Origin of the sequence: Aeoliella fuhlenseeensis, from assembly GCF_052161615.1 — a bacterium.
Lineage (GTDB): Bacteria > Planctomycetota > Planctomycetia > Pirellulales > Lacipirellulaceae > Aeoliella.
This window is the reverse complement of sequence record NZ_CP197417.1, coordinates 1,326,444-1,787,816: the sequence shown is the minus strand read 5'-3', so window position 1 is coordinate 1,787,816 and position 461,373 is coordinate 1,326,444. Positions and strand designations below refer to the sequence as shown.

Annotated in this window: 324 protein-coding genes and 4 tRNA genes (2 of these 328 running past the window's edge); 155 read left to right on the top strand and 173 right to left on the bottom strand. The window is 59.5% G+C overall.

Annotated features, from left to right (window positions below; translation table 11 throughout):
* The 3 genes from lepB to SH292x_RS06880 all read right to left on the bottom strand — a co-directional run.
* Positions 1 to 403, bottom strand: partial view of a signal peptidase I gene (gene lepB, locus SH292x_RS06890; RefSeq protein WP_442484854.1) — the 5' portion only. 197 nt of this gene lie to the left of the window's left edge; 403 of the gene's 600 nt are visible here — the first part of the coding sequence; it begins with the start codon at positions 401 to 403; its stop codon lies beyond the left edge, outside the window.
* 310 nt (positions 404 to 713) lie between these two features.
* Entirely contained in the window at positions 714 to 1,796 is a 1,083-nt protein-coding gene (locus SH292x_RS06885) for a radical SAM protein (RefSeq protein WP_442484853.1), read from the bottom strand.
* Positions 1,797 to 1,966: 170 nt separating this feature from the next.
* The gene (locus tag SH292x_RS06880; protein WP_442484852.1) at positions 1,967 to 3,475 is read right to left on the bottom strand and encodes a CoA-acylating methylmalonate-semialdehyde dehydrogenase; all 1,509 of its coding nucleotides are present in this window, start codon (positions 3,473 to 3,475) and stop codon (positions 1,967 to 1,969) included.
* Positions 3,476 to 3,597: 122 nt separating this feature from the next.
* On the opposite strand from SH292x_RS06880, the gene SH292x_RS06875 reads away from it, so the two are divergent.
* Positions 3,598 to 4,470 (top strand): nitrilase-related carbon-nitrogen hydrolase, encoded by an 873-nt coding sequence (locus tag SH292x_RS06875; protein ID WP_442484851.1) that lies wholly within the window; start codon positions 3,598 to 3,600, stop codon positions 4,468 to 4,470.
* A 968-nt stretch (positions 4,471 to 5,438) separates the two neighbouring features.
* Here the strand turns inward: SH292x_RS06875 and SH292x_RS06870 are convergent.
* Positions 5,439 to 6,023 (bottom strand): hypothetical protein, encoded by a 585-nt coding sequence (locus SH292x_RS06870; RefSeq protein WP_442484850.1) that lies wholly within the window; start codon positions 6,021 to 6,023, stop codon positions 5,439 to 5,441.
* A gap of 450 nt (positions 6,024 to 6,473) precedes the next feature.
* Here SH292x_RS06870 and SH292x_RS06865 point away from each other — a divergent pair, with 450 nt between their 5' ends.
* Positions 6,474 to 7,115, top strand: a complete 642-nt coding sequence (locus tag SH292x_RS06865) for a DUF1559 family PulG-like putative transporter (RefSeq protein ID WP_442484849.1) — start codon at positions 6,474 to 6,476, stop codon at positions 7,113 to 7,115.
* Between the two features lie 47 nt (positions 7,116 to 7,162).
* Positions 7,163 to 7,717: a hypothetical protein gene (locus tag SH292x_RS06860; RefSeq protein WP_442484848.1), complete on the top strand. Its 555-nt coding sequence runs from the start codon at positions 7,163 to 7,165 to the stop codon at positions 7,715 to 7,717.
* A gap of 6 nt (positions 7,718 to 7,723) precedes the next feature.
* On the opposite strand, the gene SH292x_RS06855 is transcribed toward SH292x_RS06860, so the two are convergent.
* The 3 genes from SH292x_RS06855 to SH292x_RS06845 all read right to left on the bottom strand — a co-directional run bounded on the left by SH292x_RS06855 (position 7,724) and on the right by SH292x_RS06845 (position 11,187).
* Positions 7,724 to 8,941, bottom strand: a complete 1,218-nt coding sequence (locus tag SH292x_RS06855; RefSeq protein WP_442484847.1) for an MFS transporter — start codon at positions 8,939 to 8,941, stop codon at positions 7,724 to 7,726.
* Positions 8,942 to 9,067: 126 nt separating this feature from the next.
* Complete coding sequence (locus tag SH292x_RS06850) at positions 9,068 to 9,898, bottom strand: ABC transporter permease (protein WP_442484846.1); 831 nt, start codon at positions 9,896 to 9,898, stop codon at positions 9,068 to 9,070.
* Positions 9,899 to 10,170: 272 nt separating this feature from the next.
* On the bottom strand, positions 10,171 to 11,187 hold the full coding sequence (locus tag SH292x_RS06845; RefSeq protein WP_442484845.1) for an ABC transporter ATP-binding protein: 1,017 nt from the start codon (positions 11,185 to 11,187) through the stop codon (positions 10,171 to 10,173).
* Positions 11,188 to 11,328: 141 nt separating this feature from the next.
* Between SH292x_RS06845 and SH292x_RS06840 the strand changes: the two genes are divergently transcribed.
* Positions 11,329 to 12,162 (top strand): rhomboid family intramembrane serine protease, encoded by an 834-nt coding sequence (locus SH292x_RS06840; protein ID WP_442484844.1) that lies wholly within the window; start codon positions 11,329 to 11,331, stop codon positions 12,160 to 12,162.
* Between the two features lie 60 nt (positions 12,163 to 12,222).
* Positions 12,223 to 13,458, top strand: coding sequence for a leucine-rich repeat domain-containing protein (locus SH292x_RS06835; RefSeq protein ID WP_442484843.1), 1,236 nt, complete (start codon positions 12,223 to 12,225; stop codon positions 13,456 to 13,458).
* Here SH292x_RS06835 and SH292x_RS06830 read toward each other — a convergent pair.
* The 3 genes from SH292x_RS06830 to secA form a co-directional block, all read right to left on the bottom strand.
* Positions 13,455 to 14,786, bottom strand: a complete 1,332-nt coding sequence (locus tag SH292x_RS06830) for a 3-deoxy-D-manno-octulosonic acid transferase (RefSeq protein WP_442484842.1) — start codon at positions 14,784 to 14,786, stop codon at positions 13,455 to 13,457. The two genes, SH292x_RS06835 and SH292x_RS06830, sit on opposite strands and share 4 nt — an antisense overlap.
* A gap of 39 nt (positions 14,787 to 14,825) precedes the next feature.
* Positions 14,826 to 15,221, bottom strand: coding sequence for a hypothetical protein (locus SH292x_RS06825; protein ID WP_442484841.1), 396 nt, complete (start codon positions 15,219 to 15,221; stop codon positions 14,826 to 14,828).
* An 83-nt stretch (positions 15,222 to 15,304) separates the two neighbouring features.
* Positions 15,305 to 18,994, bottom strand: a complete 3,690-nt coding sequence (gene secA, locus SH292x_RS06820; protein WP_442484840.1) for a preprotein translocase subunit SecA — start codon at positions 18,992 to 18,994, stop codon at positions 15,305 to 15,307.
* Positions 18,995 to 19,260: 266 nt separating this feature from the next.
* Here secA and SH292x_RS06815 point away from each other — a divergent pair, with 266 nt between their 5' ends.
* From SH292x_RS06815 to SH292x_RS06800, 4 genes are all read left to right on the top strand, one after another.
* Positions 19,261 to 20,058 (top strand): MBL fold metallo-hydrolase, encoded by a 798-nt coding sequence (locus SH292x_RS06815; RefSeq protein WP_442484839.1) that lies wholly within the window; start codon positions 19,261 to 19,263, stop codon positions 20,056 to 20,058.
* A gap of 89 nt (positions 20,059 to 20,147) precedes the next feature.
* Positions 20,148 to 21,011, top strand: coding sequence for a DUF6999 family protein (locus SH292x_RS06810; RefSeq protein ID WP_442484838.1), 864 nt, complete (start codon positions 20,148 to 20,150; stop codon positions 21,009 to 21,011).
* Positions 21,012 to 21,016: 5 nt separating this feature from the next.
* A complete protein-coding gene (locus SH292x_RS06805; protein ID WP_442484837.1) occupies positions 21,017 to 22,102 on the top strand; it encodes a hypothetical protein in 1,086 nt (361 codons plus the stop codon).
* Positions 22,099 to 23,697: an FAD/NAD(P)-binding protein gene (locus SH292x_RS06800; RefSeq protein WP_442484836.1), complete on the top strand. Its 1,599-nt coding sequence runs from the start codon at positions 22,099 to 22,101 to the stop codon at positions 23,695 to 23,697. The genes SH292x_RS06805 and SH292x_RS06800 overlap by 4 nt, the downstream gene beginning before the upstream one ends.
* Here the strand turns inward: SH292x_RS06800 and SH292x_RS06795 are convergent.
* Positions 23,670 to 25,055, bottom strand: coding sequence for a cytochrome P450 (locus tag SH292x_RS06795; RefSeq protein ID WP_442484835.1), 1,386 nt, complete (start codon positions 25,053 to 25,055; stop codon positions 23,670 to 23,672). The two genes, SH292x_RS06800 and SH292x_RS06795, sit on opposite strands and share 28 nt — an antisense overlap.
* 50 nt (positions 25,056 to 25,105) lie before the next feature.
* Positions 25,106 to 27,166, bottom strand: a complete 2,061-nt coding sequence (locus SH292x_RS06790) for a carboxy terminal-processing peptidase (protein ID WP_442484834.1) — start codon at positions 27,164 to 27,166, stop codon at positions 25,106 to 25,108.
* Positions 27,167 to 27,706: 540 nt separating this feature from the next.
* Between SH292x_RS06790 and SH292x_RS06785 the strand changes: the two genes are divergently transcribed.
* From SH292x_RS06785 to SH292x_RS06775, 3 genes are all read left to right on the top strand, one after another.
* Positions 27,707 to 28,126, top strand: coding sequence for a hypothetical protein (locus tag SH292x_RS06785; protein ID WP_442484833.1), 420 nt, complete (start codon positions 27,707 to 27,709; stop codon positions 28,124 to 28,126).
* A 206-nt stretch (positions 28,127 to 28,332) separates the two neighbouring features.
* Positions 28,333 to 28,839, top strand: coding sequence for a hypothetical protein (locus tag SH292x_RS06780; RefSeq protein WP_442484832.1), 507 nt, complete (start codon positions 28,333 to 28,335; stop codon positions 28,837 to 28,839).
* A 69-nt stretch (positions 28,840 to 28,908) separates the two neighbouring features.
* Positions 28,909 to 30,423, top strand: coding sequence for a sulfatase family protein (locus SH292x_RS06775; protein WP_442484831.1), 1,515 nt, complete (start codon positions 28,909 to 28,911; stop codon positions 30,421 to 30,423).
* Positions 30,424 to 31,383: 960 nt separating this feature from the next.
* On the opposite strand, the gene SH292x_RS06770 is transcribed toward SH292x_RS06775, so the two are convergent.
* A complete protein-coding gene (locus tag SH292x_RS06770; protein ID WP_442484830.1) occupies positions 31,384 to 32,688 on the bottom strand; it encodes a c-type cytochrome in 1,305 nt (434 codons plus the stop codon).
* Positions 32,685 to 33,470 (bottom strand): hypothetical protein, encoded by a 786-nt coding sequence (locus SH292x_RS06765; protein WP_442484829.1) that lies wholly within the window; start codon positions 33,468 to 33,470, stop codon positions 32,685 to 32,687. Before SH292x_RS06765 ends, SH292x_RS06770 begins: the two co-directional genes overlap by 4 nt.
* 453 nt (positions 33,471 to 33,923) lie before the next feature.
* Here SH292x_RS06765 and purD point away from each other — a divergent pair, with 453 nt between their 5' ends.
* The 3 genes from purD (at position 33,924) to SH292x_RS06750 (ending at position 39,942) form a co-directional block, all read left to right on the top strand.
* Positions 33,924 to 35,198 (top strand): phosphoribosylamine--glycine ligase, encoded by a 1,275-nt coding sequence (gene purD, locus SH292x_RS06760; RefSeq protein WP_442484828.1) that lies wholly within the window; start codon positions 33,924 to 33,926, stop codon positions 35,196 to 35,198.
* A gap of 248 nt (positions 35,199 to 35,446) precedes the next feature.
* Positions 35,447 to 38,800, top strand: a complete 3,354-nt coding sequence (locus SH292x_RS06755) for an FtsX-like permease family protein (protein ID WP_442484827.1) — start codon at positions 35,447 to 35,449, stop codon at positions 38,798 to 38,800.
* Positions 38,801 to 38,943: 143 nt separating this feature from the next.
* Positions 38,944 to 39,942, top strand: a complete 999-nt coding sequence (locus SH292x_RS06750) for a hypothetical protein (protein ID WP_442484826.1) — start codon at positions 38,944 to 38,946, stop codon at positions 39,940 to 39,942.
* 87 nt (positions 39,943 to 40,029) lie between these two features.
* On the opposite strand, the gene SH292x_RS06745 is transcribed toward SH292x_RS06750, so the two are convergent.
* Together SH292x_RS06745 and queC are read right to left on the bottom strand one after the other, a co-directional pair.
* A complete protein-coding gene (locus SH292x_RS06745) occupies positions 40,030 to 40,716 on the bottom strand; it encodes a 7-carboxy-7-deazaguanine synthase QueE (RefSeq protein ID WP_442484825.1) in 687 nt (228 codons plus the stop codon).
* Positions 40,717 to 40,748: 32 nt separating this feature from the next.
* Positions 40,749 to 41,453, bottom strand: a complete 705-nt coding sequence (queC, locus tag SH292x_RS06740) for a 7-cyano-7-deazaguanine synthase QueC (protein ID WP_442484824.1) — start codon at positions 41,451 to 41,453, stop codon at positions 40,749 to 40,751.
* 153 nt (positions 41,454 to 41,606) lie between these two features.
* Between queC and queF the strand changes: the two genes are divergently transcribed.
* The gene (queF, locus tag SH292x_RS06735; protein WP_442484823.1) at positions 41,607 to 41,963 is read left to right on the top strand and encodes a preQ(1) synthase; all 357 of its coding nucleotides are present in this window, start codon (positions 41,607 to 41,609) and stop codon (positions 41,961 to 41,963) included.
* 81 nt (positions 41,964 to 42,044) lie between these two features.
* On the top strand, positions 42,045 to 43,058 hold the full coding sequence (locus SH292x_RS06730; RefSeq protein ID WP_442484822.1) for a sugar phosphate isomerase/epimerase family protein: 1,014 nt from the start codon (positions 42,045 to 42,047) through the stop codon (positions 43,056 to 43,058).
* Here the strand turns inward: SH292x_RS06730 and SH292x_RS06725 are convergent.
* Positions 43,055 to 45,361, bottom strand: coding sequence for an FHA domain-containing protein (locus SH292x_RS06725; RefSeq protein ID WP_442484821.1), 2,307 nt, complete (start codon positions 45,359 to 45,361; stop codon positions 43,055 to 43,057). The genes SH292x_RS06730 and SH292x_RS06725 overlap by 4 nt on opposite strands.
* 596 nt (positions 45,362 to 45,957) lie before the next feature.
* Between SH292x_RS06725 and SH292x_RS06720 the strand changes: the two genes are divergently transcribed.
* Complete coding sequence (locus tag SH292x_RS06720; protein ID WP_442484820.1) at positions 45,958 to 46,401, top strand: TraR/DksA family transcriptional regulator; 444 nt, start codon at positions 45,958 to 45,960, stop codon at positions 46,399 to 46,401.
* A 189-nt stretch (positions 46,402 to 46,590) separates the two neighbouring features.
* Positions 46,591 to 47,736, top strand: coding sequence for a S1C family serine protease (locus tag SH292x_RS06715; protein ID WP_442484819.1), 1,146 nt, complete (start codon positions 46,591 to 46,593; stop codon positions 47,734 to 47,736).
* A 96-nt stretch (positions 47,737 to 47,832) separates the two neighbouring features.
* On the opposite strand, the gene SH292x_RS06710 is transcribed toward SH292x_RS06715, so the two are convergent.
* Complete coding sequence (locus tag SH292x_RS06710; protein ID WP_442484818.1) at positions 47,833 to 48,762, bottom strand: nucleoside hydrolase; 930 nt, start codon at positions 48,760 to 48,762, stop codon at positions 47,833 to 47,835.
* A 153-nt stretch (positions 48,763 to 48,915) separates the two neighbouring features.
* On the opposite strand from SH292x_RS06710, the gene trpD reads away from it, so the two are divergent.
* The gene (trpD, locus tag SH292x_RS06705) at positions 48,916 to 49,941 is read left to right on the top strand and encodes an anthranilate phosphoribosyltransferase (RefSeq protein WP_442484817.1); all 1,026 of its coding nucleotides are present in this window, start codon (positions 48,916 to 48,918) and stop codon (positions 49,939 to 49,941) included.
* On the opposite strand, the gene SH292x_RS06700 is transcribed toward trpD, so the two are convergent.
* The 5 genes from SH292x_RS06700 to SH292x_RS06680 form a co-directional block, all read right to left on the bottom strand.
* On the bottom strand, positions 49,938 to 51,242 hold the full coding sequence (locus SH292x_RS06700; RefSeq protein ID WP_442484816.1) for a DUF5722 domain-containing protein: 1,305 nt from the start codon (positions 51,240 to 51,242) through the stop codon (positions 49,938 to 49,940). The genes trpD and SH292x_RS06700 overlap by 4 nt on opposite strands.
* Before the next feature lie 51 nt (positions 51,243 to 51,293).
* Entirely contained in the window at positions 51,294 to 52,799 is a 1,506-nt protein-coding gene (locus tag SH292x_RS06695) for a DUF1501 domain-containing protein (RefSeq protein WP_442484815.1), read from the bottom strand.
* Positions 52,800 to 52,832: 33 nt separating this feature from the next.
* Positions 52,833 to 55,865 (bottom strand): PSD1 and planctomycete cytochrome C domain-containing protein, encoded by a 3,033-nt coding sequence (locus SH292x_RS06690; protein ID WP_442484814.1) that lies wholly within the window; start codon positions 55,863 to 55,865, stop codon positions 52,833 to 52,835.
* Positions 55,866 to 56,148: 283 nt separating this feature from the next.
* A complete protein-coding gene (locus SH292x_RS06685; protein WP_442484813.1) occupies positions 56,149 to 57,936 on the bottom strand; it encodes an Hsp70 family protein in 1,788 nt (595 codons plus the stop codon).
* Positions 57,937 to 57,952: 16 nt separating this feature from the next.
* Positions 57,953 to 58,495 carry a DUF2760 domain-containing protein gene (locus tag SH292x_RS06680; protein WP_442484812.1) on the bottom strand — a complete coding sequence of 181 codons (543 nt, stop codon included), beginning with the start codon at positions 58,493 to 58,495 and terminating at the stop codon, positions 57,953 to 57,955.
* Between the two features lie 177 nt (positions 58,496 to 58,672).
* Between SH292x_RS06680 and SH292x_RS06675 the strand changes: the two genes are divergently transcribed.
* Together SH292x_RS06675 and SH292x_RS06670 are read left to right on the top strand one after the other, a co-directional pair.
* Entirely contained in the window at positions 58,673 to 58,948 is a 276-nt protein-coding gene (locus tag SH292x_RS06675; RefSeq protein WP_442484811.1) for a hypothetical protein, read from the top strand.
* 59 nt (positions 58,949 to 59,007) lie between these two features.
* A complete protein-coding gene (locus SH292x_RS06670; RefSeq protein ID WP_442484810.1) occupies positions 59,008 to 59,523 on the top strand; it encodes a hypothetical protein in 516 nt (171 codons plus the stop codon).
* 29 nt (positions 59,524 to 59,552) lie between these two features.
* On the opposite strand, the gene SH292x_RS06665 is transcribed toward SH292x_RS06670, so the two are convergent.
* The 7 genes from SH292x_RS06665 to clcA form a co-directional block, all read right to left on the bottom strand.
* Positions 59,553 to 60,731, bottom strand: coding sequence for a hypothetical protein (locus SH292x_RS06665; RefSeq protein WP_442484809.1), 1,179 nt, complete (start codon positions 60,729 to 60,731; stop codon positions 59,553 to 59,555).
* Positions 60,732 to 60,982: 251 nt separating this feature from the next.
* Positions 60,983 to 62,989: a glucosamine-6-phosphate deaminase gene (nagB, locus tag SH292x_RS06660; protein ID WP_442484808.1), complete on the bottom strand. Its 2,007-nt coding sequence runs from the start codon at positions 62,987 to 62,989 to the stop codon at positions 60,983 to 60,985.
* A gap of 4 nt (positions 62,990 to 62,993) precedes the next feature.
* Entirely contained in the window at positions 62,994 to 63,230 is a 237-nt protein-coding gene (locus tag SH292x_RS06655; protein WP_442484807.1) for a hypothetical protein, read from the bottom strand.
* 482 nt (positions 63,231 to 63,712) lie between these two features.
* Complete coding sequence (locus SH292x_RS06650; RefSeq protein ID WP_442484806.1) at positions 63,713 to 65,356, bottom strand: DUF7453 family protein; 1,644 nt, start codon at positions 65,354 to 65,356, stop codon at positions 63,713 to 63,715.
* Positions 65,357 to 65,823: 467 nt separating this feature from the next.
* On the bottom strand, positions 65,824 to 66,885 hold the full coding sequence (locus SH292x_RS06645; protein ID WP_442484805.1) for a hypothetical protein: 1,062 nt from the start codon (positions 66,883 to 66,885) through the stop codon (positions 65,824 to 65,826).
* A 130-nt stretch (positions 66,886 to 67,015) separates the two neighbouring features.
* On the bottom strand, positions 67,016 to 67,423 hold the full coding sequence (locus SH292x_RS06640) for a hypothetical protein (RefSeq protein ID WP_442484804.1): 408 nt from the start codon (positions 67,421 to 67,423) through the stop codon (positions 67,016 to 67,018).
* 198 nt (positions 67,424 to 67,621) lie between these two features.
* Positions 67,622 to 68,935: a H(+)/Cl(-) exchange transporter ClcA gene (gene clcA / locus SH292x_RS06635; protein WP_442484803.1), complete on the bottom strand. Its 1,314-nt coding sequence runs from the start codon at positions 68,933 to 68,935 to the stop codon at positions 67,622 to 67,624.
* A gap of 314 nt (positions 68,936 to 69,249) precedes the next feature.
* On the opposite strand from clcA, the gene SH292x_RS06630 reads away from it, so the two are divergent.
* Positions 69,250 to 69,855, top strand: a complete 606-nt coding sequence (locus SH292x_RS06630; RefSeq protein WP_442484802.1) for a sigma-70 family RNA polymerase sigma factor — start codon at positions 69,250 to 69,252, stop codon at positions 69,853 to 69,855.
* Positions 69,856 to 70,487: 632 nt separating this feature from the next.
* Positions 70,488 to 71,303 carry a spondin domain-containing protein gene (locus SH292x_RS06625; protein WP_442484801.1) on the top strand — a complete coding sequence of 272 codons (816 nt, stop codon included), beginning with the start codon at positions 70,488 to 70,490 and terminating at the stop codon, positions 71,301 to 71,303.
* 86 nt (positions 71,304 to 71,389) lie between these two features.
* Here SH292x_RS06625 and SH292x_RS06620 read toward each other — a convergent pair whose 3' ends face one another.
* Complete coding sequence (locus SH292x_RS06620) at positions 71,390 to 73,879, bottom strand: phosphocholine-specific phospholipase C (RefSeq protein ID WP_442484800.1); 2,490 nt, start codon at positions 73,877 to 73,879, stop codon at positions 71,390 to 71,392.
* A gap of 428 nt (positions 73,880 to 74,307) precedes the next feature.
* On the opposite strand from SH292x_RS06620, the gene nhaD reads away from it, so the two are divergent.
* Positions 74,308 to 75,744 carry a sodium:proton antiporter NhaD gene (nhaD, locus tag SH292x_RS06615; protein WP_442484799.1) on the top strand — a complete coding sequence of 479 codons (1,437 nt, stop codon included), beginning with the start codon at positions 74,308 to 74,310 and terminating at the stop codon, positions 75,742 to 75,744.
* Between the two features lie 551 nt (positions 75,745 to 76,295).
* Here the strand turns inward: nhaD and SH292x_RS06610 are convergent.
* Both SH292x_RS06610 and SH292x_RS06605 read right to left on the bottom strand, forming a co-directional pair.
* Positions 76,296 to 77,444: an SUMF1/EgtB/PvdO family nonheme iron enzyme gene (locus tag SH292x_RS06610; protein WP_442484798.1), complete on the bottom strand. Its 1,149-nt coding sequence runs from the start codon at positions 77,442 to 77,444 to the stop codon at positions 76,296 to 76,298.
* Positions 77,445 to 77,494: 50 nt separating this feature from the next.
* The gene (locus tag SH292x_RS06605; protein ID WP_442484797.1) at positions 77,495 to 78,838 is read right to left on the bottom strand and encodes a Gfo/Idh/MocA family protein; all 1,344 of its coding nucleotides are present in this window, start codon (positions 78,836 to 78,838) and stop codon (positions 77,495 to 77,497) included.
* 310 nt (positions 78,839 to 79,148) lie between these two features.
* Here SH292x_RS06605 and SH292x_RS06600 point away from each other — a divergent pair, with 310 nt between their 5' ends.
* The 23 genes from SH292x_RS06600 (at position 79,149) to SH292x_RS06490 (ending at position 95,241) form a co-directional block, all read left to right on the top strand.
* Entirely contained in the window at positions 79,149 to 80,228 is a 1,080-nt protein-coding gene (locus SH292x_RS06600) for a COX15/CtaA family protein (protein WP_442484796.1), read from the top strand.
* Positions 80,225 to 81,145 (top strand): heme o synthase, encoded by a 921-nt coding sequence (cyoE, locus tag SH292x_RS06595; protein WP_442484795.1) that lies wholly within the window; start codon positions 80,225 to 80,227, stop codon positions 81,143 to 81,145. The genes SH292x_RS06600 and cyoE overlap by 4 nt, the downstream gene beginning before the upstream one ends.
* A gap of 59 nt (positions 81,146 to 81,204) precedes the next feature.
* Complete coding sequence (locus SH292x_RS06590; RefSeq protein WP_442484794.1) at positions 81,205 to 82,143, top strand: ABC transporter ATP-binding protein; 939 nt, start codon at positions 81,205 to 81,207, stop codon at positions 82,141 to 82,143.
* Positions 82,144 to 82,149: 6 nt separating this feature from the next.
* A complete protein-coding gene (locus SH292x_RS06585; RefSeq protein ID WP_442484793.1) occupies positions 82,150 to 82,947 on the top strand; it encodes an ABC transporter permease in 798 nt (265 codons plus the stop codon).
* The gene (locus SH292x_RS06580; protein WP_442484792.1) at positions 82,944 to 83,474 is read left to right on the top strand and encodes a DUF420 domain-containing protein; all 531 of its coding nucleotides are present in this window, start codon (positions 82,944 to 82,946) and stop codon (positions 83,472 to 83,474) included. The genes SH292x_RS06585 and SH292x_RS06580 overlap by 4 nt, the downstream gene beginning before the upstream one ends.
* A 569-nt stretch (positions 83,475 to 84,043) precedes the next feature.
* Entirely contained in the window at positions 84,044 to 84,823 is a 780-nt protein-coding gene (locus SH292x_RS06575) for a hypothetical protein (RefSeq protein WP_442484791.1), read from the top strand.
* 141 nt (positions 84,824 to 84,964) lie between these two features.
* Positions 84,965 to 85,180: a hypothetical protein gene (locus SH292x_RS06570; protein ID WP_442484790.1), complete on the top strand. Its 216-nt coding sequence runs from the start codon at positions 84,965 to 84,967 to the stop codon at positions 85,178 to 85,180.
* Between the two features lie 79 nt (positions 85,181 to 85,259).
* Complete coding sequence (locus SH292x_RS06565) at positions 85,260 to 85,607, top strand: hypothetical protein (RefSeq protein ID WP_442484789.1); 348 nt, start codon at positions 85,260 to 85,262, stop codon at positions 85,605 to 85,607.
* Positions 85,600 to 86,697: an AAA family ATPase gene (locus tag SH292x_RS06560; protein ID WP_442484788.1), complete on the top strand. Its 1,098-nt coding sequence runs from the start codon at positions 85,600 to 85,602 to the stop codon at positions 86,695 to 86,697. The genes SH292x_RS06565 and SH292x_RS06560 overlap by 8 nt, the downstream gene beginning before the upstream one ends.
* Entirely contained in the window at positions 86,666 to 87,004 is a 339-nt protein-coding gene (locus SH292x_RS06555) for a hypothetical protein (RefSeq protein WP_442484787.1), read from the top strand. The genes SH292x_RS06560 and SH292x_RS06555 overlap by 32 nt, the downstream gene beginning before the upstream one ends.
* Positions 87,005 to 87,724: 720 nt before the next feature.
* Positions 87,725 to 87,943 carry a hypothetical protein gene (locus SH292x_RS06550; protein WP_442484786.1) on the top strand — a complete coding sequence of 73 codons (219 nt, stop codon included), beginning with the start codon at positions 87,725 to 87,727 and terminating at the stop codon, positions 87,941 to 87,943.
* A gap of 3 nt (positions 87,944 to 87,946) precedes the next feature.
* A complete protein-coding gene (locus SH292x_RS06545) occupies positions 87,947 to 88,141 on the top strand; it encodes a hypothetical protein (protein ID WP_442484785.1) in 195 nt (64 codons plus the stop codon).
* A gap of 3 nt (positions 88,142 to 88,144) precedes the next feature.
* On the top strand, positions 88,145 to 88,555 hold the full coding sequence (locus SH292x_RS06540) for a hypothetical protein (RefSeq protein ID WP_442484784.1): 411 nt from the start codon (positions 88,145 to 88,147) through the stop codon (positions 88,553 to 88,555).
* 2 nt (positions 88,556 to 88,557) lie between these two features.
* Positions 88,558 to 88,869: a hypothetical protein gene (locus tag SH292x_RS06535; protein ID WP_442484783.1), complete on the top strand. Its 312-nt coding sequence runs from the start codon at positions 88,558 to 88,560 to the stop codon at positions 88,867 to 88,869.
* A complete protein-coding gene (locus SH292x_RS06530) occupies positions 88,866 to 89,912 on the top strand; it encodes a hypothetical protein (RefSeq protein WP_442484782.1) in 1,047 nt (348 codons plus the stop codon). The genes SH292x_RS06535 and SH292x_RS06530 overlap by 4 nt, the downstream gene beginning before the upstream one ends.
* A gap of 8 nt (positions 89,913 to 89,920) precedes the next feature.
* Complete coding sequence (locus tag SH292x_RS06525; RefSeq protein WP_442484781.1) at positions 89,921 to 90,370, top strand: hypothetical protein; 450 nt, start codon at positions 89,921 to 89,923, stop codon at positions 90,368 to 90,370.
* A 156-nt stretch (positions 90,371 to 90,526) separates the two neighbouring features.
* A complete protein-coding gene (locus SH292x_RS06520; protein ID WP_442484780.1) occupies positions 90,527 to 92,095 on the top strand; it encodes a hypothetical protein in 1,569 nt (522 codons plus the stop codon).
* Positions 92,092 to 92,376 (top strand): hypothetical protein, encoded by a 285-nt coding sequence (locus SH292x_RS06515; RefSeq protein ID WP_442484779.1) that lies wholly within the window; start codon positions 92,092 to 92,094, stop codon positions 92,374 to 92,376. The genes SH292x_RS06520 and SH292x_RS06515 overlap by 4 nt, the downstream gene beginning before the upstream one ends.
* Positions 92,346 to 92,531, top strand: a complete 186-nt coding sequence (locus SH292x_RS06510) for a hypothetical protein (protein ID WP_442484778.1) — start codon at positions 92,346 to 92,348, stop codon at positions 92,529 to 92,531. Before SH292x_RS06515 ends, SH292x_RS06510 begins: the two co-directional genes overlap by 31 nt.
* Before the next feature lie 290 nt (positions 92,532 to 92,821).
* Positions 92,822 to 93,184: a hypothetical protein gene (locus SH292x_RS06505; RefSeq protein WP_442484777.1), complete on the top strand. Its 363-nt coding sequence runs from the start codon at positions 92,822 to 92,824 to the stop codon at positions 93,182 to 93,184.
* 24 nt (positions 93,185 to 93,208) lie between these two features.
* Positions 93,209 to 93,547 (top strand): hypothetical protein, encoded by a 339-nt coding sequence (locus tag SH292x_RS06500; RefSeq protein ID WP_442484776.1) that lies wholly within the window; start codon positions 93,209 to 93,211, stop codon positions 93,545 to 93,547.
* A 31-nt stretch (positions 93,548 to 93,578) separates the two neighbouring features.
* Positions 93,579 to 94,073 (top strand): hypothetical protein, encoded by a 495-nt coding sequence (locus SH292x_RS06495; protein ID WP_442484775.1) that lies wholly within the window; start codon positions 93,579 to 93,581, stop codon positions 94,071 to 94,073.
* Positions 94,066 to 95,241 carry a tyrosine-type recombinase/integrase gene (locus tag SH292x_RS06490; RefSeq protein ID WP_442484774.1) on the top strand — a complete coding sequence of 392 codons (1,176 nt, stop codon included), beginning with the start codon at positions 94,066 to 94,068 and terminating at the stop codon, positions 95,239 to 95,241. Before SH292x_RS06495 ends, SH292x_RS06490 begins: the two co-directional genes overlap by 8 nt.
* 1 nt (position 95,242) lies before the next feature.
* Here the strand turns inward: SH292x_RS06490 and SH292x_RS06485 are convergent.
* A tRNA-Gln gene (locus SH292x_RS06485) sits at positions 95,243 to 95,314 on the bottom strand.
* Positions 95,315 to 95,497: 183 nt separating this feature from the next.
* Here SH292x_RS06485 and SH292x_RS06480 point away from each other — a divergent pair.
* Positions 95,498 to 96,508: an alpha/beta hydrolase family protein gene (locus tag SH292x_RS06480; protein WP_442484773.1), complete on the top strand. Its 1,011-nt coding sequence runs from the start codon at positions 95,498 to 95,500 to the stop codon at positions 96,506 to 96,508.
* A gap of 170 nt (positions 96,509 to 96,678) precedes the next feature.
* Positions 96,679 to 98,349: a SpoIIE family protein phosphatase gene (locus SH292x_RS06475; RefSeq protein ID WP_442484772.1), complete on the top strand. Its 1,671-nt coding sequence runs from the start codon at positions 96,679 to 96,681 to the stop codon at positions 98,347 to 98,349.
* 265 nt (positions 98,350 to 98,614) lie between these two features.
* On the opposite strand, the gene SH292x_RS06470 is transcribed toward SH292x_RS06475, so the two are convergent.
* From SH292x_RS06470 to SH292x_RS06460, 3 genes are all read right to left on the bottom strand, one after another.
* Positions 98,615 to 99,520, bottom strand: coding sequence for a sugar phosphate isomerase/epimerase family protein (locus SH292x_RS06470; protein ID WP_442484771.1), 906 nt, complete (start codon positions 99,518 to 99,520; stop codon positions 98,615 to 98,617).
* Positions 99,521 to 99,871: 351 nt separating this feature from the next.
* Positions 99,872 to 101,224, bottom strand: coding sequence for a hypothetical protein (locus SH292x_RS06465; RefSeq protein ID WP_442484770.1), 1,353 nt, complete (start codon positions 101,222 to 101,224; stop codon positions 99,872 to 99,874).
* A 45-nt stretch (positions 101,225 to 101,269) separates the two neighbouring features.
* Positions 101,270 to 102,304 (bottom strand): threonine aldolase family protein, encoded by a 1,035-nt coding sequence (locus tag SH292x_RS06460; protein WP_442484769.1) that lies wholly within the window; start codon positions 102,302 to 102,304, stop codon positions 101,270 to 101,272.
* Between the two features lie 160 nt (positions 102,305 to 102,464).
* Here SH292x_RS06460 and hisD point away from each other — a divergent pair, with 160 nt between their 5' ends.
* From hisD to SH292x_RS06410, 10 genes are all read left to right on the top strand, one after another.
* Positions 102,465 to 103,832, top strand: coding sequence for a histidinol dehydrogenase (gene hisD / locus SH292x_RS06455; protein WP_442484768.1), 1,368 nt, complete (start codon positions 102,465 to 102,467; stop codon positions 103,830 to 103,832).
* Between the two features lie 142 nt (positions 103,833 to 103,974).
* On the top strand, positions 103,975 to 105,084 hold the full coding sequence (locus SH292x_RS06450) for a DUF3616 domain-containing protein (RefSeq protein WP_442484767.1): 1,110 nt from the start codon (positions 103,975 to 103,977) through the stop codon (positions 105,082 to 105,084).
* A gap of 165 nt (positions 105,085 to 105,249) precedes the next feature.
* Entirely contained in the window at positions 105,250 to 107,019 is a 1,770-nt protein-coding gene (locus SH292x_RS06445) for an esterase/lipase family protein (RefSeq protein WP_442484766.1), read from the top strand.
* 419 nt (positions 107,020 to 107,438) lie between these two features.
* The gene (locus SH292x_RS06440; RefSeq protein WP_442484765.1) at positions 107,439 to 107,819 is read left to right on the top strand and encodes a BlaI/MecI/CopY family transcriptional regulator; all 381 of its coding nucleotides are present in this window, start codon (positions 107,439 to 107,441) and stop codon (positions 107,817 to 107,819) included.
* A complete protein-coding gene (locus tag SH292x_RS06435; protein ID WP_442484764.1) occupies positions 107,816 to 110,038 on the top strand; it encodes a M56 family metallopeptidase in 2,223 nt (740 codons plus the stop codon). Before SH292x_RS06440 ends, SH292x_RS06435 begins: the two co-directional genes overlap by 4 nt.
* A 556-nt stretch (positions 110,039 to 110,594) precedes the next feature.
* Positions 110,595 to 113,102: a hypothetical protein gene (locus tag SH292x_RS06430; protein WP_442484763.1), complete on the top strand. Its 2,508-nt coding sequence runs from the start codon at positions 110,595 to 110,597 to the stop codon at positions 113,100 to 113,102.
* Between the two features lie 1,088 nt (positions 113,103 to 114,190).
* Positions 114,191 to 115,507: an MFS transporter gene (locus tag SH292x_RS06425; protein ID WP_442484762.1), complete on the top strand. Its 1,317-nt coding sequence runs from the start codon at positions 114,191 to 114,193 to the stop codon at positions 115,505 to 115,507.
* A gap of 219 nt (positions 115,508 to 115,726) precedes the next feature.
* A complete protein-coding gene (locus tag SH292x_RS06420; RefSeq protein ID WP_442484761.1) occupies positions 115,727 to 115,918 on the top strand; it encodes a hypothetical protein in 192 nt (63 codons plus the stop codon).
* A 188-nt stretch (positions 115,919 to 116,106) separates the two neighbouring features.
* Positions 116,107 to 117,207, top strand: a complete 1,101-nt coding sequence (locus SH292x_RS06415; protein WP_442484760.1) for a baeRF10 domain-containing protein — start codon at positions 116,107 to 116,109, stop codon at positions 117,205 to 117,207.
* Between the two features lie 78 nt (positions 117,208 to 117,285).
* Entirely contained in the window at positions 117,286 to 117,927 is a 642-nt protein-coding gene (locus SH292x_RS06410) for an NYN domain-containing protein (protein WP_442484759.1), read from the top strand.
* A gap of 29 nt (positions 117,928 to 117,956) precedes the next feature.
* On the opposite strand, the gene SH292x_RS06405 is transcribed toward SH292x_RS06410, so the two are convergent.
* A complete protein-coding gene (locus SH292x_RS06405; protein WP_442484758.1) occupies positions 117,957 to 118,322 on the bottom strand; it encodes a hypothetical protein in 366 nt (121 codons plus the stop codon).
* 33 nt (positions 118,323 to 118,355) lie between these two features.
* Positions 118,356 to 120,059 (bottom strand): gamma-glutamyltransferase, encoded by a 1,704-nt coding sequence (ggt, locus tag SH292x_RS06400; protein ID WP_442484757.1) that lies wholly within the window; start codon positions 120,057 to 120,059, stop codon positions 118,356 to 118,358.
* Positions 120,060 to 120,327: 268 nt separating this feature from the next.
* On the opposite strand from ggt, the gene SH292x_RS06395 reads away from it, so the two are divergent.
* Positions 120,328 to 121,356 carry a hypothetical protein gene (locus SH292x_RS06395; protein WP_442484756.1) on the top strand — a complete coding sequence of 343 codons (1,029 nt, stop codon included), beginning with the start codon at positions 120,328 to 120,330 and terminating at the stop codon, positions 121,354 to 121,356.
* Positions 121,357 to 121,667: 311 nt separating this feature from the next.
* On the top strand, positions 121,668 to 123,239 hold the full coding sequence (locus SH292x_RS06390) for a HEAT repeat domain-containing protein (protein ID WP_442484755.1): 1,572 nt from the start codon (positions 121,668 to 121,670) through the stop codon (positions 123,237 to 123,239).
* Positions 123,240 to 123,295: 56 nt separating this feature from the next.
* Here the strand turns inward: SH292x_RS06390 and SH292x_RS06385 are convergent, their stop codons facing one another.
* Genes SH292x_RS06385 through SH292x_RS06370 form a run of 4 tightly spaced genes read right to left on the bottom strand, consistent with a single transcriptional unit; the run spans position 123,296 to position 126,841 of the window.
* Positions 123,296 to 124,123: a hypothetical protein gene (locus tag SH292x_RS06385; RefSeq protein ID WP_442484754.1), complete on the bottom strand. Its 828-nt coding sequence runs from the start codon at positions 124,121 to 124,123 to the stop codon at positions 123,296 to 123,298.
* Between the two features lie 32 nt (positions 124,124 to 124,155).
* On the bottom strand, positions 124,156 to 124,998 hold the full coding sequence (locus SH292x_RS06380) for a hypothetical protein (protein ID WP_442484753.1): 843 nt from the start codon (positions 124,996 to 124,998) through the stop codon (positions 124,156 to 124,158).
* A gap of 2 nt (positions 124,999 to 125,000) precedes the next feature.
* A complete protein-coding gene (locus SH292x_RS06375) occupies positions 125,001 to 126,209 on the bottom strand; it encodes a sensor histidine kinase (protein ID WP_442484752.1) in 1,209 nt (402 codons plus the stop codon).
* A gap of 50 nt (positions 126,210 to 126,259) precedes the next feature.
* Positions 126,260 to 126,841: a response regulator gene (locus SH292x_RS06370; RefSeq protein ID WP_442484751.1), complete on the bottom strand. Its 582-nt coding sequence runs from the start codon at positions 126,839 to 126,841 to the stop codon at positions 126,260 to 126,262.
* Between the two features lie 648 nt (positions 126,842 to 127,489).
* Between SH292x_RS06370 and SH292x_RS06365 the strand changes: the two genes are divergently transcribed.
* A complete protein-coding gene (locus SH292x_RS06365) occupies positions 127,490 to 129,319 on the top strand; it encodes an alpha-amylase family glycosyl hydrolase (protein WP_442485852.1) in 1,830 nt (609 codons plus the stop codon).
* 60 nt (positions 129,320 to 129,379) lie between these two features.
* On the opposite strand, the gene SH292x_RS06360 is transcribed toward SH292x_RS06365, so the two are convergent.
* The 3 genes from SH292x_RS06360 to SH292x_RS06350 all read right to left on the bottom strand — a co-directional run bounded on the left by SH292x_RS06360 (position 129,380) and on the right by SH292x_RS06350 (position 133,101).
* The gene (locus tag SH292x_RS06360) at positions 129,380 to 131,194 is read right to left on the bottom strand and encodes a glycerophosphodiester phosphodiesterase family protein (protein ID WP_442484750.1); all 1,815 of its coding nucleotides are present in this window, start codon (positions 131,192 to 131,194) and stop codon (positions 129,380 to 129,382) included.
* Between the two features lie 79 nt (positions 131,195 to 131,273).
* Positions 131,274 to 131,537, bottom strand: a complete 264-nt coding sequence (locus SH292x_RS06355) for a hypothetical protein (RefSeq protein WP_442484749.1) — start codon at positions 131,535 to 131,537, stop codon at positions 131,274 to 131,276.
* A gap of 184 nt (positions 131,538 to 131,721) precedes the next feature.
* Positions 131,722 to 133,101: a glucose-6-phosphate isomerase gene (locus SH292x_RS06350; protein WP_442484748.1), complete on the bottom strand. Its 1,380-nt coding sequence runs from the start codon at positions 133,099 to 133,101 to the stop codon at positions 131,722 to 131,724.
* Between the two features lie 215 nt (positions 133,102 to 133,316).
* On the opposite strand from SH292x_RS06350, the gene SH292x_RS06345 reads away from it, so the two are divergent.
* Entirely contained in the window at positions 133,317 to 134,522 is a 1,206-nt protein-coding gene (locus SH292x_RS06345) for a 2,3-bisphosphoglycerate-independent phosphoglycerate mutase (RefSeq protein WP_442484747.1), read from the top strand.
* Positions 134,523 to 134,577: 55 nt separating this feature from the next.
* Here the strand turns inward: SH292x_RS06345 and SH292x_RS06340 are convergent, their stop codons facing one another.
* The 10 genes from SH292x_RS06340 to SH292x_RS06295 form a co-directional block, all read right to left on the bottom strand.
* Positions 134,578 to 135,786 carry an NPCBM/NEW2 domain-containing protein gene (locus SH292x_RS06340; protein WP_442484746.1) on the bottom strand — a complete coding sequence of 403 codons (1,209 nt, stop codon included), beginning with the start codon at positions 135,784 to 135,786 and terminating at the stop codon, positions 134,578 to 134,580.
* Positions 135,783 to 136,808: a prenyltransferase/squalene oxidase repeat-containing protein gene (locus SH292x_RS06335; protein ID WP_442484745.1), complete on the bottom strand. Its 1,026-nt coding sequence runs from the start codon at positions 136,806 to 136,808 to the stop codon at positions 135,783 to 135,785. The genes SH292x_RS06340 and SH292x_RS06335 overlap by 4 nt, the downstream gene beginning before the upstream one ends.
* 58 nt (positions 136,809 to 136,866) lie before the next feature.
* Positions 136,867 to 137,682, bottom strand: a complete 816-nt coding sequence (locus tag SH292x_RS06330) for a hypothetical protein (protein ID WP_442484744.1) — start codon at positions 137,680 to 137,682, stop codon at positions 136,867 to 136,869.
* An 18-nt stretch (positions 137,683 to 137,700) separates the two neighbouring features.
* A complete protein-coding gene (locus SH292x_RS06325; protein WP_442484743.1) occupies positions 137,701 to 141,180 on the bottom strand; it encodes a hypothetical protein in 3,480 nt (1,159 codons plus the stop codon).
* Between the two features lie 43 nt (positions 141,181 to 141,223).
* On the bottom strand, positions 141,224 to 143,524 hold the full coding sequence (locus SH292x_RS06320; protein ID WP_442484742.1) for a hypothetical protein: 2,301 nt from the start codon (positions 143,522 to 143,524) through the stop codon (positions 141,224 to 141,226).
* A complete protein-coding gene (locus tag SH292x_RS06315; protein ID WP_442485851.1) occupies positions 143,521 to 145,785 on the bottom strand; it encodes a BatA domain-containing protein in 2,265 nt (754 codons plus the stop codon). Before SH292x_RS06315 ends, SH292x_RS06320 begins: the two co-directional genes overlap by 4 nt.
* Before the next feature lie 48 nt (positions 145,786 to 145,833).
* Entirely contained in the window at positions 145,834 to 146,736 is a 903-nt protein-coding gene (locus SH292x_RS06310) for a DUF58 domain-containing protein (protein WP_442484741.1), read from the bottom strand.
* Positions 146,737 to 146,839: 103 nt separating this feature from the next.
* Positions 146,840 to 147,850 (bottom strand): AAA family ATPase, encoded by a 1,011-nt coding sequence (locus SH292x_RS06305; RefSeq protein ID WP_442484740.1) that lies wholly within the window; start codon positions 147,848 to 147,850, stop codon positions 146,840 to 146,842.
* A 112-nt stretch (positions 147,851 to 147,962) separates the two neighbouring features.
* The gene (locus tag SH292x_RS06300) at positions 147,963 to 150,359 is read right to left on the bottom strand and encodes an outer membrane protein assembly factor BamB family protein (protein WP_442484739.1); all 2,397 of its coding nucleotides are present in this window, start codon (positions 150,357 to 150,359) and stop codon (positions 147,963 to 147,965) included.
* A 116-nt stretch (positions 150,360 to 150,475) separates the two neighbouring features.
* Positions 150,476 to 151,075: a hypothetical protein gene (locus SH292x_RS06295; RefSeq protein ID WP_442484738.1), complete on the bottom strand. Its 600-nt coding sequence runs from the start codon at positions 151,073 to 151,075 to the stop codon at positions 150,476 to 150,478.
* Positions 151,076 to 151,228: 153 nt separating this feature from the next.
* Between SH292x_RS06295 and SH292x_RS06290 the strand changes: the two genes are divergently transcribed.
* Positions 151,229 to 151,528, top strand: a complete 300-nt coding sequence (locus SH292x_RS06290; protein WP_442484737.1) for a Rho termination factor N-terminal domain-containing protein — start codon at positions 151,229 to 151,231, stop codon at positions 151,526 to 151,528.
* Positions 151,529 to 151,790: 262 nt separating this feature from the next.
* Positions 151,791 to 153,335 carry a 2-isopropylmalate synthase gene (locus tag SH292x_RS06285; RefSeq protein ID WP_442484736.1) on the top strand — a complete coding sequence of 515 codons (1,545 nt, stop codon included), beginning with the start codon at positions 151,791 to 151,793 and terminating at the stop codon, positions 153,333 to 153,335.
* 483 nt (positions 153,336 to 153,818) lie between these two features.
* On the opposite strand, the gene SH292x_RS06280 is transcribed toward SH292x_RS06285, so the two are convergent.
* Positions 153,819 to 154,253, bottom strand: a complete 435-nt coding sequence (locus tag SH292x_RS06280) for a hypothetical protein (protein ID WP_442484735.1) — start codon at positions 154,251 to 154,253, stop codon at positions 153,819 to 153,821.
* A gap of 78 nt (positions 154,254 to 154,331) precedes the next feature.
* A complete protein-coding gene (locus SH292x_RS06275; RefSeq protein WP_442484734.1) occupies positions 154,332 to 154,832 on the bottom strand; it encodes a DUF420 domain-containing protein in 501 nt (166 codons plus the stop codon).
* Between the two features lie 161 nt (positions 154,833 to 154,993).
* Between SH292x_RS06275 and SH292x_RS06270 the strand changes: the two genes are divergently transcribed.
* Positions 154,994 to 155,067: transfer RNA gene (locus SH292x_RS06270), tRNA-Arg, on the top strand.
* A 21-nt stretch (positions 155,068 to 155,088) separates the two neighbouring features.
* Here SH292x_RS06270 and SH292x_RS06265 read toward each other — a convergent pair.
* The 14 genes from SH292x_RS06265 to SH292x_RS06200 form a co-directional block, all read right to left on the bottom strand.
* Positions 155,089 to 156,339 (bottom strand): NAD(P)/FAD-dependent oxidoreductase, encoded by a 1,251-nt coding sequence (locus SH292x_RS06265; RefSeq protein ID WP_442484733.1) that lies wholly within the window; start codon positions 156,337 to 156,339, stop codon positions 155,089 to 155,091.
* Between the two features lie 33 nt (positions 156,340 to 156,372).
* Positions 156,373 to 157,341, bottom strand: coding sequence for a proline racemase family protein (locus tag SH292x_RS06260; protein ID WP_442484732.1), 969 nt, complete (start codon positions 157,339 to 157,341; stop codon positions 156,373 to 156,375).
* A 36-nt stretch (positions 157,342 to 157,377) separates the two neighbouring features.
* The gene (locus tag SH292x_RS06255) at positions 157,378 to 158,898 is read right to left on the bottom strand and encodes an aldehyde dehydrogenase family protein (protein ID WP_442484731.1); all 1,521 of its coding nucleotides are present in this window, start codon (positions 158,896 to 158,898) and stop codon (positions 157,378 to 157,380) included.
* 32 nt (positions 158,899 to 158,930) lie between these two features.
* A complete protein-coding gene (locus tag SH292x_RS06250) occupies positions 158,931 to 159,809 on the bottom strand; it encodes a GntR family transcriptional regulator (protein WP_442484730.1) in 879 nt (292 codons plus the stop codon).
* A gap of 60 nt (positions 159,810 to 159,869) precedes the next feature.
* Positions 159,870 to 160,781, bottom strand: coding sequence for a dihydrodipicolinate synthase family protein (locus tag SH292x_RS06245; protein WP_442484729.1), 912 nt, complete (start codon positions 160,779 to 160,781; stop codon positions 159,870 to 159,872).
* A gap of 146 nt (positions 160,782 to 160,927) precedes the next feature.
* Complete coding sequence (locus SH292x_RS06240) at positions 160,928 to 163,105, bottom strand: efflux RND transporter permease subunit (RefSeq protein WP_442484728.1); 2,178 nt, start codon at positions 163,103 to 163,105, stop codon at positions 160,928 to 160,930.
* 190 nt (positions 163,106 to 163,295) lie between these two features.
* Complete coding sequence (locus tag SH292x_RS06235; RefSeq protein ID WP_442484727.1) at positions 163,296 to 166,694, bottom strand: ATP-binding protein; 3,399 nt, start codon at positions 166,692 to 166,694, stop codon at positions 163,296 to 163,298.
* A 62-nt stretch (positions 166,695 to 166,756) separates the two neighbouring features.
* The gene (locus SH292x_RS06230) at positions 166,757 to 167,371 is read right to left on the bottom strand and encodes a DUF4194 domain-containing protein (RefSeq protein WP_442484726.1); all 615 of its coding nucleotides are present in this window, start codon (positions 167,369 to 167,371) and stop codon (positions 166,757 to 166,759) included.
* Entirely contained in the window at positions 167,368 to 168,861 is a 1,494-nt protein-coding gene (locus SH292x_RS06225; protein ID WP_442484725.1) for a DUF3375 domain-containing protein, read from the bottom strand. Before SH292x_RS06225 ends, SH292x_RS06230 begins: the two co-directional genes overlap by 4 nt.
* A gap of 163 nt (positions 168,862 to 169,024) precedes the next feature.
* Entirely contained in the window at positions 169,025 to 172,411 is a 3,387-nt protein-coding gene (secD, locus tag SH292x_RS06220; protein ID WP_442484724.1) for a protein translocase subunit SecD, read from the bottom strand.
* 9 nt (positions 172,412 to 172,420) lie between these two features.
* Positions 172,421 to 172,792: a preprotein translocase subunit YajC gene (gene yajC / locus SH292x_RS06215; RefSeq protein ID WP_442484723.1), complete on the bottom strand. Its 372-nt coding sequence runs from the start codon at positions 172,790 to 172,792 to the stop codon at positions 172,421 to 172,423.
* 189 nt (positions 172,793 to 172,981) lie between these two features.
* Entirely contained in the window at positions 172,982 to 174,130 is a 1,149-nt protein-coding gene (gene tgt / locus SH292x_RS06210) for a tRNA guanosine(34) transglycosylase Tgt (RefSeq protein WP_442484722.1), read from the bottom strand.
* 43 nt (positions 174,131 to 174,173) lie between these two features.
* Positions 174,174 to 175,505 (bottom strand): DNA-directed RNA polymerase subunit alpha C-terminal domain-containing protein, encoded by a 1,332-nt coding sequence (locus SH292x_RS06205; protein WP_442484721.1) that lies wholly within the window; start codon positions 175,503 to 175,505, stop codon positions 174,174 to 174,176.
* A gap of 87 nt (positions 175,506 to 175,592) precedes the next feature.
* Positions 175,593 to 175,666, bottom strand: a tRNA-Thr gene (locus SH292x_RS06200).
* Positions 175,667 to 176,379: 713 nt separating this feature from the next.
* Between SH292x_RS06200 and SH292x_RS06195 the strand changes: the two genes are divergently transcribed.
* The 15 genes from SH292x_RS06195 (at position 176,380) to SH292x_RS06125 (ending at position 191,479) form a co-directional block, all read left to right on the top strand.
* Positions 176,380 to 177,885: a nicotinate phosphoribosyltransferase gene (locus SH292x_RS06195; RefSeq protein ID WP_442484720.1), complete on the top strand. Its 1,506-nt coding sequence runs from the start codon at positions 176,380 to 176,382 to the stop codon at positions 177,883 to 177,885.
* 20 nt (positions 177,886 to 177,905) lie between these two features.
* Positions 177,906 to 179,891 (top strand): NAD(+) synthase, encoded by a 1,986-nt coding sequence (nadE, locus tag SH292x_RS06190; protein WP_442484719.1) that lies wholly within the window; start codon positions 177,906 to 177,908, stop codon positions 179,889 to 179,891.
* A gap of 83 nt (positions 179,892 to 179,974) precedes the next feature.
* Entirely contained in the window at positions 179,975 to 180,664 is a 690-nt protein-coding gene (locus SH292x_RS06185) for an NUDIX hydrolase (protein WP_442484718.1), read from the top strand.
* Between the two features lie 96 nt (positions 180,665 to 180,760).
* A complete protein-coding gene (locus SH292x_RS06180) occupies positions 180,761 to 181,219 on the top strand; it encodes a nucleoside 2-deoxyribosyltransferase domain-containing protein (protein ID WP_442484717.1) in 459 nt (152 codons plus the stop codon).
* Entirely contained in the window at positions 181,216 to 181,833 is a 618-nt protein-coding gene (gene pncA / locus SH292x_RS06175) for a bifunctional nicotinamidase/pyrazinamidase (RefSeq protein ID WP_442484716.1), read from the top strand. The genes SH292x_RS06180 and pncA overlap by 4 nt, the downstream gene beginning before the upstream one ends.
* Positions 181,834 to 181,931: 98 nt before the next feature.
* The gene (locus SH292x_RS06170) at positions 181,932 to 183,008 is read left to right on the top strand and encodes a cellulase family glycosylhydrolase (protein ID WP_442484715.1); all 1,077 of its coding nucleotides are present in this window, start codon (positions 181,932 to 181,934) and stop codon (positions 183,006 to 183,008) included.
* A gap of 262 nt (positions 183,009 to 183,270) precedes the next feature.
* Positions 183,271 to 183,960 carry a hypothetical protein gene (locus SH292x_RS06165; protein ID WP_442484714.1) on the top strand — a complete coding sequence of 230 codons (690 nt, stop codon included), beginning with the start codon at positions 183,271 to 183,273 and terminating at the stop codon, positions 183,958 to 183,960.
* Positions 183,961 to 184,210: 250 nt separating this feature from the next.
* A complete protein-coding gene (locus SH292x_RS06160; protein WP_442484713.1) occupies positions 184,211 to 185,287 on the top strand; it encodes a Gfo/Idh/MocA family protein in 1,077 nt (358 codons plus the stop codon).
* Between the two features lie 38 nt (positions 185,288 to 185,325).
* Positions 185,326 to 186,642: a Gfo/Idh/MocA family protein gene (locus SH292x_RS06155; RefSeq protein ID WP_442484712.1), complete on the top strand. Its 1,317-nt coding sequence runs from the start codon at positions 185,326 to 185,328 to the stop codon at positions 186,640 to 186,642.
* Positions 186,643 to 187,044: 402 nt separating this feature from the next.
* A complete protein-coding gene (locus SH292x_RS06150; RefSeq protein ID WP_442484711.1) occupies positions 187,045 to 188,166 on the top strand; it encodes a DUF1559 family PulG-like putative transporter in 1,122 nt (373 codons plus the stop codon).
* A 110-nt stretch (positions 188,167 to 188,276) separates the two neighbouring features.
* Complete coding sequence (locus SH292x_RS06145) at positions 188,277 to 188,651, top strand: hypothetical protein (protein WP_442484710.1); 375 nt, start codon at positions 188,277 to 188,279, stop codon at positions 188,649 to 188,651.
* A 405-nt stretch (positions 188,652 to 189,056) separates the two neighbouring features.
* Positions 189,057 to 189,467 (top strand): HNH endonuclease, encoded by a 411-nt coding sequence (locus SH292x_RS06140; RefSeq protein ID WP_442484709.1) that lies wholly within the window; start codon positions 189,057 to 189,059, stop codon positions 189,465 to 189,467.
* 83 nt (positions 189,468 to 189,550) lie between these two features.
* Positions 189,551 to 189,760 (top strand): YrhK family protein, encoded by a 210-nt coding sequence (locus tag SH292x_RS06135; protein ID WP_442484708.1) that lies wholly within the window; start codon positions 189,551 to 189,553, stop codon positions 189,758 to 189,760.
* 9 nt (positions 189,761 to 189,769) lie between these two features.
* Positions 189,770 to 190,198: a hypothetical protein gene (locus SH292x_RS06130; protein ID WP_442484707.1), complete on the top strand. Its 429-nt coding sequence runs from the start codon at positions 189,770 to 189,772 to the stop codon at positions 190,196 to 190,198.
* 288 nt (positions 190,199 to 190,486) lie between these two features.
* Positions 190,487 to 191,479, top strand: coding sequence for a LysM peptidoglycan-binding domain-containing protein (locus SH292x_RS06125; protein WP_442484706.1), 993 nt, complete (start codon positions 190,487 to 190,489; stop codon positions 191,477 to 191,479).
* A 3-nt stretch (positions 191,480 to 191,482) separates the two neighbouring features.
* Here the strand turns inward: SH292x_RS06125 and SH292x_RS06120 are convergent, their stop codons facing one another.
* Positions 191,483 to 192,415 (bottom strand): alpha/beta hydrolase, encoded by a 933-nt coding sequence (locus tag SH292x_RS06120; protein WP_442484705.1) that lies wholly within the window; start codon positions 192,413 to 192,415, stop codon positions 191,483 to 191,485.
* Positions 192,416 to 192,674: 259 nt separating this feature from the next.
* On the opposite strand from SH292x_RS06120, the gene SH292x_RS06115 reads away from it, so the two are divergent.
* Entirely contained in the window at positions 192,675 to 194,675 is a 2,001-nt protein-coding gene (locus SH292x_RS06115; RefSeq protein ID WP_442484704.1) for a vWA domain-containing protein, read from the top strand.
* A gap of 150 nt (positions 194,676 to 194,825) precedes the next feature.
* On the opposite strand, the gene SH292x_RS06110 is transcribed toward SH292x_RS06115, so the two are convergent.
* From SH292x_RS06110 to SH292x_RS06090, 5 genes are all read right to left on the bottom strand, one after another.
* On the bottom strand, positions 194,826 to 195,494 hold the full coding sequence (locus SH292x_RS06110; RefSeq protein WP_442484703.1) for a hypothetical protein: 669 nt from the start codon (positions 195,492 to 195,494) through the stop codon (positions 194,826 to 194,828).
* Between the two features lie 82 nt (positions 195,495 to 195,576).
* Positions 195,577 to 196,038 carry a DUF2752 domain-containing protein gene (locus tag SH292x_RS06105; protein ID WP_442484702.1) on the bottom strand — a complete coding sequence of 154 codons (462 nt, stop codon included), beginning with the start codon at positions 196,036 to 196,038 and terminating at the stop codon, positions 195,577 to 195,579.
* Between the two features lie 300 nt (positions 196,039 to 196,338).
* Positions 196,339 to 197,142, bottom strand: a complete 804-nt coding sequence (locus SH292x_RS06100; RefSeq protein WP_442484701.1) for a TIGR00282 family metallophosphoesterase — start codon at positions 197,140 to 197,142, stop codon at positions 196,339 to 196,341.
* A gap of 70 nt (positions 197,143 to 197,212) precedes the next feature.
* Entirely contained in the window at positions 197,213 to 198,793 is a 1,581-nt protein-coding gene (gene rny, locus SH292x_RS06095) for a ribonuclease Y (protein WP_442484700.1), read from the bottom strand.
* A 178-nt stretch (positions 198,794 to 198,971) separates the two neighbouring features.
* On the bottom strand, positions 198,972 to 199,274 hold the full coding sequence (locus tag SH292x_RS06090; protein WP_442484699.1) for a hypothetical protein: 303 nt from the start codon (positions 199,272 to 199,274) through the stop codon (positions 198,972 to 198,974).
* A gap of 354 nt (positions 199,275 to 199,628) precedes the next feature.
* Between SH292x_RS06090 and tilS the strand changes: the two genes are divergently transcribed.
* The 3 genes from tilS (at position 199,629) to SH292x_RS06075 (ending at position 204,508) form a co-directional block, all read left to right on the top strand.
* Positions 199,629 to 200,624, top strand: coding sequence for a tRNA lysidine(34) synthetase TilS (tilS, locus tag SH292x_RS06085; protein ID WP_442484698.1), 996 nt, complete (start codon positions 199,629 to 199,631; stop codon positions 200,622 to 200,624).
* A 238-nt stretch (positions 200,625 to 200,862) separates the two neighbouring features.
* The gene (locus tag SH292x_RS06080; protein ID WP_442484697.1) at positions 200,863 to 204,069 is read left to right on the top strand and encodes a hypothetical protein; all 3,207 of its coding nucleotides are present in this window, start codon (positions 200,863 to 200,865) and stop codon (positions 204,067 to 204,069) included.
* Positions 204,070 to 204,172: 103 nt separating this feature from the next.
* A complete protein-coding gene (locus tag SH292x_RS06075; protein ID WP_442484696.1) occupies positions 204,173 to 204,508 on the top strand; it encodes a hypothetical protein in 336 nt (111 codons plus the stop codon).
* Positions 204,509 to 204,555: 47 nt separating this feature from the next.
* On the opposite strand, the gene SH292x_RS06070 is transcribed toward SH292x_RS06075, so the two are convergent.
* Positions 204,556 to 204,747: a hypothetical protein gene (locus tag SH292x_RS06070; RefSeq protein WP_442484695.1), complete on the bottom strand. Its 192-nt coding sequence runs from the start codon at positions 204,745 to 204,747 to the stop codon at positions 204,556 to 204,558.
* Between the two features lie 238 nt (positions 204,748 to 204,985).
* Between SH292x_RS06070 and dapF the strand changes: the two genes are divergently transcribed.
* From dapF to SH292x_RS06020, 10 genes are all read left to right on the top strand, one after another.
* A complete protein-coding gene (gene dapF, locus SH292x_RS06065; RefSeq protein ID WP_442484694.1) occupies positions 204,986 to 205,825 on the top strand; it encodes a diaminopimelate epimerase in 840 nt (279 codons plus the stop codon).
* Positions 205,826 to 205,947: 122 nt separating this feature from the next.
* A complete protein-coding gene (locus SH292x_RS06060) occupies positions 205,948 to 206,715 on the top strand; it encodes a lysophospholipid acyltransferase family protein (RefSeq protein ID WP_442484693.1) in 768 nt (255 codons plus the stop codon).
* Positions 206,716 to 206,787: 72 nt separating this feature from the next.
* Positions 206,788 to 208,032, top strand: a complete 1,245-nt coding sequence (gene xseA / locus SH292x_RS06055; protein WP_442484692.1) for an exodeoxyribonuclease VII large subunit — start codon at positions 206,788 to 206,790, stop codon at positions 208,030 to 208,032.
* Positions 208,033 to 208,070: 38 nt separating this feature from the next.
* Entirely contained in the window at positions 208,071 to 208,415 is a 345-nt protein-coding gene (xseB, locus tag SH292x_RS06050) for an exodeoxyribonuclease VII small subunit (protein ID WP_442484691.1), read from the top strand.
* Positions 208,416 to 208,952: 537 nt separating this feature from the next.
* Positions 208,953 to 209,852, top strand: a complete 900-nt coding sequence (locus tag SH292x_RS06045; protein WP_442484690.1) for a polyprenyl synthetase family protein — start codon at positions 208,953 to 208,955, stop codon at positions 209,850 to 209,852.
* A gap of 48 nt (positions 209,853 to 209,900) precedes the next feature.
* The gene (gene dxs / locus SH292x_RS06040) at positions 209,901 to 211,820 is read left to right on the top strand and encodes a 1-deoxy-D-xylulose-5-phosphate synthase (protein ID WP_442484689.1); all 1,920 of its coding nucleotides are present in this window, start codon (positions 209,901 to 209,903) and stop codon (positions 211,818 to 211,820) included.
* An 81-nt stretch (positions 211,821 to 211,901) separates the two neighbouring features.
* Positions 211,902 to 212,750 carry an NAD(+)/NADH kinase gene (locus SH292x_RS06035; RefSeq protein WP_442484688.1) on the top strand — a complete coding sequence of 283 codons (849 nt, stop codon included), beginning with the start codon at positions 211,902 to 211,904 and terminating at the stop codon, positions 212,748 to 212,750.
* A 102-nt stretch (positions 212,751 to 212,852) separates the two neighbouring features.
* Positions 212,853 to 213,767 (top strand): hypothetical protein, encoded by a 915-nt coding sequence (locus SH292x_RS06030; protein WP_442484687.1) that lies wholly within the window; start codon positions 212,853 to 212,855, stop codon positions 213,765 to 213,767.
* 24 nt (positions 213,768 to 213,791) lie between these two features.
* Positions 213,792 to 214,376 carry an AAA family ATPase gene (locus SH292x_RS06025; RefSeq protein ID WP_442484686.1) on the top strand — a complete coding sequence of 195 codons (585 nt, stop codon included), beginning with the start codon at positions 213,792 to 213,794 and terminating at the stop codon, positions 214,374 to 214,376.
* A gap of 7 nt (positions 214,377 to 214,383) precedes the next feature.
* A complete protein-coding gene (locus SH292x_RS06020) occupies positions 214,384 to 214,614 on the top strand; it encodes a hypothetical protein (protein ID WP_442484685.1) in 231 nt (76 codons plus the stop codon).
* Between the two features lie 30 nt (positions 214,615 to 214,644).
* Here the strand turns inward: SH292x_RS06020 and pyk are convergent, their stop codons facing one another.
* Positions 214,645 to 216,120 carry a pyruvate kinase gene (gene pyk, locus SH292x_RS06015; RefSeq protein ID WP_442484684.1) on the bottom strand — a complete coding sequence of 492 codons (1,476 nt, stop codon included), beginning with the start codon at positions 216,118 to 216,120 and terminating at the stop codon, positions 214,645 to 214,647.
* Between the two features lie 240 nt (positions 216,121 to 216,360).
* Here pyk and SH292x_RS06010 point away from each other — a divergent pair, with 240 nt between their 5' ends.
* Positions 216,361 to 217,185: an SDR family NAD(P)-dependent oxidoreductase gene (locus SH292x_RS06010; RefSeq protein ID WP_442484683.1), complete on the top strand. Its 825-nt coding sequence runs from the start codon at positions 216,361 to 216,363 to the stop codon at positions 217,183 to 217,185.
* 341 nt (positions 217,186 to 217,526) lie between these two features.
* Here SH292x_RS06010 and SH292x_RS06005 read toward each other — a convergent pair whose 3' ends face one another.
* The 5 genes from SH292x_RS06005 to guaB form a co-directional block, all read right to left on the bottom strand.
* Complete coding sequence (locus SH292x_RS06005) at positions 217,527 to 218,009, bottom strand: hypothetical protein (protein ID WP_442484682.1); 483 nt, start codon at positions 218,007 to 218,009, stop codon at positions 217,527 to 217,529.
* 622 nt (positions 218,010 to 218,631) lie between these two features.
* The gene (locus SH292x_RS06000; RefSeq protein WP_442484681.1) at positions 218,632 to 218,952 is read right to left on the bottom strand and encodes a DUF971 domain-containing protein; all 321 of its coding nucleotides are present in this window, start codon (positions 218,950 to 218,952) and stop codon (positions 218,632 to 218,634) included.
* Between the two features lie 89 nt (positions 218,953 to 219,041).
* Entirely contained in the window at positions 219,042 to 219,299 is a 258-nt protein-coding gene (locus SH292x_RS05995; protein WP_442484680.1) for a hypothetical protein, read from the bottom strand.
* A gap of 131 nt (positions 219,300 to 219,430) precedes the next feature.
* The gene (locus SH292x_RS05990) at positions 219,431 to 220,840 is read right to left on the bottom strand and encodes a hypothetical protein (protein ID WP_442484679.1); all 1,410 of its coding nucleotides are present in this window, start codon (positions 220,838 to 220,840) and stop codon (positions 219,431 to 219,433) included.
* Positions 220,773 to 222,266, bottom strand: a complete 1,494-nt coding sequence (gene guaB / locus SH292x_RS05985) for an IMP dehydrogenase (RefSeq protein WP_442484678.1) — start codon at positions 222,264 to 222,266, stop codon at positions 220,773 to 220,775. Before guaB ends, SH292x_RS05990 begins: the two co-directional genes overlap by 68 nt.
* A 300-nt stretch (positions 222,267 to 222,566) precedes the next feature.
* Here guaB and SH292x_RS05980 point away from each other — a divergent pair, with 300 nt between their 5' ends.
* Together SH292x_RS05980 and SH292x_RS05975 are read left to right on the top strand one after the other, a co-directional pair.
* Positions 222,567 to 224,792 carry a hypothetical protein gene (locus SH292x_RS05980; protein WP_442484677.1) on the top strand — a complete coding sequence of 742 codons (2,226 nt, stop codon included), beginning with the start codon at positions 222,567 to 222,569 and terminating at the stop codon, positions 224,790 to 224,792.
* A 187-nt stretch (positions 224,793 to 224,979) separates the two neighbouring features.
* Positions 224,980 to 225,930, top strand: coding sequence for a universal stress protein (locus SH292x_RS05975; RefSeq protein ID WP_442484676.1), 951 nt, complete (start codon positions 224,980 to 224,982; stop codon positions 225,928 to 225,930).
* A gap of 122 nt (positions 225,931 to 226,052) precedes the next feature.
* Here the strand turns inward: SH292x_RS05975 and SH292x_RS05970 are convergent, their stop codons facing one another.
* Positions 226,053 to 226,475, bottom strand: coding sequence for a hypothetical protein (locus tag SH292x_RS05970; RefSeq protein WP_442484675.1), 423 nt, complete (start codon positions 226,473 to 226,475; stop codon positions 226,053 to 226,055).
* A 292-nt stretch (positions 226,476 to 226,767) separates the two neighbouring features.
* Here SH292x_RS05970 and SH292x_RS05965 point away from each other — a divergent pair, with 292 nt between their 5' ends.
* Entirely contained in the window at positions 226,768 to 227,673 is a 906-nt protein-coding gene (locus tag SH292x_RS05965) for an FkbM family methyltransferase (protein WP_442484674.1), read from the top strand.
* A 148-nt stretch (positions 227,674 to 227,821) separates the two neighbouring features.
* A complete protein-coding gene (locus SH292x_RS05960) occupies positions 227,822 to 229,726 on the top strand; it encodes a mucoidy inhibitor MuiA family protein (RefSeq protein WP_442484673.1) in 1,905 nt (634 codons plus the stop codon).
* Positions 229,727 to 229,819: 93 nt separating this feature from the next.
* Here the strand turns inward: SH292x_RS05960 and SH292x_RS05955 are convergent, their stop codons facing one another.
* The 5 genes from SH292x_RS05955 to SH292x_RS05935 form a co-directional block, all read right to left on the bottom strand.
* On the bottom strand, positions 229,820 to 231,688 hold the full coding sequence (locus tag SH292x_RS05955; RefSeq protein ID WP_442484672.1) for a hypothetical protein: 1,869 nt from the start codon (positions 231,686 to 231,688) through the stop codon (positions 229,820 to 229,822).
* A complete protein-coding gene (locus SH292x_RS05950; RefSeq protein ID WP_442484671.1) occupies positions 231,685 to 232,485 on the bottom strand; it encodes a hypothetical protein in 801 nt (266 codons plus the stop codon). The genes SH292x_RS05955 and SH292x_RS05950 overlap by 4 nt, the downstream gene beginning before the upstream one ends.
* 61 nt (positions 232,486 to 232,546) lie before the next feature.
* Complete coding sequence (locus SH292x_RS05945; protein ID WP_442484670.1) at positions 232,547 to 234,271, bottom strand: cyclic nucleotide-binding domain-containing protein; 1,725 nt, start codon at positions 234,269 to 234,271, stop codon at positions 232,547 to 232,549.
* A 6-nt stretch (positions 234,272 to 234,277) separates the two neighbouring features.
* Entirely contained in the window at positions 234,278 to 235,309 is a 1,032-nt protein-coding gene (locus tag SH292x_RS05940; RefSeq protein ID WP_442484669.1) for a cytochrome c family protein, read from the bottom strand.
* Positions 235,310 to 235,326: 17 nt separating this feature from the next.
* Complete coding sequence (locus SH292x_RS05935; RefSeq protein ID WP_442484668.1) at positions 235,327 to 236,688, bottom strand: 2Fe-2S iron-sulfur cluster-binding protein; 1,362 nt, start codon at positions 236,686 to 236,688, stop codon at positions 235,327 to 235,329.
* Positions 236,689 to 236,816: 128 nt separating this feature from the next.
* On the opposite strand from SH292x_RS05935, the gene SH292x_RS05930 reads away from it, so the two are divergent.
* A complete protein-coding gene (locus SH292x_RS05930; RefSeq protein ID WP_442484667.1) occupies positions 236,817 to 238,544 on the top strand; it encodes an adenylate/guanylate cyclase domain-containing protein in 1,728 nt (575 codons plus the stop codon).
* Between the two features lie 55 nt (positions 238,545 to 238,599).
* Here the strand turns inward: SH292x_RS05930 and SH292x_RS05925 are convergent, their stop codons facing one another.
* Together SH292x_RS05925 and aroC are read right to left on the bottom strand one after the other, a co-directional pair.
* A complete protein-coding gene (locus tag SH292x_RS05925) occupies positions 238,600 to 239,691 on the bottom strand; it encodes a hypothetical protein (RefSeq protein WP_442484666.1) in 1,092 nt (363 codons plus the stop codon).
* 186 nt (positions 239,692 to 239,877) lie between these two features.
* The gene (gene aroC, locus SH292x_RS05920; protein WP_442484665.1) at positions 239,878 to 241,017 is read right to left on the bottom strand and encodes a chorismate synthase; all 1,140 of its coding nucleotides are present in this window, start codon (positions 241,015 to 241,017) and stop codon (positions 239,878 to 239,880) included.
* 144 nt (positions 241,018 to 241,161) lie between these two features.
* On the opposite strand from aroC, the gene SH292x_RS05915 reads away from it, so the two are divergent.
* The gene (locus SH292x_RS05915) at positions 241,162 to 241,857 is read left to right on the top strand and encodes a hypothetical protein (RefSeq protein WP_442484664.1); all 696 of its coding nucleotides are present in this window, start codon (positions 241,162 to 241,164) and stop codon (positions 241,855 to 241,857) included.
* Positions 241,858 to 241,889: 32 nt separating this feature from the next.
* On the opposite strand, the gene recQ is transcribed toward SH292x_RS05915, so the two are convergent.
* The 3 genes from recQ to SH292x_RS05900 all read right to left on the bottom strand — a co-directional run bounded on the left by recQ (position 241,890) and on the right by SH292x_RS05900 (position 246,718).
* Positions 241,890 to 243,839, bottom strand: coding sequence for a DNA helicase RecQ (gene recQ / locus SH292x_RS05910; protein ID WP_442484663.1), 1,950 nt, complete (start codon positions 243,837 to 243,839; stop codon positions 241,890 to 241,892).
* Between the two features lie 921 nt (positions 243,840 to 244,760).
* Positions 244,761 to 245,414: a DUF642 domain-containing protein gene (locus tag SH292x_RS05905; protein WP_442484662.1), complete on the bottom strand. Its 654-nt coding sequence runs from the start codon at positions 245,412 to 245,414 to the stop codon at positions 244,761 to 244,763.
* 290 nt (positions 245,415 to 245,704) lie between these two features.
* Positions 245,705 to 246,718, bottom strand: a complete 1,014-nt coding sequence (locus tag SH292x_RS05900; protein ID WP_442484661.1) for a nucleoside hydrolase — start codon at positions 246,716 to 246,718, stop codon at positions 245,705 to 245,707.
* 165 nt (positions 246,719 to 246,883) lie between these two features.
* On the opposite strand from SH292x_RS05900, the gene SH292x_RS05895 reads away from it, so the two are divergent.
* Entirely contained in the window at positions 246,884 to 247,798 is a 915-nt protein-coding gene (locus SH292x_RS05895) for an alpha/beta hydrolase family protein (RefSeq protein ID WP_442484660.1), read from the top strand.
* A gap of 2 nt (positions 247,799 to 247,800) precedes the next feature.
* The gene (locus SH292x_RS05890; RefSeq protein WP_442484659.1) at positions 247,801 to 248,223 is read left to right on the top strand and encodes a hypothetical protein; all 423 of its coding nucleotides are present in this window, start codon (positions 247,801 to 247,803) and stop codon (positions 248,221 to 248,223) included.
* A 459-nt stretch (positions 248,224 to 248,682) separates the two neighbouring features.
* Here SH292x_RS05890 and SH292x_RS05885 read toward each other — a convergent pair whose 3' ends face one another.
* On the bottom strand, positions 248,683 to 249,459 hold the full coding sequence (locus SH292x_RS05885) for a matrixin family metalloprotease (RefSeq protein WP_442484658.1): 777 nt from the start codon (positions 249,457 to 249,459) through the stop codon (positions 248,683 to 248,685).
* Positions 249,460 to 249,870: 411 nt separating this feature from the next.
* Between SH292x_RS05885 and alaS the strand changes: the two genes are divergently transcribed.
* The 3 genes from alaS (at position 249,871) to SH292x_RS05870 (ending at position 253,711) form a co-directional block, all read left to right on the top strand.
* Positions 249,871 to 252,696 carry an alanine--tRNA ligase gene (alaS, locus tag SH292x_RS05880; RefSeq protein WP_442484657.1) on the top strand — a complete coding sequence of 942 codons (2,826 nt, stop codon included), beginning with the start codon at positions 249,871 to 249,873 and terminating at the stop codon, positions 252,694 to 252,696.
* Positions 252,697 to 253,064: 368 nt separating this feature from the next.
* Positions 253,065 to 253,241: a hypothetical protein gene (locus tag SH292x_RS05875; RefSeq protein ID WP_442484656.1), complete on the top strand. Its 177-nt coding sequence runs from the start codon at positions 253,065 to 253,067 to the stop codon at positions 253,239 to 253,241.
* 17 nt (positions 253,242 to 253,258) lie between these two features.
* Positions 253,259 to 253,711, top strand: coding sequence for a hypothetical protein (locus SH292x_RS05870; RefSeq protein ID WP_442484655.1), 453 nt, complete (start codon positions 253,259 to 253,261; stop codon positions 253,709 to 253,711).
* On the opposite strand, the gene SH292x_RS05865 is transcribed toward SH292x_RS05870, so the two are convergent.
* Positions 253,671 to 255,113, bottom strand: coding sequence for an endo-1,4-beta-xylanase (locus tag SH292x_RS05865; protein ID WP_442484654.1), 1,443 nt, complete (start codon positions 255,111 to 255,113; stop codon positions 253,671 to 253,673). The two genes, SH292x_RS05870 and SH292x_RS05865, sit on opposite strands and share 41 nt — an antisense overlap.
* 249 nt (positions 255,114 to 255,362) lie before the next feature.
* Between SH292x_RS05865 and SH292x_RS05860 the strand changes: the two genes are divergently transcribed.
* Together SH292x_RS05860 and SH292x_RS05855 are read left to right on the top strand one after the other, a co-directional pair.
* Complete coding sequence (locus SH292x_RS05860; protein ID WP_442484653.1) at positions 255,363 to 256,256, top strand: phosphoribosylaminoimidazolesuccinocarboxamide synthase; 894 nt, start codon at positions 255,363 to 255,365, stop codon at positions 256,254 to 256,256.
* A 186-nt stretch (positions 256,257 to 256,442) separates the two neighbouring features.
* Positions 256,443 to 256,967 (top strand): hypothetical protein, encoded by a 525-nt coding sequence (locus tag SH292x_RS05855; RefSeq protein ID WP_442484652.1) that lies wholly within the window; start codon positions 256,443 to 256,445, stop codon positions 256,965 to 256,967.
* 88 nt (positions 256,968 to 257,055) lie between these two features.
* On the opposite strand, the gene SH292x_RS05850 is transcribed toward SH292x_RS05855, so the two are convergent.
* The 9 genes from SH292x_RS05850 to SH292x_RS05810 all read right to left on the bottom strand — a co-directional run bounded on the left by SH292x_RS05850 (position 257,056) and on the right by SH292x_RS05810 (position 269,407).
* Positions 257,056 to 258,681, bottom strand: coding sequence for a hypothetical protein (locus SH292x_RS05850; protein WP_442484651.1), 1,626 nt, complete (start codon positions 258,679 to 258,681; stop codon positions 257,056 to 257,058).
* 224 nt (positions 258,682 to 258,905) lie between these two features.
* Entirely contained in the window at positions 258,906 to 261,728 is a 2,823-nt protein-coding gene (locus tag SH292x_RS05845; protein ID WP_442484650.1) for a multiheme c-type cytochrome, read from the bottom strand.
* Between the two features lie 345 nt (positions 261,729 to 262,073).
* Complete coding sequence (locus SH292x_RS05840; RefSeq protein WP_442484649.1) at positions 262,074 to 262,970, bottom strand: PEP-CTERM sorting domain-containing protein; 897 nt, start codon at positions 262,968 to 262,970, stop codon at positions 262,074 to 262,076.
* A 288-nt stretch (positions 262,971 to 263,258) separates the two neighbouring features.
* Positions 263,259 to 264,164 carry a PEP-CTERM sorting domain-containing protein gene (locus SH292x_RS05835; protein WP_442484648.1) on the bottom strand — a complete coding sequence of 302 codons (906 nt, stop codon included), beginning with the start codon at positions 264,162 to 264,164 and terminating at the stop codon, positions 263,259 to 263,261.
* A gap of 658 nt (positions 264,165 to 264,822) precedes the next feature.
* A complete protein-coding gene (locus SH292x_RS05830; protein WP_442485850.1) occupies positions 264,823 to 265,014 on the bottom strand; it encodes a PEP-CTERM sorting domain-containing protein in 192 nt (63 codons plus the stop codon).
* A 180-nt stretch (positions 265,015 to 265,194) separates the two neighbouring features.
* Positions 265,195 to 265,776, bottom strand: a complete 582-nt coding sequence (locus SH292x_RS05825; protein WP_442484647.1) for a hypothetical protein — start codon at positions 265,774 to 265,776, stop codon at positions 265,195 to 265,197.
* Between the two features lie 150 nt (positions 265,777 to 265,926).
* Complete coding sequence (locus SH292x_RS05820; protein ID WP_442484646.1) at positions 265,927 to 266,865, bottom strand: PEP-CTERM sorting domain-containing protein; 939 nt, start codon at positions 266,863 to 266,865, stop codon at positions 265,927 to 265,929.
* Positions 266,866 to 267,022: 157 nt separating this feature from the next.
* A complete protein-coding gene (locus tag SH292x_RS05815) occupies positions 267,023 to 267,889 on the bottom strand; it encodes a PEP-CTERM sorting domain-containing protein (protein ID WP_442484645.1) in 867 nt (288 codons plus the stop codon).
* A 444-nt stretch (positions 267,890 to 268,333) separates the two neighbouring features.
* Positions 268,334 to 269,407 carry a hypothetical protein gene (locus tag SH292x_RS05810; RefSeq protein ID WP_442484644.1) on the bottom strand — a complete coding sequence of 358 codons (1,074 nt, stop codon included), beginning with the start codon at positions 269,405 to 269,407 and terminating at the stop codon, positions 268,334 to 268,336.
* A 421-nt stretch (positions 269,408 to 269,828) separates the two neighbouring features.
* Between SH292x_RS05810 and SH292x_RS05805 the strand changes: the two genes are divergently transcribed.
* The 4 genes from SH292x_RS05805 to mdoH all read left to right on the top strand — a co-directional run bounded on the left by SH292x_RS05805 (position 269,829) and on the right by mdoH (position 276,863).
* Complete coding sequence (locus SH292x_RS05805) at positions 269,829 to 272,579, top strand: protein kinase domain-containing protein (RefSeq protein ID WP_442484643.1); 2,751 nt, start codon at positions 269,829 to 269,831, stop codon at positions 272,577 to 272,579.
* A 286-nt stretch (positions 272,580 to 272,865) separates the two neighbouring features.
* A complete protein-coding gene (locus tag SH292x_RS05800) occupies positions 272,866 to 274,377 on the top strand; it encodes a glucan biosynthesis protein (RefSeq protein ID WP_442484642.1) in 1,512 nt (503 codons plus the stop codon).
* The gene (locus SH292x_RS05795; protein WP_442484641.1) at positions 274,377 to 274,850 is read left to right on the top strand and encodes a hypothetical protein; all 474 of its coding nucleotides are present in this window, start codon (positions 274,377 to 274,379) and stop codon (positions 274,848 to 274,850) included. Before SH292x_RS05800 ends, SH292x_RS05795 begins: the two co-directional genes overlap by 1 nt.
* 36 nt (positions 274,851 to 274,886) lie before the next feature.
* A complete protein-coding gene (gene mdoH, locus SH292x_RS05790; protein WP_442484640.1) occupies positions 274,887 to 276,863 on the top strand; it encodes a glucans biosynthesis glucosyltransferase MdoH in 1,977 nt (658 codons plus the stop codon).
* A 157-nt stretch (positions 276,864 to 277,020) separates the two neighbouring features.
* Here mdoH and SH292x_RS05785 read toward each other — a convergent pair whose 3' ends face one another.
* The 15 genes from SH292x_RS05785 to SH292x_RS05715 form a co-directional block, all read right to left on the bottom strand.
* Entirely contained in the window at positions 277,021 to 277,512 is a 492-nt protein-coding gene (locus SH292x_RS05785) for a DinB family protein (RefSeq protein WP_442484639.1), read from the bottom strand.
* Between the two features lie 47 nt (positions 277,513 to 277,559).
* Positions 277,560 to 279,062 (bottom strand): MATE family efflux transporter, encoded by a 1,503-nt coding sequence (locus SH292x_RS05780; protein WP_442484638.1) that lies wholly within the window; start codon positions 279,060 to 279,062, stop codon positions 277,560 to 277,562.
* 92 nt (positions 279,063 to 279,154) lie between these two features.
* Positions 279,155 to 280,264, bottom strand: a complete 1,110-nt coding sequence (locus SH292x_RS05775) for a bile acid:sodium symporter (RefSeq protein WP_442484637.1) — start codon at positions 280,262 to 280,264, stop codon at positions 279,155 to 279,157.
* Between the two features lie 125 nt (positions 280,265 to 280,389).
* Positions 280,390 to 281,202, bottom strand: a complete 813-nt coding sequence (locus SH292x_RS05770; protein WP_442484636.1) for a DUF480 domain-containing protein — start codon at positions 281,200 to 281,202, stop codon at positions 280,390 to 280,392.
* A 114-nt stretch (positions 281,203 to 281,316) separates the two neighbouring features.
* Positions 281,317 to 281,679 (bottom strand): cupin domain-containing protein, encoded by a 363-nt coding sequence (locus SH292x_RS05765; protein WP_442484635.1) that lies wholly within the window; start codon positions 281,677 to 281,679, stop codon positions 281,317 to 281,319.
* Between the two features lie 43 nt (positions 281,680 to 281,722).
* Entirely contained in the window at positions 281,723 to 282,457 is a 735-nt protein-coding gene (locus tag SH292x_RS05760; RefSeq protein WP_442484634.1) for a hypothetical protein, read from the bottom strand.
* A 293-nt stretch (positions 282,458 to 282,750) separates the two neighbouring features.
* Positions 282,751 to 284,097 (bottom strand): outer membrane beta-barrel protein, encoded by a 1,347-nt coding sequence (locus SH292x_RS05755; protein WP_442484633.1) that lies wholly within the window; start codon positions 284,095 to 284,097, stop codon positions 282,751 to 282,753.
* 380 nt (positions 284,098 to 284,477) lie between these two features.
* The gene (locus SH292x_RS05750) at positions 284,478 to 285,212 is read right to left on the bottom strand and encodes a DUF4190 domain-containing protein (protein ID WP_442484632.1); all 735 of its coding nucleotides are present in this window, start codon (positions 285,210 to 285,212) and stop codon (positions 284,478 to 284,480) included.
* 55 nt (positions 285,213 to 285,267) lie between these two features.
* A complete protein-coding gene (locus tag SH292x_RS05745) occupies positions 285,268 to 285,864 on the bottom strand; it encodes a CvpA family protein (RefSeq protein ID WP_442484631.1) in 597 nt (198 codons plus the stop codon).
* Between the two features lie 95 nt (positions 285,865 to 285,959).
* Positions 285,960 to 287,753 (bottom strand): GspE/PulE family protein, encoded by a 1,794-nt coding sequence (locus SH292x_RS05740; protein ID WP_442484630.1) that lies wholly within the window; start codon positions 287,751 to 287,753, stop codon positions 285,960 to 285,962.
* A 56-nt stretch (positions 287,754 to 287,809) separates the two neighbouring features.
* The gene (locus SH292x_RS05735) at positions 287,810 to 288,955 is read right to left on the bottom strand and encodes a type IV pilus twitching motility protein PilT (protein ID WP_442484629.1); all 1,146 of its coding nucleotides are present in this window, start codon (positions 288,953 to 288,955) and stop codon (positions 287,810 to 287,812) included.
* Positions 288,956 to 289,309: 354 nt separating this feature from the next.
* The gene (locus SH292x_RS05730) at positions 289,310 to 290,392 is read right to left on the bottom strand and encodes a DUF1559 family PulG-like putative transporter (protein WP_442484628.1); all 1,083 of its coding nucleotides are present in this window, start codon (positions 290,390 to 290,392) and stop codon (positions 289,310 to 289,312) included.
* Positions 290,393 to 290,543: 151 nt separating this feature from the next.
* Positions 290,544 to 292,178 carry a hypothetical protein gene (locus tag SH292x_RS05725; protein ID WP_442484627.1) on the bottom strand — a complete coding sequence of 545 codons (1,635 nt, stop codon included), beginning with the start codon at positions 292,176 to 292,178 and terminating at the stop codon, positions 290,544 to 290,546.
* Positions 292,179 to 292,382: 204 nt separating this feature from the next.
* Positions 292,383 to 293,171 (bottom strand): imidazole glycerol phosphate synthase subunit HisF, encoded by a 789-nt coding sequence (gene hisF / locus SH292x_RS05720; RefSeq protein WP_442484626.1) that lies wholly within the window; start codon positions 293,169 to 293,171, stop codon positions 292,383 to 292,385.
* A 9-nt stretch (positions 293,172 to 293,180) separates the two neighbouring features.
* On the bottom strand, positions 293,181 to 294,731 hold the full coding sequence (locus tag SH292x_RS05715; protein WP_442484625.1) for a right-handed parallel beta-helix repeat-containing protein: 1,551 nt from the start codon (positions 294,729 to 294,731) through the stop codon (positions 293,181 to 293,183).
* A gap of 272 nt (positions 294,732 to 295,003) precedes the next feature.
* On the opposite strand from SH292x_RS05715, the gene SH292x_RS05710 reads away from it, so the two are divergent.
* Positions 295,004 to 296,950 (top strand): DUF4914 family protein, encoded by a 1,947-nt coding sequence (locus SH292x_RS05710; RefSeq protein WP_442484624.1) that lies wholly within the window; start codon positions 295,004 to 295,006, stop codon positions 296,948 to 296,950.
* A 240-nt stretch (positions 296,951 to 297,190) separates the two neighbouring features.
* Here SH292x_RS05710 and SH292x_RS05705 read toward each other — a convergent pair whose 3' ends face one another.
* Positions 297,191 to 297,904 (bottom strand): DNA alkylation repair protein, encoded by a 714-nt coding sequence (locus tag SH292x_RS05705; protein ID WP_442484623.1) that lies wholly within the window; start codon positions 297,902 to 297,904, stop codon positions 297,191 to 297,193.
* A gap of 321 nt (positions 297,905 to 298,225) precedes the next feature.
* Between SH292x_RS05705 and SH292x_RS05700 the strand changes: the two genes are divergently transcribed.
* Positions 298,226 to 298,774: a hypothetical protein gene (locus tag SH292x_RS05700; RefSeq protein WP_442484622.1), complete on the top strand. Its 549-nt coding sequence runs from the start codon at positions 298,226 to 298,228 to the stop codon at positions 298,772 to 298,774.
* On the opposite strand, the gene SH292x_RS05695 is transcribed toward SH292x_RS05700, so the two are convergent.
* From SH292x_RS05695 to SH292x_RS05645, 11 genes are all read right to left on the bottom strand, one after another.
* Positions 298,771 to 300,762, bottom strand: a complete 1,992-nt coding sequence (locus tag SH292x_RS05695) for an ATP-dependent DNA helicase (RefSeq protein ID WP_442484621.1) — start codon at positions 300,760 to 300,762, stop codon at positions 298,771 to 298,773. The genes SH292x_RS05700 and SH292x_RS05695 overlap by 4 nt on opposite strands.
* Before the next feature lie 32 nt (positions 300,763 to 300,794).
* The gene (locus SH292x_RS05690) at positions 300,795 to 301,040 is read right to left on the bottom strand and encodes a hypothetical protein (protein WP_442484620.1); all 246 of its coding nucleotides are present in this window, start codon (positions 301,038 to 301,040) and stop codon (positions 300,795 to 300,797) included.
* A gap of 141 nt (positions 301,041 to 301,181) precedes the next feature.
* On the bottom strand, positions 301,182 to 301,676 hold the full coding sequence (locus SH292x_RS05685) for a YciE/YciF ferroxidase family protein (RefSeq protein ID WP_442484619.1): 495 nt from the start codon (positions 301,674 to 301,676) through the stop codon (positions 301,182 to 301,184).
* A gap of 218 nt (positions 301,677 to 301,894) precedes the next feature.
* Positions 301,895 to 302,734, bottom strand: a complete 840-nt coding sequence (locus SH292x_RS05680) for a thiazole synthase (protein ID WP_442484618.1) — start codon at positions 302,732 to 302,734, stop codon at positions 301,895 to 301,897.
* Between the two features lie 54 nt (positions 302,735 to 302,788).
* Positions 302,789 to 302,998 carry a sulfur carrier protein ThiS gene (gene thiS, locus SH292x_RS05675; protein ID WP_442484617.1) on the bottom strand — a complete coding sequence of 70 codons (210 nt, stop codon included), beginning with the start codon at positions 302,996 to 302,998 and terminating at the stop codon, positions 302,789 to 302,791.
* 30 nt (positions 302,999 to 303,028) lie between these two features.
* Entirely contained in the window at positions 303,029 to 303,568 is a 540-nt protein-coding gene (locus tag SH292x_RS05670) for a hypothetical protein (RefSeq protein ID WP_442484616.1), read from the bottom strand.
* A gap of 145 nt (positions 303,569 to 303,713) precedes the next feature.
* Positions 303,714 to 304,421, bottom strand: a complete 708-nt coding sequence (locus tag SH292x_RS05665; RefSeq protein ID WP_442484615.1) for a zinc metallopeptidase — start codon at positions 304,419 to 304,421, stop codon at positions 303,714 to 303,716.
* A gap of 52 nt (positions 304,422 to 304,473) precedes the next feature.
* A complete protein-coding gene (locus SH292x_RS05660) occupies positions 304,474 to 305,031 on the bottom strand; it encodes a hypothetical protein (RefSeq protein ID WP_442484614.1) in 558 nt (185 codons plus the stop codon).
* A gap of 227 nt (positions 305,032 to 305,258) precedes the next feature.
* On the bottom strand, positions 305,259 to 305,804 hold the full coding sequence (locus tag SH292x_RS05655) for a hypothetical protein (protein WP_442484613.1): 546 nt from the start codon (positions 305,802 to 305,804) through the stop codon (positions 305,259 to 305,261).
* Positions 305,805 to 306,009: 205 nt separating this feature from the next.
* On the bottom strand, positions 306,010 to 307,905 hold the full coding sequence (locus SH292x_RS05650; RefSeq protein WP_442484612.1) for an ATP-binding protein: 1,896 nt from the start codon (positions 307,903 to 307,905) through the stop codon (positions 306,010 to 306,012).
* A 349-nt stretch (positions 307,906 to 308,254) separates the two neighbouring features.
* Positions 308,255 to 309,817 (bottom strand): FAD-dependent monooxygenase, encoded by a 1,563-nt coding sequence (locus SH292x_RS05645; protein WP_442484611.1) that lies wholly within the window; start codon positions 309,815 to 309,817, stop codon positions 308,255 to 308,257.
* Between the two features lie 206 nt (positions 309,818 to 310,023).
* On the opposite strand from SH292x_RS05645, the gene SH292x_RS05640 reads away from it, so the two are divergent.
* From SH292x_RS05640 to SH292x_RS05625, 4 genes are all read left to right on the top strand, one after another.
* Positions 310,024 to 310,485, top strand: coding sequence for a hypothetical protein (locus SH292x_RS05640; protein ID WP_442484610.1), 462 nt, complete (start codon positions 310,024 to 310,026; stop codon positions 310,483 to 310,485).
* An 805-nt stretch (positions 310,486 to 311,290) separates the two neighbouring features.
* On the top strand, positions 311,291 to 313,138 hold the full coding sequence (locus SH292x_RS05635; RefSeq protein ID WP_442484609.1) for an FAD-dependent oxidoreductase: 1,848 nt from the start codon (positions 311,291 to 311,293) through the stop codon (positions 313,136 to 313,138).
* A 23-nt stretch (positions 313,139 to 313,161) separates the two neighbouring features.
* On the top strand, positions 313,162 to 314,679 hold the full coding sequence (locus tag SH292x_RS05630) for a sodium:solute symporter family transporter (protein ID WP_442484608.1): 1,518 nt from the start codon (positions 313,162 to 313,164) through the stop codon (positions 314,677 to 314,679).
* Positions 314,680 to 314,819: 140 nt separating this feature from the next.
* The gene (locus tag SH292x_RS05625) at positions 314,820 to 316,697 is read left to right on the top strand and encodes an AAA family ATPase (protein WP_442484607.1); all 1,878 of its coding nucleotides are present in this window, start codon (positions 314,820 to 314,822) and stop codon (positions 316,695 to 316,697) included.
* 98 nt (positions 316,698 to 316,795) lie between these two features.
* Here SH292x_RS05625 and SH292x_RS05620 read toward each other — a convergent pair whose 3' ends face one another.
* Complete coding sequence (locus SH292x_RS05620) at positions 316,796 to 318,166, bottom strand: hypothetical protein (RefSeq protein WP_442484606.1); 1,371 nt, start codon at positions 318,164 to 318,166, stop codon at positions 316,796 to 316,798.
* Positions 318,167 to 318,360: 194 nt separating this feature from the next.
* Here SH292x_RS05620 and SH292x_RS05615 point away from each other — a divergent pair, with 194 nt between their 5' ends.
* Both SH292x_RS05615 and SH292x_RS05610 read left to right on the top strand, forming a co-directional pair.
* Positions 318,361 to 319,482, top strand: a complete 1,122-nt coding sequence (locus SH292x_RS05615) for an FHA domain-containing protein (RefSeq protein ID WP_442484605.1) — start codon at positions 318,361 to 318,363, stop codon at positions 319,480 to 319,482.
* A 56-nt stretch (positions 319,483 to 319,538) separates the two neighbouring features.
* Positions 319,539 to 321,881 carry a protein kinase domain-containing protein gene (locus tag SH292x_RS05610; protein ID WP_442484604.1) on the top strand — a complete coding sequence of 781 codons (2,343 nt, stop codon included), beginning with the start codon at positions 319,539 to 319,541 and terminating at the stop codon, positions 321,879 to 321,881.
* A gap of 5 nt (positions 321,882 to 321,886) precedes the next feature.
* Here the strand turns inward: SH292x_RS05610 and SH292x_RS05605 are convergent, their stop codons facing one another.
* The 5 genes from SH292x_RS05605 to SH292x_RS05585 all read right to left on the bottom strand — a co-directional run bounded on the left by SH292x_RS05605 (position 321,887) and on the right by SH292x_RS05585 (position 328,650).
* A complete protein-coding gene (locus SH292x_RS05605) occupies positions 321,887 to 323,551 on the bottom strand; it encodes a hypothetical protein (RefSeq protein WP_442484603.1) in 1,665 nt (554 codons plus the stop codon).
* Positions 323,552 to 323,696: 145 nt separating this feature from the next.
* Positions 323,697 to 324,563 carry a PEP-CTERM sorting domain-containing protein gene (locus SH292x_RS05600; protein ID WP_442484602.1) on the bottom strand — a complete coding sequence of 289 codons (867 nt, stop codon included), beginning with the start codon at positions 324,561 to 324,563 and terminating at the stop codon, positions 323,697 to 323,699.
* A 126-nt stretch (positions 324,564 to 324,689) separates the two neighbouring features.
* On the bottom strand, positions 324,690 to 325,271 hold the full coding sequence (locus tag SH292x_RS05595) for a PEP-CTERM sorting domain-containing protein (RefSeq protein ID WP_442484601.1): 582 nt from the start codon (positions 325,269 to 325,271) through the stop codon (positions 324,690 to 324,692).
* A 196-nt stretch (positions 325,272 to 325,467) separates the two neighbouring features.
* Complete coding sequence (locus tag SH292x_RS05590) at positions 325,468 to 327,342, bottom strand: hypothetical protein (RefSeq protein WP_442484600.1); 1,875 nt, start codon at positions 327,340 to 327,342, stop codon at positions 325,468 to 325,470.
* A gap of 225 nt (positions 327,343 to 327,567) precedes the next feature.
* The gene (locus SH292x_RS05585) at positions 327,568 to 328,650 is read right to left on the bottom strand and encodes a DUF1559 family PulG-like putative transporter (protein WP_442484599.1); all 1,083 of its coding nucleotides are present in this window, start codon (positions 328,648 to 328,650) and stop codon (positions 327,568 to 327,570) included.
* A 353-nt stretch (positions 328,651 to 329,003) separates the two neighbouring features.
* Here SH292x_RS05585 and SH292x_RS05580 point away from each other — a divergent pair, with 353 nt between their 5' ends.
* The 6 genes from SH292x_RS05580 (at position 329,004) to SH292x_RS05555 (ending at position 337,315) form a co-directional block, all read left to right on the top strand.
* Complete coding sequence (locus SH292x_RS05580) at positions 329,004 to 329,561, top strand: sigma-70 family RNA polymerase sigma factor (protein ID WP_442484598.1); 558 nt, start codon at positions 329,004 to 329,006, stop codon at positions 329,559 to 329,561.
* 65 nt (positions 329,562 to 329,626) lie between these two features.
* A complete protein-coding gene (locus SH292x_RS05575) occupies positions 329,627 to 331,348 on the top strand; it encodes a hypothetical protein (protein WP_442484597.1) in 1,722 nt (573 codons plus the stop codon).
* Positions 331,349 to 331,587: 239 nt separating this feature from the next.
* Positions 331,588 to 332,661, top strand: a complete 1,074-nt coding sequence (locus SH292x_RS05570; RefSeq protein ID WP_442484596.1) for a DUF1559 family PulG-like putative transporter — start codon at positions 331,588 to 331,590, stop codon at positions 332,659 to 332,661.
* An 11-nt stretch (positions 332,662 to 332,672) separates the two neighbouring features.
* Entirely contained in the window at positions 332,673 to 332,876 is a 204-nt protein-coding gene (locus SH292x_RS05565; protein WP_442484595.1) for a hypothetical protein, read from the top strand.
* A gap of 542 nt (positions 332,877 to 333,418) precedes the next feature.
* Positions 333,419 to 336,595, top strand: a complete 3,177-nt coding sequence (locus SH292x_RS05560; protein ID WP_442484594.1) for a hypothetical protein — start codon at positions 333,419 to 333,421, stop codon at positions 336,593 to 336,595.
* Between the two features lie 372 nt (positions 336,596 to 336,967).
* On the top strand, positions 336,968 to 337,315 hold the full coding sequence (locus SH292x_RS05555) for a hypothetical protein (RefSeq protein WP_442484593.1): 348 nt from the start codon (positions 336,968 to 336,970) through the stop codon (positions 337,313 to 337,315).
* A gap of 1,129 nt (positions 337,316 to 338,444) precedes the next feature.
* On the opposite strand, the gene SH292x_RS05550 is transcribed toward SH292x_RS05555, so the two are convergent.
* On the bottom strand, positions 338,445 to 339,947 hold the full coding sequence (locus SH292x_RS05550; RefSeq protein WP_442484592.1) for a prenyltransferase/squalene oxidase repeat-containing protein: 1,503 nt from the start codon (positions 339,945 to 339,947) through the stop codon (positions 338,445 to 338,447).
* A gap of 359 nt (positions 339,948 to 340,306) precedes the next feature.
* Between SH292x_RS05550 and SH292x_RS05545 the strand changes: the two genes are divergently transcribed.
* The 8 genes from SH292x_RS05545 to SH292x_RS05510 all read left to right on the top strand — a co-directional run bounded on the left by SH292x_RS05545 (position 340,307) and on the right by SH292x_RS05510 (position 354,208).
* Positions 340,307 to 340,380, top strand: a tRNA-Met gene (locus SH292x_RS05545).
* Between the two features lie 163 nt (positions 340,381 to 340,543).
* Positions 340,544 to 340,990 carry a hypothetical protein gene (locus SH292x_RS05540; RefSeq protein WP_442484591.1) on the top strand — a complete coding sequence of 149 codons (447 nt, stop codon included), beginning with the start codon at positions 340,544 to 340,546 and terminating at the stop codon, positions 340,988 to 340,990.
* Positions 340,991 to 341,618: 628 nt separating this feature from the next.
* A complete protein-coding gene (locus SH292x_RS05535) occupies positions 341,619 to 344,549 on the top strand; it encodes a BNR-4 repeat-containing protein (RefSeq protein ID WP_442484590.1) in 2,931 nt (976 codons plus the stop codon).
* Between the two features lie 123 nt (positions 344,550 to 344,672).
* On the top strand, positions 344,673 to 345,983 hold the full coding sequence (locus SH292x_RS05530; RefSeq protein WP_442484589.1) for a glycoside hydrolase family 43 protein: 1,311 nt from the start codon (positions 344,673 to 344,675) through the stop codon (positions 345,981 to 345,983).
* Positions 345,984 to 346,088: 105 nt separating this feature from the next.
* Positions 346,089 to 348,629, top strand: coding sequence for a family 43 glycosylhydrolase (locus SH292x_RS05525; RefSeq protein WP_442484588.1), 2,541 nt, complete (start codon positions 346,089 to 346,091; stop codon positions 348,627 to 348,629).
* A 112-nt stretch (positions 348,630 to 348,741) separates the two neighbouring features.
* Positions 348,742 to 349,860 carry an alpha/beta hydrolase-fold protein gene (locus tag SH292x_RS05520; protein WP_442484587.1) on the top strand — a complete coding sequence of 373 codons (1,119 nt, stop codon included), beginning with the start codon at positions 348,742 to 348,744 and terminating at the stop codon, positions 349,858 to 349,860.
* A gap of 85 nt (positions 349,861 to 349,945) precedes the next feature.
* Positions 349,946 to 351,160: an endo-1,4-beta-xylanase gene (locus SH292x_RS05515; RefSeq protein ID WP_442484586.1), complete on the top strand. Its 1,215-nt coding sequence runs from the start codon at positions 349,946 to 349,948 to the stop codon at positions 351,158 to 351,160.
* Positions 351,161 to 351,208: 48 nt separating this feature from the next.
* On the top strand, positions 351,209 to 354,208 hold the full coding sequence (locus tag SH292x_RS05510) for a GDSL-type esterase/lipase family protein (RefSeq protein WP_442484585.1): 3,000 nt from the start codon (positions 351,209 to 351,211) through the stop codon (positions 354,206 to 354,208).
* Between the two features lie 11 nt (positions 354,209 to 354,219).
* Here SH292x_RS05510 and xylA read toward each other — a convergent pair whose 3' ends face one another.
* Both xylA and SH292x_RS05500 read right to left on the bottom strand, forming a co-directional pair.
* Positions 354,220 to 355,530 carry a xylose isomerase gene (gene xylA / locus SH292x_RS05505; RefSeq protein ID WP_442484584.1) on the bottom strand — a complete coding sequence of 437 codons (1,311 nt, stop codon included), beginning with the start codon at positions 355,528 to 355,530 and terminating at the stop codon, positions 354,220 to 354,222.
* Between the two features lie 342 nt (positions 355,531 to 355,872).
* Entirely contained in the window at positions 355,873 to 357,036 is a 1,164-nt protein-coding gene (locus tag SH292x_RS05500) for a XylR family transcriptional regulator (protein ID WP_442484583.1), read from the bottom strand.
* Between the two features lie 606 nt (positions 357,037 to 357,642).
* Here SH292x_RS05500 and SH292x_RS05495 point away from each other — a divergent pair.
* The 4 genes from SH292x_RS05495 to SH292x_RS05480 all read left to right on the top strand — a co-directional run bounded on the left by SH292x_RS05495 (position 357,643) and on the right by SH292x_RS05480 (position 362,338).
* Entirely contained in the window at positions 357,643 to 358,641 is a 999-nt protein-coding gene (locus SH292x_RS05495; protein ID WP_442484582.1) for a LacI family DNA-binding transcriptional regulator, read from the top strand.
* Positions 358,642 to 358,668: 27 nt separating this feature from the next.
* Complete coding sequence (locus SH292x_RS05490; RefSeq protein WP_442484581.1) at positions 358,669 to 360,099, top strand: MFS transporter; 1,431 nt, start codon at positions 358,669 to 358,671, stop codon at positions 360,097 to 360,099.
* 116 nt (positions 360,100 to 360,215) lie between these two features.
* Entirely contained in the window at positions 360,216 to 361,241 is a 1,026-nt protein-coding gene (locus SH292x_RS05485) for an aldo/keto reductase (RefSeq protein ID WP_442484580.1), read from the top strand.
* Between the two features lie 44 nt (positions 361,242 to 361,285).
* Positions 361,286 to 362,338 (top strand): zinc-dependent alcohol dehydrogenase family protein, encoded by a 1,053-nt coding sequence (locus SH292x_RS05480; protein ID WP_442484579.1) that lies wholly within the window; start codon positions 361,286 to 361,288, stop codon positions 362,336 to 362,338.
* Here the strand turns inward: SH292x_RS05480 and SH292x_RS05475 are convergent.
* A complete protein-coding gene (locus SH292x_RS05475) occupies positions 362,335 to 364,638 on the bottom strand; it encodes a glycoside hydrolase family 3 N-terminal domain-containing protein (RefSeq protein WP_442484578.1) in 2,304 nt (767 codons plus the stop codon). The genes SH292x_RS05480 and SH292x_RS05475 overlap by 4 nt on opposite strands.
* 586 nt (positions 364,639 to 365,224) lie before the next feature.
* Here SH292x_RS05475 and SH292x_RS05470 point away from each other — a divergent pair.
* From SH292x_RS05470 to SH292x_RS05445, 6 genes are all read left to right on the top strand, one after another.
* The gene (locus SH292x_RS05470) at positions 365,225 to 365,950 is read left to right on the top strand and encodes a PEP-CTERM sorting domain-containing protein (protein WP_442484577.1); all 726 of its coding nucleotides are present in this window, start codon (positions 365,225 to 365,227) and stop codon (positions 365,948 to 365,950) included.
* Positions 365,951 to 366,529: 579 nt separating this feature from the next.
* Complete coding sequence (locus SH292x_RS05465; protein WP_442484576.1) at positions 366,530 to 371,032, top strand: beta strand repeat-containing protein; 4,503 nt, start codon at positions 366,530 to 366,532, stop codon at positions 371,030 to 371,032.
* A 196-nt stretch (positions 371,033 to 371,228) separates the two neighbouring features.
* Complete coding sequence (locus tag SH292x_RS05460) at positions 371,229 to 372,317, top strand: DUF1559 family PulG-like putative transporter (RefSeq protein WP_442484575.1); 1,089 nt, start codon at positions 371,229 to 371,231, stop codon at positions 372,315 to 372,317.
* Positions 372,310 to 372,750, top strand: coding sequence for a hypothetical protein (locus tag SH292x_RS05455; RefSeq protein WP_442484574.1), 441 nt, complete (start codon positions 372,310 to 372,312; stop codon positions 372,748 to 372,750). Before SH292x_RS05460 ends, SH292x_RS05455 begins: the two co-directional genes overlap by 8 nt.
* Before the next feature lie 191 nt (positions 372,751 to 372,941).
* Positions 372,942 to 378,485, top strand: coding sequence for a glycoside hydrolase family 98 domain-containing protein (locus tag SH292x_RS05450; RefSeq protein ID WP_442484573.1), 5,544 nt, complete (start codon positions 372,942 to 372,944; stop codon positions 378,483 to 378,485).
* Between the two features lie 70 nt (positions 378,486 to 378,555).
* Positions 378,556 to 380,889 (top strand): glycoside hydrolase family 95 protein, encoded by a 2,334-nt coding sequence (locus tag SH292x_RS05445; RefSeq protein WP_442484572.1) that lies wholly within the window; start codon positions 378,556 to 378,558, stop codon positions 380,887 to 380,889.
* 91 nt (positions 380,890 to 380,980) lie between these two features.
* On the opposite strand, the gene SH292x_RS05440 is transcribed toward SH292x_RS05445, so the two are convergent.
* From SH292x_RS05440 to SH292x_RS05385, 12 genes are all read right to left on the bottom strand, one after another.
* The gene (locus SH292x_RS05440; protein ID WP_442484571.1) at positions 380,981 to 392,758 is read right to left on the bottom strand and encodes an FG-GAP-like repeat-containing protein; all 11,778 of its coding nucleotides are present in this window, start codon (positions 392,756 to 392,758) and stop codon (positions 380,981 to 380,983) included.
* A gap of 135 nt (positions 392,759 to 392,893) precedes the next feature.
* Positions 392,894 to 393,925, bottom strand: a complete 1,032-nt coding sequence (locus SH292x_RS05435; protein ID WP_442484570.1) for a TIGR03032 family protein — start codon at positions 393,923 to 393,925, stop codon at positions 392,894 to 392,896.
* Position 393,926: 1 nt separating this feature from the next.
* A complete protein-coding gene (locus SH292x_RS05430; protein WP_442484569.1) occupies positions 393,927 to 394,649 on the bottom strand; it encodes a PEP-CTERM sorting domain-containing protein in 723 nt (240 codons plus the stop codon).
* Positions 394,650 to 395,116: 467 nt separating this feature from the next.
* A complete protein-coding gene (locus SH292x_RS05425; RefSeq protein ID WP_442484568.1) occupies positions 395,117 to 401,548 on the bottom strand; it encodes a lamin tail domain-containing protein in 6,432 nt (2,143 codons plus the stop codon).
* 860 nt (positions 401,549 to 402,408) lie between these two features.
* A complete protein-coding gene (locus SH292x_RS05420) occupies positions 402,409 to 404,091 on the bottom strand; it encodes a glycoside hydrolase family 10 protein (RefSeq protein ID WP_442484567.1) in 1,683 nt (560 codons plus the stop codon).
* Positions 404,092 to 404,143: 52 nt separating this feature from the next.
* Positions 404,144 to 405,862, bottom strand: a complete 1,719-nt coding sequence (locus SH292x_RS05415; RefSeq protein WP_442484566.1) for an FAD-dependent oxidoreductase — start codon at positions 405,860 to 405,862, stop codon at positions 404,144 to 404,146.
* 75 nt (positions 405,863 to 405,937) lie between these two features.
* Positions 405,938 to 406,375, bottom strand: coding sequence for a hypothetical protein (locus SH292x_RS05410; RefSeq protein WP_442484565.1), 438 nt, complete (start codon positions 406,373 to 406,375; stop codon positions 405,938 to 405,940).
* Positions 406,376 to 406,526: 151 nt separating this feature from the next.
* Positions 406,527 to 407,051: a hypothetical protein gene (locus tag SH292x_RS05405; RefSeq protein WP_442484564.1), complete on the bottom strand. Its 525-nt coding sequence runs from the start codon at positions 407,049 to 407,051 to the stop codon at positions 406,527 to 406,529.
* A 100-nt stretch (positions 407,052 to 407,151) separates the two neighbouring features.
* Positions 407,152 to 408,156 (bottom strand): DUF1559 family PulG-like putative transporter, encoded by a 1,005-nt coding sequence (locus tag SH292x_RS05400; RefSeq protein ID WP_442484563.1) that lies wholly within the window; start codon positions 408,154 to 408,156, stop codon positions 407,152 to 407,154.
* Positions 408,157 to 408,259: 103 nt separating this feature from the next.
* Entirely contained in the window at positions 408,260 to 409,480 is a 1,221-nt protein-coding gene (locus tag SH292x_RS05395; protein WP_442484562.1) for a hypothetical protein, read from the bottom strand.
* A 141-nt stretch (positions 409,481 to 409,621) separates the two neighbouring features.
* Positions 409,622 to 410,596, bottom strand: a complete 975-nt coding sequence (locus SH292x_RS05390; RefSeq protein ID WP_442484561.1) for a PEP-CTERM sorting domain-containing protein — start codon at positions 410,594 to 410,596, stop codon at positions 409,622 to 409,624.
* 242 nt (positions 410,597 to 410,838) lie between these two features.
* Positions 410,839 to 411,993, bottom strand: a complete 1,155-nt coding sequence (locus tag SH292x_RS05385; protein WP_442484560.1) for a substrate-binding domain-containing protein — start codon at positions 411,991 to 411,993, stop codon at positions 410,839 to 410,841.
* Between the two features lie 111 nt (positions 411,994 to 412,104).
* Here SH292x_RS05385 and SH292x_RS05380 point away from each other — a divergent pair, with 111 nt between their 5' ends.
* Positions 412,105 to 413,232, top strand: coding sequence for an anhydro-N-acetylmuramic acid kinase (locus tag SH292x_RS05380; protein WP_442484559.1), 1,128 nt, complete (start codon positions 412,105 to 412,107; stop codon positions 413,230 to 413,232).
* A gap of 116 nt (positions 413,233 to 413,348) precedes the next feature.
* The gene (locus SH292x_RS05375) at positions 413,349 to 414,395 is read left to right on the top strand and encodes a glycoside hydrolase family 10 protein (protein ID WP_442484558.1); all 1,047 of its coding nucleotides are present in this window, start codon (positions 413,349 to 413,351) and stop codon (positions 414,393 to 414,395) included.
* Here the strand turns inward: SH292x_RS05375 and SH292x_RS05370 are convergent.
* The 3 genes from SH292x_RS05370 to SH292x_RS05360 form a co-directional block, all read right to left on the bottom strand.
* Positions 414,362 to 416,257, bottom strand: coding sequence for a sodium:solute symporter family transporter (locus SH292x_RS05370; RefSeq protein WP_442484557.1), 1,896 nt, complete (start codon positions 416,255 to 416,257; stop codon positions 414,362 to 414,364). The two genes, SH292x_RS05375 and SH292x_RS05370, sit on opposite strands and share 34 nt — an antisense overlap.
* A 53-nt stretch (positions 416,258 to 416,310) precedes the next feature.
* Entirely contained in the window at positions 416,311 to 417,375 is a 1,065-nt protein-coding gene (locus SH292x_RS05365) for a Gfo/Idh/MocA family protein (protein WP_442484556.1), read from the bottom strand.
* A 130-nt stretch (positions 417,376 to 417,505) separates the two neighbouring features.
* A complete protein-coding gene (locus SH292x_RS05360) occupies positions 417,506 to 418,351 on the bottom strand; it encodes a hypothetical protein (protein ID WP_442484555.1) in 846 nt (281 codons plus the stop codon).
* Between the two features lie 1,707 nt (positions 418,352 to 420,058).
* Here SH292x_RS05360 and SH292x_RS05355 point away from each other — a divergent pair.
* From SH292x_RS05355 to SH292x_RS05345, 3 genes are all read left to right on the top strand, one after another.
* Positions 420,059 to 421,159: a hypothetical protein gene (locus SH292x_RS05355; RefSeq protein WP_442484554.1), complete on the top strand. Its 1,101-nt coding sequence runs from the start codon at positions 420,059 to 420,061 to the stop codon at positions 421,157 to 421,159.
* 227 nt (positions 421,160 to 421,386) lie between these two features.
* Entirely contained in the window at positions 421,387 to 425,586 is a 4,200-nt protein-coding gene (locus tag SH292x_RS05350) for a right-handed parallel beta-helix repeat-containing protein (RefSeq protein ID WP_442484553.1), read from the top strand.
* A 43-nt stretch (positions 425,587 to 425,629) separates the two neighbouring features.
* Positions 425,630 to 428,512, top strand: coding sequence for a glycosyl hydrolase (locus tag SH292x_RS05345; protein WP_442484552.1), 2,883 nt, complete (start codon positions 425,630 to 425,632; stop codon positions 428,510 to 428,512).
* Positions 428,513 to 428,568: 56 nt separating this feature from the next.
* On the opposite strand, the gene SH292x_RS05340 is transcribed toward SH292x_RS05345, so the two are convergent.
* Both SH292x_RS05340 and SH292x_RS05335 read right to left on the bottom strand, forming a co-directional pair.
* On the bottom strand, positions 428,569 to 429,528 hold the full coding sequence (locus tag SH292x_RS05340; protein WP_442484551.1) for a phytanoyl-CoA dioxygenase family protein: 960 nt from the start codon (positions 429,526 to 429,528) through the stop codon (positions 428,569 to 428,571).
* 204 nt (positions 429,529 to 429,732) lie between these two features.
* Positions 429,733 to 432,012: an alpha-L-rhamnosidase-related protein gene (locus SH292x_RS05335; RefSeq protein ID WP_442484550.1), complete on the bottom strand. Its 2,280-nt coding sequence runs from the start codon at positions 432,010 to 432,012 to the stop codon at positions 429,733 to 429,735.
* Between the two features lie 772 nt (positions 432,013 to 432,784).
* Here SH292x_RS05335 and SH292x_RS05330 point away from each other — a divergent pair.
* On the top strand, positions 432,785 to 436,054 hold the full coding sequence (locus SH292x_RS05330; protein WP_442484549.1) for a family 78 glycoside hydrolase catalytic domain: 3,270 nt from the start codon (positions 432,785 to 432,787) through the stop codon (positions 436,052 to 436,054).
* A 102-nt stretch (positions 436,055 to 436,156) separates the two neighbouring features.
* Here SH292x_RS05330 and SH292x_RS05325 read toward each other — a convergent pair whose 3' ends face one another.
* The 12 genes from SH292x_RS05325 to SH292x_RS05270 all read right to left on the bottom strand — a co-directional run bounded on the left by SH292x_RS05325 (position 436,157) and on the right by SH292x_RS05270 (position 456,059).
* The gene (locus SH292x_RS05325) at positions 436,157 to 437,587 is read right to left on the bottom strand and encodes a right-handed parallel beta-helix repeat-containing protein (RefSeq protein WP_442484548.1); all 1,431 of its coding nucleotides are present in this window, start codon (positions 437,585 to 437,587) and stop codon (positions 436,157 to 436,159) included.
* Positions 437,588 to 438,076: 489 nt separating this feature from the next.
* Positions 438,077 to 439,327, bottom strand: coding sequence for a DUF1552 domain-containing protein (locus SH292x_RS05320; RefSeq protein ID WP_442485849.1), 1,251 nt, complete (start codon positions 439,325 to 439,327; stop codon positions 438,077 to 438,079).
* A gap of 47 nt (positions 439,328 to 439,374) precedes the next feature.
* Positions 439,375 to 443,688: a DUF1592 domain-containing protein gene (locus tag SH292x_RS05315; protein ID WP_442484547.1), complete on the bottom strand. Its 4,314-nt coding sequence runs from the start codon at positions 443,686 to 443,688 to the stop codon at positions 439,375 to 439,377.
* Between the two features lie 171 nt (positions 443,689 to 443,859).
* Positions 443,860 to 445,380, bottom strand: a complete 1,521-nt coding sequence (locus tag SH292x_RS05310; RefSeq protein ID WP_442484546.1) for a sialate O-acetylesterase — start codon at positions 445,378 to 445,380, stop codon at positions 443,860 to 443,862.
* A 26-nt stretch (positions 445,381 to 445,406) separates the two neighbouring features.
* Entirely contained in the window at positions 445,407 to 446,876 is a 1,470-nt protein-coding gene (locus SH292x_RS05305) for a sulfatase-like hydrolase/transferase (protein ID WP_442484545.1), read from the bottom strand.
* A gap of 34 nt (positions 446,877 to 446,910) precedes the next feature.
* Positions 446,911 to 448,206, bottom strand: a complete 1,296-nt coding sequence (locus SH292x_RS05300; RefSeq protein ID WP_442484544.1) for a sulfatase-like hydrolase/transferase — start codon at positions 448,204 to 448,206, stop codon at positions 446,911 to 446,913.
* Between the two features lie 49 nt (positions 448,207 to 448,255).
* Positions 448,256 to 449,341: a Gfo/Idh/MocA family protein gene (locus SH292x_RS05295; RefSeq protein WP_442484543.1), complete on the bottom strand. Its 1,086-nt coding sequence runs from the start codon at positions 449,339 to 449,341 to the stop codon at positions 448,256 to 448,258.
* Positions 449,342 to 449,710: 369 nt separating this feature from the next.
* Positions 449,711 to 450,913, bottom strand: a complete 1,203-nt coding sequence (locus SH292x_RS05290; RefSeq protein WP_442484542.1) for an alpha/beta hydrolase family protein — start codon at positions 450,911 to 450,913, stop codon at positions 449,711 to 449,713.
* 148 nt (positions 450,914 to 451,061) lie between these two features.
* Positions 451,062 to 452,222, bottom strand: coding sequence for a substrate-binding domain-containing protein (locus tag SH292x_RS05285; RefSeq protein ID WP_442484541.1), 1,161 nt, complete (start codon positions 452,220 to 452,222; stop codon positions 451,062 to 451,064).
* A gap of 288 nt (positions 452,223 to 452,510) precedes the next feature.
* On the bottom strand, positions 452,511 to 453,410 hold the full coding sequence (locus tag SH292x_RS05280) for an NAD(P)-dependent oxidoreductase (protein ID WP_442484540.1): 900 nt from the start codon (positions 453,408 to 453,410) through the stop codon (positions 452,511 to 452,513).
* 67 nt (positions 453,411 to 453,477) lie between these two features.
* Positions 453,478 to 454,413, bottom strand: a complete 936-nt coding sequence (locus SH292x_RS05275) for a helix-turn-helix domain-containing protein (protein WP_442485848.1) — start codon at positions 454,411 to 454,413, stop codon at positions 453,478 to 453,480.
* Positions 454,414 to 454,655: 242 nt separating this feature from the next.
* The gene (locus SH292x_RS05270) at positions 454,656 to 456,059 is read right to left on the bottom strand and encodes a hypothetical protein (protein WP_442484539.1); all 1,404 of its coding nucleotides are present in this window, start codon (positions 456,057 to 456,059) and stop codon (positions 454,656 to 454,658) included.
* Positions 456,060 to 456,942: 883 nt separating this feature from the next.
* On the opposite strand from SH292x_RS05270, the gene fucP reads away from it, so the two are divergent.
* The 3 genes from fucP to SH292x_RS05255 form a co-directional block, all read left to right on the top strand.
* Entirely contained in the window at positions 456,943 to 458,352 is a 1,410-nt protein-coding gene (fucP, locus tag SH292x_RS05265; RefSeq protein WP_442484538.1) for an L-fucose:H+ symporter permease, read from the top strand.
* An 11-nt stretch (positions 458,353 to 458,363) separates the two neighbouring features.
* Complete coding sequence (locus tag SH292x_RS05260) at positions 458,364 to 459,566, top strand: L-rhamnose isomerase (protein ID WP_442484537.1); 1,203 nt, start codon at positions 458,364 to 458,366, stop codon at positions 459,564 to 459,566.
* 286 nt (positions 459,567 to 459,852) lie between these two features.
* Positions 459,853 to 461,373: the 5' portion of a PSD1 and planctomycete cytochrome C domain-containing protein gene (locus SH292x_RS05255; protein WP_442484536.1), read on the top strand. The gene runs 1,518 nt beyond the window's last position; the window shows 1,521 of its 3,039 coding nt (coding positions 1-1,521); its start codon is at positions 459,853 to 459,855; its stop codon lies off the right edge, out of view.

Genomic DNA, 461,373 nt, shown 5'->3' with positions numbered 1-461,373 from the left:
GGCTTGCAAGTTCTTTCGGGCGTTCGAGCACTTGGCCGTTGATCACCACCTGACGATCGGAGTTGAGCGAGACCTTCTCCCCAGGCAGGCCCACAACTCGCTTCATGATGACGACTCCGCCCGGCCCCGGGAAAGTTACCACCTCCCAGCGGCGAGGCGCGCGAAAGTGGTAGCTCACCTTTTCGGTCAGCACTAGGTCGCCCGACGTGTGACTGGTGCCCCATAATGTCGGTGCCATCGACTCTGAAACCACTCGCGAAGTGTGAAAACACGAGTGGTACACGACCAGCGCGAAGCCAATGACGGCAAACGCGTCGCGGGCCACACGAAACAAAACGCGCAGCGTGACGTATTGCCGGCACGACTTAATCGTCTGTTTCGCCAGCCGGGCTTGATTCGTCATCGACCGTTTGCTCGCTGATGGCTTGATTGATTTGCTCCTGCTGCTCCTGCCAGTTAAGGCGCGAAGATCGAGTGGCACCAGCACAGGACCCAGACATGAGAGCGGGGCCCAGGAGCCCTAGTCCCACGCATCCGAAACCAACGCCCGCCAGCAACTGCTTTAAACTGAATGAGGTAGACCCAGTGTTGGTTATGGGTGCCACCGGTCCGTTGGGGTCCGGAAGTTGATTTTTATCAAAGTACTTCCCTCCATCCGAACCCTGTTGGTCGTCGTTTAGATCGTGATCCATGGCAATCTCCATTCGTGGCATCTAGCCGGTTACCAGTTCATGTTGCTGGTGGATAAGTTGCTCGAGTACGCGTCGCGTTTCGCGAAAACAAACTTGATCCAACAGGCATAGCAGCCCATCGGGGCGGCGGACGTCGCCCGTTCGCAAGTAGTTGTTGCATCGACAAGAGGTAGAACACTGAGGCTGCAATTCGCATCCGCTGCAGCCTGAGTGCAGTGGACCATCGGGAGCTTCGATGTTCAGAAAATCCTCGCCATCCATCGCCGTGCCGCCAAGTCGCGCGGTATTGTCCGCTCTGTCCTCGCCGACGAGGCGTTCGCAAGGATACAGATTGCCTGATGGTGCCACCGCAATCTGCCCGCGACCAAAGCCACATCGGCCCGTGCGTCCGGCGATAGATGTATTGAGTAGCGATGCTGCCTTCTCATCGAACCAGCTCACCGAAAAGTGCGTAAGGCTTTCTGCCCATACATCGGCTGCCTCGGCGACGGCAGTGGCGAGCACCGCGGCGTCACTCCGTGACCAACTCGACCATACGTCAAGCGATGGCGTGACGTGTGCCACGCCAATCTGTCGAAGGAACGACAATCCGGCTGCAAAATGCTGCGCGGTGTCGGGTCGGATCACCATCACGGCTCGGACCTCGCGTCCAGCGTCGATCAATCGTTCGATGTTGCGGACTACCAACTCCGATGTGCCCCGCCCTCGTTTGTCTATCCGATGAAGGTCGTGCACCTGGGGCGATCCATCGCAACTGACGTGCAACATGAGCCCAGGGCCCATCATCACCGACCATGCTATCGGATCGCAGATAGTGCCGTTGGTCGTCATCCCCAAACGGAGGTGCGTTCCAGCTGCCTGCGTACGGCTGCGGGCGTAAGCGATCCAGTCCGAGATTGCTGCGGCTTCGAGTAAAGGCTCGCCACCGAAGAAATCGAGCTCAAGGACACCCTCGCAATCGAGCGACGCCACGGCTCGGTCGATGCTTCGCCGCGCGACCTCCGGTGGCATCGCGCGATGGAACTTGTCGCCGGTGTAACAGTACCGGCAACGAAGGTTGCAGGCGTGATTCACCACCAGCGTGAGGTTGAATGCTGGATACACGAAGTCCGCTCCCTAGGCCGTTCGAGCACTCGACGAAAAGTGGGGCTAGGAACACCGAGCGCGCTGGCCTTCCCCGCCAGACGACAATTCGCCGTCGGAGCGGTAATTATTCCACGCTTTTGCTGAGATTTTTGGGAGCAGAGACCAGTAAAGAGACCACTCTCGCGACGCTAGTTCTGGCGACCTTTCCACACCGGATCCTGGTACGACTCATTTTCCTGTGGCCAGCGGGTCAGTGTCACTTTCTGACGGGTGTAGAACTGCATGCCCTCAACACCCTGAATGTGCAGGTCGCCAAAGAACGAGCGGTTCCAGCCGGTGAACGGGAACCACGCCATCGGTGCCGGTACCCCAACGTTGATTCCGATCATGCCGGCGTTGAAGTGCTGCTTGAACTGCCGCGCCGCGTAACCGCTCCGCGTGAAGATCACGGCGCCATTGCCGTAGTCGCAGTCATCGCCCATCGCGAGCGCTTCGTCGAGCGAATCCACTCGCGCCACGGAAAGCACGGGGCCGAAGATTTCTTCCTTCGCCACCCGCATGCCGGGCTTTACTTGATCGATGACGCTCGGGCCCAAGAGAAAACCATCGCCTGCAAAGTCACGGCGGCCATCCAGCGGAACCGTGGCTCCTTCACTCTTGGCGATATCGAGGTATTCCGCCACCCGGCGGCGATGCTCGTCGCGGATCACGGGGCCCATGTCAACTTGCTCGTTGCCATCGCTTGGTCCAACACGGAACTTGCCGGCAAAATCGACGAGGCCACCAACCACCTCGTCCCCTGCCCTGCCCACCGCCACCGCCAAACTCCCCGCCATGCACCGCTGCCCCGCGCAGCCGTACGCACTCGCGGCGAGTTGCTTCACCGTTTGATCCATATCGGCGTCGGGCATGATGATTAGATGATTTTTCGCTCCGCCCGCCGACTGCACTCGCTTGCCGTTGGCGGTTCCTGTTTCGTAAATGTACTTGGCGATCGGTGTGGATCCGACGAACGAGATCGCCGCCACCTTGGGATGCGTGAGCAGCGTATCGACGCACTCCTTGTCGCCATGCACGATGTTGAACACCCCCGGCGGCACACCGGCTTCGAGCAACAACTCGCCAAGTAGCACCGTCGACAGGGGCACCTTTTCCGAGGGCTTCAGCACGAACGTGTTGCCACACGTGATCGCCACGGGGAACATCCACAGCGGCACCATATTTGGAAAGTTGTACGGCGTGATTCCCGCGCACACGCCAACCGGATGCCGCACCACTTCGGCATCGACACCCGTAGCGATGTTCGGAAGCGTGCTCCCCATTATCAGGCTCGGCATGCCGGCGGCGAACTCGACCATCTCGACGCCACGGTTCACCTCGGCTCTGGCCTCGGCAAGCGTCTTGCCATGTTCGCGCGTCACGAGGGCTGCTAGCTCCTCGAAGTGCTGCTCCATCAGCATGCGGTAGCGAAACATCACCCGTGCCCGCTCGACCACAGGCGTCTCGCGCCACGCTGGCAGTGCCTTGGCGGCAGCTTCAATCACCGCGGCCGTCTGCTCGGCAGTCGCGAGCGGCGTCCGGGCGATGAGTTTGCCGGTCGAGGGGTTGAACACGTCGGTGTGCCGCTCGGCGTCCAGCCTTTGCCACTCCCCGCCAGAAAGCTGCGGGACAACGTCGAGGGTAGTGGCGGTGCTCATCGGTTTTTCCTTGGCGCTGGTAGGAAGCAGGTTTCGCATTCGCTAGGATAGCGGTTTGTTCAGCACGCTCCAAGCTGACCAATGCGTTTACCGAAATCCAGGCGACTACGAAGGAATCCGCCATGCCACGCCCTGTCCGCGGCGCACTGATCCAAGCCACGCTTTGCGAACCCACCACGTCGCCGGTCGAAAAGATCAAGAAGGCGATGATCGACAAGCACGTCGCGCTCATCCAGCAGGCGGCGGATCAAGGCGCCCAGGTCGTTTGCCTGCAGGAAATCTTCTACGGGCCTTACTTCTGCGCCGAGCAAGAGTGCAAATGGTACGACACCACCGAGCGAATCCCTGACGGTCCCACCACCAAGCTGATGCAGGAGCTGGCGAAGAAGCACAAGATGGTGATCGTCGCGCCGATGTACGAAGAGGACATTACCGGCGTGTACTACAACACGGCCGCCGTAATCGACGCCGATGGCGAGTACCTCGGCAAGTTCCGCAAGATTCACATCCCGCACTGCAACCCAGGCTTCTGGGAGAAGTTTTACTTCAAACCGGGCAACCTGGGTTACCCCGTGTTCGACACTCGCGTCGGCAAGGTGGGTGTTTACATTTGCTACGATCGCCACTTCCCCGACGGCGCACGGTGCCTGGGGCTCAACGGCGCGGAGATCGTGTTCAACCCGTCGGCCACCGTCGCCGGACTCAGCGAGTACCTTTGGAAGCTTGAGCAGCCCGCCCACGCGGTGGCCAACCAGTACTTCGTCGGCGCGATCAACCGCCCCGGCTGGGAAGACCCATGGCGGATCGGCGAGTTCTACGGCCAAAGCTACTTCTGCGACCCCCGCGGCCAGTTCATCGCCCAGAGCGAGAAACGTACCGAAGACGACATCGTGATCGCCGACATGGACCTCGACATGATCCGCGAAGTGCGGAACACGTGGCAGTTCTTTAGGGATAGAAGGCCGGAGACTTACGGGGCGATTGTGGCTCCGTGAGGAAGGAAGAATTTGTCGCGGATTGGCACGGAGATCCAAGGGCGATGCCTGGCGTGCCGCGTATGGTTACTCGTCAGAGAGAGAGAGTTGCTTACTCTATCTGCGAATGTAACAGTGCGGGTACTTCCCCACATGTAGTAGTTGTTTCCACGTAGGGGCATAAGTCATGTTCAGGATGGTTCGCACCTCGTCGAAGGTTAGCGACTCGCACCATTTATCGATTGTCTCTATCATACTATGCCAATCCGGTAGGTTTGCCCGCTTCTCAGGTGGCAGCCATAACACGAGTAGTGGAACGAGGCCGGTATTGCCAATTCCGCTTGGGTTGTGAGCGTGCCCACCAGCGATCAAGTAGAGTTCGCACTCAGGTGGAACCCCTTTCACGAGCTGCGCAAAGCGCGTCCGAACGAATTCCATGAAGTTGATACTTTGGTCAACATCAGCGGCGACATACATAGGCGGACTAAAGTCAATTACGGTGTAATCCCGACGGCTGGTGTCGCCTGCCAAAACATACCCAAAGGGAAAATTGCCCATTGATGAATCCGAAATTGCCGACGCGAGTTCGCCATTCGACGGCTAAGAAGGCTCGCCCTTCATACTACACTGTCAACGTGCACGCCGACCAATCAGTATAGTAAATTCCCAACGGACAGTCCTGTACGGCGACACGAACGAATTGCCCACCTAGAGGTGCGAAGGGACGTGGGCAACTCGCTTATCCACACCGAACATATCGCGTTGAGCGTTGCCACCGGCGAGCATCTGCCAAGACTTTGCCCGTCCCGTTATCACTCCCCCCACCCCCGCGCGAAAATTTTTCGCAACCGTCGTCTCCCCTCGGTGTTTCTAACTCACGGCGGCGTTCGGCGCGGGCATGGTCCCGCGGTGTTCCAAAATACGCCGTGATGGACCCACGCGCTGAAACGGATCTTTGTATTCTCCGCACTGCTACGTAAGCCTCGCTTCTAAAAAGCTTCGTTGCCCACGAACCAGCGCTCGGCTTTCATCGATTCCCGATCGGCATCAGTTGGTTTGGCGATGGTGCCAAACAGAAAATCCCCAATGGGCAAGGCGACGTTGAAGTTCTTATCTGGGTGGCGATGATGAAGGAAGTGATGCCTCGCGACAAACTTATAGATCGGCCAATTCGCAAAGAAGCGATTCGCGGGCTTGTGCATTTCCATATGCACCTGATTCCATAAGATGTGGTGCAGGCACACGACTAGGGGGAACATCAGGGCGGCCGTTGTCGAGAAACAGACCAGCAGCAAGCTCACGGGGAGCGACTCGAGCAGCCCTTCCCAAACATTTAGTCGGATGCCGCGATCCCTGCCATGGGCCGATGGGGCGTCGTGGAAAATCTTGCGATACTGGCCATGATGATCCACCGCATGGTGCGTGAAGATCTTGTTCCGTACTGCAAGCCGCCGAAAGAACGAGAAGCGCGGCTTCTTGTGCATCAGCCGTTGATGTACCTGATGCTCAATAAGCGACATCAGTACGACTAGAATCGGAAACCAGACGGCGATTTGTAGAACTTGCCACAGCATAGTTGATTCCCGTAGCTGTGGACGATCTCCGATAGAACTCGCGCCCGCACCTGCTCGGCAATACGCCACACTGGCGGGGTTAATACGGGAAATAGAAGTCTATTCCTCTGCCGCCTCGCAGTCCAGGTGGTTCTGAGTGCCTACTCGACCTCGGAAGGCGAGCCGACGATCGAGTCTGCGTCGGCGTGTTACAACGGAGCATAAAAAATAGTCTATTGCTCCTTTTAACGGGTCGACCTCTACATGGGCCCCTGGAATCCGCCTCTATCCGCGAACTGCCTCGGCGAACTCTACCAACCGCTAGCATTCGCCAAACACCCCGCGCGAAAATTTTTCCGCAACCCTCCTACCACTTCGGTGTTTTAACTCTCAGCGATGTTCGGCGCGGGCACAGTCCTGCGGTGTTCCAGAGTACGTCGCTTCTCACCCCATGCGCGGAAAGGGATCGCTGTGCGCACCCACCTCACGCACCGCGGCTTCACGTTGGTGGAGCTGTTGGTGGTTATTTCGATCATTGGTGTTCTGGTCGGTATCATGCTGCCCGCCGTGCAAGCGGCGCGGGAGTCGAGCCGGAAGACCGAATGTAAAAGCAACCTGCGGCAGGTAGGGCTTGCGCTCACGCAATTCCTCGACGTGCAGGGCCCGCGCGGGAAGTTCCCCGGCGCGGCGATACTTCCGTCGGCAACGCCTTACGACGAAAAGGACAAGAGCACTTGGCCCATTTACCAGGTGCTCGCAGAGTTTGGCGAGTCGAATCAGGCCATGTACCGCTGTGCCAGCGACCACGGCCCGGAAAAATACAACGAAGACCGCGTGGCCTACGATGGTTACGTCCGCCCCGATGGCGCGCCGTTCGCCAATGGCGATTCGTATTACGCCAACGAAGGGTTGAGTTACGAATACCCTTCGTACCGCCTCGAAGATCGCACTCGGCAGCAAGTACTCACAAGCCGGCGTGGTGATCCGCGCGGCTCGGGTGAAGTGTGGATCGCGTACGACTTCGAGTCGTTCCACGGCAGCCCCGGCGACGATGGCTCGCGGAATTTCCTGTACCTCGATGGCCACGTCGATGGCCTGATCGTTGCCCAATGACGGCAATTCGAACCTTCTAACTTAGAGCTCACTAGGGAGAGCGAGACATGAACCGTAAGCATGTATTTGGCGCTTTTGTCGCGTGCCTGATGCTCCTCTCTGGAGCCTGGGCCATGGGGTGGTTTGGCGGGGACGATGCCGAGGTCGCCGCGCTGATCGCCGAGATGCAGAATCAGGACGACATGACCGACGAACAGCGACAAGCCTTTCGAGAACGAATGCGTTCCCTGGACGATGGACAGCGGCAAATGCTGTTCGGCTCGATGATGCAAGCGAGGCAAGCCGAAATGCAGTCACGCGTCTACGCCCTATCTGCCATGCCGCCAGCCCAACGTCGCGCCGAGCTCGACAAGTGGATCAACGACATGGAGTCGCGTCGTAAACAGTGGGAAGCAGGCCGTGGCGGTCGCGGAGCTGGACTAGGTGGCGGCGGAGGTGGCCCTCCTGGCGGTGAGATGACCAGCGCCGAACGCGCACAGCGCGGCAAGAGTCGCCTCGACCGATCGACGCCGGAGATGCGAGCGACCATGACGCAGATGATGAAGATGGTCAACGAGCGCCGCGAAGAGCGCGGCATGGAGCCGATTGGGCGGTGGCGGTAGGAGGAGTTAGGAACTTGCCGCCACTTTGCGAGGTAACCGCACCATCGCCGTGAACCCCGCTGCCACGAAGGTCGTTGCGGCTAGGCCATAAAGCGCCGGTGCGAAAGAACCGGTCCCTTCGAACGATTGGGCGAACAACACGGGCCCAATCGCGGATGCCAACACCGTGAGCATCTGAGCGGCGCCTTGGATTCTACCCAGATGCAGACGGCCGAACTGTTCGGGCCAGATGGCGAAGAACACCACGGTGATGATGCCGCCTGCCGCACCCATCAGCACGGCATTGGCCCAGAGTTCGGCGTGCGTCGTCACGTGCGGCAGCCACACCATCGAGGCACCGTAAAGCACCATCGCGAATACCAGCAGACTTCGAAGCGACCAACGTTGCCCGGCCCAACCCGTGAGCATCTGGCTCACCAGTCCAATGAGCGCGGTTCCCGCGAGAATGGCGTGATAGGTCGAGGCGTCGAAGCCAAGCTCTTTGAGAATCGCTTCGTTGAACAACCCGACGCCCGAAATAGCGAGACCAAACAACGACGTCGCGAGGGCAAACGCCCAGAACGCCGGGGTGCGGAGCGAGTCGGTAAGCGTCATGCCGTGGTGATCGTCGTGCGACTTAGTGTCCGCTGTGACGTCGTCTTCTAGGCCACAACTTTCGGGATTCGAACGGACCAACCACCACGCCAGCGGTGCCAGCCCGACGAGTAGCGCCAGTCCAATCCACTGCCACGCGGTTCGCCATCCCTCTGTTTCAATCACTAATCCGACCACGCCAAACGCGATGGCAAATAGAAATCCGACCATCACGGAGAATAGGCCCATCGCCATGCTGACGCGGCGGTCAAACCATTTGCCGACCAGCGAGATGCTCACAACCGACAGCGCACTCTGGCCGAGTGCTCGGGTGAGGATCAACAGCACCAACAAACCGCTGGCCGTCGCCAACTGGCTCATCGTCAGTACCGTGAGCCCGAGGCCAGCCGCGACAAATACCAGCACCACGCGTGAGCCAAAGCGATCGAGGGCGCGCCCCACCGGCAGGCAGCACAGTGCCCCCAGCAGCGTCGCCCAGAAGTTCATCGTGGCAAATCCACTGCGGCTGAGAGAAAGGTCGGCCAACATCGGCTCGGTGATTAGCCCCAAACCTTGTGTCCTGCCAGGCAGCGTGCCAACCATGGCGAGGGCTGCCATGACGACAATCACCCAGCCGTAATAGATCGGCAAAGACAGTGGGGGCCGCGCCGCTTGGCTCGCAGTTGCTTTGGTGTTCGCAGTAATGGTCAGGTTCCTTCTAAGTGATCTTCAGAAATCACCACACACCTTACGGCGTCCGCTCGACTGAGCTTTCGCCTAACCCCCGTAGCCGCTGTAGCGACGGAAGCCTCGCTTCAGCGCGACGCGGCAGGCGACGGCGAACACGACGACCCATGCCGCTTGCACGAGCAAGCCCTCGATCAACTCCGGCCCGGTAATCTTCTGCAAGAAAACGGCAGCGGGGAAGTACGCCAGGTACTGTAGCGGCTGGTAGTGGGCAATGGGTTGCAACCAGCCGGGCAGGAAGTCGGTCAGGAAGTCGAGCGGGAACATGTGGCCCGAAAAGAAGAAGTTGAACAGCATGTACACGAACAGCAGCGAACTGACTTCAAGGAACCAGAAGCCGACCATCCCCATCGCCGCTTCGAGGAAGAACCCGAGTAGAAACGCCATCGCCAGCGACAGCACGAACGCGGCAATCACCTCGACCGGCGGCCAGCCTGCGGTGAAATAGTCGCGGCAGAGATAAAACACCAAGGCGAACGGCCCGATCGCGACGCCGTAATACACGAGCTTGTGCGCGATCCGCGCGAGCAATAGAAAACCAATCAGGTCGATGGGCTGGATCAAGAACTTCTTAATCTCCCCATCGCGAATCTGCTGGGCTATGCCCGACGCCAAGCCCGGCATGCTCGAGAACGCGCGGGCGACCATCGTCAGCAAGTAGTAGGCGATCACATCGTTGCGCGTCCAACCGCGAATAGTCCCTTCCCCCATCGACTGAAACACAGCCGTCCACAGGAACACCTGCGTGACGATGGGCAGAAACCGCATCAACGTGCCAAGCACGAAGTCGCCGCGATACACGAGGCGCTCTTCGATGCAAATACGAAGAATCGTCCACCAGGTTAAAACGCGTGCGTACATGCTGCGGAAGTCTTAGAGCTTAAGTTTTACAAGCCACAGATGGACACGGATGAAACACGGATGGGATCTAACAGCATCAAATCAAATACAATGAAAGCGGACTTGAACAGAAGGAAACAAAGGAAACGAAGAAATGAGTTGAAGAGAATTCTTCGTTCTCTTCGTTACCTTCTGTTAGTCATTTACTGTGGCCCTCGAGTCGATACTCTCGCTGTTTACAAGTCCCGAATCCGTGTTTCGTCCGTGTTCATCCGTGGCTAAGAATTCTTCTGTCACGCCTTCACGACTTCGCGCTGGTTGTCTTCGGCGCGTTCGCTCGACTCTACAAACAGCGCGGCGATGACTTCTTCCAGTGGCGGGTCTTCAACGCTCACGTCTTCCACCGCGTAATCGGTCAGTACGCTGGATAGCACTCGCGAGATGTCAGTACGTTCGACGCGAATCTTCACCTTCGGTGCGACCGCCTCGATCAACTCGCCAAACCTCGATAGGTCGGTCGGCACGCGGTCGTCGGCGAACTGTAGCGTCAGCACTTTGTGCGTGCTGAAACTGTCCACTACGCCAGCGAGCGAGCCATCGTACATGATCTGGCCCTTCGCGATGATCACCACCCGCTTGCACAGCGCGGCCACGTCCTTCATGTAGTGGCTCGTAAGCAAGATCGTGATCTTGCGAACTTCCTGGTAGTGCTTCAGGAACTTCTGAATGTTGTGCTGCGCGATCACGTCGAGGCCGATCGTCGGCTCGTCGAGGAACAACACCTCGGGCGAGTGCAACAGCGCGGCGATTAACTCCATCTTCATCCGCTCGCCTAGAGACAGTTCACGGACGGGCTGGTTGAGCAACCGCCCCACGTCGAGCAGATCCGTTAATTCGTTCAGCGTGCGGTCAAACTCCGCTGGCTCGATGCGGTAGATTTGCTGGTGCAAACGGAACGACTCGGCGGCGGGCAGGTCCCACCACAATTGATTCTTCTGCCCCATCACCAGCGCGAAGCGGCGGCGGTATTCGTTCGTACGCTCCCATGGCACAAACCCCATCACGCGAGCTTCACCCGCCGTGGGACTGATCACGCCCGACAGTAGCTTGAGCGTGGTCGTCTTTCCCGCCCCATTGGGACCCAGGAACGCCACGAACTCGCCCGCTTCGACATCGAGATCGATGCCGCGGACCGCATGGACATCGCGATACTCGCGATTAAACAGGCCGGTGAACGAGGCCCACAGCCCTTCCCGCTTCTGGTAGATCCGGTAGGACTTCTTCAGCCCGCGTATTTCGATGACGGCCATAGACCCTGATTATAAGCCCGCCACCCGGCATCGGGTAGAGACGCCAATTCACCGGCCGGCGGCCACGCGGCTTTCGGACGACTGCATTCCGGGGTACGCTTGATGGTTTGGCACCCGATGCATTGCAGGCGTCCACCGACTATGAAGTTTCTCGACCGGCTCGAGCGTACCCTCACGCCCTTCGCCATTCCGCACCTCACTATGCTGCTCATCGCAGGACAGGTGGCGGTGTACATGGCCGATGTCGCGATGGGCGCTCAGGACGAGGGCGTGGGGACAGTGGTCGAACGGCTGATGCTCGTCGGCCCGCTGGTATGGGCGGGTGAAGTCTGGCGAGTCATTACCTTCATGTTCATCCCTTCCAGCTTTGGCCCCAACGGAATTCTGGTCAACATCATCAGCTGGCTGTTCTTCTACTTCGTCGGCACCGTGATGGAGAACACTTGGGGCACCTTCCGCTACAACGCCTACATCTTCGTCGGTGTGCTCGCCACCGTGGCGGCTGCTCTGCTATGGCCACCCTACATCGGCACCAACACCTACTTGTACGCGACCGTGTTCTTGGCCTTCGCGCGGCTCTACCCCGATCACATTATCAATCTCTTCTACGTGCTTCCGATTAAGGCCAAGTGGCTCGCACTCATGGGCTGGCTCGGCATCGCGGTGGCCCTCATTTCTGTAAAGCCAATGAGACTGGTCATCCTGGCCTCGATCGCCAACTACCTGCTGTTCTTTTGGAAGGAGCACTATCGCGACTTCCAGCAGAAGCGCCGCCGTGCCGCGTTCGAAGCCAAGACCGCCCCGCATGGAAAGCCGGTAAAGATGGTCCACATCTGCGGCGTCTGCGGCCGTTCGAGTGCCGACGAGCCGAAGACGCAGTTCCGCTACTGCTCGCAATGCGATGGGCAGAAGTGCTACTGCCCCGACCACATCCGCGAACACGAACATGTGGTGGCCGAGCCGGCGAAGCGGTAAACTGCATGGGTGAGCGGCCTAGCGCTCGCTCCATGCTCCGTCCGCCACGTGGAGTCTCGCATGCAGGCCTTTCCGATTTGCCCCATCGCTTCGAGCTTCGTCTCCCCCCCAATTTCGAATTCCAATCCCTCGGCCACGTTTGACGCTACGTGGATTGCGATCACGCTACTTGCGATTTTGCTCCTCGTGGTAATCCTCGTCTGCTGCTGGCTTGTCTGGCGGATGCGGACGCTGGTGCGAGTGGTCGAGAAACTTCGCAGCGATAAGTCGAGCGACGTCGCGGTGCCCAGCGGTTTAGGGTTTCTCCCCAAGTTCAAGCTTCGAACACTTCTGCTCGCGTTCACACTTTGCGCCGTGGGGGTGGGACTGTTCATGGTGGAGATGCGCCGTGCTCGGGGACAACAACGTGCACTCAGCAAGCTCGCCGATGGCTCGAATTACTACACGGCGTTGCACACCCATTATCGGCTGGGCTTTCTCGGAGATAGTGGCCCCGCCCAGCTACTTTGCAGCTGGGCACATCCTCACTTCGGCTGTCGATTAACGCATCTGGAGTTGGAAGCTCACCACGGGAGGCGAGTCACGCTGCCGATGAGCACCGACACTGGCCTGGAAGTACTCGCGGCATTCTCGGACCTCCAAGAACTGTGGCTAAAGAACCAAATCTTCACGATCCCCGAGCTTGAAGCGATCGCCCGACTCGAAAACCTGCGATGCCTGTCGCTAGTCGACTGCCAGCTTCCTCCGGATGCACTCAAGATATTGATGCCTTTGCAGAAACTGGAACGCTTGCAGCTCTATTCATGTGGCATCGAGGATGACGACGTTGCGCAGTTGAATGTATTTCCACGTCTGACCGATCTGTCCTTGGGCTTCAACGAAGTCACGGATGACGGGCTCGCGGCACTGACTTCACTTCCAAACTTACAAGTCTTGAACTTGGCCCGCACGAAGGTCACCAACAATGGACTGGAGTCCCTTAGCGGTCTAACGGAGCTGGCTAGCCTCTGTCTTTGCTACACAGCGGTTGACGCAGAAGGTATTCGATCACTTACCGCGATGGGGAATCTTCAGTACGTGAATGTAGCGCAGGCGGGACGAGTACTTTCCATTGACAGGCCAGCTCTAGAAGCATCGGCCGCTGAGAACTCGAAGTTGAAGCTGGAATGGAACAGAGTTCAGCTGGAGTTTGACGCACCAACCTTCGTAGACAACCGCCCTGGGGTACCAACCGTGCCGCCGTTGTATAGGGGCCGCGCTCCCGTAATTCGAAGCGCGCCTGCACAAGCCCCTTAAGCCGCGGCGTTCTTGGCCCTGACTTCCGGCAAGAACCCCTCCAGCAAATCCACCGTCCGCTTCGTCGCACCCAATTGCGTGGCCACGAACTCGCGGGCACGCTCACCAAGTGCCGGAGCAAACTCCGGCTCGTCCAAGCACCGCGCAACGAACTCTTCGAGCGCCGCTTCGTCGTGAACCACTTCGGCGGCGTCGGCGTTGAGCAGCGCCGCGACGATGTCGCGGAAGTTCCACGTGTTGGGGCCAAAGCACGCCGCCACGCCGTAGGCGGCGGGTTCGATCATGTTCTGGCCGCCGCGATCGCCGAAACTGCCACCCACGAAACCAATGCTCGCGGTGCCCCACCACGCGCCAAGTTCGCCTACGGTGTCGACCAGAATGACCGACTGCGGTACCGGCAGCGACGCTTCGAGTTGCGATCGGCGATGCCAAGGGAGGCCCGATCCATCGAGAAGCCGTGCGACTTCGTCGAAACGCTCAGGGTGCCTCGGTACGATAACTAGTCGCAACTGCGGGTGCCGCTGGCGGAGTTCGGCGTACAAACGAATCGCCATCTCCTCTTCGGGCGACTGCGTGCTGCCGATCAGCCACACGATGTCGTCCTTCGTGATGCCGGCGAGGGTCTGCAGCGATTTTGTACGAGGGTTCAAGCGGTTCGTTTCCGCGCCGTCGTACTTGAGCGAACCGGTAACGATCACCGCATCTTTCACCGGAGAGCGTTCGGCGATTCGGAGCTTGCGAAAACGGCCCGCCGTGGTCGCGTCTTGGGCAGCGATCAAATCCACCATGCCAAGCACGCGGCCGACGAGCCACTTCGCACGACGGTAACCGCGGAAGCTGTTATCGCTCAGCCGGCCGTTGATGATGGCGACCCGTGCCCCCTGCTCTTTCGCGGCGATGATCAGATTCGGCCATAACTCGAGTTCCGCGAGCACGAGCAGCGATGGGCGCACCCGCTGCATCGCCCGCCGCGTCGCCCAACTAAAGTCGAGCGGGCAGTAGAACACGGAATGTTGCTCGCCATATTTGCGGCGGGCCAACTCGTAACCGGTCTTGGTCGTCGTGCTGATGACGATCTCCATGTCCGCGCGGCGGTTCGTCAACTCGCGTAGAGTCGTCGCGAGCAAATTCACCTCGCCCACGCTCACGGCGTGCAGCCAAATGCACTCGCGGTCACCAGTCCGCTCGGGGACCTCGCCCCAGAACTTCTCGCGAAAGCCTTCGCGGTACTTGCCCTTGGTTATTGAGTTCCACACGAATAGCGGCGATACGAGCGCAAGCACGCCCAGATACACAAAGTTCAGCAAGTAACTTCCGACACGCCACATGTTGGGATTCCTTTCCCAGGGTAATCGTCGCTCGCGCTGCTACGGATCGAGGGTGGTCGTTGCTGGAAGCTCGATGGTTGGTGCTACGATCTGGGTATCCACCTTTATCTCGGGCGACTCCGGAAGGTCCCCCGGCAGCGTCGCCTTCGTTGGTTGCAACGGATCCACACCAACTCCGCTCGCCACCCCCAGCGTCGAATCCGACGTCAGGTCCGAAGGGGTTATCGAATAATCGGGCGTCTGACGCAACATCGCTGCGTCGTCGTCCGTTCCTAAGGGATCGTGGAGATCCAGTTCCGGAGCAGTCGCTTTTGGGCGAGTGCTGGCAACGGGCGAAGCCACATGGGGCTTCATCGGAGATTCAGGGTCAGCGCAACCTGCTAGCAACAACAGACCGCAGGCGCCCAGCGCGCCGCGAGAAACCAAGAAACGCATCACAGCTTCCTATCAATTTGTGAACAATCGCCTGTTCCCCAAACTCGATAGGTCGTTCCCCGCACCGACCACAGTGCACTACTTTAGCTACTTCCTTCTCGCATGCAACAGGCCTTGAACTTTTTGCCACTACCACAAGGGCAAGGCGAGTTGCGGCCTACGCGCTCAGTGCGATTGCGGATCGGGTCAATCTTCGTCTCGCGCGGGGCACCGGAAGCCTCGATGGCCGCCTGCTGTTGCTGGGCAATTTCCGAGGGAGGTGCTTCTTCGTGAATCGCCTTGGTCTCGGTGAAGGTGCTCTTCACGAACCGCTCGTCGAGCTGTTCCATCTTGAACACCAAGTCCGTGACGTAGGCACCGACGTTTTCCCACATGGCCTCGAACATCCGCATGCCTTCGCGCTTGTACTCGACCTTGGGGTCGACTTGCGCGTAACCACGCAGTCCGACGCTCGACCGCAGGTGGTCCATCGCCAGCAAATGCTCTTTCCACGCCGAATCGAGAATCTGCAGGAGCAAGAATCGCTCCATCCGTCGCATCTCGGGGCGGAACTTGTCTTCGACTTCGCGGGATACACGACGCAGGGCTTCGTCGTAGCCGAGCGACGCCAGCTCATCGCTGGTTAGCTTCGAATCGCACGAACTTTGCAGCCAAGCGGCGAGGTCGTCCAGCTTGCCGTTGCTGCCGGTGACTTGGGCCAGTGTGGTCGTCGAGCCATCGTGGCCGGCAAACAGCTTCTCCACGCGCTGGCGGGCTTCGGCGGCCACTTCGTTCGCCTTGGCGGACGACTGCTGGCTGCAAGCTACCAGCACTTGCTGGATTTCCTCACGCTGCTTGTTCTTCAGATCTTCCGCCGACAGTGGTGCACCGAAGCGGCGCTGCGCCCACTCGACGAGGTCCTCACGTCCGAGCCCCGAGGCGCTCGCCGTAGGACTCATGAAGCGATAGAGGCCCGCAATCACCGGGTACTCGCACTCGCGAAGGTCGTAGGCTTGTTGAACCCGCTGGTGCGCCGTTTCAATAAGCTGGCTTGTCGAAAGCGACTTCGCTTCGTCGAGCGGCAGCTCGATGCCGAACTTCTCGCGAAGCCAGTTCACCGCGGTCTGCACCGAATAGTCGGGGTCGAGATAGCGCTCGGTCTCCGACAAATCGATGTTGTCGATCGCTTCGTGCGCCTTTTGAATCAGGAACTCGGCGATGTTCTCCATGCCCTGCTTCTTGAGCTCACGATCGTTGAAGTTGTAACCCCAACGCGCATTGGCCCACTTTGCGAGGGCATTCCAGTTCCAGTCGTCCGGTTCGTCGACGGGCAAATTCTCTTCAATGGCGTCGAGCACTTGCGACTCGGCCATCCGCTGTGCCACGTCCCGCGCCACGCGCTGGGCTTCGTCGTACGACTGATTACGGTAGTCGCGGGCATCGAGCTGCACGCCGAGCAGACCCGATGCCACCGCGGCGAACGAGTCGATGCCGTAGTTCTGAGCGAGGATGATACTCAGGTTATGATCGATCTGCTGACGGATCATCGTCGTGATCAGGTCACGGCAGTTCGTGCCATCGAGAATCTGCTGGCGGTAGCCGTACACCCGCTTCCGCTGCTCGTCCATCACCTCGTCGTACTCAAGCAGGTTCTTACGAACCTCGAAGTTGTACTCTTCGCGTTTCTTCTGAGCCCCCTCGATACGGCGGCTCACCATCTTGCTCTCAATGGCTTCGCCTTCCTGCATGCCGAGGCGCGTGAGCATGTTCTTCACCCATTCACCGGCGAAGATACGCATCAAATCGTCTTCAAGCGACAGGTAGAATCGGCTCGAACCCGGATCGCCTTGGCGACCGCAGCGGCCGCGAAGCTGCAGGTCGATACGGCGGGCTTCGTGGCGTTCGGTGCCGACGATGTGCAAACCGCCAAGCTCGCGAATCTCCTTACCCTGATCGCGCATGCCGAACTTCTTGTCGTACTCGTCGGTCAGTCGCTTCCACTCTTCCTTGGGGACATCCAACCGGCTGGAGTAGGTCTGTTGCAGCTCGGCCCACGCCATGTTCTCGGGGTTACCGCCGAGGATAATGTCGGTACCGCGGCCGGCCATGTTCGTTGCGATGGTCACCGCACCCTTACGGCCGGCTTGGGCGACAATTTCCGCCTCGCGCTTGTGCTGCTTGGCGTTGAGCACCTCGTGCTTGATGCCGCGGCCGTTCAAGAGGTTACTGAGCTTTTCGCTCTTCTCGATCGACACCGTACCCACCAGAATCGGTCGGCCCGCCTTCTGCATCTCGGCGATTTTGTCGCGAGGAATCTTCTCCTGCTTCTTGGTGTCGTCCGCCGCGAACACGACGACATCGGTCCGCTCTTCGACGATCTCGCCCCGAATGATCTCGCCCGACTTCAGGCGGATCTGGTCGAACTTGATCAGGCCCTCGATCTCTTCGGCGATCGCTTCGTACTTCTCGCGCTCGGTGCGATAGATCACGTCCGGGTGGCTGATGCGCTGCATCGGACGATTGGTCGGCACGCCGATAACGTCGAGCTTGTAGATCTTCCAGAATTCGCTGGCCTCGGTCAGAGCCGTACCCGTCATGCCCGACAGCTTGTTATAGAGCTTGAAGAAGTTCTGTAGCGTGATCGTGGCGAGCGTTTGCGTCTCTTCCTTGATCTGCACGCCTTCTTTGGCCTCCACCGACTGGTGCAGGCCATCGCTCCACTGCCGGCCTTCCATCAGACGGCCGGTGAACTCGTCGACGATGATGATCTTGCCGTCCTGGATGACGTAGTTCACGTCCTTCTTATACAGATAGTGGGCCTTGAGCGAATTGTCGATCAAGTGCGGCCACTGCATGTTGCCCGCGGTGTAGAAGCTATCGACGCCCGCCAGCTTCTCCGCCTCGCGAACGCCCTCGTCAGTCAGGTTGACCGTATGCTCTTTTTCCTTGACTTCGAAATGCACGTCCTTCTTGAGTGCTCGCGCCACTTTGTCGGCACGCTGGTATTTCGACAGGTCGTCCTCCGCCGGGCCCGAGATGATGAGCGGCGTGCGGGCTTCGTCGATCAGGATATTGTCGACTTCGTCGATGATGGCGTAGTTGAGGGGGCCCTGTGCCTGCTGGTCGCGTTTGGGGAAGCGCTCGTCACCACGCGCAGCAATCCGCATGTTGTCGCGAAGGTAGTCGAAGCCGAACTCGTTGTTGGTGCCGTAGGTAATGTCGCAGGCATACGACTCTTGGCGCTCGCTCGGTTCCATGCCCGAGTAAATCGCACCGACCTTGAGCCCCAGGTTGGTAAAGATCGGGCCCATCCACTCCATATCGCGGCGGGCGAGGTAGTCGTTCACCGTAATAACATGCACGCTTCCGGCGAGCGCGTTGAGGTACGCCGGTAGCGTCGCTACCAGCGTCTTGCCTTCGCCCGTCACCATTTCGGCGATGTTACCGTCGTGCAAGATCATGCCACCTAGCAGCTGCACGTCGTAGTGCCGCATGTTCAAGAAGCGCTTACCCGACTCGCGGCACACGGCGAATGCTTCGACCAACAGGTCGTCGAGCGTCTCGCCCGCGGCCAGGCGTTCGCGGAATTTCACGGTCTGCGCGGCGAGGTCCTCGTCGCTCATCGCCTCGTAACGAGCTTCGAGCGCATTGATCGACGCCACGCGGGGGTGCAGTCGTCGCAGGTAGCGGGCGTTCGCCGAACCGAACAGCGACGTGATCGTCCGCTCGAACCTACCGAGGATCGCGTTGATGATGCCGGTAAGGATTTCCCAGATACGTTCCAACAGTTCCATGGCCGTCTACCGCAGCAATCGTAAGAGAATGTCAAAATGGCAGGGGCATCCGTGCCGCCAGCAAACGAGACACCAGAGGCAATAACGGTGCCGCAGACGAGCCTCATTCCATGTGGCAGGTCTGGCAGGGGGTTGGTTCTCGCCGTAAGATACTACAGGATAAAAGTTTACAGCCGTCGAAAAAGACGGTCAACAGCGGCTCCGCTGGCACGACGGCCACACGGATTCGACTGCCAATCAAAACGCTCCCTCGCCCTGCCTGCCCCGTGCCCAAGTCCTTAGTTACCACCGACATCCGAGGTCAGATGATCCTGCTGGGCACTGGCACCAGCGTCGGGGTGCCGGCCGTTGGCTGCGGCTGCCCGGTCTGCCAATCCACCCACCCTCGCAATAATCGCACGCGGGCTAGCATTATCCTGGGCCTCCCCGAGGGAAACCTGCTGGTGGACACCTCGCCCGATCTTCGCCAGCAATTGCTCCGAGAGCGCATCGGCTTGGTCCACGCCGTGGTTTACACCCACGAGCACGCCGACCACGTGTTCGGGCTCGACGACCTTCGGCTCATGCAGTTCTACCTCAATGGCCCCGTCCCGCTGTACGTCGAGCCCATCGTCGAACGCCGGATTCGCCAGTCGTACGACTACGCGTTCGCCAAAGAAGAGTCGCAGAGCCTAGTGCCTCAGCTCGAGCTCCACACCATTGGGCTCGAGCCTTTTGACCTTCTGGGCGGGCACATCATCCCGTTCCGACTGCACCACGGCCGCGACTTCGACGTGCTCGGCTTCCGGTTCGGCAACATCGCCTACTGCACCGACACCAACAACATCCCGCCCGAGAGCGAGGCGCTGCTCCAAGGGCTCGACGTGCTCATCCTCGACGCCCTCAGGCTCACGCCCAGCAGCACCCACTACACGCTCGACCAGGCGATCGAGGTCGCCACACGGATCGGCGCGAAGCAAACCTACTTCACCCACATCGCCCACGAGCTGGAATACGAAGAGACCAACGCCCGGTTACCTGCTGGCATGGCCCTGGCGTACGATGGGCTACGAATTCCGCTGTAAATTGGAACTAGTATTATCCCACGATGGTCGTAGTGGTTAGAATACGCTCTTCCTAGAATTCGCTCCTACGATCGTTCGTGGCACGGCCCATGCATCAGTTTCCCTACATCACTCCCTACGTCAACGACGTTTTCGCGAGGGAGCGGGAGCGGTGGGACTTCATCTACCTTCGACCCGTGCTGCTGGTCATTTACTTCTTCGTCCGCACGATCAGCTTCCCCCTCCAATTCGTCCTTCATCGCCGACCCTGGGGATTCGAGTCGTACGCCATCGACTGGTTCATGGTGTTCGGGCTGAAATACCTCGCCCGCTACGATGCCGCGGAATTATTCATGCGGCATGTTCAGATCGAACCACTGCTGTATCAGTACATTTTACAGCAACGCGGGGTTCCGATTGAGTGCAACGGTAAAAAGCTCAATTCCATTGATGGCGACTTTAGCCTCGACGACGAGAAGACCCTGCTGCATCATCAGTTAACCATCGGTCACGACCTGCTCTCCTACGAGATTGTCGATCGATTCGACAAGCAGGTATTTCTTGATAATCTTGACTACATCCGCAGCACGAAACCCTGTGACCACAACGAGATCAGCAAAGCCGTGCTCGAAGCAAATCGCCGGTGCTCGTGGCAACTGTTAGGGCCGACGAACGTCGTGATGCTCATTGTGATGGCGATCACGGTCTTCGGCGACCTGAAGACGACCATCACGGCGCTCAATTCATTTGGCTCCGATTCGATCCTACTGTGGTGCGTCAAACGCATTTACGCGGGCAACCAGACGGTGCAGACCGACCTCGACTTCTTCATGCAGGAGGTCGCCAACCGAGGGCACTACAACAACAGCGCCTTCTTCTCGAACCCCAGCCAGTATCTCTACTATCACATCGTCTTCGACGAAGTGGTGTATGACTTGCTGCGGACCGTACCCGCCACGCCCCAGGAAGCGTAGCGCCGATGCCTTGCTACATCGTCCAAACCGCTTCGCACCTTCCGGGCGAGGCCATCTCGAACACCGACATTGGCCGGTACTTGGGCGTAGTCGAAGGCGAGGAGCTCATTCGCGATCGAATCCTCGCGATGAACGGCATTCGCTCGCGACACTACGCGCAGGACCCGCACCAACAACCCACCGACGACGTGTACGGGCTCGGATCGCACGCGGTCGGGGAGCTCGTCGAGCGCGAGGGGTTCGGCCAGATCACCTACCTGTCAGCCGGGACCACGTACGCGCCACTCGCCGCACCCGGTTACGCGTCGATCCTGCACTCAAGGCTCGCCGAGGCCGACTTGCTGACGCATCCTGTTGAGATTAGCTCGAACGCCGGCATCTGCTCCTCGGCGTCTGCCGCCTTGATGGGGGCGGTGCGAGCCATCGAGTCGGGCGACCACCAAGCGGCACTTTGCGTCGCCGCCGAGCATTCTTCGGAGGTCATCAAATCCACGGCGATAAATCCGATTGACGACCGGGCGAGCTACGCCAACCTTCGCGACAGCCAGTGGTTCATGTCGATGTTCTTGCGGTTCATGCTTTCCGACGGTGCCGGTGCGATGGTACTGGCAGACGAACCACGGTCCAACGGCATTTCACTCCGCGTCAACTGGACGCACTCGCTGTCGCTCGCGAGCACCGCTCCTCTGTGCATGAAACTGGAGAGCCGCGGAGGTCAACTCTCGCAAGACGTATCGATTCTCTCCAAGCACCTGTTCCCAGCGGCTGGCGTGTTTCTTGACCATGCGTTCGAGCGGCACGACGATTCGATCGAAGCGCACCAAATGATTTTGCCTCACCTCTCGTCGTTTTTCTTTCGCAAGAAGCTGGAACGAACTATCGCCGAGCGATGCTCCGACCCCAGTCGCGTCCCACCCTACTGGACCAACCTCGCCACCGCAGGAAACACGGGGGCGGCAAGCATCTACATCATGCTCGACGAATACTTGCGAACGCAAAACGTCGTTGACGGCCAGCGCCTGCTGCTGTTCGTTCCCGAGTCCGGTCAGTTTAACTTTGTACTTATTAGCCTCACCGCGATTGTGCCATGAACGAATCAAAGGAAGTCCGCCGGCTGGCGATCATCGGGGCGGGTAGTAGTGGCTTGATAACGCTCAAGTACGCCCTCGACATGCTGCCTGGCTGGGAGATCGATTGTTTCGAACAATCCGACAGCATCCGCGGCGTGTGGGGCAATCCTTACGCTGGCTTTAATTCTACTTCTACGAAGTACACGACCCAGTTTTCTTGCTATCCCCAGTACGACAGTTCGGCCGTCGGGAACGCTGGCGACAAACGCGAGTTCTTTCAAGGTCCCGAGTACGGCGACTACCTAAACCAGTTCGCCGACCACTTCGATCTGCGGCGCTGCATCCGAATGCAGCACCAAGTCACCAGCGTCGCGCGCGATGAATCCACCGGGCGCTGGCGCGTAGCCTTCGTGCCTAAGGGCTCGCCCGAGCAAATCGCCAGCTACGACGCGGTAGTCATCTGCACGAGCGTGGTTGCCGAGCCAAGAAACCTCGCCGACATGCGTCACTGCCCCGCGACCACGCGGTTAGTGGCACGGAAGGAAGACGTCGATGGAATCGTCGATAGCACGGTCGTAATCGTCGGCGGCGGAGAACTCGGTGCCGACTTCGCCAACCGCCTCGCCGAGCCCTCGCGGAATAATCGCGTCTATCTCTCGCTACGCTCCGGCATCCGCGTGAGCCCTCGCTACCATCCTATTCATGGCGTCCCCTCCGATTTTCTTCGCAACCGATTGTTGCTCTCCATCCACCCCGATCTTCGCAACTGGATTGGCCAGCGTTTCGTCAACGCGCGGATTCGGTACCAGAAGTGGTTTACGAAACTCTTCCCGTCGAAGAACCCGACACCACAACTCAATGGCGACGAAGAGGCAAAACGCAAAGCGTGGACCATGAAGCTCAACAAGCGTGCCCCGCAGCGTTTGTTCGACATGTTCCACAACAAGAGCGACGACTTCCTCAACGCCATCGCTACCGATCGCCTGCAAGTGATCGGCCCGCCGGTGGACGACCAGTGGCAAACCTTCACCGACTTCGATGGCGAAGGACGCATCGACGTGCGCCCCGACGTGTTGGTGCCGGCGGTAGGATTTCGCTCGCGAGTTGCCGAGCTGACCGGCGGGCTCACCGAACTCAAGGATTTCTATCACGGCTGCTGCAACGTCCAGCACCCGGGGCTCTACCTGGTGGGCTACGCGCGACCGGTGATTGGCAACATCCCGTCGATGAGCGAGATGCAGGCCCGCTACGTGCTGCACGCCATCGCCGGAAAAATCACGTTGCCAAACGACATCCAACAGCGGCACCAAACGGACCTCGAACACCGACGCAAGCGATTTGGCGGCGTCGCCACCGAGTGGATCTACCCGGTAGAGATGTTTCCCTACTGCGACCAACTGGCTCGCGAAATGGGAACTCGAGTGCGAGGCGGGTCGCTACGCGATTGGTGGTGCGTGCAGACGGCCGCGGCGACGACACTCGACTACGACTGCTTCGACGCCGAGCGCCGCCAGTTGCCGACGCCCCCCACGCATTTGCCGTTAGTGCTAATCGCGCTGTTGCTGGCCCTCAAGCCAGTCGACTGGGTCTACCGCGCTTGCCGGGGCTCGCGCTGAGACGCCGTTACGCGCAGACCATTCTTGAGTCGCATGGTCATCAGAGCAGTCGCTTCATGTCGTTCGCTTCGGTCGAGATCGAACTGAAATTCTCTACCTAGAACGGTGAGTAGCACGACCAGTTCCTGCATGGCAAAGTGCAGGCCAACGCAGACACGCGGACCACCGCCGAACGGAACGTAGGCGTGCGATGAATGGCTATTCTCTTCCCTGCCGGGTTCAAACCGATTGGGATCGAACTGATCGGGCTCTTTCCAGAAGCCCGGATGCCGGTGCAGGGTATGGCGACTGAACACCACCATCGCCCCTGCCGGAATGCGGACGCCCCCCATGTCGACATCGCGAACGACGTTGCGATTCTCAAACCAGAAAGGCGGATGAAGCCGCAACGTTTCCTGAATCACCATGCGCGTGTACCGGAGCTTAGGCACGTCGTCCAAATGCAACGGACGATCGCCCAGCACTTCGCTCCATTCATCCTGCAAGCGCTGTTCTACCTGCGGATTCTGACACAGCTCGTACCAGATCCAAGTAAGGGCGACCCCTGAAGTCTCGTGACCGCCGATGATCATTCCGAGCACTTCGTCGCGGATTTCTTGGTCCGTAAGTGGCGGCTCGTCGACCGACGACTGTTCGCGCAGCAGTAGCGTCAACAGATCGTCGGCCCCCGACTCGCGCCTCAGGTCGATCATTTGCTGAATGCACTGATGAAACTCCGTCAGCGCGCGGCGAAAGCGATAGTTGAGCCTCGAAGGAAACCACGCCGAACGCACGATCGGCAACGGACTTTTGGAACTGTAGTGATCGATCACTTCGGTCCATCGAGTGATCGAATCGTGGAGCTGCTCGAATTGCCCGCTGAACATCGACCGCCCGATGATGTCGAGCGTCAAGTGGTTCATCAATGGCGCCAGATCAAAGGACGACGACTCCGGATCGCAGTGCGCGCGGATGCGTTGGGCCGTTCGGTCCGCACACTCCACCATGGTATCGAAGTACGATCGAATCCGCTTAGGACCCATCAGTTGCTGCACGATCATGCGGCGGCGCTTCCACGCATCGCCTTCAGCAACCACCAAGCCAGCGCCGAATGCACGGCTGAAACGATCGTAGAGCGGGCTCCGTTTGTCGAACACATCGTGCGTCGACTGGAGGACTTGCTTGACCAGCGCGGGGTGGTTCACCTGGTAGAACTCAATCACACCCCGGTAATGAACGAAGTCGCCAAACTCCTCGACCAGTCGAGAGAACAGTCGCTCGCGACTACCTGCCAGAAGCCAGAGCCGATAGCACCAAGGGGCGCGGACCAGCTTGCCGGTGAAACCGCCAGATGATTTAGCTTCGTGAGGCGCTTGCACCGACACTCCTTACGGACGCCCCGGCCCGCAGGCCGGGGCATGGCCGGTGACTACCGCGCGATGGCGACGCGGTTGTCCTTCAGCAGCATCAGGTAATCGATCAGGATCGCCAGGGCTTCCTTGTTGTAGTGATCTTCCATGTCGAACACGGGGCGGTCGTTGCTGGTGGCTTCTTCGAACGCGTCCTCTTGTTCCTTGTCCGCGTCGAGTTCAGCCAGCTCCGCCAGGTACTCTTCCTGGTTCAGCGTGACGGTCTTCTTGTCCTTTTGGGCTTCGAACCGTTCGATGCGTTTCAGGTCCTTGGCGAAGTCCTCAGAACTAGCAATACGGGCCTTCGACGAATCGCGGAGTTGACCGACCGTGTTGGTGTCCACCATCTGGTACACGTCGTGGCTCAGGGCACCGATCTTGTCGAACGCCAGGGCGTAGTCGAGGTCCGACTCGCCGACATCCAGGTGCGAGGTCAGCGACGGAATGATCACGTCGGCAGCCACACCGTGGTTCTGGGTGCTATCGCCATCGGGGCGGTAGAACTGCTGGATGGTCAGCTTCATCGCACCGAGGTTCATGTCGTTGCGAATGCTAAACAACAGCTGAGCCACGTCGTACAACTGCTGCACGGTACCCTTACCATGGGTGGCGTCGTCACCGACGATCAAACCTCGGCGATAGTCCTGCATCGCACCTGCGAAAATCTCGCTAGCCGAGGCACTGAACTTGTTGGTCAGCACCACGAGCGGACCCGACCACACCATGCCGGCTTCGGGATCGACGAACGGCTGAGCGCGTCCATCGGGACCTTTCACCTGCACCACGGGGCCTTTGTCGATGAACAGGCCGGTCATGTTCACGGCTTCGGTCAGCGAACCGCCGCCGTTGAACCGTAGGTCGACCAGCACGGCATCGACGCCCTTGGCGTTGAAATCGTTGAGCAGCCGACGCACGTCGCGAGTGGTGCTCTTGTAGTTGGGATCGCCAGCACGAGCGGCGTCCATGTCCATGTAAAAGCTAGGAAGCGAAATCACGCCGACTTGGTAGGGCTGGCCGTTGGCCTTGGTACCCCAAGGAATGATGACGCTACGAGCTTCGCTCTCGGTCAGTTTGATCTCCTGACGCGTCATGGTGTAAATCTCACGGTCCTTGGGATTGTCCACCGGACGAACTTCCAGACGGACTACGCTGCCCCGCTTGCCGCGGACGCGATCGACCACGTCGTTCAGCTTCATGTCCATGATGTCTTCGATCTCGCCGTCGGTACCCTGTCCGACGCCGACAATCTCATCACCTTCCTTCAACCGGCCATCCTGATCGGCCGCACCACCTTTGATGATCTGGTGCACCTTGGTGTAGCCGTCTTCGCTACGGAGCGATGCCCCGATACCGTCCAGCTTCAAACGCATCTGAATCTCAAAGTTGTCCAGCGAGCTGGGGGCCATGTAGGTCGAGTGAGGATCGAAGCCCGTGGTCATGGCAGTCAGGTACATTTCGAGCAACTCGTCGTTGTTCGTCTGTTCCCAGCGCTTCTCGAGGCTCGTGTAACGACGGCGAAGCTTCTCTTTCGCCTCGGATGCTTCCATGTCGTCGGCCAGCAGGTTCAGCATCTCGTACTTCACCCGGCGACGCCACTTATCCAGGGCTTCGCTCTCGTTCTTCGCGTACACCGACGTATCGGCGTCGCGGATCATGTCTTCCTTCAACGTGAAATCGTGCTCGGCATCGACTTGCTCTAGCGCCATCTGGACGCGTTGGTCCACGCGCTCCAGGAAGCGGTTGAAGATGGTGTAGGCCATCTTGATGTTGCCGCTCCGCACGTGGTCGTCCAGTTGGTGCTTGCTGGCCATGAATTGGTCGACGTCTTCCTGCATGAAGAACAACTTCAGCGGGTCGAGCATCTTCAGCAGTGAGTTGAGGCACCGCTCCGAGGCCTGGTCGTCCAGACGCTTCTGCGCGATGTGTTGCTTCTCCATCAACAGCGACACCGCCAGCGCGATCTGACGATCGGTCGCGGAAGGTTCGGTCGGACGCGAGAGGGCCGGGGCAGCCAGCACCAGGGCCGCAAGGCCAAGGGACAAACTAGCGATGATGGGGCGTGCGGCGAGAGTGTGCTGCATGGTCTAACATCCTAAATGTTGAGATCTGGCCGAGGCGGCCAGCGGCAAGTCGTAAGGAGAGTCCGTAAGCCTTATCGGTACAGATTCGGGGGCAACGACAGCGCCTTTCGGCGACGTAACCCCCGGATGAGCCGGTGACAGCATGTCGGCTGGTTTCTAAAAGTGGCCGTTCCTAACAGGGGCCGACGTGCAACCTAACGACGTAAGTTGCTCGGATTTCGGCACTTATCGCATAATAGCTGTATTCTACGCAAGCGGCAAGATCGAGCTAACTCGCCCTGCTTCTGCAACACGCAGATGCTTGCACCCGCGTTCCTTACGCAGGAAATTCTAGCTTGGTTCTGTTCCGCCGGCATGCTTATTCCCACAGCAGGAGCGCCCGGCGATCTTCTCTAACCGCGACCGCCGAAGTTAGTTCCGCCAATTTCGACTTTCCGAGCCACCCACCACTCGGGCCGAACACCGCGTGCTGCCGATGCAATCAACGATCCCCGCGGAATCGAGACACCGCCAACTTCCCCCGTTCGCAGCCCATCGGCCATGAGACACTTCGCCACCGCGTTCGCCGCCCTGCTCGTCGTAGGCACGCTGCCGACAACCACCTGCCACGCGGCCGGCCGCTGGCACGTCCCGTCGACCCCGTGCCAGTACATGGGCTACGGTTTCGGGCCCGGTTACCACGCGCCGATGATCCTGGGACCCACTTGGAAATCGTGGCCCGCCAGCCCGGGCGTCCAGCGCGTGGCCCATCCCCCTCAAGCGCCATGCCCACAATGCGCCGGGGGATTCGCTGGATACGGCGTGGAGGATTCTTTTTACTCCGCGAACCACTTCGGAGCGAGCGAACTGATGCCCGCCGGCCCTCAGTTCGCCCCCTCGCAGCTTCCCTACGAAACCAACAAGCCCACGCTCCTGCCCGAACCCCCATCGCCGTCGGAATCCGCCCCACGCCTGCCATAAAGCAAATCCTCTTAGCCGTTTTGGCGCTAGCCACGGTTGCGCGAGAACCCCACACCGCCGGAGGGCTCGCGCCCTTCCGCTAACCATCGCCCATCCCTCCTAGCGGCACGGCGCAAGCCGTCCGGCCGTCCCTGGAAAGACTTCACAAGTCCTCCGGCGAATAGCATCGACCCCTCCGGCGCGGTAAGCTCCAGGCAGTCCTTCGATTGCTTGCCGGGGTTTTGGTGTTCGTCTATTTCTGCTTCTTTACGATCGTCCTGCTGCTAATCGCTGCGTGGCTCTTGCGCGGCGTTTGGGGACGCCGCGCGTGGAGCAACAAGCTCGACGCTGCCCGCGAAGCACTGCCCCGCCAGTGGGAACAGCTCGAGCTGCTGTTCCTCGAATCCGCCGCCGCCACCGGCAAACCTCGCGGATTGATTTGGACGAAGTCCCGTTTCGACGACCGAGCCCTCCTCGCCCGCGATCGAGCCAATGGCGAACTCTACGCCCTCGTCCGCATCACCGTGGCCTTCGAAGCCGTGATCGGAGGGGGCATGGAAGAAGTCGCCGCGGTGAGCAACCTGCGGTGTGCCACCGCCCTGCTCGAATGGCAGGGCCGCCAATGGTCCACAGCAGGCCGCGTGTTGTTTAACATGGAACCACGCGAAGCCGTCCACCGCTACGCCAAACACCTCGAGCCGATCGGCGAGTTAGAAGTGGGTGGTGGGCAGTAGGCGGTGGGCAGCAGGCCCATTGGTCATTGGTCCTTCTTAATTGGTCATTCCTCAGAGCGGACTCTCCTCATGAAAACCAAGTACCTACTCGCTGCGCTCGTTGCCATCTCCAGTACTGTCAGTGCCGCTTCGCCCCCCAACATCGTCTTCATCTTCTCCGACGACCACGCGTACCAAGCCATCAGCGCCTACGGCTCGAAGCGCAACACCACCCCCAACATCGATCGCCTCGCGAACGAAGGCATGCGGTTCGATCGCTGCGTCGTGACCAACTCCATCTGCGGCCCCAGCCGCGCGTGCGTCCTCACCGGCAAGTACAGCCACAAGAATGGCTTCTACGACAACACCAGTCGTTTCGATGGCAGCCAGCAGACGTTCCCCAAGCTCCTGCAACAGGCCGGCTACCAAACCGCGATGATCGGCAAGTGGCACTTGGTCTCCGACCCTACGGGCTTCGATCACTGGATGGTTCTGCCAGGCCAGGGTCGCTACTACAGCCCCGTGTTCAACACGCCCGAAGGCCGTCGCGTGATACCGGGCTACGTCACCGACGTCGTGACCGACGAAGCCCTCTCGTGGGTCGACTCGCGCGACAAAACCAAACCATTTCTCTTGATGCTCCAGCACAAAGCGCCGCACCGCGAGTGGATGGCCAGCGCCAAGCACGTCGCAAAGTACGAGGGCACCCAGTTCGAAGAGCCCGAAACGCTGTTCGACGACTACCGCCATCGCTCGGACGCCGCCGCCGATGCCACCATGCGCGTCGGCGACGACATGCGGCCAATGGAGGACATGAAACTTTGGCCCAAAGGTGCACCGTACACCGAGCAGCAACTCAAGCTCATGGACTCTGCAACGCGCAAAGCATGGACCGCCGCCTACGCCAAAGAAAACGCCGCGTACATGGCCAACCCACCTAAGGGGGACGACAAAACTCGTTGGAACTACCAGCGCTACATGCGGGATTACATGGCCTGCATCGCCTCGGTCGACGACAACGTCGGCCGGGTGCTCGACTACCTCGAAGAGCATGGACTCGCCGACAACACGATCGTCGTTTACTCCAGCGATCAAGGTTTCTACCTCGGCGAGCATGGCTGGTACGACAAGCGCTTCATGTACGAGCAATCGTTCCGCACCCCCCTGCTAGTGCGTTGGCCCGGTGTCACCGAGGCGGGCTCGGTCGAGAAACGCATGGTGTCGAACCTCGACTTCGCCGAAACGTTCCTCGACATCGCGGGCGTCCAGGTGCCGAGCGACATGCAAGGCGCCAGCATCGCGCCATTGCTCCGCGGCGAACCGGTCGACAAATGGCGCGACGCCTTCTACTACCACTACTACGAAGGCCCTCCGGCGGTGCACACCGTCGCCCGCCACTACGGCGTCGCCACCGACCGCTACAAACTGATCCATTACTACGACCTCGACCAATGGGAGCTGTTCGATCTGGAACACGACCCCCACGAACTGATGAGCCTGTACAACGACCCCAACTACGCCGAGATTCGCGACGAGCTAGAAAAGAAACTCGCCAACCTCCGCGCTGAGCTCGAAGTCACGTCGAACGAACCGGAAGTGAAGTAAAGGGGTCGCGCCGCGTGCCTAAGCCGCGGAGCGGCGACAGCGCATAGCCCGGGGCGCGAGCCCCGGGTCCACATGCTACCGCAGGGTCGAAAGCCACGGAGTGGCGACAGCGCGTTTCAGCAATCGAAATGGATTCAATTCAACGATTCGCTCCCGGCGCGATATTGGAAATCGCACAGCTCTTTAAAACAATCCGCTGCCGCCGCTCCGCGGCTCGTTGTGTCGCGGTGCTATTCCAACCTGGGGCTCGCGCCCCAGGCTATGCGCTTTCACCGCTCCGCGGCTGCCATCAACTGACCACTTATTTCCACATTTTGCGCGGAATTGCCGGTCCGAAAACTATTTCGAGAAAATGTACAAATGTCCCAAGAAGTGACTAGAAAGTACTCGCGCCCATGGTAGGTTGATCCCTGTACATATAAGTAGGCCGTATCAAGCTCCGCGCCGATACGGCAATTAACGCTGGAAAACAAAGGAGAAACGAAGCCATCGAATAACTCCAAATCCTCATGTCATTCTGAGGGAGCCTAAGCGACCGAAGAATCTCGTCCCTGAGTAACCCCCGTAGCATGGCCGCCCCGGCCGTGTCCTACGTCGCACTCGATCCCACCACACGGACGAGGCGGCCATGCTACGCGCTTCGCGTCAGCGACTTGCCAAGCGACCACAACTTCGACACGCCAAGCGCCGGATCGGCGCGGAGCTTGATCCGGCCTACACGCCCTCCGCCCCAGTAAAGTCGCACCTGCGGGTTACCCCTGCGACATTACTCAATTCAGCCCTGCGAGCTAACGATGACTTCGCCCGAGAAAACACGAGACTTTTTGACGCCCACGAGTTGGCCGCCGAGGAATAAAGTCGCACCCAATGAAATAATGGCGAAAGTGCGACTTTATTCGTACGAGGTGGTGAGCGAGTTAAGGGACTCAGGTCACCACGGCCCTTACGGGCCCCGCTCGCCTAGTTGTTGTAGCCTGCCCTAGTTCGGACGTAGTCCACCAGTTGCCAGATTTCCTCTTCGCTCAGGCCGCCTGCAACTCCTGGGCGCGGAGAACCCGACGCGGGCATGGGAGTGCCGGCGATGCCTTGGTGGATTCGGCGGAATAGATCAACGGGATCGCTCCCGCCGTGGAACACTCCTTCCTCGAAGTCACGAGGACGCACGAGTTGCGGCGGCAACAGCGTCGCGGCAACTTGCTCCCGTTCAGACAACTGCCGCCGATCGAGCTCGAGGCGTTCGCTCGCCCGAGCACGCTGCGATTCGCCGAGCTTCGCAAGTTCCGCCGTCCGGCGATCAATTTGCGCGGCGAGCGTTGCCGTGCTGTTGTCGAAGTCGTACACCGCACGATTCCAATCATCGAGCTCCTTAATCACCACTCCCGTCGCTGGCTGACCATGACACTCTGTGCACTTCGCTCGCTGCGACAAGAACAGCGCTTCCCCCGCCTTCGCCGAAGCGGCGATCTCCTCAGGCGTGCGGTTCTCGCTCGGGACGAACTCCGGCGAAGGCTCCACCACCTGCTCGCCAGCTTGCTGCCACGACTCCACCACTCCCGCCACGATCTCTTCGACTAGTTCCTGGTCTTCTTCGTTCTTCGCAGGATCCAATGCATCCACCACTTCCCCTGTCCGCGGATCGTAATCAAATTCGTCCGCGACCACTTCTATGAGTTCACGTTCTACCTCACCCCGCATCGCCAAGTACTTCACGTACTCCACAAGCGAGTCCGTTTGCTCGTCGTCGAGCAGCGCGAACGAGGGCATCGCGGTGCCGGGAACTCCTTGTTCGATCACCCGACGCAGGTCTTCGTCCGTGGGCTTCGCCGAATGATAAGTCGACTTCCACTTGAACGTGCCGGGGCGATAGTTGCGCGGGTAGGGCTCCATTACCGCAGCCGCCGTGCCAAGCCCATCGCCCGTCGTGCCGTGGCAACTGGCGCAGTGCTGGCGATAGAGCCCACGCTGCTGATACTCACGCCCCTCGTCATCTTTTACGTACCCCGCCTGCCCCGCCGCCATTTGCAGCTTCGCCAAATCTAACTTTGTCCCCGGAGGAACCCGTGGTTCGTCAGGCGTCCCAAACAAGTCCGCCAATGCTTGCTCAATCTGCTCGGCGTACGCGGGAGCAAGCTCCACTTCCGCCATCGCCAGCGTGTTCGGCTCGAATTCGGGCGTGCCGGACGTGCAGCCGCCAGCCATCGCTGCGAGCAGGATCGCAACACAAGCTTTCCAAGAATGAGTCGAGTAAACAACACGATCCATCATTCGCTCTCGCTCGCAATCTGTGCCGCATCCACGCTCAACGTGCCGAGGTCGGTCTTCTCGCCCGGCTTGATTTCCACGCTCACACGACCGCGTCGATCAAGCTCGGCGGTTTCCGACGCGCTGTCCTTGAGATAACCAGGTCGCTCGTGCCAGAACACAAAGTCATGCTCGCCGGCGGGGAGGTTCTCGATGGTAAAGTTACCATCGGCGTCGGTGACGGCCATGTACGGATCGTCGCGGACCACGAGCCATCCGCGCATGAAGGGATGTATGCTGCACGCCACGGGACGCGGCAGGCGCTGCTCGTCCTTGAACTCCAGCTTCTGCGTCGCGTCGGGAGCGAGCATGAAGTTGAACGAGTCGTCCGCGAGCTCGGCCTTGATGCTGTGGGCGATGGTGTCGGTGTTCTTCAGCACCAGCGGCTGCCCCACTCGCACGAGCGCCACGTGCGGCGTGAACGCACAACCCTTGTTGTCAAACTCCACCGGCTCGCCGAGCGACTTGGCGTAGTCGGGATGCACGGCGACCTTCTCACCACGCGCGGGCTTGAGAAACACCACGACGTTCGCAATGCCCTGATCCTTGCCGAGCTTCAAACTCTCGTTCTGCGGATCGGCGGTGCAGCAGAACTGGTCCTTCGAGGTATCGAGCTTCGCCAGCTTCGGCGCCTCGCCCTTCAGTACCACCCGCCCCGAAAGCGTCCCCCACCCTTCGTCGGCGCGAGCAATCGAAGGAATGGCGAGCGCAACGCAGCAGCACAGAAGTATTGGAAGTCGTTTCATCTTTCGAATGGCTCAGTGGTTTTGAACAGGAGGAAACGGAGAGAACAGAGAAGTGTGATGGGTTCGAGTTTTTAGAGCCACGGATCGACACGGATGAAACACCGATTCATCCATCGAAAGTTTAGAAGTGGCGGTCAGGCATTCTAACAGAAGGAAACGAAGGGAACGAAGACGTTATCTAGTTGGTCCTCTTCGTTCCCTTAGTTCCCTTCTGTTCCATACTTCCGCATCCTCAGTTCGCGGACTTTCCTGCTGTTCGATTCGTGTTTCATCCATGGCGATCCGTGGCCCAAAACCCACCTACTTTGAGGTTAGTTCAATGGCGGGTCGGCGGCTACGGGTCAAAACGTCGCACTTGCGGCTTCTGCTGCCGAAATCGCGTGGGTTTCGGACCTGCTGGCGAAGGTTTAGAATTACACAATTGCACCTCGAATCCCTGAGTTTTTCCGACGCATGAACGTTTTGATTGTAGGCAATGGTGGCCGCGAGCACGCACTGGCGTGGAAGATTTCGCAAAGCCCGCGGGCTGGCACGGTGTTTGTCGCACCGGGCAACGCGGGTACGGCGATCGATGCCGTGAACGTCGACCTTCAGGCGACCGACATCCCCGGCGTGGTGAAGTTCGCCAAGTCGAACGACATCGGGCTCACAATCGTCGGCCCCGAGGCGCCACTGGTGGCGGGCATGGTCGACGCGTTGCAAAAAGCGGGCCTTCGCGCGTTCGGACCCTCGAAGGCCGCGGCGGAACTCGAAGGGAGCAAGGTGTTCTGCAAGAACCTGCTCCGAACGGCCGATGTGCCTAGCGCGGACTACCGTGTGTTCCGCGACATCGAGAGCGCGACGCACTACCTAACGGAACGCGAAGACGATCCGGTGGTGGTGAAGGCCGATGGGCTCGCGGCGGGTAAGGGCGTGATCGTTTGCCAGAACCGTGCTGAGGCCCTCGAAGCGGTGGAGCGAATCGCCGGCAATCGCGAGTTTGGCGACGCAGGGAAGCAGATCGTCATCGAGGAGCGATTAGTGGGCCAGGAGGCCAGCGTGCTTGCAATCACCGACGGCCGCAACATCATCACGCTTCCCGCTGCACAGGATCACAAAGCGGCGTACGATGGCGATCTAGGTCCCAACACCGGCGGCATGGGTGCCTATTGCCCCACGCCCATGGTGAGCGACAAGCTGCTCGCCGATGTCGAAGCGACCGTACTAGTGCCAACCATTCATCAGATGAAGCGCTCGCGGCGGCCGTTCAAGGGAATCTTGTACGCGGGCATCATGCTCACCAAACACGGCCCCAAGGTGCTGGAGTACAACGTGCGATTCGGCGATCCCGAGTGCCAGCCGCTGCTGATGCGCATGAAGACCGACCTGTTGGAAGTGATCGACGCGGCGGTCGATGGGCGGCTTGACGAGATCGGCGAGATCGAATGGGATCCTCGCCCCGCGGTATGCGTGGTGATGGCGAGCGAAGGCTACCCCGGCAGTTACGAAAAGGGCTATCCGATTCGCGGACTCGAAGCTGCCGCAGCCCTGCCCGACGTCAAAGTGTTCCATGCCGGTACATCGAACATCGACGGCCAGGTGGTCAACATGGGCGGCCGAGTGCTCGGCGTCACGGCGCTCGGCCACACGATCGCCAAGGCGAAACTCGCCGCGTACCAAGCCGTAAAGTGCATCCGCTGGGAAGGCGCGTGGTGCCGGAAGGACATCTCGGACAAGGCGATTAACTAACAGGAATTCGTCGCGGATCTGCGCGGATGAAGCGGATGGGCGCGGATAGGAACTTGGCCAATTGAGACAATCCAAATCTTTGCTAACAAGCACGTGTCGAGTTGCGGCGGATTCGCGCCTAAGTTCCTGACGTCCTGAATCCGTGAGCCTCCGCTTCGATTCGCGTAGATCCGCGACTGATTCCTTGTAAGGACCCACACATTAACACTCTCCGCTACATCCTGGCCAATCTTCGGCATCACTGGCGGATGCATCTGGCGGTGGGGGCGGCGGTGGCGGTGGCGACGGCGGTGCTCACGGGGGCGCTGGTGGTGGGCGACTCGGTTCGCGGCAGCCTGCGTGACCTCACGCTGCAAAGGCTGGGGCGGATCGATCAAGCGCTCGTCACGCCAGGATTGTTCCGTACAGAACTCGCGAACGAACTGTCGGCGACCGAGGGTTTCGACCAGCACTTTGCGGCCGCGCTGCCCGCACTAGTCCTGCGTGGTTCGGCGACCGCTCGCGTGGACGATCAAACACGACGGGCGAGTGAACTCGATCTGTTCGGCGTAACGGACGCGTTTTGGTCCGCCGGCGATGGGGATCTCAGAGCCACGCCTGCGGCTGAGGGGGTGTGGCTCACGCGCGAGGTCGCTGCGGACCTGGGCGTGAAAGCGGGTGACGAAATCGTCCTGCAATTGCCGCTGGTGTCCGAAGTGCCCGCCGACAGTCCGCTGGGCGAGAAGGTCGATACCGTGGCGGGCCAGCGGCAACGCGTTGCGGGGGTGCTCCCAGACGAGGGACTGGCGCGTTTCGGACTTCAGCCCTCGCAGCGACCACCCCGCGCGGTGTTCATTCCACTCGATGTGCTCGCGAACGCGATCGACAAACCAGGTCGCGCGAACGCGATTCTTGTGACCAGCGACTCGATCACGCAGGCCACGGACGCCTCGGCTCGCGAGTGGCTGGACGATCATTTCCGACCAACGCTCGACGACCTTGGTTTGTCGGTGGAGCGACACGACGCGGATGGCGAGTACATGCAGATTGCGGCCCAAGGCATGGTCATCCCGCCGCAAGTGATGAAAGCCGCGGAGCGTGAATTCGAGAACGACCAATTGCAGCCACTCGCTACGTACCTCGCGAATACGATGCGGGTGGGGGACAAGTCGATTTCGTACTCCACCGTGGTGGGAATCGATTCTGCGAAAGAGCTCGGACCGCTCGTCGACGACGAGGGCAACCCGATCGTGCTCGCCGAGAACGAAATCGCGCTCAATGATTGGGCCGCCGAGCAGCTCGCTGCCAAGATCGGCGACATCGTGACGATTCGCTACTACGAACCCGAGAGCACGCATGGCAATTTGCGTGAACACGATCCGCCGCTGGAGCTAACCGTCAGAGCGATCGTGCCCTTGGCACGCGATGGCAAGGCGACGCGTGCAGCGGATCCGAACCTCACGCCGCAGCTCGAAGGAGTGACCGATCAGGAGTCGATCGCCGACTGGGACTTGCCGTTCGAGCTCACCGAACCGATCTCGCGGGCGGACGAGGACTATTGGGACGAGCATCGAGCGACCCCCAAGGCGTTCGTGTCGTTCGAACTCGGACGCAAATTGTGGGGCACGCGGTGGGGCGACGTGAGTATGCTCCGTTTGCCAGCGAACACCACCAACACCGTAGAAGGCGTCTCCCAGCGACTGAGCGAGTCGGTCGAACCGGCGGAGCTTGGCTTTGTCTTCCTGCCGGTGAAAGCGCAGGGCCTCGCTGCCGCCAGTGGAACCACGCCCTTCGATGGGCTGTTCTTGGGCTTCAGTATGTTCTTAATCGCCGCGGCGATCATGCTCCTGGTGCTTCTGTTTCGCTTGGGAATGGAAAGTCGGGCGCGAGAGATCGGACTGCTGTCGGCGGTTGGCTTCGATCCCAAACGCACTCGTCAATTGCTTTCGCGCGAAGCAATGTTGGTGGCGGTCGTCGGCGCGCTAGTGGGTGTCGTGCTCGGCATCGCGTACGCGTGGGCGATGATCACGGGGCTCAAGACGCTGTGGGTAGCGGCGATTGCCGCGCCGTTCTTGGAGCTGCACGTTGGACCGTGGAGTTTGGTGATTGGCTTGCTGCTGGGGCTGTTCACGGCGTGGGCAACCACTTGGTGGACGCTCCGAGGTATCGTACGGCAGTCGCCACGAGGTTTGCTCGCCGGGACAATGGACGAAGCGACCCCGCGCGCGACCGGCAAGCGCCGCAACTGGCGACTCTCGGAACTCGCGCTGGTGGGTGCGGTGGTGCTCGGCGCGTTCGGTGCCACGCAGCAAGGCGAAGCGCAGGCCGGCGCGTTCTTCGGCGTCGGGGCCCTCGCACTCGCTGGCATGCTCGGGCTCGTTCGCCGGTACTGGCAAAACATGGCCTCCGCGCGGTCGAACGTCACGCGGCTGTCGCTGGTCCGACTTGCCGTGGCGAACCTTGCCCGGCGTCCGGGACGCAGCACGCTAACCGTGGGGCTTGTCGCGGCGGCAAGTTTTCTGCTCCTAGCCATCAGCGCGTTCCGCCTCGCACCGACCGAAGCGGGGACCGGTGGTTTTGCGTGGTACGCCACGAGTGCTGCCCCGCTGCATTACGATCTGGGGACGAGCGATGGCCAGCTCGAACTCGGCTTCCGCGACGCCGAAATGGACCAACTCGCCGAGTGTCAGGTCGAGTCACTGCGGGTTCACGGCGGCGAGGACGCGAGCTGCCTGAACCTTTACCGCACCGCCCAGCCGCGGATCCTTGGCGTTCGCGATGCGGATCGCGTGCTCGCGGGTTTCGCGTGGACGGCCAAACTTAATCACGAGCGCCCCGTGCCCGATCTCGATGTCGACCTGGGCGTGGATGATCGCGATCGACCGATTGTGCCGGTGGTGCTCGACTTCAACACGGCTATGTACAGTCTGCATCTGACCGGCGGTGTGGGCTCGCAGCTTGTCGTTCGTGATGGCGACGACCAGCAGGTGACCGTCGAAGTTGTCGGGCTCTTACAGAACAGCATCTTGCAGGGCGACCTGCTCGTGAGCGACGCGAACTTTCGCCGACTGTTCCCTGGCGAATCGGGCTCGCAGTTGTTCCTGATCCGCGACAAGACGGAACAGAACGAGTCGCCACTCGATACTACGCTTGATACGATGCTTGAGAATCGACTCGGTGATTACGGCTTCGCGGCGACCTCGACCGACGAGCGGCTCGCTGGTTTCCTCGCTGTGCAGAATACGTACCTCTCAACGTTCCAGTCGCTTGGCGGACTGGGGCTGCTGCTGGGCACGATCGGCCTTGCTGTCGTGCAGCTTCGCAATGTGCTCGAACGCCGTGGCGAGCTCGCGCTGGTGCAAGCTGTCGGGTTTTCGCGGGGCCGTGTCGTGGCGATGGTGTTGCTGGAAAATCTCGCGCTATTGCTCCTGGGGCTCGCTTTGGGGGGCGCGGCCGCGGCACTAGCGTTACTGCCGCAACTCGGCGTTCAGCAGACTTCGGTGCCGTGGCAGACCATGCTTGGACTTCTGGCCATCGTGCTGCTGGTGGGCGTCTTGGCGACGTGGCTCGCGACGCGGGGAGCACTGCGGCAAGCCATATTGCCGGCGCTGCGAGGGGATTAGGCAGAGATTTCGCCCACGACCCCGACCAGGCTTGGTCGGGGCTATTCACTGCGTTGAGTTTGAGCGCTGTGGCCCATCTGGGTCAGTTCGACTAAATTGGGGCCTTCCCCCCTGCCCTTTATCCCACCTAACGATTGCCGTTCATGCGTAGTCTCCTGCTAGTCATTGCCTCGTTCGCCGTCACCATCCTGTGCTGGGGGCTTTACGGTCCGGTGCTGCACTTTGGGCAGCACGACATGTACATCGGCACGGGCGATCGTCCCGATGCCCGCCTCCGGCCCTTTGTGTGCGTTGGTCTAGCGTACTTCCTAATTGGCGTGATCGTTCCGGCGGCCATCTTGTGGCTGAAGGGCGAGAAGGGGCATTGGTCAACGACCGGCATCTTGTGGAGTCTCGCCGGCGGTGCTCTTGGCGCGATTGGCGCGCTGGGCATTATCATGGCGTTCAACTTCGATGGCAAACCAATCTACGTGATGCCGCTCGTCTTTGGCGGGGCGCCGGTGGTCAATTCGTTCCTGACCATCTACTGGGCGAAGCGCACGAAGGAAGTCGGCCCACTGTTCCTGGCCGGACTCATCATCGTGCTGATCGGGGCTGTAACCGTGCTGGCCTTCAATCCCGCAGCCACCACAGCCAAAGTCGACTTCTTCTCGTTTAACTTTCTCCTCCAGTTGCTATCCATCGCCACGGTGATCGTGTGTTGGGGGGCTTATGGTCCCGTGCTGCACAAAGGACAAGCCGCGATGGATCACAGTCGACTGCGGCCGCTACTGTGTGTTGGTCTCGCGTACTTTGTGATCGCTGTGGTCGTACCGAACATTCTGCTCTTGATGCCGGCGTTTGAAGAGGCAAGCGAGTACAACTTCGCTGGCACCGCGTGGAGTCTCGCCGCGGGAGCCGCTGGAGCGCTTGGCGCGCTCGGCATCATCATGGCGTTTAACTTTGGTGGCAAACCGGTGTTTGTGATGCCATTGATCTTCGGCGGCGCGCCGGTGGTGAACGTGCTGTTCGACACGTATCACAAGGGGGCGTTCGGCAACTTGGGGGGGTTCTTCCTCGCGGGATTGATCCTCGCGATCGCGGGTTCGGCGATGGTGCTGGTGTTCGCGCCAAAGGGCGCGCCTCCTGCGAAGGCGAACTAGAGGTTCATTCAATAGCCGGACCGCCACGCGGTCCGGGAATTCCCGGAGGCAAGTGTGCCTCCGGCTATTGAAGAAAAAAACGAAACCTCAAGTCCCGCGGATCGCACCGAACCACTCGATTTGCTTGCGGGGGCAGAAGACGAACCCGTGCTGTTGGCAGTAGGGCCGGAGCCATTCTTCGCGGTGGAGGAGCTCGGGTTGCTCGACCCCTTGCGGCATGAGCAGCACGCGGTCGGCGTCCACCGGGGCAATGGCTTCCAGGTAGCTTTCGACTTCGGCCAAGTCGTTGGGCGAGTCGACAACGAACTTCAACTGGTAGGTGTGCTGCTCCATCAACTGCCGGACGACGTCGGGGCGATGGCGTGTTTCGTTGTGGCGATGGTGCCAGCGGTGGTGCTTCTGGCGGTCGGGAGCAGAGCTCGCGAACTTCGGGCTCACTGACATCAGGTCGCACTCGACGGGAAGAAACAGCGTACCGGCGGTCTCGATGGTCACGTGCCGACCGCGTCGCCGCAGTTCCTGGCACAGCGGAATCAGTTCCGCGAACAGCATCGGCTCGCCACCCGTGATCACCACGTGAGGACAATCCCACTCGTCGATCTGGGCGATGATTTCGTCAACCCCGAGATCCACTCCCTCGGGCATCCACGACGCAAACGGCGTGTCGCAGTACCAGCATCGCAAGTTACACCCACTCGCGCGAACGAACACACTCGGAATGCCCGTGAGCAACCCTTCGCCCTGCGTCGACTTGTAGATTTCAGCAATTCGCATTGATCGAGCTGTTAGCTCAAAGCTGTAAGCGTTTAGGTTTGGTAGGCAATCGGGTCTTCGAGGCCGGCTTCGGCGAAGCCTTTCTTACGGAGCTGGCAGGCGTCGCAGCGACCGCACGACGTGCCTTCGTCATTTGGCGCGTAGCACGTGTGCGTTAGGCTATAGTCAACTCCGAGCTCGGTGCCCCGCGTGATGATTTGGGCCTTCGTCCATTGTACTAACGGCGTGTGGATTCGGAAACGAAGCGTCCCCTCGACGCCCGCTTTTGTGGCGAGATTCGCCAGGGTCTCAAACGCCGCAATGTACTCGGGCCGGCAGTCGGGATAACCGCTATAGTCCACCGCGTTGACGCCGATGAACAGATCCGCCGCCCCGATAACCTCTGCGTACCCAAGGGCCAGCGAAAGCATCACCGTATTCCGGGCCGGCACGTAGGTGATTGGTATACCACCCGCCATCGACTCCGCGTCACGGTCCTGCGGGACGGCGATGTCGTCGGTAAGGGCGCTTCCACCCAAGGCGTCGAGCGAGATTGCAACAGTCTTGTGCTCGCGAACTCCGACAGCCTGGGCCACCCGAGCAGCAGATTCGAGCTCGAAACGGTGCCGCTGCCCGTAGTCGACGCTCAGGGCGTAGAGTTCGAAGCCCTCGTGCCGGGCGATGGCGGCGGTGGTGGCGGAGTCGAGACCGCCGGAGAGCAAGACGACTGCTTTTGGTGGGTGGGAAGCGGCGGACATCGGGTTTTCCGAATCTCAGTTTAAACGGGGGAACGCTCGGGAAATTCGGAGCACAGTCGGCCGCCAAGCGACTAGACTCGCAGATTGCGGCACCTTTCGCCTTGGGGTTCATCATGCCAAAATGGCCGGTCGCCTGAAAGGAGAGGTACCTCAATGTCCGAAAATCGTCAGCTACTCGAAACGTTTGAAAATCAGTTCCCCGACCGCGATTACAAGATCGAAATCGTGGCCCCGGAGTTCACGTCGGTTTGTCCCAAAACGGGTCAGCCCGATTTTGGCACGATCACCATCTCGTACACGCCCGACAAGGTGTGCATCGAGCTGAAGAGTCTGAAAATGTACTTACAGAGCTTTCGCAACCAGGGCATTTACTACGAGCACGTGACCAACACGATGCTCGACGACCTCGTAGCGGTGAGCCGACCACGCTGGATGAAGATCGTAGCGGCGTTCAATGCCCGCGGCGGAATCACCGAAACCGTTACCTCGCAGTACACTTCGGCGATGTAGTACGGGCGGCGCGTGCCGCTGCTTGTCCCAACGACCACGCATCCACCAGAAAAACCTGGCAAATTACCCCTCGGGAATCGAATGGCTGACCAACCTCGCGTAATCCTCTCCGGCTTCGCCGACGAAGCGGCCATTCACAAGACGGCCGTCGAGCAGTTCGCCGCGTTCGCCGCGATTGGCCTGGAGTACTACAGCCTTCGCTTCGTGGACGTCGGCAGCGGCATCAAGAACGTGATGCAGCTTACCAAGGGCGAGATCACCAAGCTCCGCCATTTGGAGAGCGAGTACGGCATGAACGTTGCCTCGATTGGTTCGCCCATCGGCAAGGTGAAGCTCGAAGACAAGAGCGACGGAACCAAGAATCGCTACGTCCCTTTCAAGAGGTACTTGAAGAGCGAAGTCGCCAAGGCATGCGAACTAGCCCACGCGTTCGAAACCAAGTTGATCCGCGGGTTCAGCTTCTACCACCCCAAGGGCTCGGATCCGCAGGAATACGTCAATCAGGCAGCCGATCAACTCGGTGAGATCGCCGAGCTCTGCCATCGCAGCGATCTGACGTTTGGCCTCGAAGTCGAGGCGAATCTTGTCGGACAAACCGGCCACTTGCTCGCCGAGTTGCATCGCAAGGTGAACCACCCCGCGATGGTCACCATTTTCGATGGCGGCAACTTGGTGAGCCAAGGGATGTCGACCGACGAAGTGTTCCAGGAATACCTAGCGATGAAGCCGAGCATCGGCTGGATGCACATCAAGGACTACCGCGATCCGTCGATGAGCGGCAAGACGGGCCACGTTGAAGAGGACAAGCTGAAGAACTTCGTCCCCGCCGATATTGGCGACTCGGGCCACACTCGCATCATGGACGACTTCAAGGAGATGCTGCCCAAGCTCGAGCGGAAGCTCAAGCGGCGTGGCATTCCCGGCGTGTTCCTCGATCTCGAGCCGCACCTCAAGGGTGGCGGGCAGTTCGGTGGGTTCAGCGGACCCGATGGCATGGGCGTCGCCCTGCGTGCCTTGCGTCGCGTGCTCGACTACGTTGGCGTTGCCTACGATGTCCGCGAGTGGGACGACATTGTCGTCGCCCGAGGGTTCTAGCGAATCGGCAGCGCTGCTTCGGTGGTGACTTCCACTTGGCGGCGATCGGCTTTGGGCTGCCCCGGTGCGAGCAACGCGCGGCCGCAGCGGATCGCCCAGTAACCGGCGGCGGCGATCGCCCCGGCACCCGCGTACAGCGGCATGCCCATTTGGCCCTTCGACGCCCACACCAGGAAGCCACCCGACACGCAGCCGATGAGGCACATCAGTAGGTTCGAGCCGGCCCGTTCGCGCTGCCGGCGGGAGTGGGCGATCTTGATCGCTTCGCGTGCCGAGTTGTTCGCCAAGTCCCGCAGCATGGACATGTCGGTCGCATGCTCGGGCGTGGGCCCCGATTTGATCTCGTGTAGATTTTCCAGAGGTTTGACCGGCACCACCGGGGTTAGCACCACGGGTTGCGCCTCGGCAACCACCTGCTGTTGCTGCTTGGCGGCTTGGGCCTCAAGCTGCTTTTTATCGCCCATCAAGGTGGGACCAGCAGGCTCGCCCCGCAGGCGGGCCATCATCTTTTCCATGTAGGCTTCGATCGACTCGTCGTCGTGGTGCTCGGCTTTCGGCGCCGGCATCGCCACCGGCTCGGGCTCGCGGTGGACGGGCACCGAGGGGGCGGGGGTCGAGTCGTCTTCGTCGAGCAGGTGCTTGTACTTCTCGATGAACGAAACGGGCTCCTCGCGCTTCACGGGCGCTAGTATTTCGACCTCTGTCACAGCTTCGTCGGTGGCGGTCTCCGCTTCGGCTTCGACAGGCGCTTCGGGCAACCAAAGGCTTGCCCCTTCGCGGTGTGGCTCCGAAGGTGCCTCTTCGCCTCCTTCACTCTCCACCGGCGGTGCGGCCCAGAAGTCGTGCGACGCCTCGGTTACGGCTTCGGGGTGCTCGACCTCGTAGTGCAAGCGCTCGGACGCCTCGGCCCGCAGCGACGACAGCCGACCCCACAGGTCCTGCTCACTACGAACAGGCTCAGCGTCCGGGGACTGGCCGCGATCGAAGGAGGCAGGCGTATCAAGTTCGGATTCGACGATCGAGGTGACTTCAAGCTCCGGCGCGAACGTTTCGGCGGCGTTCACCGGCTCGCTCTCGCGAATGGCAGGCGATTGAACCTCGATGTCCCACAACGATTCTGGCTGGAGTGAGTCGAGCTCGGTTTCGGGTTCCGACTCACTTTCAGCTAAAGGCGGGTCGGCGATCGGGTGGTGGTCGAGTTCGCGGCTCCCTACTTCCACCGGCAGGTAATCGTCAATCGGTCCATCGCCTTGCGGCAACAGTTGGAAGGTAGAGTCAGACTCTTCGCTCGGCCGCGTCGGCAGTTCGATCCGCGGCGCGTCCTTCCACCAGTCGATAGTGGCCGACTCAACGAATTTCTCGGCTTTGGCGATGACCTCCGCTTCGCCGTCCAGTTCGGTCGCCCGGTCGGCAATCGGGGCTGGCTCGGTCGGCGATAGCTCTCTGGTCGCTTCGGCCGGTTGGACTTCGCCGCGGAACTGCTCGGTTGCCTCTTGTCGTTGCCGCGTGAGCTCGTCGCGCAGCTCGATCACCAGCGAGTCGCGATCGGCGATTTGCTGTTCGAGTTCCGACAAACGGTTCTCCAGCGATTGCTCGCGCTGGTGATGCGAAGCGGACAGGGCGCGGACTTCGTCGCGGACTTGCGAGATTTCGCTGGTCAGCGAGGCAAGACGTCCGGCGAGTTCGTCGCGCTCGAACACCAGTCGCTCGCGCTCGGTTTCGGTGCTGGCGAGTCGGCTTTCGAGCGATGCAATCTCCATTGCCAGCCGCTCGCGCTCGCTTCGCTCGTGGCGAACCATGTTCACCAACTGCTTGGCCCGCTGGCGGTTGGTGTCCGATCGCTTTTCTGCGGGAACACTCGCAACCTTGGGCGCGGCAAGCAGTTCTTGGACTTGATTCGCAACCTCTGCGACCGTCGCTTCCGGTTCCGCGGACTTGCTTATCGGTGCCGAGTACAGTTGTTCCTCGGCGGGCTCCGGCCCATTGTATTCCAATAACAGGTCCACTGGTCCGATGGTCAGCCGATCGCCGGGTACCAGCGTGGCCTCGGTGAAGACCTCGCCGTTGAGCAAGGTGTCGTCCGACCAGCGACGCACGGTGAGCCCATGTTGGCCCTTGGTTACCAAGCAGTGAAGCGGGCGGACACCGCGATCAATCAGCCTAACGGTGCAACTCTGCCCGCTGCCAATCGTGGCCTTGTCGCCGGTGAGGGCGAAGTCCCAGCCAATGCCGTCGGCGCGGCGAAGCACCCAGGTGGCTGCGTCGGTCGAAGTGGTTCGTCGAGTCAGGGTGTTGGCGGTCATGCGACGTTGGGCGTGGGGCGATACGTTGGCTGTTCTCTGGTGCTTGCGGAGGGGAGTTCCGCTAGCACTTTTCGGGGAACAATAGCTGCTTAGGTCTAGCTCGCAGCACCCAACTGGTCAAAAACCTATGCCTCTCAAACTAAAGTTCGCCATTCAGCGTGATCCGGCTCATCCGCCGAGAACGATTCTGCCGAATTGGAGGGTGGAGAGTTGCCATACTTCTTCCGAGGGGTTTCGTCCACCAAGGTGTCTTGCCTGGTGGTCGTCTCTCCGCCGGAGTTCAAGGACCGGCACTTCCGCAGGAGGCATACCCAAATGACGGTACAAAAACAGGGCTTTTGGCGATTGTTCTCTCTGTACGGAGCCAGGCGGTAAAAACACCACGATTCGACAACCTTTCATTCCTCGGTTGCGTACTATAGTTACCGTAACTGCCCCAGAAGCCGCGGAAAACGCGTGTCCCTCGGGCGGTGATACTACTATTTACCGTTCCTCGTCAGGACTTGCCCCGGCGAGGAAACCAGAAGGCGGAGCGGCTATTCGATTGGAGTGATCCAGCGACTCCAATCCGACCGTCGGCAACTGAGGAGCACACCATGGCACGCAAAGATTCCATCTCCAAGATGCGGGAAGTTTTGATCAAGCGCCGCGACGCGCTCCGCAAAGCCCTCGCCGGCGACTTGAGCCTCTTGAATCAACTCCGCGAGCAATCGGGCAGCGACATTGTCGACGCCGCCCTGGATGCCGCCCAAGACGAAATCAGTTCGCAACTGGCCGAAGTCGAAAGCCGCGAACTGGCGCACATCGAGCGAGCGCTCGACAGCATGCGTCAGGGAACTTATGGCAATTGCGAGCACTGCGACGCCAAAATCCCACTGGCCCGCCTACAAGCCCTTCCCTACGCCACGATGTGCATCGACTGCCAGCGCGCCGTGGAGACGGGCGAACTCGATCTTCGCCGCGACAGCGACTGGGGGCGAGTAGTCGACACCGGTTTTAGCGACGCCGACGTGTCGCTGACCGACCTCGAACTTCAATAAGCTACCCACGCCCAACTTCGGGCGATAGACCTTACGCGATCCCTCGAAACCGCCGGCACCATGCCGGCGGTTTCTTTTTTGGCCCCGCCATTTCCGCCAAATCTTTCACTCGGCGGTCGCTCCTGGTGGGCTATAATTAGCGAGTAAATTGCCCCTCTGCCCGTTCAGCGCTTTCCCGTCGAGGCCGCCGTGTTTCGCTCGCCCCGCTTCCGCCAGTTGACTGCCCTGCTCGCCCTCGCGACCGGATGCAGCTTGCCGGCTGTGGCCGTGGCGCAGACAACGCTGCTCAACACCTTGGCGACGCCGGCAGACCAAACAGAGCGCGAACGGGACTACGATCAACTCTCGCGCGATGTCGATGCCCTGGAGCGCGAGCTCGGAATCATCAAACGCGTCGTCAAGCTGGTCACGCCGTCGGTGGTGCATATCGAGGCCAGCCCCCTACGAACTTCCGGCCAGCGGACCGACCTCCAAGAAGCGGGATCCGGCGTGATCGTGATGATCAACAACCGGCCTTACGTGCTCACCAACCGCCACGTCATCAAGCACTCGTCCGAGCCCAACGTCCGCGTGCAGTTCGCCGATGGCAACGTCACCAACCCCGAGCGAATCTGGAGCGACCCCGAAACCGATGTCGCCGTCATGCAACTGCCGAGCATGAACTTGCTGTCGGCGCGGCTTGGGAATAGCGATCGCATTGAGATTGGTGAGCAAGTCGTGGCGGTCGGCAGTCCCTTCGGTTTGAGCCAAAGCGTCACGCGTGGCATCATCAGCGCGAAGGGGCGCTACAATCTGGATCTCGGCGATGGCGACGTTCGCTTGCAAAACTTCCTGCAAACCGACGCCGCGATCAACCCCGGTAACAGCGGCGGGCCACTGATTAACCTGCGCGGCGAGGTCGTTGGTATCAATACGGCGATAGCCAGCAACTCAGGCGGCAACGAGGGCATCGGTTTCTCGATTCCCATCAATGCCGTGGTCCGCATCGCCGAAGACCTTACGAGCACCGGCAAAGTGAATCGCGGCTTCCTAGGCGTTACGCTCGACTCGCTGTTCGACGACCGCCGCGCGCGGGCCCTTGGGCTTCCCGGGCTAGCTGGGACCCGAGTGAAGACCGTCGAACCCGGCTCGCCCGCCGCTCGCGCCAGCCTGCAACCCGACGACGTGATTCTTCTGTACGATGGCGTCCGCGTCACCGACATGGACCACCTTATCAGTCTGGTGGGCCTTACGGAAATCGGACGCGATGTGCCGATCATGGTGTTCCGCGACCGCCGTGCGATCCCGATGTCGGTGATGATCGGCGACGATCAAACGATGGCGGCGAAGAAGTAAGCAGCCCGAGGGCATTTCAACAAGTAGCCGGACTCGCAAGAGTTCGGGCCTTCGTGGTAAGTTCCCGAACTCTTGCGAGTCCGGCTACGAAGTACGCTACGGCGCCCGGCTAATCGTCTCGACGATCACCGCTTCCACCGCCGCGGCGTCCATTTCGGTTGCCACGTCCATGTTGGGCTGCTCGGCGCTGTGCGGACGACGGTCGAACACGGTCGCACCATGCGTCAGATTGCCGCCCGTCTCGACGTCGCCGTACATCCGCTCGGTGGTAAACAGCGACGGCCGCATCGCCGCCACTACGCCGACCACGTCGCGAACGTAAATGCCCTCGATGCCAAGATGCTGCCGCGAACTACGATAAGCGCCGGGTAAGATCCTCTGCAGCAGCGCCGAGGTGCGTGAATCTTGCGACTTCAGCTTCTCGAGGAAATCGAAGCCCAGCATGACTTCGCTGGTGATGTCCATCGGCAGGATGGTCTTCGTCACGGGCGACTTGAACACCTGGCTCGCCGCTTCGCTATCGCAGTAGATGTTAAACTCGGCGGCCGCGGTGACGTTGCCGGGCGCGGTGACGGTTCCGCCGACGATGATCAGGTGCCCAATCATGCTGGCGAGGTCGGGCTCGCACCGCAGTAGGTCCGAGATGTTCGTTAGCGGGCCCATGGCGACGACCGTCACGTCGCCCGGCGCGCGGCGGATCTCGTCGGCGAGCACCTTCATCGACAGGTGGCGGTTGGCGAGCTCCGCGACCTGGAACTGCGCGCCGCAAAGTCCGTCGTCGCCGTGCAGGTGCCGCGCGTCGACGCGGAGCATTTGCTCGGGCGAGGCGGCACCGATGCGAGGCCATCGCACGGGGTCCAGCTGCTCGACCACTGCCTGAACGTTGCGGCTCGCCAGCTTCGGGGCGACATTGCCACCCGTCGCGGTGACGGCGATCACGTCGAGCTCCTCGGCCGCCAGCGCGACGCACAGCGCCAGCGCGTCGTCGTAGCCGGGATCCATATCCAATATCACTTTGCGGGGCATCGGCACCTCGATGGTCGTCTATCTAGTTGGCTCGCGGACAGTTGCAGGGCGAGTGGCGGGCGGGCCGCTTTCGGCCTGCCTCGACTTCCTTTATCCTGAACCCACTACGATAGCACAATGCGGATTCCATGCCAGAAAGCCCCCGAGCCTTCGATGAACCCCCAAATCGCTGAAATTCTTGGCCGCGTGGCGGGAGGGATCGACCTGACCATGGCCGAAATGCAGTCGGCAATGGACCTCGTGATGTCGGGACAGTGCTCGGACGAAGAAATCGGCCTGCTGCTAACGGGTCTTGCGGCGAAGGGCGAAACGGTCGAAGAATTGGCCGGAGCCGCCGCATCCCTGCGCGGGCACATGACGCCCATCCGCACATCGCGGCGGGGAATTCTCGACACCTGCGGCACCGGCGGCGGCGGTTCCACCACGTTCAACATCAGCACCACGGCCGCCATCATCGCCGCGGCAGCCGGCGTGCCGGTCGCCAAACACGGCAATCGCAGCATTACGAGCCGTAGCGGCTCGGCCGACGTTCTTGCGGCGCTCGGCGTGAATCTCGATGCCAGCCGCGAACAGGTGGAGGCTTGCCTCGAAGAGCTGGGCCTCTGTTTCTGCTTCGCCCCGCTCGCCCACCCCGCCATGCGGCATGTTGGGCCGGTCCGAAAGAAGCTCGGCATTCGCACCATCTTCAACCTGCTCGGCCCGCTCGCGAATCCAGCGAGCGCCAGCTACCAGCTGCTTGGCGCGGGACGCGGCGAGCACCAGGAGCTTCTCGCCCGGGCCATGCAACTCCTCGGCACCAAGCGCACCCTGGTCGTGCACGGTAGCGATGGCATGGGCGACGTGACGTGTAGCGGAACCACGCGCGTGCTTTCGGTTACTCATGAAGGAATCGAGGACTTCACCTGGACGCCGGCCGACTTCGGACTGGAAGCGTCGACGACCGAATCGCTGGCAATCGACACTCCCGAAGAAAGTGCGGCAGTGGTACGCCGACTCTTGGCGGGCGAACGAGGTGCAGCGCGGGACGTAGTGGTGCTGAACGCCGCCGCCGCACTGATTGCTGCGGGGGTAGCGGACTCGCCCGAAGCTGCCGCGAAGCTCGCCACGCAGGCGATCGATAGCGGTGCGGCTGCTGAGCTTTTAGCGAAGCTGGCGGAACGCAGTCACGCGGCGAACTAGTCGACTTTTGTTGGGACCATCTCGTCCCAAACCTGCGCGCCGACGATGTCTCTCGCGAACGCCGACTCATCGCCCCAACGATCGGTGCCAGCGGCTCGGAAACAATCCCAAACCTTCTTCGCCGGCGTAGTACCATCCGCCTCGCGGCGTCGCAGCCCGAGCAACAGTCCCCCTTCGTCGGGATGATCGACGTGGCGATGCAGAATGAACGCATCGATTCCGTCCAGCCGATCCACCAGATCGTACGCCAGGCAGTAAGCCGCGGCTTGCACCGCCTCGCCATCCGCTGTCGCCGGCGTGTGAAAACCTTGCTCGCTCAAGATCACTCGTCGCGGAACTCCGTTGTACAAAAGCTCTGGACGCTTGAGATACTCTGTGAGCACATCAAGATTCTTAAACGTGATACGAGGCGTGTCGGGGCTGGGGTTCGCTGACTTGTCATTCCAGAACCTCGGTTCAAACAGATTCTCGGGGTACGGGTGAAAGGCCACGTGCCAATCGAAGTTCTCCTCCGGCGACTCGGTGGCCCGACGCGCGAAATCGTCGATGAGCCACTTGCCCGGAAACGCCTGAAATTCGTCCGCCGCGGGGTAGCGGATGTTCCAGTGGTGCTCGAGCGAAAGGTAAACTCGCGGCCAACTCGCCTCACGCCGCACGGCACGGTGCACCAGCTTCAACGTCTGCCAGTAGTCTTCGGCCAACTGCTCGAAGCTCGCGCGCCCCTGATTATTCCAGTACCAGTGCGAGTTCACTTCGTTGCCAACGATGTGGCCGACCACCCGGCCATGCGTCTGCGCGGGGTCGGACCACCGCGCGGCGAGGAACGACAACAGGGCCTCGATCTGCTCGCGACTTTCCGGCGAGCGCGTGTTGAGCGCGCCGAGGCGATTCGGCGCCGCTGGGTCGTAGTCGGGATGAAGCAGCACCGCGTCCTGCTCGGCGTTGCCCGACGCGTAGGCGAGCAGAATGACGTACACCAGCACGCCACGATCGCTGAGCGGGCGAATGGTCGCGTCGAGCGCTTCGAGATAACCCCGCCGCACGGCCAGGGGCTTTCCGTGATGCTCGACCACCAGCACGCCCTCCCCCTGCTCTCCCCCGGGCGGGACGAACAGCCCGGAGAGGTTCACGTTGATCGCGGCGTGCGCGATGCCAAGCGCGAGCGCGTCGTCGACTTGTTCGACTTGCAAGCCTTTTTTGGAGGCCGCAGCTGGAAAGGTCTCCTCCTCCGCATGAGCGCTCACCGAGACGAGCACCATGGCACACAGGACTCGCAGCAGCGTGAGGTGGAGTTCGCGCATGGGGTGTTCCTTCACGATCCGCGGGGCGGTCCGGCTAGGAAGATCGTTGGACTAACTCAGTATCTGTTTCACCACGCGTGCTTTTTCGACGCCCGTGAGTCGTTGGTCGAGGCCGCGGAACTTCACGGCCAGTCGCTCATGGTCGATGCCCAGTTGATGCAGGATCGTGGCATTGAGGTCGCGAATGTGAACCGCACCGTCTTCGAACTTCGTGGTCGGCGCACCCGAGGCATCGACGATGTTGCATCCGTAGTCGTCCGTGGTGCCATGCACAACGCCGGGCTTCATGCCACCGCCGGCCATCCAAATGGTAAAGCAACCGGGGTGATGGTCGCGACCATAGGTCGTGGCGCTCATCTCACCTTGGCAGTAAATCGTACGGCCGAACTCGCCACCCCAGATCACGAGAGTATCATCGAGCAACCCGCGCATCTTCAAATCCTGCACCAGCGCCCAACTTGCTTGATCGACGTCCTGGCACTGGGCAGGCAGGTCGCGTGGGATGCTGTCGTGCTGATCCCAGCCGCGATGGAAGATCTGGGTGAACCGAACGCCGCGCTCGATCATCCGCCGGGCAAGCAGGCAACTCGCCGCAAACGTGCCGGGCGTGCGGACTTCAGGGCCATACATGTCGAGCACGTGCTGCGGTTCGTCGGAAATATCCACCAACTCCGGCACTGACGTCTGCATGCGGTAAGCCATCTCGTACTGCGCGATCCGCGCGGAGGTCTCGGGATCGGCGTGTGAGGCAAAATGTTCCTCGTTGAACTGCGCGATGGTGTCGAGCACCCGGCGACGGTCGCTGGCATCCATTCCCGGCGGATTCGAAAGGAACAACACGGGGTCCCCACTCGCCCGCATCGCCACGCCCTGGTGCTTGCTCGGCAAGAAGCCCGTTCCCCACAGGCGATTGTAGAGGGCCTGCGCGTCGCGCTTCGCCGACCACTTGGGCGTCATCACCACGAAAGCCGGTAGGTCGGCATTCTCGCTTCCCAGGCCGTAGCTAAGCCATGCGCCGAGGCTCGGATAACCTGGAAGTTGATTGCCCGTGTTGATGTACGTGATGGCCGGATCGTGGTTGATCGCCTCGGTCCACACCGATCGCACGAAGGTCAAGTCGTCCACCATCTTCGCGGTGTGAGGCAGAAGTTCGCTCACCCACGCGCCGCATTTTCCATGCTGAGCAAACTTGTATCGCGTGGGAGCGATTGGAAACGACGATTGCCCGGAGGTCATGGTGGTGACTCGCGTGCGAAGCACGGGCGAGCCATCTTCGTACTTTTCGAGCCTGAGGTCCGCCTTCTCCTTGGCAACCATCTTGGGCTTGTAGTCGAACAGATCGGGAGGCGACGGTGCGCCTGCCATGAACAAGTAGATCGCCCGCTTTGCTTTGGGGGCGAAATGCGGGATGTTACCTAGCCCTCCTACGCTGGCCGAGCTCGCCATCGACTCGCCACCCGCCATCGATGCCAATGCCGCGGTCCCCAGCCCCATGGCTCCCTGGGCAAAGAAGTGCCGCCGAGTAAGTTGCTGCAGGTAATCCTGAATCGGGAACATATCTTCGCCCTTGAGTGCAATCGCGAGGGTTCGCTACTCTTTAGTTACCAGTTCGTCGAGATTCAATACGACATTCGCCACCAGCGTCCATGCAGCAAGCTCGGCCCGATCGAGCTCGTCACTTGGCGGCGCAACACCAATCGCCAACAGCTTGCTCGCGGCTTCGCTATCGTTTTGATAGCGATCAAGACTAGCTTGATACACACCGACCAAGCGCTCCGTCTCCGCCCCCGTTGGCTCTCGCATCACCGCCAAGCGGAGCATCCTCGCCGCTATCTGGTCCGCCGACCCTGCTGCCTCGAGCATCGACCGCTCTGCCAGCGCCCGCGCGGCCTCAACGTACTGTGGATCATTTAGCAATAGCAGCGCGGCCAGCGGTGTATTGGTGCGTTCGCGGCGGACCACGCAGCTTTCGCGAGAAGGAGCATCTAGCGTTGTTAGTTGAGGAGGCGGTGACGTCCGCTTCCAGAACGTGTAGAGACTGCGGCGATGCACTTTCTCGTGCTCGGTATCCGCGACGAAAAAACGCGTATTCGAACCCGAGTAGGCCACCGCTTCCCACAGCCCGTCCGGCTGAGGAGGCTTCACTCCCGGGCCGCCGAGGCGGTCGACCAACAACCCGCTCACAGCGAGCGCCTGGTCGCGAATGACCTCGGCGTCCATTCGATATCGCGGCCCGCGAGCGAGCAGTCGATTGCGGGGATCGCGTGTCTGTAGCTCTTCGCTCGTCACCGACGACTGCCGATAGGTGCTCGACATCACCAGTTGCTTCACCAGCCGTTTCACGTCCCAGCCATGCTCGCGGAAGTCGACCGCCAACCAGTCGAGTAGCTCCGGATGGCTCGGCCACGCGCCCTGCGAGCCAAAGTCCTCGGCGGTCTCGACGATACCTGTGCCAAAGAATTGCTGCCAGAACCGATTTACCGTCACGCGAGCCATCAACGGGTGCTCGGGCGATACCAGCCACTTGCCAAAACCAAGCCGGTCGTTCGAGGCCCCTTCGGGCAGCGGCGGCAGGAAACTCGGCACCGCGCGCGGCAATGGCCCTAGCTCTTTGTCCGGCGACGCGTAGTCGCCACGCAGCAACAAGTAGGCCGGCAGCGGATCGGCGCGCTCTTTCATCACCAGCGTGGTCGGAATCGCCGACTCCAGTTCGACGATCTCGCGGTCCAATCGATCGATGTTCGCGGTCAACGACTCAATCTCCTCGGCATCGCACACCAGCATCCGGTAATGCTGGCGAAGCCGTGCTCGCTGCTCGTCGGTTCGCTCCCCTTCGGACACATTGAGCGCGGCAATCACTTCGGCCGGGAGGCCGTCGGCCTCTTTGGGCATCGTAAAGCAGAAGCCCGACGTTCCCTGCGCATTGGACACCTTGATGAGCAACTCGTTCTTGCCCTTCTTGAGCTTTAACTTCAGCTTCTCATCGTCCGGCTTGACAGCGCGAAGCCCATGCTTGCTGTAAATTAGCTTGCCATTCAAATAGACCTTGGCCCCGTCGTCGAAGCCGAAGCCCGCGGTGATTGTCTGAGCATGGTTAGTCTCGAACTCGCGGTATAGGAACGTTGCGGAAGTGACTTGGTGTAAGTCGTCATGCACCTCGCCATCGACCCACTCGGGCCGCGGTTGCCAATGGAGCAGCACGTCGTCGGAATCCTTCAAGGGCTTCGTCAGATCGACTGGCTTTCCTTCGGGGCCATGCTTGCGGCTTGCGAGGTAACGATAGTCGGATCGAAACGGGCCAATGCTGTGCCAGCTTCCCGCCACCACGGGCGCGAGCTCCCCACTCGCCAGGGCCTTCCGAGTCTCGTCTTCCCAGATCGCCTGCTGCGAATCGACTTCGGCGCGCGGTTTGGAAAGCTCGATCCGAGCAATGGCTAGCTCGTCTCGCAGTTCGTCCAGCTTCTGGGATTGCTCGGGAGTTGGTGCTTTGATCGTTGGCGCGGGGTCCGCGCGGTTCTCGTCGAGTGCCGGCCCGTCCATGTTGTTGAAATACGCCGACATCGAGTAGAAGTCGCGCGCCGAGATGGGATCGAACTTATGGTCGTGGCACACCGCGCAGCCCATCGTCAGGCCGAGGAACACGCTGCCGGTGGTCGACACGCGATCAACCACGTTGCGAATATGAACTTCCTCGGTGATCGAGCCCCCTTCGTTGGTCGTCACGTGGCAACGATTGAATCCGCTCGCAATCTGGTCGTCGAGCGTCGCCTCGGGGAGCATGTCGCCCGCGATTTGCATCAGCGTGAAACGATCCCAAGGCACGTTCGAATTCATCGCTCGCACGACCCAGTCACGGTAAGGCCACATCTCGCGGTAGTTATCGAGGTGCAGCCCATGCGTGTCGCCATACCGCACGGCGTCGAGCCAATACCGAGCCATGTGTTCGCCATAGTGGGGCGACGCAAGCAGCCGATCCACGAGCCGCTCGTACGCCTCGGGCGACTCGTCGGCGATATAGGCTTCGACTTCTTCGGGCGTCGGAGGTAGACCGGTCAGGTCGAGCGTTACGCGGCGGAGCAGCGTCACGCGATCGGCCTCGGGCGATGGCGTGAGTTTCTCCGATTCGAGCTTCGCCAAAATAAACTGATCGATCGGCCCGCGCGGCCATTCCGGCTTCGACACCGCTGGTGGCTCGATGGCCTTCGGCGCGATGAACGCCCAGTGAGGTTGGTACTCGGCACCCTCGCTGATCCATTGCTTGAGCAGCGCGATCTCTTCGGCGTTGAGGCTCTTTCCCGACTCGGCGGGTGGCATCAGAAGGCCGTGATCGCTCGTTGCGATGCGGGCGACGAACTCGCTCTCGTCGACATTCCCCGGAACGATCGCCGTGATGCCCGAGTCGGTCTCGCTCGTAGCCGCTTCGCGATCGTCGAGCCGAAGCCCCGCCTCGCGCGTGGCTTCGTCAGGACCGTGACACTGGAAACAGCGATCGGACAACAACGGACGAATCTGTCGATTGTAGTCGATGCGTGTCTCGCCACTAGCTGCGCCGACCACCGCCAAACAGCCGACCAACGTGAGCCAACTCGCACCGTGGATTCGAACAATACGACCGCCCATCATGTCGTCGCTATCTCCGAGGGAAGGGAGAGGTGGGAAGCGAAGCGTGTGGAGTGCCCAACAGCATTCCGACTTAGCAACGGATCAAGCACCGGCTCATTATACTCAGTGCTGCCATCCGCACGAAACTGCAGGCAACGCAAATCGCTTACCAAATCCGGCACAGATCAAGCCATTTGCGGAGGGAGGGAGGTGCTACGCTGCTCTAACACCTAGTACCAGTATATGGCCGATAGGAACGAAACTTGACTCTGAAAACGTACTGAAGTTGCGATTTAACGCCGCTTTACGGGGACTCCCGCACGCTAAACTCCAATTTCCAGCGATCGGCCGACTTCGTGCTGCAGCACCAGAGCTCGAACATCCCTAGCTCGGTGATGTGCGATTGAAACCGCACCGGGACGTAGTCCTCCCCTTCTCCTTCGTTCGCCGCGAGCGTGGCTTCGAGAGGTGCGGTTTCCGACAGTTCCTCTTCGCGAATCGCGGGCAGCAGGTCCCCTGGCTTGTCGGCATTCCGCACTGCCGAGCTGAAGAACCGAAACTGCACCGGCTCGCCAAGTACCAGACCAATCTCACCCGATGGGACATCGGCGCTGGTACCTTCCTCCATTCCGAAGGGCACCACGCACAGCGCCCGCATCGGTCGCGGCATGCCGGGAATCGCCAGGCCAGCGGTCTCGATGCCAACGTAATACGAACGCGCGACGCCACCGCGAATCCGGACCCCGCCGTGCTCCTTGGTCCAGCCGTAGTACGCCGCGCCGCGGGCTACCGCGTAGTCGAGATCACGTGCACCGGGGAGCTCGTCGGCCGCTTGGGCATCGCCCGACCAATTGCCAATGATGCCGAGCACCAGACTCCGCAGCACGTCGGCTTTGAACACCCCGCCGTTGAACAGCACGTGCGTCGGATACGCCGCGCCCCCCGCCTCGCCAGCGTGCGCGGAGAGAAACGCCGCGAGGTGCCGCGTGATCGCCACGTCCGATTCGAACGGCAAACCAATTTCTTGAAAGCCCGACGCACGCCGGCGCTCGGGCCGATCGCCGAGACCGCACTCGGGAAAAAAGCCACCTACGAGCAAGTCCACGGCCAACTGTCGAGGCACATCAACCGAAACGGTTCCGCCAATCAACTTGCTGCCACGACCGAGCACCGACACGCGATGCGGCTCGGGCGCGTCGGCGGAGAGCAACGTCTCCTTAGCGTCCCGGCACGAATGCCACAACGACACCGATTGCCACGCGTCGAGCTGCACGCCTTGCTCGGCGAACAGTCCCGCCACCTGATGCGCGAGCGTCAGGTCCATGTTGTCGCCACCCACCAGCAGGTGATCACCCACCGCCAAGCGCTCAAGGGCGAGCTCGCCACCCGCTTCGGCGACGTCGACGAGTGTTAAGTCCGTGGTACCGCCACCAACATCGCACACCAGAAGTCGATCGCCCGCCTTGAGATCACGCCGCCACTGATCGCCCCGCTCGGCAAGCCACGAGTAAACCGCGGCTTGCGGCTCTTCGAGCAGCACGAAGTTCGAAGGTAGACCAGCGGCGAGCGCTGCCTCGCGAGTGAGCTCTCGCGCCGCGGCATCAAACGACGCCGGCACCGTGAGCACGACCTGCTGTTCGCCGATCGGTGCTTCAGGAAACTGCTGATGCCACGCGGCCACCAAGTGCTCGAGGTATCGCTGCGAGGCAGTAACGGGCGAAACCTTCTCGACTTCCACTGGCGCGTTGTAAGGCAACAGCGGCGCGCGGCGATCCACGCGGCTATGACACAGCCAGCTCTTCGCCGCGACCACCGTACGATCGGGCATGTCGGCACCCTGTCGCCGCGCGTACTCACCCACCGCGTACTTCCGCCCACTCGCCCATGGCAAATCGAGTCCACCCTGTGCCTCGTGCTCGGGTGCAATGTAGAGAAACGATGGCAGCGACTTCCGCTGATCAATCGTCCCTGCGGCAACGAGTTGAGGAATCGGCAGCAACTCGACCTGCGGCGCATCGCTATCGAGCGGCGCGTAAGCGAGCACGCAGTTCGTCGTGCCGAGGTCAATTCCAATAACGTACTTGGCGGTCATGTGCGGGCGTTCCTTCCTAACCTACTTGAACTTCGGCAGGAGCAACCACCATCGCCGCGTCCCGACTTCCCGACCACGTCGGCACGTCGCACTTCGTGGCCTTCCATCCTGCGTGCACCACTTGACCAGCAACCGGTGGCTGAGCCGAGACGTTGCCCGTCAGTCGAAACTCCGCGGCATCGTACCCCGCGGGCACCTCAATGCGTGCTCCTTCGCCCTGCGTCGCGAGTGGCTCTAGCGCGAACATCCGCGAGAGCACCTTGCCACAATCGCGAAGTACGTCCCGCGCCGCCGCGCCGATCTGAGCATCCGAGTAACCGTCGAGCGACTCGCTCACAATGTCGACAAACCTCGCCTCGCGCTGCAGCGTTGCCAGCAGCGTGATCGCCTCGCTTCGCGCGGGAGCGACTGGTTTGGGAGGTTCGGGTTTAGCGGCGGGTTTCTCAGGTTCCTGCTCCGTCACCTCCGGTGCGCCAAGCTGCAACTGCTCGACGCCCTCGGCGAACTCGCGGCTCGAAAGGACCTTGAAAAACGACTGTATGGCAAGCCAGAGGCGCATGATCTCGCTCCGGTGGTGGGGGTAAAACGGGCTACCCAGACTACCCCCATCGCCCCCGCCCCGCCAAGGGACCGCATGAGCAGCGTGCCGCTATTGCCTCGCACGTCGCCCTACCCCTAAATTGCCCAATCGTTCGCCGTTTCCCCACTGCTCTTCAGCTCCCCGAAAGTTCACACCATGACCAACAGCGCCGAATGGCAGCGGATGTTCCTCGAGTGGCCCACGTCGATCCAGCGCCGCGGCATCGTGACCACGGTGCTCGACGAGCAGATCCCCTTCAAAGGCTTCATGACCACCGACAAGATGTTACTGCTCGAACGCTCGAACCCCGACCAACTCGGCGCGCGATTCATTGTGCTCGAATACGGCTCCGTCGCGGCTCTCAAGTACATCGACCCCTTGCGCCCCGACAACTTCACGGGACTGGGATTTGTGGGGAAGTTCTCTTCGTAGTCGCCTTCATGATTTGAATAGCCCTGAGCAAGCTTGCTCTGGGAAGCCGGAGTTCGGAAATGAAAAAGCCTCGCTTGAGATATGGCGTTGGAACACTGCTTATCCTCATCACGTCGGTATGCGTTGGACTTGTCGCCGTCATTTCATGGGTCGAAAATGCGGAAGCGATGGTGGGACTGCAAACCATCCAAGGTCCCCTAACGTCGGGGAGCCCTCCTCAAAACATCGATCCTCCTTCGGACGATATGGTGTTGCTCGCGCTACGCAAGGCATTGGCCAAACGACGTGGGTTTGTCACGAAAGAGTTTCCCAAAGGATCCACGAACATCCGGATTGTTCGGCAGCAAACGGCCGAGCACGTGGAGCCCGCGAGAGTTTATCCTATCGTCGGGCCGGGGCAGCAGCACCATACTCACTACAGATACACAATTTACTATGACTTGAAACGCGGAGATCGGCATTTGAAGATGGAGGAGCGTCACTACGTCCTGGATGTCGACTACTATCATCTGCACGTACTTCCATCGCAACCCAATCAAGTTGCCGGGACAGCGTTGCATCTGCCGAAGCCGTGATTCACAGCGCGCCTCATCTTACCCCTGATTTACTCACTCTTCTTGAACGCTTCGAGCAAGTCCGCATTCGCCATCCAAGCGGCGAAGAACGGCTCCGCCGAGTCGCGGCGTTTCATTAAGACCAAGAACGGACGGTCGACGACGAAACGATCGGGTGCCACTCGATCCGCGGGTGCGGCTGCGGCGGCTTCGATCTTCGCTTCGGAGACCACCATCGCGCCACTCTCGTCGAGACGGAAGCGAATTGACTGCCACGCCTTGGCGATGTAGCCCCCTTCGAACTCGCCAGTGTTCTGGATCGGCTTGTGGGGACCTTCGAGTTCGGTGAAGTCGTGCGCGAGACTGAACAACACGTTCGGCACCATCATCGCGGCGCCGGAACCGATCTTGCCATCGCCTTTATAGTTTGCGATGCGACCATTCAGATCATCGAGCATCGCTTGCAAGTTGTCGGCATGAGGCAACACGGCTACCACCACTTGCACGTCAGGCTGGTCGGCGGTCAGGTCAAGCGCAAACGCCGTGAGCTCGCCAAACTTGGAATCCTCGGGCCGGTCTTTGAACAGCACCTTTACCTGCGCGAGCTGCCGATTCGTTACCGCCCAGTCCGATCCCTTGTAGGGACCGAAGCCCTGCACCGGATGCTCTTTGCCCGAGGCGTCGGTAAAGCTGCACGAGTAGTCCTTCGCTTCAAAAGGGGTCGTAAACTTAGCCGCCGTGTTGAGGTAGGCGTAGGCGATCATCACATTCTCGCTGGTCGTCTCCGGCGTGCTGAACGTCGGGGGCTGGACGTTTGGAAAACGCTTTGCCATCTCCGTGCGGATCGTTTCGACGATTCCGTCTTTCGTAGTTCCCGCGGTGGCGTAGAAACTGTTCGGCGGCAGGACATCCTCCTTCACCGGCGAGTGGTTGAGTCGCTCGGCCACCTCCTCCGCGTTCTCGATCTCAAGCGGCCCGCCGATCACGTCGTCGCATGCGTGGTCCCAAGCCACTTGGAAAGTCGCACACCAGATCGCGTTATTCAGTCCATCAACGGGCGTGTCGAGCGTGGGGACAAAGGTCGTCCCCTCGATGTCGCTCGTCGCCACTAGCTCGGGCCACTGTTCCGGTGGTTCCTCCTTTGCATTGCCACCTTCTGGCTGTGAGCAGCCGAGCATGCAAAGCGTAACTAGCAGAGAAGCAAGCAATCCGACAGGTGAACGTTGCACGAGGTTCCCCCTTATGTATGAGTTCCGTGTTCTTGCGTCCGTTGGCCGCCGTTCGTGCCGAATTGTGATCGGACTGAACTTTTAGTCGATTCTCCTTCCGAAATAGTTCCCCGTAGGATCCCGAAAATGCTAGGATTCTTAAGCCTTGCGTCCCAGTTCGGCACCCAAGATTCCTTCCCGACGTAGAACCAGCCCCGAGCATCGGGCTCGGGGCTGGTGTGTTTCATTCGTATTGCGGACCTTGATTGGCCCTAAAGCACCGTGTCCAGGTCGCCCTTCCAGCGGACGAAGCCTTCGATCGCTTCGTACTCGGCGAGGCCGAGCTGATCGAACAACTGCGCCGTGGCGTGATTGCGGTCTTCGGCGCGTTGCCAGAATTCGCGGGGGTCGGGGCCGGGGAACAAGGCGCGATCCTTCTGCGATTCGTGCTTGAAGATCGCGGCACGCTTGCGCATCAGTTCCTGCGGGCTCAGCGGCACCGACATCTCGATTTGGTGAGGACCCCATTCCTGCCACGCACCGCGATAGAGCCACACGGCACAGTCTTGATACCACGCGGCGTCACGCAGGCGGATGCACGCGTTGAGCACAGCACTCAGGCAAGTGCGGTGCGTGCCGTGCGGATCGCTCAGGTCGCCCGCGCAGTAAATCTGATGGGGCTGAAGCTGGTTGAGCAGGTCCATCGTCATCTGGATGTCTTCTTCGCCCAGCGGCTTCTTGCGGACGCGACCTGTTTCGTAAAACGGCATGTCCATGAAGTGCAGTTGCTCGGCGGGGACGCCACACGAACGCGTCGCCGCACGGGCTTCGGTCCGGCGGATTAGTCCTTTGATGAACTGCACCTCGGGGCTGTCGACTTGTCCCGGCGCTTTGTGCTTGACGAACTCGTCGATGTGGGTGTCGAGTTCTGCGGTCCGCTCGATGTCGATGCCGAAGTGTCGATTGAACTCGGCGGCGAACTCGGCGAAGCGAATCGCGTCGTCGTCGAACACGGCGATATTGCCCGAGGTTTGGTACGCCACATGGACCTCGTGACCTTGATCCACCAAGCGAATCAGCGTGCCACCCATCGAGATCACGTCGTCGTCCGGGTGCGGCGAGAAGATCAGCACGCGCTTGGGGAAGATGTGCTCGTGCGCCTGCGAACGATCGCCCGGCTGCTTCTGGTGCAAGGGTTTTCCACCAGGCCATCCGGTGATGGTGCTTTGCAGCGCTCGGAATACTTGCAGGTTGATCTCATACGCACTGCCGCGCGTAGCGACCAGCTCTTGAAGGCCTTCTTCGTTGTAGTCCTCTTCGGTCAGCTTGAGGATCGGCTTCTTCACTTGCTGGGCGAGCCAGATCACCGCTTTGCGAGTCTGCACTTCGTCCCACTTCACCTTGCCGAGCGTCCACGGGCAGCGACGACGAGTGAGGGCTTCGGCGGCGGCTTCATCGATGAAGAACTGCGCGCTCGGGTGCTCCTGCAAGAAGCTCGCGGCAACTAGGCTCGACACTTGTCCCTGAATGGCCTCGGCAGTGATACGTGCCTTGCCTTCGCCGAACGCCATAATCACGACTTGGCGAGCATCGAGAATCGTCCCGACACCCATCGTGATCGCGCGGCGAGGAACGTTTTCTTCGCCGAAGAAGTCGCTCGCGGCATCACGCCGGGTCACGCGATCGAGCGTGATCAAACGCGTGCGGCTGTTGCGACCGGAACCCGGTTCGTTGAAACCAATGTGCCCCGTGCGCCCAATCCCGAGCAGCTGCAAATCGATACCGCCGACTTGCTGAATCTTCTGCTCGTATCGGCGGCAGTAATCTTCGATGGTCGTTTCGTCGAGCGTGCCATCGGGAATGTGGACGTTCTCGGGATCGATATCGACGTGGTCGAACAAATGCTCGCGCATGAACCGGACGTAGCTTTGCAGCTCGTGCGGCTGCATCGGGAAGTACTCGTCCAGGTTGAACGTGATGACGTTACGGAACGAGAGTCCCTCTTCGCGGTGCATCTCGATCAGGGCGTTGTACACACCCACGGGGGTGCTACCGGTGGCGAGACCGAGCACGCAGGGGCGACCTTCGCCTTCGCGAGTGCGAATCAGCGCGGCGATTTGCTGCGCGACCGCTTGGCTTGCTTGGGTGGCGTGGCGGAACACCCGGCAAGGGATGTGCTCGACTTCGTCGAGCGGGACGTTCTCGAAACGTTGCGGGCGGTAAGTGTCAGTCATTTTCGCGGGCATTTTCGCGGGGGGCACGTCGGATACGCTGCTCATGGTTCTATTCGATGTCATTCATTGCTGGTGGCAACTCGGGCCCATAGAGCCCAAACCGCCAAGTCCATTTGTGCTTCGACTCACGCGGGGCCCGATCGACCACCTGCGGAATCGCAAGCGGCGTGAAGGTCGCCGCTCGGTCCAAGTTTCCAGCATAATCGGGTTCTCCGTCCGAGTCGTCCCCGGCGAAGCCGATTGCCAACTCGCGTGCGCAAAACGATGAGTTTTCGGAGTTGGTCACCTTCGACTTCCGCTCGTCGCTCTCGAGCTTCGTTGTCGCCTTCGAAAAGCTACTCAGCTTATTATTCTGCAGCGTTTATGTCGCAGTTTCCCGGATATTGCATTGGGTGCGACATTACTCCTCTTGGTCCGCGTTGCTGTTTTTCCATAAACCGTTGTCATAACACGACTTACAACTCATCTCATGGCGACTCCCGAAAGGGTAATGTCGCAGGGGTAAACCGCAGGTGCGACTTTACTCGCCCGCACGCCCTCCCCACGTAGCGTTGGGGATCCCGACTGGAGGAAGGTGTTTCCCCTCCTCTAACCAAGCCCCCTCAGCAACGTGTTCATGAGAACACACCCGAAGCGCGCTTTCTAGTTAGATTCTGAAAGAAAGTGGAAATAGTTTGGGGGGCGTTGGGAGCAGGCAGGTTAGAGAGGTGTCCTTTTGACCCCAGATTTATCTCGGACTTCAGGCATCCAACCCAGGAATCATGGATGCTAGAACAGACGATCGCAGGAGCGCGCCGCGATTACTCCGCAGGTGCCCAACGCCAACAGCAGCAGACCACTGGGTTCGGGGATCGCGTTGCCAGCGAGTTGGGCAGTGAACACTCCGACGGAGTTGTCCGTGAAGTATGCGTAAAAAGCGAGCGCCCCATCGTCGTTGAACGCAATCGCTCTCCCGTCTTCACCGCCCGACTCCAATCGGGCCCCCATTCGATCGACGGTACGGAAGTCGCCCGGCGATACTTCGATTTCGTCGCCGGTGCTCAGCAGCATTTCCAACTGTCCCTCGCTCTCCCGTACTAACCAGCCGCCTTCAAGCTCCCTCGGCCAACTGTCTGGGGTGCCAAAACTGGCGCCGAAGATAATATCGCCCGAACCATTGATCGCGAATTGCCCAAGGCCTCGATACACGACACCAGTAGCCGCTCCTGGCACGGGCTCTCCCTCCAAGGCAACTAGTTCGAAACCGTTAGGCCCCTCGGTCCAGATGCCCCATCGTTCGTCCTCAAAGTTCCCAGTCTCCGACTCCAGCGAGCAGGCAAAGACAATCTGCCCCTGGCTATTGATGAGGCTCCCACCGATGCGAGCGAATTTTTCATCGGCGGTTCCTGGAGCCGTGTCTCCCCTTTGGACTAACAACGCCAGGTCGCCCGACCGATTCGTCCAAAGACCTTGGCTCCCGCTAATAAACCAACCTTCCTCATCGGCAACAAATGTACCCGCCGAGAGCACGAACTGGCCCGCGTTATTGAAGCCAGTGATGCCCGGATACGATAGTACCATCGCACTCGCCATCCCAGGCGCAGGCGTTCCTGCACGGGCTGCCAGCGAGAGCGTGCCATTGGTACTCACCCAAGCGGCAGAATCGAGCGTACTGATGGCAATCGGTGGCGAGTCGAGCAGGGAGAAGAACGCGATCTGCCCATTTCCGTTGAGCAACAAAGCCCCACCCGGAATACTCCTGTAATTGCCTGAGTCGATCCCGGCCGCAGGTTTGCCAACTTCGGCGATAAGTTCGAGCGTTCCCGCCTCCTCGACCCAGATAGTCGAACGGACATTTGCCCCTTCACGCTGTAAACCGATCAGAAGCGCGGTTTGCCCGGCGTGATTAAAGCGGAAGCCAAGGTCTTCGCCGTTAGCAAACATGGTACCACTTGGCATTCCGGGTGCTTCTTGGCCAATTAGGGCCACGAGGCTGAGATCGCCCGTTCCCTGCGACCACACACCCGTGGGTTCAAGGGCACCTGGTACCTGAGGAGACACTAACCCCACGAAGGCGACTTGCCCGGCATTATTAATCTGGGGATCATAGAACTGCACGAACGCTGTGCCTTCGGGTGCTCCGGGGGCCTGCATCCCTTCGGCCGCCAGGAGCGCAAGGCTACCGGATCCTTCGGACCAAATGCCATAATTCCAAATCGGCGATGGCACTTCGGTCTGCAAAATGCCCTTAAACGCAACTTGCCCGGCATTGTTGATTGTCGGCTCCGTGAAACCGAGGAACTCGGTGCCCGCAGGCGTTCCTAATGCTTGCGTGCCAGAGAGGGCGACGGTGCGTATTGCCACGTCGGCGTAAGCCATGACCGTGGATGCCAGCAGTAGGCAGCATCCAATTACAGCTCTCGTCACGTTCATCAGATCTCGCCTCCTCGTTAGAGTTCCGTACCCCTTTATAGAGAGCGGGTGGCGAAGATGTCTAGTCTTTTTTCGCGTCTGCTGCCATTCCTTCGCCAACACGGCTGACTACTAGATGTTTTACACCACTTTTACCTCAAACAGGGGTGGCAGCGACACTTGCCCGGATGCAGCTTCGCCACTTGAACGACTTCAGTCGGGCACGTGTCGGTGTCGCTTGCGAAAGGAGGTGTTTAGAATTGCTAGTGAGTTGGTCACTCCTAAAAGTGGCAGGCAGAACATCCCACCGCCGCTTTGTGCTGCGCACGCCGACAATCGGCCGTGGTTAGAGTTTCGAAGTGACGGCGTTCCAAGCGGCCGAAAGTCGGTGCCACCCGCGCTACTCTGATGGCAAAGCACCGCGCGATTCCGACTTTCCGGGGGCGAGGACGACCCGGCTCACTGCCGCCAAGGCTCGTGACGAGATGCTACTCCCCCTTATCCACCTTCAACTGCAAGAACGTGCCGCCACCTTTGTGGTTGAGCGCGCCGAGCCACAGGGGGTCGCGGCCTTCAGAAGTGAAGCCGCGGGCGATGTCGGCTTTTTCTTTGGAAATGGGCTCACCCGCTTTCCAGCCGTCGGTTTCGAGGTGTTTGGTGTAGAGGGCGACGAGGTCCTCGGCTGGTTGGCGTGAGAAGAACGACACGTAGGGTGGGTCCTCGCCGAACTCGGCCAGGTCGGCATCCGTGGGCAGTGGGAGCTCGAACTTCACGACTCCCAGGCGTGCGATGACGCGGGTATCGCCGTCACCCTTGAGGTACATCAACTCGAGCTTGATGCCATGGTTCAGGAAGTACTGTTCGCGGTCCAAGTCGTCGGCGGTCGGCTCGTAGCCTTCGTAAATATTCGGCGGGCGGTAGCTGATCCAGCCGTGGTCTTTCAACTTCTCCTTATAGAATTTGTGCAAGTCCAGTGGCTTTAGCGGTGTGTTGTAGATGACACTCGCAGGGGACTCGGCTTCGAACTTCGCACCGTCGGGCACCGGGAACTCACGCGCGTCGAGGTTGCCAACCAGCATCACAACGGCGTTGATCTCCGCCCCCGCGGGCGAGTCGGGGCTCTTGCCAATCGACACCTGCGCGATGACGTTTTGCTTAGTGCTGGAACTGGGCTTGCTGAAGTAGCTCGCGGAACCGTGTTCGTTGGTCACGGGTGCCGGATCGGCGAGCTGCTTCCAACCGGCGGCTTCGAGCTTCTCGGTGACTTCAGCAATCGCCCCCGGCAACGTCCGCTCAGCGGTCACGGGTGCCGAGAACCAGTAGTGGATCGGCGAGGTCTCGGTCCGCACTGCATCGGCGGGCATGGTCAGTCCGCTCAGGCTTCCCGCGGCTAGGCACTCGCTACGGCTAAGCGGCTCGGCGAGCTTGGGCGGTTCGGCGCTCGGCGAAGCGGCCGCCGCATCTGGCGAAGGCGTCGGCGACTCGGCCCCGCAGCCGGTGGTTAGGAGTGCGAGGATGCAACTAGCTAAGACGTGTGATTGACGAACCATGTTGTTGGGTCTGAGGCAAATCGTAGGGAGTGAGGATTGAGACCGTATGCTAATCTGGATAGCTGGGTAACCCCAAGTCCTCCATCGCGTATGTGGTAAAATAGGAGAAAGGGTGGCGGCCGCTGGGCAACTAAACATCTAGCCCCGAATAAGGATCGTCGACGGTTTCGCCAAACTCCGAGGACGCCTCGACTAAGCTTTGCCTTACTTCATCAGACATCCGTGATATATCGCGTGCCTGCAATAAACGCAATGTATCCCCAAGTCCCAGCCTTGCAATCGCTCCAAGTAAAGCTTCGGCCCGACGTGTGTCCGAGTCGCTCCACCACTCGATCACCTTCGCCGAGGCCATCTGCTTCATCTCGTCGCTGAGATGTTCGAAGGTGTTCCATTGCCTACTAGCGAGTTCAAACAGTGCGTCTGACAAGTCCAATGGCGACATACCCTGGGGTTCTGCGAGTAACGTATGAAACTCTTTTACTAGTTCCGCGCATGTGACGTTGTCGGGCAGGTCTTCGTAATGCTTAAGAGTGGGCATGGCGATACTCAAGTGGAACAAGTGCGCGAGCAGTTGTCAGAACTGCGACGCCAGTCTATCAAGCGAGTCATCGAGACGGTAACTGTGTAAGAGCCACCCCGGCGTAAGCGCCAGGTCTAGTCGGTGGAGTGCACTGCTAAAGGCAATGGTCCGCTTGCCTCACACTTTCCGGGGTCGGGGACGACCCGGCTCACTTACTCACTTACTCCGCCCTCGATCCCCCAGCGCGTCGTAGATGGGCCGATTCTTCGCGAGTGTTGGTACCAGCATTGCCGTGAAGCAGGCGGCGATCATGGACACGAGCTGCGAGTCGCTGCCGGTGAGTTCGATGGCGAGGATGATGCCGGTGACCGGCGCGCGGACCACGGCGGCGAAGAACGCGGCCAGGCCGGTGACGGCGAACGCCGTGGGGTTGCACTCGAAGCTCGGGAACCACTCGTCGGCGTAGGTTCCGAAGAACAAACCGGCTTGGGCGCCGAGCACCAGGAGTGGCGCGAAGAGTCCCCCCGGCGTGCCGGCGGCGTAGGAGACGGGGCCCATCACGAACCGCAGTAAAAAGTACGCGGGGAGCATGGCGACGATCGCCTTGCCATCGAGCACCGACTGCGAAATGTTGTGCCCGCCGCCGACCATTGCGGGCAAGTACCACGCGACGACGCCGACCGCCGCGCCGACGATAGCTGCACGCACTGCAGGCGGAATGGTTGCGAATTGCTCCGCAACGTCGAGGCAGGCGAGGATCAATCGGTTGTACGCGACGCCGAGCACGCCAATCAAAAGACCCATAACGGCGAGCAAGAGTAGCGCGCCTTGCGACGGATAGTCGAGCGCAGGAACCACGAAGTCGGCGTCTTGGCCGAGCAGGACGCGCGACACGCCGATCGCCGAGGCGGACGCACCGAGCGTGGCGATGGTGATGCGGGTGTCGAAACGTTTCAGGAGTTCTTCGAGCACGAAGATCGAGCCGGCGATGGGGGCGTTGAACGCCGTGGCGAGGCCTGCCCCCGCGCCAGAGGCGAGCAGGATCCTCGCGTCGTCGGGCGAGAAGCGGAGGTAGCGCCCGATCTGGTGGGCGATGGTCGCCCCCATCTGCACGGTGGGTCCTTCGCGTCCGAGCGCGAGACCCGCGCCGATTGCCAAGAGACCGCCGACGAACTTCACGGGGATGAGCAGCAGCGACGCTGGTGGAAGCTTGGCCGCGAGCACCGCTTCGACGTGAGGAATGCCACTGCCAGAGGCCTCGGGCGAGAAACTCGCAACGAGCCACGCTGCAACGCCGGCGGCGAGAGCGGTAATCGCCACGACCGCGAGCAGCCCCATTGCGTCGTACTCGTGCGCCCAGTCGAGAACAAGGTCGCGCCACTCGCCGGCGCGATCGAGCAGCAGGCGAAACGCGGCACCGACCAGCCCCGCCGCCGCGCCCACGACGATCGAGGCGAGCGCGAGCTTCGTCAGGCCGACGGAGGGCTCGATGTTCGTCGCTACGGCGGGTGGGGGCGGGCGTTTGGGCAACGAGGATTCCGTCCTTGGAATGGAGTAACGATGGGTTGGCTAACCGTGCTTGAGTGCGTATTAAAACGTATTGGGGGCCGGATGGAACAGACGAGGTTCTCCTCATCTCTGGGAGACTTCTGGAGTCGGCGACGACATGGGTCGGAGGGGGCACCATCGGTTATTGGCAGTCCCCCCACCTACCTGGCTGCCGGAAACCGGTACGCTTGCCGGGGTTTGTAAAATAATTGGGCAAGCAACTCCGAATTCTTGTAATCGTCCGCATCGGATCGCGTCTAATTCGTTGATCACGTTAAGTCCGCCCCACCCCGCTCATGGCCCAAAACCCTATGCAGCCGAAGCCGAAGCCAGTGGAGCTTAGCGATCCCGCTGACTGGGTTGATCGCTACGGGGACGCGCTTTTACGTTTTGCGGGCGGGCGGGTAGCTAGTCGAGAACTCGCCGAAGACCTTGTGCAAGAGACCTTTCTAGCCGCATTTCGTCACCGGTCTCAGTTTGATGGCAAATCGACGTTTGGCACTTGGTTAGTCGCCATCCTGCGGCGAAAAATCGCCGACCACCATCGCAAATCCGGGCGCTCCCCGGACCTCGACGCCGAATCGCTGGCCGCTGCTCACGACCCTTTCACGGCCAAGGGAAAATGGACGAGCTCGTGCACCAAATGGCGAACGACTCCGAAAGACTTGGCCGAGAACGCGGAGTTCTGGATCGTATTTCAGGGCTGCCTGTCCGGCCTGCCGATGCACCTCGCACAGGCCTTTCAGATGCGCGAACTCGCCTTGGAGACAGTGGAAGTCGCTAGCAAGAAGATCGGCGTGACACCAAAGAATCTTGCCGTTCGCCTTCATCGAGCAAGGCTGCTTCTCCGGCAGTGTTTGGAAAGCAAGTGGTTCCACCACGAACCAGGAGGCACCTCGTGAAGCCGGACAACAAAATTTCTCTACTTGGGCTGACATGTTGCGAAGCGTCGCGACTTATTTCGGATTCGCTTGATCGAGAGTTGACTCGCCGCGAACGGTGGTCGCTACGGGTTCATACCTTGCTATGCACTGCCTGCCAGCGGTTTGCTCGCCAAACGATCTTTATTCGCGAAGCGATTGCCAACATTCCGGACTCCGTCCGGGAAGGGTGGTCGGATAACGCCGCAAAATTGTCGGCCGAGCGACGAGCTCAGATCAAGCGATTGCTAACTGAGTCACGTCGAGCCGAATCGTCGGAGTGAAAAGCTCACTAGCAACGTGTCGTTTTGCGCCCAGCCTGCATCGCCTCGCCAAGGCTTGGTGACTTTAGTGCGTCTTCGAGTCGCTTGACTCCGTGGCTCCCGGTGATGCTCCGGCCTAGACGCGCCTTCGCGACTTCTCCGATGGGGCGAGAAACTCTCAAGTTTTGCAGCGATTGCTGTAATCACAAAGCAGGCACGAAGTCTAACTCCCTGATCACCATTGAGTGCTCGGTAGTCAGGTTGCCGTGAAGTTCGGTGATCTTAATGATTCGCCGCGAGCACGAAGTCTGTTTTCGGTGGTGAGTTTTTCACTAACAGAGGAGTTGTTCGATGTGTTGCTACAAGAAGTTTCTACTGTTCGGCCTACTTTCCGTGCCCCTGCTAACCGCAGTCACTACCGCACAAGCGGTCCAACTACGGGTCACGGTCGAGAACCTTGCTCCGACCAACACTATCTCGCTGGCACCCTTTCGATTTGGTTTCGGCAACGGGACCTTCGACGCCTTCGACAACAACCAACCCGCTTTCTTGCTAGGAGCCAGCACCATCGCCGGTGCTCCGATCGTGACGATAGCTGAGGGCGGCTCTGCAGCAGCTTGGTTTCCTGCCTTTCAGTCGGCGGAACCGAACGCCAACCTAGGCAGTGTGGTCGGCCCTGTGATTGGTCCCTTTCTTCCCGGCCAATCCAACTCGGCCATCTTCGAGATCGACCCGTCAAACCGCTTCTTTACGTTCGGGACGATGGTCGTACCGAGCAACGACCACTTTCTGGGCAACGCCAACCCCGTGGCCTTCGAGGTCTTCGATGCAGGCGGCAACCTAGTTCTGAATAGCTTCACCGAGGATGCCGCCCGGATCTGGGATGCCGGCTCCGAAACGGAGAATCCCGCCAACGCCGCCTTCCTCGTCGGTGGCGTCAATGACCAACGAGCAAATGAGAATCTCCCGGTTAGCTTCAACTTCTCCGATCTCTCGGCATTCAACGGTCTGACGACTGCTGCCGGATATACGTTCGACAGCTCTCTGCTATCCCCGAATACCCCTGTACTGAGAGTCTCGTTCTCGCTTGTGCCCGAGCCGAGTTCGGTTGCACTCTTTGCGATCGGAGGATTCGCGTTGTTGGCTGTACGCCGCCGTATCGCTTAAGAAGTTACTTCCATCCGAAGCAAATCCTTTGGCAAGTGTGCGAAGAGCCTTCGCACACTTGCCTCTTTCCCCGTTCGCCTCCAATCCTAGGCTCTGTTTCGCACCGCCCCAATCTGTGGATCGCTTCGACTCCATGCGCCGCCCTCAACGCGGCCGGCGTAGACTCTTAGGAAGTAGAGGTTCGCTGGGTCGTGTAGCTGCACGTCGTACCAGCCATGGCTCGTGTCGGTATTGATTTCAATGGTGACGGTTAGGTTGGCCTCGGCTTCGATGCTGTGCTCGGGGTTGCCGTACGCACGGTCAATGAGCGAGAGTTTTTGCGTGTTCGACGATCCGTTTGTGATCTGAAATTGCAACCCGCCAGACCCGTTCGAATCGTCGAGGGATACTTCGATCGCGGGGTCGTCTTTGGTGCCGCGGAAGTGGCGGTAGAAACCGTTGGGGCCGTGGAGTTCGATGTCGTACACGCCCTCGGCGAAGGTGGTGAGGGGCCAGGAATCTTCAATGGTACTTCCAGGCGTGACGGCATAATTGCGAACTTGGAATTCGCCCTTGGCATCGTGGAAGTAGGCCGTGAACGGAGCGCCCGCCGAGCGTTTACCGAACCGCTTCGTGCCAGCGTGCAGGCGTAGCGTGAAATGCTCGCGTTCGTCACTCAGCTGGCCATCCGCGGCTAGTTCGTACGGCAGCGGGCACGACGGCCGGTCGCCCGGTTCTTGGCGGGGACGGTGGGGCGAGTCGTTGGGGTTCGCGCGGATCGCTTCGCGATCGCCCTTCGTGAGTCGCGTGTGACCGGTGGGGATAGGTTGGTGGCGGGCGCGGTCGATGCTTTCGATGAATGGCTCGCGGGCTTGGAAAGCGACCCCGGCGTCTGTCGACGCATCAGCCGATCGGAATGCAGACATCAAGTCGCCACACACGGCTCGCCGCCACTCGCTGATGTTGGTTTCGCGGATCGGGCGGCCGAGTTTCTTGGAGAGCAGTTGCTCGACGAACTGGATCGGCGAGGTGTGGTCGAACACCTGCGAGCAGACCGCTCCGCCGCGCGACCAGGGCGACGCGATGATCATCGGCACGCGGTAGCCAAGGCCGATGGGGCTGTCGCGGCCATCGCGGCTGACTTGCTCGACGCGGGCATCGATGTCGGGCGAAACCCGGCCTGTCTCCGGCCGGCGTGGGTCGGGGGCGACGAACGGCGGGAAGTGATCGAAGTAGCCATCGTTCTCGTCGTAAGTGAGAATGAAGACGGTTTTCTTCCACACGTCGGGATTCTCGGTGAGGATGTTAAAGCACTCCGCCAAGTACCAGGCACCATACCAGGGCGAGCAGGGATGGTCGGAGAACTTCTCGGGCGCAACGATCCACGACACGGCGGGCAAGTTCCCCGACTCGACGTCGGCGCGGAACTGATGAAGTACATCGCCTTTGGGAATCCTTAGCTTGCGCTCGTCGTCGCCGTCGCGGTACGTGACTTCTTCGAGTTCGTGGTACGCGGGATCGGCGATGTTCGTCGAAAAGGCTTTCTTGTGAATGCTCTGCTCGCGCTCGGAGAGTTTGGCGAACGCTTCGGCGGAGAACTTACGTGCTTCGCGATTGCGCGAGGTAAGCTCGGCGTTCGCTTGTTTCAGTCGCTTCGTAAGTTCTTCGTGCAGTTGCGACTCGGGGTTGGCATCGGCTAGCTGCGACTCGATCTCGTCGACTTTCGCCTGCGACTTCGCGACGAGTCCATTCAAGTAGTTGCGATTCGACTCGGCGAGGCGGACGTGGTACTGACTGAAGTATTCCAGCGGGTTGTCGCCGAAGTTGTCGAGCCAGGGCCCTCCTTCACCAAGTCCCAGGTCGAGATAGAGTTCGTTTTGGTAGACCTTCCACGAGACGCCTTCGTTTTCGAGCAGCTCGGGGAATGTCCTCCAATGGACCATCGTGCGATGGTCGGCGTCGGAGTTGTGCACCTTGGCCGGCGACTCGGGGCGCTGGTCGTGGCGGATCTTGCCCGACCACAAGTAGAGACGGTTGGGCGTGGTGCCAGTGAGCGACGAGCAAAAGTTTTGATCGCAAATCGTGAACGCGTCGGCAAGGGCGTAGTAGAACGGCAGGTCCTCGCGCGTGTAGAAGCCCATCGTCAGTGGTAGCTCGGAGTATTCGACGACGCCCGAGCGTTTGGCGTCCAGCCACCCGTCGTAGCGGCCACCATTTCGCGCGTCGACTTGGTCGGTCCAACTATGCGGCAGGCAGCCCATCCACGTGGCTTTCGAATTTTTAATGTCGAGGCGATACGGTGCGTAGCTGTTGCCCGCTGCGTCGGTCTGTACCCACGCGGGGTCTCCGCTGGGGAGATTGATGGCACGCGGGTCGTCAAACCCCCGGACTCCCTGCAGCGAACCGAACGTGTGGTCGAACGAGCGGTTCTCCTGCATCAGAATCACCACGTGCTCGGCATCCCACACGGTGCTGCCAGGGGTGGGCTCGATGGCGTGGGCGCGCTCAATGGCCCCGGGAAGCAGATGCGCCAGCCCCGTCGCGGTGGCGGCGAAGGCGGCGGATTTGAGGAAGTCGCGGCGTGAGGGGCTGACCATGGCGGATAGAAGTTAGGAGGAATTACTCGTGCGAATGCGAGATACCGAGGCGAAATACCGATACGCCGAGCCAGCTGAACCGGCTCAGGCATTATGTTAGCCGAAGGCACGACGGCACCCCAGCATAGAATCCCTTTGTTAAGGAGTGCCTGGGGGTGGCGGGGCGGTGAGACGCCCAAAACCCGGCCATAACTCCCCTTTTCTAAAAGGCCAGAGTCCCTCTACCATGTAGGTTTGTAACTGGTGCCGCGGAGTGACCAGGGAGCTCAGGAGGGAGCTTAAGGCCTGTCACCCGTGTTCCGCGGCCAGTTACCCCTGCCTTTGCGGCCGTTTTGCAGCCTTGCCTACCGCGGCCCACCTAGCCCACCCGCAGTCCGGACGATGGCCCGGCCACCGGACCCCTACCCTAACTTTCCTCGCGTGACACCATGACCTGGTTATTGATTGCGATCTTTGTGCTCGGCTACGCCATGATTGTGTTCGAGCACAGTCTGCACTTCGACAAAGCGGGTGCCGCGCTGTTGACGGGTGTGCTTTGCTGGGGAATCTACGCACTCAATTCCAGCTCGATGGTGCCACCCGACAGCATTCCGAGTTGGTTCCATCAAAAAGTAACTTCCGGCGACCACGAATCCCACGAGTCGAGTGGCGACCGGGATCAACACCCGCAAGAAGGCGAAGCGGAAGACCAGGCGCATCCCATCTCTCGCGAGTGGCTTCTCGAAGGTCAGTTGTCGCACTTGGTGGCCGAAGTCGCTGGCATTTTGTTCTTCCTGATGGCTGCCATGACCATCGTGGAAGTGGTCGACGCGTTTGAAGGTTTCACCGTGATCACCAGCGCGGTTAAGGCTACCAGCCGTATCAAGCTACTTTGGATTATCAGCCTGGTGACGTTCTTCTTGTCGGCCATGCTCGACAACCTGACCACGACCATCGTGATGATCTCGTTGGTGCGAAAGCTGGTGGCAGATCGCGACACGAAGCTGTTCTACGCCGGCATGATCGTCGTCGCGGCCAACGCCGGTGGTGCGTGGAGCGTTATCGGTGACGTCACCACCACCATGCTCTGGATCAAGGGACTCATTACGCCAATGAATACCTCGATGGCGTTGTTCCTCCCAAGCCTAACGTGCCTTCTCGTCCCGCTCATCGTTCTGTCCATGGTACTCCGCGGCAACGTCGAGCGGCCGGAGGATCAAGGCGAGGAGGACGAAGTTCGTATTGATGGGTGGCAAAGCAATTTGATGTTTGCGGTGGGCGCGCTAGGCTTGTTATCCATTCCCATTTTCAAAACCTACACTCACCTGCCACCCTTTATGGGAGCACTCCTAAGCTTGTCGATTGTATGGCTGGTTGCGGATGTGTTGCGCCGGAAGCTGGATGAGCCGCTCCGTAGCTCGACGCACGTGGTCGAAATCCTTCGCCGAGTGGATACGGGCAGCGTACTGTTCTTCCTGGGCATTCTGCTGGCAGTGGGAAGCTTGTCGGCCACTGGCATTCTTACGGACCTCGCCATCCAGCTCGACGACGCGGTGGGCAACTACTCGGTGATCGCCGTGCTAATTGGCCTACTCTCCAGCGTGGTCGACAACGTGCCCCTGGTGGCGGCGGGCATGCAAATGTACCCGTTCCCTCCCGACGCCGACTTCTGGCTGCTGCTGGCCTACTGCGCGGGCACGGGCGGTAGTTGCCTCGTGATTGGCTCGGCGGCCGGCGTCGCGGCGATGGGCCTCGAGAAGATCAACTTCTTCTGGTACGCCAAGAACATCGGTCCTTGGGCGCTATTGGGTTATATCAGCGGCGTCGCAGTTTACTGGTTCCTCAACCAGAGCGGGCTGGTGTTCGCGGCGCTGTCGAACCACTAGATTTGCCCATTGTCACGCCGTGAGCAAACGGACCGGGGTCAACCGGTCAGCCCTCCGAGTTTTGGTCACTGGGCGAACTCTTCGCCGGCCACGAGACCGTGGGATTGAACGGCCATCGTCGGAACCCGATGCAGTAGATGGCTAGCCATGATGTTATCGCTGCATAACTTGGCAGGAAGGCGATCGCAGGAAACGCTAGTAGCTGTGGGAAGGACAAGCCTTCGAAGTTTCCGATGAGCCAACAGTAGGAAAACAACGTAGCCAAGAAGACGACTGAAAGCGGGAGACCCAGCACGAGGCACCGGCATGCAAAGGGACGCCATCCGGCCATCGACCGAAAAGACCGCCAGTAGAGATACGCAGCAAAGCCACCATAGAAAGCCCATGCGATCGCAGCCGTTGCAACGGATAGCAAGAAAGCAAACATGCTAGTGAGCGATCGGAAGTTCGATTAGGGAACGCTTTACTGGTAATTTCACCCTAACCAACCTCGTCAGCACTGGCGGAGCCAGTGGCACACCAGTGGGGTGGTGCAGAGGCGAACTCAATCGTTACTCCACACCCTTGATCGCCGCCGGCAATTCCGGGTCCACCACCCCCCGTTCGCCACGGCCTTCTTCGTCGATGCGGCGGTTCACGTGGGCGAGGATGCGCGGGTTCTCGGGTTTCCAGAAGCGTTCTTTCTCCTCGCGCGTGGCGTCGGCGAGGGGACGTAAAAGGCGAAACCCAACTTGCTGGCCTTCGTCGCCCGCGAACCACCAAGGGCTTTGTGGCGAGTTGGGGTCGTTGATTCGCCATTCGTCGTCGTCGCTTGGCCAACGGGAGTCGGCCGTGCACTCCTCGGCTTCGTGCTGCCACGAGCCTCCTTTGAGCGTCCGAGGATATAGCTCTTCGGTCCACGCAATTGACTCGCCTACGCTGACGGTGCTGCCGTCCGCGGGATCGGTGTCGGTCGCATCGAAACCATCCAGCACCCACTCGGCCGCGTTGCCGTGCATGTCCGACAGTCCCCAGGCGTTGGGTTTCTTCGTGCCGACGGCGCCGAGTTCGTAGTCAGCGTTGTCGATGTACCAAGCGAAGTCGCCGAGCGTTTCGGCATCGTCACCGTGAGCGTACTTGGCCTTCGAACCAGCGAGGCACGCATATTCCCACTCGGCTTCGGACGGCAGCCGATAGAACTTGCCCGACATCAGGCTCAGCCACTTGGTGTACTGCTTCGCCGCGTACTGCGACATCGACACCGCAGGCTGGTTAGGATCGTCGCCGGAGGAGAACGTGAAGCTCGGTTCGTACAGCTTCGACGGGGAAGTGATGGCGTCGATCTCGTTCTCGGCGGTCACTTGGCGAAGCCCCGCGTCGTCGAACTTGCTGAACGCCGTGGTCAGCTCCATGTACTTCTGGTACTCGGCCCAGGTGACCTCGGTTGCTCCCATCCAAAACGGCTCGACCTTCACCGTGAACGTCTTGTCGTGCCGCTTCATCACGTACTCGCCACCTGGCACCGGAACCATCGTGTACTTCACGTCGGTTCCGGGAATCGTCGTGGTGTAGGGCACCATGAAACCTTGCTCGGTCTCAACGAACTGGCCTTCAGTGGGGCGCTCGCTGACGAGGCCGGGGACGTCGGTCTCTTCGGCATGCACGTTGCCGAGCATCAGGGTGGGCACAAGCAGCATGAACAGCGCGCGGAGTTTCATCATCGCCTAGGAAGTCCTGGAAGTAGCAATCGAATACGGGCGAAACGCGGGGCCTAGCTGGTTGCCGCCACGGCTTCTTTGCCCTTGAGCTTGGTGCGGCCGGGGATCGCGACGGGCGATTCTTCGAAGTCGCCCCACGCGTACTCAGTGGGGCCGAGGCGTTCGCTGTCCGACAAGCAGGTGTCCCAGTCGAGCGTCTGCCCGGTGTAGCCCGCCATGCGTCCCATCACGGCGAGCATCGTGCTGTTGCACATGTAGTCGCCATTGTTGATGGTCTTGCCATCACGGAGCGCCTGGAACAATTCGATGTGCTCTTGCTGCCACATGTTCGGGCTAGGCCCTTCGTAACGCCAGATCTCCTTGCCATCGTTGTCGACGATGTAGTGGCCATTGAGAATCGATGCCCGACCCTTGGTACCGAGCACCCACTCATCGACCTTCTGCGTACAGCCATCCTGCTGCCGGCAAGTGAAGTACACGCGCTGGCCCGTCGGAAAATCGTACGTCACGCTGAAGTGGTCGTAGATGTTGCCAAACTTCGGCTCGACGCGTTGTTGGCGCCCTCCCAGAGCCATGGCAGAAGTGGGCTGGATGTCGCCCAGCAACCACGCGCACTTATCGAGGCTATGGATGGCTTGCTCGGCGATATGGTCGCCTGAGAGCCAAGTGTGATAGAGCCAGTTTCGCATCTGGTACTCCATGCGGCTCCAATCGGGCTGATCGCCACGATGCCACAGGCCGCCGGCGTTGTAGTTTGACTCGACGGCCACCACGTCGCCGATCAGACCATCGTTGAGAATCTTGTCCATGATCGCTCGCACTGGCGGAGCGTAGCGCCAACAGAGACCCGACACCACGGTCAGGTTCTTGGCCTCGGCCATCTGGCAACTTTCCATCATGTGCCGCACACCAGGGGCGTCGACCGCCACGGGCTTCTCGACAAACGCGTGCTTGCCCTGCTCGACGGCATAACGGAAGTGTTCGGGTCGGAAATGCGGCGGCGTGGCCAGCAGTACCACATCGCAGCTATCGATCACTTGCTTGTAGTTGCCAAAGTCGGAGAACAGTCGGTCATCCGGCACGTCGACTTGATCTTTGATCGCTTTCTTGGCCAACAGCTCTTCGCGGGCGTACTCGGCGCGGTCCTTGAAAGCATCGCCGAGCGCGACGAGCTTCGTGTTCTTGTCCGCACGCAGCGCCTGCTCGGCTGCTTGGGTTCCACGACCACCGCAGCCAACAAGACCGACCTTCAAGGTTTCGTCGGCTCCCGCGGCGTGGACGTACGACGGGATGCTCATCGCCGCGAGCGCTGAACCGGCCACGGCGGAATGCTTCAAAAAGTCGCGGCGGGAATTCGTGGAAAGAAAATTGCCGCGTTGGGGGGTCGATTCGGCCATGATCGTCGGGGCTCCTGGAGGGGGCACGGTGTGGCGGGGAATTCGCTTATCGCCATTGTGCCATTCCTCGGTATGCAATGCGACCAAAAAACGGGGGTTCTAGCCGGCTGGGGGGATGCCGGTTGCCGCAACTCCCACGAAGTAGCATGGCCGCCCCAGCCGTGTTCTCCAACGCATTAGGAAAAGTCCACGGCCGGGGCGGCCATGCTACGGGGGCGTGAAACATCAAGGGTGCGACATTTTGACCGCTTTTGCCGGGGTGGGGCTCGGTTCTATACTGTTAGGCTTACCTATCTCTTGCCGGCATTGCATGTCCAGTCGCCCTCCTTCCCCCCGAACCGCCGCCCCCGCTGAGTCGACACCGACTCGCGACGCTGGCCGCTGGATTCGCATGGTGGCGTGGACGCTGTGTGCCGTGACCTTCCCGCTGCTGTGGTTGGGCGGCCTGGTGACCACCACCAAGAGTGGTATGGCGGTCCCCGACTGGCCCGGCACCTATGGGTACAACCTGTTCCTCTACCCGTGGACCGCATGGTTTTACGGGCCGTGGGATTTGTTCGTCGAGCATGGACATCGTCTGCTCGCGTCACTCGCGGGGCTCCTAACGATTGTGCTCGTGGTGTTGCTCGCGAAAGGCGAGTCGCGTCGCTGGCTTCGAGTGATGGGGTGGATCGCGCTGGTGGGTGTTATCGCCCAAGGAGTGCTCGGTGGGCTTCGCGTGGTGCTCGACGAGCGGATGCTCGCTCTGGTGCACGGCTCGACGGGGCCTTTGTTCTTTGCGCTCACCGTGGCGATTGCCATCTGGACCACCGACCGCTGGGTGCAAGCGGTGCGGCTCGATTCGGCGTCGCTATCGAATCTCGCCCCGCTGGCCTCCATGGCTGCGCTGATCACTTACGTTCAAATGCTACTCGGAGCGATGCTGCGTCATATGCCGATGGATGCGACGCCGCAGTCGTTCCTGTCGATCGTCAAGTTTCATCTGATCTTCGCGGCGGTCGTGGCGCTGCTAACGCTGATCGTTGCTCGTCGCGCCGTTGCCTCCGCGAATCCCGCTGGGCTGCGTCGAGGCGGCTGGTTCGCCTTGGGAATCGTCACGCTGCAACTGCTGCTCGGACTCGCCACGTGGCTCACCAAGTACGGCACTCCCGTTTGGCTGCGTGGCATGCACCCGGCCAGTTCGCACGCCACGCTCGCCGATGGCTGGCTGCAATCGCACATGGTCACCGCTCATCAGGCCACTGGGTCGCTGCTACTGGTCACGCTCGTTTATATCGCGATGTGGGCTTGGCGCTATGCACCGCAAGAAGACACTTCCACTGAAGTCGCAAAACTACCTCAAGCCACTTCTTCAAAAGCCATTTCGTTTAAAGGAAGCGCGACCGCATGAACACGTCGCCCTCGACTACTTCTACTACAATGACTGGCGAGCAAGCCGCGTGGCGTGCTCGCGTCGCCGACTACTGGGAACTGACGAAGCCCCGCATCGTCGCGATGGAACTGATCACCATCGCCATGGGTTTCTACTTGGCTGCGGGTAGCGACTGGTCGGGCTGGGTGCTGTTCGCCACGTGCCTCGGAACCGGCCTGGTGGCTGGTAGTGCGAGTGCGCTCAACATGTGGATCGAGCGTGACCTCGACGCCCTGATGATCCGCACCGCCAATCGCCCCCTCCCTGCGGGTCGCCTCGAGCCATGGCAAGCCGTGGTGTTTGGCGCGGTGATGCTCGCAGCGGGCTCCGCACTGCTCTACGCCGGCCCCGGCGTGCCGACCCTGGCGCTCGGCCTCGCGTGCTGGTGTTTGTACGTGGTGATTTACACGCCGCTAAAAACGCGGTCGACCTTAAACACGGCCATCGGCGCCGCGAGTGGATCGCTGCCCATCCTCATGGGCTGGGTCGCTGCCGGGGGCGAGTGGAACATGGTGGCCTTCGCGCTGTTTGGCGTGTTGTACCTGTGGCAGTACCCCCACTTCATGGCGATCGCGTGGCGGTGCCGCGACGATTACGAGCGCGGTGGCTACGTGATGAGCACCACGGTCGACCCCACCGGCCGCCGCGCGGGGTTCGAGGCGATCACCGGTGCCGTGGCATTGCTGCCTGTTAGTCTAATCCCCGCGACCATTGCCACCTCTCCCTTACTTGGCGGGGCGTACGTCGTATGGGCCTCGCTTTTGGGAATTGTCTACTTGTGGGCCGCCGTGCGATTTGCTCGCGCGCCGGGCGACGCGAGTTCGCGGACGCTGCTGCGAGCCAGCCTGCTGTACCTGCCGTTATGGATTGTTGGGCTATTCCTGGTGGCAGTTTGAAAGTAGTCTCATAGCTCGGTTTCCCGCTGCCCTCCACACACATTGCCCAGCCCGTCCCTATGTCCGACTCGCCCGCCCTTTCGATCCGCGACGTTCGCTACCGCTATGGAGAGAACGAGGCGGTCCGTGGCGTTTCGTTCGACGTTGCACGGGGCGAAGTCTTCGCACTGCTCGGCCCCAACGGCAGCGGCAAGACCACGCTGTTCCGATTGATCTCGACGCTTGTCCCGCTTCAGCAGGGCGAGATCGACGTGCTCGGCATCAGCGTCCGCCAGCATCCCGCCGCGGTGCGGGGGCACATTGGTGTCGTGTTTCAGTCGCCGAGCGTCGACAAGAAACTCACGGTGCTTGAAAATCTGATGCACCACGGCCGGCTGTATGGGCTTGGTGGTCGTGAACTCAAGTCGCACTCGCTCGCGATGCTCGAACGACTTGGCCTGACCGAAAAAGTCAAAGCCAACGTCGAGACGCTCTCGGGTGGCCAACGCCGCCGCGTCGAACTCGCGCAGGCCATGCTCCACAGCCCGAAGATGTTGGTGCTCGACGAACCCGCCACCGGGCTCGACCCTGGCGCCCGCAGCGACCTGTGGCGTTACTTCGCGACGCTCACGGCCGAAGGCGTCACGATCGTCCTCACCACGCACTTGCTCGAAGAAGCCGAGCGTGCCGACCGCATTGGTATTATGCATCAGGGCCAGCTCGCCGCGCTCGACACTCCCGCGGCACTGCAAGCCTCGCTCGGCGGCGACACGCTCATCCTTCGCACGGCCGACCCTCAAGCTCTTGCCACCGCGATTGCCGCGCGTTTCCCGCTCACGCCCACGGTGGTCGATGGCACCGTGCGACTCGAACACCCCAGTGGCCATCAACTCGTTCCGCAATTGGTCGATGCGTTCGGCCCCGAGATCGACGCAGTGACTCTGGGTAAGCCAACACTCGAAGACGTATTCATCGCCCGCACCGGCCACCGCTTCTTCGTCGAACCGACAGACAAGTAATCAAGTATGTCCACCGCCACGCTCAAAACCCGACCCGTCCCCGCCCTGCCGGCGATCGCGACGCTCGCCTGGCGCGAGCTGGTGCGATTCTTTCGCCAGCGGACCCGCGTGTTTGGCGCGCTCGGCCAGCCGATCATTTTTTGGCTGATGTTCAGCGAAGGATTCAAATCGGTCGACCTTGGCTACGCGTATCAGTTTCCAGGCATCATCGCGATGATCCTGCTGTTCACGGCCATCTTCACCACCATCAGCATCATCGAGGACCGCAACGAAGGTTTTCTGCAGGGCGTGCTGGTTTCGCCAGTGCCGCGATGGGCGATGGTGATGGGCAAGGTGCTTGGCGGCGCGGTCATCGCGTGGCTGCAGGCGTTCTTGTTCTTCCTGCTGGGTTGGTTCACCATCCCCGCGATCGATCCACCGCTCATCAACGTGGCCGTCGCGCTGGTGCTGATGTTCGTTATGGCCATCGCGCTCACGGCCCTCGGGTTCTTCCTGGCCTGGAAAACCGACTCAAGCCAAGCCTATCACGCGATGATGAGCGTGCTTTTGTTTCCGATGTGGCTGCTCTCGGGAGCGTTTTTCCCAGTTCACTGGGGCACCGTCATGGGCTACATCGTCATGCTCAACCCGCTGACATACGGTGTCGCCGGGCTACGGCATTTGCTCGCGGGTGGCGAAACAATCGATGATGGCTGGCTCCCGAGCTTGGAACTTTCGTGGGGCATCAGCATCGCGTTCGCCGTGGTGATGCTTGCCATGGCCACGAAGATTGTCGCGACGCGGACCAAGGGCGACCTGAAATGATGCTCTCCAACCTGATACTCGCCGCCGCCCACCCGCTGGTGCACGTCAACGCCTCGCTCAACACGCTGGCCACGCTGCTATTGATCCTGGGCTTCGTGCTCATCAAGCAGCGCAAAGAAGCCGCGCACAAAGTGGTCATGCTCGCGGCGTTTGTGGTGTCGGTGGTGTTTCTAGGTTGTTACCTGTACTACCACCTGGCGCTTCAACTCCAAACGCCCTTCGGTGGCACCGGCATCAGTCGGCAGATTTACTTTGCCATTCTGATCTCGCACATCCTGCTGGCGATCACGGTCCCGCCGCTCGCCATCACGACCATCGTCCTGGGCCTGCGAGCCCACGGCGACTGGCTCCCCGACTCCATCAAGCACGCCAGCTCCGGCGAGCAAGCCGAGTACACCCGAGCCTACCGCCAGCGCCACCTCCGCTGGGCCCGCGTCACGTTCCCCATCTGGCTCTACGTCTCGGTCACGGGGGTTGTGGTCTACTTCATGCTCTACCACTGGTTCCCAGCAGCGGTCGCCGCCTAGCTCGAATCTTCTCCAACCAACCAACGGAAGCTCAAGGCTAGCTGGGCCCGTTAGGGCCGGGGTGAGGTGGCTGACGACCAAACTCTGCGCCACAGCTATCTGTGAAACCTCCGGAAAAACCGTTTGCGGTGATCCCCGGGCAACTCGACATGTCGATATTCTGCCGTTTCATCGACACGTTTCCCCGATATGTCGATGGCGTACCCATATTGGTACACGTTCAGATTTGCAGCCCAAGGGCCTGAAAACGGCCGCAGGGAAGCAATCGGGGAAGGCCCGATGTGAGATATAAAGAAGCTGGGGAGCAGGGACTTGAACCCCGACTAAAGGAATCAGAATCAGTGGTATGCGTGCGGATAGGATTCTGATAGGCTCACGAAGTCGAAATTTACCGAGGGTTATTTTGGGTGCCTCAATCGCAAAACGTCGCTTCGACGTGCGTTTAGGTACCAGTTGCGGTAACAATTTAACCATGCTAGCGGGGTAGCTCCCCGCGTCGCTCGCCAGCGGTTGCGAATCCTTCCCAGGAGCAACCGCTGGCCGGCGGGCACGGTGGGAAGGAATTCGCGATGGCAGACAATGAAAGTGCTCGCGCGCTCGCGGAGTACATCTATCAGATTGGGTACCGCGAGGACATTCTCGACCGAGCCCACTGCTATGACGACGTGTATTACGGCGACTACTCGTCTGTTGCAGCGAGGATCACCCCCAAGAGGAGGGTCCCCGGAGATCGCAAGCATTGGACTCGGCAGGATAAGAACCGAGCCGACTGCGCGTGGGAGTGGGAGCAGTTCTTCTATGAACATCCCGACGCATCGTGGGATGACGCCCCCAAATGGCTCCAGGGGTTAGAGGAAACCCGACAGCGAACACGCGAACGATGGTTCATCGACAAGTATCGGCGAAACGAGCATTCCATTCGGCGGCTGCACAGTCTCGCGCTGCAAAACGGAATGAAGCTAGGTATTCACGCTGCGATAGTTCCGCTACTGGAAGAATGCACGCTCGCATTCGAGGGACTTCTGGCCTTCTGTGCGATGGATGGCGACTGGGAGAATCGGGATAGCTGGACCACTGAAGAGCAGGGGCAAGTCTATGAACGGTTGCGAGTTGCAATAGATCGCTTGAAACTTTCTCTGCCAGCGAGCGTGCTGGATCAGTTGCAATCACTGAAACCGGTATCCGCCACTTCCACCGACGATGACATCGTTGGCGAAGTAAAAACACGGCGCGGCTACACCTGCCCCAAGTGCAACGGAAAAGCTGTTACCGATGACACGAAACGAGGTATTCGGTATGTCCGCTGCAAGGTCTGCAACCACCGTTTTACCAAGGCTCAGCCAAAGTAACCCGACAAGCCGTAACGAGTAACCCGACAAGCCGTAAAACGCCTGTTTCTGCCGTCTAAAACGCTTGGACAAAGGGTTTTGAAACCGCTTGAATGCAATCGTCGGAAACGACATTCACATTCAATCGCGGAGCGAAACCCCATGCGTCAAACTTACACCTTCACCCCTGGTGAAATCCGTTCGGACAGCTCTTACACCCAAGCGGAGTTTGAGCGAATCACCGGACTCGGCCGCGCAGCCATTCGAGCTGCCCGTCGTCGTGGCCTAACCGTTCGTCGCGTCGGTCGCACGAACTACATCATCGGCCGCGAGTGGAACGACTATCTAGCCAAGTTCGGCGAAGTCGTTGCTTCCTAAACCCCGTACCACCCCCGCGGTTGCGGTGGCTGAAAAGCCCCGCGCCTGGACCAACAGGACACGGGGCAAAGGAGATCCAATGCGTAAGGATACACGCTCGCCGGTAATCCGGCAAAAGGTTTTGTGCTTGATTCGGCAGGACGTTGCCAACCGGCCCTATGTCGAAATCTACTGCGGCGACACCATCGACGTGCGAATTGCCACGTTGCCATTCTGTGGCACCAAGCGTGGTGAAGTGCTCGCCGAGGAAGTCGTCGCCCATCAACTGCCGAGGTGCTATGCGGACTTGCTCGATAGTTCGCCTCGAGCGCATGACGTGGTGAGCATCGCGACGCCAAGCCAATCCATCGACCGCCATCACCATCGGCAACTACTTCAAGGGCTCGACACTGTTGGCCACCGACGACGGAGGGCCCAACGTGTCTAACGAAGAATACATCGCCCGCGAGGGTCGACAGCAGCAAGCCGACTACGGCGAGCCTGAATACATCCCGCCACCGATTGCCAAGTTCACGTTTGCCGAGCTCCGGGAAGCGTACCCCGAATTGCAACCGACGATTATCGACGGGCTGCTAAGGAAGGGCGAAACGTGCAACGTGATTGCGTCGCCCAAGGTGGGCAAGTCGTGGTTCTGCTACTACGTGGCGTTGTGCATCATCATGGGCTGGTCGATCTTCGACCGGTTCGCCACCACACGCGGCCGAGTGCTCATTCTCGATAACGAGCTGCATCGATCGACGCTCGCCCATCGAATCCCCATCGTCGCCCAGGCTATGGGAGTGGACCCGTGGGGCGATGACGCGAGCTGGCAGGAGGACCTCGAGGTGTGGCCGCTGCGGGGTGACCTGCGGAGCACACAAGAGCTCGCCTTCGAGTTCGAGCACATGGAGCCTGGCACCTTCGACGCGATCATCATGGACGCGAAATATCGTTTCGCACTTGAGGGCACCAGCGAGAACGACAACGCCAGCGAGGCGAGATTCTACAACCTCATTGACCGATTCGCCGAGATGACCGGCGCGGCGTTCCTGCTGGTGCATCACAGCAGCAAGGGCGCTCAATCCGGCAAGTCGGTAACCGACGTCGGCGCGGGCGCTGGTGCTCAGTCTCGCGCGGCGGATTGTCATATGGTGCTGAGGGAGCACGAAGAACCCGGGCACATCGTTCTCGATGCTGCTGTGCGAAGCTTCAAGCCCGTCTCGCCGCTGGTGCTCAAGTGGCAATTCCCGTTGTGGGTGCCTGCTGAGGGAATGGACCCGGGCGAGCTGAAGGGCACCAAGGGCAAGCAGCAAGAGCAGTGGGACGCTCAGAACGAAGCCACAGACAAAGCCGTCATCAAAGCTTTGGTCGATGGACCTGCCACCAATCGGAAGCTCCGGGAGACCACCGGCATGGGTAAGGACCGGGTTCAACGAAGCCTTGATCGACTCAAAGCGGCTGGCCATATCGACTACACCATCACCGAAATCAGGGGCAACGAATGCCATGAATACTTTATCCCAAACCCCCCAGCTTAAACGTGGTACGGAGCTACCAACCACGTCCCGTACCACGTCGGTGGGTGGGGTGGTGTGTGGCCTACTACGTAGGGCCACCCACCACGTCCACCACGTAGGCGCGAGCGAGAAGACCCAACCACGTACCACCAACCACGTGAACCCATTCAAGGCTTCCTACCGTGAGCGACTGAGGAAGCTCGGTGGCAAGTACCGACCGACCTCGATCACCGACGCCAACCAACGGCAGTTCATCGCCGAGGAAGTGGGCGTGAGCATGGCTCGCGACGTGAAGCTCGGCACCATCGAGGAGGTGGCACCGTGGTAATTAACTCTCTCTACGTTGCCGCCGATGCCGTCCCGACCCCACGGCGGCACAGCCTGTCGGAGGACCCAACCGCCCCATCGCACACAACGAGCAATCCGAACACACAGCGCCACGCGACTCGGAAGCCTCGATCACAACCGCACCGCGTGCATGAGCCGCACAGAGCCCCAGGTGAGCCAAGAGCAGGACGGACGGACTGTTTGTACTTGGCCGCAGATCCGCTCTGCACCTCCGAGGGCGACACCCGTCAGATGGGACCCAAGGCCCCCCTCCCTATGCCATCACCCCGACCCTACCCCCCGGTTAGGTTCTTTCCGGGAGGTGGCCACCCGTGAGGGCGACAGCAGATCAAACGTCACGTTGAGAGAGTCCCCGGCCCTGAGGGTACTAATACTAATACCTTCCACACGCCCCCAGACCGCCGCAAACGACATCACGCGACAACTGACACCCGTTAACCACTCGATGCGTTAGGAAGCCTCTCAGACGATGGAACGATGCCCACAATGCGGCGAGCGACTGAAGCTCCACGGCACCAAGGAAGTGCTAGGCGAGTTGGTTCGCAATCGCGACTGCCAACTGTGCGGCTATCGTGACCGCGCTTGGTACGAGATCCCAAAGGTAACTCGAATTGAGTCACGCAGAAAATACAATCCGCGGGCGGATTCTAAATGACCAAACGTATCTGGATGAACCAGCGAATAGTGGGACAATGAAGACATGAGCAACACCATCACCAAAACCGAACGCGAAGCCGAGCCGGCGTTCTACAGCCTCGGCCGTTGCTGCGAGTTGCTGAAGTGCGAGCCCGATATGGTTCGTTCGCTGGCGCAATCGGCCCAGGTGCGACCGGCGCTCAAGCTCGACCAAGTGAACTACTACGACGCCAACGGATTCGCGGCGATCTACGCCGAACACCAAGCCCGACAAGGAAGCTAGAACATGATCACCCTACCCCCCGCACTACGGCAACTGTACTCGATGGGCCGGATAAGCCACGAGACACTTGCCGGTCCCTCGGAGATCGAGGAGCTAATCGCGAAAGCTGGGATTCGTCCCGCACTGGCGATCGACTCCCTGATTTTCTTCGACGAAGCGGGTTACGAAGCCATCATTCGCGAAATGGAAAAGGATTGAACCATGCCCAAGAAACAACCCACGATGGCCGCGGCCGTCTACGTGTTCGATAGCAAAGGCGGAGCCGGATTCAATTTCCGCCGTGTCGCCCGCGACAAAGACACCGGCGAGATTCTGGCCGTCATCGAATTTGCTCCAAATGTGCCGACTTTGATTCCCGGTGAACTGCGAGAGATGTTTGCCGGTGAGCTCGACCGATTCGGAACTACCATTCGCCGCGCCGAGGTGCCTGTCGCCGCTTGGGCTCCGATGCTGGCCGAGTATTGCGACGAGCGGCGCGACACCGAAATCGAACGACTACGGCGAATCGTCGGCAACATGCGAGTGGCGCTGATGACCGCTGGATGGGCGTCTGAAGACATCGATGCAGCCATTGAAGGCCGCCAACCACTACCCGCTACCACGGAGGTTTGACCATGAGACTTGCTGATTTTCAAAAGACCCTGAGTTCCCAGCAGTTGACGGCACTGCTCCCTCTCGCGACTCACTGCGAGGAATTCTTGAGCAACGCCGAAGAGCTGTGCGCCGGCGGCGGCACCATCAAAGGCTGGGTGTCGAGCTGCTTGGCCGACACGCATGGTTTGCCGATGGACCGAAGTTTAACCGTGTTCGATGCGGCTGGCATCGATCCGGTAGCTGTGCAGGCTCTGGAGGCCATCGACAACGCCCTACCGCTGAGCGTGGCTTGCTACGTCGATGGTGGCATTATCCCGCGGAGGTCCAAATGAAGAACATCACCACAACCCCGCCGGCGACCGACTTCTACCTGCGCGGCACCAGCATTGCCACCGCGGGGCTCCGGGTCGATCGCGAAGCCCGTGTCATCCGCGGTATCACGGTGCTGCAAGCCGGCCGCGTGAACGACAACCGCGAACTGACGATCGACGGCAAGACGCTCGCCCAAGTGCTCCAAATCGGCAACACCACCACGAAGGGACTCAAAGCCCGGTGGACCCATCCGAACATGAGCAGCGATGGGCTGGGTACCTTCCTCGGCCGCTGGTTCGAATTCCGTATGAGCGCCGACAATCAATCGGTGCTCGCCGATCTTCACCTATCGGAACTGGCGTTCGCGAAGCCCGACCCTGACCTCGGTATGTCGCGTGGCGAGTGGCTGTTGCGGATGGCAGACGGCGAAGACGACACGTTCGGTGTGTCGCTCGCGCCCCGCACGATGGACACTAAGGCGATGGAAAGCGAAGTCGACTCCGAAGGGGTGCAACCCTACCGAGTGCTGGCGCTCGCTGCCATCGACATCGTGGATGAGCCGGCCGCAACCCGCGGTGGTCTGTTCGGTGGGCAACTGTCGCTCGCAGACGCCCCGCTGGCGGCCACTAAGGTGCTCGACCAAATGTTCGCCACCGCAACCCGCGAAGTGGTGGAGCAACGGGCTAAGGCGTTCCTGAGCCGCTACCTCGATACTCGTTTCGGCGGTGCCAAACCTGTTGAACTAGTTCAACAAAAGCGACCCCTCGGACCTGCGACCGCCGCGGAGCTGTCGACCATCGCCACCAATGCGGGGCTCGACCAATCGTTCGCCCAGCAGTGGGCTAGCGACAACCTGACGACGCTCCAAGCCAAGGCGGCAATCTGCGACATGGTGCTAGCCAAGCGGCGTGGTGAATCGACCGGCGAGCATGGCAGCAATACCGAGAAGTTTCGGGCCGAGTTCCGTAGTCAGCGTGCGACTCTCGCAACGCTCGGCATCACGGATGAGGAATCTTACATCCGCTCGCGTGTTCGTGATGAACGCGATGGGCTATTCATCTAGGAGAACCAATGCTGAAGACCAACCAAAAGACGGTGTGGGAAAACAAGTACCGCGAAGCCGTCGTGAATTCCGCCAACCGTGGTGGACTGACCCCCGAAGCCTACGAAGCCGCGAAGATCTTCGGGCGCTCCGAACTGCAAATGGAAGCCGACTACGCCCTGGTTCGCAAACGCATCGAGACGGCCCGCTTGCTCGCCGACGAACGTGCCAAGCCTGGTGGTCTCAAAACCAAGCTCGCCGAAATGGAGATCGAAGCAAGGGTGCTCACGAAGATGGCAACGAAGATTGCCCAAGAGCGCGGAGCCCTGAACGACCAAATGGACATCGCCCGCGCGCAGCTGACGGCACTATCGAACGGGCTGGCCGGTACGGTGAACAACCACGCGAAGGTAATGGCGGCGACCTCGGACGGTGGCCCAAACCCTGAGAACATCTTGCACTTCCGCTTAGCAGAGTAAAGCAAAACCCTTGGTGAAGCGGGACATGGGATTTCTCCTAACTTCCTGTAACCCATAGTGCCTTAGTCGATCCGCGACGCTCCCCTCTGATGCAAATTTGGCGGCGCGGTGTGTAACGGGCGGTTCCGCTTCGCCAGTGTTTTCTAAGGATTGAACATGCCAACATTGAAACTAGACGCCGATGCCCGTGCCGGTGTTAAGGCGTTCGCTGATTTAGACAAGGCCGTCGCCAAGGTCGATGGCACGCTGGAGCTGACGGCGCGGCAAGCTAAGGCCCTGGAGTTGCAGGCGAAGCGAATCGCCGACTCCAACTTGTCGCCGCAAGAGAAGTACAACAAGAAGCTCGAAGAGATGGCCCGCATGGTCAAAGCGGGCAAGCTCGAATTGGTGGACGCGCATACTCAAGCCACTAAACTCGCACAGCGATACAACGAAGTCGACAAGGCTGGTGAGAAAGCTTTCGGCGCCGGGATGACCAGCAGAATCGGCGGCATGGTTTCGGGCATGGTCGGATTCGGAACGATCGTCTCGGGCATCGTCGCAGGTTTTCGGAGCATCGACCAAGTTGCCAAGGAAGCGTCGGCGAGTGTCGGTAGCTCGCTCGCGTCTATCGGCGATCTACAGCTTATCAGTGAGAACAAACAGGACTTCCTCAAGAACATCGGCGTCGCCCGAGAGATCGTAAAGCGAGGCATCGTCGACGAACAAGCTTCCTATGGCATCGCTGGCGACATAAGCGTCGCAGGGCTGAGTGACGACGAGCGCAACCAATTCCTCGACCGCTTACAACGCCGACAAATCAAGCCCGAGGATGCGAGCGGCGCGCTAATCAGCGGTCAGAAGGTCGCCAACCTGTACCCCCAGGGGAGCCTCAAATACGGCCAAGTTCTCGACAAGCTCGCAGTGGCCTCCGGTCCTGGCGCGTCGTCCCCCGGCGAGTTCGCAAAGGGCAGCACGCAGTGGGCTCAACTCGCGTCCATGTTGGGGATGGCCGGCGATGAAGGTCTCGCCGCGCAGATGGTCGCCGAGAAGCACGCCGGCAACGTCGACATTGCCGCCACGCAGATTAACGAGCTCTTAGCTCAAATCCAGAAAAAGGACCTGTGGCAAGGCTCGCTCGAAGCCACGGTGCCGTTCATCAAAGAGCAGATGAAGGCCAACCCCAAGCTGCTCGAAGGCAATGCGTTAAAGGCAATGGAGTCACTGGTAAAGGACTTGCCGCTGGTTGGTCAGTATCGCACCCAACTTGCTAGCGCTACGGGCACCATCGACTCGAAATACTTCCTTCAGGCCGACGAGGCGGCGGACGCATCGCAACTGAAGTCCCAGACCGAAGGTCAACTGGCTGACGCAAAACGCCAGTATGCACGGCAGCAAGACGTTTTCGAGAGCGTTCGTAATTCTCGATTGGCCTACCAACAACAACGCGGTCAGCGGTGGCGAGCTTACGGCAGTGAGTGGACATCATGGATTGATGACAAGCTCGGCACCGAACGCCTCTACATCGACGACGCCCTACGCAATAACTCCCAGATGATCGCCCCCGACGTGAGACAGAAGGCCGGATCGTTCCTGCTCGACACGGCCGGCAGTGAGTCCGAGAAGCAAGAGGTGCTGCAACTTCTCCGAAGCATCAACGTCCATGTCGGCGGTACGGAGCGGGCGGTCAGCAATGGTGGTGGCTCAACTGTCCAAGAGTCACCAACCGGCGGGGGAATGCGATGATCGACTGGCACATCCGCAACGTGGTGCGCAAGACGTACACCGGCAACATCCAGCTCGACGCGCTGCGACTCTCCACGGTGGATCAGCTCACCGAAATATTCGAGTTCGGCATCGCGGTCGGGGCGATCGAGCTCCCCGCCATTCTGGAGTGCGATACGTGGAACTTCCTTCTAGTTCGGTACCGCGACACGGTGGAACGAATCGCGGAACTGTCGCCCGATCGGGAGGGGTGGCTGAAGAGAGTGCCCTCGTGCGAGCAGATCACGGCGGCAATGACGTAGGCGACCCCGACCCCGAAACCATCCGCCAGCGGTGTGCTGAGATCCAAGCGACCTGGACCCCCAGGGAGCGGGCGAAGCGGCAAGTGGTCGGAGCGGTGGGGTGGGAGCTGCAGGAGTGGAGCGGGCGGGTGCAGGTGGAGGGCGACGCAGTTTAACAAAACCTCCCCAGCGAATTGGGGCGGTTTCGATTCGGACTTGACGACGGACGTGGGAGTGAAGCAAAATGCGGGGACTGCAAAACCCGCCTTGGTTTTTTCTGATCAACCAAGGCAACAATCTGGAGTTCTGATGCTAAATTCTGTTCTGAAATCAGAGTGTTTGCCCGTATTGGTGTGGGTAAGCCGTAAGGCCCCCGAGGCGGCGTCAGAACCCGCCTTGCAGTCGCCAGTACGGGCAAACACTTTCTTTGCTCCATCTCTGGGAGCTGGAAAGGGATTGGTCAAGCATGGCCGCCATTATCTCCGAGGCTGTTCGCCTGTCGCAGCGTGTTAGCTACGGCAACCTTTGCAACGTCCTAGATGCTGCCGTTGAGGAACACGAAGCCGGTCGATTGCCGAATGCTTTCGCGATGTACCAAGAGGCCATCGGTATCTGGCTGCGGTACAAGTGGGTGGAGACTTCGGGCAACTACCGCACTGGCATCGTCGAGCCCGAGCGATTCTTGCAGAAGCTCAATTCGGGATTGCACATCGACAAGTTCACGAAGGAGCACATCCAAAACGCGATGCGACAACCGGGCGTAATGACTCACCGCGCCGTCGACATCGTGGCTGGCATTGTGGGTGCTGTCGTTCTGGATCGCGTTTAACTCATCACAACGGAAGGATTCGATATGTCCATTTTCGAAAAGACGACGACCGGTCCGAAGGGCAAGCTCGCCGAGAAGCTATCGCAACGGATGGGCTGTTACTCGCTGGAGTATCACCCGACGGCGTTCTCTGAGGACTTCGATAGCTACACCGAGAGGGAGTCTAAGGGGCACCTGTTCTACATCGCCGGGAACGAACACGGCGAGTTCCCTGACTTCGGTTTCGAAGTGTGGGTCGATGATCGCGACAACAACGGCGACCTGCCGCAAACCATCGTCGACAAGCTGCACTCGATCGCCGAGCAGTACCGCGAAGTGGCCGAGCGCGTCGCATTGCGGTTGAACCGTCAACCGTCGAAGTAGTTCACAAGCCCCGCTGCACGGATGCGGCGGGGTGTTTTTCTTCAACTGCGGAATTTCCGCAGTTGTCGCCCAAAAACGATCGCACAGGACGCCCCCTAACGAGCGCCGAGCAACTAACCCGACCTTGGACCCCTGGAGAAAACCGATGCAGGAGCAAGTATTCATTCCCGCCGACGACGGAAGTAGTATCCGACTTTTACCGAGTATCGAAGTGATTTTCGCTGGAGGCGATTTTGAGTGGGAGCCTGCAAAACACTTCAGGTGTTGGTACGACGCCGAAGAATGCATCGCGGATCGATTCCCCGAAGTTTTCATGGACCCAAAACGAGCGAACGATTGGATGCCGTTGGCTTGGACTGACGACGACGGCAACAAGCATGAAAGTGCCCTATTCGGATTTGCTGTTAGTTTCTTTTTTGAGAGCGAGACGCATTTCCTTCGCGCCGAGAACGAGACGCATATTTCGCCGGCTGGCATGGTTCACTGGCTAGCCGAATCTATCCACAAAGGAAAAACCGATGCTTGAAACCATCAAAGTTCATGTAGTGCATTATGCCGACCGCACCAACTTAGTCATGCGGTACAAGTGCCCGCTGACCGGCAAGCACGTTCCGCGCACGACTGGCACCAGCAACGCCAAGGAAGCCGCCAAGGCCGCGGCGAAGTGGGAGGCTGAGTTACAGGAGGGGCGTTACCAGCGATCGAGCCGGATGGGCTGGGATGAGTTCGTGGAGTACGTCGACACCAACCACCTTAGCACAATGGCGGTCAGCTCGGCCGATACCTACCTGAGCACGCTGTCGGTGTTCAAGGAAGCGTGCCGCCCGGAGAAGCTAGCCGACGTCACCACGGCCAAGGTGACCTACTTCCGCACGAAGCTCCAGCAGCAAGGCAGGAAGCCCGCCACGATTGCCAAACACCTGCGGACGCTCGCCGCGGTGCTCAATTGGGCAAAGGAGCAAGGCATCCTGGCGACGGTCCCGAAGTGCAACATGCCGAAGGGCTGGAAAGCTGGTCAGCGGGCGATGAAAGGCAGACCGATCAGCGGCGAGGAATTCGACCGCATGTTGGCCAAAGTGGCCAGCGAGGTGGGCGAGGACAAGGCCGCGGCGTGGACGTTCTACCTGCGGGCCCTATGGGAGTCTGGATTGCGGCTGACGGAATCACTGACGCTATCGTGGGACGAGCGGCCGGACGCGATCAGTGTCGACATGGAGGGCCGGCGTCCAATGCTGCGAATCCCCGCCGCGGTGGAGAAGGGCAAGCGCAACCGCCTGTTGCCGATGACCCCCGAACTGGCCGAGTTGCTGTTGACGGTCCCCCAGGGCGATCGGCGCGGACGGGTGTTCAAGGGCATTCACCACCACTACGTCAACGTCAGTCAGACCGTAAGCGACATTGGCAAGGCTGCTGGTGTGATTGTGACGCCCAGCGTGGGCACCAAAGGCCAGCCGGGCTACAAGGGCCCGAAGTACGCGTCGGCGCACGATTTACGCAGAGCGTTCGGCACAAGGCTTTCCCGTCGCCCGAATATGAGCGTTGCCCGGTTGAAGTCGCTGATGCGGCATGCGGACATTGCCACCACGATGGCGTATTACGTGGAGGAACAATGCGACGAACTGGCCGATGCGTTGTGGGAGAACCACAAACCGGCCGCCGAGGTACCATCTGAGGTACCATCAGGCGAAAATTAAGCTGGGGAGCAGGGACTTGAACCCCGACTAAAGGAATCAGAATCCTTCGTGCTACCGATTACACCACTCCCCAATGAGCGGAGGCAGGGACACAAGAATAGGCCGCGGGGTTCGGAAAATCAAGGCCGGCCGGAACGTCCGAATTCCCCACCCCGCCCGGTCCCCCCCCAGCGGTCCGGGGTTCAAACTCTTGCTCTTCGTGTGGCGGCACGTAGATTGGCGGGCGCGTCCTCCTGTTTCTCCTACTTGGTGCGCTATGAAAACCTCTACTCCGCTTCTAACCACCATTGTTCTACTGCTACTCGTACAAGCCTCGGCGGCGGCCGAGTACGATCCGCTTGCCGTCGATAAAGCCAAGCTCCCCGCGCCGATCGATCTCACGATCGAAGACGCGAAGCGCGACCGCGAGATACCGGTGCGAATCTACCTTCCGAACTTGAAGGATCCCGCGCCGGTGGTTCTCTTTAGTCATGGGCTGGGTGGGTCGCGGATGAACAATCCCTATCTCGGCGAGCATTGGGCTGGGCGGGGGTACGTCGTGGTGTTTGTTCAGCATCCTGGGAGTGACGAGTCGGTTTGGAAAGGCGTTCGGCCGAGGGAGATCATGGGGAAGATGCGCGACGCGGCCAGCGCCGACAACTTTGCCCTGCGAGTGAAGGACATTCCCGCGGTGCTCGATCAACTGAAAGTGTGGAACGCAGCCGACACCACGCAAGAAGGAAGCGATAGCAGCACGAAGAAACTCGTCGGCCGGATGGATCTGGAGCACGTTGGCATGTCGGGCCACTCTTTTGGCGCGGTGACCACGCAGGCCGTTTCGGGACAGGCGTTCGTCGCGGGTCGGACACTCGCCGATCCGCGGATCGATGCCGCGGTGATGATGAGCCCCAGCACGCCGCGAGCCGGCAGTCCCGACCGTGCGTTTGGCGAGGTGAAGCTACCCTGGTTGCTGCTCACGGGCACCGAAGATAGTTCGCCGATTGGCGATCAGACCCCCGAAAGCCGGCTGAAGGTCTACCCTGCCCTGCCGCCCGGCGACAAGTTTCAGTTGGTGCTCGACGGGGCCGACCACTCGGCGTTTAGCCACCGCGCCCGGCCGCGCGACCGCGGGAACCGCAACGAGAACCATCATCGTGCGATCCTCGCCACCTCCACCGCGTTCTGGGATACCTACCTGAAAGAGGACGGGGAGGCCAAAAAGTGGATCGAATCGGGCGACCAAGTCCGCAAGATCCTCGAGCCAGCCGACACCTGGGAGCACAAGTAGGGTCAGTTGGCGGCCCCCGGCCATCTACTTCCACGCGGGCACGGCACTTTCTAAGATAGGTGGACTAAGATTCGGGGGGCACGGCGTCCGGGCCAGCCCCCACACCCACCGCCGGCATACGCTCCACGTAAGATTGCCAGGCTGTTCCCTCCGACCGCGTAAGCACCGCTATGGCGTACCTTGAAATTGTTGAAGGCGTCGAGCCAGGGCGGCGGATTCCGTTGCGATCGGGCCGTGCCGTGATTGGCCGCAGCAGCGACTGCGACATTCCGCTCGACGTGGCGGCCGTGAGTCGCCAGCACGCGGTCATGATCTCCGAGGGTGGCACCTACTACGTCGAGGACCTGCAAAGCCGCAATGGCACGTTCGTCAACGACCAGCCCGTCAAACGCCGCACTGCGCTGAATCACGGCGACCGCATTCTGATTTGCGATCAAGTGCTAGCCGTCCACACCGACGACGAAGTGGCGCTCGGCGGACACCGGCCGAAGGACGATACCTCGCTCGCGGCGATGTTCGACGATAACAACACAGCGAGCGTAATGGCAACGCTCGATGTGTCGGGTGGCACGGCGAGCGTGAACCTGTCGGCCAAGCCCGAAGCAAAGCTGGCCGCGATGATCGAGATTTCGAACAATCTGGCGAAGACGCTCGAGCTCGAAGGACTATTGCCCCGCATTCTCGACAGCCTGTTCAAGATTTTCGTGCAGGCCGACCGTGGCTTCGTGATCATGCGACCTGAAAAGGACGCTCCGCTGGTCCCAGTGGCTGACAAGTATCGCAAGGCCGACCGCGAAGAGCGAACCCGCATCAGCCGCACGATCGTCGAGCAGGCGATGAACAGCAAGCAAGCGATTTTGTCGGCCGACGCCGCGACCGACGAGCGGTTCAGCATGGCCGAGAGCATCGCCGACTTCCAGATTCGCTCGATGATGTGCGCCCCGATGCTCAACTCCGAGGGCGAGGCGCTCGGCGTCATCCAGGTCGACACCAGCAACCAGCGAAGCAAGTTCGCCAACGAGGACCTCGAAGTGCTCGCCGCCGTGGCGAGCCAAGCCGCGGTGGCGATTGATAACGCGCGGATGCACGAGTTCGCCATCGAGCAGGAAGCGCTGCAACGCGACCTCGACCTTGCCGCGCGGATGCAGCGAGCCCTGTTGCCCTCCGAAGCCCCCAAAGTGCCCGGCTACAAGTTCTTCGACTACTACGAGTCGGCACGGCAGGTCGGTGGCGATTACTACGACTACGTGATGCTCCCCGACGGGCGGTTCGCCGTGGTGCTGGGCGACGTGGCCGGCAAGGGCGTGAGCGCCGCGATTCTCATGGCCCGTCTGTCGAGCGACGTGCGGTTCAGCCTGGCGAGCGAGAAGTCCCCCGCCGCCGCGGTAACCAAAGCCAATAACACGTTCGCTCAGCACGACTGGGCCGGTCGATTCGTGACGATGCTAGTGGCGGTGGTCGACCCTGCGACCAACATCATGACGCTGGTCAACGCGGGCCACATGCCTCCTTTCATTCGCCGGACATCGGGTGAAGTGATCGAGGTGGGGGACGAAATCGCCGGCCTGCCGATTGGCGTGATCGACGACTTCGAGTACGAGTCGATTGAGATCGAACTCGCCCCGGGCGAGTCGGTCACCATGTTTACGGATGGATTTAGCGAGGCGATGAACTCGTCGCGCGACCTCTACACGCTGGAACGCCTTTCTGCGCAAATTGCCGCTGGGACCGAAGACGTCGAAGCCCTGGGCCACCACGTCCTGGCTGACGTCCGAAAGTTCGTCGGCGACTTCGCCCAAAGCGACGACATGTGCCTAGCCTGCTTCGGCCGGTGCGTGTGAACTCCCCTGCGTTTGTGTCATCCTGAGGGAGCCTAAGCGACCGAAGGATCTCCTCCGCCACTGGATTACGCTAGGGGTGGCTGGGGACGAGTTCCACGAGCCCCCAGTGACGCATGACTGAGAGCAAGCCACGAACCATGTCATCCTGAGGGAGCCCCGGCGACTGAAGGATCTCTGTTGCCATTTTTTGAGGCTTATTTAGGGGTGAGATTCTTCGGGTCGCATTAATCCCCTCAGAATGACACCAGGGTCAACGCACAAACGATCATAGCGCCAGCACGCGATCCATCCGCGCGGCGATGTCCGCGAGTTCTTCCCGCCCACCGCCATTGACCTCGGCGGTACACCAACCGGTGAACCGGATCTCGGCGAGCGCCTTGCGGACCTCGGGCCAATCCACATCGCCATCGCCGATCTTGCAGAAGCCATTGCTCGTGCCCCAATCCTTGACGTCGAGCTTTACGATCCGCTCACCTAGCACGCGAATCCAATTCGCACTGGGGCTGAACTTCTGGACGTTGCCAATGTCAAAGTACGAGCCAACCCACGGGCTGTTGATCTCGTCGAGGTAGTCGCGAAGCTGCTCCGGCGTTTCGCAGAAGCCATTCCACACGTTCTCGATCAACACCCGCACGCCAAGCTTGCTGGCGGTTGGTAGTACGAGACGAATCTGCTCAATAGAGCGCTCCCACACATGATCGTGCGTCTCGTCGTCGCCTCCCACCTTGCCGGGCACCAACAGCACGCTGTCGCCGCCAAAGTCGTGCGTCTCTTGAAGCGATACCAAGAGATCGTTCCGTGCTTCGTCGCGAGTCTTCGCATCGGGTGAGCTGAGCCGCACCGCCCAATGCTTCTGATCGACCGTGCCATGTACCGGCATACCGGTGGCTTTCGACGCGGCGAGCACCTCGGCCACGTCATGCCGCAGCGGGGCTTCGAGCTCCATGCCGTCGTAGCCGAGTTCTTTGCAGAGCTCGAACTTCTCAAGCACCGAACCTCCAGCGCCAATCATGCCCCACTTCACCGACTTGTAGATCCGCCCGCGATTCTCGGGAACGCTAGATTCCGCTGCACGAGTCACGGCACTTGGAAGCATGCTCGCCGCCAACGCAGCGGCGCTGGTGGCGAGGAACTGTCGACGCTGCAAAGCTGATTCAAAGAGAGAAGTCACAATGGCACCGCTTGTGGATAGAGGAGTGTTCGAAACATCCAACACGCCCGCCGATTGTCGCCGAGACGCTCGCGAAATGCAAACAAACGACGGAATCCCGCCAAGGCAGGGATGTAGCCGGATTCGCCAGAATTCGGGTTATTCCGAAAAACCTTTGGGCCCGCGAATGGACGCGGATATTCGCGAATGGGAGGAAGAGTTGAACAGAAGGAAACGAAGGGAGCAAAGGAAGCAAGAGCCCCGATCTCATTCTACGAAGTGGAACGCAGCAGAGCGCCACCCTGGAGGCGAACTTGATGGTGGGTTTCTTCGCGGACCGCGTGGCGGTCCGGCTGTTGAACGAGCGACGAGCTAGAACCCGAGGACGAAGGGTCCGAGCCAGTAACACATTGCGAAAGCCGCGAGTGCGGGAACAGCGCAGACGAAGAGCACCAACCATGCGCCAACTTGATGGACGAAGTAGCGAGGATCAATCAATGCTATTGGATTCGCGGTGTCCACACCGCGGAGGTATTGCCAAGCAACGGCGAATGCGCAGATCGTCAGTAAAACGGAGATAAGAACCTCTGGTGAAAGTGCCATATCTCCTATCGTCTCTAACAACCCCATTGTGGCCACGCTGAAAGGGGAAGTGAGTAATCGAGGGAAGAATAGTCCTAGTGCATTGAGAACTGGCCACGCACCTGCAACGCTAATAAGCAGTGCTCCGAGAAAAACAAACACACCACCTTTGGGGATGAATGGACCAGCCAGCTGCGGACTCCCACGAACGCTGCTGCAATGGGCAAGCCCCACACTTGCGCCACAATACAAAAGCAAACCAGCGAGCGCGTCCGACCAGAGGCGCGCCGCGCCTACGGATGCGAAGTCTGGATTCATTCGTGGATACTCAAAGATGAAGAACCACCCATCGAATCCTGCAAGTCCTACAATCGCCACAGCAAACAAGATCCGAAGGCAGAGCCGCGCGGTTCTCCCACGTATCGTCCCATCAGCTAGTAAGATAAGAGCTGCCAATCCGGCGGTCACGGTAGCGCCGAAGCTTGTCCAGAATGTCCGATAGCCTTCGGCAACATGGCTTGGAAACGCTGATTTACGCTGCAGCCACGTCGGCTCTGCCGCCTCGACAGCGTTAATTGCGGCGTGGACAAGCATGGTAATCGTTGCCCCATTGGTAACGATCCATCCAAGCCACACACTGGCACCCATGAGAATTAGAACGTTGACTACCCGAGTTCCGAACGATGCTGGCGATTCTACCGCTGGACGAACACGAAACTGCAGCAGCGACGCAATTAGAACTAATTGCAGGACAAGCGATCGCCAAAGATCATCGTAGAGATACGAAATGTAGTACCGCCTAAACTCGGAAACAAATTGGCGATTTATTAGGAAGTGGATAATCAAGACAGCAGCAAGCGCGCTCGCAAGCCCGATGCAAAAGACTGCTTGAAGTGTTATAGAAAACTGGGCCTGCTCCTCTGTGACGCGAGCTACCGCCAAGTATCTTCGGCCCTGTTGCACTAATGCGAACAGCACCATCACGGCACCACACGTGATCAACGATATCTGCCAGTGATAGCGAAACCAGAGACTCCAATCTTGCGGACCAACCCCCTCCGGTGCCGGCCCCTGGCTGATCGCGAACCCCAGCGCCACCGCGACGGTGAGCCACAGTAGTCCCGCGATCGTGAATTTTGGCATCCGAAACATTCGCGGCCCCCAGAGAAGAGTTCTGCTGGAGCCATTCTAACGGGAACCTACCAGCGATTGCAGCACGCGCCCTGCTTCTTGCACTTGGTCCAGCGTGAGATCGCGGTGCATCACCGCCCTGACACGCGTAGGGTCGAGCGCAAACATCGCCACGCCCTGCTCACCGGCCTCTTTCGCGAACTCCCCGGCTGTTCCCCAGGCGGGATCGATGGCGAAGAACACGAGGTTCGTTAGCTGGGCGTCGGGGCGTTCGACGGTCAGGTGCGGGGCATCGTCGAGCATCGCGCGGAACACCTCGGCCTTCTCATGGTCTTCGTGGAGTCGTGGAAAATGATGCTCGAGAGCATGCAGCGCACCGGCTGCCAGGATGCCCATCTGCCGCACACCGCCGCCGAGCGCCTTGCGAACGCGGCGGGCTTCGTCGATTAATCTCTGCGGGCCGACAAGCGCGGACCCCACCGGCGCACCAAGTCCCTTCGAGAAGCAAACGCTCACCGTGTCGAAGTGCTGCGCCAGTTCCGCCGGCGATCGACCTGTGGCTGCCGAGGCGTTCCACAATCGCGCGCCGTCGAGATGCCGCGCGAGCCCCGCTTCAGCCGCCCACGCACACACCTCCGCCACTCCATCGTCATCGAGCACTACACCCCCTTTTCGATTGTGCGTGTTCTCCAGGCACAACAACTTCGTGCGGGCGTGATGGAAGTCGCTGCCACGCACGCGCGGCGCAAGCTGCGCGATGGTCGGCAGTCCATGCGGCGTGTCGATTGGCTGCGTGGCGACGCCGAAAAGCTGGGCGTACGCGGCCTGCTCGTAGTGATAGATGTGGCACTGCGAGTCGCACAGGAACTCATCTCCCGGCTGGCAGTGAACCCGCACGCCAAGCTGGTTGCCCATCGTGCCACTCGGCACGAACAACGCGGCCTCCTTGCCCAGCATCTCGGCCACCTGCCGCTCGAGGGCTAGCACCGTGGGATCCTCGCCGAGCACGTCGTCCCCCACCTCCGCCGACGCCATCGCGGCACGCATCTCGGGGGTCGGCAGGGTCACCGTATCGCTGCGTAAATCGATCATTTTTGGGGACGAGCTGGAGGTTGGAGGCTGGGGGCTGGGGGCTGGGGTTCGCGAGTGTGTATCATACGTGACCAGTATTTGTTTGTCAGACATCTAGGGTGGGAATGCTCTCAGCGCAACGCTGCACCAGCCCCCAGCCCCCAGCCCCCAGACCCCAGACATGCTTCGCATCGACACCCGCACGCCCGACGCCCAACAACAGATTGCCACGCTCCGTGCGAAGCTGGCTCCTTCGAGTGGTGACGTCGTGAGCGAGGCGGGGCGGAAGAAAACCATCGAGGTGTTCGGCGAGCCGCTGTCGCCGGTCGAAGTGGTTTCGCGCATCTGCCGCGATGTCCGCGAGCGAGGGCTCGACGCGGTGCTGGAGTACACCGCGAAGCTCGACGGCGCGACGCTCACCGCCGAGACGATTCGCGTTCCGCAGGAAGAACTTGAGCAAGCCCACCGCGCCGCCGACCCCGAGTTCCTCGCCACGCTCCGCCGCATTCGCGAGAACGTGCTGAAGTTTCAAACCGCCATCTTGCACAGCGACACCACCGTTGCGTTAGAACTTGGCGGTTGGCTCAGGCAGCGGTACCTTCCGATCGAGCGTGCCGGCCTCTGCGTCCCCGGCGGCGCGGCGGCGTATCCATCGACGGTGCTGATGACCGCCCTCCCCGCCCGAGCCGCGGGGGTGAAGGAGCTCGTCGTCGTGGCTCCCCCCACGCCGTTCGGCAGCTACAACCAGGACCTGCTTGCCACGTGCCATGAACTCGGCATAGGTGAAGTTTATCGCATGGGCGGGGCGCAAGCGGTTGCCGCGATGGCGTATGGCCTTAGTTCCCCTCCCCGCAAGGGGGAGAGAGTATTGAAAGCCGTCGACAAGATCGTCGGCCCGGGCAACTTGTTCGTCGCCCTCGCCAAGAAGCATGTATTCGGCGAAGTCGACATCGACTCGATCGCCGGCCCCAGCGAAGTGATCGTCATCGGCGACGAGACCACCAACCCCGAATGGACCGCCGCCGATCTATTGGCGCAAGCCGAACACTCGCCGGGCTCCAGTGTGCTGGTGACTTGGCACGCGCCGCTGCTCGACGCCGTCGAAGCACAACTCACCACGCAACTCGCCGAGCTGTCGCGAAGTGACCTGACTCGCCACGCGCTCGAAGAGTTCGGCGCACTCATTTTGGTTCGCGATCGCAACGAAGCCGCCGAGCTCGCCAACACACTCGCCACCGAGCATCTCCACATCACTTGCAAGAATCCCGAAGATCTCTTAGACAAGATCCGCGCCGCGGGCGCGGTGTTCCTGGGTCCCTACGCCCCCGTCGCCGTGGGCGACTACGCGGCCGGTCCTTCGCACGTGCTCCCCACCGGCGCAACGGCCCGCTTCGCGAGTGGCCTGTCGAGCAACGACTTCCTGCGGACCAACAGCGTCATCAGCTACACCCGCGAGAACCTCGACGCGGTGGCCGACGACGTGCTCCTGATGGCGAACAAAGAAGGCCTGACGGCCCACGCCGCGAGCGTTTCGCGGCGCGTGCGGTAGTTCCTTACGCTCCCGCAAGCTTCGGCAAATACGGCATTTTCCGCCTTACCCGCCCCGCCCCGCGACCTACAATTGCAGGTACGTTTTTGCCGCAGCGGTCAGGCGCTCGGCACGATTCATCAACTCGCACGAGAAGATCATCATGCCCCGCTTGCTGCTGCTTGCGTTGTTCGTCCTTTCGATTGCCGCAACGCAATTTGCCACGGCTGCCACGCCCCCTTCTCCCATCGTCGAGCATCAAGGAATCTGCGATGCGTCCGGCGTGGTGGATCTCGGCGGCGGACGATTTGCCGTGGCCGACGACGAACTCAATCTGCTAGTGATCTACCAAGCTGGCGGCGATGGCAAACCGCTCTACCAAGCCGAGGTCTCGCGATTCCTCGACGTCGTAAAGCCACCAAAGGCCCCGAAAGCCAACTCGAAGAAGAAGCCCAACAAGAAACCAAAGCCCGACGATGGCAAGCCGAAAGCTCCCAAGGTGATGGAGGTCGACATCGAAGGGGCCGCTCGTCTCGGCGACACCATCTACTGGATTGCCTCGCACGGTCGCAAGTCATCGGGCAAACAGGCCACCGAGCGGATGCGTTTCTTCGCCACAACAATCGAAGATGCCGGCGACAACCTCGAGCTGGTTCCGCACGGAACGCCCTACGACGAACTGCTCGACGATCTGTTCGCCGATCCGCAGTACGCGGCGTTTGATCTCGAAACCGCCGCCGGCAAAGCGCCGAAGGCCGAGGGTGGTTTGAGCATCGAAGGCATCACAGATACGCCATCTGGCGAGTTGCTCATTGGCTTCCGAAATCCGCTCGTCGATGGCAAGACGCTCATCGCTACGCTGAAGAATCCCGAAGAAGTCCTCGAAGGCGAAACCGCACGGTTCGCCCCGCCGAAATTGCTCGACCTCGACGGCAATGGCATTCGTGGCATGTCGTCGCACGATGGTTACTACTTAATCGCCGCTAACGATCCTGAAGGGGACGAGCATCACCCGCGGATCTACCGCTGGCTCGGCGACAACACACGCCCCGAGCCGATTGCCGCGCTCGACCTCGGCGACCTCAACCCCGAAGCCATCGCCGTGCTTCCCGACTACCAAGGTGGTCGCCTGCTGGTGCTGAGCGACGATGGCACCCGGCCCATTGGGCCCGACGATTGCCCCTGCAAGGACCTGAAGGACCACAGCCAGCGTCGCTTCCGCAGCACCACGTACGACTACGCCGACTTGCTCAGCGCACCCGCAGCCCGGTAGTTGGTGCGCCCTTGGCAAACTTTGCCGCCGAGCGAAAGTCGACCGATCGAACGCAATGCAACGCCGACCCGCGAAAAAACTTCGCGCCGAGTTGACGTTTCTCCCCTTGCACATCCGCCGCGCGCAACAGGTGGTGTATCTTTTCGCATGGAGACCCGGCGCGCCATGCTGCGCACCGTGGAATTGCTGAACCCCATTGCCCCACGGAAGGCGGCTGGTGCGAGCGTGCGTGGCCGACGGAACAACTTGCACAACCAACTCGCGCTCGCGGGCATCGCGCTCGCGATGGTCGGTGGTTGCTCGCTCCGCCACCCATCGTGGACTCCCCCCGAAGCCGTTACTCCGGTCGAGCTCACTTCGCTCCATGAAGCGGGCAGCGGACTTTCTTTCGCCCAGACTCAGTACGATCGCGCCGTCAAGCTCGAAGAAGCGGGGCGAGCCGAGTGCGTCGACCACTACTTCATGGCCGCCACGCTCGCCTGGCCCGCCATCGAATGCGTGCGTCCCGGCATCGAAGAAACGCCCGAGTGGCAGCTCTATCATTCGGCGGTCGCGCAGATGCTCATCGCCGCGCAAGAGCATCGCCGATGGTCGCCCGAGTGTGGCTTGCTCGTCCGCCGCACCACTGGCCTTACGCCGGTCGTCGCAAGCTATGAAGGCTTCGCCTGGCAACCAAGCGACTTCACCCAGCTCGCGCCGGTCGGTCACTACTCCGACCCCAGCGTAAAGTACAAGTTCCGCGCGGGTGGTCTTGGTGTGCCGCTGGCGGTGGTGCGCCGCTCCAACGTCCGCGAGCCCTTCATGCAGCCCACGCAGTCGTTCGCCGCCACGGTGGTGCTTCGCCCGGCCCCGGGCTGCGACAGTACCTCGAACCGGTTTGTACTCGAGTTCATCAACCCCGTTTCGAACGACACCATTACCACCAGTTGCGGCACCGCCCCGCTCGCTCGCGACATCACCGCGCCGTTCGCTTACCCGCCGCGCGGACGCGATCGCGACTGGCTCACCGACTTCATCCTGCCGGGGAGCTCCACGCGCGACGACGGTTTGTTCCTGCTCGAACCCTACCAGCCCGGCAAGATTCCGGTGGTGTTCGTCCACGGCCTGCTCTCCGATCCGCTCACCTGGACCGACATGGTCAACCAGCTTCGCGCCCATCGCCACCTGACCGACCGCTACCAGTTCTGGGCGTTTCGTTACTCTACGGGGACGCAGTTCTTCCGCAGCGCCGCCCTGCTCCGCCGACAACTGGCTGAGGTGCAGCAAGCGTACGATCCGTGTCACGAAGATCCTGCGTTCTCGCAAATGGTGATCGTCGGCCACAGCATGGGAGGGCTGCTCGCCAAGCTGCAAATCACCTACAGCGGCGATCAACTGTGGTACACACTCGCCAACCGCCCGCCGGACATGATCGTCACGACGCCCGACGTTCGCAATCGCTTGGTCGAGCAACTGTACTTCGACCCCAACCCTAACATCGCCCGCGTCGTTTATATTGGCACGCCGCACCAAGGTTCCGAAGACGCCACGCGCTGCATGGGCCGCATCGGTGCCGCGCTCGTCGAGACGCCGCCTGAGATCGAGCAGCAGCACGCCCAGCTACTCCGCGACAATCCCGAGGCCTTCCACAACGATTTTAAGCACTACCCGCGAAGCATCGACCTCTTGGAGCCCGGCAACCCGTTCCTCCAAACCACGCTCCGCTTGCCGTACCGCCAGGGCATCGCGGTCCACTCCATCTGCGGTGTCGCCGACCGCCCGTGCAGCCCCGGCCCTACGGACGGCGTCGTCCCCCTATCGAGCGCCAGGCTCTACAACGTCCAGAGCGAAAAAATCGTCGGCTCCAAACACACCGACCTCACCCGCGATAAGAACTCCATCGCCGAAGTCGCGCGAATCCTGAGACTGCACGCCGAATCGAACGCGTGCCGGTGAGTGAGTCCCCGGGTGGCACCGACACTTGCCCGCTTGGCACGTGCTGGGTGAGCAGACATCAATCGGGCACGTGTCGGTGTCGCTTGCGACAAAAGGTCTTCGAGTACCCAAGCTCCAACACCTCTTGTGCTCCGCACACCGACAATCGGCCGAACGATGTTGGTCTCAGTGGCAACGTTGAAACCGTCCGAAAGTCGGTGCCACCCAAACAATCACTTCTCCATTCTCTCTGTTCCCTCTTGTTAAAAAACTCCCCGCTTCGTTCTCTTCGTTCCCTTCTGTTCAACAACTTCCCCTTCACCTTCCCTCCTCGCCTCCACTCCCTCCATTCTACCAACCTGCCTGACCGAGCCAGTTGCCGTTGACTCCGTTTACGTTTGTAAATAGAGTCCGCTCCACACACGCTGGGAGCAACTTTAGTGGCTGGGTCTATCTCCATTTCCGACGCCGAATGGCACGTGATGAACGTCGTCTGGCGCGAGCAGCCCGTCGAGGCGCAGCCCGTGGTCGACGAACTCGCCGCTGCGCATGGCTGGAGCGTCGGCACCATCAAGACAATGATCCACCGGCTCACCCAGAAAGGCGTTCTTGCCTTCGACGTGGAGGGCAAGCGGTACCGCTATCGCGCGGTCGTCGATCGCGACACCACGGTCCGTCAAGCGAGTCGTTCGTTCCTCGACCGCGTGTTCGGCGGGGCGTGGGCGCCGGCGCTCGTTCAATTGGTAGAAGATTCCGAGCTTAGCCAAACCGAAGTGGCCGAGCTTCGCCGGTTACTCGACGATAAGGACGTAAAGCGATGAACTTCATCTTGGATTGCTTGCTGCCTGCCTACTACTACGCATGCATCGCGACCCTCGCGTCGTTGCCTCTGCTCGCGATCGTGCTTCTCTTCGACCTGATAGTGGGACGATGGCTCGGGGCGGCGATTCGGTCACTCCTATGGACGCTTGTCGCGTTGCGGATGCTCATTCCGATTGGACTTCCCAACACCGCGGGGCTGCCCAATCTGGGATGGGCCGTCCTTGAAGGGGGTTCGCCCCACGAGTCGGCATCTCATCGGAGCCCGGTTCAACCCCGACCCGACTCGCCACCTGTGATTCCAGGCGAACAGTTGGTTCAGCACGTCGGCAGTGATCTCATCATGGCAACCACGCACTCCGAGCGCGCGCCGACTCCACAACCAACCAATTCGAGTACCTGGGATTGGGAGATGCTCGTCGTCTTGGGCATTCTTCTCATCTGGCCCGTCGTGGCATTTAGTCTTTTCGGACGCGCCGTCGTCGCCTCAGTGCGATTTGCCTTACGACTCCGCCGCATCCCTAGCGCAAGCGACCCGTTGCTCCTCGAAGTCTTGGGCGAAGTCTGCCAAACCATGCTCATCCGCCGGGCACCCAAAGTAAAATTCGTCCCCGAGCTCACCTGCCCCGCCCTGTTCGGTTGCCTGCGACCGACGCTTTGCCTGCCAGTCACTGCCGATCCCCCTTCCCGGAACGAACTGCCGCGAAACGAACTGCGGATGGTGTTGATTCACGAGCTGGCTCACCTAGTGCGTTACGATGGCTACGTCGCTTGGTTGTTAAAGTTGGTTCAAGCCGTGCACTGGTTCAATCCGCTCGCATGGTTCGTCACTCGGCAGGTGGCTCACACCCGCGAACTCGCTTGCGACGAGGCAGTTCGACGCTTCACCACCTCGGCCGAGCACCCTTCGTACGGCGAGCTGATCGTCCGTTTCGCTTCGGCCAAGCCCTCGATCAATTTAGGACTCATCGGGCTGTGGTTTGCTCGCCCCATGCGTCGCCTGAAATCTCGCATTGCTGCGTGTGCCCCAGGGCGTCAGCGACGGTGGCGACTCCCACGGCCTGTCGCGCTGGTGCTCCTGGCGATCGTCGCCTGCGTGGGGCTCACCGATCGCGCCCCGTCGAGCGTCATCCAGGCCCCCGCGCCTCCGCAGCCGATCGAGGCCTCACCCGAGATCATCGCCGCGGCCGAGGTCGCCATGGCACGCCACCGCGATCCTCGCCCCGCCGGTTCCGATATTGTCGAAGAGCGGGAGTACGACGTTGCCGACGCGCTTGAGAAACTCTCCGAGGCCGACCCCAAGGCCGACGCGCTTGAGTGGTTGCTCACGCACATCCGTCCCGACGGCAATGATTCGCCCAAACCAGCGCTCGTCTCCCTCGATCGCACTGCGGGCCGCCTGAAGCTCCGCATGACCCGATACGAGCACGCCAACTTCGCCGACGCACTCACCGGGATTGAACGCTCGGGACCATGGAACGTCGAGATTCAAATTCGGTTCTTCCGAGTAGCAACCCTGGAGGAACTCGGGGACCTGACATGGGAGCTAGTCGACGCCCCCGCTCCGTTCCCCGATTCTTCTCGGAATGATTGGCAACAACGGAGTGAGAACGAAGCGGCTTTGTCGATGACCTCGGTCACTACCTCCTCAGGGCCATTCACCACTTCGATGTTAAGTCACGACCAAATGCGGCGAGCGGTGCGAAGCGTCCAGAGCAATCGCCGGAGCAACATCCTAAATGCCCCCCGCGTGTTGTTAGCGAACGGAACCTCTGGCTTCGTCCGCGATCAATCCTTCGCCCCCTACGTGACGGGACTCGCTCGGTCCCGCGACCCACAGCAGTCGCAACTCGAACCCGTCGTTTCCGTACTCAGCGAGGGAACACTATTGGAACTGCGGGGCGATGTCGTCGACGCCAGCACGCTTGAACTAAGCTGCCGCGCGACCTTCTCCGAGATCGAATCGGTCACCGAAGGCCGCCTCCCCGGCTTCAGCCAAGTCTTTCAAGTGCCGCAGCTCCAAGAGGTTGTCGTGCAAGCACACCACCTCCGCTTCTCCCCCGGCGAGACCCTCGTCGTCGCCCCCATCGCCCGCCTGCAGGACCGCGACAAACCCGTCGACTCCCTCTGCTTCGCCCTCACCCCGATCTGGACCCCCGCGACGATGCCGAGCCCATCGACGACATCACCGCCCGCCCAGTACATCGACGAAACAAAATAGCCCGGCCGTCCCGCCCGGCTGAGTGCAACTCTCTCGTTCCCACGCTCCCGCGTAGGAATGCATGGACGGCCGCTCCGCGGCGAGTGTCGCTACGAATACTTTTCTTGGGTGGCAGCGACACTTGCCCGCCTCGGATAGCCATCGCTCCGTTTGGAAGGTACTGGTTGCCGCTCAAGCACTCCAATTCCACGTATCCTCTTACACAAGAAATCTTAGAATTCGGACTAAGGCTAACCGTTTTCGGTGCCCGGCTCTTTCGCCCGAAAGCCCCCCCCACTCGGGTGGGAGCAGCAAAGGTTCTCGCAAGAAAGCCTTCGCCTAGTGGCCCGACACTGGCAAAGCCACCTCCTACTTTTCCAGGATGGCCCTTGCGTCCCTCCCTCGGACCATGCTCACCCTGCACGCAACAGTTTCGCGGACGTTGGCGCAGTCAACTAAACCTTACACTTGTCCGCCGATCGACTCCCGTTTATCGTGGTTCAGTACTTGTTCTCGCTTACGACGGAGGTTGTGTAAATCTCCTCGGTAGCTTCTACCTCCCCTGTTGCAACTCATCATGCCTCGCCGTATCGCTCTCGCTCTCTGCAGTCTCCTCCTATTCCTGTCTTCAACGAACCTGCAAGCACAGGTGGCAGTGTCGACTACTTCGGTTCCCACACCGGGAATGCCGGGGTTCAATACATGGACCGTAACGCTTCTCCCCTACCAAGACGAGGCCATCTCAGGGTTCCAGTTCGGTGGCGATGGATCAGGCAACTACGACTCACGCATCGACTACGGAATTTTTGGAATCAATGGGTCTATCGAGTTGCAGCAATTCAATCCGTCTGGAGCTGCAACCGTGGACCAGTCCAACAATGGCAGTTTTGGAGCAGTGCCAATCGAACAAGATTCGCAGTTCCTTGTGGGCACCACCATTGCACCCCTGAGCATCAGTGGTGCATCGGAAAGCGCGCACCATTTGCAGCTCAACGCTGAGCTCCCCTACATTTGGGATGAGTTCGGATCCGCTCTACCCTTCGAGTTGGCACAAGTCGTATTAGAAGAAGGGGAAGTGGCAAACGTCCGTGGCCTAGTCGAGGTTTGGGGCGGAGGCCTTGGGAATGAGCAAGTACTAAATTTCCGTGTTGGAGATCGAAACCAGTTTTTATCAGTACTGGATGTGGTCGATAGCGACACCCTATCCAACATTTCAACCATCGAGCCCGGCACGCAGGTGAATCTCTATCCCGGCGGCGTCATCGATTGGAACACGACAGTGGAAGGTACGATCAGCAACCCGACCGAGTTGAACATCCACGGCGGCTTGGTACGTCCGAATCTATTCATCGACCGCGATACTTCCGTGAACCTCTTCGGCGGGAAAGTCTCGCACGGCTTCTACTTTCACTCCACATCGGAGGTTTTGATTCATGGCAATGAATTCAGGGTGAATGGCGTACCAGTAGCAGGCCTTAATCAGTATGGCGACAGCGTCACCATTGATGGAGATCAACTCCCGATCAATTCGATTGTTTCTGGAACGTTTGAAGATGGAACTCCTTTCGCCATACCCCTCTACTACGGAAACGAATTAAAACTGAAGTCGGTGCCACTTCCCGACCCCGACTTAATCTACTTCGAGGCCGCCGGTGCAAGAGAAGGTCAGACGTTTGAAGTCGGTCAGTTTACGAGCCTAACCGACGGATTCCAGGCTGGACACGGCAGTACCGTTAACGTCACTGACGGTGATGCGGGCGACTACTTCAAAGCGAATTACGGAAGCGTCGTCAACATTAGCGGAGGACACGTAGGCTACGGGTTTGTCGCGGATGTCGGTAGCTCGGTCTACATCAGCGGTGGCAAAATAGCATTCGGCCTTCGGGCCAACGCCGACAGCGTTCTAAACATTTCTGGTGGCTACCTCCGGGATGGTGGTGCTGGTGCCATCCCAGCCTATGGCAGCGCGCAGATTACGATTACGGGCGGGTCTGTCGATCTCAGAACCACGGACAATTTTTATGACTCGCCGGCTCTCATTTTAGAAGGCGCGGAGTTTCTAAGGGGCGGCATGCCCGTTGCTGGCCTGCTAAACATCGGAGACGAAGTAACCCTCTCGGGCTCATTACTTGGTAGCGAACTTACTGGTACCTTGACCGACGGCACTCCCTTCGACATCCGCTCGGGTTCGGCCGAATACATCACTCTTAAACTTGCGGATATAGGTTCGTTGCCCGCTTCCGTGACGGTGAGCGAGGGCATCGGCCCACAAGGCATTGCTTCGGGACGTTCGCTAACTTTGACAGAGGAAGGGACTTTGCCAGACGGCTTCCGGGTTGGAAGTGGCAGCGTATTACGCGTCGAAGGTGGTGTAGTCTCCAGTGACCTAACCATAATGAGCGGGGGCGAAGCACACATATTCGCAGGGTCAGTCGGCCACGAGTATTCGGGCTCGTCGGGCGGAACTAAGGTCGAAGGTGGTGGCTATCTCGAAATGAGCGGTGGCGAACTCGAGTGGCTGGTCGTCAAGAACGAAGGCGACGCAACTATTCGGGGAGGCAGCCTCGGCTGGCTCAGCATCTATGACAATTCCCAAGTAACGCTAGTGGGAACGAGCTTCGTGCTCGACGGAGTGAATATTTCCGGCGATATGACTCCCGGAGTTCCCTTTGATGTATCCCAAGGCGATGGCGTCGTTTCGGGGGTGCTCCAAGATGGAACTTCGTTCTCTTTTTTCGAATCTAACTTCTTGGACAGCTTAGATGCCACTTCCACTGTTAGGCTCGTCCTTGTCGAACTTCTCGCAGGCGACTACAGCGGCAATGGAACGGTCGGAATAGAAGACTACGCGATATGGAAGGGCGCGTTCGGCACCTCCGTCACCGCGGGGACTGGTGCGGATGGAAACAACGACGGACTCGTGAACCTCGCCGACTATACAATTTGGCGAGACAATCTAGGCTCAACGCTAGCTCCCCCCGTACAGGCGGCTAGAGTACCAGAACCTGCAACTTGGCTGCTCCTCTGTGGAGCCCTCCTTCTCCTCTCGCGACTGACACCTCAGCAGCCCGCCCAATTAGGATAGATCCGGGTATCGCTCAATATGGGTTAGCGAGCTCCGCGTAGGGAGCAACAGCCGAAATGCAGTCGTCGAGTGCGACTCCCAAACTAGCACGTCCCCCCCGCGCAGGTGCCTAGTTTTCGATGAGTAGCGTCCCAATGGGTACCACGGCTTTCCAAGTCGTCTTTTCGGTCTCGGCGACTCGGGATACTAAGGTGGCCAAGCGTTTAGTTTCAGTAACGGAATAAGTTCCGTTGTACGACGCGTCGCGTCGCCGATTGCCCTTCCTGCCCCATCCCCCGAAACTATTTCCCACTTTATTCCCCCGCGCTACTAGAAAGCGCGCGTCGAATGTGCATAATACACGTACGTCCACTTAACGGTACGTACGTTCGCTCTTTGACAACTTAGAAAAACAAGCAGCAGCACGTCGATTTTTCGTCGGGCGGGGGCTAGCGGTAAGCCTGGGGATGGGTCTCGCAGATTCGGCCCCCACCCCAGCCCTCCCCCGAGGGCGTCGTTGCGATTCGAGGTTTCCCAAGTCGCGGTACCCTTTGCGTAACGACTTGGGGGAGGGAGCAGAGAGGGGTAATGTCGCACCTGCGGGTTGCCCCTGCGACTTTATTCTTGGGGCTCGGCCAAGAGGGATGCTGTAAAGCATTCCGGCCGTGGGGCTTACGGCGAAACTCCCGCGGGGAGAAAAAGGAGTTTTGTCGCACCCAGTGAAATAGTCGCCAATATGGGACAAAACTCGCCCCAAATCGTTGTGGGCACGGATTCGTGCAAAGGCACCCTTCGCCGGGAAGTTCGCTCTTACCCGGGCGGCGGAAAACGAGTAGCCTTCGCCACCCAAACGCGAGCAACCCAATCGCGACTGGCGTGCGTACACACAGAAATACTCTGAACGTGCACGCAGCCCTGCGTGTCCTGGGCACGCAGGGCAGTAACGTTATGCGTTTCGGTTGTCATTTCGTGCGGTAGGGTCCGCACGATACTGTGGTGTTCCGACAACTGGCGACGCACGCCCTTAACAGGTTTGTGGAAAACTCCGTAGAATACGACATCAGGCTAACCTCCCACCGCGGCCACGCTGGCCGAGCAGCTAGAAGAAGATGGCAACCGTAGCAGCCCTGCGCGCTCCCACGATCGACGAACAACGTGACCCCCGATACGCATGGGTAATGCTCCCCGTGGCGATGCTGATGAACATCGGCACTAGCCCCGGGCAGACCTTCGCGGTTTCGGTGTTCAACGAGCCCATGCGCGAGTCGCTAGGACTGAGCCATAGCATGCTGTCGGGCGCGTACCTGGTGGCGAGTCTCCTGGCAGCCGTTCCGCTGATGACCATCGGCCGACGAATGGATCGTCACGGCCTGAAGATCGTGTCGATCGCCATGGCTACCAGTGTTGGCGTCGCGTGCTTTGTCGTCGCGGGGGCTCAAAGCGTTGTGGCTCTGACCATCGGACTGTTCCTGCTCCGCGCGTGCGGGCAAGGAGGACTCTCGATGGCCGCGGGCAACACGCTCGGCATGTGGTTCAATCGTCGACTCGGCTTGGCATCGGGCATCGCGGGCGTCGGCATGTCCGCCGCCATCGCCGTGACTCCGCCAATTTACCTGTACCTGATCCACACGTTCGGCTGGCGTTCGGCTTACGCCATGATTGGCTGCGTAACGATGCTGGTGCTCCTTCCACTCCTATTTGCCGTGTATCGCAACAGTCCCGCTTCGGCGGACGCTTCGAGCATGACCAGCATCGGACAGATTGCGAAGTTCGCCAAGCCGCGTCATCAATATTCGCGCAGCGAGGCGATGCAAACCGCTTCGTACTGGGTGGCGCTGGGTTGCTCGTCGGTGCTCGGCTTTGCGTGTACCGCGGTGTTCTTCAACCTAGTTCCGCTGTTTAAAGACAGCGGACTGACCGCTGCTCACGCCGCGTCGATCTTCCCAACGATGGCGATGGCAATGGCCGCGATGCAGATTCAAGGTGGACTGATCGCCGACCGCGTACCGCTCAAGTGGTTGCAAACGTTCTCGATGACCATCATGGGCGTGGGTATGGTGCTACTCGCGAGTGGCCTGTCGCTCTGGACCGCTCACGTCGCCGCCGCACTGATTGGTGGCGGGCAGGGACTAATGGGGGTCGTGGGCAACAGCCTGTGGCCACGTTACTTCGGGCGACAGCACCTCGGAGCGATTCGCAGTTCCGTGTGGACCGCAGCGATCGCCTCGTGTGCCGTCGGACCGTTTGTCATGGGCGTGGTGTTCGACCTGACGGGCAGCTACACCCCGACGCTCGTGCTGTTCGTGGCGATGTTCGTCGGAGCTGCATGCGGAGCCAGTCTCTGGGGCGGACCTCCGGTGGAAGTGGTCGCGAAGGAAGAAGTGGTCGAAGAGCTCCTTCCCCTCGGCGAACGTTGCGTAGCGTAGTTCGCACAGCGACCACGCTGCTTGCACCACGATCAAATAGGCGCGAATGCGATCGTATTCCAATGCCTATCGGACTCGAAATTGCCGCATTTCATCGGCGTTTAGGATGAGCTATCCGATATGGAGTTCTCGCCGTATCGCATTGGCATCGAGTTTGCTTAAGTCGTTGCTGCCCCACAAGGGGCTCAACAACTCAAGCAACTTACTCGAGGACGAACCATGCTTACGCGATTCTTCCAACTCGCCTTTGTGGCCGCGGTAACGACCATTCCTTTGACGGGCTGCGTGGTCGAGGATCGCGACCTGGACGATGCTCCCCCCGTCATCACCACCCCCGACGTGGATGACAACGAGCCCGAGATCGACATCTCGGCCCCGGGTACGGACGTCGAAGTCGATACGGTCGACTAGACCGTCGTCAGCGTACGTCACTTAAATCCGCTCTTCCATTGCCGGCTCCCTGCACACCTTGCCTGTGATTTAAGAGCGGATCATGAGGGCCGGGCTCTGAGGTTGCTTCACCGCACGTCAGTCCCGGCCTCTCTTACATCAGGCCCTCGTGCGACACTCTGGCTCGCACTATCCAACAGGCGGTTCGGATGGCAGCGATTCAGCAAATCGATCTCCGCCGACTGGCGGAGCTTCGTGGTAACGGGCGAGACTTCTTGTCGGTTTACTTCACTGGACGGGAAGGCTTCGAAAGCCTCGCCGCTCGCGAGCGATCACTTCGCGAAGTGCTCGCCGACAACGATACGGAGCTCGAACTGTTCGACGCGAATATCGCGATGGTTCGCGAAGTGCTTGATGGCCAGTCGCTCGAAGACGTCGAAGGGGTGTGTCTCTTCGCTTGTGCATTGATGGACTTCGTAGAGGGCCACTTTGTTGCGCTGCCTGTACCCACCGCGATGCATGTTGGCCCATCTCCTTATATCCGGCCACTTGCAGAGCTTCAGGACGAGTACGAAACATTCGCTCTCGTGGCGTGCGACAACAAGAAGACTCGCATCTTTACGGTGACCGATGCAAAGTCGGAACTTGAATCCACAATTCGCGGCGACGTGAAGAACCACGTGCGGAAAGGTGGCTGGTCGCAACAGCGGTACGAACGCCGACGTGACAACCAACTGCTGCACTACGCCGACGAGGTTTGCGAATCGCTGGAGTCGCTCTGCAAGGATGAGTCCGTCGTCCGTATCATCCTCGCCGGATCGGCCGAGACGATTCGGCAGATTGACGAACGACTTCCGGAGTCGCTGCGAGGGTTGGTTGTGGCGCGGGATGCGTTTGATCTCAACCGCAATGAAGATGAACTCATCACGCAGGCCTACGAGCAGTTCTTCGCCGACGAACGCGAGGATGAAGGAAATCTCTGGCAACAAATCAAAGACGAGTACATGGCAAACGGTCGCGGAACTGTCGGAGCGACACGCGTTCTCGACGCGGCACGCGCGGGGCGAATGGAAACCATGCTGGTTGCCCGCGATGCCAAGGTCACCGGCACGCACTGCCGGGACTGCGACCACGTGGTGCATGGTACTCCTCAGACTTGCCAGCAATGTGGCTCAAAGTCGCTGTTCGAGGTCGATCTTGTCGACACACTGACGCGACTAGTTGAGCTTTCGAGTGGCTCGGTGAACTACGCCGACCCGCTGCCCGGCCTTGAGAAATCGGGACATGTGGCAGCACTGCTTAGGTATTGAATCTGGCACCTGAAGTGAGAGGCTTACGCGAACCATCCCGCCCGCGGCGCTGTCCCTCTGCCGTGGTACAATCCTTGAATGCGACTTCTGATCGATGGCTATAACCTGCTTCACGTCACTGATCTGTTCGGTTCGGGCAAAAATGCCGGGACGTTACAGGGGTCGCGCGATGCGCTGCTCACCTTCCTCGGCAAGACTTTATCCGCCGGAGAACGTCGCGACACGACCATCGTGTTCGACGCGGCGGGCGCACCACCCGGCTTGCCGAAGACGCTGCACCACGAGCAGATAACGGTTCGCTACGCAAGCGATTTCGCGGATGCCGACGCCCTGCTCGAAGAGATCATCGATCAGCACGGCGCGCCGAAAGGGCTCACGGTGGTATCAAGCGATCATCGAGTGCAGCGTGCTGGACGGAGAAGAGGTTCGAAGTGGATCGACAGCGACCTCTGGTTTCGCGAGCTATCGACCCGTGCAAGAGCGAAGGGCAATGACGCTCAGCAGGGAAAACCCACGGCGGGAGGCAGCGTCGACTACTGGGTCGAGCAGTTCGACGGCGAGGACATCGGCGAAATGGAGCGACAACTCCGTGCGACCGAAGTTCCCAAGATCATCCCGAAGACGACGAAACGCACGCCGCACGCTCCCCCAGTGGCCGAAGGGGGTTTGGACAATCCGTTTCCGCCTGGGTACGGAGAGGATTTGCTGGAGGGAGAGTGAGGCGTTAATCATCCGCGATGGCGAGCAACTCAGCCATCGCTGGGTGGCCACTCGCGAAAGACAACGCAGACCGTCGTCTTATCGAGCATCGCAAACTCCCGCGCACCCCATGGCCTGAGCGTCACCTGGGCTAAATTTGGATGCAGCAACTCGGGAGAACGTGACGACAAATCGGCGAATACTTCGTCGATGTTATCGGTCTCGATAGAAAGTTCGGGACGATCCTTGGCCGCGTACTCTGGGCTCTCGACGATGTAGGCTTTAGCACCGTCACGAGCAACAACCGCCATGCCCGCGTCTTGGTAGAGTATAGAGAACCCAAGCCCTCCCACGAAGAAATCGAGGCCGTCTTGCAGATGATCATAGAAGATCTTGGGGATGAGGTTCTTGAACATCGTGGGTTCTCTGACGTGTGACTGAGTCCGTGATTAATATCCAATCGCAATGCCGTCTTTTCTCGACTCCGTTGCTCCAAAGTAAACGTTCTTATCGGCGTCGTACCAGATAGCTTGATAACCGCCGAAGTCGCCATCGCCGAACTTGAGCTGGTGACCGCGGCGGGCGAGTTCGCGGTGCGTGTTGTCGGCGATGCCACTCTCGATATAGACAGTCCCGCCGTTCTCGGTGGCAGCCTCGCCGGTGGGGGTGGACGAGCCATCGTGTCGCACGCGAGGGGCGTCTCCTGCTTCTTGAAGGCCCATTTTGAAGTCGAGCAGATTAACGAGAATCTGCACGTGACCTTGTGGCTGCATGTCGCCACCCATCACGCCGAAGCTCATCACCGGTTTGCCATCCTTGGTGACAAAGGCGGGGATAATGGTGTGGAAAGGTCGCTGACCGGGTGCGTAGCTGTTGGCGTGGCCGGGCGCGAGATTGAACAGCTCGCCACGATTTTGAAAACAAAAGCCAAGTCCAGGGGGACAAGGTCCCGCGCCGAAGCCGCGAAAATTGCTTTGAATAAGCGACACCATGTTGTGATCTTTGTCGGCGGTGGTGAGGTAGATGGTGTCGCCGTCGCGTAGCACGGGATCCCCCGCCTCGACGTTGGTCGCGGCACGAAGGGGATCGATACCCATGGAGCGCTGCTTTGCGTACTCGTCAGAAATGAGTTCCTTGATGGGCGCTGGTGCGAACGTGGGGTCGGCGTAGAAGCGAGCCCGATCTTCGAACGCGAGCTTCTTAGCTTCGAGCAAGAAGTGCAGATGATCGGCACTACCGAAGCCCGCCCGTGCCAAGTCGTACCGTTTCAGCAGTTGCAGAATCTGGAGCGCCGCGATCCCTTGGCCATTAGGAGGCAACTCCCACACGTCGTAGCCACGATAGTGGATGCTGACGGGTTCGACCCAGTCGCTACGATGGTTGGCGAGATCGTCGTATCGCAGATAACCACCATTGTCTCGCATAAAGCGGTCGATCTGTCGCGCGATGTCGCCTCGATAGAATTCGTCCGCCCCGCCCTTCGCGATCTTCTCGAGTGTCGAGGCGAGTGCGGGGTTGCGAAAGGTTTCCCCCTGCGCGGGGGCGCGACCATCGACCAAGAACACATCCGCCCACCCAGGCTGATTGCTTCGGGCTTCCACGCCGCCGGCCCAGTACTTGGCGATGACTTCTGTGACCGCGAAACCATCGCGGGCGTGGGCAATCGCGGGGGCGAGTACTTGTTCCATTGGAAGCTTGCCGAATCGCTGGTGCAGCATGAACCATCCATCGACGCACCCCGGCACGCTGATCGGCAGCATGCCGTACTTGGGAATGGTTTTGTGTCCGAGTCGCTCGAATTCGGCGAGCGTGAGCAGTTGTGGGCTTCGACCACTGGCATTCAGGCCGTAGAGTTTCTGCGTCTTGTCGTCCCAGACGATGGCAAACAGATCGCCACCGAGCCCGCACGAAGTCGGTTCGGTAACACACTGCACGGCGTTCGCGGCGATGGCCGCGTCGACGGCGTTGCCGCCCGCGCGGAGGATTTCGATGGCCGCCATACTCGCGAGCGGCTGGCTAGTGGCCGCCATGCCGTTGGCGCCGACGGCGGGCGAGCGGGTAACGAACGTGCGGCCTTCGAGGCGATCGACAGCCGAGCTAGTTTGCATGGCCGTCAGCACTCCTAGTCCAACCGCCAATAAGGATAGTTTCATCGTTGAATAAGGGTGGGCTGAATATTGGATCCATGAGACGGCTCGAATAAGTTGATCGATTATAGTCGACGCAGTGCCGGAAGGTGAAATCGCCTTCGAAGGTGGGTGCAAGTGCCCCTTCGCCCGGCTAACTTAGACGGACCTGCCGCGATGCAAGAGTATTAATAACTTGAGCAATGAAGCCCAGTCGATTCGACAGTCGTAATAAATGCCGATATGATACGAGCAGGCAGGCTAGGCTTTTGCACTCTTCTTGAGAAAGCCATTGATGCTAAACCAACACGCAAATACGCTCTTGGTGTGGCTCTTTCTATTGGGACTTGCTACCGCGAATAGCACCGCGATTGCCGACATCGTACCGGTCGATCCGACGAGTGAACGATGGAGAGAAAAGTACGAACCCTATCTCGCCACGCTGATCGAAGTCGATGACATCGCGACGATTGCGGTCATGTACAAGGGCAAACGAGAGGTAGTCCGCCTCAAGAACGTCGCCACGCGGGCCGAACTGGAAGCTCGCCGGGATCAGGAGATCGAGACGAAGCAAGTTACCTCGGCCGACATTGACCGAGCACTGCGTTGTCGTTCTCTTATCGTCAATCATCTGCGCAGCATCATCAAACCGAACGATAAAGTCTTGCTCGGGTTATCTGATCCCGCACGAGACGGCTCTGGGCAGCTCTTGGTGGATGAAGCACGTGTCCTTGCACCCGTGCCGGGCGAAGATGGCAGGCCTGGGTATATTTTCTACGGCCTCTCTGATTGGTTCCTGATTGGTGATGGATTCGCGTTGCCAAATCCCGCTCGCTGGAACGATCAGTCGAACGCAAACGCGCCCTTCGCCCCAGGCCGACTGGACTTGTACGAACGTTGCAAGAAAGACAAGTACGGAATCTTTAGCACCTGGGTGGACGAGCTTCTCAAAGAAAGCGATGTCGCCGACAAGGACGATCGGCAGCTGAAATGCACAGTTCCATTGGCTAACTCTGAGGCCTGGCGCATCGAGAACCAAAGCGGCGACATTCCTGAGGTGCTTGCTGCTAAGGCCCGAGTGGTTCTCGAGGCGACCACCCCCGACGACGTAGGCATACTATGCCAGCATGCCGACGACATTAACCAAGAACTGCGGCGCCTCTTGAACGAAGCTGACGACAATTCTCTGCGATCCAAGGAGGTGGCGAGCACCTTGGCAGCGAAGCTGAAGTCTTACGCGAGGCTCAAACTAGCTGGCGGAACCGAGACAAACGCGCTGAAGGACCTTCGCATCGTTGATTATGAAATATCGATGCGGAAATAGTAGTATCCGTCTGCAAGCGCGGAACGGCGCTCGGAATTCAGCGATTAAAGCGATCTATTCGTCTGAGGCAGTACTGATAAGCAAAGGTCCGCTGAACTAGCACCACCTGATGCTTTCTATCCTGCTCGCAACCAACGCGATCGAAAATACTTCATTCAGCGTAGCCGAGCGACGAGTGCAGTAGGCACGCCAACGCAGGTGCGGCGAACTTGCTAGCAGATTTTTCGCCTATCCAGCGCAGACCCATTTCGTAAAATCGAATCAGTGTTCTCGGAGGGGCGCGAATAACTATCTGACAAGGGGGAGATCGCATGAACGCTTTGGTGATACGAGCGTTGTTGGCGTTTGGCTTGCTCGTGGGTAATGCGGCGGCTCGGGACGCGTCGCCTGTGGTGGACGATGGCCAACGCGACATTCGGCAAATGGAGCAAGCCGATGGGGCGGCTACGCAAGCAGCCGAGGGCGAAGAGCAATTGTTAGAGGAACTTCGTACGTCGCCGCCGGCCTCTCCCGAGCGAATGATGGTGCTCAGGAGCCTAGCCGACGCGGGGATTCAGTCCAAACTGGCGCAGGAGGCCGTGTTGGATTTTATCCATCAAGACGCCGATGCTCGCGACTGTTATTTGGCTATCTTCTTCCTGAGAAAATTCAACGTGCCAGCGGAGATGTCGCTGCCGGCATTGATCTCGACCCTAAACGACCATCGCGCCTCCGGCGTTCGCTGCCCTAATAGCGATAGGCCCAAAGATGCTGCCGTGGGGATGCTCGCCACGTACGGCCCCGCTGCCAAGGCAGCGATCCCGGCGCTAGAGTGGGGGATACATCCCGCGAACGATCGACCGCTGGATCGGAAGATGGCTTGCGATGCTCTGGGATGCATCGACCCTGTGCGGTATCCGTTCTTCGCCCAGGGTGAAGCGGCCATCGCACCTCTAATTGGCGAGTTGTCATCGGAACAGCCCGATCGACGTCGATGTGCCGCGACGCGGTTGTTCGAGCTCCATGAGTTTGCCGCTCCCGCGACCCCACATCTAGAAAAGCTATTGTCGGACGACCAACTAAGTGTGCGCGCGGCAGGGGCTGTGGCACTACTGGCGATGGCCACGAACGCAAGTGCCGTAGAAGTGCTCGAAGACTACGCCAAATCGCCTGATGTGTTCGATCGCCAGCGGTTGGCAGGATGGCTTGAGAAGGATCTTCACTTCGACGACACCAAGTTGCTGCTCGCGCTGCTGATGGATAAGGATCCTAGTATCCGAAGACATGCTGCCACTCGGCTATTGGCGACGGTTCGTAAACAGCAGGAGGTGATCGAGGCAATGGTCGATCTGTTTCACCAGGGATCGTATGAAGGGCAGGCGTACGCATTGCATGTCTTCGGTTCCTTAGACGCAACAGCTCTACTGCCAGTACGAGAGCTCCTTGTTGGGGAATCCAAGCGAGGCCTAAGCAGCTCCTTTAGTTGGAAAGCGGAACGCTTGCTGGCCGCGAAATTCCCAGAAGCGTTTCGTGATAACTTCGAGACCATTAAGATACCGAGCCTTCCGGAACAGTTTAGCTCGATCGAAGCGATGAACGAGTTCGCGAGTGCAACGGGCGACACCCGACTTCGGATCGAGCGTTTATCGAATGGTACCGCAGAAGTGTGGAGCTTGCAGCGATCGTTTCCGTCCACCAACAGCCGAGCGGATCATACGATCTATGCGGCTCAGGGTGACCATTTTGTTCGTCTCGCCTCTATCCCTGTGAATTACCGCTACGAGCTCAGCCTTTCAGGGGACGGGCAGTCCATCGAGTTTTTGGAAGAAATACCTGGCTATCCTGAGAAGTTGCCAGTGTTCTCGGTAGAACTATTTCCACGGCCCGAGGCGCCCGGCAAATGAGCACGCTGCTTCTCTAACCTCCATAGTGCCAGAAACTACCAAGCGCTACTTGCCTTTCACTCCATCCGCTGCAAGCTAAACTCCCCCGTCGAGCGCAGATCGAGCTCGTAGGTTGCCCCCTTCTCGACGCGCATCGAAGGGGCTTGGGCGTGGGTGGCGCGGATGCCTAACTCGGCCGCCTTCTGGCGGTCGTTGGCGATGGTCCAGAAGTCGGTCCAGATTTGTTGTTCGAAGTCGCTGGTGATCGAGCCGCGTTCGTAGGAGTTCGGCCGCGAGCCGACTTGGTCGATCACGAAACCTTGGCCCGGTTCTTGGTTCTCGCCGAAGATGCGTTCCAGGAGGCAAATCGCGGTGCCGCGTTCGAGGTCGGCTTGTTCGACGTACTTGTCGTCGAACTTAACTACCAGGTACTCGACGTAGACGCGGTCGCCGTCGATGGTGAGCTCGGCGGGTTCGCCGACGCGCTGGCCGTTGTCGCCGATTTCGGTGAAGAGGATTTTTGTCGACACCGTGCCATCGTCGGCGGTGGTTTGATCGAGTACCTCGATGCGAGCGAGGCGGCGACGGAGTTTCAGCAGTTTGACGGCGGTCTGGACGCGATCGAGATCGGCCAGTAGCTGATCGATGCGAACATCGCGCTCGGCCACTTCTTCTTTTAGTTCGGCAATGGCTTGCTCGCGGGCGGCGAGGTCGGCTTTGGCTTGTTCGAGTCCCTTTAGCACGGCGTCGAGCTCGCGCTGTTTGCCGGCGAGTTCGCGGCGTGGGGTGCTGTAGGCCTGAAACGCTTGGAACCCACCGAAGCCGAGCACGCCGACGACCACCGCCATTAGCAGCGTGCGGACGGTCGAGTTGAAGTGCGTGATGGCGCTACCAGCCTTACCCATGATGGTGTCCTGTGTTCCTTCGCACCACAAACTCACGTGATTGACTTAATGAGCAAACGGGCCAGCTTGGCGAGTTGCACTGAGGAATTCCAGCGGGCTTCTTTTTCGTTCCACAACTCGCCAAGGCCCGTGTGGTTCTTCCACACCAAACCAACGAGAACGCCCGACTTGCCCGCCCACGACCGCTGGTGTTTGTACTTGTCGGCTTCGCCCGTTCGGCATTCGGCGGGTGGTCGGAGCACGACTGCGGCGGCCATCAGCGGCAGTGAAAGCTCGCCGCACACGCGGGCGATCGGTTCGCTCCAATTGTCCTCGGCAAGTGGGGCATCGGTGGGGTCGGCGAGTTCTTCGGACTTCTGATAGCCGGGCGTCGACACGCCGCCCCGCACAAGGCCCTTGCCGATGGGCGTCTGCCCATCGATACGAAGCGACTTGCCACAAGGCGCGAAGACGCGACTCGCCATGACGATGGTGCCGGGCTCGATTCGCTCGCGGAGACTAGTAGCTTCGGAGATGGAGAGGGCGAACCGCGGGGCGTGACCCTCGATCACGGCACTGACGAACTGCTTGAGGTCGGGCGTTTTGGTCTCTGGCCTGGCAACGACGACTCGCTTGCCTTCGAGTTTACCGTGACAGAGGGCGATGCGATGGGCGCGAACGTGTTGCTTGCCCGATAGCTCGTCCGCTACCGCGTCGAACAGCAGCTTCGACTCGCACAGGAACGCGGCGGCCGTGTGAGGGATTGCGAGTGGCTCGTCCGAATCGTTGGGTGATTCTTGGGATGCGTCCTTGGGTGCCGCTGAACTGGCACGGCGCGCTTCGCTCGCGAGTTGCGAAGCGACCCATCGCATGCCGTGTTGCCAGATCCAACCCACGCTTAAGGTTCTCCACCGGTGGCAGGAAATCGGAGGGCGAACACGCTGCCGGCGGGGCTGGTGCGTTCGACCTTTACGTTGCCGCCGTGCAAGGTGACGATCCGCCAGCACTTCGACAACCCAAATCCTAACCCACGCCCCGCTTCCCGGCCACTGAAGAAGGGATCGAATAGGTGCCTGCGTACGGTGTCGGAAATGCCTGGTCCCGTGTCCGCCACGCGAATCACAACGTTCGTCCCCTCTCGCCGTAGCGAAATAGTCACCGCACCGTCGTTGCCAATCGCGTCGATCGCGTTTTGGACAACGGCCTTGATGGCGATGAGCATCTGCAGCGGATCGAACAAAGCTACCGCAGGTTCCGGCAAAGCATCGACGGACAAGGTAATCGCCCGCTCGGTCGCGATGACTTGTAGATCGCTGATGGCTTGATAGACGACTTCGTCCAGCTTGGCAGATACTTTCTCCAGCAGTGGCGGACGGGCGAAAAGCATCAGGTCGGAGATCATCTCGTGGGCACGGAGGGCTTGAGCGTCGATCGACGCGAGCAATCGGCGGCGTCTGGGGTCTCGTTCGTCACGAAGCAGGGACTGCGCGCGGCCAGAGATGTTGGCAAGAGGATTGTTGATCTCGTGACTGGCGCCGTACGCAAGCTCCTTCATCGCGTCGAGCTTCGCACGGGTGAGGGCATGATCGAAGTCGTGCGCCAGCCCTGCGAACCACGCGAGCCGCGCAACCAGCCGCGACAATCGCCAGTCGACCCCTTCGGACTCCGCGAGGTAATCGCCCGAAGCGTGTACCCAAATCGCTGGCGCGAAAAGCATGGCGTGTAAGTACGCCGGCGAGTGCTCGGCGGGGCGATCGCTATCGAGCACAGCGACCGCTGCAGCGTGGATCGACGCAGCTTGCGCGGCGAAGTCGGTCGCGGCTTGCTCGTCGGTGCGAGTCCACGCAAGTGGCGATGGCGCGGAGTTCGCAAGGCGGACGACGAGCGTCTCGGCAATTTGGGTTGCTATCGCATGCACCGTCCCCGAGTCCGGTTCGACCGCGGCCGCCCACCGGCAAAGCCACGGGTCGGCCACCAGCGCTGCGGTCAAATGCTCGGCCGCGGCGATCGGCTCCAGCAGCGCACGCTCGATCGCGAGTGCCGAGGCATCGCACACCGATATGGCCCGCGCACCCGAAGTGGAACAGAGAGCAGGCAACCAGAGCATGAGGCTGTTCTGTTCCGATGCCGCGGGGCCGTGGTGACTTCCGCTCGGCCTTAGTTGGCCGAGGCGGATTCCATTTCGAGCAACTGGCAAACGCGAGTCGACAAGACATCGACGTCAAACGGCTTCTTCATGAAGTCGTTGGCACCGGCGTCGCGAAGCTGCTGAATGCGTTCGGGTTCAACCATGCCCGAAATGCAGATGATCCGCACGTCGTCCATGGTCTTATCGCCTCGAACTAACTGGCAAACTTCCATGCCATTGATGTCCGGAAGCATGACGTCGAGGATCACCAGGTCGGGGCCGAACTCCTTGATCAGCATGCCAGCACCGAAACCATTGTTGACGCTGCGCACATCAAACCGGCCATCGCGCTCAAAGTGATCGACGAGCAGGTCCACCAGATCTTCGTCGTCGTCGACGATCAGCAGCTTGCGTTTGCCGCTATCGAGAGCATCGGTGGGGATGCCGTTGTCTCGCATAAAGGAGTACAGCTGGTCGCGTGGGATGCGGCGGAATCGGCTGCCTGGGACGCGAAATCCCTTGAGCTGTCCCGAGTCGAAGCAGCGGATAATGGTCTGCTGGCTAACTTTGCATATCTTCGCGGCTTCGCCGGTAGTGAATACGGTTTTCATACGCTCAAGCACCTCTCTCCTTAGTCATGTGAGCAGAACGACTCGACCACCTCACGCTCCAACCCGTCTTGGGAAGTACGCGTGCAACCGACTTCGTTCCATCTTGTCGTCGCGACAAAGCCCCCTTAGCTCCTGTCCGCCGTAAAGTGCAAAAAGGTCATGGCTTGCACAATTCTACACGCCTCTGCAATCGACAGCATCCGCCGCATTCGCCGAGGTTACCTGAATTGCCAGGTGTGAGCGGATTATATCGGGCTGACAGGTGCCGTCAAGACTGAAATAATTACCGCAACTCCATACAGAGCAATCGTTTAGGTGTTTTCGCGAACATGTGCTTGTGGAAATTTGGGACCTATTCGGGCTGATTTGGACATTTACCCCAACATGCCGCTGCGGCCCCCATCTTCTCGAAATCCCCATCGCTTCACCTCCGCTCGCCAGGTGCGCGCCCGACGATCAGTGTGCTCGCCGCGCTGGCGCGAACGACTTCGCCCCGGCCTATGCAACTTGCCAATCCTAACAATTCTAATAGCTAGGCGTAGATCTCCGGCGATGAAGTGGACGATGGCACGGCGGTTGCTTAAGGGGGTGCGACGCCGCTGCTAGCGGAGTGAAGACACACTAACGCGAGAACCTTTCATGACCACCATGCCCGACGCCAATACGCATCTTTACGCCTCAAGCGCTGTCACGCTGCATCTTGAGGGCATGGGCTGTATCAAGCACGAAAAAGGTGCCGCGTTTCGAGTGTGGGCGCCGCACGCCGATGCGATTTATGTCATTGGGACGTTTAACGAATGGGACGAAGAGCGGACCCCCATGGAGCCCGAAGGGAACGGCCACTGGTACGTGGATGTCCCGGGCGTGAAGTTTGGGGATGAGTACCTCTATCTAATTCACAACGGCGAGCAGTCGTTCCGCCGAATCGATCCGTACGCCCGCGAGGTGACGAATTCGGTAGGCAACACGGTGGTCCACGACCCTTCATTCGATTGGCAGGGGGACGACTTCGAGCTCGCGCCGCTCAATGAGCTAGTGATCTACGAGATGCACGTCGGCACGTTCAACGCGACGGGCGAGGATGGGCCCGGCACGCTGGCCGAGGTCGGCCGCAAGCTGACCTACCTCAAGAAGCTGGGCGTCAACGCGATTCAACTGATGCCGCTTGCCGAGTTCGCGGGTGATTACTCCTGGGGTTATAACCCCGCTCACATCTACGCGGTGGAGTCGGCGTACGGGGGACCCAACGCGCTCAAGAAGCTGGTTCGGCTCGCGCATCAGCATGGAATCGGCGTGATTCTGGATGTCGTTTACAACCACTTCGGTCCCAGCGACCTCGACATCTGGCAGTTCGACGGCTGGAGCGAGAACGACAAGGGGGGCATCTACTTCTACAACGATTGGCGGAGCGTCACGCCATGGGGCGACTCGCGCCCAGACTATGGGCGCAGTGAGGTGCGGTCGTACATCCGCGACAACGCGCTAATGTGGCTAGAAGATTATCACATGGATGGGTTGCGTTACGACATGACGCTATTCATTCGCTCGGTCGACGGCACGGAAGAGAAGACGATCCCCGAAGGCTGGTCGCTCGCCCAGTGGATCAATCGCTCCGTTATCGAGCAATTCCCCAAGGCGGTGACCATTGCCGAGGACCTGCAAAAGAACGAATGGCTTACGAAGCCCGTGGACTTCGGCGGCGCGGGATTCAACAGCCAGTGGGACGCAGCGTTCGTACATCCAGTTCGCGCGGTGGTGCAAGCCGCCCACGATGCCGATCGCTCGATGATCGCCATTCGCGACGCGGTGAATTATCGCTACAACATCGACGCCTTCGAGCGGGTAATCTATAGCGAATCGCACGACGAAGTGGCGAACGGTAAACAGCGCGTGGTTTCGGAGATCAATCCCGACGACCCGACGGGCTTGTTCGCTCAGAAGCGTTCCACGCTCGCCGCGGCGCTGGTGTTTACGGCGCCCGGCGTGCCGATGCTGTTCCAGGGGCAAGAGTTCCTGCGTTTTGGTTGGTTCGACGACGGAAACCCGATCGACTGGGATCAGGCCGACGAGTTCAAGGGCATTGTGCGGCTCTATCGCGACTTGATTCGCCTTCGACTGAATCGCGATGGCAATTCGCACGGGCTATCGGGACAGCAGGTGCAAGTGAGCCACGTGAACGATCTCGACAAGATCGTCGCGTTTCGTCGGTGGCGGGACGACGATCCCGAAGGGGACGTGATGGTAGTGCTGAACTTCGCCAACGTTCACCGCGACGCGTATCGTATCGGCCTCCCTGCGGCCGGGACTTGGAAGTGCCGGTTTAGTAGCGACGCGAAGATCTACAGCGACGACTTCGGTGACGCTCCCGTCGGCGATATCGCGTCGGAGGAAGAACCGTGGGACGAAATGCCGTACAGCGCTGAAGTGGTATTGCCCCCCTACACGGCGGTAATCTTCAGTCGTGATAGGGAAGAGTAGGAGATCAATGTTTTCGCCCCTCTCCCCGCCCCTCACCCGGGACGGGAAGAGGGGACTTGGTCAATCCATCCCGGCAACGAGTGCCCGCAACCAGCGCGCTGGGAGAGGCCGTTCGTTACGCTCGGCGAGCACTTCGCGGGCGAGAGGGACGTCGTCGGTGATGACGTAGTCGACGCCGCGGTCCATCATGCGGTCGAGTGAGTCTCGCGTGTTGAGCGTCCAGGCCGCCACGTCGCGGTCGCGAAAGTGAGCTTGGGCGACCAGTGCCGGGGTCGCAAGTTCTTTGCTCACGGCGAGTAAATCGGTGTCTATTCGCGTGAGGTCGCCAATCTTCACAGCGGTGAGAAGCCCGATGTTCCATTCGGGTCTCAGTTCTCGAATCTTGGCGATCATCTTCCGATCGAGCGAGATGATGATCACCTCGTTCGCCATTTCGTGCTTCTCGACCAGATCGACGACGCGTTGTTCGAGTTGGTCGTCGTGGCCGTACTGCTTGAGTTCGATGACCACCCCTACCCTGCCCTTGGCTAGTTCGAGCACATCGTCGAGCGTGGCGACCGGCTCGCCCTTAAATTCAGCGCCAACGCGACTACCGATATCGAGCTTGGCTAGTTGTTCGAGAGTCGACGCGTGGACCTCGCCCCCGTCTCCAGCGAGACGTTTGAGATCGCGATCGTGGACGACGACGACGTGGCCGTCGCTCGTTTCTTGCACATCGATCTCCACCCAATGCGCTCGGGCTCGAATCGCGCCTCGGATCGCGGCCAGGGAGTTTTCCGGCGCGTGTGCCGCGCCGCCTCGGTGGCCGATGATTTCGCAGTCGTCGACCAGTTTGAGCCCCGCGAGCGAAGCCGAGCCGACGATGCCGGCAATCGTCAGCCCAACGAGCCCTGCAAACGCTAGCCGCCAACGGTTCCACACCAACCACTGGCGGTCGGTGTCGAGTGCTTCGACGTTGGCAGCCGAGGTGGCTTCGAGGGCGTCGGGATCCATCCGCTGCCACAATCGCCACACGATGAGGGCAAAACCAATGACCGCTATCAGGTGAAGCACGAACGACAGCACGAAGTGAACTAGCGTCAGCAATCCAACAAGCACGGTTAACACGGCGAGAGACTCCGGCAAATCGGCAATCCAACCTCCGACCGCCAAGTAGGCCGCGAACAACAGCCACGGCGAAACAATCACCACGGCGAGCCACCCGAGCAGCCACGCCGTCACCCGCCACCGCCGACCGCGGGTGAGTTCGCGGCTTCGCTGTAGCGACTGACGAACGTGCATTCGACGGACGACGACCAATGGCACCGCGAAAATGTTCGACGCCAGCAACATGCCAAGCATCACGACACACGCCGTGACCAGTGCCACACCAATGCCGACGGCCCACCAGAACTCGGCCGGGCGCTCGGCGAGGTAGTAGTTGATGTCGTGCCCCGTCAGCAACCACCAGTAGACCAGTCCCAACAGTATCGCCCACGGCGCAGTGAGCAAAATGGCCGACGCCACGAGTAGGCTGCCTAGCTTCACGGTGGTCCAAGTATCGGCCATCGCCCCCATGAGCGCCGAAGTGACGCGAGGATAATGCCCCGCCGCGGAGGTCCATAGAATGCGAAGCAGCACGGCTTGTTCGAGCACAAGCGTGGCTAGCAGTACACCCCCGATCAGCACGCCACTCACCAGGCCAATGGGGCTGGTGAAAAAACGCAGGATGTCCTCGTCGGCAAGCACCTCGCGGCCTGAGGCTTCGACGAAGGCGCGAAACGCAAGCGCGATGAGAGGCGTGATGACCAGCGTCGCGGCGACCTTGAACAGGATGTCGGCGAGCACCAGGGGTCGCCAGCATCGCCAGAAGGTGCGGAAGAGGTCTAGGAACATGGGGGCGACAGACGACTACATTAATTCCAGAGACCAGCGATGTGGATCTATACGATTCCGTCCACATGAATCACGTTGCCTAGAAGTTTTGCCGGCGTGCCGCTTCGGCCGCGTCGACCAACTTTTTGGGATCGTCCGCGTAGAATTCGACGAAGCCACAGTCTCCACACACCCACGCCGAAACGGTGCAGCTTGCTTGGCCTTTGAAGAGCCACGCCGCGGGATTACTATCAATCCCCACCTTCATTTCTTGCTGTACGCCGTAGTCATAGTGGTCAATCGCCTTCACATCGCGGAGAACATTCCTCGATTCGCACTTCGGACATTCGCCAGACTTCTTCATGGTCTTACTCCGGACGCGATTCAAGTGTTATCCTACCCCGCCAACAATCGCCCCAACTATCTTCGGTTCGACAGGCGAATCCATCGATTTCGGCTGACGAGTAGACGTTTTGGATTCCGAGGGCAAGCGAGATCCTTCAGTCGCCGGGGCTCTCTCAGGATGACACAAACGGCCGGTCGCCCCGTTACTTCCTCAGAATCGCATTCATATTCTTCTTATACGCCTCGACACCCGGCTGGCCGTAGGGGTTGACGCTAATCAGGCGGCCTTCCACGACCGTGGCGAGCATCAGCATCTGCAGCAATTGCCCCAGGTGGAGCTCGTCGAGTTCGGGGATGACGAGGTCGGCGGTGGGGCGATTGTCTTCGCGGTAGGCTTGGTTCGTGCCGGCGATGGCGGCGGAGAGGACCTCGGGAAGGGTCTTCTTCGCGAGTTCGTTCAGGCCGTCCTGGTTGTTGTCGCTTTCGCCAATGGCGATCGGTTCACGAGTCCCCTCGGCGACGATCAGGTTGGTGATGTACTTATCACGTTTGCCTTCTTGATGCTGCTGGCCGCGCGAGTGGAGGTCGCGGGTGTTGACGATCGTCAGCGGCATTGCACCTTTCTCGTGCTTGCCCAGACTCTCGGCAAGCAATTGGTCGTACCACAGCCCCACGGCTTCAAGCCGTTTGCCCCAGGTGGAGAGAATGCGAATGTCGGCACCATGCTTCTTTTCCATCGCGTGGCCCGCGGCGACGTATTGGAGCACGATGTTCTTCTCGAACGATGCGGTGGCGAAGTGCTCGTTCATTTCCGCAGCACCGGCGAGCAGGGCCTCGATATCGAGACCCATGATCGCGGCGGGCAAAAGCCCCACGGCCGACAACACGCTGAAGCGACCACCGACTCCATCGGGTACAGGAAATCGCTCGCTGCAACCGATGGCGGTGGCGAGATCAAACAGCTTGCCGCTGTCGCCCGTGACGGGCACGACGTACTTGCCGAGCTGCTCGTCGCCCACCGACTCGGCGAGTTCGCGAAGGAAGATGCGGAACGCGGCGGCCGTCTCGAGCGTGCCACCGCTCTTGCTGATGCACACGATGCCCCAATCGCGCGAGTCACCAGCAAGCAAATCGAGCAGACCATGCACGGCGTCGTTGTCGACGTTGTTGCCCTCGAAGTAAATCTCGGGGCGACCGTGGCGAAGCGTTGGAGCCACTTGGTTGTAGTAAGGATGGCAGCAGGCTTCGAGCAGGGCTCGCGCGCCCATGTACGAACCACCAATGCCGAGCACCACGACGCGATCGACCAACTCCGAAAGGCGATCGGCGGATGCCTGAATGCGGGCCAACTCGCTGTCGTCGCCTTCGGCAGCCAGCTCGTCGAGTAAGCGATTGGGGAGCAGGTGAAAACCCGCGTCGAGCGGCTGCTTGGCGTCCGGCACATTGCCCCCGCTCGCCCACAGGTCGGCCTCGGCGAGTACCTCTTCGCGGATGCTCGTGAGCGGGCTGGCCAGCTTCTCCAGGTCCGCCGCCTCCAAACCACCGGGTCCAATGAGCGTGCCGTCGAGATTGTACTGAAGCATGAGAATGTGGGGGCTGAAGGCTTAGATGGTGGTGAATGAACCCTCCATCGTCGCGAAGTTTGGGCGTGAAGCAAGTACCCCACGTGCTCCCGTGACGATGGGGCGTTTCGCGGCTAAAATACGGTTCGTAACCAAAATCGAGGCAAACATGACCTCGCCCATCGAATCGGATTGGGGCCCCAAACTCCCCAGCCCTCAGCCCCCCGCCCCGCCCCATGGATCTCCATACGCTGACTCGCGACTTGCACACGAAAAACGATTCGAAGATCGTCCTGCTGGTAGGCGATGGACTGGGAGGCCTGCCACAGACCCCCGGGGGTAAGACGGAGCTCGAAACCGCCAAGACGCCGAACCTGGATCGGCTGGCGAAAGAGGGCGTTTTGGGTAGCAGCATTCCGGTGCTTCCCGGCATTAGCCCCGGCAGCGGACCTGGGCATTTGGGTCTATTTGGTTACGACCCGCTTCAATACATGATCGGCCGCGGGGCACTCGAAGCCACTGGCATCGGATTCGAGCTCAAGGAAGGCGACATTGCCATCCGCGCGAACTTTTGCACGCTCGACGCCAATGGAAATATCAGCGACCGCCGCGCGGGCCGCATTGCTTCGGAAGAAAGCGCCCCGATTGCGATCAAGCTTCGCAAGGTTTCGATACCCGGCATTGAGGTGTTCGTCGAGCCAGTGAAAGAGCATCGATTTGTAGTGGTGCTGCGTGGCGAAGGACTCGAAGGCAACGTCGACGATACCGACCCACAAGCGACTGGCGTCCCGCCGCTCGCACCCAAGGCGAACGACAAAGGTAGCGAGAAGACTGCCAAGGTGTGTGCGGAGTTCCTGAAGCAGGCCTTCGAAATCCTGAAGGACGAGCCCAAGGCGAATGGCTGCACCCTCCGTGGAATTGCATCAAAGCCATCGCTCCCCAGTTACGAAGAAGTGTATGGCCTCAAGGCCGCGGCGATTGCCGTGTACCCGATGTACAAGGGCCTCGCTCGCCTTGTTGGCATGGACGTGATCGGCGACTCCAAGACGCTCGACGAGCAGATGGAAGTGCTGAAGGAGAACTGGGACAAGTACGACTTCTTCTTCATTCACTTTAAGTACACCGACTCGACCGGCGAGGACGGAAACTTCGAAGCCAAGACCAAGCGGACCGAAGAGCTCGACGCCTGCATTCCCAAGATCATGGAACTTGGTCCCGACGTATTCATTTGCACGGGCGACCATTCCACACCGGCAATGCTCTCAAGTCATAGCTGGCATCCGGTGCCGACGCTGCTCTGGGCCAAGTACTGCCGCACGGACCCATGTCAGTCGTTCGGCGAAGCCGAATGCTTGAAGGGTGGTCTGGGTCAGTTCGAAGCGAAGTACCTGATGTCGCTCGCCCTCGCCAACGCGGGGCGGATGAACAAGTTCGGGGCTTAGGACCTTTGCCACGCTTCCCGAACTCTTGCGAGTCCGGCTACGGAAGACGTTCGCCCTACTGCACGAACCGCGCGTCGAGCCAGTTGGCGTGATCGCGTTCGTCGCCATAGTCCGCGTAGTCGACAATCAGCACCAGGGCCGAGGCTCCGTCGAGTGGTACGGACACGGGTACCGGTGCATCGCCTCCGCGAATGACAGGGCTTTCGTAGGCTGGCTTGAGTCCGTCGGCAGTCACCAAGTAGACGCGGAACACCACGCTTCCACTGCCTGCCACGGTATCGTCCAGCGCAATGTCGGCTGCGAACTCTGAAGCACCTTCCGGCACGCGATACACAGCTCGGGACGCCGAATGCATAGCGAGCCCTTTGGCATGGCGGACGCCGGAGGACTTTAACTCCTCGCCAACCAAGTTGCGGTCGCGACCCAGAGGCCACTCACCGGTGAAGTAGGGCGTGTGGCGAAAGTCAACCGGATCGAGGTCCGACAGGTAGGTGATCTCAGGAGCGAGCGACTGGACGAAAACCACGTTGGGCGCGGTCTTCGAAGTCAGCTCAACGAAGGAACGAACAGTGAGTTTCTTCGCGTCGAACGTTGCCGATGCCGCCTCGACGAGCGAGCCATCGCCCAGCCCAACGAGTAACTGCGGTGCAGTGCCCGTTTGCTGTTCCCTTTTAGCGAAGGCAATGGCGGCGATCGAGCTTGCGAGGACGGGAAGCTTCTGGCCGCTGAACTCCAGGTCGAGGGTCGTGCCGTCGAAGCCCACCACGTTCCCGGTAAGTAAGTCTCCCTCAACGAGCCATACACGATCTTGCGTGGAGGGGTTCTTCGCTTCGCGAAGCAGTCGCCGAGTTAGCTCCGGCTCCTTCGCCGCTTCGACGAGCAATACGCGTGCGTCGCGACGCGGCAGCTGGACGGCGCCGAATGTTGTTGTGGCAATAGTGACGAAATCGGCATCGATAGATGCCGGCACTTTGCCGGTCCAGTCTACCTTCGCCACCAAGATGGATTGCTTGCCGAAATAAAGCATCGGCCTGCGAGCCGGTTCTGCCGGATGGCCCCATCGCACCCACTGGCCAGGTGTGAATACTTTGGGCTCTGCGCCTTCGGGCGTGAGCACGAGAGTGTCGTCGTCGAGTTGAGTGAGCGCACCAGCCACGCGCTCGCCATCAGCGAGCACTAGTTGCGTGTTCGCTTCTTGGCCATTGGCTAGTCCCATCGTGACAAGCACCGCCACGAACCCATGTAGCAACGCGGTACGGGTCATCGCTGGAAAATCGGCAGGGTGTTATTCGGTATCTGCAAAATGATGCACGACATGGCCGTTGCGTATTCGGGCCCTACCGAGTCCATCCACGAGCCATCGGGGCGCTGCGATCGCAAGAGGGTGTCGCGAATGGCCGGGTACCAACGCTCCCAGCGTTCGCCACCCGAGTGCCACATCGCCTGCACGGCGTAGTAATGGCCGTAGTAGTAGTGCGACTCGCGCCCCGCCTGTGCGGCGTTGGGGAGATGGCGGTCGAGGTACAGCAAACCGCGTTCGATCTCGGGGCCTTCGTAGATGCCAGCGCTATAGAGCGCCACCACTCCGGCCGCCGAGCGTGGGAACAGGCTGCCGCGATTGTCGAGCATGTAGCTGAAACCGCCGTCGGGCTCTTGGCATTTCTTGACGTATTCTTCGCACTTGTCGATGGTCGCTTTGGGAACGTGTAAGCCCGCGTTCCGCGCGGCACGCAGCGCCATAATCTGGCAGATGGTTACCGACAAGTCGGCGTCCTGTGGTGCGGGGTTATAACGCCAGCCCCCTTCGCTGTTCTGCGTGCGGACGATGAGGTCAATGGAACGAGCTAGGCTATCTCGCAAATCCTCGCGAGGGGTCATGCCGTAAACTTCGCCTAAAAACAACGTGGCAAATCCGTGGCCATACATGGGGCCATGACTCTGGGCGTCGGACGGGCAGATGAAACCGTCGGGGCGAGTGCTGGCGATGAGGTAATCCACCGCGCGGGTGATTTCCTTACCGTACGGCCCGCGGTCGGGCGAACTTCCACTCGCCATGAAGGCCATCCCGCCGAGCGCTACCACTGCCGGATTGCGCCCCATGCCACTGGAGCGGAACGTACCATCCTCGCGCTGCTGGGCGGCGAGAAACTGCAGGCCCTTATCGACGGCGGCACTTGCGGGACGAACCAGTTCGGCTGCGGTTTGTTCGGGCTGCGGAGTTTGCCCTAGTAGTGATGAAGCGCAGAACGCAGCGAGCATCGAGAAGGAAATGGCGCTGCGAATCATAACGTTCCTTCGTGGGATGGAGCGGCCACAAACAGATTATCTTACCAACGACTACGTCCTACTCGCGGCTCAAGTCGGACGATTGTTCTTCTGCAAGACGGCGGAAGTACTGCTCTAACTCGGCGCGGTACTTAGGCAGGAACTCGTCGGCCGTCGATTGCAACAGCTGTTGACGTAGCCGTTCGGGCAATTGTCCCCACAGTTGTTTAACTGTGTCCTGGCTGGCGGGGTTGCCGGGCTGGGCTTCACCGCCGCCACCTTGCGAAACCTTCGATTCGGCAGGGCCTGACTGCTGACTGCTGCTGGACGATGGCTTGCCAGTGCCGGGCTTGGGCGTTTGCGCTTGGGTTTGTTGCTGCCCCGGCTTGTTGCACTGCCCGCTCTTGCAGTTCTGACACTGTTTGTTGAGCTGATCGATTAGCTTGTCGAGATCCGACACGATCTCTTCTTGCACCTCGCGAGTTTCGCCCGTCGCGTTCTGCGACTCGATCAACTGACCGGCCGCCGCCATGCGACCCGAGATACGAACGAGTGGCGACTCGCCAATGTCTTCGCCATCGATCTTCGCCGGCGGCTTAGGCGGATCGAGCAGTCGGCGAAGCTCGTCGATGTTGGGTTGCAACCCAGGCTCGTTTGAATCGGAAGCCGAATCCTTCTCTTGCGGAGACGCCGCCTTCTGCTTGCTCGCCGAGTCAATCAAGTCGCCCAACAGCGGGTCGTTGAGCAAGTCGCCGCCGAGATCTTCGAGCGACTCACTTCCCGCCTTGGTTGGCGCGGCGGGAGCCTCCTGCGATGCGGCCACCAAGACCACCAACGTGGCCAAGCTGAGGGTGGTAAGTCGGATCATCGGAATCGACATGAGGTATTCCTTCATCACTTGCGTGGCGGGCGATCACAAATCGACGGGCCTTTGCATGTTCCTATTATTGCGACGCATCATCTCGCGGACCAGTTCCTCTAATTGCTGCTGTTCCGCCGCCAAGCGGCTGGCCGCCTCTCGTTTTTGGGCCGCCGCTTGCGAATTGTCCGCCAAATCGGCCTCGAACAGCCGAGTCCGACTATTCAAGTCGGTCTGCAACCATCGTAGCATTTTTGCCTCGGCGAGCTCGATCAGCGGGGGCTGTTGCGGCTGATTGCCACCCCCCTGGCCTCCGCCGCCGGGGGATTCTTCGCCTTCTGGGGGTGGTGGCGGCGGATCGCGGAGAATTTCGAGTACGTGCCGCATGCGAGCCAAAGCCGACAGTTCGAGGTTCTGCGTCACCCGACCGGTATCGTCTTGACCAAGGGCTTTGGCAGCTTGCCGCATTTCTGCCGCTGCGCCCCCTAGCGCGAGCTGGAACACTGCCCGCTTCTCCACGTCCAGCATCGCATCCTGAAGCTCACCGGCGATTCGTGTCTCCGCGTCGGCGAGGGACCGGCTCGCCTCGGCAGTTTCGTTGGACGGTTCGGCGGACTCTTTCGCTACTTCGAGCTTCAGCGTTTGTTCGAGCGTCTGCTGCTGGCGCGGAATAAGTCCATCGAGCACTTCGGCCAAGCGGTCGAGCAATCGCTGCTGTCGCTCGCCCTCCAACTCGGCAATACGCTGAGCCAGATCGCGCTTCGCTTGCTCGATCAGCTCCTTCGACTGCTTCATATCTTGCTCGGCGTTCTCTTTCGACTCCCCAGGCTTGGGCGCGGCGCTGCTGCTCGCCTGCTGCGCACTCTGCCCCGCGGCTTGGGCAGTAAGTCGATTGAGTTCGCGAGACAGCTGTGCGAGCTGTTTAGCGAGCTCGTTCCGCTGCTCGGCTTGCGCGGATTCATTGGGTTCGCCCTGGGCTTGCTCGGCTTGCTGTCCCAATTGGTCGAGCTTGCTTTGCAACTGCCGAAGTCGCGAGGCAAGTTCGCCTGGATCTGTCGGCGCACGATCTCGCAATCGATCGACCATCTCGCGAAGCACCTGGGCGGCCGATTGCTGGGTCTCGCCGGCTCGACCGAATTGCTCGCTCGCAAGATCGCGTGCGGCATCGGCCAATTGAGCAGACAGGTTCTGGGTATCCGCTTCGTTGAGCGCGTCGGAGAGCTTGCCCGCCATCTCGCTGCTTGTGCTGTCGCTACTGGCCATGTCACGCATCGCCTGCGCCAGCTTGTCGAATCGCTGCGCCAATTCGGCTTGGTCGGCAGCCAAACGTTCGACTTCCGCAGGGTCGGGAGGCTGAACGTTGCGATTCGTTCGGGCTTCGAAGCTTCTCCGTAGTGCATCGAGGGATCGCTCCCGAAGTTCTAACTCGTCTTGCTCTAACCTCGCGAGTTCTCGAACAAATCGTTCGGCATCCGACCAAGCCTCGGCACGATCGACTAGGGCTTCGAGCGTCTCGATAACGAACAATTGCGTACCATCTACGGCCGCAAATGACTCGGCCAAGCTAGTGTCGGCCGGATTGGTCTCGACCGACTTGCGAAGATCCGTCAGTTGCTGCTCGGCCGTGGCGAGCGCGCCGGTGTTTAGCTGCATCACCACGCTTGCAATGTGATCGAGCTCGGTGACCAGCTCCGTGCTCGCCACCCCATTGATGGACAGTCGATCGAGCAGCGCTCGAACGCGATCAAGCACACCGACTTCTTTCTCCGCGAGCGTCCGGCGGACTTGCTGCTGCGTGAGACGACTATTGAGCAGACCATCAAGCGCCGCAGGGGTGCCTAGATCCGTTGCCGAAGTGGACTGGGTCTGCTGGCGAGCCAGCCGCTCGTCGGCGAGGGCTTGTTCGAGCAATCGCAATATCTCAGCCTGATCGCTGGCAATCCGCGAGTCGAGTTCGGCCGGCGTGAGTATGGTGATTCGCCGAGGGATGTCGGTCTCACCGCGCTGCGGCAGATAGTCCCCCGCAGAGACGGTGATCTCGAGCACCGTGCCGGCAGCGAGCTTGAGCGGCGCGAGATCCACTAACTGCTGAACTTCGAGCGTCTCCAGTTGCTCGCCATCGGCCGGCATCGCTGGCCGCTCCGGCGGCTTTGCTGGACCGCGGTAGAGTTCGACATCAAGTGCGGCGGGCGTATTGGGATCGGACTGCATTGTCAGCTTGCCCAAGAGCTTTACGTCCGCAATCGCCAGATCATCAGCAACGGTAGCCGCGAAGGGGATTTGGGCGCTCGCCACTACTTGGAGGTCTTCGCTCGGCGAGGTCAAAGCGACCGCGGGCGCGCGATCAAGAACTACTTCAAAAGCCGGCAGCGATACCTCACCAGTGAGCCCCGCCTTCGAGGTTAGCAGCAGCTTGGCCTGCACGGGGCGCGGCGTCGACTCCGCGATCGCGGTCCAGCTTCCTTTCGGAAGCTGAATCTCGGTGGCATCGGGTCCAGTTACATCGGCGTTTACCCTATCACCGTCTCCCAATATTAAAGTGGCATTGGCGAGTGGCTCGAAAGCCGTGCCGGCGAGCTCGATTACGGAGCCGGATAGGACGTGACTGTTCTTCTGTGCCTCGCCGGTTCGCAGTCCGGTGTAAGGTGGAGGAATCATTGTGAGTTGCAACTCGCTCACGGTCGGGCGGTCAACGACGGTCACCTTGGTCCAAGGCATCGAGTAATGATCGCCCCCTGTCGCGCGGTACTCGAACGAGCGCCGAACGTTCTCTCGGCGGCCGACCATCGTGTCCCCCACGCGCTGCATCCAGTTTCGCTCGGTCCTCGGTCGGCCATCCACGGTGTAGCGATACTCGATCGCTACGTCGGTCGGCATTGTTCCGGTAGAGTCTTGGACCGATACCTCAAAGGTGTCGCCCCGCGCAAGGAGCTTCGGCGGATCGACGAACACCAAATCGTTCCGGCGAGGCCATTCGACGCTGTTCCATGGGGCGACGAGTCGAGTGATCGCTGTTCGTGTAGTTACAGGTGCAAACAGGGCAATCGTACCAACCACGCAAAGCATGGCGACCGCTGCGACGATGGCACGTCTAGCCCCCGGACGCTGCGACACCTCGTCGGCGGGCAGAAGTTCGAGCGACGACGTTGCCTCGGCGACGACCGCCCGCCGTAGTGGGGCGGATCCAGCCGTGGGATCGTCTTCTTCCTGCCGGAGGAACTCTAGAGCGCTCGCGAGTCGATCACCTAACTGCGGATAAGTTCGCTGCACTTGCTGCGCCGTGGATAGCTCGGTCCAACGTTCACCCCGCCACCATCGCACCAGTCGCCAAACCACGGCCGCCACGGCTGCGAGTAAGGTGAGCGACAGAAGTACCCGCAGACCCGTGTCCGTGGTGCGAAGCAGATAGTCGATGGCACCTATTGCCATCACGATTGCAATTGCGGAGGTGAACCCCCAGCAACCCGTCTCGATGAGCGCGCGACGGTTGTGACCGTGGCGAACTTGGTCGATGCGTTGTTGTAGGGGATGCACGTGGAAAACTCGGCTATAGGTGGGGGCGATGCTTCTCAATATGCTACAGCATGGCGCGGCGTTTTCGCAAAATCCATTCGGCTGACAGGCAGGTGGTGATCGCTGCCAGCATCCACCAGCGGTTCCAAAGCTCTACCGGCGGCATCACTTCCAGCGGCACGCGGGCACCCACCGGCAGGTCGTCGGCAAGCTGCGAGGCGCTCGCCGACGTGTAAAACTTACCGTAGGTTGCCTGAGCAAGCTCCTCGAGTCCCGCTCGATTCATCGTCGAGTCCGCCAGCTCGCCCGGTGGTGCCAGCACAGTGAACTCGCCCGCAACCGGTGCATTTTCTAGCCCACCACCCGCAACCGTTACGCGATAGGTCCCAGGCGCGAGGTCGCCCACCACCGCTTGAAGTTGCCCCGACGCACGACTTGGCGCGAGCGCCACCCGGCGATTCGGCTGCCCCGGCGCGGTCAGCAGCAGTTCCAAATCGCGGTCGAGTGTGGCTAGCTGCTTGCCGTCGAGCCGAAGCCCCAATCGCACCGGCTCACCTAGTTCGTACTGATCGCGCTCAACGACAATCTCGGCCTCGCGATCGGAGTCGAGCATTTTGCCACGAGCTAGTTGCCGCAGCGATTGCCCCCAGTAGCGAGCGAAAAACACATCCCCCACTCGATATCTCCATCGCCAGGTGGCATCGACGCCATGATAAAGCACTCGCCCCGAACCGACGTACTGCGTGACGATCAGCGGCACGGGCCCACCGTCGCGCGTCCGCGCGGTCGGATGGGTAGCCAGCACCCGCGCGCCGGGCTTGAGCTTATCGGCCGCGACGAACCAATAGAATGGGGGCAATTGTCGCCACAGCTCGGCCGACTCCGCGGGCGTGGACCCCAACTGCATCGCCGGCGTTTCCTTGGCGAGCGGCGTCAGTTCCAGATCGAAACCCGAATCGTAGACGCCGCCAACACGCCCGGCTGCACGAAGCTCGATCGGCGAAAGTGTCCCTACGGCTGGAGCACTTGTGTACTGCCATGGGAAGTTGCGCGGACCGGCGACCAGCACGACTCCCCCGCCCTGCTCTACCACGTGACGTTCGACGTTCTGCCACCATCGCGGTGGCATTAGCCGAGGGTTGAGGTCCATCAACACCAACACGTCGTAGCTGTCGAGCGACTTTTCTTCAACCGGCAGTGTAGCGATAGCAGTCGAATCCTGCGTAGCGTACTCGAGATCGGCCTCTTGCAAGTAGCTCGTGAGTTCGAAGGTCGAATCGCGCTCGAGCAGGTTCTTGAGATAGCGATACTCGTAGTTCGGATAGCCAGCCGCGAGCAGCACGCGAACCTTCTGATCGCGAACGTCAACCACATGCGTAAGTTGATTGTTGGACGTGTCGCGCTCGTTCGCTGCGGGAATGGCTTCAATGGAGTACGTGGTCTCGCCTTCGCGCTCGGGCCGAACCACCAGTTGCAACGTCTCCGCAAACTGGGGACTCTTCACCTCCACCAACTGCTCGGCAACGATGTTGCCTGTCGAGGTATCGCGCACCTGCACTTTCACCGTTTCCCCCGCCAGCGAGGTGGCTTCGAGCGTAACGCCCATCGCCACCAAATCGTCGAGGAATGCATTTCGATCGGCAAGCAGATTCGTGAGCCGAATGTCCACCGCCGCACTCGTTGCGCCGTATCCCACAACGTAAACGGGCACTCCCCGGCGACGGGCTAGCTCGCGGGCTTCGTCGAGCGAGCGCCCAGCCGTGGTTCGCCCATCGGTCGCCAGCACGATGGCGGCGGGCAGCGCCGATTGTCGAGAGTCGATGGTCGATGCAATCGCATCGCCTATTCGCGACTGAGCCGACTCCGTGCCATCCGTCGTTAGCTGTTCGAGACTCGCAGCGATGGCTTCGGGCGTTTGTCCCTCCAGCCGAGTCGTTCCATCGGCTACACTCGCGAACTCGACCTCGTATTCCTGCCGCCACTTCTCCACCAAGCTCGCGTTATCGGCCAAAAACAGCTCGCGTGCTGAATCGAGCCGCGTCACTGGCTCCGCCGTTGAAGTCGACTGCGGCTCTTCAAGTCCCATGCTGGCCGAATGATCGACCAGCACCACTAGCCGAGGCAAACCTTGCCTCGACGAGGACAGTAGTAGTTCGCTTAACATGACCATTACGAGGGCGATGGACGTCAAACGAAGTGCCGCAAGCATCGCGCGATACCAATTGCCGGCCGGCGAACTTTCGCGTGAATAGAGGTAGCCGATTCCCACGACTACCGCGAACACGAAGAGCACGGTGAACCACGGTGCCCAAGTCCAATGGGTTTCAAACTGCCAATTGGTAGGAGTTTCGACGCCGAGCATCATGCCCCCCTCCCCGCAAACACCCACGCCATGACAGGCTCGATCAAAAGAAGCGCCAGCACGACGTACAACAGCGTTCGGTGTAGCGAAGTATCGGCTAGCAGTTCCGTCCCCGCGGACCCACTGGTGAGCGACGCGGTCTCTATCGCAAGCTCGTCCGGGAGCAGCTGCGTATCGACTCGGGCGACGTTGCTTTCGTCGCCAGGCACGTTCACTGCGATCTTCGCAATTACACGGCTACTAGTGGCATCTTCAACCGCGAAAATGCCGGGCTCGTCACTCGACGCATAACTCCACTCTGCGCCAGCGCCCCGTTCAACCGGAACAATATCCGTTCGGCCGTCAGGGCGGGTAATGGCAATGGTCGTATCGCTCCAGCTCGCGGGCAAGCGACCATCAAGGAGTTCACCAATCGTTCGTTCACTTTGCAGTCGGCTAGCGCCCATGCCGTAAGCGACCAATTCGCGGACGATCGGCAGGAAGCTGGGCCAGGCGGGCATGAGTGTCCATGGTTGTGCAGTCGCCCGGTCCACGGTGTCGAGGGTCGCCGACGTGGCAACCACGGCCACCATGCCCCGACCATAAGCGGCGGTCACGAGCAGTGGTTCGCCATTGGGCAGCGCGAGCGCCACCTCCGCGCCTTCGCGCGGCGTTAGCTGGTAAAACCGATTCACCGGCGTCGACAACAGGCCCGCCCGCTCACTGCCACGAAACGCGGCCGCGATGGGATGAGCATAGTCGAGCGGATTGATACCCGAAGTGCCGCTGGTTTCAAGCGGGCCAATAGTCACTGGTAGCAAACTACCAATGGAACTCGAGGGTACTTCGGCCGAAGTCGACTGCACCGTTTGTAATGCGGGCGACTGACTCTTAGGTTCGTAGAGCAGCGTCGAAAGAGCGCCGTCAGTTTTCTGCAGTCCTTCGGCGCTAGCGAGCACCTCGTTGTAGGTTTCGGCCAGCACACGATCACCCAGGAAGAAGACCAGCGTCCCTCCTTGTTCCACATAACGAGCGAGCAACTCGCGTTCACTGGAGGTGAATCGTGCGACGTTGCACAAAAAGATGGCGTCGAACTCTTCGAGAGGCGTCTCCATCAATTCACCTTCCGAAACCACGGTGGCCTCGATGGGCGACAGGTTGCTACCGGGTTCAAGGGCGTGCTGAAGGTACCTTGCGGCACCCGATTCGCCTTCGACCAGTAGCGCCCGCACTTGCTCGCGGACATCGACCGCCAGCCATCCCACATCGTCAGGCGTCAACGCGTCGTCATTGGTCCGCACGGCCAGCGACGTCCAGCCGGGCTGGGCGATCTTGGCGTCGAACGTCACTGTGGCTGATCCCCCGGCAGGCAGCGTCACGGTGTGCTCGTCGATGCTAGTGCCATCTTGCAAAAGCTCGACAACCACATTCGACTTCGCCACGTCGCCATAGTTCGTTACGTCGCATTCAATTCGCAGCGGATCGACGATGGTTGCTAAAGTCCCAGCGATGCGCGTGCCGTGAGCCGCGACGTTCGAAGGGTCGGTTGGGCCGAGATCGACGACAGTCAGCTTTGCTCGCGCCGCTAGCTTGCGGATCTCTTCCGCGGCGGGAGCATCGCCGGTTGCTTGCTGCCAAGTGGAGTTCGCGAGGTCGGTGAAGAGAAGAACTTCGTGGCCTGAAAGGTCGCGATGGGTGGCCTCGGACTCCGAAATCAAGTTGGTGATGGTGGTCATCAACGCGCCCAAAGATGCGTCGCCGTAAGTAGGCTCCAGCGATTGCAGCTGTGCCGTCACGCCCCGCGCGTCCGCGACCGGGCCAGCCACGATTGTCTGCGGTGGCGAGGCGAGTAGGAGCAATGAGTAGACATCACCGGGCCGGCCTTGGTCGATCGCTTCGGTGGCAAGCTGACGGGCTCGCTCGAAGACACTTTCGTCGCCAGCTCGGTACTGCATCGACATCGACGCATCGAGCACCAGGATGCGATGCACCTTGGGTCCGCCGGTGAGGATATTCCAACCACTCAAGTACGGCTTGGCCGCCGCGAGTGCCACGAGCAACAGGAGCAATGTTCGAACTGCGAGCAGCAACCACTGCTGCAGCTTAAGCCGCCGAGCGTTTCGCTTAATCGCCTCGCGGAGGAACTCCATCGCCGCCCACGGCGTGTCGCGATGCGTGTGCCGCATCCACAAGTGAATCAGAATCGGCGCAGCCGCAGCCCCCAACCAGCCAAGCATGGCTAGATTGCTGAATCCGAAGGCGAGGGGAATATCGGGAATAACCACAGAGTACACGGAGGACACGGGAGAGAATGAAAGGAAAGGCAATAGCCACTAACGATTGCGCTTTCGTCGGTGAGCCAGGTAGGTTGTGAGGGCGATATCGAGCGGTTGGTCGGTGCGGACTTGCACGTAGTCGGCACCCTGGGCGAGGCAACCGGTGCGCACTTTCTGCGTGAAGCGGTTGATCTCTTCCTTGTACGCGCGGCGAAGCTGGGCCGGTTCGACGAGCAAGTCTCCAAGCTGCTCCAGCCCGTGAAACATGGTGGCTTGCTGGAACGGGAAATCGAGTTCTGCGGGGTCAAGCGTGTGGAGCACCACCACGTCGTGCCGGCGATGGCGAAAGTGCTTGAGCCCCGCGAGCATCTGGTCGGCATCGTCGAACAAGTCGCTGAGGATGAAGACAATCCCCCGCCGTGTAAATCGCTCGGCCAGCTCGTGAAAGATGGGGCCTGTTTGCGTTTTGCGGGGGCCGTCGCTCGCCTCCAATACTTGCACGATCTGGGACAAGTGCGTAGCACTCGAACTGGGACGCACCAGCTGCCGCACCGAGTCGTCGAACGTCACCAGCCCCACGCTATCCTGCTGTCGGATGACCATGTAGGCGAGGGACGCCGCGGCGCAGCGGGCATAGTCGAGCTTGCTCATCGCCGCCGACTCGCTGCGGTACTGCATGCTCTCGCTGGTATCGAGCACCAAGTAGCAGATGAGGTTTGTCTCTTCCTCGTACTGCTTTAAGTAGACTTTGTCGGTCTTGCCAAACACCTTCCAGTCGACGTACCGCAGGTCGTCCCCCGGTGCATACTCTCGGTGCTCTGCGAACTCAACGCTAAACCCCTGATACGGACTGCGATGAAGCCCCGACACGTACCCTTCAACGATTCGCGTCGCGCGCAACTGCAACCCTTCCAGCTCGGCGAGCACTACAGGGTCGAGGTAATTGAGGGTGTCGGGCATACGCTGCGTTGTTCGTTACGGGAAGTTAGCCTAATGCTTGCCTTTTCGCAGTGCGAAGGGAGGATTCGCCGCAGAGAGCACGGATTTCCGTCGTTAACAACGCTTAAGCCGCCGACTCGGCTTCGACGCTCGTCGTCTTCACCAAATGCTCAATCACATCATCCGAGGTGATCCGATCCGCTTCGGCGTTGAAGTTCGTAATCAGGCGGTGCCGGAGCACGGGGGCCGCGACGGCTACCAAGTCCTCGCGCTCGACGCAGTGGCGACCGGCTAGCGCCGCGCGGGCTTTGGCGGCCAGCACCAGGTACTGACTCGCTCGCGGGCCGGCACCCCAGCTGACGTACTTCGCCACCATGGGGTCTCCTTCTCCCTTCGCTGCACGTGTCTTGCGGACAATCGCAATCGCGTACTTCGCCAAGTGATCGGCGATTGGCACGCGGCGGACCACGTGGCTGAGGCTCAGAATCTCCTCGGCCGTGAGGGCCTCGGTCACCTTGGCTTCGAAGTCGGCGGTAGTTTGTTTGACGATCGCTAGTTCTTCGTCGGCGTCGGGATAATCGACTTTCACCATGAACATGAACCGGTCGAGCTGCGCTTCGGGTAGCGGGTAGGTCCCTTCCTGCTCGATGGGATTTTGGGTGGCGAGCACGAAGAAAGGTTCAGGTAGTGTGTATCGCTTACCGCCTACCGTGATCTGCTTCTCCTGCATCGCTTCGAGGAGCGCGGCTTGCGTCTTTGGTGGTGTGCGATTGATTTCGTCGGCCAGAACGATGTTGGCGAACAACGGACCTTCGAGGAACCGAAACTCACGCACGCCGGTCGATTTGTCTTCCTGGATGACTTCGGTGCCGGTGATGTCGGCAGGCATCAGGTCAGGGGTGAACTGCACACGGCTGAACTTCAGCGACAGCGCGTCGGAAAGCGTGCGGATGAGCAACGTCTTCGCAAGCCCTGGCACGCCCACCAGCAGGCAATGTCCTCGCGCGAACATGGCGATTAGCAATTGCTCAACCACTTCGTGCTGCCCGACGATCACCTTGCCAAGCTCGCTCGAAAGCCGATGATAGGCCTGCCCCAGATGTTTGATATTGTCGAGGTCGTTGTCGCCGAGCATGTTTCAGTTTTCTAGGGGTGGAAGCGGAGGAAACTTTCGCCAACCTGACGCTGTGCAATTACTGCAACTCGCTAACTCGTCCGGCCATCATAGATTATTCGCCGTGAATTCCCTACTCCACCGGAGGTCGCCAGAAGGATAGCGCCGGCTTGGCCGGTTCCGCAGGCTGTTTGGCGGCTAGCGGTTTGCCGAGTAGGGTCAGGTGTTTCTCGGTAGCAACGATCAGGCCTTCGCTGCACGGAATCAAGTTCGCGCCGCCAACTAGGTCTACATCTTCTAGCGAAATCGGGGTTCGTGATTGCTGGGCAGTCTTAGCGTCGAAGGCGTAGACGTGCTCTTTCGTGGGCCAGAAAATTTCGCTTCCCGCGATGCAGCCGCGGCCGCTGCCGGTGATGTTCGCCGCCGCGTTGTCGGGCCAGGCGAACTGGGTCCGACCGCTCGTGGGATCGATCAACCAGAGCTGGCGGCCGGTCGCGACGAGTCGCCCCTCGACCACTCCCAGCAATTGCTCGATGTCCCACGCCTCGCGATTCTCCCACAGAACACGACCGGTTATGGGGTCGAGTGCGAAGAGACTCGCCGCATCTGCTGGACCACAGATGAGCGTACCGTCGGCGAGCAAGTACGCACCACGCTCGCGCGTTGCGACTTGCGACAGATCGTTGGGCTCGGTCGTAGTGCCACGCTGGTAGGTGCGGGCCCACATCACTTGGCCATCGCTGGCGCGGACCGCAGTGATTACACCACCGTCGGTGGGCAGGTACAACATTCCCTCGCCATAGACGATTAGGTCGGTCTCCGCGGGTTCCGTCTCCCCGATCATCGACGCCACCGGCGCCTGCCAAAGTTGCCGACCTGTGGTGCGGACATAGCAAGCAATCGCCACACGACCACCCGCCGCACTGTCGCGAACGGGTACGTACACCCGTTGGTCGATCACCACCGGCGGGCCGCTGATTCGCAGCCCCTTCTCGGGAGCGATTTCCACGCGATGCTTCCCCTCGGCACCCAGGTCGAGCGCAAGCAGCCGTTTGGCCGGCGGGGGTGCATTGGGACTGTAGATCACGCCGGCGGCCGAGGTGTCGGACAGGACATACAGCAGCTCGTCGTCCGCCATCGCCAGCGGTACTTTCTCTAGCGTTACCTCGGCAGGCGTCGGACCGATGTCGCCGAACACCGCGCGGCCGCCCTGAATGATTGGCGGTCCATTGTTGACGCGAATTTGAATCTGGGCGTTGCCACCAATAATCACATTACCTTGCTGAACAGCAATTGCTTCACGGTTCACACCCGGTCGGCTCACCCGGGTATCGACTGGCTGTTGGCGTTTCTTTCCGTCGAGCACTCCCGCATCACCAAACAAAGGTTTGCCGTCCGAAACCCGGGCGGCGAGCCATTGGCCGTTGTCCTTCCAAACGACAGCATGATCGGACACGAGCGGGTAGGTAAACGTTTTCCGCGGCGGTGGGACGACTCGTTGCATCAGGCGATTACCATTCAGCCACAACTCGGTGTTGTTCGGGCGAAGGCCAACATCGGGTGCCGTCAGTTCGCGTTGCCACACGGTGCCGTAGAGCTCGCCGATCGCAGGGGCAACTCCGCCGCGCGCTGGTGAACCTCCGTAAGTGGGCCAATCTCCTTCGACATTTGGTGACGGCCAGTTGCGCGCGGCATCGAGCGCGCTCGCAATCGCATCGGCAAGATTCGACTCGCGCCCACCAATCAATCCCGAAGCGTCAGGGAACGTGAGCCGCAGCACGGCGAGCTCGCGTTCGGCCCGTTCAATATTCCGCTCGCGAATGGACACCATCGCCAACCGGGCGAAGATGTCGGCGACGAGCAGGTCGGTATCGGGGTAAACGGAGTCTGCTTGGTCACCAACTTGCGGCTTCGCCACTTGCGTAGCGATCGCATCTCGCACCGATTGGTCGTTCAGATTCAATCCCGCAAGCGCCACCCCCCAAGGTCGGCCATCGGGAGCACTCGCTCCAGGAGCGATCTGCAACAAGTACCCTCGAGCCTGGTTCGTAGCGCCAGCTTCGAGCGCGAAGTCAGCAAGGGCGAGGAGGGCGTCGTCTCCAAAGCTACTCGCGCGGTACTGATCGACGACGGCCAACAATGCGTTTGCGTCATGTCCGTCGATACCGCGCTGGTACAAACTCTGGGCCGTGTTATCCACTCGCTTGCGGTAGACGGCGATCGCTTCGGCGGGCCAGCGGGCGATGCGTGATTGCGCGGCAAACGCCACGGGCACAAAGTGCCCACCGCCAAGATCGATCACCTCGTGCGACGGTGCGATTACGAACTTCAGCATTGCATCGACCGCTTCGTCCCACGCGGCCGCTTCGATCAGCACGTCGATCTGCGCTAGCTCCCGCTCCACCGTGCTCGGCACCGATAGCACCCGGGCTTCAGCCGGCGCCGCGGGCGCGCCTGTAAAAAAGTCGACCCCCTGCGCCATCGCCGGCGCGACTCCAAGGCATGTCAGAAGTGCAAGCAATCGGTACATGCGGGGATTATATCAGAGTGGCGTGGGGAAGGGTTAGGTACGCGAAACTCAGCGAATCACAAAGTTTCCAAGCAGTTCTCCCATGGCTTCGCCTCTTCGCCGCGAAGCATGAGGCGTCACCTCTTATGAAAAGGCCAACCATTGTACTCCTTCACGAAGGCACACCTCTGCGGCGGCAGTCCCTCCTTCTCCGGATTTTGCTCCACGTACTTCACTCGAATGCGAATGTCCTCGGGACTAAACAGAAACACTTTATAAGGTCGATCAGCCCACACCGGGTGCCCTGCATCGATGCCCGCAGCCTGCTGGAGATCGATCCGAAGACGATCAGCGATATTCAGCCACATGGTCATCGCATCGTCGCGGTGGCGGCGGATCACCATGTGCATGTGATTGGACAGCACCGCGCATGCCCAGACCGTGTAGTTGTACTTGGAAATGGCTTCCGCGAGTGAGGTGGCAACAGTATCCCTTAGAGTCGTGTCGATCCAAAATCGCTGGTGGGTCAGCAAAGGTTCTGCACGCCGCTGGAACGTACGCAATTCGCTCCTGGAGGGCTGCTCGCTGTCGGGTTTTCGACCTCGGTGAATCTCGCCCAGCGGTGCAAGCTTCTCGTCGATGAAACTGGAACTCCCGCTGCCACGGGGGTCGTTCGGTAACCAGTGGCCATAGAGAGTCCAAATCAGGTGATGGGCGAGGATAGACTTTCCGGGCATTGGGAGATTTCTGGTTAGCAGCGAATGGGCAAGCAACGGGCAAACTCCTCATTCCATTCTACTTCTCCGGCTTGCGATTTGCAGCGATTGCACACCTCGTGGTGCGTCCCTCGACGCTCTGCGTTCCAACTCACGTCAAGAAAGGAGCCATCGATGCCTCAAGCATGGACCGACAAAGACGAACGTCAGTACGACCACGTTAAGAAGAGCGCTATGGAGCGAGGGCGGAGCGAGGAGCGTGCCGAAGAGATCGCCGCTCGCACCGTCAACAAACAGCGTCGCACCGAGGGTCGTACCCCCAACAAAGAAACCCAAGGGACCGGCAACCCCAACAATCGCCTGGAAGATCGAACCGTTCAGGAGCTTCGCAACATGGCGTCGGAGATGGACATCGAGGGCCGGAGCAATATGAAGAAGGACCAGCTGATCGCGGCCATTCGCAAGCGGCGCTAGCCCCGCGAAATGTAGCGAAAAATCGGAAATCTGCCGTCTGCATACCGCCGGGACGAACCTTGACCCGGGCCGGCGGGTCAGTTACGCTACAGACATGAACAGCAAGAACCTCCTAAGCTTGGCTCTACTACTGCTTGCTCCGAGCACGCCTTAGGGTCCTTGCACACTTATGATTGCAATCTCCAAACCCTGAGGCCTCACCGCCTCGGGGTTTTTTTGTTGATAGCCAGCACTTCCTCACTCCAGCCCCGTCCTCACCTCCATGAACAACATCGTTATCTTCGACACCACGCTCCGCGACGGCGAACAGTCTCCTGGTTGCAGCATGAATCTTGCTGAAAAGCTGGAGGTCGCCCAGGCGCTAGTGGACCTGAAGGTCGACGTGATCGAGGCGGGCTTTCCCATCGCATCGCCGGGTGACTTCGAGGCGGTGCAGGCCATCGCTCGCGAGGTTCGCGGTGTCACCATCTGTGGTCTTGCGCGGTGCAACGACAAGGACATCGATCGGGCGGGCGAAGCACTCAAGGTTGCCGAGGACCCACGCATTCATGTGTTCCTCGCCACCAGCGCGATCCATCGCGAGTTCAAGCTGAAGATGGGCAAGGATGAAATCATCCAGCGGGCCATCGCCGGTGTCGAGCGGGCCAAGATGCACACATCGAACATCGAGTTCAGCCCCGAGGACGCCGCGCGGACCGAGCCCGACTTCCTCTGCCAAGTCGTCGAGGCCGCCATCAAAGCGGGTGCCACCACGGTGAACATTCCCGACACGGTTGGCTACGCGACCCCCGCGCACATGGGTGGCGTGATTCGCGATCTGGTGAATCGCGTGCCGAACATCGACAAGGCGGTGATCAGCGTCCACTGCCACAACGATCTCGGGCTCGCCGTAGCCAACAGCTTGGCGGCGATCGAGAACGGTGCAGGACAGGTGGAATGCACCATCAATGGCATCGGCGAGCGGGCCGGTAACTGCTCGCTCGAAGAGATCGTCATGGCACTCCGCACCCGTAGCGACTATTTCAATAAGACCACGCGGATCGACACCACGCGGCTCGTCCCCGCCAGCCGGCTGCTTACGAGCGTCACGGGCATGGAAGTGCAGCGGAACAAGGCGATCGTTGGCCGCAACGCGTTCGCCCACGAGGCGGGCATCCACCAAGACGGGATGCTCAAGAATCCCACGACCTACGAGATCATGCGGCCCGAAGACGTTGGCTTCAAGAAAACCGACCTCGTGCTCGGCAAACACAGCGGCCGCGCGGCACTTGCCGACCGCGCCCTTGCTCTCGGCTACCACTTGGAGGGGGACAAGCTGCAAGAGGTTTTTGAGGCGTTCAAGAAACTCGCCGATAAGAAGAAGGAAGTCTACGACTCGGACATCGCCGCTTTGATCGAAAAGCGAGCCAGCTCGGCAAGTGATCGCTGGAAGCTGGTGCGGTACGAGCTCCGGCTCGAAGCCGATGGCATTCCGTCGGCCACCGTCACGCTCAGTCGTGGCGACGAAAAGCAGACCGACACGTTCTTCGGCGGCGACGGACCGCTCGACGCCCTGTTCCGCGTCATCGAAAAGATCACCGGCATCCAGGTCGTGGTCCGCGACTACCGCGTCCACAGCGTGAGCCAAGGTAAGGACGCCCAGGGTGAGTCGACCATCGAAGTCGAATACGACGGCCGCGTCTTCCGAGGCCGCGGCGTCTCGACCGACACCGTCGAAGCAAGCACCCTGGCGTTCCTCAACGCCACGAACCGCGTACTAATGTCCGCGGGACAACCGCCGCAGGTTTCGTATCGGGATACGGTGTGACGGCCGTTCGGTTGAACCACGGAGGACTCGGAGGAAATTCCCTACCAACGATTAGTGGTAGCGCTGCGGTGGCGACAAAGCTTAAGCTATCGGTACGGAAACCAAGGCTTCCCACCGCCGTCCTTCGGATGAATCCCCATGATTGCGTCCTTGCATTCGTCGCAGACAAATCCCATTTCAGTGCCGCTCTTAGAATCTTCGTTAGCGTGGTCCCTGCACGTCCTGAGATCATACTTTTCGCGAATTACGGGTATGTTCAGCACGCAATCGAAATACACCCACTCGCGACATTTTTTTGACCAAGCTTGTCCGCGAAAAGTGGAGGAGTATCCCGCTGCGATAATTGAGCGTTCCAACTCTTCAAGATGTCGGCAGACCATAAAGTTCTAAACCGTAGAACTAGTGAGGCTGGAGGCGGTACGGATGCCGCCGTTCACCCGAGTGGAACGCTTGGATCGCTGGCTCGCAGCACGCTCCATTTGATTAGAAGTCGACGTGTAGATGCCACTTAAGTTCGCGATCTTTAGCTTGAAGGAGCACAGTTAGCATTGTATCCAGATCGCAGAGTATCGCCTCGGCGTCCCTTACGGATTCCGGAGCTTCACGAATACGGTCCGCCACTTGTTTCGCATAATCAATTCCGTGATCGGCGTCATACCACACCTCTGGTGGCATTTTCGCCAGCGTCTCTTCAGCATTGGACGGAAGATTGTATTCGTCTTCCAGTGCCATCAGATCGGCCATCATCGCGCGAGCGTCGACCTGTGATAAGCTGCAGTACTCATTCAGTGACTTGAAGCCCAGCTTGGTGGCAATAGCGTCGACCTGCGCCGAATGTCGAGATAGTGCCTTGCCATCGACGGTCGAGTCGAAGCCGGGATCATCGATGTTGAGGACGACAAAATACGCAGCACCCATACATTCGTCCTCTCCGCCAGCGGAACGGCGATTCGTCACAAGTGGATAATATATACGCTATCAAACCGCGGGAACCCCTCACGCCACAAACGCCAAATAATAAAACACCCACCCTGTAATCGCCGTCATCGTCATCTCGATCGCGGCGACGCGTCCCCAGAATTTGTGCCTCGCGCTGTAACTGTTGGGGGTTGGTGGTACGGGGAAGTGCCGGATCGCGCCGCTGACGACGTAGATCCAGATGAATGCCGTGGGGATCGCGAAGCAGAGGTGTACCAGCAGCGAGATGCCGACCGGTGAGGTCCACTTCGAAGCCGAGTTGAAATACGGCGACGGCGCGGCTCGCTCGGCCCAGTTCGTAAAGAATCGCATGTCGATCTCGAACGCCAGCACGGCTACCGCCAGGACAATCGCGAGCGTGAGCTGAATCCGCTTGTGCCAGGTGAAGTCGTTTCGGTAGCGGGCCAGCGCGATGCTCGCTACCATCACCGGCACCACGGCGAACATCGCCAGGAACACCACGTCAAGCATGATGGACGCTCGCGTGCCCAGAAATCCATCAACGCCGGAAAATTCCATAAGGTCCCCTAAGCTCAGTCATTTAGTCGCCCCCGGATTTTAGGGCAGTTAGCGGCAAGGACACAGCCCACATTTCTCCCGATCGGAGACCCGAGCGTCCAATATCTGCCCGCCACCGGATTGCGATACCGGCCCGCAAAAGCTAGCCTGTAGGATCGCGAGCCCCAGTGGCGCAATTGGATAGCGCGCTGCCCTCCGAAGGCAGAGGTTACTGGTTCGAATCCAGTCTGGGGTACTTTTTCTTGCGGGCCGCCATTTAGAAGCGGCTCAGCCGATAAGGCTGTACGTCGAGGTGCGGTTCTTCGCCCGACAGCATCTCGGCTGCCAAAAGCCCCGTCGCGGGGGCGGTGCTCACACCAATCATCCCGTGGCCCGCGGCGACAATCACGTTGCTGGCCGCCGGACTGCGGTCGATGCAGGGCAAATCGTCGTAAGTCATGGGACGCAGCCCCACCCAAGGCTCGACGCCGGCCTCGTCGGGGCAAACCGCCAGATGCGCCCGCGCCGACTTCATCAGCAGCGCCAGCCGCTTGGGGTTCGCTCGAAGGTCGTGGCTACCCAGTTCCATGGTCGAGCCGATGCGAACCTCGCCATCGAAGGGCGTCACCGCCACGTGATGCTCTTCGAAAATCATCGGCCGCGTCGGACCCCCAGCGACCGCCGGCATGGTGAGTGAGTACCCCTTGCCCGGCTGAATGGGAATCGTGCAGCCGAGCGACTTCGCGAACACCGGCGAGTTCACTCCCGCGGCGAGTACGTAGCTGTCGGCTGATTCGTCCCCCGCCGAAGTGACAATCCGTGTCACCTTCCCTCGATCGACGACAACGCGCTCGACTTTGACCTGCTCGACAATCTCGACGCCGAGTCTCTCGAGCACTTCGCGAAACGCCGAAAGCAATTTGCCCGGATGCAAATGCGAGTCTCCTTCGCACAACCAGCCACCGGCGAGCCCCGAGCGTAGCGCGGGGTCGAGCTCGCGTACCGCTTCACCGGCATGCTCGGACATGGCGATACCGTATTGATCGCGGAGCACCGTGGCGGTAGCGCCGTAGGCGTCGTACTCTTTGGCGGAACTGAAGACGAGCAGAAGGCCTTTATCCTGCCACTGGCAGTGCATCGCTTCGCTGGCGACCATCTCGCGATAAAGTTGCATCGACGAGACCAGCAGCGCATGGCGACCAGCCGATGCCCGCTCCATCGACGCCTTGTTGCACTTGCCCATAAACTTTCGAGACCAGTCGAGCAGTCCTAAGCTCGGTGGCATGCTCACCGCGATCGGCGAGTCGCCGCGCATCATCGTTCGCAGCGTACTACCAACCGCACCCGGAGCCGCGAGAGGTAGCACGTGGCTCGGGCAAACATAACCGCAGTTGCCGAGCGAGGCACCGCTACCGAGTTGGTCGCGCTCCAGCAGTCGAACCTGCCAGCCTCGCTTGGCGAGGTAGTACGCCGCCGAACATCCGACGAGCCCCCCTCCGATAACAATAGCAGTGGTCGGTTTCGACATGTCGCGTCCACTCACAATCGGATACGAAGAAAACTAAGCGGGCACCGAAGACACATCGTCCGGCGCACTTTTGAAACCAAACCGGTACGGATCCGCCGGGTCGACGACTACCGTCGTCTCGGCAGTGACAAAGGCTTGTCCGCATACGGTCGGAACGACTCCACCTTCGACCACGCGATAGCTTCCCGTAAAGCGACTTCCAACGATCGACTCCATCACCCACGGCTCGCCCGGGGCAATCACTCCGTCGGCTGCCAGGCAGGCGAGCTTCGCGCTCAGCCCGGTGCCGCACGGCGAACGATCGAACTCGCGGCCTGGACAAAGCACAAAGTTCCTTGAGTTCGCTACGCTCGAATCACTCGGCGGCCCGACGAGTTCAATATGGTCGATCAACGCTCCGTCCGCGCCCGTGATGCTATTGGCTTCCAGTGACTCACGAATTCGAACAGCGCGATCCATCAATTCGGGGACTGAAAGCGAGTTGAGCTCCGATTCCTTCGTGAGGAAAAACCAGTTGCCACCAAACGCGATGTCTCCCTTCACCACCCCGCGACCGGGCACTTCGATGGCAGCATCCTTCTGCAATCGATAACTGGTGACGTTATCAAACTCCACACGGCCGTCAGCGAGCAACGTCGCGGCGACTTCGCCCACGGGGGTTTCGAAACGATGCCGGCCCGCCGTAATGCGTCCCAGGTACTTAAGCGTCGCTACGACGCCAATGAGCCCGTGGCCACACATGCCGAGGTATCCCTCGTTGTTGAAAAAGATGATCCCCGCTTCGCATTGGGGGTTCACAGGCTTCTCGAGTACCGCGCCGACCATCCACGCAGCTCCACGTGGTTCGAGCGTCAAGCTCGTGCGAACCCAATCGGCCCCGCTCGCGAGCGCTTCGCGCCGCGAACGCATGTCGCCCCCGCCAAGCGACGGCACGCCTTCGTACACCACCCGCGTTGGCTCGCCGCCGGTGTGCGAATCAATCACTTTTAAGGCAAAGTCCAAGTTGAGTTTCTCTCGGCGAGGGCTCTTGTAAATCGACTACGACGTCCGCAAACAGGCGGGCAATCGCTCGGGTCGCACGTTATCGTAGCAGTCGAGCTTGGCAAAGCGGCGGATCGAACCGGGGAGGCCCACCGCCGTAAATCCGGGGTGCCCCGTGGCGGGAAATGGCCCGCCATGATTCATCGCAGGCGACACGGCCACGCCCGTCGGCATCTTGTCATTGAGCAGTCGCCCCACGCGTCGACGCAGCACCCGCGTGAGTTCCCGTGCAAGCTCATCGTCTCCGTACTGCTTTGCGGAATAGATGGCCCCGGTCAAGCTTCCTTCGATGGCCCGTGCAACTTCGAGCATCTCGGCGTCGTTCTCGACCACCACTGCCAAGGTCGCGGGACCAAACCCTTCGGTTTGCAGAGCATCGGGATTCGCGAGGAATTGTCTACCGCTCACTTCCAGCAGTGTGTTGGCAAATCGATAACCGGGACCATCAACCTTCTTTCCCCCCGTAAGCACTTTCGCACCGGCGGCCACGAGTCGCTCCACGGCTGTGCCCAGCGACTTCGTCGCGCTCGCCGCCAGCAGAGGTGCTGACGCTTGCGACTCGAACTTTGTCCGTACGCCATCGACAAATCGATCGGCATCCGCTCCCGCGCGAATCACGAATAAATTCGGACAAGTACAGAACTGCCCACTACCCAGGAGCACGCTACCAGCGAGTTCGGCCGCGAGCTCGTCGCCACGCTCCGCGATGGCGCCAGGAAGCACGAACACAGGATTCACGCTCGACATTTCGAGGTAGCTCGGCTTACCGGCGGCGTCTGCTGCGGCCTTGATCGCTACGCCTGCTGGTCGACTGCCGGTGAAAGCCACGGCAGCCAATCGAGGATCGGCAACCATGCGAAGGCCATACTCGGGTGCCATGTGATACAGCATCTGCACCGTGGCGGCAGGCAGCCCGCATTCGAGCACGGCTTTATGGGCGAGTTCGGCGAGCAGGCGCGACGTGCCGGGGTGGGCGGGATGCGCTTTCGCGATCACCGGATTGCCCGCGGCGATGGCGGCCACGAAGTCGCCCCCTGAAATAGCGTTGAACGCAAACGGAAAATTGTTCGGCCCGATCACCAGCACCGGACCAAGCGGGCCGTAGCATCGATGAATGTTCGCCTCGGTGTCGTGTACCACTTCGCGCCACGCTCCGTCGCGGACCGCGCTAGCCGCTTTGCGAAGCTGGGCGGTCGTGCGGGGCAGCTCGACATCTTTCAGCCGCGGACTGTACGCGAGGGCTGTCTCGGCACTCGCGAGCTCGCTAAGTTCTTCGGCATTTGCTTCGATGGCCACGGCGTACGCGTCGAAGAACGAGGCAATAGCACCATCGTCGACCAGTTCGAGCTCGCTCGCGGCTTCCTCCGCTGCGCGAAGCGCCGTATCGCAATCGTCCCAAGTACTGACGGGAAACGAATCGCCAATCGCCTCGCCGGTGTGTGGATCGTGAGCGCGAAGTTCACTCGAAGCGTTCGCTTCACGCCACTCGCCAGCTAGAAGGACTTTCTGCATATTCATTCGACTTTCGCTTCGCGTCTGCGACAGGATACTTAACCTGTGCGTTTCGCCCGCGAGCTCCGTAGTTTCTCAATGAGTGTTTCGACAATCGGCTTTTGGGCGCGGATGTGATCGACGAGCGCTCGCCGGGCCGACACCCTCCGCCCCGCCAAAAGTTCGGTAAGGATATCGCAGTGCTGCGCCGCCATCTGGCTGACCACGTCTGCGGCGGGGGCCGCGTAGTCGAGCAGCCGTGTGTGGTACGCTGCTTGCTGCATCAGCAATTCGGCCGTGAATCGATTGTCCGCCAAGCGAACCCAGTAGCCGTGCAAGTTGTTATCGAGGTCGCCCGTCTTGCCGAGCACGCCCGACTGATTCTGCGCGAGCAGTTCTTCGAGCACCTCACGATCGAGCAGCGGGTACGCCTGATCCAATGCATGGGGCTCCAGCAGCTCACGCACTTCCAAGTACTGCTGCAAGTCGCGGGCGTCATAAGGGCGAGGCCGCCAACCGCAGCGCGGCACGTGCTCGAGCACGCCACTGCCAACCAACCGACTTAAAATGGGGCGCAGTACGGTCCGCCCGATACCAAACGTCGCGGCCAACTGCTCCTCACGCAAGTAACTTTGATCTCCAACGAGACTTTTCTCCACGAGGAAGTCTCGGAGGTTGCTCTCGTGATCGACCGGCGTAGGCGCGACAATCGTCTTCCGTGTCATTCGCCGCTTGCCGCGCGGCGCCACTTCCAACCGGCCGTTGTCTAGCAGAGCGAGGTACTTCTCGTCCACCAGCCGCTCGATCGCCGCGCGGACAGGCGTCAGGCTAACTTGGTAATGCCTCGACAGAGACTCGTAGGTCAACTTGCACGGCGGTTCTCCTTTCGCATCTAGATGCGAACGCATGTCGGCCACGATGAAGTCGGCGAGAGTCATGGGAGGGCTATCGGCTCTTAGCAGGAAACGTTGGGAGCAAGCAACTTGCGTCCCTCCATTCTACCCCACTACCGCCTCGATTCGAGGACGGGTGCGAATGCCTTCGCGAATCACTTCGAGAATCTGCGAGCGTTCCGGTTCCGCCAAAGGCAAACGCGGGGGACGGACCAATTCCGAGCCATAACCGACTTCGGCCACCGCCAACTTGATGTACTGCACCAACTTGACGTGCGTGTCGAGGTGCAACAGCGGCGTGTACCAGCGATAAACTTCACGAGCTTCTTCATACCGCCCCGCCATCGCCAGATCCCAAAGCAGCCGATTCTCAGCGGGGAACGCGTTGACGAGCCCCGATACCCACCCCTCGGCGCCGAGCGCCACGCTTTCGAGCACCAGATCGTCCACGCCACACATCAGCGTGTAGCGATCGCCAAGAAGATTCTTGAGATCGGTGATACGCCGCGTATCTTCCGACGATTCTTTAATCGCCACGAACTTCGGCTCGTCGGCCATCTCGGCGAACATCTCGGGGGTGATGTCCACGCCGTAAACCACGGGGTTGTTGTAGCACATGATCGGCAGATTCACGGCGTCGGCGACGGCGCGATAGTGGACGATGGTCTCACGCGGATCCGACTTGTAAACCATGCCCGGCAGGACCATCAGGCCATCGACGCCAGCATCTTCCGCTGCAGCCGCAAAGTTGCACGCCGTGGCCGTGGTGAACTCGGCCACGCCGGTTAGCACTGGAATGCGGTCACCTATGTGATCAACGGTGGCCTTCAGCAGTTCAATTTTTTCATCAAACGCGAGCGAACAATTCTCGCCCACGGTGCCCAGCATGATCATGCCGTGCACGCCCCCATCGATCATCAGATCGAGATGTCGCAATGTCGCTTCGATGTCGACGGAATAATCACCGCGGAACTGAGTCGTCGCGGCGGGAAACACGCCGTGCCATTTGGTTTGCATGAGAGAATTCCTTCGAAAAAAGCGCCGTCACCGGGAGAGGCCGCGACGGAATCGCCCAACATGACTTAGTACACAATGTAACCTTTGGCACCAGAATAGCCCGATCGAAGGTTTGCCACAAGTACCTAAATTGCAGATTTTCGAGCCTAGGCAGTCGCCTCGGCACGCCGACTGTAGCGGTCCACGAGAAGCAGCAGTGCCGGCAGCAGCACCAAGTTGGCGGAAAGCGCCACCCCCATCACCACGCTGATCACGCCGCCAAAGTAGGCGATGGGAAGAAACCGCGAGAATCCCATCACTGCAAACCCCGCCGCAATGACGATCCGCGACAGCGTGCATGCCTGGCCAATGGTCAGGTGCGTTGCGGTCACCGCGCGGGCCACTGAGTGCCCGCGGGCGCGGCACTGGCGATATCGCCATAGATAGTGGATGGTATCGTCCACCGCGATGCCCAGCGCAATGGCGAGCATCATGGATGTCACGGTATTGAAGGGAACATGCAGCAGCGCCATCAACCCTACGCACGAAGCGCCTGCAAACAGAGGTGGAGCCATCCCCAAAATCGCGAGCCGCCAACTCTTGAGCACCAGGGACATCGTCACGAACACCCCCACCACACTGGCCAGCAGCGACACGGCCTGGTCGCGCAGGAGGTCACGGGCCACATGGGCGTAGAAGTGATAGAGCCCCGTCACACGAACCTCGTACGCATCGCCAAACAGTTCTTGAGCTCGCTGCTGTATGGCGTCTCCCAGGGCGATCTTTTCTCTTGCTGTTGGACCTTCGTTGGCGAAGAAACCCATTCGCAGGGTCCCCGACTCACGATTTACGAATGCCGCTAAGGGGTTATCGCCAAGCACGGCAGACATCGTACTCTCAATCAACGCCACGCGCTGATCTACGGCTGTTTGCGTATCGGGGAGCTTCCAACCCGCAAACGTCATGAAGTCGACCACCGACACCGCACGCGTTATGGGCCCCTGCCCTGCGAACTCCTCCGCAAGGGTCGACATCGCCTGCACCGCCCGAGGCGTGAGCGCCGGCCCGCCATCACGGCGATCAATTAGTAACTCGATCGACTGCATCGGCGTGAGCGTCCGCTGTACGAACTCGTAATTGGTACGAATCTCGTCCGTCGGCCGGAAGTTATCGAGGAACTTGAGATTGAACTCCAACTGACTCGTTAGCGCAACGCCCCACAACCCAAGCGCCGCGAAAATGACTACCACGAACACGGGCTTGCTATGCACGGCGATTAGCGTCGCCCTCAGCAGACGGTAAATGGGCCATCGCAGCAGAGGAATCGTCGTCCTATGCGACAGCGAAGCGCACGCCCCGGCAAGACTCAGCACCAACCCCGCGGATAGAGCCAGTATCATCAGCAAAGAAAACGACCGCACCGGCTGGAGGGGCGATACCGCGAGCGCGGCGAACCCAACGACCGTCGTACCGACTACGCCCACGCACGGCCGAAGCAATCGCCGCAGCGTCGCCTGTGCGTTGCCACGGGTTTCGTCGTGCCCCACCGCCAAGTGGACGCAGTTGGCAATAGTCAGCACCGCCGACAGCAGCACCAGCATCGGCAGGTTGAGCGCCGTGTTCACTCCCATCGCTACCGAAGCGCCTAGCGCGAGTGCCACGCTCGCCACCCCCACCAGCAGCGGGTAACACGCGAGCTTTAGTGACCCGAGCGACAACACCAGCACCAACGTCGCTGCTAGCGCCCCCCAGAGACCGAACGTGATCAAATCGTCCCACACCAAATGAGTCATCTCATAACTCAGGACGTACGGGCCCGTTAGAACCATCTCATGCCCGGGAAAGTCCTGCCGAGCGCGAGCAAGCGAATTCTTTAGCGCCGCGACCGTTTCGCTGCGGGGCATATCGCGCACGTCGGAGTCGTCGCGCATCTGAAGCACAACGCTCGCCGCCTTGCCATCTTCGCTCACCAAAAGCCCGCGAACGATGTCGCTCTCGGCAATCATTTTGCGAAACAGTACCGGAGCCTGTGAGATGGCCGCTGCGCTATCCACCGCCGGCAATGCTTGGGCATCGGCGACAATCTGGGCGAGGCACTGCTGGCTGTCGCGAGAGAGGGCGTCGTCCGAACGCACCACAATGATCGCCAGCTCGACGCCGGCGAACTTATCGATGAATTGTTCAAGCGTGCCGAACTGCTCAGAACTACTTCCAGCGAGCGTCCGAAGGGAATAGTCGTCCGAAAGCCCCGGCCGCCACAGGCTAACAATGCTCGCCACCGCCAGCGCGCCGCCCAACAGCAAGATCACGCGATGCCAGCGGTCAATAAATCCGGCAGCGTCCAATACAAAACTCCTCAGCAATTGGCAGGCAAACGACTGAGGAAATCCAAACGAGGTGGCTCCTCTTCCACGCGAACTACGTTACCGGATTATTGCGGTACGAGCTAGCGCGGCATGTAGCTACCACACGTTACCTCGGAAGCACGCGATGTGTTTCAAGAATTTTTGCCAGAGCTTGGGCAACATCGCCCCATCACTTCGGCACCACCCGCCGCACACTGCTAGGCCGCGACTCGACAGCGAACTGTCCCACCACCTCGTCGTACTCGCGGGCGGTCATTGCGAACAGTTGCGACTTGCCCGTCGTGTCGTCCTTCACCACTTGCAGGTAGCTTTGCACGAACGACTCGGTGACGCGGGCCTTGGCGTCGAGCGGCGCCACGATCAATAGTTGTAGGCCAAAGCGTTCGAACAATCGCAGGGCGTACTCGGCGTTCTGGTCGTCGATCTTCGAGAACATCTCGTCCACCACCACAAACTGAAATCTTCCCGGCCGCGGGTGCTCGGGGTCGAGATCGTACTGGTAAGCAATTGCCGCCACGAGGATCGTAAACGCCAGCTTGGCCTTCTCGCCCCCCGACTGACCGCTGCTTCCTTCGTGGAAACTTCGTGTCTCGCCCGTCTCGCGATCCACTTCGCGGGCGGCGAACGTGAACCAGTTACGCACGTCGACCACTTTCTCGCGCCATCGCGACTTTTCGCTGTCAGCAAGCCTCGCCACGAGCTTCTCGATCTGCAGATAGCGAGCTTCGTTCGCCTCGCTCGTTCCATCGAATGCATCATCAAGGCACGAGCGTAGCGATTTGCGAAACTCGACGATCTCGCCATCCTTCACCTCGTGCGGCTCGAGCTTCATGAACGTCCCCGCGCGGTACTCGAGCGCCGCCAGTGAGCGATTGAGCATGGAGATCTTCGTTTCGATCTGCCGCCGCTCCTGACTCAATGCGTTGTGGAAAATCGCGATCTCCTGCGTGACCTTCTCGTTGAGTCGCTCCTTAAAACGCTGTTCGTGACGGGGCAGATCTTCTTCACGTATCTGCGCCGCGAGCGCCATGAAACTGTCGAGCGACTCTCGCCGGGCTGTCAGGTCACTCTCTTGCTCAGCGAAGTAGCGGAGGAACTTGGCCATTTCCTCCGTCATGCGGTCGCCAAGCTTGACGAAGGCCGCGCGGCGGTTATCAAGCTCGTCGCGACGATCCGCTGTCCACCGACTCTCGGTTTCCGCGATCGTATCAGGCGCAAGTGGCTCCATCGATTCAGCAATCGAAGCGAACCACGCCGCGTGCTGGTCATGCTCTCCCGCCATTCGTAACTGCTCGATGGCGCGGTTTGCCTCCGTAAGACGACTTACTGTCTGCTGCAACTCATGCTGCAATAGACCAAGCCGTTTGTTCGCTTCGTCTCGCTCGGACGACAATCGGACTGCTGTATCGGCGAGGCCTTTGAGGCGTCGTTGCAATATGCGCACCGCATCGTTCGAGCTTTCAAGTTCACGCTTCTCTCGCTCCAGCGATTCAAGTTCGCGCTCGTGCGAGAGACGATCCATCGCCGAGAACAGAGTGACTTCTTGCGCCGACGCAATCGCGGTAAGCGTGCCACGGCATTCGGCCACTAGTTCGGCAACGCGCTGTACCTCGACATTTAGTTTGTCGATTTCCACACGATCGGCCGCGATCCGCTCGGCAAGCAAGCGTTTCTTCTCGCGATTGTCCCATCCGAGCACGAAGTTTCGCGGGTCGGCAACAATAGCGCGGTCGTCTTTGGTGTGGCGATCGGTACCATACTTCACGTGGCGATTTTCGGTAATCGCGCGGCTCGACGCACGGTCGAACTCGGTAGCCGACTCGCAGCACTCGTAATCGAATCGTTTCGCAAGCTCGCCACGTACCCAGCTCGTTGAGGGATGCCGATCACGGAACTTCAGCTTGCTCAATAGCGACTTCTTGCCTAATCGATCCGAAGCCACCTCGGCGCCGCGACCAACCAGTAGGTAGTCGAGTCGCTGCCCGTGACCGCGCCCGTCGATTAGCTTCGTGCGATCGATGTAAGCACGCACCTTCGCGTAGAGTGGCTCCGGCACCAGCAGGCTCAGGGCGAACCGCCGGAGCACCATCTCGATCGACGCCTGCCAACGGAGCTCGTTCGGCTCAACCGATATCAACTCCGCCGCGAACGGCACGTCGTTCGGCTTGATGCCCAGATCAGCACACAATTGCTCGCGCATCACCATCCAGGCCGCCGGTAGATTCGACTTGCGATCGCCGAGCGCCGCCAGCTCTTGCTCGCTCTCACGTAGCGCGTGCAACTTCGCCCCGCGATCCACCACTAGATCGTTGTGCTCTTGCTGCAACTGCTGCTCACGCTCGCGCGCCGCCTTCGCTCGCTCGCGTAGTAGCTCTCCAGCCGTGGCAAAAGCGGTCCCGTCCTGCACGACCAACTCGATACCCGCGCGGCGAAGGCTCGCATGAAATCGTGTGGCCACTTCCTGCTTGATGCCGAGCTGCAGCCTCGCGTTTTCAATCAATTGCGGGAGCGCCCGGAGTCGCTCGCCGCCGGCTTCGTCGATCTCGTTCTTCAGGTTTCGCTGCTCTTCGCCAACCTCGGCCAGCTTCACCTGATTGTCCAACAGCGTGGTATGGAGCTGGTCGAGTGCCAATTCCCGTTTCTGCTTTACGGGGGTGAGTAGCTCCACCGTTTGCTGGCGGAAGAACGTCTCCGCGGCGTCGAGCTGATTCTTGAGATCTTCCAGCTGTTGCTCGCTCTCGCGGTAGCGCTGCCCTAGCTTCTCGACCGGCGCCAGCAACTCGGCCGCTCGGCGAGTCCGCACTAGCTCTTGGTGAGCAATGCTCAAATCATGAAAATGCACCAACAGGCTTTTGACGGATTCCTGCCAGTCGTGTCGCTCCAGCATGTGGTCGCGGACAAATCGGTCGAGGCTTTGGATGTCCTTGACGGCGACCGTCTGGTTGAACATGTCCATTGCCTTGGGGAGCATGCCCGTCCGTCGAACCAGCCAACTGCGATACTTGACGAACTTCTTCGTTGTCTCGTACCCCAACTGCTGCAAGTGGCCGACGAGTTCATCGGCCTGCCGCACACCGGCCAAGTCGTTTTGCAGCTCCCGTGGTTCGTCCGCGATTGCAAACAGCTTGTCAGTCGAACCATCGGCGGCGAGGTGCAGCACCTGGCAGAGCGTGAACGATCGGTTCAACTGTTCGTCGGCAAACACCGCCGAGATGGCACTTAGATTCCCTCCCTGCGGACGAAGATACTTGACCACGGCCACGTTGTCGTCGTCGCTTGTCCGCGCGTAGGCACCTCGCAAGTAGCTCTTCTCCGTCCGCTCCGTCTTACGAGCACCCGCGGCAACGTTGTAATTGCGAATGCGAGGCTCGACCAGCAGCGTAAGAATCGCATCCACCAGCGTCGACTTGCCCGAGCCATTATGCCCCACCAGTAGCGACGTCCGTCCCTCCGGTTCGAACCGAAAGACGTGTCCGTCGGTGCTATCGAACGTCCCCCAATTGAACAGCTCCAGCCGCTGGAGCCGATAGCCAGGTCGCTCGGGTTGAGTTTCGAACAGATCGTCCATCGTAGGGGCAGTTGGGAGTTGGGTTGAAATTTGGGAGCCGAGAGTTGCAAATAGCCGACGACCTACATGTCGTCGGATCCTTCCAACGCCGTCTTCATACGTTCGCGAAGCGATTCCAGCTCCGAGAGTGGAACCCGTGCTTTCAGCAATCGACACACCTCCCATGTGTCGGGCGAACCGCCGAACTTGCGGACGAACTTCAGCTTTTCGAGCGAAGCGAAGGTTGCAATCAATTGCTTACGCAATCGAATCTCGTCCGCCTCCTGCGGGTAGAACTGCTTCCAGTCGTCGAGCATCGCGTTCACATCCACGACGCAGCGTTCGTTATCAAGATCTTCGTCTTCAAATCGACGATACTCGTCGCGCAGCAGCACGCACAACAGGGTCGCTGGATAACCGAGTGCCGTGCGGCGAAATAGTCGCGGCAAGTTCTCGTACCCATCGGTGCGATGGTCGTCGTCGAGCTGCTTGAGGTACGCCATTCCTTCGGCGCGATCGATTACGAGCACGAGGCCAATCTTTGCGAAGTACGTTTCCAGATCCGACTGCCGCGTGAGCAGCACGTCCCACGCCAACGGATCGTCGTCGTAGAGCACTCCTTGTAGCAGCCCCACCGCCGCGACGCCGAGGTCGTCGTATTCCGGAAGATCGCCGCTCCTGGTTTCGTCAAAGTTCATAGTCTCGCTCCCGTGCCAACGACTCGCCCAGTGGGATGCTTTCGAAACACCACCACAGGCATCTCGTAGGCAATCTCTACACCGTCCACGCCAGCAACTTTCACCAACTGCGTCTTGCCCGCACTCACGTCGTGCCCCTCATCGTGGGCGAGTTGCAAATAGCCCATCAGTTCCACGGCCCCATTGGTGGCGGGATGTTCGGCGAGGAGGTCCACCAGCGCCACGTCACGAGCGGCATGCGCCAACACACGGCGGATATTGTCTCGCATCCGCCCCCAGTCCAAACGCTCGAGCGCCGCGAAGTTTCGAAAAGCGGCGAAGCGATCGAGTTCATCCGGCTCGTGCTGCACCAGTTCTCCAACGTCAAACGTCGCCGGCGGCCTCCAAAACGTTCGCTCCATCGGAGCATGCAGGTTAAGCTCGGTCGCCAGCGCGAGGCCAATTCCTTCTGTCCTCGGCGAATCGCCCAACTGGCGCGCCATCGACTTGATTTCGCCGAGCACCGTGGCAAGCTGCTGACGCGAGCCGGAAGAACCGACATCAAGTAGCCGCCGCAAAGTGGCGCTCAGTCGCCGGGTTGTTCGCAGTACCTTCTCCGCTTCGTCCGCCAAGTGCGAGATCATCCCGCGGACACGCTCCATCCCATTCGACTGTCCGGCGAGCGCGTCGAGGTCCTGCAAACGCTCGACGATCGTCTCCAACTCCTCCTGCCGGCTCGGAGAGAGAATGAGCCGCACGAACTCGTCAAAGCTCACTCCTTGATCGGCGGTCTTGAGACGATCTTCGGCCGCGAGCGCGTACCCCAGAATCGCCCCCCTACCAAGCGCGGCGTCGGATTGTTGCCGCTGCACATCACGCGTGATCTCTTTGAACGACTCCTCCACCGCGCGGAAGTCGCCCTGCAAGTCGCCGAGGTCGCTCACGGCGTCGGCGAATCGCTCGCGAATAGCGGTCGCCGAGTACGTCGCCACGCCAGTGCCCGACTCGATCGCCGCGATCTCTTCGTCGAGCCTTGCTCGCTCCGCGCGAAGATACAATAGCCGCGCTTCGGGATCCGCCGAGCTTCGCACCACGATGTCCGACAGCGTGTCGATGATCCGTTTGAGCCGCGACTCGGTACCAATGAAACCGGCGCTGCGGTCGAGAGCCTGGTCCAAGAACTTCAGCACCGCTTCGCTATGCGGCGTCAGTTCGTACACAGGCTCGGCGTAATCGGCGTCGTGGTACCTTCGCAGCCATCGCACCTCGGCCGAAGTCCAGTCGTTGAGGTAATTATCGGGACGATCGACGAGACAATCGGGCTCAGTGACGTGCAGTTCGTCGAGATATTCGCCAAGCCGCTGGACAAGTTCGGCGTGTCCAACCGTTATGTCACCGGTCTTCTTGAACTGGAGGTTCAAGAAATGCGCGATCGGCGCAGCGTGAGGCGAGCGCAGCAGGCGAGCTGCGGGATTCGCGGAGAAGAAACTCTGTAGCCGATCCAGTTTCACGCCTGGCGCGCTCCGGTGCCGAAGGAGATTCCTCGCCCGAGGTTAGGCGAGGACGACCCTTCATTATAGGCACCGGAGAAACCCGGGTGGGAAAGCGAGTCGGCGAAAACAGGGGCAAACCGGGCCAAAATCGCCCGGTTTGCTAGCAGTTTCTCGCCGTCGGCTACTTCGAGGTCGCCGCCTCGCGGTTCGCCAGCCACAGGAGCAGCGGCGAGGCGATGAACACCGTACTGTACACACCCGCGAGCACGCCCACGACCATCGCGAACGCAAAGCCGTGGATACCTTCGCCGCCGAAGAAGTACAGCACCACCAACACGATCAAGGTCGTGAGCGAGGTGAGGATCGTTCGGCTCAAGGTTTGGTTGACCGCCGTGTTGATCATGTCCGCCGTCACCTTCGGGCTCTTGCCGCGAATTTCGCGGATGCGGTCGAAGATAACGATGGTGTCATTGAGCGAGTAACCAATAATGGTCAGGAACGCGGCAACCATCGTGAGGCCGATCTGGAACGAGTCGATCCTCATCGCCGCTGCCAGACCCGGGATGAACTGCACCAAGTAGTAGCTCAGTGCCACGGCACCCAAGGTAATCAGCACGTCGTGGACAATGGCCACCGAAGCAGCCACACCGTAGGAAATCTTCTGGAACCGAATCCACAGGTATCCAATGATTCCAATCAAGCTGACGACGATGGCGTAGATCGCTTGAGTACGCAAGTCGCCAGCCACGCGGCCACCGATCTTGCTGGCAAGCGGGAACACCGGCTTGCCATCGTACTTGGCGACCACTCCATCAATCACCGCGCGAGCTTCGCTCTCATCAACTCCTGACAACTGGACTGTCCAGGTGCGGAAGCGGCGGCTGCTGCCATCGACGTAGTCGGGATTGGTCACCAGCGGTGAAACGCCCGTGCGCTCCATGTCGTCCAGCACTGCTTGCACAGTTCCTAGCAGCGTCTCATGGGAGATGCCGTAGACTTCTTGATCGGTCCCTTCCTCGCCGAAGTGCAAGGTAGCTTGGAACCCGGAATGCTGGTTCTCGCCTTCTTCGCCTTCAGTGAACGCCTCGACGCCATCCGACTTGAGCGTATAGGTCTTCAGCTTACCGGCGAACGATTCGGCAAGAATGTTCTCCACCGTTTCCACGGCGTCCGTGGTCGGCATGCCGTTTTCATCGACTTCGTCTTGAACGTTGGTGTCAATCTTGTAGGTGGTAGTCGACGTTCCTTCTTGATCGCGAGCAACGACCAGCAAGTTCTTGTCGGCAAGCTCCGACTCGGCCAGGATGTCGCGGACTTCGGCGATGGTCATCGCTTCTTCGTCCTTGAGCTCCATGGTCACCGAAGTACCACCGGTGAAGTCGATGTTGAGCAAGTTGTCTTTGCGAGCCACAACAGCCACCAAACCAATGGCGATCAGCACCAAAGAAAGCACAGTCGTCAGCTGCCACTTATTCATGAAGTCGATATTGGTCTTCGACAGCATCTGCATCATGTGCAGCTTCTTGATCCAGCCGCGACGTTCGGCAATGTCGAAGATCAGCCGCGAGACAAAGATCGCGGTAAACATGCTCATCAAAATGCCGAGGATCAACGTGATCGCGAAACCACGAATCTGATCGGTACCAATCACGTACAGTACCACGCCCGTGATGAGCGTCGTCACGTTCGAGTCGATAATGGTTGTCGTCGCACGGGAGAAACCGTTGCGAATGGCCATCCGCAGCGTCGCACCACGTGCCAGTTCCTCACGCATGCGTTCGAAAATCAGCACGTTCGCGTCGACCGACATACCGACGGTCAGCACCAAACCCGCGAGACCTGGCAGCGTGAACGCCGCGTTCAGCAGCACCATCGTCGCCACGACGAGCGCGATGTTCAGGATCAGCGCGATTGCCGCCACCACACCGGCAAAGCGGTAGTAGACCATGATGAACACGAGCACGAGCGCGAGCGAGCCAATCATAGCCCGCGTGCTCTGCTGGATGGTCAGGGCACCGATTTCGGGACCGGTTTGGTCCTCGCTCACGGGCGTCTTATTGAGTTCGGCAGGCAAGCTACCCGCGTCGAGAATCTCAGCGATGTGATCGACCTCGGCCTTAGTCATCCGGCCGCTGATCGTTCCGACGTCCGTAATGCGAGTGCGGATGCTCGGAGCCGTACGAAGCCGGCCATCGAGAATCACGCCCAGGTAGTAGCTACCGGGATTGGGCTCGTGACTTCCGGTGAGCTTACCGAAAAGATAAGCACCTCGCGAATCAAAGTTAAAGACAACTTCGGGACCTTCCTGTCCGACACCAGCAACGGCCTTATCCAAGTACTCGCCGGTCACGTTGTACGGGTCGAGCATCACTAAGATCTCATCACCCGAGACACCACGCCGCTTCACGGCAGCTTCATCGCGTTCGGGAGAGGTACCCACCTCGCCAAGGGCGCCAAACTCTTCGACATCGTACGGCACCCAGCGTGCGACGGGGGCACCGTTCACACGCACAATTGTCTGCCCCGGAGGCATGGCTTCGGCAACACGGATGATGTCGCCGTATTCGTCCTCGCGAGTGCGGTCGCTGAGAATGCGGAACTCAAGCTGGCCGAGTTCAATAATCTTCTTCTTGATGGCATCGAGCTCTGCCTGACCTGCTTTGGGCAGGATGAACTCAATGCTCTTACCACGGGCACGGATGGTTACTTCCTTCGTTCCGCTCGGATCGACACGCTGCTTGAGCGCGGCGAGCATCTTATCCATGCTTACGCTACCACGCCCCTCCTTGGTCTCCGGCTCCTCAACGCCATCGCCCATGAGTTCCTGATCCTTGGTCTTCACCAAATCGGGATCGACCAGGTCGTAAATCAGCGTAACACCACCACCCAGGTCGGGACCGAGCTTGAAGCCATTGGGGCGAGTCATCGCCGATCCGATCGCCAAGGCGCTCAGCGCGATCGCACCAATCACCAGAGCAATCTTCCACCCGTGGTCGGGCATACCGAGCGACTTGCCCAGCGCGTTGCCAACAATCGCTGGCACCACGAACAGGGCGACAATAATGAGACCCATGATCACCGACGAGTAGTCGGTCGCTTCGGCGGCATCGGCCTTTGCTTCGGCCGTAGTGGTCGCAGTGGTTTCTTCGCCAGCGGGAACTTCTTCGCCTTCGGTTAGTTCCTCTTCGGGAGTCGAGTCAGCTGGGGCTTCAGGAGTCGAATCGGTGGGCGTGTCTTCGACGACGACCTCCTCTTCTTCGACTTCCACTTCGTCGTCCGCGGGAGTTTCGGCAGCAGGCTCTTCCGTCGCAGGCGTCTCCGTAGCAGGCTCTTCCGTAGCCGGCGTTTCGGTAGCGGGCTCTTCCGTAGCCGGAGTTTCGGGCGCTGGCTCTTCCGCAGCAGGAGTCTCCGGCGCTTCAGGAGCTTCGGCAGCCGGGGCTTCGTCGGCGGGAGCGGCGGGCGTTTCCTGTGCACTCAGAGTGCTCGGGGCGATCGCCACGCAGGCCAGCATCACGGCCAACAAAATGCACAGAGCAGCCCATGGCCGCAATTGGTTCAGATGGTTCATATCGCTTGCTTAGTCTTTCGCCTTGTCCTTGCCACCCGCATCGTCGTCACCCAGAATCTGAGCGATGGCGGCCAGGCTAACTTTGATTTTCGTGCCGGTCACGTCGTCCACTCGCAGCGTCACCCGCCCCGCATCCCGCTGAATGTTCGTCACCACGCCATAAATACCGCCGGTGGTGATCACTCGGTCGGTTTCCTTCACCGCATCGAGTCGCTTCACCTGAGCCTGCTTCTTCTTTTCGGGCAGGAACAGCATGAAGTACGCCAATAGTGCGATCAGCACCATCGGAATGAAGTCGATGTAGAAAGGCCGCTCAGGCGCTGCCGGGGCGGCCTCTTCGGCAGCCTGGGCGAGTAGCAGTAGATGAGTTGTCCAATCCACCGTGCGCCGCCTAACCGTTTGGGAGTACTAATACAGGGTCGCAAAAGAACGAAAATGGCCCGGCGACGCGCGCAGGCCGAGCCCCGGTCCGTGGACCGAAGCGGGTATCATAAGTCCTTACGCCACAACGCGGAAGGGGGATTTGAAGGGGTCAAGCCCCAATGCCGAAGGTCCAATGACCAATCACCACTATCCAACCTCCGCAGCGCCCCATCCGGCCAGCTTCCTTGCCCGGAACTCGGGATACTGGTTCTGGGCGATTGCTTCGCGGGCTTCGGTCATCAGCCGCTGGTAGTAAGTCAGGTTGTGAATCGACAATAGGATCGGCCCCAGCATTTCGCCCGCCATGAACAGGTGACGCAGGTAGCCGCGGCTGTGCCGGCAGGCGGGGCACGGGCAGTGCTCCTCCAGAGGCTTGGGGTCCACTTTGTGGCACTCGTTTCGCAGTCGCACCGGACCTGCGTCCGTGAACGCCAGAGCGTTCCGCCCGTTACGAGTGGGCATCACGCAGTCGAACATGTCCACACCTCGATACACCGCCTCGACCAGATCCTCCGGCCTTCCCACCCCCATCAGGTAGCGAGGACGGTCCGTTGGCAGGTGCGGCGTGGTCTCTTCGATCGTGCGGTACATGTCCGCGGGAGCCTCGCCCACGCTCAGACCACCGATTGCGTACCCTGCGAAATCGAGCTCCACCAATCGCTCGGCCGACTCCCGCCGAAGCTCGGCGTCGAGTCCACCTTGCACGATGGCGAAGATCGACTGATCCTCTCGCCGTGCCGCAAGCTTGCAACGCTCGGCCCAGCGAACGCTTCGCAGCATCGCATCGGCGAGGGCATCACGAGTCGCGGGAAGTGCGATCACGTGGTCGAGCTGCATCGCGATGTCGCTGCCGAGTTGCTCCTGAATCGCTATCGATTCTTCGGGAGTCAGACTCAGGCGAGCTCCATCAATGTGCGACTGAAACGCCGCCCCCTGCTCGGTGATCTTCACGCGTTCGGCGAGGCTGAAGATCTGGAAGCCACCACTATCGGTGAGAATCGGACCTTGCCAGCCGCTGAAGGCGTGCAGTCCGCCCAACTTCGCTACGACGTCCGCACCGGGACGAAGCGCGAGGTGGTACGTGTTTCCTAGGATGACCCCTGCGCCGGTCGCAGCCACCTGGTCGATCGTTACCCCCTTCACGGTGCCCACGGTTCCCACGGGCATGAAGGTTGGCAGCTGCACCTCGCCGTGTGGCGTGCTCAGCACGCCGAGTCGCGCACGGCATGCGGTATCCGTGTGCGTGAGGCGATAGCGAACCGCGTGCGACGTGGACGAAGCAGGAACCTCGCTCATACTCGATTCCGCCTTCTCCATTCGCACTTCCGCCTTCGCATGCTCAGTCGCCACGCAGTTTAAGGCCAGCGACGGTGAGCTTCTCGCGGACTTCGTTCAGGCTGGTGACGCCGAAGTTCTTGCACTCCAGCAGGTCGTCGCCCGTGCGACGCACGAGCTCGCCAACCGTGGTGAGACCCAGGCGGACCATGCACTTGCGAGCACGAACCGACAGGTTGAGGTCGGAGATCGGACGATCGAGCAGTGCCCGCTCGTCTTCCGACAGGCTAGTGGGATCGTACGAGGGCTCTTCTTCGCGGCGCTGGTGAGCGAACTGGCCGAGCGACAGGCCCTTGGAGGAGAGCATGTCGCGGATTTCGACCAGCGAAGTCTCGCCGAAGTTCTTGCTCGACAGCAGTTCGAGCTCGGTGGTCTCGGTCAAATCGCCGAGCGTCATCAGGCCCATCTTCTGCAAGCAATTGCGGCTGCGAACCGAGAGCTCGAAGTCGGTCACAGGAATGCTGAGCACCTGGCCCAAGCGATCCTGTTCGCGGCGAGCTTCTTCGTCGTAGTACATGTCGCGGGAAGCGTCGGCGTCCTTGTAAAACAGCCGAGCCCGCGGGTGATTGGGGTACATGTCGAGGATGCGGTCGTAGCACTGCTTCGCCCGCTCGTAAGCCTGCATGTCCTCGTACAAAATGCCGAGGTTCAGCAGCGTGCCAACGTGGGTTGGGAACTGCTTGGTCGCACGCTCGTAGAGCTCGCGAGCGTAGTCGTCGTTGCCGTGGCGATCGTTGATCAGCGCCAAACCAAACAGGGCTCCGCCATGCGTGGGGCCGGCTTGGACCGCTCGCTCCAAGAGAGCGAGCACTTCGTCGCGACTTCCGCCGAGCACTTCGACGGTCGCCGAACGCTGGTACAGGTACTCCGCAGTTTGCTCAACGGCTCCAGAGAGCGAATCGAGCAGCTTGAGCGATTCCTCGTAACGCTTGGCGTAACGAAGGGATTCCGCCTTGGCGAGGGTGACGATATCGCGATCGTAGCCCGCACGCTGCGAAGCATCGAACGACTCGATGGCTTGATCGTACTGGTCGAGGGCCAAGTAGGAGCGACCGAGATAGAAGTGCGTCATGGCACCTCCGTCGCTGTGCTTCAGGGTCTCGATGGCCTGCGAGTAACGACCCAGCAGGAACTGGCACACGCCCAGGCGAGCCGAGGCTGCGGGCGAGCGGTTGGGCTGATTCTCGAGTTCCTGCACCCCTTCGCGAAGCTCGCGGTAGTTGGCGTAGTTCTCGGAGATGGCACGTGTGATTTCCTCGATCTCGCGAGGACCGAACCCGGTGGAGGTGACCACCATCGACTTGATTGCGGCAGTAGGAGCCTGAGCTACCGACATGCTTTAAACCTCGGGTTGGTAAGAAGTTAGGTGAATTCTTCGAGGCCAGCCCCGACCTAACGGCCCGGAAGCTGACGCTCCATGAAGAGCCAGCGGGGGGAGTCGAACCCCCAACCCCCGCATTACGAATGCGGTGCTCTGCCAATTGAAGCTACGCTGGCGAAAATCGCTCGAATCTCTAAATTTAGCGTGTTAAGTCCAATCTCACAATGGGCTTACGCCCCGGGGAAATTGGGGTGTTTCGACCACGGTCGCCTAGCCCAGGACGCCGCTCGCTCCCCTGCTCCGCTTGGCGGGTTATGTCGCAGTTCGGCTGTATTTCATTGACTGCGACTTTACTCATTTTCGGCCCACCGGGAGTTAGGTCGTAAGTGCTTGGTAAATAAGGGTTTGCTGAGCGGCTTCGTCCAAGGACATTTGGGATAATGTCGCAGGGGTAACCCGCAGGTGCGACATTACCTGCGAGTACGGAAGGCAGAGTTCGAAATGCGGAATCGAATTCCACTAAACCTCGGCCCCACTTATCGCGCACAGCGACCCCCAGGCGAAACAACATGTTCGCCTCTTCCCCATCCTCCGCTTGCTCGTATCAGTCGCTACCCGGCTCGCGAAGAGTGTTCATTAGAGCACATCCCCTAGGACATTTCAAGTCCCCGCCGGCAAAATAGTGGAAATAGTTTCAGTAGGTGCAAATTGACCAACGGTCGTGGATTACATGCACCCTACTTAGCTTCTCGCAGCCGTTCCCAAGAAACCCAAGACTTCCGTCGCGGGCTAAGGTGGATTCGTGGAAGCATCAAAGATTTTCTTCAATCTGCTCTTGCCTCGGCCGATGTTAGTGTAATACTTACACTAACAAACACCCGAGGCCGCCATGAAGACTTCCACGTCGCTTGCCCTGCTGACCGATCTCTACCAGCTCACGATGGCTTATGGCTATTGGAAGCTGGGGCGTGCGGAGCGCGAGGCGGTGTTTCATCTGTTCTTTCGCAAGAAGCCCTTCGCCGGTGGTTACGCGGTGGTGGCGGGGCTCGGGCCGGCGCTCGAGTTCGTGCGTGACTTTCGCTTCGACGACTCCGACGTCGAGTACTTAGCGACGCTCACGGGGAACGACCGTGCTCCGCTATTCGAAGCAGGGTTCCTCGACTACTTGCACAACCTCCGCCTGAACGTTGATATCGACGCCATGCTCGAAGGAACGGTTGCATTCGCGCAGGAGCCGCTGCTGCGAGTGAAGGGGCCGATGCTGCAATGTCAGATACTGGAGACGGCGCTACTCAACATCGTGAACTTCCAAACGCTCATCGCCACCAAAGCGGCACGCGTCTGCGCGGCGGCGGGAAGCGATCCGGTGCTGGAGTTTGGGCTGCGGCGGGCGCAAGGGATCGACGGCGGGCTCACCGCGAGTCGTGCCGCTTACCTCGGTGGGTGCGCGGCGACGTCGAACGTACTGGCCGGCAAGACGTATGGCATTCCGGTGAAGGGGACACACGCCCATAGCTGGGTAATGTCGTTCGACGACGAGCTCGATGCGTTCGAAGGCTACGCTAGCGCGATGCCCAACAATTGCGTCTTCTTGGTCGACACGTACGACACGCTCGAAGGGGTCCGCAACGCGGTGAAGGTAGGCCAGCGGCTTCGCGAACAAGGCCACGAGATGATCGGCATTCGGCTCGATTCGGGCGACCTCGCGTACTTGAGCATCGAGGCCCGCAAGATTCTCGACGCGGGTGGCTTTCCGAAGGCGGCGATCGTCGCGTCGAACGATCTCGACGAAAACATTATCGAGAGCCTGAAAGTACAAGGAGCGAAGATCGCCGTGTGGGGTGTCGGCACCAAACTGGTCACGGCGTACGATCAGCCCGCGCTCGGGGGCGTCTACAAGCTCGGCGCGATGAAAGACGATCGCGGCGAGTGGCAACCGAAAGTGAAGCTGTCGGAGCAGGTGGCGAAGACGACCATCCCGGGCGTACTGCAAGTGCGACGCTTCGAGAAACGGAACGCCGAACGGAACACCGAAGGGGGCGATCAACTGGTCGGCGACATGATTTACGACCTGACGCGGGGAATCGATTCGCGGGAGATGATCGTCGACATCAAGGACAGCAATCGTCGCAAACGAATCCCCGAAGGCACCGTGGGGCACGATCTGCTCGTACCCGTGATGCAACAGGGCAAACTGATGGGGCCGTTCGCCGATGGCACCGAAACGCTGGAAGTCGCTCGCACGCGGGCCTCGCAGGAACTTGCCAGGCTCCATCCGACGGTTCGGCGACTACTGAATCCGCACGAGTTCCCCGTCGGCATCGATGTGGGACTGCACGAGCAGCGCGACGCCATGATCCGCGAGATGCGTTGGGATTTCACCGAGCAAAGTTAAGTTAAGTTAATAGGTGCACCATGAGACTCGTTCGCGTTGCCGCCGCTGCTCTGAATCAGACCCCGCTCGACTGGGACGCCAATGCCGCCAACATCCGGCAAGCGATCGCAGACGCACGCAAGGCGGACGCCAAGCTTCTCTGCTTGCCCGAACTGTGCATCACAGGGTATGGCTGCGAAGATGCGTTCTACTCCCGTGGTGTGATCAAGATGGCCGAGCGGATGCTGGCAGAACTACTCCCCGCGACTCAAGGAATGGCAGTGTCGGTGGGCTTGCCGGTGCTGCACGCGGGGGCATTGTTCAACGCCTCGGCATTGGTGGTGGATGGCGCGCTCGTTGGTTTGGTTGCCAAGCAGCATCTTGCCGGCGATGGGCTGCACTACGAGCCACGATGGTTCAAACCATGGCCCGACAACGCAAAAGGAACCCATCGACTCGCCGGCTTCGACGTGCCGATCGGAGACCTGCTGTTCGACTTCGACGGGATTCGCCTGGGCTTCGAAATCTGTGAGGACGCGTGGGTTGCGAATCGACCTGGATTGGATCACGCCAAACTCTCGGCCGACATTCTGTTCAATCCCAGCGCGAGTCATTTTGCGTTTGGCAAAGCGAACACGCGCCGGCGACTCGTGGAGGAAGCGTCTCGCAGCCTTGGCGTTTCGTATGTTTACAGCAACCTGGTTGGCAACGAAGCAGGCCGCGTGATCTACGACGGCCAGACGATCATTGCCACGTGCGGTGAGACCATTGCCTGCGGGCGGCGGCTTGGGTTTGCTCCTGTGACGGTGACCGCTGCGACGATTGATGTCGATGCGACCCGCATGCGACGTTCGGTGTCGGCGAGCTTCGAGCCGGAGGTGATGGTCGATGATTCGCGCGTTGTCCCAGTGCCATTCGTCCTTCCCGAGGCGAGCCCCGTTCCAGAGCGCGCGAGCGTCGCCGATTGGGAAAAGTCAGAGCACCTGAAAGAAGAGGAATTCACTCGCGCGGTGACGCTCGCCCTGTACGATTACGCCCGCAAGAGTCGCTCGCGGGGGTTCATCGTCTCACTGAGTGGCGGCGCCGACTCGGCGGCCGTGACCTGCTTGGTGTCGATGGCGGTGAGGCGAGGCGTCCGGGAACTCGGGCTTGCCCCGATCTGCGAAGCGTTCGGCCTACCCGAAGTGGACGAAAGCGAGAGCGATCCCGTCGCGGTGCTCACTCGTTCGATCCTCACCACCGTGTACCAGTCGACCCGCAATAGTTCGGACATCACCCGGCACGCGGCCCGCAAGGTCGCCGAAGCCGCACACGCCACGCACTTCGAACTGGATGTCGACGATCTGTGTGAGGGATACAGCAAGAAGGTTGCCGCGGCGCTGGGCCGCGAACTGACGTGGGAGACGGACGACATTGCCCTTCAGAATATCCAAGCCCGCTCGCGTGCCCCCTCGGTGTGGATGCTGGCGAACATCAAGAACGCGCTGCTGCTGGCGACCAGCAACCGGAGCGAGGCGGCGGTTGGCTATGCGACGATGGACGGCGACACCTGCGGCGGGCTGAGCCCCATTGCCGGCATCGACAAGGCGTTTCTCCGCCAATGGTTGCGATGGTTGGAGTCGGAAGGACCCGACGGACTCGGAGGAATCCCCGAACTCAATGTCGTAAATCGGCAGCAACCCACGGCGGAACTTCGCCCCAGTTCGGCAGGGCAAACGGACGAAGACGACTTGATGCCGTACGACTTGCTCGATGCGATTGAGGACCATGCGATTGGCGAGAAGCGATCGCCCGCCGAAACGCTGGCCGCGGTCTCCGCGGAATTCCGCCAGTACAGCTCGGACCAACTTGCGCAGTGGGTCCGGCGGTTCTTCGAACTCTGGAGCCGCAACCAATGGAAGCGGGAGCGATACGCCCCGTCGTTCCACGTAGACGACAAGAATCTCGATCCCAAGACATGGTGCCGCTTTCCGATTCTGTCCGGAGGATTTCGCCGCGAGCTTGCCGAACTGGATTCCAAAGGTTGAACGAAACATTCCGGCATCACCATTTTCTAACGGATCACTTCCCCACCATCTTAGCGTACGATCGACTTCGGAAGAGCTGCGAAATGACTTACACGTACCAATACGCCCGACCCGCCATGTCGGTCGACATTGTGGTCTTCGGCCTGGACGACCAAGATCTGAAGGTGATGCTCATCGAGCGCGACTTGCCGCCATTCGAAGGGCAATGGGCCTTGCCGGGTGGCTTCTTAGAAATGGACGAGACGCTCGACGAGGCCGCGCGTCGCGAGCTGTGCGAAGAGACCGGCCTCAAGGATATTTTCCTCGAGCAGCTCTACACGTTTAGCGCGGTCGACCGCGATCCGCGCGAGCGTGTGGTGACAGTCGCCTACTACGCGCTGGTGAATCTCGAGGATCACCACGTCCAGGCGAGCTCTGACGCGCGGAATGCCGCTTGGTTCGCACTAGGCGACTTGCCTGCGCTGGCGTTCGACCACCAGCAGATTCTCGATGTTGCTCATCAGCGGCTGCAAGGCAAAGTACGCTACCAACCGATTGGCTTCGAACTACTGCCCGACCGTTTCACGCTGAGGCAGCTCCAGCACTTGTACGAAGTGATCCTCGACCGCGAACTCGACAAGCGAAACTTTCGCAAGAAGGTGCTGGCGATGGAGATCGTGAAAGAGACGAAAGAAATCGAGAAAGACGTCGCCCACCGAGCCGCGCGGCTCTACCGCTTCGACAAACGCACGTACGACCGGCTGACGAAGCAGGGGTTTAATTTTGAGATTTAGGATGGAATTGTACTCGCAAATTCTGGGATGCTTGCTCGGAACTAGACGACGCCAGGAGAATCCGCCGACTATTGCTGCCGCATAAAGGATGGACGCATGAATTATTTCGAAGCACCGGCGGTGTATGACGGCAACATGCCGTACGTGTTTCTGGCTGGCGGAATCTCGGACACCGCCAACTGGCAGGCCGAGTTCCTTCGGCGCATCGAAGGCCATGATGTTACGGTGTTGAACCCCAGAAGAATGGAGTTTCCGATGGGCGATCTTGAGGAACTGCGGCGGCAAGTCGAGTGGGAATGGCGGTACCTTCAGGATGCTGCCTTGGTGGCCTTTTGGTTCCCTCCGCCAACGCTTTGCCCCATTGCTCTGTTTGAGCTAGGCGCCTGCTGCGCAGCGAATGTTCCATTGGTTGTTGGTGCGGACTTGGCCTACGCAAGGCGTTTCGATGTGGAAACACAACTCCGCTTGCGCCGACCTGACGTTACCTTGTGCGACTCGATCGAAGGAGTTGTGGGACAAGTGCTGAGCCATCCAGCTTTCGGAGGACAAATATGAGAGCCTTAATCCTCGTCGACATCCAGAACGATTTCTTGCCCGGTGGTGCGCTTGGGGTGACGGGTGGGCACGAGATTGTACCGGTAGCGAATCGTGTGATGCCGTTCTATGACTTGGTGGTGGCGACGCAGGACTGGCACCCGGCGGATCATCAGTCGTTTGCGAGTCAGCACGCGGGTCGTTCGGTGGGCGAGGTGGTCACGGTGGATGGGCTCGAGCAGATTCTGTGGCCCGACCACTGCGTCGAAGGGACGTGGGGAGCCGAGTTCCCAGAGGATCTCGACACCGCGGGCATCCACCACGTCGTTCGCAAAGGGACCGACCGCATGATCGACAGCTACAGTGGGTTCTTCGATAACGACCATCGCAAGTCGACCGGGCTCGCGGAATTCCTTCGCGAGCAAGGAGTGACTGCCGTGGATGTGATGGGGCTCGCCACCGACTACTGCGTCAAACACACGGCAGTGGACGCGGCGGAGCTTGGATTCGAGGTCCGTCTGCTGCTGGAAGGGGTGCGGGGCGTCGAGCTAGCTCCCGGCGATTGCGACAAGGCCGTTGGTCACATGGAGGACAAAGGGGTAACCATTCACAGGGAGCCTGAAAGAACGCCGTAACTCGGTTAGCGCTGAGAGAACTCCCCGTCCGCGAAAGTTGATACAATGGAGGCCAAGAGTTCTCGTTGACTATGTGCGAACCAATCGAGGTCGCCACGATGCTTTTCAAACGTTTCGAACCGTGCGTTCTCTTCCTCGTCCTCTTGGCGGTCACGACTACTGCTACCGCTATGGAACCCGTCAAGCTCGCGCCCGAGGGGCGTGGGTTCGTGCTCTCCCCGTCCGGCGAGCGGTTTGTTCCTTGGGGGCATAACTACGCTTCCGTCGACTTGATGGAGCGGCTCGCGGCCGATCCGGCGCGGGTCGAGCGGGAGTTTGCGGAGATGCGGGCCGCGGGGACCACGGTAGCGCGCGTGCATCCGGAGATGCCCCGATTCTTTAAGGGACCAGGGGAGATCGACGAAAGGGCGATCAAGCAACTGGAGCAGCTTCTTGCGATTGCCGAGAAGTCGGGCGTACGCCTCATGATCACAGGGCTGGCGTGTTACCAAATCAACGACCGCATGGAATGGTACGATTCCATGAGCGAGGAAGATCGTTGGAAAACGCAGGCGCAGTTCTGGGAGACGATTGCCCGCACGTGCGCGGAGAGCCCGGCCGTGTTTGCGTACGACTTGGTGAACGAGCCCGGCGCCGTCGGGCCGGCAGCCGAAGGATGGTACTTGGGCCGGATGGGAGACGTGGAGTTCTGCCAGCGGTTGAGTCTCGATGCGAAGGGTCGCTCGGGAGACGAGATCTTCGCGGCGTGGACCAAGCAGATGGTCGAGGCGATTCGCGAGCACGACAAAGAGCGCTTGGTGACGATGGGAATGCTTCCCTTTCCCGGTGCGTACAAAGTGGCGGCCGAGCAGCTCGATTTTGTCTCGCCGCATCTGTACCCCAAGACGGGTAAGGTAGCGGAGGAAATCGAGCTCCTCAAGAGATTCGATTGGGGCAAGCCGATTGTCATTGGCGAGACTTTTCCGCTGAGCTGTGGTGCGGACGACCTTCGGGCGTTCCTGCTCCAAAGCCGCCCCCACGCCCAGGGCTGGATCGGCCACTGGCCCGACGAGTCGCCCGTGAAGCTGCGTGAGCTGAAAAAGACCGGCGAGGCGACGATCCACAACGCGATCTGGCTATCGTGGGTGGAGCTGTTTGAAGAGGTGGGGCCGGAGATGACACGAGTAGGTGAGTAGGTGATCTAGGGTGGTCGGATCATTCTCACTACCGCGGGCGTCCGTGTGTCATTGCACGTACTGGGTGTGCCGACGAGCACATCGCCGTTCGATTCCCCAGCGGCTGCCAGCTTCATCGTTGGGGGATGGGTAGCTTCTTTCGGCAAAGCCCTCTATCGCGCCCACCGCGGTATTGGACTTGCACGTTCTCAAGCGTTGCGCACGTGCTATCGCACTGGCGCCAGCGACATCTCCAGTACATTCTTGGAAGGAGAGCAGTGAGATGAGAACAATCTTGATGAGCCTTGGCTTGGCATTGGTGATGCTAGTGCCGGCGAGCCTGGCGGTCGCACAGCGCGGCACCGGCGCGCGCGATGGTGTGGCAAGGCAGCCCGTAAAACCGGACGTTGAATCGATTGCCGGTGAGCTGAAAGAAATTCGCACTGGCCCGTGTCAGCACACGACTGGACGATCGCCTATCGGCACGCATCTGATTCTGACGGTGGGACAAGAAGAGTTGAATGTCCACCTCGGACCGGCGACCGAAGTCGCGGCGATGGTCGAGGAGCTCAACTTCGGCGACACCATCGAAGCGGAAGTGTTTCGCACCGAGCGGCTATCGCCGAACGAGTACGTTGCCGTGTCGGTGACTGCAGCCGGCAAGCAACACGTGCTTCGTGATAGTAGCCTCCGCCCAATGTGGGCCGGCAATGGCCGTCGTTGGCGGCAACTGCGACTTGGGCAAGGCAGTCAACCGGCGGTGGTGAGCAACGAAGCGGCACCACTGGTGACGAGCACTCTGCTCGATCCTCCCAACACGGCGCATCTGACCAAAGCTCAGGTCGTCAAGATCGAAATGATCCTGAACGACGCCGAGCAGCGCGTGTACGACGTGTTGACGAAGGCACAGAAGGAATCGCTCACGAACCCGGCGAAACCTGCTGCCGAAACGGAAGAAGTGCCGGAGGAGTAAGCCGTGGCTCGGGGTGCCCGGAACGGAATGGGGGGAGCTCGTCTCCGCCCCGGGCACCGCCGTTTCTCGGAAAGTTCTGGATGGAGTCGCCAAAATTGTATACCGTGGTTTACCATGCATGGATCGCTGTTTAGAATGATTGCTGAGCTACGAGAGTGAGTCGAGTTGGTCACTTTATGCTCCAATGGGCAGCAAGGCGATAACGACGCGATATCCCTTCGTCCCTTCAGCAAACAGCAGGTGGTCGATCGTGCAGCGAATTCCTCGGCGGCAAGCAGTTCAGCAGGTGGGCGGGGCCATGCTCGGCATGTGGGCCTTTAACGCCCTCTCCGACGAGCGGTCCCCTGCCCCACCCATCAAGCTTGGTCAAATCGGCGTGGGCCATCCTCACGCCAAGGGTCAGATGCGAGCCCATCGCGGTCTGCCAGACTTCGAGGTCGTGGGAATCGTCGAATCCGATGCACGCCTTCGCGCTGAAGCGCAGCAGGACCCCGACTACGCGGGCCTTCGCTGGATGACGGAGGAACAGCTGCTGGGCACGCCGGGCCTGCAAGGCGTGCTTGTCGAGACCGAAATCGAGAAGCTGCTCGACACCGCCGAGCGGTGTATCGCCGCAGATAAGCACATCCACCTCGACAAGCCCGCGGGGACATCTTTGCCGCAGTTCGCGCGGCTGCTTGATATCGCAACGAAGAAAAACTTACTGGTGCAGATGGGCTACATGTATCGCACCAATCCTGGTGTTGTCCTGTTGCGCGAAATGCTGGCGGAGGGTTCGCTGGGAGAAGTCTTTGAGGTGACCGCCGCGATGGGTAAAGGGGCGGATGCCAAAGACAGAAAGGCCTGGGCGAAGTTTTCTGGGGGATTGCTGTTTGAACTGGGTGGACATGTGGTCGACTTGGTAGTCGGCATCCTCGGCGAGCCGACGAAGGTAACGCCGCACGTGCAGCGACTGGGTGCCGACGATACCCTCGCCGACAACGTGGTTGCCGTACTCGACTACCCAAGGGCGATCGCCACCGTCAAGACAAACGCCATCGGCAAGGAAGGCAATAAGCAGCGTTATCTTGAAGTGAACGGTACGAAGGGTTCACTGCGTATTGATCAACTGGACGCGCCGTCGGGGCGTCTATTCCTGTCAGAACCAGCCGGCAAGTACAAGGCGGGTGTTCACTCTCTCACGTTTCCGGCGCACGAACGGTACGTCGAGGAATCGAAAGAGATGGCCCGCGTGATTCGCGGCGAAGCCTCGCCCAGTTACCCGTACGCTCACGACCTCGCGGTGCAACGGACGCTGCTCCAGGCGTGCGGCATGCCACTCACTTGAAGCCGAACTGTCACCTATCCTTTTGAGCCTGCGCAACGATGACAATGGGCCGTACACGACGAGATTTCCTGCGTACCACGTCGCACACCGCGGCAGTGCTCGCGGCGGCAAGCCTGGGTCAGGTGCATGCCGCGGGCAACGAGAAATCGGGGCCGCTGAAGATCGCGCTCATCGGCTGCGGCGGGATCATGAACACCCACGTGAAGACGCTGCTGCAAATGCCAAAGGAGGCGACCGTTACGTGGCTATGCGATGTTGATCCGCAGAATACTAAGGAAAAGCTTGACCGGCTGAATCGGTCCAGCGGCGCGAAACCAAGAGTCACGCAGCACGCCGAAGACATCTTCAACGATTCCACCGTCGACGCGTGCGTGATTGCCACACCAAACCACTGGCACGCGCCCCTGGCAATCGCCGCCATGCGGGCGGGCAAGGACGTGTATTTGGAGAAGCCGGCGTCGCATTGCTTCACCGAGGGTCCGCTGTTAATCGAGACCGCGGAGAAGTACGGCCGCGTCGTGCAACATGGCACGCAGATGCGAAGCAGCCCGGTGTACGATCAGGCGGCCAAGGTGCTCGCCGATGGCATCCTGGGCGAGATCAAGTTCGCCCGGGCGTGGAGCGCGGAGGTAAGGCCCGCGTCGATCCTCGTTCCGGACAGCACGCCTCCCAAGGGGGTGGACTACGACCGTTGGCTCGGTCCGGCGCCGGTGCACGCCTTCAACGTCAATCGATTCCATAAGAAGTGGCGGCTGTACCCGGAGTATGCGAATGGCGACATTGGCGACGACGGCGTGCACGAACTCGACCTCGGAGCATGGGGCCTAGGAATGAAAGGGGACGTGCTGCCGACACGGGTGACCTCGCACGGAGGCCACCTATTCCCACCTTACGCCACCGAATTCTTTGACGACATGACAGTGACCTACGAGTTCCCTACGGGCCAGCAGCTTATCTACGAGATGCACTCGGTTACCCCGTACGGCCTATTCGGTGTGGACAACGGCAATGTGTTCTACGGCACCGAAGGATACATGCTGTTCTCTCGGCGGGGATTTTTTAACGTGTACCTTGGTCCTAAAGGCACGCCGGGTCCGAAAGAAGACAAGGCCATCCGAGGCCAGCGTGGATACCTTGAACACATGAGAGACTTTCTCCAAGCCATTCGGCAGCGAACACCAACTCGTGCACCGCTTGAAGTGGGCCATCGCAGTTCGGCTCTCGTACATTTGGCGAACATCGCGGCGATGACGCGCGGCGCCCTCGAGTTCGATACGAATGCCGGCAAGTTCCGCGACTGCGACGAAGCCAATACGATGCTGACGAAGAACTATCGCGCACCCTACGGGGTTTGAATGGGGGCACGCGCCGCCGTTTGTCCGACGACGCGTAGGTCGTCGGCTATTGCGAGCGGAACGCAGATGGCTCTCGCTTAGTCCACCTACTCGACGCCCGGGATCTTCCAGCCGCGAGGAAGTACGTTCAACTCGTTCATTGACGAGGAACTACAATCCTCGCTTCTTGTCTTTTTAGACAGCTTGGCACCCCTGCTCGCCGTCTCAAGAGCACTCGACACCCCCGGTCAGGGGAGGCGGTGCGGGTTTACACAGAAGATTCACGCGTTCTTCGCTTTTCCTTCACACGGCACCGCTAGCTTGCTGCACTTCCGGGGGGCCGCAAGCGGTGCACGCTCCTGGCAGGAAGATCCAATTGGGGCTGGGAAGGTCTCCCAGTCAGTACAGGAAATGAGATCCTTGATGAACGACATTCAACGTCGGGTGCGGGGCGGAAAGAAGAAGGCATTTACGCTCGTCGAGCTGTTGGTAGTAATTGCCATCATCGGCATTCTGGTCGCGTTGCTATTGCCGGCCGTTCAAGCGGCGCGCGAGGCCGCGCGACGATCGCAGTGCACGAACAACATGAAGCAGATTGGCCTCGCTGCGCAGAACTACGCGAGCGCCTTCAATAAGCTGCCCCATCCCGGCCAGTGCGACAGCACGGGTGGTGCGAGCACCGTGTACATGACGCAGTCGACGCCGACACTGCTGCTTCCGTACATCGAAATGCAAACAGTGTACGACATGATGGATAGCACCCTGACCGCCGCGACCATGTCGTCCGCGGGATACAACATGAGCGTCACGCACCCCGACTCGCACGGTGCCGTGTACCACGACCCAAAGTACCCCAACACGGTGCTCGCCGCGAAGACCCAAATCCCTTCGTTTGTTTGCCCCACCACGGCCGCCACGCCCGAGCAACGCTCGCCTGATGGATTTGGCGTTTGGGACTACATGTTCATCTCGGTGACGGACGTGGAAGAAGAAGGTGCCGCGGCCGGCACGCGTCCCACAGATAGCGCCCGCCGCCTGGCGATGACGCGGCAAGGGGCGCTCGCCTGCAAGGGCAAATGGGGCTTCAAGAACCTCGTCGATGGTACGTCGACCACCATTCTCTGCATCGAGGACGCTGGTCGCTCGCATCCCGACGCGGGCGAGTTCGCCACGCTATCGACCCGCCCTGCCGTGATCGCCGACAACACCGTGGCGTGGACCGGGGGGTCGAGCGGTGGACGTCGCATGTACGCCTGGGCCGATCCCGATTCGGGCACCAACGGCTTGTCGGGCCCCAGTAACTCGCTTGGCTCGCGCACGCTTGCCGTGAATCAAAACGCCTCGCCCCTGGGTGGCCCCGAAGCGTGCCGGTGGCAGCAGAACAACTGCGGTCCGAACGACGAGCCGTTCAGCTTTCACACCGGCGGTGTGAACTGCGTGATGGCCGACGGCTCGGTGCGGTTCCTGCAAGAGGACATCAACTGGGTGCCTCTCAAGGCGATGGCCGGCTCGCAGGATGGCGTGGTCGTTAACGAACAGATCTGAAGTTGTTGGGTGGTACCACTCAACGTAAACCAACCGGGGAAACATCGCTGTGGCCGGCAACCTAACGCGCTGGCCACGGCGATGATTCAATACAAGTGAGGATAGGAAGCATGCGTAACATGAAACCAGTGTCGCCCATCCGCGTGGTGGCGATGTTGTCGATGATGACGCTCGTGGGCTGCGGGGCATCGATCACACCGACCAACGAGCCCGTGGAAGTGACGATCAAAGTGACGGCCAAGGGCCAGCCCGTGAAGAACGTGGCGCTGACGCTGCAACCGCTCGTCGGTGGTGGCCAGGCGGTAGGCGACGTAGTGAATGGTCAACTGGTGACCAGCGTCGTGCCAGGCACCTACACCTACTACATCGAACGAGGCAAGCAACCCTCGGACCTGAAAGCGATTCCCGAAGCCTACCGCGTCGGGGCACTCGATCGCCGGCTGGAGATCAAGGAAGCGGGGACGTACGAAGTGTCGATGAACTAGCGGCGTGAGCGAAACTGTCGCCAAGAAATGAGAACCCCGCCAAGCTTCTTGGGCATGGCGGGGTTTTTTAATGCGCTGGGGTGAAGACGGCGTGAGATAGACTTTTGCGGAGTAAGAAACGATAATGGAACTATCGATACCGCATTCGCTCCGCTACTTCATGCTGGCATAGTTCCATGTCGCCCACTATTGATGCCCCCGTTGAATGGGTCGAGGCTGTCAGTGCCCTTCGGTTTCCTCCGGAATCAAATCGGCGGTTACAAGACTTGATGGACCGGAATAATGAGGGCGTACTCACTCCTGCCGAACGGTCCGATCTAGAGGCTCTGGTCGCCCTCAGCGAATCTCTCTCAATCGTACGGGCAGAGGCTTTGATGCTTCTCGGCCGCCAGCCCGAGTGATCGATTGCCGAACCTATCCGACCAAATCGAACAGCGCGCGGGGGGTCGGTGCGAGTACTGCCAGATGCATCAATCGCTGCAAGGAGCGACGTTTCACCTAGAGCACGTTGTGCCAAAATCGCGCGGTGGCGAGACCTCCTTCTTGAACCTGGCCTGGGCTTGCCCGAGTTGCAATCTCCATAAATCGAGTCGTGTGGAGATCCCCTCTTGCGAGGATCACGACCGTGTCGTTCCGCTGTTCAACCCGAGGGTTCATCCTTGGCAAGAACATTTCGACTGGGACGACTACCATCTGGTCGGCCGAACTGAAATTGGACGTGCCACCATTATTGCCTTGGGCTTAAACAACCCAAGGCGATTGCGAATCCGGCAGGCTGAGCAGATGTTTGGGTGGTTTCCTCCGCAGCCAGGTTAGAATACGCAATCTACCTCCGTCCGGAGTCGAGGACGACCCGGCTCACACGACCACCAGTCTCTCTAGCTCCCGCCCTTTAGCCCATGCTCAAGCAATTGCGTTCGGCGCTCGATCGGTATCGTTGGTTCTTTGTGGCCGAGGGGGTGGTGGGGAATTTGCTGTTCTTCGTAGGCAGCATTCTTTTTCTCCGGGAGTCGACCCAGCAAATGGGCGTGTGGCTGTTCATTGCCGGGTCGGGGCTCATGCTCGTTAGTAGCGCGGCAACTGCGGCAGCGGAACGGGACGTTGAGTAGAATAGCAGGATGCCTGCTCCCCGCTTTCAACCTGGGTTTCGGATCTCTGCCGTCGACGTCGCGGTTCTGGTGATCGCGGCGGTGGCGGCTGCGGTGACTTGGTCGGTCCTGCCAGTGCTCGCAGCAGTCATTGCCTTCGTGGTGCTGCACTTCTTCCTGTTCTGCAACATCGCTCGAGTGTCACGCCCGTTGGAACTTGCTTGGGCGGCCCTCTTCGTGCTCTTGGGCATCTCGACAACGCTAACGGAATACCCAGGATGGCTAGCAACCTTCGGTCTCACTTTGGTGGCGACGATCATCGTGGTGGCGATCGAACTACGTCGCCCTTCGTACCACGGCATCGCTTGGCAGTGGCTCAATCCAGCGCTCCCCGAGTGGTGGGCGGCGCAGCAGGGCAATGCCGAGCCTTCCGGGGCCGGGGACGGCCCGGCTCGCTAGTAAACTCTTCCTAGTCGGACGCGTTTCGTTAGGCGTTGCAATAAGCGGTTCGTCAGGCATTTTTTGCTTTGCTAGCAGTGAATCGCTGAACCAAACTCTGGCCGAATCCGAATTTACTTGTGATGGAACACTGCACGGCGGGAGCGCCGTACCAGTGGCAAGCAGGCCCTTGGGCAGCGAACCACTAGCAGTTTACTTTTCACGGACGATTGCATTGCACCCAGCTGGGCCTTGGCAGGGCATGCGCACAACGCGCTCGCCTACGCAGGTCCTCGGCGAGGAACGTCCGTGTCTGAAATTACCAAGTTGCTATCGGCTGCAGCATTGATTGCTGCGGGTTTCTTTGGTGCCGCCATGTTTGGTTCGCCCGACTCGGGCACCACTGGCAGCGGTCCCGGCGGAGATTGGACTCCCACGGCCCTACAGCCCATCGCGTCCACGACGCCAACCAACACGATGACGCCTAGTCCCGTTCGGGATACGAGCATCGTCGCAACGGGCCACAACCACAGCGATCCTTACGATCGCGCGGCGGGGCAAACTTTCACGCAGCACGAAGTCGCGCGACCTGCGTGGCAACCCCAGGCGTTTGCGAACACGAGCACGCAGCCATCGCTGCCCCCGCCGATCAGCAACACAACCAATAGCATGTCGCCGCCGGAGGATCGATTCGCCTCGATCTCGCCACCGCCGGCGCTGCTCGACCCGTCCATGCAGGCCGCCCCGATGCAAACGGCACAAATTCAATCGATGCAGTCGTCGGGCTTTCCGCCGCGTCCTTCGGACGCGGCCCCCCCTGCCCCGTCGTTCGCCAGTAACTCCGCACCCTTAAGTGGACCGAGCTTGGCCCCGGCGAACGGTTGGTTGCCCCCCGTGGTGACGACTCCGCCCCCCAGCGCAAATGCCCAGCCGGTGGCCCAGTACGGCGACTCGACGCGGCATGTGGTGAAGGATGGCGACACGCTGGCCAAGATCGCTGAGCGGTATTTGGGCGATCCCAACCGAGCCCGCGAGATCTACGAGCTCAACCAAAGCCAGCTTTCGAGTCCCGACCTGCTGCCGATTGGCGCCGAACTACAACTTCCGCAAGCGGCTCCGCTACCGGTGGCGACGCCATCGAACCCCATCAACGTGTACGACGCTCAGGGGATGCCATCGGCGAGCTACGTACCGCAGAGCCGCATGATGCCCTTGCCGGAACTCCCGGAGGAAGTGCGCAACGCCCCGCGGGCGCGTTTGCAACCACCGGTGAGCGCGAGTCTCGTCGGCACGGGGTCCTAAGCGTTAGCGAAGGCTGCGCTCGGTCCAAGGAAACTCCTTCTTGGCGACGTGGATCGTCAAGAACTTGATGATGGCGTCCTCGGCGTTCGCACCGGCCTGCGTTAGGAACTTGGTTCCTTGCAGCTTGGTGCTGGGGCCGATGGACGCCAGCGAGTTGGGCTCGCCCTCGGGCAGATTGTCGGGTACGGGGTGATAGCGCTCGAGTTGCTTCTCGATCCGCTTGGCATCGGCGACGTTCGAACGTTCGCCCGAGCCGTACATCAAAAACATCGCGACCTTCTCGCGAACACCCGGTTGCCGCAGGGCCTGATTCATCTGCAGTCCCTTGTACGACCACTGAGGCGAGATGAGTACCAGGGCCTTCACGTCCTGACCTTGTTTGCCAACGGCCAGCGGCGGGTAGCTCCAATCAAGAGCCGCCCAGTTGACGGCAACCGACGCCCCGAGGCCCGCACCGACGAGCGACAGTTTGTTGATGTTCAGTTCGCCCGCGTCGTTCTTCTCGACCAGGAACCGGCGGACAGCGTTCATGTCCATCGCGACCATCGCCCCGAGCATGTTGCGATCGATCTTCGCGGCGTCGAGTTCACGCGTTTGGTTGCCCATGCGCTGCTTGGTACTATCGCCATGGCCGCGGAGGTCGACCGTGAGCACGGCGAACGAAGGATGCTTGTCGCCCGCCTTGGCATCAGGGGTCTGCAACCGTTTGGCGAGCGAGTCGAACACGGCTCGCGAGTCCTTCCAGTCGGCCAGCAACACGACGGGCGTGGCGTCCTTGCCTGCCGAGCTCTTGTAGTAGGTGCCGGTGAGGGCCACGCCGTCTTTGGTCGCCAAGGTGACCGTCTCGGGCTTGGGGGCACCTTTGCTGCTGCCAGACTGAGCGAGTGCCGGCCCGCAGCTTACGAGAACCACAAGGGCGAGGAGGGGCAGAAACATATCGATACGGCGGCAAATCATCGGTTTTCGGTCCGAGGCAGAGTTTCGCGGGTTGGATGAGGGGGTCGACTGGGCTTCGAATGCAAGAAAACGCCCAGTTCACTCGATTATTATAACAGAAGCTCCTTCGGGAGTGGAGTTTAGCCCGCAAAGTCGACGCCTGCCGGTTCCAAGTAGTTGCCCTGTCCTCGGGATTCGGCGAGAATAGAGGTAATAAAGCCTCGACCCCACGAAGCTCCTTTTCCTACCGTCATTTCGCATGAATTTGGTCCAGCGACTACGAACCTGGTGGTTTGAGTTCACCGGCTCCGACGAGCTGCCGCTGGACCGCGAAAGTGCGTCGTGGCTGGTGAGCCTCTGCGTTCACTTGGTGATTTTGATCCTCCTGGCGACGGTCGCTTTCTTAATTCCGCAGGACAACGACTATTTATTGACCTCCGCGCCGCTGGACGTCGAGGAGATGCTGCTGCCCGAGGAGGTCCACTTCTCCGAAATGATGCCGATGGAGATCGGCGCACTCGGCAGCGAATCGGTCACCAACGCCGAAGCGTCGGCGCCGGTCGAGGCCGAGATTTCCGAGATCCTCACGGCCATCGAGCCGGTGAGCCTGGTCTCCGACATGCCGGCGATCGACTCCGACATTGAGGTGCTGACCGCGCCGAATGTCAACGAGAACATGCTGGTGAAAGGAACCGGCACCGTGGGGACATCGGCAGCCAAGGGGGCGATCGACCGGTTGACCAATGAAATCCTGTTGTCGCTCGAGCAACGCCCAACGCTGGTCATCTGGTTGTTCGACGAGTCGGGTAGCCTTCAGCCGCAGCGCGAGGAGATCAGCAAGCGGTTCGATCGCGTGTACGAAGAGCTCGGTGTACTCGAAGCCGCCAATAACCCGGCGTTCAAGAAAGACGAAGACAAGCCGCTGCTCACGGTGGTGGCTTCCTTTGAAGCGGCGCTCACCGTCCACACCAAGCAGCCAACCGGCGACCTTGCGACGGTGAAAGCCGCCATGCAGGCGATCGACGAGAAGGCCTCGATGATCTACGAGCAAGGCAACAACGCCACCGGCCAGGAGAACGTGTTTGGCTCCGTGGGACAGCTGGCTACCGAGTTTCGCAAGTACCGCACCAAGTCGCCGCACCGCAACGTGATGATCGTGGTGTTCACCGACGAGACCGGCAACGACTTCCACAATGTCGATCCTGCCGTCGAGATCTGCAAGAAGAGTGCGATCCCGGTGTACGTGGTGGGCGTGCCCGCTCCGTTTGGTCGCCGCGAGGCGTTCGTGAAGTACGTCGACCCCGATCCGATGTACGACCAGACGCCCCAGTTCGTTGCGGTGGATCAAGGCCCCGAGTCGATGATGCCCGAGCGAATTCGCCTTCGGTTCCTTGGTCGCAACGACCAGGACGACCGCATCGAGTCGGGCTTCGGGCCGTTTGGTCTGGCGCGGCTCACCTACGAGACGGGGGGCATTTACTTTTCGGTCCACCCGAACCGCCGCAACGGGTACATCAATCGCGGTCAGACCGACGCGATGACCACTCACATCGCGAAGTTCTTCGATCCGATGATCATGCGGAATTACCGCCCCGACTACATCACGGAGAGTGAATTCAAACAACAGCTTGCTGCCAACGCCGCGAAGATGGCCCTAGTACAGGCTGCGAGTCTGAGCTGGACCGAGCAGATGGACGACATCCGCCTGCGATTCCCGAAAGTCGACGAGGCGGAACTCGCGCGTGATCTGTCGATGGCCCAGCGCGAAGCTGCCAAGCTCGAACCGCAGCTTGAACGACTGGTAGGCATCCTCCGCCAAGGGGAAACGGATCGCGACAAAGTGACTGAGCCCCGCTGGCAGGCGGGATACGATCTGGCGATCGGCCGAGCGCTCGCCGCCAAGGTTCGCACCGAGGGCTACAACACCATGCTCGCGATGGCCAAGCAAGGGATGAAGTTCAAGAACGAAAAGAACGACACCTGGCTGCTCGCCCCCTCCGACCAAGTTACCACCGGCAGCGTGCTGTCCAAAGAAGCCGACCAGGCACGCATGTACCTGGAGCGCGTGGTGACCGAGCATCCCGACACCCCGTGGGCGTACCTCGCCGGCATCGAACTCGAAAGCCCTTTTGGCTGGGAATGGCGCGAGGAATTCACGAACGTCCGAGCCCGCATGGAAAACCAAGGTGATGGCAATCCCCAGCCGCGGATGGAGAATGTCCCGCCAAAGAAGCCCTCGCGGCCGGTGCCGAAGCTGTGAGTGGCGCCAATTCTCGTTCCTACGCTCTGCGTAGGAACACACTGGACGACCGCTCTGCGGTCATGCCAACTAGTGAAGATTCAATTGCGCCGGGGACCGGCGAGGCATTGTGTTCCCACGCAGAGCGTGGGAACAAGTAGGCCCCAACTCCTACCGATTCGCCAAAGCATCCAGTGCGAAGTTCGCGTTCGGGTCGTGCTTGTAGAAGTACACGGCGATTTGGCGAGCCAAGATAGCGATGTACTCGCGCTCGAATTGCTGAGCCGGCTTGTCCTGCACAGGAATGGCGCTGTTGGCTGGGAAGAGCATCTCGCCGAGATCCTTTTCCCACAACACTTTGTCGCGTTCGTTCACGTCGTACACCGTCAGATTGATGGTCGCGGCACCTTGATACAGGGTCTTGCCCTTGTACAAATCGAAGTGCTCCATGTCGATCACCAGCAGGCGGTCGGCTTTCACCGCGCGGCCTAGCTCCTGGATGTCGTCCCAATCGCTTTCGTCGAGCCACTTGTCGACCTCGCGGGCTTCGACCATCTCGACCTTCTTCACGTTCTCGCGAAGCAGCGTGGTCACGTTACGCGTCAGCACTCGCGCCGCACCGGCGTGGCTGTACTCGCTCGTCGACGGCGGGCGGCAAACCACCACCACGCGTTTGCCTTCGAACTCTTTGCACTGGGCCGGCTCGACGTTGCCACCTTCCAGCACGTAGATGCCGGTCGCCAGCATTTGATGACAGCCAGTGCTCCAGGTGAGCGAGGCGAGCACGACAAAACTGCCGGCCAGTCGGTACAGGCGGTTCGCGTTGGGAGAACGTTCCATCGTCTTCCTAAGTCGTTTAGATTCGTGTTCCGCGAAGCTCGATTCCGTTCGGCTCCGGTGGAACTTTGCTGATAAGCGGACGCTACGTGGTGTGATCCAACAGCAGCGTGAGTCCCGTGTGCCGCATCCAGTCCAGTAACACCACCAGCGCAAGAACGGCGACGGCCGGTAGTACCACACTGGCCGAGGGGCGTAAATAGCACCATTCGCCCCGCGCGGCACTTGCTAGCAGCCACGGGACCGCGGCGATGGCACCCACGGCGAGTAGTACCCCACCCGCGTTCGCTGCCACCGCGCCGCGGAGATCGCCACGGAGCAGCCGCGACCACGCCGTGGTCATGCCGCACGAAGGACACCGCTCGCCCCACTGCCTGAGAACAAAACAGTCGGAAAGCCCAAGCTGCTTGTGCGTGCCATAGCCACTAGCGTCGGGCTCAAGGCGAGCAGCGGTAATCAGCAGGAGTACGATCACCACGGCGACCAGCACCAGCGCAAGCCGCTGGCGAGGGGAGAGCTTCGCGTTGGTTTCGAACGAAGGAGACATTGGGTGATGTAGCCGGATTCGCCAGAATTCGGACTGCCAACGTAGGTAATTTAACAGGAGCAAACGGAGACGATCGATTTGAGAACAGAAGGGAACGAAGGAAACTAAGAGGAAAGGGAGTCACCCAATTCTACCTTGCTCTTCTTCCTCCGTTCTCTCCGTTACCTCCTGTTATCTTACTTCCCCATTCGCGAACATCCGCGCTCCTTCGCGAGCTAAATCTTTTCGTTCGTTCTCTTCTGTTCGATTTGCAGCGCTCTCTGGGGGCCCGAATTCTGGCGAATCCGGCTACCTCTCGATTTACCCCGCGAGTTCTTTCGCACGGCGTTCGTCCACCATCAGGCGCTGGATGCCCGTGGCGAGGCCGGTTTCTTCGTCGATGTCGACGATGGTGCCGTTGAGCCGGACGTCGCCCGTTGCGACATCGAACGGCACCGGGTGGGCAGTCAGGGTGCTTTCGAGCACGCGGTCGACGCGGCGGCCGATGATGCTGTCGTGCGGGCCGGTCATGCCGACATCGCACTGAAATGCCGTGCCGCCGGGGAAGATGCACTCGTCAGCCGTCGGGACGTGGGTGTGCGTGCCCAGCACCGCCGATACGCGGCCATCGAGGTACCGGCCCATCTGCTGCATCTCGCTGGTGGCCTCGGCGTGGAAGTCGACGAAGCGAACCTTCACGTCCGATGGCATTTGTGCGATCACCGCGTCGGCCGCCCGCCAGGGGCTGTCGATCGGGTTCATGAACAGCCGGCCAAGGAAACACGCAAACGCTACGGTGACACCCGCGCGCGTTTCCACCATCGCCCAGCGTGGACCAACGGCTTCGTCAGGCAAGTTACCCGGACGGACGATGTTCCGCTGCGACTCCAGCACGCTATAGATCTCGCGCCGGCGGTACACGTGATCGCCCAACGTAATGCCATCGACTCCTGCCGCCACGAGTTCGCGATAGATGGCCGGGGTGAGCCCCGAACCACCCGCGGCGTTCTCGGCGTTCGCGATGACCAGGTCGAGCGACTCGGCTTCGATGAGCGGGCGGACCACTTGGCAGACGATATCTCGCCCCGGCTTACCTACGATGTCGCCAATGAACAGGAGTCGCATGGGAGGCTTCGGATTTCAAGGTGTGTGAACAACTGCCTACAAAGTACCGCCCCCGCCTACTGCCCAGCCGCTACTTCGCCGTCTCCATGAATCGGGTCTCACGGATCATCGTCACCTTGATTTCACCCGGATAGGTGAGTTGCTGCTCGAAGGCGTTGGCGATGTCGCGGCAGATCTTGGCGGCCGACTCGTCGGTGGTGTGGCCCGTGTTTGCGATCACCCGGACCTCGCGGCCCGCCTGAATCGCAAACGCTTGGCTCACACCTTCGAAACTCGTCGCAATGCTTTCGAGTTCCTGCATCCGCTTGATGTAACGATCGAGCGTCTCGCGGCGTGCACCTGGACGCGAGGCGCTGCACGCGTCGGCTGTGGCGCAGAGCACCGTGTAGGGCATGTCGGGGCGGATGTCGTCGTGGTGACCGAGCGCGGCGTGGACCACGACGTCGTTCTCGCCGTAACGCTTCAGAAGGTCGGCACCAATCTTCGGGTGCCCACCTTCGGTGTCGTGATCGGCTGCTTTTCCAATGTCGTGCAGCAAACCAGCTCGGCGAGCTAGATCGCCATCGAGCCCCATCTCCTCGGCCAACATACCTGTGACAAACGCCACTTCGATCGAGTGCCTGAGCACGTTCTGGCTGTAACTGGTACGGTAGCGAAGCCGGCCCAGCAGGTGAATGATCTTGGGATGCAGGCCATGCACGTCGGCTTCCTGCGCCGCTTCTTCGCCGTACTTGATGATCAGCTTCTCAATTTCCTGCTCGGTCTCGGCGACCAGTTCTTCGATGCGGCTAGGATGAATCCGCCCATCGGCGATCAGCTTCGACAGCGACAACCGTGCGACCTCGCGCCGCACGGGATCGAACGCGCTGACGATCACAACGCCCGGCGTGTCGTCGATGATCACGTCGACGCCGGTGATCTTCTCGAACGCCCGAATATTACGCCCTTCGCGGCCGATGATGCGGCCCTTCATGTCGTCGTTGGGGATGTCGACGGTGCTGGTGGTGGCGTCGGCCGTGTGGGCAGCGGCGAAACGCTGCAGCGTGGTAATCAGCATTTCACGAGCCTTCGGCTCGATCGCCTCGGCGATGGCCTGCTCGCGTTTCTTAATCAACACCCCCTGCTCGTGGGCGAGCTCGGTGTCGAGCTTCTTGAGCAACAGGTCCTTCGCTTCTTCTTTCTTGAGACCGCTGAGTTGATGCAAGGTCTGCCGCTGTACGTCGAGCAGGTTGTCGAGCTCCGACTGGCGGCGGGTGACGTCTTCGAGCTTCTCGGCCAGCTTGCGCTGGTTGCTCTCCACCATTTTTTCTTGCTTCAGAAGCTGGTCGCTTCGCTGCTGAATGCCATCTTCGGCCTTATCGAGCGTCCGCTCGCGCTCGTGCAGTTCCTTGCGAACTTCCGACAGTTGCTCTTCGATCTTCGCCTTTTCGACCAAGGCCATTTCCTTGGCTTCGATGCGAGCTTCTTTCAAAATGGCTTCGGCCTTCTCCTTGGCGTTTTCCTCTTTCATGCGAGCGAGCTTCTCGGCGTCATGGCGACGGAGGTAATCCATACCCTTCACCGCACCAACACCCAGCATCAACATCACCACACCCATTATGGCGGCGACTGTTTCGCTAATTGCCCCGATTACCAGGATGCTGTCTTCCATGGGTTCACCTTTCATGCACAACGGCTATATGAAATCGTCGCCGCCGCGCGACCGTAGAAGTCGCCCGACGAGCGCGTATGGACGGTTGACGGCCATCACGCTCTGGACCAGCAGGGGTCGCTAGATAGGTGGAAACGGGCCGCAAGTGGGCGACCCTTTGCCAACCAGTTGAAAGAGTCTAAGCCCGCGGACGACCGTCGCTGGGTACCCGGCACCGGGGCGTGGCGTAGGCCACGGCCAGGGGTCGCCAAGGCGAACCATCGAGGAATCGGCCACCGCGAAATGCCGCCCGCAGGCCCCAAAGCCAGCGGAACACCCACCTCGCGAAAACATCTGGCAGATCGCCCCCATCGTCGAGCCACCCCTTCGCACGCAGCACGATCACTCGCGCTGGTTGCTGGGGGCTAGACGCCAAGGGCGACTGCCACGCGTTTGTCGGTCGCAGTGTGAGGCTGCGATGCGGGCGGCAGGAGCGAGCCATTAACCAGCTCCACACCAGCATCGCCAGCAGCAAGGCACACTGCGAACGTGTCGCAATACTGTTTACAATTGTGCTTAGAGTCATCAACCGAAGTACCTATCCAGCGATTGCCTCGCCGTACGAGGTGAAAACCTCGCCAGGAGCGCAACGGAAATCCGTATTCGCCTTTGCAGCAAGCGGACGGGAGAAGTGACAAGCCACGATCGGTCGCCACCGCCCGGCTCGATTGCTGTAACTTGTATGCTACCAGATACTTGCCTGACCGCAACACGGGAAAGGAGGGCCGGGGACACCAGGAAAGGGGCCTTCGGCAGTTTCCCGCCAGTTTGACCCCTACCACCGCCCCAGCTTCTCATGCTCGCCGACCAACTCCAAGCTGCATGGCCCCCCGAAGCGTGGCGCTCGTGCCACGTGCTGGTGGCCGTGTCCGGCGGGGCGGACAGCGTGGCCCTGCTGCGGAGCTTGGCGGAGGTCGCGCAGCGAACGCCCGGCGACGGTCGGCTGTTGGTCGCCCATTTTAACCATCGCACTCGCGGCCAGGCGTCGGACGAGGACGCCGCGTGGGTGGCTCGGCTGGGCGAAAAATTGGGCCTCGAAGTAAACGTCGGTCGTGCCGAGCATGCCGCGAGCCTGGCGAGCGAAGACCAGGCCCGTCGCGCCCGTTACGAGTTCCTGCAAGCAACGGCCGAGCAATTGGGTGCCCGCTACGTGGCGACGGCCCACACCGCGGACGACCAGGCCGAGACCGTGTTGCTTCGCATCCTGCGAGGGTCGGGCATTGAGGGGCTGGCGGGAATGCCGTTCGCGCGGCCGCTCGGCCCCGCGGTGACACTCGTCCGCCCGCTGCTGGAAGTTACACGGGCTGAGGTCGAAGAATACCTTGGGCAGCTTGGGCAAGCGCATCGGCACGATACGACGAATGACCAATCGCGCTTCACCCGCAACTGGGTTCGCCGGGAAGTGCTGCCGATGCTCCGTAGTCACCTTCCACAGGACCCGGCCGAGTCGCTCCTACGACTTGCCGGCCAAGCGGCTCAGTGGCGCGAGGCAATTGATGCCATTGCCGGCGAGCTAGCAGAGCGGGCGGCTCGCGTGGAGCGTGCGGGCTCGACGCTCGCGATTCATCTGGATGCTAGCAAGCTTGCGAACCAGCCGACGATCTTGGTTCAACAAGTGGCGCGGACGCTTTGGCGCTCCGCGGGTTGGGCCGAGCAGGCGATGGGGATGGGGGAGTGGCAACGCATTGCGAGCGCGGTCGCGGACCCCAATGCTAGCACGTTTCAATTGCCCGGCGGCATCATGGTCGGTCGTCAGGGCGTCGATGTCACTCTAACGGGACCCGTGCGGTAAGGGCTACGTGCTAGCACGATGCGACGTGCCATGCTTGCTAGCGGCATTTCCCTTGACCCTAGACGCGGCGAGCAACTACTATCCCGCCTGCAAAATCCCGGGCTCAACGTGCGTTTGGACATCGCGACCAAGGAGGGCCGACGCCCGACGCACCGCCCCCATTGCGCAAGGAAGCGCCACCATTTTCTGTCGGCTCATCAACGCCTGCTGGTTCGTCTTCAAGTGGAGCATCGCTGCGATGCTCATCACGGCGCTAGTGGTCGGTGGTTACGTTTACCTTCGCCTCGACGACGAGGTCCGCCGCTACGCCGAGGGAGTGCTCGCGAGCCACTACTCCGAGCTCGATGTGAAGCTGGGCTCCGCGCGATTCGAAGCGGGGCGTGGTGTGATGCTTCGCAACCTGACGCTTAGCGAACGTTCCAAAGATGGCCGCCTCGTCACGGTGGCCGAAGTCGACGAGATGCAGCTGCTTGGTCCGTTCGACATCGAAGCCCTCACCGCGGGTAAGCCACTCATCGAGCGGGTGTGCATTCGCTCGCCCCGCGTCCATGCCGAGCAACGGCCTGATGGGTCGTGGAACTTCGCCCAATTGTTCCCCCCACCTTCGACCGGCGATCGACCGGCAGCGGTTGAAGTGACCGGTGCCCTGCTCACCGTTCGCAATAGCCTCGATCCCGATGGCAAACCGCTGACGCTTCGCGACGTGAATCTCGCGGCCGAGTGCATCGCATCGCGCGAAGCACTTGATCCGCTCGCACCACCGGTGCGCACTTACCAACTCGAAGGCTCCGTCGGCGGCGAGCTCGCCGATGTGTTCAAGTTCGCCGGCACCGTTCAGACGGGCGAGCCCGCGTACGACATGACGCTCGAACTCAAAGGGCTCGACTTAGCGTCGCCGCTGGTGGCTTCGCTTGTGCACCGTGCTTCGCAGCTCGATCGCATTGCCGAGGTGCGGGGCGATGTCGATACAACGTTGAAGGTCGCTCAGCCTTACGGCGGCAAACTCGCGTGGCAAGCCGACTACAAGCTCACCGGTTGCCGCGTCGCCCTCGCTGGTGTGCCAAGGCCGCTCACCAACTTGACCGCGCATGGCCACGCGACGGGCGAGCGATTGTTCGTCGAGCGCGCCGAGGCCAACTACGGCAAGGCGGTTTTATCGCTGGCACTCAATCGCCACGGCTGGCACGCAACGGCACCCCTTGCCCTACGTGCAAGGGCCGAGAACTTGGTGATCGACGACGGACTCGCCGAGTTACTTCCTCCAGCGGCGATGGGGGCTTGGAATCGATTCCACCCGGCCGGTTTGGTGACTGCCGACGTTGCCACGCAGTTCGATGGCACGCACTGGAAGCCCGCTGTCACACTTACCTGCCACGATGTATCGTTCGTCGATCGCGAGAAGTTCGACTACCGCCTCACTGGTGGGACCGGAACGCTGGTCATCGCGGACAAAGGGGATGGTCGCGGACCTGTGTTCGAAATCAACAACATGACGGCCTTCGCCGACGGCACCCCCATCACCATGCGTGGCAGCTTCGCAGGCCTGCCGGGGTTAGGCGAGCGTCGCACCTTGGGTGGCGCTCCCTTGCCGGCTGTGGGGTGGCTCGAAATGACCGGCGAGAAACTTCGCATCGCCGACGACGTCGTGCGGGCGATCGAGCCCGAAACTCAAAAGGTCCGCCACATCGTCGAGTCGCTGGGCGCGAAAGGCCACGTGTCCGTTCGCTGGCGATTCGAACGCTTCGATCCGTTCTCCAAACCCCATACGGAGACCGACCTCGTATTCCACGATAGCCGGGTAGAGTTCCAGAACTTCCGTTACCCGCTCGAACACGTCGAGGGTACCGCGACCGAACGCGACGGCAACTGGCGATTCGACAACCTCATCAGCACCGAGTCGGGCACCAACCGCGTGGTCCGCGCGGCCGGTACTTGCACGAAGACCGACGTCGGGCACCAACTGGTGCTCACGCTCGTCGGCGACCAAGTGCCGCTCGACGACAAGCTGCGACTCGCGCTCCCTCCGGTGCATCAATCGGTGTGGGCCGCGGTGCGTCCGCAGAGTGGTCGCGTGAACTTCATCGCCCACATTGGTCATCACTTGTGCGTCGACCATCAACCGAGCGTTCACCTGCAAATCACGCCGCAGCCACAAACGGTGAGTATCGAGCCAGCCTGTTTCCCCTATCGCCTCGATAACCTTACCGGCAAGATTGAAGTCGTCGGTCCCAAGGTCACCCTCACCGACCTTCGCGCCGAGCATGGCCAAACGTTGTTCGAAACCGATGGCGTGTGGGTGCCCAATCTCCAAGGTGGTTGGCAGTTGCAGTTCGACGGACTGCACGTCGATCGACTCGTCGCCAACTGGGACCTTCGCAACGCGGTGCCCGATTCGGTGAAGAAGGTCATCGACTCGCTCAAGCCCGAGGGTTCGTTCAACCTTCACAACGGGCAGGTACGCTTCTCGCAAGAGACACAAGGCTCGTCGCAAGTGCATAGCGAGTGGAACCTCTCGCTCGTGTGCCAACAGAACAACTTCGAACTGGGAGTTCCGCTGAAGAGCGTCTCGGGCGTGGTGCATCTTACAGGCTTGCACGATGGCAGCCTGCGCTTCGCTGCCGGCAAGCTCGATTTAGATAGCGTCTTCTGGAACGGTGTGCAGTTCACCAGTGTCCGCGGACCGCTATGGGTGGATAGGCATCAATGTCGCCTGGGACGCGGTGCCATCAAGGGAATGGCCGACAACAAGATTTCCTACGGGCAAGGCGAACCCGAGCGAGTGTTCGCGAACCTCTACGGAGGTCAGTTGCAGCTCGATGCCGCGGTGGATCTCGATACTCCCTCCAAGTACGTGCTCGACCTCGCCATCGATCAGTGCGATCTGGCCCGCGTGGGCACCGATTACTTTGGTGGAGCGGTGGCCCTTACAGGAACACTCTCCGGCCAGGCGACGCTCAATGGTATGGGTCGCTCGGTCGATCTGCTCGAAGGTGGTGGCAAGATGGCCATTCGCAACGCTCAGATGTACGAGCTGCCGGTGATGGCGCGGATGCTCAAAGTGCTCCGCAACCGCGTGCCCGACAAGACCGCGTTCAACGGTGTCGATGCCCAGTTCACGCTCGATGGCTCCAAGATTCATTTCAACGAGCTCAACCTGCTGGGCGATGCCGTGAGCTTGTACGGCGAAGGCGACGCCACGCTCGATCGCCAGCTCGACCTCAAGTTTTACTCGACGGTGGGCCGGATCAACTCGGATCTGCCCATCCTAAAGTCGATGATTGGCCAAGCGAGCGCGAATCTGATGTTGATCAAAGTGACCGGCCCGGCTGAGAATGCTCAAGTGGCCCGCGAACCCTTGCCGGCCGTGAACGAGTTCATGGAACACCTGAGCGCCGAAGGAGCCGTCGCAACCCCGAAAACGGGCCGAGGCTTCTGGAGTCGTTAACCAAGGCGAGCGGGGCCCGTTAGGGCCGTGGTTGTATCGAAGTTGGGTGAGTAGGTGACTAGGTGATGTTAGAACACTAGCTCGTACGGCGAGGAGAACTCCCATGAGCATTGGTTCGTTTGGCGGAATTCAAGGCAGTGCCGCTGGAGCACCATTGTCACAGGTGCGTGGCGGCGATGCCGACCGGGCGCAGCAATCGACCGCCAGCGAACGGGTCGCGACGGCCGACAAGAAGTCGGAAATGGCCTCGGGCATCGGCACCACCGAGGCGGACCAAGAAGCCGGCGAGCGCGACGCCGATGGCCGACGGCTGTACGAAGACACCGGCGAGCAACAATCGGCCGGAGATGAAGCGACCGAACCTTCCGCCGCGGGCGAACCTCCTAAAGTCAAAGACCCCACCGGCCAGGCAGGGACGCAGCTCGATTTGACGGGGTAAGCGATTTAGTTGCAGTCACGACCTGTTGCATTAACGATTGCCCAACTTTAACTACGATGGATCTGAAAATGCCACGCTACCTTCGAACTCAGCTTGTCATTGGCATCGCGGTATTCCTGATAGGAACTGCCATCGGAGCGGTTGGCATGTCCCAGTCGTTCGACGCACTCTTTGGAACCGGCGAAGGTGACTCGGTGCGCGCAATCGGGGAGTCGATTGCACTTGTCGAGAAATGGCATCGGATTGGATCCTATATAAGCTTGGCTGGTATTCTCTACGCAATAGGAGTTCTCACGATCTGGTTCATCGGTGCGCCGGACAAGGCATCGTCCTCGCAGGCAAGCCAAGAGGCTTGATCCATACCCCAGGGGTTGAGGCCTGAAGTCCCTCCCTACGGGCCGCGTTGGCCTTGGGATAGAATGGGGTTTGAGGCAATTCCCCAGCCCCCAACCTCAAGCCCCCAGCCCCCCACTCCCCATGCGTTTCACCAAAATGCACGGAGCGGGCAACGACTACGTTTACGTCGATTGCTTCGCCCAACCGGTGCCCGAGAACGTCGACCAGCTCGCCCAGAAGATTGCCAGCCGCAATTTTGGTGTCGGTGGCGACGGGCTCATTCTCATCTGCCCCAGCGAGCGGGGCGACGCCGAGATGCGGATGTATAACGCCGATGGGTCGTACAGCGAGATGTGTGGCAACGGCATTCGCTGCGTTGCCAAGTTCCTGTACGACCACGACATCGCCAAGAAGGAAACGCTCGCCATCGAGTCGGCGGGCAAGCTACTGAGCCTTGAGCTCTCCACGTCTGGCGGCAAAGTCGACCGCGTCCGCGTCGATATGGGCGAACCCATTCTCCACGCCCCCGACATCCCGACGCTCCTACCCGGCGATCCGGTAGTCGAGGTCCCTATGAGTGTGGCCGGCAACTTGCTCCGCGTCACCAGCGTATCGATGGGCAATCCGCACTGCGTGCTGTTCGTCGATCGCGCGGACGACAGCCTGGTGCTAGGCCTTGGGCCGAAGATCGAACGACACGATGCGTTCCCGAATCGCGTGAACGTCGAGTTCGTCGAGCAGCTTTCCCGAACCCGCCTTCGCCAACGAACTTGGGAACGCGGCAGTGGCGAAACGCTGGCCTGCGGCACCGGTGCTAGCGCTGTGTGCGTTGCTGGCGTGCTCACGGGTCGCACCGAACGCCGAGTCACCATTGAGCTATTGGGGGGCGAACTCGAATTGGAGTGGAACGAGTCGGACAATCACGTGTATATGACCGGCCCCGCGGTCGAGGTGTTCTCGGGCGAGTGGAGCGACTGCTAGCAACCACACAACCTGCGACTTTGACGACTGCGCAAGATGTGCTCAAGTTTCCGTTGGCAAAAGACGTAGATGAGTAAGGACTTATCTACTTCAAGCTTGGCGGTGCGTGGTTAGTTGTCGCGATGAAGCTGCAATTCAAAAACGTCAAAGGCCTGGCCGGTCTGTTGGCTGCCAAAGGGATCTTCGGGTGGATGAGCACCCTGGATTACCGCGTGCTCTATTACGATCGCACGCTTGACCCCGCGAATGGCGCTCGGCATCCGGGTATCTACGTCTTTTGGCACGAGAACATCGTGTTCCCGCTCTACCTTCGTGGACGGTGTCATTTCTCCATGCTGCTGAGTCGCCACCGCGATGCCGATGTGCTCGCCGAGATCGCGCGGCTCAGTGGCTATGGAACGGTGCGAGGCTCCACCGGTCATGGTGGCCGCGAGGCGCTGGAGCAACTTGTAACGCTGAGCCGCGATCAGCATGTCACCATTACGCCCGACGGGCCACGGGGTCCGCGACGTCAGATGGCCCATGGTGCTATTTACTTGGCATCGCGTACGGGGCTACCAATCATTCCCCTGGGCTTCGGATACGACCGTCCTTGGCGGCTTCGAAGTTGGGACCAGTTCGCCGTACCACGACCGTTTAGTCGAGCCCGCGCGATCGTCGGCCCAGCGGTCCACATTCCCTTCGGAATCGAACGCGACGATGTGGAGCCCTATCGCGCGGCGGTCGAGCGACTGCTCACCGACCTGACCGACGAAGCCAACGCCTGGGCCGACAGTGGCCTGCGGCGGGATGGCGAGGAGGTGATGCACAAGACATTTGCACCACGCCCCGTGCCCTACGAGCACCGCCAGCAACTTCGTCTGGTTCACACACGTTCTCGTGCCGCGTAACGGTTGGGGGCTTACTTCGCCGGCCGTTCTGGGGAGAATACGGACTCTCCCCGCTAACGGATTGGCCGCCCCATGAAGTCGTTCGACGATCGCCCGCAACTGCCGCTTGGTACCACGGATCAAAATCCGCTCACGGTCAGCCAACTCACGGGACAGCTCAAGGGATTGGTCGAAGAAAGCTTCCCTGGCATGTGGATCGCCGGCGAGGTATCGAATTTCTCGCGGCCGCAGTCAGGGCACTGCTACTTCACCCTCAAAGACGACCAAGCGCAGATTCGTGCGGTCATGTGGCGAGGCTCCGCCACCCGACTCGACTTCCAAATGACCGATGGCTTGGAGCTCGTTTGCTTCGGACGGCTCGATGTCTACGCCCCGCGAGGTAGTTACCAACTGGTAGTCGATCGAGCGCATCCGCAAGGCGTCGGAGCGCTGGAACTCGCCCTAAGGCAACTGCGTGACAAGCTGGCGGCCGAGGGTTTGTTCGACGCCGAGCGCAAGCGACCGCTACCGAAGTTCCCGCGGCGTATTGGTTTCGTAACCAGTCCAACCGGTGCCGCGATTCGCGACTTCCTCGAAGTGCTGCGTCGTCGTTGGGCGGGGATCGAAGTGATCGTGATCCCCGCGCGGGTGCAAGGCGACGGCGCGGCGGCCGAAATCGCCGCGGGCATTAACGCAGCTAATCGCATCGAGCCACCGCTGGACGTGCTGGTCGTCGGTCGCGGCGGTGGCAGTCTCGAAGACCTGTGGTGCTTCAACGAGGAGCCCGTGGTCCGCGCGATCGCCGCGTCACGCATTCCAACGATCAGCGCGGTGGGCCACGAGATCGATGTTTCCTTGAGCGACCTGGTTGCCGACGTTCGCGCGCTCACCCCCAGCGAAGCGGCAGAGCGCGTGGTGCCTTCGTCCGAGGAAGTGATCGCCCGACTCACTCGCACGGGCGACCGACTGCACGGCACCGTACGGCGAATGGTCCAAATGCAAAAGCAGCGTTTGGAAATGCTCGCACGCCGCCGCCCTTTCGCGCATCCGCATAGTCATGTCGAAGACCGTGTGCGACTGGCCGACGAACTCGACGCCCGCGCTCGGCGTGGGATTCAGAACTTGCTGACCACCCGATCGCATCGCCTCGCGAACCTTGCAGGCAAACTGGAGTCACTCAGCCCGCTCGGCGTGCTGAGCCGCGGCTACAGTGTGACCCAAGATGCACGCACTGACAAAGTCATTCGCAGCGCGAAGCAAGTCAAACCCAGTCAATTACTCCGTACGCGCCTCGAAGAGGGTGAAGTGCTAAGCGTGGTTCAGGAAGTAATTGAGTAAGTCGCTCTCGCTGAAGTCCCCCAACCCTTGTGATGGTTATGGCCAAAAAGAAGAAAGTCAAACGCAAGTCGGTCGGCGAAAACGCCATTTGCTTTGAGGACGCGCTCGCGGAACTCGAACAAATTGTCGACGACCTCGAAGGGGGAAAACTCGGCCTCACCGAAGCCCTCGGGCGGTATGAGTTGGGCATCGGGCACCTGAAGCAGTGCCACGCCCAGCTCGATCAGGCCACGCGTAAAATCGAGCTTCTTTCCGGGTTCGACGCCGCCGGGAACCCCATTACTCGGCCCTTCGAAGACGACGAGCACGAGTCGCTCGACGCCAAGAAAGCCGCCCGCACCCGCCGCCGCGGCGGCGTGGACGATGAGGCGACCCTGTTTTAGAATGGGATTGTGCGGTTGATCACGTCACGAAGCTGTGATCCCTCTTTGGCTGGTGAGTAGGTTACGCCGCACTCGACTCGAATTGAGAGGTCCGCTGCAATGGGAACGGTACTTTATGCCCCAATACCTTGGTTCATCGAGCAGCCTTGGCTGGCATTCATACCAGCCCTGGTGTTCCTTGTCGCTTCAGGGCATCTACGAATGCTAGGGAGAGGGGCGAAAGCGACTTGGATCGGGACAGTGGCAGCAGCAGGCATATGGGGCGCGTACGGCGTTTACGAATGGTGCATGCCGCCAGACGCGAACATCCGAGTCGATCTGCTGATCATTGCGCCTATCCTTTGGATCGTATCAGCAATCGGAATTGTCGGCTACTTGCTAGGCCTGTGGGGAGCGAGTTCGCAGCAAGGCTCAGCTCCAACGGCATCTTAACCACCAGCCCAGCGCGTGAAGAATCGCTCGGTCGCCATCCAGCTCTATCTTCCTAGCCACCCGCCCACCTCTTCATCCCACAACTTACTTACCTCACTCTTCGCTGTGCCTCAACTCGCTACCGACTCTGAAATTCTAACCGACCTCGCTGAGTTGCGAGCTGTTGTCGAAGTGGCGCTTGCCGAGCGACTGGTGTTCGACGCGGGGTGCCCCTCTCGACTTGCCGAAGCCATGCGCTACGCGGTGCTCGCGCCAGGCAAACGTTTGCGGCCACTGTTAGTGCTGCTCGCCGCGCGGGCTTGTGGTGGTAGCGTGGAACGCGCGATGCCCGCGGCGTGTGCGGTGGAGTTCATCCACGCCTACTCGCTGGTACACGACGACCTACCGGCGATGGACGACGACGATCTGCGTCGTGGCATGCCAACGTGTCACAAGAAGTTCGACGAGGCCACGGCGATCCTCGTCGGCGACGCGCTGCAATCGCGAGCTTTCGAAGTGATCGCCAGCGAGCTCACCCCCGCGAGCGTTGCCGCCCGTGGTTGCGCAGCGCTTGGCAAAGCGACCGGGGCGACCATGCTCGTGGGTGGCCAAGCCGACGACCTCGCCGGTGCGACCGCGGGTGACGACCTCGCCCGCCTGCAGGCCATCCACCACCGCAAGACGGCTGCCATGATCCTGGTGTCGCTAGAGCTCGGTGCCCTCACCGCCGAAGCCACCGCCGAACAACACAAGGCCCTGGCTGCGTACGGAGAGCGGTTTGGGCAGGTGTTCCAAATCACCGACGATTTGCTAGACGCTCGCGGCGACGCAACGCAAGTCGGCAAACGGGTGGGAAAAGATGCCGACCGAGGCAAGTTGACCTACACTACCCTGGTGGGAATTGAAGAGAGCCGCCGGCTGGTCGAGGGGCTGGTCGCCGAGGCCCAGGCCGTGCTCGACGTGTTTGGCGACGTGGCCGAACCGCTGCGGATGCTGGCGCGTCGACTCGTCGACCGCGACAAGTAGTTTCATTTATTCGGTCGTGGAAATGACCTCGACCAGTTGGGCCAAGTGATGAAGAAACCCGTCGAACCAATCCTGCCGAACCTCGCCTCGCCGCGCGACCTCGAGAAGATGTCGCTCCCCGAGCTCGAGCGTTTGGCGGACGAGATTCGCGACGTGCTATGCAACCTCGTATCCGCCCGCAGTGCCCACTTCGCTTCGAACTTGGGAGTCGTCGAGCTGTCGATCGCGCTGCACCAGACGTTCGACTTCCTGCATCACCGGCTGATCTGGGACACGGGGCATCAGATCTACCCGCACAAGCTACTCACCGGACGCTACAAAGAATTCCAAGGCATCCGCACAAAGGGGGGCCTGATGGGCTACCCCAACCCCGTTGAGAGCGACTACGACCTGTTTTGCACCGGGCACGCCGGCTCGAGCGTCGCGACGGCCCTCGGCCTCGCCAGTGGCGACCAACTCGCCCGCCCCGGCGACGATCGGTGGAGCATCGCGGTGATCGGCGACGGCGCGTTCCCATCGGGTGTCGTCTACGAGGCGATCAACAACGCCAAGCAACTCGGCCGGCGATTGATGGTCGTGCTCAACGACAACGAGATGTCGATCTGCCCCCGCGTCGGCGGCATGGCCGACTACCTCGATCGCCTGCGGATGAACCGCGGGTATATCGGCCTCAAGGACGAAGTCGCGCGGATGCTGTCGAGTGTCCCCGTGCTAGGCGACCCCGTCGAGCGGTTCCTGGTGCAACTCAAGGAAGCCGCCAAGGCGGGACTCAGCGGCGGCATGTTCTTCGAAGACCTTGGCATGCGGTACTTCGGTCCCATCGACGGCCACAACATCGCGTTGTTGCGAAAATACCTTCGCATGGCGAAACAACTCGAAGGCCCGATCCTCCTTCACGTCGTCACCGAGAAGGGCCATGGCTTCCGCCCCGCGGCCGAAGACCCTGTGCTGTTCCACGCCCCACCGCAGTTCAGTCGCCGCGACGACCAAGTGCTGGAGATGCAAAAGTCATCGTCGCGAACCTACACGCACGCCGCCCGCGATGCCATCGCCGCCACCATGCGTCGTGATGAAAAAGTCACCGTGATGACCGCGGCAATGTGCCAGGGGAACAAGCTCGAGCCGATTCGCGACGAGTTCCCCACGCGGTTCTTCGACACCGGTATTTGCGAGGCCCACACCGTCGCGTTTGCCGCGGGTCACGCGAAGGTCGGCCTCAAGCCCATCGTCGACATTTACAGCACGTTCCTGCAGCGGTCGTTCGATCACATCTTCCAAGAAGTCGCCCTGCAGAATCTGCCCGTCACGTTCATGATGGACCGTGGCGGCTTGGCTGGCCCTGATGGCCCGACGCACCACGGTGTGTTCGATGTCGGCTACATGCGGCTGTTTCCGAACATGGTCTCGATGGCCCCCGGTGACGAACACGACCTCAAGGCGATGCTCGACTTCGCCGTCGACCACACTTCACCGTGCAGCCTTCGTTATCCCAAGGCGAAGTCGGTGACCGTCGCCCGCACCGATGGCAAACCGCGGACGCCTATTGAACTCGGCACCAGCGAAGTCCTTCGCTGGGGTCGCGACGGAACGATCGTGGCGTGCGGGGCGCTGCTCGCCGAATGCCTCGAAGCCGCCTCGACGCTCGACGCCGAAGGTCTCGACTTTGGCGTCGTCAACGCTCGGTTCATCAAGCCACTGGACGAAGAAACGCTGCTAACCGCGCTCCGCGATACGCCATTGGTCGTCACCGTGGAAGAAGGAGCTCTCGCCTGTGGCTTTGGCTCCGCGGTTCTCGAAGCGGCCGAAGCCGCCGGCGTCGACACCGCGAACCTCAAACGCCTCGGCATTCCCGACCACTTCGTCGAACATGGCGAACGCGAAGAACTGCTCGCCGACCTCGGCCTCGACGCCGCAGGCATCGCCCGGGCGTGCCGCGAAGGGGTTCGGTCCAAGGAACTCGCGAAGTAGCCGGACTTGCCTCAATCCACGCGGGGCGAGACACTGAAGCAGCCGTTCCTTCGCTAGCTTCACCTCTTTACCCTCGCGCTTATGTCCTCGCAAACTCGCCAACGTGCCGTTCTCGTCGCCGATGGTTCCAGGCCGCATCTCTCGGGTGAGCTCGAGCGACTCGAACCCGTCGTCGCGCGGCACATGGACATCGTCGGCCGGGTGCTCGACCTCACCGGCGGCACCATCCCTGACGAGGCCGACCTCGCCATCGTGTTCGGTGGCGATGGCACCATGCTGCGAACCGCGCACCTAATGGGCGAGCGGCAGCTCCCCGTGCTCGGCGTGAATCTGGGCAAGCTCGGCTTCCTGGCCCATATCCGCCCCGATAAGCTGGAGGCGGCGCTTCCCACCGTTTGCAGCAAGCACGCGTGCATCGTCGAGCACCTGATGTTCGATTGCTCGCTGGCGCGCCAAGGGAAGCTGGTCGAGACAACGCTTGGCCTTAACGAAGCGTCGGTGCTAGCAGGCCCGCCATTTTCTATGATTGATGTCCAGCTTTACGTTGACGCTGAATTGGCGACTACCTATAGTTGCGACGGTTTGATCGTCAGCACCCCAATTGGATCGACCGCGCACAGCCTTTCGGCGGGTGGTCCGATCCTGCGAAAGACGCTGCAGGCGTTCGTTATCCTGCCGATCAATCCCCACACCCTGAGCAACCGCCCGATCGTCGACTCCGCCGACCGCGTATTCGAATTATCGGTGCCTAAACCCAACGAAGGAACGTCGCTGGTCGTTGATGGCCGATTGATGGCCAACATTCAGTCGGGCGACCGCATCCGCATCGCTCGCAGCCGCGCGACGTTCAAACAAATCGACATTCCTGGACAAGGATACTACCGCACGCTCCGCGAGAAACTCGGCTGGGGCGGACAACTACGCGAATAAGCTCACGTCAACGCCCACGTGCGACGACGACTAATACTATCCCGATCTCATGACGAGCTCGGCCACTACCCGCCTTGTTTCAAACGTGGAAAGGACGCCACTATGAAGCTTCTACACTCCCTCGCCGCCGTTATTCTCCTCGCCGGGGTCGCAAGCGCTGCGACGACCGATAACCCCACGACCGAGAAACCTTCCACTGAGAAGCCCAGCACTCAGAAATACACGCTCGCCTACAAGTTCGAGCCTGGCGACACGCTGCGTTACTCGATCGACCACCGTGCTAGCGTTCGCAGCACGATCGAAGGCACCACCCAAAAGGCCATCACCCGCAGCGAGTCGGTGAAGGTGTGGAAGGTGATGGACGTCATGCCGGATGGCGAGATCGAGTTCATGCACATGGTCGACAGCGTCCGCATGACCAATCAGCTCCCCGAGCGGGCCGAGATGATCTTTGACAGCGAGAAGGACAAGGACCCGCCCGCAGGCTTTGAAGACGCCGCCGCTGCGGTGGGTGTGCCGCTGAGCATCATTCGCATGTCGCCGCGTGGCGAGGTGATCGATCGTGACGTCAAGCACCAGCAACCCGCCGCCGACACCGAAGCCCCGGTGACCTTGCTACTCCCTGAAGGTCCTGTCGCGATTGGCGATTCGTGGAACGAACCCCGTACGGTCCCCGTCCAAACCGCCGACGGCGCAAAGCGTGACATCCAGACCCGCCGCCATTACGAACTCACCAAAGTGGCCGAAGGCGTTGCCTCCATTCAGGTGAGCTACCAAGTCCTATCGCCCATCGATCCCGCGATCGAAGCCCAACTTGTGCAGCGTTTGATGAAGGGCGTCGTCAAGTTCGACATCGCCAGGGGCCGCGTCCTGAGCCAGAACATGGAAGTCGACCAACGCGTCCTCGGCTTCGCCGGCCCCACCAGCAGCATGCACTACGTCATGAAGATGGACGAAGAGCTGCTCGATGGACCGAAGCAGAAGGTGGCCTCGCAAGCCAAAGCTCCGGCCAAGTAACCCCGCTGTGAGGACTCCCTGACGATGGCCGCCGCTCGCGAATTAATCATCGTCGGGGGTGCCAACGGGACGGGTAAGACAACGTTCGCGATGCAGTACGTTGCCGAGTATGGCGTGCCGTACCTCGGAGCAGACGCAATTGCAGCGGAGTTGGCTCCGCACGACCCCGCAAGCGTCCAAGTCCAAGCCGGGCGCCAGTTCGTGGTGAAGGTCAATCAATACCTGGACCGTGGCGAAACGTTCGTTGTCGAGTCGACGCTTTCAGGAGTGACGCTAAAGCGAACAATCGAGCAAGCTCGGCTGAAAGGCTACAAGGTCTCGATCTACTACGTGTTCGTCGACTCGCCCGATACGTGCGTTGCGCGCGTCGCTCTGCGTGTGCGACGAGGCGGCCATCACGTCCCGGAGCTGGACATTCGCCGTCGTTTCGGGCGCAGCATGCACAACTTTTGGAACGTCTACCGAGAATTGGCCGATACTTGGGTGCTGATGTATAATGGGCCTGGACTTTCAGGTGACGTGGCAATTGGATCCCATACCGAAACAAGTATTCGTGATTCGAATCTACTGCGTCTGTTTCGTGACCGCGTCCCTGTACTAAAGCCGTAGATTTCCAATGTTAAGTGCCGAAACGTACGCCCGAGCAGACGAGTTAATCCGCATCGCGCGAACGGCATACGCCAAAGCTCAAGAAGAGAACCGCCGCGCCGGCGTCCCGAACGTCTACTCCATCAACGGCCGGATTTACTACGAGCTCCCCAACGGCGAGCTCTCGCTAGAAGATCCATGGCCGCGTATGCAGGCGGAGAAGGCGGCGCGCGAAGCGGACAGCAAAGCTCAGGAGTAAGCTAACTTCCGCTTGGGTCTTCGCGGTGCCTCACTCCCCTTCGACTTCGTGCACCACCACGACGTCGTGCACGCCGCTCGCCATTTGCTCGCCGTCGGGTCCCGCGGTGAGGTGCGAACCGCCAACGATCACGATGCGGTCCCCCTTCTTCGCGCCGCAAGTGTGGCGGGCCCACTCGTCGGCGTGGCGGATGAGACCTTGCATGTCGCACGCGGGGGCACCGCGGACGGGGGTGACGCCCCAGTAAAGGCACATCTTCCGCAGCGTCGATTCTTTCGTGCTCACACCCATCGTGGGAACCAAGTTACGCTGCTGCGATAGCGCGAGCGCGGTGCCACCGGAGTGACTCGCCACGACCAGCGTCTTGGCTTTGAGCTGCTTGGCCATTAGTCCCGCACCGCTGACCACCGCACGCGTGACATCGTGGCGCGTAGCGTACTCGGTTCGTTCCGAGTCGCGCCACATCAGCGTAGGAATGGCGCTCTCGGTGACACGGGCGATGCTGTTCATCATCTCCACTGCTTTGACGGGGAACTTCCCAATCGCCGTCTCGCCCGACAACATGCAGGCGTCGGCTCCGTCGAGCACCGCGTTCGCCACGTCCGTCACTTCGGCGCGCGTGGGACGCGACGACTCGTGCATGCTTTCGAGCATCTGCGTCGCGATGATCACCGGCTTCTCGTAGCGATGGCACACTCGAATGATTCGCTTCTGCTGGATTGGCATTTCCGCCACGTCGATCTCGACGCCCAGGTCGCCACGCGCCACCATCACCGCGTCGCTCGCAGCCACGATTTCTTCAAGCCGATCGAGTGCCTCGCGCTTCTCGATCTTGGCCACCACGCCCGCATTGGAACCAGCCGAGCGAAGAATGTCTTTCAGTGCCTTCACTTCGTCGGGCGCACGAACAAAGCTCAGGCTTACGAAGTCGACCTTGGCCTTGGCGGCCCAAATGGCGTGCATGTGATCGCTGACGCTAATCGCCGGCACGCTGAGCTTCACGCCAGGAAGATTGATGCCTTGCCGCGAGCGCAGATCGCCCGCCTGCGTCACCTTCAACCGCACCCGGCCCGGCTCTTTGGCGATCACTTGCATGATCACCGTGCCATCGGCCAGCATCACGCTATCGCCCTTCGATAGTTCGCTGGTCAGTGGCTCGTAGGTGCTGGTGAGTTCGTGCGGGCCATTCCCCGTATCGCCATCGACGAACGAATACTCGGCGTCGCGCTCGCAGTAGATGCAACCGTTCTCGACTTCCCCCAGACGAATTTTCGGGCCCGCGAGGTCCGCGAGAATCGCCACCGGAAGGTTCAGTTCTTCGCTCACGCGGCGAATGATGTCGACCTTCGGCTGCTGGTCTTCGGGCGTGCCGTGGGCCATGTTCAGGCGGAACACGTTCACACCGGCCTGCAATAGCTCGGCAATCCGCTCGGGACTTTGCGAGGCGGGACCGACCGTGGCGACAATTTTCGTGTACGAACGTTGGCGGATATCTAGCGTTGGCATCGAGAACTTCTAACAAATAGGAAAGGATTCCGCCCGGCACCCGTGGCCCTATTCTTACGCCACATGCGGCGTGTGGGAATGCGGGGTTTCGCCCGGCGAGCTCGCGGGCCTCCAAACATAGCTCAAAAAACGAACCAGCATAACCGCTCCCATCGTTACCACCGTTGGCGAAGGCAATTCGCGTCGACTAAGATAGCGGGGCTACCACGGACTTCCGAACCTCGCCTCGCACTCAACGCCATGCCTTACTGGAGCCACAAAGCCTGCTTGGTGACCGGTGGCTCCGCGGGCCTCGGAAAAGTCCTCGCCGCGACACTCGCGCGCCAAGGTGCCCGCGTGGTGGTCAACGGCCGCGACCCCCAGCGCGTCGCGCAAACCGTCGACGAACTCCAGTCCCTAGGGTTCGGTGACAAACAAAACTTCGTCGGCATCACCGGCGACATCACCGAGCCTGGTTTCGCAAGCGAACTCGTGGCGAAGTCCATCGAAGCGTTCGGCAAGCTCGACTTCGCCTGTCACGCCGCTGGTCGATCCATGCGGGGAGAACTCACGGCGACATCGCGCGACGACTTTGAATCGCTGTGGCGCGTGAACACGCTCGCAGCATTCGATCTGGCCGTCGCCGCAGCCGACGCACTCACGGCTAGTCGTGGCCACTTGGTTTTCATCGGCTCGCTCGCCAGCCGCGTCTCGCCGCGTTACCTCGGCGCGTACGCCGAGAGCAAATTCCCCCTCACCGCGATGGCACAGCAGCTCCGCCTAGAGCGCGGCCCCACCGGCCTGCACACCCTGCTCGTATGCCCCGGCCCCATCGCCCGCAAAGACCAAGCGCCAAGCGACCGCTACGCCGCCGCCGATCAAGGCCTTCCCAACGCCGCGACCAAACCGGGCGGCGGAGCCAAGGTCTCGGCGATCGACCCTGAGGTGCTCTGCGAGAAAATCTTGAAAGCGTGCGAAGGGCGCAAAGCAGAACTCATTGTGCCGAGCAAAGCGAGACTCTTGTTCGTGCTGAATCAAGTTTCGCCGAGCCTGGGAGATTGGTTGCTGAGGAAGATGAGTGGCTAAATGAACTCATTCATTTGCCGCACGGCGCTAGCCGCGGTTCTTGTCACGCGGTGCTGCCCATCTTCTCCTATTCGAGTGTGGAAATGGATCGCAATTGGGGACTGCGCATGATTCCACACGTTAGATATTCAACCGAAGCTAGCGCCCACCGGCTAATTGCCGCTACCAAAGACGCGTCGCCTTTCCCCATTAGCCGCACGGCGCTAGCCGCGGTTTGAACCACGCAGTGTTTGCAACTTTTACTTTGTAGTGGGTTGTTTACACGCATTATCATTGGCGCATCGCCAGTGTCCTCACACGATCTCTAAGCAACCGGGGCTAGCGCCCACCGGCTAATTGGGTCACTTGCGATCCATTCGATCCTGCGATTCGCCAGCGTAGGTGACAACTTGGTGCAGTTCATCCTCCGAATTGATGCACTGCCAGTCACCGCCTACGGACCACACTGGTCGACCTAGAAACAGGTGGAAGCTATGCCGCAACTCGCGAGTCGAGTTCGCCTTCAACTGCTCGCGCACGGTGCTACCCGCGTAATTCGTTGCCGTAATAACAACATGCACGTGATTACTGCGCGCGTTGGCCACCCACAAGTGCCAACCGCGATGAAGGGCGTGGCGTGAAATGGCCAATTCTACGATCTGTCTCTGCTCTACGTCGAGCAATACGATGTCATGATTCAAACGCTCGCGGTGCCATTTCTCAAGCAAGGGCTGCGGCGCGCGCTCGCCCCGTGTTCGTTGCCGCCACCAGCGCGAATCTCCTTGGAGAAAGGTTCCGTAGACCGTCCAAGTTATAAAGTAGGCGATCGGGTCGTTGTATATCATCGTCGCCTTCCCCATTAGCCGGCCGGCGCTAGCCGCGGTTTGCGAAACGCAGGACTAGGCAACTATTAGACCTCTTGCCACACATCCAGAATAGTCGAGCAGAATTGAGACTTCCACACGTTCTCGAATCAACCGGGGCTAGCGCCCATCGGCTAATGGGTTTTGACATCCCTCTACGTCCGGTAGTCGCGATTCTTGCACGACTCCTATTGGCCCAACTATTTCCACTTTCTTCAAAAATCTGACTAGAAAGCGCACTTCACATGTGCTCTCATGAACACTGTCCACTTTTGAAGTGGTCTTTGCTCTTTGACAATTTGAAATGTACTTACAACGACAAGCATCGGTGGTGCGGGGTGCGCGCCGGTTGAGCGTCTCAAAGTGAGTAATGTCGCAGTTGCGGTTCGCGCTGCGACTTTACTCTCGCGGACGTTAGGATCAGTGTGGTCGTAACCAGTGCCCCGACAAGCACTTGGGGCGAGACTCCCACTGGGCCGAAAACGAGTAATGTCGCAGTCAATGAAATTGTGACGAATGGCGACTTTACTCGTTCCTCGCTTTGTAGCCGGATTCGCCAGAATTCGGGGTGCTGCGAGTGGGCTCCGAATTCTGGCGAATCCGGCTACGAGACCACCTCGCCCAACTCCAGAAGCAACTCCAGCGTGTACAGCCCGCTGTTGTGGCCGTCGCTGAACTGGATGTTGTAGGCGTAGTTGCCCGTGGGGCGCATGCCGGTGATCGTGATGGGGCCCCCTGCTCCTGGCGGAATGACGGGGAGCACGTGCGCTGGTGGCGGCGGGGCGCTTCGCTTCTCGCGGCACGTGGCACAAGGACATGCGTTGCGGAGCTCGCGAACCTTGTACTCGCGCGTCGAACCATCTGACCACGCGATGCGAAGCACGTCGTCCGAGGGTCTTTCGAGTTTGGTCGGAAACGCAGCCATCAAACCTTCAGTCGAGTTATTCGAGCCCTAGCCGTCAGGCCAGGGAGTGCCGGGGAGGGAACGAGAAAAGCAAGTCGCACTTCTCACTCCTAACCTAAGCAGCGATACACCACCGCGCCAATGGTCGTCCCCACCAATAGCAGCGCCGCGGTGCCGCAGCCCGAGGTGTGAGCCGGGATGCGATCGGGGTACTCTTCGCGCAGCCGGACGATCAGGGCCTCGATGAACTCCTTTGACTCCATCAGACCTTCGCCCGTCGCGTCGCGGTAGATCTTGATCGCGTCGATCTTTCGGCCTGCAAATAGGGCTTGGGTGATTTCGTCGTGCGTCGTGTCGTCGAGTGGCATGGCGAACGGGTTGAAGCGTCAAAAGAAAGGTCCCAAACGCCGACGAGCTACGCCTCGTCGGATCGACAAAGCGTAGCTCGTTTGGATGGCTTAGGATAGGTAGTCGAACAGGTTCGACCGTTTCCCGCTCGTTACGGCAGGAACGCTGCGGTACCGACGGTCGCACCTGCCTGGAAGGCCGCGGCACGCCAGGTGAATGGAACCGCCGGGATCATGTAAGGAGCACAGTTGCCCGGGCGGTAGTAGCCCAGGGGGTAGATGCACTCGTTCGGCGGAGTGATACCCATGCAGTAAGGGAGCACTGGCAGACGGGTGAAGAAATGAGCACCCGAAACCAGCGGCTGGACGCAGGGACCCCACGAGTGGCCGTAACGTTCCAGCTGCACTTGCTCGAAGTACAGTGGCTTGTGGCAGTTGGCTGCCGCCTTCCACATGTAAGTCACGTCGTCCCAGTGGCGACCGGCGTACATGTCGCCATTGTCGAGCACGCATTCGAAGGGATAGTCGAGCCCCTCTTCGCCCGAGTTGTTGATGCCGAGCTGAATCGAGGTGATCTTGTCGGCCATCACGTGGTCGCGTGCGGCGTCGCAAGTCTCCATCGCCTTCTCACGCTCTTCTTCGTACTTGGCACGAGCGCGAGGGCTGGTGGCGGTTGGCGAAGGAGTCGTAGTGCGAGGCGTGGTGTTCGTTGGAGCGGGCGTCGTGCGAGGAGGATCTCGACGCACGGGCTGCGGTGGCTGACGGAACTCGGGCGTCGTGCTTGGTGGCGTGGTGGGCCGAGTGCTAGGCACTTGGTTGGTCACATCGGGCGCGGTGGGCGTACGATCGTTGAACAGTTCCTCGTCACTCGGAAGGTCGGTGCTAGGAAGCTCAGTGGTAGGAAGCTCGGGCTCGACCATCGTTTCGGGCAACGAAGGCTCGGTGGGCTGAGGAAGTTCTTCGCTCAGATCCGGAACCGTTGGTTGCTCCCCGGCACCGAAGGGTTCGTTGATGCCACGAGTGATTTCGTCGTCTTCTTCAAACGGATCTTGAGCCGTGCGGTAAGAAGGGCCGGTTCCCTCGAACTGCGGATCGCGAGGATGAACGAGCACGCTCTTCAGCGAAGCCTGCCCTTCCGCCATGCCCGCCGATCCGTAATCGTCGTAGGCAACTCGCACCACAGCGTGCTGCTGAGCACTGCGATCGGTCGCACCGTGATGCACAGCATGACGATGGGCCGAGGGAGCCACGTTAGGACGTGTGATGTTTTGAGCAGCTTGAGGAGCCGCCGACTTGCGAGCAGGTCGCCACTGAAGCTGCGATGGTTCTTCGCCAAAAGCTTGCAGCGCTGTTGCGAGTAGCGCGAGCGTCGCGAGCAGTGCGGCGGGGAGCCAAGTCGAAGGCTCGTAACTCGAACGCTGGATGACAATGGTGGTGCTGTCTTCCAGGCTGGTGATCGGCCCATCGCCCACCACGGCCTCGAACCGGGCGTGGCTAGTTTGCCTCGCCTGCGTGGTATTCGGTGCTGTAGTTGGGCGCTTCTTGGGTGATGGCGATGTCATGCGGATGGCTCTCCCTAACACTTGCCGGCGTTACCCGGACGAATTGCGTATCCTTACGCAACTCCGCGATTGTCCTGGTGCCGCAATACCCCATGCCCGCTCGCAGTCCGCCCACCAATTGGTAAACGAACGGCCCCAGCGGACCTTTGTACGGCACCCGTCCCTCAACTCCCTCTGGAACCAACTTGCCATTGCCGCCGTCGTCGTCGACGTCACTTTGGCGATAGCGTTCTTTGGATCCGTGCACCATCGCGCCCAACGACCCCATGCCGCGGTACGCTTTGTAGGTGCGTCCCTGGTACAACACGCGTTCGCCCGGGCTTTCGTCGAGACCGGCCAAAAGGCCGCCGATCATGACAACGTCCGCACCCGCGGCGATGGCTTTCGTGATGTCACCCGAGTAACGTATTCCTCCATCGGCGATGATCGTCACACCGGTTCCCTCGGCAGCACGTGCTGCCTCGCTGATGGCGGTGATCTGCGGAACGCCAATGCCCGAGATGATTCGTGTGGTGCAGATCGACCCCGGTCCGATGCCCACCTTCACGGCGTCAGCACCGGCCTTGATCAGATCGTGACAACCATCGAAGGTCGCCACGTTCCCTGCTACCACATCGATATCAAATCGGCTCTTAATCTGTTTTACGGTTTCAATGACGTTGCCCGAGTGACCGTGAGCACTGTCGACCACCAAGAAGTCGACCTCCTTGGCAATCAAGCTTTGCACGCGATCGAAATCGAACACGCCGACAGCTGCTCCCACCCGTAGTCGACCTTGGGCATCCTTCACCGCGCGGGGGAAGCGACGCATCATGTCGATGTCTTTGATGGTAATCAGGCCTGTCAGTCTGTAATCTTCGTCAACCAGCAGAAGTTTCTCGACCTTTTTTGTCATCAAAATCTTCTCAGCTTCCTCAAGCGTTACGGCCCCCGTAGCCGTAACGAGCCCCTCCTTCGTCATAACGTCCGAGATGGGGCGGTCGTCTCCCTCGAGAAAACGCATGTCGCGACGCGTTAGGATGCCAACTAGCTTGCCTCCTGGCAGCGTAATGGGGACGCCCGACACCCGGGACTGGGCCATCGTCGCCCGGGCAGTAGCAACGCTAGCGGTGGGGGGCAGCGTGACAGGGTCGGCGATGATGCCATTGGCCGACCGCTTCACCTTGTCGACCTCTTCGGTCTGGGCTTCGATCGACAGGTTCTTGTGGATCACCCCCAAGCCGCCAACCTGCGCGAGGCCGATCGCCATGCGGTGTTCGGTCACCGTGTCCATCGGGGAAGAGAGCAGTGGCACATTGAGCCCGATGCGAGCCGTCAGCCGAGTCGAAACGTCCACATCACTGGGCACTACATCGCTGTAGCGGGGCTGGATCAGCACGTCGTCGAAAGTCAGTCCAAGCGTCGCAATCTTGTCGGGGCTCGTCATCGGGTTACTCCGTTGGGTAGCGGGCAATCCGCTATTGTGTCGATTTTTGCGGGTTTCTGGCAAGTGACCGGGCAGCGGCCACGGTGCTAGACCGATAGTCACAGAGGTGGCCGGGCTGCGCTCTGACTCGCCCGCTATAACCTCTCGAACCGTGCCAAAAGCAGCCATTCCCCAGTTATTTCCGATTGGGCATCCGCTTTGCACTATCTCTTGGTGCTTCGACGGCGGATGCCTGGCTGGCCAGCTGGTGACCAATGTCGATTTCGCCCCCCGAACCGTGTGTCCCCCGAAGGTGAAGTGATGACCCTTTCCGTAGCCATGCGATGGCTCATGTCGTTGGCAGGAGCCTCTGCAGTGTCTGTTGGCGTCGCACAATTTGCGTTGAGCCAAGCCCCAAACTCTCCCATCCAGCCCGACGAGTCGTCGGTGCTTCGGCCGCAAGGCGACGCAACAGCGACGCCCGAGCTCGTTCCTCCGCCGCAGGATCCAACCGCCGCTCCAGCGGCTGCGCCTGCAGGGGATCAGCAGCAGGGCGAAGCACAGGTGCTTGAAGAAGGGCCTGTGCACGAAGCCTTTGCGACGCCGATCTCGGCGTCGGTCGAGGCTGGTGAAATCATCAATAAGGAGCCGCCCCAACCTATCAACGAGACTCCTCCCGAGTATCGCCCCGAAGGGGAGAACGTCGAGTGGATTCCCGGCTACTGGATGTGGCTCGAAGATCGGAGCGATTTCGTCTGGGTTAGCGGCGTTTGGCGGGCAATTCCGCCAGGACGTGCTTGGACGCCCGGGCATTGGGCCGAAGCCGAAGGTGGCTATGTCTGGGTGAGTGGGTTCTGGAGCGATGTGACTGCTGACGAAGTGGCGTACCTCCCCTACCCTCCTGAAACACTCGAAGAAGGGCCCTCGACTGCGGCTCCGAGTGACAATCACTTCTGGATTCCCGGCTGCTGGACTTGGCAAAACCAACAGTACTCGTGGCGTGCAGGTTACTGGTACCCAGGCCAACAGAACTGGATGTGGACCCCCGACCATTACGTCTACACCCCGCGTGGTGCGGTGCTTGTGAATGGCTACTGGGACTATCCCGTGCAGCGGCGCGGTTTGCTATACGCTCCGGTTTACTGGAGCAACGGCTACAACTACGGCAACAACTACGCTTATACACCTAACCGCGTGGTAAATACGGCTCTCCTGTTGAGTTCGCTATTCATCAACGACAACCGCGGCTATTACTACTACGGCAATGGCTACCGTGGCCGGAACAATTTCCACCCCTGGTACGCGGGCGGCCGCTCAGCTTACTACAGTCCGTTTTACGGGTTCTACTCGTGGCAGTACGGCCGCGACAGCAACCAATGGCGCAATCGTTTTGACTACGACCGTCGCGGTCGTGATGACTTCCGCGGCAACGGCCGCGACTTCGATGGCCGGGGCCGGGGTGGTTTAGTGGGCTCCATTGACGACTTGCAGCGTTGGGATCGTCGCGACGGCGATGGACGCAACGACCGCTGGGAAGACAACTACCGCCGGTTAACGGACAACGAACGTCGCGAAGCCCTCGAGCGTTCGCAAAAGATGCAGCAGTTCCGTAACGCTCGGCATGAGTTCGAGGGTCGCGATCGGAGCGATTACCGAGAGCGGCTCGCCGACAGCAATCGAGGCGAGCGCGATGGCGACCGCAATCGTGATCGCAACCGCGAGAGCCGTGGGAACGTGCCGGACGACTTCCGTCCCTCGACGTTCCGTCTACAAACTGCCGACGGAGCCGAAGACCTACGTCGTCAATCTCGTGAGCGGTACCAGCGTTATCAGCAACAAGTGATGCGTCAGGACCTCGACAACCGGGGAGATAATCGCGGAGATAATCGCGGCCCACGTGTAGATCAGCCGAACCGTGGCAACCTGCCGAATCGCCCCGACCAAGCAAACCGTGGCGATCGTGAACGCGGTACGCAAAACCCTGGTGACCAGATCCGCAATCGCTCGGACATCGAACGAAGCGTCGAGCGACAACGTCAATCGATCGAGAACCGTCAACGGCAGCAACAGGATCGCATCCGTCAGTTGCAACAAGATCAACGTCGCTCGATCGAATCGCGCAATCAGCCTCGCGGCGGTGGCGAGAACGTCGATCGCGGAAATCGTGGGAACGTTGAGCGCGGCGATACTGGCAATCGGAATCGTACTCCGCAACCCAACTTCCGTAGTCCTAACGATTCGCGGCCAAGCGGAGGTGAAGTCCGCCGTGGCCCCAGCCCGAATCGTGGTGGCGGCGGCGAAGCTCGCGGCAACTCGAGTTCCAACCGCAGCGGTGGTGGCGAAGCCCGTCGAGGGCCCAGCCCCAACCGTGGCGGCGGTGGCGAAGCCCGTGGCAACTCAGGCGGCGGCAATCGTGGCGGCGGAGGCCAAGCTCGCGGCAACTCGGGCGGCGGTAACCGCGGCGGTGGCGACGGCAATCGCGGCGGTGGAGGTGGAAACCGCGGCGGTGGCAATCGTGGTGGCGGCGGAGGAGGCCGCGGCGACTAAATGTAAGTTACGAATCGGGCTTTCCCTCTTCGATAGCCCCTTGCGCCGGGCGATGCCTTGTGAATCCTGGAGCACAAGCGTCGCCCGGTGTTTTTATGCGCGGTCTGGCTATTGCCCTTGCGACCACGAGGTCGATGGGGAGAATCAGTGGAAGACACGAACTTCTCTGCTGATCGCGAGGGCAATCATGTTAAACATCTCCACAATACTCGTCGGCGTCGATCTCTCGCATGGCGACTGGCGTGCTTCGGAGGATTGCGAAACCCCTAGCCATTTCGCGTGCGAGCAAGCCATCGCGCTGGCCGCTGCGATCGGACAGCACTCAGGCTCGACTGCTCGCGTTCACTTCCTTGCCACGCTCGACCTCGACGAACGCTCTAAGCGTCTAATCCGCCAGACTCCTGAGGGCGAGACAACCGCCCTGGACTTGGCTAAACAAGCCATTCGGCGGCAAGTCAAGCTCGCCACTGAAGCGGGAGTAACGGCGGACAGCGAAGTGCTAATGGGGCAACCTCGGCTGGAACTCATCAAGCGAACTCAAGAAGGCGCGGCAGACTTAGTCATCGTCGGCAATCGAGGCCATGGGTTGTTTGCGGGGATGGTGATGGGGAGTACCGCCATTGCGCTGATTCATCACGCCGCGTGCCCCGTCTGGGTCGTTAAGCCCCATGACAGCGATACGCCACGTCGCATTCTCGTCGCCACAGATTTCTCCCCGGTCTGCGATCGACTTCTTGCGTACGGCATCGAGCTGGCACGTCTCTTCGCGGCCGAGTTGCATGTGGTGCATGTGATCGCGAATTCCCCTAGATCGTTCATGCAGTTTGTCGCCGTGGACGATGTGGAGCTGGAGCGCGAGCATGTCGACGCAATGCGGGACGCACGTAAGAAGATGGATGCTATCGCAGCGCGAGCCGACGTACGCGAACTACAATCGCCAGCCGTGGTTCATTTGGAAGAAGGCGTTCCCAACCGCGTGATCCTCGAAAAGACCAAAGAGATAGGCATCGACCTGTTGCTAATGGGTGCCGTGGCGTGGAGTGGGATGACGGGGATCCTGCTGGGATCGACCGCGCAGAAGCTACTACCCTCTCTCGACTGCTCGCTGCTCACGCTACGCGATGCGCCGTCGACGTAGCGATCGGTCCAAAGAGTCCGACGAGACGTTTGAGAACTGCAAAGCTTGGAGTTAGCGACGATGTTCGCAACACGTCGCTTCTCTCCGTTCCCCACTGGCGTCATCCGTCAATTACGGCCCGGTCACTTGGCCGGAAAGCAGTACTGGGCATCGTCGGTTTGGATGCGAATGACGCCGGTGAAAAAGATGGGGAGCTCGGCCGAGCGAAAGGTGCCGGCGGGTTGACCCGAGGCCGTTTCGAAACGAATCTGCTGATTCGACACAAGGGACCAAGTTCCCTCAATGCGATCCGAGCGAACTCCTGGGCCAAGGATCGCCTCGGACAAGTCGATCGGGATACCCTGCCCTTCAATCACGAAGTTATCGTTGTCGAAAACCCACGTGAAGCTGCCGGGGTGTGCTCCCGTTCGGTGAGTCATCTGCTTGCCGGCAAGTTGCTGGGCCGTGACCGGAGTGTAGTTGCCGCCCGGTGAGACAAGTGTTGGGCCGCAACCCCCGCTTACCAGTAGCATCAGAACGAACGCGAGCGTAGATCGGGGGGACATCGTAGGCTTCCAACTCTGTGGTCTTGTTTCGTCGAACTCGTGGAACTCGACTTAGTAGACGCCTCAGGACGCCGTTGAGTTCCGTACTTCCTCAAGTTCCCCGAATCAAGCTAGACGGCGGGCGCAATTCCCTCGAAGGGCGTGCGGGTTGTCGCGAAGGATCGCCGCTGACTATACTGCGAGAATCGCCGATTCTCACTGGTCGAAGGCTTGTGCGGCACTCCATTCAGACCCCAGCCCGTTCAAGCCAGCGCCCCCGCCAAGTTTCACCCGGTTAGGGAGCGCGGGGGCCATGCAATCACCGCCGATGGACGAACTCTTTCAAACGGCCAAAGACCCGAACTTGGTATTCGACGTTGGCATGCATAACGGAACCGACACCGCGTTCTACCTAAGCAAGGGTTTTCGCGTGGTGGCCGTCGAGGCGAATCCGAAGCTCGCCGCTGAGTGCCGCGAGCGCTTCCAGGCGGAAATCGCCGAATCGCGTTTGACGATCGTCGAAGGGGCGATTGTTCCCCCGTCGGTCATCGAATCGGGGCAGACAAGCATCAAATTCTATCGCTCGGACAGCATGTCGGTTTGGGGAACCATTTGCGACGATTGGGTCGACCGCAATCACCAACTCGGCACTAATTTCGAGGCGGTTGAAGTTCCGGTGATCGACTTCGTGCAGGTCTTGCGCGAGCAGGGAATTCCACGCTACATGAAAGTGGACGTCGAAGGGGTCGACATGGTTTGTATCGATGCCCTCGAGCGTTTCCAGGTTCGCCCCGACTATGTTTCGGTGGAGGCCGACTTTACGACCTTCCAGGCGGCTGCCGAACAAGTCGATCGTTTGGCCTCGTTGGGTTACAACGCCTTCAAGGACGTGGAGCAGTCCTCTATACCCGCCACGCACGTGCTACCCAATCCACCTCTCGAAGGACGCTACGTCGACCATCGTTTCCGACTGGGTTCCTCAGGGGCCTTTGGTCGCGAGTTGCCGGGCGACTGGTACACCCAGGAGCAAGTACTCCGCCGCTTTTACACCGACCACTGGCGGTTTAAGTACCTGAGCAACACCGGCATGGTGGGCTGCTGGCAGTTCCCCGGGGTTCAGTTGATGCGCAAGGTCACGCGCCGGGCGTTTCAGCAGTTCTCGCGCCAACCGGTTCCCGGTTGGTACGACACGCACGCCAGGCATTCGACGGCCCAGTAGCATCCGGTTTCGCCCAGTTTTCGCGGCAAGAATCGGCCGCGCAGTAGGGGGTTTCAGATTTCATTCTGGCGACGGGAACTTTCCCGGGCGTGGCCTCATCTAAGGTCCATCGCCGTTTGTTCGCCCGACTTCGATCCTGGAGGCCGCCATGATGCGCCATCTACTCATCTACTTACTAGCTCTGCTTCTATTGCCATCCGCCTGGGCCGCCGACGCGCCGAGTGACGATGCCCTGGTGGTGGCGGGCGAAGTGACTGCCGTGACCGTCTACCAGGGCCAAGCCCTCGTGACGCGGACTGTGGATCTCGCGGAGCTATCGGGACTGACCGAAGTGGTGGTCACGAACCTTCCAGAGAACGTGCTGCCCGCGAGTCTTTACGCCGAGCCTCGCGATGGGGTCGAGATTCGCTCGGTTCGCTATCGCGTTCGGCCGATGGAACTCGACGTTCGCGACGAAGTCCGAGCGCTCGACGCCCAGCTCGAAGAGACCCAGGACGGCATCGCCTCGGTGCAGCGCCAGCAACAGTTGCTCGCCGAACGGCTGCAGTACATGTCGCGGCTCGAGCAGTTCACCACCGTCACGGCCGACCATGAACTCCGCGATGGCGTGCTCAACGCCGAAACGCTCAAGGAGCTCACCGGTTTTAATTTCGAACAGCGTTCCGAAATCGCCAAGGGCGAATTGGAACTGGCCCGCGAGCTGCGTGATCTACAGCGCCAACTCGAAACGCTCGCGCGAAAGCGCGGCACCGTCGCCGCGGGTTCGGCTCAGACGCTTCGCGAAGCAGTGGTTTTCGTGAACGTGAAAGAAGCGGGTGGTGCCGGGTTGAAGCTCAGCTACCTGGTATCGAACGCCACGTGGTCTCCTTCGTACAACCTGCGTGCTTCGAGCGAGCGTGACAAGGTGCTGGTCGAATACAATGCCGCCATTCAGCAAATGAGCGGTGAAGACTGGACCGACGTGGCAATGACACTGTCGACCGCCACGCCATCGCTGGTTGCTCAGGCTCCGGCACTCGATACGTTGGTGATCAAGCTGGGCCGCGATGCACCGGAGCTCGTCGCGCAGGCCGAAATGGCCGGCAAAGACTACAAAGAGGCCAAGAGCGAACTGGAACAACAGCGTCGGCAGATCGCCGATGCACGGGGCAATGCGATTCCGGCCATGGGAGGGTTATTCGACGGTCCGGTGCCAGCCAGTGAACCTGCGACAGCCATGCAGGAAGGCCAGCAAGCCGCCCAACAGCAAGTAGCCTCGGTGAATGGTCCCTGGGGAGGCCGCGATCGCCAAGAGGCCGATCGTTTCCTGAACGATGTCGCCCAGAAAATGCAGATCCTCGACTACAACACGGCCCGCGTCGAGCTCAAGAAGGCCGACGAGCGGCAGATGGTCGAGGGTGAAGGCGTGAGCGTTAGTTACAAACTGGCGAGCCGCATGACGCTCCCCAGCCGCAGCGATCGGCAGCTCATTCAGATCTCGGCGCACCCGCTGAAGGCCGACTTCTATCGCCTCGCGATTCCGGTACTCACCGGAAGCGTGTTTGAAGAGGCCCGCGCCACGAACACCAGCAACCAAGTGTTGCTTGCTGGTCCGGCATCGACCTTCCTGGGTGACGAGTTCGTCGGCCGCGGCGAAGTCCCAACCGTGAGCGTGGGCGAGCAGTTCAGCGTTGGTCTTGGCATCGACACGTCGCTGCGGACAAGCCGCGAGCTGGTCGACAAGACCGAGCGGACCCAAGGCGGTAACCGCGTGGTCGATTTCACGTACGAACTGGCGATCGAGAACTTCGGCGACGCCCCCGCTCAAGTCCGCCTGCTCGACCGCATGCCAACTGCCGGCGAAGCCGACATCCGTATCACGCTGGTGAAGAGCGACAAACCGGTGAGCGAAGACCGCGCCTACCAACAGCGTGGCCTCGAAGAAGGAATGCTCCGCTGGGACGTCGAAGTCCCCGCCGGTGCCACGGGCGTCGACCGCTTCGTGATGAAGTACACGATTCAAATCGAGTACGACAAGCAGTTGTCGATCGTCGGCTTGCCCGCGAAGCGGTAATGTCTAAGTAACTTACGACAGGAACTCAGAAGGCCCGCGTGACGTTGGTTACGCGGGCCTTTTTTGCTACCTCGGACAGTGGCCACCCACCGCCTAGCGCCCACCAAACTCCTGCACGTGGTAGTTATGGCACTGCGTGCAACTATCCCCCACCGCGCCGCGGGTGTGGCACGTGGCGCACATGGATTTAGAGATGGGGTGGAAGTCGCTCGTGTGGACGGCCGGGTTGAAGCCCGTGTAGTTGGCATCGGCCGTTGGCATCGGCGCGAGGGCGTGGCACGACGTGCAGTCGCGGAGTTCCACTGGCAGCAGATGCGGGGCGTGCGAGAACTTGGTGAAACCGCGAAGCGCTTCGCGCGGGTTGTTCGCGTGCCAGTTGATCACCAGCCTGCCCCCTGCGGTTTGCTCCACGCTATGGCACGTGGTGCAGCGTCCGGGTGCGGCGGGGCCGGTGAAGTCGGAGAGCAGTGCGTCGCGGAGCGGTACGTCGTCGAGCGCGACGATCGCATCGAGCCACGCCCGCAGCAGCGGATCGGCGTGCCCCTTGGGTTGGTAGCGAATCGAAAGGCTGTCGGCATCGCTCCACCAACGACCGGGGTCGCGATCGGTGTCGGCTGAGTCCGTGTCGTCGGCTAGCCAAGCACCGCGGGCCGCTTCGACAAGCTTGGGCGAAAGTCCGGCGGCAACCGAGCCGTCCGCTTGCTTGTTGGTCGCTAGCTCGGCGAGCAGTTGCTCCATCGAAGTGACGAGCGTGGCGGTGGCGGCCATTTGCTGCTCGTCATCAGGATCGACATCGAAGAAGTCGAAGCCCGGGCCGAGCACCTCGATTGCTTCGCGGGCTTTCGGGTCGCGGGCGAGGAGCAGTTTCATCATCGCCGGCAGTCGCCCATCGAAGTCGCCACTCGCTCGCTCCGGCCAATTGGGCACGGGATGCCCCGCATCCGCGAGGGCGTCTACATCCAGCATCGGTAGCGCAACCAGCGCCACGCCACTCGCGGTCGTCGTCGCGATGTCTTCGGTATGGCACTCGGCGCACGACGCCTCGAAGCCAAGCGTCAACTGCACGCCGCGTGAGTCGTCCTCGACGTGGCATTGCTGGCAGCGGAACTCCTTCTGCTTCTCGGCGAAGTACTTCCCGCCGTGCGTGCTGTGGTTAAACGCGATGCGGGTGCGCCGCTCGTAAGGCCAGAGCTGAAAGTCGGGGTGATCGGTTGCGAAGCTCTCGTACTGCTGCGTGTGGCAGGTCTGGCAACGTGTGTTGTCCATCGCCGAGATCGCGTGGTCCGCGCCGTGGTGCTCCTGATGGCATACCGCACACGCGAGGTTGTTCGCGATCTGGTCCTTTCGAGGCATGCCGTCCTCGAGCAGCATCTCGGCTGGCACGTTGTGAGCGACCAATGCTAGTTCCCGCGAGATGGTCTTGTCGTGGCAGTCCATGCACTTGGTCGACTGCACGGGGCCAATGCTGGAACCAACGATCGCCGAGAGCCACGTGCCGACGGGCTCCTTGGCCGCGCCGTGGCACTGGTTGCAGCGCTGTTCCCAACCTTCACCCAGCAGCACCTGCGAATGGTGCGACGTGAGCGGGCCCGGCGCGATCCAATGATCGCGCGAGCGACTGCCGAGCATCATCAGCGACAACCCCGCGACAAAGATCATCATCGCCCGCACGAGCACACCGCGAACCGCGCGGAGATTGCGAACCGGCTTGCACGCATGGCTGTGGCAGCACTTGCCGTCGGGCGTCGGACCGTGATCGCACGCGCCACCGCGAACCTGCGAACGGTCGCAGTGCCATTGGCCGGCGCGCTCAACGGGTTTGCACTCGGCGAGCGCAGGACAAACGCCTTTGGGCCCCGGTCCAAACGCACACGCTTCGCCCTCGGCCGCCCGGCCGCAGATCCACGGTTGGTTGGGACGGTCGTAGCCCGCGGGTTCGAATTTGGGAAGCGAATCTCTCACAGACCATCCCCCCGAAACGCGAGGGCCAGCACGCCGTGCACTGTTGCGAACACGATCAGCGCGTAGGTGAGCGCAATGTGCCCGAACAGCCACAGCTTGACGCGGCGCTGCTGCACTTCTTGAAAATCGAGGTCGTCCTTGCGACGGACCATGGCGAAGAGCCGCTCGCACGCCGTCTTCTCAGGTGGCGAGAGGTAGCGATCAAGGTGCTGCATATCGGCGAGCAACTGCTTGCGGCGAGCACTTGAGGGAAGCACAAAATAACCGAAGGGCCGAGGCCGAGCGAAGAAATCGAACAACTTCGCGGTGTAGAAATCAGCGAGCGTCGTCCCTCCCGATGCGGCAACCGACTCAAGCACCGTCTGCCGCGAACGCTCGGCGAGCAGTCGGCGGATGGCGGGGCTTCGCTCGTAAGTGACTTGGTGACGCACGCGGTTGAGCAGGTGCGGAACTCGGCGAGAGACAACGAGCCCGACCACGCCACTCATGAACGTCATCATGAATGTCACGGCAAGCAGGCCTTCAAACCAACCATTCGGCACCCGCCACGCCAGATGCATTCCAAACACCGCTCCGGCGATGATTCCAACGTAGAGATGCAGTTGCAGCCACGTCGAAGCGCTACCAAGCGGCAAGCTGGGGAGTTTCTTCCGCAGATTGAATAGCGCGAGGAAGGCCACCAACCCGTAAAGCAAGTAACCCGAGGCGTAGCTCGCCCGGTAGAGATGCACGTCGAGCCAGCGGAGCCAATACGCGATCAGCACCACCACCATCGCGGTGATGACGAGCGATCGCATTCGTCGTCGAACAAAAAAGTGCATCAGTCAGCGGCCAAACTAAAGTTGCAATCGTGGGATCTCATCGTTCCATCCACCTTTCGACCTTCGAAAGGTCCGACATGTCGATTCGCACCAGCGCGTCATGGGCACAGGCCCGGACGCATGCCGGGCCGCCAACACCATCGCTACATAGATCGCACTTCGTGGCTTTGACAATCGGCAGACCTTGTGTCACGTCAACGACCGGCGTGCCGAACAAGTCGCGGACTTCGACCATGCGAATATTGGTGTAGGGACAGCTGTTGGCGCAGGTCGCGCAGCCAACGCAGGTGCCATCGTTGATCCGCACAACGCCCGTATCGAGGTCGCGATGGATCGCGCCGGTCGGACAGCCGATCATGCAGACGGGGTCGGTACAGTGCATGCACGCCCCAGCGAACTGGAACTTGCCGAACTGCGGTCCCTCGCGGACGAATCGAGGATTGCCGTCGTGGGTAGTCGCACACGCGCGGACGCAGTCGTCGCACCGCGTGCAGCGATCGAGATCGATGACCATCGCCTGCGTGCCATTGATCAATCGCGTGTCGACCAAGAAATCCACAAGTGGCGTCGGCGCGGTGGGGTCGGTGCTTTCGGCAGTTTGGTTTTGCTTCTGATTCGGGATGGCACGCGCGGCCGCCGCGGCTAGCTGTTGTTTCCGCTGCGGCGTCAGGTTCGGCAACACGCTATCCCGAACGACCTCAACCGGAATCTCAAGCAGGTCCACGTAGCCAACCGCCCGCAGCGAATAGCGATGCGTCGGAATCTCGCCCGGTTCGGCGCGGAGCAACTCGCCGGCACCGATCACTTGTCCTTTGCCCAAATAAGCGAGCGTGCGGTGCCCTGCCCCGAACCGCTCGCTCAGTCGCACGAACCCCGACCGGACTAAGAGCACGCTCGTGACCGGCGTGCCCTCTTCAACGATCAGCGGCTCGCGGGCGATGCGCTCGAGTGGTGTGAGCGATTCGATCTTCGCGTAGTCGCTGTTCCAATCGAAGCTGCCATAGGAGGTGAACTCGGTCGCCGCGGCCACTTGGTCGAGCTCCGCCGCAGCAAGGTCGGCGAGCAACGGCGTCTCGCGAAGGTGGACCCGCAGGCTGTTGGTACGGTACAGATTGTCGATATGGTCTTTAAGCGCCGGCGCGCGGCGCATGATGTCACGAAGGCCCTGCCAGCGGATTTCGAGCACCACGGCAGCCGTCTCGGCGAACACACTCGCCGTCCGCGGCGAACGCGCAAGGGCCGCGAGCTCGCCGAAAAACTCCCCGGCCACCAGCTTCGCCGTCCGCGTCTCGTCCAGCACGCGCGGCACGTCCTGCAAGAAAACGTGCGCACTCGCTCCCTCGCCACGCACGCCAACTGCACCCTCGGGCTGCGCAAGGCGGCGGCGGACTTCTGGAACTTGCTGCGATCCCAAACTATGTCGCAGTGCGGCAAGCCAGCTCTTCTTCGGCTTTGGCGGATGACCAATCAGCTCCGGTGCCAGGCTTTGCAGCGCCACGTGCAGCGTACCGTGAAGTAGCATGAACGCGCTGTTGCCGTAGTCCCCCTCGCGAATCACCAAGTCGCCCGGCTGGAACTCGACGATGCGAGCGTCGTTTCGCAGGATACCGCGCAGTGGCAACGTCGATGGGAAGCGGCTAGCGTCGACGCTGCGAAACGGCTCGACACTAAGCAGCCGATCGACGTCGCGATTGGTCATCGCGTCGCCAAACGGAACATCCCAACGGCTGGGGCGAGCAAAGGTTTGTTCGGCAGTCGACATAAAGGGCTACTTGTACTGGCTCGGTGCGGGGAGCATGGGATCGACGCCGGCGAGCGTCGCACCATCGACACTTGCCATCTCATACGCTGCTTGGCCCACCACGTCCGCGGCAGCCCAAATCGCCGACTCGTTGCCGAGCGTCAACTGAAGCTTGGCCACAGCGTCGAGCGCCTTGGCGACAATCGGGCTATCGACCCGCCGCTGAATCTCCCACAGCCGCTGCTTGGCACGCGCCGCGCGGGCCGCGCTCGCTTGGCCATACTGCGAAACGTTCGTTGCTTTCGAGACCGCACGCAGGCTTGCCTCGAGGTCGGCCATCGTGCCTACCACGTACATCAGGCGAAGTCGATTCGTGTCGCTGGCGGCGTTCGTTGCACCATTGGAACGAACGAAGTTGTGCCGCACGCTGCCCTGCGACCACGTCACGAGCTCGAACTCATCGGTACCCGCTTTGTGACCACCAACGTTTACCAAGTTCTCGTCGGGCACCGTGTGGCAACTCAGGCACTGCCGGGCGACCAGATAAACGTTCGTCGGGTTGTTCATGCCGAGCGAGATGCTCTGCTCGATTCGCATCTTACGATGGGCGTCGGTTTCCATCTCTCGGGTGATGTTCGGCCCGCCGTAGTCGGCGTGGAAGTTGAGCCAGTCCTTCGCACCACCATGGCACGATTCGCAGCTCACACCCGCCACGATTCTCTCGCGATCGTTCACAATCTGCTGCGTGTAATGACAAGTGAGACAGGTTTCGTTCCGCTTGATCGAGCGCAGCCCCAGCTTATCCGCAATCGCCTTCGCCTCGGGAGTGCGGTGCAGCGTGTCGAAGGTCCGGTAATGCGGCGTCTGCATCCACTGCTTCATCTCCGATTCGTGGCACTTGGTGCAAGTGTCGGCACCAATCACCGTCGCCGGGTCGCACTGACGGGGTGTGAACTCAGGCACGCCATCGCGCGTGTCGGCCGCCACCAGCCAGCTGGTTGAGATCAACGCAACCGCCACGAGGAGCGTGAGTCGCCAGTGATTTCGTGATCGGTTCATGCGGCTACAAAGCTGTTCTAAAGTTCCAAAACCACGGGCGACTTCGGCACGCTGATGCAAGCTAGGCAATAACCCTCGGGCGCTTGAGCACCGGGCTGCTTCACCATTTCGATATCGCCCTCAAGCACGCGCGCCGCGCACATCCCACAGTTGCCCGCACGACAACCCGAGTCGATCGCGACCCCGAGGCCCTCGATTAACTCCAGCAGCGATTCGCAGTCGCCATCCCAGTCGACTTGACGTTCGCTCGTGGCGAGTCTTACGGTCGGCAAGGGACCCGAAGGCATTTTGGCGGCGGCTGACTTCTCGATAGCGGGTACGCGGCGAATGCTCGCTGGTCCGAATGCTTCGTACAGGATGCGGTCTTCAGGCACGCCCGCCGCGAGCAGCCCCTCGACCAATTGCTCCATCATCGGGCCCGGGCCGCACAGGTAGTAGTCGAACTGGCCACTTGGCAGCACGCGCTGCAAGTAATCGACATCGATCCGCCCGCGATGATGGTAATCGTGATGCTCGCGGTCCCGCGGTAATGGCTGCGAGTAGCTCACGAACTGGTGCAGGTTCAGATGTTCGCGACCGATTTGTTCGAGTTGATCCCGGAGCGGATGCTCGCGACTATTTCGCACGCCGTAGAAGAAGTACACCTCGCGACGGTCGTTCGCCGCGGCGAGCGAGGCGAGGATGCTCACCATCGGCGTCACACCAATGCCACCCGCAATCAGCACGAGGGGGTGATTCCGTCGCGGATCGAGAAAGAACCCACCGCGCGGCGCACTCACGGCTAGCGAGTCACCCACTTGCATCGCATGCAGGCGGTTGCTCGCGCGGCCTGGCGGTGCGAGAGGTTGATCGTCTGGTGCATCGCAGCGTTTCACGGTCAGCCGGTAGTATTCTTCGCGAGGGCGATCGGAGAGCGAATAGCATCGCACCAGCGGCTTCTCGCCCGGCGCGGTTTCGAAGTGACAGGTGAGGTACTGCCCGGGTTCAAACGATGGGAGCAATCCACCGTCGGCATCGGACAGATAGAACGACTTCACATCCTCAGCTTCGTCGACAATCGCCGCGATGCGCAAGGGGCGTGTTCCGGTCCAAGCCAAGTACTCGTGGCGATCGGCGCGAGCCGCACGGGCTGCGACCGCCACTTCTTCGACAAACGCCCGTTTGTCCGACTCGTAGCGCCTCTGGCGGTGACGCGTTCGACTCCATCCGCCCAGCGCAAGCATCGCCACCCGGCCACTGGCCAGCAAGCAAAGCGTGAGTCCGACGTAGTACAAAACGGGGGCGATGGGCCTGTCCTTCCATGTGGGCCGCAGTACCAGCAGTGCGCGCACCGCGACCGCTGCGGCGCGATTATTTCGCAATCGCCAGCAGGTGTCCATAACAATCGCCGCGTACGTGCTAGCACGAATGTAACGATTGCACGCCCTCGCTAAAGGACCGTCTTGGCGAACTCGCTGACCTATATTTCTACGAGCATTTCTCCGTAGCGCGCCCCATCGCCAGCACCATGATCGATATCGCGATTTACAACTCCGACCAACACACGCAAACCAGGCACGCGGGTCTGGTTGCCGTAGTGTCCACGCCCGAAGGCTGGCGCACGGTGGAGCCACCCGACCTGCCGGCCTCGGCGGGCCGCATTGAGTGCATCCCTTCGGCATCGGGCTACACACTGACCATCGACTACCCCCACGCCCGGTTTGCGCGAACGCTGGAGCCCCTACCCCGCGGCATGCGGATTCGTCTGGCGGGTCGTGCGATTCTTCAGGTGGGCGACAGCTTTCTAGAATTCATCGATCCCCGTTCCGCCTTGGCGAAAGAACCGCCGCTCGAAGGACTGTCGAGCGACGAGTTCGGTAAGCGTCGCGACACGCAGACCAATGGGCCAGCCCCGGCGACGGTTGCTCGTTGGTTCGAAGCGCTCGGCACCCTGCACCGTTGGCCCGCGAACTGCCGCGAGTTCTACAATAGCGCCGCCCGATTCGTCGTCGATCCAGTAGGGCTTGATGGAGCGATGGTCCTTCGTAGGAGCGACTCAGGCGATTGGAACATCGTCGCCAGCCACCTCCCCTACCCTGAACTCGGTGTCGCGTACTTGCGTGAGCTCGTCGATCAGGCAGCCAGCGAGCGCCGCACGCTATTCCAATCGCTCAACGATCAGGGCCACGCGGTGGTTCTCTCGCCACTCACCACCGCGTCGGGCGACGTCGTGGGCATGGTTTACGGTTACCGTTCGACGCATTCCACCAACGGCCGACGCGGTGTGCGCTACCTCGAAGCCCATTTGGTTGAGCTGCTGGCTCAGTCCGTAAGCTGCGGGCTCTCCCGGCTAGATGCCGATGCAGACGCCGCGCGACAACGTGTGACGCTCGAACAACGTTTCTCGCCGACGGTTGCCGCCGAGATTGAACTCGACACGCACAAGCTGGAAGCCTCGGAGCGGGAAGTCACCGTGATGTTCGCCGACCTCCGCGGCTTCTCGGCGATTTGCACGCAGCTTTCGGCGAGCGACACCTACCAAATGCTGGGGGACGTGCTCGATACGCTTACCAACATCGTGCTCGCCCATGGCGGAACGCTGATCGACTACTACGGCGACGGGCTCGCGGCGATGTGGAACGCCCCGCTCGACCAACCTCGCCACGTGCCGCTCGCTTGCCAAACGGCACTCGCGATGCAGGAAGCACTCGCCAGTCTTTCGGACCGCTGGGAACCGTTACTCGCCGCGCCGCTCGCCCTGGGGGTTGGCATCCACACCGGACCCGCGCAAGTCGGTAACATCGGTAGCAGTCGCCAACACAAGTACGGTCCGCGTGGCACGACGGTGAACCTCGCCAGTCGATTGGAACAAGCGACCAAGCGCGTCGAAGCGCCAATCGTCGTCACGCGCGAGGTGGCGTCGCAACTCGGCGGCGATGCAATCGTTTATCGTCTGTGCCAGGCGCAACTCGCCGGCATCGAGCAACCGATCGACCTCTTTGCGCAATTGCCTTCGAACACGAACGCGGTGACCTTAGCTGCTATCCCGCAGTACGAAGCCGCGCTCGCCGCGTTTGAAGAAGGTAATCTCGATGCGGCGAAAGGGCTGCTCGAAGCGATCGAGCCCGCCGCAGAACTCCCCACGCAGTTCCTGCTCTCCGAAATCCGCCGCGAACACCATCGCCGCCTCGGCCGCCGCGCAGGGGACGAACGAACGACGGGCGACTCGCAGGTGATCTCGCTAAGTGCGAAGTAAGCTGCAAGAGAATTCAGAAGTAGCCGACGACCTACGCGTCGTCGGACAAAGTGATCTAGCGTCGCAACGATCGTGGCAAATGAGCGCTCAGCTCAGTCGCCGAATCGCTGCCATAGTTCGTCAGCACAGTGGCTAGGTAAGGAACGGGAACACAGCAAAGCGGTGTGCCGAAAAGCACTTGTGAGCTTTGACCGACCACACACGCCGTTCCTCCTGAAGTGGTGGAAGGCTTCAACGTGAGCGAACTTCCATTCAATTGGAAATCGACATGAAGGGTAGCGAATTCTAGCGTGCCGTTCGGTTCCACCTGCGATCCCGCCTGCGGAACATTTTGATAAAGCTCTTGCAGCTTCAGCGCCAGCACCCCAGGCATTTTCCCGTGCCCAGCGGCCAGCTCGCCTGTTGCCCACTCCACGCGGCCATCTCTCCAGCTAAGATCCAGGTTGCGAATCGAACCTACGGCCGCGATCGGTAATCCCGTGGCTTCCGCTAACTGAAGATTCGCGAGGGTTCCCACCGCCGACCCCGAAGTCGAGCCGTTGCAATGAAACACTTCGAACTTGCCGGCGAAGGTGACTTCCTCCCCGCCATCGACCACCACCGCCCCCAGCGCGATCAACCAACTAGCGGGGACGCTCTTGCCGAGCGTATCCACGCGAACGCAGGTCGCCGGCGGAGACACTTGTCGGTTGCGATCGACCTCGAGCTTGGCGCCGTCCGTGCCAAGCTGAAGGGTGAGCTTTCGGCCTGTGACGACTCCGCCTGCTTCGGTCGAATCGAGCACCAGCTGCAACCTCTCCCGCGCTAAGAGTGCTGTCGCCGATGGCGAAGCCTCGCCACGCCAGCGCACGTCGCTCGCCTCGACACGCACGCGCTCGGGCCAATCGACTTCGAGCACTTCGTGCAGCTTCGCAGCAAGGTGTGTGAGTTCTTCTTCTGCAAGCTCGACGCCAGTGAGTCGCACCAGGCTTCCCGCGTCGAGCGATTCGTAGGTTGCAGTGGTGGCAGCGAGAACCACTTCGCCCGTTTCGAGGTTCGTGATCTCGACTCCCTCGGCACGGAACGTACCAGGGGTTGGCGTCACCACGCTGTCGGCCTTCACTCGAACGGCGAGTGCGTGCTCGATCATCGCGAGTCGCGAAGCCATGGTGCTCGGCAATCGCTCGTAGGTCGCCCACGCCATCACTGCTAGCGTGGGTAGGATGCACCCAGCGAGAAATACAACTCGACAGAAACGGCGTTGGGTCGACTGATGCATGCCCGGCAAGGCGCGGACAAGTAGGCAAGTGAGTGATCCGGCTGCCGCGGGTGCTAGCGCCGAACCGATTCCCCCTTACCTCTCCCGAGCCATCTTTTGGAAGAGTTCGTAACGAGCTTGCATCTCAGGCAAGCTGTCCCCACCGAACTTATCGACCAAGGCGGCGGCGATCTCGAATGCAACCACACTTTCTACGATGACGCTAGCAGCCGGCACGGCGCAAACGTCGCTACGTTCGTAGCTAGCGGTGTCGGGCTCTTTCGTTTCGAGGTTGATCGACTCCAGCGGTTTGGCGAGCGTACTAATCGGCTTCTTCGCCGCACGCACGATAAGCGGCATGCCATTGGTCATGCCCCCTTCGAGCCCACCCGCGTTGTTGCTCGGGCGGATGTAACCCATGTGCGGCTTGTCGGCCTGCGCGGCGTCGTACTGAATGGGGTCGTGAACCTTCGAGCCCGGCAGCCGCGCGGCTTCGAAGCCCATGCCGATCTCCACTCCCTTAATCGCTTGCACCGCCATCACCGCTTGCGCGAGTCGCCCGTCGAGCTTGCGATCCCACTGGGCGTGCGTTCCAAGTCCGAACGGCAACCCATCGACGCGAACTTCCATCACCCCGCCGAGCGTGTCCCCTGCTTTGCGTGTGGCGTCGATCAACTGCTTGATGTCGGCGTCGCGCTCGGGGTTCAGCGAGTAGATCTCGCTTTGATCGCGAATCGCGCGGAGCGTGTCGTAGTCCCCTTCGATCGGATCGATCCGCTCGCCGCCGAGTTCCACCACGTACCCGAGTGCCGTGATGCCGAAGTGAGCCAGCAATTGCTTCGCCAGCGCACCGGCTGCGACGCGAACCGCGGTCTCGCGGGCGCTAGAGCGTTCGAGGATGCCGCGAATTGAACCGAGGTACTTGATTGAGCCTGTGAGATCCGCATGCCCCGGTCGAGGTCGCGGCAGGTCTTCGAGGCGTTCGAGCTTGTAGTCGCGGTTGACGACTTCGAGCACGATGGGGCTGCCAAGCGTGGTGCCACGCCAAATGCCGGTGCGAACCTGCACTTCGTCGGTTTCAATCCGCTGCCGCCCGCCACGCCCGTAGCCCCCCTGCCGCCGCCGAAGCTCGACGTCGATCTGACTAGGATCCACTTCCACGCCGGCGGGAAAGCCATCGACCAGAGCAATGAGCGTCTGCCCATGCGATTCACCAGCGGTCCAATAACGAAGCATGAGTTAAGTAGCGAGGGTTCAGGGAGCGAAACTCGGGAAAACGGGAAACCTTCAGTATAATTGGAAGCCAAAGGTTGAACTATCGGGGGAAATTCGGGCTAATGGTCGAGGTTTTCCGAATCTCCTACATTCCACCATCCTTTCATGCACGACGAGAATCCCTACGCAGCGCCGCAGGCAGAGCTCGACGAGCTTGATCCTGCGCTAAAGGACGATCCTCGAATCCGTCGCAAGGATAGTTCCCTTCGGATACCTGTCGATGTTGTGATTCCGCATCGTTGTGTCAGCTGCAATCGCCCCGCTCCGCATCCGTTGAAAGTCACTATCGTCAAGCCTGACCCTAAACCAAAGCGGGACTACCGCTGGTACGCGGTGGCTGCCGCAGCGCTCGCATTCTTATTTCTTGCGGGTGCGTGCGCCGGCATCAATTTGCCGTTCGAGTTGTACCCCATATCACCCTGGATAGTTCCGTTTCTAGTAGGAGGAGCTGGTGCGGCCTTGCTCGCGACGCGTTGGCGAGACAGCATAGCGATCGAATTCTACACTTGCCGCGGCCATCAGTACGTCACTTGGTATAGTCAAGTCCTTGGATGGACGGTCAGTGCCGTCGGTGTGGTATTTCCCATTTACATGACGATCCCTGGCGCGGATATGACTTGGCTACGGGGAGCTAACATTCTGTACGTCTATCTCCTCATCGGCTTTGTCTTCTTATCCAATCGCATATCGATTTGGTGTCATCTAAATATCCACGGTAAGCAACTTGATGCGCACACGCTGGAAGTCCAAGGCTTCGGCAATAAGTACCTCGAAAGCTTCCCCGAGTCCAACGACGCGTAGGTCGTCGGCTGTTTGAAAAGCGAATGAGCAGCTCACTCGCTCTCGCCCAGGTCCGTTGCTAGGCCCATCATCGAACAGTACTCGTTGATCGACTTCAGGAACACCTCGCCGTAGTCGCGGAGTTTGGCGGCGCCAACGCCGCGGATGCGGGCGAAGGTTTCTTCGCTCGTCGGGCGGCGGCGGGACATTTCGCGGAGGGCGTTATCGCCGAACACGATGTACGCGGGGACCGCTTTCTCGGCGGCCAGTTCGCTGCGGAGCGTTCGCAGGTGCTCGAACAAACCGCGGTCGACTCCCTCCCAGTTCTCCTCGGGCTTGGCCTTGGAGCTGCCCGCCGATTTCGCCGGAGCGAGCAGTTGCGGCACCAGCTCGCCGCGAAGGACTTCACGGCCAGTGGGGGTGATTTGCAGCACACCGTACTCGCCCGCTTTCATCAGGTGTCCCTGGCCGACGAGTTGCTCGATCCAGTCGCGAATCGTCGTGCCGCGTTCGTGTTTCAAAATGCCATACGTGCTGAGTCTAGTGTGGTTGAACTTCGTGACGTTCTGATCCTTCGAACCCGCGAGGACCTTCGCCGTGTGGCTGGCTCCGAAACGCTGTTCGAGCCGCGCGACGCACGAGAGGATCTTCTGGGCGTTGATCAGCGAGTCGTCGGCGAAGCTCAGTTCGGCGAGGCAAACGTCGCACGCGCCGCAGTTGTCGCGGTCGAACTCCTGCCCGAAGTACTCGACGATCGCGCGGTGACGGCACTTGAGCGACGTGGTGAATCGCATCATTTCTTCGAGCGATCGCAAGGCTCCTTCGAGCGCCGCCGTTTCGCCCTCTTCGATCATCCGCCGCCACAACACAGGGTCGCTCCCCTTGTAGAGCAACAGGCACTCGGCTTCGAGACCATCGCGACCCGCGCGGCCACTTTCCTGCACGTAGGCTTCGAGCGACTTGGGCATGCCCGCGTGGATCACGAAGCGGACGTTCGGTTTGTCGATGCCCATGCCGAATGCCACGGTCGCCACGATCACCTCGATGCGGTCGGAGAGAAAGCCCTCCTGATTCCGCGAGCGTGCGATGTCGCTCATCCCCGCGTGGTACGGAGCGGCTCGCACACCGGCGGACTTGAGCTCGGAGGCGACGCTCTCCACTTCGTTGCGACTAATGCAGTACACGATGCCCGACTCGCCCTTGTGACGCGAGATGACTTCGCGAATCTGGTCGAGCTTCTGCGCTGCACGGCGGACTCGGAACACGAGGTTCGGACGGTCGAACGAGCCGATGAGCAATTCGGGCGACTCGAGCGCGAGGCCACGGATGATGTCCTGTCGCACCTGATCGGCGGCGGTCGCCGTGTAAGCGTGGACGCCCACGCCGGGAAGGGCTCGCTTGAGTTGTCCGAGGGCCGTGTACTCGGGCCGAAAGTCGTGCCCCCAGCTGCTGACGCAGTGGGCTTCGTCGATCGCGACGAGCGACACTTCGACCGAACGCAGGAACTCCAGCGTGTTCGGGCGGACGATTCGCTCGGGGGCGGCGTATAGCAGTTTGATTTCGCCACTACGCACCTTGGCGGTCACCTCACGCCGCTCGTCGTGCGACAGCGAACTGTTGATGAACGCCGCCGACGCTCCATTGGCACGCAGGGCGTCGACCTGGTCTTTCATCAGCGAAATGAGCGGCGAAACCACCACCGCCACGCCCGGCATTGCCAGGGCAGGAGCCTGATAGCACAGCGACTTGCCACCGCCGGTGGGCAGAATCACCAGCGAATCGCGATGCTGGGTGACGCATGCCATCGCCTCGGCTTGCAGCGGGCGGAAGCTGTCGTAGCCCCAGTACTTGGCGAGCACCTCGCGCAGCTCGCGAGCGTATTTTCCCTCAGGCGACGCGGCGGCAGTCGGGGCAGGTCGATCCATCGGTGAGCCAGTTGGCAGCAGGGGCAAGTTGAGTTGCCTGCCATTTTCGCCGATCGACGCCCCCAATTGAAGGGGCATAGTTCGGAGAAGCTGCGCAGTTTGAAACCGAGGCCGATAGTGTCGCGATTTCGGCGAAATTCGATTGACTGCGACTTTATTCTTCCGGCGTGCCTGTGGAGGCAGGTCGTAAGTCGCTCGGCGGTAGGAGTTTAGCGTGATCATCAGAAGGTGGCTGAAAAGGGTTTTGTCGCAGGGGGTGCGACAAAACTAAAATCGGAGTTAAATCGGGAAATCAGGGATAGCAAGTTAGGGGGTTAAGTGTTTACTACTGAACATGAAGATACATTCGCGAATCTAACACACCCGAAGCGCGCTTTCTACTCACATTCTGAAAAAAGTCGAAAATACTTCTGTGGCAAAAAGGTACTGGATTCGCAAGGATTTAAGTTGATTTTGGGAACACTAATCGGCGCTAATATTCGCTAATAAGAGGAAGAGTAGAGTCGACGTTGGGATTGGGGGGAGGAACAGGAGGGAACGGAGAGAACGGAGGAATTCGAGGTAGCCGGATTCGCAAGAATTCGGGCGGCACTAGAGTGGAAGATCCATTTGTTTGGAGCCACGGATTCGCACGGACAAGCACGGATGGATCAATTTGTCTGAGGCCCGAAAGAATAGGACGCGGATGAACGCGGATTGGGCAGGATGAGCGCGGATTTTGGGAACACTAATCGGCGCTGATCTTCGCTAATGAAGAGTAAGTTGCTGACGCACCATGCACGAAGGGAATGTGCATCCGAGCGAACTGTGGACATCGGCGTGGAGTGCGCGGGGCGAAACACCGGGTGAACTGGCGGAGCCGTAGGGAGCGCAGCAACAAAAATAGCCGGAGTCGCCAGAATTCGGGCGTCACCAAGTGGTGGCCCCAAACTCTTGCGACCCCGGCTACGGAAGCTTGTCTATTTCTACGGCGCTGCTTCTATGGCACTTCGCGGTCCTCTACGACTGCCGATACCGGCCGTAGGCCAGTGCGGCGGAGCCGAGTAATAGCAGGGCGATGGACGAGGGTTCGGGGATGGCTCTTTCCACAACGACGTTGTCGAGGCCGCTTAGGAAATTGTTGGGGGCGCTGCCATTAAAGAACGTGATGGAAGTCGACGTGCTGGTGGCGACGAAGGGAACGCTGAACTGAAGCCAGTCGAGCATGTTCGTCGGCCCCGTCGGATTGAAGTAGGGGACGCGCGGGTTGCCATCGATACTAAGGTCGACCGTGGAGGGAAAGAACTGGCCACCCCCGGTTGCAGAACCGACGTAGAAGCTGAGCAGGTAGGAATCGCCGATGGTGGTGGCAATGCTTTGCGTCAGTCCACTGCTGGGGTCGTTGGACATGATGCCGGCCATGTCGGCCCACTGCTCTCCGTCCTGGGCTTGGAACGTGATGCCGGATTGCGTGAACCCACCATCTACGATCGAGGTGTCGACACCGACGACGGTCCAGCCTGTGACAGCCGTCGATCCGCCGAGATAGTTTGCGTAGAAGTTCGCGGGAACAACGGGATCTTCGAAGGACCCGTTCACGATGAGGTTGGCGAATGATGAAGGCGCAGCGAAGAGTGCCAACAGGGTGAATGCCAAGCTGTAGATGAGTCTCATTAGGCTTCCTAACGTCAGAGTTCCCCGGATCGTTACCACCGCAGTAGTCCCACCAGTATGGCCGACCCGCGGATAAACGCAATACAATTGGTTCTACAAATCCCGGGGTGTAATCGATTGTTTACACGCAGGTGGGTTTTTGGGCCCGAAGGATCGGCGTTTTCCGGGATCCATTCATTCCCGGCAGCCGTGGCAGCACGCAGCAGAAGAGCAAGCATCGGTAGTCCGATTCACCTTAGGGGATCAATCATAGTCGGCCCGAACTCTTGCGAGTCCGGCCACTGCCCTCGTCACTCGTGCTTCGGCCCCTCCAACATCAACTCGTCAATTTTCTCCGCCACTTCCTTCGGCGGGGCGATGGCGATGAGATAGTGATGGCGACCGGTGGGGGATTCGGTCCAGGTGTGCACGCCATCGGATTCGTTGGGCACCGCGACGTTTCCGGCGGGGGAAAGCTTCCAGTACTTCTGAGGTCCGCGGACGGCGTAGAGCACGGCGGTTTGGTCCCAACTGTTGCGATCTTTGAGCCCCGTATAAAGTTCGTAGCCGCGGCGGAGCGGATTGCTGGTGGGTTTGCCTCGGAGCAGCGCGCCGGTGAGGACAGGCTCGCCAATTTCGAAGCCGCTAAGCACTAAGTTGGTCGGCCAATGATTGAGGGCGTGTTGGGCCGACTTAGGCAGCACTTCGAGGTTGTACTCGCCGTGTCCGTTGTCAAATTTTCCGTTCGGAAACATCCCAGCCATCGCGACCCACTGCTTCACTTTTGCCTTCACTAGTTCGTCACCAGTGAGAGGACTCACTTCGTCGGCAGGCGATTCCAGCAGCGCGGCGAGATTGTTGAGGAAGCCAACCGACACGATGGTGACACTGCCATCGGGCTGCCCGGCAAGCACTTTGCGATAGAGCTCGACCGCCGACGGGAGCTTGTTCGCATCGATAGTGTCGTGCGGGAACTCGGCGGCGACCTGTTTGGTGTACTTCGAGTCGATCGGTTTATCGCTGGCAGGTTCGCCGCGAAACTTGCTGGCCACGCCGATCGGCACATCGGGCCGGCCGTACCAGGTGTTGATGGCGTCGACGCACCCGGCTGACCACGGATTGTTGGACGAGATGGTGCAAGCCAGGATCTCGCACTCACCACGATCGGCAAGAACGTGCAGCACTGCGAGCGCCCCCACGTCGTCGCAGTCGCCCGCCATGTCGGTATCGAAGATGACGCGGACGGGCTCGCGGGCGGAGGACAGCGAGAACGCCCAGGGTGAAGTCAGAAGAAAAGCAATGACCATCCATCGATAAAGGAGCATCTGGATACTCTGTGGCAGGTGACGTGGCTATTGACAGCAACGCTCCATTCTAACGTCTAATACTTGTCAATGAGAACTCGTCCGGGAGCGAATGATTCGCGCCGTTCGACGGTCGAGTATACTGGACCGCGACGAAGCCACTCTTCCACCATCGGGGGTAACGCGATGCGAATTCTGGTCCTGCTGCTTCTACTTATCGGCTCGGCGTGTAGCACGAAACCGGCGGACCCTAGCGCCGCGGCGCAGTCAAAAACCCTCGCCGAGGCGCGGGACGGGTTCGTTACCACAATCGTTCGCGAGGACGAAAGTGCGGGGCCAGCAGAAGAGCCGACTGGCGACGCGTTTGAGTTGATCAAGTACACCTCGGAAGTCGGTCCGCTCGCGGCGTACGTGACTAAGGATCCCGGCGACGGGAAGAAGCATCCGGCCATCGTGTGGATCACCGGGGGCGATTGCAACACGATTGGCGACGTGTGGTCGCCACAGCCACGGGAGAACGACCAGTCGGCGAGCGCATTTCGCGAGGCGGGGATCGTGATGATGTTTCCGTCACAGCGTGGTGGGAACGACAATCCAGGAAAGCGTGAGGGTTTCCTCGGCGAGGTCGACGACATTCTCGCGGCCACCGACTATCTTGCCGCGTTGCCGTATGTCGACGCCGATCAGATTTACCTGGGCGGGCACAGCACCGGGGGAACCATGGCAATGCTGGTTAGCGAGACGAGCGATCGCTTCCGAGCGGTGTTGGCACTGGGCCCCGTGGCTTCGCCAACGCAGTACGGCGGCGAGTTCCTGTTTTGCGATCCGAAGAATGAACAGGAAGTATCGCTTCGTACTCCACTGTTGTGGATGAAGGACGTGAAGTCGCCGATGGTCGTGATCGAAGGAGCCAACCAAGGGAACTGGGAGGGCTCGATCTCGGTGATGGCTGAGAACAACAAGAACCCCAACATTCGCTTCTTCGCCGTCCCGGGACACGACCACTTCAGCGTCATCGCGCCGGCCGCGGAGTTGATGGCTAGTCAGATTGTGAAGGGGAACGTCGAGATCACCGAAGAGATGGTGCGGGAACTCAAGTAAGCATGGTTGAACGAGTTCTCCAACGCCGCCGTTGGCACCAGTTCGTCTTCCTCGCCGCGGGTGTTTACAACATTGCGTGGGGGCTCTACGCGGCGTTCGATCCACAGTGGTTGTTTCGTTTCGCCGAGATGCCGGTGGCGGTGCATCCGCAGATCTTTGCCTGCCTGGGGATGGTGGTGGGGCTTTATGGGGTGCTCTATCTCGAAGTCGCCCGAAGGCCCGAGCGGGGGTGGCTGATCGCGGCCGTGGGACTCACCGGCAAGGTGCTGGGGCCGATCGGGCTCGCGGGGCTCCTCGTTTCGGGCGAGTGGCCGCCGGCGACGCTGGTACTGTGCCTGACGAACGACTTCATCTGGTGGGTGCCCTTTGGGCTGTACCTTTGGGACGCTTGGCCTTGGTTTCGCGAGGACGTGCGATCCGCTTAGTACGCTACTGTTCGCGGACCTCGTGGAGGTCCGGCTATTGAAAGCTCACCATCGAGGAAGCACCTAGCCGGACCGCCACGCGGTCCGCGAGTCGGAAGGTCGCTGACCGCCGTGCAACCACCCTCCCGCGCGAAGAACTGCCGTGTAAACCGGTGGTGAGGTACGGATCGCTGAAGTTGGGCGGGATTCGGCAATAGTGACGATGAAATAAACGAACCCACCGGTAATGGGTGCGTATAGCAGTTGGCGAATAATGAATCCGCCGATTTTTAGGTCTACTCCAGCTTGTGTGAAGGAAGTTCGATGACGATGACGCCCGATTTTTGGGTCTGCTCGATGGTGTTGTGCTGGTTGGTTTGGGACGCTGGTCGTCGCCGCTAGCAGCGCCGCGGGGGCTTCAGACGGGGGCTATCTAACTGGAGCCATGCGTAACTGAAGCGATGCAACTGGGGGTGGGCACTAGGGACGGCGAAGACCGACACGTTCGGTACTCGATCGCCGTCTGAGGGCTAAGAGGGCCACCACTCCCCCCAGTGCCAAGGCGACGCTCGTTGGCTCGGGGATTCGCACCAGGGGCGTGACGCTGCCTCGACCGGTGCCGTAGTGCGTCGTGATCGCGGCTAGGTCGTCGGGGTGAAGCTCGCCGGTGCCGGGGCCAGCGAACCGTCGGAAGATCCAAAACAAGTTCGAGCCCTCTACGTCGCTGTGCGTCAGTCCCAGCGAGTGCCCCAGTTCGTGGATCGCTGCGCCAAGGATGTCGGGCTCGCGGAGTGTGCCATTCAATTGCCACGGGTCGCTGTGGTCGAAGTCGACGTCGCCGTTCGACACGCTGGGTCCCGGGAAACGGGCCTGGGCCTTGGTCGTGGGATTGCCCGTCGGCGGATCGGGGCCGTTGATGTAAATGTGGCGGAACCGGATCATTCCGTACTGAGTCGACTGGCCATAGGGGAGCCCATCGTCGGGCACTTCAGTGAAGTGGAGCGGCGCGACCTCGGCCCACACGCTAAAGGCTTCTTCGATAGCCGTGCGTATCTGCGACTCGGGGACCGGATCGCCCGCCGGGTTCAACAGCCCCCCGTCGAGCAGATTCTGATAGCTGTACGTCAGGTAGACCGGGTCGCCAAGATTCGCTTGGGGCCACTTTCCTTGAAACGGCCCGTACGCCATCGCCGAGTGCCACGCGCCGAGGCCGAAGGCTGCAATGAGGACCCACAAGTATCGAGAGCTACGCCGCATGATTTGCCACCCACGCCCAGACTGAGAAACACTGTAGGGAAACGCCGAAGAGAAACGCTAGGAGAGAATTCCACCAAGTCGCACCGGCGAGGCCGGCTAGCAGGTCGAATCGCGTTTCACTGGCAATGGGTTTCTGGGGTTGCAAGAAGAAAGTCCGCGAACCGCCGGCGGGTGGCGGGCTGTCCCTCTATTATGCAGCCGGTCGGCTGGCGGTGCAACGGAATTGCCATCCCTGCCCGAGTCGCCCGAAGTGCGTTATTATTCAGGGTTTAGCTGCTATGAGCTGGGTGTTTTTGTGGGAGGACTCTCCGAGTCCGAAGTCCCTTGAGGAATCGGCCTCGGAGAGGCCTCCCACAGGTACCTTTGCTTCCCACCTTCTGTACCCTGACCTCTGACTCCTCGCGCCCAACGATGAAAACGGACGAACTTCGCGAAAAGTACCTGGCGTTCTTCGAGACCAAGGGGCACACCCGCGTGGCGAGCGACGTGCTCGTGCCGACCTGGGACCCCAGCGTGCTGTTCACGCCGGCGGGGATGAACCAGTTCAAGGACCACTTCCTGGGCAAGGTGAAGCTCGAGTACACCCGGGCCACCACCTGCCAGAAGTGCATGCGGACCGGCGACATCGACAACGTCGGCCGGACGCCGCGGCATCACACGTTCTTCGAGATGCTGGGCAACTTCAGCTTCGGCGACTACTTCAAGCGCGAAGCGATTGAGTGGGCGTGGGAGTTCCTGACCGACCAGAAGTGGCTCGGCCTGCCGCCGGAAACGTTGAGTGTCACCGTCTACAAGGACGATCAAGAAGCGGCCGACATCTGGCACCAGAAGATTGGCCTGCCGATGTCGCGGATCTCGTTTGAGGACGAAGACGAAAACTTCTGGCCCGCGAGTGCGCCGAGCCAAGGCCCCGATGGCGTGTGCGGCCCGTGCAGCGAAATTTATTACACCGCACCAGGCCGTCCGGCGCTGGAGATTTGGAACCTGGTGTTCACGCAGTTCAACCGCGTGGGCGATCCGCCGAATAACCTCCGTCCCCTGCCATCGCAGAACATCGACACCGGCATGGGCCTCGAGCGTACTGCCGCGGCGCTGCAGAACGTCGAGACGAACTTCCACATTGATATTCTGAAACCGATCGTCGGCGCGGCTGCCGAAGTGTGCGGCGTGAAGTACGAGTACGATTCGGAGAACGGCCGCCGGCTGCGCCGCATCACCGACCATGTCCGTGCCTGCACATTCGCGGTGCATGAAAACGTCTACCCGGGCGCGAACAAGGAGAAGTACGTCGTAAAGCGTCTGCTCCGGCGCGCTGTGCTCGACGGGCATCAAATGGGCATGCGCGAGCCGTTCCTTGGGAAGATCGTCCCGACGGTGGTCGAGATGATGCAAAGCACTTACCCCGAGCTCAAAGAAACCGTCAGTCGCGTGGCGAGCGTGATCGAGAAGGAAGAGGCCAACTTCTTCTCAACCATCGATGGTGGACTCAATCGCATCGAGCGAGCGTTCGACGAGATGCGTAAGGACAATCGCACCACGGTCGATGGCCACGTGGCCGCCGAGCTGTACCAGACGTATGGCGTCCCGCCCGAGTTGTTCGAATCCCTCGCCGCGGAGCACAACTTGGCGTTCGACTGGGACGGCTACACCCAAGCGATGGAAGAGCACGGCGAAGCGTCCGGCAAGCTGGTTCATACGGTGATGGGCTCGAAGGGGCCGATCGACTCGCTCAAGCAAGCGTTCCACAAGACCGAGTTTCTCGGCTACGAAACCACCGAAGCCTCGGCCGGCATCATCGGCATCATCGCCGGCAAATCGCCGAACGACCACCTGTGCGACAAGATGGAAGAGGTCGGACACAAAGACCCCGTCCGCGTGGTGCTCGACAAGACTCCGTTCTATGGCGAGAGCGGTGGTCAGGTGGGGGACGTCGGCAAGCTCGTGGGCAAGAACTTCGAGTTCGACGTCATCGACACACAGAAAGATGGCGAGCTGTTCGTCCACTTGGGGCACCTCAAGAAGGGCGTGATGAGCGAAGGGGACACCGTCACCGCGACGGTCGACACTTCGCGCCGCGACGCCATTCGCCGTGCCCACTCGGCGACGCACCTGCTGCACCACGCCCTGCACAAGCACCTGGGCGAGCACGCGCAGCAGCAAGGTTCGAAGGTGGACACCGACTGGCTGCGGTTCGACTTCACGAACCTTAGCCCCGTGACGCCCGAGCAACTCGCGGCGATCGCCGACGACGTGGCGGCCGACGTGAAGACGGCCGCAGCGGTAAGGTGGGAAACCCTGCCGCTGGCCGAAGCTCGCAAGCAAGGCGCGATGATGCTGTTCGGCGAGAAGTACCCCGACCCCGTGCGAATGGTGTCGATGGGCCCGCTGGCACATGGCACCAACAGCCGCGAATTGTGTGGTGGTACGCACCTGACGAATACCAAAGAGGTCGGCGCGTTCGAGATCCTCAGCGAAGAAGGTGTCTCGGCTGGGACGCGGCGTATCGTGGCACTCACGGGTCCTCGGGCCGAGCAGCAAGCCACCGAGACCACCGCGGCACTGGACGCAGTAGCGAAGCTGCTTAGTGTCGAAGCCGACCAAGTCCCCGCGGCCGTCTTAGTGCTACTCAACGAGCAGCGCGGGCTCAAGAAACAGCTCGGCGGCGGCACTGCGGCTGGCGAGGTCGAGAAACTGCCGAAGTCGACCGGCAAGCTGACCTACTCGGGCGTCAAGCTAGCCCTCGCCGAGGCTGGCCGGCATTTGTCGGTCGCACCGCTGGCGGTGCTGCATCGCGTCGAGTCGCTGCTCGCCGAAGTCGAAGGCCTGAAGAAGCAGCTCGCCCAGCGCGAGGCGGCGGGTCCGCTCTCTGCCGACACGCTGCTGGAGTCGGCCAAGACGATTGGCGACACCGTGATCGTGGTCGCCGAAACGCCTGGTGCCCCGCAAAACCTGATGCGGCAGCTCATTGACCAGCTTCGGGCGAAGAAGGATAGCATCGCCGTGCTGCTCGCGGCCCGCGAGGGAGACGACAAGGTGACGTTGATCACCGGCGTGTCGAAGGACCTCGAAAAACGAGGTGTGAGTGCCGGAAAATGGATCGGCCCCGTGGCCAAGGTGCTTGGCGGCGGCGGCGGTGGCCGTGCCGACATGGCCCAAGCGGGGGGCAAAGACCCCGCGAAGCTGCCCGAGGCCCTCGAAGTCGCGCACAAGACGATCGCCGAGATGATCGGCGGTTGAGCGGTCGTCGAACAATCAACCAACCCGAGTGAGCCGGGGCGTCCTCGCCCCCGGAAACATTGAGTAAGGCTCAGTCGTGCCTTCGTCTACATTTCCGGGGTCGGGGACGACCCGGCTCGCTGGTTACGCTCGCGACATTAGCGGGAGCATCTTGCCTCCGCCGTGTTGGGTGGGACAGAGTACACTAGCAAGTCTGCCCCCTCACCCTAGCCCTCTCCCCCAACTTGGTGTCCTTGGCGCGGAAGCTCACTCTCGAGAGTTCTCGCGACACCAAGCTGGGGGAGAGGGGACAAGACTTTCCTCATCACTTCTTCACGAATTGCTAGCGTTTTGGCGCGCTATTTTCTTTAAGCCTCGGTTGATCAAACGTGGCCATCGGAATTAAGATGAGGGCACAGGCGGAGCTGGACGGACTTCATGGCAAACGCAACTACTCTTTGTTGCTCCGCGTGCTGGTAGCGGCCGGTCAGGTAAAACCGGTAGTCGATCGAATTGGGTCTGCTTGTGTCGCCCGCGATCGGGCGTCGCTGCCTTTCTACTTCTAGAGACGGAGCGCCCTAGCATGAGTACTTGTGAATCTGGTTTCGCTATTGATGTGAGCCGCGGACCGAACTGGTTGTTCCTGCGACTCGACTCGGCCAAGGAAGGAACCGATCAACAACTGGCGGACGCCCTGTGGGGCATTGTCTCGCGGCACTTTATCTACCGTGTGGTGCTGGAGTTCGGCCCCAAGTTTGGCCAACTCTCGCCGATGATGATCGCGCAGCTCGACGCCTTCCGCACCCGACTCGATGCCTACGATGGCGCGCTACGGGTGTGTGGACTCAACAAGAAGTCGGCCGACAACTTGGCGACCTATTGCACCGAGTCGAAGATGAAGTCGCGTCTCACCAGCCATTCGTCGCTGGTGACGGCGGTGTTTGGCACCGAAGAGTCGTCCTCCTCGCTGCCGGCCTACGCCCACCAGGACGAAGTCAACCAAGATAGCGATTTCGAAGCGCTGCGAGTGCATTGAGCACTGGCTTCGGCTGATCGTTGTCGTCGAACAACCCGGCGCCCGGGAATTCCCCGCTCTTGTCCGAGAGCTGATTCCAGACCACCACTTGGACGCAGTTCTTGGCAAGTAGCGGCGGCAAATAGCGCTCCACCCACTCGGCACGCGTGCTGACCGTCTCCTGCGGCTGCGCGTCGCGGTGCGCCCGCGTGTCGACGGTGAGCATTAGGAACAGGGGCAACTCGAACAGCCCCCACTGGTCGACCAGACGGCTGAAGGCGAGCGCCGGGCGCGGGGCCGTGGCGAGTGGCTGGGAACCGATGTTGAGTTCGAGCCCGATGCCCGAGAGCCCCAGGTCGGCTCGTACCAGGGCGTCGGCGAAGTGCATCGGCGCGAGGTCGATCTGCTGCGTCCCCATGTACTCGGCCCACGGTTGGTCGAAGCTCACGACGATCGGCGTTCGCTGATCAAGGTCGCGAATGGCGTGGATGGCCGAGGCGACGATCTGCAGTCGGTCTTCGTCCCCTAGCGATAAAACGCGGGGGCGATTCATCCGCGACGCGACGTGCCACAGCTGCACTTTGCCTCGGTAGCGCTTCACGGTGTGGCGAACGTGGTCGAGCATGAAGCTCGACAGCGTGTCGTAGTCGCCCTCCCACAAGTAGGTCCAGTCAGGAACGCGACGTTCGTCGAACTGAAGCAGCGGACCACCAACGACCTTCAGCCCATTCTTCTGCGCCCAGCGAAGTTCGCTGTCAGTGGCGTCCCAATTACGTTTGCCTTCGCTCGCCTCGACATCTCGCCACGACATGGGCAAGGTGACCAAGTTGAACGTGCTGGCGACCTGTGCGCGGAGTTCAGTGTCGGGAAGCTCGCCACTGAGGTCGACCCCCAACAGCGTATGCAGCGGACCCGAACGGGTGCGAAGCGCGAGGGCCTGTTCGGCATACACCGCGGCCAAGTGCTCGCCAGCCACCACGGCCAGCTCAATCGCTTTATTGGCCTCTTCCGCAGCGGTCGCGGGATCGTGCTGCCTCGATGCCGCGCGCGCGAAGTGTTTCGTCGCCGCGAGAATCTCTTCCTCCAGCTCCGCGGCAACCACTAACCCCAACTGCCGCCACGCTTCGAGCTGATTCCGCAAGCGGTGCACCATGCCCCGGGCGAGCTCGACTTCCAGGAAGTACGGAGTGTCGCGTTCCATGAGGGTCGAGGTGGCGAGCAGCAATTCGCCGCGATCAGCCACCTGCCACGGAACGCACACCGCGCCCGACTCCGTTTCAACCCGCTGGATAACGAGTTGCTTTTCCGAAATGAAGACGCTGCAAAACCACGGGAGCTCTTCGAACCCGATCATGTGGACCCGCGCGGGATCCAGACCAGCAAGCCGGCTGCCGTCATGCACAAACAGTCGCATCAATCCCATGACGGAGCGGACCTACGGGGGCGTACCAGCAGCGGCAACGTGCCGGCCAAGTGGGTTGTCTAAGCGGTGCCGGTTCGCAGGAGGTGGCAGCTTGCTCCATCGCTTCGCAGCAAGCCTTCCAGTGTACTTGAAGGCCGGCAAAAGGGGCAAGCACTCTGCGCCCGGCATCTGGGGCGTTATACTCCTCGGTAGACCGCGTTGGAGCCCTGTTTTATCGAGGCTGAGCCTCATTTTGGATGGAGAAGGCGGATGCCAAGCGAACCACTGATCGAAAGCCAAGTGGGGAACCTACCGGCCAAGCGGGGCAAGGTTCGTGATGTCTACGACCTGGGCGAGTACCTGCTACTGGTGGCCACCGACCGCATCAGCGCCTTCGACTGGGTGCTGCCGACCGGCATTCCGGACAAAGGGCGCGTGTTGACGGGAGTGAGCCAGTTCTGGTTCGACCACCTGCAGACGCCCCACCACCTGATCACGACCGACGTCGACCAGATGCCGCTGCCCGAAGGGACTGACCGGGAGGTGCTGCGAGGCCGGTCGATGCTGACGAAGAAGGCCAAGGTGGTGCCGATGGAGTGCGTGGTGCGCGGGTACCTCGCCGGTTCGGGATGGAACGAGTACCGCGAGTCGGGCGAAGTGTGCGGCGTGAAACTGCCCGGGGGCCTCGTCGAAAGCGATCGCCTGCCCGAACCGATCTTCACCCCCGCCACCAAAGCCGAAATGGGCGAGCACGACGAGAACATCAGCTTCGAACGCATGGCGAGCGTCATCGGCACCGAGCTCGCCGAAGAACTCCGCACGCGAAGTATTGACCTCTTCAACCGCGGCTCGGAGCACGCGGCCAGATGCGGCCTCTTATTTGCCGACACGAAGTTCGAGTTTGGCCATTGCGACGGCGAGCTGATCTTGATCGACGAAGTGATGACCCCCGACAGCTCGCGCTTCTGGCCCGCCGACCAGTACCATCCAGGCGGCCCTCAACCGTCGTTCGACAAACAGTTCGTCCGCGATTGGCTACTCGCAAGCACTTGGGATCGCAACAGCGCGCCGCCTGAGCTCCCCGAAGAGATTGTTGCCAAGACGCGTGCGAAGTACATCGAAGCCTTCGAACGACTGACGGGCGCGGAGTTTGCTTGGAAGTGAGAGGATGCTTGAGTGGGAGCATTTGGTCCGACGACACGTAGGTCGTCGGCTATTTACTGCGAGTAACGAAGCAACTCTCCAGTCGAGCTGAAATAGCGGACGACCTACGTGTCGTCGGAGAAAACATTGCATCCTCCCACGGCGCGTCTTTAGAATATCCTCGATCGATCAGAAGGGGATATCAACGTGCCTTGCTACCTTTTCACTTTCCACACTTACGGATCATGGCTTCCCGACCGCCCACGTGGATTTGTGCGGAGGCACGCGGGTCTTCTTGCTCAAAACAAAGACCTAGCCGACGTTTATCGTGGTCAGATGGTGCATGGAACGGTCTCGCTTGCTGACGAAGTTCAACTAGCCATCATCGCGACCTTGCTGAAAGCGTCACCGCATGTGGACTGCCGTCCCCACAGCATTGCAACGGACAACAACCACATCCACCTGCTCGTGAGCTGGAAGAACGAAGAGCGAGGATGGGAGCAAACACGCTCAAGCTTTAAGAAGTCGATGACCCTAGAGCTAAAGGGATTGGACTCGTCGCACAAATGGCTCTCGCGGGACGCATCGCGAAAGCAGATTCAAGATCGCGATCACTTCGACTATCTCGTAAACTCGTACCTACCCGATCATCGAGGATGGAAGTGGGACGAGCGAGTCGGATATTTCAAGACGATGGATGAGTTGCGCCAGGGGCTGTCCGACGACGCGTAGGTCGTCGGCTATTCACTGCGAGTAACGAAGCAACTCTCCAGTCGAGCTGAAATAGCCGACGACCTACGTGTCGTCGCAAGAAGCCTGCTTAGAACTTCCACCGGAACTCGGCCCGAGCGCCGGTGATGTCTTCGGCGTTCTCGAGCCAGCCGTGCATCACGTCGAAGCGGAGTAGGTGTGCGTTGGTGATGGGAACTTGGTAGCGAGCGCCCACACCCGCTTGGTTGCCGGGGGCGCTGCGATCGATATCGGAACCCATGACGCCGAGCGCGGCGACTTCGACGATTAGCTGTTGATCGAAATTGTGCCCCAATAGGTCAATACCGGTTGCCATGCCGTAGGTGTTGTTGCCCGTGGCGTCGAGCGTTGGATAGCCCGTGAGGGCGTCGCTCTGGAACAAAATGCCCGTATTAAACAGCACCCCGCCGAACACCGCCGCCCGCGCCGCGGGTTGCGGGCGGTCGAAGCCGACGAAGAAGTTCGTGTACGGCATGAAGTTGTATGGCCGCTCGGTGATGAACGTGTTCTCGGCCAGCAGCAGCACGCCGTCGGCCGTACGCTGGTCTTCCGGCAGGTTTTGCCCCGCGTTGAGGATCACTCGCATCGAGTTCGATACCATGTTCAGGTATCGGCGTGTGTACGATATACCGATGTTGTTGTAGCTGAAGTCGGCGTCTTTCGTGTCGTTGACGTAGGCGTAGCCGACCTCGAAATACCCGCCACGACTCTCAATGAAGGTCGTCGCACCAAAGAGTTGCGCGGCGTTCTCGTCGAAGTTCACGGCATCGGTGCTCACGTTGTCAAACGCCGCGAAGAACGTGACATCGTAATTGGACCAATCGAGGCCCGGACTGTTTTGAGCGGGGATCGTCGCCGCGAGGCCGACCATCGCGTCCTGCATCCACACGCCATTCTGGAACAACAGCGGAACCAACCCCGCCGTGAATGGCAAGTCGAACGCCGCGTACTGGGAGTTGAAACCTCCAAGGATCTGCCCGAGGTCGCCTTCGAAGAACAGCGTGTCGGTATTCACGTCGAAGAAGTCGAGTTCGTTGAAGAACTCGCCATTCTCGATGCGCATGAAGCTGTTCCCCTCCTGAAAGGGACCTGAGAACATATGAAAACGCTCGGTGCTCGTGAGCCAGTAGTCGATTTCGAGATTCAGCCGATGAGCAAGCACCGTGTTGTCGCTACCGACGACGTTGTTCTGGGCAAATCCCACGCGGTAGTCGCCGTAGACGTAGAACTTTTGCTGCACCAAGTTGGTCGGTCCGAATAAATCCTGCGCCGGCGGCACCGGACCGTTGCGGTAGAGCGGGAAACCCCACTCGACGAGCGGATGTTGCACGGGCACCTGGTACTTGTCGCCGTAGACTCCTAGAGCTGCATTGCTATCCCACGGAATGCAGTCGTAGACAGGGCCGTTGCTAAAGTCGTTTTCGTAGTAAGTCGACATCTGCCCCCGGCAATCGGTCGCGGGGGGATGCTCCAGTACGTGACCTTCTTCCGGCTTGTGCTCGGTGGCACCGAACGCTGGCAAGTCGCAGTCGTAAGGCATGCCCGCGGTGTTCGGCAGCGGTGGCGGTGGGAGCACACCGAAACGCAGTACCGAAGGCTGAAACGCCGTTTCGGTGCCGCAGTCGTAGGCAACCTTCAAAGGTTCGGGTAGGGTCGACCAAGCCTGATCTGGAGTGGCGACTAATTCGTTGGGCACCAAGGTTGGCTGCGGAGTCACCGGAGTCGCCGGGTCCTGGGTGGGATATTCGGCGACTCGGGGAGGAGCGAACAGAGAACCGCCCGCCCCCTGCCCTACCGCGTTTGACCCCAGCGCGCAGGCCACGATCGTCAGACTAAGCAGTCTGATCGCTACGTGTTTCGAGATGGCGCGGGTGCAGAGCATGTGTTCTTTAAGGGTGGTCGACAGTTGGTTGTCTCTGGTTACCGCACATCAAACTCAACGGAGTACGGATGAACGTCGATCACCCCTTCGTTCATCGCACGCTGCATCTCGATGGTCGCGCCGCAGAAGTCCATGAAGTAAATCGGTTCCGCGCGGCTTCGCATCCGGAAGCTCAGGCGATAACGACCTGGTTCGCACAGCGCCGCGGCCGGGATCTTGTACTTCACCTGCTTCTGTCCCAGTGGTGCCAGCGACCGGCTTTCCATGCGGATGAACGGCGGGTGGTTCGTCACCGATACCGGAATCGCGCCAGGACGCAGGAACGGTAGCTGGTCAAAGTCGACGTTCACCGGCAGGTAGAACTCGCGATCGGTGCCCACCGCACCCGTGATCAAGAACATCGTCTGCAAGTTGAACAACTGCGAGTCGAACGGCACCAGCTTCGCCCGGACATCCCGCGAGTGGATGTCGCACACGTCGCCGTACTGATCGGTGTAGCCGGTCTCCCACAGCCGCTGCCCACGAGGGCCAATCAGCACCACGTTGGCCCAGAATTGCGGTTGCGCGCCGAGCGATGCCGTCGGCAAATTGTGCCCCGTGTTGGTGTTCGCGACGACGTAGTGCATATGAAGCTCGCGGCCTACCATCGGTGGCGTGTCGAAGAACGGGCCATCGACGTGCGAGCCGTTCTCCATTACCGCCTTGCGGGCCTCGGTCTTGAGCGCGAGCAGCTTTTGGTTGTCTTCGATGATCTCGCGAGCGTCGTAGCGATCGTCGACATTGTCCCAAACGGGTGGGAACGTCGCTTGGATCTCGCCGTCTTCCAGGCGTTCTTCAAACTCGTCGGTGCCCCACCCCGCCCGCCAGTCGAATAGCAGCCACTCTTCCATCTTCCAGCGGTCGGCCTTCAGGTGGAACGGGAAGATGCCCGGGTGCGCGATGGAATAGCCCGGCCCGTAGAACATGTGATTCGAATGCTTGACCGGCTCGCCGACCTTCTTGCCGCCGATCTCCGCGATCACCGCGCACTCGTAGCCACTCGCCACGCCCGGAACCTTGCCCATGTGGCAGTCCTGACACGACACGCCCGCTTTGCACGCTGGCGACGCGCGGTACTGCTCCCACACCACTTCAAGCTTGATGCCGGGGTGCACGGCGACCTGATGGCATGTCGTGCAGTACTCGGACCGCGTGATTTGATCGAAGTAGCGGCCTTCGAGATGAATCTTCTGCCCCGGCCCTTTATCTTCGGGGGAGGTAAGGACCTTGAAGTGATCCTTCTTGGCGATCACTTCGGCGACTCCCTCGCCCGTCTTGCCGCCGTAAACGGGAGCGAACTCATCGCCGGGGATGATGTGCCGCTCGCCGTTGCTCTTGCCGTAGCGCTCATTCACACGGTGGCACGCCACGCAGGTCACGCCCTCGCGGGCCACTTCGGGTTGCATCCACATGGGGGTATCACGCGGTATGCAGAGAGCCGTGCCGATGGGCGAGTGGCAACGCTGGCAGAAGTAACCAACGGTGCCCATGCTGACCTCGGTGATGCGCTGCTCGAACTTCTGAAACATGGGCGAGATCGCCGCATAGGCGTGGCTCGAGCAGCTCCACTCTTTGTAGATCTTCTCGTGGCACTTCGCGCACGTCTTCGCCGACGGATAGCAACCCTCGGCCATCAGCACCGAGTGTGGATCGACGCCTTCGGGCATGCCGAGCTCCTTAGCAACCGCGCGGGCATCGTCGAGCGATTTTGGATCGCCAGACGAATGGAGCGACGGGTTGGCCTGCGCCGGCGCGGGCGGAGCTTGAATGGAGGGATTCGGCGTCGTCGGCACTGTCGGCGCCGGAGTTACTGGAGTCTGTACTGAAAGCGGGGGCGGAGCAAAGCCCGAACCAGCCACTGGCGCGGGTGCGACAGGTACTGCGTCCGGCGGATAGGGAAGGTGATCTTCGGTTGGAACCGATGACGTACCGGCGGTTGAACTCTCATCTACAGGCATCGGAGCTACGTCGACACTTGCTTCCGGCGCAGCGGGAGCAGCTGGCAAACGAACTGGTTGGGGATCGGCGGCCGCAGGCGTCTCCGCGGGCGATTCAACCGGAGGCGATGCTGGCACGGGGGGAAGCAACCGTGGCTCCGCCGGCAACGTTGGCTCAGCGACGGGAGCAACTTCAGCCGGTTCCGCTTCCATCGGCGTGATGTCCGTGGGCGGGGCAGGTTGGATGTGCGGACTAGGGGTGGCCCCGGTAGTCGCCGGCTGCTCGGGCTCTTTCTCACTCGCCTTCGAAGGGGCGGGGTCTTCGACGACTTCCTCGACGACGTTGTTTACCGGGGGCTCAATTGCTTGCGGTTCTTCCACGGGGGGTGCAACTTTGGACTGCGAATCCTCGGGCGAATACCACTGCCCTGGATCAACCAGCCACTCGCCCGACGTGGCTGGTGATGTGTTCGACGCCAGCCGCCCCGGTAGTTGGGCCACGCGCACGCTGGTGATCGCGGCGGCCGGCGTCGTAACGCGGTGCGCGGTCCGCTCGTAAGAGGGCAGAATGTCGAGCACCGTTTTTTCCCGCTCGGCGGCGATCAATTGCTCGCGGAGTTCCAACGCCGAGGTGGGGCACACCGTGGCAACTTGCGCGACGAGCCCGTCGATTTCTGCCATTCGGGTGGCATTCACCGGCGAGGGAGCTGGCTCGTTGGAAACGACATGGATTGGTGGCTCGACTTGCCCTTGGTCCGGGCTAGCGGATCCGTCGCTCGAACCGGCTTTCCACGTGTAGGCAACGACCGCCACCAGCAGCGACGCGATCGCAGCGCGAAACACCTTGCCGCCGAGTTGTGGCTGAGAGAGTGCCGTCCGTGGCATGGGGAGGGTCGACCGTGGGGTGGCGAGTCGCGGCCGCGCGTCGTCCTTGACCCGCAGCCGTACCCGTTACAGATCGACCCGACCGCGGAGGGGAATCCCCCCATTTCGTTACCGCCGGCAGGGACTTCGGAGGAGGGAGAGATGGCCTAGGCGTTAAGGTTTACCACAACCCGGTTTTTCTCGTGCGAACTTAAGCTTATCGTTCCGGGGTCGGGGACGACCCGGCTCACACAGAACTTTCCAACTTGGGTAGCCGTCAGCGCATAAAAAAGCGGGGTCGAGAAGCATCTCGACCCCGCTTGTGGGTATCAAGTTTTGCAGCCGAGGCTGCTCGTAAGCCGGAGCTTACTTCTTGCGGCGGGCGAAGCCAACCAGACCAACCAGGGCCAGAGCCGAGAGGGCAACGGTCGAGGGCTCGGGCACAGCGGCACCCAGGTTGTAGGTCAGCACGCCACCGTTGGTGTTGACGGTCAGCAAGGCACTGACGTTACGACCAGGACCGGCGATAGCCTTCGCGATGTCCAGGCCCAGGTCGATGCTCAGACCATCAAACGTGGCACTGAACAGGCCTTCGGCGTCGTTCGAAATCACCAAGCTGGTGATCGACAGCGGAGTATTTGTCTCCGGGTTGTCATTGAACAGCGTGATCGCGTCAGCTAGCAAGCCAGTACCATTGTCGAACGCACCCTGGAGCGAGATCGAACTTCCGCTGACGGGAATGCCGACGGCGATGGGATTCGATGGGATCCAGTGGCCAACTATCGGAATTGAAATCCCCGTGCCCGCGTCGATACCGGCTGTGAAGCCAATGGACCCGCCAATGGGAACTACCAGCTGGGCGAATTCGATGGCGTTGCCGACATTTAGCGGAGCAAGATTGGTAAATGCGCCTGCCAACTTGGTCGGACTTTCGGACGTGTTAAGCGATAGGACCTGGCCGGAAGTCCATAAGAACTGGCTGTCTTGCAACACATTCGCTCCCACCGCCGCAAACGTTGCGTTGTTGTCCTGGAAGATGGTAGGCAACCCAAAGGGATTAACTTGGTTCATGGGACCATTGAACGAGATATCAATACCATTGATGGGCAAACCATCGGAGATAACCCGCACGGTCCAGGTTTCGAAGCCTGCCAAGCCGGGGGTGGGCACGGAAGTGGCGGTGATGAGGACGGCGGCGTTCGTGACACCAGTAATGACTGTCGCGATGGCCGTAGCGAACAGCAGCGAAGATGAACGCTTCATAAGATTCCACTTGGTTGAAAAGAAGTTGGCGACATCGAACCACTCGAACGATCGTCTAGATTCTAAACGAAATCGACTACCCATTCTACACTAGTAGATCCTGACGACCCGCGGCTAACAGTTCACTCTAGTTATCTGGAATGAGTCCGTCCCCTCGGACGAACGGGTGGGTCATCACCTACAAACTAAAATTCTGCGTGGGGAAACAAAAAAAGCGGGGTCGAGAAGCATCTCGACCCCGCTTGTGGGTATCAAGTTGTGCAGCCGAGGCTGCTCGTAAGCCGGAGCTTACTTCTTGCGGCGGGCGAAGCCAACCAGACCGACCAGGGCCAGAGCCGAGAGGGCAACGGTCGAGGGCTCGGGCACAGCGGCACCCAGGTTGTAGGTCAGCACGCCACCGTTGGTGTTGACGGTCAGCAAGGCACTGACGTTACGACCAGGACCGGCGATAGCCTTAGCAATATCCAGGCCAAGGTCGATGCTCAGACCATCAAACGTGGCACTGAACAGGCCTTCGGCGTCGTTCGAAATCACCAAGCTGGTGATGGCTAGGGCCGGATCGCTGCCGGGCTCGCCGTTGGTCAGAACAATGGCATTCTCCAAAAGACCGGTACCATCTTCGAAGGCTCCCTGAAGCGAAATCGAGCTGCCGCTGACGGGGTTGCCGATAGCAACGGGGTCGACTGCACCACCGCCACCGCCGATGTTACCAGTAACCGGAATCGATACACCGGTGCCGGCGTCAAAGCCAGCGGTAAAGGCTACCGAGCCACCAACTGGAATCACGATCTGAGCGAAATTAATCGCGTTGGCGGTGTTGAGTGCCGCAAGATTCGTCAAGGCACCTGCGAGCTTGGTGGCACTTTCCGAGGTGTTCAGCGACAGCACTTGGCTGGAAGTGAACAGGAACTGGCTGTCTTGCGAAGCATTGGCACCGACGGCAACGAACGTACCGTTGTTGTCCTGGAAAATCGAGGCGAGGCCAAAGGGATTGACCTGATTCATGGCACCATCGAACGAAATGTCGATGCCGTTAATGGCCATACCGTCCGATGCGGCACGCACTGTCCAGGTTTCGAAGCCGGACAGACCAGTGGTTGGCGCGGAGGTGGCGGTGACTACGACAGCGGCGTTGGAAACGCCGGCAACGAAAGCGGTGATGGCAACAGCAAACAGGAATGAAAACTTACGCATGGTGAAATTTCCTCGTTGGAACGAAACTGTATTTAATTACTTCTGAATTTGCCCCAAGGGGCCCAAAGCACTCTCGCCCCCCTTTATTGGGTCGGGGCACGCGTCACGGTTTCGATTTCACTAGACCTCGTAATCCTGACTACTAGTTGCCTTTGTATTCCTACCGGGCGACCGGGCAGCGTTCTTTTGTCACGAAAGAGCGAGTCGCCAAGAGTATGTAAAGTTTCCACCTCTAAAAACGAAAAAACCCCAACAAAAAAAGGAACCAAGACCGCGTTGGCGGTCTGTGGTTCCTTTAATTGTTGGGGTCTACAGTAGATCGAACTCTTGCGAGATTGGAAAGCTTGTAACTGCTACTAGACTAACGAGCCACGGCTTCTATTGCAACCATCTTTTTGGAAAAAAACAGAAATTGTCGTTTTTCACCAAAAACCCGAGGGTTATTGCGATTTCAAGCGTCTAGCGACCGGCCTCTCCGAGCTAGTATAACCGCAGCCGCGAACCAGCACAAGCATTTTTTCGTACGGGCGAGCCATCCGCTACAACCGCCCGAAATCGGCAAAAGACGCACTATTCCAGGTGCGCTAGCCGCTAACGGATAGATATCCTCCCTCAAAATCGGAGGCAGACAGCTGATTCGGCCGCTTAACCCCACATGTTACGCGGCTCGGCGACGAGCGAAAAAAGCCAAACCAATAGCAGCAATGCCGCTGAGCACTACCGAGGAGGGCTCGGGGATGGCCGCACTAAATGAGTAAGTTAGCGATTGCCCGATAGCATGTTCGGCTGTGACAGTGAAGCTGCCGGCGATGACAGTACCTGGAACGAGGTCCTCAAAAGGACCATCCATAACTAGGCTGAATTTGCCGGGCCCACTTCCTGAGACCAGCCGTGTCGAAATGCTGGATAGATTGTCGCTGACGCTTGTGATGTAGATCTCGCCCAACTCGCTGAGCGGTCCGAAATCGTTCCAGACGGTGATTGCGTCCGCGACGACAGCCGGACCACCGCCACGATTGTCGAACGCCGCCTACAGGGCTTTCGAGAGATAGCGACCGCCGTTGGACGTGCCCCGCAAGGACAGGTCGGGAGGTGTAATGATGCCGGTGACCATCGTTGGCTCCCGGCTGCCGTCATCAATAGCCAAGTGGTAGTGGAGCGAAGTTTCGTTGCGAATAACGAGCTGGGCCAAATCAAAGCCGGCACCTTTATCGAAAGGAGCCAGATTGGTTAGTGCGCCCCGCAGGAACGTGCCGCTTTCGGCCGTGTCGAACGATCCAACCTTATCGCTGTAGAAGAGAAATTGGCTATCCATGATCACGTACCCCCCAGCGGCGGTTAAAACAGAATTGTGATCTTGGAAGATGGTGGGCAGCAGAAACGGATTGATTTGGTTCAGTGTGCCTTCGAAGGACGCATCCACCCCATTAACGGCACCGGCGTCCGAGGCGACATGGATGGTGAGCGTCGTGAAGCCGCGCAGATTGGGCGTGGGGATGGCGCGCAGTGAGACATCGATGTTGCCGGCTAGGCTTGATGTGGCCAGGATCAAGATGGCAATAGTTGAGCCAATCGAAAGCAATTGCCTCAGTTCAACTTCGATTCCCACCATTGGTCGGCTCAACCATCAGCGTTCTTGAAGACAATCGCAACGTCCCCGCGATTGCTTAAGGAAGAGCATACCATTCACGAAGTACTAAAAGAAACAGAGCCTTGGCTATTCACCAAGGCTCTGTTTGATTGTTCTACTGCTAGGTGTTGCTTAGGCAGCACGGCGACGTGCGGAGGCAGCCAAACCGAGCACAGCAAGTCCGCTGAGCACTACCGAGGAAGGCTCGGGGATGGTTGCACTGAACGAGTAGACCAGGGCTTGGTCCACGGCGTTCTCGGCGGTGATGATGATGTCACCGGTGATTACGGTGCCTGGATCCAGGGTGTCGAACGGACCGTCCATCACCAAGCTGTACTTGCCAAGAGCACTACCTGGCACCAGCGTGGTGCTGATGCTGGGGAGACTGTCGCTGATACCGCTGATGTTGATGGCACCGAGCTCTTCTAGAGTGCCGGTCTCGTTCATCACCATGATGGCGTCGGCAACAACTGCCGGGCCACCTTGACGGTTCGCGAAAGCAGCTTGCAGGGCAGCCGAAAGGCTCGAACCGCTGGCGGGAAGGCCAACCAGGGTCGGTCCAACACTCACGGCGGGAATGGTGCCCATGACGTCAATCGCGACGCCACTACCATCATCTACCGACAAGCTGTAAGCCACCGATGCACCATCGGCGATTACAATTTGCGCGAGAGTGAGACCACTTCCCGGATCGAACGAGGCCAAGTTGGTGAGTGCACCGCGAAGAAAAGTCGCGCTCTCAGCCGTCTCAAGCGAGAGGACCTGAGCACTTGCAAACTTGAACTGGCTGTCCTGACTAACTTGACCGCCGGTGCCCTGAATAACACCATTGTTATCGGTGAAGATGGTGGGCAGGCCGAAGGGGCTCACTTGATTCATCGCACCATCAAAGGAAGCACGAACACCGTTGATTGCTCCGCTATCGGAGTCGACCTTGACGGTATAGGTGGTGTAGCCGGCCAGACCGGTCGTAGCCACACCATCGTAGGAAACTGAAATATTACCGGCCATTACCTGGCCACCGAACAGAGCAACCGCAAGGGCTGCACCTGCATAAAAAATTCTATTCATTAAAATCTTACTCCCTGAATAAACCCGTAACCTTAAGAAGCAACACTCTACGGTCTCTAATCACAACTACTAAACTTCTCTACAGCATCACGCCGTCTTACATTAGCAGCTCCGACTACCAAGGATGCAATTCTCATTGCCCCCCCGCTCCCGCTGCCTAACGGCAGCGGCGAGCAAAGGCGAGACCGGCGACACCCGCGAGCACCATCAGTACCGAGCTGGGCTCGGGAACCGTTGCGGTCTGCAGGGCACCCGTGGTCGGCATGGCGCGACCGAAGTTGCCACCGAAGATACCGAAGTCGATAATGTCGATGTTGCCACCCGAACGATTGAAGTCGGAGGCCGGGAAGTTAGCGGAGGGCTGGTTGAACGCGGCACCGAACAGACCGAAGTCGATGATGTCGACGATACCATTGGGCTGATAATCGCCGGCGATACCGAAGTTGGCGTCGACAGTGAAGATGGTTGCGTCCTGAGCAATCAGGGCGCCACCAACGGCTGAGGTGGTGGCATTCCAACCACGCAGGTCGATCACGCCGATGTCATCGTTGATCTGGAAGTCCATCACCTTGGTGCGGCCCGACAGAACACCAACCAGCGGCTGGCTGATGGTACCGGTGCTACCAAGCGGGGCAAAGGCATCCTTACCACTGGCTTCGTAGTTGATGCCAGTGAGGGCACCCGACTGGTAAGGGTTGTAACCAGTGTTGCCGAGCGGGGCGACGTTGTCGTCCTGGAAGGCTGCGGTCACAACGATCGAACCGTTGACAATGTTCGGAAGAGCACCACCACGGGGGTTGATCGAGCTCAGACCCAACTCGACGGCGATGGACGAGGCGTCCATTACGGTGTCGCTGTTGGTGTCAACAGAATACAGGGTGGGATCAGGAGTGACCCACACTTCGAACTTGCGGTTACCACCGACAAGTCCACCGTCCAGAATCTCCAGCGTAGGAGCGGCCACGGCGGGTGCTGCCAACAAGGCGCAGAAAGCAAAGTAGCAAATCGATTTGGTCCAGGACATTAGAATCTCTCCACCCTCGTTGATTGAAAGACGATTGCGAAATTGGATCAACAGTGACTGTCTCGTCATTGGTGCAACGGCCGCTTGGCCACTCCTCTTCTACGGGGAACTTTCAGCTTTGCCCAGTATAGAAACCAGGCGAGTCCGGGGTTATGGCTTGAGAGCTTTTCCGAACCGCTGAAACATTGCCCGTAGAAGATGAGTGGTGGTCAAGCAGACAAACGCCAAGTCGCCCCACACCACCAAGGTGCGAAGCACTGGAATTTGTCCATCCGAACCAATAACACAACTTTCTTGGCGACCACCAAACGGGCAGCGAGTTCAATGGCCAACACGGACGCATTATGTTAGGGCTTTTCGAGGCTGTCAAGCAGTTTTAAAGGTGAATCCGTTTTTTTAATAAAATTCACCCTTGACGGACGGGTCGATACTGACTGTTACGGTTTAGCGCGGGGTTGAAAAGCGACCTGCGAAGCCCACGCCGAGCATCGCAAGCACTGTAATGATAAGGGTTTGAGGTTCGGGGATTGCCACGGGGCCGGCGCTGACGCCGCTTAGTGGGGGAATCGTGAGCCCGAAGTTGTTCTTCCAGATTGTGTAGTCTCCTGCGTCGATCGTGCCGCTACTGTCCCCATCGGCGCCAGAGCCGGGAGGGGCCGCTGTGGCACCCAGCGAATCCCGCCAGACGGTGTAGTCGGCCAGATTGACGATGCCATCGCCGTTGTAGTCGCCACCGGTTCCCGGTGCGTCGACGAGATTGTCGCGGACGAAGAACGTAGGAGTTAGTTGGGCGGACTTGTCGCCGACGAGCGTGGAGTTTGCCGGGAGTGTGACGAATACGGTGCCGAGTGGATCGGCGAGATTTCCGGGGCCTTCGGTGATGAACGACGGAGTTTGCCCAGGATCGAACGAGCCGGTGAGCAGCAGTGCCGCGTGGGCCCAAGCAGCATCGCCGAAGACATCGCCGTTACCCCACGGCGCGTTTTGCAAATCGGCGAGGGTGGGGATCGACGGACCGGCAGAGGAAGCGTCGGGGAATTGGGTCGCGGCTCCCGGAAAATTAGGCACAGCGCCTTCAGGATCCACGAGAGCCCCTACGCCATAGAACAGCGGCTGATCGAGCGTGGTCGAGACGAGCGACTGCTGAAAAACCTGCATGTAGTGCCCAACAGCTCCCTCCGCGTTTACCAGGCTATGAGCGCTCTTGAACCCAGCATTGGGGCCTCCGGGAGCCCCGCCGTTGACGTTCCCACGGGGTGCCAGAAGCGTTGGGACCTCGGTGTTAACGATGTTCTTTAAATAGAACGACACATCAGCTAGCCCGTGATGGCTCGTTTTAGCGGCGACTTGCCAGGTGCCGCCAGAGGTGGGGTCGTTCTCGTCGTTGTAGATCAAGTTGAGGCTGAGATCGATCCAGTGGGTAGGCTGGGCGAGCGACGGCACTTGGAAGGCACACACCGCGCACAGCATGGCAAAATAGCGTGCAACGCGGGGAAATCGAGCGGAAAAGCTATTCACGGATGAACCTCTTGGGGTGCCGCCAGGGCTGGCGCTCGACGCCGATTTGCCCCGAACTCGTGCCTCTTGATGCACGGGCCCGCTCGACGAAGGGATCTAAAAACCTCGGCAAAAGCCGGTTGTACAAGAGGTGCCGTCCGCGCAGCTCCGAGCCTAAAGCATGGCTACGGGCGTGGCCGGCAGTCTCTGTTCCATCCCCTTAGTTTACTCAGGCGTGCAGAACCCTCAAGCGATTTTTAGGGGCTTCGGGTGGAGTGCGGTAAGCTGGTGTGGGACTGTAGGGGTGTTTGGAATGGGAAATTGCCCGGATAGGCCGTAGAATTCGGGCGTTCGACACCGGAGTGGCTGGTCCGGAAGCTCGTCCCTGGGGGCTCGCACGTCGAAAAACCGCTAAAAAAAACCGAAGGGCGAACCGCCAACTGTGGCCGAACTGCGGACGTTTGTATTCTCCGACCTGACGGGGTCGGTGGAACTGAAGAGCGAAATGCCCGGAGGCAGCGATGCCGAGCGGGACGAGGCGTTCTTGACCCAGATACTCCTTCCCCACCGCGAGCGCGTCGAGGCGTTTACGGCCGACTTTGGGGGACGCGTCGTATCGACGGCGGGCGACGGGCACTTTTTGGTGTTCGGCGACGCGGTGTCGGCGGCTAAGTGGGCGATTGGTATCGTACGAAACCATGAGGAGCATCCTCTCTCCAGCCCCAGCGGCTCGCAGGCCAATATTCGGGTTAGCATGCACTTGGGGTCGCCTCAGATCGATCCGCACGACGCCGAGAACTTCATCGGCAAAGCGGTCGACTACGCGGCGCGACTGAATGACTTCTCCGCAGGCGGGCAGATCCTGGTGTCGCGCGCGGCACGGGCGATTCTGGAAGACGCAGGGCTCAACGGCGTTGAGTTCCACGCGCACGGACGGCGTGAACTCAAAGGAATCGGTCCGGTCGAAGTGCACGAACTGCTGTTCGATGGCCGCAAACCTCAAGACACACGCCGGAAACCCTCGGCGGAAACGCCGCGCGAGTGGACGACGCGTTCGGGGACCGTTGCCTATTCAAAAATCGCCGGCCTCGTGCCCGATGGTCAGGTGCCAACCAGCACCGTGGTGGCTCGCCCGACGCGACTGGGAAACTACGAATTGGGCGAGTTGGTGGGTGCCGGCGGCATGGGCGATGTGTTCAAAGCGCGGCACTCACAGTTCGGTCGCCTGCGGGCGGTGAAAGTGATCAAGCCTCACCTGGTGGCCGCCGGTCAGCACGAGATCGTGAAGCGTTTTTACCAGGAAATTAAGGCCATTGGAGGCCTCGAGCACCCGAACATCGTGGTTGCCATCGACTCGTCCACGCCCGAGGACGAGACGCACTTCCTGGTGATGGAGTACATCGACGGGACAAGTGCAGGCGATCTGGTCGAGCGCTTCGGGCCAATGTCAATCGCCAACGCCTGTGAGGTCGCAAGGCAGGCAGCGCTCGGGCTGGCGTACATCGCCGATCGGGGGATGGTGCACCGCGACATTAAGCCATCGAATTTGATGGTCACCACGGTTGCAACACCCCACTTATTGTCCAGCGACACGCCCAGCGGCTCGCAACAGCCCCTGGTGAAAATCTTGGATCTTGGGCTCGCGCTGTTAGTGGGGGACGACCACGAACGTCTCACGCGGCTCGATTATCGCGCGATGGGCACGGCGATGTACATGAGCCCCGAGCAGTGGCGGACGACCAGCGTCGACATTCGCTCGGACATCTACAGTCTAGGGTGTACTCTGTATCACCTGCTGAGTGGTAAGCCACCGTTCTTGGATTCGGACCTGCGTCCCGAGAAAGCGCATGAGCGCAGCAAAGTACCCCCGATTCGAGGTGGTTCGGAAATTCCGCGGCCGCTATGGAACTTGATCCGCAAGACGCTCTCTAAAGATCCGGCCGAGCGCTACCAGTCGCCGCTGGATTTGGCGAACGACTTGGCGACTTTCGCGGCGGGCAATAACTTGGTGGCGTTAGTGGAGCAAGCTCGCCAGAAGCCCTCGCAGGCACCGACGCAAATTGGGCACGCCACCGACACGCTAGCGGGCAACGGGCCGCAAAGCGACACGCAGCTCGCCGGGAAAAAGCTCGGCTCGACGCTCACCGCCACTCCGGTGGCCACGAAGCGATGGCTGTGGGGGGCGGCGATTGCCCTACTCTTGGCCTTGGGCGTGGGGGCATGGTTCGCCGACCAAGCTCGACAGGGACAGGAGCGCCTGCGGACCACTAAACGCGAAAACGCGGTTTACGCCGCCCGCACGGCCGCGAAGAACATCGCCCGAGAGGTTCGTGATCGCTTCCAGGCCCTAAGCGAACTGAGCAGTTCGAAAACCGGTGTGCTGCCCGGCGAAGGTGCAGAGAGCAGATTGGTGACCTTACAGAATTACGTCACTCGGTTGGACGAGGTATCTCGCGACTCAGCGATCCCCGAGAACGAGTTTCAGCAGATGTGGGACCCACTCAGCGAGTGGCTAGGGGAGCAAAAGAAGTCGCTTGAAGCACGCATGCCCGCCGAGAGTTGGTTTGTGGCCCTCAGTAATGGAACTCAGGTCGCACGGGCACCGCACTCCCTTAGCGTTGGAAGCAACTACGCTAGCCGCGACTATTTTCACGGCCAAGGGTCAAACCTGCCTGAAGGTACCACGGTAATCAAGCCAGTTAGCGAGCCGCATCGCTCCGCCGTGTACGAGAGCACATCGACGCACAAATTGAAAGTAGCGTTTAGCGTACCGGTGCGTGATCAACTCATTCCAACGACGACCAGCAAAGTTTCAGGTGTATTGGCCATGAGCCTCGACCTGGGAAGCTTCTTGGCGCTGGAAGACCAGTTGCCCCCAGGGAAGGAAGTGCTGCTGGTGGATCTGCGAGAGGACGAAATCGATGGAACTCCTCAACGCGGGCTCATCCTCCACCACAATCACATGGCCGATCCTAGCGAACTCGGCAACCAGAAACGCCTGTCGCCGGAGTTGCTGGCACAGGTAGAGGAGGCTCTAAAGTCGGGCGATACGGTTCGGATCATCGAAGACTACCCCGATCCACTGGGCCGGAAGAAGCGGTACTGGTGTGCCGTCGCGCCGGTCGAAGTGAAGCTAGAGAATGACGAGGTCATTCCGACCGATTGGGTTGTGCTGGTTCAAGAACCCCTGTAAAGATTTCGGACCGCTAGCACCCACTGTGGCCGATAGGCAACCATCCTGGTGGCCTGAATGGTGCCGCCAAAATGCCAGGAAAATCCGCTACGCTACCCGCCTTGCCTAGTTTCTGAGCAATCTTTGGGTGATTCTTGCCCTGTTTACCCCCTTTCGGGGCATTTCCAAGCTTGGCACTAGAATTGCATAATGGACGCCCCGGACAAGGCTGTTGGGGCCGTGTCAGGGGGCGGCAACAGGCGACCTCCTTTTTAGGAACAGATCGTTAGAGATTGCGAAGTTTCGCATGTTTCGCTTGCCGTCCAATTTGCTCTGGAGCTGCGTCGTGCTGTGGGGTGTCGCCGGGGTAGCGACGGCCGACGAGTTCGGCCTTGCTAGCGTCGAGCGGATTGCCCGCGACATGGCCTCCAAACCGCACGTACCGCCGACTAGGGTTTCTAAGCCCTATCTCGATCTCACGTACGACACCTTCCGTCTAATCGCCCAGCGGCACGAAAACGCCCTGTGGCGGGAGGAAGACCTGACAACGTGGATGGAGTTCTTTCCCGCTGGCTTCTTGTTCGAATACCCCGTGAAGATCCACGTGGTCGATGGCGACAAAATCACCGACGTCGAATACAGCGATCATTGGTTTCAGTTCCGTGGCGAGTCCGCACCGCTGGCTAAGGAGCCGGGTGGTGGTTTCGCAGGCCTGAGGTTCATGTCGCTGCTGCCTGGCAACGAACATAAGACCGAATTCCTCACGTTCCTGGGCGCTAGCTACTTTCGCGGCATTGGTGCCGGGCAGTGGTACGGTGCCTCGGCGCGTGGGCTCGCGGTAGATATTGGGTTGGGTTCGCCGGAAGAGTTTCCACGGTTCCTCGAGTTTTGGGTCGAGCGTCCCAAGGCCGACGCGCCGCAGCGGATGTGGGCTTTGCTCGAAAGTCCCGGCGTGGTCGGGGCGTACGAGTTCACGATTCGTCCCGGCGAGGAAACCAAGGTAGGAGTGAGTGCTCGCGTTTGGCGTCGACATGGCATTCAAAAGCTCGCGCTCGCGCCGCTCACCAGCATGTTCATGTGGAACCCTGAGACCCAGCCGGCCGACGATCCACGTCCTTCTGTGCACGATTCCGACGGATTGCTGATCCATCGTGACGATAATGAATGGGTGTGGCGTGATCTCAAGCGGCCCGACAAGCCACAGGTCGAGTCGTGGCCCGTGCAAAACTTGCACGGCTTCGGATTGATGCAACGCGATCGCGACCCCGAACATTACAAGGACGACGAGGCTCATTACCACCAACGCCCCAGCATTTGGGTCGAAGCCGGTGCTCAGAATCCTTGGGGGCCGGGACGAATTGAGTTGCTGGAACTCGACGCCAAGCATGAAGGAATCGACAACATCGGGGCGTACTTCGTCATCGATCAAAAGGCCGACCTCGCGGAGTCGATCGCGTTTAACTACGAGCTCACCTTTGGCACCACCATACCATGGGGCCATCAAGTTGCTCCCGTGATCGAGTCGAAAGTTCGCGAAGAAGTGGGCCAGATGCGAGTGAAGTTCGAAGTCCCCGAGCGACTTCAGGCGAACCTCGAAGGCCTGATCGCTGGAACCCGTTGTTCCCATGGAAAAATCACTTCGGTCGATGTCGCCTGGACCGACGACTCGACCGTCGAAGTGACGTTACGTTATCAGCCCGACGAAGCGCAAGAGGCACGCGTCGAAGTGTGGCTGGAAAAAGAGACCAAGAAAGTTAGCGAAGTGTATAGCTATCGCTGGAAGTCCGGAAAAGAGAACCTGCAGTTAGCCAATCAGTAATGGAACACGAGTACCCCCAAAACACGTTTACCGTCACGTCGCTCGGTGTCGCCGAGTTCGACCCCCAGACCGCGGACCAAGTGAATCGCGAGCGTCAAGCCGCGCGCATCTTGGTTGCCGACTACGCTCGGCACCACGGACTGCGCGACCCCAATGACATCGCGCGATTCGCCAACGAATGCGTCCAAAACGCCGACGAGTGGATCGTCCGTCAGGATGCCGGCGGAGCTTCGCATACGCTTTCGGGCGTAGCGGTTCGCATCGCGGCACGGCGAATTGGCTTGCTCGCTAAACCCGAGCCTCGCAAGTCGGCTAGCCCGAGTGATTGGGTGCCACGGGGCTGCGAGCGGCAAATGCCCGCCCAACCGCTGGGCGAACTGGTCACCCCTGCCTCGCCAACTTTCTGGCGGCAAGTCTTCACGCAGATGATGGCGTTTGTCACCGTCGCGTGGTCCAAGATCGGCCTGGGGTAATGGGCCACCCGAAAGGGAAGGCTGGTTGAATAAAACATGTCCTCGCTAAAAGTTACCGCGGCTCGCGTAGCGCTTGTCGTTTGCACGTTAGTGCTGTCGTTCTTCGTCACGCAAGCCGTTATGCCCGGTATGACCGTAGGTGGCGTGTCGGTGGTCGATGTGCTCGTCGCATCGCTGCTGTTCGTCCTCATGGCATGGCTCGGTCTGTGGTGTGGCGTCGCCACGATTGGCTTCGTGCTACGTGTTATGCACCCTCCCGCGAAGGACACTTCGTCGGCGAGGACCCGAGCGCTCGCGACGAAGTCGAATTGCACCACAGCCATCCTGATGCCTGTGTACAACGAGGACCCAAAGCTGGTCTACGCTGGCCTCGAGGCGATGCGTCAATCGCTCGCAGATTCAGGTCTCACCGAGCAATTTCATTTCTTCGTGCTGAGCGATTCGACCGATCCCGACAAATGGCTGGCCGAGGAGCGACAGTGGCAGCAGCTCAATAAAGAAGAGTCGCTACCTCGCGTGTTCTACCGCCACCGGCCGCAGAACGTTTGTCGCAAGGCTGGCAACATCGCGGACTTTTGCACGCGGTGGGGAGCAGCGTACAGGTACATGGTTGTCCTGGACGCCGATAGCTTGATGGAAGCGAGCGTACTCGCCGAATTGGTGAGACGCATGGAAGCGGATCGGCGCCTGGGCATCCTGCAAACGCCCCCGATGCCCCTCGGGCAATCGTCGCTACTCGCGCGTAGCCAGCAATTCATCGCGCGATTGTGCGGACCAATGCTGTCGACGGGCCTCGCGTGGCTCGCTGGCGATGGCAGCAACTACTGGGGACATAACGCGATCATTCGCGTGAGCGCCTTCACTCGTTACTGCGGACTCAGCGAACTCCCCGGCACGCGTCCACTGGGGGGCGAGATCCTTAGCCACGACTTCGTCGAGGCGGCCCTGATGCGGCGTGCCGGGTACAAGGTGCAGCTCGCCGCCGACCTTGCTGGTAGTTTCGAGCAAAGCCCATCGACACTCACCGCCTACGCCCAGCGCGATCAGCGTTGGTGCCAAGGCAACATGCAGCACACGCGGCTCATTGCCAGCAAAGACATTCCGATGGAAAACCGCTTTCACTTCCTTACCGGAGTGCTGGCGTACGGGTCGTCGCCGCTGTGGGCAGCGTTCCTGCTGCTAAGTCCCATTGCGTTCTACCACGGTCGCGAGGTCGAAAACTCCCAATCGCCCTGGGTGCCAATCATGGTGTTCGGCATCGTGCTCGCCCTGTTGTTTCTGCCCCGCCTATTGGGTTACGTGCTCGCGATCAGCGATCGTCGCGAACGGATCGGCTTCGTCGGACCCCTGCGGTTGGCGCTTGGAGTGATGGGTGAACTCGTACTGTCGATTCTAATGGCACCGATCTTGATGACGTTCCATTCGTTGTTCGTGTGGTCGACGTTCCGCGGTAAGAGCGTGGAATGGAACGCCCAGGACCGATCAGGCCGCGGTCTTTCGTGGGGCGACGCGTGGTCAGCCCACTGGTGGCAAACGATGCTTGGCATCGCGGTGGCGGTAGGAGCGGCGTGGTTTTCGCCAACGCTTGCCCTGTGGCTACTGCCGATTACCACTGGCTTAATCCTCGCAGTGCCGCTTTCGGTGCTCGTGAGCAGCAAAGAAGTGGGCGAGCGCCTGAAGCACTGGGGATGGTTACTCGTACCCGAAGAACGTCATCCGCCGACCATCGTCCGCCGTTATCGCAAGAACCTAGCCGCCGTAGATACCGCGGCGACGAACGAACTAACTTTCGAAGACTTCCTACGCGACGCCGGCGCGGTGGGGCAGCACCTGCATCTTTTGGAGGCGACCGCGGCCGTACGCCCCGCCCAGCCCGAAGTCGAAAGTCGCGTGCGAACTTGGCTCACTTCCAGCCGCAAGCGTGAACTCGCCCGCGACGAGAAGTGGGCCGTCTTGTCCGATCCGCAACTGCTCGAAGCGTGCCACGTCGGGGTGTGGACGGCGCAGGCGTGAGGTTCGAGCAAGTGAGACGGCTTGTCCGACGACACGTAGGTCGTCGGCTAGCTATTGCGAATAACTGAGCAACTCTCTAGTCGAGTGAGAATAGCCGACGACCTACGTGTCGTCGGAGTGAACTCTGAAACCGACAACACGATAAAATCGCGAAGACCTAGATCGTCACGGGTTTTCCCAGCGTCCGGCGCACGGGAACGAACTGCCCGGCGTGCATCATGGGGTGCATGGCGATGAGCGTCATCAGGTGCCCCATCGTCGGAAAGCGGCCACGGACCATTTCAGGGGCGGGCTCGTCGAGATCGGCTTCGCTAAGGCTCGCGATCAACTTGTGCGCAGCGGCGTGGACCTTATCGAACAATTCGATGTAGGTCTTGGTGTCGCAGAAGTGGCTGGGGTCGTTGTCCGTAAACGCCTGCCGACCGTGGTGCTCCGCAAAACCTGCGGGAAGCTCCACCGCTGAGCCGGGCCTTACCATCTCCATGAGCGTGTTTTCGGACACGATCAAATGCCCCAGTTGCCACGCCAGGTGATTGCACCCTTCGGCGGGCTTGTACATCAAGTCTTCCTGCGAGAGGTCCTCAATGTACGCGTTCAGCACACGAGTGCTGTTCTCAAGCATGGTGGAGAGCGACTGCTGGACGTTCATCAAAACTCCTCGGCAATACGAAAGGACAACGTGGCAATGCCAACAGATTAGGGCAACGCGGGCTCGGTTTCCAGCGTCGTGCCCGAAAGGTCGGGCGGCGTCTGTTCGATAACTCGCATGGTTCGCCATTTGCCACCGAGGAATCGCCACAAGAATACCACGCCCATCACCCACACCCACAGCGTGATGAGGGTCCAGCAGCCGAAAACGCCCAGCTTAAGCCACTCGACGGCCATCCAACTGAGAACCGAGAGCGAGATGGCCATAACGACGCTTACACGGAGCACGAACTGCGTGTCCCCTGCCCCTTTGATCGCGCTTGAGAAGATCATGAGCGTGGCATCGAGCAGATTATAGGCCGCGACGAACTGCAGGAGCGTAATGGCGAGAGCTCTCACTGCAGCATGCGTGTCGGCAGCGCGATCACCTGCGAAGAATGGCACCAAGTAAAGGTCTGGCACCGCCAAGTAAGTGAGCGAAATGGTGGCCATGTAACCGAGCGCGAACACCAGCGAGGTCCACGTGGCTCGGGCTGCCAAGTGCTCGCGATTTTCGCCGAGGTGCTGCCCCACGAGAATCGTCGCTGCCATTCCGAATCCCCACACCGGCATGAAAGCGAGCGTGCTGACGGAGAAGGCCATGGTCGTAGCTTCTGCTTCGATGTTGCCGAGTCGTCCCGTGAGGACAATGAACACGGTGAATCCCAGCACGTCGAGCACGAGTTGCAGACCGCTGGGTCCCCCGTAGTAAATCTGGCGGATAAACAGTGGCCAGTCGAACCGCATGCCGGCAAGCGTACCGAACTCAATCTGGTGCTTTCGCTGTAAGACCAGAATGGCGTAGATGAGTGCCTTGATCCAAATCGAGACGACGGTCGCCCAAGCGGCCCCCGCGATCCCCATGGCCGGAAATCCTAGGTAACCAAAGATCCAAATCCAGTCGAGAGCCAAGTTCAGCACCGCGACTGAGGTGTCAACCACCATGACCACCGAGGTCTTGCCGCGACCGCTGTAGAACGACGCCAGGGCCTGGGCAACCACCATAGGTGGTCCGCCCCAACATAGAATCTGAAAATAGATGAGCTCCAACTCCGTGATGGAATCGGAGTGTCCCGCAAGACGAAACAACGCGGGTGCCATCGGAATTGCCATTAACAAGAATGGCGAGACCGCGAGTGCTAGCCACACACCTTGCCAGACAGCGACTCCGATGCGATCGTTTCGCCCGGCGCCGAAATACTGCGACACGAACGTGCTCGTGTACATCGCGATTCCAAGCGGCAGGCAGAGTGTCGAGAACCATACCGTCCCCGCCGCGAAGGCCGCGGTCATTGCGTCGCCCGACTGCTGGGCAAGAAGCACCCGGTCCACGAACGTCATGACGGTCCACGACAAGCTGGAAATAACCAGCGGCAGTGCCATCGTCAACACTTCGCGACCGCCAGCCGGTCGTCGCCACCAGCTCTGTTCGTCACTAGGCGAATAGTCGGGTCCCGATGTCACGCTCGGTTCATAGGGGTTGGTCGAAGATGCATCCGTCACCGAGTCCATCGCACAAGCTCCACTGTTCCTGGCCACCGCACCCGCCGACCTGAGGGGTGCCGGCTGGACACACCAAGATAGTGTGAGGTTCGCGCAATCGTCTACGGCCGGGCTTCCGCAGACTTTCCCCGAGTTGCGGTTTCCTCGGGAGTTCCGGTGACTTCCGGTACTAAACCATTCCTTCGTATAGCGCTACGATGCAGAGCGCTAGCAAACAGATGCTGCACCAGCGTTGTGGTAAACACGGGGAGCAGCAGCACATGCTGGTCGACCAAGACGTTGCTCGCCAGGGCGAGGGCGAGCCCCGTGTTTTTCATAGTCAGCGCGTAATCGAGCGCGGTGATCGTAGTGCCGGTGGACCGGAAGATTCGCCCAAGAAGCTGCGCCACGACGAGCCCTGCCGTGCAAAGCACCAGTGCCATCGCGATGCAGACGATCAGCCAGACCAAGCGGAAATCGTCGCGCATCTGGGGCCACGCACTCGCGGCGTTCATGTAGTTGAGCAGCAGCAGCGTCCCCGCACTGAGAAGCAACACACCTTGTCGATTGTGCGAAACCCGCGCGGCACCCACCGCCCAGCGCACGATCATGCCAAGCGCGGTGGGGAGCAGCACCCACACGACGAACTCGATTCCTGTGAAACTTGACGTGAGTTGCTCCAGGGCTTCCGCTTCATTATCGGAAAATGAAAGGCCCAACAGATTGAGCACCAGCGGGATCATCCAGGGGCAAACTAAAATCGACAATACCACCAGCGCCAGCGTCCAAGGCAACTCGCCGCGCGACTGCTGTGTCCAGCCGGCGGCCGAATTGGCGACCGGCATCGCCGCAACAAGCACAAAGCCTACGAGTAGCGTCGAGGCGGCCGTTTGATCGATCACTTGCGAAAGGAGCCACCACGCCACAAGCACCACAACTGCCGGCACTACCCACACTGCGAGGAGCGATGCTGCGAGGAGCGCGGGCCGACGCACGACGATGGGCAATCGGCGGACTTCGATCCCCATCGAGGCGAGAAGCAGTAGCACCGCGACCATTAACTGCGACGTTCTCGGCCGAGCTAATTCGGGCCAGGATTCAGGAAAGCTCCACGCCTGCATGGCCTGACCAGGCCATGGAAGGACTATCGCGAGGGCATAGCACGCGATGAGCAACCACGGCAAATGATGCCGCACCGCTTCGCTCAAGCGAGTTATCCACGTTGCGATCATGGTCGATGCCGGTCCAATACGATTCCCCCCTCCAGGCCGCCAAGTGTAACCGCTTGGCAAGCTGGGAGTAATACGGGAATCGCGGCGAAATAGGTGCGGAACGTAACGAATTCCGCTCCACTCGGCTAATTTCCAAGCTGACGGTTGAGGTCGGCCAGCTGTTCATGGAGCATCGCGATACTGGCCTCGGTCTCGTCACGAAACGCCGAGAGCGACGTCCGCAGGTGGGCCACTTCCTCCCGCAAGGCGACCACTTCCGAAGAGGCGTTCGACGGGCTGCTCGTCGGCACAGCCTGTGGTCGAGGAGGCGCCATCGGTGTGGGGGCGGGAGCATAGGCGGGCTCTTCGCGATCCATTGCCGGCTGGGGACGAGGATGTCCATCCTCGGGCATCGACACGCCATGCTCGCGGCGGACTTTTTCCATCTCGCGGGGCTGATAGAGATTGTGCGTGATCACCGCGCCACGGCCGGGAGGCGTGAGGTAGACGATCAAGCTCTTCGCTTGCAAGCTTTGCAGAATCGGTCCGAGCTCGTCGAGACCCTTAATCGGCTCCATCCGCGCTGCACGACCGCGAAGTTCGCCGATGGTCTGCGCACCACGGAGCAGCAGCTCGGCCATCACCGCCATCTCGACTTTGTCGACACCGAGCCATTCGTACGCGAGGTGGCGATACTTCTCAACGCGACCATCTCCCTGAATGATGGCGACCGCGCCGACCTTCCGAAGCTCTTCGAGCGCATCGGCAATGCGGTCTTCGTCCACTTCCATCTGCGGAAAGCGGTTGCTCTTCTGGTTGCTGCCCGTCACCAAGCCCTTGAGCGTCAGCGGATAGACATCCGGCGTGGTCTTGGCTTTCTCGATCAGCACGCCGAGCACACGGCGCTCGAGGGCTTCGAGTTGGGTCCATTTCGGCGGGGCGGCAACGTCGTCGGACATGATGGCGTATCCTTACAGCAGCGGCGTATGAAGTGCGAGCCGCGTATTCTAACGCCGCCCGCCCGACCGAGCAACGATGGCGAAAACGACCCGCCAAGCGGATCCAACTAAATACTACGCGTCGCGATGCACCGTGCTGGGCGAGAACGCCGGCAGGCAGACTGCCACGTACTCGGCTCCTTCGCTCCCTGGCGTGCTGTACCGCACCCACTCGCCAGGCTCGGTGACGATGGCCTGCCCTGCCCCGACGCGGGAGGTCTCGCCGCGAGTCTCGACCACCAGCTCTCCGCGAAGCACCACCGTGTACTCGGCAAACTCGGGCGTCTGCCCCGGCTCCGACCAACCCGACGGACTCGTCATGCGCGCGATGCTTACTTCGGCGTCTCCGCTGTTAACGCGACCGACAAATTCCTCGATCGTCTTCGGCGGTGTACCAACGGCTTCAACGCGAGTAGGAGAGGCTATCAGTCGAGGCATCGGTATTCCTAGCGTTGTGATTTCCAAAGGTGGACGACTAAATCTATCGCAGCGGGCCCTGGAGGATCTCACGGGGCATCGGTTTGTTGTACGTTTGCGTTAGCACGTCCATCGCGAGGTCAACCCGCGAGCCACCGGACTCAGCGCGGGCCGCTTCGAGGGCCACGTTGCCGGCATCGATGATTGGCAGCATGTCGAGCTTCCAGTGGTTGTCTTCTTGAACAAAATCAAACCGGGAGCCATCGAGTGGCTTGCCGGCCTTGGTGAGACTCGCTGCAGCTCGATCCCCCTTGAATTCGACGCCGGTGATGTCGATTCCTTCGACGGTGTTCTTCTTCAGTAGGCCTTTCTCGACTCCCCAGGCGAACAGGTCGGCACCGGTCATCGTTTGCAGCTCTTTCTTCGGCAGCAAGTAGCGAAGCTGCAACACAAGCACTACGCTCATCTGATCGAGTGGACGGAGCGTCGATTCCGGCGCGCTCACGGCCAGCGATCGGCAATTGTCGTACAGGGCAATCGTATCCGCGGAGACCAGCGTTGCGGCAGTCTTGCCATCGCCGCGTTCTAGCGCCGCTTTGAGTTTGGCGTAGTCCTGGCGAACGGTCGGTTTTACGGCGGTCGGCTCCTTTTCGTTTGCCGCCATGGGCTGCGTGGATGCAGCGGCCTTCTCCGCCATCGCGCTAGCGGTGGTTTTGGCGGGCTGCTCCGCGCAGCCACTCGCGATCACCATTAAGCCGACACCGATCGCGCGGTACGCATCCATTCTTTCGCCCTTCAAGCTGAGTTCTTTAAGTGTGCTGAAACCTCCCGTAGCTTACCGCACTGCCAAGGACGAGCCCAGACGAATTGAGTGCCTGCATTTCTAGCCGGAATCCCTTGAATGATCGGGCTCGGAGAGCCCTCCCACAGAAACTCGGTAGTTCCGGAGCGTACCCATAAAAACAGACAAACCGGGGCTTCTCACGTTGAGAAGCCCCGGTTGTCTTGGGGGTTATCAAATTGTCTGACGGCTGAGGCTACTGGGGGGACATCAGGGGGGTAGGACTTGTAGCCGTCCGTCAGGTGTCGACCTTAGTAGGTCAGCACGCCGTCGATACCGAACACGGTTTGATTGAAGTCAATACCGGTCGCGGCTTCGTAGCTGGCGTCAGCAGGCATCCAGTTGTAGCGAATTTCGGGACGAATAACCAAGTTGGCATTGGCACGGTAGTTCAAGCCGTAGGTCATTTCGTACTGCGAAGTGCTGTTGTTGGCGGCCACAATTCCATCGCTCTTCCACCATTCAACACGAGCACCGGCCTTCCAGCAGTCGTTGATGGTGTAGAACAGGTATTGGTTGATACCAACCTGCGAACCGAAACCACCACCAGCGGCGGTATCGTTGTAGCTCACGAGGTCGCTCTGGAGAATGTATTCCAGACGATCGCTGAGCGTAGTGCTCGCCACAATGCTGTGGCTGTAGCCGCTCGCACCAGCCGAACGCAGACCAAAGTCACCAGCGGTGAGCACGTAGGTCAGCTTGATGTCGTCGGTAACACCGGTCGAGAAACCACCGAGGAACTGCGAACCACCGAAGGCTTGGTCGAAGCCGGTGTCCCAGCCGAACACGTAACCAGCGTAGATGTCGACGTTGTCCACACCCGAGTAGGTCGCCAGAGCACCGGTGTGGGTGAACGGCTCGCTATTGAACATGGTGTACGAGTGGCTGTAGAAGAAGTTGCCCGGAGCGGTAACCACTTCGTAACCAACAATGGTGTAGAAGTGACCGGCAATCACGCGCCAGTCGCCCGACGAAACTTCCAGGTAAGCCTGAGGCATAGCCCAACCGTACGATCCATGGTCGAAACCGGTCGAAGCGTCCCACACAGGGCTGTCGTTGCCGAAAGCCTGAGTCTTCTGCGCGTCGGTACCGTACATCATGTCGAAGCGGTAACCCCAGTCGGCGCTGCATGCGTCGCCTTCGGCAATACGTTCGAAGTAGAAGTACTGTTGGTGCAGGTTCAGCTTGTCCGGTTGGTCATTGAAGGCCAACAGGTCGTTGGGGGCAGTCGACAAACGGGTGTTGTCGTTGTGGTAACCAACTTGAGTCCAGCCAGCCACCTTGTTACGGCAGCAACCACATGGGTCGATGCAATCCATCAGGGCCCAAGGTTCGCCGAGGCAGCAATCGCCCAAACAACCACCAAGACCCAATCCACACGAGTCGGCACATCCGCACGCGTCGGCGCAACATGCGTCGTCGCCGCATCCAGTGCTCTCGGCTTCACAACTCGGTTCCTCACAGCCACAGGCAGGCTCGCCGCACTCATAGCCCGTGAGGTCGTAGTTGAATGCCGTCTGGACTGCCGATTCACCCAGTGCCGGCCCGGCACTGAGCGCGATCAAGGCGCAGCCCACCGTCCATTTTACAACGTTCACTTTAAGACTCCTTCTTCGGGGACCATCGCGGCATTTCCATGCACACGAAAACGGGGGAGTATTCCACGGCGAACTACGCCGCAGGCGGGTCGTAGTTCGCTCTAACGACAAAACCGCCTCGCAGAACTTATCGACGCCCCGGCACGCCAACGTGCATCGACAGCAAGGCAAGTTGCGTAAGAATCCGCACCAAAAGAACATTTGGTGATAAGCTGTACCGCCTGGCAAAACATCGCCGGGCAGCCCGCGAAAACCCTATGGCTTAAGCCTAATCAGGACCGTTGCGGTCGTACCGATTTGGTAAACTTTGACGTGGCGTGAGAGCGCACCACGCGCCGACCGGTGGATCAGCGGGACGAAGAAACGCCGGCAAAAGCAGACTATTCCGCCGCCGTGCGATTTACCAGCAGCCAAGCGCTGCCGCCCAGCCCCGCAAGACGGGCACGGCGAAGCGTAAGCTGAAACCGCAACGGATTGCCTTCGCCCGCAGGTGGCACCAACTCGAAGGCTTGAATCATCGCGTAGCCACCCAGGCCGTCAGGCTCCACAAGTACGACGTCGCCCGGGACCACGCGCGAGCCTGCGGGGGCGTCGATGAGCTCGCGAATCACGACATCGTTCTTAAACGCCTCCATTCGCTTGATGGCCTCTTCGTCCGTCGCGTAGTAGGCGTCAAGCTGATCGTCGAACGGTTGCCGCACTTCGGGGCCGACGCCGAGTTCCGCTGCCGTCGCAAGCTCGCCATCACGGACTAAATCGCACCAAGCGAGTGCCCACTCTTCCCCTTCCGTGGCGATCAACTCATTCACCACCGCATCGCGGGCGTAAACCCCGGCACCAATCGCCAGCGATAGCCCAAGCCCGAGAATCGCCACGGTGCGGCCAACTAGTCGGCCTTCGCTGGCCGAAATCTTGCGGAGCGCGAGCGTCGCGACGATGACTCCCAGCAACGGAACGATCAGCAGCGAACTCGTCACTAGTGCGGAAAGCGAGACCACTCCCAGGACCAGCGACAAAACCGCCATGCCACTGACCGAGCGGTACTCGGACACCGCTTGCACGTCGTCGTGGACGTAGTCGTCGGCTGCGTGGGAATCGGCGGCTGGCTGGCTCATCAAACTAACTCGTTCCGTCGTGTTGTTGGTGTGAGGCTTGGGTAACGTGACGACACTATGGTTTGGCGAGTACGTCGGTCTGCAAGCCATAGCCCTCGCGCTGCTTGCCGAAGTCGGTCACGTACTTCTCAAGACTAAAAGCATTTGCCGTGCCCATGTTATCTTCCCCCAGCACATTCTGGGCGATACTCAGCCACGCGAGATCGGGGTTCGTCAGTGTGCTGACCGAGCCCGATCGTACGAACACGCCACCGAAGATGTCCTTGGGAAACGGTGCTGCGTGGAGTGTCGCACCGACGAACGCCGCCATCAACCAACCGGCAATGGCACCGACTAGCGGCCCGCCTACGGGGTCGATGGGGTTTTTGAAACGCATCTGCGTCTTCGACAGCAGTGCGGCGAAGACACGTTGCAGGACAATAAACGCCACGACGTAAATGACCCAAATCGCCATGAAGTCGAGAATGCCCGCGTAGGTCTCGCCCCCGTTGTCGGCGATGAGCTTCGCGAGTGGCGAATAGAACCCAAAGGCGATCAACCCACTCAGCAGGATGTTGATCAGCGTCAGCGTGTTGTTCCACAACCCTTGCTGCACGCACATCGCGAAGGTCGCGAAGAAGACGACACCGATGATTACGTAGTAAAGCCACATGTGCGGAATTGGGAGTTAGGAGTTGGGAGGTATCAGGTATCGCTGTCCACCGACACACGATGAGTGATTCGTCATTCGGAATTGGTCATCTACCGTCAGCTTCCTTTCAGCACGCGCTGTGCTTCTTGGATACTGGTGACCCCCTTGGCGACGAGCAGGATCGCTTCTTCCTGGAACGTCCGCATGCCGGCAAGGCGGGCGGCTTTTCGCAGCAGTTCGATCTTGGGCTGCTTGATCAGCACCTCGCGAACTTTGTCGTCGACCACGAGTAGCTCGAACAGGCCGGTACGACCGACGTAGCCCACGTTGTTGCACGCGGGGCACGGCTTCTCGAGTTCTTCGGGCTTCGGCACGCGATACAGCTGTTGCACCTTGCCGGGCGGCAAGCCGAGTTTTTTGAGCAGGTCGGGAGTTGGCTCGTACGCCACTTTGCAAGTATCGCATAGTTTGCGAATCAAGCGAGTACAAAGCACGGCCGTCACTATTTCTGCGAACTGCTTGTGCGGGACCTTCTTCTGCAGCATCCGCAACAGGGCCTCGGGGGCCTCGAGTGCCTGAATGGTGGTGATGAGCAGATGATTGGCCTCGACTTCGCCGAACAACAGCTTTGCCGCGTCGGTGTCCGATAGATCGCGGACGATGTAAACGTTGGGATAGGTGCGAATGAGAGCTGGCAACAGTTTCGCCGCCGATTCGCCCTTCTTGCTGTCGTACGTGTGGAGCACGACGTTCTCCATATCCCGGTCAGGAGCCTGTGCGTCCTGAATGGCGACGAAGTCACGCATCAACCGGTCAGTCTCCATGATCGAGACATCGGCGAGCGTCGTCAGACCTCCCTCTGGAGGCGCGGCGACAATCACTAGGCCCTGGTCGAGGGCCATGATCTCTGACCATTGCTGCTTGATCTTCTCGCGCATGCCCAGGTCGTCGTAGGTCAGCAGCTTGGCTTGCGATCCGCCAACCAGCTCCATCATCACCCGTTCGCCGGTTTGCACGCCCTGGCTGACGAATGGGCATAGGTACTGCGTACCTTCGTACTTCGCGGCGAACTTACCTTCTTGCTTCTTACGGCGCTCGGTAATGTCCATGTTCGCCAGTTGCTTCATTACGGCTAGCATGACGTCGCCGCTTTCGCGATCGCGCGGTTCGCCACTGTGCCAAACTCCGTCGACTAGGTGCTTCACGCCGACACCCGCCTGCGTGTAGTCGAGCATCATTCGCTCGCTCCGACGCGAAACCATGTCGACGACGAGGTCCTTTACCAACAAGTAGCCAGGCGACTGGCGGGCGACGACCAGGTTGCCTTGATTGGTCGACTCGTCGCCACCCACGGCGCTAAGTTCCACCGGGGCACCCTTCTGGTAGTCGGCCTTGCGCTCGACTTCCATCTTGATGCCGACCTTGCCGAGTGTCTCGGCCAGCGTGTAGCGGAACCAGTCGGAAGTGAACACCTTCTCGTGAGGCTCGACCGACTTGTTATGGACCACCGTATAGGCAATGAACGGGCCAAAATAGGCAAGCGTTAATAGCGAGATGCCAACGATGTAGTTGGGTATCAATACCATCAGCAGGATGGCGATGAGGAACGGAAAGAAGATGATCGGGTTCCACTTGCCGTATCCGAGACCATGGATCTGCGAACTGCGATTCACCCAGTCGCCGGTCACGGTCCACAGCAGCACCAACAGCACCACGGGGATGAACTTGAGCAGGCTGAGCGGCGCGGGGCCTCGCTTGGCGTTCATGTCCTTGACGGTCCACGTTGCGGGCGCAGGCGCGCTGACGGGCCCCGCAGGCACTTCGGCTTCGGCGCCCGGTTCGACGGGGGGGTCGGCTGGCGCGACGTCCGTAGCGGGGTCGCCCTCTTGTGCGAACAAGGGAGAAGCCATCGGACCCGCGCAACACAGCGCCAAGGCGAACAATACAATCCAAAGAGGTCGCTGCATCAGAGAATTCCGCCTTGCGCTACGTCGATACCCTTGAGTGCCATCTTCAAAGCTTCGCGGTTCGGGGCCACTTCCATCGCTACCGTGCGGTCAATCAGCTGTGCATCCACCAGCTTCTTCAAACTCTGCGTAAAATCTTGCATGCCGTCTTCCGCCCCGATCCGGATGGCGTCGGGCAGCTTCTCGTCGTGCCCTTCGAGCACTAGCTTGCGAACCATCGGCGTGAACGTCATGATCTCGACCGTCGGCACACGACCAACGCCCGGCTTGATGCTCTTGAGCAACTTCTGGGCGATGATGCCCTTCATGTTAAACGCGATGGCGCTACGCAGCGCGCTGTGCATCTCTTGTGGGAACAAGTCGAGGATACGACCAATGGTGGTCGCCGCACTCGAGGCGTGAATGGTTCCGAACACCAAGTGACCCGTCTCGGCCGCATGGATAGCGGTCATGAACGTTTCCTTGTCACGCATTTCGCCCACCAGCATCACGTCGGGATCTTCACGGACGGCGTGCTTCATGCCGACTTCGAAGTCGACGACATCCAGGCCGATCTCGCGCTGGTTGATCAGGCACTTGTCTTCGGTGAAGACGAATTCGATGGGGTCTTCGAGTGTCAGGATGTGCTTGCGGAAGCCACGGTTAATCCAGTTGAGCATCGACGCAATGGTCGTACTCTTGCCCGAACCGGTCACGCCGGCGAGCAGCACCATGCCTTGGTCGTAAGTGCAGAGTGTTTCGATGGACGGCGGTAGGTTCAGTCCCTCGAAGTCAGGAATCCAACTACTGACGCGCCGCGCGACCATGCCCATGTGGCCAAGCTGTTGCAATAGGTTGACGCGGAATCGCCATACGGTACCGTCGACGTCGCAGGTGTGGGCAAAGTCGGCACCGCCATCGCGCTCGAAGATCTTCCGATTCCGCTCGTTCATCAGCGGGTAGCAAAGCTGTACCATCTCTTCGTCGGAGATGGGACCGCGCTGCATGGGGCGGAGCGAGCCATCCACCCGCACCATTGGCGGCCTGCCCACTTTCAGGTGCAGATCGCTCGCCTCGAGCTTGACGCAGGCGCGGAATAGCTTGTCGACCTCAATATGGGGTCGCACGTGCATGAGACTACTTTTGACGTCGTCATGCTCAGCCATGTTCGAAGCATCCTCTAGTGCCGTGTTCCGTAAGTCGCCCCGCCCGCCAGAAAGGGCATGGGGGCAAACTTCTAGTTTACACAGAACCTGACGGCGAGTGGACACCCCGGCCCAGAAGATTTAGGGGCGGCTGGGGGCCGGAAAACTCCTATAATTCGGTTGGCCGCCCTTTGCCCGCCCCCGGCCCCGCCCCGGAGAGCCCGCCAGGCATATCCGCGGGTGCCGCGAGATGCCAATCTCCCAAAGTCTGAGTCGACCTCGAATGCCATGGCGACACAAAGCCTGACTGCCTTGATAGAGAAATCTCAGCCATGGCGAGGGAAACCCGGCCCCATAGCGACGTCGCCGGTGGCTTCAGTCGATGGTCACGACCTCGCCGTCGGCGCGGTGTCCCATACGATTGAACATCTCCTGGTCGATGTCGAACGACAATAGATGGACCGAACCATCGCCCAACAGGCCGTTGATCCCGCCGGGATGGGTCGAGCCGAAGCAGAATCCGTAGCGGCGAATCTCGATGATCTCGCGTTGCCCGCGAAACTCGCCGGTCACTCGGTTTTCAGCTATGTCGTTTGAAGACGCATCGAGTCCAATAGGAAACATGGTCGAACGAACGTTATCGGGGTCCCAGCCATCGGACCAACCGCGGTCGTCATGCCACTCGCCTCCTTCATACTGATCACTGGCGACCCGCTTTTCGGAAACCATAAGTGTATTGCTCAAGCCGTCGGTAATCTTGGCGGGTCGAGTCGGCTTGGTATTGCCGGGATCGAATGAAGGGGTGCCCGCCGCGCCCCGTGGCCCACCGCTCTTTGGCACCGTCCAACTGCTGCGAACCACGATGCCCCAAAACTTCCAACCGCTTTCAACATCCCAGATGCAGGAATAGTCCGTACAAGATGGACTACCCCAGAACTCGCCCTGATGGCAAAAGCTGCCGCTGAGTCCATCGCGGAGCGGTACCGCCCCTGGCGTGGCTGCCGCGTAGTCGCTCAGGTACCTGAGCGTTGTTCCGTGCCTTGTGGCGCCGCGACGGCTGGGGCAATTGAACATGGGTACGGCCGTTTGCGAGATCGTGTTCGAATCTCGAAGGTCATGGATTGCGCCTTGCTCCAAGTAGGGCAAGAGCTGAAACCCCCAACCCAACCCCTGCCGCGAGGCGCCGTTCAAGGTCCCCCCGCTCACGTACTGCTCGATATTCGGATGGGGAACATTCCCTCCCGTGGGGAATACCTTCAATGTGTCAACGTGATTGTGCATTGCCAACCCAAACTGTTTGAGTTGGTTGACGCATTGCGTGCGACGGGCGGATTCGCGAGCGGCCTGCACGGCCGGAAGTAGAAGTGCTACGAGAATCCCGATAATCGCGATTACTACCAGCAATTCGACCAACGTGAACGCCGACTGCTTTCGGCGATAAACTACGCAATAAACCATATTCTCAGTTCCAGAGTAGAGGACTGCGACCCACCAACGCCACAACCACCCGGCTGCACCCATTCGACTGATCTGTGAAGGAAAACCGAACGCAGCTACACGCTGCCCTGTGTAGCCACGTTCGTTTCCCCATTTTCCTCGCGCCAAGAGCTTACGATCGCGCACCGCGCGACCGAGCGACTACCGTCCCGGTAGCCAACAGGCCTAGAAGGGCCGTAACCCACGTAGTGGGCTCTGGGACCGAGGCGGGCGACGCGGTGAGGCCGCCGGCCAAGTTCATATTGCCAAAGGCGTTCTTCCACTCGGTGTAGTCTTCGGCAGTCACCTGACCTGGAGTTGCACCCGGCGCTTCGCCCGGAAGAGTGATGCTTGCGCCAAGGTTGTCTCGCCACACGGTGTAGTCGGCTAAGTTCACGATGCCATCGTCGTTGTAGTCGCCGACCAACCCACCCGTTTCACCGACGACGCGGAGTACCACGGCGGAAGCATCGCTGTAGTCGAGCTGCCACTCTAGACCCGAAGCGAGCGGCGCGGCGGTGGTGATGAAGTCCTTGAATTGACCGGAAATAGAACCAGCCGCGTTGGGCAACACGTGCGTAAGCTTGTCATCCGTATTTAGCAGTCCGTCGCCGTTGATATCGAGTGGCCCCTCGGCTTCGACCATGGCATCAATTGCTGCCACTGTTTCGGTCAGATCGACGCCCGCGCGGATGAGCGTCCAGCTATCGCCCGACTGCGGTGGGTAACCGTTGAGTTCGACTTCGAGAATACCGTTGCCAATCGTGGCGTTCCGGCCGACTAGAATTGGCGTATGGGTCGAACCAGTGATCTCGGCGATTAGCGTAGCCGACTGAAACACGTTGTCTGGGTCGAATCTCAAATCCGCGGCGACGGCGATGATCGCGTCGTCCCCGGTAACACGCAACCGTTGCGTGCCACCGATATTCTCGGGTTCGGCTGCCCAGTTGGCACCCCGACCGACGTACAGCGAGTTGTCCTCAATACCACCACCCGTGATGGATAATGCACCACCGCTGATGGCGATGTCGCTACTTCCCACGCGATTGCCCATGGCAAACCGATTTCGCACTTGAATGACACCGCCTGTGAAGGTCATAAATCCTTCACTTGGTCCGGGAATATCAACTTGGGCAGGCGTGCCGCCATCACCGATTTCAAAATCGCCGCCTAGCTGGGCGTACACACCGCCCGATTGATTCCAAACGCCGGTGCCGAACTTGCCGATGACGGTAAAGTTGCCACGCATAATGCCGCCGGTGAAGTTCAGCGTGCCATGACCATTTCGCCCTAGCTGAATATCGTCATCCGATCGAACGTAGCCCCCATTCATGTTCATCACGCCAATGCCAGTGTCACCGCCCACATTGTCGTGGCCACCGACGAAAATGCTCTGCTCCGTATCCACACTGTCAACATAGCCACTGTTGAGGGTCAGCGTTCCGGTGCCGAACTTGCCCACCTCCACTTGGCGGGGCAGTATGTCCGTTCCGTCTACCACCAGTGCACCATTCGTTCCCGTGGTGCTTCCCAAAACCAGATTCGCGGTAGTTAGTTGTGTAACTGTGGTGGCTTGGGCCGTACCTTGGTCAATGACCCCCGCCACACCTGCCGCCGGGACACCGTTGTTCCAGTTCGCTGAGTTAAGGAAATCTCCAGCACCGGGGAGCTGCCAAGTCGTCGTCTGAGCAAAAGCTGAGGTGCACAAGGAGGCGTAAAGCAGAGCAGCGGACGATACGCGAAACCCAATTTGAACGCGTTGGAACATGATGCGATAACTCCTGCCGATTTGAAGGGTTGCTTTGGAAGCTGGCTAGGAGCACTCTAATCATGCCTTGTTAAGAAGCGGCAAATAGATCCACAAGAATCTTGTGCGGTGCGGACTTCAACGAACTGCGGTTGAATGCAACAAGCCGCTCCCCGCTTGCCCAACATTTGACCCGACGAGGCACGTGACGTTTTCCGCAAACCCTCACACCAACATACGCACGTTAATGCCGCGATCGGCCATCACGCGCTTCGTCTGTTCGATGGTGTATTCGCCGAAGTGGAAGATGCTGGCGGCGAGAGCCGCGTCAGCCTTTCCCAGTAGAATGGCGTCGGCTAGGTGCTCGGGCCGCCCTGCCCCGCCGCTGGCGACGACGGGAATCGACACCGCTTCGCTCACGGCGCGGGTTATCTCAAGGTCGTAGCCATCCTTGGTGCCATCGCAGTCCATGCTGGTAAGCACGATCTCGCCGGCACCGAGTTCTTCGACTTGCTTGGCCCACGCGACGGCTTCGAGGCCGGTCGGAATGCGGCCGCCATTGATGTGAACCTCCCACACCTCGCGCTCGTTGCCATCCTCGTCGGTTTTGGTCACGCGCTTCGGGTCGATGTTCACGACCGTCGCGCAGCTTCCGAACCACCGCGAAATCTGACTTACTAGCTCCGGTGTGCGAACCGCCGACGAATTGATGCTCACCTTCTCGGCACCCGCCGAGATCAGGGCCTTGGCGTCGTCGAGCGTGCGGATGCCACCGCCGACCGTGAACGGCATGAACACCCGCTCGGCCGTGCGGCGAACCATGTCGAGCGTGATCGCCCGCGCCTCGTGGCTGGCCGTGATGTCGAGAAACACGAGCTCGTCGGCCCCCTCGGCCTCGTACCGCGCGGCGACTTCCACGGGATCGCCCGCGTCGCGGAGCTTGACGAAATTCGTCCCCTTAACCACACGGCCTTGGTTGACGTCGAGACAGGGAATAACACGTGCGGCTAGCATGCTGCTACGTTACGCTCGACGAGGGCGGCGGTCAACGTACCGGCTCAGGACGGCCACCGCGCCGGCCAATAGCAGCCACGCGGACGGTTCGGGGACGGCGTTGGTACCAGTCGCTGAAGTTGCCTCATTTTCGCCGGCGAAGTTCGTTTTCCACACCGCGTAATCTTCTGCGGTCACGTTACCATCGCCAGTGGCATCGGCCCCAGCGTAACGTCGCAAACCCGACGCGCCCAAAGAGTCACGCCATACGGTGTAGTCAGCAAGGTTCACTGTTCCGTCGCCATTGAAGTCGCCATCAGGCCGCCATTCAAAGGCACCGATGTCTACACCCGCTCCTAGCGGTCTCGGCACCCCCAGGAAGTCCGCCGGAGGTGAATGTGCTCCCCAGCCTTCGTCACGTGCGGGCGAATCACCGCGCAGCCGGTAGTCTCCCTGAGCGGGTGCAACGAACAGTTCAGCGGAGGCGGCGACGATGCTGTGCAGATCCTGGCCGGTGCTCGCCTGCCATTGGGCTAGCGTCGAAACGGACGCGCCATTCGTAGTCGTAAAACGTGGAATCAACACGTTGTGATCGCTAACTAGCCCCACAAGACTATCGGGCGAGGCATCAATGGCACCCCGAAACGAGTGATTGCTGAGAAAGATGTTGTTAGCGACGGTTGTGTTCGCTGCACCGTTCTTCATATTCAACGCCCATCGACCGTCGGAGGCCTGGACCACGGTATTGCCAATGATCACGTTGCCCGTAGACGGACCCGCACCGTCAATTTGGTACAGCGAGATACCACTGGAGTGACTGTTATAAATCAGGTTATTCTCGATCAACGAGTCTCGTACTCCGTCGAGATTGATCCCGCTGCCGCCCCCCAGGCCGTTGTCGTAAATAACGTTCCCACTTACCACAGCTTCTTCGATAACCCCGTCGAGCCCCGAAAACTTGTCGGCGTTGATATGGATGCCGTTCGCCCGATTTCCCCAAATCTCATTGTTGCGAATAACGGGGCGATCACCGCTATTGCTAACGTAGATGCCATGTTCGTCGATGGATCCACTCGTACGATTGTTTTCGATCAACAAGTCATTCACGAAGCCCGTGAGAATGCCCCACTTGCCGTTGTCGTGACTCGTCACGTTGCGAATCGTCACGAACTGCGCAAAGGCCTGCTGGCCATTGACCCAAGGACCTACCGTCCGCACCCCCGCTCGCGGCATACCCCCAACTTTAAAACCGTCAATGACGATATGCGAAGCGCCTTCTAAGTTGATGCCGTCATTGGTCTGTGGGTTTGTCGAGCTGATAATGGCTCCTGGCGACCCGACGAACTCGATCGGCGCCTCTGCTGAGCCGCTTGTGGTCAGATTGAAGCCCGCATAGCTCCCAGCTCGCACCGTCACTCGGTCTCCGGCCGCGACCTCGTTGGCTGCGTGCTGTAGTGTTCGCCAGGGGGATGCAGCCGTGCCAGCGTTGGCGTCATTACCCAGGGGATCGACCACCAAGTCGCGGCCGATAGCGGATGAAACGAGAAGCGCTAAGGCAACCAACGAGGCGAAGCGGACCATCTTCTATCTCCGTAAGCGATGAGAGCGGCGTTGTGATTCTACGGCCAACCCATCGCGTGGCCAGCGGCCCCTTCAGCCACCATCACTATATAGCATTGGCTTTTCCCGGGAATTGGTCGTCACCGGGTTCGACACTAGTGGCAAGCGGCGGCCAGTGACGCTGACTAAGGTCGAAAATGCCGTTAATAGCACCAGCGCTTTCCTTCCCCCGCCGAACTTTTTACACTCGGGTGTCACCTCCTGTTGCCCCTCATCCACACGAAGGTTCAACGATGCCGCTCTCTGCTTTTCCGGACCTCACACTCTCCTTCACGGCCATGTCGGTGCTCGAAGCCGCGGAGCGAGCGGGGCGATTGCATTTAGCGGGTAGCGTCGACGAGCTGGTCGCGCTCTCGACGCCTGACGCTTCGCTTGGGCTGGGTGAAGTGGCGCCCAATGGTTTTTACACCGTCGGGTACGACGTACCAAATCAGGGTTTCGTGCCCGAGGCGATTGTTTGCCAGACTCGCAACGGCGTGGCAGCAAACTACATGGATGCCTACATGCGGCGGCGCGATCCCGATTGCATGCTCGTCGGCGACGACACGCATACCGACAAGCCGACTTACGAGACACGCTACGGTAAGCCATTCACCGACTTGCGTCACGAAACGATCGAATGGCTCAAAGAGCAGCCGATCGCCGCGTTCTTCTTCCGCACGGGCCTTTCCGACAAACCGCTCAATGCCGTGGCGATCGCGCCTGCCAATGCGGGGTTCTTCGCGCTCGGGCTCGCGATGCTGCAGGGCATCGTGCCGCTGGAGGAGATTCGCGAGGCAGGCGCGAACTACCATCATGGCGCCGTGGTGTACGTGGCGCCGCCGTTCCGCCACACGCATTTCGACGGCAAGCAGATCGTTGTCCACAATCGCCGGTTCGAAGACGACGTGAATTTGCACGAACTGTTCTCGTACAATCTCTACCCAGGTCCGTCGGCGAAGAAGGGCGTGTACGGCATGCTGCTCACGCTTGGCGAGCGCGACGCCGCGCCTTGGACCACCGCGCATTGCTCGACCGTCGAGGTGATCACGCCTTACGAGAACTCGACGTTCATCATGCACGAAGGAGCCTCGGGCGGCGGCAAGAGCGAGATGCTTGAGCTGATGCACCGCGAGCCCGATGGCACGGTGCTGCTTGGCGAGAACACGGTGACCGGCGATCGGCGGCAGTTGGTGCTACCACGCGGCTGCGAACTCCGCCCTGTGACCGACGACATGGCCCTTTGTCACACCGAGCTCAAGTCCGATCGCTCGACCGAGGGCAAGCTGACGCTCACCGATGCCGAGTCGGCGTGGTTCATTCGCATCAACCACATCGATCGCTATGGCATCGATCCCCATCTGGAACGCATCACCATTTCGCCACCGGGTCCGCTGTTGTTCCTCAACATCGAGGCGCACCCCGGAGCCACCACGCTCATCTGGGAGCACACGATGGACGAGCCGGGCAAGCCATGCCCGAACCCACGCGTCGTGGTGCCCCGGCAGTTCATCCCCGGCATCATCAACAAGCCGGTGACGGTGGACGTGCGAAGCTTCGGCGTTCGCTGCCCACCGTGCACGGCTGAAAACCCAACCTACGGCATCCTCGGTCTGTTCCACGTCCTGCCGGCGTCGCTTGCGTGGCTGTGGCGATTGGTCGCTCCGCGCGGGCATGGCAATCCATCGATCGTCGACCAGGGTGGCATGCAGTCCGAAGGGGTCGGCTCGTTCTGGCCGTTCGCGACCGGTCGCAAAGTCGACCAAGCGAACATCCTGCTCGACCAAATCATGCAGACGCAGAAGACGCTGTTCGTGTTGATCCCCAACCAACACATCGGCTGCTGGAAAGTTGGCTTCGCGCCGCAGTGGGTCGCCCGCGAGTACCTCGCACGCCGTGGCAGCGCGCAGTTCCGCCCCGGCGACTTGGTGCCCGCTCGCTGCCCGCTGTTGGGACTCACCAAGCACACGCTGACGGTCGAAGGCCAAACCATCGGCTCGTGGTTCTTCGACGTCGCCCAGCAACCCGAAGTCGGCGAAGAGACTTACAACAAGGGTGCCGCGATGCTCACCGAGTTCTTCCACCGCCACATCCGCGAATTCCAAGTTGACGACCTCAACCCGCTTGGTAAGCAAATCATCCAGGCGTGCCTCGACGGGGCTTCGGTGGAGGATTATCAGCGGCTCGACGCGGGGGTGTAGCAAGGCATCGCCCTTGATCATGGGTGGCAGCGACACTTGCCCGATTGGAACATGTTTGGCTATGTAGCTTGGCCGGGCACGTGTCGGTGTCGCTCGCGACAAGAGGTTGTTAGCGACCCTTGCCGTCCCCCATACCCAATGCCTATTGTGCTGCGCACACCGACAATCGGCCGAACCATGTGGCAGAGGTCGCAGAGCTTTATCCGGCCGACTGTCGGTGCCACCCAGGTCGATCGATCCTCAGCACTTCGTACTCTTCCGCTTAGTCCCAACGCGGCCCATCGATTCAACCTTCGCAATGTACTCACTCGCCAGAGGGACTTTGCACGCCGTATCTCCCATGTCGATTTCGACTTTGCCGATCTTCTTGGCCGCTGCTTTCGCGAATTTGAGCAGCGGTGCGACGTACGTACCCACGCAGATCACAAAATTGTTCATTGCGTAGCCGACTCGGTCGGGCGCGGAGTGAACTTCACAAGTAGCGCGTTCGACGAGTGTTTTAATCTCTGCGAGGTCCAAGTCGGCGTCGGGCGTCACACTAAGATACAACGAATAGGTATTCCACCCCGCCGACGCAATCAGCGGCTTCTTTGAGTCCATCCACTTCAGCGCTAACTCACACGCGTGAGGACTCTCGGCCGCCACGCCCGCCACGGCGGAGTCCGCGATCATGCGCCACGTCGCCCCCTTCGCCCAGGCGTTGAGCTGCGCCTTCGTCATCTGCCGGCCATCGGCCACCATGCCGGCGAGGTACATCGCGTCGGAGTTGCCCGTGTCGTAGAGTGCGAGTGCAAGCTCTTGATTCCCCTTAATCTTCTTAGCGATCTCTTTGATGTCGCCCACCTTCACTCCGAACATCGAATCCACCGGCGCTCCATGCCGGGCGAAGGTCTTGCGAGTCTGCGCCGATCCCTTGGCTTCGAGCGCCGCCATCACTTGTTCAATCGTTTGCATGACTGAAGAACTCCGTAGAGAGAGTATTGAGCACGCCTAGTCTAACGCCCAGCCGAAGGCGCCGGCTACCGTAGCCACCGATCGCAGTGTCCTCCTGCCAGCGAACACGGGCGAAATCACCGGGGTTTATGAAGTTGTGCGATGCGTGACGGATCGCCTAGAATCGCTTGCCCTCGTCTTCTTCGACTTCTCCGTCCTTTATCCGTAAGGCAAGTGATGAACTCCTCCCTCACTCTCAGCGGACTGGTCTTGGCGGCGTTGGTATTTAGCTCGATAGCGAAAGCCCAGGAGTCGGCATCGAATACGAGTGAAGCACCTCGCATGATTGCCGTACAAATGCGAGTCCTTGAATTAGATGAGGCGAAGCTACGAAAGGTAGGGATCGACTACGAAATCGTCGATGATCGCGTGAAGTTCAGCCTCATGGGTGGAAGCTGGGCCCTGCCACTCAGCTTTCCAAATTTACTCGTGACGGAGGGCCTAGCCGAAGAGGTCGATCGCGCCAACCTTGTTTTCCCAGCTGACGAGCAATTTAAGTGTGGCATGGGACGACAAGTTCCGATCTACTACTACCGATCCCTCATGGAAAAGTGGGTCGGCACTAAAGTGGATATCACAGCGACGACCGTCGACGCCACTCACGCACATCTAGCTATCGACTACGGTTGGACTGGCATCGATAGATCGAATACTCCTGCCCTACCGAGCTTTCCAACGCGACGATGCCAGATGACTTGCGACGTTACCTTTGGCCAGCGGATCGTCGTGCCAGTTGATGTCACGCCCACCCAAGGCAAGCAAGTGAGACCGACGGTGATGCTGATCTTGGTTGAGGAGCATCAGTCTCCGATCGCCGGCACGTCGCGCTAATTCGCCACCACCCGGCAGTCCGGCAAGCTCTCCAAAAACATCTTCCCATAGGGCTTCGTCGCGATCCGCGGGTCGAGGCACACCACTTTGCCGGTATCGGTCTTGGTGCGGATGAGTCGTCCGAAGCCTTGTTTGAACTTCAGGATCGCTTCGGGTAGTTGGTAGTCGCGGAACGGATTGCCGCCGGCTTCTTTGATCGCGTCGAGGCGTGCTTCGAGCAGTGGGCGGTCGGGCACGGCGAACGGCAGTTTGGCGATGATCACCAGTTGCAGCGCGTCGCCCGGCACGTCGACACCTTGCCAGAAGCTGTCGGTACCGAGCAATACGCTCCGCGGGTTCTCCTTGAACATATCCACGAGTTGCGTCCGCGGCGTGCCATCGGCTTGGGATAGCAAACGCAGGTTCTGCGACGCCAGCCACCGCGCGAGACCGCTCCCCGCCTTGCGCATCGCCTCGTAGCTGGTGAACAGCACAAACGCCCGGCCGTCGAACTCCTGCACGTAGTGCTTGATCGCTTCGAGCGACTTGCGATCGAACTCCGTCCGCTCGGCCGACGGGTCGGGCATCGAGGGCATGGTGACCAGCGTGGCCTGTTTGGCGTAGTCGAACGGACTCCCGAGCCGCAGGGCCTCGCACTGCGTGACGCCGACGCGCGACTGGTAGAACTCGAACCCCGCGCGATCGCTGCCGGCTGACAGCGTGGCGCTCGTCATCACAACGGTCGGCACTTGATCGAACAGGTGCTCGCGGAGCGCGGGGCCAACTTCCAGCGGCGCGGCAACCAGCGACATCCTCGGGCGGCCGCGGCTCGTCTCGTACCGGTCCATCCAATAGACCGTGTTGCCCATCGTTTGCATCCGCCATGTCTCAATCTCAAACGCCAGCGACAACAGCCGATCGTGCGCCGAGGTGAAATCCTGCCGGTCCGATTCTTCCTGCATCCGGCTGCCGGCCGTTTTCACTTGCCGAGCGAGCGTTTGTAGTTCCTCGGCAAGCTGCCCGCTCGCGAGTCCCGGCGTGGTGACGCGGCCATTTTGCGGACCGCTCGAGACCGACCAGTGCCACAGATCGCTAAAGAAGTCGTCGGAGTGCAGCCGGCATCGCTCGACTTGCTGCGCGATGTGCGACAAGCCGTGATGCAGCAGCAGGCCTTTCTGGGTGCGGTCGTTGTAGAGCTTCGAGAGCGTGTACTCGACTTGTCCACTCGTGACGCGGATACCCAAGTGATCGCCGGCGACCGCTTCGACGGTGTGGGCTTCGTCGAGAATCAGAATGTCGTAGTCGGGCAGGATGCTCACGCCGTTGCGGCGGAGTGCCAGGTCGCTGAACAGCAGCGCGTGATTCACGACCAGCACCTGGGCGTGCTGCATGCGGCGTCGAGCGCGGTAGTAGAAGCACTTCTTGTACATCGCACACCGGCGGCCGAGGCAGTTGCCACTGTCGCTCGCGACTTCCTGCCAGACGCTGCCCAGCGGCTTGCGGGCGAGATCGGTAAGGGAGCCATCGTGCGTCTCGCCCGCCCAGCGGTCGATCTCGCGTAGCTGCGAGAACTCCTCGTCCTGATCGAACAGGCTGTTGGCACGTTTCATGGCCGCGCCGAGTCGACGAAGGCTCAAATAGTTGCCACGACCCTTTACCAGCACCGATGAGAAGTCGCGCGGGATCACGCTGTTGAGCAGCGGCAAGTCCTTGGCGATTAGCTGCTCTTGCAAGCTAATGGTGTGCGTCGAAATGACGACACGCTTGCCTTTTGTGTCAGCCGGAGCACCCTCGGGGGGTGGCTCCGTGGCCGCGAGGATCGCTGGCACCAAGTAGGCAAAACTCTTGCCCACGCCGGTGCCGGCTTCCACGACCAGGTGTTTCTTGTTCGCGATCGCTCGACCCACCGCCTCCGCCATTTCGAGCTGCTGAGGGCGGTCTTCGTACTGCTTCAGCCGCCGCGCGATGCGGCCGTCCGGTCCCAGGATGTCAGCCGTCGTGAGCGTCATGCCATAAGGTTACGTCTCACGGGCCAAATGGGCTAGCCGGCAGGCGGGGCACCCTTGGTCAACATATGCGGCGGCTTCTCGCTCGCCCCTTCGTAGGCCGTGGGTTGCCCCTCTTGAAAACGATTGCAACCCCCGAGCCCCGAGATGCGGACATTGTAGTCCTGCAGCTTTTTCTCGATGCACACACCGAGCGTCAAATCCTGAACTTCGCCGTCAGGTTCAATCTGCCACCACTTGCAGTCCTTGCACAATCCCCAGCCATCCGGTTGATCGGCCATCACGATTCTCCTCATGTAAATTGAAGCTGCATCAATAACAACTGTGGGAGGGCTCTCCGAGCCCGATGTCCAGGTGGGGGTCCAACCCACATCGGCCTCGGAGAGGCCTCCCACAGATGGTTGTCCGACAAGAACGATGTCTTAGGCAGTGAGCGCGAAGAAGTTGAGACTGCGGCTCGCGAGCCGTGTGAGCTTGCGATCGGTCGCTCCTTCTTCTTCGAGCGTCTGCGTGAGCAGGTCGGCGTGGTCTTTGTGTCCGAGCTTCTCGGCGTACGCCACCGCTACGCCGTAGCCGGCGATCTCGTAGTGCTCGACTCGCTGCGCGGCAGCCACCAGGGCGGCGTCGCGCACTTCCGCGGGCATATCTTCCTTGAGGACCTCTTCGCCCTCTTTGATCAGCCCTTCCATGCCATTGCACTTGTGCCCGCCCGGCTTGAAGTCGAGCGTCTTGAAGATCGACTCCAGTCGCACAACGTGCTCTTTGGTTTGTTTCAGGTGCTCTTTGAAGCCAGCCTTCAGATCTTCATGCGAAGCGGCCTCCGCCATCTTGGGCAGCGCTTCGAGCAACTGAGTCTCGGCGCTGTAGAGGTCCTTGAGTTCATGGACGTAGAGCTTTTCGAGCGAATCGAGGTTCATCGTTCGTTCTCCTGGCAAGGGTTATTTGGATGGATCACCGATGATTGGTGACCTGCTGCCAGGGAGATTGCAAACCGTGCGCCTAAGCGATAGCACCAGCCGCTTATCGAAGATTTCGCCACCTTCGATGGCGAGTTCAGCCAGCGCGCGATCTAAGGCGGAGCAGCATGGTTGCCAACCGGCCAGGAGAAGGCGAGAAGATTCGCAGCCCACCCACCTTACCGCCGCTTTAGCGAAATCACCCCTTCTTCGGGGCTCGACGCAGTGGCGTATAGCCGCTTGGGGATGCGGCCGGCGAGGTAGCTCAGTCGGCCCGCGAGCGTGGCGTGACGCATGGCGTCGGCCATCAGCAGCGGATCCTCCGCGTGGGCGATCGCCGTGTTGAGCAGCACTCCATCGACGCCCAGCTCCATCGCCGCGGCAACGTCGCTCGCGGCACCCACGCCGGCGTCAACGATCACCGGATAATCGGGGTCGCCTTCCTTCAAGTACTCCAGGCAGATGCGAATGTTGTTGGGGTTCAAGATCCCCTGCCCCGAACCGATGGGGCTTCCCGCCGGCATGACGCTCGCCGCGCCGGCATTCTTCAGCCGCCGGGCAACCACCGGGTCGTCGCTGGTGTAGACGAGCACCTCGAAGCCCTCGGCCACCAGCTGCTCGGTCGCCTTCACCGTCTCGATGGGATCGGGGAGCAGCGTCCGCGTATCGGCGAGCACCTCGAGCTTCACCCAGCTCGCGCCGGGATTCTCCAGGCCACTCAGAATCTCCCGCCCCAGCCGCGCGACACGCACCGCGTCTTCGGCGGAGAAACAACCTGCCGTGTTGGGGAGCAGGATGTACTTGCTGCTGTCGATGGCATCGAGCAGATTGCGCCCCTCGGCGTCAATCAGCCGCTCGCGCCGCACCGCCACCGTAATGCAGTGCGTCCCCGAACGCTCTAGGGCTTCGCCCATCAGTTCGTAGGTGGCGTACTTGCCGGTGCCGACGATCAAACGGCTGGTGAGCGTGTGCGAGCCAACTTGGAGTGGCGTGTCGGTGAAGTGGTCGATGGTGTTCAACGGTGGGAGCTTGGGACTGGGGGCTAGGGGCTCGAATGGAGTAAAAGAAACAAGTCAGCCGCCACCTACTAAGGTGACGATCTCTAGCTGGTCGCCGTCCGCCAATTGGTAACCGAGATGCTCGGTGCGGGGGACCAACTGGCCATTCACTTCGACGGCGACGTGCTTGACGTTCACTTCGAGTTCGGCCAGCAGCTCGGCGATCGTGCGGTCGGGGGGAACCTCGCGGGGCTCGCCGTTAACAGACAGGTGAAGATGGTCCATAGGTTTGTACGATTTCCGAAACGTGCGACCCTAATCGCGGACCACGGTGGTGCGGAACTGTTGCATGTCGAGCACCTGGAACACACCCTCTTGAGGCTTGCCCGCGGCTTGCATCGACGAGTTCCACGGCATCATGTAGGCACCAACCTGCCCGGTGTTGGCGTCGGCGATGTAAACCACCGTCGCGGCGGGCTGGTAACCCGCACGGCCGCGGGGCATGTTCGCGAGTCCCGTCACCATCAGGTACTTGGCGTTCCGCCCGCCAGCGGTGAAGTCCTGCGAAATGTTGTAGGTGAACCGCGAGTTGAACTTACCGGTCCGTGGATTGATCACGGCACCAATCAAGTCGCCGGTTAGGTAATCGAGGAAGTACAGCGCTTCGACTTCGCCATCGACGAGGCCCGTGGCGATGGAGAAGTTCTCGTAGCCATCGGTCGCCGAAGCGTGCAGCGGGACGCTCGGCCATAGGCCTTTAATGTTCAGACCCACCGCCAAGCCGGCAACGAGACCGAGGGCAAGAAACGCATAACGCCCGCGAGCGAACTGGCCCAGCGTGGAAACATGGGACATGGGGGAACTCCTTCTGGCAACAGGCGACAACGCCGCGCTCGCGGCGACCTTCCCCTTAATCGTACCGCGGCTGGCTTTTATTCGCCACTGCCATTGCGGGCGAGAAATGCCGGCAAAAGGCCCTTCGGCACGCCCCTTCAACGGATTAGTCGCTACGACTGTGGCCGCCGAATCGCGTCAGAAGGTACAGCAGCATCGCGACACTTTGCAAAGTGCCAGCCACGTAGGTCCACGCCGCGGCGTTCAACACGCCATTCACGTGCCCCATTTCTTCCGGGCTGACGATCTGGTGCGAGACAAGTTCCTGCTTCGCACGACGACTCGCGTCGAACTCCACCGGCAGGTTGATCACCTGGAACACGACCACCGCCCCGAACAGCGCGATGCCCGCCAAGCACAACAGGCCACCGAGCCCCGAGCCACCTTGCGCCAGCAAGAGTCCCAGGAACAAGATGCCCATGCCAAAGCTGCCACCAAACTGCGCGGCCGGCACCGCCAGGTTGCGGAGCATCAGCGGGGCGTAGTTCTGGGCGTGCTGAATAGCGTGGCCCGCTTCGTGGGCGGCGATGCCCACCGCGGCCATCGACGGCTGGTTGTAAACGCCCTCGCTCAGTCGCAACACGCGATGCCCCGGGTCGTAGTGGTCGGTCATCTGCCCCTGGACCGGCTCGATCGGCACCTCGTGCAAACCAGCGGCGTCGAGGATCATCCGCGCTGCCCCACGCCCCGTGATTGGCGCGCGAACTTGCGACGCCGCGGCGTAGGTCGCGCGGACACGCCCTTGCGCCCACATCGCCAGGAGCAACGCGGGGGCGAGGAACACGAAATACAGCGGGTCGAACGGAAAAATCATGGTCGTTGGATGGCGGAAAGAACAGTCGAGTTACGCACTGTAGTTTACGCTCTTAGGGTGTCTCTGGTTCGGTCACCGGCGGAAGCGTCGCCCCCGGTGGCAATGCCCGCGCCGCGCCTTGCGGAACGGTGTTGTTCGGCACTGCGTTCGGAACTGCATTTGGCGTGCCGGGCGCGTTAGGCATCGCCGGTGGGCGAACCCCCTGCCCTTGCTGCAACTGTCGCTGCTGCGCCTGCTGAAACGCTTGAAGCTGCTGCATGAAGTGCGACATCACGCTCAGCAGGTTGGCGACCGCCACGCCGTTCTGCGCGTTGAGGTGTAGCACGCGTTTCGTCCCTTGAGTGACGACGTACTGGTTCGATTCCACCTGCCCCGCCAGCAAAATCTGCGACTCCGTTTGATCGACGCGAAGAAGATCTCGCGCAATCCCCATCTCCGGAAACTGCTCGGCTCCCAGCACCAACAGCGGCCGGTCCTCGGAGTCGACTACCACCAGCCCCTGACACTTAATCCGCTGGCTTTCGGTTGTCTTGATGATCTTATCCCGCAGCGCCGCCCCCAGCGCCAAGAACAACAATGGGTAAACAATCCAACGTTCGCGCTCGGTCATGAGGTTTGGGGGCTAAGGGTTAGGTGTGCTCAGTAGGCCGGATCAAGCGGAGCGCCGACCCGGCGCTTCACGCTGTGCACGACCAATATAACGTCGCCGCGACGGAGGATTTCAATCTACAAAAGGAAGAACACTAATCGCCGCTAATCCTCGCTAATGTTTTCGACTAGTGACGATTAGCGCAGATTAGTGTTCCGGAAAACAACCTTTATATGCGTCATCTGCCGTCACTTCTTCTCAAAATACAACCGCCCAAACTGAGGATCCGCCCCCTTCTCGACGAGCGTGTAGCCGGACGCGGGTTCATCTCCTTGGAAGTCGATGATGAATCGCCGCTTCTCGCTGGGGGGTGCGGGTTTGTCGGTGGCTTCTGCTTCCGCTTTCGCCAAGCTGATCTCGATCTCCGCGCCGCGGGGTGGCAGCGTCTCGACCACTCGCCACGTGCCGCTGAGCGGCTGCGAACCATCCCCCAGCGACATGCTCACCTGGGCGTTCTCGGCAAACGTCAGCTCAATCGCCAAGTCGTGCAACTCCAGATCGGTCTTCGCGGGCGTCACGTCCGACTCGGCGTCCGTCGGCGCCGCGGCCGCATCGTCACTCGCCAAGCTCCGCTCTTTCGCCTTCAGCTCGGCACTTCGCTTGGCAGCCGCCGCCGTGGTGTCAGGCCGTCCTTGCCACGCCCCCACCAGCCGCGTCGAAACCGACTGCTGGCACCCCGTCGCCAACAAGCACAGAGCAGCCATCACAAACAGCGAAGCGGTGGAGCGGATCAACAGAGCACCAAATGCAGAGAGATAATGGGAAAACAAAGTCCCCCCATTCTAGGCAGCCCCCTCAAGTGTCGCCAGCCGATGCCATTTCGCACTTTCTGCTCAAAGGCGAGCCGGAAGCGTCAGCGCCCGGAGAATTCGTCGAGTATCGCGTGGTCCCCGGGTTCAGCTCCTGGCGCTGACGCTTCCGGCTGGCCCAAATGGATCACTAGCCGACGACCACTTCTTGTTTCGCTAGTTCCAAGAGCTCGGCTTCGACCTTCTCAATCTCCGCGGCGTTCTCCTGGTCTTCCAATTGAAGCTTCTGTAGTCGTCGTTCCAGCCTATCGAGCTTCTTCGCGTGCTGGACGTACGGCCTCAGCGGCGCACTTGCTTGCCGCCACTTCCAGAACTTCTCCCACACGTTGCCGAGCGAAGTCATCAGCGTCGACTGGCTTCGCGTGGTCGCTCGCTTCCCCATCGTCCGCGATACGAAGTCGAACGTCCGACGGAATGCGTCCCCCATTGAAGTCACGAATTGATACCACGCGTCCGATTGCTTCTTCTTGAGCTTTTCGATCTCCTTATCCACTGCCGCGCGTTTTGCGACGACGACGGGCGGAGTCGGAGGCAATGGTTTCTCCTCCCCCTTCGTCATTTCGCGGGTTGGTTTCGGCGGCGAGGGTTTCACGATCGAGAACTTGTCCCGCACGCCGTTCATCAATGTCTTAATCTGCGACTGCGTCAGCGGGCCGGCGAGGTAGCTCATTGCCCAGCGTGTGTTGAATACGGTCGACGCGTCGTCGTGCACGTTGTTCATCAGGAACACGCGATTGCCGAGCGACGACAGCGTTCGCTCCATCGCCTGCTTGTCGAATTTCGACCCCGCCTCGGCCGATGCACCTTGCAAGCCCTCGATCACGCGGGCCTTGTCGCGCTCGGTTTGCAATCGCCCGAGGAGCCACGTGCCGCAGTTCGAAAGGCCTTTGTAGTCGAGGTCCACCGGGTTTTGCGTCGCCAGTACCACGCCCACACCAAACGCGCGGGCTTGCTTCAGCAGCGTCAGCATCGGCCGCTTGCTCGGCGGCTCGCCCACCGGTGGGAAGTAACCGAAGACCTCGTCCATGTAGAGAATCGCCCGCAAACTGCTAGTGCCGGGCTGCGTGCGAATCCACGCCACGAGTTCGTTGAGCAAGATCGTGACAAAGAACATTCGCTCGGCGTCGTTCAAATGCGCGATCGACAAGATCGACAGCCGCGGCTTCCGCTCGGCGCTATACAGCAGGTCCTGAATCGATAGCGGCACCCCTTCCATCCACCCCGCAAACGAGGGGGACGCTAAGAGATTGTTCAGCTGCACGGCCAGCTTTTGCCGGTCCTTCTTCGGATAGAAATCTTCGAGAGGCAAACTCCCTACGCGGTCGCCCGGCAGTTTCGGCTCGAGCACCCGCTCGACGATATCGGCGATCGACAGGTCTTCGCCCGCCAGCCACGCTTGCAGGAGGATGTTCGCGATCAGAATGTGCTCGCGCGAATTCACCGGATCGGTACCACCACCCACCAGCGCCAACAATCCCGAAGCGGCCGACTCCACCCGATCGCGCAGCGCCTCGCTGTCGTCACGCACTTCGGCGGCCGGTGCGCTGAACGACTTAAGCACCGAGATCGGTATGCCCGCCGTCGAGCCCGGCGTGTAGATCACCCGCTCGACCGAGTCGCAGTATTTCTGAACGCGCTCGCCATCTTCGTCCCACTTCGCAAGCCCTTCCTTCCACATCGTGGCCGTGGAGGCAGCGAACTCGTCAGGCGTCTGTCCTTTGCGAGTCGCTTCGCTCTCGTCGATCCACGGACGGAACTTCGCGGGATCGAAGTCGGGAAACGCGAGCAGCAAGTTGCCCAGGTCCCCCTTGGGGTCGATGCAGATGGCCGGAATGCCATCGAGCGCCGCTTCTTCCAGCAGCGACAAGCATAGCCCCGTCTTGCCACTCCCGGTCATGCCGACGCACACCGCGTGCGTCGTCAGGTCCTTGCTCTTGTAGAGCAGTGGAACGTCGGACGTCGTCGCGGTCGCCAAGTCATGCTCGCGCCCCAAATAAAACGAACCAAGCTGATCAAGATCGGACATAGCGCGGCGACAAGAGTAATGAGGAAGGCAAACGTGCAGGCTTGATTGTGATCGAACCGCCCCTCGAAGCCAAGATTAGCTCGCGTCGTACCACGGAATTCTTTCGGTTGTACGACGGGTGGCACCGACTTTCGGCCGCTTAAACCTCCACCACGTCTATCCCCCTCCTCGGCCGATTGTCGGTGTGCTCAGCACAAGAGGTCTTTGCATGAACTAACAGAAACACCGATGAGTGAATGTCGCAGCGATGCACCTCTTGTCGCAAGCGACACCGACACGTGCCCGAGCCGAGCTCAACGGAATGGCTAAGTACGAATCGGGCAAGTGTCGCTGCCACCCAAGAAGTTTCTCAACGACGCGCGAGCAACCTTCCGTACTCCTCTACCGCTTCCAAATGCCCCGCCTCCGCACGAAGACCCACATGCCCATCCGGCCGAAGCACCAGCAGCGTGATCTCCTCCACACCCAATATCGTCGCGCACTCCGCCGCAACCGTGGCGTGCTCGTCCGCTTGCGTCGTACACACGAACACGACGTCCAGCATCAGCTCATCGCGCCGCGATTCGAGTGCGTCCTTCAGCTCTAGTAGCCGAGCAGCGTCAGCCGACGGTCCACCAATGACGAGTCCCGTGTGCCCCGCGCAATGGCCAACCTCGTGCAGGCGGCACCTCTCGCCACTCACTAACCGCAATTCAATCGTATTCGGGAGCCTCGCACCTGGTGGCAGCGAGTCGTGTTTCAAGCCCATCACGATCGGCGAGCCACTGTAATCGATATCCAGCTCCGCCTCGGCAACCGCTTCGTGGTGCCTCGACGTGGGGTCGGCGATCATCGCTCGCAGCGTCTCGTCACGGCTTCGACGCGCCGTCGCATCGGCCATGGTCTGTAGCTCTTCGACCGCATCGCCCGACGCCACGATCGCCAGCGCCACGGGTCGCCGCTCGGCTTCGTAGCTATCGAGCAGCGCCGCGTCGCTCTCCCCTCGGCAAACCAGGGCGAGCTTCCACGCCAAGTTAAACGCGTCCTGCATGCCGCAGTTCATGCCATGCCCCTCGGCCGGCGTGCAGACATGAGCCGCATCGCCAGCGAGCAGCACCCTGCCCGCTCGATACCGCGACGCCACTTTCGCATGGCAATGGAATCGCGTCGGATGTTCTATGTCTTCGAACGTGACCTTCGGATAGTAACGCGAGAGAATCTCCGCCGTCTCGGCCACCAAGTCGCACTCTTGCGTCCGCGGCCGCACGTACGCTCTCCATCGACGATTCGGAAGCGCCGTGAGAATCACCGGCGCCTCGTCGAGATAAACGTAATTCGCCTCGTACGTGTCCTGCCATCCCGCAAGCGTTACGTCGAACACGGCCCACGGCTCGGGGATGTCGTGCCCCACGTGCTCGATGCCACACAGGGACCTCGTGGTGCTGTGCAGCCCATCGCAACCGACGACCCACGCGACGCGCACGCTCTGCGACTCCCCTTCGTGATCAAACGTCGCGACGAGTCCGTCTTCCACTTCTTCAAGATTTGTTAGCCGCGACGACCGCAGGATCGATCCCCCCTGCCGCTCGAGATACTCGGTCAGGTGCGCTTCGACGACTTGCTCGGAGATGCCAATGTTGAATCCATGGCGACTACCGCAGTCGGCGAGATCGATTTCGCCGAGCGAGCCGCCGTCGGAGTAAACCTTAATCACCCGCTGCCTCACTCCTTCGTCGAGCAACCGATCGACCAGCCCCAGCGACTCGAACACCTCGAGCGACCGCGGATGGACCACCGTCGCCCGATCCCACTCCAGCGGCGCGGCATTGGCATCAATCACCAAACACCCCACAAGCCGCCGCTCGAGCTCCGCAGCGAGCAACAAACCAGTCGGACCGGCACCAACGACGAGAACTTGGGGGGACTTGGGCATTGGGTCGGTGAGTTGGATTTTTATCGGAAGTGGGAAGTTCGCCATTGTACCAAGCTAGGTTCCCATGCCGACCACCAAGTGTGGCTTTGCCGACCGAAAAAGACCGCCGCACCACATCGTTCTTCGCTGTGCGGTTCTCGCTTCACGGTGTTAGACTGACTGCATACGCTCCGTAGAATGATCGGACGAAGAACAGCAGGCCCCATATGGGAGGCAACCACTTGGCATATCAGGGGCGATTCAACCAATCGGCGATCCGGATCGGGGCCGTGATCTTACTTTCGCTGGTCGCGGTTTGGCTAGCCATGCGCTGGCCCGACTGGCAAAGGAGGTCGCTTGTTCGCCAAGCCTCGCACGTCGTCGTCTCACTGCATCGACAAGAAAGTAAGCATTACCTGTTCGAAGGGGAGGCTTCGCAGGAGATCGCCGATTTCGTGTTTCACCGGTCCCGACCTTACTTTGAAACGATGGCGATGGCCTATCCGATTTCCATGTACTTCTTCGACGGCGACAAGGGATGCCTCTTTTCCTGTCGAGTCAAGGCTGGGGACATTGAGTCCGCAGAGGATTTTGTGAACAAGGTTCGATCTGGTGTCGAAGTATCGGAACAAGAGTTGGACGACATGTTTACCACTTCCGAGTACGAGAAGAACACCAGAAAGTTCTGATAACGGTCGTACGATCTCAGAGTAGTTAGCTTGGGCATGACGCCGGCGACTCACGCCAGCTAGTTTAGATGGGGTAGCATGACCTGCTCGCTCCAAGCCAAGGGGGCGGCGTGGGCCAATGAACCCGTCTCTCCCATTCTTCTCTGTTCTCTCCGTTTGCTCCTGTTCCCACAAATTCCTCCGCTGGCCCACGTAGCCGGCGCCTGCGGCTGGGCGTTAAACGATTTTTCCCGGGAGTGTCGGCCCTTTAACTATTTCGACTTTTTTCAAAAATGTGACTAGAAAGCGCGCTTCACTTGTGTTCTCATGAACACGTTCACCACAGTGGTGAACGTGCGTTCTTTGACAACTTGAAAAGCGTTGAAATCGCCAGGCGGACGAGTGTGCGCGTGCTTGAGGTTCGCGCCACAATTTTGTCATCCTGAAGGAGCCTAAGCGACTGAAGGATCTCGACTACCATTGTGGCCGCTTGTTAAACGACGCCATCCTTCGGGTCGTGGCTGTATGCCTGGAAAGAAGGGCCCCTCAGAAGGACCACGCGCGGGGTTCCAGAGTAAAGTCGCACGTGCGGGTTTTACGTGCGACATTACCCTTCGGCGGTCTTGCGAGACCCGCTTCGTAAGTACTTCGCGCGAAAGCACTTACAGCGGTAGCTCGCAACGGGGGAGAGGGAGTAATGTCGCACCCAATGAAAAAGTGGCGGAATGCGACATTTCCAGCCACTGGCCAACAGCATGGACCAGTGGCATTCCGTGGTATACACTCAACACTCTCGCCGTTCACGCTCCCTTATATATAAGCCTCTATGCGCCACCAACGACTCGACTGCGACGTGTTGGTAGCCGGCGGAGGAATGGCGGGTGTGGCAACCGCGCTCGCTGCGGCAAGACGGGGAGTTCGCGTCGTCTTGTGTCAGGACCGTCCTGTGCTCGGCGGCAACGCCTCCAGCGAGATCCGCATGCACATCGTCGGTGCCGATCAGAGTGGCAACCGCGGGCGAGAGCTCGAAACCGAAGCCCGCGAGTCGGGCATCATCGAAGAGATCCGCCTGGAGAACTGCGTCCGCAATCCGCAGCGATCGCCCTCGGTGTTCGACCTGATCCTGTACGACAAAGTCCATGCCGAGCCGAACATCGAGCTCCTGCTCAACACCACCGTCACCGCGGCGGAGATCGAAGGCAATCGAATCACTTCGGTGACCGCCGAACGTCAGTCGACCGAAGACACCTTCGCGATTCACGCGAAGGTCTTTGTCGACGCTACTGGCGATGGAAGGCTTGGGCTCGAGGCGGGGGCGAAATTCGTCGAGGGTCGCGAGTCGCACGCCGAACATGGTGAATCGCTCGCTCAAGAGACTAGCGACAACATGCGACTTGGTTCGAGCATCATGTTCCAAGCCAAGAAACACGACCGCCCCATGCCGTTCGTCGCGCCCAGCTGGGCGAGGAAGTTCAGCGAGGACGACCTTCGACTTCGACCGCACGCCTCGACTTCGGGCTATCACGGCGACCTCAATCTCGAGTACGGGTACTGGTGGATCGAGTGGGGTGGTCATCTCGACACGATCGCCGAGAACGAAACGATCCGCCACGAGCTGCTCGCCATCGTCCTGGGGGCATGGGACCACGTGAAGAACGGCGGCGAGCACGGCGCGGAGAACTGGGCCCTCGAATGGTTAGGCTTCCTGCCCGGCAAGCGCGAGAGTCGACGTTTCGTGGGGCAGTACGTCCTTACGGAGCACGACGTGGTGCAGTCGATTCCTCACGACGACGCCATTGCCTACGGCGGCTGGTTCATCGACACGCACCCCGTGATGGGAGTCGACGCTGTGGACGAACCTCCCTGCACGCAGCACGCGGTGCCTTACTTGTACGATATCCCGCTGCGTGCGTGCGTCAGCACGAACGTCGAGAACCTGATGTTCGCGGGTCGCAACATCTCGGCCACGCACATCGCCTTCGCATCGACGCGAGTGATGGCAACATGCACCCAGATCGGGCAAGGAGTGGGAACAGCAGCCGCTTATGCCGTGATGCACGAGCGTTCGCCGCACGAGCTCACGCTCGATCGCCAAGCGATCCAAGCAATCCAGCAGCAGTTACTGGAAGACGATGCCTACTTGATCGAAGTGACCAACGAGGACCCACGCGACCTGGCGAAGCAAGCCACCATCGCCGCGTCGAGCGAGCAACTCGCCGGGCCAGCAGCGAACGTCGTGGAAGGTCCGACCCGTAGCGTTCACGGTTCAAACGGCGTCGCAGCCGAACGAGCTACGCCCGGCACGCATCGCTGGATGAGCGATCCGAAGGCAGGCTTTCCCGCTTGGCTGCAACTGGAATGGCGAGAAGTGATCACGCCAACGCGTATTCAACTCGTGTTTGACACCGGCCTGCATCGCGTGATGACCCTCAGCCACGCCGACTCGTACACGGCGAAAATGCGTTGGGGCGAGACTCCGCCCGAATGCGTCACCGACTTTCGGATTGAAGTCGGACGAAATGGCGAGTGGTGCGAAGTCGATCGCGTGACCGGCAACTACCAGCGCCGCGTCGTAAGATCGCTCGCCGTAGGTGAGATCGATGCATTGCGACTAATCGTCGATGCAACCGGCGGCATCGATCATGCACGCATTTGTGAGATTCGCGTCTACTAACTTTTTAAACTGCTCGTACCGACATGGATACTCACGCATCGCTCGCGACCATCGACTGGGTAGTGCTCGTCGCCTACCTTGCCGCGACGTTTGCCATCAGTATCTGGACGAGCCGGCGACAAGCCACCGAGAACGAATATTTCATGGCGAGCCGCACGGCAACGCCGCTCGTCGCCGCGGTAAGCCTATTCGCCACCCTGTTCAGCACCAGTACGTTCGTTGCCGCACCAAGCGAAGGCTATCGACATGGACTGACCATGTGGCTCGGATCGGTGGGTTATGCACTGTTCACGCCTCTTGCAGTGTATTTGTTTCTCTCGTTCTTTTACGCCCGAGGCGATAACTGCACGCTGTACCAATACCTGGAGCAACGCTTCGACTGGCGAGCCCGCACGCTGGCAGCGGCGGCGTTCCTCATCGGTCGCACGCTTTCCGCGGCGACGGCGTGCTACGCGGGGGCGAAACTCTTCGACGCCATGGCGGGGTGGGACGCGAGGTGGACGATCGTCACGATGGTCCTCTTCACCACGTTCTACACGGCACTGGGGGGCATGCGAGGCGTGCTGCTCACCGACTTTATGCAGACCGTGGTGATGCTTCTGGGAGTCATCGTGATTTGGGGGTGCTTGTCGTCACTCATCGGACACGACTACGCCGCCGTGTGGTCGTACGCCAGCGACCACGGCCGCGCGTTCAACGCTGTCGCTTCGCCTGAGTTCTATCGTTTCGAACTATCCGATCGGCTTTCGCTTTGGACATTGCTATTCGTCTACTCGATTCTCAGGCCCCTGCAAGACTACGGAACCGATCAGTTGGTGGTGCAGCGACTACTCAGTGCGGGGAGCCTCGCCGACGCGAAGCGTGCCGTGTACATCAAAACCGCGATGGCCGTGCCGGTGATGGCAATCTTTTATGGACTCGGAGTGTTGCTGTTCTACTACTACAATCATGTGGCCGAAGCCCCAGTGGGACTCGAAGCCGACAAAATCTTGCCGCACTTCGTGACCACAACGCTTCCCGCACCGCTCCCAGGACTTCTGGCGGCGGCGATGCTCGCGGCACTGATGTCGACCATCTCCTCGATTTTCAGTTCACTCGCCACGGTGACCAGCATCGACTTCCTGCAGCGTTGGGGTATCGAACCAGTGACCGAAGGTCGCAAAGTCGCGTTGGGTCGACTGCTAACCCTCGCGTGGGGAGTCGTGGTGCTGCTACTTTCCCTGGCCATGTTATCGAAAGGGTCGTCGATTGAGAATTCGATCATGGAGATCAGCCAGATCATTCTATCGCTATGGGGCGTGTTGCTCGTCGTTGTGCTCGCGGGGGTGCGAACGAAGTGGGCCACCGCGAACGCCGCTACCGCCGCGCTCGTAACAGGGATGGCGGTCGGCGTATTCGTCCCCTATCGCTTCTACGTGATGGTACCTGCGGACGAGCGGATCAGCTTCCTATGGCTGGGCGTCCCGGGAATCGCGGTAACCGCGTTGGTGCTGGTGGCGATCAGCCTTTGGGAAAAGATGCGAGCAAGAGCACAAGGTTGAGTCCGGTTGTAATGATGATAACGATTACCCGGTATCTCTGAGCAAGGAGTCCTCCTTCGCGGATGTGCGGCGAATTCGCGGGTGAGCTAGGCTTTAGCTGGAACTATGTTCGTTCACGTTCTCGCTTGGCAGCCATCTCGATGCATACGATAGAACATCCCGAAACCCTGCTCGCGGAAGAGCAGGCGGTCGTTCAGTTAGCGGCGAAGAATCGCGGCATTTTCGAGATCGCCACGCGGAGTGATACGCATGGTCCGGCGATACGCGCGGGCATCGACAAGCTCTACGATCCGGCCGATCCGACGTACGCCATGCGGTGCTGCGAAACGGTCCCGCATCTGATTGAGTTGCAACTGATTCGCCAGTCGGAGGTGCCCAAGCGATTTCAGCTGACGAACTTCGGCTGGCAGTTGAGCCGCAACCTGACAGCGAAGCTCAAAGAGGAACGCCAGTTCGCGGGAGCTGACGTAGCGAGTGATACCCCACCGCATGATCCGATGCAGATGACAGCGCCAATTCGGCGCGAAGCGGAAGAGCTGACACCAACTTCGCCGGAACCGGCGTTCGGGGCGACCATTCCTCGCGCTATTGTTAGTGAATCGCCTGCAACCGAATCGCACGGGAGCGTTCCGTCCCTTGTCAGCCCCACACCGCCGGTATCGATAACGCGGACACCGCCGCCGAGCATGCCCGATTTTGGTGGGAAGAAGCGTGTGGAGAGCGGACTCGTCAGTTCTCTCGGCCTCGACGAAGGCTTCTTGCCGCCAGAGCCACAAACGCTCGCAGAGACAGGACTTTCGAGCGCGGCGATCGAAGATTTGATCCTGAAGATCGTGCAGAATGCCGGCTCAATGACGGGACGGCAGATCGCCGAGGTCCTGTGTTTGCCGCTCGCGGTGCTGGAGGATTGTCTGACAACGCTCCGCAACCGCCAGCACCTATCGCCCACCGGGTCGGCGATGCTGGGCGACTACGTGTACCAGCTCACCGACAACGGGCGTCAACGAGCACGACTGGCGATGCAGGAATGCGCCTACGCCGGACCCGCGCCCGTGCCGCTGGATGATTACGTCGCGTCGGTCGAAGCACAGACCATCCGAACCGAGAAGCCCAAGCGAGCCCGACTCGTCGAAGCGTTTTCGGACATCAACGTCGAGCCGGAGATGCTCGCTCGGTTGGGTCCAGCAATTAGCGCTGGCAAAGGCATGTTCGTCTACGGACCGCCCGGCAATGGCAAGACAACGATCGCCCAGCGCATCACGCGGTGCTTCGGCCAAAACGTGCTGATCCCCTATGCAATCATCGAAGATGGCCAGATCATCAAGCTGTACGACGCGGCGTGTCACGAACGCGTGAACTCGCAGATGTCGAGCCTACTGCGGCACAACGAACACGACCAACGCTGGATTCGCATCCGCCGCCCCACGGTGGTCGTGGGTGGTGAATTGACGATGGACAGCCTGGAACTCAAGCACGATCCCGTGAGCCACATCAGCGAAGCGTCGCTGCAACTCAAGAGCAATTGTGGGAGCTTGCTGATCGACGACTTCGGCCGCCAGCGCGTGAATCCCACCGAGCTGCTCAACCGCTGGATCATTCCGCTTGAGAATCGCATCGACTACCTGAGCCTCGCGAATGGAAAGAAGATTCAAGTGCCGTTCGAGCAACTCATTATCTTCTCGACGAACCTCGAACCCCACGACTTGGCGGACGACGCGTTCCTACGGCGGATTCCGTTCAAGATCGAGATCGGAGCTCCCTCGCGAGAGGAGTTCATCAAGCTGTTCGAGATGTTCTCGAAGAAGCTGAAGGTCGAATGCCCGAGCGAGTCGCTGAACTACCTGCTTCAGCGCCACTACGACTCCTGCGGCCGACCACTTCGACGGTGCCAAGCCCGCGACCTATTGGATCAGGCGCTGCACTACTGCGAGTACAACGAGATCCCTGTGATTGCAACGCCTGAGATTCTCGACCACGCGGTGAATAACTACTTCACGGCGATGTCGGGGAAGGAATGATGTCGAGGACAGTGTCAAGGATGAAGCGTTGACCGACGTTCCTTCCGACGACACGTAGGTCGTCGGAGCGTTTTCGAGATCACTTCTAACGAGTTCGCTCACACACCCACGGGTTCGGCAACGCACGGACCGACGGGAACTACGAGCGAAGCAGTGGTGAACTCGGATTGCTCGCCTGCGCGATAGCGTTCGGCGGACATTTGGTCGAGCACCAGGCTCGCGAGGCTCTCGCAAGTGAGGTAACCAATCGGGCGCTGACGACCGTCGACCACCACCAGGTAGTCGCTTTCGGTGGCGTTGAACGCCTCAAAGAGCTCGCTGAGTGGTTGATGGTACTCCACGATGTGGGGCATCAGCGCTCCGCGAGCACCACGACGCGGGCCGTCGGTAAACGTGAGCGATCCGGTGAGGCGGCCTTCGTCATCCACCACAGGTAGGCAAGGCAACTGCAAGCCCGCGGCAGGAAGTGCCCGGTCGAATCCGGCGTCGAGTTGTTCGCGGGTGAGGATGGCTGGGAAGAACTCCATCAAGTCCTGGGCGATCACTTCCTCGAACGGCACGCCGGTGTCGAGGTCGCTTCGCCACTGGGCGACACGCTGCTGGACTTCGGAAGCCGAGGCGATGTGATTACCACCGTAGGAGAACGACTGTTCGAGGGCCGACGCGCAGCGATCGAGTTGTTCGGCGGGTGCAATGGTCACGTCCCAGTCGCCGTGTACTGCGGTAAGCGTAGGAAGCGAGCGCAGCGTGCGAACCAGCGTATCGTTGCTGCTGAACCGCGACGCAATGGCGTCGGCGAACTGATGAGCGGCGGCGGTGTCTCGGGCGAGGGCGATGAACAGCGCGTTGTCGCCCAGCACCCCCGCGCACTCGCCTTCATGCAGTGCGTGGGCGATTTGCCGGGCAAGCGTCGCCTTGAGCGTTCGCACCGCTGAGAGTCCGTATTGCTGACTGATCTCGGCAAAGCAGTCGATGCCAAGGGCCACCCACGTGGTGGCGGACGGGGTCATGTTCGAGCTCGTGAGTTTGGTGAGCAGCGTCTCGCGAGTGAGCAGTCCTGTTTCGGGGTCGCGACGTTGGCGGCGCGACATGCGGCTCTCGAATTCGAGTCGCCGCACACCCGCTCGCAAACGCGTGAGGAGTTCGCCGATGTTCACGGGGTAACGCACCACATCATCCGCACCCGCAAGCATCAACTTCTCGGCTGCCTCGGGCGGAGCAATGGCCATTTGATAAACATAGTCGCTGGTGGCCGGCAAAGGCAGCACATCCGCGCCAACCCCATCAGGCCGGGCGTCGACGAGCAAAATGCCCGGCTTCAGGTTGCGTCGGCAGGGACTTTCGTCGCTGAAGTCGCACGTCGGCGTGACCTGATAGCCAAACAAACCGAGGGTCCACGACAGATCGCACAGGAGTTCGCGATCAGACGACAGAATGGTGACGGACAGATCGTTGGTGCCGGTTTTCACGACGTGGTGACTCCCAAGAGCATGATGAGCAGGAGGCTTTCGCCCCGAGTACCTAACAGGGAGTCTAGCATTTACTCGAGGCCGAGGCGCGAACCGCCAAGTTGTAAGCTAGAGTTTAACCGAATGGCTGCGCCCACGGCGGTAGCGAGCGCGCCTACTGCGACCTTATCCTGTCCTTTTACGAGGCTTGCCCTGTGCCATCGAACTCGCAACCACCGAGCGACACGCGGCCGCGCTTCGAGTTCTACCCGCTCGATAGCACCAAGCTGCAATGCGTCGAACTCGATCAGTTCCCGTTTGTGATTGGCCGGGCTGCTTCGGCGTCATTGCAGATCAATTCCACTTCGGTCTCGCGCGAGCACGCCGAAGTCGTCCGCACACCCACGGGTTTTTGTCTTCGTGATCGTGACAGCACCAATGGCACGTCGCTCAATGGGCGTCCCGTGCGAGAAGCACCGCTGGTCGATGGCGACTTGGTTACCATTGCCGACATCGAACTGACCTTTCTTTGCGCGGCGTTGGGCCGACTGCAAAGGACGCTCACTAAGCCGCTTCCACGAAAGAAACCTGCCGCTGAACTTCCCGGCACGACGCCGGAGCTCGCCCTCGCCCGCGGGCTGTGCGAGGTGCTGTTGCTGCAGGCATTGCCACTGGAGTGGAACAGCATTGTCGACTCACGGACCGACGCACAGCTTTGGTCGGCGGGCCACGTGCTCGCGCCGCTCGACGACGTGATCTCGCAAGGAAATGCGAAGTCGCCGACCCGTGTGGCATCGCGGCTCGAACTACTCAGTTGGCATCTAGCGGCAGAAGAGTTCGATGCTCGCGGCAACCACGGCGGGCTTCTGCTCGAGGTGATGCATCCCGAGTCGCTCGACGAGCGACTCGTTGCGGCGCTCGACGAAGTGGCCTCGCTATTGAGCTCGCCCCACCGACTGGGACTTCGAATCAACTGGGAATCGGCTACCGCGACGCCCGAGGTGCAGTACCTGCTGGAGCGCGTGGTCGATCGTGGCTACGCGGTGGTGCTTGACGAATTTGCTGATGGGGCGGCAAGCATCGAGGCGATGAATAGTCTGCTGCCCGATTGCTTGGTGCTGTCGAAGCCAGTGGTTCGTGAAGTCGCTCAGCAGCCGCGGCGTTTGCAGCGGCTCGAAATCGTCCAGACTGCTTGCAGCGCGAAGGGAATCGAAGTCGCCCTGCCCGCAGGCACGGCCGAAGACGACCTTGCCGCGTGCCGCGACTTGGGTATTCACTTGGTCCAGCATTCGGCGAGCGGGTCGGCCTCGAAGTCGTACGCTGCCGCTCACGCTTAACACCATTTCCGCTACACGACCACGCGGCGACGCACACGACTTTCACGAGCAACGTCATGGCCACTACGCCCCTCACCCTTCAACTGCCCGACGGCTACACCGCCTGCGAGCGCATTGGCTCGGGTGGGTATGGCGAGGTTTGGCGAGCGATTGCGCCGGGCGGAGTCGAGAAGGCCGTTAAAGTGGTGTTCGGACATTGCGACGAAGAGCTTGCCGAGCGCGAGCTTCGCAGTCTCGAGCGCATTCGTTCGGTGCGGCATCCGTTCGTCATCTCGCTCGAACGTTTTGAAGTCGTAGCCGGCCGGTTGATCATCGTCACCGAACTAGCCGACATGAGCCTCGACGCCTGCTTCCGAAAGCACCAAGCGGCGGGTTCGACCGGCATTCCGCGCGAAGAGCTGCTCAAGTACCTTCTCGACGCGGCCGAGGCACTGGACTACTTGGTCGGAAGCCATTCGCTTCAGCACCTCGACATCAAACCCGAGAACCTGCTGGTTGTTGGCGATCACGTGAAGCTTGGCGACTTCGGGCTCGTGAAAGAGCTGGCTTCGCGAACCATCAACTCGCTGATGGGGGGCATGACGCCGCTGTACTCGGCTCCCGAAGTGTTCGACGACGCGCCCACCTCACGAAGCGATCAATACAGCCTGGCCATTGTTTACCAGCAGATGCTTACCGGGCAGCTGCCCTTCTCGGGTCGCACTCCCGCGCAGCTCGCGAAGCAGCATACACAAGCCGAGCCCGTGCTGCACATGCTCACGGAAGGCGATCGCCGGGTGATTGGTCGTGCACTCGCGAAGCGTCCAGAGCATCGCTTTGATTCGTGCCGCGAGATGATTGACGCGCTGGTTTCCGGTGGGCTACCTGCGGTGGTGCGTGTCGCATCGCCGCACAATGCCGGTTCCCTAGCGTGCGAAGCGAATGACAACATCGACACCGAGGCGAACTCGAATCTCCACACGCAGCCCGTCGCTCGGCACGCGGGATCCGCCGCGCCCGCTAGTGGCCTCGAATGGACGCCGAAGCCCGTGCCCGCGCTGCAGCTCCACTACCCCGCGCTCGACGCTGTGGTGAAAGAGGTCGAGGCTCCCGAGGTCGATGTTACCGAGGGAACCACTTCCCCCACGCTGATCGTTGGGATTGGCGGGCTGGGGCTTGCGATGTTCGGTTCGGCACGCGATCGGCTGGTCGAATTGGACACGGCGGATCGAGTCGCTTGGCTCGCGATCGACACCGATCGGCAGACGCTCAAGGAAGCCGCGATTCATCGCGCCTCGCATCCGCTTCACGCCGACGAACTGGTACACATCCCGCTGAAACGCCCCAAGGAATACGGCGATGGTTCGCGCGACCTGTTGAGCTGGGTAAGTCGGCGATGGTTGTACAATATTCCGCGGTCGCTCGAAACACGGGGTTATCGTCCGCTGGGTCGCATCGCTGCAGTCGATCATGCCGAGACGATCTTGCATGGTTTGTACGCCAAGCTGTATCAGTTGATGTCCGCCAACCCGCGGGCAACGAAGCTTCGTGTGGTGGTGCTCGCGGGCACTAGCGGTGGAACGGGTAGTGGCATCGCGATCGACATAGCCCAGGCGGCGCGATCGATGTCGGCGGATCTCGATATCGCCATCGAAGTCGACGCCCTGTTCGCCATGCCCGAGCGGTCAGCGGGCTCGGTGGAGTCGTTGTCGATCGTCAACACCTACTCGCTACTGTCGGAACTGGTACACGTGCAGCGGCATGGCAACGTCGGCGGCGCGACGCCGCGCGGACCTTCCGCGCGGTTCGAATCCAATAGTGCTCCGTTTCGATCCGCGGCGTGGATTCCAGTTCCGCCACGCAACGAGGGCATCGACCAGCGGGTGATGTTCGACTCTGTCGCCGAGCAACTCACTCTAGAAGCCACAAGCGGCGAGGCTGCTGGCGTGCTCGAGGCGTTTCGCCAGCTCGCTTCGCTGGGCGATTTCCGCTTGCAATCGTTCGCCTGCACGCGTCTTCGGTCCAGAGATGCGGGCGACTTGCCTCCCAACCTGTTCGAACTCCATTTGGCCGGCTGCAGCTACCATCGCGCGGCCTTTGTGCTGGCGAATCAGGGTTTCCGCGAGTCGACGGCGCTACGGAACAAGTTTCCGCTGGCGCGGGTTTACGAGACGAAACAGCCAGAGAGCACGTTCGTCGCCGCGGCGCTCGACGTGGTGCCGCTCCAAGTCGCCGCGAACTTGGCCGAGTTCTACCCCGATATCGCCGACGCCGCGGCACGATTGCACACGCGCGACGACATCGAGTGGCAAGACATCCGGGCGCGCCGCGTGAGCGAGACGATGCACCGTCCGAGTGTCGCCCCGATGGCGATGGATGGCACCGATCAACCAACGCTTCAGCGCCCGGCGTTGGTGTAAAAGCGTCAGTTACTGTTTGGCTTGGCGAACGTTATCTCGATTCCGCCGTCGCCTGGAAGGAGCTTGTAGCCGCGAGTGAGCGGCTCGGCAGTTCCCTCGGCGATATGCACTTCGTACGGATGACCTTGGAACTCACCGGCAAGCGACTTTGACGTGATCTTCGTGAACGGAAGCGTCGCTGAGTCCGCGGAGTCGAGCTCCACCCACCAGTCGGCTTTGGTGCCATCGAGCTGCATCGTGAATGCTCGTTCGTTGAGCTTCAGGACTAGCTTGCCATCGAGGTTTTTGAGCGGCCAGATGATCTCAAGCACCCCCTCGCCCTGCTTCGTGACCTGAGGCAAACCGCCTTCGAGTTCGATTACTTGGCCATCGACACGAGCCTTGAACCGCAAGCCGGCATGCTTTTCCTTCGAGCTCCAGTGAAAGCCATCGACTACAGGCAGCGTGAAAAACTCCACGCTCGAGCGGTCGACGTTCGTCCGCAGGATGGGCGACTCCATCGTCTCGTCGAACAGATGGATGTCGCGGACGCGCATTTTGCCGTGCTCCCAAATCAGATTGGTACGAAAGAACCGGCTGTTGAACCACACGGTTTGCCTCGGGTCGCCGCTCGGAGGTGTCAGGTAAGTGATCGCAGTGGGTGGCGTGACTGGAAACCGCTCACGGAACCATTCGCCCGATGCCGCGAGGGTCTCGACGCGGAGTTTGCCTTCGTCGCGGAGCTTGGCGATCAGCGGGAATTGGTACTGAAGGCCCTGCCGCATCGAGCGCCAAGTGAACGAGTTCTCTTGCCCCGCCTGCGTGTAGTTGAACGCCAAGCACTCGCCATCGACCAGATTGCCGAGGAACCAATCGACCCACTCGCGGCTCGCGCCGCCGTTGCCGTAGACGGGCTCCAGCGAGATCACCCCTTGGTACGCGCCGCCGATCCCGGCGTCGTACTGACGCAGAGGATCGCTGCCAAGCATGCGAAAGATTGGAACCGGCATCTGACCCGCCTCGGTCTGGGCGGGCATGTAGGCGTTGAGCTTGCTGGGGTAGTACGCCTGGTTCCAGTACCCGCCCCACAGCGTGTAACCATCGGTGCCGACTTGGTCCTTGCAGTTAGCACTGGCGACGATGCCGTACTTGTCGTGCAGGTACTGCAGCGTGTGCGCGTCGATGAACCACGAGGCGACCGACTTCGGGTAGTAGCCGAAGATCTCCTTGAAGTCGGTCATGTAGACGTCGGCGAGCTTCTCGCGCTCGGCGGGCGTGTAGCCCGACACGAAGCCAACGTTGGCATGCCAGTCCCACGGAAAACGCCCTCGCCACTTAAGCCCCGCCTTCTCCACCAGCGGCTGCGGCAGTTCCCACCACGCACCAATCTCAAACTGTTCGGGCGGGAGCGACTTGAGGAGCTTCTGATAACGCGGGTCCATCAAGGCGTCGTACTGCAACAGGAACGTCCCTGGCAGATCGTGCTTCTGCATCAACTCGGCTTGCTTCTCCACCGTCTGATAGAGCACGTCCTCGGTAATCGCGGCGTCGCGAGGTTCGAGCAGGCGAATGAAGTTGACGATGTTGACAATCCGCGGAGCGGAAGTCTCAGCAGAATCGTTTTGCGCATTGCCACGACAAGCGACGCTTACGACGGCAACGAAAACGCATAGCACGAGTGACGGCTTCATGACCGTGAGGGACCTAAAAAGCAAACATTTGTCAGGAGAAGTGTCGAAGGACCTACATCAATGCCACCGCCACGCCCGCTTGCGAGCGGCCGTGGCGATTGCGAATAGCGTAGTTAGCGTGTGCACCGAAGTGGTACACGAACCATTAGCTGCGGCGAGCGCGACGCGCGGCGAGCAGCATCACACCCAGAGCACCCAGGCACACGGTAGCCGGCTCGGGAACCGCTGCAGCGCCGAGTTCGGCTCCGATACCCGCTGGCGGATACGGGTTGTTGGCTCGCCACAGCAAGAAGTCTTCGAGGTCGACGATGTCGGCACCAGTCAGGTCGCCCTGCTCCTTGGTGGCCGGTGACAGGCCGAAATTCGAGCTGATGATGCCGTAGTCGGTCATGTTCACCAAATTGTCGCCGTTGACATCGCCCGGGATGGGACCACCCTCGTTGACGGTCAGTATAAAGTTGTCGAGCTCGGGCCAGTTCCCCGTGCTTCGCACGCCAATGCCCATCGGCTTGCCAATGGCGGGGCTGCCGGCGGGGACGACGAAGCTGCCCGAAATCGTCTCAAGCGTGCCAGTGCTGAAGACGCGCGAGGCTTCGAGGGCCGTGATGGTTCCGGCATTGTCGTAGACCATCACCACCGAATGCGCCGCGCCGGCGTTGCCGATGTGGTCCCAGCTAAAGTTAAAGAGATCGCCGGCTGCGGCGTTCCAGGTGGTCATGTTGTGAGCGGCGTTGCCCGGCTGGAAGAACGCGATCATGTCGCCGGTGGCAGCCTGTGCGCCCTTGAGTTGCACGCCGCTGTCGTTGTCGGCGGTGGACACGCCCGTCCAAACCGACCAGTTGTCGATGTTCGGCGTGCCGTCCCACACAGGGATCTTGGTGGTGTTCACCACGCCATCGGCAAGTTCGAAGCTGCCATTGTTCGTTACAGGATCGATTAGCACCACGGCCATGGCGGGCGACGCCACGACCATCACACTCGCCAAAGCTACAAACCATCTTGCGAAAGTCATCGAAAACCTCCTCGGAGAACTAAGCTACGCTATTGAGCTATTGAATGAGTGCCACCACCTCGAACATCCGCCTGGCGGTGGGCTCCTCGTACGTTGAACGGTTGCCTCGTCAAAAGTATCTCTATGTCATACCGTGGCTCGTCGGCGACGAGCCAATCCTGCCACTACTGCCGCAGCCACGAGGCCAGTCAGAATCGAAGTTGGTTCGGGAACCGGATTGACGACTAGGACAAAGTTGTCCAGCTCCGGCCAGTCGACTTCAGATCCAAGGCCTAACCCAATCGGCTTGCCAATCGCCGGACTTCCATTAGGGATGAGGTAGTTTCCCGAAAGAACACCTAGCACTCCCGCACTATCCACTTGCGAACCGGGGACCGGAAGGATGGCACCAGCGTCTTCGTAAACGAGCGTCACCCAATGAGTCGCCCAATCTCGGCTGATGTAATCCCAACTGAAGGAGAGCTGATCGCCCTCCGCAGCAACCCAACCCGTCAAGTTGTAGACCGCGTTACCTGGCTGGACGAATGCAAACATTTGGCCATCCGTCGCCTGACCACCCGCTTGTACGCCGCTGTCGCCGGTTGCAGTCGACATCTCAGTCCACTCGGTCCAGTCGTCAATATCGGGGACGGCAACCCCGTCCCACACTTGGATCTTCGTCGTGTTCAACTGCCCGCCAGCAAGTTCAAAGCTACCGTTGTTATGCATGGGATCAATAAGGGGAATCGCCGCCAGCGAGTGACTCGATCCCAACCCCAGTACTACACACACAGCGCAGGCAAACTTTAAACACGTCATTGGACACTCCGAAGCATTGAACGAGGATTAATCAATTAGTAGCAACATCGAAAGAAGCAGACACAACCAACCTACTCATCGCCTCTAGCACGCGGGGCAAGGACAGTTAGCGGCGGCGAGCGCACCCAGCCAAAGCCATCGCGGCCATCAGACAGGTGGCCACGGTGGAAGGCTCGGGAACGGAAGCAGGTGCTGCTGCCAAAGCACCTGCCCCCGCGCCCGAAGTAGCTCCGAAACGCGACTTCCAGAACGTGTAGTCAGCCGCGTCGACCACGCCAGGGCTGATGCCAGCCCCTTCGTTGGGCAGGCTGGTGCCCCCCAGGTTGTCGCGCCACACGGTGTAGTCGGCCAGATTCACAATGCCGTCGTTGTTGTAATCGCCTTCGACTAACAAGGTCGTCTCGATCGCACCGTACCGAACCGTTCCTTGAGCGACGTAAGGATCGCCACCCGCCACCGACACGGCGAACGACAGATCAAGGTCACGCAGGCCGCCGATGTTGAACATCTGGCCCAGTTCAAACTCTTGCCCCGGCGTCAGCACCGGCAGCGGATCGAGCGGCACGAGTTCGTTGAGCTGGAACTGATTGGCTGCCGATTCCAGCCAGCCAGCTTGGTTCTGGTCGTCCAAGCTAGTCCAGCCCGTGGCGTTGAGCGAACCCGCTTCGGAGGTGATGCGATAACCCAACAGCTCGATGGTGAAGCCCGAGCTATTCTTCAGTTGGCCTTCGCCCGTCGTGGGGTCAACCGTCAGCAACAAGTTGTTGGCGGCCTTCGATCCGGTGAACTTCACGATCCCCGCCGTCGAGGCGGCGTCGCCCTCGGCACCGTAGCGGAACGTCAAATCAGGCGCCACACCAAACTGCGTTGGCGACACATAAACGCCGGTGCCGAGCGAGGTCGGTGTCGAGTTCAAAGTCTTGCTCGAAAGAGGATTCACCTCGTTCAGCACATTGGCGGTCTGCGTGCCCACTTCTGCCCAGTCGGGCTGCGACTGATCGGCCAAGCTGTTCCAGCCAGCTGGATTGAGCTGCCCCCCTGCCGAACGAATCGAGTAGCCCACCATGTTGATCGCCGCGCCGCTCTCGCTCGAAACCGAAATCGCACCAGTGTCGGTGTTGACGGTAAGCGTCGGCAGGGCTTGGTACTTCATCTGAAGCTGCTTGCCACGACCGCCATTGACGATCTTGGTCGTGTAACCCGTTCCTGCCGCCGGCAGCGGACCGGCGGTGACCGTGTGGGAGCCGAACGCACCACTAATCTGAGCCGCGTCCATCAGCGTCCAGGTCGCGCCCAGGCTGGGATTAAAACTCGTGGTTTGAATCTTGAGCGGACCTTGAACGTCGTTGATCTGTCCATCAGCAGTGAGCACCGTGTGGGTCGCTCCCTTCAGATTCACGACGTACTCTGTGCCACCTTGGAAGGTTGCGAACGTCGTCGCGTGCAGCGTGTGCCCCGCGCCGTGCGTGACAGTACGACCCGCGAGCCACATTTCGTTGGTCGAAGTAACGGAAGAAACTCCGGTACCGGCACCCACTTCGAGTTTGCTCCCCGCATTCATATCGATACGCGTTGCGGAGAAGGTGGCCCCGCCGTCCACTCGCACAACCCCCGTGCCGCCGAGGCCGATATTGGCCCAACCTGTGGCTTCGCCGGTTCCGGCGACGAGATTGAGCGTGCCACCCGACTGCAGGTGCACGGTGCCGCGGTCGCCTGCGTCCACGCCGAGGGTGATGCCACCGGCAGGTGCGAGCGCAGCGGTATTAAGCGTAGCGGTACCGCCGTTATTGATGATGGCAACATCTTCGAAATCGACGTCGGGAACTTCCCCTGAGTCCCAGTTGCCTGGAGTATTCCAACTGCCCGAGCCCGTTGGGACCCAGAACACGTCGAAGGCCCGCGCCGGCGTGGCAACGAGCGGCGTGCATAGAAGTGCAACGGCCAGAACAGGGTGGCCGTGGCCCCATAAAATCTTCAGCATGAGATCCGCTCCGCTTGTGTAGTGGTGCTTATCGCGAAGTTATCAACAAGAGCAAGCGAGCCAGATAAGAAACGCCCGTGTCCCCCATGGACACCTACCGCCGGTTGCCTGCTCAAAGTAGCATTTATAAGTGTGGCGGATAAAGGTGGCGTCCGCCGCGCCCGCTTAAGTTGTCCGCATCGCAATGATGCGTGTCACCGAATCCGATCAGTTTATTGGAACCAGTTATAGTTTGCTGGCATCGATCACGTTGCCATCCTCGCGGTTGCCCAAATCGCGATGGGCATTGCCATCGATATCGAACGACATGGCATGGACACTGCCATCGCAGTAGGCCATCAGCCACACTGCCGCATGCGCGGAACCGAAACGCCCTGCTCCGTCGTTATCCGCGTCCGAGTCCTGGGCCGGCGTCAACGGCACGATGTTGGCTCCATTCAATCGCCCAGTGACGCGGTAATTGTCGTTATTGAAACCGGTGCACCACGTCTCGTTGTCACCGCCCCATTCACCTGTCTCGTAGTGCGCGACCGGAATGTAACGCTCGCCAATCATATAAGTATTGGAAGTACCGTCGCTAATCCGCCGCATGCCGACTTCGCTTCGGGCATAGGAGATGCCAACCATGTAAGGCTTGACGGTTCTTCGATCGGTGGGCCAGCTTTGCGTAAGGGCCGCGTTGTAGTCTTCTGGCCCCCTTCCATCATTTTGGTCGACCCATTCATTCCAAGCCACTCCCGAGCACATTGCGTAGTCAGACCGACCAGCCACATTGGGTGTCAGCGCGTTTTTAAGACCCTGTCCTCCGCCAGCATTGTTGGTGCCCATCGGATAGGTGCGCGAAGCTCTCCGCGTCGGACAGTTCATAAAGTCGATAGGAGTCTGAACGACGTAGGAAGCTCCCGTCCGCTGGTCACGCGACAGAACCATCGGGTCACCGTCGCCTCCAGTATCGTGTAGCGCCCCCTGCTCCATGTACGTCAGCGTGTTGTAGATCCAGCCACCGGGCTGGTCCTTGCCATAACCCCGATCGGGATCACCGACCCAAAACCAGCCCCAGCCGCCCGTCGGAAAGTGCTTATGGGTGTCGTGATGATTGATCGCGCCGAGCGCCAACTGCTTGATCTGGTTCTGGCACGTCGTCCGCCGCGCGGCTTCGCGGGCCGCTTGCACCGCCGGCAGAAGTAGCGCCACCAGGATGCCGATGATCGCGATCACCACCAGAAGCTCGACCAGGGTGAAACCGCGGCGTGATCTTCCCCGATCCACCACCTCGCGACTCCGCCCGCTCTTGTGACACCGTTCCATAAGACGCCATCTCCGTTTTCGCTCTCGGCCATCCATGCCGATGCGAGATCACATGTAGAAAAGGAAACATCGATAAGCCGGGCCAGCCAAGTCCGCTTGGCCAGCCACATCTCTTCCCCTGCCGTATCTGTCCGACCTAGCTGCCGCGGTGTCAGAAAAATAGAAAAAATTGCGGGGATCGACGGCAAGTCGCAACTCAGAGACAATTTTCTTACTTTTCCGCGGCTCGCCGCGACACCTTTTGCCACCACACGGACATACGGCTAGATAGGTGCCAATAGGCACCTCGTCGGCTACGGCCAGTAGCACTTGTCCGCCAGATTCATGGGTACGTTTCAGGGGTAAGGGAGGCGATGAACGACGACCAACAACCACAACCTGACGCACCGCCCGATCCCCAGCTAGAGAGCTTCGTCCACCGGCTCACCGAGTCCCAAAGCAGCCTGCGTGCCTATCTCCTGGCCGCGCTGGGCAACTACGACGACGCGTCCGAAGTGCTCCAGCGGACGAACCTCGTTCTGTGGCGGAACGCCCGTAAGTTCCGCCCCGAGGCCGAGTTCATGCCGTGGGCGGTGACGCTTGCACGGTTCGAAGTGATGTCGTTTTACCGCGACCGCAGCCGCGACCGGCACGTCTTCACCGAAGAGCTGGCGCTGCTGATGCTGCAGTCCGCCGAAACCGAAAAAGTCGACTTGGTCGATCGCCAAGCCGCGCTCCGCCACTGCATCGCCCAGCTGCCACAGAACTCCCGCGAGATGGTCGCCGAGCGTTACGAAAGCCGCACGTCGATCGCCGCGATGGCCACCCGAATGGAACGAACCGAGAACGCCATCAAGTCGGCGCTCGTACGAATTCGTAAGGCGCTGGCCGAGTGCATTACCAAACGTATGGAAGTCGACTCGGCCACTTAAATTCAACCGCACAAACCACCCCAACCCATTGCAGGCGCAATTCACTCAGGCGCGGACACGACGGAATGGCGACAGCCGACCAACCTTTTGAACTGGAAGAACTGCTGCTTCGCGTGCTGAGCCACGAAGCAACGCAGGAGGAAACCGCTGCGCTCGACGCCGAACTCCGCCGTTCGCCCGAGCTCCGTGCCGAGGCGTTCCGGTTCTTGTGCGACGACTCGCTCCTCGCCGAACACTACGCCACGGAGCGCCAAGCCGGCCGGTTGCTCGAAGCCCTGCGGCCCGAAGCGCTGGGTCCCGAAGCACTGGGGCCCGACGCCACGGCCGAGTCGGCCAAGGTCACCCCGGCCACGTCTGTGCGGCTCGTCGATCGCGTCAATCGCCATGGTGTCGCCATCGCCGCGGCCGCGGCAATGATCATCGTGGCGCTGGGCGTCTACACGGTGCGGCTTAACTCGCAGCTCGCCAGGCTCCACGAACTCTCGGTAATCGGAACTGAAGAACAGCTCGCCAGCCAAGACAACCTCAAGGGCCCCAATGACAACGCCCCCGCTCCGACGGGCCAAACCATCGGACGCGTCGCCGGACTCAGTGATGCGGTGTGGGTCGAGGGGGCACGCGAACTCAAGTTCGGCGACAAGCTCCGCGAAGGCGATCGCATCGCGCTGGAAAGCGGCGTGGTCGAACTGCTGCTCTCCACCGGTGCCAAAGTCACGATCGAAGGCCCCGCCGAGCTCGACACCCAGTCGGCACTGCAAACGCTGCTTACCCGCGGCAAACTCGCCGCCGCTGCGCCGCGGACCGCGCGTGGCTACACCGTTATTACGCCGACTGCCGAACTCGTCGACATCGGCACGCAGTTTGGCGTGATGGTCGACGACCTCGGCGATTCCGAACTCCACGTGTTCGATGGCGACGTGGTTGCCCGCTCGCGAATGGCCGCTGCCGGTGCCGATTTGCTGCACGCCAAGCAGGACCAAGCGATGCGGTTCGACTCCACCAGCGCCGAGCCAACGCGTTTCGCCGCTCGCGCCGCCGAGTTCATTCGCCACGTCACGCCGGTTTACAACCCCGACGACCTGCCGCCGATTCCTTCGAGCAAGGACCTCGCCGTTTGGTACGCGGCCGACAAGTGCAATCAGGTGAGCGACGACGGCCGCGTCGGAACATGGAACGATCTGCTCGTTGGCGACAACGACTTCGCCGACAACGCCTGGCAGTTCGACGAAATCCACCGCCCACGCCTCATCGAGGACGGAGCCGGTCGCAAGGCCCTGGCGTTCGATGGCTGGTCGTCCTACATGGTCACCAGCCCCATCGACGCGACGGCCGAGCAGACCACGTTCATGGTGGTAATGCCAGCCCCGATCAGCTACTCCGACGTGCAGATGCTACTGAAGTACGCCGAAGCCCCGTCGCTCGAACTCACGCTCCGCTCCAACGCCTCGTTGCGGGGTTGGGTCTGGCCCGGCCCCGACAAGGCCAACGTTGGCGAGGTGAACTCCGCCACGATCGACAACTCGAAGCCCCTGGTCCTCGCTTACCAGTACGACACCGACTCGAAGTCCGCCAAGCTGTGGCTCAACGGCGCGCTGCAAGGGACCGCCGAGGCCCCCGTCCCGCTGACCGACTACGGACAAACTTACCTCGGTCGTCACTCCGACCCCAACCACCGCACCTCTTACTTTGGCAACATGTACGAGGTGATCGTGTTCAACAAGACTTTTGACGAAACCGAACTGAAGGAGTTTTGGACTTACTTTTCGAAACGCTACAACCTCGAGTGACAGCACCGCCGGCTAGCCGCACCCTTGAGTGGCCGCTTGGCAGAGTCGTAAATGCCGCATAAAACTCGTTGGTTTTTCCTCGTCTATCGTTTACAATTCAGGGGTGTTTACCATCCAACTGCTTTGTCAACTCCTCTAAGTGGATTCTTCACAAAGCGGTTGCAGATAGTAAAACGCTGCCAACACTCGATACGCATCCTTGTCCGTTTGCTCCCCTTGTCAGTTGCGGAGTTCCGGCCGTGACTCGTTACACTCCTCCTCATAGTTTCCGCGTAGGGCCCCCGCGCGGGTTCACGCTCGTCGAGCTGTTGGTCACGATCAGCATCATGGCCTTGCTCCTCGCGCTACTATTGCCAGCGGTTCAGTCCGCCCGCGAAGCCGCGCGTCAGATCGAGTGCAAGAACAACCTCAAGCAACTCGCCATCGCCTGCCATAGCCACCACGATGTCCACGGGTTCTTTCCCACCGGTGGCTGGGGATGGTTCTGGACCGGCGACGCCGACCGCGGTTTCGGCAAAGACCAACCCGGCGGATGGATCTACAACACGCTTCCTTACTTCGAGCAGTACAGCGTGTACGAGACCGCCAGCGATGGCGATCCCGAAAAGCTCACCCGCAAGCAACGCACAGGAGCCGCCGCGATCATCGAGACGCCGCTGTCGATCATCAACTGCCCTTCGCGCCGCGCGAACGTTGCCTATCCGCTCACCTCCAACGCCAGCGGCGTCATGGGCTTCTTTAATTCGCTCACGCCCAACCGTGCCGGCCGCAGCGACTACGCCGCCAACTCGGGCCACGTATTCAACGAGTGGAGCAATCACATCCTCGGCCGCGGACCACGCACCTACGAGGAAGCTCGCACATGGTCCACCGCCGGCTACTGGGGGGTCGACCTCGCGCCGTTCGATCGTACGCTCCCCGAGCAGCAAGTGATGAGTGGCATCTCCTACGAACGCAGCACCGTCGCCATCCGCCAAATCACCGCGGGCCTGACGCACGTCTATCTCATCGGCGAGCGGTTCATTCCTTCCGAGCACTACGAAACCGGCTGGCACATCGGCGACAACGAAACCTGGTGCACCGGTTTCAATAACGACAACTATCGCCGCACCGGTCGACTCGTCGGCCGCGAGATCGTCGAGAGCGTGCCAATCCCCGACACCGCGACCAACATCGCCGAAGACTGGGGCCGCTTCGGCTCCGCCCACTCCGGCATCTGGAACGTCGCCCACTGCGACGGCAGCGTCGCCGGCATGACCTACGACCTCGACTGGCGCATCCACCGCGACGCCGGCAACCGCCGAGCGAACTGAAAAATTGATTGATGAAGGAAGCATCGCATTCTATCCTCGCCGAACCGATCACGGTCGGGCTGACTCGCAAGTGCCTCGCCTGTAACAAGCGTTTCGCGCTGGAGCATCTGCGAACTGCCGAGCACCCCACGCTCGGCCATCTCAAGACGTACCAGTGCAAACACTGCGGCGTGACGTTCAATTTCGCCACCCGCCTGCCCGATGGCGCGCTGTAGTCTCAGGTGGCAGCAAGTAGCAAGTAGGCCGCGATCGAGCTCCGCGCCGACCCGGCAATTCACGCTCAGCAAATATTCAAACGTTCGTCTCGCAACATCGCGGGTGGCACCGACTTTCGGCCGCATCAACCATCGCCACCTCGCACCACATCCCACGGCCGATTGTCGGCGTGCGCAGCACAACAGGTCTTGCCGGTCCGACAAAGTAGGCCGCGATCAAGCTCCGCGCCAATCTGGCGCTTCACGCTTTGCAAGTCGAAGAACGTTCTACCCGCATACGTTCTCTTAGCGAAGCGATTACGTCGCAACCCGGGGAACGAACGGTCGGAATGACACCAAAAGGTGAGCCGGGGCGTCCCCGCCCCCGGAAACTAACTGAATGGCGACGCTTTGCCATCTACACGCTTTCCGGGGGCGAGGACGCCCCGGCTCACACGCGCCTGCTCCCCAAAACCACTAATACCCCCATTTCGAACCCTCGACTACAATAAACTCCCTACCCCCGAATCTCCGCGAAAACACCCCTCAAGGTGCCCCGCCAAGTGAACCGACTCCCCCTCCTCCTGCTCGTCGCCACGCTCGCGCTCGCCCCCACCGCGACGCACGCCGCCACCGCTATTTGGATCGGACCGGAGAATGGCAGTTGGTCGGACCCGGCCAATTGGTCGACGGGTGCGGTGCCGGGGAGCATGGACACTGCGATTGTAGATGACGATGCGGGAACAGTTTCAACAGTGACCGCTAATGCACCCGGCTACGTCAACTCGCTAGAAATTAAAGAAGGCGACCGATTGGTCGTCGCAAGCCAAGGTGCATTTAGGACCGGCTACATAGAGCTTGCCGGTACCTTCCGCATTGATCCAGGAAGCCTCGCTGAGACAGGGTTCTCCTTCATCATCGGGCCAACTGGTAGCGTAGAGCTTTCCCCAGGCGATCCAGCTCAGCTTGTGGCCATCAACGGCGCTTCCACTCTGTGGTGGAATCATGGGGCAATAAATGGAGCGGGAACCATTCGTCCTCAGGGAACTTTTCTAAACGACGGAGTCTTAACTGCCGATGTTCAAGACGCCTTATTGGACATATACCTCAATGGTTCATCTAGTTCGACTTTGATCACCAACAATGGTGTTGCGAAGGCCACGAATGGGGGGCACCTTCGGTTCAGGTACACTAGCAGCCAACTTCCCTTCATAACGCAATCTTCTACCGCGCGTATCGAGGCAGGCCCCCTATCCAAAGTCACGCTAGATCGCGTGCAAGTCATGGGTGGAACTTTAGCCGCACTCAACGATGATACCGGGTTGGGGACCGTCGACGCGACAGACTCCGTATTCGCCAACGTTCGCTTTGAAGGAGCTATCAACGTTGAGCGTTCTAGACTTGCCGGGAACATCGGTAACGGCGGCAAGTTACAGGTGGTTGATAATGTCACTTTAGCTAGTGACATTGTGGAACTCTCTGGTCACGGCTTGGTTCAACTGGGCGTGTCAACCGAAGTTGGTGCATCGCCTGCGTTCCTTTATTTTGCCAATCCCACAAGGCCGGGAGCTCATGTCTTCAGGAACCTCGATAACACCATCCGCGGCCAAGGTGTCTTATCACTGAATGGTGGCGCGCTTGACAATCGAGCGATAATCGAAGCCGGCTATGGTGTGGATGGCCCCCAAGTGCCCAACCGCGTAATTCTTAGTATTCAGGGGGGTGCGATTGCCAATTCGGGCGTGCTCCGAAGTGCAGCCAACACTGGCTTAGGTATGGCGGGAACGCAGGTCACGAATTATCGAGGTGACATAGCTGGGACCATTGAGGCACTTCCAGGAGGAGTAGTCGACCTTTCGCAGGTTAGCATTGTGGGTGGGACTATTCGTGCTGTGACGGCCGGTGCGGGTAGCAATTTGCCGGATGGCATTGTTCAATCCAACAGTCAGTTCACGAAATTTTCTAATCTTCAACTTCAAGGGCGCATCGGTTCCATCAGTTCGGAACTCACGCTCGATGGCCGTATTGTTGTCGATGGTTCATTGCAGCTGAGAAATCTATATCTCAATGGCAATGTTGAGCTTGAAGGAGGGGAAATAGCCATTGGTGAGAGTGCTGGAAATATTCGCCTAACCTCAACCGCTCCGAGTTCGACTCCGATTTCCTTGACGCTCGAAAGTAGCATCCTTCGGCTGCATAACATTTCTAATGCCGCATCTTATCTACGACTCGAGAACCAAGGGATGGTTGTCGCGTCGGAGGGCAAAACAGCAACTCTCCCTTCAGTTCTAGTGAAGAACGAAGGTCTTATCCACGCGGAGGCAAATGCGAGGCTTTCACTCGGTGCCGTTGAATCACCCAGTGGCACCACGGTGGCCGAAGTACGTGCGGACGAGAATGCCCTAATCTCGGTAACGCGACTTTCGGGCGGCACGGTGATATCCGCGGCGGGAACCGATGGCGAGCCCTATAGCGGAACTGTATTGATTGACAGCTTTGGTGGAGCTATCGGCCTGGAGAACGTCGTAAATCGAGGGCATATTCGGGTGGACAGAGGTACGATTTCAGGTGTTATCGAGAATCATGGTGTGATTGATTTAGGGAATTCCAGCGTCCTGCAGGCACCGTTCGCACTACAGTTCACTGGCACTGGAGAGTTACGTTTACAGGGTCGACCGTTCCAACAGTCCACCCCCTTTACCGGGCCAACGCTCATCAACGGCCCTCAGCACACCATCCGCACCAATGGCACCATCGCCTACGGTTCATCAACATTCGTAAATCAAGGGATAGTTCAAGCCGATACGGGAATCCTGACCATCTACACGCAATCCGCGGGCAACTTCATTCAGCAGGGAACCTTAAGGACGGTGGGAGCCAACACACTAAATATCTCACTTGCACAACCCCGCCTGAACAACGACGGCAACTTCGACATCAGCCCCACCGGCACCCTCGCCATCAGCGGTACTCAACAGATCCATAACCGCTCAGCGGGCGACATCGTCGTTGGCGGTACCCTGACTATCAACTCCGCCAATCTCACCAACGACGCTGGTGCCACCATCCGCGGCGGCGGAACCATCCTTGGCGCCGGCGATACCACCATCAACCAATCCATCCTCACCAACCACGGCCTCGTCGCCCCCGGCTCTACCATCGGCGATCTTCAAATCCTCGGCAACTACGTTCAATCTGCAACCGGCGTCCTCGAAATCGATGTCGCCGGCTTCGAAGCCGGCGAGTTCGATCAACTGCTGATTGAGACCATTAGCGCCTCTTCCGGTGGCCTCGCCACGCTCGCCGGCACGCTCGAGTTCAACTTCAACCCCGAGCTCATCCCCGCGCTCGGCGACGAACTCGTGGTGCTCACGGCCAAAGAGATCACCGGCGTGTTCGATACCATCGAAGGTTTGCCAGCGCTTGCCGTCGGCCTCGACTGGCAGATCGATTACCTACCGACCATGGTCATGGCCACCGTCATCGGTCTCACCCCTCCGAATCTCGCCGGCGACTTCAATGGCGACGGCTTCGTGAACCTCGCCGACTACACCGTCTGGCGAGACGGCCTCGGCGACAGCTTCGCTGCCAGCGACTACGACCTGTGGAAGCAAAACTTCGGCCGCTCGGCGAACGATCCCGCCCCGGAAGCGAATGGGCCCGCCGCTGTCCCCGAACCCACCGCAGTACTCTTAGCCCTCGCCTTCTTGCCCCTGCTCGCCCGTCGCGTGCGGCGTTAATTACTCTCTTGCCTACGCTCCGCGTGGGAATGCATGCCCGGCCGCTCCGCGGCCTTCGCCGACGAAGGACCGCAGAGCGGTCGCCCATGGTGTTCCCACGCAGGAGCGTTGGAACAAGAAGTTGAACGGATCGCACGGACACGCAGCATTCCATTATCTGCCTCTCAAGATCAACCAACCTGAACGCGCTGCGGCCAGTCGGCGGTCTCCATTCTTTCGTTGTTCCCCTGCGGTGCATTGGAACGCGTAGGGAATAGGGCGAAAAACGCAACGTTACCCCCAATGGCGCATCAATTGCATTCTCTCTGCCACGACGCGATGGCGATGCATGCCGCGCGTTTCACACAAACCACTTTTCACGGAGAGACGAACATGGCCCGTAAACCTGACTGGTACACCAAAGACACCGATAGCACCTGGGATCGCATCAAGGCGGCGTTTGCGAACGACTGGGAGCAAACCAAAGCCGACTTCGGTTCCGACACCGCCCGTGACATGAACCAAGACGTCGACGACACCATCAAACAAGCGATGGGCACCGACGACGCCTTCGAGAATCGCGAGCAAGCTTTTCGTTTCGGCCACGCCGCCCACACGCACTACGGCAACGACTACCGCGAATGGAACGACGAACTCGATCGGAAGCTCCAAAAGGACTACGACGGCGACTACAACCGCGACCGCCCCTACATCCGCCACGCGTACTTGTATAAGTACTAGTGGGGTAACATCCTAGTTGCCGTGAATCCGAGAAACTCACGGGTGCCTGGGGACGAGCCCCGCGAGCCCCCAGTGAGTTGCTCGACTTGCACGAGCTCGCGCACCCTCCTCTTCCCAGCCGCGGAGCGGCGACAGCGCATAGCCGCGGAGTGGCGAAAACGCATAGCCTGTGGCGCAAGCCACAGGACTACGCGCCATCGCGCATCAATAGCCCCGGAGGGGCGATAGCGAACCCAAAGAGCGAGAGACCTTAAACGCGTGTCATTCTGAAGGGAGCTGCACGACCCGAAAAATCTCGCCCCTGTGAATACTTTCCCAATGGCGGATGAGATCCTTCAGTCGCTAGGGCTCCCTCAGGATGACACAGGGGTCTGTAGTTCGCAGATTTCGCGGTCCACAACTATTTCCGATAAAATGTCCACTTGTACATATTAACCCTTGACAAGAGAGTGTACATTTGCTATATTCACACCGTTCGCGGAACGCGTCGTGCGTGCGGGGTGAAGTGGTCGTAGGCCGTATCAAGCCTGCGCCGATACGGCAATTCACGTTGGATCTAGTCGCGGATACTCAACCATTCGCATCTCTCATCCCGTAGTGGAAGTGGCGCGCTTCGATAGCCCAGGACGAAGTCCTGGAAATTCGTCGCAAATTTCAACCTGAGTCCCAATGGGACGCGCTACCCGTCCGCACACAGGTGAGTTAGCGCGCTCTTTCAGAGCTAATAACCAAAATTACCCTCCCACAACCAGGGCTGCGCCCTGGCCTATCAAAGCGCGCTCCTTTGGAGCTAACCGCTTCGCGGCTTTGCGCCTTGGCGTGAGAATGAAAACCACTTTGCCAACCAATCACACCATGGTGAGGTTGCAAACAATTCGACACTCAAAGCGCCGCACGCGGCGCGGAGCTTGATACGGCCTACGCGCCTTCCCCCCTTAGTAAAGTCGCACCTGCGGGTTACCCCTGCGACATTACTCAATGGCACTCTTCGAGCGAACGATGACTTCAGCCGAGAAAACACGACACTTTTGGATATCCGGCCAAATACCGCCGAAGAGTAAAGTCGCACCCAATCAAAACGCCCCGAATGTGCGACTTTATCACGAAGGCAGATTCTCGAGTTGGAGTCTTACTGCTCGACCGCGAGGCGGCCGTAGATTGGCAGATGGCGGTAGTAAACTTCGAGCATGTAGATCGACAGGCAGGTGGTGTAGAGCCGCCCCCCCTGCGAGCCCCAGCGGTCGCCATTGGGATCCCAGCTACCGCGCTCGCGACCGCGCTTCTCCTGGCGATCGGGCAGGAGTTGTCGCATTACCGAGTTCCACTTTTGCCAAGCACTGCCTTCCATGTGGTGCATCACCTGCGTGGTGTAGTACCACTGATAGACGTTCCGTTCGTCCCACTCCGGCAGGAAGTTCAATAGCCACGCCACGCCTTCCTGCAAACGCTGATCGTCACGTTCCCAACCCAAGTACTGCCGGCACAACAGCCCCTCGGCGGTCATCGCGGGCGTGGCACCTTGGCGAGGTTGGTACGAGTAGCGACTGCCGTATTCCTTTTCCACCGAGTCGAGGTACTCACTAAGTCGCTTGAACGAATCGCTCGGCACTTCGAGCCCCGCCATGCGAGCACTTTGCAGCGCCATTGCAAACCAACCCGTCACCGACAGATCTTCGCCCTGTCCCGGATCGTATCGCCAACCACCCGCCGACGTTTGAATCTTCACGCAATAATCGACCGCCTTCTGAGCGGGCTTTCGGAGTTCCGGATCTTGAGTCATCGCGTAGAGTTCGCAGATGGCGATCGTGCACTGCGCGTGCGTGTAGAGCCTGGCGTCGCCCACATCGTCCTGGAAGAAATGTCCGTCGTCGTACTGCTGAGCGAGCAACCAATTCCAACCACGGCTCACTACTCGCGGAAACTCATCGTTGGGCAGCGGCTTGTGCGTGTATCCATGACCTTGAAACGCGAGCAGCGCCATCGCGGTTGCCGCTTCGGCATTCTCGCGACTCGAACCATCCTGGTACGGACCGCGAAGACTCCACGAGCCGTTTCGCTGCTGATTCCGTTCAAGCCACGCGAGCCCCTGCATCACGGCGCTTTCGGTGGTAGCGTTTCCACCGTAGGCATCGCGCAGTGCGTTACGCATTCCTGGCGTTCGTCCCGAGAGCGCGACGCCCACGCTAATCGACGGCATGTTGCTCGCCATCGCCAGACCTTCAGGCTGAATCGGAACCATGTCGGGCATCGACATCGGATCGAGCACCACGGGCAGATCGTCCGAAGCGAGCTCGGTCTGCTCGATTTGGATATCCTGAGGAACATTGAGATCGTCAATCGCATCGAGATCGATCTCGCCCAGTTCTTCCGCGTATCGCGCGTTGAGAATGAATGGCACGTCAACCGCTGTAACCGTCATCAACAGACCGAGCACGATCAGTGCCACCATGTGGATCATGGCGCTCACCAGCCACGGCGGAGACCCTCGCAGCATGCCGGTAATGTCGACCAGCGGCGCCGGTGTCGAGGGAGGCGGTTCGTTGTTCCCTGGGTCGCGCACACCCCCCTGCCCCGTCGCCCGGGGAGCGACAGTGGGTGGAAGCAGGTCGAGTTCGAATTCGGCCGTCTGCATGGAGCATTCGCGGGGGCACAACGACCAGGGCTGCGGCGGCCGCCCGGACAAGTCTTGTACCTTCACACTATCGGCGTGCCAGCACTCAGGCAACCAGAACCGCTCCGGCACCCGGCACGCGGTCCCAAACCTGCGGTGCGGGAACGCACTTTCCAAGAATTCGCCCAAAAGACACTCAAGCATTCCTTCGGCAAAAACCGAAGTACGAGAGACTGCCTGAATCCAAGGCCCCCAAGCCGCCAGGAATTCGCCAGCCGAGCCCATTGCCACCCTCCAGGGCGTGGCGTAGAATGTGGCACTCACCACCAAGGAATGAGCCGCCCGAGGGCGAGCAATTCCTTCGGTCCACCATACAATGACGCGGGGTGGAGCAGCCAGGTAGCTCGCGAGGCTCATAACCTCGAGGTCGTCGGTTCGAATCCGGCCCCCGCCACTTTCTTTAAACCCAAGCCACACCTGGACTTAGCCAGGTCTCTGGAAATGGGGCCGGACACTCGATCCGGAGCGGCTCTTTGCCGAAGCCAAAAGGGGAACGCTAAGAGGGAAGTCTCCGAGACATCCCTCTTTGCGCCTTCTGCAGACGCAAAGATAGCCCCATGCCACGACTCTTTCACCGGCCCCCGAAGTATCGTTTCCACAAGACGACCAAGCAGGCGGTCGTCTCGCTATTCGGAAAGCACATCTACCTAGGTCCCTACGGCTCCCGGAAGAGCCACCAGCGGTACCAGGAGATTCTCAAGAAGTGGGAAAAGGCCCGCCACGACGAGTGGGCACCCGACGCCAAACCGAGTGACGAGCTGCCTAAGACGCAGCCGAAAGTCGTTACACTCACGCCGGCGATGCTCCGCGAAAAGCGATTGGCTGGCTCACCGGTCTCGATCAGCGAGCTCATTTACGCTTATCGCCAGCATACCAAGGAGTACTACCGCAAGAATGGCGAGGCAAACCCAGACGCACTGCCAACGATTGTTACACCACCGCAAGCTACCGTCGTGCGATTCATCGAGCTTGCAAGAAAGCGGATGCCGACCAATGGTCGCTGAATTGGATCCGCCACACGGCATCGACCGAGAGTCGTAAACGCTTCGGCATCGATGTCTCCCCGGCGGTCGATGCCCATCTCGCGCTGGCGAGAGCTCTCGCAGGAAATGGCTCGTACTTGGCGACCACGCAGGCGGCAGGTCGATTGTTGCGATGAACCCGAAGAATTAGGGTGCTGCGTACTACGCGCGAGGCCTTCACGACGTGCTGGGCACAATGGTGGGATAGTCTCCCCCGGGGACCGGAGACGGCCACTCGCACCTTGTGCCAGCGCCTGCGTCCTACGCAGCCAATTGCGATTTCATGGAACATCCGCCCGACTCGACACGCCCTCTCTCCGTCGCAAGTGCAACACACAATTGCGCAATCGCGAACCCGGCATTCCGCGATCCGGGTATAATCGAAAGCATCGCCGATGGGGGTGTTCGACCGTTCTTTTCGCGGCGTTCCACCGTCGGCGTACCAGGCGCTCTTGTCCGTCGCCGACGTCTCGCCTCCGATGTCATCCTTCGCGACGAGGAGGATTCGGTGCGATGCGTCAAGACATTTTCGCGAGATGTGCGTGGCAGCGGCTTTTCGCTACGCGTGCACTTCCCTGTTCCAAGTTTCCACTAGATACATTGGAGAGCCATGATCGAGCGTCTGCTTCGACTGACTCGCCTCGCAATGCGCCTGGTGGTCCTCGTGCCGATGACGGCAATGGGACAAATAGCTCTGCCGTTGGTGAATGCTGGATTTGAGGAAGGCTCGCTTGCGGCGATTCCAGCGGGCTGGACGGTGGCAGCTGGGAGCAATCCGTTCTGGATCGGCGATAGCTCTTACGGTGGGTCCGATCCAGCGGATGGCTATCATAGCGATCGGTTTATCTCGGCTAGTTGGCAATACGGTGGCTTGTCCAACGCCGATTCACTGATTGGCGGCCAGGCGAATAGTGCGCTGGTGTATCAGGACATCGACCTTTCGCCGTTCAGTTCGCAAATTGCATCGGGGAGCAATTACTTAGGTCTTTCTTACGCGTTCTTCGACGGCGACGGGGCTGACCAAGGGACCATTTCGTACGACTTTCTAGATAGTGGTGGCACCGTGATCGGCAACGCCCACAGCAGCGTCACCACTGATGGCGGAGGTTGGAACTTTGTCGAGAATCTGACGTCCTCGATCATTCCAACGTCCGCTTCGAAGGTCCGTGTCTCTCTCGGCGCAGTGCGCAACAGCAACATCGGCTCGGCGCGGAACGTGGCGTTCGATGCCATCAGCGCCAGCCTGCAACCTGCCCCTCCGCCGGAAGAGATCGGCGACTTGGTGCATGGCAACCTGATTCAGATCGACGGCGATGGCAATTGGACGTGGTACACCGACGAGCGGGCCGTTGTCGATCCGAACAACGGCCGCGTCTTGGTGAACTCGGTCGGGTTCTCCCCTTCGTACATCAATCCCAGCTACACGGGCGTTGTGGATGTGGTGGACTTCGATCCGGCAACTGGGCGGCGCGTACGAACGCAGCTCTCCAATTTGCCCGGTGGTAGGAATATTCAGTCGGACGACCACAACGTCGGCGCACTGCTGGTGCTTCCCGATGGGCGTTATCTGGCGATGTACGCCAATCATGGCAACAACGGTGGCCTTGGAGACGAGTTCACACGATATCGAGTGTCTCTCCATCCAGGCGACAGCACCTCTTGGACGGACGAGCAGCATTACAACTGGTACGATGAAGTGCCCGGAGCCAACACTACTGGCAATCCCGATCAAGCAAACGTCAGCTACCACAACCTCTTCTACCTGTCTGACGAGGATAAGGTCTACGACATCTCGCGCTCTTATGGCCGCCTCTCGACGAATGGCGCGGGGCAGAACATGCCGAACATCGTCGAGTTCGATCCTGACACCAACACCCTGGAGTGGAAGGGACAATTCCTGGAGAGCGAAGCGCAAGGTTACTCGGCATATCCCAAGTACGTGTCGGATGGTAAGTCGCGAATCTACTTCACCACCACCGAAACCCACCCGCGGAACTACAACAACAGCCTCTACGCCGGTTACATCGAAGGAGGGCAAACCTTCGACATGGCGGGCACCTTGATCGACCCGAACTTATTCGACAGCAACGTGACGGCCGGCAATGGATCGGTGCCCGATGTGACGGACTTCACGCTCGTGGCCGCACCCGACGCGCTCGGCGAGGGCTACAATCGGTTTTGGACCACCGATGCGGCGCTGGACTCGGAGGGCAACCTGATGGCGCTCTACACGTCGCGGTACAATCCCGATGGTGCGACCAGCAGTGGAACCACCACGAACCCCATCGATCATCGGCTGCATTTTGCCCGTTGGAACCCCACTACCGAAACATGGACCAACGAAGAGATCGCCCGCATGGGTGATCGGCTGTTCGATAGCGAGCAGGATTACACGGGTCTCGGCGCGCTAATCCCAGGCGATGAGAACACGCTGTACATCTCCACCGACTTTGACCCTCGCGATCCGAACTGGCAAACACAAACGGACAAGCGTGAGATTTATCGTGGAAAGCACGATGGTGCGCAGTGGAACTGGGTTGCGATTACCGAGAAGTCGACGGTTGATAATTTGCGGCCGATCGCTCCCGATACACAAGGCGTGGGGCCACAGCCCATCTTCTGGTTTCGTGGCGACTATTTTCATGCCCAGAACGCCGACACCGCCGTGGTCGGCATCATCGACCAGCCCGACAATTTGTTGCCTCGCCCGGTGACCTACGTGGACGCCACCGCGACGAACACAGGGCGGGCAGACGACTCTCCGTTAAACGCCACCCAGCCCAACGCGTCGACCGGGCTGCTCGATGGTCAGTGGCACGAGCGTACTGGTTTGGGCAATGGCGGTAGCGTCTACACATCCAGCGAGACGGGTTTCGAAGATGCTCCGATGCTGCGAACGCAAATCGAAGGGCTTAGCAGTGGCGTGTACGACATCTTTGCGTACTTCTGGAGCGACAACGACGAGGACTGGCGGCTGATGGCGGGGTTGGAAGAGAACAACCTCGTGGATTTTCGCAAATTCGGCTCGCAGCATGCCGCCGAGGAGCAGTTCGCAGAGGCCGCGACTGTCACCGCCAACAACAACGATCTGCTTCTTTACCGAGCGTACGTAGGTCGCACCACGATAGTGGGTGGCGAGCCGGTTAATGTGTACGTTGATGACTGGCAATCGCTTGCCGGTGGTGCTATTCGCACTTGGTACGATGGCGTGGGCTACTCCCTGGTGGCCCCGCTGCTGTCGGGCGATTACAACGAGGACGGCGTCGTGAACCTCGCCGACTACACCGTGTGGCGTGACAACTTAGGGGCAACTGAGTTAAACGCGTTCGCGCTAGCAGACGGCAACGGCGACGGAACGGTAACCCACGATGACTATGAAGTGTGGCGGGCCCATTTCGGGACCTCACTCGAGAATCCAAATACCTCAAACGCGTTGGGCGATTCAAAGGTGCCAGAACCGCAATCCGTTATCTTAATTGCAGTAACCACAACCCTTCTCTTGTTGCAACGAGGCCGACCCGCACGTTCGCAGCACGTATGACCCGCTTGATAACTCCGTACCATTCACTTGCCAAACTAACTAGCTAAAGAACCTACCATGCTCACGCACTTGCTGCCCCGAAGACTCCGAAGCTTCGCTACGACTTTTACTGTTATTCTGTCGTTGACCTCCACGAGTTCCGCCGACTATCCGATCGTTTCGCATCGCTACTTGGCAGACCCCAGTTGTTTGGTGGCCAAAGATCGCGTGTACGTGTACTGCTCGAACGACGACGAGAGCCCGCTCCAAGGGAGCTACAACATTCCGAACGTGGTTTGCGTTTCGTCGAGTGACATGAAGAATTGGACCGATCATGGTTCGGTGTTTCGCGCCGAAGACGCCACAACCTGGGCAAAGAAAACCTGGGCCCCTGCGGCCATCGAACGCGACGGCAAGTACTTCCTGTACTTCGGCAATGGCGGCGCCAATATTGGCGTGGCAGTCAGCGACAGCCCCACCGGTCCCTTCACCGATCCGCTCGGAAAACCCTTGATCACGCACGACACACCGGGCGTCCAGCCAGCTCGTAATATGTGGCTATTCGATCCGGGAGTGTTCATCGACGACGACGGCCAGGCCTACATTTACTTTGGTGGCAACGGCGACGACAACGTCCGCGTGGCGAAACTCAACCGCGACATGATCAGCCTCGATGGCGACGTGATCAAGATGAACGCCCCCAACTTCTTCGAAGCCGCGTGGGTATTCAAGCACAATGGCAAGTACTACTTCACCTACTCGACAACTCCGCGTGCCCAGATGCGGATCGACTACATGACCGGCGACCATCCGATCGAAGGGCTGGAGTATCGCGGCATCGTGGGCGATCAGCCCCCTCTGAACTTCGGCGACAACAATCATGCGGCTCAGTTCAAGTTCAAAGACCACTGGTACCACGTGTACCACAACCGCGTTGTTGCCAAAGAAGCAGAAATACCCACCGGCTTCCGTCGGAACATTGCGTTCGAAGAATTTACGTTTGACGACCAGGGAAACATCGAGAAGGTCACCTACACCGAAGACGGCGTCAAACAGCACACTCCTTTGGATCCTTTTAAGCGGGTGGAAGCGGAAACCTTTCAGTCGCAGCAAGGGGTCGAGACGGAGGTCTGCGACGATGGCGGGATGAACCTCTCGGATCTGAGCAATGGTGACTGGATTAAGGTTGCGGGCGTCGATTTCGGGGATGGCGCCAGTAATTTTAACGCCAGTGTCGCTAGCGAAGGTGCGGAAGGAGTGATCGAACTCCGCCTCGACGCGCCGGACGGCGAGCTTATTGGCTCCTGTGAAGTTGGCGAGACGGGTGGCTGGCAATCGTGGAAAGAAGCCGCCTGTGAGCTAAAGAATACGGAAGGGGTCCACGATCTGTACTTCGTCTTCAAGGGGACGGGCGATCGGCTTCCCAACGTCGACTACTGGCAACTCGCGCCGTGAGAGGCGACATCGCCTTAGCGCTCCAACCCTTTCTCACGTTTGTCGGTGGCTCCACTCATGAACCAATGCTTGTGCAGAGTTGTTATAGGCTTGCTAGCTCTCGGGATGACTTGGTCACTCGCCGGTGCCCAGGAAGCAAGAAATCCGATTCTGCATGCTGATGTCCCCGACCCTTCGATCATCCGCGTCGGGGACACGTACTACATGAGCAGCACCACCATGCACATGAGTCCGGGACTTCCCATCATGAAGTCAACGGACCTCGTGAACTGGGAGATGCTAAACTACGCGTACGATACGCTTGGCGATATCGATCCGCTAACCCTTACCAACGGCGAGGACAGCTACGGCCGGGGCTCGTGGGCGAGCAGCCTTCGCTACCACGACGGCAAGTTCTACGTCTCGACGTTTTCTAGCACGACGGGCAAGACCTACATCTTCAGCACGTCGGATATCGAGAAAGAGCCTTGGGAGGAAATCTCGTTTGCGCCATCGCTACACGACTCGTCGTTGTTCTTCGACGACGATGGCAAAGTCTACATGCTGTGGGGAGCCGGCGATCTTCGCCTCACCGAACTCAAGAAGGACCTGACCGGTATCGAATCCGATGGGTTCAACGAGGTGGTAATCGCCAACGCCAGCGCACCGGCAGGAGAAAACATTAATCTGCCGGCGGAGGGAAGTCAGCTCTTTAAGGTGAATGGGAAGTACTACCTGTTCAACATCGCCTGGCCACGGGGCGGCATGCGGACGGTGATTGTTCATCGGGCCGACAAGATCACGGGACCTTACGAGGGTCGCCTCGCGCTACAAGACCAAGGTGTGGCTCAAGGTGGGTTGATCGACACCCCGGAAGGAAAATGGTACGCCTATCTGTTCCAAGATAGCGGGGCCGTTGGACGCATTCCGTATCTCGTGCCTGTGGAGTGGAAAGAGGGTTGGCCCGTCTTGGGAGTGAATGGCAAAGTGCGAATGGAGCTCGACTTGCCGGCCAATCGCTCTTTGATACCCGGGATTGTTGACTCCGATGAATTTGATCGCAATCCAGGTGCCCCCGCCCTGCCCCTCGTTTGGCAATGGAATCACAATCCCGACAACGAACACTGGTCCCTCACCCAGCGCCCGGGCCATCTGCGAATCACGACCGGTCGCGTTGACTCCGAACTTATTTCTGCCCGCAACACACTCACGCAACGAACGATAGGACCGACCTGCACCGGTACGACACTTCTCGAAACCTCAGGACTTAAAGACGGCGATGTCGCGGGACTATGCCTGCTTCAGCAGCACTACGGCTTGGTTGGCGTGCGGGTGGATGGAGACGCGAAGCAGATCGTGATGATCAAGGGCCTTCCTCCGCAGCGACCTAGTCGCCGCGAGCGGCCCGACCCGAGTAACAACTCTACACAGCGCTACTCGATCGTCGAGGCGGTGCCGCTTGATCAGGATGCCGTCTATCTACGGGCAGCTTGTGATTTTAGCAACAAGGCGGACAAGGCCCGGTTTGAATACAGCCTTGATGGCGAGACTTGGAAATCGATTGGCGACGAACTGGCCATGCGGTACACGTTGCCCCACTTCATGGGTTACCGATTCGGGCTTTTTAACTACGCGACGAAGCAAGCGGGTGGCCACGCGGATTTTGTTTACTTCCACATCAGCGACACGCTAGACACTCCGGATGTGTCCGAACCTCCGGTACGAGCGAGCGAGAGCGAGGCCACGCCGGGGTCGAACCCGATCATCCGCGATGTATTCACGGCCGACCCCGCACCCCTGGTGGTAGGTGATACACTTTATCTATACGTCGGCCGTGACAATGCCGGCGAGGGAGAGATGTTCACGATGCCCGAGTGGCTGTGCTACTCGACGAAGGACATGAAGCAGTGGACATCCCACGGCGCGGTGCTGAAGCCCACCGATTTCGCATGGGGCGAAGCCAATTCAGCGTGGGCGTCGCAGGTTGTGGAGAAGGACGGACGATTCTACTACTTCGTAACAGCCCGGGGCAAAGACGAGCCCTACAAGGGAAACAATGTTGGCGTTGCTGTCGCCGATTCCCCTACCGGCCCGTTTCGTGATGCCATCGGCAAGCCACTCGTTTCCAATAGCACGACCCCCAACGGTACGCGACCATGGGAAGACATCGACCCCACGGTATGGATCGAGGAGGACGGCACTCCTTGGATGTCCTGGGGCAACGGCGATTGCTACCTCGTGAAGCTGAAGCCCAATCTGTTAGAGCTCGATGGGGACATAAAGAAGCTCGATCTGCCTCACTACGTTGAGGGGCCTTGGCTCTACAAACGCGGAAAACTGTACTACTTGATCTATGCCGCGATGAAGCGACCCGTTGGCTCGGAGCAGATCGCCTACGCCACTGCCAAGACCATCGAAGGGCCGTGGGAGTTTCGCGGTTTCGTCACAGGTCCAGCAAAGAACAGCTTCACCATTCACCCCGGCGTCGCAGAGTTCAAAGGACGGAACTATTTCTTCTATCATTTCGCCGATCACACGATCGGCGATCAGTCAGGTGCCCTGGGGCGGCGTGCGGTCTGCGTGGAACACCTCCACTACAAAGACGACGGAACCATCCGGCCAGTCCAACAAACAGTTGAAGGCGTTAGCGTGTCAGTAGCAGAATGAACTACGAGCGCCGTCCACTGGCGGCGATCTTCACAACCAAGGCGGAGAAGGAAAGATGAAGGAACGAACTGTGCGTTTAGCCATAGCAGCTTTAGTTGGCGTGGCATCCGTCATGTCAGCTGTCCAAGCGGATGAAGCGACGACCTTCAAGCCATCCACCCTTAATCAGGCGGGTCGTGAGTATCCTCAAGTCAACTCCGAAGGTCGAGTAAAGGCCAGACTCGTCGCCCCCGAGGCGAAAGGCGTCCTGCTCGACATCGGTGGAGTTCGCTATCCGATGACCAAAGGCGAAGACGGTGCCTGGGTGGGCGAATCGGACCCGCAAGACGAAGGGTTTCACTACTACCAGTTAGTGGTCGACGGAGCACAGGTGCCTGATCCTGGAACGCTGTTTTTCTATGGTGCGGGGCGTTGGGGTAGCGGCGTCGAAGTGCCGGCCAAAGACGAAGAGTTCTACGCGATGAAGAACGTGCCGCATGGCACCCTCCATGAGCATCAGTACTACAGTCCCTCGAACGATGCGATGCGGCGATGTTTCGTCTACACCCCCCCTGGATATGAGAACGACACCGACACTCGCTACCCAGTGTTGTACCTGCAGCATGGCGGTGGCGAGGACGAAACCGGTTGGTCGCGGCAGGGTCATGTGAACTTGATCATGGATAACTTGATCGCCGAGGGCAAAGCTCGGCCGTTCATCATCGTGATGGACAACGGAAGTTGGGCGATGCCTGGAGGTGCCGGGCGACCTCCTCGGGGAGAGCGTCGCCCTGGCCAGTGGCCCCCCGCGGGATGGGCGGATGGTTTCAAGCGAACCCTGCTCGACGAGATTATTCCCATGATCGACGCGAGCTACCGGACAAAGGGCGACCAACCTAATCGTGCAATGGCCGGGCTTTCGATGGGTGGAATGCAAACCAACGCCATCGCGATGGAAAACTTAGACGTCTTCTCGCACATTGGCATCTTCAGCGGCGGAACGGTTGGCGATCCCGCAACCGCACACGACGGCGCGATGGCCGACGCCGATGCGTTCAACGAAAAAGTGAAACTCGTCTTTCAAAGCAGCGGCTCGAAGGAACGCCCCGAAGCAGTCGAGGCGAACCACGAACAGTTGAAAGCGGCGGGTATTCACAGCGTCGCTTACGTCTCGCCCGATACTGCCCACGAATGGCAGACGTGGCGGCGAAGCTTCCATCAATTCGCCCAGCATTTGTTCCAAGACAAGTGAGTTAACCAACTGCGGCGAGATCACGAATGTCCAGCGCCGCCAGTTCACGACCCATTCCACTTCGGCCTTCCGCCAAGGACTTCTGATGCAACGCTATTTCCAACATCTCCTGACGATCGGACGCGTGTTCTCCATCGCTTCTTTGTGCATTTGCGTGTTCGTTAGCGGTGCCGCGGCCGCCGACGATACAACGCTGAAGGATGCGTACAAAGACGATTTTCTCATGGGCGTGGCGATCAATCGTACTATCGCCACCGACACAGCGGTCAGCGCCGATAACGTAGATCGCGATCTGGACGAGGTCCGTGCGGACACGGCCGTGGTGCTCAAGCACTTTAACTCCGTCTCGCCCGAGAACGACCTCAAGTGGGCGTTGATTCACCCTCAAGAAGGTCCGGATGGCTACGACTGGGAGCCCGCCGATGCGTTCGTCGCGTTCGGCGAGCGCAACAACATGCACATCGTCGGCCACACGCTGGTGTGGCATAGCCAGACGCCGAATTGGGTGTTCGCAGGCAAGGTGCCTGCTCCCGGTGCGGAACGCGAGGACTCGCGGGGACGACGCAACCGCTGGGAGTACACCGGCCCTCGTGCTACTCGCGAGGAGCTTCTCGAACGGATGCGCGATCACATCCATGCAGTGGTCGGCCGGTACAAGGGCAAGATTCACGCGTGGGATGTTGTCAACGAGGCTATCTCCGACGAAGGGGACGAAGTGCTCCGCGATTCGCTCTGGCGACAGATTATTGGCGATGACTTTATCGCCAAGGCATTCGAGTACGCTCACGAGGCCGACCCCGATGCACTGCTTCGCTACAACGACTACAGCCTCGAAAACCCGGAGAAGCGTGCGAAGTTGATCAAGCTTATCAAGTCGCTCCAGGAGCAAGGCGTACCCGTAATGGCGATCGGCACGCAGGCGCACATCAATACTTCGTGGCCGAGCTACGAAGAGTTTGACCGAGCAATCACCGAGATGAAAGAGCTTGGACTACCGATTCATGTTACCGAACTCGACATCAATGCGGCCGAGCGTGGTCAGGACACGACAACCGCCGATCTTTCCGCGGACGTGTCGGGCGGCGGGCTTGTAGACCAGGCCATGGCCCGGCAAGCTGAGCAGTACGCGAATGTGTTCAAGGTGCTCAAGAAGCATAAGGATGCGGTAAAGGTCGTCACTTTCTGGGGTGCCAACGATGGCGTCTCTTGGCGAGCCAATGGTCGGCCACTACTGTTCGACCGCGAGAACCAGCCGAAGCCGGCGTTCGATGCGGTGATCGAAGTCGCTAAAGAGAAATAGCGCATCGTTGCCTGCAAACCACTCTCCTATCGAATGACGACTCAACCCATGAAACAACTTACGAAACACTTAGCCATCCTTGCGACACTGGTTGCGACAATACCGCTTCTTGCGCAGGAGCCTCCTTCGAGATCCGGACCACGAGGATTCGGCGGCCCCATCGAACTCGATGCCGACGACCGGCAAGTGTTCGCGGATCCTCCGAAGGGCTTCAACGAGGAACGCGCCGACATTCCGCGCGGCCAGCTTGAGATGATCGAGTACGACTCGAAAAGCGTTGGCACTCGCCGCAAGATGCAGGTCTACACGCCCCCCGGGTATAGCAAGGACAAGAAGTATCCGGTTCTTTACTTGCTGCACGGTATCGGCGGTGACGAGACCGAGTGGCAGCGTTTCACGAAGCCCAACGTCATCCTCGACAACCTGCTGGCCGATGGCAAAGTCCAGCCGATGATCGTCGTGATGCCAAATGGCCGGGCGCAGAAGAATGACCGGGCGGAAGGCGACGTGTTCCGTACCGCGCCGGCGTTCGCCGCATTCGAGGACGACCTGCTCAACGATGTGATTCCGACTATCGAGTCACGTTACTCTACGCACAATGATCGCGAACACCGAGCCCTAGCGGGCTTGTCGATGGGGGGCGGGCAGTCGCTCAACTTCGGCCTGTCACACCTCGATCAGTTCGCGTGGATTGGTGGATTTTCCTCCGCCCCCAATACAAAGCCGCCCGCAGAATTGGTGCCCGATCCGGCGAAGACGAAAGAACAGCTAAAGTTACTTTGGCTTTCATGTGGCAACAAAGATGGCCTGATTCGTATCAGCCAAGGGATGCATCGTCACCTGAAAGAGAACGATGTTCCTCATGTATGGAACGTCGACGCCTACGGACACGACCCAACGCATTGGGGTAACAATCTCTACCATTTTGTCCAGCAGCTATTCGTCGAGCGCCCCGTCACCTCGAACGTTGACCGCGTCCATGGCGACTTAATCGTGCTGAACGACAACGGCGCGTGGTCGTGGTATCAGGACGAGCGCGCGATGGTTGACACCAAGGCCGGCAAGTTATTGGTGAGCTCCGTGGCGGCCTCCCCCCCTGGCGTTAATGGCCCGCGCGATGGCAACGTCGACCTTGTGACGTACGATCTTGCCAGCGGCGATCTCTCTCGCGAAGTCATTGGCAAGATCCAAGAGGACGATCACAACGTGGCCGCCCTGCTCAAGAGACCCGATGGCCGGTACTTGGCGATGTACGCCAATCACAACACCGATCGTGTCACGCGCTACCGCGTATCGGAGAACCCCGAAGACACGACCGAGTGGGGGCCCGAGCGAATCTTCGACTGGCGCGAGACGCCTGGCAACGACTTCAATTTGACGTACTCCAATCTGTTCTACCTGCCAGCCGAAAAGACAGTCTACAACTTCGCCCGCGTGAACGATCGCAGCCCGAACATGATGCTTTCCAAGGACCAAGGGGATACATGGACTTATGGTGGTCAGTTAACCAAGAGTGAAGACGTTGGCTACGTCAACGGCTACTTTAAATACGCCTCGAATGGCGTCGACCGCATCCACTTGATCGCGACCGAAGCCCATCCCCGCGATTTCAACAACGGCATCTACCACGCCTACATTGAGGGCGGCAAGCTGTATGGCTCCGATGGGGAGTTGATCGACGCCAACATTCACGACAACAAGGACATTCCCGCCACGTCCTCGCTGACACCCGTGTTCACGCCTGACGAGGAAGATGGCAAGCAGCAACGGCATCGGGCGTGGACGACCGACCTCGCGCTCGATTCACAGGGCATGCCTTACGCACTGTTCACGACGCGTGCCGGCGATGCGACGCCCAGTGCCGACGGCAAAGGGGACGATCGCCGTCTGTACTACGCGAGATACGACGGCAAAGCTTGGAATACCCACGAAGTCGCCAAGATGGCCAAGAGGCTGTTCGATTCCGAACAGGATTACACGGGGCTTGGCGCACTCGTCCCGGGAGATCCCAACACGCTGTTTGTCTCGACGACGATCGATCCAGCAAGCCAAGTCGAAACTCGTTTTCACGAGATTTACAAAGGTACAACCAACGACGGAGGGAAGAACTGGGACTGGAAGCCAATCACCGAAAACTCGACGGTCGACAACCTTAGGCCGATTGTCCCGGCGTGGGACGATGACAACTTGGCCGTCCTTTGGTTTCGCGGCCGCATGTTCACCTCGCAAGCCTACGAGTCGTCGATCGTCGGAATTATTGAGCGAACCTCCAATGCGAATGTCGCAGAATCAGTAAACGATGCCACAAGCCCCTCGAAAGCTCTCTCGGCTCGTGCTGCTGAGCGAACGGATCGGAACTCGCAGCTAGCGCACGCTCAACTAGTCGAAAAAGCAGAGGCCGGCCAAATTGATGTGTACTTCATTGGCGATTCGATCACGCGTCGATGGGGGGCGACCGACTATCCTGACTTCCTCGCGAACTGGCGTGAGAATTTTCACGGCTGGAACGCCGGCAATTTCGGTTGGGGTGCTGACTCGACGCAGCACATGATCTGGCGACTGGAAAATGGCGAGCTCGAGGGAGTCGAACCCAAAGTTATCGTAATTCTCGCCGGCACGAACAACATTGGGAACGAGCCAAGGGACGAAGCTCGCGTCGCCGATGAAGTAACCCTGGGCATTCAAGAAATCATCCGCATCTGCCAAGAACAAGCACCTGACGCGAAGATACTCCTCACTGGTATCCTACCGCGGAACGACAACCCGCGCGATCCGCTGGCCGCGATGCCAACCATCGAACGAATCAACGCGAACTTAGAAAAGCTGTCCGATGGGGAGCGCGTTCAGTTTGTTTCCATCAACGACAAACTTGCAGACGAAACTGGAACTCTTCGTGACGGGATGACCGTCGATGGATTGCACCTTTCGCTCCGAGGCTATCAAGTGTGGGCCGATGCACTGAAGCCGTTGCTCACCGAGCAACTAGGTCCGCCGGCCGACGTAGATCATGCGCCGCCGCCGACCGGCGATCCGAGTGCATCGCGTTAGTGGCTACTATGTTACAAGTACTCGTTGATCAGGTTCTCGATACGCTCTTGTCGCCCTGAGGCATTCGGTGCGGGGTTGCCCTTGGCAAGCATTGCGCTCGAGAGGCTGTCGAAGCTGTGCTGCCCGTTCTCGATCTCGGCCCCCAGTCCCGAGTTCCAGCTGGCGTAGCGATCGGACACCAGCGACTCTAGTCGACCGTCCGCACGCATTGCCGCTGCTATCAGTAGTCCCCGAGCAAAAGCGTCCATCGAGCCGACGTGGGCATAGAACAAATCGATGGGGTCGAAGCTTTCTCGGCGGACCTTCGCGTCGAAATTCACGCCACCCGTGGTAAGACCACCGTATTTAAGGATGGAGTGCATGCACGCGGTGGTGAGGTAGATGTCAGTCGCAAACTGATCCGTGTCCCAACCCAGCAGGCAATCGCCGGTATTCGCGTCAATCGATCCTAGCGCCCCCGCAGCACCGGCGACCTCCAGCTCGTGCTGCATCGTATGACCGGCCAGCGTTGCGTGGTTGGTTTCGAGATTCAGCTTGAAGTACGGAAGTAGATCGTACTGACGCAGGAAATTGAGACACGCCGCGGCGTCGGAATCGTATTGGTGCTTGGTCGGCTCCTTGGGTTTCGGCTCGATGTAAAACGGCTTCGAAAAGCCGATCGCCTTGGCGTGACTGACGGCCATGTGTAGGAAGCGGGCCAGATGCTCCTGCTCGCGACGCATGTCCGTGTTCCACAGGCACTGATACCCCTCGCGCCCACCCCAGAACACGTACCCTTCGCCTCCTAGCTCGTGAGTAACTTCAAGGGCCTTCTTCGTTTGCGCACACGCGTAAGCAAACACATCGGCGTTGCAACTCGTGGCTGCACCGTGCATGTACCTCGGGTGAGAGAAGAGATTGGCTGTTCCCCAGAGCAAGCGAATGCCCGTTCGTTGTTGCTCCTCTTTGAGCACCTCGACGACCGCATCAAGGTTGGCATTCGATTCGCCAAGCGTTTGCCCTTCAGGCGCTACGTCGCGGTCATGGAAGGCGTAGAACGGAGCTCCGAGCTTTTCGATGAATTCAAACGCTACACGAACTCGATTGCGGGCATTTTCTAGGCTGTCCGTTCCGTCGTCCCATGGCCGAACCGCTGTCGGTGCACCAAACGGGTCGCTCCCCTGCCCTCGAAAGGTGTGCCAGTAGACGACGCTGAAGCGAAGGTGGTCCTTCATGGTCTTGCCTTCGACCATCGCGTTCTCGTCGTAGTAGCGAAACGCGAGCGGATTGCGACTCTGAGGACCTTCAAAAGGGATGCGGGAGATTTCGGGGAAGGCGGTCACGGCTGGCCTGGCTCACACAAGGGAAAGGAAGGAACACCCGTCATCGACGGGCGACGTCTTGGAGAATTCGACGGTTCGTTGGGCATTTTTGTGCCGAACGAGCATGTAGCCTAGATTCGGCTTCGAGGCATGTCGACTGGTTGAATCACGCAATTCGATGTTGCGATTTCGCACAACTTCTTGAGTGAGCAATCGCTTCCATTCGAACGAGGAAGCGAGCTTATCGGTAAGCCACGGCCGTGAGCAGATTGCGTAGCGAGAGCGCTAGGAAGTCACTCGCGCCACACGTTGCCATGCCACACAGAGGCTGCAGCAGGAGCGATCGCCCAGCCAGTGCGTCTTTTAGTGAGTCAGGTCTTCCCGATACTTCCCCGGCGTCTTCCCGACTCGACGCTGGAAGAATTGAATGAAGTAACCCACCGAGCCGAAACCGGCGAGGCGAGCGATTCGCGATACCGGGTACGACGTATCGACTAGCAAACGCTTGGAGTACTTCAGGCGAGCGTTCTGCACCTCGTCCAGAATGCTACGCCCCAAGGCATCGCGAAAACGCTTCTCGAGGTTCCGCCGCGACACCGCAAGCTCTTCGACGATGTCGTCAACCGACATGTCTTTGCCGTGATTGCTATGGATAATTTTTAGCGCCTCGGCAACGTCTTCGTCTTCGACCGCTACGATCTCGCTCGACCTGCGAGCCACAACGCCCAGCGCCTCGACGACGATCGGCTGCGGGGCCACGGAGCGGCCGGCCATCATGTCGCTGAGAACCTGCGCTGCACGATATCCAGCTGTTCGGGCATTGAGCCTTACGCTCGAAAGAGGTGGATCGGAAAGCTCGCAGAAGACGTCGTCGTTATCGACTCCCACCACCGCCATGTCTTCGGGAACGTTCAAGCCGGCAATGGCGCTCGCTTCCAGTACTTCGCGACCGCGATCGTCATCGCAAGCGAAGACTCCGATCGGGGTTGGCAACGATCGAATCCACTCGGCCATCACCGCTTGCTCGTACTCCCATTTTCGAGTTCGTGGCGTCTTCGGCGACTGGTAAACGATCGGCTCGATGCCGAGTCCATTTAAGTATCGCCGGAATGCGTCATGCCGGCGCTGGCACCACCCGCGATCGGGACTTCCCACGTAGGCAAAATTGCGGAACGCCCGATCCAGCAAATGATCGGCTGCCTGCTGCGCGATTTGGTCTTCGTCAGGATAGATGTCGACGATCCCCGAACAGTCGACATCGAGATAGGACATGCCAATCGTCAGCGTCGGAACGCCAAGCGCCAGCACTTGCTCGGCCGTCTTTACGTCCGGAATTCGCGCTATGATTCCCGTTCCTCGCCATTCCTTGAATTTTGGAACGACTTGATCGAAGTCGCCTGGGCTGATGAGGAAACTCCATGGCCCGCGATCATGCGAGAACTGCGCCACCCCCTGCAGCAGTTCCCTGCCAAATGCCCGCGCCGTTTCGACAAGCAAGGCAACTCGGGCATTGGTGTTATCGGACATCGGGCGAACGGGGCGAGTAGGAGACAAGCACATAGTCATAGGAAATCCACCTGCGTAAGAATCGCAAGCTCGCGACGAAGGCGAGCCGATTGAAGCACAGCGAGTCAGCGAATCGTGCTCTGAGAGTAGTGTCGCCTTTCTATAGGAAGAGAACTGCGAGCGTGTTAGCTCCGCCCGCCTTCAACCGCCCCGTCGATCGGGGCATCCAACAAGCTGGGTGGAAGCCCATCGCATCTGGCGAAGTGGTCGACGGCGGACTGAAGTTGGCGGGCCCGAGGCTCCAACATGCCCTCAAGCTCGGCTCAAGCCAGGGTCGATTCTATCCGTTTTGCCAGCGGTGTCAAATATTTCTCCGGCGGCGACAAGACTTTTCCATTTTGGCCCATTTTCCCTTGCAATTTGAGTCGGCAGCGGTAGCATAATCGTCTGTTCGCAACTACTATGAAGACTGGCCACTAGCTTAGGGACCTCAGCATTCCGCATTCTGCCGCCGGACAAATGCGAAATCCTGTGTCCCCAGCGGCCCTTGTCTCCTCCATTTGATATCATTTCGATAGCGCTGTCACTTCCGTAAAGTCGCAGCGGTGGTAAGAAAGGTTTCGGGACGTGACTCCCACCATCGGAGAAATCGCCAAGCGGGCGGGAGTGTCGACTTCCACGGTCGCACGAGCACTCCGCGGCGACGTGAAGGGAAGCCAACGTCGTAGCCTGGAGAAGGCCAATGAGATCCGCCGTATCTCAGAGGAACTGGGTTACAGACCCAGCTGGAGGGCTCGTGCTCTGTCGCGAGGGAAAACGCATTCGATCGGGCTGTTGTACTCCGATCCGATGTGGATTTTCGAAGATCCCATGAACGAAATCGCCGTCGCACTGACGGAAACCTTACAGGAACTCAAGTACGACCTACGACTCATTCCGATGACCGAAGACGAAGAGTGGAAGGCACTCGTTTACGGCGGCGCGGTCGATGGGGTCGTCTTTCTCGTGAGTACTCCCGACGAGGCGGAGGAACTGCTCGTCAGCAAGACGGTACCGGTGGTTCTAATCGGCGACAAACGCGACGAGGCCCCGTACATCGTCCCCGACGACGAAGCGGGGGGATACCTAGCGACACGACATCTTCTCGGGCTGGGCCATAAGCGGATTGTCTACTTCGTAAGCGATACGATTCGACCACACTTCAGCGTTGGCCTCCGGCGCGCTGGGTACGAGCGAGCCATGCGCGAGGCGGGCCTCGAGAGCCTCATCGCCAACTGGAACTGCAGCATCGAAGTGGCAATGAGCAAACTGCTGGCCCCCGAACGCCCCACCGCCATGATTGGATACTGCCACGTCGAAGCGTTCGGCGTTACGCACGGTGCGTGGGCTCAGGGTTGCTCGATACCTACCGATCTGAGCCTGATCACGTTCAACGATATGGCGATGACCAAGCATATGACGCCGCCTCTGACAGTCATCAGCTACGACACGGCGCAGATGGGACGACTCGGCGCCAAAACGCTTGTCGACTTGATCGAATCCGATTCTGAAATTGGGGTGAAGAATGTGGTCATGCCGGAGAAGCTGATGCTTCGCTCGACGACGGCGCCGCCGGCGTCGAGATAAGTGCTAATACCAAATGAGGGGTGACGCTTGGATAGTCGTAGGGCGGAAACGACACCTTCGTTCGTTAAGCTGCGCAGCTCGGAGAAAATCGGCTACGCGCTGGGCGACTGCGCGGCGAACTTCGTATTCCAGACGCAGCTTATCTTCTTAATGAGTTTTTATACCGATGTATTCGGTATCGCCGCGGCAAGTGTCGGCACCATCTTTTTTGTCTCGCGTATTCTTGATGCATTCACTGACCCAATCATGGGTGCCATCGCCGACCGGACGAACACGCGGTGGGGTAAGTACCGGCCCTGGGTGTTATTAACCGCGGTTCCGTTCGCGGTGTTCTTCGTCCTCGCTTACACAACCCCTGACCTGAGTCCTGCGGGCAAGTTGGTTTGGGCCTTCGTGACCTACAACTTGTTGATGCTGCTCTACACGGCCAACAACATCCCCTACTCTGCACTTACTGGCGTGCTCACAGCCGATCCAGACGAACGTACCTCGCTCGTCTCCTGGCGGTTTTTACTGGCGATGACGGCAGCGTTCCTCGTGCAGACATTCACCCCGGATTTAGTCGATTGGTTCGGCGCCACGGGAGATAGCGGGACCGTCGACGAAGCTCGGGGCTATCAACTGACGATGGCCTTGTGGGCAGGGATTGCGGTGGTGTTCTTTGTCATCACCTTCCTGACCACTCGCGAGCGGGTGCAGCCAGACCCGACGATAAAAAGTTCGCTGCTGCAAGACCTCGGTGACTTGTTCCGCAATCCGACGTGGATAGCGCTCGCGATTGCCACGGTGCTAGTGTTCTTCTACCTATCGATGCGGGGTAGTATTACTCCGTACTACTTCAACTACTACGTAACCCAGCAAGATCCCATCGGCATCGGCGCCCTGCGACTGCAGCCTATGGGATGGTTCAACGGGCTAGGACTGTTGGCCAGCATGGTCGGCATCCTCTTTGCTAAACCGCTGTCAATGAAGTACGGCAAACGGAACACGTTCGCCGGCGCTATCCTCCTAACGGCGGTGTTTACGGCTGCCTTTTACTTTGTGCCAGGCAATTCCTTGCCAATCATCTTTGGCCTTCAGATGATACTCCAGTTTGTCTACGGCGTTAGCATTCCCCTGCTATGGGCGATGATGGCAGATGTCGCGGACTTCACTGAGTGGAAAACGGGACGGCGAGCCACTGCCATGACTTTCGCAGCTACTGTCTTTGCGCTAAAGGTAGGGCTGACACTGGGAGGTGGGGCTAGCGGCTGGTTGCTAGACAGTATCGGCTACGTCCCGAAAGCCGCCATTCAATCCACCGAGGCCATTGAAGGGATTCGAGCGATGATGAGCTTTGGGCCTGCGCTTGCCTTCTTGGCAGCCGTGGGTGCACTTGGGTTCTACGGAATTGGACGTAAAGAAGAACTTGAGATGGGCATCGAACTGGCTGAACGCCGTGGCCACCTGGCGGAATAAGCCACTGCGGAAGTCATCGCCATCGAAGCGTGACGACGTCCCACTAGCTTGTTATGCTTACGGCTTTGCCGCTTGGCCGTCTCAACGGCTTACACCCACCTCCTTACGGCACCGGAATGAGCAACGCATCGCCCACCGAGCAAGTCGACCCGAGCCGCGTCCCCAGCTTTCCACTCGCCGATGGAAGCAAGATCCCCGCCATCGGTCTCGGGACATTCGGCTCCGACCATGTTACGGCCGACACCGTGGCCAGCGCTGTGATTGAAGCTGGACGAATGGGCTACCGGCACTTTGACTGCGCTGCCGTGTACGCGAACGAACCCGAGATCGGCGGAGCGCTCGCCCAACTCATGGCGGCAGGCATCGAACGAGAACAGCTCTGGATCACGTCCAAACTCTGGAACGATAAGCACGACAAGAACGATGTCGCTTCGGCCTGTGAGCAATCGCTAAGGCATCTAGGATTGGAATACCTCGACCTCTACCTCATTCACTGGCCGTTCCGGAACTACCATCCACCCGGCTGCGATGGGACCTCGCGTAGCAAGGACTCGACACCCTATCTACATGATCGCTACATGGAGACATGGCGAGAGCTCGAACGCCTGCACCAACGTGGCTTAGTGCGGCACATCGGCACATCGAACATGACGATGCCGAAGCTGGAATTGCTGCTGCGAGACGCGACCATCCACCCGGTGGTGAACCAGTTAGAATTGCATCCTCACTTTCAGCAACCCGAGCTGTTCGAGTTCTTAGTCGCGCATCGAATCTTACCGATAGGGTACAGTCCACTCGGTTCTCCAGGCCGTCCGGATCGCGATCGTACGCCGGAAGATACGGTGGCGCTGGAAGACCCGGGGATTGTTGCGATCGCCGAGAACCATGGCATTCACCCCGCCGCGGTGTGCCTGAAGTGGGGCGTACAACGTGGCAACGCCGTCATCCCTTTCTCGACCAAAACGCGCAACCTGCTCAGCAATCTCCAGGCGGTGATCAGCGATCCGCTAACGTCGGACGAGATGCAAGTCATCGCAGCCATTGACAAGAATGTCCGGCTGATCAAAGGTCAAGTCTTTCTTTGGCGGGAAGAGCAATGCTGGGAAGACCTCTGGGACTTGGACGGCAGCATTGCAAAGTAATCAGCTGACACCGGACAAATTGAATCTTTGAACGAGGGAGAAGAATGGCGACAACCATGCAAGGAGCAGTGCTCCCGGGGAATAGCACGGTCGAGTTGCGCGACTTTCCAGTGCCGGAACCCGGACATGGCGAAGTGCTCATCAAGGTTGGCGCCTCGACAATCTGTGGCTCAGACATCCGCTGCATTTACCACGAACATCTCGGTAAAGGCCCTGAGGGCTACCAGGGGGTGATCGCCGGCCATGAGCCATCGGGCCAGATCGTGGCCACTGGCCCAGGTTGTCGACGTTTTAAAACGGGCGATCGCGTGATCGTGTACCACATCTCCGGATGCGGCGTGTGCAACGACTGCCGTCGTGGCTACATGATTTCTTGTACCAACGAGCAGTATCGCCGCGCGTACGGCTGGCAACGTGACGGCGGCATGGCGAGTCATATGATCGCCGAGGAGAAGGATTTGGTGCTCCTGCCCGACGAGCTCAGTTATCTAGACGGCGCGCAGATCGCGTGCGGATTTGGAACGGTGTACGAAGGCCTAGAGAAGATCGGCATCTGTGGCAACGACGCGGTGCTGGTGACGGGGCTTGGGCCAGTTGGGTTGGCCACCGCGATGCTCTGCAAAGCCATGGGGGCAAGCCAGATTATCGGTATCGACGTGGTGGCGGAACGACTTGAGCTTGCCACACGGTTGGGGCTATGCAACGAAGTGCTGCTTGCGGGCCCCGGCAACGTGGAGCAAGTTCGTAGCCTGACGGGCGGCGCCGGCGTGGAGCGTGCCATCGACTGCTCCGCCAATCCCGAAGCACGGGCAACGGCCATTCGTGCAACGCGAAAATGGGGCAAGATCGTGCTGCTGGGTGAAGGAGGTACTATTGCCTTCCACCCATCGGCAGACATGATTCACGACCAGAAAACGCTCTATGGCTCTTGGGTGACTTCCATCTGGAAGATGGAAGAACTCGTCGAACGGATCGTGCGGTGGGGTATCCATCCCGCCGATCTCGTGACACATCAGTTCCCGCTCGCTGCCGCGGCAGACGCTTACGCTCTCATGGCTTCGGGCAAATGTGGCAAAGTGGCTGTCTCGTTCGATTAGCAGCCACTCGCCACCGTTAGCCGCACGTTCTTGAGGTCTGCCGAGTTGGGACCGACCATGACGTCGAATTCTCCGGGCTCGACGACGTACTTCTTCCGAACGTTCCAGAACGCCAGACTATCGGACGTGATAGGGATGCTAACCGTGCGAGTTTCTCCCGGGGCGAGAGTGACGCGCTGGAAACCTTTCAGCTCTTTCACCGGCCGCGTCGCCGAACTCACAAGATCGCGAATGTAAAGCTGAACAACTTCGTCGCCTTCGCGTTCGCCGGTATTGGTTACGTCGACGGAGACGATCGTCGAGCCATCGCAGTGGATCGTCGCCTCGGAGAGTCGCGGCTCGCTAAATTCGAAGGTGGTGTAGCTCAGACCATAGCCAAAGGGATAGAGCGGTGTGACTTCGTCGAACAGGTATCCACGACGCGCCGAGGGGCGGTAGTTGTAGTACGCGGGCAGGTGTACTACGGATCGGGGTATGCTGATGGGGAGCTTGCCTCCAGGAGAGAAGTCTCCAAACAGCACCTCGGCCACAGCCCGGCCACCTTCCTGCCCAAGGTACCAGCATTCGAGTAGTGCTCGCGAGTTGCTAGCCAACTGCGATACTTCAAGCGGACGCCCATTCGATAGCACCGAGATCACTGGCTTGCCGGTGGCAGCGATAGCAGCCGCAAGCTCGTCCTGCAGGCCCACCATTTGCAAGTTGGTCCGGTCGCCCATGTGCTTGCTCGACCACGCTTCTCGCGACGTCTGCTCGTTGCCACCAACGACCAGCACGACCACGTCCGCCCGTTTTGCGACTTCGACCGCCTCGGCGATGCGGAGACGTTCGGTTTCCGGATCGCAAGCAACGACTTCGTCTTGCCACCACGATCCGTCCTGTGTGATTCGACATCCTTCGTGGTACAACACCTCGATTGCACTGCCGACACGCTGCCGAACTCCGGAGAGCACCGAAGATACATGCCGAGGCCTTCCGCTGTAACCGCCCAGGAGCGGCCGGTCGGCATTGGGGCCGATCACGGCAATGGTCGACAACTTGCTCGCGTCGAGCGGCAACACGCCATCGTTCTCTAGCAGCGTAATGGTCTGCCGAGCCGCTTCGAGTGCGAGATCACGATGTGCGGAGCTTTCGACGATCGTTTCCACGCGATCAACATCGACGTAGGGATTCTCAAACAGCCCCAACTCGAACTTGGCCGCGAGCAGCGGAGCCACTAGCTCGTCGAGCTGCGACTCGTCCACCAGCCCCTCCTCAACAGCATCAACCAACAAGGCGTAGCAATCAGGTTCGGGAAGTTCAATATTGACGCCGGCAGCAACCGCTAGAGCCGCTGCGGCTTTGCCGTCCTTGGCAACATGGTGGCCATACAGGTCGGGGCGTTCGGCCAGTTCGCGGATCGCGTAGTAGTCCGACACCACGTACCCTTCGAAACCCCATTCGTCTCGGAGCACATCGCGAAGCAGCCATGTGTTTGCGTGCGATGGCACACCGTCGATCTCGTTGTACGAGGCCATAACGCTCTTCGCTCCACCATCACGAATCGCGCGTAAGAACGGTTGGAGGAACGTCTCGCGTAGATGCCGCTCGCTAATGCTGACTGGCGCGCAGTTGGTGCCGGACTCGGGTTGGCCGTGCGCAGCGAAGTGTTTGAGGGTCGCGATGAGCCCACGGCCATTGGATAGTTGATCTTGTAGTCCACGCACGGCGGCGCTACCGAGTTCCGCTGCGAGATGTGGATCTTCGCCAAAAGTCTCCTCAACTCGCCCCCACCGCGGATCACGGGCCACATCGAGCACGGGTCCGAGCGCTTGATGTATACCGCGCGAGCGAGCTTCGAGGGCAGTCATGCGATAGAGGCGCTGGACTAAATCTGGATTGAACGTGGCCCCGAGACCTATCGGTTGAGGGAAGCTAGTCGCGCCGACTGCTACGTGTCCGTGCAAGCACTCGTCATGAAATAACACGGGGATCCCAAGCCGGCTGTTCTCGATGAACCAGCGCTGCATGGCGTTGGCAAGTTCGGCGGACTCGCGCGGAGGTTTGCCTGGCTTCGCTCCTCCTTCGGCATCGCTTGGCCGTCCGATCTGTCCGATACCATTCCCGTGCCCGAAGTGCTGATCCGCCAGAGCGGGATCGAAGTCGCCTGCCGAATTCAGTAGCTTGGAATTCTTCTCATTCCATACGCCGGTCATCTGGGCGACCTTCTCGGCGACGGTCATTCGCGACAGTAGGTCTGCCACCCGATCGCAGATCGACTGTTTGGGATCGAGGTAGGCAGGAGCGACGAGAGAAGATTGCATAGGGGGCCAATTCGTTGAGAGTGCAGTGGACCATTCCGCTGCAAGCGGTCCGCTCTGAGGAAGGCCGACAAGGTCGGCTCAAGAGTGCAAGATTTGAGAATAGCTCGATGCAGCGCAACTGCCGATGGTGCGATTGCGCATAAGTATTATGCTAATCTCTCTTGCTGCTCTAGACGAGTAAATTGAGCCCGCGACCGGCCCGATTGACGCCGGCCGCAGGTGCACTGCCAGCATTAAATCGCGCGGCCGTGGTGCGATTGCGCAGAACCATGATGCGATCCCGTAGAAGCCGCGGATTGTGCATTTTCCTGTGTAAACTGGCGACTGCGAGGGCGGCCTCACTCCGCCTTCGTGAGTGTCCAGGCGATTCAGGGTGGTATCTGTCACACGGCTTGCATCGGCCAGCGCCGATCATGCTGATCTCCTCTATCGACCTGGTGCTAGCCGCTCATCGCAGCGACACCGCAAGGCCGTGCCTGCGACTCGTTGCGAGTAGTGCACCTCGAGAGTTTGCTCATCGTTCGATCTATCGTCAGTTAGTACTTGGAAACTGAACCAAAGACTTTTCACCAGGAGGTACCGACTAATGCGAGTCTTATCGCGGATGGCTTTCCCAGGGCTACTAGCGGCGGCGACCTTCGCCGCGCTCAGTATTCATGGTGTCTCAGCTCAAACACTGTTGCTCACCGACGGAGGGTCGGGGACTCCTTATGGAGACACCGATGGTTTCGTGATCGACTTCGACAGTTCATTTACGAGTTGGCAACCAGCACTGGTAGCTGGGGCAACGTACCGCATCGACTCCATATCCATCTGGGAGGCCAGCGACGCAAAAACACCCGCCAACAGCACGCCGGTTTACCTATCGGTCTTCGACTCTACCTTCGCAGGATTCAACGGAAACACGGAGCCATCGCATCTCGGATTCTCCGACAATTCAATCGATCACACGGCTACTCCCGATACGTCGAAAATCACTTACACGTTCACCGATCTGTTGGTAACAGCAGACAGCGATGGCGCGTTGGCTGGCTCAGGCTTGATTTACTTCACCTGGGACGACAACACCACTCGCAACAACTTCCAGCCTTCGGGTGGCGTGCATCCTTTCCAGCGTATTGATACGAACCCAAGTGCCTTCGATCCAGCTTATGGTGCAGCGGTTTACGCGTTTGGTGCTATCCAAGGAATGCGAGTTCCTGAGATCGAAGTGACGTTGACGCAAGTAGTGCCGGAACCATCCACCGCCGCATTGACCAGCCTGGCCTGTGTGGGCGCTGCGTTATTGCTTCGACGACGCGCACGTTCTTAGAACGTGCCGCTGGTACAACAACAAGTGACCTACGGACGACCATTCGATCGTAATAGGTCACCCCACCGCCCACCGGTGGGGTGACCTTCGATCGCAAGAAGACACTAGCTGATCGGCACATGGTTGCACCTGCGATCGCTCTGAAGAGGGACAGATGCATCGGCTGGATTTTTATCGAGTCGAAACAATACCGATGCTACTCACCGCAGTATCGCGACACTGTTTTGCGCATTCACAATCAAGCCAGCGGTGAAAACCTTACTATAATTTCGAAAAGCTGCTAAGCAGCAAAAACTCTCTTCCGTCCCGTAAGGGGCACTTATCAGTAGCGAATTGGCGGCGGTATGGTTCGCAACAGACGGTTAACCTGTTCCTCCATTCTTGGGTGGCAATCCCACCTGATGGACGAGTTTGCGCGCCACTGCGCTGGCTTGCTCCTTGCCAGTTCGAACTGCTTGGTCGCCCATCGGCATGTGGCTGTCTCCGTGGTTCGTGTCGCATCTCGCGACCCCTTCGGCGGCCGTGCCGTGCCCTGCTTCAATGAACTTCTAAGTCTCGGAACAAAGTAGGAAACAACACATGAAAGCGACAGTTGCATTACTTGCTGGGCTTCTCTTGATAACGTCGCCGGCGTCGGCCGTGATCATCGCAACGGGAACGAGCAACGGACTCTACAGTTCGGCGGCTGGCACGGCCAGCATTCCTTATACTCTCGCTGGCTCCGGCAATGCCCTAGTCATTGGCTCGTACATCGACAACAACTTCACGGCGTCCAACTTCCAGTTCGGTGGCGTCGCGGCAAATGGCTTTGTGCAAGACGGTCGAACCCTACTTGCCTACTTCTTCAATCCAGCGGCGTCGGGCAACTTGACCTTTGACGTCACCGCTGGAAGCGCTAACTCCGCCTACTTCATCTACGAACTGTCGGGAGTGGATATCTCTGCGGGTGCCGATACCGGCATTGGCGCATCGATCACCACCACGGTCGATAATCGTTTCATCGCCAACTTCGCGGGCGCCAATAACACAGACGGTGCGACCTTGGCTCCTCTAGGGACGTCCCTTGCTCAACTTACTGGCGTGGGGAATGCGAATGGCGGGATCGGCGGCGGTAGTGTTGGTGCCGCGTCGGCTTCGGAGGGTACCGTTGGAGCCGCGGGCGTGAAGGCCTTGGGCTGGACCGGGTTTGGCGGAGGATTCCAGCAGGGCGAAGTTTCCGTTGCTTTCTCGGCCACACCTGGTGGCCCCGTGCCTTGGAACGTCAACGGCGGCGGCAGTTGGAACACCGGTTCCAACTGGGCGGGAGGAAGTTCCCCATCGGCTGGTGGCGAAGCGTTGCTCGGTAGCGTGCTCACCAGTGCTAACGCTCCGGCTGATATCACGCTCAACTCCGCGGTGAATGTGGGTCGCATCGTCATCAGTAATGCCAATCGCTACAACATCACCGGTCCGCAAAACTTGACGCTAAGCGGTGCCGCCGAGATCTCTGTTGGCAGTGGTACTCACGGCATCAGCACCGGCATCGCGGGTTCCGCGGGCCTCAACAAAACCGGCGGCGGAACTCTCGTTCTCTCCGGCACCAACACCTACTCCGGTGGCACCAACGTGCAAGCCGGTGTTCTACAGCTTAACAACGCAGCGAGCGGCGGCGGAGCAACAGCCCTCGGTACCGGAGCACAGCTAGCCTTCGGAGCCGGTTACAACGGCACGTTCGCAGGTGACATCTCGGGTGCTGGTAACGTGCTGCTGGATGGGTCTCTGACCACGGAGACCGTAACGTTCAGCGGAGCGAAGACCTACTCGGGGACGACTCAGCTCACTGGTGGCACGCTCGCCATCAACAACGCCGGGGGCTTGGGGTCTGGGGACAGCACCCCTGCCACAGGTACCACCATCGGCACCAACGGCGGCCAGGGCTCGGCCAAGCTGGCCATCAGTGGCAATGTCAATATTGCCGGCGAGCTGCTGACTCTGTTCCCTCGTCGCGGTGAAGGCATCGCCGACCTGGTTCATGTCACCAGCGCTGGCAGCAACACGTGGAGTGGCAACATCAAGGGCGATGTGAATGGCGATAACTACAACTTCGAATCCACTTCGGGCACGCTCACGTTGAGTGGAACGATCTCCGCTCCTGATGGCGGTGACGGCATTCGCAATTTCGTGTTCAAGGGCGCTGGCAATACCAATGTCACCGGAAAGATTACTGACTTCGAGACCGATGCCAACGGCAACCGTCTGATCAGCTCGCTCGACACGCAGGCGAACGTGTTCGTCTACAAGCAAGGGGCGGGTAAGCTGACCATTGGCACCGCGACAAGCGATTCTGCTGACTTCTGGAGAGGAGGCACCTTCATCGAGCAGGGAACGCTCGAAGTACTCGCTGGCGGCGGCACCGCAGGCGAACTGTGGGGTCCCATCGAACTGCGAAGTGGTGCTACCTTCGATGTCGACAACTTCACTACCTACGCCATGTCCGAAGGCTCGTCACTAAGTGGCGGTGGAACTGTCCAGGCTACGACGTTCAAAGTCTTCGCCGACAACTCCCTGAGTCCCGGCGATGGAGTGGGCACCCTCACCATCAATGGCAACGTACAGATGAGCGACGAGTTTGAGTCGCAGGGAGGCATCCTGAGCTTCGAACTCGGTAATACCCCCGCCACCATCGGCGGCACCGAGAACGACTTGATTCAAGTCAACGGCAGTCTGACCACGATTGGTTCGCCCGACATGACAGTGCGAGTCATTGCGGCCGAAGGTGGCCTTAGCGCCGGTCAATACCGATTGATCTCGCATTCGGGCGGTGCCGTGGACGTTAGCGGCATGACACCTGCTTTCTTGGATGCCCTGGGCAATGCTCTGACGGCCCGCCAGTCGCTGGCCGTCACCTCAACCGCGGGGCAAGTCAACTTGTTGGTGACCGGCGAGGCAGCAAGCCTCACTTGGACCGGGGCCAACGGAACAGCTTGGGATAAGAACGCCACTCAGAACTGGACCGACGGCGGCTCCGAAGTCTTCTTCGACCAAGACCAGGTAACGTTTGACGATAGCGCCGCTCCACCGATCGCTGGTGACTTTAACAACGACAGCGCCGTGAACCTCGCCGACTACACCGTTTGGCGTGATAATCTCGGTGGCTCGTTCGACCTCGGTGGCAATGGCGACGAGGCCGGCGGAAGCGCGGGCATCGTCGACGCAGCCGACTACGCTTTGTGGAAAGCCAACTTCGGCTCCGCAGGTGCTGGCGTCACCGTCAACATCGCGGGCGAGGACGTTTACCCGTCGCTCGCCACTTTCACCAGTGCCATTGGCAATCGATACACGGTCACCGGCACCAACGGATTCGGTGGCGACACCCCCATCAATCTAACGGGGAACGTCACGGTCGCTTTGCAGAATCCCAACACGCTGGAAGGCACGGTCACCATCGGCAACAATGCCACGCTCGAACTCGGTGGCGGCTCGACGGTTAATGGCAACATCACCGGTGGTGGCACGCTGATCGTTAACGGTGGCGCCACGCTCAACGGAGCAAGCACCTTCACTGGCCCGATTTCTCTCAGCTCCATTACCTTCATCGCCAACGCACAGGCACTGGGTACGACGGACGCTGGCACCACTATCAACGCCGGTGGAAATCTGTGGTTCAACTTCCAGAACGTCTCCAACAGCGAAGCCCTCACGTTCAACGGCGGCGTCATTACCATTGGTGGTGGCGACGCGGATGCCGTCACCCTAACGGGCGCCATCAATGTAGCAGCCGGCGGCGGCACTTTTGCCGTCAACGGCAGCATCGGACCGGACGCCTTGGTGGTGAACAATAACATCTCCGGCTCGGCTGGAGGTCAGGTCACGGCCAACGTTGGCCCGAACTCGGTGATGACGGTCAACGGCAACATCACCAACAATGGCAACTTGACGAAGCTCGGCACTGGCACCCTGGCCATCGGCGCCAATGCCAACGTGACTTCTCCACAAATTACGGTGAACGGTGGTGTGCTCGACGTCTCGGCGAAGGCCTCGTTCGAACTTGGTAATGGGCAACTCTTGACCGGCAACTTTGGTACGGTCACGGGCAACGTGGAGGCCGGGAGCGGCTCGACGATTCGCGTCGGCGGGGCAGGACTGCAGTCGGGTACCATCTACTCGTACACCGACGCCAACTTCGGTGCCACCGGCAACACCACACTGGCCGATGGCAGCGTCTTCACCCCGACGTTCAACGCTGGATTCCAAGGTACCGCCGCAACCTGGATCGAGCGAGGAGGCTTCGCAAATGGTGGTGACGTTCTCCAAGGCCAACTGGGGACCAACACCGATAATGCCCCCACCCTTCGCACCACGGTGGGCGGACTCAACCCCGGCCAAGAGTATGAGATCTTCGTCCACTACTGGACCGACGGTGGTGGCTGGCAGATCCAGGCCGGCGACTCGGCTGGAACTCTCGCGGTTTACAACGTAGGCAACAGCACGGCAGCGGGCACGCTGACCTTCGACTCCCTGGTACTCACCGCCGAAGGTAATCGAGCCATGCTCGGAGCACCTCTGACGCTCACCGCCAACGCTTCTGGCCAGATCGAAGTCTATATCGATGAGAACAGCGCCAACAGCGCCGCCCGTACTTGGTACGACGGTATCAGTATTGGTAGCGAAACGGTGGTCGGCTCCGAATTTACTATCAATGGCGACCTGACGCTCGACGCCGGTTCGACACTGTCGATCGACATCGGCACGCCGGCAGCCTCCGACTTGCTCACTCTGACGGGCAACCTGATCGCAGGTGGCACGCTGGAAGTACTTCTAAACGAGACGGTTGCCGATCCGATCGCGGGCGACGTGTTCGACATCCTCGACTTCGCCGGGGCGAGTGGCGCTTTCAATACGCTGGCGCTCCCAACGCTCACGGCCGGCTTGGCCTGGGATACCAGCAACCTGCTAACCACTGGCCAATTGGCTGTGGTCGCCGGTGCCGGAAGCCTCACCGCCTCCGCCAACGTACCCGAGCCCATGTCGGCGATGATGTTCGTGGTAGGCATCGTCGGCTTGGGAGTGATTCGCGGTCGATCGAGAAAGGGTCGGAATTAGAGGCAGGATTCATAAGAGGTTTGAAGCTTTGGGCAGCTTTAGGGAACTAGCGTGCCTTACTCGAAAGCGTAAGGCACGCTTCCCTACTACTCTTGGTTCACGGAATACGCAGGGGCATGCCATGAGAACGGGAAAGCACAATTCGAAGCGGATCGCTCTTCACCTTCTCAACACATCTATTCTTAGGAAAGACGATATGGCCGGGATCCATACTGACAACAGGCAACGCCGCTTGGGGTTTACACTCGTCGAACTGCTGGTGGTCATCGCCATCATTGGTATCTTAGTGGCACTCTTGCTGCCGGCTGTTCAGGCAGCCCGCGAAGCCGCTCGGCGAACGCAATGCACTAACCAACTGAAGCAAATCGCGCTCGCCGTGCACAACTACGAAGGCTCGTTCAAGAGGGCTCCGGGCGGCTCCTCCTACCCGAACTACTACGCCAACAACAACTATTGGAAGAATGGCGAGCGAGTGGAGTGGAACTGGATCACCGCCATCCTCCCGTTCATGGAACAGCAAGCCCTTATGGACTCGTTCAGCACTACCTACGGAGCCACCACCGGCGTGTGGCCCGGTGATGGGGCGGTTACGGACCTCAATACGAACAATGGTAAATGCGCCGCCGCTCGCATCCCCACCATGCTCTGCCCGAGTGATCCGTTCGCGTCGATCACAATGAAGGCCCCGGGCGAGCTTAAGAAGTTCTGGGTCGAGAACCCCGACACAGCTCAAGGCAGTTCGTACATGGGTTCGATGGGGCCGACGATTCAAGACGTGTGTGCCTTCGACAACGCGGCCGATGTTTGCATGGGATCGAACTGGGGTACTCCCACGGGATTAAGTCACGCCCCGTGTTTTGGTTCGAAGAACTGTGTGCAACAAGGAACCGGAGTTGGTTTCATCAATCGCGTTCCCAAAGGGATCGCGTTCCGCCGGGTGACCGACGGCCTGTCGCAGACCTTCCTTGTTGGCGAGACTCTGGCCGACGACAGCAATCGCAACTGCATCTTCTGCGCGAACACCCCGCTCGCGAGTACTCAGACGCCGATGAACACTCAGGCAAGTTGGCGAGATGGCGATCCCGATGCCTACTATGTGTTTAACGGATTCAGAAGTGCTCATCCGTCGGGTGGTAACATGGCGTACGGCGACGGGTCTGTGCAGTTCACCCAAGACGATATCGACTACCGCATGTGGAACTACCTGGGCACAACGGCCGGCGGTGAAACCGAAGGCACTCAAGCCCTCAAAGGCACTGGCGGGGGAGGTGGTGGACGTGACTAAGTCCAAAACTGCACCAACGCTCCTCGTGACGTTGGCCATCCTGCTCATCGCAGGCTGCGGCGACTCGCGCTACCCCATGACCGAAATCACAGGCAAGGTGACCTTCAATGGAAGCCCACCACCAAAGCCAGGCCGGATGGCGTTTCAGCTTGTCCCAGGCTCTGGCAGTGGCGAACTTCCGTACCGGCCAGGCAGCGCAGCATTCGGCCCCGACGGCGAGTTTCAGGTCACCACTTTTAAGAAAGGGGATGGCCTCATGCCCGGCACGTACGAAGTTCGCGTGATCTGCCTGGACGGGCTCCCCGGACAGACAAAGTCCTACGACGACGTGAGCCTCGTCCCCGCCGATTGGAAACCAGATAATCTCGTGGTCACCGGCGAAGAGAGCTCGATGACCGTCGACTTTGATGTCCCGCCGAAGAAGTCGAAATAGTTTGCGGGCGCACGACTTCGCGCCTACTAGGGCCACCTACCTCCGAAGATTCGCCCACTTAGCTTACGGAAACAGAGAGAATGGCAATGTGGTCTTCCCGTCGGCGTAGCGGTGCGCGCACCGATCGCCCTCACCGCGACCGGCCCCGTGCACCTCGGGGCCCGCGATCTTTCGAGAAGCTCGAACAGCGGATGGTACTTTCAGCGAATTCGTACTTCCCCAGTCAGCTCGCGGCTGTGTGGAGCGACGATGGCTCAGTCCTGGGGGACTACAACCAGGACGGCAGCGTTGGACTGGCTGACTATACGGTTTGGCGAGACAATCTGGGCAGCACGGTGAACGTTGGCTCGGCCGCCGACGGAAACGGCAATGGGAAGATCGATTCCGCCGACTACGCTGCGTGGAAGACCAACTTCGGTAGCACTTCTGCTAGCCATCGCATCGAGCTCACCTGGAACGCCATGCCGGGAGCCGAATCGTACAACATCAAGCGATCCGACACGGTCGGCGGACCGTACGAAACCATCGCAACCGGCATCACGGGCACTGGATTTAGTGACCCGGTAGCTGCAGGTAGCGAGTACTTTTACGTGGTCAGTGCCATGACCAGCGAGAGCGAGAGCTTCGACAGCAACGAAGCGACGCCCCCCACGGTGCTTCAGGCCGAGAATGCCACGCTCTCCGGCGCAATCGTCGCCACGGAAGAGACCGGCTACTTCGGCAGTGGTTACATCGAGTTCTTATCCCCTTCGAACTCCACCGTCGAGTGGCAAGTCAAAGCGGCCCACATTGGCAGCCATGTCCTAACGTTCCGCTACGCCTTGGTCGCTGCCGAAGGTCGCGACTTGGCACTCATCGTCAACGGGGCAACCGTCAACCCAACCGTCGAGTTCGAAGCAACCGGTGATTGGAGCGTTTGGCAAGAGCTGACCGTGACCGTTGCGCTCCAGGAGGGCGTGAACTCCATACGCTTGGCTACGACCGGCGAAGGTGGCCCTCACCTCGACCGCCTTATCGTGAGCCCTGTGGACCCGATCACGACGGAGCTCAGCCGGCTGCGCCGCCCGATCACGCCCGACCAACCGATGTGGATTATCCACATCGATACGTGGAACTACGCCGACCCACAGAAGATCATCGATCTGGTACCCGAAGACATCCGCCCCTTCGTGGTGATGAACATTTCGATCTCCATCAGCCACGACGTCGCAACAGGCGACTGGCAGCGACTCGACGACGCCTACGAGACCGCCAAGTCCTGGCTGCGTGTCATCGCTCAGAACAACATGTGGGCGATGATTCAGCAGTCCAGTGGCGGATTCGCCCACTTCTCTGATTTCGACCTGAGCGTCTACGAGGAGTTCTACCGCGAGTATCCCAACCTGATCGGTTTCAATTACGCGGAGCAGTTCTGGGGCTACAACGACCCAAGCGATCCGCTGTCTCCCAACTGGATGGACCGCATTACGCACTTCGCCAACTTGCTGGAGCTCAGCAATCAGTATGGCGGTTACCTCGTTGTAAGTTGGTGCGGAAACCAGTGGAGTCCCAACATCAATCCGATTGCGATGCTCAAACGCAATCCAGCGTTTGAAGAGGCCAGTCGCAAGTACACGGAAAACTACATCCTCTTCGAGAAGTACACCCAGCAGTCGTACCAATACGACATGGAGAGCCTAACCCTCGGGGCCTATCTCTCTGGCTACAGCGGGCATTACGGCATTCGCTACGACGAAACCGGCTGGACCGACGCCAATGGCAATCACGAGAACTACACGCTCGTTACCGGCGCAGCACCCCAACTTGAGCACGCGATGCTCACGGGCCAAGCATTGGTGGACGGTCCTGAGCTGATCTGGCGCGACAACTTCCGCGAACTCAGCAACGGCTCGGCGGGTGGGGGTTACACGCAGCGGCGATGGGATACTTTTACGCAGTTCGACAACGTCAGTATCGATCTGTTCCGAAAAGTGCTCGACGGAACGGTCCGCATCCCCACACGCGAAGAAGTCATCGAGCGAACCAAAGTGGTCGTCATCAACGACGTCAACTCTGGGAGCGTCGACGCCATCTACAGTTCGCCCGAGACGTTGTTCGAAGGACTCTACAATGTCGAGGGCGATGGCAATCTGCTCAACAACACGAGTTTCTTCAAATCGACGGGGCGTTACCCAACGATCCCAACGGTCTATGCCCTTGCCGACGAATTGGCTCAGTCGTTTGAGGTCCAGGTCAATCGTTCGGACTACAACAATCGCTGGCCGACTGTCGCCGCGAAGGCGGACGAGTTCGAGTCGCTGTTCGCCGAGGAGTACACGGGTGACCTCTACGCTGGCCGCCACGAGAATGGTTGGGTTGCCTACAATCCCTTTAAGACGGACCAGCTAGCCAGCGCGAGCATTCCATTCAAGTACAACACCAGCGATCGGATGGAGCTCACCTTCTCGCAGTACACCGCGGGCGTCGTGAAGGAGTTCGCCGATTCGCTGACGTTCTACCTGAACAACTACGACAATGTCCTCGACACCAGTCTGAAGACTAACACCATCACCATCTATGGCAGTACCACCGAGCCAACGTGGGCGTTCGCCGATCGAGGCGAACATCAGGCGAGTATCGTCACCAGTGACTGGTCCAACGGTGTCTTCACTCTCACAGTGCGCCACAACGGGCCCCTCGATATCACGGTCAACGCCGCCGGGACGGCGACCAACCGGCTCACCGAGTACACGCCGGCGACGATCGTCGCGCCTGCAGTCCCCCTGCCCTACACCGGTCCACTGCAATACGAAGGCGAACACTTCGATTTCCGCAACACAGCGGGTTACGTAGCCAATGCAGCACTCGACACTCCCGGCGTCGACAACTTCACCGGGCAAGGCTACATCCGCTTCGGCACGAACTCTGCCGCCGCCGTGCGCGACACGGTCACCGTCCTGAAAGACGGCGACTATCGCCTTCAGACGCGTTACTCGCTCACAGGCTCGAACGTCAATACGATCGATCTCTACGTGAACGGCGTCAACCTCGGCGCGCCCTCGTTCGTTCAAACAGGCTCCTACAGCAACTGGTCGGTAGCCGAAGTCACCATTCCTCTTAACGCCGGGGCGAACACCGTCGAACTCCGCGCCCGCGCCACCGCGCCGAGTTCCGTCTACTTCGACAACATCGTCGTCGCCCCGACTGCTTACGGCGACGGGATTGTGATCCAAGAGGGTAGCAACGGCTTTGCAGGGGTGGACGGAGTCGTCAGCTCGAACCAATCTGGCTTTACCGGCTCCGGTTACTTGGACACGATCGATGCCATCGGCGCTGGTGCCAATTGGGCTCTGTCGTTCAACTCGTCCCCCGTGAAGACTTTCACGGTACGCTACGCGAGCAACGTTACTCACACGGCCGATCTCTACATCGACGGCGTGAAGGTCGCCTCGAACGTTCAATTCCATTCCACCGGCTCCCTTTCCAGTTGGGACTATATCACCATCAACGCCAGCGTGCCCGCCGGCGATCGGGCGGTTCGACTGGTAGCCTCGACCGCGTTCGGTCTACCAAACATCGACAGCTTGGAAGTGAAGGGAGGAGTTGCATGGCTCGAAGGATCGGCGCCTGTAACGCCGATGTCGCTCACTGCAACCCCCGCTTCAACGACCCAGGTCGACCTTACTTGGTGGACAACGCCAGGGGCGGAGTCTTACGTAATCAAGCGAGCCACTTCCGCCGGCGGTCCGTACGCCACGATCGCCACTGGTGTGACAGGGACGAGCTATAGCGACACCGCGCTCGACGAGCTAGAAACCTACTACTACGTCGTTTTGGCCGTTAACGCACAAGGCGAGAGCCAGCTTAGCTCTGAGTCGACGGCGACAACACTCACTTCTTCCCCCCCAGCAGCACCCAGCAACGTCGCGGCGGCCGTCCTTGCTTACGACTCAGCCCAGATCTCCTGGCACTCCGTGCTGGGTGCCGACAGCTATACGGTGAAGCGGGCCATCACGCCCGGTGGCCCCTACGTCACCGTGGCCCTGAACATCGCGGGCAACACGTTCAGCGACAGTGGTCTCTTCGCCGACACGAACTACTACTACGTCGTCTCCGCAACCAATTCGATTGGCGAGGGTGCGAACAGCAGCGAAGTGATGGCCCTGACCGATGCCAGCGCAAGTCTTCCACCGGTGGCAGACACCTTCGTGCGCGACGGTGGTAGCGCGGATGCAAACTTTGGTTCCAGTGACCAGCTGGTCGTCAAGTACGACGGGGGAACCGGATTCAACCGCAATACCTATCTCCGCTTCGACGTGCGTGATCTCGCCAATGCCCAAAGTGTGCTTCTGAAGCTCATTCCGTTCCAAGTCGACGCCGCTAATGCCTCGATCACCTTCGAACTATTGAGCGACGACAATTGGAACGAGCAGTCCGTCACCTGGAACAACCAGCCGGCGGGCTCGGGGAACATTGTTGCCACGGTCGGCAACTACGTGGTGGGCCAAGCCAAGTTCATCGACCTGACCGCCGTGGCCAAAGGCGAAGCCGCTGGCGATGGCATCTTGTCGCTCAAACTCACGATGACGAGCGCGGGCAACAACTTCGTCGGCTTCCACTCGTCCGATGTCGCGAATGCTGCGTTACGCCCGCTACTGCTTGCGACTTTGCCCCATGTCGACTACCCCCCGCCCGCCACGCCCTCGGGGCTCGTTGCTTCTTCCGGTTCCTCGAACCAAATCGACTTAACCTGGCCCCCCGCCAGCGGCGCTAGCAGTTACAACATCTGGCGAGCCGACTCGGTTGGGGGACCCTACACGCTCATTGCTACCAACGTAACGTCTACTCAGTACGCTGACCTGGGCCTCGCTGATGGTGCTATCTACTACTACCGCGTGACGGCCCTCAATGGCTCGGGCGAGAGCGGGCTGAGCAACGAAGCCACCGCCACTACCGGTAGCGCCTTCCAAGAAGCCGGTGGCGTCGTGTCGATGGAGGCAGAGAATGGCTCCATCGGTAGCTCCTGGCTACTGGTGGCGAACGCCGGTAGCTCAAACGGGCAGCACATCGTCATCAACCCGGCTTACAATCACACCGGCACCACCCCGGCGAGTACATCTCCAGAGAGCATCGCGTCGTACGAGTTCGACATTTCCACCAGTGGGAACTACCGCTTCTGGTTCCGCATCGTCGCTCCTTCGGCCGACGACGACTCGTTTTTCTGGCGTGTGGACAATGGCAACTGGGTGATGGAGAACAATCGCGCTGGGAGCGGCTCGTGGTACTCCACCGAGAGTCCGCAAGTCGATACCCTTAGCGCCGGTCGGCATGTTCTGGAGATCGCCTATCGCGAAAACGGTACCGGCCTCGACAAGTTCGTTCTCCAGCTCGATAGCCTACCGGCCCCCTCAGGAGTCGGCCCCGCCGAAAGTGCCAGAGGCTCTTTGCTTCGCTCTGTCGCTGCCTTCAGCAGTTCAAGCCCAATCCGATCGAACACCAACGCGTTCACGCTCCTGGCATCCAGTTCCACGGCGTTCGCGGCGTCGCCCACGAGCCGAGAAAGCTCTGCCCCAGAATCGTTCGACACCTCGCACCTGACTCTGCTACTGGACCGCTACCTCGAATCGGAAGGCGAACTCACCGAAGTTGATTCGCTCGCTGCCGACGCCGCTGGTAACGACGCGTCGGCTGACGAATCATGGCTCGAAGAACTTGCTCTGAATTCGGCCGACAACCTGACGGACGGCATCGTGTGAACCCGCTGCTGAGCCGATGTGGTACACTGCTGCCGTGGCTCTTCGACTTCCGTGCAACAGGAACCTCGTCATGCTTGTCCTTCGGTACGTTGCGGCACTTCTTACTTTTCTGCTGTGCTCTTGGTCCGCTCCGCAGGCCCTCAGCTCTGAAACTGGAGAGTACGTACTTTGGTACGATCGCCCAGCCGAGCGATGGGAAGAGGCGCTTCCCATCGGCAATGGGCGTCTCGGTGCCATGGTGTTCGGACACCCAACCAAGGAGCGACTGCAACTCAACGAGTGCACGCTCTGGGCAGGCGGTCCCTACAACCCGGTGAATCCTAAGGCCAAGCAGGCGCTGCCCGAGATTCGGCGACTGGTGAACGAGGGCAAATTCAAAGCGGCCGAAAAGCTGGTCGACAGCGACGTCATCGCCATCCCACGAGGGCAAATGCCTTATCAAACGATTGGCGACTTGCAGTTGACCTTTCCGGACGCCGAGTTCACCGACTATCGCCGTGACCTCGATCTCGATCGCGCAATGACCACTGTCAGTTTCGTGTCGGATGGAGTTCGATTCACTCGCGAAGTGTTCGCTAGCGCACCCGACAAGGTGATCGTTATGTGTCTGACCGCCAGCAAGCCCGGGAGCCTTTCCTTTCATGTCGGGGCCAACTCGCCTATGGAAGCCTTCGCTGTTTCGACCGAAGGAAACGACACCTTGCTTCTTGACGTTGGCGGAGGCAACTCCGGGGGAATAATGGGAGTGGTTCGCTGCCAAACGCGGATTAAGGTCATTGCCGACGGGGGTAACGCATCGGCAACTCCGGACGCCATCGCCATCGAAGGTGCCGACTCCGTCCTGCTACTGATCTCCGCCGCGACGAACTACAAGAACTTTGAGGACACAAGCGGAGATCCTGTCGCGATCACCAAGGAAGTTATCGAGTCGGCCTCGGCAATGAGTTACGACCAGCTCGTCGATGCTCACCTCGCCGACTATCAATCGCTCTTTCGCCGCGTCCGCCTCGAGCTTGGACAAACGGAAGCCATCGAGCAGCCCACCAACGTTCGTATCGAGCGTTTCGCGACCGGCGATGATCCTCAGTTGGTTGCACTCTACTATCAGTTTGGACGTTACTTGCTCATTTCGTGCTCGCGACCTGGTTCGCAGCCTGCGACGTTGCAAGGCATTTGGAACGCCAGCACCAATCCTCCGTGGCAAAGTAAGTACACGATCAACATCAATACCGAGATGAACTACTGGCCCGCCGAGTCGGGCAATCTCGCCGAGTGCGTGGAGCCACTCATCGCGATGGTTGAGGACCTTAGCGTGACAGGCGGTCGAACCGCCAAGGAAATGTACGGAGCCCGCGGATGGGTGACGCATCACAACACCGACCTCTGGCGAGCAACCGCCCCGATCGACGGACCCAATTGGGGCATGTGGCCGACCGGCGGCGCCTGGCTTTGTCTTCATCTGTGGGATCGTTACGAGTTCAGCGGCGATCCAAAAGTGCTCGAACGAATCTACCCCCTTCTGAAAGGTTCGTGTCTGTTCTTCATCGATACGTTACAACCGGACGCGACCGGTAAGTGGCTCGTTACCAACCCGTCAATCTCGCCCGAGCTCGTTCATCCCCAAGGCTCTGCAATCAGCGCAGGTCCAACAATGGATATGCAGATTCTGCGAGACCTGTTCGCGAACACCATCAAGGCAGCTGAGCTATTGGGTGTCGACCCCGAGTTTCGCGAAGAGCTTGCTGAAACGCGGGCACGGTTACTTCCCAACCAAGTCGGTGCGGCAGGTCAGCTTCAAGAATGGAAGGACGACTGGGACATGCAGGTCGGCGATCGACATCATCGCCATGTATCGCACCTTTATGGACTGTTCCCGGGACGCGACATCTCTCGACGCAGCACACCAGATCTTGCCGATGCCGTGAAGAAGTCGCTAGAGATGCGCGGCGATCGCTCCACCGGTTGGGCCACCGCGTGGCGTATCTGCCTATGGACTCACCTCGGCGATGGCGATCGCGCTTACTCAATCCTGCAGAACCTCATCACGCCCGAACTCACCTACCCGAACATGTTCGACGCACATCCTCCCTTTCAAATCGATGGCAACTTCGGCGGCGCCGCGGGAATCACGGAGATGCTGTTCCAAACTCGCCCCGGCGAAATCGAACTCTTGCCGGCACTCCCGTCCGCATTGGCTAATGGCAGCGTCACCGGTTTACGCGTACGCGGAGGAATCGAAATTGATATCGCCTGGAAAGACAGCAAACTGGTTTCCGCGACCATCCATTCGACGACCGATCAAACGCAGTCCCTCTCCATCCGAAACACCGATCGCGAAGCGAAAATGTCGCTGCCTGCAAAAGAAATGGTAACGCTCGACGGGCAGCTAAATCGAGCGCACTAGTCCCCGCCAGAATCCAAGGATTCGGACGTCGCACGAGAACCGCCACCGCCGATCTATTGCCCGCGCTACTTCACGAGGGCCATTTGTTCTATTAACGTCGCCATCGACGTAATTGCTGCCCAAGTGCATGGAGTTTTAAGTCAAAGGCCTCATCGCTGTTAACGGTATCACGACTTTTCTTGGGGGCGGAACTCTCAGCGACCCTTTTTCTAGCGACTTCGCGGTAGCCTGCGTCATCGAGGCTTTCGAGAGCTAGATCGACAGCAACTTTGATGCGTTCAATAGGCGACTCCTCCCGGATCACGGAGTCAGATTTCGCGAGGGTTGCCAGTCCAGTCGTTACGGGGAAGCTCGGGCGGATGCTCGATGGCAGCTTTTCCGAGGCGCCGATCTCGACCGACGGCAGCGAGCCAGTGGGAACGGGCTCGGCGTCGCCTACTAAACGATCGACCAACGGTGCGACATTAAGTTGGGCAACGGTCAAGTCGATGCCCGCAAGCGACTCCATGAGCGTACGACTGGTACCGAGCTGATCGCGCCATACGGAGAAATCGGCGAGGTTAACGCGCCCGTCGCCATTTCCATCGGCGCTCAATCCTTGACCGGTAGCGCCAAACTGGAGCTTCCATATCGAATAGTCCGCTGCGTCCGTGACTCCATTTCGATCGTAGTCACCAAAGCCACGCGGATCTTGATTGAGCCAGAGCTGGCTTTTTGATTGAGCAATACCAGCAAAGACGATGTCGACGGTTCCGTCGCCATTGATGTCACCAACGGCAACTCCTGTGCTCTGATAACCTCCGTTCAGTGGCAAGTATTGAGTGAACGATCCATGATCGTTGAATAGCACTCGCGAAGCTAGGTTACCGCTCGAAGCAAGGACGATGTCCAGATCGCCATCGGCGTCAAAGTCGGCTAGTGCCACGGCACCTGCACCACCTGCTGTGGCGGTCTGCCAGCTTGCGACGAGGCGGCCATACCCGTCGTTCAAGAAGATGGTATTGGGCGATGTATCCGAGCTAACGACGGCATCCAGACTTCCATCTCCGTCGATATCACCAATCGCGACGTCGGTGCTTCTACCAACTCCAAGGCGTTGCCCAGAGTCGACGAAGTTGCCCGTTCCATCTCCCCACCACAGCTGGTCAGAACTACCATCGCCACACGCCAGGTAGAGATCAAGATCGCCATCGCCATCGAAGTCACCCACTCCGGCTCGAACGAGAGAGGTTGGGAAAGCGAAGGTGCTGGTTCGTTGAAGGGTACCGCTGCCCGAGCCAATCAGCACTCGGCTGGGCTCGCCGACGTTCAGCTCGATAATGTCCTGAAACCCGTCGCCGTTTACGTCAGCCAGCAGTAGGTCCCTGGTCCTGGTGTTCCCGTTGTAGGCCAGCTGGATAAGCGAAGTTCCACTGGCCGAGCTTTGCACTAGCCTCGTCGTTTCCAATCGATTCCCTAACACTGATTCGACGTGCTGATCGCCATCGACATTGCCCACGGCAATGGCAAAAGTGTCAAAGTTGGCGGTGTTGGTATTTCGCCGTTGGTTGAAAGCTCCTGTCGCACTCTGGAAGAATATCTTTGTTCCTTCGAAACGGTACGAAAGAATGATGTCGACACGTCCATCGGAATCGAAGTCGGCGAACTTCACGTCGGTCCCTATGCCGGAATAGAAAGTCGCGTCGCTCGGGGTGAACTGGGCTCCACCAACGACTGCCTTGGGCTCAAGTTTTTGTACGGAGTAGTCTTGATTGTTCGATCCATCAATGTCGAGTGCTGAAATGCTCGGCTGAACGCTGGAACGCCAAGTGAGCGACGCGTCGGAGGCTCCGCGAAGAAAATCGGACGTGCCAGGCATCGCACTGAATACAAATCGCAGCGAGCTGCCAGCGGGGAGATCTACGACGGACTGGTAGGCGCTGGCCGGACCCTCGAACGACTTCAGAACCGCAGCCCCGTCTGAACTGTGCACCTCTAACAGTTGCAAATCCGTGGCCACGAGCGGCAAGTTCGTGGTCACGATGGCTTGGTACGCATCGGAAGGACCGTCATTGCGAACGGTTACCACGTAAGTCGAAGGCTGGCCAACCGCCGCATTGGGCGTAGAACGGGTTTCGACGGTCAGATCGGTGGGCTCGGAATTAAGCCACACCTGCGTTCCCAACTCAGCGGCAAACACGGCGTCTAAGTCGCCGTCGCCGTCCAAATCACCGAGCGCCACGTCCCAAACTACGCCTGTTGCCAGCACCTGCGTGGGAGAACCGCTGAGGTAGGATTGGCTTGTCCCATTTCGACCAGCGACTAGGGCGTCGACAATCCCATCGCCATCGATATCGCCGACGGCGCCGCCGGCTCCCATGGGGGAGACTAGACTTGGTCCCGGGGTAAAGTTTGCGAGGCCGTCATTTATCCACCATCGATTCACGTTCTCGCTGACGGAGAACACGTCGAGGTCACCGTCGCGATCAACATCGCCGTAGAAGATTGGCTTCAGCGAATAGTCGACGTTATCCAAAACTTCGTCGTACTGCGAGCCCTTCACCAATGCCTTGCCAGGCTCGGCTCCGAGGTAGACGGTACGATCGTCGCGGACCCAAGCAACGAAGGCGTCGGGCACTCCGTCGCCGTTGAGCTCTCCAAGGTTGGCACCACGCCAGCGTGACGACGTGAGCGTGAACGACTGCGTGGACAGATTACCGAGACCGTCGTTCAGCCAAACACGCCAACCGTCACCCGACCAGACATTGACGGCCACATCGAGATCGCCATCGCCATCGATATCGACCGTCAGTGCTTCAATACCGTAGCTGTTTCCAAAAGACTGCTGACTGTCAACGAACTTTCCGGTGCCGTCGTTCCAAAACAATCGCTGAGAGTTCTGCTGAGTGGTAATGAAGGCATCCAAGTCGCCGTCGCCATCGAAATCGCCCAGTGCGACATCAGTGCTTGACAGCCCTTCGTCAAATACTTGGCTGGTGGGTGTAAACCATCCGCGCCCATCGTTGATCAAGACTTGATTCGCTCCTTCGCGATTAGCCACAAACGCGTCGAGATCACCGTCGCCATCCAGATCGCCCAACTCAACGCCGCCGACTTGAGTGGCTCCGTGCTGCTGACCTGTATTCTGCAGAATACCGCTGTTCGGGACACTTGGAAGCTGGGCGATGGTTAGAGCCACCGAATGTTGGTTGGTTGGATTGGTGTCAAGCAAGCTGTCGATGGGAGCGATGGTTGCGCCGCTCGAAAGCTTCATGTTTGCAACCATGCCGGGGCCGAGGCTCGGGGGCGTCTCCGCGGTGACCTCTAACACGATGGATGAGCCGGCGGGCAAGAAGACCACCTCTTGCAAGAGAGAGCTAATGGCTCCTAACTGCAAGCCCGTTGTGGCACCCCCCGTCAGTGCGATTGCCTTGAGTTTCAGGTTCTTAAGCAATGGGTCGTAGTGATCGACGAACGTAGCCCGTGTATCGCCCGTTCCATCATTGCGGAGTTCAATTCGATAAGTGATGAGTTCGCCACGATAGAGGTCGGGCGGTGCCGTCTTCACGACCGACACGTCCGCAATTTCGGACGCATCGACATGACGCCATAGGCGCGTAGGTTCCGTCTCCGAGCTGGTAATAAAGTCGATGTCTCCATCGCTGTCCAAGTCGCCGAATGCTGCGGAGCCCACGGATGCCATCGCTAACACTTGGTGATTGGTGACGAATCGACCGGTACCGTCATTAAACCACGCGCGGCTACCGGCGCGATCGATAATCAACGCATCCAAGTCTCCATCGCCATCCAAGTCGAGTAACTGAGAGTCGATCACATTGCTCGAAGCAATCCCTGCCGCTAGAAGGTCTTGGCGGGTTGAGAACTTGCCCCTACCGTCGTTGGCGAGCACAGCGCGGCCTACAAGAACATCAAGGTCGCCATCATCATCAATGTCCCCCAGGGTGCTGTTGGTCCAGAAAGTCTCGAGGGACTGAACACTTTCCGAGAATTGACCGAGGCCGTTGTTTGTCCAGACCCTTGTTGGTCCGCCGCTTAAAATAGCATCGAGATCTCCATCGCCATCAATGTCTCCAAGGTCGATATGCGTGGAGTTGTTTGTTGGTACAGAGAACGCCGTCGGGCTGAATTGCGCTTGGCCATTGTTCGTCCACACACCGTCAGTCGACACGGCATCTAAATCGCCATCGCCGTCCATATCTCCCAATGCAAACAGCTGCGACCTGAACGATCGACCCATCGGCCCTTGAGGCAGAAAGTGACCTGAGCCATCGTTGAGCCAGATGACACTCTCGTCGTCATGCGACGAGTTGCTGGAGACGAACAGCAGCAGATCCAAATCTCCATCGTTATCTAAGTCGCCGAGCACGCCACCCGTGTTGTAGCCAAACCCAAGCACCTGTTCCGACGCGACGAAGTCGCCGTGCGCACCAAACCACACCGTCGATGCCGTATCTCGATGCAGAATCAGTACGTCCAGATGCCCGTCGCCATTGAGGTCTGCGACCTTGGTTTGCGCGTACGCGTTTACACCGAACTCGTGCCCGCTTGGTGTGAAGTGGCCGGTGCCGATGGGGGCCGCCACGACGCGGACGTCGGCATCCACCGCGGAATTGTTCGCGGGCTCCAGATCGGTGCCCTCGCCTAGCTGGGTGGAAACACGAATGCCATTGCTGATGATCGCTTCCGACATTCCGTGATCGGAGAGATACGATGCGGCGGTAAGTTCGATTCTGTAAGTAATCGACGCGCCAACCTGCAAGTCGACGGTGTCGACAAAGCCACCGGTCAGCGTGCCCAAGTTCAGGGAAGAAGAACTTCCCGGCGAGGCTTCGATACTCACTAGCTTTGCCGACGCCACAGGCCCTGAATAGCAATCGCTGACCTTCGCCCCGAATACGCCGCGAGGACCATCGTTACGCACGGTGACGAAGTACGTGACGGTTTCGCCCGGCGCAACCGACGTGCGATCGGAGGTCGAATCTACCTTCAGGTCGTAGGCGCGCGGCGAATCGAGATTGAACCATATGGCGACGCCTTGGTCGGAGTAGTTGACCACGACAGCATCGATGTCGCCATCCGAATCCAAGTCGCCAAGTGCGAGGGAGTTGGCCCAACTGGAGCCAAGCGTGGCACTGGCGAGTACAAAGTTGGCATTTCCATCATTCAAGTAAATGGTGTTCGGTACGTTGCCCCCCACCGCAAACAGGGCGTCCAGATCTCCGTCGTTATCGATATCGGCGAACTGCACCTGCTGAGCGCTAGATACAGTGAGCGATTGGGCATGACGAGTAAATCCCCCCAGTCCGTCATTGATCCACACGGGACGCTGCGCGCCGGAGAAGAAGGCGTCTAGATCGCCATCTCCGTCGAGGTCGACGAGGTTGGGAATGCCATGGTAGTTGTTCCCATCTGCGGTAAACGATCGCGCGAAGGTGAACTGGCCGCGTCCATCGTTTAGCCATAGTTCGTTGGTGTTGTCGCGGCCGATGAGGTCCAGGTCGCCGTCGCCATCGACGTCCCCTAACGTCACTCGATACGGAAGCTCCTGATTGGTGTAAGTAAGCTTGCCTTGCCCGTCGTTGAATAGTACTAATCCGTAAGTGATAAGGTCCGGCGAGCCGTCGCCGTTCAGATCTGCGGCGACTGTCTGCGATGTTCCTCGCCCCGACTGATTGCCCGGGATGGCCTCGAATATGCCTTCACCGTTGTTCCGCCAAGCGGCCGTGTTGGCCACTGCATCCAGGTCGCCGTCGCCATCGAGATCGACTAAGACAACTCCCTCCGTGTCGTCATTTCCAAGTCGCTGGCCGGAATCAACAAAGTTGCCGCGCCCATCGTTCCACCACACGGTATCGGGTTGTCGGTCCCGATTTCCGATGAACATATCGAGGTCGCCATCTCCATCGATGTCTCCTAAGGCAACATCCCCCACCGCACGGGTGTTGCCGAAGCTGTCTCCAAGTTGGGCAAAGGTGGCATTGCCCCCCGTGGTTGTCAGCCTGACCAGATCGCTATCCGCCAACAGGTTGTCGATCGGCGTCAGTTCTTCCACGCCCACGGGGGTCGTGATCGACGCCGTGCTCCACACAACTGTGTCGGCAGATTCGTACGCGGTTCCCGCCGCCGCTACAAGGGCCTCGAACTGAAAAGTGAAACTACTGCCAACCGGCAGATTGAGGGTCCCGTCGAGTCGATAGCCATTCGCCGAGATCAACCCGAAATTCGCGCTAGCACCTCCAGTCGGGGACGCCGATACGATATGCACATTGGTCAAGTTCCGAGAGAAGCGGTTGAGCAACGCCGCACCGACGACGGGCGCGGGCCCGTTGTTCGTGATGGTAAGGGTGTAGCTAGTGGTTTGCCCCTGCACGACGGTGCTGGAGGGTGAGGAGTTACTCACGGATAGATCGACGAAGTCGCTGCCCGATCCGTTGAGCCATACCTCGTTGGGAACACCCCCCGAAGTATACTCCCCGCCGACGAAGAACGCGTCGATATCGCCATCCCCATCCAAATCGCCAACGGCGCTGGCGCGGGTCTCGAACGTTCTCAGCGATTGCCCGGAGTTGCTGAATACGCCCGATCCATCGTTCAACCACAGTTCGCGCCCATCGAGCAGAATGTCGATGTGGCCATCGCTATTGAAGTCGGCCACGGACACGTCGGACGCGGCAAGGTTGCCTAGCGATTGCCCGCTTTGGCTGAACCGTCCAAGACCATCGTTCAGCAAGATCCAGGTGGTAGAACTGAAGGAGTAGACGATGTCGAGATCATCGTCATGATCCACGTCGCCCAACGCAACTCGGGCGTAATCCTCCGACGGATCTAAGTTGACCCTCTCGAAGAAACCATCGCCACGATTCACGAACAGAACGTACCCATACACCAAGTCGATATCGCCATCCCCATCGATATCACCGGGGGCCACATTCACCGCGCGCGATGACCCCACCTGCACGCCTACAGAGAATCGACCGGTGCCATCGTTGAGCAGAATGCTGCCATACCCCCAGTCGGGGACCAGATCGAGGTCGCCGTCGCCATCCACATCGGCCAGCGCACCGAATGGGATGGAGTTGTCTCCAGGAAGCGAACTCGCATGGCGGGTGAAGACGCCCGCTCCGTTATTCAGCAGCACATGACCCGCTACGGCATCGAGGTCCCCATCGCCGTCCAGATCGCCAAGTAGAACGTTCCGAGCGTACCCTCGGTCGGGAGGAGTCACACCTTGGGCGAACGTTCCGTCACCGTTATTGAGCAACACGATGGACGGCGAAAGATTGTCCACTCCGATGTAGGCATCCAGATCGCCATCGCCGTCCAGGTCGCCCATGGCAATGGACATCGATTCGGCATTCGGAAAGACTTGCGGCGACACTTGCAGCAACCCGGTCCCGCCCGTCGAAGCCAGTTCGAGCCGATTCAGTTCCGTGGCCGAGTTGTTGGAAAGATCCCCGTCAAGCAGGCCTTCGGGCGGGGTGAGATGCGCGACAAGGCCGAACGGTACATCGTTTCCAGCATTGGCCGCCACCCGCACTTCGATCTCATAAACTACGCTACCACCAGCAGGTAAGTTGAGCGTGTCGTCCAGCACTGCCCCTAGAGCACCCACTGAGTGTGACGACGTCGCACCGGGCGAGCGGGTAATGGAAAGAAGCTCGATCTGATCGAATCCTGTCAGTTTCGCAAGAAGCTTGGCATCGACCACTGCCGTGCTGGTCAGATTCTCCGCGGTCACAAGGTACCGAATCGTATCGCCCGAACGGAACTTGCTGCTGGAAGGTACTTCGTCGATGCGTACCGCGATGTCGAGCGACGCATTCAGCCAGACGCGGTGGCTCTCGTTGTAGTCGGAGTTAAGCTCTAGAAAATCTATGGCTCCATCGTTATTCAGGTCGCCGGCCACGACGAATGTAGTGTTGTCGTCGCCGTACTCTACCGTGGACAACGAGAACACCCCTGTTCCGTCGTTCACAAATACCCGATTGCGGTCGCCAAAGGCAGTAACGCAGGCCGCTACAAAGTCGATGTCGCCGTCACCATCAAAGTCGGCGGCAGCCAGATCCCGCACATGATTGGCCGCCATGAATTGACCAGAGTCTTTAAACGTTCCACGGCCATCGTTCAACCACAGGCGGACGCCCCCATTGTTTGCAACTACGAAGTCCAGATCGCCATCGGCGTCAAAGTCTCTCAGCTCGATATTGCCCGCGACGTTCGCACCACGAACGGCAGTGAAAATCCCATGGCCGTCGTTGAAAATTACCTGGTCGCCCAGAACGCCATCCATATCCCCATCGCCGTCCAGATCGCCAAGTTCTACCATTCCTCCCAACGATAGCGATTGCCCTGTCGACGACAGATTGCCAACGCCATCATTCATCCAAACGGACTCGGTGCGGGAAACCCCGGCCACGAAGACGTCTACGTTTCCGTCGCCGTTCAAATCGCTGACGGCAAGTGAGCTGGCTCCACCAGCCAGCGGAATGTTGAGCGAATCGACCAAGTGGCCGCTGCCATCATTGAGCCAAACGCGGAGAGCAGGCTTGGCCGTAATGAAGACAGCGTCCAAGTCCCCGTCGGCATCCATGTCAGCAAGCGCAACTCCAACGGTGGCATCAAGCTGGGAAAGTGCCTGGGCATTGACCTTGAATGTCCCGTCTCCATTGCCCAACCAGACAGCGTCCTGCTGATTTGGGAAGTTCGTATTCCCGTACCTAACCGCGATCACGGCGTCCAACACTCCATCGCCGTTCAAGTCGCCGAGTGCCACCCCTTCCACATTGAGTGGAGCCGGACTACCGGTTGCAAACACATTATTGAAAGCCGCCGAACCTCCCGTGGCTGCCAGGTCGACGGCCATCGACGAGCTTGCGCTATTATTCAGTAACTGGGGATCGAGCCATCCGATAGGTAGCTTGGCTTCCGACGAGGCAACGGCCGTTTGTTTCGCGGAATGGAAGGGTGTCCCTGACGGTGCGACGCGCGCCGTGAAGTGATAGGTGACGGTCGAAACGGCAGGCAATGTGAGCGTATCGTTTAGTCTCGACCCGAAGCTGCCGGTAGCGGCGACGCTTACTGCGCCGCCCAAGGTATCGATGGCCACCAGCACGGCGTCGACCAAGTTCTTGGTAAGCATTTCGCTGAAGTTGACGCCCGTCACATCGCTGCGAGTTGGATTCGAGACGGTAACCGAGTACGTGAGTAGCTCGCCCTCCTGCACATGCAGCGGCAATGGTGTTCGCTCAACGGATAGGTCGACTAGTTCGGGGAGCGAAGCGTTCACGAAGACTCGATTAGCGCCGAAAAAGTTGCCAATCAGCAAATCGACATCGCCATCACCGTCAAGATCGCCGGTTGCTCCACGTTCCCCCGCGGAAAGCGGGAAGCTTTGCTTACTATCCGTGAATGTGGCAAGTCCGTTATTCAGCCACAGCCGGTCCTTTCCATTCCGATGAATCTGGAAAACGTCAAGGTCGCCATCGCCATCAAAATCTGCGACTTGAACATCTCGAAGTCCGGCGGTTCCACTTTCGAGGTAGCCAGCAATGGTGCTGAAGTTTCCGGTTCCATCATTGAGGCGAACTGTCGTCCGCCCCGACGCGTTACTGTCCAGAAAATCGACATCCCCGTCGCCATCAAGGTCTCCTAGTTGGACGAAGTTTTCGAACGAACCCCGGCCGCTGTCGTCAAACACACCTGCGCCATTATTTAAGAGCACTACCTCGTCGCCCACGATGTCGATATCACCATCCCCATCCACATCGGCCGCTTCTGCGGAAGCATGTCTGCCTAAATTGATGTTTGTGTAACGGTTGAACGTTCCATCGCCTGCACCGAACCACATGCGAGACTGACGCGAGGCGTCAAGCAACGCAACGTCTAGAGTGCCGTTGTTGTCGAAGTCCTCGAGCAGCACGACACTGCCACCTGGCTCATACTGGTCCGCGGTAACATTAAAGCGCACTAAGGATACGGTGAAATTGCCAGAGCCATCGTTCAGCCAGAGTCGACTTCGATAGCCGGCCGAAACAACTGCATCCAAATCACCATCACCATCCACATCACCAAGGGCAACTGCACCACGATTGCCATCACCATAATCTGGGTGAGGATCGGTGCTCAACCTTTGCTCGGAGTCGTGAAATAGGCCCGTGCCGTCGTTCAGCCAAATCTGATTGTTCTTACTTCCCGGCGAGACAAAGGCGTCCAAGTCGCCGTCGCCGTCGAGATCGCCCAATGCAACATCGCGGGTAGGCCCGTCCCCCAGGCGTCGAGATGAGTCGACCAATCGGCTACCGAGCGTTGGGGTATCGAGCAACAGTTGCCGTTTGTCGATGGCAACGTGTTGCGAGGCGTTACCGATGGTCTGCGTACCATTGGATTTGACGTCGATCGTTAACGTTACGAAATCGCCCAGCTCCAGCTCAGGATGGTCCATCGCCAGCACGGAGGTGGCGAGCCGATAGACTACGCTGGAGTTGCCCGGCAGGGTAAGCGTGTCCTGCAAGTCGTCTGCGATCGCACCCGGGGTCAGCGTATGAGTGGCTCCAGGGGATGCCGTGACGCTCAGCAACGTCAGCCCCACTGCGGGACCTCCGAGCATGCCGGCTACCTTTAATGAACTGACTTGCCAGTTGCTGTTGTTCTCGACGACGACCTCGTAAACAAGGTTGTCGCTTGGCGCTACCCACTCACTGGCTGGCACACCCACCACGCGCACCTGGACCTTGGTATCCGAGTTTAACCAAGCTACCGGCTGCGACGCTCCGTCGGCAAACACATCCAAGTCTCCGTCGCCATCCAGATCCGCGACATCCATCTCGTCAATCGTCTGAGTTAGAATGTCTGGCGACGCGACGAATCCGCCCGACCCGTTGTTCAGCAGCAGTCGCTGTGAGGTCAGGATATCTAGATCGGCGTCGCCATCGAAATCGTGTAATCTCACGTAAGCTCCTACGACGTCGACCTCAACCGCGGACTTGGCGAACTTGCCCGTCCCATCGCTGACCCAATAGGCGGAAGGTTTGCTACTGGTTGTCAGTGCTATGTCGAGGTTGCCATCGTTGGTGATATCGCCGACCGCAAACTCCCGGGGACTCGCATCACTCCATTCAAGAGTGTCTCGCAAGACATACCCGCTGCCATCTCGCAGCCATATTTGTCCTTGGGTGCTACTACCGGTGACGATGTCCTTGTCGCCATCATCGTCCAGATCAACAATTTGGGCGTAAGTCAGACTACTGGGCTGGAATGACGGGACTACGGCCGCGGTAAAGACTCCGCTGCCATTATTGTAGAACAGCCCTGCACCTAGCAGCAGATCGAGGTCACCATCGCCGTCTAGGTCCCCGAGCTCAACGGTTCGATTCCTTTCTTGACCAAGGTTTTGATTCGTGTTGGTAAATCCAGACCCCGTGTTCTTCCACACTCGAGCGCCGAAGCGGCCCGACCCGACCACGTCCAAATCGCCATCGCCATCCAGATCGCCCAACTCCACGCGATAGTTTGTGAAACTGGTACTCCCGGAGTTGTTAAACTGGTAGGTACCCGCCGCAGTGAAACTACCCTTGCCGTTGTTTCTGTAGAGCGTTGCAGGGGAGTTGTTTCTCCCCTCGGCGATCGCGTCGATGTCGCCGTCGCCATCGATATCGCCCAGCGCGATATCATCGAGATTGAGTTGACCTGCGAATTGAGCAGTCTGAACAAACTGGCCCGTGCCACCTACTCCAGGAAACAGGCCGGCCAGTACACGTCGGCCTTCCAGTAGCTCGAACGTCAGACTTCTGCTCCGGCCGGCACTTTGGCGACGGTTGTGCCGATTAAGGTGCGATCTTGATGCCTTGCCGCTTCGAGGCTTCCATCCCATAGCATTGCGCCCGGTCGGGTGTATTAAGTCTGGTACTATCGCAGAATAAAGAGCAGGCAGTATAGGCGATCTCAATCGCCCACAGGACATGAAACTTGGGCGAAAATTTTTGGCACCGCTAACAGCCGGGCCCCACTACTGGTTTTCCGCCATGCTGATATGGCGAGAGATCTCGTCTGTTTTGAATCCAAGTGCCTTTGGCCTCTTCGCACCCGGGACGGCCACCACATCATAAAGCTCGTGCACGACTCCCTCGATCCGAAGCCAGTGCTCGATGTTACCCGCTTCGGTGTCGATGACCAGCAAGCCACAGAAGGGTGCCGTTTTTCGCCGTTCTAAGCTTCGATCGAGCTCAAGACCATCGAACGTTCGTTCCTTCCGGCACTCACTCAGCCCCACAATGGCGTACTTGCCCACAAAGGCAAGACCTCGTGAGAATCCAGGGCAGAAGCACACCTCCTCGAAGGCTCCGGTTTTTAGATCCACAAACCCCAGAAATCCGGAGCCTGAGTTCAACACCCAGATCCGATTTCCATGCCACCGCGGCGAGTGGGGCATGGAAAGACCTTCGCCTACCACGGTGTTATCTTGGATGTCTACTACGACGCCGCCGTGCTCGCGGTGGCCCCTCCAACTTTCAACGGCATCCGACTGACTACAGGCGGTAACAAATCCAGGTTGGCCGTCTCGCATGGCTAAGCCGTTCAGATGACACCGATCCTCGGGCACCAATGCGGAGATCCAAGATGGCTGCCACACGGGATGAAAGCTAAACCGATGACTGGTCGTGGCGAGACAACTGTGAAGCGAGTTTACAAACAAGGCTTCATCGCCCCGGCCGACAAGATCGTGTACATCCAAGTCGCCAGTCACGTAACCGACACGGGGAACAAAACAGCGGTCGTAACCGTCAGCGGTTTCGCCTTCGCCAAGTGAGTTCTCCAGCCTCCAAATCTGGTAGGTAGAACTCAACCAAATCGTCTGACCATCGGTCCACAGCCCCATGCAACGCGGAAAGGCTCGCTCGAAAGCGGAAAGCTCGCCGCTAGCATTGGTGCCAATAAAAAACAACCTCCCGGCTTGGTAGGTCGTGAACGCGATCGACGTTCGGTTCTCGTTCAGCCAACTGACAAGGTGCCGAGAAGAGGAGACGCGAAAAGATTCCATATTACGCAGCACCAGCTCGACGTCTTGCGAATCGTGTCGCCCCCGCCAGGCATGCCGTGCCCACCACAATTAGTGCAATGGAAGTGGGCTCGGGAACTCTGACAGTGCCGAAGGAGAGCTGAAAGTCGGACAGTACCGCAGCCGAGCCCGAATCTGGTCCTGGGCTGGCGGCAATCGCCAAGTGCACGTCCCAACGATTAGCGCCCTGCACTGGGGTGTCCTGGTAAAGATCGTCGAGAGGTCCCGCGTAGTCACCCACCGTAATCGCGGCGAGCTCAGCACTGCCGTCGAACACGCGTGATGTCACCTGCACAACGCCCGACCCCGCCGTACCAAAGGTAGCGCCCTGGGCATCGAGCGACACCGTGGAAAGCTCGACTAAGGGATCCGAATGGCTTGCCGAGAACTCAATAGCGAGATCAATCGACTCGGAATCGGTGAGCACGCGGTGATTCGTCGGAACCGTGTACGTGAGCCACGCCGTCGTCCCATCCGAGTGCGCCGCGATCCTGAGGTTGCTAATGCCCGGCAACGAAGAACCGCTGGCGCTGAAGTTGTCGAAGGTGAACAATCCGTCTGGGGACTGCAGCGTGTTTCCTAGAGTAAGTTGAGCAAGCGAGGCATCCTGATAGACACTGCTGGCGACGGGTAGTTCCAGGCCCAGCGAGTTCGCACCGATCGTACTTAATAGCGCGAGAACTAAACTCACTTTTGGATGATGCATAGGTGCTCTTCAAGTGGTAGGAGTCCGGCAGGGTTAGGAGACAGCTAAACGCACAGAGGCAATTTCACACTCGCGATGAATCGAGGCCTGTATCGTACCCGACCGCTCGTGTGGAAAGCAAATCTGCACTTGCTTAATCAAGCGTAGAGCAATGGGCCGATCTGAGTGGAGCCGTAGCGTACCCACCATGGGACGCCCCGCCAATCTGCCGGCTGGGCTGATACCCCGACACAGCATCTCCGATTTTTCGGAATGCGTGGAAACACACTACATCAGGCGAGTCAGGCCGAATGGCGATTCCGATCGGCCCTTGCTGAAATATTAGGGTAGTTGCTTCCGCAAAACCGCTTCACAGCAGCAGTTATCAGGTTACCTGCCACGTCGCTCGCAATGGGCCACGCGCGCTGGGCGACCTTGTTATCCCGGCTTCTCGACCAATTCTACTGGACAGTGTGGCTTTGAGTCGGTTACATCAAGTCGCTTTCCCAATCGGCAAAAACCTCGTCGAGGTGCCGATGTTCACAGGGTTTGCCAACAGGACCTTCCTGAGCCTTGTGCGGCGACCGCGTAACAGCATCCATAGCCACGCCCAGCGAGCGAGCCAGCCGAGTCCTATCGAGTAAAGACACCATTCCGTCGTGCTGCTCGTCAGCGACGACAGTCGTGCTACGATGAGAGCCAATTGCGGGCGGATTGCCACGACGGTCCTCCTGTGGTGCGCCAGCCAACCAGAATGGGCTACTTGATTCGGCTGTTGCACTCGGCGACCCGGACACGGCACCAACCACTGCCAGCGGTTCGTCAGATGCGGTGGTCCTCAAGCTGGCGAATGGCTCGCTCTCCTGAACGGAACTCTCAGCAGTCTTCGGTGCAAGCAATGGCGCTGAGGCCCCCAAGTTGTCGCGCCAAATAGTGTAATCCGCCAGATTCACCGTGCCATCGGCATTCCCATCGGCGTTCAAGCGGAAGCTCGAATGAAAGCTAGCCTTCCACGCTTGGTAGTCCGCGGCGTCCACCACTCCATTCCAGTCGTAGTCTCCCGCGATCGGATGGACAACCTCCTTGGCCAAATTGGCTATGTCCGACAAAGTAATCGCGTTATCGCCAGTCAAATCGAAGTAGATCACCTCGCTGCCGAGTTCCACCGCATCGACCAGCATCTGTAGGTCGACAAGGTCGATGGTTTCGTCGCCATTGAAATCGCCGGTCGCCGAGGCCGCGAAATCGACCGAGCCCGGAGTGGCAGCCGCGGCCCTCCAACTCTGCCCGTCGTCGCCAAAGGCAGCGGGCGTCATTCGGTGCAACGATGCGCCGGGTTGTCCACTGTCCGGCCAGGGTGCTTGGTCGTCGTACAGAATCTCATCGATCCGTACCCGCGGCACAGTTCCAGGTTGCTCTGGAGATGGTTGGTCAGGTTCCTGCAATTCGATCCGTCCCCCGGAGGCAAGCAAAGTTCCACTAAAGGGCCCTATTAGTTGTACGGCAACGGAGATGCCGTAGTGGGCGCGGAATGCATTCGCTTTGCTGGGTTGTGTCGATGGATTGAACGGGACAAGCACCAACGAGCCGCCAGCCGTCACGAGGGTGGACGAAGCGAAATCAAAACCGATAGCCCCCGCCAGCCTGTAGTTGTGCAGGTCCATTGTCGAAGCTGTGGCGTTGTGCAATTCGACAAACCGCAGATCGGCCACCGTCATTGTAGAGTCGATAGCCAAGGCGGCACTGGTTGGCACGGCGGGGGTCGATTCCACTTCAGTGATGACGATGGGCGTACCAGCCGGGAGTCCGTTGAGCCCCCCAAATGAAGGGCGCGCAAGGGGAGCTAATCGGCCAACCTCGGTATCAACCCTGCCGAACGATTGGCCTTCGGCCGCGGCCCCAAAATGCACCACGTCCACAATCGACGATACGCCTCCGTTGCCGTTGGGCACCACTAGGTAGACATCGTCACCCTGCAGGGCACTTAAGGCGAAGGGTATCTGGCCGGGGGCCGGCGAGCTTGGATTGAAGTCCTCTTCATCGAACACAACATAAGCACCCGGCTGCAATAAGATACCTTGAGGGATGGGGAACTTCAGAGGAGTACCACCCGAATCGCTGAGATACCAACCGCTGATATCAATCGCGTGCGTTGTGGTGTTGAATAGTTCGATGGCATCGACTTCGGGCGACGCGGAGTGCACCCGCACTTCGTTGACAACAACACCGATTGGTCCCGACCCAGCCATGCCCGGTGTTCCACCCCACTCGGTGCTGACTCGCCATCGGTACCACTTACCTAGCTCGGCCACCGGCGTATTGTAAGGATCGACTAGCTCCATAGTCCCGCCATCGCCGTCCGCAGCCTCTCCCCAGGGGTCTTCGTCCAGGTACGCCACGGCACTCAGGATATTGCCGAGGCTATCCCGCAGTTCGATGGTCTCGCCCGAATTGCTTAAACCTCCGCTCCACTCGCCAAAGATAATAGTGTCAGTGCCGTAGCGAGCTTCGTACGACGCAACGTCCTCCACAACAACTGCCCGCTGACCTGGAGCGAGCGTTGCGCTGCCGAACGTGTAACTCAAGCCATTGGCCAGCGACATGCCAGAGAGATTGATGGATTGAGTCGGATGGGTGTTCATTAACTCGATGAACTCGAAGTCGTCTTCTACCACCCCAGGCACCTGCGCGCTTTCCGCCAAAGTAGGAGCGTGCGGGTGGTAGTTAAACTCACTGATCACGATCCCTTGAGCACCTACCGCCACGGTAAGTTCCGCTTCGACCAATGGACTCCAAACGGAGCCCACGAGAGTTCTCGCTTTTACCGTAACACTTTGCGTCACATCGATAGTGCCGGCGTAACTCATTGCGGCACCGGAGTTGATTGCTCCTCCCACCTGCCTCGGGTCTTCGCCATTGAGCGTGTACCAGATCGTCCCACCGGAGGGAGACGTCATGGACAAATCGAATCCCGCCGACACACTCCCCGAATACTGATTGAGGGTTGGCGCTAGGATGTTCGGAAACAGGCCATCTGCCCTGAAACGACTGATAGCCAGACTATGGCTCTGCGGGAAATAGGCGAGCACTTCGTCGATCGACTCTCGCCATTCGTTAACCGTCATGAGCGGTATAGTAGTCACCGGCGGAACGTCCACCACTTCGCCTTCTCGCGCATCGCCCCAACGAGCTGATTCGGCAATGATCGCCCCCTCGATTTGATCCGCGCGGGCAAGCCATCGATCGGCGTTCGCTTCGGTGGTTAAGGCCCCACCATTGAACAGGTGCCTCTCGACACGGTCGGCGAAACGCAGGCGGAACTCCGAACTGTTGCGAAGGTCGACGAAGAGTTCGGCGGGAGTGTGGTCGTCGCTTGCCTCGGTCCTGTCTCTAAACCGCCCGTCGAAGGCAATTTCCTGATCCCAAGTAAACCACTGGAATCCCTTCTCTGGATCCACACGATTGCGAGCCGCCACCCAGTTGTGGGAAGGCCAGTCTTCGACTCCGGCATAAAGGTGCAGAATCATGTAGTCGATGAAGTTATCGACATCGAGGTACTTCGTGCCCGCAGGATCTACTGACCCATCTGGATTCAATCCTTGTAGCGAGTGGTACAGAGTGTTGGCAGTTGTTGCGGAACCCGCGGCAATCTGATCGGCAATATTGAACATCTGGTCGTAGACGTTGCGGCCGCCACGATACAGCTCATTGAAGTCGCGAATGATGTCCCAGTCTTCCTCGTTTCCTCCCAAATGAGACGCGAGGAATGCGTCGTCCGTTCTCTCAGCGGGATTGTAGAGGCCCCAGTACAATCCATTGATATAGAGATGCACGTAGGTGCTCGCAGGCGACAAGCTCCCCATCGCGAGTTGCGTGTCCCGCATGAACACGTCTCGAGTATAGGTCGAGTCGAGTGGCGAGTATCGCCCCGTAGCCGTTCGGGTGGCGAAACTATCGGTGAACGAGGCGCGGAGCACCACCGTGTTGATGTCGGCGAAGTCCGTATTGTCGAAGAGCGGGAACTCGAGCCGGCCCGGGCCCTCGTACTCCGAGCTAAAAATAAGGCGAAACGAATGCTTCTTTGTCCGCACGTTATCGCGGCTAGCATTGCCGTGCATCTGCACGCCCACGTTGTGCTGAAATCTTTCGCCCGTCGCGGGATCGAAGTACTCTACGGAGCCGGGGCGACGCCAAGTGGGGCCCTCACTCGTTGCATTCGGGTAGATTCCCTGAGCACCCCACAAATCCTCATGGTCCAGCACGATCGACATGGTGGGGAGCGAGGCGAGCGACTCGCGGATGCCAAGGTCCGTATTCGCCGGATTATCGTCGTCCCACAGAGCAACAACCCGAGGATCCATACTGTAATCTCCCGAGGCGTTCGCTTGCCAGAACAGTGGATAGTTCGCGGCGTCGAGACCAGCGAGAGGATTCTGAATGAGTACGTCCTCCAGGAACAGATAACTGTAGGTCTGCGATGTGGAGCTTGCGTAGTTTTGCTGATACGCCTTGATGCGCAGGATTGTAGTGGACGAGATCGGAATGGCACTGCTATAGATTGCCGAGGCACTATTCGTAGGCCCTGGTATGCTTCCATCAAGCGTGTAGTAGATTGTCGCCCCGGCAGTGCTAGGACTTAGCTGCACCTGAATGGGCCCGTCGTAAAGACCGCCCGGCACGCTCGCGGATGTCGGTCCCACAAATCCCAAGACACCTTCGCCATTAACAGCTCCTGGCGTGGGACTAAGAAAATAGCGGAAGGACTCGGTCGAAAGTTCTAGCGTACGGAGCGTGGGAACCATGAGGAAATTAGCGTCACCCGCGGCACTGTTGAGTCCGTGAATGGCCAGAACATTATTTGCACCTTGATTTAACAAAGAGATGTAGGGCGACAGGTCCAGGCTCTCATTGGCCACTGCTTCGGCGAGACTTCTTTCGACCGTCGCAGACGCGTTGAAACTGGGGGCCACACTTGCGATTGTCGGTGCATTGCGGCGCGCAACTTCCTGGCCGTTCAAGTAGGCAACGAAACCAGCATCGTAGCGAATATCCATCTGCAATCGATCTACGGCTGCGAGGTCAGCAACCGTAAATTCTTGCCGAAGATAGACCGAACTGTTCGTTCCCTTCATGGCGGATTCTAAATCAAGATTCACCAGTTCGGAGAAGCTATTCCGAGATAGTTCGAGGGCACACAATGCCACACTCCGATCCATCCCATTCTGAACGCCACGAATTAGCAAAGTCCCATTCGCAGAGCTGGTCAAGGTTGCTTTAGCCGTGTAGCTGCTATTGGTCGTGGGCGCGATGGAACCATCAAACACATATGGCGTTGCGATCGGTATCGACTGGCCACTGCTCTCCTCTGTCCAACTCGAAGATCGGCTGCCCACGGCCGTCGGATCGAACATCCGAAGCAAGACATCGTACTCCACACCGGGTACCAGTCCTTCGATCAAGAGATCCAAACCGGAGCCCTGCGGACCAGTCGAGAGAATGTGATCGTCGTACACCTGCCCCAAAGTGAACTGACCGCTATCCAGTGGTCCCGGCCGGTCCCTGTCGTCGAGCGAGGAGCCGTTGAACGGACTGAAGGTGAACTTCACCCCACCAAAGTCCGCGCCATTGTCTTCCAGCGTCATCGGTGTGTAGCCAGATTCGGTGTTCGCGGCGCCCGATTCGCCTTCTGTGCGATCGTTGAAGTCCAGGCGTATTGCTTCGCTACCCCCTGCCCCATCAAGGGTATTGCCCGTCTCAAGTTTCAATGCATTGAGGTAAACACCGAAGCTCAAAGATTCTAGATCCCTGCGGCCTGAAAGGACTATGTTCCCTTGACTACTGGCCTGCACCACCACGCCGAACTTGTACTGGCTGTTGTTCGTAGGGTCGTTGTTACCGTCGAATGTATAGTTGGATTTCGCAACGACACCGTTGACCGTCCAGTCCGAGACGCGATTACTGCTGCTGCCCGTATCGAAGGACCACAATGTTAGCGTGTACTGTTCGCCAGGCGTCAGTCCGGCAATCGACACATCCAAACCACCGGTGCCCGTTTGATCGCCAGAGAACACGAAATCGGTGAGCAGTAAACTGTCGGTGAAATCGCCCGAGTTCGCGGGATTACCATTCCGGTGGCGATCCTGATAGCCTGCTCCACCAACATCGCTGAGGGTGACATCCAACGCTCCATAGCTTCGGGTGATGGACGATGTTTGGATTTCGTTTCCACTTCCTACTACGAACGAGCTGAATCCCGCTGCAGTTTGCCCGCTCGCCGCTCGATCGTTGAAGTCCAATTGCAATAAGACGATCGAAGGTTCCGGGTCGACGGCCTGCGAGTATCCCACGCCTGTTGTGCCTGAGATCCATCCACCTGTTGGTGAGAATGCCTCGGAAGTCCAACTTGTGCCAAGCGAGCCGTTTGCCGGCACGAAGACCTTCACCGGCGAACCAATTACAACCAAGTCGACCGAACTGGTTACGTCGCTTCCCAATCCGAAGGACACATCTTCCGTCTGCGGTGGAAACTCGGGCGCGAACTCACTCGCCACAGTAAGCCCATCTGGCCGGACCAGTGCAAGGTACTCACCGTCGGCGGAGAGCGAGAAACTAGTATGTAGTTGTTGGCCGCTGACAGCTCGGTCCTTGCCTGATGCAAAAACCACGTAGTGGTCGCCCGGAGCGAGAACCAAAGAAGGGAACGACCAGCGCGTTAGATTGTCGGCTGAATCCGTCAGGTGCCAGCCAGCCAAGTCGATCGCTTGGTCGCCGCGATTGGCGATCTCGATCCAATCCGAGAAGTCACCATCTTCATCCTGCAGATTCCCCTCGTTGGAGGCCAGGAACTCGGTGATGACGGGTGCCGCACTAAGCAAGCAGCGGCTTTCAAGTTGCTCGATACGCAGTCTGGAATGCTTCACCAAAACCATTAGCCCTTCTGAAGCGCAGCAAGTTTGCCGAGTGGGCCAGACCGTCTTCCTGGCGGCCTCCGAATCCCGCCTCGGTGCACCCGTCTCCTCTGGAATTGTGATTATCGAGTAGCCAGTCGCTACGCCCCGGCGCACCGGACCACCTATATACTGCACCCATCACGAAAAAGTGGCGCAAATTCTTTCCGGAAGAGTCACCGACATGGTAGGAGAACTCCGTGAATTGGAGCCCCCCGTGTAGGAATCGGGGGCTAATTCGGGTAGCTTGAAGTAAGCCGAAGTCGACCATAGATCGACTCTAACCCATAAAAACTCGAAGATTGCCGAGTTCTCAAGAGGGTGGCTGAGGGGTCTCGAACCCCCGACCTTCGGAATCACAACCCGAGTTTTTGGCATGGCCACAAGCTGGCACATCGACAGAACACTTGGTTGGAAGCTCGGAGGAAAATGACATTAGACGGTAAACGCTAGTGGCGACCGTGGGGTGGTCCGCTGCTGTTTCGTCGGAGCGAGCGATTGAAGTCCTGCCCGATGAACCGGAAACGGAATTGGAGGCTGGTCAGTGGGACTTCATATCCGACAAGACGACTGCAGGGAATTCGCCAAATGAGCTACCAATGGCGACGACGCCGATCTGCTCATCAACACGCCTCTGTCTGCCCGCTGGCACCACTAGGTTCTAGCACCGGTCGGCCTTCGCGTTCACCATGCCGCTCTAGAAATTCCTCCAAAGCGTTACTGCAACGTTGGTGAAGCAAAATCGAGCGTAGCAAGTTCGAAGCCGACCCGGAAAAACAGTCGCGACCTAACGAGCCGCCACAACGAATCCCCGACTAGCAATTTCCAACAACTCAACTAGCGACGCACGGCTTCGGTGTGAGGCACCTCTTGGTTCCGCTAACCATAATCACGAAGCAGATAACTGCCACCAGGGACATCGGCTCCGGTACCTGTGCGGACCCGACCCCCGACTGAGAGTTGGCCGACGGCATGCCGAAGTACCTCTTCCAGGCAAGGTAGTCGGTTGGTCCGACTAATTGATCGTTGTCGAAGTCGGCACGAAGGTCCACAGTCGATCCAAGGTTGTCGCGCCATACAACATAGTCGGCCAAGTTCACGAAACCATCGCCATTAAAGTCTGGCGAAGCAAGCGGACGACGATCGACTAGGAGCTCCACTGCGGAGGCCCCCGGCACCACCAGTTCTTGAGTGCCGCTGGCGAGGGGCATGCTCGATAACTCTTGCCAGTAAGCACCCACCTTGGCAACAACCCGGTATCGGTTTCCTTGTTGCACCTCGAACTGCCATGTATTTGTCGTCCCTTCAGGAGCGCCGACGATGGGCATGGAACGCCAATCTGCCGCGAACAATGGATTCACTGCGGGTCCCTGGTTCTCAACGTCGTAGAACTCCGTCAATTGTTGCCCGTAAACGTCGCGAACCGACTTGCTGAAGAAGATACTGTGTCCGGCCGCTCCTTCGGCACGCGTCCGCTCGATCATGGCTTCGAGGTCAGCGTAGGGGGTTTCGGAACCAGCCGATGCCGTTCCGCCCCGTAGACCGACGACCAGCTCATTCAACTCGCCACCAGGGAACTGAGACACTTGGCCTCCTATGGTCGAGTTGAAGCTAGATATGTTATCTCGGTAGACCTGAATGACGTACTCGTCAAACAACTCCTCATCCTGCCAGTCGGGCCAGTCGGCGTTGTATTGGGCTTCCGAGAAGTTGGTTATCGAAGGGCTGATCGATAAGTGAAGGTTGGGACGATGAGTTCTCACCGCGGCCGTCAACTCCTCCGCGAACTGCGTCACCTTACCCTGTCTCCATGAACGGAAGTGGGTGTCGTTCACGTTGCTGGGAAGGGACCGACCGGTTTCGCTAGCGTAAAGTGCTGCCGTTGTTGCGTCCCAGCCAAACTCCTTCGGCCAAGCCAGTCGATCGTCGAATTGTATACCGTCAAAGTCGTATCGGTTTACGGCTTCCAATGTCAGGTCAATTACAAACTGCCGGACCTCCGGCACTGCGGGGTTCATCCAGGCAAAGCCGTTGGAAGCGTTTCCGTACTGTCCCGACTGATCTTGAAGTAACCAGCCCTCGCTCTTCATTCTGGCGGCAAGCGGATTGTTAGGGTTTCCCCCAGTCCCCACAAACTGCGCGGAGAGACCGTACTCGAACCAACCAATGTAATTGAGACCCTGTCGATGCGAATGGATGAGGGTCTCCTCCACTAGATCTCTCGTCGAGCCTAGGAACGTCGACCGGTCTGGCCCTCCGGTGAATGACGCGAGCACCGTAGACGGATAATTGGTGTAGCCGTTCTTCCACGTTTCGACGTACACCGTATTGAGCCCGATCTCCCGCAAGTCGCTCAAAACTTCTGCGGTATTGTTCCCGGTCCGAATGTGATCGACACCGGTGGTCGTGAGCCATGTGCCGCGGACTTCAGCGGGGGCCGCCCCGCAGACACCGCTTGCAACGCCGACCCCGAACGCTAGGCCGCAACTGATGACGCGAAACCAGGTCAATACCATCAACCGCCGCTTTGTGAACATTGCTTGTGTCAAAGTCTCTTGGCAATTGGACCTAATCCTGCGGGACAAAGGTCCAATCGATGGGTGTGTGGCGGCTGACGATTTCTTGAATCTCGTTGATGTCCTCTAGACCTTCACCCGTTGTCATATCGTTCTGCGACAAGTAGGCGGCGGCAGCCCCAGCCGCGGTGCCCGTCGACCATTCGATGGGATGGAGCCGGGTGGCGGAGTTGGCCATGAAGGTCTGGGCCATCGTCTTACCGGCCACGAGCAGATTGCCATAGTCCGAGTTCGTCAGGGCACGGAACGGAATGTAGAAAGGCAACGTCGTGCGTTCCAAGTGCACGTAGTCGGGATACATACAAACGGCCAGCGGGTGGATGTCCGCCGCGTAGGCTCCCAGGGCTATGCGATCGTCGAACTTCTTCCCGGTCTGGTCGTCCGCACCTCCGCTGAGGTCTTCGAGTTGCAAAGTAAACCCGTCGATACCGATCGACCTCCGCGTGTCGCGAATGTAAGGGAGCTTCGCCAGCCCGTGTCCGGTGCCTAGCGCGGTCTTCGAGAGGTGAATCTGTTCGGGAACAAACGGCGAAGGGGCTTGGCTCTTGAACCATGTGTGCCAGGCTAAGGCGCGCTGTTCCGCCGCTGCCAGTACGGTCATATCGATGCCACCCGTCCAGTCGCCTTTCTCGGCGGCCGTTTCACTTCGGTTCTTAAATAAGTAACCGTCGGGATAGTCGTTGCCACCACTGCCGTGGCTGGAAGAGTAGCCCCAATTCTGCAGGGAGAGATCGCCGACCGCGGGCTCGTCGCCATTGCCGCGAATGCGTCGGTAGGTCCATATGCGGCCCCAAGCGTCTGGACGGTCCTCGTAATTGCCGTAACCGAGTCGATCGACTTGGTCGTGCTGGACGACTTCCGCCGCGGGCTCGGCCAGGATCTCCTGCACCAGACAGAACGTAATGGCTTGGCCGCAGTTCTCGAAGTTTGGTTGATTCAGATCGTCTTGTTCCACGCCGATGCGATAGGCGGCATCCGATAAGGCAAGTAGCTCGCCCCACTCCGTCGCGTCGATAAATACCTTGCCCTTCAACCGCAGCAGCTTCTTGTTGAAACGATCCGAGGGCCGCCGATCGTACCAGTCGACAATGTCTCGCGACGGCAAGCGATCGTAGCCAGCCTGCTCGGCCCGGTCGGTCGGAAAACGCTGGATGGCCAACAGTGATTCGATCTTGCCGTCTTGCGTATTTGCTTCTGCCTCTTTGATAACCGTATTGAGGTACACGTCGAGGCGCGGGCTGCAGCTCTCGACCAAGGGCTCGAGGTGCTGCTCGAGAAAGTTCTTGGGCTCAAAGCAGTAGCGGCTCACCCAGCCCCCGCCTGGGTTACCGGTGGCCGCGAGCATATCGCGAAAGAGCGGCGTCATGTTGCGCGGATCGCGAGCTTGTTTCGAAACGTCGACCAGGATTTCCCCCGTCTGAGGGTGGCGGACCTGGTGCCAAGCTTCGTCCACCGCCGGCACTGCAGAAGAAGTAAGCTGGCCCCCGATCCAATCGGTCGGCTCCACGAGCGCCGTGCGTGCGCCGCTCTGGGCAGATGCCACAGCCGCGGCGAGCGCAGCCGTTGATCCACCGGCAATAACGACGTCATATTCCCGAAGCTCTTCGCCGTGTGCGTGGGTTGCAGCCCGCACGCTAGGACATGAAAACCCGATCGCCACAGCCAGCGCTGTGAGGATGACGAAGGTTGCGGGTCGTTGGCGAAAGTTCATAAGAATCATAGCGAAGCCACCAAATGGTGGCCCTTTCACAGTGGTGCCTGGACATGAGTGTGCCGGAAGAATCCGCTACCGCGCGGGGCGATCGCTCTTCAGTTCGATTGCGAACGATTCCAATCCCTCGCTGGGGACTTCGGCCGTCAGGCCGCTGGAGGTGAGCACCGTGTACTTCACGGGAATCATCAGGTTGCCCAGAGAATCCCCGCCTTTGAGCCCGCTAGCGGGATCTTGCGATGAATAACACGCGACCCGAATCAAATGCGTGCCGACGATCGCACCATCTCCTTGGCGAAAGGTTGATAGTTGAAATGAGCCGTCGGATTGAATTTCGCCTACAGCCGGTTGTCCGCCGGTCGCTTGCTGGAACATGACGGTGCCGAACTTGAGCGGCTTTCCATCGAGGGTTACCTTTCCCGAGACTGGTGCTACCTTCGGTCCCGAATTGCACCCACTCAGCAAGCTTGCTGCGCAGACCCAAACCAGCAAAACCAGTGGAGCAGTACTCATCCTGCGCGAGAAGGATTGGCGGTTGCGGATCACGTCATTAATCCTGGCGGTTCGCGTTGAAGCGTGGGGAACGGTTGTGGATGGAATTAGTGCGTTCACAAGATGGCCATGGGTAGTGTGCTCAACTACCCAACCACTGCGGAAAGCCGGGTCATTCATCCAACGTGTTGCTCGGATCATTCGGATCGGCGGGCTCGCCAGCCGCGTCTCCTGGAGAGGGCGTGGGGTTCGTCGCGCCCCCCTCCGTTTCTTCATTCATCACTCCGGCAGCTGGGGCGTCGCCTTCCGCCTCGATGCCATCGACTTCCTCGTCGGCGGCTTCCACAATAACCGGTGTTGTCATGCGTATCTCGAACTCATTTGCACCTTCCACCACTTCAACCTCGATCCCACTGGTGGTGGCGCTGGCGTACATCTGAGGCACGAGCAGTTCTCCCAGATTGTCGCCTGCCTGCTCGCTCTTGTCGGATGCGGGATCTTGTGAAGAGTAAGCAGTCACTTTCACTCGATGCTTACCCAACGCCGCCCCGTCCATCGGAGCGTAGGTAGAAAGGGTGAATGTTCCGTCACTGCCGATATCACCCACGGCCGGTTGCCCAGATGTCGGCTGAAGCGTTATGGTGCCAAACCGGAGCGGCTCGTCATCCAGCAACACACGACCCGACGCCTTGGCCACGGGTGCCTTGGGCCTGCCGGCGTCACAGCCGGCTAGACAAGTGAATATTATCGTCAACAGCAACGCCGATGTTGCGCGCTTAGACAACTTGCACGAACTGCTAAGGGGTCTCATTGATTACCTCTTCACCGTTGACGGTCGCAAGTGCTTGATAGGTCGCTAGATCGATATCGTTCGAGATGGTGTGGACGCTGCTATCGACGTACGCGAACTGGGTGACGTTGCCCCCGTGGAAGCTCCCGAACGGGCGGTGATTGAACGCGACGCCCGAGGACTGGATGGTATCGAACACACTGTTTGGCGGATTCGTCACCACGCGGATGCCGTAGGGTGCCTGGACAAAGCCAGCATAGATCCAAGGGCGAACCGACCCAGGTGCCGGACTGCAGTTGCCACCGATCTGACAAGGGCGATCGACGAATTCGCCAATCAACAGCGAGTTACTCTGACCGTCCGTAATCTGCGAGCCCTTACGGGGGCGTCCGACGGGGCCCAACGTTGAGGTTCCAGGAAGCGTGCCTTGCACCATCAAAAACGCACCGTTCGTCGGTAGGTCGCCGTAGCCTGACTTGACGAGTTGTTTTGGATCGTTGACGTTCACCGCGCTGGTAATGGCACCAGCCACGCCCGCGTAGAGCGTTAGCGCCCCATCCTTATAGGGCTCGACCGGTGCATTTCCCGACATCACGATTGGGTCATTCCAACTCGGACAAACGTAGGCATCGATCACTTTGCTGGCCATAGGATCGACGGGGTTGAAGGGGTCTTTGCCGTAGTCAAATACGATCCTGTCGTAAACTTCCTGCTGCTCCATGTACGGAAGCATTTCCGAAAACAAACCACGCTTGCTGTAGTTGGCCCCAACGGCGGCCGGCTTGCCTTCGAAACCCATTGGAAGTTTGTCGTCGTGCGTCGACATGTAGTTTTGGCAGGCGAGTGCCATTTGCTTCAGGTTGTTTGTGCACTGGCTGCGGCGTGCCGACTCGCGAGCAGCCTGTACCGCCGGCAGTAACAGACTTACGAGGATGCCAATGATTGCAATGACAACCAGTAGCTCGACGAGAGTGAATCCGCGTGAACGCAGGTGACTCTGGCTGCTCGACATGTCCAAGTCCTTCTGGCGGTTAAGAATAATTGAAGCACCATCCCCGGCGGCTCCGCTGCCCGAGGAGCCGCCGGTGATGGCAAAGAAGCCGCGCGGAGCGACTTCATCGCATGAACGCTCGCCGCGACAACCGGCGATAAGATACTAAAGCGGTTCCTGCCAGCGCGAATATGGTCCAGGTGCTTGGCTCGGGAATGGTTGTCTCGCCGAGCGGGCCGACACCGGCGGAGCCTGGGCTTCCGAAGTTCTGTTTCCAAAATTCGTAGTCCGCGGCATTGATCGTCGGGTCGGCGTTGCCCGGATCGCGGGAACCGGCGGGCAAAACGGCCGCCGCATCGCCACCCAAGTTGTCACGCCATACGGTGTAATCGGCTAGGTTGACCAATCCATCGTCGTTGTAATCGCCCGGTAACCCTTCGATCGCTACTCCACCAAGCCCTTCCAGCGTAGTGGATAAACGCGGTGCATCGAAGAATGCGTTGCCGTTCCAGTTTTGGGAAGAGTAGTTCAATCGATCGATGATCGTATCCGTGGGGAACGCGAACGATTGGAACGATCCCGATGCCGCTGCAGAGCTGGTGAGAGTCGCTTCGGATAAGAAGTTTTGAGGGTTGAGCCACCACGAGATAGTGTCCTCCGCCCCGTTCGAGCTGATATCGATCTTCATGACAACAGCGTAGGTCGTGCCGAAAGTGGAGGTCGTGCTGCCATCGATGAGGACGGTATCGGCTGCCTCTTGCGCGGCGGTCGTGCGCGAGCGAATCACGAGACTACCGAAGTTGTCGGGCTGTGCGGGATCTTGTGCAAAACCGACGAAGGCTCCCTCCAGAAACCCCGTGGTCGCACCTCGCTGAGGAGCAACATTGTTCCCAAATCCCGTGAGGACGTAACCGCTCCCGCCGGCTGGATCGATATTGCCGCGGTTCACAAGGTGGCTGATCCAGTAGGTATTGCTGGGGGAGACACCGGATAAACCGCGGGCGTTCGATCTCACGATACTATCGAGTGGTGCGGACGTGTAATTCACTTTACCGCTGGTCGCTTGTGCTTCGCCCAAGGGCGCGTACGTCAGGCCCAAGCTGGTCGTACCGAACTGCCCGGTCCCCGACCCTTGGTTATACGGCCCAACAGCGAAACCCAAATTGGTTAAGTCGGGCGATTGATTCTTGAGTTGGTTGGTTGGGGCTACGTCGGTGTACTCTCCGGAAGTAGGAGTAGCGCCGATGACGTAGGAATCGGATGCTTGAAGGCTTGCATCCGATCGCGCCGTCGGTAGCGCGGCGAGGGCTACGACCGAGGCCGCGATGCGTAGGAAGGAATTCATCGATGGATCTCTTTTTGCTTGGGCAAGTAACCGCGGATGGATGACCCCCGCGCAACATGGCAAGGTCTCAATTCGTAGCTAAAACAGCCGTCGTGCGGCTCGTGGTTGCGAGCCGCACGGCGGCAGATAAAAGGCGAAAAATCAGTTCAAGCGGAAGCGCCGGCCTGCAACAAGGCCCAATCCCGCCAGCACCACTAGCGCGATCGACGACGGCTCTGGCACTGTTCCGCCTAACCCATCGAGCGTACTAGACAGGCGAACGCCGTCGAAGAACACGTTGCCATTCCAGTTCTGGGCGGAGTAGTTCAGGCGGTCCAGAACTCGGTCGGCCGGATAGGCGAAGTTCAAGAACGACCCAGAGCTGAGGGATGAACTGGTGAGTGTGGCTTCGTTGGAGAAGTTCGTTGGATTAAGCCACCAGGAGATCCGGTCCTGGCCGCCTATTACGTCGACTTCTGCCTTCATCACTACGGCATAGGTCGTCCCGAAGGTCGATGCCGCAGCACCATCGATCAGAACTTCGTCTTCCGCTGTCTGGGCGGCGCTTTTGCGCGAGCGAATGATCAAGTTGCCAAAGTTGTTAGGGTTGGTTGGGTCCTGGTCGAACCCGACGAAGGCTCCTTCGAGGAATCCCGTTGTCGCTCCGGACTGTGGCGCGATAGCGTTACCAAAACCGGTGAGGGCATACCCAGTCCCTCCGCCTTGAGGGATGTTACCCCGATTCACAAGGTGACTAATCCAGTAGGTGCTGCTAGGCGTGACGCCGCTGAGATTTCGGGCGTTTGTTCGAATGGCTCCGTCGAGACCCGCCGCGTTGTAATTCACCTTGCCCGAAGAGCTACTGTCTTCGCCAAGGGGCGCGTAGTTGAGTCCCGATGCGGTAGCTGAGAATTGTGAGGTTCCCGTCCCCGAAGCGTAGGGTCCGGCAACGAAGCCAAGGTTCGTGAGTGCGGCCGGCTGGCTTCGGATCGCTGTGTTGGCGACATACTGGCCGGCAGTGGGGTCAGCCCCAATGACGTAGGAATCCGTCCCTAGCAAGCTTGCCTGTGCCGAAGCCGTCATGGCACATGCCACGACCATTGAGGCGAGAAGTTGGAAACTCTGTTGGCATTTCATTAGGCGACCCTCCAAAGGTGATAAGAGAACACGCTTCCACCTGTTCCCAGCCGTAGGGCGGGGTGTCTGGCATACGATGACGAATGCGAGCTCGCGGCGTTGCAGCACGTTAAACAGCTAGCGCGCTAGAACGCCCCGCAGAAACAAGGCAAAAAAAGCAGGTAAACGTCACACTACCTGGGCTAGCTTAAGCCGTCAAACTTATGTGCGTTATTATTTCCATCGAATGCGACAAGCTGCTCTCAGTCAAGTTGTGCACGTCTACGATACGATAGGGGCGTCAGCTGAAACGCCTTGCGAAAAGCGGAGCCCAGTTGTGTGGAGCCCGCATATCCACTGGCTTCTGCGACCTCGTCCATCGAGAGTTCTGTTTCCGTCAGCAGCTGACGCGCTCGTTCCAGACGGAGCCGCCTTAGTTCCTCGGCGGGCAATCTTCCCAGGTACCGCTTGAATTGCCGTTCCAACTGACGCCTTGCAACGGGGACTTCTTGGAGCACGTCGAGCACCGTGATTCCACGGTAAGCGTTAAGCCGCATGAACCGGAGTGCCCGGACGACCAGCGGGTCGTCAATGGCCATGACGTCGGTCGACTGGCGGCTCAGCACTCGGTCGGGCTCCACGCGCAGGCAGCCGGACGGAGAGCTACCTCTGGCGAGGTGGCCGGCCAATCGGGCGGCGGCCTCGTAACCGATTCGGCGACTGGCGACTTCGATACTTGAGAGTGGAGGCATGCAGATTTCGCAGGTGAGCTCGTCGGAATCACCTGCGAGAACGGCGATCTCGTCCGGCACGGTAAGCCCGGCTTGCCCACACACCTCGGCCAAATCTTTTCCTCGAAGAGCATCGGCGGCTAATACCGCCACCGGCTGAGGAAGTTGCCGAAGCCAGCGGGTGACGCGTCGGCGGTGCTCGTCGGGGCTGATTTCGCGGCCGATGCGGTACCCGGGACGATAGCGGTGACATACTAGGCCCAGTTGCTCGACAGCAGCCGCAAACGCCTCACCGCGAAGATTGGAGTAGTCGCGACTAGGTGGCGCGTAGTAAGCGAAGTTGACGAAGCCCTTACTACGAAAATGCTCCATCGCCATATCGGCCCACGTGTCGAAATCGGTCACCACCGAATCGATGCCTTCAGCCCCCAAGAACAGATCGCCAACGTCCACAATCGGCACCTTAAGAGACTGCAGACGCTGCAAATGCAACGGCGTCGAGATGCGAGCGATGAGGCCGTCTACCCGCCAAGTTGCTGGTACCGCCCAGTTAATGAAACTATGATGAGTTTCTACGAGCAGGTTCCACGGTCCGAACTTTTCGGCGTAGCTTGCGACACCTCGTAGTACGTTGCGTCCCCAACTGGCATCGGTTTCAACCAACACGCCCACGTTGTGAATCGGCACGGGTCACCTCCTCAGCATACCATCCACCGCGAGCCGAGCGGCTAGCGATAACTGTCTCTCGAACACACCTAACTCGGCGAACCAACGGCCCCCGCGGCAAGTGCGTGACCCATGAATGATGCATCGAAGGCCAACTCCGCACAAGTTACGTCACCTCCATTGCAATATGCAATTGGCCTACTTTCTTCGGTGACGGGGGATGCCGTCGAGGCGGCGATCATTGAGACGGATGGACGAGATGAGATCCGCTCGATTGGGGGTGTTCGCTTGCCCTGCCCCGAAACGTTGCACTGGGGTCTTCTGGAAGCAACGCAGAACGACATGCCCTCAACCGAGATCTTCCGGCTCGAGCAGGAACTGACTCGCCATTATGTGTTGGCAGTAGAACAGTTGAGAGCGTGCTGGGGCGACGAAGTGGCAAAGGCGACCGTAATCGGCTTGGACGGCCACACTTTGAGGAGGTTGCCGCAGGAGGGCATATCCTTCCAAATCGGCAACCCTTGGCTGCTGGCCGAACTAACAGGTTTGCCCGTAGTCACCGACTTTCGCCGCTATGACATGGCGATTGGTGGTCAGGGCGCGCCGCTCGAAGCGATGTACCATTGGGCGTTGATGGCCCGCGAACCCCGGCCAGCTTTGATGCTGAATCTGGGACCCGTTACTAGCCTGACTTGGCTTAGTCGTGATAACAACATCATCGCCGGTGATGTGGGCCCCGGATTCGAATTGCTCGACGAATGGGTTCAGGAAGTTGCCGAGGCTCCCCACGATTACGATGGACGCGTTTCGAAAGCGGGGACAGTGGATCAGGCGAGCGTGAAGTACGCTTTGGAAAGTCCCTTCTTTTCCCGCCCCCTGCCCCGCACACCAACTCGGTCCGACTTCGAAACCATTGACGTATCGGGTCTGAGCCCTACGGATGGGGCGGCTACCATTTGCGCAATCATTGCCGAATCGGTTTTGTCCGCCATCGAGCAACTACCCGAGCGTCCGACGCTCGCCTGGGTGACAGGCGCCGGCAGCCGACACCCGCTGATCATTGAGCGTCTGAGCACGGCGTTTGATGAGGTGCGTAACGTGAGCCAGCGCAACCTCAATCCGGATACCTTGCACGCAGAAAGCTTCGGTTGGCTCGCCGTTCGCTACCAGCGCGGCTTACCCGTGTCGACGCCCGAAACGACTGGTTGCCGGGTTGCCGCCTGCGCTGGCATGTGCACATCACGGGGGCCCTGGTCTTGAATACCGTCGCGCGTGCGCCCTTAACGACGAAGCAAATAAGGAGGTACGCACTTCTCTTTTGCGTCTGGGGTGCTCTTGCCGGTCCATTAGGGGCCGACGAACTGCCGCCGGAGCCGATGCGTGGTGTCTGGCTCGCAGGCGTTGGTGGTGATTCGGTGTTCTCTACGGCAGTCATTCGCGAAACCGTGGATCGGTGTAAACGCTTGGGCATCAACACCATCTTCGTCGTAACCTGGAACAAAGGCGTTACCTTGTACCCCAGTGAGATCATGAGGCGCGAAACGGGCGTCGCCATCGATCCCCGGCTAGAAGGTCGCGATCCACTTCGCGAGTTGATCGAGGTGGCTCACGAAGCGGGGATCCAAGTACATGCTTGGTTCGAGTTTGGCTTCAGTTGCAGCTACCAGCAGCCAGACGGCGGACCGCTGATTCGGCGGCATCCCGACTGGGCGGCACTGGATGTGGACGGCAGGTTGGTCCAACGCAATGGCTTTCAGTGGATGAACGCGTTTGATCCCAACGTCCAAGAATTCATGCTCGCCATCATCACGGAAGTCGTAAAAAACTACGATGTCGATGGAGTTCAAGGCGACGACCGCTTGCCGGCCCTCCCCCATACCGCAGGATACGATCCGTACACGGTCGCACTCTATCGCTCCGAACATTCTGGGGCATCGCCGCCGCGAGATCCAAGCGATGCCAACTGGGTGCAGTGGCGGGCCGACAAATTGAGCATGTTCGTCAAGCGGATGTACCAAGACATTAAGGCCCTTGATCCAGAATTGTGCATCTCGTGGGCGCCCAGCGTCTGGCCCTGGAGTCGCGACAATTACCTTCAGGATTGGCCACGGTGGGCACGAGAGGGCTGGGGCGACTTGTTTTGTCCGCAGATTTATCGGCGAGACCTGGCAGAATATCGTATGGAACTGGAGAAGGTGAAGCTGCAGATTCCTGTCGAACTCCACTCCAAAGTGGCACCCGGCGTACTGATCGGATTAGCCAATCGCTACCAGCCACCCAGCGAACAAGTTCGCAGGATGGTGGAGATCAACCGCGAACTGGGATTTGCGGGCGAAGTGTTCTTTTACCACCACGGACTGAAGCCGCACGGCGAGGTCATCAGGTCTCTCTACGTTGACGAACCCGCAGTATCATCGCCGTGATCGTCGGCACCGAGGCGGTGCATGCGGCGATTGAACAAATGTACGAACCAGTAGCCAAGCGCTGCCGCCACGGTCAGGAAGGCCGCTGCCTCGATCCATCGGCCAACAAATCCCACGGAGGCCGCTAGCACACCACTCGAGACTGCGACTGCTCCCACTACTGCGATCAGCAAGCCATCGACCAGAAGTCCCGGGCGTGGGATTTGGCCAGCAGCGGCTTCTGCCAGGCATTGTTTCCTCACGGGTGCCCAATACCCCATGGGGCGAGCACGAAGGTAAAACTCTGTGAGCGTTTCCATCGGTTCAGGTTTCGTTAACAAGGTGACCAATACCCATGCCATACAGGTTATGGCCATCCCTATAGCTGCTTGCATCATGTCCATGCCTTGAGCGGCCGACTCGCTCGCGCCGCGAGCGGCCGTCCAACCGGGGACGTACTCAAGCAGTCCGGGAATACGCCAGCTTCCAATCGTTAGCCCACCGAGCATCACATAGATAATCGGGCCTCCAACCATGGCCGTAAGCCAGCTCCAGAAATTCACTCGCCACCACCACCACTGCCCCCAGTAGACGGTTGCCGTGGCCCCGTACATTCCAGCAAGCACAATAGCGATACCGATGAGCGAATCCGCCTGGTAGGTTACGGCGATTCCGAGTCCAAGAATGACCAGCATGAGCAGTCTTCCCACCCAGACCGAGCCCTTCGATCCGGGAGCGATCATCTTTGCGTCAGGAATCAGTTGCCGGACGACGTCGTTTACTAACGTTTGCGAGCCGTAGCTAAGGTGGCTGGAAATGGTAGACATGACGCTCGCCAGGAGCGCGGCGAGCGCGACGCCATAGAGACCGGATGGCAGGTACTCGTCCAGCAACAGCGAGTAGGCTTTTTCCCGCTCAGCTGGTTCAGCCAAGTACAAGTCAGGGTGCTTTACTAGCAGCCCCATCGCAGGCAGAGTCAGTAGCGCTAGCATGACAAACAGTCCGATCACCGCCCACACGTTCATCAGCGCTGCGTCGCGGTCGCTCTTGCACGAGAAGAGCCTCTGACCTTCAAGGTCAACGGAGCCACCTCGACCTACCGTCGGTACGATCAACCAGGCCAAAACCACCAGAGGCCCAAGGACGCGATGGTCGGGCACCGGCCAAGTCGACAGGATGTCGGCTGCGTTGTCGGGGTGTGCAGCTTGAATAGCGGTGGCCAGCGAACTGGGACCGCCGTGCTCCCACAGAACGGCTACGCATAGGATAACGCTGGCTAGGACAATCACTGCCGTTTGCATGATGTCGGTGACCACGACGCCAGCAAAACCCCCGATCCACACGTAGATCAGCAGCACTGGCAGCACAATACTCAAGGTAGTTGCCTTGTCGGTAATCCCAAATGCCGGCCCGAATATCTTATGGACCCCTAGCAGGCCCGCCCCGATCCAGGGGGCCATGTTTACGAATACAGCGAACAACGACGAATAGATGCGGACGATGCGTGTTCGCTGTCCACCAAAGCGAAGGGCGTAGAACTCAGGTCCAGTGCGAATGCCAAGTTGTCGCCAACGAACAGCGAATACTAGCGCGGCGATCATCCATGCAAGCGCAAATCGCGGTAGATAGAAGAATGCGATCGGCAATCCGACCACCACGGCCAACCCACAGTAGGTTGGCCCTACGTCAGCATTCAGCGCCGTTGCGGCGTACGAAATTCCATTCATCCACCCAGGCACGCGACGGCCGGCAAGAAAATAATCGTCTTCCGAATCCTGCCCCGGCGCGCCTTTTCCCCGAAACCATCGGCTTGCCGCGATGCCCAAGGCGAGACTGCCAAGTAGGTAAACCACGACAACGATCTTGTCGCTAGTGGCGGCCAAACCTAAGGGTATCGCTAAGGTCATCAAGCTGACGGTCGCATCCCGGTTACTGTCTATAGTTCCACTGGAGCGTTGGTCCGACTGGACTGGTAGATCGAATCGACGATAGTCTGCACCCGTCGCGCCTCGATCGGAGTGGCTCCGACCACATGCTTGCGGGTGCGGACGGCTTCGACAAAGTCCTGCATTTGCAGCGCCATTTGATCTGCTGCGGGTAGCGCAAGCTTGGAATCGGCATTCCGACCTGCGATGGGGTGGCAAAGCCGCACGTGGTCGCCGAACAGTTCGAATGCTAAACCGCCTCGGTCCCCCAGTACAGCAACCATCGATTGGGGCAAGGCATTGTCGGGCAGATTACATGCCCAAGCAACTTGCAGGTCCAGCGTCGCGCCACCCTCGAATGAAACTAGCGCCGTTGCATGGTCTTCCACATCAAAGGTTCCCGGAAAATGCGGCGGGCCGGCCCACATCGTCTCATACACGTAGTCTTCCATCTTCACGCCGAACTTGGAGTAGGCTTTCCCCGTAATCGATGCCGTCTGAGGCTGCCCCAGCAGGAATAGCACCAAGTCAATCAAGTGGACTCCTACATCGATCAAGGCTCCGCCTCCGGCCAGAGCCTTAGTCGTGAACCATCCCCCCAGACCCGGTATGCCCCTTCGAAGATGGAGATGGGCTTTGGCGTGGTAGATTTCTCCCAATTCTCCAGTCTCGATGCACTTGCGAGCGGCTGCTCCTACTGCGGTGAATCGATGCGAATAGCCCACTTGCAACACACGGCGAGTCTGCTCAGCGACGTCTACGAGCTCGTCGCATTCCACGGTTGTCAGGGCCATTGGCTTCTCGAGCAGCACATCTTTGCCAGCACGCATGGCGTCGAGAGCCATCGGACGATGCAAATGGTTTGGAACGCAAATCACGACAGCGTCGATCGAATCGTCGTCCCAAACCGCCTTCGCGTCGACGTCCGATAGGGCACCGTATTGGTCAGCTAGGGCAGCGGCCCGATCGCTATTCCGATCTACCACTCGGGCCACGCGCACCCCGGAGCTTGCTGCGGCCGCGGCGTGCTTTTCGCCGATCGATCCGGCGCCAATGATTGCCAATCGCATAGTCATTCCCGTTCTCTCCAACCATCCCGTAGTCACTTCTACGCGCTCTTGAGTCGCCAATCCGAGAAGTATGGTTGGCCAGCAGGCAGAACACAACAGGGGAACTACGCGGACATAGTTGACAATGTTGCTGGGATCATGTCCCGAGTTTCACCCAGCCATCACGCGATTCAGGTCGACGATAGGCGTCCAAGACTCGCATGATGGCGATCGTCTGCTCGCGAGGGATAAGTGGCTTACCAGCGTCGAAGAAGTCCAGTATCGCGGCAGCGGCATCTAAGAATAGGGTCGAATCGTCGACCTCCACAGGTTGAGCACCCCGCTCGGTTTCCAACACTGAAAAGAAAGGAATGTGGGCGTCGGCATTGAAGTGGATGGTCGCTGTGCGGCCGCCGCTGAAATCAAGCAGAAGAGTCGAACAGCTGCCTCCGCCGCTTACGGCAATCCGATCGACTTCAGGCCCCAGGCAACTTACGGCCAGCTCGACGGGATGGACTCCGTACTCCTCGAAAGACGATCCGCCTGCCCACAACGCCATGCCAGTTAGAGGAACATCGAGTGCCGCAACGACTTGCTGAACATTCGTAGTTCGCAGCGCCGAGGTTGTCTGGATGGGTGCACTCGATGCGTCCGCAAACAGGAAAATCTGCTCGGCGATCGCAGCGCTTGGGGCGAAGGTTTTATCGACGAACGTCGGCTTGCCGTACGGCAGAACCATCTCGCACAATGCTAGGTGCGTATCGGGAGTAGACGGCGCAAGTACCAAGAACGCATCACATACCGGAGCCAGCTCACCCACGGAATGGAAGTACGGAAGGCCTTTTTCCTTCGCCCAAGCAACGCCTTTCTCATACTGCAGTGCCGTTACCCCCGAAACTTTCCACCCGCGAAACGCGAGCGGACCGCGAAGGGCATCCAGATACGTATTGGCATGAAAATTGTCCAGGTGATCATCGACGAAACCGACTTGTTTTGCGTTCATTGAATTGGTCGCAGTGCGACACCCATCGTCGAAAGGCTGTTTCTTTGGCTTCCACCACAGGGTTTCCGCCTATGGGGTAATCGTATCTGCTTGACGCGCAAATCGTCAAAGCCCAGACAGAAAAGGCAAGTGCCTAGGGCATACAGCAGAAAGAGATGCCCGTCGAATACACGGCGGAACGGACACCCTCAAGACTCCTCTCGCCCGGTCAGAATCCTTGAAGGACGCGCGGCGCCCCGGACGGTCGCAAAGTGGTGCTTGTAGGCGAGCTCGCTGCGCTCCTGCTGCCAGAAATGCCCATGGGGAGCGACGACGGCAGAGTCATCGATTTCAACCAGGATCCATCGTCATTGATAATCGCTCTGAAAACACAATAGCTTGACGTCCGCTGGTAGACTTGTAACGAGAAAGGGGACCGCTTGGATGCTTCGTGCCGCTAGGACGACTTTCTCACGCTGCTTTTCGTAAAATACGTCCCGGACACGTACGCTGGCAAGCACACTGCTTTGATCTAGAGTCTATAGGTGCTTCGTTTGCCAGCATGGGGAAGCCCATGGGGACAAAGGGGTCTGAATGATTACGGTGGACTATCGCAATGCCGATGTCGAACGGCGTTTGCAATCCATTGACTGCGGATCTGCACTGGCAATATCGAAGGCCCGATGGTGCCATGCGACTCTATAGTTAGCAGACCCTAGAGGCACGCCATCGGAAGCACCTGCATACGATGGCAGTGCTTATCCCGAGGATCTCCTCTAACTTCTGATACGATGCGTCGTGGCCTGAGTTCTTGGCGTTCGTGGTTTCTGTGCGAACAATTGAAAGTGCACGGCGTCTCGCCATCATGCCGCCTAGCTCTCCCCGAATCTTCTGAGCGAGCTTGCTGTTTCTGTCGCCGCCGTCGTGTGATTGCTGGATGAGCGTGTACAGGCTCAACCCCTCGCCATAGATGCCCGTGCTGTCGAGCACTTGGTCACGTGGCGCGAACATGGCCCGCCCTTCGTGTCAGAATTGCGTCATGCTAAATGGGCGATAGGTGACCCCTTCAATTTAAGTTGGCCGGCATAACAACGGTTGAAAGCTGGAAAGCAAAGGAAAACTGCTCGCCACGAAATCTTGGTCAAGCTTCCTAGGCTCGTCCTCTGCACTGCGAACCGACTAGTATCCAGATTGAGCAATGCCCCATTAATTCCCCTCACTCTGCGCCATTGCGATACACGCTGAGCATGCTCGGATTGCATCAACACTACGCTTCACTGGGTGCCGTCCGCCACCAGCGAAATTTCTTCTTCGAGGGGCGAATAAGCGCGTGGTGGGGCGGGAAATGCAGCTAGGCCGTCTGCTACCTTGTGATGTCGCCGATCGGGAGATAACTGGGCCCACCTGATGCAAATGGATATGTATTTGGCAAACCGTTGCATTTACCCACCCATCCACAGAGTTAGGATGGATCGATAGAGGTTAGCCAAATGAAACAATTGCTGGGCTCTCATCGTCCTTGTGCCCACGAAAGTATCGATGGCGACTCCCTTGGCTAAGGCGGCCCAGCGGGGCACTCTTCTTCACTCCTGTCACTATCGATGCGGAGGCAGCGGATGGCTGCCGACGATTGATATTTTTGGCTTGCACGAGCATTCACTATCGCTACCAAGCACTAGCGGAAGCTTTCACTTTTCGTTGATGTATCACCCGGAGGCGCAAGTTCCAATGAAGCGAATTCTTACATCTATTCTCTTATCCGCGGTGGCGTGGGGCACGGCCTACACGTTCTCCGCCTCCCAGGCATTTGTAGTCGCAGACGGATCTATATGGGACGGCGTGAACAACCCCTACCCGGCCTTTGCCTCTCTCGACTTATCCACCAATACGTACACCTTCTCGGAAGAGATGTTCATTCCGGGCGGCGCAACTATTCACCTGAACGACCCGGCCAATGCGTGGGACAGTCCCGGCAACACACCATCCCCCAGCATCACTTTTGATTTCTCTGCGGCCAGTGGCGGCATCGTGTTTGGTGGAGCCTCGGGCGCCATCGACATCCACCCTGGTACCCGCCAAGTTCCCAATCCAAGTACCTTCACGCTTGTGATGGGGGCGACCAACATCCAAGGTGGAGGAAGGATTATTAACGGCGCCTTCGTGAATGGCGGCCAAACGGGCGATCCGGGCCAAGTTGTCATCACTTCGCAAGCGAATATCGACCTAAGCGTAATCGACCTCTCCAAACGGGATGCTGCGTCTGGGTCTCTAGAGATCGAAGCGCATGGCTCCATCAATATTGGTGCGATCTCAACCATCGACGTTGACACCGGGGGCGCGAGTGGTGGCCCGGTGTTGATTCGCGGGAACGATGTCACCGTGGGTGACATTAGCACCTACTCCGCTCGCACCAATAGCGATCCGACGAACGGTCCGATCTCCATTACGGGACTCGGTGCGCCAAGTTTCGACCCGAATGATCCCGGTTCCAACTCGGCCGCATCGAACATCGTCACTCTTACCGGCTTGGTGAACACCGATGGTCCGGCTCCCGATGGCACGGATGGTGGCTTGACCGTAACGGCCGTCAAGGTGGTACTCGCGAGCGGGTTCTCCACAATGCTCAACGAAACTGGCACCTCCACGTTCAATGTTGGTGAGCTAATCCCTGGGTTTGTCGAATCCGATCTCTTTATGGACATGAGTTCCGGAGGCAACCAAGCTAGCTTCAACGTAGCGCATAGCCAAATTCCCGAACCGGGAACCCTCGCCATGGTCATTCTTGCGGGGCTCGCCTATGGCGGACTTCGCTCCCGTTATGCAAGATGAGTTAGAAGGAGCGATGCTGGCCTCTTGCTGGCATGGCTTACGGGCGTTAGTTCGGTAAATGCCTGGCCATCATCACTGTTCGCGGACCTTTTTTGTAGGGTCCGCGAACAGTTGCTTGTAGGATCAGGAGTGAACCATTTCCGCGACCTTATCGAAAACATTCCGATGGGCCCCATAAGTGTGTCAAGGCAGAGACTCGCGGAAGCGTTGAAAGGCGGTAAGCATCTATGGCAGGCTGGAACAGGCGCGGTCGCCGGGATCATCGAAAACTGCGATTCGAGGGGCTGGAAGTACGTAATCTACTTTCCATCACAATCTATAGCGACGAGATATGGGACGGAGTTTCTAACCCCCGTGCAGCAGACGGCGTAACACTAGCTAATGGTCATTACACGATTCCCACCGACATCACCATTGCACCCGGGGTGACCGTCTATTTGGATGATCCCACCCCTTCCCCTGCCGACCAGCCGAGCGGTTCGATTACTTGGAGCTTTGCGCCAAATACTGGTGGCTTGTTCTTTGGCGATGCGACAAGCACGATCGACGTCAGCCGGGGGGGCCGAAACCTTGCCGCGGCCAATTTCACGCTTAACATGAACAACAACATGTTGGGAGGCTCCAGTACGGGGGCCGGGCGAATTATCAACGGCGACTATGTAACAAACGGGACAACTGGCGACTCGCTATCAGTAGTGATCAATTCGCGTGCGGACATAGTGCTCGGAACTATCGACCTTCGTGTGAACGACGCGACAACTGCTCGGATTGAGATTAACTCCGAAGGCCTCGTCGACATCAACTACCTCGCAAATGCGGATACTAGCGCCGGTGGGAGTTCGACAAGAGACATTGATATCACTGGCGAACGTCTCCTCATTGGCGACATCGATACCAGAGCGTATCGCACGGAGGCCAATGTCGGGAACGTCCATCTACGCGCGCTTCAGCAGCCCGTCAACAGCATCGCACCAACCGCTGGCAACTCGGTCGTTTACAACACGATCACCCTCACCGGCACCATTAACACTAACGGTCCTCCCAACACGCTCAGCGGTGGTGGCGATCTGAATCTGACCGCCGCGAAAGTAGTTCTTGCCGAGACTTTCTCTGCCAATCTTTCGGAGCACGCGGAATTTGAGATTTCCTCAGGCATGGCGGGGGGCGGGTTTACCCAGGGCGACGTCTTCGTCAACCGCTCGGCCTCCGCGCCCGACCTGCTGAGTTACTCGGTTGCACACGTACCAGTTTTCCCGGGCGATGCCAACGCCGACGGAGTCGTAGGCCTTGCAGACTACACCGTATGGCGAGACACGCTCGGCTCTCAAGTCCAACTGAGCGCCGACTTCGATCGCTCGGGAAAGGTGGACGTTAACGACTACACTCTCTGGAAGTCTAACTTCGGAATGACGGTTCCCGAGGACGAACCGTACGACAGCGTGCGTTTCTTCGGAGCGCAACCCAACGATTCAACGTACGACAGCCAAGCGATTCAGCGCGCGATTGATGCGAACGAGACCGTTTACCTCCCCGCAGGTGAATACTGGCTGGACTCCAAATTGAGACTTCCTGCCGGTCGGAAGCTATACGGACCTTCGTCCGGTCCTCCGGCGGTGCTAAGGGTACGTTTTGATACGGGGTCGACCACGGATAACTACGCGATTGAGATCACCGGCGATGGAGTGGTGATCCAAGACCTAGCCATCGATAAGGATTTTATTGATGGTAGCTACGCGGTTGGTATCATCGCCAACAATCGTAGCGATATAACCATCGCGGGCGTCGAAATCCAAAACTACAGCGTTCGATATGGCATCCACTTGATAGAGTGTAGCGACTTCGTCATCGACAATTGTTACGTACACGATTTTCTGATGAACCAGTCCAACCCCAATGGCTACGAATCTGACATGATTCAAGATTCGCCAGCCGGAATACGAGTCACCCGCTCAATCAATGGTAGCATCACCAACAACCGCATTCACAACATTGATGTCGGTCCACTTGGAAGAGCATCCATCTCGGAGCTGGTCCCCAGCTATGGCCCCCAGACTCACCAGGCAGACGGCATCACGCTGAGCGATTGCTCTTATGTACTAGTAGAGTTCAACAGTATCTGGAATAGCGGCGAACTGGTCGACATTCTCGTATCCGACAACATTACGCTCCGAAATAACACCCTGCAAATGGCTTATGGCCTTGGTGTGAAGGTGATCGGATCGCAAGACAGTCTCATTACCCAGAACTACATAGCCGACGCGGCAGTTGGCATATGGGTCGGCGATCACAGCGCGATCAATCAATCGGTAGGTAACGAAATAATCGATAACGACCTCGTCAACACGGGCTCGCGGGGAATATGGAACATCGCAGCCAACAATCGACTGCCGATCGCCATTAGCGGCATATACGTTGATAACAATGCGGAGCTGACCTCTGTTTCCGACAATCGCATCTACAACTCCCTGGGCTATACCTACATCTACATCCGCGAGGGGTCCGGAAACAATACTTTCTCCAACAATGCGTTCATCACCGAACAGTTCGGCCCAGCCAGCACCGGTGATGCCGCGATCATTGGCGATTGGGCTGTTGGCTTAACCCATGAAAAGGAACTGATCGCTCTCAATCGCGCACTTGTTTTCTTCACTTACGCTGAAGATGCGGATGCCGACGTGAACGCCACCGCAGTGACCTACGGTGGTCGCTCACTCACGAAGCTAAATGACAGGCTCGCCACGGCGGATGGCGTTCGGACCTACGTCTCGGCGTGGATCTTGCTGCAAGACCAGATCAACATGGCCGCGCACGGACAATTTGCTGTCACCTGGAATACAACCCCCGACTCGGTGAACTATTCCAGTGTGTTTGCGACCAATATTTACCAACCGCAGCCGATCCGAGATCAGGACTCGGGGACCCAAGAGGGCGGGAGCACGATCAACACCTCGCCTCGGTCGACCGAAGCTGGTGATTTGGTGCTAGTCGCAGCCACGGTCGCCAACGAAGGTACGTTTACTGCCCAGCATGGCTTTATCAAGGCACAGGAAATCGCACTGTCGGGCGCGGACGGGTTCGGGGGATACAAAATTGCAACCGGCGGGGACGAATTTGGTAGCGCAACCCACACCCATTTAGGCTCCGGTGTTATGTACATGGGTATCTTGCAGAAGAATCCGTCGCCGGCAGTCCAGAAGGGTATTGATGTGACCACTTTAGGCATCATCCCCAACGATGGCGTCGATGATTCGGTCGCGTTGCAAAACGCATTGAACACAGCCCTCGAGGACAGCTTTTACTTCCCTCCCGGCACTTATCACTTTGGACAGCATGTTTTCATTCCCTCCAACAAGACGCTTCGCGGCGATGAAGTTGGCGTGTCCAAACTGGAGACATTGACCGACACGGTTATCTTTCGTGTCGATGGTGAGTCGAACATCACCGTCTCGAACTTCACCATGGAGCGCCCGCAGACTCAAAACTCCAACAATGAGATCATCCGCACCGACCTCGCCAGCGACTTGGTCTTCGAACACCTTCATATCCTAGACAGTGCATCGCGGGCACCCATCATTAGTCTGCTAGGCGGTTCCGACAATACCGTTCGCGACTCACTAATCGAGAACTATCAAGTGGTTCGTTCCGAGGAGAGCCCCGAGCAGCCTGGTCTTCACGATCAAGTATTCGGTGTAGGCGTCAACTTCGTGGGCAACTCTAATGTTACCGTGCAAAACAATCGCGTGATTCAGAGTACTCCGGTAGCCATTGATTTCGAAACCGCCGTAATCAAAGGGGTGCACCAGTCCTCGGCTATCCAGGTTATCGCCAGCGTCGGCGGAGCAGTCACAGACAATTATGTCTCCATGACGGGGCAAGGAATGGATTTGGGATCCTCTAGCTTCCTGACTGTTGCTGGGAACTTCATCGACGAGATCCATTCGGCTGGTATCAAACTGGTAAATGGCTCCAACAATAACGTGGTCGAAGGCAACTACCTCCGCAACAACGGATTGACTGGCATTTGGGTTAGTGCAGGCGTCGCCAGCTACGGTGGGTCGTTTGACAACTTGATCCAAGACAACATCTTAGTTGGCATCGGACAAGGATTTGGCCTCGATTTCTGGGATACGAACTTCGCCCTGTCGACCCCCGCAGCGATCCACCTACAGGCGGCCCAGGTTGGGTCCGACCGCGTCCGCAACAATACCATCATCAACAACCGCTCCTACGATAACGACGAACAGCGGGGCATAGTTGTCGCCGAATCTAGCAATTCGGGTTCACCCTTCGAAGCGTACATCAACGTTCCCTCCGAAGAGGACAGCAATACAGTGCATAGCAACATAGAAGACACAGGGCTTGCCCCCGATCCTCCTTCGTTCGGGATCGTTCGGACTGATCACCTCGGCGAAGGCGTCGAAGTGTGAGTACAGATGCGGAACTCAAACGATTGCTAGAGATAGAAAACGTATGGTGCAACATCATCTCTTCAGTTCCACGCCGCGCACCTTACTCTCGATATTCGTGAGCCTGACTTGCGTCTGCCAATCACCGCACACCATGGCTGCGGAGCCGGTGTCTTCCGCTACTTCGCAGTCGGGTCGTGACGTTTGGCCACGTATCGAGTCAGATTCCAAACCATGGACTTACTGGTATTGGATGGGGGGAGCCGTCGATGAGGCGGGGATAACAAGCCACCTTGAACAGTACCACAAGGCGGGACTTGGTGGCGTTCACGTTATTCCGGTATACGGGGTTCAGGGTGTCGAGGAGAGATACGTTCCATTCCTCTCCCCTCGTTGGATGGAGCTGTTATCACATTGTGTCGACGAGGCCAATCGATTGGATATGGGCGTCGACATTACCACCGGCACGGGCTGGCCGTTTGGCGGTCCGTGGGTAGAGCCGCAACACGTTGCGGCCCGCTTCACTCTGCAAGACTTTTCTCCGCCAGTTGGCGTGCCGATTGGGGAATCAATTCGCCCGCAGGCGAAGGGGTTTGCGGATTGTTCGCTGGTAGTCCTCATGGCCTACGGTCCGGAAGGAGACGCCCTAGAGCTAACCGACGAAGTGGATTCGAACGGCACCCTCAAGTGGACAGCACCGGACGCCGGATGGAAGCTAACCGCACTCTTCCAAACTCCGACCGGGTTGCCCGTTGAGCGAGCTGCGCCAGGTGGCGAGGGCCCCACTCTCGACCATTTTAGCAAGCCGGCAATCCAGCAGTATCTGCGGCACTTTGATCAGGCTTTCCAAGAGTCCGGCGACGTCCGTGTACGCAGCATGTACAACGACTCCTACGAAAACTGGGGAGCGAACTGGACGCCACACCTTTTCGATGAGTTCCAGCGTCGGCGGGGGTACGACTTACGCCGGCATCTGCACCAGCTATCGATCAGCGACACGTCGGATGTCGCAAGGCTGGTACGATCCGACTATCGGGAGACAATCGCCGATCTGATCCACGACGATTTCACCACGACTTGGGTCGATTGGGCCCATCAGCGGGGAATGAAGATACGCAACGAGGCACATGGTTCGCCCGGCAATCCGCTGGACCTATACGCGCTTGCTGATATGCCCGAGACCGAAGTGTTTGGCACGGGCTGGCTTGACGTTTTAGGCCTCGAACCTGTGGAGGGAGTGCCGAAAGGAGTTGGGGGCCCCCCCGACGTGCTGGCTTGCAAGTTGGCCTCGTCAGCCGCACACGTCGCCGGGCGACAGCGGTGCAGCAGTGAGACCTGCACCTGGCTTGGCGACCACTTTAAGATTCCCTTAGGGCACATGAAGGCGCAGGCCGATCAAATGTTCCTGATGGGCGTGAACCACATTTTCTTTCATGGCGCGGCCTACTCTCCTGCCGACGTAGAGTGGCCAGGCTGGTTGTGGTACGCATCTACGAACATTGGCCCCTACATGCCGGCTTGGCGCGACATGCCGGCGCTGTGCAATTACATAGCGCGTTGCCAAGCATGGCTACAATCAGGCCAGCCTGACAACGACCTGCTTGTATACCTGCCCATCTACGATGTCTGGGTAACCGACAAAGGCGAGCGTGATCTTCTTCAATACACGGGGGTCCATCATGCTCACCATTGGATCGATGAATTGATGCCTGGCTTTTCAGCCGCTGCCCGCCAATTGGTAAATCGAGGTTACACCTTTGACTGCATCTCCGACCGACAAATCGGAACATTGACCGTCACCGATGGCAAACTCACCAGTGCAGGCACACAGTATCGCGCAATCCTTATCCCCTCCTGTAAGGTGATGCCGGACCGTACTGCTCATCACCTCTTGAGACTGGTCGACGAAGGGGCGACTGTCATCCTCGGAGACTCTCCCGCCTCTGCGGTTCCCGGCCTAGGAGACCGCGAACGCCGCCAGGCCAGCTTGCTAGAAGCTATGCGCGAGATCCGCACGCTACACAAGGCGCCGGCGTCACGAGCCGAACCTCTTCCCTCTGGGCGTGTGATTATGGGGACGACCCTCGAATCAATGGTTGATCAGGCAGGTGGGCGGCGCGAATCGATGGTCGATATGGGGCTTCAGTTCATCCGCCGAAAAGACGCCGCCGGCAGTTTCTACTTTATCTTGAATCGCTCAGGCAATCGACTTGAGACGTGGGTACCCGTAACAGCGGTAGGTGAGCACATCGTATTATTCGACCCGGCCACTGCCAAAGTAGGGCGGGCAACCACGCGATTGCACAACGGAAAGCTGGAGTTCTTTGTACAGATGAATCTCCTTAGCTCCTTGATTGTAAGGGTAACCGATGAACCGAGTACCTATGCAGATTGGGAGTATGTGCGGGAGGTAGGATCAAGGCCGCTAGAAGGACCCTGGAAGATTGAATTCCTTGAGGGCGGGCCAACTCTGCCCGAGGATGTCACACGAAGCGAGTTGATCGATTGGACACAATGGAAAGATAACAGCGGCACGCTCCAGTCCTTCTCGGGCGTTGCTCGCTACACGACTTCGTTTGAGGTTAGAGATCCAGCGGCAGAACGCTGGATGCTCGATCTCGGTGACGTCTACCACTCAGCAACTGTGCGACTCAATGGCAAACTTGTCAGTCAGTTGATTATCGCACCATATCAAGCTGATATAACTTCTGCGGTTCGCGCCGGGTCCAACTTGCTTGAAATCGAAGTGGCGAACTTGCCGGCAAACCGGGTGGCGGAGCTGGATCGACGGCGCGTCGACTGGAAGAAGTTCCTTTTTGTGGACATCCTGTATCAACCGTTCGACGCAAGCGGTTGGAAGCCAATCCCTTCGGGGCTCGTGGGACCCGTAACTTTGCATGCACAACGCAAAGTGGCCCCCAGTGATTTGCTGCCAGCAAACGAGTAACGCCGCCCAAATCAGCGAACAGCTATCGAGAGCGGCGCGCAACGTCCATGTCGCTATCAAGCGCAAACCGGCGCGTCTTGAGGCCAACGATGTTTGACCTGTCGGTCTGCGTGCGAAAGGCGCTCCTTCGCCGATTGCCAAAGTAGAACCCACTCGTTGAAGTCACTGACCACCGCCTCAGGTCTTGACGTGCTCCGAACCAGAAAGCTGGGATACTCGTCTCGCCCTGTCGGCAATCCGTCCGGTTGATATCGCAGGTCGAAGCTCCATCGCACGGTATCGCTGTTATTTGGAAGCGATGAGTGTTTGGTGAGTCGATGTAGGCAAAGGATGCTCCCAGGCTTCATCGGAAGTGGCATAGCCTGCGATTCGAGTAGTCGCTCGGGAATCGTTAGTCCATTACCTCCAGGACAGTGATGAGCAAGGCCTCGTCGATGGCTTCCCGGAATTACGGCCAAGCAACCATTATTCTCAGTAGCATCGCAAATCGGTATCCACACGGTGAGTATAGGCGTATCGTCCGCGTCGGCTCGAATAACACCTTGATCTTGGTGCCAACCTGTCCGCCGAACCAGGAAGTCCTGCTCGAACTTACCTTGCACGGACTTCTCAGGTGGCTTAATTCGGACGTGCTGCACCGGGTTTGAAAGGATCTCGGGTCCAACGAAATCTTCCACAATGTCGAGCAGTTTTGGATTGGTAAGGAGCCGAAAAATCGGATCGCTCAGATGCATCGGCTCGTCAACATACACTTGAGAATCCGGTAACGAAATGTCCAAGTAGCGGCTTACGTTAATCGAAGACTCCGCCATGATCCTGGTGAGCCTTTCGACAAATGGCAGATGTGCATGGGTCGACCCTAGCCGTCCTTCCGCCACCCATTGCTTGGAGAGTCGGTCTAGCAGGGCCGCATAATCATCGATCACCGGTTGGAGGTCGCGCAGCGGATCCAACACGCCCTCGAAGACCACGAAACCCAGCTCGTCGAAGTGTCGCTTCGCTTCCACGACAATCATACTACACCTTACATTTCCACCGTTCACGACAAGCAGGCCGTGGGCCTCCGCGAGTCTGGCGCGCCAGACACATACTCCCCGCTCGATCTAGCATGGCAACTCCTGCCCCGCGCGTACATTCAACCCATCGGCAAAACTGTATCGAATTAAGTCATTTGCTACCGGCGAAATACCATCTGCACGAGCGACCCTACGTCCGACAGCTCACTCTTCTACTGGGAAGTCGTGCTCCCAGATGTCGTCGATCTTGACGACCCGCGGCGCGATGCTTGTAGCAGATGGCGGAAGATGGAGGGTGATCGGCACAGGAGTTTTGAGGCGATAGCTTCGCTTCCCCTCTCTGGTTTCCCACTCAATCTGCAGAACCCCACTGCCATCTGGCAGAGGAACGGTGCCCGAAGCCCGCTGCAGGGAGCAAGGGACCAGAGAGTATTCGTAGTGACGTTCGCCGAGATCGAACCTCGGCGTAACTCCTAGTACATAGCGACTCAACTGCCAAGTTGGCGAACCGGCCCACTGATGGCAGTGGCTCCATCTAGGGTCGAACACTTCAAGCCAAGTTGTTCGCCCATCGCCTAGCGACCATCCCCAGCATTTACGGTACTGGTCGAGCACGAACTCAAACTCGCCTCGGCAAATCAACTCTGGCAACACAAAGTGTGCGAAGTAGGGCGTGACAAGCTGCGTATCGCCAACCTCGGGATTGCTTAGGCGTGGGGCAGTGGCGTTGTTAGGAAAGCAGCTTAACATGTGCTGCTTCAAGTACTCGACGCAATCACGCTCTTCTTGCTCATCGAACAGCCCGAGCTTCAGACCAAACGCCGCGCGATGGTAGCCTATTCGTTGCCAGGCATCTGTTGAGCCCGAAAGCTCTTGCTCGAAGTAGCGGCGTACGATCGTCTCCATATGGCGTGCAAGACCTTCGTAATAGGACGTGTCGTCATCGTTAAGGGCGTTGCACCATCGCACCATGGCCCGCAAGCAGGCCAAGTACTGCAAATTGGTTCCCATATCCGAGACGCCAGGGCTGGGAACATACCCCCAGTCCACAAAAGCACCTATGAGTGCATCACGCGGGGCGAACACGAGGCCATCCGCAGTACAATTCGCCTTGAAAGCAGCAACGTTTCTTTTGGCGGCCGGAAGCAACTCTTCAAGGATTTTTCGATCGCCAGTTAACTCCCAATAGTGCACACAAGCAACGGTCCACTGCGCTGCGAACGTCGGGATGTAGTAGGTGGTACCAGGACACACAGCAGCTACCATTCCCTGTTCGTCGGCGCACGCTGCACTTTGGGTAAGGGCACGTCGCAATAGTGAGAGATCCGAGTACCCTACTGCCGTAAGGTCGAGCCCCACACTGACAACATCGCCCGTCCACTGTCCCCGTTCCCGCGTGGGATTGTCGGTCAGAGCGTCCTCTGAGCATGCACGAAGCGTGGCAACTCCCGTCGACCACACCTGATTAAGCAGCTCATCATCAGAATTAAAGGACCCCTCCGGCTCTCCAAAGTAGATGCGTTCGACAATTTCCTCCCGAATGAAGTTCACCCTCTCGGGCGGTGCCAGCACGTGCACCTCCATGAACCGCCCACCTTTAGGGGCAAGCGGAAAGAACTCTTGCGGTCCACCACGGGCAACGAAGTGGTCAAGGTTGCAGGAGTCGCTTGAGGAAAGGGCAATCCAAGGCGAGACCCGTCCATGATAGAGCGACTCGCTGTAAGCAAACTCCACCACCGCACCAGGGGGAAGGTCGATTTCGAAGCGCGGTCGCATCAGTCGCACGCGTCCCAGGTCGTAACGACGCCACACGCCTTGCGGCGGGAGCGGCGTGGCTACCGACTGCGGATTCAGCTCTCGTAGAAAGAACTGGGCGGCTGGATTATCCTTCTCATACCCGAACATCTCGACCAAGTTCCCAGCATCACTAGGCGTGACTACTTGCGTGATGGATTGGGTGTTACGGGTGCTCAGAGGTCTAAGCGGCCCTAGCGTGCGATCAACTCGCTCAGGCGTGACCCACGCCGAGTCGTCGAAATCTGGCGACTGCCACACGGGGATTCTTCGGGTGTCACACCATTCAACCCATCCAAGTTGCTTGTTGACTCTTGCAAGCTGTGACGAGTAACCATCCAGTAGCATGCACTTCCACGCGACGGGGATCTCGCTGGACTGCGATTCCACCACACAATACACGAGTGGTGCCACATCTTTCAGCATGCGAGTCACCTCTCCGGTGTGAGTGACCTGGAATGCAATCGTATGTTTTCCCTTCTTGAGGGTTCGCGTGTAGCTTTGATACTCCGGACACGCGGCGGTGAAACGAGCGGGACCTTCGCACAAATACTCACCGTCGAGCCAGCCAACGAACCAGGAAGCGCCAAATACCTTTAAGCAAACAGGCTGATCGGAGTGTAGCTCGAACTCTCCGCGAAAGGCGACATGATAGTCCTTATCTCCAGCGGCTACGCCAGGCAGCCACATGTATGGCGGCTCGGAAGCAACGGCGTTTCGGTCCAAACAGGCCGCGAGGGACCAGAGCACAACACTGAACCATCCACCTCTAAGAAAAACGGTAAGGAGAAGTGATGGATGCATTGATCGCTTTCGTACGGAGATGGGGATAAGGCGAGAGCGATTTGCCCAGAGAACTCTTGACGCAAAAGATCGATCCTCGAAAGGATCGCTCGTCGCGACAGCCAATTACTCCATGAGTTATAGCAGAGTAGGAGCCAGGCACTCGCCGGAACCAAATGAACTAAAAGCTAACCTTACTCACGATCTTCGCTACGGACGGCAACTCTGTCCATGCAACATTTCGTCACAAAGGTATCCACAAAGTCACCTAACCATTCTAAACAAGGGCTTGCTACACCCCTGCCCGCGCAGGACAACTCTCGAAGGGGCCGGTCGTGACCATGGAGATCAGTGTACGCAAACGGATATAAGTTTTGAGCGATTTTACATAGGCGCAATGGGACCCATTGTGCGATGGTAAAAATTGACAAGACTGCCAGACCCACCCTGCTAACTGGGGGTTGGTGCAAGTCACTATTCGTTCGTTAGCTGGTCTGTTCGTTCGTCCCAGATGCTTGCGTTCTTTGCTTTCATCACTTTTCCGGTGCCATCCCACAGAACCACGCACTGCGAACTTAAATGGTTGAATACGCACTTGCGGAGTTGGGTCCGTCGCTCACCTTTGCCACTAACGGCATGCCTGCGGTTTCCAGAGTTCACACAAGCGGAGTGTCATTTCATGTTCAAAATCATTCGCGACTTCTCGATCGGTTGGACCCGTGTTCATGTGGGCCTGAAAACTATCGCCCTGGTGGTTGCCGCCGCTCTATTCGCGTCCGAGATATTGGCCGAAAGCAATAGCAATGCCGCGCTCTCTGCACAAAGACTGCGTTGCAATTACCTCGTCGATCCGCTGGGCATCGGAGTGGAACAACCCGAACTTAGTTGGATTGTTGCTTCTGATCGTCGGGGTGCTATGCAGACCGCCTATCGCATTCTGGTCGCGAGTTCGCCCGAAAAACTCGCTGAAGATCGTGGCGACCTGTGGGATAGCGGACGCGTAGAATCCGATGAGACGATTCGAGCGCCTTACGAAGGGAGGCCGCTCCGCGACCGCGAACAAGTCTACTGGAAAGTGCAAGTCTGGGATGATCGCGGCACTCCTTCCAGTTGGAGTGAGCAGGCCACGTGGTCGGCCGGATTGCTGAGCGACACCTCGTGGAAAGCTAAATGGATCGGGGGGGCCACTGGTTCTGCCGAGAATCCGCTAGTGGACCTCGAGGGTGCCGACTGGATTTGGACAAAGCAAGAGGATCGCGACAATGGTGAACGCGTGTTCTTTACGAAATGGACTTTGCCAGAAGATGTGAACATCGCGTCGGCGTGGCTCACGGCGGTAGGCGGGGAGATCGTTAGTGTCTTTCTAAACGGCCATGAAGTGACGCAGACTATGTTTCGCGACGAGCCCTTGTCAGTCGACGTGCGCTCACAACTTAATCCTGGCAACAATCAGGTAAGCATGATGGTTCGCCAGAACAACGAGGGGCCACCCGGGGCCTGTGTCAAACTAGTCGTTCAGCCGAAAAGTGGAACTCCGTTGATATTCACCACCAATGGGGAGTGGAAGTTCGCTCGTCAAACCAAGGCAACCGATCCCAAGCTCTGGACATCGAAAGATAACGAGAATGTTTGGGTAGCAGGGCGATATGGCGACGCTCCATGGGGACATTTACGCACGACGCGGTTGGCGACGGAGCCGCCCCACTACCTGCGAGATGATTTTTCCATCAAATCGGGAGTACGCCGCGCCACTTTGTCAGTCACTGCATTGGGTTGGGCAGACGTTTACGTCAATGGCGAGCGAGTTTCGGACGATCTCTTCGGATCGGGTTGGACCGAATACAAGAAGCGTGCTTACTATCGCACCTACGATGTGACTTCGATGCTGACGCCTGGAGACAACGCGTGGGGGGCCATATTGGCCGATGGCTGGTACAGCGGACATATTGGCTGGAGAGGCCTCCGGGCCCATTGGGGAGAACACCCGCGTCTGAAGGCCCAGATAGACGTCGAGTACGAGGATGGCACGGTCGAGACAATCACTTCCAACGAAGGCTGGCGGCGGTCGCTTGGCCCCACAACTGTTGCAGACATCTTAATGGGCGAAGAGTATGACGCCCGCAAGGAACTCGGCAAGTGGAGCTCGGCCGGCTACGACGACAGTTCTTGGAAGCCTGTGTTTGCGGATTGTGAAGTAGACCCCGTTCTAGAAGCCCACCCTGCGCCACCCGTTGTAGTATTCAAAGAGTGGCAGACCGACAAAATTACGGAGCCCAAACCCGGCGTTTACGTATTTGACTTTGGTCAAAACTTCGCTGGTGTTTGTAGGCTAGCCGTCCGCGGCAAGCCTGGGCAGCGGATACAGCTTCGATTCGCCGAACGATTGAACGAAGATGGCACCATTTACACGACCAATCTGCGAACCGCTAGGGCGATTGACTACTACACATGCAAAGGCGATGGCATAGAGGTGTGGCAGCCTAGGCAGACATTCCATGGCTTCCAATACGCCGAAGTTACTGGCGTAGATGAGCGTCCGACAGCGGACATGCTGACGGCTGTGGCCTACACTTCGGATTTGGACGAGACGGGCGAGTTCCATTGCTCAGACGATCAACTAAACAAGCTCGTAAGCAACATTCTTTGGACGCAGAGAGCTAACTTTATTGAGGTGCCGACCGACTGTCCGCAGCGAGATGAACGCCTTGGCTGGACCGGTGACGCACAGTTCTACGTGACTTCTGCGTGCCTGAACGCTGACGTTCAGAGTTTCTTCCGCAAGTGGATGATCGACGTAGTCGACGCTCAGCGCGAGGATGGTCAGTATCCGTGTGTCGCACCTCTGTGTGTGACTAACGCCGATGGCGGGCCCGGCTACGCCGACGCTGGGGTTATCTGCCCTTGGACCATGTACCAAGTGTATGGCGACAAGACCCTATTGAAGAAGCTTTACCCGTCGATGCAGAAATTCATCGAGTTCTGCGAGAACCGGAGTCAACCAGGTGGTATTGCCCCAGAATCGTTCCACTGCTTTGGCGACTGGCTAAACGTAGAAGACGAGACACCCAAAGACCTAGTCTATACCGCTTACTTCGGACTCAGCACCCAGCTTATGGCGAAGATTGCGCGTGAGCTCGGATACGAACAGGATGCCGCTAGCTACGACAAACTATTCGCTGAAATCCAGCAGGGTTTCACGAACAAGTACGTCGACGAGAACGGCCGAATCGAGTGCAACAGCCAATGCGCGTACGTCCTAGCACTCAGCTTTGACTTGGTCCCCAAAGAGTTGCGACCTAAAGTCGAGCAACACCTACTGACGCGAATTCAGGAGCGCGATTGGCACATGTCGACTGGCTTCGTCGGCACTCGTGATCTAATGCCGACTCTCGCTTCGATCAATCGCAACGACGCGGCCTACGCGATTCTGCAGCAGAATAGCTATCCCGGCTGGGTGTTCTCGGTGACCCAGGGTGCTACTTCCATTTGGGAGCATTGGGATGGCTGGACTCCTCAGACAGGCTTCGAAGATGCTCACATGAACTCGTTCTCCCACTACGCGTTTGGTTCCGTATACGCCTGGATGGTTGAGAATATTGGTGGTATTCGCAGCGGAGCCCCTGCTTACCGCCAAGTTGTTATCGCCCCACAACCTGGCGGTACCGTAACCGCAGCGCGAACGAGTTACGACAGCATCCGAGGCCCGATCAGTACCGATTGGACGATCTCCGATGGCCAGATGCACTTAGTAGCGCAGACTCCCGCCAATACGACGACGCTGTTTCGCCTGCCAACCGACGACGCGAGCGCAATAAAGGTCGACGATAAGCCGTTGGCAAGTTTGAAAGTCCAATCACGGGCGACGGATGGGTGGGTAGAGTTTGAGCTGCCCTCGGGTCGGTACATGTTCGATTTCCCTGCACGGATCGCGACGATCCCAGCAAAGTAATCCCCTTCCCAAGGGGCGGTGCAATAAGCCATATGATGCACCGCCCCGAGGAAGAGGAGACTCGTAGTCCGATACTCGGAGAACGCAAATCCTTCGGACAAGTTACTCGACCACAATCCCTTGGATGCCCTTTACCCGCTCGCCCTTTACTGTGCAGGAGATGGCAACAATACTTCGTGTGGCCGGATCAATACCGTCTTCGCAGAAGAACCCAAAATCCATAACGAGCGGAGACTCAATATTTTCCGCCGAGCAGTCCACGAAACTTACCCTCGCCGGAGTACTCTGCTCGGGATTGGTAGACATTCCAAAGCCTTTGATCGTGGCAAGGCGCTCGTGGCCTTCTTTCGTCCAATATCCATTTGCTCCCGTCTCTCTCGCGTGACAGTTCACAAACTCAATATCTTCAACCTCAGATTCCATAACAAAGGCCGTATTGCCTGCTCGATACGAAGTGCAATTAACCAGCTTGCCGTGACGCTTTGGGTGCGCTAGTTTGAACCCAAACGTCAAAGTGTCACTAGCGGTGCAATCTTCGAACACGAAGTTCTCGCTAAGCTGACCAGTAAGGTCGATGCCTTCCCACACCTCCGAGAACTGACAGTTTCGAATCAGCACGTTCGACACGCCAGTCAGCGTGGCTCCATCGGCCTGCAATGGATACATTTGGTCACCAATCCGCGTTTGAAGTCTCGCAATGGTCGAATCGAGCACCTGCACGTTATTGGTCGCCGAGATGTACAGACCAGCGATTTGCTCCCGGACGCGCGCCCGTACAAACTTCTTGAGGCCTCTGTCGAAACGATAAAGCGGAAAATTATTCCATCCAAAATCTTCTTTGATGCTCTTCGCCGATGCGACTTCGAATACATTATCGCCGATGTAAGGAGCCCAGTTCATATCGTGGATGTTCAGCCGCTCTATCTTCACATCGGAGCAATCGCGGATAGACACGCCGCAACCCTTCCCGTCGCCAGTGACCTCAATGTCACTTAAAGTGATGGGGCTAGCGTTGGCAAGGTAGATTCCCGCCGCATTGTCGTCACCAAGAGACGCGTGCTCCCCGCGCCGAACGACGATTGCTTCCAGCTTGACCGAAACAGGTTTGTCGTTCTCACCAACAATCTCGAGGGTATTTAGATTGATCGTGCGAAGAACCGCGTCCGATTGGTCGCTGCTGAGCTCGGTATCTTCTGAGTAGCTCGCGAGGCCGTTGGCATGCAACACCGGTAGCGACCCAACATTCCACCGAAAGGCCTCAGGTGGTTCAACAATCATCTCTCCCCTTCCGCCAGCGGAAGGTATGTACTGGCTAACATCGATAGGCTTCATGACTTGCACGAAGGTTGCATTCCGCAAGTGCACATCGGTGCGAATCACGATGTTTCCATGCACAGCGTAGGTAGCCCCCTCACCATCGAGGATCGCGCCCTTTGCTTGTCGAATTGCGGACTCAATTGCGGCGCGGTCGTCCGTGTGTCCGTCTCCCTTGGCTCCCAACGAACGGAGTGTGGCCTCTTGAGCGCCTAGCATCGTAGGATCTGAGATAAGCAATAGTAGAACGGCAGCGACAATAGACAACCTTCTCAAGCTCATAGTGATACGCCTTCTGTTGGAGCGATCTCAAGGTACTTTAGATCGCAACGAGGGAAATGACAGCTACCGCACCCGGTGTAACGGTCGCGTGTCGGAATACGCTCTCAACTCTCTTCCTCAGCGCTTCGACAAATAGCCCCTTCCGCGGCCGCTGAGAGTCCTTGGAATGGAGGGCAGCGCCGTAAGCTACACTCCGTATCATTAAGTTCGCCTGCACTGATGTGGTCGGGGACAACTCGTGTTAACTGGAGTACGCAACCAGACCAACGAAGTAGAAGAAGACGCTCCGTGATCTATCCATCCTTCTTCTGGCCTGCACCACGCACTCCGGTTGTCGAGTCGGCTCGCATGTGAAGGATACGGGCTCTTTGACATTTTGGCCTTCCTCCGAAACGACGACACCAGGCGGTCTCGTTAGGGACTCCATTACACTTCGGATAGCGGCTCATCTGCATCGCCGAACCTATCGCGGTGCACTCCCATCTTGTCCATCATCGACAGGTACAGCCGACACATCTGGCGGTTTGGGCTTTGACTGTAGTCGAGTGTTCGTCCTGTTTGAATCTTCCCGCCGCCTTGGCCAAGTAGTACGACCGGAAGCTGCGTGGCATCATGCTGCCCGGTTAGCATGGACGAGCAAAACATTAGCATGCTGTTATCTAACGCCGTGTGCTCGCCTTCCTGAGTCGCATCGAGTCGCTTCGCGATGTAAGCGAGCTGCTCCACAAAGAACTGGTTTACCTTCAACCAATCCGGCGTGTCGCTGTGTGACAGCAAATGATGGGTTATGTAATCGACGCCTAGATGAGGAAAACGCAGAGCAGAATGGTCGTTATTCAGCTTCAATGTTGCGATGCGTGTTGTATCCGTCTGGAAGGCGAGTACGAGAATGTCGCACATCAACCGCATGTGCTCGCTTATATCTTGCGGAATACCCTCGCTCGGGCGAGGCATATTGGATTCTCGAAGCGTAGGCTTCCACCCCTGCAACTCGCCACGTGTGCCAGCATCGTCGATCCGACGCTCGACGTGTCGGACTGAATCAAGATACTCGTCCAGTTTTCGTTGATCATTGACACTGATGTTACGCCGCAGGTCGTGAGCGCTTGCGAGTACGGTATCCAACACGCTCTTGTCGGCCTGGGAGGCGGAGTCCTTGAACAAGCGGTCGAACGCCAACGCTGGATAGAGTTCAAGTGGAGTTGGCGCCGTTGGAGATGCCCAAGAAATGTGAGAACTGTAGAGCATTGAATAGTTCTTGTGGACGGCTGGATTCGATTTCTCGCAACCTAGTACAAGGCTTGGAATCTTTGTTGTATTTCCAAGGCTCTGCGCTACCACTTGATCGAAGCTCGCCCCAGACCGAATGTCTCCACCAGACGCTATCGGAGCACCCGAAAGTAAGTTGCCGGTTTGCGAGCTGTGAATGTTTCCTTTCAGGGCCTCCTCGTTGTAAAGGCCGCTGATGAACAGCATTCTATCCGTCAAGTCGCGGAGTGGTTCGAGCACTTTGCCCAGCTCCATGTTCGCTCCATCGCCGCTGGCCCACCACTCTCCTGCGTGAAAGCCATTGCCACAGAATAGAACGGCGAGCCGCGTTGGCGCTTGATTAGCATTCCGCGGTTCTACGGTATCGTAACCCCATACCCTTGCCGACTCCAACCACGGTAGCGCCATGGTCACGCCCAAGCCGCGTAGGACTGCCCGACGAGAGAATCGCTTACTCATGGTGTGGGGGCTTTCTGATTTGTAAGGCTAGCATCCTGTAGATCACGGCCGCGGATCTCGCGAAACTGCTTGCTTGATACGATTGTTTCTACGGCCGACGCGAAACGGTACTCATTCTCGTGCAAGTTCACGATCATCTCATCCAGCAGCGGCTGATCGGAGAGCAGCACCGAGCGCCCCAATGCGAACCCCAATAGCTTTCGACAGAACTGCTTGAGAAACTCATCACGCCGCTGGGTTAAGATATATCGACGTAGCCCCTCGATCCCTTCGAATTCGCTACCGTCGAAGGCGGCAACGCGGTCGTCGATAGCACGGTTCGATTCGTCTAGCTCTCGAAACCTTCCGATCGCGTCGAAAGACTCCAGGGCGAATCCGTACGGATCGATCCGGCGGTGGCATACTGCGCACTTCGAATCGCTAACGTGTCGCTCCACCAGTTCACGAACTGTAAGCTCATTGTTCGAGGCAATGTCGTCCGGTAGAGGTGGCACACCCGGCGGCGGCTTCGGAAGTCGGTCTCCGAGTATTACCTCGCTGAGCCAAGTACCTCGTAGGATTGGACTGGTACGTGAGGCACCGGATTGTGTTGCCAGCACAGAGGCCTGGGCTAGCACGCCACCACGGCCGAACTGCTTTACACCATCCACTCGGCGCCAATGTTCGCCCGCCACGTTTGGAATGCCATAATAGAGGGCGAGCCGCTCATTCGCGAAACTGTAATCAGAATCGATTACATCAAGAATGGGTTGATTCTCTTGGATAAGGTGCGTGAAGAACTGGATAGTTTCTTCGTGAATGTCTCTTCGATGCTCTAAAAAACTAGGAAAGTGCCGCTCGCTCTTCTCATCCAGCTGATCAAAGTTGCGGACATGTAGCCACTGGCAACCAAACTCCAGTGCCAATCGCCGACTTTTTGGATCGACCAGCATTCGGCGACTCTGGGCGAGAAGCGTTTCCGTATCCGATAGCTTCCCCGATGCTGCTAGAGAACGTAGTTCTTCGTCGGGAGGCGCGGACCATAAGAAATAACTAAGGCGGGTCGCGATTTCCCAATCAGAAACTGGCGAGGAGTCCATCCCAGGTGGTGGCACCTCGATGCGATAAAGGAACTCTGGACTGGAAAAGATACCCGCCAAGGTTAGGCGAAATGCCTCCTCGTGCGGGACGCCCTGGTCGCGGAGGTTCTCATAGAGGGTATTTATCCTGTTCGACTCTGTGGAGGTAAGTGGTCTGCGAGCGGCGCGACTTGCAAAATCTCCAAGCGCTGTTAGTTGCAAGGATTCGCTGTCTATGAGCTGCTTCCGCAGGGCGTTGGCTTCTTTCTCAAACGTAACTTCCAGCGGCCGAAAATCGTCCGCGACACCTATCTCGCCGGCAGACTCCAGCCATTGCTCAAGGGCGGTGAGTTGCGAAAGCGAGCCCTGGCTAACGAACTGAAGCTGCTCCCACAGGCGGTCGAGAGTTTGCGCTTCACCTTCGTCAAGCAGCAACTGAGTGAAGCGGGCGTCGTCTCGATAATAGAGGCGTAGCGAGATGGCTTCATCGTGCGGAACTACCGAGGCGTAGCATACGGCCGCTGGAAAGAGTTCCCGAAAGTCGGCGAAAGAGCTGAGGACTGCTCGCCGGGCGGCTGAACTTTCGCCAACTAGGATCGGATGCAAAGGATCTACACGCCGATTCTCTCCGGCACTCACTTCTTCAATAATGGCGGGCATCGGCACGTCGGTCGGTCGCGTTATGTCTTCCGCAACCTCTCTTATGTCCACATGGCATTGGACCGAACCCTCTACCCCAATCTCTGACTCTAATATCACGTCGGCTTCGAATTGGCTCCCCTGCGCAATCTCTGCGGGGATCGCAAGTTGTAGGACGCACGGAGCGCGGACGCACAGGTTGTCTGGGCCGATTGCTTGACCATCAGGCCCCCGCCCGAAGTGCTTCTCCGTTCTGTCAAGTGAAGCCTGCTCCGACGACGATGCCACCTCGTGGATCGCCGCTCCCAGCAGGGGACCACTTATCGAGTGAAGCTGCTCCTTCAAATCCCGGTCGGCACCGCTGCAGAACGGGGGCAAATCTCGCGTCAGCAGGTCTTGCACCTGAACCGCTAACCGCTGGTGGTCCTTCTCGGTGGCTGCCTCGCGCCAACGAGCCAAGACCGAATTCGGGGGAATTGAAAGCTGCCGTTTGGAGGATTCTTCCGTTTCTGTGTAGAAGCTCCAGATGCCGGGGCGACCCTTGCTATCAGCATGGGGGTTACCAGCCATGATATCCATAGCAACGTCATTGGCCACATTCCACGTCTCGCTGCCATGGACGTCCTCCAACTCCAACTCAACGCAACAGTGGCTGCAGCCGCGATGCCCACCGTCCGATGTGACAATAAGAGAGATCAAATCGCCTTTGAGTATCGGAACATCGATCAGCGACACCTCCCCTGCCCTGGGCTTCGATGCCGCTGTCGGTAGGGTTTCCGAGAACAGCACCCGTCGGGTGCCACCGCGTCTTAACTGCAATGACCAGCTAACAGCATTCTCGAAATTCGATAGCTCTCTTAGCACCGAGGCGCTAATCCGCATCTTCGCACTCGTAGGGCTAGTCCATCCGATCGCAACGCTCTGTGTGGCGGACGGGTGCATCGCGACTCCGTGGGCCCTCATGGGCCCAGGCAACACTGTTTCCTTGTCCGCGGGATTCGCAACGATGTAGGGAGTATCGTTCCTTCCCCAGCCCACTACTCGGCTTTCGGCGCCAAACAGAGTCTCGGTAGTGACAAATCGATCGTACACCTTGGCTAGACCAGGTGTGCGCACTCCAAGATACTCCGCCCATGCCCTAAGCACCGAGGGACTGACCTTGAATCTCTCTGCTTGCTGCACCCAATCGATTTCATCCGCGGATTGCGAGATTTGGTGTAACGCAGCAAGGCAATTAGCCGTTTCCAGCACCGCCCTCTTGTGAATTGAGCGGGAGGTCTCTACGACGCGAGGGAGATCGCTTATGAGTAAATCCGCACGCCCGATCGCTGTCAGTCGTGGGCGTTGCCAAACGACGTAGTCATTCTCATTTCCGTCGCCAGCGTCACCGGCGACCAGGGAGAGGATGATCTCTTTGGCATTGGTGCGCTCGGGAATCGCTACTTGCACCTTCAGTTCTGACACGACAGGATTGACAGGGGTAAGCCATTGCTCTGGACCGTCTCGGCGTCCGATCTGGCCTACGGGAGAAAAACTCCATAGACGCTGCTGCCAAGTGTTGGCTAATGCTTGAAGCGCCGTGGCATCGGCTAAATCTGCATCTCGCCACGCATCTCGTAATTCGGCTAGAAGTGGTGAAAGATCTTCCGTGTGGAGGATGTCCCACAACAAATGCAGGTACTTTGGACTGAGACCGTGTCGCCGCGCCGCTTCGTCGATAGTGAGCCGCCCTTCCTCGATCAGTTTGCGTTCGCAGAGCGTAACGGCGAAGTAATTGGCCAGCGGTATTTGGCCCCCTCTACTACTGCCCCATTCAATACCGGCCAAGTTCATCTCTTCCTTGCCCAAAGGAACTGTGTAGCGGGCATAGACTTTGCGAATATCAGCGATTAGATCATCTGTCCAATCGCGTCGCGTCTTGTGAGGCGAGAACTCAAAGCCGTCGGGGAGCAGCACGGCGTGCTCTGCAATCTCCTTACCGGCGTCAAGATACTTCGACAATAAAGTCGGCGACATGACCAACGAATTGCCAGTGTTCGTAAACCCTTCGCCCGCCGCGCCGTCTGCTGGGAAATGCCGAGCTGGATCAAGCGACTCAATTCCCGTTAGATCTCGAATTGTGTACGTATACTCTGCATTGCTTAGCCTACGAAGCACGACACGGCCTGGATCGCCCGACCGCGCAGACGCGGCATACTTTAAGTAAGCCTGAAGCCAACTGCCCAGCTGCTCCCGCTGGCCTTCAGTTGGTTGAGGCGATCCTTCCGGCGGCATAAGCTGCTCAGACAGCATTTCCTCGGCGGATTGCCAGAGCGACTCCTCTCGCAGCGCACCGGCGCCATCGACAACTCGCGAGAAATCGACTTCACCTTCCACCGAATCACCGCCATGACAGGCGAGGCAGTACTTATCGAACAGCGGCCGAATCTCCGACTCCCACCTCGAGCCAAGGTTATCTTCGCCCGGTGGAGATGCACAAGAACAGGGTACTACCCCGAGAAGCAAGTATCCGATAAGTGAGAGCGCGACGAATTTGCCTAATGGGCGTACGGCGATTCCACCATCTGAATGATGATTGCTGGATCGCAATGCGCCGCGCTCTAGATAGTCCATCGGACGCTCTAAGGTTGATAGTACTCCGTTGACGACCTAATTTTCGTGAGCTGAAGATCACCGGTAAATGCCGATGGTTGCCAAAAACATATCGCATGTGTTCGCGATACTCTTAGCGTCTTGGCAAAGCCTCGACCTACGTTGAACCTTTGCCCGCAGGATACCGGTACTTCACCACTTATCCGTTCGAAACGGAGCCGCTGGGAGCCCAGCCGAGTTTCTAAGCGAGGATTGCGGGTCATTTATCCAGTTCATGCGAACTGCGACTGGTCGTGGGACTTGCGGGGATGACAGTGACACTTTATCGCCCTCGATACGGGCGGTAGCCGGGAAGAACTTTCTGTCAGGTCCAGCAACGGTAAACAAGTCGCTGAGGTTCCCACGCGCGACAAGTCCGTTTGCGTTATCGAACTCAAGACGGACCTCCGAAGCGCCGTACTGAACGTCCGCGAGTACGGGCCCTCTATCCTGCACGTCGCGTCCGTATACTTGCTTCAACGCAATAAGTGAGAGGCGCCTGCCAACATCGCGCTTGTTGCGTGGATGTAGATCGACAGAATCTCCAATGTCGATAGTCACGGCCATGCCCACATCCTCCAACCGCAGCGCGGCCGTCTGTGCCTCTCGCAGACGCGGCCACGACTCTTTGGTCAGATCGTCGTGCTGGTCATAGTTTGGCAACTGAACGAACAAGAAGGGGAGTTCGGGCTGCTGGAATGCCTCACGCCAGTGGCCGATCATCTTTGGAAAAAGAACTTTGTACTCCGCAGGTCGCGGTACGTTTCCCTCCCCCTGATACCAAAGAATGCCCGCTAGTGTGTAGGGTTCGAGAGGGTGGATAAACCCGTTGTAGAGGCCACCCGGCTTATTGCGATCGCTATCCTCCCACGGTCGCGTGGGTCGAGCTTCGGTGAATTCTACTCCGGACAGCTTGGCAGCATCTCTTCGCCCCTCCCATTGGCTAACATCTTGGCGGTGTTGCTGCGCTCGTTGTTGATAGGCATGCTCTAATCGTTGCCACTCATCGAAAGCAGGGATAGCCGCGGGCTCGTCGTAAAGGCTTTCAGCAGCCATCCACCCCTCGATGGGGCTCCCACCCAAAGTGGCCTTAATGATCCCAACAGGAACGCCCAACTCGGATCGCAGTTCTTTGGCGAAATGAAATCCTACGGCAGTGAATCGCCTCGCAAGGTCGGGCGAGCAAGACTGCCAGACTCCGTCTGCGAACTCCGAGGGCTCTTCGAGAATAGCTGACTTCACTTCGAAGTAACGGAGTAGCGGATCTCTAGCAGCGGCAATCTCCTGATCACCTCCTTCGGTCGAATCCAATGGTAGGTTCATATTGGACTGCCCCGAACAAAGCCATACATCCCCAACTAGAACATCTCGCAGCACAATCTCGTTCTCACCACGAACTTTCAATTCCCGCGGTTGCGAACTGGCGGCAAGCGGTGCGAGGCGAATCAACCAAGACCCTTTTGCATTAGCCACTCCGTCTTGCTTCTGGTCGGCGAACTCCACCGTGACCTGTTCTCCTGGAGTCGCTGATCCCCAAATGGCGACAGGCTTATCACGTTGGAGCACAGCACCGTCGGACAATAAGGTCCCAAGCTTGACCTCTGCGTGCGCTTCGAACGCGTTGAGGTGCAGCAGCAGCGAAAGCGCGGCGAGTCCTAGAATTGACTTCATCATCCACCTGTTGTTGAGAAGATACCGACCTAGTCAGACAATTCGCGCACCGCTTGATTGCGATCGAGCATCTTTTGATTGAGAGTATTTGCAGTCTTCGAGTAGGGTCCATTCACTGCATTGTGGAGTTGAACCATCTTAGCCATTAGCCTATCAACTACTTCTGGGTACTCGTCCCTCATGTTCCATTTCTCATTCGGGTCGATGTCCATGTTATACAACTCCACCTCTTCGTATTCCGAATTACAGTGGAGCTTCCAAACACCGTCGCGCAGGGCCAAGCCGGGAGCAGCCGCCCGTGTGTCGTCGCGCAGGACCACACCAAATGGGAACTGCCAAAAGAGCGGCTGCGCCCGTTGGACCGCGTCCCCCTGTAGTACGGGACGTATATCGACACCATCCAGCGGGTAGCTCCCATCGGTCGAGATGTTGTTGGCGGCGCAAAGCGTCGCCAGCAAGTCTGGAGTCCAGCTTACCTCGCGCGACTGACTCCCTGGACGAGTCACACCGGGCCACCGAATGATACCAGGTACCCGTATCCCTCCGTCGTAGAGATAATGCTTGCCACCTCGCAATCCGCCAGTCGAGCCTCGCGCTCGGTCGCTCCAAGGAATAAGATGTGGCTCGGGGCCATTATCGCTCGAAAAGATCACGATCGTGGATTTGTCCAGGCCGCTTTCCTTGAGGTAATCGAGAAGTCGTCCATACTGCTCATCCATCTGGGTTATCGCACCGCAGAAATACTGTTCGCTCTCCGGTCGTGCGCTATACATGTCGCGGTACTTCTCCGCGCAGTCCACCTCTTGATGTGGAGCAAAGCTCCATAGATTTATAAAAAATGGCTGCTTCGGAGCGCCGGCAATGAATTCAATTGCTTCATCAACGTATACTTCCGCAGTCCAGCGGTTGGGCGTCTCATACTCCTTACCGTTGCGTCTCCACTTCGAGTCGCGGTAGCTTCCATGCCGAGAGGCACCAAGCACCATGGAGTAGTCATAGCCGTAGTCTTGCATGGAAGGCTCGTCATCATGCCCCAGAAAACTGAGATGCCATTTCCCGATATGTGCCGTGCGATACCCGGCCGATTGCAGCAACCGTGGAAGTGATGGCTCCGCTACCGGCACGTGGTGAAAAACTTGCGGGCCTTGCTCACGAATCAGATGCTGCATACCGAACCGGTTCTGGATGCGTCCGGTAAGGAGTCCCGCCCGCGACGGGGAGCAGACAGGCGCAGTGACGTAGAACTGCTCGAGTCGGCAGCCTTCGACAGCTAGTCGATCGATACATGGGGTTTGTACGTAAGGATGCCCCTGGCACCCAAGATCGCCCCAACCCATGTCATCCGCGTAAAGGATGATGACGTTTAACCGAGAGTCGATATGGGCAGTAGCCCCACCTTCAGCGGAGGCAGCCTTGCTGTTCAAGCAACTTAGTGCCATCAAGATCATCCACGCGACACCAATATGGCGATCGCGCACTGTCACACCGAGCAGACTCATCTATGTTTTCTCTTGGTAGGGATGGCACGAGCAGCTACTTCCGAGGCGCGGTGTAGCCGAGGCGCACAAGATGCTCCTGCAACCGATGCCTCGTCTTGGCGACTTCGTCACTTTGATTGGCGAACTCTAAGGCATGCGATTCGTCAGGGTCGTGCTCCATATCGTAGAGTCTTCCATCGTCGTAGAGCTTCCATCGTTGATTGCGGACGAAACTTCCACCAAGGTGATGTTCGCAAAATACAAACTCTCGCGGCGAACCTTGCCCGTCGATTGCAGGAATGGTCTGACCGTCAAGCCTAACTTCGCGCGGAAGTTCTACACCCAGCAACGCAGCGGCGGATGGCATGAAGTCGACGATGCTAACAAGATCGTCGCTTACTTGGCCAGACTCAATTGCACCCGGCTGACTAGCAATCAAAGGTACCCGAGTGCCCCAGTCTGTTAGCGTACCCTTTCCACCGGCTATCTTGCGTCCACCCATCTCGGAGTAGACATCTTCGTAGACGAAGCGCTGACCCTCTGCGCGAATCAAGTTCACTTTGGCAGTGCCATTGTCGCCCAAGAACAGGACCAGAGTGTTATCACGTAGACCTTGTCCCTCCAGGGCGTCGAGGACTCGTCCAACGCAGTGGTCCATTTTCGGCACCATTTCCGCGTACGTGTCGTAGCGACCATTGGGTCCATAAGGGGCCGGTTTCTCAAGATCATTGGTCTCGGCATGGCACAACGTCATCGAGTAGTAAATGAAGAAGGGCTCACTTCCCTGGCGCCCTATGAAATCGACCACATAATCGCATTCGACATCCGGCCCGTAGCGATGGGCAGTGTCGCTCCGCACTTCGCCGTTCTCCCAAATAAGCGGATTGTAGAACCAGGGTCCTTCATGCCACCCGGTAACGCAGTACTCGTCGAAGCCGAGGCGATGCGGATGATCCCGATCTTCACTAATCAATGCGAGCTGCCACTTCCCCGATACACACGTCCTGTAGCCAGCACGCTGGAAGGTGTGGGCAATCGTGTGAGCCTCTGCTGCTTTAGGAAAGGTCATCCATTCAGGGTGTCCCAAACGAAAGGGATATTGTCCAGTTAGGAGTGCAATGCGAGTTGGATGGCACATCGGCATCACATAACACTGCTCGAACCGAGTGCCACTAGCTGCCAACTCATCGATCCGAGGCGTCTTGTACGACGTGCCTCCGTAACATCCCAGAACTTCGCGTCCCACGTCGTCGGCGAGAATAATGACGACGTTTTGCTTGGCCATCAACTCAGCCTGCAATCCCACCGGCAGGATAAGCACAACACCAATGGTGAACCACTTAAAGTACACTGCGACTACTCCTGTTTAGCGCCACTAGCATGCGTTTAGGCTCGCTGATTTACCTGACTATTCCACTAGCCAGAAGTAAGGCTTTCTGAACGGCTAGATCATGGTCTGCCGACCAGCGTGACACGGAATCACCTCGCACGGTAGCGGCAAAATCGCGAAGCTGGTCGTGATATCTTCCTTGCATTTTCGCCAATTCGATCTCGTTGTGACCGGCGCTGAATCCGCCGACGGGTTCGGCCAACGTCAGCTTGAGTTTCGGCTCTTCGAGCGGACGAATCTCGACAGTCCCTTTTTCGCCACACACTACAAACTGACGCCGATCGCCTGCGAATGGCTCGACAAAGGTCGCTCGCACGGTCGCCAATGCTTCGGGATACTCGAACACGGCTAACTGGTTGTCGACCACATCGTCCTGCTTCGGATAGAGTCTCTGTCCGAAAGCATGGACCTTTGTTGGCACCCCTAGAACCGTGACAACCGCGTCGATCACATGACTACCAAGGTCAAACATTGCGCCCCCGAGCGGCTCGTAGTGCGTCGCCCGGCGCTCCGCCGGACGCACCGTGCTCATGGTCGTGTTGAGCTCAAAGACTCTACCGAGCCACCCTTCGCGCACCGCTCGAAAGCAAAACTCAAAAGCCGGGTTGTAACGCAGCATGTAACCAATCTGGACCTGAACCCGTCGGCTGTCCGCTGCTGCGAACAAATCCGCTAGCTCGCGCACCGACCTACCTGGTGGCTTATCTACATGTACCGACAAGCCCCGATTGACGGCATTGGCAGCGGTGGGGATGAGGTCAACGAATTCGGTCTCCACCAGTACAGCACGCAGGCCGTCCTGGGCATAAAGCTCCTTCTCATTCATCCAGGAGAGGCCTGCATACTCGGGAAGCGACTCCGCAGCTTCTCGCAGTTTTGGATCTCTTTCCACGACACCAACGATTTCGAAGTCTTCGGTCAGATCACGCATGGCAGCCACCTTGCCGGCGGCATGGGAATGCGCCGTACCAATCACGCCAACACGAATCCTAGATGGGCTGTCAGATCCCGCCAAAGCGCTTCGCTGCATCGCCATTAGGGCGGAACTGGCAACAGCCCCTCCTACTGCTTGGGTGATAAAGTTTCGGCGGTTCATTGCATGGCTCCCAAGATAATGTGCACTGGATCGAGATTGAGACGCCGTGTTAGCTACACTGAATGTTTCGCGGACTGACGCGATGGCGCGCAGAACTTCGAATCCGTGGACATGCTCGCCCTAAAGATTCGCCTTCACCGCCTTAATTCCCGCAGTCGCCGAAAGCAACCCTGGATTTCGGCCGTAGAGAACAACTCGTGGAGGAGCCGCCCGCAAACTCGCTAGATACGTCGAAGAACCATCAGACTGACACTCTGCATAGTCGCAGCCCAGGAGGTACGGGGCAATGACAAACCTTGTCAAGAATATGTCTGTTTACGTCGCAACGTCGAGCCAAGTGCGTCACCCCTGCGCGTGCCTCTCTTCTAGTTACTTAAGGGCAGCAGAGTCGTCGTCTTGGGAAGGAACCTCTGAGTGTTCCGAGCTCACAATCAATCCACGACTATCATAAATATTGAAGTAGTACACTGATACCTTGGTAGGTATTCCTGCGCTCACCGTCGATGTCTCGGTATCGACGGTGGCTTCTAACTCTTTCCACTCGCGTGCATACCAATCACCGTGATCTTCCGTGTAGACAAGTCGAGCTGATTCGACATGAACACCTTCAGGTGCGACATACTTCGCCGATGCGTGTTCGTTCTGGTGCACTTGATTCATAATTTGAACGAGTGGCCTACCTTTATCGACCATAGAAGCGGCGAACTCGTAGATCTCTGGAGGGTCCCAGCCGGAACCATGGCCATGATCCATTCGGACGCGGATTGATACGGAGCGACGCCCTGTCGGCAAGCGGTACGACTGCTGAAACATGGGAAGATAGTAGTGCTTGTCGTTGGTACCGTTGATCCAGAGCATCGGACACTTGGCGTTGGGCAGATAGGTCGAAGGGTCCCAGAGTCGCATCCATCTATCGTGCCCGTACTCGTCAATCGCCTTCGACCAGGAAGGCCCTTCGTCGAGAAATCCGCAGCCGTACACCGGGATGGCGAACTTGAATCGCGAATCGACTCCCACCGCAAAACTAGTGAGATAGCCACCCCACGAAATCCCCGTTATGCCGACCTTCGACGAGTCGACTTCGGGAAGAGATCGCAATAGCGAGTTGGCCCGAATGATTGCCGACACGGCATGAAATGGCCACTGATCTTGCGGCGAATCTTCAGACTGATTGAACCCAAAACGCGGGGGGCCTGCAAATTCGTGACGAAATAGATCTGGGTTTTCTTGAACGTTCTTGGGTACGCTTCCGTTGGTGTCGATTGCGATCGCCGCGAACCCGTGGCTATTCCAAATCCGCACCCATTGCGCAAACGCCGTACCACCACCACCGTGGACGCACACAACTCCCGCATAGGGAGGCGTAAACTTCGAGCGATCTGGCAGTCCTATATAGGCATAGACCTTGGTCGGTCGGCCCTTGTAGGCCTCGCCATCGAATAAAATTGCTTGTACACCTTCCTCACCGTAGGCATCCGTTTCGGCGTACGCAGGGGGAGAATCGAACGCTTCTCGATTCCACTCCACTTCCTCAGATTCGGCACTGCAGCAGTAGGTAACGAAAAGAGCCACCCACAAAATCACGGGTAGCTTCAACCAGCAATTCCCGAAAAGGCGGACCCATATGTTCTTAGTAGGCATCTGCGAACCTTGATCTCTAACGTATCGAGAGGGGCTATAAGTTGATAGGAAATCGCACCTACCAATACTCCGGCACCTTCTAGCGGCCTTGAACACTGCGACGAAACTCTCGCGGCGTGACACCGTTCTCATTGGTGAAGACACGTGTCAGGTAGTTGTAGGTTGCAAAGCCACAGGCGTCAGCAACTTCTTGCATCGACATGCTAGTCTCCGCGAGCAGCGACTTCGCCTTCGCCATCCGCACTCTGCGAATCTCCTCTGTGGGAGACCGCGAGAGTGCTTGCCTAAACTTGCGTTCTAGTGAGCTACGCGAGACGGGCACGACCTTCAATATGTCACTAATCTGAATCGGGCCACATGCTTTGGCGCGAATGACTCGAAGAGCTTGGACGACATCTGGATCATCTATTGCCAACGTATCCGTGGATCGCCGCGACACGACGCCGGTCGGCGACAGGAGTAGCTGTGGTTGTGGACTTCGGCCCTCCCTCATCATCTGATCCAAGCTGCGCGCCGCCTCGTGCCCAATCTGTTCCGCCGGCACGTTGATCGCAGAGAGCGATGGCCACGAGGCATCGCAAAGCAACTCATCGTCGGCACCTCCCAACACAGCCACCTCGTACGGTACCGAAAGGCGTGCAAGCCGACATGCCTCGAGCAGGTTAGCTCCAGCGGTCGTCGCCCAAGTGAAGATGCCGACGGGGCGCGGAAGGGACCGCAGCCAGGCGGCTTTGTGTTTTAACTGAGCCGCATGCCCAGCAGTGGCCGTAGTTTTCGATGGGGTGTAAACATCGCACCCGTATCCAGCGTCTTCGACAACCCCGACAAACGCATCTCGGTGACGCCTACCGTAGTCTGTTTCTGGAAGGCCGGCGTAGCCGAATCGTACCAATCCTCGATCGCGGAAATGCTGCAGCGCTAGCGCAGCGGATTCAAAGTAATTGGTGGTCACTTGAGGGAAACAGTTGTTCGAAAGATGCACTGCGGAAACATTGACTACCGGCAGTCGCGTCGCCTTCATTGCACGTAGCATCTGCTTCGAGGTGATCCTCGCAATGATTCCATCGCCTCGCCAACCCGGCGGCAAGCGCAGTGCCTCGGCCTGGCCTCGCGCTTCAACCGTTAAATGCCATGGGCCGTGTTTATCCGAGTAACGGATAACGCCACGCACTACCCGCCGACCCCAGCCAGTCGCAGTATCTACAAGTACGGCAACATGCGGTAACTCGTCGCCATCCATCAATTCACCGCCTAAGTGAGTGGGCCGCTATGAAGAGCAAAGAGCGTAAAGCAAACGGATATATTCTTGGCAAATCTTTGCGTGGATGCAATAGGATAGAAAATGGCAGGGTCGCCAATTGTCATGCAAGTCGTATTCAAAAAGTGACGGGCACTGAAGCTACCGCAACGCATCAATACCACCTCCAGCTAGCGGTAGTCATTTCGTAACCACGATCAGATCAGCACGCTTTAGGCCGAAATGCCTCGCTCACGCCGAAGGCGACGATTTGCTAACCTTCCACTGGACTTACTGTCGCGCTCCACACTTGTCTATCCCGTATCGAGCAATAGCCTCTACGATTGCCGAGTTATCTAACGCGCCTAGCCCTATCTCTTCTGCAAATTGCAGAACGGATAGGTGCAGCTCAGAAAATGGAAGTCGACCTCCACGAAGGAACATTTGTTCTAGTAGTATCCTCACATCCTTCGCATGCTGTGACAACCTCGCTTGAGTAGCGAAGTCGCGAGCGATCATCTTGTCTCCCTTCGTATCCATGACTCCAGAGTAGGAATTGCACCCCTTTAGTACGTCGAGAGTGGATGGCATGTCGAGCTGCAAGGCTTCGGCCAATAATAGTCCTTCGGCCAGCGCTGCTCGATTCAAACCGAGAATCAAGTTACTTACCAGCTTGGTTTTGGTCGCACTTCCCCACGCACCCGCGAAGTACCGGGTTGGGGCCATCGCGTCGTACAAGTCTTGGCACGCCAGGAAAGCACCCTTCGAACCAGCTACTAACGCAACGCCTTGTCCACTACGCGTCTGGTCGCTAGACGCTACGAATGGCGACTCCAGATAATCTACACCTCGTGCCAACAATTCAACGCCAAGGCGTGCGGCGTCATCGGGAGGTGTTGTAGCGACATCAATGAACAGCTGTCCGGCGCTAAGGCTATCGGCGTGCTTTTCCAGAAACTGCTGAGTGTCATTGGAACAGTACAGGCAAAATAGGGCTCGTCTGCATTCACTAAGCGGATCGTTAGACCACTGGGCACCACGTCGCTCCAGCAAATCCGCCTTCGCTCGATGAAGGTCGTTCACTACTAGCTCGAAGCCTGCTTCAAGCAGCCGTTCGGCAATAGCGGTGCCGAGCAGTCCAAGCCCGACAACTGCAATCGGCGACTTCGCATACTTTGCATAATCTGTCATCGGGATCCAATAAATCGATTCAACACAATGCTTTGGTTAGTTAAGCCACTATCCCACCATACTCAGTTCACGATTGCATTCTCGCCGTAGCTCGCCACTGCCTCGGACTGGTATTAATGAACGTGCGGAACGCGATGCGCATGCCCTCCCGGCTCCCAAAGCCTGCCATATGGGCAATCGCCTTCACTGGTAAGTCGGTCTCCCGAAGCAGTCTTTTGGCCCTCCCGAGCCGACAGTAATTAATCTCATCGAGGACTGAATGCCCGATTACGATTGCAAACTTTCGATCCAGCGTCCGTCGACTAACCGTTAGCTGCTTCGCAACGTCATGGACGGAAAGCGGGCAATGACTTCTAGTCCATATATACTCGAGGGCGGCGAGTACCGTTGGATCGTCGATCTTTTGCATGGGCGCAATCGACTTTCCCTCGACGTAATTCGACTCAATCAGTGGCTGAAGTAAGTCGCCAAACAGCGAGAGCGCATGCAGCGAGAGCAGTCGTGAATTCTGCGCCGGACGGGAATGAATACGTTGCAGAAAATCGTCAAACCTCGCTTGCATCTCCGGAACTAAGCTTGGAAGTAGCGGAAAGTAAGCGAACGTCGGCAGGACATTGTACGTCTGATAGAGTCGATGGAATTGGGTACCGTTTGCGCTTACCCACCGCTCGGTCCAGCCGGTCGTTTTGCTCGGCTTGTAGCGATGCCATTCGTTGGGAAAAACGAGTAGCAGCGCGGCACCTTCAATTTGCACCGACCCAACCGCCTCCGATTCAAAGGTCCCTCCACCATTACTAACGAGGGTAATACGGTACTCGGGTAATGTTCGTCCAGTTCGCCAAGAATAATGATAGAGGGTCGGGTGCTCTTCTGGCGGATACACTTCGCCAGGTTGGCAACGATGACGCCCCGCGCCCACGACGTACCCCCCCCATTCCACATCGGCGGATGTCACTGGCAGATAATGACAGATTGACTCAGTTTGATTTTGTGAGCCTAACATAGGCACGAAAGATCAGTTCTACGTGTTATGGGTAATTGGATTTACACGGCAATTGGTAATGACTTTGCATGGACACGGACCAGAGTGGCGAGGTTGCACGCCAGTCGCCTCCCTGCCACCGTCCAACTGCCCCTTGCCCCAGCATGCGCGAGTAAGGTCGCAAAAAGGTCGGCCCAACTCAAGATTGCCGATGGAGCCCAACGTCTTCCTTCAGCAGTCGTTGCACGACTCCTGCGGAAGAGTTACTGCGCTATTTCAATGTTGGATATACCGTCGGCTCCCGGAGCGAACGAGTTTCCCGAAAAGGTAATGTTGATCGGCTGCGGCTCGCTCGATTCTACGTGTACCGCGAAGCGATAATTAGGCTTCCTGGCCGAGGACTGCTGCACCTCACTTTGAACGTCGTAAACCACGTTACCTTGGATCAGCACGTTGCGAAGGGGTGGGTTCGACGGCAACTGTGCAGCCTGAAGTGCAATGGCGTAAGTTGATCCACGATCGTCCTGGGCGCCACCGTAGTGCCAGTAATCATCCCCATAGCCCATTTCGGTGATAACGTTGTTAGCAATAGCAGTCCCACCGTCAACGTTCGAGACTTGCTCAGCATCTTCATCGAGTTCGCCATAATGTGAGCCGGCACCAGGATTCAGCAGGATGCCCCACAGATCGGCACGCGACACAATGTTATTGGCAAGCACAAGGTTGCGAGCCCCATGAGTAGCCTTTAGGCCGATCATTGCACCACAGATGATATTTCGAGCGCAAACTGATTGGTCGCAATGCATATCCACCCCCTGGGCGGCATTTTCGATGTAGTTGTCGACGATATGCACATGCTTTGTGTTAGACGGATCTCCCACGAAAATCGCTGAACCTTGATGCCAATTATTGGTGTAATTATCTTTCACCGCACGTCGCCCCAACTCTCCCAGTTCGGTTGGATGACTCCCTTCGGTAAGCCTTCCCAGGTCGTACTTTTCCTGGTTCTCACGGGTTGGACGGATTACTCGTTCGATGACTCGATTAGATCGAATACTCATACTTTGGCTTCGCCTTACAGCTATTCCGGTCCCGTCAATGCAGTTGAATGCATACCCAAGCATCGGATTGGCTGTCCGATCATCGACGCCAATGCACTTATAGTTCACCACCTCGCAATCCCTGATCGTACAATGCTGGCATTCGTCGAAACCAACGGCAGCACTCTGTGATTTATTGTTGAGGACTCGAAGATCATCGAGCGTAACAGCACTACTGCGGGCCACCAGCACGGCACTCGCCGTTGCACGGTCGGTGTCTTCTGGACGCGAAAGGGTCACATGGGCAATACGGACGTGCTCCGCATCTGCCACCACAACCACAGGCTCGTTAGGGTTGCGCTGAACGACGACACCATCTCCATCCAACCCGCTGTTATTGGTAGTAAAACGTAGCGGCTGATCGATCTCGTGCACACCGCCATCGAGAGTCACAACTCGGCCAGGATTCTTGTCAATCGCTTCCTGAATCGAATCGAAGCGGTCAACCGGAACGCCAGCGAAAGCTTGCCACCCCCCCAGCCCACCGCACCACACTACGACGACCTTAAGAGAAACCAATACGGTGATTGCTACGCGCTGTTCAAAGCCGCGGGTAGAAACAAACATAAGTAACACCTGTGAAAAGTTGCCAGGAGTCCGTGAAAGTCTCCCCTTCGAGCCGATCCGCCACTAACACGGCCCTCTTGAAGTTAGCAGCGGTTTCGTCCGATTGCAACATGCAATACGCCACGAATTAGGTCGCGATCGCGCCCGATATCAATCACGTCAGGAGCCTTTTAATACTGGCTCGACGATGACCTTCCAGACTCGCGCCCCAATGCTCGCGTGAGTTCGCATGCCACGATTTAGGCCACCCCAAACACATCGGTGTAGAGGCCGAAGACTATGAACCCTGCGATCACCTCCGCTTCTGGCAAGCTGTTCTAAAGAGCGGCTCGCACCCCAACACCCACCGACTACCTGTGGCATCTCACCTAGGCAAAGTAGTACGTGGGCTTCTCATTTCGAGGAAAAGGTATCGCATGTTGAGCGCCTCACGTCTGAAGTGCATGTAAACGACCACAGTATTCATTCACTTCATCGCGTCTCCCGCAGCTCTTACGAGGGCACGTCGAACATTCGTGCTGAACGCTGTCGTCCCGAATGGTTTCACGCGTGCCAACAAGTGGTACACGGTTACCTCTGGCAACGGCTGACGAGAGGCTTGATCCGTGCGTGCCAGACCAATGGGTACCAAGGCAATCGCTAAAGTGTTTCAGCGTGCAAGCAATATTCCGAGTAACACGAAATGAGCCACGCCCACAGAGTGATTTTCTTGCAGGATACTGCACAATATGACTGCTTTAACAAAACTCGCCCGGACTAATTGGCCTGTCTTTGAGCCAAATCACTTCGCGCCACAATTGCACGACGTTACCTTGCAAGCTACAGGTCATGGCGGCCTCTTCTCGTCCTGGTACTCCTCAATTCTCCGTCGATAGCAGGCCCTATGGATGCCTCGTTTCAGTCCGATTCGCTGGTGCCGCGCAAGTACCTCTATCCGTTCGTGCTGGTGACTTTTCTGTTTGCGCTTTGGGGATTTGCAAACGATGTGACGAACCCATTGGTCAAAGCGTTTAAGGACATCTTTCTCCTCAGTAACGCGCAGAGCAGTCTCGTCCAGACAGCTTTTTATGGTGGCTACGCGACGATGGCCATCCCTGCCGCGCTCCTAGTTCGATGGAGGTCCTACAACGCGGGGATCGCTGTCGGGCTATTCCTATTTGCAGTTGGAAACATGCTGTTTGTGCCAGCGAGCCTCTATCGCGACTTCTCGCTATTCCTAGTGGCCATCTACGTCCTATCGTTCGGCCTCGCCTTCATCGAGACGAGCGCGTACCCCTGCGTGCTATCAATGGGACCCGCCTCGACTGCGACTCGCCGGCTGAATCTGGCTGCCGCATTCAATCCCATCGGTTCCCTTAGTGGAATGCTTGTGTGCGGGGCCTTGATACTTCCCTATCTGAATGTGGAGGAATTTAGGGCGAAGGAAGTCCAAGAAAACCCTAGCTATGCATCCTTACTGCCTAGCGAAGCGGATGTTCGAATCACAGACGCGCTTGAAAGCTTCCGAGACAACCGACCACAGGAGCACCGGGAACTGCAGTCGCATGACTTGTCATTGATCAAGTGGCCCTACGTGGGGTTGGCGGGTGCCGCGGGATTGCTAATGGTGCTGTTTACGTTCTTGCGATTACCGAATGGCGATGTCACCGTACCACGTCAGAGCTTAGTCTCGACGTTAGGAGGCCTGCTCAGTGCTCGCTACATCGGCGGAGTCATTGCGCAAGCTTTCTATGTGGGTGTGCAGATCATGAGCTGGACATTCATCATCCACTATGGCGTGACACTACTGGGCATGAGTGCTTCAGAGGCACAGTATTACAATATCTGTGCCATGCTCCTTTATTTATCGTGCCGGTTCTTAGGCACAGCCTGCCTAAAGTACATCTCGGCACACGCACTTCTTACTTTACTAGCCGTAGGCGGTATGGCATTCAGCTCCGGCGCCGTATTCCTCGAAGGAATGGCCGGCATGTACTCACTCGTTGCTATCTCGGCCTGCATGTCCATCATGTTTCCAACGATCTACGGAATCGCATTGAAAGGCCTAAACACCGAAGAAGCTAAGCTCGGTGCCGCTGGCCAAACTTTTGCAATCGTGGGTGGCGCAATACTGCCATTCGCGCAAGGAAGCGTCATTGACCTGGGCACCGTAGAACTGCTGGGAGAAACCGTTGACGCCGTACGTGCGTCGTTCCTCCTGCCCTTCGGCTGTTTCGTCGTTATTGCGTGCTATGGCTTCCTGGTAACCTTTCTAGCGAATCGGGAGCCAGGCGAAGCTAACTCTTTTAATTGACAGGTATCCCCATGAACGAACATCAAGTCAGCCGCGTCCATGCGGCGTTGGACCATTTTTGCATCGAAACTCCCTCGTGGGGCTTTTCGGACACCGGCACCAGATTCGGTAAGTTTTTCCAAGATGCGGCGGCCATTAATACGGCCGACAAGCTTGCCGATGCCGGGCATGTGCACGCGTTAACTGGGTGCTGCCCAACGGTGGCCGTCCATGCGCTCTGGGATTTCACTCCAGATAGCGATCCAGCCGAGGTCGCGCTCGAAGCCCATCGCCATGGGGTGTGTATCGGGGCAGTGAATCCTACGCTGTTCCAGAGCCAAGAGTACATGCTCGGATCCTTCGCGTCGCCTGATCCAGCAGTCCGCCAGATGGCAATAAGCCATGCGATTGACGCGATCGATATTGCACGACGCGTCAATAGCAAGCTTCTCTCGCTATGGTTTCCCGATGGGACGAACTATCCAGGACAAGACAACATCCGGAATCGAAAAAGGCACTTCACCCAGGCTTTGCAGGAGTGCCATAACCACCTAGATGAGAATCAGCGTTTACTCGTCGAGTATAAACCGTTCGAGCCGGCCTTCTACCACACCGATATTGCAGACTGGGGGATGGCTTACCTTTTGGCTAAGGCCGCTGGGCCCCGAGCCAAGGTGCTCGTCGACACAGGGCATCATTATTTGTCGCAGAACATAGAGCAGATCGTTGCCTGGCTCCTCGACGAGAAGATGCTAGGGGGCTTTCACTTCAACGATCGTCGATACGCGGACGACGACCTGACGCTAGGCTCCATCGATCCCTATCAGATATTCCGGATCTTTCACGAGATTCATGGATACGCTGCGGATCAAGGGGGCGCGTACCCCGAGATCTCCTACGTGGTCGATCAATGCCACAATATTAAGCCGAAGATCGAAGCCATGCTTCAAACCGTCACCACCGCGCAGCAATTGTACGCCAAGGCCGCGTTGGTGAATCATGAAGAACTATCGAAACATCAATCTAAAGGTCAGATCGTAGATGCCGAGGAAGTATTGAAGAAAGCCTTCAACACCGACGTGACTGGCGCCATTGCCGAATGGAGGCGAGGTCGTGGTTTGGGGGCCGACCCCCTAGCGGAGCATCGCGCTAGCGGATACGCCCAGGACGCCGCGCGGGATCGTCGCCGCCGCCGGGAAGAAATGGGCATTAAGCAGACTGTCTGCTTCGTTTGAGCTTCTAAAGCTGCCTGCAGCCACCTGTCGATTCGCGCTCGTTGTCGGGCAAGTACTTCGCACCTGCATCGCAGCGACTTGCAGCTCGTACTTTGCTCCTTCGCACGGACTCGATTGGTGGCATTTTATTGCCATGGGTGGGCGAATGAAGTAGCTTGATTTAGTTGCTCTTCCGATCGAGAGCATGACGTTCGAAAACGGCGGCGGGCATTTAAATAGCTACCGCCTGAATTGTTCTCGATGATCTAGCAGCGCAAGCGTATCCCAAGGTCTGAGAAGAAGTGATATGCAGATTTCATCTTGCCATTTCGTGATACTCGCGCTGGTGAAGGTAGTTGCATGCCTACTATTGTCCCCGTTGGCTTCGAAGGGGACTGCTAAGGAGGTCCTCGACTTCAATAGAGATGTCCGGCCGATACTTTCTTCGAAGTGCTTTGCTTGCCATGGACCTGATGAAGAGAGTCGAGCCACGGAACTTCGGCTTGATGAGCCACACAGCAGCTTGAGCGTCATCGTGCCGGGAGATGCGGAGCAAAGCGAGTTCTACCAACGGATCACCGCACAAGAGATCGACCTTCGAATGCCACCGGTCGGTTCGCACAAAGTACTCAAGCCGCAAGAGATTGAAACGCTGCGGGTATGGATTGAGGAAGGCGCTCAATACATGGAACTGTGGTCACTCGTCCCGCCGCGGCGAGGCGACTTGCCAAAAGTTCGCCGGAGTGAGTGGGCGAAGTCTTCAATCGACCAGTTCGTGCTGCATCGCATGGAAGTAAACAACTTATCGCCTTCGCCCGCTGCCTCGGCGGACGTGCTTCTCCGCCGCCTGTGGCTCGACCTGATCGGGTTACCCCCACTGCCGAAAGACGTGCAAGCTTTCGAAGAACAGGTAGCACGACTAGGAATGGATCGCGCCTACGAGGAGCAGGTCGATTCGCTACTCGCAAGACCGGAGTACGGCGAGAAGTGGGCAATGCACTGGCTAGATCTGGCTCGTTACGCCGACACCAATGGTTACGAAAAGGATGAGCCTAGGAGCATTTGGGCATTCCGCGATTGGGTAGTCAATGCTCTGAACCAAGATATGCCGTTCGACAAGTTCACCATCCATCAGATCGCGGGTGACCTAATTCCAGATGCCAGTGAAGAATCTCGGATTGCCACCGGCTTCCACAGGAATACGATGCTCAACGCGGAGGGAGGAATTGACCCGCTCGAATACCGCTTTCGAGCGATTACCGATCGGGTAGCGACGACGGGAACTACTTGGCTTGGTCTCACGCTGGGTTGTGCACAATGCCACACCCACAAGTACGACCCCATCACCCATCGCGAATACTACGAGATCATGGCGTTCCTCAACAACGCCGACGAGCCCGAAATGGAATTGGCTGCCCCCCAGCTTGATGAGCAGGTGCGTCAGAATCTCGCTCGGGCGAAGCAATTAATTGACGAACTTCCCAACAAATGGCCACAAACCACCGACAGCGAGGGCACCTCCCCAGCACTACGGGCTCGAAGAGAGTTTGATCGCTGGCTAGTGGCCGAAAGGGCTGCGCGCGTTGATTGGGTGCGACTCGCGCCTCAGGAAATGCAAAGTACGTTGCCAACTGTAACTGCCCTGGACGACGACTCCGTTCTCGCGTCGGGCGACACCACGAAGGACGATGTGATAACTGTCGTCTATCAACTCCCTAGCACAGACGTCACGGCTTTTCGCCTCGAAGCCTTACCGCATCCGAGTTTACCTGGGGGCGGGCCCGGCATGACCTACTACGAGGGAACCAAAGGTGACTTCTTTCTTAGA

Excerpts from the sequence above, each read along its gene's own strand:
- SH292x_RS06880 (WP_442484852.1), bottom strand. The coding sequence starts at position 3,475 with ATGAGCACCGCCACTACCCTCGACGTTGTCCCGCAGCTTTCTGGCGGG.
- SH292x_RS06875 (WP_442484851.1), top strand. The coding sequence starts at position 3,598 with ATGCCACGCCCTGTCCGCGGCGCACTGATCCAAGCCACGCTTTGCGAA.
- SH292x_RS06870 (WP_442484850.1), bottom strand. The coding sequence starts at position 6,023 with ATGCTGTGGCAAGTTCTACAAATCGCCGTCTGGTTTCCGATTCTAGTC.
- SH292x_RS06860 (WP_442484848.1), top strand. The coding sequence starts at position 7,163 with ATGAACCGTAAGCATGTATTTGGCGCTTTTGTCGCGTGCCTGATGCTC.
- SH292x_RS06850 (WP_442484846.1), bottom strand. The coding sequence starts at position 9,898 with ATGTACGCACGCGTTTTAACCTGGTGGACGATTCTTCGTATTTGCATC.
- SH292x_RS06845 (WP_442484845.1), bottom strand. The coding sequence starts at position 11,187 with ATGGCCGTCATCGAAATACGCGGGCTGAAGAAGTCCTACCGGATCTAC.
- SH292x_RS06840 (WP_442484844.1), top strand. The coding sequence starts at position 11,329 with ATGAAGTTTCTCGACCGGCTCGAGCGTACCCTCACGCCCTTCGCCATT.
- SH292x_RS06835 (WP_442484843.1), top strand. The coding sequence starts at position 12,223 with ATGCAGGCCTTTCCGATTTGCCCCATCGCTTCGAGCTTCGTCTCCCCC.
- SH292x_RS06830 (WP_442484842.1), bottom strand. The coding sequence starts at position 14,786 with ATGTGGCGTGTCGGAAGTTACTTGCTGAACTTTGTGTATCTGGGCGTG.
- SH292x_RS06825 (WP_442484841.1), bottom strand. The coding sequence starts at position 15,221 with ATGCGTTTCTTGGTTTCTCGCGGCGCGCTGGGCGCCTGCGGTCTGTTG.
- secA (WP_442484840.1), bottom strand. The coding sequence starts at position 18,994 with ATGGAACTGTTGGAACGTATCTGGGAAATCCTTACCGGCATCATCAAC.
- SH292x_RS06810 (WP_442484838.1), top strand. The coding sequence starts at position 20,148 with ATGCATCAGTTTCCCTACATCACTCCCTACGTCAACGACGTTTTCGCG.
- SH292x_RS06805 (WP_442484837.1), top strand. The coding sequence starts at position 21,017 with ATGCCTTGCTACATCGTCCAAACCGCTTCGCACCTTCCGGGCGAGGCC.
- SH292x_RS06800 (WP_442484836.1), top strand. The coding sequence starts at position 22,099 with ATGAACGAATCAAAGGAAGTCCGCCGGCTGGCGATCATCGGGGCGGGT.
- SH292x_RS06790 (WP_442484834.1), bottom strand. The coding sequence starts at position 27,166 with ATGCAGCACACTCTCGCCGCACGCCCCATCATCGCTAGTTTGTCCCTT.
- SH292x_RS06785 (WP_442484833.1), top strand. The coding sequence starts at position 27,707 with ATGAGACACTTCGCCACCGCGTTCGCCGCCCTGCTCGTCGTAGGCACG.
- SH292x_RS06775 (WP_442484831.1), top strand. The coding sequence starts at position 28,909 with ATGAAAACCAAGTACCTACTCGCTGCGCTCGTTGCCATCTCCAGTACT.
- SH292x_RS06770 (WP_442484830.1), bottom strand. The coding sequence starts at position 32,688 with ATGATGGATCGTGTTGTTTACTCGACTCATTCTTGGAAAGCTTGTGTT.
- SH292x_RS06765 (WP_442484829.1), bottom strand. The coding sequence starts at position 33,470 with ATGAAACGACTTCCAATACTTCTGTGCTGCTGCGTTGCGCTCGCCATT.
- purD (WP_442484828.1), top strand. The coding sequence starts at position 33,924 with ATGAACGTTTTGATTGTAGGCAATGGTGGCCGCGAGCACGCACTGGCG.
- SH292x_RS06755 (WP_442484827.1), top strand. The coding sequence starts at position 35,447 with ATGCATCTGGCGGTGGGGGCGGCGGTGGCGGTGGCGACGGCGGTGCTC.
- SH292x_RS06750 (WP_442484826.1), top strand. The coding sequence starts at position 38,944 with ATGCGTAGTCTCCTGCTAGTCATTGCCTCGTTCGCCGTCACCATCCTG.
- SH292x_RS06745 (WP_442484825.1), bottom strand. The coding sequence starts at position 40,716 with ATGCGAATTGCTGAAATCTACAAGTCGACGCAGGGCGAAGGGTTGCTC.
- queC (WP_442484824.1), bottom strand. The coding sequence starts at position 41,453 with ATGTCCGCCGCTTCCCACCCACCAAAAGCAGTCGTCTTGCTCTCCGGC.
- queF (WP_442484823.1), top strand. The coding sequence starts at position 41,607 with ATGTCCGAAAATCGTCAGCTACTCGAAACGTTTGAAAATCAGTTCCCC.
- SH292x_RS06730 (WP_442484822.1), top strand. The coding sequence starts at position 42,045 with ATGGCTGACCAACCTCGCGTAATCCTCTCCGGCTTCGCCGACGAAGCG.
- SH292x_RS06725 (WP_442484821.1), bottom strand. The coding sequence starts at position 45,361 with ATGACCGCCAACACCCTGACTCGACGAACCACTTCGACCGACGCAGCC.
- SH292x_RS06720 (WP_442484820.1), top strand. The coding sequence starts at position 45,958 with ATGGCACGCAAAGATTCCATCTCCAAGATGCGGGAAGTTTTGATCAAG.
- SH292x_RS06710 (WP_442484818.1), bottom strand. The coding sequence starts at position 48,762 with ATGCCCCGCAAAGTGATATTGGATATGGATCCCGGCTACGACGACGCG.
- trpD (WP_442484817.1), top strand. The coding sequence starts at position 48,916 with ATGAACCCCCAAATCGCTGAAATTCTTGGCCGCGTGGCGGGAGGGATC.
- SH292x_RS06700 (WP_442484816.1), bottom strand. The coding sequence starts at position 51,242 with ATGCGCGAACTCCACCTCACGCTGCTGCGAGTCCTGTGTGCCATGGTG.
- SH292x_RS06695 (WP_442484815.1), bottom strand. The coding sequence starts at position 52,799 with ATGTTCCCGATTCAGGATTACCTGCAGCAACTTACTCGGCGGCACTTC.
- SH292x_RS06690 (WP_442484814.1), bottom strand. The coding sequence starts at position 55,865 with ATGATGGGCGGTCGTATTGTTCGAATCCACGGTGCGAGTTGGCTCACG.
- SH292x_RS06685 (WP_442484813.1), bottom strand. The coding sequence starts at position 57,936 with ATGACCGCCAAGTACGTTATTGGAATTGACCTCGGCACGACGAACTGC.
- SH292x_RS06680 (WP_442484812.1), bottom strand. The coding sequence starts at position 58,495 with ATGCGCCTCTGGCTTGCCATACAGTCGTTTTTCAAGGTCCTTTCGAGC.
- SH292x_RS06675 (WP_442484811.1), top strand. The coding sequence starts at position 58,673 with ATGACCAACAGCGCCGAATGGCAGCGGATGTTCCTCGAGTGGCCCACG.
- SH292x_RS06670 (WP_442484810.1), top strand. The coding sequence starts at position 59,008 with ATGAAAAAGCCTCGCTTGAGATATGGCGTTGGAACACTGCTTATCCTC.
- nagB (WP_442484808.1), bottom strand. The coding sequence starts at position 62,989 with ATGAGCAGCGTATCCGACGTGCCCCCCGCGAAAATGCCCGCGAAAATG.
- SH292x_RS06650 (WP_442484806.1), bottom strand. The coding sequence starts at position 65,356 with ATGAACGTGACGAGAGCTGTAATTGGATGCTGCCTACTGCTGGCATCC.
- SH292x_RS06645 (WP_442484805.1), bottom strand. The coding sequence starts at position 66,885 with ATGGTTCGTCAATCACACGTCTTAGCTAGTTGCATCCTCGCACTCCTA.
- SH292x_RS06640 (WP_442484804.1), bottom strand. The coding sequence starts at position 67,423 with ATGCCCACTCTTAAGCATTACGAAGACCTGCCCGACAACGTCACATGC.
- SH292x_RS06630 (WP_442484802.1), top strand. The coding sequence starts at position 69,250 with ATGGCCCAAAACCCTATGCAGCCGAAGCCGAAGCCAGTGGAGCTTAGC.
- SH292x_RS06625 (WP_442484801.1), top strand. The coding sequence starts at position 70,488 with ATGTGTTGCTACAAGAAGTTTCTACTGTTCGGCCTACTTTCCGTGCCC.
- SH292x_RS06620 (WP_442484800.1), bottom strand. The coding sequence starts at position 73,879 with ATGGTCAGCCCCTCACGCCGCGACTTCCTCAAATCCGCCGCCTTCGCC.
- nhaD (WP_442484799.1), top strand. The coding sequence starts at position 74,308 with ATGACCTGGTTATTGATTGCGATCTTTGTGCTCGGCTACGCCATGATT.
- SH292x_RS06610 (WP_442484798.1), bottom strand. The coding sequence starts at position 77,444 with ATGATGAAACTCCGCGCGCTGTTCATGCTGCTTGTGCCCACCCTGATG.
- SH292x_RS06605 (WP_442484797.1), bottom strand. The coding sequence starts at position 78,838 with ATGGCCGAATCGACCCCCCAACGCGGCAATTTTCTTTCCACGAATTCC.
- SH292x_RS06600 (WP_442484796.1), top strand. The coding sequence starts at position 79,149 with ATGTCCAGTCGCCCTCCTTCCCCCCGAACCGCCGCCCCCGCTGAGTCG.
- cyoE (WP_442484795.1), top strand. The coding sequence starts at position 80,225 with ATGAACACGTCGCCCTCGACTACTTCTACTACAATGACTGGCGAGCAA.
- SH292x_RS06590 (WP_442484794.1), top strand. The coding sequence starts at position 81,205 with ATGTCCGACTCGCCCGCCCTTTCGATCCGCGACGTTCGCTACCGCTAT.
- SH292x_RS06585 (WP_442484793.1), top strand. The coding sequence starts at position 82,150 with ATGTCCACCGCCACGCTCAAAACCCGACCCGTCCCCGCCCTGCCGGCG.
- SH292x_RS06580 (WP_442484792.1), top strand. The coding sequence starts at position 82,944 with ATGATGCTCTCCAACCTGATACTCGCCGCCGCCCACCCGCTGGTGCAC.
- SH292x_RS06575 (WP_442484791.1), top strand. The coding sequence starts at position 84,044 with ATGGCAGACAATGAAAGTGCTCGCGCGCTCGCGGAGTACATCTATCAG.
- SH292x_RS06570 (WP_442484790.1), top strand. The coding sequence starts at position 84,965 with ATGCGTCAAACTTACACCTTCACCCCTGGTGAAATCCGTTCGGACAGC.
- SH292x_RS06565 (WP_442484789.1), top strand. The coding sequence starts at position 85,260 with ATGCGTAAGGATACACGCTCGCCGGTAATCCGGCAAAAGGTTTTGTGC.
- SH292x_RS06555 (WP_442484787.1), top strand. The coding sequence starts at position 86,666 with ATGAATACTTTATCCCAAACCCCCCAGCTTAAACGTGGTACGGAGCTA.
- SH292x_RS06550 (WP_442484786.1), top strand. The coding sequence starts at position 87,725 with ATGAGCAACACCATCACCAAAACCGAACGCGAAGCCGAGCCGGCGTTC.
- SH292x_RS06545 (WP_442484785.1), top strand. The coding sequence starts at position 87,947 with ATGATCACCCTACCCCCCGCACTACGGCAACTGTACTCGATGGGCCGG.
- SH292x_RS06540 (WP_442484784.1), top strand. The coding sequence starts at position 88,145 with ATGCCCAAGAAACAACCCACGATGGCCGCGGCCGTCTACGTGTTCGAT.
- SH292x_RS06535 (WP_442484783.1), top strand. The coding sequence starts at position 88,558 with ATGAGACTTGCTGATTTTCAAAAGACCCTGAGTTCCCAGCAGTTGACG.
- SH292x_RS06530 (WP_442484782.1), top strand. The coding sequence starts at position 88,866 with ATGAAGAACATCACCACAACCCCGCCGGCGACCGACTTCTACCTGCGC.
- SH292x_RS06525 (WP_442484781.1), top strand. The coding sequence starts at position 89,921 with ATGCTGAAGACCAACCAAAAGACGGTGTGGGAAAACAAGTACCGCGAA.
- SH292x_RS06520 (WP_442484780.1), top strand. The coding sequence starts at position 90,527 with ATGCCAACATTGAAACTAGACGCCGATGCCCGTGCCGGTGTTAAGGCG.
- SH292x_RS06515 (WP_442484779.1), top strand. The coding sequence starts at position 92,092 with ATGATCGACTGGCACATCCGCAACGTGGTGCGCAAGACGTACACCGGC.
- SH292x_RS06505 (WP_442484777.1), top strand. The coding sequence starts at position 92,822 with ATGGCCGCCATTATCTCCGAGGCTGTTCGCCTGTCGCAGCGTGTTAGC.
- SH292x_RS06500 (WP_442484776.1), top strand. The coding sequence starts at position 93,209 with ATGTCCATTTTCGAAAAGACGACGACCGGTCCGAAGGGCAAGCTCGCC.
- SH292x_RS06490 (WP_442484774.1), top strand. The coding sequence starts at position 94,066 with ATGCTTGAAACCATCAAAGTTCATGTAGTGCATTATGCCGACCGCACC.
- SH292x_RS06480 (WP_442484773.1), top strand. The coding sequence starts at position 95,498 with ATGAAAACCTCTACTCCGCTTCTAACCACCATTGTTCTACTGCTACTC.
- SH292x_RS06475 (WP_442484772.1), top strand. The coding sequence starts at position 96,679 with ATGGCGTACCTTGAAATTGTTGAAGGCGTCGAGCCAGGGCGGCGGATT.
- SH292x_RS06465 (WP_442484770.1), bottom strand. The coding sequence starts at position 101,224 with ATGCCAAAATTCACGATCGCGGGACTACTGTGGCTCACCGTCGCGGTG.
- SH292x_RS06460 (WP_442484769.1), bottom strand. The coding sequence starts at position 102,304 with ATGATCGATTTACGCAGCGATACGGTGACCCTGCCGACCCCCGAGATG.
- hisD (WP_442484768.1), top strand. The coding sequence starts at position 102,465 with ATGCTTCGCATCGACACCCGCACGCCCGACGCCCAACAACAGATTGCC.
- SH292x_RS06450 (WP_442484767.1), top strand. The coding sequence starts at position 103,975 with ATGCCCCGCTTGCTGCTGCTTGCGTTGTTCGTCCTTTCGATTGCCGCA.
- SH292x_RS06445 (WP_442484766.1), top strand. The coding sequence starts at position 105,250 with ATGCTGCGCACCGTGGAATTGCTGAACCCCATTGCCCCACGGAAGGCG.
- SH292x_RS06435 (WP_442484764.1), top strand. The coding sequence starts at position 107,816 with ATGAACTTCATCTTGGATTGCTTGCTGCCTGCCTACTACTACGCATGC.
- SH292x_RS06430 (WP_442484763.1), top strand. The coding sequence starts at position 110,595 with ATGCCTCGCCGTATCGCTCTCGCTCTCTGCAGTCTCCTCCTATTCCTG.
- SH292x_RS06425 (WP_442484762.1), top strand. The coding sequence starts at position 114,191 with ATGGCAACCGTAGCAGCCCTGCGCGCTCCCACGATCGACGAACAACGT.
- SH292x_RS06420 (WP_442484761.1), top strand. The coding sequence starts at position 115,727 with ATGCTTACGCGATTCTTCCAACTCGCCTTTGTGGCCGCGGTAACGACC.
- SH292x_RS06415 (WP_442484760.1), top strand. The coding sequence starts at position 116,107 with ATGGCAGCGATTCAGCAAATCGATCTCCGCCGACTGGCGGAGCTTCGT.
- SH292x_RS06410 (WP_442484759.1), top strand. The coding sequence starts at position 117,286 with ATGCGACTTCTGATCGATGGCTATAACCTGCTTCACGTCACTGATCTG.
- SH292x_RS06405 (WP_442484758.1), bottom strand. The coding sequence starts at position 118,322 with ATGTTCAAGAACCTCATCCCCAAGATCTTCTATGATCATCTGCAAGAC.
- ggt (WP_442484757.1), bottom strand. The coding sequence starts at position 120,059 with ATGAAACTATCCTTATTGGCGGTTGGACTAGGAGTGCTGACGGCCATG.
- SH292x_RS06395 (WP_442484756.1), top strand. The coding sequence starts at position 120,328 with ATGCTAAACCAACACGCAAATACGCTCTTGGTGTGGCTCTTTCTATTG.
- SH292x_RS06390 (WP_442484755.1), top strand. The coding sequence starts at position 121,668 with ATGAACGCTTTGGTGATACGAGCGTTGTTGGCGTTTGGCTTGCTCGTG.
- SH292x_RS06385 (WP_442484754.1), bottom strand. The coding sequence starts at position 124,123 with ATGGGTAAGGCTGGTAGCGCCATCACGCACTTCAACTCGACCGTCCGC.
- SH292x_RS06375 (WP_442484752.1), bottom strand. The coding sequence starts at position 126,209 with ATGCTCTGGTTGCCTGCTCTCTGTTCCACTTCGGGTGCGCGGGCCATA.
- SH292x_RS06370 (WP_442484751.1), bottom strand. The coding sequence starts at position 126,841 with ATGAAAACCGTATTCACTACCGGCGAAGCCGCGAAGATATGCAAAGTT.
- SH292x_RS06365 (WP_442485852.1), top strand. The coding sequence starts at position 127,490 with ATGCCCGACGCCAATACGCATCTTTACGCCTCAAGCGCTGTCACGCTG.
- SH292x_RS06360 (WP_442484750.1), bottom strand. The coding sequence starts at position 131,194 with ATGTTCCTAGACCTCTTCCGCACCTTCTGGCGATGCTGGCGACCCCTG.
- SH292x_RS06355 (WP_442484749.1), bottom strand. The coding sequence starts at position 131,537 with ATGAAGAAGTCTGGCGAATGTCCGAAGTGCGAATCGAGGAATGTTCTC.
- SH292x_RS06350 (WP_442484748.1), bottom strand. The coding sequence starts at position 133,101 with ATGCTTCAGTACAATCTCGACGGCACGCTCATTGGACCCGGTGGTTTG.
- SH292x_RS06345 (WP_442484747.1), top strand. The coding sequence starts at position 133,317 with ATGGATCTCCATACGCTGACTCGCGACTTGCACACGAAAAACGATTCG.
- SH292x_RS06340 (WP_442484746.1), bottom strand. The coding sequence starts at position 135,786 with ATGACCCGTACCGCGTTGCTACATGGGTTCGTGGCGGTGCTTGTCACG.
- SH292x_RS06335 (WP_442484745.1), bottom strand. The coding sequence starts at position 136,808 with ATGATTCGCAGCGCCATTTCCTTCTCGATGCTCGCTGCGTTCTGCGCT.
- SH292x_RS06330 (WP_442484744.1), bottom strand. The coding sequence starts at position 137,682 with ATGAAGGAATACCTCATGTCGATTCCGATGATCCGACTTACCACCCTC.
- SH292x_RS06320 (WP_442484742.1), bottom strand. The coding sequence starts at position 143,524 with ATGATGCTCGGCGTCGAAACTCCTACCAATTGGCAGTTTGAAACCCAT.
- SH292x_RS06310 (WP_442484741.1), bottom strand. The coding sequence starts at position 146,736 with ATGCCCGACACCCTCAATTACCTCGACCCTGTAGTGCTCGCCGAGCTG.
- SH292x_RS06305 (WP_442484740.1), bottom strand. The coding sequence starts at position 147,850 with ATGCTCGGCGACAACGACCTCGACAATATCAAACATCTGGGGCAGGCC.
- SH292x_RS06300 (WP_442484739.1), bottom strand. The coding sequence starts at position 150,359 with ATGTACCGATTGCTTGCACTTCTGACATGCCTTGGAGTCGCGCCGGCG.
- SH292x_RS06295 (WP_442484738.1), bottom strand. The coding sequence starts at position 151,075 with ATGCCCGGAAAGTCTATCCTCGCCCATCACCTGATTTGGACTCTCTAT.
- SH292x_RS06290 (WP_442484737.1), top strand. The coding sequence starts at position 151,229 with ATGCCTCAAGCATGGACCGACAAAGACGAACGTCAGTACGACCACGTT.
- SH292x_RS06285 (WP_442484736.1), top strand. The coding sequence starts at position 151,791 with ATGAACAACATCGTTATCTTCGACACCACGCTCCGCGACGGCGAACAG.
- SH292x_RS06280 (WP_442484735.1), bottom strand. The coding sequence starts at position 154,253 with ATGGGTGCTGCGTATTTTGTCGTCCTCAACATCGATGATCCCGGCTTC.
- SH292x_RS06275 (WP_442484734.1), bottom strand. The coding sequence starts at position 154,832 with ATGGAATTTTCCGGCGTTGATGGATTTCTGGGCACGCGAGCGTCCATC.
- SH292x_RS06265 (WP_442484733.1), bottom strand. The coding sequence starts at position 156,339 with ATGTCGAAACCGACCACTGCTATTGTTATCGGAGGGGGGCTCGTCGGA.
- SH292x_RS06255 (WP_442484731.1), bottom strand. The coding sequence starts at position 158,898 with ATGAATATGCAGAAAGTCCTTCTAGCTGGCGAGTGGCGTGAAGCGAAC.
- SH292x_RS06250 (WP_442484730.1), bottom strand. The coding sequence starts at position 159,809 with ATGACTCTCGCCGACTTCATCGTGGCCGACATGCGTTCGCATCTAGAT.
- SH292x_RS06245 (WP_442484729.1), bottom strand. The coding sequence starts at position 160,781 with ATGCAAACCAAATGGCACGGCGTGTTTCCCGCCGCGACGACTCAGTTC.
- SH292x_RS06235 (WP_442484727.1), bottom strand. The coding sequence starts at position 166,694 with ATGGACGATCTGTTCGAAACTCAACCCGAGCGACCTGGCTATCGGCTC.
- SH292x_RS06230 (WP_442484726.1), bottom strand. The coding sequence starts at position 167,371 with ATGAACTTTGACGAAACCAGGAGCGGCGATCTTCCGGAATACGACGAC.
- secD (WP_442484724.1), bottom strand. The coding sequence starts at position 172,411 with ATGAACCATCTGAACCAATTGCGGCCATGGGCTGCTCTGTGCATTTTG.
- tgt (WP_442484722.1), bottom strand. The coding sequence starts at position 174,130 with ATGAGCGAGGTTCCTGCTTCGTCCACGTCGCACGCGGTTCGCTATCGC.
- SH292x_RS06205 (WP_442484721.1), bottom strand. The coding sequence starts at position 175,505 with ATGTCGGTAGCTCAGGCTCCTACTGCCGCAATCAAGTCGATGGTGGTC.
- SH292x_RS06195 (WP_442484720.1), top strand. The coding sequence starts at position 176,380 with ATGAAGACTTCCACGTCGCTTGCCCTGCTGACCGATCTCTACCAGCTC.
- nadE (WP_442484719.1), top strand. The coding sequence starts at position 177,906 with ATGAGACTCGTTCGCGTTGCCGCCGCTGCTCTGAATCAGACCCCGCTC.
- SH292x_RS06185 (WP_442484718.1), top strand. The coding sequence starts at position 179,975 with ATGACTTACACGTACCAATACGCCCGACCCGCCATGTCGGTCGACATT.
- SH292x_RS06180 (WP_442484717.1), top strand. The coding sequence starts at position 180,761 with ATGAATTATTTCGAAGCACCGGCGGTGTATGACGGCAACATGCCGTAC.
- pncA (WP_442484716.1), top strand. The coding sequence starts at position 181,216 with ATGAGAGCCTTAATCCTCGTCGACATCCAGAACGATTTCTTGCCCGGT.
- SH292x_RS06170 (WP_442484715.1), top strand. The coding sequence starts at position 181,932 with ATGCTTTTCAAACGTTTCGAACCGTGCGTTCTCTTCCTCGTCCTCTTG.
- SH292x_RS06165 (WP_442484714.1), top strand. The coding sequence starts at position 183,271 with ATGAGAACAATCTTGATGAGCCTTGGCTTGGCATTGGTGATGCTAGTG.
- SH292x_RS06155 (WP_442484712.1), top strand. The coding sequence starts at position 185,326 with ATGACAATGGGCCGTACACGACGAGATTTCCTGCGTACCACGTCGCAC.
- SH292x_RS06150 (WP_442484711.1), top strand. The coding sequence starts at position 187,045 with ATGAACGACATTCAACGTCGGGTGCGGGGCGGAAAGAAGAAGGCATTT.
- SH292x_RS06145 (WP_442484710.1), top strand. The coding sequence starts at position 188,277 with ATGCGTAACATGAAACCAGTGTCGCCCATCCGCGTGGTGGCGATGTTG.
- SH292x_RS06135 (WP_442484708.1), top strand. The coding sequence starts at position 189,551 with ATGCTCAAGCAATTGCGTTCGGCGCTCGATCGGTATCGTTGGTTCTTT.
- SH292x_RS06130 (WP_442484707.1), top strand. The coding sequence starts at position 189,770 with ATGCCTGCTCCCCGCTTTCAACCTGGGTTTCGGATCTCTGCCGTCGAC.
- SH292x_RS06120 (WP_442484705.1), bottom strand. The coding sequence starts at position 192,415 with ATGTTTCTGCCCCTCCTCGCCCTTGTGGTTCTCGTAAGCTGCGGGCCG.
- SH292x_RS06115 (WP_442484704.1), top strand. The coding sequence starts at position 192,675 with ATGAATTTGGTCCAGCGACTACGAACCTGGTGGTTTGAGTTCACCGGC.
- SH292x_RS06110 (WP_442484703.1), bottom strand. The coding sequence starts at position 195,494 with ATGGAACGTTCTCCCAACGCGAACCGCCTGTACCGACTGGCCGGCAGT.
- SH292x_RS06105 (WP_442484702.1), bottom strand. The coding sequence starts at position 196,038 with ATGTCTCCTTCGTTCGAAACCAACGCGAAGCTCTCCCCTCGCCAGCGG.
- SH292x_RS06100 (WP_442484701.1), bottom strand. The coding sequence starts at position 197,142 with ATGCGACTCCTGTTCATTGGCGACATCGTAGGTAAGCCGGGGCGAGAT.
- rny (WP_442484700.1), bottom strand. The coding sequence starts at position 198,793 with ATGGAAGACAGCATCCTGGTAATCGGGGCAATTAGCGAAACAGTCGCC.
- SH292x_RS06090 (WP_442484699.1), bottom strand. The coding sequence starts at position 199,274 with ATGGCTCGCTCCTGCCGCCCGCATCGCAGCCTCACACTGCGACCGACA.
- tilS (WP_442484698.1), top strand. The coding sequence starts at position 199,629 with ATGCTCGCCGACCAACTCCAAGCTGCATGGCCCCCCGAAGCGTGGCGC.
- SH292x_RS06080 (WP_442484697.1), top strand. The coding sequence starts at position 200,863 with ATGCTCATCACGGCGCTAGTGGTCGGTGGTTACGTTTACCTTCGCCTC.
- SH292x_RS06075 (WP_442484696.1), top strand. The coding sequence starts at position 204,173 with ATGAGCATTGGTTCGTTTGGCGGAATTCAAGGCAGTGCCGCTGGAGCA.
- SH292x_RS06070 (WP_442484695.1), bottom strand. The coding sequence starts at position 204,747 with ATGCCATTTCTCGACAAGTGCAATCGACTCCCCGATTGCGCGCACCGA.
- dapF (WP_442484694.1), top strand. The coding sequence starts at position 204,986 with ATGCGTTTCACCAAAATGCACGGAGCGGGCAACGACTACGTTTACGTC.
- SH292x_RS06060 (WP_442484693.1), top strand. The coding sequence starts at position 205,948 with ATGAAGCTGCAATTCAAAAACGTCAAAGGCCTGGCCGGTCTGTTGGCT.
- xseA (WP_442484692.1), top strand. The coding sequence starts at position 206,788 with ATGAAGTCGTTCGACGATCGCCCGCAACTGCCGCTTGGTACCACGGAT.
- xseB (WP_442484691.1), top strand. The coding sequence starts at position 208,071 with ATGGCCAAAAAGAAGAAAGTCAAACGCAAGTCGGTCGGCGAAAACGCC.
- dxs (WP_442484689.1), top strand. The coding sequence starts at position 209,901 with ATGAAGAAACCCGTCGAACCAATCCTGCCGAACCTCGCCTCGCCGCGC.
- SH292x_RS06035 (WP_442484688.1), top strand. The coding sequence starts at position 211,902 with ATGTCCTCGCAAACTCGCCAACGTGCCGTTCTCGTCGCCGATGGTTCC.
- SH292x_RS06030 (WP_442484687.1), top strand. The coding sequence starts at position 212,853 with ATGAAGCTTCTACACTCCCTCGCCGCCGTTATTCTCCTCGCCGGGGTC.
- SH292x_RS06025 (WP_442484686.1), top strand. The coding sequence starts at position 213,792 with ATGGCCGCCGCTCGCGAATTAATCATCGTCGGGGGTGCCAACGGGACG.
- SH292x_RS06020 (WP_442484685.1), top strand. The coding sequence starts at position 214,384 with ATGTTAAGTGCCGAAACGTACGCCCGAGCAGACGAGTTAATCCGCATC.
- pyk (WP_442484684.1), bottom strand. The coding sequence starts at position 216,120 with ATGCCAACGCTAGATATCCGCCAACGTTCGTACACGAAAATTGTCGCC.
- SH292x_RS06010 (WP_442484683.1), top strand. The coding sequence starts at position 216,361 with ATGCCTTACTGGAGCCACAAAGCCTGCTTGGTGACCGGTGGCTCCGCG.
- SH292x_RS06005 (WP_442484682.1), bottom strand. The coding sequence starts at position 218,009 with ATGATATACAACGACCCGATCGCCTACTTTATAACTTGGACGGTCTAC.
- SH292x_RS06000 (WP_442484681.1), bottom strand. The coding sequence starts at position 218,952 with ATGGCTGCGTTTCCGACCAAACTCGAAAGACCCTCGGACGACGTGCTT.
- SH292x_RS05995 (WP_442484680.1), bottom strand. The coding sequence starts at position 219,299 with ATGCCACTCGACGACACGACGCACGACGAAATCACCCAAGCCCTATTT.
- SH292x_RS05990 (WP_442484679.1), bottom strand. The coding sequence starts at position 220,840 with ATGACATCGCCATCACCCAAGAAGCGCCCAACTACAGCACCGAATACC.
- guaB (WP_442484678.1), bottom strand. The coding sequence starts at position 222,266 with ATGACGAGCCCCGACAAGATTGCGACGCTTGGACTGACTTTCGACGAC.
- SH292x_RS05980 (WP_442484677.1), top strand. The coding sequence starts at position 222,567 with ATGACCCTTTCCGTAGCCATGCGATGGCTCATGTCGTTGGCAGGAGCC.
- SH292x_RS05975 (WP_442484676.1), top strand. The coding sequence starts at position 224,980 with ATGTTAAACATCTCCACAATACTCGTCGGCGTCGATCTCTCGCATGGC.
- SH292x_RS05970 (WP_442484675.1), bottom strand. The coding sequence starts at position 226,475 with ATGTCCCCCCGATCTACGCTCGCGTTCGTTCTGATGCTACTGGTAAGC.
- SH292x_RS05965 (WP_442484674.1), top strand. The coding sequence starts at position 226,768 with ATGCAATCACCGCCGATGGACGAACTCTTTCAAACGGCCAAAGACCCG.
- SH292x_RS05960 (WP_442484673.1), top strand. The coding sequence starts at position 227,822 with ATGATGCGCCATCTACTCATCTACTTACTAGCTCTGCTTCTATTGCCA.
- SH292x_RS05950 (WP_442484671.1), bottom strand. The coding sequence starts at position 232,485 with ATGCGATCGCTCGTCATCACCGCGATGGTGGTGGTGCTGATCGCGTAT.
- SH292x_RS05945 (WP_442484670.1), bottom strand. The coding sequence starts at position 234,271 with ATGTCGACTGCCGAACAAACCTTTGCTCGCCCCAGCCGTTGGGATGTT.
- SH292x_RS05940 (WP_442484669.1), bottom strand. The coding sequence starts at position 235,309 with ATGAACCGATCACGAAATCACTGGCGACTCACGCTCCTCGTGGCGGTT.
- SH292x_RS05935 (WP_442484668.1), bottom strand. The coding sequence starts at position 236,688 with ATGGACACCTGCTGGCGATTGCGAAATAATCGCGCCGCAGCGGTCGCG.
- SH292x_RS05930 (WP_442484667.1), top strand. The coding sequence starts at position 236,817 with ATGATCGATATCGCGATTTACAACTCCGACCAACACACGCAAACCAGG.
- SH292x_RS05925 (WP_442484666.1), bottom strand. The coding sequence starts at position 239,691 with ATGGCTTCGCGACTCGCGATGATCGAGCACGCACTCGCCGTTCGAGTG.
- aroC (WP_442484665.1), bottom strand. The coding sequence starts at position 241,017 with ATGCTTCGTTATTGGACCGCTGGTGAATCGCATGGGCAGACGCTCATT.
- SH292x_RS05915 (WP_442484664.1), top strand. The coding sequence starts at position 241,162 with ATGCACGACGAGAATCCCTACGCAGCGCCGCAGGCAGAGCTCGACGAG.
- recQ (WP_442484663.1), bottom strand. The coding sequence starts at position 243,839 with ATGCCCCTTCAATTGGGGGCGTCGATCGGCGAAAATGGCAGGCAACTC.
- SH292x_RS05905 (WP_442484662.1), bottom strand. The coding sequence starts at position 245,414 with ATGAGACTCATCTACAGCTTGGCATTCACCCTGTTGGCACTCTTCGCT.
- SH292x_RS05900 (WP_442484661.1), bottom strand. The coding sequence starts at position 246,718 with ATGCTCCTTTATCGATGGATGGTCATTGCTTTTCTTCTGACTTCACCC.
- SH292x_RS05895 (WP_442484660.1), top strand. The coding sequence starts at position 246,884 with ATGCGAATTCTGGTCCTGCTGCTTCTACTTATCGGCTCGGCGTGTAGC.
- SH292x_RS05890 (WP_442484659.1), top strand. The coding sequence starts at position 247,801 with ATGGTTGAACGAGTTCTCCAACGCCGCCGTTGGCACCAGTTCGTCTTC.
- SH292x_RS05885 (WP_442484658.1), bottom strand. The coding sequence starts at position 249,459 with ATGCGGCGTAGCTCTCGATACTTGTGGGTCCTCATTGCAGCCTTCGGC.
- alaS (WP_442484657.1), top strand. The coding sequence starts at position 249,871 with ATGAAAACGGACGAACTTCGCGAAAAGTACCTGGCGTTCTTCGAGACC.
- SH292x_RS05870 (WP_442484655.1), top strand. The coding sequence starts at position 253,259 with ATGAGTACTTGTGAATCTGGTTTCGCTATTGATGTGAGCCGCGGACCG.
- SH292x_RS05865 (WP_442484654.1), bottom strand. The coding sequence starts at position 255,113 with ATGGGATTGATGCGACTGTTTGTGCATGACGGCAGCCGGCTTGCTGGT.
- SH292x_RS05860 (WP_442484653.1), top strand. The coding sequence starts at position 255,363 with ATGCCAAGCGAACCACTGATCGAAAGCCAAGTGGGGAACCTACCGGCC.
- SH292x_RS05845 (WP_442484650.1), bottom strand. The coding sequence starts at position 261,728 with ATGCCACGGACGGCACTCTCTCAGCCACAACTCGGCGGCAAGGTGTTT.
- SH292x_RS05840 (WP_442484649.1), bottom strand. The coding sequence starts at position 262,970 with ATGAAGCGTTCATCTTCGCTGCTGTTCGCTACGGCCATCGCGACAGTC.
- SH292x_RS05835 (WP_442484648.1), bottom strand. The coding sequence starts at position 264,164 with ATGCGTAAGTTTTCATTCCTGTTTGCTGTTGCCATCACCGCTTTCGTT.
- SH292x_RS05830 (WP_442485850.1), bottom strand. The coding sequence starts at position 265,014 with ATGGATGGTCCTTTTGAGGACCTCGTTCCAGGTACTGTCATCGCCGGC.
- SH292x_RS05825 (WP_442484647.1), bottom strand. The coding sequence starts at position 265,776 with ATGGTGGGAATCGAAGTTGAACTGAGGCAATTGCTTTCGATTGGCTCA.
- SH292x_RS05820 (WP_442484646.1), bottom strand. The coding sequence starts at position 266,865 with ATGAATAGAATTTTTTATGCAGGTGCAGCCCTTGCGGTTGCTCTGTTC.
- SH292x_RS05815 (WP_442484645.1), bottom strand. The coding sequence starts at position 267,889 with ATGTCCTGGACCAAATCGATTTGCTACTTTGCTTTCTGCGCCTTGTTG.
- SH292x_RS05800 (WP_442484642.1), top strand. The coding sequence starts at position 272,866 with ATGTTTCGCTTGCCGTCCAATTTGCTCTGGAGCTGCGTCGTGCTGTGG.
- SH292x_RS05795 (WP_442484641.1), top strand. The coding sequence starts at position 274,377 with ATGGAACACGAGTACCCCCAAAACACGTTTACCGTCACGTCGCTCGGT.
- mdoH (WP_442484640.1), top strand. The coding sequence starts at position 274,887 with ATGTCCTCGCTAAAAGTTACCGCGGCTCGCGTAGCGCTTGTCGTTTGC.
- SH292x_RS05785 (WP_442484639.1), bottom strand. The coding sequence starts at position 277,512 with ATGAACGTCCAGCAGTCGCTCTCCACCATGCTTGAGAACAGCACTCGT.
- SH292x_RS05780 (WP_442484638.1), bottom strand. The coding sequence starts at position 279,062 with ATGGACTCGGTGACGGATGCATCTTCGACCAACCCCTATGAACCGAGC.
- SH292x_RS05775 (WP_442484637.1), bottom strand. The coding sequence starts at position 280,264 with ATGATCGCAACGTGGATAACTCGCTTGAGCGAAGCGGTGCGGCATCAT.
- SH292x_RS05770 (WP_442484636.1), bottom strand. The coding sequence starts at position 281,202 with ATGTCCGACGACGTTGCCGCCCCGCCGAAATGGACCCAACTCGAAGCC.
- SH292x_RS05765 (WP_442484635.1), bottom strand. The coding sequence starts at position 281,679 with ATGCCTCGACTGATAGCCTCTCCTACTCGCGTTGAAGCCGTTGGTACA.
- SH292x_RS05750 (WP_442484632.1), bottom strand. The coding sequence starts at position 285,212 with ATGAGCCAGCCAGCCGCCGATTCCCACGCAGCCGACGACTACGTCCAC.
- SH292x_RS05745 (WP_442484631.1), bottom strand. The coding sequence starts at position 285,864 with ATGTGGCTTTACTACGTAATCATCGGTGTCGTCTTCTTCGCGACCTTC.
- SH292x_RS05740 (WP_442484630.1), bottom strand. The coding sequence starts at position 287,753 with ATGGCTTCTCCCTTGTTCGCACAAGAGGGCGACCCCGCTACGGACGTC.
- SH292x_RS05735 (WP_442484629.1), bottom strand. The coding sequence starts at position 288,955 with ATGGCTGAGCATGACGACGTCAAAAGTAGTCTCATGCACGTGCGACCC.
- SH292x_RS05730 (WP_442484628.1), bottom strand. The coding sequence starts at position 290,392 with ATGGTTTATTGCGTAGTTTATCGCCGAAAGCAGTCGGCGTTCACGTTG.
- SH292x_RS05725 (WP_442484627.1), bottom strand. The coding sequence starts at position 292,178 with ATGTTCCAACGCGTTCAAATTGGGTTTCGCGTATCGTCCGCTGCTCTG.
- hisF (WP_442484626.1), bottom strand. The coding sequence starts at position 293,171 with ATGCTAGCCGCACGTGTTATTCCCTGTCTCGACGTCAACCAAGGCCGT.
- SH292x_RS05715 (WP_442484625.1), bottom strand. The coding sequence starts at position 294,731 with ATGGTCCGCTTCGCCTCGTTGGTTGCCTTAGCGCTTCTCGTTTCATCC.
- SH292x_RS05710 (WP_442484624.1), top strand. The coding sequence starts at position 295,004 with ATGCCGCTCTCTGCTTTTCCGGACCTCACACTCTCCTTCACGGCCATG.
- SH292x_RS05705 (WP_442484623.1), bottom strand. The coding sequence starts at position 297,904 with ATGCAAACGATTGAACAAGTGATGGCGGCGCTCGAAGCCAAGGGATCG.
- SH292x_RS05700 (WP_442484622.1), top strand. The coding sequence starts at position 298,226 with ATGATTGCCGTACAAATGCGAGTCCTTGAATTAGATGAGGCGAAGCTA.
- SH292x_RS05695 (WP_442484621.1), bottom strand. The coding sequence starts at position 300,762 with ATGACGCTCACGACGGCTGACATCCTGGGACCGGACGGCCGCATCGCG.
- SH292x_RS05690 (WP_442484620.1), bottom strand. The coding sequence starts at position 301,040 with ATGGCCGATCAACCGGATGGCTGGGGATTGTGCAAGGACTGCAAGTGG.
- SH292x_RS05685 (WP_442484619.1), bottom strand. The coding sequence starts at position 301,676 with ATGAACCTCGATTCGCTCGAAAAGCTCTACGTCCATGAACTCAAGGAC.
- thiS (WP_442484617.1), bottom strand. The coding sequence starts at position 302,998 with ATGGACCATCTTCACCTGTCTGTTAACGGCGAGCCCCGCGAGGTTCCC.
- SH292x_RS05670 (WP_442484616.1), bottom strand. The coding sequence starts at position 303,568 with ATGTCCCATGTTTCCACGCTGGGCCAGTTCGCTCGCGGGCGTTATGCG.
- SH292x_RS05665 (WP_442484615.1), bottom strand. The coding sequence starts at position 304,421 with ATGATTTTTCCGTTCGACCCGCTGTATTTCGTGTTCCTCGCCCCCGCG.
- SH292x_RS05660 (WP_442484614.1), bottom strand. The coding sequence starts at position 305,031 with ATGACCGAGCGCGAACGTTGGATTGTTTACCCATTGTTGTTCTTGGCG.
- SH292x_RS05650 (WP_442484612.1), bottom strand. The coding sequence starts at position 307,905 with ATGTCCGATCTTGATCAGCTTGGTTCGTTTTATTTGGGGCGCGAGCAT.
- SH292x_RS05645 (WP_442484611.1), bottom strand. The coding sequence starts at position 309,817 with ATGCCCAAGTCCCCCCAAGTTCTCGTCGTTGGTGCCGGTCCGACTGGT.
- SH292x_RS05640 (WP_442484610.1), top strand. The coding sequence starts at position 310,024 with ATGGGAGGCAACCACTTGGCATATCAGGGGCGATTCAACCAATCGGCG.
- SH292x_RS05635 (WP_442484609.1), top strand. The coding sequence starts at position 311,291 with ATGCGCCACCAACGACTCGACTGCGACGTGTTGGTAGCCGGCGGAGGA.
- SH292x_RS05630 (WP_442484608.1), top strand. The coding sequence starts at position 313,162 with ATGGATACTCACGCATCGCTCGCGACCATCGACTGGGTAGTGCTCGTC.
- SH292x_RS05625 (WP_442484607.1), top strand. The coding sequence starts at position 314,820 with ATGCATACGATAGAACATCCCGAAACCCTGCTCGCGGAAGAGCAGGCG.
- SH292x_RS05610 (WP_442484604.1), top strand. The coding sequence starts at position 319,539 with ATGGCCACTACGCCCCTCACCCTTCAACTGCCCGACGGCTACACCGCC.
- SH292x_RS05605 (WP_442484603.1), bottom strand. The coding sequence starts at position 323,551 with ATGAAGCCGTCACTCGTGCTATGCGTTTTCGTTGCCGTCGTAAGCGTC.
- SH292x_RS05600 (WP_442484602.1), bottom strand. The coding sequence starts at position 324,563 with ATGACTTTCGCAAGATGGTTTGTAGCTTTGGCGAGTGTGATGGTCGTG.
- SH292x_RS05595 (WP_442484601.1), bottom strand. The coding sequence starts at position 325,271 with ATGCATAACAACGGTAGCTTTGAACTTGCTGGCGGGCAGTTGAACACG.
- SH292x_RS05590 (WP_442484600.1), bottom strand. The coding sequence starts at position 327,342 with ATGCTGAAGATTTTATGGGGCCACGGCCACCCTGTTCTGGCCGTTGCA.
- SH292x_RS05585 (WP_442484599.1), bottom strand. The coding sequence starts at position 328,650 with ATGGAACGGTGTCACAAGAGCGGGCGGAGTCGCGAGGTGGTGGATCGG.
- SH292x_RS05580 (WP_442484598.1), top strand. The coding sequence starts at position 329,004 with ATGAACGACGACCAACAACCACAACCTGACGCACCGCCCGATCCCCAG.
- SH292x_RS05575 (WP_442484597.1), top strand. The coding sequence starts at position 329,627 with ATGGCGACAGCCGACCAACCTTTTGAACTGGAAGAACTGCTGCTTCGC.
- SH292x_RS05565 (WP_442484595.1), top strand. The coding sequence starts at position 332,673 with ATGAAGGAAGCATCGCATTCTATCCTCGCCGAACCGATCACGGTCGGG.
- SH292x_RS05555 (WP_442484593.1), top strand. The coding sequence starts at position 336,968 with ATGGCCCGTAAACCTGACTGGTACACCAAAGACACCGATAGCACCTGG.
- SH292x_RS05550 (WP_442484592.1), bottom strand. The coding sequence starts at position 339,947 with ATGCAGACGGCCGAATTCGAACTCGACCTGCTTCCACCCACTGTCGCT.
- SH292x_RS05540 (WP_442484591.1), top strand. The coding sequence starts at position 340,544 with ATGCCACGACTCTTTCACCGGCCCCCGAAGTATCGTTTCCACAAGACG.
- SH292x_RS05535 (WP_442484590.1), top strand. The coding sequence starts at position 341,619 with ATGATCGAGCGTCTGCTTCGACTGACTCGCCTCGCAATGCGCCTGGTG.
- SH292x_RS05525 (WP_442484588.1), top strand. The coding sequence starts at position 346,089 with ATGACTTGGTCACTCGCCGGTGCCCAGGAAGCAAGAAATCCGATTCTG.
- SH292x_RS05520 (WP_442484587.1), top strand. The coding sequence starts at position 348,742 with ATGTCAGCTGTCCAAGCGGATGAAGCGACGACCTTCAAGCCATCCACC.
- SH292x_RS05515 (WP_442484586.1), top strand. The coding sequence starts at position 349,946 with ATGCAACGCTATTTCCAACATCTCCTGACGATCGGACGCGTGTTCTCC.
- SH292x_RS05510 (WP_442484585.1), top strand. The coding sequence starts at position 351,209 with ATGAAACAACTTACGAAACACTTAGCCATCCTTGCGACACTGGTTGCG.
- SH292x_RS05500 (WP_442484583.1), bottom strand. The coding sequence starts at position 357,036 with ATGTCCGATAACACCAATGCCCGAGTTGCCTTGCTTGTCGAAACGGCG.
- SH292x_RS05485 (WP_442484580.1), top strand. The coding sequence starts at position 360,216 with ATGAGCAACGCATCGCCCACCGAGCAAGTCGACCCGAGCCGCGTCCCC.
- SH292x_RS05480 (WP_442484579.1), top strand. The coding sequence starts at position 361,286 with ATGGCGACAACCATGCAAGGAGCAGTGCTCCCGGGGAATAGCACGGTC.
- SH292x_RS05475 (WP_442484578.1), bottom strand. The coding sequence starts at position 364,638 with ATGCAATCTTCTCTCGTCGCTCCTGCCTACCTCGATCCCAAACAGTCG.
- SH292x_RS05470 (WP_442484577.1), top strand. The coding sequence starts at position 365,225 with ATGCGAGTCTTATCGCGGATGGCTTTCCCAGGGCTACTAGCGGCGGCG.
- SH292x_RS05465 (WP_442484576.1), top strand. The coding sequence starts at position 366,530 with ATGAAAGCGACAGTTGCATTACTTGCTGGGCTTCTCTTGATAACGTCG.
- SH292x_RS05460 (WP_442484575.1), top strand. The coding sequence starts at position 371,229 with ATGGCCGGGATCCATACTGACAACAGGCAACGCCGCTTGGGGTTTACA.
- SH292x_RS05450 (WP_442484573.1), top strand. The coding sequence starts at position 372,942 with ATGGTACTTTCAGCGAATTCGTACTTCCCCAGTCAGCTCGCGGCTGTG.
- SH292x_RS05445 (WP_442484572.1), top strand. The coding sequence starts at position 378,556 with ATGCTTGTCCTTCGGTACGTTGCGGCACTTCTTACTTTTCTGCTGTGC.
- SH292x_RS05440 (WP_442484571.1), bottom strand. The coding sequence starts at position 392,758 with ATGGGATGGAAGCCTCGAAGCGGCAAGGCATCAAGATCGCACCTTAAT.
- SH292x_RS05435 (WP_442484570.1), bottom strand. The coding sequence starts at position 393,925 with ATGGAATCTTTTCGCGTCTCCTCTTCTCGGCACCTTGTCAGTTGGCTG.
- SH292x_RS05430 (WP_442484569.1), bottom strand. The coding sequence starts at position 394,649 with ATGCATCATCCAAAAGTGAGTTTAGTTCTCGCGCTATTAAGTACGATC.
- SH292x_RS05420 (WP_442484567.1), bottom strand. The coding sequence starts at position 404,091 with ATGGTATTGACCTGGTTTCGCGTCATCAGTTGCGGCCTAGCGTTCGGG.
- SH292x_RS05415 (WP_442484566.1), bottom strand. The coding sequence starts at position 405,862 with ATGAACTTTCGCCAACGACCCGCAACCTTCGTCATCCTCACAGCGCTG.
- SH292x_RS05410 (WP_442484565.1), bottom strand. The coding sequence starts at position 406,375 with ATGAGTACTGCTCCACTGGTTTTGCTGGTTTGGGTCTGCGCAGCAAGC.
- SH292x_RS05400 (WP_442484563.1), bottom strand. The coding sequence starts at position 408,156 with ATGTCGAGCAGCCAGAGTCACCTGCGTTCACGCGGATTCACTCTCGTC.
- SH292x_RS05395 (WP_442484562.1), bottom strand. The coding sequence starts at position 409,480 with ATGAATTCCTTCCTACGCATCGCGGCCTCGGTCGTAGCCCTCGCCGCG.
- SH292x_RS05390 (WP_442484561.1), bottom strand. The coding sequence starts at position 410,596 with ATGAAATGCCAACAGAGTTTCCAACTTCTCGCCTCAATGGTCGTGGCA.
- SH292x_RS05380 (WP_442484559.1), top strand. The coding sequence starts at position 412,105 with ATGAATGATGCATCGAAGGCCAACTCCGCACAAGTTACGTCACCTCCA.
- SH292x_RS05375 (WP_442484558.1), top strand. The coding sequence starts at position 413,349 with ATGCGTGGTGTCTGGCTCGCAGGCGTTGGTGGTGATTCGGTGTTCTCT.
- SH292x_RS05365 (WP_442484556.1), bottom strand. The coding sequence starts at position 417,375 with ATGACTATGCGATTGGCAATCATTGGCGCCGGATCGATCGGCGAAAAG.
- SH292x_RS05360 (WP_442484555.1), bottom strand. The coding sequence starts at position 418,351 with ATGAACGCAAAACAAGTCGGTTTCGTCGATGATCACCTGGACAATTTT.
- SH292x_RS05355 (WP_442484554.1), top strand. The coding sequence starts at position 420,059 with ATGAAGCGAATTCTTACATCTATTCTCTTATCCGCGGTGGCGTGGGGC.
- SH292x_RS05350 (WP_442484553.1), top strand. The coding sequence starts at position 421,387 with ATGGCAGGCTGGAACAGGCGCGGTCGCCGGGATCATCGAAAACTGCGA.
- SH292x_RS05345 (WP_442484552.1), top strand. The coding sequence starts at position 425,630 with ATGGTGCAACATCATCTCTTCAGTTCCACGCCGCGCACCTTACTCTCG.
- SH292x_RS05340 (WP_442484551.1), bottom strand. The coding sequence starts at position 429,528 with ATGATTGTCGTGGAAGCGAAGCGACACTTCGACGAGCTGGGTTTCGTG.
- SH292x_RS05335 (WP_442484550.1), bottom strand. The coding sequence starts at position 432,012 with ATGTGGCTGCCTGGCGTAGCCGCTGGAGATAAGGACTATCATGTCGCC.
- SH292x_RS05330 (WP_442484549.1), top strand. The coding sequence starts at position 432,785 with ATGTTCAAAATCATTCGCGACTTCTCGATCGGTTGGACCCGTGTTCAT.
- SH292x_RS05325 (WP_442484548.1), bottom strand. The coding sequence starts at position 437,587 with ATGCTAGGCGCTCAAGAGGCCACACTCCGTTCGTTGGGAGCCAAGGGA.
- SH292x_RS05320 (WP_442485849.1), bottom strand. The coding sequence starts at position 439,327 with ATGGCGCTACCGTGGTTGGAGTCGGCAAGGGTATGGGGTTACGATACC.
- SH292x_RS05315 (WP_442484547.1), bottom strand. The coding sequence starts at position 443,688 with ATGGACTATCTAGAGCGCGGCGCATTGCGATCCAGCAATCATCATTCA.
- SH292x_RS05310 (WP_442484546.1), bottom strand. The coding sequence starts at position 445,380 with ATGATGAAGTCAATTCTAGGACTCGCCGCGCTTTCGCTGCTGCTGCAC.
- SH292x_RS05305 (WP_442484545.1), bottom strand. The coding sequence starts at position 446,876 with ATGAGTCTGCTCGGTGTGACAGTGCGCGATCGCCATATTGGTGTCGCG.
- SH292x_RS05295 (WP_442484543.1), bottom strand. The coding sequence starts at position 449,341 with ATGAACCGCCGAAACTTTATCACCCAAGCAGTAGGAGGGGCTGTTGCC.
- SH292x_RS05285 (WP_442484541.1), bottom strand. The coding sequence starts at position 452,222 with ATGGATGGCGACGAGTTACCGCATGTTGCCGTACTTGTAGATACTGCG.
- SH292x_RS05280 (WP_442484540.1), bottom strand. The coding sequence starts at position 453,410 with ATGACAGATTATGCAAAGTATGCGAAGTCGCCGATTGCAGTTGTCGGG.
- SH292x_RS05275 (WP_442485848.1), bottom strand. The coding sequence starts at position 454,413 with ATGTTAGGCTCACAAAATCAAACTGAGTCAATCTGTCATTATCTGCCA.
- SH292x_RS05270 (WP_442484539.1), bottom strand. The coding sequence starts at position 456,059 with ATGTTTGTTTCTACCCGCGGCTTTGAACAGCGCGTAGCAATCACCGTA.
- fucP (WP_442484538.1), top strand. The coding sequence starts at position 456,943 with ATGGATGCCTCGTTTCAGTCCGATTCGCTGGTGCCGCGCAAGTACCTC.
- SH292x_RS05260 (WP_442484537.1), top strand. The coding sequence starts at position 458,364 with ATGAACGAACATCAAGTCAGCCGCGTCCATGCGGCGTTGGACCATTTT.